The organism is Vibrio sp. QJM3NY_21 (assembly GCF_057785975.1).
The window spans coordinates 57,672-519,044 of the sequence record NZ_CM173514.1; the positions used below are offsets into that span (position 1 = coordinate 57,672).

At 43.7% G+C, this 461,373-nt stretch carries 395 protein-coding genes, 6 tRNA genes, 3 rRNA genes, 5 pseudogenes and 2 riboswitches (2 of these 411 running past the window's edge); of the genes and pseudogenes, 222 read left to right on the forward strand and 187 right to left on the reverse strand.

What is annotated here, in order from left to right; all coding sequences use genetic code 11:
* Positions 1-1,327, forward strand: the 3' portion of a protein-coding gene (locus AC3CID_RS16105) for an NAD-dependent succinate-semialdehyde dehydrogenase (RefSeq protein WP_076675022.1). 101 nt of this gene lie to the left of the window's left edge; 1,327 of the gene's 1,428 nt are visible here — the last part of the coding sequence; its start codon lies off the left edge, out of view; it ends in the stop codon at positions 1,325-1,327.
* A 15-nt stretch (positions 1,328-1,342) separates the two neighbouring features.
* Complete coding sequence (gene gabT / locus AC3CID_RS16110; RefSeq protein WP_488527680.1) at positions 1,343-2,614, forward strand: 4-aminobutyrate--2-oxoglutarate transaminase; 1,272 nt, start codon at positions 1,343-1,345, stop codon at positions 2,612-2,614.
* A 95-nt stretch (positions 2,615-2,709) separates the two neighbouring features.
* Here gabT and AC3CID_RS16115 read toward each other — a convergent pair whose 3' ends face one another.
* Both AC3CID_RS16115 and AC3CID_RS16120 read right to left on the reverse strand, forming a co-directional pair.
* Entirely contained in the window at positions 2,710-3,960 is a 1,251-nt protein-coding gene (locus AC3CID_RS16115) for a sensor histidine kinase (RefSeq protein WP_488528014.1), read from the reverse strand.
* 56 nt (positions 3,961-4,016) lie between these two features.
* The gene (locus AC3CID_RS16120; protein WP_488527681.1) at positions 4,017-4,715 is read right to left on the reverse strand and encodes a response regulator transcription factor; all 699 of its coding nucleotides are present in this window, start codon (positions 4,713-4,715) and stop codon (positions 4,017-4,019) included.
* 215 nt (positions 4,716-4,930) lie between these two features.
* Between AC3CID_RS16120 and AC3CID_RS16125 the strand changes: the two genes are divergently transcribed.
* The 3 genes from AC3CID_RS16125 to AC3CID_RS16135 all read left to right on the forward strand — a co-directional run bounded on the left by AC3CID_RS16125 (position 4,931) and on the right by AC3CID_RS16135 (position 10,405).
* Entirely contained in the window at positions 4,931-5,755 is an 825-nt protein-coding gene (locus AC3CID_RS16125) for an efflux RND transporter periplasmic adaptor subunit (protein WP_488527682.1), read from the forward strand.
* A gap of 2 nt (positions 5,756-5,757) precedes the next feature.
* Positions 5,758-8,775 (forward strand): efflux RND transporter permease subunit, encoded by a 3,018-nt coding sequence (locus tag AC3CID_RS16130; RefSeq protein ID WP_488527683.1) that lies wholly within the window; start codon positions 5,758-5,760, stop codon positions 8,773-8,775.
* A 193-nt stretch (positions 8,776-8,968) separates the two neighbouring features.
* Positions 8,969-10,405 carry an amidohydrolase gene (locus AC3CID_RS16135; protein WP_488527684.1) on the forward strand — a complete coding sequence of 479 codons (1,437 nt, stop codon included), beginning with the start codon at positions 8,969-8,971 and terminating at the stop codon, positions 10,403-10,405.
* Positions 10,406-10,560: 155 nt separating this feature from the next.
* On the opposite strand, the gene AC3CID_RS16140 is transcribed toward AC3CID_RS16135, so the two are convergent.
* The 6 genes from AC3CID_RS16140 to uraH all read right to left on the reverse strand — a co-directional run bounded on the left by AC3CID_RS16140 (position 10,561) and on the right by uraH (position 20,293).
* Complete coding sequence (locus AC3CID_RS16140; protein ID WP_488527685.1) at positions 10,561-12,957, reverse strand: hypothetical protein; 2,397 nt, start codon at positions 12,955-12,957, stop codon at positions 10,561-10,563.
* A 151-nt stretch (positions 12,958-13,108) separates the two neighbouring features.
* Entirely contained in the window at positions 13,109-14,347 is a 1,239-nt protein-coding gene (locus tag AC3CID_RS16145) for an alpha-xenorhabdolysin family binary toxin subunit A (RefSeq protein ID WP_171312232.1), read from the reverse strand.
* Positions 14,348-15,110: 763 nt separating this feature from the next.
* Positions 15,111-16,475, reverse strand: a complete 1,365-nt coding sequence (locus AC3CID_RS16150; RefSeq protein ID WP_488527686.1) for an 8-oxoguanine deaminase — start codon at positions 16,473-16,475, stop codon at positions 15,111-15,113.
* 159 nt (positions 16,476-16,634) lie between these two features.
* On the reverse strand, positions 16,635-18,086 hold the full coding sequence (locus tag AC3CID_RS16155) for a nucleobase:cation symporter-2 family protein (protein WP_054546195.1): 1,452 nt from the start codon (positions 18,084-18,086) through the stop codon (positions 16,635-16,637).
* 262 nt (positions 18,087-18,348) lie between these two features.
* Positions 18,349-19,692, reverse strand: a complete 1,344-nt coding sequence (locus AC3CID_RS16160; RefSeq protein WP_017075241.1) for an NCS2 family permease — start codon at positions 19,690-19,692, stop codon at positions 18,349-18,351.
* Between the two features lie 247 nt (positions 19,693-19,939).
* Positions 19,940-20,293, reverse strand: coding sequence for a hydroxyisourate hydrolase (gene uraH, locus AC3CID_RS16165; protein ID WP_017075240.1), 354 nt, complete (start codon positions 20,291-20,293; stop codon positions 19,940-19,942).
* A 411-nt stretch (positions 20,294-20,704) separates the two neighbouring features.
* Here uraH and puuE point away from each other — a divergent pair, with 411 nt between their 5' ends.
* The 5 genes from puuE (at position 20,705) to AC3CID_RS16190 (ending at position 25,201) form a co-directional block, all read left to right on the forward strand.
* The gene (puuE, locus tag AC3CID_RS16170) at positions 20,705-21,643 is read left to right on the forward strand and encodes an allantoinase PuuE (RefSeq protein WP_488527687.1); all 939 of its coding nucleotides are present in this window, start codon (positions 20,705-20,707) and stop codon (positions 21,641-21,643) included.
* Positions 21,644-21,665: 22 nt separating this feature from the next.
* The gene (gene uraD, locus AC3CID_RS16175) at positions 21,666-22,181 is read left to right on the forward strand and encodes a 2-oxo-4-hydroxy-4-carboxy-5-ureidoimidazoline decarboxylase (RefSeq protein WP_102424562.1); all 516 of its coding nucleotides are present in this window, start codon (positions 21,666-21,668) and stop codon (positions 22,179-22,181) included.
* 123 nt (positions 22,182-22,304) lie between these two features.
* Positions 22,305-23,291: an allantoicase gene (gene alc, locus AC3CID_RS16180; protein WP_488527688.1), complete on the forward strand. Its 987-nt coding sequence runs from the start codon at positions 22,305-22,307 to the stop codon at positions 23,289-23,291.
* Between the two features lie 15 nt (positions 23,292-23,306).
* On the forward strand, positions 23,307-23,867 hold the full coding sequence (locus tag AC3CID_RS16185) for an ureidoglycolate lyase (RefSeq protein WP_004732859.1): 561 nt from the start codon (positions 23,307-23,309) through the stop codon (positions 23,865-23,867).
* Positions 23,868-23,881: 14 nt separating this feature from the next.
* Entirely contained in the window at positions 23,882-25,201 is a 1,320-nt protein-coding gene (locus AC3CID_RS16190) for a urate hydroxylase PuuD (RefSeq protein ID WP_488527689.1), read from the forward strand.
* 224 nt (positions 25,202-25,425) lie between these two features.
* Here the strand turns inward: AC3CID_RS16190 and AC3CID_RS16195 are convergent, their stop codons facing one another.
* Positions 25,426-25,872: a TetR/AcrR family transcriptional regulator gene (locus AC3CID_RS16195; RefSeq protein ID WP_048658945.1), complete on the reverse strand. Its 447-nt coding sequence runs from the start codon at positions 25,870-25,872 to the stop codon at positions 25,426-25,428.
* Between the two features lie 222 nt (positions 25,873-26,094).
* Between AC3CID_RS16195 and AC3CID_RS16200 the strand changes: the two genes are divergently transcribed.
* On the forward strand, positions 26,095-26,310 hold the full coding sequence (locus AC3CID_RS16200) for a hypothetical protein (protein WP_428785279.1): 216 nt from the start codon (positions 26,095-26,097) through the stop codon (positions 26,308-26,310).
* An 89-nt stretch (positions 26,311-26,399) separates the two neighbouring features.
* Here AC3CID_RS16200 and AC3CID_RS16205 read toward each other — a convergent pair whose 3' ends face one another.
* Positions 26,400-27,140 carry a MipA/OmpV family protein gene (locus tag AC3CID_RS16205; protein ID WP_428785278.1) on the reverse strand — a complete coding sequence of 247 codons (741 nt, stop codon included), beginning with the start codon at positions 27,138-27,140 and terminating at the stop codon, positions 26,400-26,402.
* A 719-nt stretch (positions 27,141-27,859) separates the two neighbouring features.
* Here AC3CID_RS16205 and AC3CID_RS16210 point away from each other — a divergent pair.
* The 12 genes from AC3CID_RS16210 to AC3CID_RS16265 all read left to right on the forward strand — a co-directional run bounded on the left by AC3CID_RS16210 (position 27,860) and on the right by AC3CID_RS16265 (position 35,446).
* On the forward strand, positions 27,860-28,240 hold the full coding sequence (locus tag AC3CID_RS16210) for a hypothetical protein (RefSeq protein ID WP_473578754.1): 381 nt from the start codon (positions 27,860-27,862) through the stop codon (positions 28,238-28,240).
* Between the two features lie 93 nt (positions 28,241-28,333).
* Complete coding sequence (locus tag AC3CID_RS16215; protein ID WP_428784082.1) at positions 28,334-28,699, forward strand: hypothetical protein; 366 nt, start codon at positions 28,334-28,336, stop codon at positions 28,697-28,699.
* A 29-nt stretch (positions 28,700-28,728) separates the two neighbouring features.
* Positions 28,729-29,325, forward strand: a complete 597-nt coding sequence (locus AC3CID_RS16220) for a DJ-1/PfpI family protein (protein ID WP_488527690.1) — start codon at positions 28,729-28,731, stop codon at positions 29,323-29,325.
* 586 nt (positions 29,326-29,911) lie between these two features.
* Positions 29,912-30,151 (forward strand): hypothetical protein, encoded by a 240-nt coding sequence (locus tag AC3CID_RS16225; protein WP_029225084.1) that lies wholly within the window; start codon positions 29,912-29,914, stop codon positions 30,149-30,151.
* A 31-nt stretch (positions 30,152-30,182) separates the two neighbouring features.
* Positions 30,183-30,656, forward strand: coding sequence for a GrpB family protein (locus tag AC3CID_RS16230; protein ID WP_017075226.1), 474 nt, complete (start codon positions 30,183-30,185; stop codon positions 30,654-30,656).
* 333 nt (positions 30,657-30,989) lie between these two features.
* Positions 30,990-31,454: a DUF2846 domain-containing protein gene (locus AC3CID_RS16235; RefSeq protein ID WP_017105042.1), complete on the forward strand. Its 465-nt coding sequence runs from the start codon at positions 30,990-30,992 to the stop codon at positions 31,452-31,454.
* Positions 31,455-31,539: 85 nt separating this feature from the next.
* Positions 31,540-32,043, forward strand: a complete 504-nt coding sequence (locus AC3CID_RS16240; protein ID WP_145563071.1) for an RDD family protein — start codon at positions 31,540-31,542, stop codon at positions 32,041-32,043.
* 38 nt (positions 32,044-32,081) lie between these two features.
* Positions 32,082-33,317, forward strand: a complete 1,236-nt coding sequence (locus tag AC3CID_RS16245; protein ID WP_081008948.1) for an MFS transporter — start codon at positions 32,082-32,084, stop codon at positions 33,315-33,317.
* A 50-nt stretch (positions 33,318-33,367) separates the two neighbouring features.
* Complete coding sequence (locus AC3CID_RS16250; RefSeq protein WP_488527691.1) at positions 33,368-33,838, forward strand: GNAT family N-acetyltransferase; 471 nt, start codon at positions 33,368-33,370, stop codon at positions 33,836-33,838.
* Positions 33,839-34,086: 248 nt separating this feature from the next.
* Positions 34,087-34,605 (forward strand): hypothetical protein, encoded by a 519-nt coding sequence (locus AC3CID_RS16255; RefSeq protein WP_048669456.1) that lies wholly within the window; start codon positions 34,087-34,089, stop codon positions 34,603-34,605.
* A gap of 44 nt (positions 34,606-34,649) precedes the next feature.
* Positions 34,650-35,006, forward strand: coding sequence for a MerR family transcriptional regulator (locus tag AC3CID_RS16260; protein ID WP_488527692.1), 357 nt, complete (start codon positions 34,650-34,652; stop codon positions 35,004-35,006).
* Positions 35,007-35,065: 59 nt separating this feature from the next.
* Positions 35,066-35,446, forward strand: coding sequence for a carboxymuconolactone decarboxylase family protein (locus AC3CID_RS16265; RefSeq protein ID WP_488527693.1), 381 nt, complete (start codon positions 35,066-35,068; stop codon positions 35,444-35,446).
* A gap of 111 nt (positions 35,447-35,557) precedes the next feature.
* Here the strand turns inward: AC3CID_RS16265 and AC3CID_RS16270 are convergent, their stop codons facing one another.
* From AC3CID_RS16270 to AC3CID_RS16315, 10 genes are all read right to left on the reverse strand, one after another.
* A complete protein-coding gene (locus AC3CID_RS16270) occupies positions 35,558-36,439 on the reverse strand; it encodes an AEC family transporter (RefSeq protein WP_488527694.1) in 882 nt (293 codons plus the stop codon).
* A 289-nt stretch (positions 36,440-36,728) separates the two neighbouring features.
* A complete protein-coding gene (guaD, locus tag AC3CID_RS16275; protein WP_488527695.1) occupies positions 36,729-38,063 on the reverse strand; it encodes a guanine deaminase in 1,335 nt (444 codons plus the stop codon).
* Between the two features lie 59 nt (positions 38,064-38,122).
* Positions 38,123-39,004, reverse strand: coding sequence for a xanthine dehydrogenase accessory protein XdhC (gene xdhC, locus AC3CID_RS16280; RefSeq protein ID WP_488527696.1), 882 nt, complete (start codon positions 39,002-39,004; stop codon positions 38,123-38,125).
* A gap of 67 nt (positions 39,005-39,071) precedes the next feature.
* Positions 39,072-41,462, reverse strand: a complete 2,391-nt coding sequence (gene xdhB, locus AC3CID_RS16285; RefSeq protein ID WP_102561803.1) for a xanthine dehydrogenase molybdopterin binding subunit — start codon at positions 41,460-41,462, stop codon at positions 39,072-39,074.
* Positions 41,455-42,900: a xanthine dehydrogenase small subunit gene (gene xdhA / locus AC3CID_RS16290; protein WP_488527697.1), complete on the reverse strand. Its 1,446-nt coding sequence runs from the start codon at positions 42,898-42,900 to the stop codon at positions 41,455-41,457. Before xdhA ends, xdhB begins: the two co-directional genes overlap by 8 nt.
* Positions 42,901-43,367: 467 nt before the next feature.
* Entirely contained in the window at positions 43,368-44,102 is a 735-nt protein-coding gene (locus tag AC3CID_RS16295) for a GntR family transcriptional regulator (protein ID WP_017075215.1), read from the reverse strand.
* A 194-nt stretch (positions 44,103-44,296) separates the two neighbouring features.
* Positions 44,297-44,983 carry a DNA-3-methyladenine glycosylase I gene (locus AC3CID_RS16300; protein WP_269336885.1) on the reverse strand — a complete coding sequence of 229 codons (687 nt, stop codon included), beginning with the start codon at positions 44,981-44,983 and terminating at the stop codon, positions 44,297-44,299.
* 83 nt (positions 44,984-45,066) lie between these two features.
* Positions 45,067-45,582 (reverse strand): GNAT family N-acetyltransferase, encoded by a 516-nt coding sequence (locus AC3CID_RS16305; RefSeq protein WP_488527698.1) that lies wholly within the window; start codon positions 45,580-45,582, stop codon positions 45,067-45,069.
* 42 nt (positions 45,583-45,624) lie between these two features.
* Positions 45,625-46,251, reverse strand: coding sequence for an HD domain-containing protein (locus AC3CID_RS16310; protein WP_488527699.1), 627 nt, complete (start codon positions 46,249-46,251; stop codon positions 45,625-45,627).
* 195 nt (positions 46,252-46,446) lie between these two features.
* Positions 46,447-47,106 (reverse strand): HAD family hydrolase, encoded by a 660-nt coding sequence (locus tag AC3CID_RS16315; RefSeq protein WP_016785522.1) that lies wholly within the window; start codon positions 47,104-47,106, stop codon positions 46,447-46,449.
* Positions 47,107-47,517: 411 nt separating this feature from the next.
* Here AC3CID_RS16315 and AC3CID_RS16320 point away from each other — a divergent pair, with 411 nt between their 5' ends.
* Positions 47,518-48,846, forward strand: a complete 1,329-nt coding sequence (locus AC3CID_RS16320; protein WP_029225082.1) for an anaerobic C4-dicarboxylate transporter — start codon at positions 47,518-47,520, stop codon at positions 48,844-48,846.
* Positions 48,847-48,951: 105 nt separating this feature from the next.
* On the opposite strand, the gene AC3CID_RS16325 is transcribed toward AC3CID_RS16320, so the two are convergent.
* From AC3CID_RS16325 to AC3CID_RS16335, 3 genes are all read right to left on the reverse strand, one after another.
* Positions 48,952-49,275 carry a DUF4144 domain-containing protein gene (locus AC3CID_RS16325; protein ID WP_488527700.1) on the reverse strand — a complete coding sequence of 108 codons (324 nt, stop codon included), beginning with the start codon at positions 49,273-49,275 and terminating at the stop codon, positions 48,952-48,954.
* 92 nt (positions 49,276-49,367) lie between these two features.
* Positions 49,368-50,159: a CLCA_X family protein gene (locus AC3CID_RS16330; protein ID WP_488527701.1), complete on the reverse strand. Its 792-nt coding sequence runs from the start codon at positions 50,157-50,159 to the stop codon at positions 49,368-49,370.
* 150 nt (positions 50,160-50,309) lie between these two features.
* Positions 50,310-50,999 (reverse strand): flavin reductase family protein, encoded by a 690-nt coding sequence (locus tag AC3CID_RS16335; protein WP_488527702.1) that lies wholly within the window; start codon positions 50,997-50,999, stop codon positions 50,310-50,312.
* Between the two features lie 178 nt (positions 51,000-51,177).
* On the opposite strand from AC3CID_RS16335, the gene AC3CID_RS16340 reads away from it, so the two are divergent.
* On the forward strand, positions 51,178-52,509 hold the full coding sequence (locus AC3CID_RS16340; protein ID WP_488527703.1) for a ferredoxin reductase family protein: 1,332 nt from the start codon (positions 51,178-51,180) through the stop codon (positions 52,507-52,509).
* 193 nt (positions 52,510-52,702) lie between these two features.
* Positions 52,703-53,110: a hypothetical protein gene (locus AC3CID_RS16345; RefSeq protein WP_026012354.1), complete on the forward strand. Its 408-nt coding sequence runs from the start codon at positions 52,703-52,705 to the stop codon at positions 53,108-53,110.
* A 228-nt stretch (positions 53,111-53,338) separates the two neighbouring features.
* Here the strand turns inward: AC3CID_RS16345 and AC3CID_RS16350 are convergent, their stop codons facing one another.
* Entirely contained in the window at positions 53,339-54,781 is a 1,443-nt protein-coding gene (locus AC3CID_RS16350) for an AGE family epimerase/isomerase (protein WP_488527704.1), read from the reverse strand.
* Between the two features lie 288 nt (positions 54,782-55,069).
* Between AC3CID_RS16350 and AC3CID_RS16355 the strand changes: the two genes are divergently transcribed.
* From AC3CID_RS16355 to AC3CID_RS16365, 3 genes are all read left to right on the forward strand, one after another.
* Positions 55,070-56,548, forward strand: a complete 1,479-nt coding sequence (locus AC3CID_RS16355) for a DUF1214 domain-containing protein (RefSeq protein ID WP_488527705.1) — start codon at positions 55,070-55,072, stop codon at positions 56,546-56,548.
* 119 nt (positions 56,549-56,667) lie between these two features.
* Positions 56,668-58,158 (forward strand): DUF1254 domain-containing protein, encoded by a 1,491-nt coding sequence (locus AC3CID_RS16360; protein WP_488527706.1) that lies wholly within the window; start codon positions 56,668-56,670, stop codon positions 58,156-58,158.
* A gap of 103 nt (positions 58,159-58,261) precedes the next feature.
* Positions 58,262-59,200, forward strand: coding sequence for a LysR family transcriptional regulator (locus tag AC3CID_RS16365; protein ID WP_488527707.1), 939 nt, complete (start codon positions 58,262-58,264; stop codon positions 59,198-59,200).
* A gap of 119 nt (positions 59,201-59,319) precedes the next feature.
* On the opposite strand, the gene AC3CID_RS16370 is transcribed toward AC3CID_RS16365, so the two are convergent.
* Positions 59,320-59,967, reverse strand: coding sequence for a glutathione S-transferase family protein (locus AC3CID_RS16370; RefSeq protein WP_488527708.1), 648 nt, complete (start codon positions 59,965-59,967; stop codon positions 59,320-59,322).
* A 98-nt stretch (positions 59,968-60,065) separates the two neighbouring features.
* On the opposite strand from AC3CID_RS16370, the gene AC3CID_RS16375 reads away from it, so the two are divergent.
* Positions 60,066-60,917, forward strand: a complete 852-nt coding sequence (locus AC3CID_RS16375; RefSeq protein ID WP_488527709.1) for a LysR family transcriptional regulator — start codon at positions 60,066-60,068, stop codon at positions 60,915-60,917.
* 192 nt (positions 60,918-61,109) lie between these two features.
* Here AC3CID_RS16375 and AC3CID_RS16380 read toward each other — a convergent pair whose 3' ends face one another.
* Positions 61,110-63,224 (reverse strand): methyl-accepting chemotaxis protein, encoded by a 2,115-nt coding sequence (locus AC3CID_RS16380; RefSeq protein ID WP_488527710.1) that lies wholly within the window; start codon positions 63,222-63,224, stop codon positions 61,110-61,112.
* A gap of 402 nt (positions 63,225-63,626) precedes the next feature.
* Positions 63,627-65,417 carry a sigma-54-dependent Fis family transcriptional regulator gene (locus AC3CID_RS16385; protein ID WP_488527711.1) on the reverse strand — a complete coding sequence of 597 codons (1,791 nt, stop codon included), beginning with the start codon at positions 65,415-65,417 and terminating at the stop codon, positions 63,627-63,629.
* Positions 65,418-65,761: 344 nt separating this feature from the next.
* Here AC3CID_RS16385 and exaC point away from each other — a divergent pair, with 344 nt between their 5' ends.
* Positions 65,762-67,282: an acetaldehyde dehydrogenase ExaC gene (gene exaC / locus AC3CID_RS16390; RefSeq protein WP_488527712.1), complete on the forward strand. Its 1,521-nt coding sequence runs from the start codon at positions 65,762-65,764 to the stop codon at positions 67,280-67,282.
* A gap of 139 nt (positions 67,283-67,421) precedes the next feature.
* Here exaC and AC3CID_RS16395 read toward each other — a convergent pair whose 3' ends face one another.
* From AC3CID_RS16395 to AC3CID_RS16415, 5 genes are all read right to left on the reverse strand, one after another.
* Positions 67,422-68,159 (reverse strand): NUDIX domain-containing protein, encoded by a 738-nt coding sequence (locus tag AC3CID_RS16395; protein WP_488527713.1) that lies wholly within the window; start codon positions 68,157-68,159, stop codon positions 67,422-67,424.
* Between the two features lie 236 nt (positions 68,160-68,395).
* Complete coding sequence (locus AC3CID_RS16400; RefSeq protein WP_017108445.1) at positions 68,396-68,797, reverse strand: hypothetical protein; 402 nt, start codon at positions 68,795-68,797, stop codon at positions 68,396-68,398.
* A gap of 145 nt (positions 68,798-68,942) precedes the next feature.
* Positions 68,943-69,275, reverse strand: a complete 333-nt coding sequence (locus tag AC3CID_RS16405; protein ID WP_012601126.1) for a DMT family transporter — start codon at positions 69,273-69,275, stop codon at positions 68,943-68,945.
* A 161-nt stretch (positions 69,276-69,436) separates the two neighbouring features.
* A complete protein-coding gene (gene fghA / locus AC3CID_RS16410; RefSeq protein ID WP_488527714.1) occupies positions 69,437-70,276 on the reverse strand; it encodes an S-formylglutathione hydrolase in 840 nt (279 codons plus the stop codon).
* Positions 70,277-70,415: 139 nt separating this feature from the next.
* The gene (locus tag AC3CID_RS16415) at positions 70,416-71,564 is read right to left on the reverse strand and encodes an S-(hydroxymethyl)glutathione dehydrogenase/class III alcohol dehydrogenase (protein ID WP_012601124.1); all 1,149 of its coding nucleotides are present in this window, start codon (positions 71,562-71,564) and stop codon (positions 70,416-70,418) included.
* A 510-nt stretch (positions 71,565-72,074) separates the two neighbouring features.
* On the opposite strand from AC3CID_RS16415, the gene AC3CID_RS16420 reads away from it, so the two are divergent.
* Both AC3CID_RS16420 and AC3CID_RS16425 read left to right on the forward strand, forming a co-directional pair.
* Positions 72,075-74,246 (forward strand): metallophosphoesterase, encoded by a 2,172-nt coding sequence (locus tag AC3CID_RS16420; RefSeq protein ID WP_488527715.1) that lies wholly within the window; start codon positions 72,075-72,077, stop codon positions 74,244-74,246.
* 483 nt (positions 74,247-74,729) lie between these two features.
* The gene (locus tag AC3CID_RS16425) at positions 74,730-77,342 is read left to right on the forward strand and encodes an SEL1-like repeat protein (protein ID WP_488527716.1); all 2,613 of its coding nucleotides are present in this window, start codon (positions 74,730-74,732) and stop codon (positions 77,340-77,342) included.
* 292 nt (positions 77,343-77,634) lie between these two features.
* On the opposite strand, the gene mpaA is transcribed toward AC3CID_RS16425, so the two are convergent.
* A complete protein-coding gene (gene mpaA / locus AC3CID_RS16430) occupies positions 77,635-78,390 on the reverse strand; it encodes a murein tripeptide amidase MpaA (RefSeq protein WP_488527717.1) in 756 nt (251 codons plus the stop codon).
* A gap of 174 nt (positions 78,391-78,564) precedes the next feature.
* Between mpaA and AC3CID_RS16435 the strand changes: the two genes are divergently transcribed.
* The 7 genes and pseudogenes from AC3CID_RS16435 to AC3CID_RS16465 all read left to right on the forward strand — a co-directional run bounded on the left by AC3CID_RS16435 (position 78,565) and on the right by AC3CID_RS16465 (position 85,247).
* Entirely contained in the window at positions 78,565-80,190 is a 1,626-nt protein-coding gene (locus AC3CID_RS16435; RefSeq protein WP_488527718.1) for an ABC transporter substrate-binding protein, read from the forward strand.
* 430 nt (positions 80,191-80,620) lie between these two features.
* Positions 80,621-81,670, forward strand: coding sequence for an ethylbenzene dehydrogenase-related protein (locus tag AC3CID_RS16440; RefSeq protein WP_065206335.1), 1,050 nt, complete (start codon positions 80,621-80,623; stop codon positions 81,668-81,670).
* Between the two features lie 79 nt (positions 81,671-81,749).
* Positions 81,750-82,349 (forward strand): cytochrome C, encoded by a 600-nt coding sequence (locus AC3CID_RS16445; RefSeq protein WP_488527719.1) that lies wholly within the window; start codon positions 81,750-81,752, stop codon positions 82,347-82,349.
* A 15-nt stretch (positions 82,350-82,364) separates the two neighbouring features.
* On the forward strand, positions 82,365-82,775 hold the full coding sequence (locus tag AC3CID_RS16450; protein ID WP_114635682.1) for a cytochrome c3 family protein: 411 nt from the start codon (positions 82,365-82,367) through the stop codon (positions 82,773-82,775).
* Between the two features lie 249 nt (positions 82,776-83,024).
* Positions 83,025-83,281, forward strand: a pseudogene (locus AC3CID_RS16455) (LysR substrate-binding domain-containing protein); the annotation flags it as partial.
* A pseudogene (locus tag AC3CID_RS16460) lies at positions 83,274-83,516 on the forward strand (diguanylate cyclase domain-containing protein); the annotation flags it as partial. The pseudogenes AC3CID_RS16455 and AC3CID_RS16460, both read left to right, overlap by 8 nt.
* Positions 83,517-83,741: 225 nt before the next feature.
* A complete protein-coding gene (locus AC3CID_RS16465; RefSeq protein WP_488527720.1) occupies positions 83,742-85,247 on the forward strand; it encodes a putative bifunctional diguanylate cyclase/phosphodiesterase in 1,506 nt (501 codons plus the stop codon).
* 203 nt (positions 85,248-85,450) lie between these two features.
* Here AC3CID_RS16465 and AC3CID_RS16470 read toward each other — a convergent pair whose 3' ends face one another.
* The 4 genes from AC3CID_RS16470 to AC3CID_RS16485 all read right to left on the reverse strand — a co-directional run bounded on the left by AC3CID_RS16470 (position 85,451) and on the right by AC3CID_RS16485 (position 90,809).
* Positions 85,451-86,875 (reverse strand): PTS fructose transporter subunit IIBC, encoded by a 1,425-nt coding sequence (locus AC3CID_RS16470; protein WP_488527721.1) that lies wholly within the window; start codon positions 86,873-86,875, stop codon positions 85,451-85,453.
* A gap of 13 nt (positions 86,876-86,888) precedes the next feature.
* Positions 86,889-87,329: a PTS sugar transporter subunit IIA gene (locus AC3CID_RS16475; RefSeq protein WP_488527722.1), complete on the reverse strand. Its 441-nt coding sequence runs from the start codon at positions 87,327-87,329 to the stop codon at positions 86,889-86,891.
* Positions 87,330-87,594: 265 nt separating this feature from the next.
* On the reverse strand, positions 87,595-88,812 hold the full coding sequence (manA, locus tag AC3CID_RS16480) for a mannose-6-phosphate isomerase, class I (RefSeq protein ID WP_065206329.1): 1,218 nt from the start codon (positions 88,810-88,812) through the stop codon (positions 87,595-87,597).
* A gap of 92 nt (positions 88,813-88,904) precedes the next feature.
* Positions 88,905-90,809, reverse strand: a complete 1,905-nt coding sequence (locus tag AC3CID_RS16485; RefSeq protein ID WP_054546246.1) for a PTS fructose transporter subunit IIABC — start codon at positions 90,807-90,809, stop codon at positions 88,905-88,907.
* Between the two features lie 378 nt (positions 90,810-91,187).
* On the opposite strand from AC3CID_RS16485, the gene AC3CID_RS16490 reads away from it, so the two are divergent.
* Complete coding sequence (locus AC3CID_RS16490; RefSeq protein WP_146455526.1) at positions 91,188-92,027, forward strand: helix-turn-helix transcriptional regulator; 840 nt, start codon at positions 91,188-91,190, stop codon at positions 92,025-92,027.
* 44 nt (positions 92,028-92,071) lie between these two features.
* Here AC3CID_RS16490 and AC3CID_RS16495 read toward each other — a convergent pair whose 3' ends face one another.
* Positions 92,072-92,845 carry a PTS sugar transporter subunit IIA gene (locus AC3CID_RS16495; RefSeq protein WP_054546248.1) on the reverse strand — a complete coding sequence of 258 codons (774 nt, stop codon included), beginning with the start codon at positions 92,843-92,845 and terminating at the stop codon, positions 92,072-92,074.
* 8 nt (positions 92,846-92,853) lie between these two features.
* A complete protein-coding gene (locus tag AC3CID_RS16500; protein WP_017074509.1) occupies positions 92,854-93,192 on the reverse strand; it encodes a PTS fructose transporter subunit IIB in 339 nt (112 codons plus the stop codon).
* A 227-nt stretch (positions 93,193-93,419) separates the two neighbouring features.
* Between AC3CID_RS16500 and AC3CID_RS16505 the strand changes: the two genes are divergently transcribed.
* Positions 93,420-95,285, forward strand: coding sequence for a fructose-specific PTS transporter subunit EIIC (locus AC3CID_RS16505; protein ID WP_135457037.1), 1,866 nt, complete (start codon positions 93,420-93,422; stop codon positions 95,283-95,285).
* A 113-nt stretch (positions 95,286-95,398) separates the two neighbouring features.
* Here the strand turns inward: AC3CID_RS16505 and AC3CID_RS16510 are convergent, their stop codons facing one another.
* Together AC3CID_RS16510 and AC3CID_RS16515 are read right to left on the reverse strand one after the other, a co-directional pair.
* Complete coding sequence (locus tag AC3CID_RS16510; protein WP_479273027.1) at positions 95,399-95,983, reverse strand: TetR/AcrR family transcriptional regulator; 585 nt, start codon at positions 95,981-95,983, stop codon at positions 95,399-95,401.
* Positions 95,984-96,137: 154 nt separating this feature from the next.
* A complete protein-coding gene (locus tag AC3CID_RS16515; RefSeq protein WP_162838716.1) occupies positions 96,138-96,311 on the reverse strand; it encodes a hypothetical protein in 174 nt (57 codons plus the stop codon).
* A gap of 401 nt (positions 96,312-96,712) precedes the next feature.
* On the opposite strand from AC3CID_RS16515, the gene AC3CID_RS16520 reads away from it, so the two are divergent.
* Positions 96,713-98,692, forward strand: a complete 1,980-nt coding sequence (locus AC3CID_RS16520) for a methyl-accepting chemotaxis protein (protein ID WP_488527723.1) — start codon at positions 96,713-96,715, stop codon at positions 98,690-98,692.
* Between the two features lie 93 nt (positions 98,693-98,785).
* Here the strand turns inward: AC3CID_RS16520 and AC3CID_RS16525 are convergent, their stop codons facing one another.
* The 4 genes from AC3CID_RS16525 to ohr form a co-directional block, all read right to left on the reverse strand.
* Positions 98,786-99,565 carry a 2OG-Fe(II) oxygenase family protein gene (locus AC3CID_RS16525; RefSeq protein ID WP_488527724.1) on the reverse strand — a complete coding sequence of 260 codons (780 nt, stop codon included), beginning with the start codon at positions 99,563-99,565 and terminating at the stop codon, positions 98,786-98,788.
* 9 nt (positions 99,566-99,574) lie between these two features.
* Entirely contained in the window at positions 99,575-100,915 is a 1,341-nt protein-coding gene (locus tag AC3CID_RS16530; RefSeq protein ID WP_488527725.1) for an aldehyde dehydrogenase family protein, read from the reverse strand.
* A gap of 154 nt (positions 100,916-101,069) precedes the next feature.
* Entirely contained in the window at positions 101,070-101,378 is a 309-nt protein-coding gene (locus AC3CID_RS16535) for an ArsR/SmtB family transcription factor (protein ID WP_029225261.1), read from the reverse strand.
* A gap of 185 nt (positions 101,379-101,563) precedes the next feature.
* Positions 101,564-101,986, reverse strand: a complete 423-nt coding sequence (gene ohr, locus AC3CID_RS16540; RefSeq protein ID WP_135457044.1) for an organic hydroperoxide reductase Ohr — start codon at positions 101,984-101,986, stop codon at positions 101,564-101,566.
* A gap of 127 nt (positions 101,987-102,113) precedes the next feature.
* Between ohr and ohrR the strand changes: the two genes are divergently transcribed.
* Entirely contained in the window at positions 102,114-102,551 is a 438-nt protein-coding gene (ohrR, locus tag AC3CID_RS16545; protein ID WP_171314354.1) for a transcriptional regulator OhrR, read from the forward strand.
* 159 nt (positions 102,552-102,710) lie between these two features.
* Here the strand turns inward: ohrR and AC3CID_RS16550 are convergent, their stop codons facing one another.
* On the reverse strand, positions 102,711-103,874 hold the full coding sequence (locus AC3CID_RS16550) for an amino acid permease (protein ID WP_171314391.1): 1,164 nt from the start codon (positions 103,872-103,874) through the stop codon (positions 102,711-102,713).
* Between the two features lie 480 nt (positions 103,875-104,354).
* Between AC3CID_RS16550 and AC3CID_RS16555 the strand changes: the two genes are divergently transcribed.
* The 3 genes from AC3CID_RS16555 (at position 104,355) to AC3CID_RS16565 (ending at position 107,399) form a co-directional block, all read left to right on the forward strand.
* On the forward strand, positions 104,355-105,566 hold the full coding sequence (locus AC3CID_RS16555; RefSeq protein WP_488527726.1) for an MdtL family multidrug efflux MFS transporter: 1,212 nt from the start codon (positions 104,355-104,357) through the stop codon (positions 105,564-105,566).
* Positions 105,541-106,509 carry an HTH-type transcriptional regulator YidZ gene (yidZ, locus tag AC3CID_RS16560; protein WP_145562944.1) on the forward strand — a complete coding sequence of 323 codons (969 nt, stop codon included), beginning with the start codon at positions 105,541-105,543 and terminating at the stop codon, positions 106,507-106,509. The genes AC3CID_RS16555 and yidZ overlap by 26 nt, the downstream gene beginning before the upstream one ends.
* 341 nt (positions 106,510-106,850) lie before the next feature.
* Entirely contained in the window at positions 106,851-107,399 is a 549-nt protein-coding gene (locus tag AC3CID_RS16565; RefSeq protein ID WP_488527727.1) for a carboxymuconolactone decarboxylase family protein, read from the forward strand.
* 90 nt (positions 107,400-107,489) lie between these two features.
* Here AC3CID_RS16565 and AC3CID_RS16570 read toward each other — a convergent pair whose 3' ends face one another.
* Positions 107,490-108,917 (reverse strand): aminotransferase-like domain-containing protein, encoded by a 1,428-nt coding sequence (locus tag AC3CID_RS16570; protein WP_488527728.1) that lies wholly within the window; start codon positions 108,915-108,917, stop codon positions 107,490-107,492.
* Between the two features lie 124 nt (positions 108,918-109,041).
* On the opposite strand from AC3CID_RS16570, the gene AC3CID_RS16575 reads away from it, so the two are divergent.
* Positions 109,042-109,941: a DMT family transporter gene (locus tag AC3CID_RS16575; protein WP_017087082.1), complete on the forward strand. Its 900-nt coding sequence runs from the start codon at positions 109,042-109,044 to the stop codon at positions 109,939-109,941.
* A gap of 106 nt (positions 109,942-110,047) precedes the next feature.
* Here the strand turns inward: AC3CID_RS16575 and AC3CID_RS16580 are convergent, their stop codons facing one another.
* A complete protein-coding gene (locus tag AC3CID_RS16580) occupies positions 110,048-110,473 on the reverse strand; it encodes a DUF3010 family protein (RefSeq protein ID WP_010432976.1) in 426 nt (141 codons plus the stop codon).
* A gap of 262 nt (positions 110,474-110,735) precedes the next feature.
* Between AC3CID_RS16580 and AC3CID_RS16585 the strand changes: the two genes are divergently transcribed.
* Complete coding sequence (locus AC3CID_RS16585) at positions 110,736-112,373, forward strand: methyl-accepting chemotaxis protein (RefSeq protein WP_114635661.1); 1,638 nt, start codon at positions 110,736-110,738, stop codon at positions 112,371-112,373.
* Between the two features lie 104 nt (positions 112,374-112,477).
* On the opposite strand, the gene AC3CID_RS16590 is transcribed toward AC3CID_RS16585, so the two are convergent.
* Positions 112,478-113,682, reverse strand: a protein-coding gene (locus AC3CID_RS16590) for an IS3 family transposase (protein ID WP_488527729.1) whose coding sequence is annotated in 2 segments (ribosomal slippage) — positions 112,478-113,295 and positions 113,295-113,682 — 1,206 coding nt in all. Because the reading frame shifts where the segments join, the coding sequence is not laid out codon by codon here.
* Positions 113,683-113,822: 140 nt separating this feature from the next.
* The gene (locus AC3CID_RS16595; RefSeq protein WP_114635660.1) at positions 113,823-114,170 is read right to left on the reverse strand and encodes a DUF3316 domain-containing protein; all 348 of its coding nucleotides are present in this window, start codon (positions 114,168-114,170) and stop codon (positions 113,823-113,825) included.
* A 262-nt stretch (positions 114,171-114,432) separates the two neighbouring features.
* On the opposite strand from AC3CID_RS16595, the gene AC3CID_RS16600 reads away from it, so the two are divergent.
* Complete coding sequence (locus tag AC3CID_RS16600; protein ID WP_017088293.1) at positions 114,433-115,302, forward strand: LysR family transcriptional regulator; 870 nt, start codon at positions 114,433-114,435, stop codon at positions 115,300-115,302.
* A gap of 4 nt (positions 115,303-115,306) precedes the next feature.
* Positions 115,307-115,984: an endonuclease gene (locus AC3CID_RS16605; protein ID WP_488527730.1), complete on the forward strand. Its 678-nt coding sequence runs from the start codon at positions 115,307-115,309 to the stop codon at positions 115,982-115,984.
* Between the two features lie 193 nt (positions 115,985-116,177).
* On the opposite strand, the gene AC3CID_RS16610 is transcribed toward AC3CID_RS16605, so the two are convergent.
* The gene (locus tag AC3CID_RS16610; RefSeq protein WP_237290125.1) at positions 116,178-117,839 is read right to left on the reverse strand and encodes a methyl-accepting chemotaxis protein; all 1,662 of its coding nucleotides are present in this window, start codon (positions 117,837-117,839) and stop codon (positions 116,178-116,180) included.
* Positions 117,840-118,114: 275 nt separating this feature from the next.
* Here AC3CID_RS16610 and AC3CID_RS16615 point away from each other — a divergent pair, with 275 nt between their 5' ends.
* Entirely contained in the window at positions 118,115-118,627 is a 513-nt protein-coding gene (locus tag AC3CID_RS16615) for an RNA methyltransferase (protein ID WP_004732974.1), read from the forward strand.
* A gap of 118 nt (positions 118,628-118,745) precedes the next feature.
* Here the strand turns inward: AC3CID_RS16615 and AC3CID_RS16620 are convergent, their stop codons facing one another.
* Positions 118,746-120,806: an alpha-amylase family glycosyl hydrolase gene (locus AC3CID_RS16620; RefSeq protein WP_488527731.1), complete on the reverse strand. Its 2,061-nt coding sequence runs from the start codon at positions 120,804-120,806 to the stop codon at positions 118,746-118,748.
* Positions 120,807-121,083: 277 nt separating this feature from the next.
* On the opposite strand from AC3CID_RS16620, the gene AC3CID_RS16625 reads away from it, so the two are divergent.
* The 11 genes from AC3CID_RS16625 (at position 121,084) to phnE (AC3CID_RS16675) (ending at position 134,186) form a co-directional block, all read left to right on the forward strand.
* Positions 121,084-121,920: an SGNH/GDSL hydrolase family protein gene (locus AC3CID_RS16625; protein WP_488527732.1), complete on the forward strand. Its 837-nt coding sequence runs from the start codon at positions 121,084-121,086 to the stop codon at positions 121,918-121,920.
* 124 nt (positions 121,921-122,044) lie between these two features.
* On the forward strand, positions 122,045-122,950 hold the full coding sequence (locus AC3CID_RS16630; RefSeq protein ID WP_428785349.1) for a LysR family transcriptional regulator: 906 nt from the start codon (positions 122,045-122,047) through the stop codon (positions 122,948-122,950).
* 91 nt (positions 122,951-123,041) lie between these two features.
* Complete coding sequence (gene dgcN / locus AC3CID_RS16635) at positions 123,042-124,049, forward strand: N-acetyltransferase DgcN (protein WP_488527733.1); 1,008 nt, start codon at positions 123,042-123,044, stop codon at positions 124,047-124,049.
* 57 nt (positions 124,050-124,106) lie between these two features.
* Positions 124,107-125,093, forward strand: a complete 987-nt coding sequence (gene dgcA, locus AC3CID_RS16640; RefSeq protein WP_488527734.1) for an N-acetyl-D-Glu racemase DgcA — start codon at positions 124,107-124,109, stop codon at positions 125,091-125,093.
* A 382-nt stretch (positions 125,094-125,475) separates the two neighbouring features.
* Positions 125,476-127,449, forward strand: a complete 1,974-nt coding sequence (locus AC3CID_RS16645) for an ATP-binding protein (protein WP_488527735.1) — start codon at positions 125,476-125,478, stop codon at positions 127,447-127,449.
* Positions 127,446-128,798 (forward strand): sigma-54-dependent transcriptional regulator, encoded by a 1,353-nt coding sequence (locus AC3CID_RS16650; RefSeq protein WP_488527736.1) that lies wholly within the window; start codon positions 127,446-127,448, stop codon positions 128,796-128,798. The genes AC3CID_RS16645 and AC3CID_RS16650 overlap by 4 nt, the downstream gene beginning before the upstream one ends.
* 312 nt (positions 128,799-129,110) lie before the next feature.
* Positions 129,111-130,331 (forward strand): glycerophosphodiester phosphodiesterase family protein, encoded by a 1,221-nt coding sequence (locus AC3CID_RS16655; protein WP_054546275.1) that lies wholly within the window; start codon positions 129,111-129,113, stop codon positions 130,329-130,331.
* 302 nt (positions 130,332-130,633) lie between these two features.
* Entirely contained in the window at positions 130,634-131,674 is a 1,041-nt protein-coding gene (gene phnD / locus AC3CID_RS16660) for a phosphate/phosphite/phosphonate ABC transporter substrate-binding protein (protein WP_004732989.1), read from the forward strand.
* A 126-nt stretch (positions 131,675-131,800) separates the two neighbouring features.
* A complete protein-coding gene (phnC, locus tag AC3CID_RS16665) occupies positions 131,801-132,571 on the forward strand; it encodes a phosphonate ABC transporter ATP-binding protein (RefSeq protein WP_004732991.1) in 771 nt (256 codons plus the stop codon).
* On the forward strand, positions 132,559-133,383 hold the full coding sequence (gene phnE / locus AC3CID_RS16670; RefSeq protein WP_054541529.1) for a phosphonate ABC transporter, permease protein PhnE: 825 nt from the start codon (positions 132,559-132,561) through the stop codon (positions 133,381-133,383). The genes phnC and phnE (AC3CID_RS16670) overlap by 13 nt, the downstream gene beginning before the upstream one ends.
* Positions 133,383-134,186, forward strand: a complete 804-nt coding sequence (phnE, locus tag AC3CID_RS16675; RefSeq protein WP_004732994.1) for a phosphonate ABC transporter, permease protein PhnE — start codon at positions 133,383-133,385, stop codon at positions 134,184-134,186. The genes phnE (AC3CID_RS16670) and phnE (AC3CID_RS16675) overlap by 1 nt, the downstream gene beginning before the upstream one ends.
* 170 nt (positions 134,187-134,356) lie before the next feature.
* Here phnE (AC3CID_RS16675) and AC3CID_RS16680 read toward each other — a convergent pair whose 3' ends face one another.
* From AC3CID_RS16680 to hpf, 3 genes are all read right to left on the reverse strand, one after another.
* Positions 134,357-135,136 carry an HAD-IIB family hydrolase gene (locus AC3CID_RS16680; protein WP_428784037.1) on the reverse strand — a complete coding sequence of 260 codons (780 nt, stop codon included), beginning with the start codon at positions 135,134-135,136 and terminating at the stop codon, positions 134,357-134,359.
* A gap of 99 nt (positions 135,137-135,235) precedes the next feature.
* Positions 135,236-135,391: a DUF3012 domain-containing protein gene (locus AC3CID_RS16685; protein ID WP_081279990.1), complete on the reverse strand. Its 156-nt coding sequence runs from the start codon at positions 135,389-135,391 to the stop codon at positions 135,236-135,238.
* A gap of 545 nt (positions 135,392-135,936) precedes the next feature.
* The gene (gene hpf, locus AC3CID_RS16690) at positions 135,937-136,293 is read right to left on the reverse strand and encodes a ribosome hibernation-promoting factor, HPF/YfiA family (protein ID WP_004733000.1); all 357 of its coding nucleotides are present in this window, start codon (positions 136,291-136,293) and stop codon (positions 135,937-135,939) included.
* A gap of 420 nt (positions 136,294-136,713) precedes the next feature.
* On the opposite strand from hpf, the gene AC3CID_RS16695 reads away from it, so the two are divergent.
* The gene (locus AC3CID_RS16695) at positions 136,714-137,298 is read left to right on the forward strand and encodes a hypothetical protein (protein WP_372244676.1); all 585 of its coding nucleotides are present in this window, start codon (positions 136,714-136,716) and stop codon (positions 137,296-137,298) included.
* Positions 137,299-137,710: 412 nt separating this feature from the next.
* Positions 137,711-139,141: a YfcC family protein gene (locus tag AC3CID_RS16700; RefSeq protein ID WP_054546279.1), complete on the forward strand. Its 1,431-nt coding sequence runs from the start codon at positions 137,711-137,713 to the stop codon at positions 139,139-139,141.
* A 122-nt stretch (positions 139,142-139,263) separates the two neighbouring features.
* On the opposite strand, the gene glgC is transcribed toward AC3CID_RS16700, so the two are convergent.
* The gene (gene glgC, locus AC3CID_RS16705) at positions 139,264-140,484 is read right to left on the reverse strand and encodes a glucose-1-phosphate adenylyltransferase (protein WP_171312105.1); all 1,221 of its coding nucleotides are present in this window, start codon (positions 140,482-140,484) and stop codon (positions 139,264-139,266) included.
* 398 nt (positions 140,485-140,882) lie between these two features.
* Between glgC and ompW the strand changes: the two genes are divergently transcribed.
* The 8 genes from ompW to AC3CID_RS16745 all read left to right on the forward strand — a co-directional run bounded on the left by ompW (position 140,883) and on the right by AC3CID_RS16745 (position 151,231).
* Positions 140,883-141,527 carry an outer membrane protein OmpW gene (gene ompW / locus AC3CID_RS16710; protein ID WP_372244677.1) on the forward strand — a complete coding sequence of 215 codons (645 nt, stop codon included), beginning with the start codon at positions 140,883-140,885 and terminating at the stop codon, positions 141,525-141,527.
* 203 nt (positions 141,528-141,730) lie between these two features.
* Positions 141,731-143,539, forward strand: a complete 1,809-nt coding sequence (locus AC3CID_RS16715) for a choice-of-anchor I family protein (protein WP_488527737.1) — start codon at positions 141,731-141,733, stop codon at positions 143,537-143,539.
* Positions 143,540-144,366: 827 nt separating this feature from the next.
* Positions 144,367-146,040: an AMP-binding protein gene (locus tag AC3CID_RS16720; protein ID WP_237298899.1), complete on the forward strand. Its 1,674-nt coding sequence runs from the start codon at positions 144,367-144,369 to the stop codon at positions 146,038-146,040.
* Positions 146,041-146,066: 26 nt separating this feature from the next.
* Complete coding sequence (locus AC3CID_RS16725) at positions 146,067-146,927, forward strand: diiron oxygenase (protein WP_488527738.1); 861 nt, start codon at positions 146,067-146,069, stop codon at positions 146,925-146,927.
* On the forward strand, positions 146,924-147,184 hold the full coding sequence (locus AC3CID_RS16730; protein ID WP_032555445.1) for a hypothetical protein: 261 nt from the start codon (positions 146,924-146,926) through the stop codon (positions 147,182-147,184). The genes AC3CID_RS16725 and AC3CID_RS16730 overlap by 4 nt, the downstream gene beginning before the upstream one ends.
* A complete protein-coding gene (locus AC3CID_RS16735; protein WP_114635646.1) occupies positions 147,177-149,225 on the forward strand; it encodes an alpha/beta fold hydrolase in 2,049 nt (682 codons plus the stop codon). The genes AC3CID_RS16730 and AC3CID_RS16735 overlap by 8 nt, the downstream gene beginning before the upstream one ends.
* Positions 149,212-150,786, forward strand: a complete 1,575-nt coding sequence (locus tag AC3CID_RS16740; RefSeq protein WP_162808249.1) for an AMP-binding protein — start codon at positions 149,212-149,214, stop codon at positions 150,784-150,786. The genes AC3CID_RS16735 and AC3CID_RS16740 overlap by 14 nt, the downstream gene beginning before the upstream one ends.
* The gene (locus tag AC3CID_RS16745; RefSeq protein WP_054546286.1) at positions 150,779-151,231 is read left to right on the forward strand and encodes an HIT family protein; all 453 of its coding nucleotides are present in this window, start codon (positions 150,779-150,781) and stop codon (positions 151,229-151,231) included. The genes AC3CID_RS16740 and AC3CID_RS16745 overlap by 8 nt, the downstream gene beginning before the upstream one ends.
* Before the next feature lie 192 nt (positions 151,232-151,423).
* Here the strand turns inward: AC3CID_RS16745 and AC3CID_RS16750 are convergent, their stop codons facing one another.
* Entirely contained in the window at positions 151,424-152,143 is a 720-nt protein-coding gene (locus tag AC3CID_RS16750; RefSeq protein WP_010433036.1) for an SDR family oxidoreductase, read from the reverse strand.
* Positions 152,144-152,393: 250 nt separating this feature from the next.
* On the opposite strand from AC3CID_RS16750, the gene AC3CID_RS16755 reads away from it, so the two are divergent.
* Positions 152,394-153,299 (forward strand): LysR family transcriptional regulator, encoded by a 906-nt coding sequence (locus AC3CID_RS16755; RefSeq protein WP_004733015.1) that lies wholly within the window; start codon positions 152,394-152,396, stop codon positions 153,297-153,299.
* A gap of 56 nt (positions 153,300-153,355) precedes the next feature.
* On the opposite strand, the gene AC3CID_RS16760 is transcribed toward AC3CID_RS16755, so the two are convergent.
* Positions 153,356-153,694, reverse strand: a complete 339-nt coding sequence (locus tag AC3CID_RS16760; RefSeq protein WP_004733017.1) for a winged helix-turn-helix transcriptional regulator — start codon at positions 153,692-153,694, stop codon at positions 153,356-153,358.
* A gap of 105 nt (positions 153,695-153,799) precedes the next feature.
* Between AC3CID_RS16760 and AC3CID_RS16765 the strand changes: the two genes are divergently transcribed.
* Positions 153,800-154,567, forward strand: coding sequence for an SDR family NAD(P)-dependent oxidoreductase (locus AC3CID_RS16765; RefSeq protein WP_114635643.1), 768 nt, complete (start codon positions 153,800-153,802; stop codon positions 154,565-154,567).
* A 134-nt stretch (positions 154,568-154,701) separates the two neighbouring features.
* Entirely contained in the window at positions 154,702-155,355 is a 654-nt protein-coding gene (locus tag AC3CID_RS16770) for a cupin domain-containing protein (RefSeq protein WP_171331018.1), read from the forward strand.
* A gap of 66 nt (positions 155,356-155,421) precedes the next feature.
* Here the strand turns inward: AC3CID_RS16770 and AC3CID_RS16775 are convergent, their stop codons facing one another.
* A complete protein-coding gene (locus tag AC3CID_RS16775; protein ID WP_171312099.1) occupies positions 155,422-156,060 on the reverse strand; it encodes an NAD(P)-dependent oxidoreductase in 639 nt (212 codons plus the stop codon).
* Between the two features lie 162 nt (positions 156,061-156,222).
* Here AC3CID_RS16775 and AC3CID_RS16780 point away from each other — a divergent pair, with 162 nt between their 5' ends.
* Positions 156,223-157,119: a LysR family transcriptional regulator gene (locus tag AC3CID_RS16780; RefSeq protein ID WP_428786722.1), complete on the forward strand. Its 897-nt coding sequence runs from the start codon at positions 156,223-156,225 to the stop codon at positions 157,117-157,119.
* Positions 157,120-157,240: 121 nt separating this feature from the next.
* On the opposite strand, the gene AC3CID_RS16785 is transcribed toward AC3CID_RS16780, so the two are convergent.
* Both AC3CID_RS16785 and ribB read right to left on the reverse strand, forming a co-directional pair.
* A complete protein-coding gene (locus tag AC3CID_RS16785) occupies positions 157,241-158,104 on the reverse strand; it encodes a hypothetical protein (RefSeq protein ID WP_171312095.1) in 864 nt (287 codons plus the stop codon).
* Between the two features lie 381 nt (positions 158,105-158,485).
* Positions 158,486-159,142, reverse strand: a complete 657-nt coding sequence (gene ribB, locus AC3CID_RS16790) for a 3,4-dihydroxy-2-butanone-4-phosphate synthase (protein ID WP_004733029.1) — start codon at positions 159,140-159,142, stop codon at positions 158,486-158,488.
* Between the two features lie 187 nt (positions 159,143-159,329).
* Positions 159,330-159,480, reverse strand: a riboswitch (FMN riboswitch).
* Between the two features lie 387 nt (positions 159,481-159,867).
* Here ribB and AC3CID_RS16795 point away from each other — a divergent pair.
* Positions 159,868-160,605 (forward strand): phosphatase PAP2 family protein, encoded by a 738-nt coding sequence (locus AC3CID_RS16795; protein WP_488527739.1) that lies wholly within the window; start codon positions 159,868-159,870, stop codon positions 160,603-160,605.
* Positions 160,606-160,666: 61 nt separating this feature from the next.
* Here the strand turns inward: AC3CID_RS16795 and AC3CID_RS16800 are convergent, their stop codons facing one another.
* The 4 genes from AC3CID_RS16800 to AC3CID_RS16815 all read right to left on the reverse strand — a co-directional run bounded on the left by AC3CID_RS16800 (position 160,667) and on the right by AC3CID_RS16815 (position 163,495).
* On the reverse strand, positions 160,667-161,029 hold the full coding sequence (locus tag AC3CID_RS16800) for an MmcQ/YjbR family DNA-binding protein (RefSeq protein ID WP_054546295.1): 363 nt from the start codon (positions 161,027-161,029) through the stop codon (positions 160,667-160,669).
* Positions 161,030-161,095: 66 nt separating this feature from the next.
* Positions 161,096-161,821 (reverse strand): sulfite exporter TauE/SafE family protein, encoded by a 726-nt coding sequence (locus AC3CID_RS16805; protein WP_017075912.1) that lies wholly within the window; start codon positions 161,819-161,821, stop codon positions 161,096-161,098.
* A 225-nt stretch (positions 161,822-162,046) separates the two neighbouring features.
* Entirely contained in the window at positions 162,047-163,252 is a 1,206-nt protein-coding gene (locus tag AC3CID_RS16810) for an MFS transporter (protein ID WP_488525527.1), read from the reverse strand.
* Positions 163,253-163,267: 15 nt separating this feature from the next.
* On the reverse strand, positions 163,268-163,495 hold the full coding sequence (locus AC3CID_RS16815) for a hypothetical protein (protein ID WP_488528015.1): 228 nt from the start codon (positions 163,493-163,495) through the stop codon (positions 163,268-163,270).
* 396 nt (positions 163,496-163,891) lie between these two features.
* Between AC3CID_RS16815 and AC3CID_RS16820 the strand changes: the two genes are divergently transcribed.
* Positions 163,892-164,506 (forward strand): DUF6198 family protein, encoded by a 615-nt coding sequence (locus AC3CID_RS16820; protein WP_488527740.1) that lies wholly within the window; start codon positions 163,892-163,894, stop codon positions 164,504-164,506.
* 134 nt (positions 164,507-164,640) lie between these two features.
* Here the strand turns inward: AC3CID_RS16820 and sigZ are convergent, their stop codons facing one another.
* Together sigZ and AC3CID_RS16830 are read right to left on the reverse strand one after the other, a co-directional pair.
* Complete coding sequence (gene sigZ, locus AC3CID_RS16825) at positions 164,641-165,255, reverse strand: RNA polymerase sigma factor SigZ (RefSeq protein ID WP_488527741.1); 615 nt, start codon at positions 165,253-165,255, stop codon at positions 164,641-164,643.
* A complete protein-coding gene (locus AC3CID_RS16830) occupies positions 165,239-165,535 on the reverse strand; it encodes an ArsR/SmtB family transcription factor (RefSeq protein WP_004733042.1) in 297 nt (98 codons plus the stop codon). The genes sigZ and AC3CID_RS16830 overlap by 17 nt, the downstream gene beginning before the upstream one ends.
* Positions 165,536-165,767: 232 nt before the next feature.
* Between AC3CID_RS16830 and AC3CID_RS16835 the strand changes: the two genes are divergently transcribed.
* Positions 165,768-166,868: a permease gene (locus tag AC3CID_RS16835; protein WP_488527742.1), complete on the forward strand. Its 1,101-nt coding sequence runs from the start codon at positions 165,768-165,770 to the stop codon at positions 166,866-166,868.
* Between the two features lie 102 nt (positions 166,869-166,970).
* Here AC3CID_RS16835 and trmY read toward each other — a convergent pair whose 3' ends face one another.
* Positions 166,971-167,570: a tRNA (pseudouridine(54)-N(1))-methyltransferase TrmY gene (gene trmY / locus AC3CID_RS16840; protein WP_488527743.1), complete on the reverse strand. Its 600-nt coding sequence runs from the start codon at positions 167,568-167,570 to the stop codon at positions 166,971-166,973.
* Positions 167,571-168,004: 434 nt separating this feature from the next.
* On the opposite strand from trmY, the gene AC3CID_RS16845 reads away from it, so the two are divergent.
* From AC3CID_RS16845 to AC3CID_RS16890, 10 genes are all read left to right on the forward strand, one after another.
* Positions 168,005-168,529 carry a DUF3087 family protein gene (locus AC3CID_RS16845; protein ID WP_114635633.1) on the forward strand — a complete coding sequence of 175 codons (525 nt, stop codon included), beginning with the start codon at positions 168,005-168,007 and terminating at the stop codon, positions 168,527-168,529.
* A 572-nt stretch (positions 168,530-169,101) separates the two neighbouring features.
* Positions 169,102-170,656, forward strand: a 16S ribosomal RNA gene (locus tag AC3CID_RS16850).
* 123 nt (positions 170,657-170,779) lie between these two features.
* Positions 170,780-170,855, forward strand: a tRNA-Glu gene (locus AC3CID_RS16855).
* A 20-nt stretch (positions 170,856-170,875) separates the two neighbouring features.
* Positions 170,876-170,951 (forward strand) — tRNA-Lys (locus AC3CID_RS16860).
* Between the two features lie 26 nt (positions 170,952-170,977).
* A tRNA-Val gene (locus AC3CID_RS16865) sits at positions 170,978-171,053 on the forward strand.
* Between the two features lie 25 nt (positions 171,054-171,078).
* A tRNA-Ala gene (locus AC3CID_RS16870) sits at positions 171,079-171,154 on the forward strand.
* 65 nt (positions 171,155-171,219) lie between these two features.
* Positions 171,220-171,295 (forward strand) — tRNA-Val (locus AC3CID_RS16875).
* A 384-nt stretch (positions 171,296-171,679) separates the two neighbouring features.
* A 23S ribosomal RNA gene (locus AC3CID_RS16880) occupies positions 171,680-174,572 on the forward strand.
* A 134-nt stretch (positions 174,573-174,706) separates the two neighbouring features.
* Positions 174,707-174,822 (forward strand): 5S ribosomal RNA (rrf, locus tag AC3CID_RS16885).
* Together the 16S, 23S and 5S rRNA genes with 6 tRNA genes alongside form the textbook arrangement of a ribosomal RNA operon.
* An 84-nt stretch (positions 174,823-174,906) precedes the next feature.
* Positions 174,907-174,997 (forward strand) — tRNA-Ser (locus tag AC3CID_RS16890).
* A 352-nt stretch (positions 174,998-175,349) separates the two neighbouring features.
* Here AC3CID_RS16890 and AC3CID_RS16895 read toward each other — a convergent pair.
* The 10 genes and pseudogenes from AC3CID_RS16895 to AC3CID_RS16940 all read right to left on the reverse strand — a co-directional run.
* Positions 175,350-175,580 (reverse strand): transposase, encoded by a 231-nt coding sequence (locus AC3CID_RS16895; RefSeq protein ID WP_171311515.1) that lies wholly within the window; start codon positions 175,578-175,580, stop codon positions 175,350-175,352.
* A gap of 673 nt (positions 175,581-176,253) precedes the next feature.
* Positions 176,254-177,189, reverse strand: a complete 936-nt coding sequence (locus AC3CID_RS16900) for a LysR family transcriptional regulator (protein WP_114635631.1) — start codon at positions 177,187-177,189, stop codon at positions 176,254-176,256.
* A 63-nt stretch (positions 177,190-177,252) separates the two neighbouring features.
* Positions 177,253-179,091, reverse strand: a complete 1,839-nt coding sequence (locus AC3CID_RS16905; RefSeq protein WP_488527744.1) for a glycoside hydrolase family 13 protein — start codon at positions 179,089-179,091, stop codon at positions 177,253-177,255.
* A gap of 89 nt (positions 179,092-179,180) precedes the next feature.
* Positions 179,181-181,154, reverse strand: a complete 1,974-nt coding sequence (locus AC3CID_RS16910; RefSeq protein WP_114635629.1) for an amylo-alpha-1,6-glucosidase — start codon at positions 181,152-181,154, stop codon at positions 179,181-179,183.
* Positions 181,155-181,239: 85 nt separating this feature from the next.
* Positions 181,240-181,863 (reverse strand): hypothetical protein, encoded by a 624-nt coding sequence (locus AC3CID_RS16915; protein WP_428783755.1) that lies wholly within the window; start codon positions 181,861-181,863, stop codon positions 181,240-181,242.
* Positions 181,864-181,954: 91 nt separating this feature from the next.
* Complete coding sequence (locus tag AC3CID_RS16920) at positions 181,955-183,091, reverse strand: ABC transporter ATP-binding protein (protein WP_114635628.1); 1,137 nt, start codon at positions 183,089-183,091, stop codon at positions 181,955-181,957.
* Positions 183,091-184,005: a sugar ABC transporter permease gene (locus tag AC3CID_RS16925; protein ID WP_114635627.1), complete on the reverse strand. Its 915-nt coding sequence runs from the start codon at positions 184,003-184,005 to the stop codon at positions 183,091-183,093. Before AC3CID_RS16925 ends, AC3CID_RS16920 begins: the two co-directional genes overlap by 1 nt.
* The gene (locus tag AC3CID_RS16930; RefSeq protein WP_488527745.1) at positions 184,005-185,303 is read right to left on the reverse strand and encodes an ABC transporter permease subunit; all 1,299 of its coding nucleotides are present in this window, start codon (positions 185,301-185,303) and stop codon (positions 184,005-184,007) included. The genes AC3CID_RS16925 and AC3CID_RS16930 overlap by 1 nt, the downstream gene beginning before the upstream one ends.
* Before the next feature lie 143 nt (positions 185,304-185,446).
* The gene (locus AC3CID_RS16935) at positions 185,447-186,580 is read right to left on the reverse strand and encodes a sugar ABC transporter substrate-binding protein (RefSeq protein ID WP_171311523.1); all 1,134 of its coding nucleotides are present in this window, start codon (positions 186,578-186,580) and stop codon (positions 185,447-185,449) included.
* 416 nt (positions 186,581-186,996) lie between these two features.
* Positions 186,997-187,263, reverse strand: a pseudogene (locus AC3CID_RS16940) (NAD-binding protein); the annotation flags it as partial.
* 12 nt (positions 187,264-187,275) lie between these two features.
* Here AC3CID_RS16940 and AC3CID_RS16945 point away from each other — a divergent pair.
* Positions 187,276-187,433 (forward strand): annotated as a pseudogene (locus AC3CID_RS16945) (ISAs1 family transposase); the annotation flags it as partial.
* Positions 187,434-187,571: 138 nt separating this feature from the next.
* On the opposite strand, the gene AC3CID_RS16950 reads toward AC3CID_RS16945, so the two are convergent.
* From AC3CID_RS16950 to AC3CID_RS16960, 3 genes are all read right to left on the reverse strand, one after another.
* Positions 187,572-187,658, reverse strand: coding sequence for a DUF3087 family protein (locus AC3CID_RS16950; RefSeq protein WP_171311705.1), 87 nt, complete (start codon positions 187,656-187,658; stop codon positions 187,572-187,574).
* A gap of 362 nt (positions 187,659-188,020) precedes the next feature.
* The gene (locus tag AC3CID_RS16955; RefSeq protein WP_488527746.1) at positions 188,021-189,355 is read right to left on the reverse strand and encodes an MATE family efflux transporter; all 1,335 of its coding nucleotides are present in this window, start codon (positions 189,353-189,355) and stop codon (positions 188,021-188,023) included.
* Between the two features lie 262 nt (positions 189,356-189,617).
* On the reverse strand, positions 189,618-190,592 hold the full coding sequence (locus tag AC3CID_RS16960; protein WP_488527747.1) for a helix-turn-helix domain-containing protein: 975 nt from the start codon (positions 190,590-190,592) through the stop codon (positions 189,618-189,620).
* Between the two features lie 92 nt (positions 190,593-190,684).
* On the opposite strand from AC3CID_RS16960, the gene AC3CID_RS16965 reads away from it, so the two are divergent.
* Positions 190,685-192,055: a serine hydrolase domain-containing protein gene (locus AC3CID_RS16965; protein WP_488527748.1), complete on the forward strand. Its 1,371-nt coding sequence runs from the start codon at positions 190,685-190,687 to the stop codon at positions 192,053-192,055.
* A 66-nt stretch (positions 192,056-192,121) separates the two neighbouring features.
* Positions 192,122-192,907, forward strand: coding sequence for a hypothetical protein (locus AC3CID_RS16970; RefSeq protein WP_102270728.1), 786 nt, complete (start codon positions 192,122-192,124; stop codon positions 192,905-192,907).
* An 82-nt stretch (positions 192,908-192,989) separates the two neighbouring features.
* Here the strand turns inward: AC3CID_RS16970 and ppsA are convergent, their stop codons facing one another.
* Positions 192,990-195,362 carry a phosphoenolpyruvate synthase gene (ppsA, locus tag AC3CID_RS16975; protein ID WP_017086817.1) on the reverse strand — a complete coding sequence of 791 codons (2,373 nt, stop codon included), beginning with the start codon at positions 195,360-195,362 and terminating at the stop codon, positions 192,990-192,992.
* A gap of 178 nt (positions 195,363-195,540) precedes the next feature.
* Here ppsA and ppsR point away from each other — a divergent pair, with 178 nt between their 5' ends.
* Complete coding sequence (gene ppsR, locus AC3CID_RS16980; RefSeq protein ID WP_017069200.1) at positions 195,541-196,374, forward strand: posphoenolpyruvate synthetase regulatory kinase/phosphorylase PpsR; 834 nt, start codon at positions 195,541-195,543, stop codon at positions 196,372-196,374.
* Between the two features lie 150 nt (positions 196,375-196,524).
* Here the strand turns inward: ppsR and grxB are convergent, their stop codons facing one another.
* The 3 genes from grxB to AC3CID_RS16995 all read right to left on the reverse strand — a co-directional run bounded on the left by grxB (position 196,525) and on the right by AC3CID_RS16995 (position 198,794).
* Positions 196,525-197,157, reverse strand: a complete 633-nt coding sequence (grxB, locus tag AC3CID_RS16985) for a glutaredoxin 2 (RefSeq protein ID WP_488527749.1) — start codon at positions 197,155-197,157, stop codon at positions 196,525-196,527.
* 333 nt (positions 197,158-197,490) lie between these two features.
* Positions 197,491-197,649 carry a hypothetical protein gene (locus tag AC3CID_RS16990; protein WP_488527750.1) on the reverse strand — a complete coding sequence of 53 codons (159 nt, stop codon included), beginning with the start codon at positions 197,647-197,649 and terminating at the stop codon, positions 197,491-197,493.
* Positions 197,650-197,813: 164 nt separating this feature from the next.
* Entirely contained in the window at positions 197,814-198,794 is a 981-nt protein-coding gene (locus AC3CID_RS16995; RefSeq protein WP_488527751.1) for a Gfo/Idh/MocA family protein, read from the reverse strand.
* 209 nt (positions 198,795-199,003) lie between these two features.
* On the opposite strand from AC3CID_RS16995, the gene AC3CID_RS17000 reads away from it, so the two are divergent.
* The gene (locus AC3CID_RS17000) at positions 199,004-199,486 is read left to right on the forward strand and encodes a GNAT family N-acetyltransferase (RefSeq protein WP_054548424.1); all 483 of its coding nucleotides are present in this window, start codon (positions 199,004-199,006) and stop codon (positions 199,484-199,486) included.
* Between the two features lie 2 nt (positions 199,487-199,488).
* Entirely contained in the window at positions 199,489-200,268 is a 780-nt protein-coding gene (locus tag AC3CID_RS17005) for a L,D-transpeptidase family protein (protein ID WP_114635619.1), read from the forward strand.
* Between the two features lie 77 nt (positions 200,269-200,345).
* On the opposite strand, the gene AC3CID_RS17010 is transcribed toward AC3CID_RS17005, so the two are convergent.
* The 7 genes from AC3CID_RS17010 to AC3CID_RS17040 form a co-directional block, all read right to left on the reverse strand.
* The gene (locus tag AC3CID_RS17010; RefSeq protein ID WP_114635618.1) at positions 200,346-201,083 is read right to left on the reverse strand and encodes a sulfite exporter TauE/SafE family protein; all 738 of its coding nucleotides are present in this window, start codon (positions 201,081-201,083) and stop codon (positions 200,346-200,348) included.
* Between the two features lie 158 nt (positions 201,084-201,241).
* Positions 201,242-201,961 carry a glycerophosphodiester phosphodiesterase family protein gene (locus tag AC3CID_RS17015; protein WP_114635617.1) on the reverse strand — a complete coding sequence of 240 codons (720 nt, stop codon included), beginning with the start codon at positions 201,959-201,961 and terminating at the stop codon, positions 201,242-201,244.
* Between the two features lie 56 nt (positions 201,962-202,017).
* Entirely contained in the window at positions 202,018-203,328 is a 1,311-nt protein-coding gene (locus tag AC3CID_RS17020; protein WP_114635616.1) for a sn-glycerol-3-phosphate import ATP-binding protein UgpC, read from the reverse strand.
* Entirely contained in the window at positions 203,318-204,160 is an 843-nt protein-coding gene (ugpE, locus tag AC3CID_RS17025; RefSeq protein ID WP_012601047.1) for a sn-glycerol-3-phosphate ABC transporter permease UgpE, read from the reverse strand. The genes AC3CID_RS17020 and ugpE overlap by 11 nt, the downstream gene beginning before the upstream one ends.
* 38 nt (positions 204,161-204,198) lie before the next feature.
* Positions 204,199-205,080, reverse strand: coding sequence for an ABC transporter permease subunit (locus tag AC3CID_RS17030; RefSeq protein WP_114635615.1), 882 nt, complete (start codon positions 205,078-205,080; stop codon positions 204,199-204,201).
* Positions 205,081-205,319: 239 nt separating this feature from the next.
* Positions 205,320-206,612: an extracellular solute-binding protein gene (locus AC3CID_RS17035; RefSeq protein WP_488527752.1), complete on the reverse strand. Its 1,293-nt coding sequence runs from the start codon at positions 206,610-206,612 to the stop codon at positions 205,320-205,322.
* A 287-nt stretch (positions 206,613-206,899) separates the two neighbouring features.
* Positions 206,900-207,502, reverse strand: coding sequence for a 2OG-Fe(II) oxygenase (locus AC3CID_RS17040; RefSeq protein WP_488527753.1), 603 nt, complete (start codon positions 207,500-207,502; stop codon positions 206,900-206,902).
* A gap of 403 nt (positions 207,503-207,905) precedes the next feature.
* Between AC3CID_RS17040 and AC3CID_RS17045 the strand changes: the two genes are divergently transcribed.
* Positions 207,906-208,694, forward strand: coding sequence for an MBL fold metallo-hydrolase (locus tag AC3CID_RS17045; protein WP_488527754.1), 789 nt, complete (start codon positions 207,906-207,908; stop codon positions 208,692-208,694).
* Positions 208,695-208,769: 75 nt separating this feature from the next.
* Here the strand turns inward: AC3CID_RS17045 and AC3CID_RS17050 are convergent, their stop codons facing one another.
* Positions 208,770-209,198 carry an ATP-dependent zinc protease family protein gene (locus tag AC3CID_RS17050; RefSeq protein WP_004733090.1) on the reverse strand — a complete coding sequence of 143 codons (429 nt, stop codon included), beginning with the start codon at positions 209,196-209,198 and terminating at the stop codon, positions 208,770-208,772.
* Positions 209,199-209,230: 32 nt separating this feature from the next.
* Complete coding sequence (gene rimK, locus AC3CID_RS17055) at positions 209,231-210,136, reverse strand: 30S ribosomal protein S6--L-glutamate ligase (RefSeq protein WP_488527755.1); 906 nt, start codon at positions 210,134-210,136, stop codon at positions 209,231-209,233.
* A 602-nt stretch (positions 210,137-210,738) separates the two neighbouring features.
* Here rimK and AC3CID_RS17060 point away from each other — a divergent pair.
* Both AC3CID_RS17060 and AC3CID_RS17065 read left to right on the forward strand, forming a co-directional pair.
* Positions 210,739-212,523, forward strand: coding sequence for an SgrR family transcriptional regulator (locus tag AC3CID_RS17060; protein WP_488527756.1), 1,785 nt, complete (start codon positions 210,739-210,741; stop codon positions 212,521-212,523).
* Between the two features lie 166 nt (positions 212,524-212,689).
* Entirely contained in the window at positions 212,690-213,751 is a 1,062-nt protein-coding gene (locus tag AC3CID_RS17065; protein WP_488527757.1) for an MBL fold metallo-hydrolase, read from the forward strand.
* Between the two features lie 196 nt (positions 213,752-213,947).
* Here AC3CID_RS17065 and AC3CID_RS17070 read toward each other — a convergent pair whose 3' ends face one another.
* Positions 213,948-214,373, reverse strand: a complete 426-nt coding sequence (locus AC3CID_RS17070; RefSeq protein ID WP_010428472.1) for a MarR family winged helix-turn-helix transcriptional regulator — start codon at positions 214,371-214,373, stop codon at positions 213,948-213,950.
* A 97-nt stretch (positions 214,374-214,470) separates the two neighbouring features.
* On the opposite strand from AC3CID_RS17070, the gene AC3CID_RS17075 reads away from it, so the two are divergent.
* From AC3CID_RS17075 to AC3CID_RS17085, 3 genes are all read left to right on the forward strand, one after another.
* Positions 214,471-214,962, forward strand: coding sequence for a DUF2798 domain-containing protein (locus AC3CID_RS17075; protein ID WP_488527758.1), 492 nt, complete (start codon positions 214,471-214,473; stop codon positions 214,960-214,962).
* 34 nt (positions 214,963-214,996) lie between these two features.
* The gene (locus AC3CID_RS17080; RefSeq protein WP_488527759.1) at positions 214,997-215,302 is read left to right on the forward strand and encodes a DUF3861 domain-containing protein; all 306 of its coding nucleotides are present in this window, start codon (positions 214,997-214,999) and stop codon (positions 215,300-215,302) included.
* Positions 215,303-215,497: 195 nt separating this feature from the next.
* Positions 215,498-216,262 carry a hydratase gene (locus AC3CID_RS17085; RefSeq protein ID WP_488527760.1) on the forward strand — a complete coding sequence of 255 codons (765 nt, stop codon included), beginning with the start codon at positions 215,498-215,500 and terminating at the stop codon, positions 216,260-216,262.
* Between the two features lie 157 nt (positions 216,263-216,419).
* Here AC3CID_RS17085 and AC3CID_RS17090 read toward each other — a convergent pair whose 3' ends face one another.
* A complete protein-coding gene (locus AC3CID_RS17090; protein WP_488527761.1) occupies positions 216,420-217,847 on the reverse strand; it encodes an NAD-dependent succinate-semialdehyde dehydrogenase in 1,428 nt (475 codons plus the stop codon).
* 182 nt (positions 217,848-218,029) lie between these two features.
* Positions 218,030-218,812 carry an IclR family transcriptional regulator gene (locus AC3CID_RS17095; protein ID WP_016767893.1) on the reverse strand — a complete coding sequence of 261 codons (783 nt, stop codon included), beginning with the start codon at positions 218,810-218,812 and terminating at the stop codon, positions 218,030-218,032.
* Positions 218,813-218,965: 153 nt separating this feature from the next.
* Here AC3CID_RS17095 and pta point away from each other — a divergent pair, with 153 nt between their 5' ends.
* Both pta and AC3CID_RS17105 read left to right on the forward strand, forming a co-directional pair.
* Entirely contained in the window at positions 218,966-220,051 is a 1,086-nt protein-coding gene (gene pta, locus AC3CID_RS17100) for a phosphate acetyltransferase (RefSeq protein ID WP_488527762.1), read from the forward strand.
* Positions 220,052-220,124: 73 nt separating this feature from the next.
* Positions 220,125-220,889, forward strand: a complete 765-nt coding sequence (locus AC3CID_RS17105; RefSeq protein WP_488527763.1) for a TSUP family transporter — start codon at positions 220,125-220,127, stop codon at positions 220,887-220,889.
* A gap of 84 nt (positions 220,890-220,973) precedes the next feature.
* Here AC3CID_RS17105 and AC3CID_RS17110 read toward each other — a convergent pair whose 3' ends face one another.
* Positions 220,974-222,692, reverse strand: coding sequence for a cobaltochelatase CobT-related protein (locus tag AC3CID_RS17110; RefSeq protein WP_488527764.1), 1,719 nt, complete (start codon positions 222,690-222,692; stop codon positions 220,974-220,976).
* Between the two features lie 3 nt (positions 222,693-222,695).
* On the reverse strand, positions 222,696-223,679 hold the full coding sequence (locus AC3CID_RS17115; protein ID WP_488527765.1) for an AAA family ATPase: 984 nt from the start codon (positions 223,677-223,679) through the stop codon (positions 222,696-222,698).
* A gap of 262 nt (positions 223,680-223,941) precedes the next feature.
* Here AC3CID_RS17115 and xsc point away from each other — a divergent pair, with 262 nt between their 5' ends.
* The 10 genes from xsc to AC3CID_RS17165 all read left to right on the forward strand — a co-directional run bounded on the left by xsc (position 223,942) and on the right by AC3CID_RS17165 (position 236,258).
* Positions 223,942-225,753: a sulfoacetaldehyde acetyltransferase gene (gene xsc / locus AC3CID_RS17120; RefSeq protein WP_004731917.1), complete on the forward strand. Its 1,812-nt coding sequence runs from the start codon at positions 223,942-223,944 to the stop codon at positions 225,751-225,753.
* A gap of 377 nt (positions 225,754-226,130) precedes the next feature.
* Positions 226,131-226,946, forward strand: a complete 816-nt coding sequence (locus tag AC3CID_RS17125) for an FRG domain-containing protein (RefSeq protein WP_488527766.1) — start codon at positions 226,131-226,133, stop codon at positions 226,944-226,946.
* A 264-nt stretch (positions 226,947-227,210) separates the two neighbouring features.
* Positions 227,211-227,648 carry a nuclear transport factor 2 family protein gene (locus AC3CID_RS17130; RefSeq protein ID WP_017064287.1) on the forward strand — a complete coding sequence of 146 codons (438 nt, stop codon included), beginning with the start codon at positions 227,211-227,213 and terminating at the stop codon, positions 227,646-227,648.
* A 48-nt stretch (positions 227,649-227,696) separates the two neighbouring features.
* Positions 227,697-229,163 carry an NAD(P)/FAD-dependent oxidoreductase gene (locus tag AC3CID_RS17135; RefSeq protein ID WP_488527767.1) on the forward strand — a complete coding sequence of 489 codons (1,467 nt, stop codon included), beginning with the start codon at positions 227,697-227,699 and terminating at the stop codon, positions 229,161-229,163.
* 117 nt (positions 229,164-229,280) lie between these two features.
* On the forward strand, positions 229,281-230,282 hold the full coding sequence (locus AC3CID_RS17140) for a TRAP transporter substrate-binding protein (protein WP_065206980.1): 1,002 nt from the start codon (positions 229,281-229,283) through the stop codon (positions 230,280-230,282).
* A 164-nt stretch (positions 230,283-230,446) separates the two neighbouring features.
* A complete protein-coding gene (locus tag AC3CID_RS17145; protein ID WP_017074740.1) occupies positions 230,447-230,989 on the forward strand; it encodes a TRAP transporter small permease in 543 nt (180 codons plus the stop codon).
* Positions 230,990-231,026: 37 nt separating this feature from the next.
* Entirely contained in the window at positions 231,027-232,367 is a 1,341-nt protein-coding gene (locus AC3CID_RS17150; protein ID WP_017074741.1) for a TRAP transporter large permease, read from the forward strand.
* 11 nt (positions 232,368-232,378) lie between these two features.
* Positions 232,379-233,299 (forward strand): cache domain-containing protein, encoded by a 921-nt coding sequence (locus tag AC3CID_RS17155; RefSeq protein WP_017074742.1) that lies wholly within the window; start codon positions 232,379-232,381, stop codon positions 233,297-233,299.
* Positions 233,300-233,535: 236 nt separating this feature from the next.
* A complete protein-coding gene (locus tag AC3CID_RS17160) occupies positions 233,536-234,108 on the forward strand; it encodes an aldolase/citrate lyase/malate synthase family protein (RefSeq protein ID WP_065206982.1) in 573 nt (190 codons plus the stop codon).
* Positions 234,109-234,650: 542 nt separating this feature from the next.
* The gene (locus AC3CID_RS17165) at positions 234,651-236,258 is read left to right on the forward strand and encodes a BCCT family transporter (protein WP_488527768.1); all 1,608 of its coding nucleotides are present in this window, start codon (positions 234,651-234,653) and stop codon (positions 236,256-236,258) included.
* 243 nt (positions 236,259-236,501) lie between these two features.
* Here AC3CID_RS17165 and AC3CID_RS17170 read toward each other — a convergent pair whose 3' ends face one another.
* Complete coding sequence (locus tag AC3CID_RS17170) at positions 236,502-237,428, reverse strand: M14 family metallopeptidase (protein WP_488527769.1); 927 nt, start codon at positions 237,426-237,428, stop codon at positions 236,502-236,504.
* A 175-nt stretch (positions 237,429-237,603) separates the two neighbouring features.
* On the opposite strand from AC3CID_RS17170, the gene AC3CID_RS17175 reads away from it, so the two are divergent.
* Complete coding sequence (locus tag AC3CID_RS17175; protein ID WP_488527770.1) at positions 237,604-238,509, forward strand: DUF808 domain-containing protein; 906 nt, start codon at positions 237,604-237,606, stop codon at positions 238,507-238,509.
* A gap of 136 nt (positions 238,510-238,645) precedes the next feature.
* Here the strand turns inward: AC3CID_RS17175 and pyrC are convergent, their stop codons facing one another.
* Both pyrC and AC3CID_RS17185 read right to left on the reverse strand, forming a co-directional pair.
* Positions 238,646-239,674 carry a dihydroorotase gene (gene pyrC / locus AC3CID_RS17180; protein WP_488527771.1) on the reverse strand — a complete coding sequence of 343 codons (1,029 nt, stop codon included), beginning with the start codon at positions 239,672-239,674 and terminating at the stop codon, positions 238,646-238,648.
* A gap of 197 nt (positions 239,675-239,871) precedes the next feature.
* Positions 239,872-240,030: a YqaE/Pmp3 family membrane protein gene (locus AC3CID_RS17185; RefSeq protein ID WP_004731890.1), complete on the reverse strand. Its 159-nt coding sequence runs from the start codon at positions 240,028-240,030 to the stop codon at positions 239,872-239,874.
* Between the two features lie 218 nt (positions 240,031-240,248).
* Here AC3CID_RS17185 and AC3CID_RS17190 point away from each other — a divergent pair, with 218 nt between their 5' ends.
* Positions 240,249-242,120, forward strand: coding sequence for an MOSC N-terminal beta barrel domain-containing protein (locus AC3CID_RS17190; protein WP_488527772.1), 1,872 nt, complete (start codon positions 240,249-240,251; stop codon positions 242,118-242,120).
* Positions 242,121-242,221: 101 nt separating this feature from the next.
* Here AC3CID_RS17190 and nadE read toward each other — a convergent pair whose 3' ends face one another.
* On the reverse strand, positions 242,222-243,052 hold the full coding sequence (nadE, locus tag AC3CID_RS17195; RefSeq protein ID WP_488527773.1) for an NAD(+) synthase: 831 nt from the start codon (positions 243,050-243,052) through the stop codon (positions 242,222-242,224).
* Positions 243,053-243,161: 109 nt separating this feature from the next.
* On the opposite strand from nadE, the gene AC3CID_RS17200 reads away from it, so the two are divergent.
* Complete coding sequence (locus tag AC3CID_RS17200) at positions 243,162-243,683, forward strand: nicotinate-nicotinamide nucleotide adenylyltransferase (protein ID WP_372244587.1); 522 nt, start codon at positions 243,162-243,164, stop codon at positions 243,681-243,683.
* 22 nt (positions 243,684-243,705) lie between these two features.
* Positions 243,706-244,194, forward strand: a complete 489-nt coding sequence (locus AC3CID_RS17205; protein WP_488527774.1) for a hypothetical protein — start codon at positions 243,706-243,708, stop codon at positions 244,192-244,194.
* Between the two features lie 122 nt (positions 244,195-244,316).
* On the opposite strand, the gene AC3CID_RS17210 is transcribed toward AC3CID_RS17205, so the two are convergent.
* Positions 244,317-244,943: a hypothetical protein gene (locus AC3CID_RS17210; RefSeq protein WP_017077381.1), complete on the reverse strand. Its 627-nt coding sequence runs from the start codon at positions 244,941-244,943 to the stop codon at positions 244,317-244,319.
* Positions 244,944-245,118: 175 nt separating this feature from the next.
* On the opposite strand from AC3CID_RS17210, the gene AC3CID_RS17215 reads away from it, so the two are divergent.
* Positions 245,119-246,225: a 1-acyl-sn-glycerol-3-phosphate acyltransferase gene (locus AC3CID_RS17215; RefSeq protein WP_029222283.1), complete on the forward strand. Its 1,107-nt coding sequence runs from the start codon at positions 245,119-245,121 to the stop codon at positions 246,223-246,225.
* A 173-nt stretch (positions 246,226-246,398) separates the two neighbouring features.
* Here the strand turns inward: AC3CID_RS17215 and AC3CID_RS17220 are convergent, their stop codons facing one another.
* Positions 246,399-246,998, reverse strand: coding sequence for a hypothetical protein (locus AC3CID_RS17220; RefSeq protein WP_372244589.1), 600 nt, complete (start codon positions 246,996-246,998; stop codon positions 246,399-246,401).
* 101 nt (positions 246,999-247,099) lie between these two features.
* On the opposite strand from AC3CID_RS17220, the gene AC3CID_RS17225 reads away from it, so the two are divergent.
* The gene (locus AC3CID_RS17225; RefSeq protein WP_017087358.1) at positions 247,100-247,399 is read left to right on the forward strand and encodes a DUF1496 domain-containing protein; all 300 of its coding nucleotides are present in this window, start codon (positions 247,100-247,102) and stop codon (positions 247,397-247,399) included.
* A gap of 39 nt (positions 247,400-247,438) precedes the next feature.
* Here AC3CID_RS17225 and AC3CID_RS17230 read toward each other — a convergent pair whose 3' ends face one another.
* Positions 247,439-247,738 (reverse strand): YfcZ/YiiS family protein, encoded by a 300-nt coding sequence (locus AC3CID_RS17230; protein WP_004731876.1) that lies wholly within the window; start codon positions 247,736-247,738, stop codon positions 247,439-247,441.
* 530 nt (positions 247,739-248,268) lie between these two features.
* Between AC3CID_RS17230 and AC3CID_RS17235 the strand changes: the two genes are divergently transcribed.
* Positions 248,269-248,730: a TetR/AcrR family transcriptional regulator gene (locus tag AC3CID_RS17235; protein WP_004731875.1), complete on the forward strand. Its 462-nt coding sequence runs from the start codon at positions 248,269-248,271 to the stop codon at positions 248,728-248,730.
* 431 nt (positions 248,731-249,161) lie between these two features.
* Here the strand turns inward: AC3CID_RS17235 and AC3CID_RS17240 are convergent, their stop codons facing one another.
* The 6 genes from AC3CID_RS17240 to AC3CID_RS17265 all read right to left on the reverse strand — a co-directional run bounded on the left by AC3CID_RS17240 (position 249,162) and on the right by AC3CID_RS17265 (position 254,066).
* Positions 249,162-249,944, reverse strand: a complete 783-nt coding sequence (locus tag AC3CID_RS17240) for a heme ABC transporter ATP-binding protein (RefSeq protein WP_108187788.1) — start codon at positions 249,942-249,944, stop codon at positions 249,162-249,164.
* Positions 249,944-250,981 carry an iron chelate uptake ABC transporter family permease subunit gene (locus AC3CID_RS17245; protein WP_372244590.1) on the reverse strand — a complete coding sequence of 346 codons (1,038 nt, stop codon included), beginning with the start codon at positions 250,979-250,981 and terminating at the stop codon, positions 249,944-249,946. Before AC3CID_RS17245 ends, AC3CID_RS17240 begins: the two co-directional genes overlap by 1 nt.
* A gap of 143 nt (positions 250,982-251,124) precedes the next feature.
* Positions 251,125-252,015, reverse strand: a complete 891-nt coding sequence (locus AC3CID_RS17250) for a heme/hemin ABC transporter substrate-binding protein (protein ID WP_488527775.1) — start codon at positions 252,013-252,015, stop codon at positions 251,125-251,127.
* 148 nt (positions 252,016-252,163) lie between these two features.
* Positions 252,164-252,577 (reverse strand): ExbD/TolR family protein, encoded by a 414-nt coding sequence (locus AC3CID_RS17255; RefSeq protein ID WP_017077389.1) that lies wholly within the window; start codon positions 252,575-252,577, stop codon positions 252,164-252,166.
* Entirely contained in the window at positions 252,574-253,275 is a 702-nt protein-coding gene (locus tag AC3CID_RS17260) for a MotA/TolQ/ExbB proton channel family protein (protein ID WP_017087354.1), read from the reverse strand. Before AC3CID_RS17260 ends, AC3CID_RS17255 begins: the two co-directional genes overlap by 4 nt.
* Positions 253,276-253,277: 2 nt before the next feature.
* Positions 253,278-254,066 (reverse strand): energy transducer TonB, encoded by a 789-nt coding sequence (locus AC3CID_RS17265; protein WP_488518969.1) that lies wholly within the window; start codon positions 254,064-254,066, stop codon positions 253,278-253,280.
* A 160-nt stretch (positions 254,067-254,226) separates the two neighbouring features.
* Between AC3CID_RS17265 and hutW the strand changes: the two genes are divergently transcribed.
* The 4 genes from hutW to AC3CID_RS17285 all read left to right on the forward strand — a co-directional run bounded on the left by hutW (position 254,227) and on the right by AC3CID_RS17285 (position 257,809).
* On the forward strand, positions 254,227-255,636 hold the full coding sequence (gene hutW, locus AC3CID_RS17270) for a heme anaerobic degradation radical SAM methyltransferase ChuW/HutW (protein ID WP_488527776.1): 1,410 nt from the start codon (positions 254,227-254,229) through the stop codon (positions 255,634-255,636).
* A gap of 323 nt (positions 255,637-255,959) precedes the next feature.
* Positions 255,960-256,481 carry a heme utilization cystosolic carrier protein HutX gene (gene hutX / locus AC3CID_RS17275; RefSeq protein ID WP_102446960.1) on the forward strand — a complete coding sequence of 174 codons (522 nt, stop codon included), beginning with the start codon at positions 255,960-255,962 and terminating at the stop codon, positions 256,479-256,481.
* Between the two features lie 141 nt (positions 256,482-256,622).
* Positions 256,623-257,153, forward strand: coding sequence for a heme utilization protein HutZ (hutZ, locus tag AC3CID_RS17280; protein WP_004731858.1), 531 nt, complete (start codon positions 256,623-256,625; stop codon positions 257,151-257,153).
* A 113-nt stretch (positions 257,154-257,266) separates the two neighbouring features.
* Positions 257,267-257,809 (forward strand): ATP:cob(I)alamin adenosyltransferase, encoded by a 543-nt coding sequence (locus AC3CID_RS17285; protein WP_004731855.1) that lies wholly within the window; start codon positions 257,267-257,269, stop codon positions 257,807-257,809.
* Positions 257,810-257,917: 108 nt separating this feature from the next.
* On the opposite strand, the gene AC3CID_RS17290 is transcribed toward AC3CID_RS17285, so the two are convergent.
* Entirely contained in the window at positions 257,918-258,832 is a 915-nt protein-coding gene (locus tag AC3CID_RS17290; protein ID WP_017087350.1) for a chemotaxis protein, read from the reverse strand.
* A gap of 280 nt (positions 258,833-259,112) precedes the next feature.
* On the opposite strand from AC3CID_RS17290, the gene ppiC reads away from it, so the two are divergent.
* The gene (ppiC, locus tag AC3CID_RS17295; protein WP_004731852.1) at positions 259,113-259,391 is read left to right on the forward strand and encodes a peptidylprolyl isomerase PpiC; all 279 of its coding nucleotides are present in this window, start codon (positions 259,113-259,115) and stop codon (positions 259,389-259,391) included.
* Positions 259,392-259,685: 294 nt separating this feature from the next.
* Positions 259,686-261,092: an alpha-amylase family glycosyl hydrolase gene (locus AC3CID_RS17300; RefSeq protein WP_479275031.1), complete on the forward strand. Its 1,407-nt coding sequence runs from the start codon at positions 259,686-259,688 to the stop codon at positions 261,090-261,092.
* A gap of 147 nt (positions 261,093-261,239) precedes the next feature.
* On the opposite strand, the gene AC3CID_RS17305 is transcribed toward AC3CID_RS17300, so the two are convergent.
* The 4 genes from AC3CID_RS17305 to AC3CID_RS17320 all read right to left on the reverse strand — a co-directional run bounded on the left by AC3CID_RS17305 (position 261,240) and on the right by AC3CID_RS17320 (position 266,476).
* A complete protein-coding gene (locus AC3CID_RS17305; protein ID WP_004731849.1) occupies positions 261,240-263,111 on the reverse strand; it encodes a methyl-accepting chemotaxis protein in 1,872 nt (623 codons plus the stop codon).
* Between the two features lie 458 nt (positions 263,112-263,569).
* The gene (locus tag AC3CID_RS17310) at positions 263,570-264,940 is read right to left on the reverse strand and encodes a YjiH family protein (RefSeq protein WP_004731847.1); all 1,371 of its coding nucleotides are present in this window, start codon (positions 264,938-264,940) and stop codon (positions 263,570-263,572) included.
* A gap of 229 nt (positions 264,941-265,169) precedes the next feature.
* Positions 265,170-265,844 carry a YoaK family protein gene (locus AC3CID_RS17315; RefSeq protein ID WP_004731845.1) on the reverse strand — a complete coding sequence of 225 codons (675 nt, stop codon included), beginning with the start codon at positions 265,842-265,844 and terminating at the stop codon, positions 265,170-265,172.
* A gap of 149 nt (positions 265,845-265,993) precedes the next feature.
* Positions 265,994-266,476 carry a GFA family protein gene (locus AC3CID_RS17320; RefSeq protein WP_488527777.1) on the reverse strand — a complete coding sequence of 161 codons (483 nt, stop codon included), beginning with the start codon at positions 266,474-266,476 and terminating at the stop codon, positions 265,994-265,996.
* Positions 266,477-266,508: 32 nt separating this feature from the next.
* Here AC3CID_RS17320 and AC3CID_RS17325 point away from each other — a divergent pair, with 32 nt between their 5' ends.
* The 3 genes from AC3CID_RS17325 to shyA all read left to right on the forward strand — a co-directional run bounded on the left by AC3CID_RS17325 (position 266,509) and on the right by shyA (position 269,112).
* Positions 266,509-267,162, forward strand: a complete 654-nt coding sequence (locus tag AC3CID_RS17325; protein WP_237298316.1) for a hypothetical protein — start codon at positions 266,509-266,511, stop codon at positions 267,160-267,162.
* A gap of 126 nt (positions 267,163-267,288) precedes the next feature.
* Positions 267,289-267,588, forward strand: a complete 300-nt coding sequence (locus AC3CID_RS17330; RefSeq protein ID WP_004737771.1) for an isoamylase early set domain-containing protein — start codon at positions 267,289-267,291, stop codon at positions 267,586-267,588.
* A 231-nt stretch (positions 267,589-267,819) separates the two neighbouring features.
* The gene (shyA, locus tag AC3CID_RS17335; RefSeq protein ID WP_054545752.1) at positions 267,820-269,112 is read left to right on the forward strand and encodes a peptidoglycan DD-endopeptidase ShyA; all 1,293 of its coding nucleotides are present in this window, start codon (positions 267,820-267,822) and stop codon (positions 269,110-269,112) included.
* A 121-nt stretch (positions 269,113-269,233) separates the two neighbouring features.
* On the opposite strand, the gene AC3CID_RS17340 is transcribed toward shyA, so the two are convergent.
* Both AC3CID_RS17340 and AC3CID_RS17345 read right to left on the reverse strand, forming a co-directional pair.
* Positions 269,234-271,072, reverse strand: a complete 1,839-nt coding sequence (locus AC3CID_RS17340) for a putative bifunctional diguanylate cyclase/phosphodiesterase (protein ID WP_237288702.1) — start codon at positions 271,070-271,072, stop codon at positions 269,234-269,236.
* 131 nt (positions 271,073-271,203) lie between these two features.
* Positions 271,204-272,100, reverse strand: a complete 897-nt coding sequence (locus tag AC3CID_RS17345) for a LysR family transcriptional regulator (protein WP_004731832.1) — start codon at positions 272,098-272,100, stop codon at positions 271,204-271,206.
* 108 nt (positions 272,101-272,208) lie between these two features.
* On the opposite strand from AC3CID_RS17345, the gene AC3CID_RS17350 reads away from it, so the two are divergent.
* The 3 genes from AC3CID_RS17350 to AC3CID_RS17360 all read left to right on the forward strand — a co-directional run bounded on the left by AC3CID_RS17350 (position 272,209) and on the right by AC3CID_RS17360 (position 274,358).
* Positions 272,209-273,414 (forward strand): multidrug effflux MFS transporter, encoded by a 1,206-nt coding sequence (locus AC3CID_RS17350; RefSeq protein ID WP_171328344.1) that lies wholly within the window; start codon positions 272,209-272,211, stop codon positions 273,412-273,414.
* Positions 273,415-273,536: 122 nt separating this feature from the next.
* A complete protein-coding gene (locus tag AC3CID_RS17355; protein WP_065207013.1) occupies positions 273,537-273,887 on the forward strand; it encodes a hypothetical protein in 351 nt (116 codons plus the stop codon).
* Between the two features lie 336 nt (positions 273,888-274,223).
* Positions 274,224-274,358 carry a hypothetical protein gene (locus AC3CID_RS17360; protein ID WP_004731825.1) on the forward strand — a complete coding sequence of 45 codons (135 nt, stop codon included), beginning with the start codon at positions 274,224-274,226 and terminating at the stop codon, positions 274,356-274,358.
* Positions 274,359-274,514: 156 nt separating this feature from the next.
* Here AC3CID_RS17360 and AC3CID_RS17365 read toward each other — a convergent pair whose 3' ends face one another.
* The 3 genes from AC3CID_RS17365 to AC3CID_RS17375 all read right to left on the reverse strand — a co-directional run bounded on the left by AC3CID_RS17365 (position 274,515) and on the right by AC3CID_RS17375 (position 277,234).
* Entirely contained in the window at positions 274,515-275,132 is a 618-nt protein-coding gene (locus tag AC3CID_RS17365) for a glutaredoxin domain-containing protein (RefSeq protein WP_004731823.1), read from the reverse strand.
* A 68-nt stretch (positions 275,133-275,200) separates the two neighbouring features.
* A complete protein-coding gene (locus tag AC3CID_RS17370; protein ID WP_017089881.1) occupies positions 275,201-276,091 on the reverse strand; it encodes a DMT family transporter in 891 nt (296 codons plus the stop codon).
* Positions 276,092-276,244: 153 nt separating this feature from the next.
* Positions 276,245-277,234: a porin gene (locus AC3CID_RS17375; protein WP_488527778.1), complete on the reverse strand. Its 990-nt coding sequence runs from the start codon at positions 277,232-277,234 to the stop codon at positions 276,245-276,247.
* A gap of 376 nt (positions 277,235-277,610) precedes the next feature.
* Between AC3CID_RS17375 and AC3CID_RS17380 the strand changes: the two genes are divergently transcribed.
* Positions 277,611-278,624, forward strand: a complete 1,014-nt coding sequence (locus AC3CID_RS17380) for a succinylglutamate desuccinylase/aspartoacylase family protein (RefSeq protein WP_146456450.1) — start codon at positions 277,611-277,613, stop codon at positions 278,622-278,624.
* A 261-nt stretch (positions 278,625-278,885) separates the two neighbouring features.
* On the opposite strand, the gene AC3CID_RS17385 is transcribed toward AC3CID_RS17380, so the two are convergent.
* The 4 genes from AC3CID_RS17385 to AC3CID_RS17400 form a co-directional block, all read right to left on the reverse strand.
* On the reverse strand, positions 278,886-279,605 hold the full coding sequence (locus tag AC3CID_RS17385) for a DsbA family protein (RefSeq protein ID WP_054545746.1): 720 nt from the start codon (positions 279,603-279,605) through the stop codon (positions 278,886-278,888).
* Positions 279,606-279,737: 132 nt separating this feature from the next.
* Positions 279,738-280,307, reverse strand: a complete 570-nt coding sequence (locus tag AC3CID_RS17390) for a protein disulfide oxidoreductase (protein WP_054545745.1) — start codon at positions 280,305-280,307, stop codon at positions 279,738-279,740.
* 3 nt (positions 280,308-280,310) lie between these two features.
* Complete coding sequence (locus AC3CID_RS17395) at positions 280,311-282,374, reverse strand: protein-disulfide reductase DsbD family protein (RefSeq protein ID WP_054546309.1); 2,064 nt, start codon at positions 282,372-282,374, stop codon at positions 280,311-280,313.
* Positions 282,375-283,304: 930 nt separating this feature from the next.
* A complete protein-coding gene (locus AC3CID_RS17400; RefSeq protein WP_004731805.1) occupies positions 283,305-283,553 on the reverse strand; it encodes a hypothetical protein in 249 nt (82 codons plus the stop codon).
* A gap of 252 nt (positions 283,554-283,805) precedes the next feature.
* On the opposite strand from AC3CID_RS17400, the gene AC3CID_RS17405 reads away from it, so the two are divergent.
* Together AC3CID_RS17405 and AC3CID_RS17410 are read left to right on the forward strand one after the other, a co-directional pair.
* Positions 283,806-285,410: a mechanosensitive ion channel family protein gene (locus AC3CID_RS17405; RefSeq protein WP_054545744.1), complete on the forward strand. Its 1,605-nt coding sequence runs from the start codon at positions 283,806-283,808 to the stop codon at positions 285,408-285,410.
* A 207-nt stretch (positions 285,411-285,617) separates the two neighbouring features.
* Entirely contained in the window at positions 285,618-286,451 is an 834-nt protein-coding gene (locus AC3CID_RS17410) for a RecX family transcriptional regulator (protein ID WP_054545743.1), read from the forward strand.
* A gap of 39 nt (positions 286,452-286,490) precedes the next feature.
* On the opposite strand, the gene AC3CID_RS17415 is transcribed toward AC3CID_RS17410, so the two are convergent.
* Positions 286,491-287,285, reverse strand: coding sequence for a response regulator transcription factor (locus AC3CID_RS17415; protein WP_017077418.1), 795 nt, complete (start codon positions 287,283-287,285; stop codon positions 286,491-286,493).
* 452 nt (positions 287,286-287,737) lie between these two features.
* On the opposite strand from AC3CID_RS17415, the gene AC3CID_RS17420 reads away from it, so the two are divergent.
* Positions 287,738-288,772, forward strand: a complete 1,035-nt coding sequence (locus AC3CID_RS17420; RefSeq protein ID WP_054545742.1) for a porin — start codon at positions 287,738-287,740, stop codon at positions 288,770-288,772.
* A 189-nt stretch (positions 288,773-288,961) separates the two neighbouring features.
* The gene (locus AC3CID_RS17425; protein ID WP_029222415.1) at positions 288,962-289,273 is read left to right on the forward strand and encodes a hypothetical protein; all 312 of its coding nucleotides are present in this window, start codon (positions 288,962-288,964) and stop codon (positions 289,271-289,273) included.
* A gap of 93 nt (positions 289,274-289,366) precedes the next feature.
* Here AC3CID_RS17425 and AC3CID_RS17430 read toward each other — a convergent pair whose 3' ends face one another.
* A complete protein-coding gene (locus AC3CID_RS17430) occupies positions 289,367-291,214 on the reverse strand; it encodes a M3 family metallopeptidase (protein ID WP_488527779.1) in 1,848 nt (615 codons plus the stop codon).
* A gap of 222 nt (positions 291,215-291,436) precedes the next feature.
* On the opposite strand from AC3CID_RS17430, the gene AC3CID_RS17435 reads away from it, so the two are divergent.
* The 3 genes from AC3CID_RS17435 to dbpA all read left to right on the forward strand — a co-directional run bounded on the left by AC3CID_RS17435 (position 291,437) and on the right by dbpA (position 294,713).
* On the forward strand, positions 291,437-292,030 hold the full coding sequence (locus AC3CID_RS17435; RefSeq protein WP_488527780.1) for a hypothetical protein: 594 nt from the start codon (positions 291,437-291,439) through the stop codon (positions 292,028-292,030).
* Positions 292,031-292,248: 218 nt separating this feature from the next.
* Entirely contained in the window at positions 292,249-293,157 is a 909-nt protein-coding gene (locus AC3CID_RS17440) for an aldo/keto reductase (protein WP_102280605.1), read from the forward strand.
* Between the two features lie 176 nt (positions 293,158-293,333).
* On the forward strand, positions 293,334-294,713 hold the full coding sequence (dbpA, locus tag AC3CID_RS17445) for an ATP-dependent RNA helicase DbpA (RefSeq protein ID WP_017074818.1): 1,380 nt from the start codon (positions 293,334-293,336) through the stop codon (positions 294,711-294,713).
* An 84-nt stretch (positions 294,714-294,797) separates the two neighbouring features.
* On the opposite strand, the gene AC3CID_RS17450 is transcribed toward dbpA, so the two are convergent.
* Positions 294,798-294,971 carry a hypothetical protein gene (locus AC3CID_RS17450; RefSeq protein ID WP_017087326.1) on the reverse strand — a complete coding sequence of 58 codons (174 nt, stop codon included), beginning with the start codon at positions 294,969-294,971 and terminating at the stop codon, positions 294,798-294,800.
* 302 nt (positions 294,972-295,273) lie between these two features.
* On the opposite strand from AC3CID_RS17450, the gene AC3CID_RS17455 reads away from it, so the two are divergent.
* Positions 295,274-296,110, forward strand: a complete 837-nt coding sequence (locus AC3CID_RS17455; protein ID WP_488527781.1) for a DUF6279 family lipoprotein — start codon at positions 295,274-295,276, stop codon at positions 296,108-296,110.
* Between the two features lie 104 nt (positions 296,111-296,214).
* On the opposite strand, the gene AC3CID_RS17460 is transcribed toward AC3CID_RS17455, so the two are convergent.
* The 3 genes from AC3CID_RS17460 to AC3CID_RS17470 all read right to left on the reverse strand — a co-directional run bounded on the left by AC3CID_RS17460 (position 296,215) and on the right by AC3CID_RS17470 (position 298,618).
* On the reverse strand, positions 296,215-296,838 hold the full coding sequence (locus tag AC3CID_RS17460) for a 3'-5' exonuclease (protein ID WP_488527782.1): 624 nt from the start codon (positions 296,836-296,838) through the stop codon (positions 296,215-296,217).
* A 67-nt stretch (positions 296,839-296,905) separates the two neighbouring features.
* A complete protein-coding gene (locus tag AC3CID_RS17465) occupies positions 296,906-297,310 on the reverse strand; it encodes a PPC domain-containing DNA-binding protein (protein WP_488527783.1) in 405 nt (134 codons plus the stop codon).
* 108 nt (positions 297,311-297,418) lie between these two features.
* Positions 297,419-298,618: a DEAD/DEAH box helicase gene (locus AC3CID_RS17470; protein WP_009844775.1), complete on the reverse strand. Its 1,200-nt coding sequence runs from the start codon at positions 298,616-298,618 to the stop codon at positions 297,419-297,421.
* A gap of 164 nt (positions 298,619-298,782) precedes the next feature.
* Here AC3CID_RS17470 and bluB point away from each other — a divergent pair, with 164 nt between their 5' ends.
* The gene (gene bluB, locus AC3CID_RS17475; protein ID WP_488527784.1) at positions 298,783-299,451 is read left to right on the forward strand and encodes a 5,6-dimethylbenzimidazole synthase; all 669 of its coding nucleotides are present in this window, start codon (positions 298,783-298,785) and stop codon (positions 299,449-299,451) included.
* Positions 299,452-299,583: 132 nt separating this feature from the next.
* On the opposite strand, the gene AC3CID_RS17480 is transcribed toward bluB, so the two are convergent.
* A complete protein-coding gene (locus AC3CID_RS17480; protein WP_488527785.1) occupies positions 299,584-301,215 on the reverse strand; it encodes an NAD(P)/FAD-dependent oxidoreductase in 1,632 nt (543 codons plus the stop codon).
* 253 nt (positions 301,216-301,468) lie between these two features.
* Between AC3CID_RS17480 and fdxA the strand changes: the two genes are divergently transcribed.
* Positions 301,469-301,792: a ferredoxin FdxA gene (fdxA, locus tag AC3CID_RS17485; RefSeq protein WP_004731764.1), complete on the forward strand. Its 324-nt coding sequence runs from the start codon at positions 301,469-301,471 to the stop codon at positions 301,790-301,792.
* Positions 301,793-301,889: 97 nt separating this feature from the next.
* Here the strand turns inward: fdxA and AC3CID_RS17490 are convergent, their stop codons facing one another.
* The 3 genes from AC3CID_RS17490 to AC3CID_RS17500 all read right to left on the reverse strand — a co-directional run bounded on the left by AC3CID_RS17490 (position 301,890) and on the right by AC3CID_RS17500 (position 304,379).
* Positions 301,890-302,624, reverse strand: a complete 735-nt coding sequence (locus AC3CID_RS17490; RefSeq protein ID WP_488527786.1) for a TrmH family RNA methyltransferase — start codon at positions 302,622-302,624, stop codon at positions 301,890-301,892.
* Between the two features lie 206 nt (positions 302,625-302,830).
* Complete coding sequence (locus AC3CID_RS17495; RefSeq protein WP_488527787.1) at positions 302,831-303,883, reverse strand: aldo/keto reductase; 1,053 nt, start codon at positions 303,881-303,883, stop codon at positions 302,831-302,833.
* Between the two features lie 349 nt (positions 303,884-304,232).
* Positions 304,233-304,379, reverse strand: a complete 147-nt coding sequence (locus tag AC3CID_RS17500; protein WP_004731758.1) for a hypothetical protein — start codon at positions 304,377-304,379, stop codon at positions 304,233-304,235.
* Positions 304,380-304,727: 348 nt separating this feature from the next.
* On the opposite strand from AC3CID_RS17500, the gene pepT reads away from it, so the two are divergent.
* From pepT to AC3CID_RS17515, 3 genes are all read left to right on the forward strand, one after another.
* A complete protein-coding gene (gene pepT, locus AC3CID_RS17505) occupies positions 304,728-305,960 on the forward strand; it encodes a peptidase T (protein ID WP_488527788.1) in 1,233 nt (410 codons plus the stop codon).
* A gap of 76 nt (positions 305,961-306,036) precedes the next feature.
* Complete coding sequence (locus AC3CID_RS17510) at positions 306,037-306,504, forward strand: DM13 domain-containing protein (protein ID WP_054545722.1); 468 nt, start codon at positions 306,037-306,039, stop codon at positions 306,502-306,504.
* A gap of 173 nt (positions 306,505-306,677) precedes the next feature.
* Positions 306,678-307,520, forward strand: a complete 843-nt coding sequence (locus tag AC3CID_RS17515; protein ID WP_065207038.1) for a mechanosensitive ion channel family protein — start codon at positions 306,678-306,680, stop codon at positions 307,518-307,520.
* A gap of 134 nt (positions 307,521-307,654) precedes the next feature.
* Here the strand turns inward: AC3CID_RS17515 and AC3CID_RS17520 are convergent, their stop codons facing one another.
* Positions 307,655-308,098 carry a dCMP deaminase family protein gene (locus AC3CID_RS17520; RefSeq protein ID WP_004731749.1) on the reverse strand — a complete coding sequence of 148 codons (444 nt, stop codon included), beginning with the start codon at positions 308,096-308,098 and terminating at the stop codon, positions 307,655-307,657.
* Between the two features lie 259 nt (positions 308,099-308,357).
* On the opposite strand from AC3CID_RS17520, the gene AC3CID_RS17525 reads away from it, so the two are divergent.
* The 3 genes from AC3CID_RS17525 (at position 308,358) to AC3CID_RS17535 (ending at position 313,678) form a co-directional block, all read left to right on the forward strand.
* The gene (locus tag AC3CID_RS17525) at positions 308,358-309,494 is read left to right on the forward strand and encodes an efflux RND transporter periplasmic adaptor subunit (RefSeq protein ID WP_029222275.1); all 1,137 of its coding nucleotides are present in this window, start codon (positions 308,358-308,360) and stop codon (positions 309,492-309,494) included.
* An 11-nt stretch (positions 309,495-309,505) separates the two neighbouring features.
* Complete coding sequence (locus AC3CID_RS17530) at positions 309,506-312,658, forward strand: efflux RND transporter permease subunit (RefSeq protein ID WP_004731746.1); 3,153 nt, start codon at positions 309,506-309,508, stop codon at positions 312,656-312,658.
* 333 nt (positions 312,659-312,991) lie between these two features.
* Complete coding sequence (locus AC3CID_RS17535) at positions 312,992-313,678, forward strand: MaoC family dehydratase (RefSeq protein WP_004731744.1); 687 nt, start codon at positions 312,992-312,994, stop codon at positions 313,676-313,678.
* Positions 313,679-313,837: 159 nt separating this feature from the next.
* Here the strand turns inward: AC3CID_RS17535 and AC3CID_RS17540 are convergent, their stop codons facing one another.
* Entirely contained in the window at positions 313,838-314,653 is an 816-nt protein-coding gene (locus tag AC3CID_RS17540; RefSeq protein WP_146456413.1) for a phosphate ABC transporter substrate-binding protein, read from the reverse strand.
* Between the two features lie 309 nt (positions 314,654-314,962).
* Between AC3CID_RS17540 and AC3CID_RS17545 the strand changes: the two genes are divergently transcribed.
* Positions 314,963-315,325 (forward strand): DUF3024 domain-containing protein, encoded by a 363-nt coding sequence (locus tag AC3CID_RS17545; protein WP_004731741.1) that lies wholly within the window; start codon positions 314,963-314,965, stop codon positions 315,323-315,325.
* Between the two features lie 167 nt (positions 315,326-315,492).
* On the opposite strand, the gene AC3CID_RS17550 is transcribed toward AC3CID_RS17545, so the two are convergent.
* Positions 315,493-316,299: a helix-turn-helix domain-containing protein gene (locus AC3CID_RS17550; protein ID WP_004731740.1), complete on the reverse strand. Its 807-nt coding sequence runs from the start codon at positions 316,297-316,299 to the stop codon at positions 315,493-315,495.
* 188 nt (positions 316,300-316,487) lie between these two features.
* Positions 316,488-318,494: an exoribonuclease II gene (gene rnb, locus AC3CID_RS17555; protein ID WP_488527789.1), complete on the reverse strand. Its 2,007-nt coding sequence runs from the start codon at positions 318,492-318,494 to the stop codon at positions 316,488-316,490.
* 393 nt (positions 318,495-318,887) lie between these two features.
* Between rnb and AC3CID_RS17560 the strand changes: the two genes are divergently transcribed.
* From AC3CID_RS17560 to AC3CID_RS17570, 3 genes are all read left to right on the forward strand, one after another.
* A complete protein-coding gene (locus AC3CID_RS17560) occupies positions 318,888-320,897 on the forward strand; it encodes a DEAD/DEAH box helicase (RefSeq protein WP_029224327.1) in 2,010 nt (669 codons plus the stop codon).
* Between the two features lie 765 nt (positions 320,898-321,662).
* Positions 321,663-322,868, forward strand: a complete 1,206-nt coding sequence (locus AC3CID_RS17565; RefSeq protein WP_488527790.1) for an acetate/propionate family kinase — start codon at positions 321,663-321,665, stop codon at positions 322,866-322,868.
* A 286-nt stretch (positions 322,869-323,154) separates the two neighbouring features.
* Positions 323,155-325,023, forward strand: coding sequence for a recombinase family protein (locus tag AC3CID_RS17570; RefSeq protein WP_488527791.1), 1,869 nt, complete (start codon positions 323,155-323,157; stop codon positions 325,021-325,023).
* Positions 325,024-325,260: 237 nt separating this feature from the next.
* Here AC3CID_RS17570 and AC3CID_RS17575 read toward each other — a convergent pair whose 3' ends face one another.
* The gene (locus AC3CID_RS17575) at positions 325,261-326,511 is read right to left on the reverse strand and encodes a replication endonuclease (RefSeq protein WP_488527792.1); all 1,251 of its coding nucleotides are present in this window, start codon (positions 326,509-326,511) and stop codon (positions 325,261-325,263) included.
* Between the two features lie 171 nt (positions 326,512-326,682).
* Here AC3CID_RS17575 and AC3CID_RS17580 point away from each other — a divergent pair, with 171 nt between their 5' ends.
* The 7 genes from AC3CID_RS17580 (at position 326,683) to AC3CID_RS17610 (ending at position 336,562) form a co-directional block, all read left to right on the forward strand.
* Positions 326,683-327,804, forward strand: coding sequence for a plasmid recombination protein (locus AC3CID_RS17580; RefSeq protein ID WP_488527793.1), 1,122 nt, complete (start codon positions 326,683-326,685; stop codon positions 327,802-327,804).
* Positions 327,794-328,081, forward strand: a complete 288-nt coding sequence (locus tag AC3CID_RS17585; RefSeq protein WP_171737639.1) for a hypothetical protein — start codon at positions 327,794-327,796, stop codon at positions 328,079-328,081. The genes AC3CID_RS17580 and AC3CID_RS17585 overlap by 11 nt, the downstream gene beginning before the upstream one ends.
* Positions 328,082-328,230: 149 nt before the next feature.
* Entirely contained in the window at positions 328,231-328,794 is a 564-nt protein-coding gene (locus tag AC3CID_RS17590) for a recombinase family protein (protein ID WP_102540184.1), read from the forward strand.
* Positions 328,795-328,900: 106 nt separating this feature from the next.
* Positions 328,901-332,167 (forward strand): hypothetical protein, encoded by a 3,267-nt coding sequence (locus tag AC3CID_RS17595; protein WP_488527990.1) that lies wholly within the window; start codon positions 328,901-328,903, stop codon positions 332,165-332,167.
* Positions 332,157-332,609, forward strand: coding sequence for a response regulator (locus AC3CID_RS17600; protein WP_102541032.1), 453 nt, complete (start codon positions 332,157-332,159; stop codon positions 332,607-332,609). The genes AC3CID_RS17595 and AC3CID_RS17600 overlap by 11 nt, the downstream gene beginning before the upstream one ends.
* 2 nt (positions 332,610-332,611) lie before the next feature.
* Positions 332,612-333,787 (forward strand): response regulator, encoded by a 1,176-nt coding sequence (locus tag AC3CID_RS17605; RefSeq protein ID WP_488527794.1) that lies wholly within the window; start codon positions 332,612-332,614, stop codon positions 333,785-333,787.
* 1,038 nt (positions 333,788-334,825) lie between these two features.
* Complete coding sequence (locus tag AC3CID_RS17610) at positions 334,826-336,562, forward strand: amidohydrolase (protein WP_054545714.1); 1,737 nt, start codon at positions 334,826-334,828, stop codon at positions 336,560-336,562.
* Positions 336,563-337,110: 548 nt separating this feature from the next.
* Here the strand turns inward: AC3CID_RS17610 and AC3CID_RS17615 are convergent.
* The 4 genes from AC3CID_RS17615 to AC3CID_RS17630 form a co-directional block, all read right to left on the reverse strand.
* A complete protein-coding gene (locus tag AC3CID_RS17615) occupies positions 337,111-338,751 on the reverse strand; it encodes an MFS transporter (RefSeq protein ID WP_054545713.1) in 1,641 nt (546 codons plus the stop codon).
* Between the two features lie 73 nt (positions 338,752-338,824).
* On the reverse strand, positions 338,825-340,450 hold the full coding sequence (locus AC3CID_RS17620) for an MFS transporter (RefSeq protein ID WP_054545712.1): 1,626 nt from the start codon (positions 340,448-340,450) through the stop codon (positions 338,825-338,827).
* Positions 340,451-340,619: 169 nt separating this feature from the next.
* Positions 340,620-341,102, reverse strand: coding sequence for a hypothetical protein (locus AC3CID_RS17625; protein WP_114634911.1), 483 nt, complete (start codon positions 341,100-341,102; stop codon positions 340,620-340,622).
* On the reverse strand, positions 341,081-341,842 hold the full coding sequence (locus AC3CID_RS17630) for a winged helix-turn-helix domain-containing protein (RefSeq protein ID WP_237288719.1): 762 nt from the start codon (positions 341,840-341,842) through the stop codon (positions 341,081-341,083). Before AC3CID_RS17630 ends, AC3CID_RS17625 begins: the two co-directional genes overlap by 22 nt.
* 418 nt (positions 341,843-342,260) lie before the next feature.
* On the opposite strand from AC3CID_RS17630, the gene AC3CID_RS17635 reads away from it, so the two are divergent.
* Both AC3CID_RS17635 and AC3CID_RS17640 read left to right on the forward strand, forming a co-directional pair.
* A complete protein-coding gene (locus AC3CID_RS17635) occupies positions 342,261-343,079 on the forward strand; it encodes a hypothetical protein (protein ID WP_171311660.1) in 819 nt (272 codons plus the stop codon).
* 399 nt (positions 343,080-343,478) lie between these two features.
* On the forward strand, positions 343,479-343,868 hold the full coding sequence (locus tag AC3CID_RS17640; protein ID WP_054545708.1) for a hypothetical protein: 390 nt from the start codon (positions 343,479-343,481) through the stop codon (positions 343,866-343,868).
* A gap of 156 nt (positions 343,869-344,024) precedes the next feature.
* On the opposite strand, the gene AC3CID_RS17645 is transcribed toward AC3CID_RS17640, so the two are convergent.
* Positions 344,025-344,957, reverse strand: a complete 933-nt coding sequence (locus AC3CID_RS17645; protein ID WP_488527795.1) for a LysR family transcriptional regulator — start codon at positions 344,955-344,957, stop codon at positions 344,025-344,027.
* Positions 344,958-345,224: 267 nt separating this feature from the next.
* Between AC3CID_RS17645 and AC3CID_RS17650 the strand changes: the two genes are divergently transcribed.
* Together AC3CID_RS17650 and AC3CID_RS17655 are read left to right on the forward strand one after the other, a co-directional pair.
* Positions 345,225-345,992, forward strand: coding sequence for a glycine betaine ABC transporter substrate-binding protein (locus AC3CID_RS17650; protein WP_488527991.1), 768 nt, complete (start codon positions 345,225-345,227; stop codon positions 345,990-345,992).
* A gap of 156 nt (positions 345,993-346,148) precedes the next feature.
* Positions 346,149-347,174 carry a zinc-binding alcohol dehydrogenase family protein gene (locus AC3CID_RS17655; RefSeq protein ID WP_488527796.1) on the forward strand — a complete coding sequence of 342 codons (1,026 nt, stop codon included), beginning with the start codon at positions 346,149-346,151 and terminating at the stop codon, positions 347,172-347,174.
* Positions 347,175-347,283: 109 nt separating this feature from the next.
* On the opposite strand, the gene AC3CID_RS17660 is transcribed toward AC3CID_RS17655, so the two are convergent.
* The 7 genes from AC3CID_RS17660 to AC3CID_RS17690 all read right to left on the reverse strand — a co-directional run bounded on the left by AC3CID_RS17660 (position 347,284) and on the right by AC3CID_RS17690 (position 355,769).
* Positions 347,284-347,919 carry a CIA30 family protein gene (locus AC3CID_RS17660; protein WP_488527797.1) on the reverse strand — a complete coding sequence of 212 codons (636 nt, stop codon included), beginning with the start codon at positions 347,917-347,919 and terminating at the stop codon, positions 347,284-347,286.
* Positions 347,920-347,966: 47 nt separating this feature from the next.
* On the reverse strand, positions 347,967-348,233 hold the full coding sequence (locus AC3CID_RS17665) for a DUF3081 domain-containing protein (RefSeq protein ID WP_054545703.1): 267 nt from the start codon (positions 348,231-348,233) through the stop codon (positions 347,967-347,969).
* Between the two features lie 260 nt (positions 348,234-348,493).
* On the reverse strand, positions 348,494-349,696 hold the full coding sequence (locus tag AC3CID_RS17670) for a type III PLP-dependent enzyme (RefSeq protein ID WP_488527798.1): 1,203 nt from the start codon (positions 349,694-349,696) through the stop codon (positions 348,494-348,496).
* Positions 349,689-351,554, reverse strand: a complete 1,866-nt coding sequence (locus AC3CID_RS17675; RefSeq protein ID WP_488527799.1) for an IucA/IucC family protein — start codon at positions 351,552-351,554, stop codon at positions 349,689-349,691. The genes AC3CID_RS17670 and AC3CID_RS17675 overlap by 8 nt, the downstream gene beginning before the upstream one ends.
* Entirely contained in the window at positions 351,526-352,743 is a 1,218-nt protein-coding gene (locus tag AC3CID_RS17680; protein WP_488527800.1) for an MFS transporter, read from the reverse strand. Before AC3CID_RS17680 ends, AC3CID_RS17675 begins: the two co-directional genes overlap by 29 nt.
* Positions 352,744-352,749: 6 nt before the next feature.
* Entirely contained in the window at positions 352,750-354,561 is a 1,812-nt protein-coding gene (locus AC3CID_RS17685) for an IucA/IucC family protein (protein ID WP_488527801.1), read from the reverse strand.
* Complete coding sequence (locus tag AC3CID_RS17690) at positions 354,558-355,769, reverse strand: ATP-grasp domain-containing protein (protein ID WP_488527802.1); 1,212 nt, start codon at positions 355,767-355,769, stop codon at positions 354,558-354,560. Before AC3CID_RS17690 ends, AC3CID_RS17685 begins: the two co-directional genes overlap by 4 nt.
* 240 nt (positions 355,770-356,009) lie before the next feature.
* Between AC3CID_RS17690 and AC3CID_RS17695 the strand changes: the two genes are divergently transcribed.
* The 8 genes from AC3CID_RS17695 to AC3CID_RS17730 all read left to right on the forward strand — a co-directional run bounded on the left by AC3CID_RS17695 (position 356,010) and on the right by AC3CID_RS17730 (position 366,037).
* Positions 356,010-358,046, forward strand: coding sequence for a TonB-dependent receptor (locus tag AC3CID_RS17695; protein WP_488527803.1), 2,037 nt, complete (start codon positions 356,010-356,012; stop codon positions 358,044-358,046).
* Between the two features lie 202 nt (positions 358,047-358,248).
* Positions 358,249-360,381, forward strand: coding sequence for a TonB-dependent receptor family protein (locus AC3CID_RS17700; RefSeq protein WP_488527804.1), 2,133 nt, complete (start codon positions 358,249-358,251; stop codon positions 360,379-360,381).
* A gap of 87 nt (positions 360,382-360,468) precedes the next feature.
* Positions 360,469-361,446: a Fe(3+) dicitrate ABC transporter substrate-binding protein gene (locus AC3CID_RS17705; RefSeq protein WP_488527805.1), complete on the forward strand. Its 978-nt coding sequence runs from the start codon at positions 360,469-360,471 to the stop codon at positions 361,444-361,446.
* Positions 361,443-362,477, forward strand: coding sequence for a FecCD family ABC transporter permease (locus AC3CID_RS17710; RefSeq protein WP_237288732.1), 1,035 nt, complete (start codon positions 361,443-361,445; stop codon positions 362,475-362,477). Before AC3CID_RS17705 ends, AC3CID_RS17710 begins: the two co-directional genes overlap by 4 nt.
* Positions 362,477-363,448: a FecCD family ABC transporter permease gene (locus tag AC3CID_RS17715; RefSeq protein WP_488527806.1), complete on the forward strand. Its 972-nt coding sequence runs from the start codon at positions 362,477-362,479 to the stop codon at positions 363,446-363,448. The genes AC3CID_RS17710 and AC3CID_RS17715 overlap by 1 nt, the downstream gene beginning before the upstream one ends.
* A gap of 2 nt (positions 363,449-363,450) precedes the next feature.
* Positions 363,451-364,215, forward strand: coding sequence for a Fe(3+) dicitrate ABC transporter ATP-binding protein FecE (gene fecE, locus AC3CID_RS17720; protein WP_237288733.1), 765 nt, complete (start codon positions 363,451-363,453; stop codon positions 364,213-364,215).
* A gap of 155 nt (positions 364,216-364,370) precedes the next feature.
* The gene (locus AC3CID_RS17725; RefSeq protein WP_054545692.1) at positions 364,371-365,264 is read left to right on the forward strand and encodes a DMT family transporter; all 894 of its coding nucleotides are present in this window, start codon (positions 364,371-364,373) and stop codon (positions 365,262-365,264) included.
* Between the two features lie 356 nt (positions 365,265-365,620).
* Positions 365,621-366,037, forward strand: coding sequence for a VOC family protein (locus tag AC3CID_RS17730; protein ID WP_237288734.1), 417 nt, complete (start codon positions 365,621-365,623; stop codon positions 366,035-366,037).
* A 176-nt stretch (positions 366,038-366,213) separates the two neighbouring features.
* Here AC3CID_RS17730 and AC3CID_RS17735 read toward each other — a convergent pair whose 3' ends face one another.
* Positions 366,214-367,113: a DMT family transporter gene (locus AC3CID_RS17735; RefSeq protein WP_081008954.1), complete on the reverse strand. Its 900-nt coding sequence runs from the start codon at positions 367,111-367,113 to the stop codon at positions 366,214-366,216.
* A 269-nt stretch (positions 367,114-367,382) separates the two neighbouring features.
* On the opposite strand from AC3CID_RS17735, the gene AC3CID_RS17740 reads away from it, so the two are divergent.
* Positions 367,383-368,783 (forward strand): alpha-amylase family protein, encoded by a 1,401-nt coding sequence (locus AC3CID_RS17740; RefSeq protein ID WP_237288735.1) that lies wholly within the window; start codon positions 367,383-367,385, stop codon positions 368,781-368,783.
* A gap of 92 nt (positions 368,784-368,875) precedes the next feature.
* Here AC3CID_RS17740 and AC3CID_RS17745 read toward each other — a convergent pair whose 3' ends face one another.
* Positions 368,876-369,868 carry a LysR family transcriptional regulator gene (locus AC3CID_RS17745; protein WP_054545689.1) on the reverse strand — a complete coding sequence of 331 codons (993 nt, stop codon included), beginning with the start codon at positions 369,866-369,868 and terminating at the stop codon, positions 368,876-368,878.
* A gap of 100 nt (positions 369,869-369,968) precedes the next feature.
* Here AC3CID_RS17745 and AC3CID_RS17750 point away from each other — a divergent pair, with 100 nt between their 5' ends.
* The gene (locus AC3CID_RS17750; RefSeq protein WP_237288736.1) at positions 369,969-371,321 is read left to right on the forward strand and encodes an MATE family efflux transporter; all 1,353 of its coding nucleotides are present in this window, start codon (positions 369,969-369,971) and stop codon (positions 371,319-371,321) included.
* 183 nt (positions 371,322-371,504) lie between these two features.
* Here the strand turns inward: AC3CID_RS17750 and AC3CID_RS17755 are convergent, their stop codons facing one another.
* A complete protein-coding gene (locus AC3CID_RS17755) occupies positions 371,505-371,942 on the reverse strand; it encodes a Spy/CpxP family protein refolding chaperone (protein ID WP_017087288.1) in 438 nt (145 codons plus the stop codon).
* Positions 371,943-372,167: 225 nt separating this feature from the next.
* Between AC3CID_RS17755 and AC3CID_RS17760 the strand changes: the two genes are divergently transcribed.
* Positions 372,168-372,413, forward strand: a complete 246-nt coding sequence (locus AC3CID_RS17760; protein WP_004731665.1) for a hypothetical protein — start codon at positions 372,168-372,170, stop codon at positions 372,411-372,413.
* A 27-nt stretch (positions 372,414-372,440) separates the two neighbouring features.
* Here the strand turns inward: AC3CID_RS17760 and AC3CID_RS17765 are convergent, their stop codons facing one another.
* Positions 372,441-372,659, reverse strand: a complete 219-nt coding sequence (locus AC3CID_RS17765; RefSeq protein ID WP_237288737.1) for a hypothetical protein — start codon at positions 372,657-372,659, stop codon at positions 372,441-372,443.
* 81 nt (positions 372,660-372,740) lie between these two features.
* Here AC3CID_RS17765 and AC3CID_RS17770 point away from each other — a divergent pair, with 81 nt between their 5' ends.
* The 6 genes from AC3CID_RS17770 to AC3CID_RS17795 all read left to right on the forward strand — a co-directional run bounded on the left by AC3CID_RS17770 (position 372,741) and on the right by AC3CID_RS17795 (position 380,264).
* The gene (locus AC3CID_RS17770; protein ID WP_004731662.1) at positions 372,741-373,745 is read left to right on the forward strand and encodes a response regulator; all 1,005 of its coding nucleotides are present in this window, start codon (positions 372,741-372,743) and stop codon (positions 373,743-373,745) included.
* Position 373,746: 1 nt separating this feature from the next.
* The gene (locus AC3CID_RS17775) at positions 373,747-374,184 is read left to right on the forward strand and encodes a PAS domain-containing protein (RefSeq protein ID WP_004731659.1); all 438 of its coding nucleotides are present in this window, start codon (positions 373,747-373,749) and stop codon (positions 374,182-374,184) included.
* An 867-nt stretch (positions 374,185-375,051) separates the two neighbouring features.
* Positions 375,052-376,095 (forward strand): GMP reductase, encoded by a 1,044-nt coding sequence (locus AC3CID_RS17780; RefSeq protein WP_009844818.1) that lies wholly within the window; start codon positions 375,052-375,054, stop codon positions 376,093-376,095.
* Between the two features lie 622 nt (positions 376,096-376,717).
* Positions 376,718-377,836 carry a hypothetical protein gene (locus tag AC3CID_RS17785; protein ID WP_488527807.1) on the forward strand — a complete coding sequence of 373 codons (1,119 nt, stop codon included), beginning with the start codon at positions 376,718-376,720 and terminating at the stop codon, positions 377,834-377,836.
* A complete protein-coding gene (locus tag AC3CID_RS17790; protein WP_488527808.1) occupies positions 377,836-378,315 on the forward strand; it encodes a three component ABC system middle component in 480 nt (159 codons plus the stop codon). Before AC3CID_RS17785 ends, AC3CID_RS17790 begins: the two co-directional genes overlap by 1 nt.
* Positions 378,312-380,264, forward strand: a complete 1,953-nt coding sequence (locus tag AC3CID_RS17795) for a DUF3732 domain-containing protein (protein WP_102431782.1) — start codon at positions 378,312-378,314, stop codon at positions 380,262-380,264. Before AC3CID_RS17790 ends, AC3CID_RS17795 begins: the two co-directional genes overlap by 4 nt.
* Before the next feature lie 314 nt (positions 380,265-380,578).
* On the opposite strand, the gene AC3CID_RS17800 is transcribed toward AC3CID_RS17795, so the two are convergent.
* Positions 380,579-381,253 carry a glutathione S-transferase family protein gene (locus tag AC3CID_RS17800; RefSeq protein WP_054545684.1) on the reverse strand — a complete coding sequence of 225 codons (675 nt, stop codon included), beginning with the start codon at positions 381,251-381,253 and terminating at the stop codon, positions 380,579-380,581.
* A gap of 498 nt (positions 381,254-381,751) precedes the next feature.
* On the opposite strand from AC3CID_RS17800, the gene AC3CID_RS17805 reads away from it, so the two are divergent.
* The 11 genes and pseudogenes from AC3CID_RS17805 (at position 381,752) to thiM (ending at position 391,973) form a co-directional block, all read left to right on the forward strand.
* The gene (locus tag AC3CID_RS17805; protein ID WP_054545683.1) at positions 381,752-382,849 is read left to right on the forward strand and encodes a YdcF family protein; all 1,098 of its coding nucleotides are present in this window, start codon (positions 381,752-381,754) and stop codon (positions 382,847-382,849) included.
* A gap of 130 nt (positions 382,850-382,979) precedes the next feature.
* Positions 382,980-383,231, forward strand: a complete 252-nt coding sequence (locus AC3CID_RS17810) for a DUF2999 family protein (protein ID WP_009844829.1) — start codon at positions 382,980-382,982, stop codon at positions 383,229-383,231.
* A gap of 422 nt (positions 383,232-383,653) precedes the next feature.
* Positions 383,654-384,682 carry a DUF4382 domain-containing protein gene (locus AC3CID_RS17815; RefSeq protein ID WP_171309311.1) on the forward strand — a complete coding sequence of 343 codons (1,029 nt, stop codon included), beginning with the start codon at positions 383,654-383,656 and terminating at the stop codon, positions 384,680-384,682.
* A gap of 173 nt (positions 384,683-384,855) precedes the next feature.
* Positions 384,856-385,584 carry a helix-turn-helix domain-containing protein gene (locus AC3CID_RS17820; protein ID WP_171309312.1) on the forward strand — a complete coding sequence of 243 codons (729 nt, stop codon included), beginning with the start codon at positions 384,856-384,858 and terminating at the stop codon, positions 385,582-385,584.
* 85 nt (positions 385,585-385,669) lie between these two features.
* Positions 385,670-386,587, forward strand: a complete 918-nt coding sequence (locus tag AC3CID_RS17825) for a DMT family transporter (RefSeq protein WP_488527809.1) — start codon at positions 385,670-385,672, stop codon at positions 386,585-386,587.
* 98 nt (positions 386,588-386,685) lie between these two features.
* Positions 386,686-386,797, forward strand: a riboswitch (TPP riboswitch).
* Positions 386,798-386,893: 96 nt separating this feature from the next.
* Positions 386,894-387,787 (forward strand): bifunctional hydroxymethylpyrimidine kinase/phosphomethylpyrimidine kinase, encoded by an 894-nt coding sequence (thiD, locus tag AC3CID_RS17830; protein ID WP_488527810.1) that lies wholly within the window; start codon positions 386,894-386,896, stop codon positions 387,785-387,787.
* Positions 387,777-388,556 (forward strand): ABC transporter ATP-binding protein, encoded by a 780-nt coding sequence (locus AC3CID_RS17835; RefSeq protein ID WP_488527811.1) that lies wholly within the window; start codon positions 387,777-387,779, stop codon positions 388,554-388,556. The genes thiD and AC3CID_RS17835 overlap by 11 nt, the downstream gene beginning before the upstream one ends.
* A 103-nt stretch (positions 388,557-388,659) precedes the next feature.
* Positions 388,660-389,394, forward strand: a pseudogene (locus AC3CID_RS17840) (ABC transporter permease); the annotation flags it as partial.
* A gap of 119 nt (positions 389,395-389,513) precedes the next feature.
* Positions 389,514-390,470, forward strand: coding sequence for an ABC transporter substrate-binding protein (locus AC3CID_RS17845; protein WP_017068449.1), 957 nt, complete (start codon positions 389,514-389,516; stop codon positions 390,468-390,470).
* An 8-nt stretch (positions 390,471-390,478) separates the two neighbouring features.
* Complete coding sequence (tenA, locus tag AC3CID_RS17850; protein ID WP_488527812.1) at positions 390,479-391,159, forward strand: thiaminase II; 681 nt, start codon at positions 390,479-390,481, stop codon at positions 391,157-391,159.
* A 28-nt stretch (positions 391,160-391,187) separates the two neighbouring features.
* Positions 391,188-391,973 carry a hydroxyethylthiazole kinase gene (gene thiM / locus AC3CID_RS17855; RefSeq protein WP_488527813.1) on the forward strand — a complete coding sequence of 262 codons (786 nt, stop codon included), beginning with the start codon at positions 391,188-391,190 and terminating at the stop codon, positions 391,971-391,973.
* A 137-nt stretch (positions 391,974-392,110) separates the two neighbouring features.
* Here thiM and AC3CID_RS17860 read toward each other — a convergent pair whose 3' ends face one another.
* Positions 392,111-394,054 carry a methyl-accepting chemotaxis protein gene (locus AC3CID_RS17860; protein WP_488527814.1) on the reverse strand — a complete coding sequence of 648 codons (1,944 nt, stop codon included), beginning with the start codon at positions 394,052-394,054 and terminating at the stop codon, positions 392,111-392,113.
* A 260-nt stretch (positions 394,055-394,314) separates the two neighbouring features.
* Between AC3CID_RS17860 and thiE the strand changes: the two genes are divergently transcribed.
* A complete protein-coding gene (gene thiE, locus AC3CID_RS17865; RefSeq protein ID WP_488527815.1) occupies positions 394,315-394,932 on the forward strand; it encodes a thiamine phosphate synthase in 618 nt (205 codons plus the stop codon).
* A 127-nt stretch (positions 394,933-395,059) separates the two neighbouring features.
* Here the strand turns inward: thiE and AC3CID_RS17870 are convergent, their stop codons facing one another.
* Positions 395,060-395,404 carry a hypothetical protein gene (locus AC3CID_RS17870; protein ID WP_009844840.1) on the reverse strand — a complete coding sequence of 115 codons (345 nt, stop codon included), beginning with the start codon at positions 395,402-395,404 and terminating at the stop codon, positions 395,060-395,062.
* A 418-nt stretch (positions 395,405-395,822) separates the two neighbouring features.
* Positions 395,823-396,725, reverse strand: a complete 903-nt coding sequence (locus AC3CID_RS17875) for a LysR family transcriptional regulator (RefSeq protein WP_237288750.1) — start codon at positions 396,723-396,725, stop codon at positions 395,823-395,825.
* Between the two features lie 138 nt (positions 396,726-396,863).
* On the opposite strand from AC3CID_RS17875, the gene AC3CID_RS17880 reads away from it, so the two are divergent.
* The 5 genes from AC3CID_RS17880 to AC3CID_RS17900 all read left to right on the forward strand — a co-directional run bounded on the left by AC3CID_RS17880 (position 396,864) and on the right by AC3CID_RS17900 (position 402,304).
* On the forward strand, positions 396,864-397,292 hold the full coding sequence (locus AC3CID_RS17880; RefSeq protein ID WP_237288751.1) for a PACE efflux transporter: 429 nt from the start codon (positions 396,864-396,866) through the stop codon (positions 397,290-397,292).
* A 181-nt stretch (positions 397,293-397,473) separates the two neighbouring features.
* Positions 397,474-398,454 carry a helix-turn-helix transcriptional regulator gene (locus tag AC3CID_RS17885; RefSeq protein WP_346730222.1) on the forward strand — a complete coding sequence of 327 codons (981 nt, stop codon included), beginning with the start codon at positions 397,474-397,476 and terminating at the stop codon, positions 398,452-398,454.
* A 357-nt stretch (positions 398,455-398,811) separates the two neighbouring features.
* Complete coding sequence (locus AC3CID_RS17890) at positions 398,812-400,188, forward strand: metal-dependent hydrolase family protein (protein ID WP_237288753.1); 1,377 nt, start codon at positions 398,812-398,814, stop codon at positions 400,186-400,188.
* A gap of 203 nt (positions 400,189-400,391) precedes the next feature.
* Positions 400,392-400,940 (forward strand): DUF3299 domain-containing protein, encoded by a 549-nt coding sequence (locus tag AC3CID_RS17895; RefSeq protein ID WP_237290151.1) that lies wholly within the window; start codon positions 400,392-400,394, stop codon positions 400,938-400,940.
* A 164-nt stretch (positions 400,941-401,104) separates the two neighbouring features.
* Positions 401,105-402,304 (forward strand): carbohydrate porin, encoded by a 1,200-nt coding sequence (locus AC3CID_RS17900; protein WP_488527992.1) that lies wholly within the window; start codon positions 401,105-401,107, stop codon positions 402,302-402,304.
* Between the two features lie 96 nt (positions 402,305-402,400).
* On the opposite strand, the gene AC3CID_RS17905 is transcribed toward AC3CID_RS17900, so the two are convergent.
* Entirely contained in the window at positions 402,401-402,868 is a 468-nt protein-coding gene (locus tag AC3CID_RS17905; protein WP_488527816.1) for a hypothetical protein, read from the reverse strand.
* A gap of 343 nt (positions 402,869-403,211) precedes the next feature.
* On the opposite strand from AC3CID_RS17905, the gene AC3CID_RS17910 reads away from it, so the two are divergent.
* Both AC3CID_RS17910 and AC3CID_RS17915 read left to right on the forward strand, forming a co-directional pair.
* Complete coding sequence (locus tag AC3CID_RS17910; protein ID WP_488527817.1) at positions 403,212-404,216, forward strand: Solitary outer membrane autotransporter beta-barrel domain; 1,005 nt, start codon at positions 403,212-403,214, stop codon at positions 404,214-404,216.
* Positions 404,217-404,334: 118 nt separating this feature from the next.
* The gene (locus AC3CID_RS17915) at positions 404,335-405,414 is read left to right on the forward strand and encodes a sensor domain-containing diguanylate cyclase (protein ID WP_488527818.1); all 1,080 of its coding nucleotides are present in this window, start codon (positions 404,335-404,337) and stop codon (positions 405,412-405,414) included.
* 37 nt (positions 405,415-405,451) lie between these two features.
* Here the strand turns inward: AC3CID_RS17915 and AC3CID_RS17920 are convergent, their stop codons facing one another.
* A complete protein-coding gene (locus AC3CID_RS17920) occupies positions 405,452-406,447 on the reverse strand; it encodes an AraC family transcriptional regulator (protein WP_488527819.1) in 996 nt (331 codons plus the stop codon).
* A gap of 159 nt (positions 406,448-406,606) precedes the next feature.
* On the opposite strand from AC3CID_RS17920, the gene AC3CID_RS17925 reads away from it, so the two are divergent.
* The 4 genes from AC3CID_RS17925 to AC3CID_RS17940 are packed head-to-tail and all read left to right on the forward strand — an operon-like array spanning position 406,607 to position 410,520.
* Positions 406,607-407,728, forward strand: a complete 1,122-nt coding sequence (locus AC3CID_RS17925; protein WP_054545666.1) for an HlyD family secretion protein — start codon at positions 406,607-406,609, stop codon at positions 407,726-407,728.
* Positions 407,718-408,737, forward strand: coding sequence for a DUF2955 domain-containing protein (locus AC3CID_RS17930; RefSeq protein WP_065207094.1), 1,020 nt, complete (start codon positions 407,718-407,720; stop codon positions 408,735-408,737). Before AC3CID_RS17925 ends, AC3CID_RS17930 begins: the two co-directional genes overlap by 11 nt.
* Positions 408,738-408,759: 22 nt before the next feature.
* Positions 408,760-409,860 carry an AI-2E family transporter gene (locus AC3CID_RS17935; protein ID WP_171309328.1) on the forward strand — a complete coding sequence of 367 codons (1,101 nt, stop codon included), beginning with the start codon at positions 408,760-408,762 and terminating at the stop codon, positions 409,858-409,860.
* Positions 409,861-410,520, forward strand: a complete 660-nt coding sequence (locus AC3CID_RS17940) for a potassium channel family protein (RefSeq protein WP_004731606.1) — start codon at positions 409,861-409,863, stop codon at positions 410,518-410,520.
* 145 nt (positions 410,521-410,665) lie between these two features.
* Here the strand turns inward: AC3CID_RS17940 and AC3CID_RS17945 are convergent, their stop codons facing one another.
* Both AC3CID_RS17945 and AC3CID_RS17950 read right to left on the reverse strand, forming a co-directional pair.
* Entirely contained in the window at positions 410,666-411,205 is a 540-nt protein-coding gene (locus tag AC3CID_RS17945; protein ID WP_029222428.1) for a DUF3332 domain-containing protein, read from the reverse strand.
* Between the two features lie 259 nt (positions 411,206-411,464).
* A complete protein-coding gene (locus tag AC3CID_RS17950; protein ID WP_162838714.1) occupies positions 411,465-411,626 on the reverse strand; it encodes a hypothetical protein in 162 nt (53 codons plus the stop codon).
* Positions 411,627-411,892: 266 nt separating this feature from the next.
* Here AC3CID_RS17950 and AC3CID_RS17955 point away from each other — a divergent pair, with 266 nt between their 5' ends.
* Entirely contained in the window at positions 411,893-412,486 is a 594-nt protein-coding gene (locus tag AC3CID_RS17955) for a hypothetical protein (RefSeq protein ID WP_004731603.1), read from the forward strand.
* A gap of 215 nt (positions 412,487-412,701) precedes the next feature.
* On the opposite strand, the gene AC3CID_RS17960 is transcribed toward AC3CID_RS17955, so the two are convergent.
* Positions 412,702-412,911 carry a hypothetical protein gene (locus AC3CID_RS17960; RefSeq protein WP_004731601.1) on the reverse strand — a complete coding sequence of 70 codons (210 nt, stop codon included), beginning with the start codon at positions 412,909-412,911 and terminating at the stop codon, positions 412,702-412,704.
* A gap of 971 nt (positions 412,912-413,882) precedes the next feature.
* Between AC3CID_RS17960 and AC3CID_RS17965 the strand changes: the two genes are divergently transcribed.
* The 6 genes from AC3CID_RS17965 (at position 413,883) to AC3CID_RS17990 (ending at position 423,826) form a co-directional block, all read left to right on the forward strand.
* The gene (locus AC3CID_RS17965; protein ID WP_114635078.1) at positions 413,883-414,815 is read left to right on the forward strand and encodes a siderophore ABC transporter substrate-binding protein; all 933 of its coding nucleotides are present in this window, start codon (positions 413,883-413,885) and stop codon (positions 414,813-414,815) included.
* Positions 414,816-414,914: 99 nt separating this feature from the next.
* Positions 414,915-415,868: an ABC transporter permease gene (locus AC3CID_RS17970; RefSeq protein ID WP_016793445.1), complete on the forward strand. Its 954-nt coding sequence runs from the start codon at positions 414,915-414,917 to the stop codon at positions 415,866-415,868.
* Entirely contained in the window at positions 415,861-416,811 is a 951-nt protein-coding gene (locus AC3CID_RS17975) for an iron chelate uptake ABC transporter family permease subunit (protein WP_016793444.1), read from the forward strand. The genes AC3CID_RS17970 and AC3CID_RS17975 overlap by 8 nt, the downstream gene beginning before the upstream one ends.
* Positions 416,812-416,823: 12 nt before the next feature.
* A complete protein-coding gene (locus tag AC3CID_RS17980; RefSeq protein WP_017066723.1) occupies positions 416,824-417,588 on the forward strand; it encodes an iron ABC transporter ATP-binding protein in 765 nt (254 codons plus the stop codon).
* A 297-nt stretch (positions 417,589-417,885) separates the two neighbouring features.
* A complete protein-coding gene (locus tag AC3CID_RS17985) occupies positions 417,886-418,911 on the forward strand; it encodes an HD-GYP domain-containing protein (protein WP_488527820.1) in 1,026 nt (341 codons plus the stop codon).
* Positions 418,904-423,826, forward strand: a complete 4,923-nt coding sequence (locus AC3CID_RS17990; RefSeq protein ID WP_488527821.1) for an ATP-binding protein — start codon at positions 418,904-418,906, stop codon at positions 423,824-423,826. The genes AC3CID_RS17985 and AC3CID_RS17990 overlap by 8 nt, the downstream gene beginning before the upstream one ends.
* A gap of 148 nt (positions 423,827-423,974) precedes the next feature.
* Here the strand turns inward: AC3CID_RS17990 and AC3CID_RS17995 are convergent, their stop codons facing one another.
* A complete protein-coding gene (locus AC3CID_RS17995) occupies positions 423,975-424,865 on the reverse strand; it encodes a LysR family transcriptional regulator (protein WP_488519026.1) in 891 nt (296 codons plus the stop codon).
* A 230-nt stretch (positions 424,866-425,095) separates the two neighbouring features.
* Between AC3CID_RS17995 and AC3CID_RS18000 the strand changes: the two genes are divergently transcribed.
* Positions 425,096-426,271, forward strand: a complete 1,176-nt coding sequence (locus tag AC3CID_RS18000) for an MFS transporter (RefSeq protein ID WP_054545657.1) — start codon at positions 425,096-425,098, stop codon at positions 426,269-426,271.
* A gap of 254 nt (positions 426,272-426,525) precedes the next feature.
* Here AC3CID_RS18000 and AC3CID_RS18005 read toward each other — a convergent pair whose 3' ends face one another.
* The 3 genes from AC3CID_RS18005 to AC3CID_RS18015 form a co-directional block, all read right to left on the reverse strand.
* The gene (locus AC3CID_RS18005; protein WP_488527822.1) at positions 426,526-429,282 is read right to left on the reverse strand and encodes an immune inhibitor A domain-containing protein; all 2,757 of its coding nucleotides are present in this window, start codon (positions 429,280-429,282) and stop codon (positions 426,526-426,528) included.
* Between the two features lie 55 nt (positions 429,283-429,337).
* On the reverse strand, positions 429,338-429,673 hold the full coding sequence (locus AC3CID_RS18010; protein ID WP_054545655.1) for a hypothetical protein: 336 nt from the start codon (positions 429,671-429,673) through the stop codon (positions 429,338-429,340).
* 500 nt (positions 429,674-430,173) lie between these two features.
* On the reverse strand, positions 430,174-431,139 hold the full coding sequence (locus tag AC3CID_RS18015) for a hypothetical protein (protein WP_171315853.1): 966 nt from the start codon (positions 431,137-431,139) through the stop codon (positions 430,174-430,176).
* A 153-nt stretch (positions 431,140-431,292) separates the two neighbouring features.
* Between AC3CID_RS18015 and AC3CID_RS18020 the strand changes: the two genes are divergently transcribed.
* Together AC3CID_RS18020 and AC3CID_RS18025 are read left to right on the forward strand one after the other, a co-directional pair.
* Positions 431,293-431,760, forward strand: coding sequence for an Lrp/AsnC family transcriptional regulator (locus AC3CID_RS18020; RefSeq protein ID WP_017086398.1), 468 nt, complete (start codon positions 431,293-431,295; stop codon positions 431,758-431,760).
* Positions 431,761-431,937: 177 nt separating this feature from the next.
* Positions 431,938-433,500, forward strand: coding sequence for a methyl-accepting chemotaxis protein (locus AC3CID_RS18025; RefSeq protein WP_488527823.1), 1,563 nt, complete (start codon positions 431,938-431,940; stop codon positions 433,498-433,500).
* Positions 433,501-433,683: 183 nt separating this feature from the next.
* On the opposite strand, the gene tkt is transcribed toward AC3CID_RS18025, so the two are convergent.
* Together tkt and tal are read right to left on the reverse strand one after the other, a co-directional pair.
* Complete coding sequence (gene tkt / locus AC3CID_RS18030) at positions 433,684-435,675, reverse strand: transketolase (RefSeq protein ID WP_114635098.1); 1,992 nt, start codon at positions 435,673-435,675, stop codon at positions 433,684-433,686.
* 90 nt (positions 435,676-435,765) lie between these two features.
* Complete coding sequence (gene tal / locus AC3CID_RS18035) at positions 435,766-436,716, reverse strand: transaldolase (RefSeq protein ID WP_029224345.1); 951 nt, start codon at positions 436,714-436,716, stop codon at positions 435,766-435,768.
* A gap of 457 nt (positions 436,717-437,173) precedes the next feature.
* Here tal and AC3CID_RS18040 point away from each other — a divergent pair, with 457 nt between their 5' ends.
* Complete coding sequence (locus tag AC3CID_RS18040; RefSeq protein WP_171313504.1) at positions 437,174-438,178, forward strand: sugar-binding transcriptional regulator; 1,005 nt, start codon at positions 437,174-437,176, stop codon at positions 438,176-438,178.
* Between the two features lie 172 nt (positions 438,179-438,350).
* Here the strand turns inward: AC3CID_RS18040 and AC3CID_RS18045 are convergent, their stop codons facing one another.
* Positions 438,351-439,229: a LysR family transcriptional regulator gene (locus AC3CID_RS18045; RefSeq protein ID WP_488527824.1), complete on the reverse strand. Its 879-nt coding sequence runs from the start codon at positions 439,227-439,229 to the stop codon at positions 438,351-438,353.
* Between the two features lie 98 nt (positions 439,230-439,327).
* On the opposite strand from AC3CID_RS18045, the gene AC3CID_RS18050 reads away from it, so the two are divergent.
* Genes AC3CID_RS18050 through AC3CID_RS18060 form a run of 3 tightly spaced genes read left to right on the forward strand, consistent with a single transcriptional unit; the run spans position 439,328 to position 442,637 of the window.
* The gene (locus tag AC3CID_RS18050; protein WP_488527825.1) at positions 439,328-440,392 is read left to right on the forward strand and encodes an HlyD family secretion protein; all 1,065 of its coding nucleotides are present in this window, start codon (positions 439,328-439,330) and stop codon (positions 440,390-440,392) included.
* 9 nt (positions 440,393-440,401) lie between these two features.
* Entirely contained in the window at positions 440,402-441,457 is a 1,056-nt protein-coding gene (locus tag AC3CID_RS18055) for a DUF2955 domain-containing protein (protein WP_488527826.1), read from the forward strand.
* Entirely contained in the window at positions 441,447-442,637 is a 1,191-nt protein-coding gene (locus AC3CID_RS18060) for a patatin-like phospholipase family protein (protein WP_488527827.1), read from the forward strand. The genes AC3CID_RS18055 and AC3CID_RS18060 overlap by 11 nt, the downstream gene beginning before the upstream one ends.
* A gap of 125 nt (positions 442,638-442,762) precedes the next feature.
* Here the strand turns inward: AC3CID_RS18060 and AC3CID_RS18065 are convergent, their stop codons facing one another.
* From AC3CID_RS18065 to moeA, 7 genes are all read right to left on the reverse strand, one after another.
* Positions 442,763-445,054 (reverse strand): putative bifunctional diguanylate cyclase/phosphodiesterase, encoded by a 2,292-nt coding sequence (locus AC3CID_RS18065; RefSeq protein WP_488527828.1) that lies wholly within the window; start codon positions 445,052-445,054, stop codon positions 442,763-442,765.
* A gap of 394 nt (positions 445,055-445,448) precedes the next feature.
* Positions 445,449-446,324 (reverse strand): sulfurtransferase, encoded by an 876-nt coding sequence (locus tag AC3CID_RS18070; RefSeq protein WP_488527829.1) that lies wholly within the window; start codon positions 446,322-446,324, stop codon positions 445,449-445,451.
* Positions 446,325-446,431: 107 nt separating this feature from the next.
* A complete protein-coding gene (locus tag AC3CID_RS18075; RefSeq protein ID WP_428785489.1) occupies positions 446,432-446,746 on the reverse strand; it encodes a hypothetical protein in 315 nt (104 codons plus the stop codon).
* Between the two features lie 184 nt (positions 446,747-446,930).
* Complete coding sequence (locus tag AC3CID_RS18080; RefSeq protein WP_428785488.1) at positions 446,931-447,521, reverse strand: hypothetical protein; 591 nt, start codon at positions 447,519-447,521, stop codon at positions 446,931-446,933.
* An 11-nt stretch (positions 447,522-447,532) separates the two neighbouring features.
* Positions 447,533-449,668: an LruC domain-containing protein gene (locus AC3CID_RS18085; protein WP_488527830.1), complete on the reverse strand. Its 2,136-nt coding sequence runs from the start codon at positions 449,666-449,668 to the stop codon at positions 447,533-447,535.
* Between the two features lie 256 nt (positions 449,669-449,924).
* The gene (moeB, locus tag AC3CID_RS18090; RefSeq protein ID WP_488527831.1) at positions 449,925-450,674 is read right to left on the reverse strand and encodes a molybdopterin-synthase adenylyltransferase MoeB; all 750 of its coding nucleotides are present in this window, start codon (positions 450,672-450,674) and stop codon (positions 449,925-449,927) included.
* 12 nt (positions 450,675-450,686) lie between these two features.
* Positions 450,687-451,922: a molybdopterin molybdotransferase MoeA gene (gene moeA / locus AC3CID_RS18095; protein WP_146457668.1), complete on the reverse strand. Its 1,236-nt coding sequence runs from the start codon at positions 451,920-451,922 to the stop codon at positions 450,687-450,689.
* 216 nt (positions 451,923-452,138) lie between these two features.
* Between moeA and folE the strand changes: the two genes are divergently transcribed.
* Positions 452,139-452,792: a GTP cyclohydrolase I FolE gene (gene folE / locus AC3CID_RS18100; RefSeq protein ID WP_004731548.1), complete on the forward strand. Its 654-nt coding sequence runs from the start codon at positions 452,139-452,141 to the stop codon at positions 452,790-452,792.
* A 65-nt stretch (positions 452,793-452,857) separates the two neighbouring features.
* On the opposite strand, the gene AC3CID_RS18105 is transcribed toward folE, so the two are convergent.
* The 5 genes from AC3CID_RS18105 to AC3CID_RS18125 form a co-directional block, all read right to left on the reverse strand.
* Entirely contained in the window at positions 452,858-454,330 is a 1,473-nt protein-coding gene (locus AC3CID_RS18105) for a C69 family dipeptidase (RefSeq protein ID WP_488527832.1), read from the reverse strand.
* Between the two features lie 508 nt (positions 454,331-454,838).
* Positions 454,839-455,420: a hypothetical protein gene (locus AC3CID_RS18110; protein ID WP_488527833.1), complete on the reverse strand. Its 582-nt coding sequence runs from the start codon at positions 455,418-455,420 to the stop codon at positions 454,839-454,841.
* The gene (locus AC3CID_RS18115; RefSeq protein ID WP_004731545.1) at positions 455,413-455,952 is read right to left on the reverse strand and encodes a YaeQ family protein; all 540 of its coding nucleotides are present in this window, start codon (positions 455,950-455,952) and stop codon (positions 455,413-455,415) included. The genes AC3CID_RS18110 and AC3CID_RS18115 overlap by 8 nt, the downstream gene beginning before the upstream one ends.
* Before the next feature lie 115 nt (positions 455,953-456,067).
* Entirely contained in the window at positions 456,068-456,277 is a 210-nt protein-coding gene (locus AC3CID_RS18120) for a cold-shock protein (protein WP_004731543.1), read from the reverse strand.
* Positions 456,278-456,725: 448 nt separating this feature from the next.
* Positions 456,726-457,811, reverse strand: a complete 1,086-nt coding sequence (locus AC3CID_RS18125; protein WP_488527834.1) for a PQQ-dependent sugar dehydrogenase — start codon at positions 457,809-457,811, stop codon at positions 456,726-456,728.
* A gap of 270 nt (positions 457,812-458,081) precedes the next feature.
* Here AC3CID_RS18125 and AC3CID_RS18130 point away from each other — a divergent pair, with 270 nt between their 5' ends.
* On the forward strand, positions 458,082-459,275 hold the full coding sequence (locus AC3CID_RS18130) for a multidrug effflux MFS transporter (protein ID WP_004731540.1): 1,194 nt from the start codon (positions 458,082-458,084) through the stop codon (positions 459,273-459,275).
* Positions 459,276-459,422: 147 nt separating this feature from the next.
* On the opposite strand, the gene AC3CID_RS18135 is transcribed toward AC3CID_RS18130, so the two are convergent.
* Positions 459,423-460,208, reverse strand: coding sequence for an ABC transporter ATP-binding protein (locus AC3CID_RS18135; protein ID WP_017091275.1), 786 nt, complete (start codon positions 460,206-460,208; stop codon positions 459,423-459,425).
* 77 nt (positions 460,209-460,285) lie between these two features.
* Positions 460,286-461,047, reverse strand: coding sequence for a siderophore ferric iron reductase (locus tag AC3CID_RS18140; RefSeq protein ID WP_171309409.1), 762 nt, complete (start codon positions 461,045-461,047; stop codon positions 460,286-460,288).
* Positions 461,048-461,267: 220 nt separating this feature from the next.
* Here AC3CID_RS18140 and AC3CID_RS18145 point away from each other — a divergent pair, with 220 nt between their 5' ends.
* Positions 461,268-461,373: the start of an AraC family transcriptional regulator gene (locus AC3CID_RS18145; RefSeq protein ID WP_017091277.1), read on the forward strand. The gene runs 803 nt beyond the window's last position; only the first 106 of its 909 coding nucleotides appear in the window; it begins with the start codon at positions 461,268-461,270; its stop codon lies beyond the right edge, outside the window.

Here is a 461,373-nt window from a genome sequence, read left to right on the forward strand (position 1 = left end):
TGCACCAGTGTCATCTGAATACGACATTTTATCTGGTGTTGAGCGTGCAAGCGTAGCACAAAAAGAGTGGGCTTTGCTGCCAGCTAAAACCCGTTCAGGTTTGCTACAAAAATGGTATCAGTTGTTACTTGAAAACAAGGAGGATCTAGGTCGCCTGATGACGTTAGAACAAGGCAAACCATGGGCAGAAGCACAAGGTGAGGTGTTGTATGGCGCAAGCTTTATAGAATGGTTTGCTGAAGAAGCTAAACGTACCTATGGTGAGACAATCCCAGCGCCAAGTAGCGACAAACGCCTTGTTACTATTAAACAACCCATTGGAGTTGCTTGTGCGATTACTCCGTGGAATTTTCCAATTGCAATGATAACTCGTAAGGCAGGTCCAGCACTTGCGGCTGGTTGTACTTTTATTGTGAAACCGGCTGAATCAACACCGCTATCTGCTTTTGCTGTAGCTGAGCTAGCATATCAAGCGGGTATTCCTCGTGATGTAATGCAAGTGGTGTTGGGAGCTAATTCTCGTCAAGTTGGCGGTATTTTCACCTCACATCCTCTGATTCGTAAGCTCTCTTTCACGGGTTCTACGCAAGTTGGAAGAGTGTTGATGCAGCAAAGTGCAAACGACATCAAGCGAACATCAATGGAACTTGGCGGTAATGCACCATTTATCGTGTTTGATGATGCGGATATTGATGCGGCAGTGCTTGGTGCAATGGCGTCTAAGTTTCGTAATGCCGGTCAAACCTGCGTCTGCGCTAACCGTTTTTATGTACATAACAAGGTGTACGATGAATTTGTCGAGAAATTCGATGCAGCAGTGCAGCAGCTTAAGGTAGGCAATGGTTTAGAGGAGGGTGTAAATGTTGGTCCTGTAATCAGCGAATCAGCAAAACAAGGAATTCAGTCCCTCATTGACGGTGCAATCGAACAGGGCGCGAAACTTGTTACTGAGCCGAAAACTCTTGATGGTCTATTCATGCAACCTGTCGTTCTCAAAAACGTTACGCATGATATGGATATTGTCTCGCAAGAGATCTTTGGCCCAGTCGCTCCGGTGATCAAATTTGATGATGACCAGCAGCTTATCGAAATGGCTAACGACACTATCTATGGCTTGGCGTCTTACTTCTATAGCCAAAATATTCACCGTGTATGGAAGATAGCAGAAGCGTTGGAATACGGCATGGTAGGAATTAACGAAGGCATGATCTCTACCGAGGTGGCCCCTTTCGGTGGAGTTAAGCAATCCGGTATCGGGCGTGAAGGGGCAAAACAAGGTATCGATGAATACATGAGCATCAAATACCTCTGCTTTGGCGGCAACTAATCAAAGGACATGACAATGACAAATCAACAACTACATCAAAGAAGAAGCCAAGTTATCGCTCAAGGCATGGGCGCACTGTACCCACTTTATGTTGAAAAAGCAGAGAATGCTCACGTGTGGGATGTGGATGGAAATAAATATATCGACTTTGCTGCTGGTATCGCGGTGACGAATACAGGGCATGCAAATAAGCGTATCAACGAAGCGGTAAAGGCTCAACTGGATAACTTTTCACACACCTGTGCGATGGTGACGCCGTATGCATCCTTTGTTGAACTGGCAGAAAAGCTTACAGAACTCGCCCCCGGTGACAGTTATAAAAAAGCGATTTTCCTGACAACAGGAGCTGAAGCGGTTGAGAATGCCGTAAAAGTAGCACGAGCTCATACTGGCCGCAGTGGTGTGATTGCTTTTAAAGGTGGCTTCCACGGTCGTACCAATATGACTATGGGGCTAACGGGTAAAGTTGCGCCTTACAAAGCGGGCTTTGGCCCATTCCCAAATGAAATCTTTCATGCACCTTACCCAAATGCCTTTCATGGCGTAAGCACAGAACAAAGTCTACAAGCGATCGATGATTTGTTTGCGTGTGATATTGAGCCATCACGCGTGGCGGCGATAATCTTTGAGCCTGTGCAAGGTGAGGGCGGTTTCTATCAAGCTCCTGCGGAGTTTGCTCAAGGCTTGCGTGAGTTGTGTGATAAGCACGGTATCATGTTGATCGCGGATGAGATCCAAACGGGTTTTGCGCGTACGGGTAAAATGTTTGCGACAGAATACTTGGGTATTGAACCCGACATGATGACCATGGCAAAAGGTATTGCAGGTGGTTTCCCTATCTCTACGGTAGTGGGAAAAGCCGTTGTTATGGATTCGGCACTGCCAGGTGGCTTAGGTGGTACTTACGCTGGCTCTCCGTTGGGTTGTGTGGCTGGCCTAGAAGTCCTAAAAATTATCGAAGAAGAGCAATTGTGTGCTAAGGCCATGGGTATTGGTGAGGTTGTGAATGCCCGTATGAGCAAGCTACAAGAATCTGTCCCAGCTATTGGTGAAATACGTACCACTGGAGCGATGATGGCAATTGAGTTTACTGACCCAGAGTCAGGCAAGCCATTGCAGGACTTAACTAAAGCGGTGATAGCGAAAGCACAAGAGAATGGTCTTATCCTGCTTTCGTGTGGTGTAAAAGCGAATGTAATTCGTCTGCTTCCACCATTAACTATCGAATCTGAAGTACTGAGCGAAGGCTTAGATAAGCTTGAGAAAATTATTCTTGAAGTGGCGTAGGTTTCTTCAGCCTTAAATGTAAAAAGGACATCTCTCGATGTCTTTTTTTGTATACGCTGTTTCTTGTAAGAGCCGCTTTTGAATAGATGCCGCTTTTATACATCGTTTCGAGAAAAGTTCGCAGTGCAGCCAGAGCTGTTTGATGTCGAGTCTGAATGCGTGTTATCAGTCAGAGTTGATGTCCAACCGTAACTGTCTCCGATGCGTTTTACGATGATTAGGCCAAGGCCGTGTTCAGTTTTTGTATCATCACTCAACCCTGCGCCAGTATCAGAAACGGAAATTGTGTTTGAGTTGATGGTCACCGAGATTTCACCTTGCGTGGTAAATCGAATCGCGTTTTCAATGTAGTTCTTCAATACCATATTCACCAGTGGCAACGGCATGTTGAGCGTGGTGTTTGGTGCAACGTTTAGCTCTAACGTGACGCCAGAAGCCAACATCGTGTGGTACTTCGATAAATCGATAGTGGCATCGTCGATAACGGTGAGTGTTTTTTCGGTTGAAGAGTTCTCTTGTTTAACAATGTTCAATAAAACCTCAACGGTGGAACTCATGCCATTGGCCGCTCCAAGAATGCGCTCGCGTTGTTTGGTTTGAAATGCTGGGTCGTTCGGCTTCATCGCTTGCAATTCGGCAGCGCCAAGAACAATCGCTATCGGTGTTTTTAATTCATGACTCGCGTATTTCGCAAACATCATCTCTTGCTTGGCAAGTCGGTCTTTCATTTTTGAGTAACTGTTGAGGTGTGAGGTAAGCATCTGCAATTCATCAACGGTATTCGTCGGGACATGGAAGTTATCAGACTCATGTTTGCTGAGTTGAGTGCTGAGGTTTCCAATCGGTGCCATCAGTTGGTCGAACACTTGCTTGAGAGTAATCCGCAACACAATGATCAGTCCGAGCATAAGCAAAGTTGAGATTGCCATCAATACACCCCAACTGTCGTCCCACAAATCCATATCAAAAGAGCTGATGGCGATGTAAGTCGGAATGTTTTTGCCTTGATCTTCGAAGGAGAAGTGATAGACGATCACGCCGGGAATAATAATGTCTTCTTCAGAAAGTCTTAGTTCAAAACGTTGGCGATCCACGGTATCCAATGCCATGGGCGGTAGTTTTTTGAGTTGGTCGGTAAAGTCGCCTTCACCATAATAAGCCGTCACGTTGTTCGAGAGCTTTAGGCTACCTTCGGGTGAAAGGCTTTTGTAGAATTGTTCTGCCACACCTTTAAATGATTTTAGGTGGCTCTCGATTTGAGCCTCTTCCTGCCAAACTAAACGAAGTGAGAACACAAAAAATACCACGCATGAAGAAACCAGTGCGATGACAGCAAAGGTACGCATGGTGCGGATCCTGACATCCTCGATGGAGTTGCCTAGCTTGGTTCGAATCTTCATGTTTATTGCGGCTCACTTGCTGATAAGATCAATTGAAAACCGTGTTTAGGAATCGTCTTTAACATAGGAAACTTGAATGGCTTATCGAGGACGTTTCTTAACAAATAGATATGGCTACGGAGTACATCTTTGTCAGGAATGTCATCGCCCCAAAGCATGAAGATTAAGCTTTCACGAGATACGACGCCGCCTTGAGCCTTCACCAACTCTCTCAGAATCTGAAACAAGATAGGTGTCAGAGTTAGCGTTTGTCCGTCTCTTGAAGCGGTGTGTGTCTTTTCATTAATCGTCACCTCGCCATAACTTAAGGTTTTTTGGGCAACCAAGCCTTTATTGCGTTTGATGAGCGCGCAAAGACGAGCTTCTAGTTCTGGAAACTTAAACGGCTTAGTGACAAAATCATCCGCGCCAGAATTGAAGCTGTTTAATAGATCTTCTTGGCCATTCAAGGCCGTTAGCATCAAAATTGGTGTCGTTACGCCATTTTGGCGCAGTTTAGTGGCCACTTGCATACCATCAAACTTGGGCAGCATAACGTCTAGGATAATTGCATCGAAGTCGTTCTTCATAGCTAGCTTGAAGCCTTGATCGCCATCGGAAGCAAAGTCTGCAACAGCCTCTTTGACCTCTAAGAAGTCGGCAATAATGCCTTGTAGTTCGATATTGTCTTCAACAACTAAAATACGACTGCGCTCAAGCATCTATCTGCTCCATTAAAATATCTGCTCTAATCAAAACATCGACTCCAAACAAAAACGTAGCCTATCCAAAATCATGTCGAATTTATGTCTAATTGATAGCGTTAATCAAAAAAATTCAACGTCTTCCGATTATTTTTCAATGTCGAATCGACTTCGACTTTAATTCGACAAAGACAGTTCAACAATAGCTCACATCAATAGGTGAAGGCTGAATTATGAAAACTAAAATTATCGTGCTGGCTGCACTTCTCGGTGTCTCAACGACTCAAGCATCAATAACTCAAGCAACAGAGCTGATCGGTCACGTTCAAGGGTTGAACAAACACAGTGTCGTGGCAGAAGTGCCCGGAGTCGTGGAGATGAATAACCTTGAAGTGGGCGACGCCGTCAATCAAAAACAAGTACTTGCTCAGATTAAAGCCAACGATTTTAAGTTTAGCGTGGATAAGGCTAAAGCGAATCTAGCCCTTGCTGAAGCGAATCTTGCATTACGAAAAGCAACCTATAACCGCTATCAAGCCCTTATCGAAAAGAACAGCCTCTCAATGGGTGAGTTAGATACAGCACGTGCTGAATTTTTAAGTGCAAAAGCGTCAGTGTCTGTGGCTCAAATTGACTACCAACAATCTCAAGTGGATCTTGAAAATACTCAGATTGAATCTCTTATTTCGGGTTATATATCCAACAAACCCGCGCAATCGGGAGCTTGGGTAAGCGAGGGGGACTTGCTTTATGAAGTGGTCAATATTGATAAGGTCACTCTGTCATTTATGGCAAGTGAGTATGACCTGAAACACTTCACTGTTGGTCAAGAAGTGGTGGTGTGGTCTGAAACCAACCCTGAGATAAAAATGGAAGCGAGCGTGCAACGCATTGGTGTCGAGATGCAAGATTTAACCTACCCGGTATTGGTCGAGATCACCAACCAAGGTCATCAGTTTAAGCCGGGTATGTCGGTGTACGCCTCGACAGATCTTGCAGTGAAAAATATGACAACCGCTCAAGCACCATCGACCTCGAACCAAGGTAAAGGGCAGTAGAGATGAACTTTTTAGCATACTTCGCGAATCGTCAGTTTTTGGCTCGTATCATCACCGTTATGGTGTTGTTGACGGGTGCTATGTCGTTAATGCAGCTCAATTTACAAGAGTATCCAGATGTTGCGATGGACACGGCAGAAATTGAAACCAGCTATCCGGGCGCGACAGCTCAAGACATTGAACTGAACATCACTAACCCGATAGAGAAAGAACTTCGTTCTGTGGATGGCATTGCCTACTTTTCATCAGAATCCTCAGAAGGACGTTCTTTTATCGAGGTCGAATATTTGCCTGGTGAAGATGCGGCTGTGATCTTGAGAGATATCCAGCAAGCCGTGGACCGAGTCGGTAACCCGCCGAAAGATATAGATTCGCCCCCGGTTGTGACTCAGCAGAAAACCTCTTCTTTTGATGTTTATCACTTTGGCGTTAGCCTAACTGAGAGCAATACAGATTCATCGTCGTTACAGCATTATGCGTATCAATTAGAAAAGAAAATTAACAGTCTTGGTGGCGTGGGTTCTATCAAGCTTTCTGGTTTTAATGAGCGAGAGTTTTGGGTTGAAGTTGACCCTGAAAAAGCACGCCGCTATCAAGTTGCTTTCGATGATGTGAGCACCGCGATAGAGCAACACAACCTGTCTCAATCGGGTGGTTTTGTCGAGTCATGGAGCCAAGAGCAAAAGATTGTCACCATGACGAAAGTAGAGTCGACGGGTGATGTGTCTAACATCGTGATTAAGGCGCTAGATTCTGGTCAAGTTGTCCGTGTGTCGGATGTGGCGACCGTTATTGATACCTTCGCGCGAGCAACCGAAGATCCGGTGATGAGCGGAAAACCTGCGGTCATTTTCTCTATCACAAATAGCGGCAGTGCAGATGTCATTACAACTATCGACAGCATTAAGGCTCTGTTGGACAAAGAAAGCGAACGCATTGGCGACCAATTTATTTTCCAGAACAGCCTCGATCTTGGTCAGGATATGGATGAGAAGTTCTCTATCGTGGCAACCAATGGTGCGATAGGTTTGGTGTTGGTTCTGTTGATCTTGAGCATGATCCTGCAACGACGCGTCGCTTTCTGGGTCTCGGTCTCTATCCCATTCTGCGTCTTCGGTGTGATGATCGTTTTGCCAATCATGGGGTTGAACTTAGACAGCATCACACTCGCAGCACTGTTGTTGGTGATCGGCATTATCGTTGATGACTCGGTGATCATCGCCGAGAGCATCTTCCAAGAAAAAGAAGCGGGCAAAAAAGGTGTCGATGCTGCGGTGTCGGGTACTTTAAAAGTGATCAAACCATTGATGGCAAGCCTTGTTACAACGGCCTTGGTGTTTATCCCGATGATGTTCATTCCGGGTACCATGGGTAAAGCGGTTGCTGTGATCCCGATTACCGTTATCGCAGCGCTCGTCTTCTCATTCATTGAATGTACCTTAACGTTGCCAGCGCATTTATCGTTGGCTAAAGAGAGCAACTCAAAGACACAAGAGAAAGATCGATTTGAATGGATTTCAAACCGTTATCGCTCTCTGCTGAATATGGCTCTGAACTACAAGAAGTCAGTGATTGCATTGGCGTTGGTTGGCTTCGCAGCTTCTGGCTTTTTGGTATCTTCGTTGAAAGTGGACATCTTCCCAACAGAAGCAGGTAAATACCTTGAGGTTTACACCGAAGTGAAGGCGGGTACTCCGCTCACTAAAGTGCGCGATGCTCATCAATTGATAGAGCAAGCGATAGAATCTTTGCCAGAAAATGAATTGGTTAGCTATGAGTTGATTTACTCGTCACCAGTATCTCAAGGGGTTATCAACTTAACTAACTTTGACCAGCGCACCCGCTCTGCGGAACAGATTATTACGGCGCTCAATGAAGAGTTGGCAGCGCTGTCTGGTGACATGTTCATCAAGTTCTCGATTGATGCTGGTGGTCCTCCTCCCGGCGACCCAGTTGAGGTACGTGTACTTGGCGGGACTGAGAGTGAACGTAATCAAACTGTGGATTTGGTGATGGCTTGGCTAGAAGACTACCAAGGCGTGACCAGCATCAATCACAGTGAGGCATTGAAAGATCCTCAATTGAATATTGTTCCTCAGTATCATTGGTTGGCGAAGTACAACTTAACGGTGAGTGATTTATCGAATGCGTTGCGTGTTGGTTTTGATGGCAACAGCGTGACATCCACTTGGCTTGGCGATCAAGAAGTCGATATCCGTGTGGTCTTGGACGAGCAATTTCGCGATATCGAGAAACTGAAAACCACCAAAATTTACACAGCAGATGGGCAGCAAGTACCACTCAGTCGATTAGCTATGGTTGAACAGATAGAAATCCCTCGCCTTATTAAGCATTACAACGGTGAGCGAGAAGTAACGGTATCGGCGGCTTTGTCTGATGAGAGTATTAGTCCGGTTGCGTTATCCGATGAACTACTGACAGAGCTCACGGGTCAATATCCACCGAGCGTGACCATTAACGTAGGCGGCGAGGCTGAAAGTACCAACGAAACCATGAGTGGCTTTATGGTGGTGTTCCCTGCGGCGATGGTTGCTATCTACTTCGTATTGGCGGTGATGTTCAATTCATTGTTGCAACCACTGCTCATTATGGCGGTCATCCCGTTCGCGATTATGACTTCATTGATGGCACTCGTGGTTCACATGCAGCCGATGTCTTTGTTTGGATTGATTGGTGTACTTGGGATGACGGGTGTTGTGGTCAACAACTCACTAGTGCTGATAAACCGAATCAATGAGCTAAGAATCGAAGGTTTAGATGTGATAACGGCGGTGACTCAAGCGGCGGTCAGTCGTCTGCGTCCGATTGTAATGACGTCACTGACCACAGTTGCAGGCCTGCTACCTCTAGCTTACGGGTTAGGTGGAACGGATGTGTTTATGGGCCCGATGTCGCTCACACTGGGCTATGGTTTGTTGTTCTCATTACCCGTTGTACTCTTGGTGATTCCAGCCATGTATGCGTTGTTCTTTTCTCGATCTAACAACAGTGAGTCATGATGCGCGGTTTTGTGACCCGTTGTGCAATAACTCATTTAACTTGAAATTGGTTCGATTAGGTATGCCATTTCATTTAAATAACAGGTTATAGTGTCGCAAAATTAGCGGCACTTACTGTTCTTAGAAGTGAATAGCTCAGAACACCAAAGTGAAGCTATTAACAAAATTACACGCACAACATTAAGGTTTAGCAATGACGCTCAAAAGCTTGGTATGCACCATCAGCGCAGTTCTACTGGCAGGTTGCGGTTCGACGGTCGCGACTCAAACATACAACGCCGATCTGATCATCACCAACGGACAGGTTCTAACAATCAACTCTGAAATGGATGTGATTGAAGATGGCGTTGTAGTGGTGAAAGACGACCAGATCATCGCAGTCGGTAACGAGGATTTAATGACTCAATATCGCGCAGAAAAAGTGATTGATGCTCAAGATGGAATCGTCATGCCGGGCATGGTCAATGCTCACAACCATTTACCGATGATAGCGTTCCGTGGTTTGGGTGAAGAGGGTATTTCGAACCGCTTGTTCGCATACTTCTTCCCACTTGAAGCCGAAAAGTTAAGCCGTGAACTGATTTACAACGCAACTAAGCTAGGCAGCATAGAACTGGCACAAAGCGGCGTGACCACTTATGCCGATATGTATTACCACATGGATGAGATGGCGAAGGCGACCAAAGAAGTTGGCTTGCGCGCCGTGTTGGGCGAAACCGTGATTAAGTTCCCGGTGGTTGATGCCAAAGAACCTTACGGTGGGATTGAGTATGCTAAAGGCTTTATCGAGCAGTACAAAAACGACGAGCTAATCACGCCTGCTTATGCACCACACGCGGTGTACACCGTGAGCAAAGATAAGCTACAAGAAATCAATAAGCTATCGGCTCAATACGATGTGCCAGTGCTGATTCACGTTGCTGAATTTCCGAATGAAGAAAAGCGTATCAAAGATGAAACCAACGCCACGTCACCGGTCGAATACATGGATGAAATCGGTGTGCTCGATGAGCGTGTAGTGATTGCTCACGGTATCCACCTTTCAGAGAACGACCAAAAACTATTGAAGCAGGCCGATGCGGGTATCTCATACAATCCAATGGCGAATGCCAAAGGTGCGACAGGAATAGCTCCTGCGTGGGAAATGTACCGAGCTGATATGCGTATTGGTTTGGGAACCGATGGCCCAATGAGCTCGAACCAAGTCGATATCATGCGTACCCTAAGTTACGCAGCGAACATGCAACGCTTAAAGCATTCAGACCGCACCATCATGATTCCTGAGCAAGTGGTTGAAATGGCGACATTAGGCGGTGCGAAAGCTTTGCACATGGAAGATCAAATCGGTTCTCTTGAAGTTGGAAAGAAAGCAGATATCGTGATTGTAGAGACACAATCAGCGAACATGATGCCAAATTACGACCCATACGCGACTTTGGTTTACCAAGCGAACCCAAGCAACATCGACACCACTATCGTTAACGGCCAAATCGTAATGGAAAACCGTGTGATGCAGACGGTTCAACTGGATGAAATCCGCCAAAGCGTCGATGAGTTTGAAACTGATATCAAAGCGTTTGCCAAAGAGCTTTCTAAGAAGGCGATTAAGTCTAAGAGTTTGATGGATTAGGCCGTGAATCGGATTCTAAAATCGAATAGAGTGAATGAATAAGTAAGGCCGACATCATGTCGGCCTTTTTGTTACGAACTCTCTCCAGAACCTTACTCCTTGAACCTCGGTTCTTTGGATGAAATCAACGCTTGGTTAGTTAGAGAAGCATTTGGTTAATTAGAGCAACTATTGCCATTCGGGATACCGCTACCTAAGAACTCGACGCGAATTTGTTCGACATCTTTTAGGTACTGGTTGTTCGTTTGCTCGGTTTTATCAAAGTTGTTGAGCGTGACATTCCATGATGAAAACGGAGTGGGTTGGAAGTAGGCGTATTCGAATTTATTCGCCACGGCACCATCGGTGATGATGCTAACATCGTTGGTTGTTGGATCATCTAGGCGGTAATAGAACGCGCGTGAAACAGGGTTAGAACTGAACTGATAGTCCTTGTTCTCATATCGGTCTAAATAGTTACCCGAACTTGAAACTCGCAGGTTGAGTTGCTTGCCATAAGGTAAGTTTTCACCCTCTAAGAACACTCGTACTGTGGAAAGCCTAACGCGGTCAAACGAACACAATTGGACTTGTTCTAGTGGAATGGTGAAGTTTAGTTGTCCGGTTGTTGCAAAGCTCTCTAGTTGCTCGGGGCTAGAAATGGTGTAGTTGTCGATGGTGAAATCTTGTGGTGCGGGTTGGAAAGAAGACAGAGCATTTACATACTCACTTTCGACAGTAGCCAAATCAAACTGGTAGTCCAAGTAGCTTTTATTCAGAGAAGGTGTAACTTCGCTTGGCTTCAATGCCCAATATTCGTATGCCTGAACATAGTTAGACAAAGCAACGAACATCGGACGTTTGAAGTGCATCAATACTCGTGATAGCTCACGTTCAATCGAATCGAAGCTGTCGGTGTCTACTTGATAACCCTCGATCGCATCGTTCAATCTTTGTTGTTGATTGATAGTCACATTATTGGTGAGTAAGAGGTCTACCAACTTCGCTTGCTCGTGAGCAAAGTTAAGCTGCGTGATGTTAATTGCCTTACCGAGCAGAACCTGCTTTTCGAGTTCGAGTAGGTATTGTCTTGATCCTTTGATACCTAAGCTATCGGCATATCTTAAGTTGCTGCGGATCTCGGTGATCATCAGATCCCACGCCAGATTGCTTTCATTGATGGTTGGGATGTTGAAGTTAAAGCCATCCATCGCTTCAGATACCTTCTGGAGCTTGATGGTTGATTTAATATCCGCGGTTAACTGAGAAATGCCAGAAATCGTTTTGGTCACGCTATCAATAATGCCTGTGACGGACTTGATATTGGTGACGAGGTTTTTCGCTTTTTCTAATGCTTCAGGTGTTTTAGCCAATTGCTCGGTTAGGTCATTCACACCAGAAAGGTTGCCTGTGAATACCCCACTCACGGCGCTTCCAATTTCGGCTATTGCTTTGAATATTGCGAGAGCCGCATTGAGTTGTTGTTGGGTTTTCCAATTCTCGACACCAACTAAATAAGTGGTTCTTGAACTGAGAGTGACCAGTTCTTGTGCTTTATATTGGCTATCGACCTCGGTCAGGCTATCGCCTATCTTGTCTATGTTGGATTGGGTTTGTGTGATGATCGAACTCTGAGCGCGTAGAATGTCTTCGATGTTAGCGAGTGCTAACTTGGCGGCTTCAATTTTGTCTTCAATGACCGTGTTTCTATCTTGAATAATGTCCCATTGAGTTTGATACGCGATCATAGCGTTCAAATAGGCTTCGTATTTATCTTGATATAACACCTTGTCGAGATAAGGGACGTAATTGCTCTCTTTGGTGCTGAAGCTAATGAATTGCTTGAACGCGACCGTTTGTAGGTAAAGGTCGGAAAGAATCGGGTCGTCTTCAACCACTGAGCCTGAATAACGCAAGCTCTGTTCAACCCAATTGATGAGGTCGAGGCTAAGCTCTGGGTTGGTGTCATATAAGCTGGCCGCCATATCAAAAGAGCGATTAACAATGTCTGTAAAAGGTTCAGTAGCCAGTTTCATTTGCCCAGTAATGTTCGAGTCAATGGTCGTTCTTCGGTAGTGTTCTCCTGCCAATACCACGGATTCGCCATCACCAGTTTTTCCTGTTAAGGCGTCTCGTGTAATGCTGCCATCGCTTTGGAAAGCGAGTACATTAATCGGTGTTTCTATTTCGCCGGCAATCACAGAAATTGAGGCTGCAGAGCCTTGCTGTCCGAGCACAAATGTCGGCGTGCCTTGACCAACGATTTTTCGCGCAAAAATAAGGATGTTTTGGTTGTTTACAAGCAAGTTGAAATTCTCTGGAATTTCAATGGTATCTGCAAAAACGACGATTTTTGAGGGTTGAGTGACGTAAAGGTTTTGTTCTGCTATCCAATCACTTAGGTTGATGTGTAAATCGGATGTGGAACGAGATAGAACGCCAACATCGGAATAGGCCGATTGAACCCAAGTTGGGTATTCGGTTGAATTGGGTAAATTGTTCAGTTCAAGCCAATCGCTAGAAAAAGCCTGTGGAGAGAATGAAAGAGAAATAATAATAGGTAGAAGTCTCATATTTATGTCCTGTCGAAATTAGTATTTGCCAAATTTTGGGTAGCAGAAGCCAGCACCTTAATTTTGATAAGGTGTGGCTTTCTGTTAGGGATATATTTTTGGCTATTGCGTTATATTTTTTGTGTTTTTATATGATCGAGAGGTCTATGGACTATTCCATTTCTTGGATATATGCATTGTTTGCGAACGCTTTTGCTTTCTCACTAATATTACTCCAGTTACTTTCTGCAACCGTTGTATTGGCAAGAGCGCCTATTGCGCCTAGCATTGCGTCGTCTTTCATGATGTCGGCATTATTCTGGGCTTGTTCTAAGGCAACGAGCAGTGAAGTAAAGTCGGCATTCATTTTCTGCCAATTTAGTTTCAGCTTATTAATATGTGGAATCGCATTTTCTATTTGTTGAGAAATCATATCGATACTCTCTGAAGAGCGATGATAAGAGTTATATATTTTCTGCGTAGAAGTTAATTGGTCTTGAAGCTCTTTTACTTCACTTTGTAATTCGTTACGAAGCTTACGCGCTTTTTCTGCTTTATCGCCGTATACGCCCATGATTGGTCCTGCAACCAGAGGGAACCATGCATAAGTTACTGCGGTAGAGGCGACCGTAACATAGTGAGTGTAGTCTTTGTTGAGTTGAGTGATACGTGCATTGATGTCATTCACTCGTTGTTGAAGCGCGCTGCCATCATCGCTTAGGTAACCGTTGTGAGTGCCTTCTAATACATCTAACTGCAATTTTTGTGTATCTAATGTAGCTGAAAATTCCAATAGGTTACCGCCAACGTCAGACACTTCTTGTTGGTATCTCATGGAAAAACTCTGCAGGCTTTTCAGGTAAGCGATCGCCACCTTTCTATTGCGTTCTACCGCTTCGATATCTTCCGGGAGCGGCGAGAATGCTTTGGCCAGCATTTCATTCAAAGCATCGCTAAGTGGGTTAAGCATGTAGTCTTTAATTTGGACGTAATTGGCCAAGCTTAATGAAAGACCAACGATGCTTGGATAAAGATCTTTTTTCCAATAAAAGGCGGTATCGTGAATATTTGAGTATTGCTGAACCAGTGCTTGGAAATTAGAGAAAGGAATGTCGTTAGGAATACTTAAAGTAGATTTCATACTGGCTTCTGTCACCGGCAGCGCTAAAGCGCCTTCGACATACGCTTGGATTTGATACCACTCTTGTTGCTTAAGAATAAAATTGTCGGTCTCTAGATCGATAAAGACCCCATTTTCACCGATGATCGTGTCGTAGGTGACTTGAGGTATGTTTTGTTCAGCTGACGCTTGGTTGATTTGAACTGGAGCTGCTTGAGAAGTGAGTGCAAAAGAGGAAAGTAGCCCAATCGAAATCGAAGATAATACGAGTGTTCTTGTGATTTTTTTCATTATTTAGCCCTGTTAGATTTGTTATTAGCTTTTTGCAAAGTCAATAATCCCCCTACCATTTAGATGGTATTTTTAAATATTTATGAAGGGTTATTGAATATTTTAATATTGTTATTTTTGTGATTATTTTTTGTTCTTTAAAACTAACCTCTTTAATGTGTTTTTTGTTTTTATAAGATTTGGCCAATCTATAGCAGATTTATAATGAAAAGTTCTATTTAGGTCACACATTTGGATTCATATTGATCGTTTGTTGATCTATTGAATTTAATGATATTTGAATCATTAGTTTTGGTTCTTTTGTCAGGCTAGGTATGGAAAGGTCTCGAGAGGTTTTCATTCTATTCATAAAGGTGGTAAATGATAAAAATATAATTATCGCCATTATTCGTATTGTTACTAAATCTGTTGATTAATTTGATGAATATATAAATAGAACGAACGTTTTAAATTTGATCTGTGCCAAATAATGTACGGGTGATTTGATATTTACCGAAGGGGTTATGAGTGATTTTTTATTAGTGAATGTTTTATTAGTCAATCTTATATTAGATAGAGTTAAATTAGGTTTTCTTTAATTATTAGCGGTTAATGTTTTTGGTATATTGAGTCGAAATTAATTAGGAAATAGACTGAGAGGCACCAGGTTTACATTTTTTTGGGATGATTTGGGATGTTTTCGAATCATTGTGGACGTTTATGGAGGTTTGCCCATCAAAGCCACTCGCTTTGGCTTGCAGTGTTTGATGGGCAAGTGTTTCAACTAATGGTTATTCATCGCTAACTTACCAAGCTTCATCGCAGCAGCATGGTGGCGGTGCATCAGTTGCTCCATGTCTACGCCAATCACGGCGCCATCGTTAACTCGCCATTTTCCTGCCACCATCACTTTATCCGCTTGTTGAGCACCACAAAGTAGTAATGCAGCGAGTGGATCGTGGCTGCCAGAGAAACGAATATCATCGAGTTTGAACATTGCGATGTCGGCTTGTTTGCCAACCTCTAGCGTACCAATGTCGGTTCTGCCCATTGCGCGAGCCGAGCCCGATGTGGCCCAACGCAGTGCGTCGAAGTGTGAAACATTGGCAGAGCCATATTGCAGACGTTGTAAGTACATCGCCATACGTACTTCGGCAATCATATTGGAGCCGTCGTTGGAAGCTGAACCATCAACACCCACCCCGACTTTTACGCCAGCGGCTTCAAGATCGTTGTTCTTACAAATACCGGAAGCCAGCATCATGTTGGACGTCGGGCAGTGGCTGATACCAATTCCCGCTTTACCCAAACGTTTGATCTCTTCTGGGTTGAAGTGAATACCATGAGCAAGCCAAGTGCGTTCGTTCAGCCAACCCACATCTTCGAGATAATCGACAGGGCGCAAGCCAAACTTCTCAATACAGAAGTCTTCTTCATCCAAGGTTTCGCATAGGTGAGTGTGCATCATTACGTTTTCACGCTCACTGATCTTGGCGGTTTCTTTCATTAGATCCGTGGTGACCGAGAACGGCGAACAAGGCGCGAGCGCGATTTGAATCATCGCCCCTTCATCACGCTGGTGGTAATCACGAATCAAGCGTTGGCTGTCGTCTATGATGGTTTGTTCGGTTTGAATGGTGTGTCGTGGAGGTAGCCCACCTTCATCTTCCCCGAGGCTCATGGAGCCACGCGTAAAGATTGCCCTTACACCCAGCTTCTCTGCCGCCTCGACTTGTAAATCGATGGCGTGCTCAAGCCCGTTTGGTAGCAAGTAATGATGGTCTGACGCTGTCGTACAACCCGACATCATCAGCTCAACCAGCGCCAACTCTGTAGCTAGGCTCATCATCTCAGAATCGAGGTTAGCCCAAACTGGGTAGAGGCTCTGTAACCAATGGAAGAGTTCTTTATTCAGTGCGCCGGGGTAGGCACGCGTTAGGGTTTGATAGAAGTGGTGGTGCGCATTGATAAGCCCAGGAGTCACAACATGACGAGAGGCGTCGACGCTGTAATCTACGGGTAAGGTTGGTTCTTTGTGTTTGCCAACCAGCTCAATGATTGTATTACCTTTAATGACAATACCGCCTTCTGCATCAGCCAGTGAGCCAGTGTAGATTGCGAGAGGATTCTTAATCCAGATTGTTTCCATTCATAGTAGTCCTTAGCCATCTCAGCCTTTTCAGGGAAGAGGGTCTTTATTGGTATTTGCTGTTGATAGATAAATTCGAATCAGGGGCGTTAAAACGTTCAACGCTCTAATCATTCCCTGATTCTGTGAAAATCGGTTTTACGTTAGTTCGAGAATCAGTTAATTCGCTTTGGGCTCAGGGTTTTCTGATGCCGCTTGAACATCTGTTTCTGTACTTGCTTGTTGAATCTCTAATTGCTCGTCTGAGTGTCGTTCTTCTTCAGCCTGTTCTTTCATTTCTAGCTCAACTTGCGCTTGGCTCTCGGCCAACGCTTCTTGCTCTTCTGCTCGTGAAGACTTCGGCAACACAAGGTTTAGCAGAACCGTCATGATAGTGCCTGTTGTAATGCCAGAATGAAGAAAGTTCGCTAGATCATGCGGCAAGTGTTGCAGCAATCTTGGTTCGAAAGTTACGGCCAAGCCAGACGCCAAACCGACACAGATTACCAAGGCATTTCGCTTGGTGTCTGCGGCCTTGATCAACATGCGGATACCCGCGTAGGCAATCATACCGAACATCACAAAACCCACACCACCTAGAACAGGTTTCGGAATCGTGACGGCAATAGCGGCTAATTTCGGGAATAAGCCACCTAAAATTAGCAAACCACCGGTTGCAGCCACTACATAACGACTTGCTACCCCTGTGATACCCACAATGCCGACGTTTTGACTGAATGACGCCAATGGCATTGCCGTTAAAATCGAAGATAAGGTACTACCAAGGCCATCGCCTAGCAGTCCACGTTTTAGATCTTTACCACTGACTTGGGTTTGGCAGTTATTACCCAACGCCATGAAGTCCCCCGTTGCTTCGGCGATAACCACGATGTACACCAAACTCATACTGATGATGGCACTCGCAGAAAAGGTAAAGCCGTACTTGAAAGGTTCAGGACCACCGACCCAAGCCGCAGAGCTGATTTGCTCAAGGTCGACCATGCCGAGCGATAGCGCCACAATATAGCCGCCCGCTAAACCAATCACGATGGCCGAAGCGGCAACCGCGCCTTTACAGTAAACAGATACGCCAACCACAATCCCCAAAGAGACCAGTGCTAGAAACAGCTTTGGTAGTGTAGCGAATTGTTCCGTATTGGCAGGGGAGTCTCCGACCCAATTCATGGCAACCGGTAAAATGGTTAAGCCGATTAGGGTAACCACAACACCACTTACCACGGTTGGGAACAGTTTCCGAACCTTGTCCATATAGAAGCTGGCACCAATCACGACAAACGAGCCGATCAACGCCGAGCCCATAATCGCGGCGACACCGCCTTCGTTACCGATCGAAATCGCCACACCCAAAAAGGCAAAGCTTGAACCCATCACAACAGGCAGTCGAATGCCTACAGGGCCGAAACCAAGGCATTGAGCGACGGTCACAATACCTGACGCCAATAGCGCCGCATTGATCAGCGAGACGATCTCTGTGTTAGGTAGGCCGATAGAAGCGCCAACAATAAGGGGAACAGCCACAATGCCACCAATCGAGGCGAGCATGTGCTGTAATGCGAGTAGGAAGGTTAAGCCGTGAGGCGGTCTTTCATTTAGGGTGTACAGAAGTTTCATTTGATATTCCTCTGCCTGCGTTTCCGTTTACAGGCGATTGGCGGTCAAATAATGACTTCTACAAACTGCGTAGGGTCATAAAAAAGGTGCACTAACCGAGCGGAATGCGTCTGCACTCCGCTGATTAGCACTATTAGCTTTTTCTTAAAAATGTTGTTCTAGCATGTGTATTAATAGCTTGGCTTGTGAACAAACCAAGCACTCATTCTTGAGCCATCTCTAAATGACCGAATGTCTAAGCGACGGCTCAAGAACGATTTGATTAACCGATGAACACGAGCTTCGCGACAAAAATCGCGGCTAGGAAGTACATCGAAATTGATACGTCTTTTGTTTTGCCTGTCGCCAATTTCAATACCGTGTAGGTAATGAAACCCAGTGCGATACCATTTGCGATAGAGAAGGTCAGAGGCATCATCAGGGCAGTAATAGCTGCAGGTGCACCGTTGGTGAAGTCTTTCCAATCAACGTGTTGCATGCTGCTCATCATTACGAACGCTACGTAAATCAGCGCGCCAGAGGTTGCGTAAGCGGGGATCATGCCAGCAAGTGGAGATAGGAAAATCGCCGCTAAGAACAACACGCCAACCACAATCGCTGATAAGCCAGTTCGCGCACCTGCTGCAACGCCTGCGGCACTTTCTACGTAACTGGTGACTGGTGGACAACCCACACACGCACCTGCCACACTTGAAATACTGTCGGCTTTGAGCGCTTTGCTTAGGCCTTCAATTTTGCCTGTCTCAGGGTTCGTCAGATTTGCACGCTCAGCCACGCCCATCAAAGTACCTGCGGTATCGAACATGTTGACGAAAAGGAAAGCCAAGATAACGCTGATCATTGAAACATCAAGCGCGCCCATAATGTCCATTTTTAGGAATGTAGGCGCTAAGCTTGGTGGAGCCGCGAAGAAGCCGTTGTAATGCACTAAGCCAAGCATCATGCCGACCAGAGTCACACTCAAAATTCCGATTAACACGGCACCAAATATTTTACGCTCACTGAGTACCGCGATGATCAAGAAGGCGATAGCGGCCAGTAGAGCTTCAGGTTTAGTAAAATCCCCTAAAGAAACCAAAGTCGCTGGGTTTTCGACGACGATGCCCGCTGTTTTAAGGCCAATTAGACCTAAAAATAGGCCAACGCCCGCTGTCATGGCATAACGCAGACTCACCGGGATACTTTCGATTATCCATTGACGAACCTTGTAGAAACTCATCCCGACGAACAAGATGCCGGAGATAAACACTGCACCCAACGCCACTTCCCAGGTGTAGCCCATTTCGCTTACTACCGTGAATGAGAAGAAGGCATTCAAGCCCATGCCCGGTGCAAGGCCGACAGGCCAGTTCGCAAATAGCCCCATTAACAAACAACCGATCGCAGCACCAATACAAGTCGCGACAAATACCGCTCCTGCATCCATGCCTGACGCAGCCATAATTTGTGGGTTAACGAAGATAATGTAAGCCATAGTGGCGAAGGTAGTCACACCCCCCATTAATTCATCTTTCACGCTGCTTCCGTGGGCCTTAATTTTAAAGAGTTTCTCTAAAATTCCGTTATTCGCGTCTTGGTTGAGTATTTCTGTTTTACTCTCACTCATGTCAGCAAGTCCTTTTATGTTGTGATCCATTTATTGAATACAGCGAGATTTCAATATTAAGTTTTAAGGTTTTTTCCTAGCCGTTATTTCTTTAGTTATCTGTTGTTTAGTCATCAACTCTCTAACTAATAACGTTGTTAGTATTTTTATATGAGCGTGTTTAGTGAGTGCACACCCTTTGGGATGTACACGTGAATCTGTTTATTATTCGATGGTTGAGCCTAGTTCGAAGTTCTAGGTCACGGGACTAACTGCCCCGATAGGTGGAGAAACTGTACGGCGAAACGAGAAGAGGAACGTGATAATGCGCTTCTGGATCATCTAAGCCGAAACGAATAACCACATCGTCTAGGAAAGGCACGCCATCCAATTCCACACCCTTGCTTTTGTAGTAATCGGCTACGTAGAACACCAATTGATACTTCCCCGGTCGGAAATCATTCCCTGCCAGAATTGGCGCATCGGTTCGGCCATCGGAGTTGGTGATCACCGTCGCCAGCTTTTCTGTTGAGTCTTCATTGACCTTATAAAGCTCTACTTTGATCTCTGTGCCCGGTAAGCCGTGCGTGGTGTCTAATACGTGTGTTGTTAATCTTCCCATAGTCCTTTAATAGCGCTTTTGGCGCTCCTCTGTTCCGTGGTTTATCTGTCTGTTTCGACCTTGCAAAGAATGCAACTGGTCACTTTGTTATCACTAACTATGTACGAACTGTACACAATTAGTAAAGCTAATTGTTGGAAAAATGTTAACCATTGTATCGTTTTTTCTGAATTTATAGATCTTGATTATCGTTTTTTTACGAGTATTGTTTTTTCTAAGTTGTTGTTTTTAATTGGTAATGGTACGCAAATTTAACTTGAATAACAAAATCTTTACATTGAGATAAATAATTGTATACAATAAATGTACAGGGGTAAGGTTGCTCTGTTTATCGATAATCCATTTGGTTGAATCATTTGGTGACTCACTTGAAGAGCGGCTAAGCCAACCACTTATGTTAGGAGTACTTGGATGAATAAGGATTATTCAAGAAATTTGATCGGTTACGGAGCTAACCCTCCAAACCCTCAATGGCCAGGTAATGCGCGCGTCGCGGTTTCTTTTGTATTGAACTATGAAGAGGGCGGTGAGCGTTGTTTGTTACATGGAGACGACGAGTCTGAAGCTTTTCTTTCAGAGATCCCGTCAGCACAGCCGATCAAAGGCGAACGTCACATCAGCATGGAATCCATCTATGAATATGGTAGTCGTGTAGGTGTGTGGCGTGTTCTTCGCTTGTTCGATGAATATGAAATCCCACTGACTGTATTTGCGGTTGCTATGGCGATTGAGCGTCACCCAGATGTTGCCAAAGCTATGGTCGAAGCGGGCCACGAAATTTGTAGCCACGGTTATCGCTGGATCGACTATCAATACATTGATGAGTCAGAAGAGCGCGACCACATGACCAAAGCGATTGAAATCATCCAACAAGTGACGGGTCAACGCCCGCAAGGTTGGTACACAGGTCGAACGGGTCCAAATACGCGTCGTTTGGTTGCAGAAGAGGGCGGTTTTCTTTACGACTCGGATGCCTATGATGATGACCTGCCTTATTGGCACACCGAGACCGGTCATCCGCAACTGGTGATCCCTTACACACTCGATGTGAACGACATGCGTTTTTCAACCGCGCAAGGCTTCAACTCGGGTGAGCAGTTCTTCCAGTATCTGAAAGACACGTTTGACACCCTTTATATGGAAGGTGAAACCGCACCGAAAATGATGTCGGTTGGGCTTCACTGTCGTTTGATTGGTCGCCCCGGTCGTATTGCTGCATTAAGACGTTTCTTAGATTACGTCAAAGAGCACGACAGTGTGTGGTTGTGTCGTCGAATCGATATTGCTAACCATTGGCACCAACATCATCCATATCAACCAAATAACGCTAATCATCAACCGCAAAAGTAGCAGTGAAGCAAGGAGGCTTAACGTGACTGAATTTCGATCATGCCAACCAACAACCATGGACCGCGATACCTTTGTCGCTCATTTTGCTGATGTCTACGAACACAGCCCGTGGGTTGCAGAACTGGTGTATGACCAAGGTTTGAATGCCGAAGACGACCATATCGAGAATCTTCATCTGAAAATGGCATCGACCTTGTTAAGTGCAGACCAAGGCAAACAGTTGGCTTTGATCAACGCTCACCCTGATTTAGCCGGTCGAGCAGCCGTAAACGGCGAGCTCACCGAGTCGTCGACCAAGGAACAAGCGGGGGCGGGCATCGACCAGTGCAACGCCGAAGAATTTGAAAAATTCACTTCTTACAACAACAGCTACAAAAGTCGCTTCAATTTCCCTTTTATCATGGCGGTGAAGGGAGCCAATCGTTACCAAATTCTTGAGTCGTTCGAGATGCGATTAGGAAATGATAGTGAAACTGAGTTTGCTACGGCGATTCAAGAGATCAACAAGATCGCGATGTTTCGTCTCTGGGATATGTAAGTTAACGGAGTTAACAGCTATCTCAGCCCAGTCTTAGTGCGCTAAGAGCACGCTTTATAAGCGAATAAGCCACTGAGTTCTCATTTTATTATTACTTGATTAATTGGATAGGATTACACGGACATGACCCAAACATTTGAACAATACATAAACCTTGCAGACGAAAAACTAGGTGCAGAAGCTACCTTCGCAACAGACGATTTTTTCGCCGATAAAAGCCGTCTTCTCAGCCACGCAGCGCCAGAGTGGAAAGACGACTTATACGACGATAACGGCAAGTGGATGGACGGTTGGGAAAGCAGACGCAAACGCGGTGAAGGTTACGACTACTGTGTCGTTCGCCTTGGCCTAGCTGGCACCATTGCTGGCGTTGATATTGATACCTCATTCTTCACAGGTAACTTCCCACCTTCGGCATCAATTGACGCGTGTTATTCACCACAAGGTGAGCCAACTGATTCAACACAGTGGCAAGAAATTCTGCCTTCAATGGCACTACAAGGTGATCATCATCATCTTGAAGCGATTGAAAGCGACCAAGTATTTACGCACCTACGTTTGAACATCTATCCAGATGGTGGTGTTGCACGCCTACGTGTTTACGGCCGACCAAGCGTGGATTGGGACGCAATAGATTCTCAACAACAAGTCGACCTAGCAGCCGTTGAACACGGTGGTCGAGCACTGGCATGTAGCGATGAGCACTACGGCAACAAAGCCAATATTTTAGGCCCTGGCCGCGGTGAAAACATGGGTGATGGCTGGGAAACAGCTCGTCGTCGTACACCGGGTAACGACTGGGTTATCGTGGCACTAGGCCACCCAGGCAACATCGAACGTATCGTAGTGGATACTGCTCATTTCAAAGGTAACTACCCAGACAGCTGCTCAATTCAAGCCGCTTACGTGAAAGGCGGTACCGACGACCAAGTCGAAACACAAAGCCTATTCTGGCGTGAACTGTTGCCTGCACAAAAGCTGCAAGCGCACGAGATTCACGAATTCATTTCTGAGGTTAACGACCTTGGTGCGATTACCCACGTACGTGCAAATATATTCCCAGATGGTGGTATCAGCCGTTTGCGTCTATTTGGTACGAAAGCGAAATAGGTAAGGAAATCAGATATGAGTAATGGAATACGTCGTTTATCCATCGAACCGTTAACCAAGCAGGCTTTTGCAGAGTTTGGCGATGTTATCGAGTCCGATAATAGTGATTTCTTCATGATCAACAGTGGATCAACACGTCGCTACCACAAGCTAGCGACAACGGATGTGCAAGACCAAGACGGAGAAGCGATCATCAGCATCTTCCAAGCCACACCGTTGAGCTACCCACTGACCATCAAAATGTTAGAGCGTCATCCACTTGGCTCTCAGGCATTCATTCCATTACTTGGTCAACCCTATTTAATTGTTGTCGCGCCAAAAGGCGACGATCCAACATTAGCCAATAGCCGAGCTTTCTTGAGCAACGGCCGTCAAGGAGTGAACTATCACAAAGGGGTGTGGCATCACCCAGTTCTTGCGCTTACCGATCAAGACCAGTTCTTGATCGTCGATAGAGGTGGCGAAGGGCACAATTGTGATGAAGTTTATTTCGACAGCGATCGAGTGGCATTGCATTTGGACGATCTGCCAACGGACGACAATAAGGAAGAGCAACGCTTAGCTAAAGCGTTGTGATACAGGAGTTTATTATGGATCCGCATATTACAGAATGGTTGAACTTAGCAATACGCTGGGCTCACATGATTGTTGGTGTTGCGTGGATAGGCGCATCATTTTACTTTGTTTGGTTAGAGAATAACCTTAACCGAGTAAACCCAAAAACGGGCCTTTCGGGCGACTTATGGGCGATTCACGGTGGTGGTATTTATCACCTAGAGAAGTACAAACTTGCGCCACCAGAGATGCCAGAGCACCTGCACTGGTTCAAATGGGAAGCCTACTTCACGTGGATCACCGGTGTGTGTCTACTGGGTGTGGTTTACTATCTCAACGCTGAAATCTACCTGATTGCACCGGGCTCTGGCCTTGATTCAACAACGGCAATCGCGATTGGTATTGGTTCATTCGTTGCCGGTTGGTTTATTTACGACTTACTGTGTGACTCACCATTAGGTAAAACACCCGTGTTGCTTGGCGTTGTGCTGTTTGTACTGCTCGTCGCTGCAACATATGGCCTAACTCAAGTGTTCAGTGGTCGTGGTGCTTACATCCACGTGGGTGCGATCATTGGTACCATCATGGTGGGTAACGTATTCCGCGTTATCATGCCTGCACAGCGTAACTTGGTGAAAGCGATTGAAGAGAAGCGCGAACCGGATCCGGCACTGCCAGCGAAAGGTTTACTGCGTTCTCGTCACAACAACTACATGACACTGCCAGTGCTGTTCATCATGATCAGTAATCACTTCCCAAGCACTTATGGCTCGGAATACAACTGGTTGATCCTTGCTGGCCTAGCGATCTTCAGTATCTTGGTGCGTCACTACTTCAACACGCGTCATGGTAGCCAGAAGTTTGCATGGACAATACCAGTAGCAGCATTGGGTATGATCACGCTTGCGTTTGTGACCTCGCCTTACGCCAAAAAGCAGATGACTCCGGTTGTACAAGCGCCAGTGGTTCAAGAAGTGCAAGTAAGCACTACAGAATTGGCGACAGAAGAGGCTGTTTCGAAAGGCGCAGCTTCAACTACGGCTAGTTCTCAAGCTGTACCAGCAGACCACGCAATGCAAACGGCTAGCGCAGGCGTAAGCTTTGAAACCATCAACAAAGTCATTCAAGAGCGCTGTTCTGTGTGTCACTCATCAACCCCAAGCCACGCCGCTTTTGCTGCTGCGCCAGCCGGTGTGATGTTTGATACCCCAGAAGAGATTAAAGCCAACGTACCAAGGATTGTTGCTCAAACGGTAACAACCAAGGTGATGCCGCTCGGCAACATGACTCAAATGACCGATGCAGAGCGCGCACTCATCGGCACATGGGTAGAGCAAGGCGCTACGCTGCAATAATGATGTGAATCCTTTACCTAAGAGCATGAGTCTTAGGTGAGGCTTGGGGAGAGTTTGGTTTCGGGCACGCACCAAACTCATCCCACCCTGTTTCCCCGGTTCCTATAACCGGGGCTTTTTGTTTTTGGACAATCGGAAATAGGAAAGAGAAAACAGGAAATGTGGAGCTGAATATGAATATGGGTCGCTTTATTCGTTAAATCTGCGGAATGAAGATAGGCGAATTAAGCGGATTGGCGAGATTGAATATTACAAACCGCATAGCCGATACAGTGATAGATACAGTCGAGCACTTCTTGCTCTTCGCCTTGGATCTTGGATTGCAGCCCTTTGATGCCTTTCTCAGTTGGCATAATAGGACCAAATGCAATAATAGCTGCCACAAAATTTGGTTCGCTATCAATGGCTTTCTGCCAAGTCTTCGAAAACGCCGCGGTCGACTCGTAATTTAAGTGCTCATTGATGATCTTTGCAAACAGAGGCTCAAGCTCTTTGGCAATATCGGCTTTTCTGTCGAAGTGAGCATTAATCCCTGATTTAGACACACCGGCTTTTTTAGCAATATAAGCAAAGGTTGCCTTATCGAAGCCTTCATTTAATGCGATATCAAATGCAGCATCGATGATCTTTTGTCGTGTAATAATCGCTTGTGCAGCGCTTGCTCTTCCCACTCTTGCCTCCGAATGTTGGATGATGGCTGTATTTTATGTGCCATCGATAATCAGCAGTAACAGGCCGTAGAATAAAGGCACAAAGCTTGCGATACAATCAATCGTTGAGTAACTGAACATTAATGGGCTTAAACAGGCCTCATCGAGTTCATGCTATTGAAATTATACATTTAGCATATAGAATAGAGGTTGTTAACCTTTATTTTTAAAAGGCTCGAAATGATGACCAACCTGATACATTCCCCATTGAGCAGTCACAAACTGAATAGTGCCACTGATTACATCAACATGACGTTTTCAGCGAACAAGGCCGACCTGTCAGCCAAGCTAGATAGCCATAAGCAAATTGTTATCTCATCGTCGAATGGAACGGTATTAAAAAGGATTCAAGGGGAAGATGTGGTTAAGAAAATGAACAAAATAGATCTGTACGTATAGCGGTTTCAACTTACGTTTAAGGTTGTAGAAAGTCCTTTTTCTAAACCAGCTTCGCTTATATTCAGTCTCGTTAAACCCGCTCAAACACATTAGAAAGTGTAACTTATTCCAGCATTTCCAATAACCGATGTTGTACTTTCAAGTATCGGACTTTTCTCGATTTCAGAGTCGAGGTTTTCATATCTAACCCCACCCGTTAAACGTAATTGTTTTGATAAGTGCATGTACCCGGTTAAACCGACAAAGTAACGTCCACTCCAGTTTGGGTTAAATTCTTCAAAGCGAGTATTGGCTGCTTCAGACGCCGAAACACCGTACAAATGCTCATTCAATTTATCGCTATTGAGTGAATATCCTATCGCTGGGATCAAACCAAATGGCCCCATATTGATGTGGTAGCTGTAACGAGTTTCAGCATAAAGGCCATTGTGAACCGAACTAATATCTGTCCCCACACCCGCTCTCAGTTCTCCAACATTCGTCGTCAATACATAAGCGACCCCACCCATGAATGAAGGATCGCGATCATTGAGCTTCTTGATATCGGGATCATCGGATTCCTTCGCGTCTAAGGTGCGAGGATCGTAGGCCGCAAATATAACGAGATTGTTCACGCTGCCTTTTGGAGCCAAGCGATAGCCAGCTTGGACACCTTCAATGAAAAAATGGCCATTATCGTAACTAATGAGAGGGAATGGCGTAACTTCGGTATCGCCTCCTTTGTAAACATTTGGCGAGTAACTGGCGGTAAGTCCCACGCCAATTTCAGCGTTAATTGGTGCCGATAAAGACATGGCTAAAATGAGGGTAGTGAGTGCTAATTTTTTCATGTTTTGCTCTTGTAAGGAGTGACTCTATGTTCAAATTTAGGAACCCAACTTCAATAGAGTTGAGCGGTTATGCTGACTTTTGGCCACGAAGTAGCTTGACGATAAGTCTGACTAAACGTAAACTTCAAAAATAAAGGGTGTCGCCCCTTATTTTTGGCGAGTATAACAACAGTTCGTTGGCTTTGGCTAATTAATAATTAGCGATAAAACAAAAATTACGACAAAATAAAGGGTGTTAACCTTTAATTTATCATTAAATATTAGTGTGTTACTGATGTGTCTGAGTCATCGAGGCTTATTTCTGGAGAGAGTGATGGGAGACGAAGTGGAACCAATTTATGTTTTTCTTGGTATTAGCAGCATCGTGATGGCTGTTCTATGCATTGTCGCTGCATTTCTGGTCTATCGCATGATCAAAGGAGATATTGAGGATAGATGGTGATTCTCTCGGACTAATTCTTTAGCAGCGCTAGGCACTACGTTTCAACGACACATTGCCAGCCCTCAACTAGGACATCAATTTTAGATGAGGTTTAGGGGGAGTTTAGGAGCAGGCATACTTCAGACTCATTTTTCCCCATCTTCCCCCGGCTCCTATCGCCGGGGATTTTTTGTTTTTGGACAAAGGAAATGCAGAAATATAATTCAGTTAGTGACTCTATATGCATATGTGAATTAAAGTGAGCCGAATCAACTTCTGTTCGCGATCTGGAGAAGATATGAAATATCTCGTTGTTGTTTGGGCTCTATTGTCATTTACAACACAAGCTAGTTGCTTTGTTGTAGGTGATCTCAAAGGTTTTTCTACTCGTCAATTAGAAAACTTTGAAATTGATAAAGATGGTATTTCATCTCAAAAATTCATCGTTGATTTTAAAGGTGAAGAAAGTAGCGTATCTCCAAATAACATGAATTGCTTTCAGGTTGGTTCATCTACTCTAATTTGCGCTAATGTTGGTAGTGACGGCAAATCAACTGTTGAGACTTGGGCTGTTTATCCAGAGAAAGAAAAAGCGGTTTACACTAAATCGATAAATGGTTTTGGCAACTTTAACGGCGCAAACATGTTTGTTGGTAATATCAAAGGGCGTTGCGACTGACTGTTTGAAAATTAATTGTAAAGTTTAGTGATGTACAAAAAGGATTTTGCATTGTGAGCATATTGATAGGTTGTTGTAAGGTAAAGATAGAGTATGAAGAATTCATTAATACTTGTAGCTTTGAATAATGAGCAAATAGAGCAAGCCAAAGCAGCTAATGGACACCGTAAAAAAATTACTCATGCGTTACTTTGTGGTTCGTTTGGGCAAATTTATGGTACTGAAAAACAATGTCTTAAGTATTACAGCGTTTGGAAAGAAATTTTTCAAAACTTATTTGAAGAGTCAAAAATTGTACACGATTGTAAGGTAACCAAGTACGAATCAACTATTGATCTGGTTAACATTCTCATCTCCGCGTCTGACAATAAGAAACAGACTAAAGCCAGTCTACCCGCAGAGAAAGTAAGTATTACAAAGGAAAAAAAGAAAGGTTTTTGGACTAGAATTTTTGGATAAGCATTAACACGAGTGGGGAAAGAACAGATATGGATATTGCAGTATTAACATTTGATGGATTTAACGAGCTAGATTCTTTCATCGCAGCGGGTATTTTGAATCGAATGAAAGAGTTTGGCTGGAATGTGCAGATCACTAGCCCCACTGAATCTGTGACTTCAATGAATGGAGTCACAATTCAATCTCAGCAACCGCTGGAGTTTGCCAATACTGCTGATGCGGTGTTGTTTGGTAGTGGCATGTTGACCCGCGATATCGCCCAAGATTCTAAATTACTCTCAAGGTTAAACCTTAACCCACAAACACAATTGATTGGCGGTCAATGTTCAGGGACTTTGTTAATGTCGGTATTGGGATTGCTGAATCAAGTTCCAGCTTGCACTGATTTAACAACGAAGCCATGGGTAATTGAATCCGGTGTGACTGTGTTGGATCAGCCGTTTTATGCGGAAGGTAACATTGCTACGGCGGGTGGCTGTTTGTCGTCCAAATACATCGCAGCATGGGTTATCAGTAAGCTAGCAGACGAATTACATGCCGAAGCTGCAATTCACTATGTTGCACCTGTCGGCGAGAAAGAAGATTCCGTGAGTCATTGCATGTCGGTAGTGAGTGATTATCTTTAGTCGTGTATTAGTCCTAGTTCACGTGTTAATCATTCATACTGGCGATTTTCCCCTTTGTCCTAATAGTTCATTCGGAGGTTCAGATATTTATCAAACCTCTGACCTGTCAGTAAAGTCTATACATTGTTCATTTTATTGATAATAATTATCACTTAATTTTTATTATTAATTTAAGTGATGATCAATTTGAGATTTACCAACTTTCTTCCTCTTATTCTTTTACTTCTAACCCCTATTACTCTTGCAACGACCTCTGATTTTTTGGATGCCGAAGAATTTAACCATTCCCAAGATACCATTTGTGAAAGCGTGGTCTGTAATAACCCAACTACGCCTTTAATTTTACCAAGGACTGAAGCGGAAAACGAAGTTGAAGAACATGTTTCATCATACGAACCCATCGATGAACTTGAGGAATACCGAGTGCTTTCTCAAAAGCGTATACCCAAATATTGCAGCGATCTAAATGAGATGTACGGTGTTCGTCTGAAAGACTGTATGCATATGTAGTTCTGTATAAGGTTCTTGATCTGAATCTCTACCCGTGGCATTTTCTGTTCCAAATTGACTTTAATTAGGGCAGAGAATGGAAGAGGTGATAGTCGCGTATTTTAGGGCATTAAGCGCATTCTTCAGATATATGTTTCAGTCGCTCGTGATCGAATTTATTGGTTACGGTTCTGGTTGGATAGTCTGCAAGGTATTCACTTTAGGACGTTTCCCTTCATTTACTCCAACTGAAAAAGAGCGAACCAGAATCTCTTATATCGGTGCGATTAGCATCGCACTATTTCTGTTAGCCATCGGTGTGTTCAATAGCTTTTAATGCTTAGAGCCAGTCATAGAAGCGAGTAAGTATGAAATTCTACCCTGCTGAACAATACCAAACTGCTTGTCATGAAATGTTTGCTCGATATGAGCGTGACATCAGAAAGCTGATACCTAATGCGAGAGTCGAGCATGTAGGCGCATCTTCGATTCCATCAGCCGTATCTAAGGGCGATTTAGATATATTCGTTGGAGTTGAGCTTGGCGAACTTGAGGATGCTATAGAGCGACTTACAACACTCGGCTTTACAGAGAAACTCGATACGTTAAGAACACCCGAACTGTGTATGTTGGAATCTACATCCGTTGATGATGTGGCCTTGCAAGTGGTCATTAATGGTTCTGAGTTTGAATGCTTTCTAACGTTTCGTGACAAGCTACGTGTGAATCCGGCATTGGTGGAGCGATACAACACCCTCAAAATGTCTTGTGAAAGTTGGCCACAAGATGAATACCGCGAAAAGAAGTCGACTTTTATCGAGCATGTGCTGGCTCTGAAATAGTCAGCAGTCCTTACCCTTTTTGTCTCCAATCTATATATCCTAGTTAAATCGCTAGGCGTACGTTTTTTATTGCACATTATCTAAAGGCTTTCACCTCGGAACATCTCCTGTTCATTAGAAGTGATTGCATAAAATAGATCCTCTAACCATTTGATTAAAATTGCACGTGAGTGATTAAGCTTATACAGAACAATGGTTTAGTTCGATTCATCTACTTTTCTGAATTTTAACTACTCATTATGCAATGTGGCTCACACATATGCATGGGCATTTAAAATTAAATCATTTGCATATGTTATGTTTCTCGAATTTTTATAAAGTCTAGGTTATTACATGAAAAATAAGGTATTTCTTTGCTCTGCTCTTCTTCTCGCATTATCTGGGTGTGCTTCTGTGCCAACAGTCGATTCTTCAGTTTCTGATCAAGCGAAAACGTTCCCTGCTCCTAAAGAAGGTAATACAGGCATCTATATCTATCGTGAAGATACTTTTGTCGGTGGCGCGCTCAAAAAGTACGTATATGTTGATGGAGAATGCGTAGGTGAAACGGCTCCTGGTGTGTTCTTTTATCACGAGGTCAAAGGAAACGAAGAGCATGTCGTCAGTACGGAATCTGAATTTTCTGAAAATCACGTCTCCCTTTTTACTGCTGAAGGTCGGAATTACTTCGTTAACCAATACATTAAAATGGGCGTTTTTGTCGGTGGTGCAGGTGTTGAGTTAGTCGATGAAGAAGTAGGGAAAGCTGAAGTACGCAAAGTCGCAATGGCTGAAAGCGGTAACTGCCCTTCTATATAGTGATTCAATCTAATTCAAGATGACGTCAGAGCTTCGAGTTTCTGACGTTTTTTAATTTATAGGCATTTTGACTTTAGGAAAGGACATGTCTGAAGTAATAGAAAACACCCCTACAATTGTACTCGCGTCTCGATGGTCCCGAGTAGGGGCAAGTTTGATTGATGGCCTGATTGGTATAGCTATGATGACGCCAATCTTTCTCTATACCGATTATTTTCAAAAAATATTCGATACAGGGAAAATTGATACGACAGAACTACTTATAGCCTCAGCTTACGGTTGGTTGGTGTTCTTTTTGTTACACGGATATTTGCTGCATAAGAAGGGGCAGACGATTGGCAAAAATCTAATGGAAATCGCGATTGTCGATATGGAAGGTAAGTATATAGGGTTATTCAAAATAGTGGGTAAACGAATGATACCTATGACAATCGTTACGTACATACCTGTAATTGGTCATTTTATAACGACGCTAGATTGTCTGTTTGTTTTGCGCAAAGACAAGCGTTGCCTACATGATTTAATCGCAGGAACTCAGGTTGTTAGTGTTTCGGTGCCGAGAAACCTAGATTTCAGTACTATCGAATAGAAATTCATAATCAAGCACTTAAATACTTTAGGAACTTCATGATTCATAAGCTTTTCTCAGCCATTTCTATTTACAGGTATTTACCGAATAATATCTATTATTTAGCACTGGCTAGAATGATTCTGGGAATGGGTAACTTTATCGTTCCATTTTTAGTCTTACTGTTAACCGATAAGTTGGGTTATTCCGCAACAGTCGCAGGTTCCCTTGCCATGGGTGTGACGGGCTCTTACCTTTTAGGGAGTTTTTTAGGTGGGAGATTAGCGGATAGGTTGGGACATAAACGGGTCATGGTGTTTGGCGAGTTTATGTGTGCTGTATTATTGATTATTTGTGGTTTCTTTGCCGATGCTCCGGTAGTCGTACCTGTGTTCTTGTTTTGTGCCTATTTCTTTGGCGGTTTAGCTTTACCCGCGAGTAATGCTTTAGTTGCCGATCTTTCTACCCCTCAGAATCGTGATGCAGTCATGTCATTAAGTTATCTAGCCTATAACTTTGGTTCAGCTCTTGGTCCTGTTATGGCTGGCTACTTGTTCTGGAATCACACCGACTGGATATTTTTCGGCAACGGTTTTGCTGCTCTTTTTTGTGTTTTTATTGTGGCTGTATTTGTGAAGTTGCAACCTGGAACGGAATCGACCAGCGAGAGTGAACTGGAACAGCCCGTTTCTGGTTCGGTTTGGTCAGTTTTAAAATCAAGGCCACGGCTTTTGTTGTTCACTTTTCTATGTGGATTACTGTGGTATTCGCTAAATCAAATGACTATGGCGAGTCCATTGTATTTGAGCCATGTGTTTGGAGAGCAAGGCCCAATTATTTTCGGGCAACTCATGACTTACGCTTGTGTTGTGGTGGTGCTGATTACGCCAATCTTAATGAAGTTCACGTCAGGTAAGGCTGAAACCGTAAGCCTTGCCTATGCAGGCTTTATGTTTGCCTTTGGTTATATGCTTGTCATGTTGTTTCCTAACATTCCTGTTCATTTTTTTGCTTGGCTATTTCTATCTGCGGGCGAGGTTCTTCTTTTGACAAAAGAGGGCATATATCTAGCAAACAACTCCCCTTCGAGTCATCGTGGACGCATTCAAGGCGTGCTCATTACCTTGCGAACGGTTTTCGTTATGCCTAGTTTTATCGTGATTGGCTACTTTATCGATGATTATGGGTACACTTTCACTTGGTTTAGTGTGATATTAATTTCAGTTGTTGGTGCCGTTGGTTTTTATCTTATGTCAGCTAAGGGGAAGCAATCTCCAACGTTAGTCACCGAGTAGTTATTCGATTTACTAGCAAGTAGTATCTTTTAGTCACCAGAGGTAGGCTTATGATCACAATTAGAAAAGCGGTTGAGTCTGATGCTCAGGATATTTTCGATATTCGAAGCCGTGCCATTGCCGAGAAGTGCTCGGCTTATTACTTAGAAGAACAGCTGTCAATATGGACGCAGGGTGGAATGTCTGATGGATTCATAAGCGATGTAGTCCAAACTTTTCACGTTTCAGAAGTCGATGACCGAGTGATTGGCAGCGGCAAGATCAACATCGAAACTGGTATGATTGATGCTATTTTTGTGGACCCAGATTTTTCCGGAAAAGGCGCAGCGAAGCAGATGTTGCAGTTCTTAGAGGAACTCGCGATTCAACACAATTTGCCGTTAATGAAGTTAGAATCGACTCTGAATGCCGCTGCGTTTTATCGTGCGTGTGGCTTTATTGGCGATGAACTTTCCACTTATCACTCGCCTAGAGGTATTAGCCTCGACTGCATCCCGATGGAAAAGCCGTTAGTTGCTTAAATAAACAGCGCCAACGCCAATTGTTGGTGCTGTTTTTACTTTCCTCTTACACTCCTTTCAAATATCGAATTTAGTATCAAATTTCTCTTTGTTACACAGGCAAGTCTCTCATTATGAAGAACTTCTTTGATAGCGAACTCATGCTCTCTAGCTCCTTGAATTTCGTTTTGCTATCGCTTGGGCTAACGCTCCTTTTTCATCTTCCGATTTGGTGTGGGTTCAACTTGAGCCGACGAAAGTGGAAGCTCATGGATTATTTATGGCCGTTTCTAGCGGGTATCGGGATGCTGGGTGCAGTGTCTGAGATTCGTGCGAAAGTAGCGGGTGATTGGGTTGAAACAGAACAAACCAGAGCGGTGGCGATTTTAGAATCGGTTCAGCAGTTTTCTTTGGATAAATTAAGAAGTGATACCTGCACCGGTCAGCCATCTTTAGATAATCACGCTCAGCACCACGAAGCGTGTTTGTGGTATTTGAATACGGCGATCACGTTCAAAGATGTCGATTTCACCTTGTTACCCAACGCATCGGATTTTACGGTTCCTGCGCCGAGCGTATCGCTGGTGGAAAGTGATGCAGTGTGGGTGGATGGTATGTTGAGTCAGTATGAGAAGCAGAAAAACCAGTACATAAAAACCAGAGAAGCGCAGGTGAAGCAGCCACTAGAAAGCATCTTTTGGTATGTGAGTCCTTACTTAGTTTGTTTCGCGATTGCGTTGCGTTTGACGAAAGTCACCGCAGAGCTCAAATTAGATAAGTGCGCATAGTTTGAGTTCTTAGTACTTATTACCCAGATAGAAAAGGTGAAGTAATGAATGTGAGTGAGTTTTCTCGGTTGGTGGGTTTGTCTGCCCATACGCTTCGCTACTACGAAAAAATCGGCTTGCTGAAAAATGTTCAGCGGAACAGTAGCGGCCATCGAGTCTATACATCGAAGGACGTCACTTGGATTGAGTTTGTGAAGCGGCTGAAAGACACCGCAATGCCACTGGATGAGATTTTAGAATACGCAAAGCTGAGGGAGTTAGGGCCAGAATCGGCTTCGCAGCGCCAAGTGTTGCTGGAACAACATCAACAAAATTTGCGAGCCCATATCGAAGAGCAACAAAAGCATCTGGCAGCGTTAGAGCAAAAGATTAGTTTGTATCGAGATGGAAAAGTCGGTTGACTTAGAGTCGACTCTAACTTGTAAGGTGTTCCTGTAACCCTAAAAACAGGAACATATACATGAATCAATCACGCTTCGACATTGGCTTAGAAAGACTGAATTACATCGACGGAGAAGCAGGGCAACAGGTTATCGAAAGTCTGCAAGACATCTGCCCTGATCTTGCCAAATATACTATCGAGTATCCCTTTGGTGACATCTATTCACGCCCCGGTTTGGATTTGAAATCACGAGAGATTGCGACCGTGGCAGCCCTGACTGCGCTCGGCAATTGTGCGCCTCAGCTTAAAGTTCACTTGAATGCAGCGCTTAATGTCGGCTGTAGCGAAGAGGAGATCAAAGAAGTGATACTGCAGATGTCGGTGTATGCGGGGTTCCCTTCGGCACTTAATGGCATGTTTGCTTTTAAGGAAGTGCTTGCTGAGAGAAACACTGCTTGAGATAAACAGAAAATATAGTCTGAAAAGGGAGCGCCGACTTTACTAATTTGCGCTCCCTTTTTATTGATTGGTTAAGTCCTCAAGGTCGTAAACCTGAGGGTTCGTGGTTCTTTAAGACGATAAAGACAGCGCGAATGACAATAAGATAGGTAAGGTAACCACGCTCAGGAAGTTACCAAACAACACCATAGACGCGACCTTAGGTGGCTCTACATTGAACCTTTCTGCAAACAGGTAGTTCATCACTGCGGGTGGAAGCATGGTGAACAGCACCATCATTTGCAGATGCAGCGTTGGCAGCGGGATAAAGAAGTAGATGATGGTAAAAGCGATGGCGCCCGTAAACAGCGATTGAGCCGTACACAGCAAGCCGACTTTTAATCCGCTCAGTCTCAAGTTGACCATTTGCGAACCCAGCGACAACAGCATGATAGGCACGGCTGCTTGTCCAAGCAGCGAAGTGGCTTCGTAGATTGGATTCCACACACCAATGCCAGATAAGTTGAGCGTCATCGCTAATGCGGCGGCTAAGAATATCGGCATTTTGAGGATCTGTTTGATCGGGTTGCCATCACTTAGCAAAGCCAAACCAACACTAATGTGCACACATGCAGATACAACAAACAGCAGCACTGCAGGGGCCAATGCGCTCTCACCAAAGGTATAAGTGAACAGGGGAATCGCAAGGTTGCCACTGTTGCGAAACATGTGTGGCGGAGCCCAAGCTTTGAAGTTGAGCTTAAAGATCTTACAGATTGGAATCATCAATAAGGCTGGCACTAACACCGCAATCAAAGAGGCGGTGATGAGTGGCAGTTGTTCTGTGTCGAGAGGCATGGTGGTCAGCGATGCAAACACCAAAGCAGGAATACAGACATCCATGTTAATGCGATTGATCGGTTTGAAATCGGGCTTGAGCCAACGACCCACCGCAAAGCCAGCACTGGCTAAAGCAAAAACGGGAAACAGAATGCTGACGACCTGTTCGAACATAGAAATCCTTTCTAGATTTGGTGCTTCCATTTAGTTGAGAAACGAATGTTTTAGAGAGACGCCAAACGAAGCATAAAGTCGATATGTATAAACATTAACCTATCAATATAATGACTTGGCGTCACCGAAGATCGTTGTCTGTGAGCGGTTAATTTATTATTTCTTTGAATGAAGCACAAAAAAGACCAGTGGCATCAGCAACTGGTCTTTAAAGGCTAGATAAATCTGGACGGATTATATAATTAACGACGGCTTGTCGCTGTCTAGCGATTGTTACTCGGTTTTAAGCCTAACTAACGAGCTTCTTGTAATCTTTGAAGTTCACATCGTAGGCCTTTTCGCCGTAGATGTAAGTCTCGCTAACGGTTCTGTCGTCACCCAAGCTCATTAGTACAAACAGCTTCTCTTCAAGTTTGGTGGCTTGTTCCATTCTAAAGCGCATCAGCTGTGTAGCGTGTAGATCCAACACCACGAAATCTGCTTCTTTACCGACTTCTAGGTTACCGATCTTGTCTTCTAAATGCAGTGAACGTGCACCGCCTAGAGTTGCCAAGAACAGCGACTTAGCCGGGTGCAACTTCTTATGCTGTAGCTGCATGATCTTGTACGCTTCACTCATGGTTTGCAGAATTGAGAAGCTGGTGCCTGCGCCTACATCAGTACCCACGCCGACACGAATACCGTGATCTTCCATCTCTGGTAATCGGAACAACCCAGAACCTAAAAATAGGTTCGAAGTCGGGCAGAAAGCGATTGCCGAATCGGTATCCGCGAGGCGTTTACATTCGCAATCTGAAAGGTGAATACCGTGTGCGAATACCGAGCGTTTGTGCAGTAGGCCATAGTGGTCATACACATCCAAGTAGCTGTCGCGCTCTGGGAACAGCGATTTCACCCACTCGATCTCTTTTTCATTTTCTGAAAGGTGAGTGTGCATGTACACGTCTGGGTATTCTTCTAGCAGTTTACCTACAGTAGCAAGTTGTTCTGGTGTGCTGGTTGGCGCAAAACGAGGTGTCACCGCGTAAAGCAAACGGCCGCGGTTATGCCACTTTTCGATCAGCTCTTTTGAGTCTGTATAGCCAGATTCTGGTGTGTCGGTGAGGTAATCAGGCGCGTTGCGATCCATCAGAACCTTACCCGCGATCATACGTAGGTTACGCTTCTCGGCTTCTTCAAAGAATACGTTAACCGACTCTTTGTGTACCGTGCCAAATACGAGTGCAGTGCTGGTGCCGTTGCTTGCTAATTCGTCTAGGAATAGCTTCGCTACTTTGTGTGCATAGACTGGGTTTTTAAAGCGTTTTTCTTCTGGGAAGGTGTAGTTCTCTAACCAATCTAGTAGCTGCTCACCGTAAGACGCGATCATCCCTGTTTGAGGGTAGTGGATGTGCGTATCAATAAAGCCAGAGGTGATCAGCTTGTCTTTGTATTCTTTTACTTCGAGTGTTTTAGGTTGGCGAGCCAATACCTCATCGGCAGGGCCTAAGTCGACGACATGGCCGTTCTCAACCACTAAAACACCGTCTTCAAAATAGTCGTAAGACTCATCGATACCGACGTCTTTTGGGTCGGCGACGCTGTGTAAAATGCTGGCGCGATAAGCTTTGCGTTGCGTTGTCATGTTTACTTCCTTTTAATGACTTCAGCGACGTTATGGCCACTGAAGCTTTGCGACTTTTGTTAGGCGATCTTCTCTTCCAATGGTGGTCCGCCTATATCGCTTGGTTGACTGTGTTGATCGGTCAAATCCTGATTTCGATATTGTTTGGTTGGGCGCTTTTGTTCAAGCGCTTGGCCTTGATAGTGTGCGATCAGTTCACCCGCAACTGATACCGCAATTTCCGCTGGATGTTTACCATTCACCGCGCTTATACCAATCGGGCAAAGCATGGTTTCAATTTGTTCTTGGCTGTAGCCGCGTTGCTCTAAGCGGAAGTCGAACTTCTTGCGCTTAGTCAGAGAACCAATCATGCCAAAGTAACGGCTGTCTTCACGGTCGATAATCGCTTTAGTCAGGTCAAAATCGAGCTGGTGGTTGTGCGTCATCACAAGGTAATAACTGTTCGGTGGCATGTGTTTTACTTCACCGACTGGGTCGTCTGAAACAAGCTTCTTCACACCATGTGGCAGCGTTTCAGGGAACACTTCTTCACGTTCATCAATCCAGGTCACACGGAAGGGCAGAGTCGCGACAATGTGCAGCAGCGCTTTGGCAACGTGGCCTGCGCCGAACAACACAAGGTGGTTCTGTTGAGTGCCAATCGGTTCAAAGCTTAGTGTTGCCATTCCGCCACAACATTGGCCTAAACGAGCACCTAGGTTGAAGCGTTCCACTTTGAGTGATTTTTCGCTGGCAATTAGCATTTCACGCGCCATTTTAGTGGCCACATGTTCAAGGTGACCACCACCAATCGTAGCGATGATTCGGTCACGAGTCACAAGCATCTTGGTGCCCGCATCACGCGGAACGGAGCCTCTGTCTTCAAGCACTGTCACCATCACACATGGTTCGTAGTTCTCTTCCAGTTTTGCCAGTTCGTGAATCCAATTATCCTTAAACATATGTCCTCCTAAATCCCTTTTATGCTTCCTAAGCTATTTATTGCGATCTAAACGATCCACATGAGCCCTAAGCCGTTTCTGATTGAGCATCGACCGAAGTCGGAGCCGTTTCAGTGACTTCCTGAATCGCCATCAAGATACGTTCTGGCGTTGCAGGTGTGTTGAGCTTAGGAATCGCGCCATCGACAGCGACATAGCTAATGGCGTCTTTCAGTGCGCTCCACACCGACATTCCCAACATGAAAGGCGGTTCACCCACGGCTTTCGAGTTGAAGACGGTGTCTTCTGGGTTGTTACGGTTTTCTAAAAGGTGCGTTCTGAAATCAATTGGCATATCAGCAATCGCAGGGATCTTGTAACTTGCCGGGCCATTGGTCATCAAGCGGCCTTGCTGGTTCCACACCAACTCTTCCGTCGTTAACCAACCAACACCTTGCACAAAGCCACCTTCGACTTGGCCGATATCAATCGCAGGGTTCAATGAAGCGCCCACATCATGCAGAATATCGACACGCAGAATCTTGTTCTCGCCGGTTAAGGTATCGACGATAACCTCTGAACAAGAGGCACCATACGCGTAGTAGTAGAACGGACGACCGCGTGCTTTCTCGTGATCGTAATAGATCTTCGGAGTGCGGTAAAAGCCGGTGCTCGATAGCGAAATTTGATTAAACCAAGCCAGCTCAACAAATGAGTTGAAGGTCATGATCTCATCGCGGATTTGCACCATGCCGTTCTTAAATACCACTTCTTCAGGCCACACTTTGAAGTGCGAAGAAGCGAAGTCAATCAGGCGCTGCTTAATGGTCATTGCGGCGTTTTGCGCGGCCTTACCGTTGAGGTCGGTGCCCGATGAGGCTGCGGTTGGTGATGTGTTCGGAACTTTGTCTGTGTTTGTAGCGGTGATCTGGATACGTTCGACATCGACTTGGAACTCCTGTGCAACGATTTGTGCCACTTTGATGTTCAAGCCTTGCCCCATTTCCGTACCACCGTGATTCAAATGAATACTGCCATCGGTGTAGATATGGATGAGCGCACCTGCTTGGTTTAAGAAAGTCGCAGTAAACGAGATACCGAATTTCACTGGCGTGATAGCAAGGCCTTTCTTCAAGATAGGGCTTTGCTTGTTGAACTCGGCAATGTCTTTACGACGTGCGTGATAGTCACTGCTGCGTTCAAGCTGTTCGGTTATCTCAGGTAAAAAGTTGTCTTCAACGGTTTGGTAGTAATGGGTCACGTTACGGCCTTCTTCGCCGTAGTAGTTCGCCTTACGTACTTCCAAAGGATCTTTTTTCAGGTAACGCGCAATCTCGTCCATGATGTGTTCAATGGTCATCATGCCTTGCGGGCCACCAAAGCCACGGTACGCGGTGTTCGATGCGGTATTGGTTTTGCATCGATGACCAACCACAGTTGCATCACCTAGATAATAGGCGTTGTCTGAGTGGAACATCGCTCGGTCGACGATAGAACTTGATAAGTCTGGCGAGTAACCACAGTTACCTGCAACGGTAATATCGGCACCTTGAATCACACCATTGTCGTCAAAACCGACCGTATATTGATTGTAGAACGGGTGGCGTTTACCGGTTTGCTGCATGTCTTCACTGCGCAGCAAACGCATTTTGGTTGGTCGGCCTGTAAGGTGTGCAATCACAGCTGCCATACATGCTGGAGAGGCCGCTTGAGTCTCTTTACCACCGAAGCCACCGCCCATACGACGCATATCAATCACGACTTTGTGCATTGGCACGCCAATCACTTCCGCAACCAGTTTTTGAACTTCGGTCGGGTTTTGGGTCGAGGTGTAAACGATCATGCCGCCATCTTCGGTTGGCATAACGCTACTGATTTGAGTTTCTAGGTAGAAGTGCTCTTGGCCGCCGATCTCTAGGTCACCAGAGATCACGTGTTTTGCTTTTGCCAGCGCGGCTTTTGAGTCACCACGTTGTTGAGTGTGGCTTTCTGTTACGAAGTGCTCTTTCTCTAGTGCTTCTTTTACATCAAGAATGGCAGGGAGTTCTTCGTATTCAATGATTGCAGCTTGTGCGGCTTTACGTGCGGTTTCTAAATCATTGGCTGCCACGGCAATCACAGGTTGGCCGTAGTATTCTACTTTGCCGTCTGCAAGCAGTGGGTCACCCGGAAGAATCGCGCCGATATCTAGCTCACCCGGTACGTCTTTCGCTTGAATGGCAATCGCCACGCCTTCGAATTCGTAACACGGTGATAAATCTATTTTTGTGATATTGGCGTGCGCTTGAGTGCTCAGGCGTGCGTATACGTGTAGCTGATTTGGGAACTCTAGGCGGTCATCAATGTATACCGCTTCGCCTGTTACTTGCTTGGCTGCACTGTCGTGTTTAACGCTTTTACCTACGCCAGTTTTTAGGTCTTGTTTTGCAATGGTAACCATCTCTTCGTGGGTCATCGCATGCTCGTGTGATTTAGACATAAGACGTTACCCTTGTTTCGATTTGGTTGTTTTTGTTCTGCTGTTCAATGAAGTAACGACGCAACATATTTGCTGCCGACAGTGAACGGTATTCTTGGCTTGCACGGAAATCGGATAGCGGCTCAAAGTCGTTATACAGTTCCTGCATCGCTAACTTAATATTAGCGTCTGTCCACGGTTTGCCTAATAACGTATTTTCACAACGAGTTGCACGCTTAGGCGTTGCTGCCATACCGCCGAAAGCGATACGAGCGTAAGAAACCTTGCCATCTTCAATTTGAATATCAAACGCGCCACACACCGCAGAGATGTCGTCGTCTAAACGTTTCGACACTTTGTAAGCTCGGAAGCTGTCGTTGGTTGGCTTAGGAATGATGATCTGTTCGATGAATTCACTCTCTTTTTGCGCCGTCACTTTGTAGCTGATGAAGTAATCTTCAATCGGCATCGTGCGAGACTCGTCGCCGCTGCGAAGTTTGATCTTCGCGTCGAGAGCAATCAGCAGAGGAGGGGTGTCACCGATAGGTGAGGCATTCGCTACATTACCGCCAATGGTGCCTTGGTTACGCACTTGCAGTGACGCAAAGCGGTGTAGCAGTTCACCAAAATCTGGGTAGTGTTTTTTCAGTAGTGCGTAAGAGTCACTGATAGGCAGGTTGGCACCAATAATTAAATCGGTGTCGGTCTCTTCGCATACTTTCATATCTTCAACAAGGTTTACGCTGATCAGTGTTTCAATCTCGCGATGGAATTGCGTCACTTCCAATGCTAAATCCGTGCCGCCAGCAACCAGCTTAGCGTTCGGATGTGCTTGAAAAAGCTTGGCCAGCTCATCGGTGCTTTTCGGGGAAAAAGCGGTGAGGTGACCAAGGCGTAAGTTGGCTTCAGTGTCTTGAATACCTTCTAGCTTCTTGATGGTGTTGCGTTCAAGTTCTGCAAATTGGTCAATCAAAGGCTGGTCTGTTGAAAGCGACATCGCAGCATCAACAATTGGTCGGTAGCCAGTACAGCGACATAGGTTACCCGCCAGTGATTCCATGACGTCTTCTTTGCTCGCATCGGGTTTGTTCTTGCCTAGGGCAAACATCGACATGATGAAGCCCGGCGTGCAGTAACCACACTGTGAACCGTGAAAATCAACCACCGCTTTCTGCACTGGGTGCAAAGAGCGATCTCGATTTTGTAGATCTTCTACTGTGATCAGTTGCTTGCCATGCAGCGCTGAAACGAACGTAAGGCAAGAGTTCACCGAGCGGTATTGCAACTGTCCGTCAACCACTTCACCGAGAACTACCGTACATGCACCACAGTCACCCGACCCACAACCTTCTTTTGTACCCGTTTTATTAACCTTGGTACGAAGGTAGTTGAGCACTGTCATATTTGGCGACAGATTATCTTCACGTCTTATTTCCTGATTGAGCAAAAAAGTAATCAAGAGACCTCCTTGTAAATCGACATATTTCCATGTGTATTCTTTTTGACTTCTAGGTCAATAATTATCCATCCTGACCCTGCGGTCAACTATTTATTTACAAAAATGCAACAAAGAGGGGCTGTCGTGAATTGTATACAATTTAATTTTGGTCGTAGTAGTCTGTTTTATAAGGGTTTGGATTGAGAGTGAACAGTTTTATGGTGTGAATGAATGGATAGCTATGTATACAAGATAAAGACAAGATTTATGGCACTGTTGGGAGTGATTCTGTAGAGGCTAAGATCGTTGTTGAGGCTAGAATAGACAGTGCTTTAGATGGATGTGAGCCGATCGTCGTCTTTATTTTTAGGGGAGAGGGCATAAAAAAGAGAAGTAAACGCAGAGGCTTACTTCTCTCCAATTTTGTTAACAAAAAGCTGTTAACAAAAAGTTGTTAACGGATGGTTATCAATCGTTTGTTGAATCGTCTATGACTTACTCTTAAGCAGGTCTGAGAACACGACATGCAGATCACTAGAAGCTGTGCTGCTGTCTAGGTTGAGCTTCGAACGAATATGGCTTAGATGTTCTTGCATCAATTCTACTGCTTGTTGTTCGTTACCTGACTCAATTGCATCCAGTAAGCCTGAGTGTTCGTCTAGAGAACAGTTCGAGTGGTTACCTGTCTCGTATTGAGCGATCAACAGTGAGGTTTGCGATACCAAGCTGCGTTGAAAAGCGAGCAGTGGTGCATTCTCTGCCATTTCAGCCAGTTTGATGTGAAACTCGCCAGACAATCGCAAGCCAGAACCGTAATCACCTTGGTCAAAGGCACAGTTCTCTTTCGCGACTAATTTTCTGCACTCTTCTATCTGTGCTTTGGTGGCGTTTTTCACCGCAAGTTCAGTGATAGCAATCTCCATCACTTCACGTGCTTTAAATATCTGTTTGGCTTCATCCACTGTTGGGGCGGCAATCATTGCGCCTCGGTTCGGGCGGATCACCACAACTTGTTCTAAAGAAAGACGCAGTAAGGCACGACGGATAATTGTACGGCTAACGCTAAAAATTTCTGCTAGGGCTTCTTCGCTTAATTTGGTGGCTGGTGGCAGCCTTTGTTCTAGTATCGCGTCGAAGATATGGCAGTAAACAACATCGTCTTGAGTCTGGCCTGTGACTTTAGTTTTTACACCTTTGGAGACAGAGTTTTTGAGAACTGTCATAGAGATAAGGGCCCTTGTTTAGTCGGATAGGGTTAATCGAGAATAATTCATGAGTGCTACCCTACATTGTATACACTTATCTATACAATGCCACCGAGTGAAAGTGCGATGTACGCTTATTTGTTAATGACTTATAACATTTAGTTTGCGGTGAAGTGTGTGCAATCTTGAGCTTTAAATCATTTGGAGTGCGGCTAGACGCGATTATCACCGCAGCTGTACGCCACGATCTGGCTTATTTCGCTCAGGCTACGCCCTGATTGTTGTTGCCATTCGTTGAAGGCTTTACCCGCTGCCAGTTGTGCTCGCTTGGTGTTACGGCCGCTATCGACAACATCTGTGCTGCGTAGGTGAGCTTCAACGTCCGAAGACAAGATAAAGGTGTCTTTGCCCATTTGGCGTAAAGTGTAGGCGCCTGTGTTTCCGCCCAATCGCTTACCGTGTTTTTTCAGGTAATCCCAAAGTTCTGTGATGCGCTCTGATGGCCAGTCGGCAACCATTTGCGAGAATGAATCGGCTTCACGCTTGGCGTTGTGGATCATGGTGGCATTGGCAGGGATGGTCATCACCTTAGTAAGGTGACGAATAATGCGCGGGTCTTGCGCTTTCTGTTCCCACATTTCATTCGGCAGCATCAGCATTTTTTCGATATTGAATTCAAAGAACACTTCTTCAAATTGCGGCCATTTCTTCCTCACTACATTCCATGAAATACCACACTGGAATACTTTTTCAGTAAAGGCGGCTAGCCAACGATCGTCGGTGATTTTTGATAGCTCGGCTTGTGAAAGGGGCGCACGAACAATTTTTTCGAGTTCGGCCGCTCCGCCTTTGCGGTGAGCTGCACGTTGGTAAATAGTATCGAATTTTTCTTGGGTCATGAAGGTTCCAAATTACATCTGTGTATCTTGAGTATGTAGCCAATGCTTAATGATATGGGGTCAAATCTAGTAATTAAAACGAACTAGCAGAGCTTTAATTCCATTTGATACAGGGGCCACGTTTTGCCATTGAACTCTTTGACGCTCGGCTCTTTGTCGACCACCTGAAAGCCGGCTTTGTCGTAGCAACGTTTTGCTCCGATATTCTGCTGAAATACCGCCAAGCTGATGGTGGTGACATCAGGGATTTGTTTCGCGGCGTCTAATGCACTTTCTATCATGGATTGCCCAAGCCCTTTGCCTCGTTGGTTTGGGTGAATCGCGACTCGGCAGAAACGAAGTTCGTTGTCTGACATGCGTTGAAATTCCATAAAGCCAAGCAAGTCATCGGTATTCGATTTCGCATTCGATTCAGAGTATGACTTAGATGCAGAAAAGGTATACAGCTCAACCTGTGGTTCTTGAGATCGCTCGATGATTGAATCGGCTTCTAACGGCCAACCAAATGTTCGTCCGCCCCACAGAACGTAGTCTTCTAGGGATGTAAACCAAGTGACGATCTCTTCAGCGTCGGATGCTTTAAAGCGGTTTATTTCCATATCCTTCTCTCTTCCTTATCGCGTGTCTCTTTTTTTAAGCCGTTAAACTTCGGCGCCCAATTGTTCAAGAAAGCCACGCATGTAGTCGGTGCGCTTGTTGGCTTCTAATTTGGCAGATTCTGTATTCATTGTTTCAGCCAGCTTGAATAGCTTCACGTAAAAGTGGTCGACACTGTAATGCTTGTCATCCAAGTCACGATGTTCAGCGAATGGATCTTCGTGGTTATAGAGTTCAGCGTTAAAGCTTTGACCCACGTACAGGCAGCGTGCAATACCAATTGCACCGAGAGAATCGAGGCGATCCGCATCTTGGACTATTTGCGCTTCCAAGGTTTCTGGTGTGATGTTGGCACTGTAACTGTGAGTGACAATGGCGTGATGGATCTCATCAAGGTAGGGCGCAGGATACTCGATAGATTTGAGGAAAGAGATAGCCTTGTCTGCTGCCATTTGTGAGCTTTGGGCTCTGTCTGGGTGGTTCTTTGGAAAGGTGAAGCAATCATGAAGGTAAGCGGCGGGTAGAACGACTTCAAGCTTAGCCTGCTCTTGAGTACACAAAGCCTTGGCGGTTTTGACTACGCGCTTGATGTGGCTGATGTCGTGCGCTGCGTCTTGTGTCATTTCTTGCTGTACAAAATCAAGCAGTTGGCTTTCAAATTTTTCTATCACGCGTCCCTTTCTCCATATGTAGACGTTATCAATGTTGTTTATCGATCAGTGTCGTTTCATATCGACTGTAACAGTTTCAAGCGCGAGTTTTTATCTTTTATAAAAGGAATATCAACAAAAAAACCGACTATGTGAGTCGGCTTAATAGAAAGGTTATTCTGTGTTGATTAAAGCGTTATCAACGGTAATAAGAGCCTAAGCTGCAGCTTGTTGAAGCTGTGCTAACACATGGTGCAGGGAAGGGCTTATCGTGTGCCCAAGCGCTTTTACTTCTTCGCAAGGCTCAACCAGATCTGGGATCTGGAAACTGATCATGTTTGCAGCCATCGACGCGCGAATACCGTTGTTTGAATCTTCAAACGCTAGGCAGGTTTCAGGGGCAACACCTAGGCGTTCAGCCGCTAGCAGGTAGATCTCTGGGTGAGGCTTACCATGAGTCACTTCACAGCCAGTGCTTAACGAGGTGAAATAAGAATCTAGGCCAGCCAGTTCAAGCTTCTTCTTGGCGATATCTAACTGAGTGGAAGTTGCCACCGCGATTGGAATGTCGTTTGATTTTAGCCATTCAAGCAGTTCAATCACGCCGTCTTTTACTGGAATAGCTTGGTGCTTAACAATCGCACTGTAGCGAGTGCGCCATTCGTTGTTCAGCGCTGGGTAATCTAACCCTTCACCGTAGCCATTTCTAAAGATCTGTTCGATGGTTTTTGCGTTACAGCCAATGATGCCTAGGTAGACATCTTGCAAAAACGGAACACCTTGCGCGTGACATGCTTCTTCAAAAACCTGCATACAAAGTCGCTCGGTGTCGAGCAGCAGTCCATCCATATCAAAAATAGCAGCTTGAAAATTCATATCCGTGGTTCTTTATGTGTTGTCATCATGAGGGCGAGTATTTTGACATAGTGCCTGGAGATAGGCGAGTCAGTGTTCAGTAAGAATATACCGAATTGTCTCGGTAATATGCTTCTAGATGAGGAGAAACCTGATTAACTTGCGTTGGAATAATATCGTTCAGTTATGAGTCTGATGTTTGATAGGCCATGCGGTTCTAACAGACACAATAATGGCTATCATACATAACAAATCTAGGTTGAGTGCCTAGCTTCCTATTACAATTCATAAACTTACAGGCTTGGGATCGTGACCATAATCTTATAAAAAACAATTTGCGTGAGCCTGCAATCATAGTGTGACCAAGTAATAAGTAAAAGGCTGGACTAAAGGACAAAATATAATTAGTCCATATTTTTAGCAAGGTTGCTTATGTTGTATTTCGAGTTTCTATTTTTATTAGTCGTACTTTATATCGGGTCTCGGTATGGCGGTATCGGCTTAGGTGTTGTTTCTGGGATTGGCTTGGTTATCGAGGTGTTTGTCTTCAAGATGCCACCAACGTCTCCACCTGTCACCGTAATGTTGATCATTCTCGCCGTTGTGACTTGTGCTTCGATCCTCGAAGCGGCGGGTGGCTTGAAATACATGCTTCAAGTTGCGGAAAGGGTACTGAGAAAGAACCCGAAACGCGTCACCTTGATAGCACCGTTCGTGACTTACTCGATGACTTTCCTATTGGGTACTGGCCACGCGGTTTACTCAATCATGCCAATCATCGGCGATGTTGCGTTGAAGAATGGTATTCGTCCTGAGCGTCCAATGGCAGCGGCATCAGTGGCGTCTCAGCTAGCGATTACGGCTTCTCCAATCTCGGCTGCAGTGGTGTATTACCTCGCGCAACTTTCCGATGTCCAACACTCCATTACTCTGCTTTCCATTTTGATGGTGACGGTTCCTGCAACGCTGTTCGGCACACTTTTACTTTCTCTATATAGCTTGAAACGCGGTAAAGAGCTGAACGACGATCCTGATTATCAAGCACGTCTAAAAGATCCTGAGTGGAAAAAACGCATCGAGAACACGACGGCGACGTCCTTGGATGAAGTGCTTCCAACTTCGGCTCGTAATGCCGTGTTGATTTTCCTACTTTCAATTGTCGTGATTGTTATCGTGGCGATGGTGCCTGAGATCAGAACTATCGTAGACGGCGACAAGCCAATCAAGATGTCGGTAATCATCCAAATGATGATGCTCTGTTTCGGCGGTATCATCTTGCTGGCAACCAAAACTGACCCACGTGATGTACCAAATGGTGTGGTATTCAAATCGGGTATGGTGGCAGCAATTGCTATCTTCGGTATCGCTTGGATGTCGGATACTTACTTCCAATACGCAATGCCTCAGTTCAAATCTGGCATCGTGGAAATGGTAACCAACTACCCATGGACGTTCGCACTAGCGCTATTCATCGTATCGGTTGTGGTGAACTCGCAAGCAGCAACGGCACGTATGATGTTACCTGTTGGCCTTGGCTTAGGATTAGATCCAGCACTGCTTATCGGCTTAATGCCAGCAGTTTACGGCTACTTCTTCATCCCGAACTACCCATCAGATATCGCAACGGTTAACTTCGATGTCTCTGGCACCACCAAGATTGGTAAGTGGTACTTCAACCACTCATTCATGTCGGTGGGTTTAATCGGTGTAGTAGGTGCATGTTGTTTAGGCTACGCACTGGCACAGATTTTTATCGCTTAACCTGTTAACTAAGTAAAATGAAAAACAGCGCCTATTTGGGCGCTGTTTTTGTATGTGCTGTTAAACGTTTTGATTCGAATATAGGTTTCGAATTGATAACCAATCTTAACGTGGCTCAAAAGCCAAAGACTGAATCGCTTCTTCGATCGTTAGGAAGTGGATCTTCATCAGGCACACTTCTGCTTTCTGGAACTCGTGATTTCGAATCAGTTTGGTCACGCTTTCAACCGAATACTGGTCTGCTCGTTTAGCTAGAGACAGTTGATTTGAACTCGATTGAAGCGAGTAGCTGTCACCCTCTGAATCGATGAGGTAATCCTCTTCGCCCAAAATCATGTCTGAGCATTCGGCTTGAAAATCTTGTTCGGACGCGACGTAAATAAGCTCATCGTCACCGTCGAGTTTTACCAAAGATGGCCAACTGATCATTACTGCCTCTAAATCATGGATGTTGAAGTTTGATTTCCGACTATAAACACTTTTCGTTGATGGATCATCTCTAACCTCTAACGACTCGAACGTTACTTACTTAGAGATCGACCCAACGGCGCGAAATAACCTTGAAGCGCTTCATAAATATCTTTGCGATGCTTGAGGTCTGGATAGAGAGGGAACATATCCGGCTTGGTCGTGCCATCGACTAAGTAAGAATTCTCGATATCTGAACAGGATTCAATCGTAGCTTCAAAGGCTCGCGCCATCATTTCTGTTGGTAGTGAGAAGTAACGAGCCGAAGTTGCCTTGTCTGCAATGACACTGCGTGCAACGTAGTCGTGTTTATCTAGGTTGTTGTCACTGAGTAGTGTGGCATCGAACACTGACATCAAATTTTCGTTTAATGGATGAGGTCGCACCTTTCTATCGTGTAACCAACAGTCACTGGCAAACAAGATGTGTTTTCGAGGGCCAGATGTATCACCAATCTCAAAGGCCTTTTCGGCAATGTAGTGGTCAAATGCATGCCAGAACTCATGCGCTAACGCACCAGCACCTGCGTTTTTAGCAAGGGCTAACTCTCTTTGGTTTGGCGCGTAGTGTGCTTGTACACCCTTTCTGCCACCACTGCCGAACGCTAAGCCTAGTGTACCGCGCAGGCCAATTGCTTCTGGCGGCAGAGCCAAGATGTAAGCTAAGTCTGCCAGCGAGTCGAATATCAGATTAGCAGCCAGCTCCTTCTCTTCTTTAGAAACCCAAGCTCCCACGCGAATGCTGCCCATACCGAAGGTCTGTTTGATATCCATGAAAGACACCTGATCGCCATGTCGGTAGTCTGGGCCTTTGCGTGTTTTGTATTTAAAGTGAGTTAACTTCAAAGGGGGACCTTGGGAACGGAATTAAGATTGAGTGAGATGCTCTTGAAGGATGCATACCGTTTAGTTGCGTCCTTATGAATCCTTTTTTTGAGCTGCCTCTCTTGGAGTCAAAGAAAGTTAACACCTTTGTGACTAAATTACCGAACAAAATTAGCTTAGATTGAGCTCACGAGCGTCCCATGAGGTTGGGTTTCCTTCACGAGTCAGCGGAAACAGAGACTTGTCTGGTTTGGCATAACTTAAGCGGTGAAGCCTTTGAGTGACATGGTAGCTGTCTAGCCCTGAAATCGTTACTAAATCTAGCGCTTCTAAATTAAGGTAGCCATCCGGCATCACGGCACGTTTGGGTGCTTGAATCGTAATGACCTCTCCAATCAACATTTGCGTTTGATTGCTTTCAATCGATATCTGTTCTTTCAAAACTAACCCTATTTTGAGACTGCTTTCTAAAACAAATGGTGCGGGGAACATGTCGTCATAGTAAGGGGTGAGCCCGACGGCTTTGAATTCGGATGCCGTCTTTGGATAACGAGCCGAGGTTTGATGCGCTTTCTGAACAAAATCAGCCCCGATGCTGTTGATGGTGAAGTGTCGAGTTTCTAGGATATTCTCTAATGTATGGCGACGACTTTCTGCTGGTCGAACTATGAAGCCAAACAAAGGTGGATTCGACCCTAGATGAACCACAGAGCTCACCACAGCAAGGTTATCGAACCCCTGTTTATCACACGTACCAATTAGGTTGGCGCTTTTGAATCCCGATAAGGAATTAATTAAGCGAGCACGTTCTCGCTGATCCATCGTTTGGATATCTTGTCTTGAAAGGGTCATGTCCTTCATATCTTCTCTTCTTCTCATTTTTGTTTTCGATGACTTGTTTACTAACCAGACGATATTTACGCGAAAGCCCCTCCTAACGATCAGTTGAGCGTGTGCCTTTGCATATATTTACGTATGTTGACGTCGCTTTACATCACGCAAGCTAAAGTAATGATGTCGTCTTTATGAGTGTTAAAAAATGAAAACAGTCCGCAATATCATCTGGGCAATGATTGCCACAATGTCAGCCTTTTGGTTTGCGATGGAACCGCAACTCTTCGCTTCAAGCAATGTATTTGAATGGCGCTCGGGCATGATTCAGTATTCGGGTATTTTGTCTCTGATGTTAATGTCCATCACCATGATCTTGGCGATGCGTTTGCCTATGGTTGAGAATTGGCTCAACGGCATGGATAAAGCGTATCGAGTCCACAAATGGTTGGGTATTGGTGGCGTTGCACTGGGTGTGACACACTGGTTGTGGTACCAGGTTCCCAAGTGGCTAGTGATGTCTGGAGTGTTGGCTAAGCCTGTTCATCATGACGGTTCAGGCCCGGCAAGAACTTTGTCTGGTTGGGAAGCGTGGGTCAATGGACTACACGGTTTCGCTGAAAATATTGGCGAGTGGGGTTTCTATCTATTGCTTGTTTTACTGGTGGCGTCGTTGTGGGCGGCAGTGAAATACAAACCGTTTAAATTGTCACATCGCTTGATGTCTGTTGCGTATCTTTTGATCGTGTTTCACTCGGTATTACTGCTCAAACATGCCTATTGGGGTCAGCCTATTTATTACCTAACGGTGGCATTTGCTTTAGTTGGGTCTATTGCAGCGATTTACAGTTTGTTGGGTTTGGTTGGTCGTCGTAATCGGCATTTTACTTCTGTTGTGTCCACTCGATATTTTCCACAAGCTGAAGTGATGGAGTTGGTGCTAAAGCCAGATGCATCTTGGCGAGGCCATAAAGCAGGGCAGTTTGCATACTTGCGTTTTGGTAACGAAGACCCGCATCCGTTTACCATTGTGTCAGGTAGCGAAGATTCAGAACTGCGCTTCTTGATTAAAGAGTTGGGTGACTTTACTAATGGTCTTTATGAACGAGTAAATGCGGGCGATGCGGTCACGGTGGAAGGACCTTATGGTCGACTTGAGTTTGACTTAAGTAAGCCACAAATTTGGATTGCGGGTGGTGTCGGGATAGCGTCGTTTTTTGCAACACTTGAAGCGCTCAAAGCAGAGAAGACTCACTCTCGCATCGAGCTATTCTATTGTACCCGTGGTGTCGATGAGCATTTAGTCGATGAATTATGGCACCTTGCGCATCAAGTCGGTGTGAAGCTGAACGTAATAGATACCTTGCACTCTCCGCGATTAAATGCAGAGAGAATCGCGAGTCAATGTGGTGATCTAAACGTTTATGAACTGTATTTTTGCGGGCCAGAGTTGTTCTCAACATCGCTTAAAAAAGAACTCGATGCGTACAAGTTCAATGTTGACCAGAATTATCACGAAGAGCTGTTTGTGATGCGTTAAAAAGACCGAATGAGGTATCAATAGCGTCAACTTTGGCTCTTTGTTGCGGGGTTAAGGCAGCGGTTGGATTTGGTGTTATTGATACTTAACGACAAGCTCTAATTAAAAAGGCAAAAGTTACTCAATTTTTTATTGCAGCGGTTTGCTATTGAGCGATACCATGTACGGCTGTTTTATTGGTAAAGATTGCAAAATGTCAGATGAAAAGCTCGCGCTAGAGTGGATGCGTCAACAAGCGCATAGAATTGATCCATATGTTATAAATCCATCATTTGATGAATGCGTTGAGTTGCTTGAGCCTGCCTTTAAGAAGGGCAAGAGTGTCGCGCAGCTAAAATATCTATTATCAGAAGCGGATCGCCGAGCTGGCGCTGCCGAGCGTAAACACGCCGCTTTAAAGTTCGCCAAAGAAAAAAGCCCAAAGGCAGGCCAAAACCTTCGCCTTCAAAGCAAGCTTCAACAAGTTCAGTTGGCATTAAAGTTAGCGACAGGCGATAACAACATGACCATATCGCAGTTCTGTTCTGAGTATGATGTCAGTAAGCGAGACGGCAACGAAGCGTGGAATGAAAAGCTGGTTGAGCAGAATAATAAGAAGTGATTTTTTCGATGTCTTATTCTGCCTCGCTTGAGGCCCGATAAGATTTACTTGATCGTGAAAATTTGTTCATAAAGTCATTTCAAACCCTACCAATAAATGTTGTTCAACTGTATTTCAAAAGCCTGAAAAGCATCTTTTCTTCTCAGGCTTTGCGAACAGCTAGTCACTCATCTTTTTCGTCTTAACCGTAAACCACAGCTAAAAGTATCGATGAGCGAATATCAGATATTAAGGTTGAATGTTATTGAAGCTGACCTTCTGCGTTCCATCTCCAAGTTTCTCCAACTCAACCACATCCCCTTGATAATAATACGGTTCCATTGGCATCTTGCTGTTGGTTGGTCTCGCGTAGTGCAATACAGCCAGTTTAGCGTCAACTTGCTGAGCATATAAATAGCCAATCAAAGCATGTTCAAATTGATGGTAGCCATTCCCCCAATGGAAAGCCTTGGTGCGCTTGGGTTCAAGCCCTACGCCACCGTATTTATGGTCGACCCACACATCATGAAATGTTGGCAGCGTGTATTGCAGGACTTCTTTCATTGAACCATCGACTAGCGATACCGTCATAGCCGCTTGATCAAGCTCAGCCCACTCCCATGATGACGCCCACTGGCTGTGCGGTCTGCTCTGCCAGCCCGTGATATCTTGCCCTTGCCACATCTTCTGAAGTCGCTCACCAAAGTAGTTAGATACATTGGCAAAGTCTTTCTGATATTGCGCCTGATCCAGAGTGTGTTTCATGCCGTCTAAACCAAACTCCGACCAATCGGAATTATTTAATGCATGACCAGTTAGATAGGTCATCCAATACGCTTTGATGGTGTGTCCAAAATCGTTGTGATTGGCATTGGGCATCATGGCTGCTTTATCGTGAATAGCCCCGTAGAAGCGTTGTTCATCTTCAGAGTGATAGTGGTCGATCATAGCTTGTGTTAGCCAATTTAGGTCATCAAGCCATTTTGATTTGGTGGGCTCTTTCAGCAAAGGGGCGACTAACAGCATGTAACCGTTAATTTGATCAAGTTGCGCGACCAATTCACGTCGTGTGGCTTTTCCATCTTCACCGTCGGCAAGTACCCAAGCAAGACCACTGTTGTCGCTAAGTCGATACTTATCAAAGATAAAAGCTTGTTGGGCGATGAGTGCTTCTTCTACCTTTTTGTCTTGGGTTAGGTAGTAATACATCGCGAGTCCAACCAACGCATACGCTTGATCTTGAGAGGTACGTTGCTGCCAATTCTGACCTGCTTTACCCTCTTTTGTGTAGCCAATAAAGCCACCATTTTGCTTATCTTCTAGTTGATCAATGAGGTAGTAGGCGCCTTGTTTGGTAAGCGCTAAAGCCTGCTTGTCTCCGGTAAGATGGTAGAGCACGCCATAGGCATAAGTTTGACGTGATTTCATGCGCGTAAACTCTTTGCCGAAGTGGGGAGTGATCCAGCCTCTGTCTAATTCAGGACACACATCAGAAACATCGAGCAAGGTACCGTCATCACAACGAAATGTCGGGAAGTTGCCTATCGGTTCTCCCTGAGCACTAGGCATTAGCCAGTAAGGTGCTAGCCCTTCAGAGGCATGATTGATCCAGTCTTCTCCAGAGGGAAGGGTGACATTGGCAGATACAGCGAAACTGGTCACGCTGAGTAATGCGATGGTTGCTCGTAACATGATGTTTATCTTAATGATTTGAATTTAGTTGAATATAAACAATCAGGTCTGCACATTGTGATTAGACGATCACAATCGATCAAATTAAAACGGCTTAGAGGGGAAGCTTAAAGGTCATTGAGTCGTATTGAGTTAATCGAATCTCATCTAGCATTATCCAAAAATAGAATAATCAGTAATGACTATAAGTCATTGGATGAATTTTGGTCGCATTCGTATACTCGGTTCAAACAAAGGATGTTTTTTAAACAATTGAATGTTTCACCTTTACGAAGAGATATGCTCAACATGAAAAAACTTCTATTAGCTTCGCTACTCACTATCAGCACAATGCCTGTCTATTCTCAATCGTTTGATGATACCGACGACATCCTTGTTCGCGCATCGCAGATTGAAAATCTTGAATACAAAATGATGGTGCAGCGTGCCACTCAAACGGCGATTCACTATATGCCTGCCGTTACTCAGATTGATTTTTTGAAAGCAACCCGTCGTGATTTGAATGGCGACTACAATGACGTGGTTTACGTGAACGAACCTTTCGGCTCAGAAAAGGGATTCCTCACTGCCAATGACACCACAGCTTATGCGTGGGCAACCACAACCTCTAAAAATGGCCCCGTCGTTATTGAAGTGCCAGCAGCAACAGACAAAGTGAATTACTTTGGTTCGGTTGTGAACCAGTGGGAAGTGCCGATCACGGATGTTGGCTATAAAGGTGCTGATAAAGGTGAAGGGGGGAAATATCTCTTCTTACCGCCAGATTACAACAACGAGTTTGGTTCGAAGCAAGCACTAGAAAGCCAAGGTTATCTAGTATTTGAAACCGACACTTATCTGTATGGCTTTTCATTCAGACCATCGTTAACCAATGGTGCGACAGATTTAGATGCGGGTAATTACGCGAAGAAAATCAAAATCTACAATCTTGTTGATGCTGAAAACCCACCAAAGACAGACTACTTAGATGCAACGGAAGTCGCGTATGACAGTCTCCCATATTACAACGAGACGTTCTTTCAAGACATCAATGACGTTATCCAAGAGAACCCGGTCAGAGCTCAAGACAAGGCGATGGCGTCATTGCTAAAGGATCTTGGTATCGAAAAAGGCAAAAAATTCGACCCAACAGATGAGCAGAAAAAAGCGATACGTGAAGGTGTATTGATGGCTTATGCGCACATGCAATCTAAATTTGTAGAGCCAGATCAGACGGTGAGTGCGTTATGGAAAGATGAAAATGGCAAGCCTCTATCGCAATGGTCTTTCTGGAATTTTGGCCCTCAAGCTCAGCTTGGCTTCCCCTTTGTAGATGAGGATGAGGTGTTAGTCGATAAGCGAGCAGCGTCGTACTTCTATGTGACTTACTTGCCGAAGCAATTGGGCGGTTCAACCTTTTATCTAACGGGTTTGCGTGATTCAAAAGGTGAGATGTTAGATGGCAAAGCGACATACAAGCTTAATGTGCCAGTGGATACTCCAGTCGAAGATTTCTGGTCAGCCATTGTTTACAACATGGAAACCAAGAACTTCGTGAAAGGTGTCGACCGAGTTGGTCTCTCTTCTCGAAACGCGGACACGATGAAAAAGAATCCAGATGGTTCTTATGATTTGTACTTCGGCCCGGAAGCGCCAAAAGGACAAGAGGAAAACTGGGTTCCTACCGGTGGTGAAGATTACTTCTTACTGTTCCGACTTTACCGTCCAACATCGAAGACGTTCTTCAAAAACTGGATACTTGAAGACATGGAAAAAATCAGTGGCTAACCAGCAATAAACGCTAACCCGTTTCTGGAATTAAATAGCCTAGAGCGTGACACCAAAGCGAAGAATATCAATTGGTGCGGCCTAGGCTATATGAATCAAATTTAACAAGAGAACTTATTATGAAAAAATCGATTATTGCTACGTTGCTGATTACTTTAGGTTGTTCATTTGTGGCGTTAGCTGAGCCTAAATTCAGTGCACAAGTGCCAGAGAGCATCATCACACCAAATAAGGTCGAGTCTGCTTACCTAGGTGAACTGAATTATACCGATGGCGCACCGACAGATGAAACGCATTCGAAGGTGCAAGATTTCGTTCAAGTGTCTAATGCCGTTCGTGTTTTTCTATCCGGCATCCCCGTTGCTTCAATACAAGGACTATTGTTGGGACATGAAAGCATCGGCATGAAACCTAATCAAACCATCGCAATTTCTGAAGATAACCTAGACGCGAATAGCCTTTGGTTAACAGCGAACACGACCACACCGTATATCACATCAGAGATTGATGTAAGAAATGGCCCAGTCATTCTGGATATTCCCACTCCAGTGCTTGGCTTACTCGACAATGCTGCGTTCAAATATGTAGACAGAATTGGCGTGACTCATCCAGACAACGTCGCTAAATCAGGTAAGTACTTCGTTCGCCATTCTTCGTGGAAAGGAGAAGTGCCAGAGGGATACATTGAGATTGTTAGTGAAGGTTATCAACATTGGTTGTTACTGCGCCTTGTGAGCTCTCCAGAAGAGATGCAAGAAAGCATTGAAGCATTAAAAGCGACCACTAAATTATATCCATATAGGGGGCAGGATAAGACTGAGTTCATGAACATTTCAGGTGTCGACTACAACACTATTCATGCAATGGACGCGACGTTTTATGATGAAATCAACGCATTGATTCAATATGAGCCTACGGCTATTTTTGATGCAGAATGGTTGTCGCTAGCCAAAGATATTGGGATAGAAAAAGGCCAGGAGTTTGCTCCTAATAAACGCATGCAGAAAATACTGTCGGAAGCAGCAAAAATAGCAACGGCTGAAGCACGTTCAACCTACTTCCATCCTAAAGAAGAAATGTTCCGCTACGATGATAGACAATGGTTTACTCCGCTAGTCTCTGGCCATGAATTTAAAGATGCGAATGGCGTGATTGACTCGGATATGCGAGCAACTTTCCACTTCTTGGCGACGGGGATTACCCCTGATATGGTGACAAAAACTGTAGGCAAAGGGTCGGATTACTTATTGGCGACACGTGATGCAAACAAGGAAGTACTGGATGGTAGTCAACATTACACGGTGACACTGCCGCCAAATGCACCTGTAGAGAAGTTTTGGTCATTTATGATTTACGATAACCAGACGCGTTCTATGTTAGAAACGGATCAAAAGTCTGCGGGTATTGATGGTTTAAGTGACAGTATTCAGAAAAATGTCGATGGTTCTATAACCATACATTTTGCTCCCAATGCACCCAAAGGAATGGAAAATAACTGGGTTCAAACGACGGAAGGTAAGGGTTTTAATATCATCTTCCGCATGTATTCACCGACAGAAAAGTGGTTTGATAATTCATGGAAGCCAAGTGATTTTGTTAAGATAAAATAGAAGGCATAGTAAGTTTGAATGCACCCTATAAATGGGTGCATCTTTTCATGTTAAGGTTATTCAACGTTTAGCACTGTCATTGTTCAATCTAGCTAGAGGGCTTATGCAAAAAGATATTTCATATCAGTTGAATCGAGTCGACTTAAATCTACTGGTGGCTTTTGATACGTTGCTTAAAGAACGTAATGTCACCAATGCTGCTAAGGCGTTGTTTGTTTCGCAGTCAGCCATGAGTCGGAGCTTAAAACGTTTGAGAGAAACGTTCGATGATCCTCTCTTCATTCGAACATCGACAGGGCTGACACCGACAGCTAAATCCTTAGAGTTAGGCAAAGAACTGCAACACATTCTTCCGCAGTTGAGTGCGTTATTTCAGCGTAATCAATTTGATCCCCGAGAATGCAATGATACGTTTTCGATCTCCCTGCCTACTTTTCTGGGCAGTACCATTCTTCCTAATTTGGCTTTAGAGCTATTTGATGAAGCTCCAGATGTGAACTTGATAGAAATGGCAGCGAAAAGTAATCCTTATGATTTGCTCGATAAAGGGAAGTTAGATTTTGCGATTCATTATTCGAGTTCGCTAGATCAAAAATACCAAGCGACAAAGTTAGGAACCATTTACCCCAAACTGTTTGTTCGGAGAGACCATCCTCTAGTAGGAATAAACGCTACGTTAGATGAAATCATGCGATACCCGGTGCTCGCGATGAATGTAGAAGAAGACCACAAACAAGCATTTAACACCCCTCTTCAGCAAATATTGTTAGAGCTTGAAAGCAATAAACGACCAAAACTTAGAAGTACTCAAACTCATGTGTTAATGGAGATTGCATCTCGCTCAGATGCGGTGATTTTTGGTATGAACGCGCTGAGTTCATTACCGGATTTCGATAGTCGGTTTGTGGACATTTACGATTTCGTAGACAGTAAACAATATCACGTAGATCTCTATTTATTGCAGCATCAACGTACATTTACATCCGCTTCGCATCAGTGGATAGCGTCTAGATTTAGTGAGCTGTTGAATAACATACTTTGAGAAAAACGCGTTCTAGTGAAATCCTTCTGGCTAATTAACTAATTAACTAATTAACTAGCTAATTAACCACTTAACAACGAATGAGTCTCGATGTTATATCGAGACTCATATTAATCTACCTATACTGGCTCACCCGCCTCATCCTCTTCAACCACATCGGTTTCTAAACTGGCTTCTGCTTGCCATTTTTGTATTGATGGGCTGTTGAGCACGCGTTGCTGATACTGTGATGCCTTCTCTGAAAGTTTGATGCCATAGGTTTCTACGCGCAGCGCCACAGGTGCAAACATCGCATCGGCAATAGACCATTCACCAAACAACCATCCCTCTGGGTACAGATCCATTTGCGCTGACCATATTGCATCGATACGAGCGATGTCTTTCAGTGCATCTTCACTGAGTTTTAGCTTTCGTTGTGCGCGGCAATTCATTGGCATTTCATTTCTGACGGCAAAAAATCCAGAGTGCATTTCTGCGGAAATTGCTCGGGCATGGGCGCGTTCTTTCACTGAACTAGGCCACGCTGCACCGTTCAAGTGGGCGTCGTTAACGTATTCGAGAATCGCCAATGAATCCCACACCGCAACGTCACCATCAACTAGGGTTGGAACCTTGGCCGTTGGTGTCACTTTAGCCAGAGTGTCGTAGAAATCAGAGGTGAAAAGCTTGAGCTTAATGACTTCGGCATTGAGGTTGTAGTTGTCGAATATTAGCCATGCGCGCAGTGACCAAGTTGAGTAGTTCTGGTTTCCAATATAAAGCTGCATCGTTGCTTCCTTGCGTTTGGTGGGTATGCTTTTGAGCTTAGGGGATTGTATTGCGAGGCACTAACGGATAATTTTGATGCAATACATTAATAAAAACGATGGGTGGTGATTTCGATATGGATATTGATGCGTTGCGAGGCTTTCTCGCGTTTGTGGAAACCAGCAGCTTCACGCGTGCCGCGAAACAGATCAATCGCACCCAATCGGCATTCAGTGCTCAGATGCGTAAGTTGGAAGAAGAACTCAACGTCACTCTTTTCCAAAAAGAAGGACGTAATTTAATACTGACTGAAGCGGGCTTAGCGCTGCGTTCTCATGCTGAACAGTTGGTCGCCCTTCACAATACCGCGCTTAAACAAGTAAAGCGTTATGAAGACAAACAGCCCTTAAGATTAGGTTGCCCTGAAGACTACAACGACACCATTCTGCCGAAAGTGATTCGCCTGTTGCAACAAGCAGAACCAACGTGCTCAATCCAAATATTTAGCCTGCCCAGCATTACGCTGAGAGAGTGGTTGGATGACGGCCGTTTAGATGCCGCAATTGTCACCCGAGCGCCCGACAGCGAAGAGGGGTATTGGCTGACTCATGATGTCGGAGTGTGGATTAGCAGCCCTGAGTTTGTATTTGATGGTTCCAAGCCTGTTCCATTAGCCTTGTTTCAAACAGACTGTAAATATCATGCTGCAGCAGTGAATGGTTTAACCAAGCAAGGTACGTCTTATCAGTTGCTGGCGTGCAGTAATACCGCTTCCGCGCAGCGCGCTATCGTCAAAGCGGGGCTTGCGATTGGTGCAATGGGTAAGCTCAGCGTGACTCCGGATTTGAAAATTCTTGATGATATGCCGCCGTTACCAGCAGTGGATATTGTGCTGATCTTAGCGAGCAAACATCACCCGGTGTTAGACAAAGAAGTGCTCAATCAACTTGTGGAATTAGAGTCTGATTAGCTTTATTTATATTGGGATAGTTTATAGAGATAGTTTGGTTAGGCGAGTTTTGTTCCGTAAAATTTAATAGATGAACTGCAATCGATGAGTTTGGAGCTGAGCGGGAATTAAGAAATGAAGAGGCCGAGAACATTGCGTTTCTCTGAAAACATTGCGTTTCTCGGCCTAGTTATTGTGAGACGTTGTTGGTAATTAAGAAAGCTTGAACTTGCTTAACTCACCGTGCAAATCTCCGGCTTTCACTGTCAGCTCATTACTGATTGCTACTGATGATGTCATGGTGCCCATCACTTCCACAGCGGTGTCATTGATGATCACTACATTGCGGTTAATCTCTTCTGATACTGAGCTTTGCTCTTCAGCCGCGGAAGCAATCTGATTGTTCATGTCATTAATCACTTCAATCGCTTGGTTTATTTCAGATAGTGCTAGATGTGCTGCTTGGGTTTCGCCTTTGGTGTCATTCGCTTGCTTCTGGCTTTGCTCCATCAATATCACGATAGATTGAGTCTCTTGCTCTAGGCGGGCCAACATCGAGCGAATCTCTTCTGTCGAACCTTGAGTGCGATTGGCGAGGTTACGCACTTCATCTGCCACAACAGCAAAGCCTCGTCCTGCTTCACCCGCACGGGCTGCCTCAATAGCCGCGTTAAGCGCAAGTAAGTTGGTTTGTTCTGCAATGCCACCAATCTCGCTCAAGATACCCTGAATAGCGGTGCTCGAATCGACCAAATTTTGTGTTTGTTGCTGTGCGTCATTGACCTGAACAGCCAAGCTGTCTACAGCGCTGGCGGCATTGTCCATGCGTGTCATGCCATTAAGGCTGTTGCTTTGTACTTGGCTTGCTGCTGCGGCTGCTTGAACGGCTGAGCTTGCCACTTCTTGCGCAGTCGCACTCATTTCATTGATCGCGGTTGCAAGTGAGTTCACCTCGTTGACCTGAGAGTTCAACTGGTCACGTGAAACTTCAGCACGAGCTTGGCCTTCTGTTGCGTTTTTATCTACTTGGTCGGCCGTTACCATCACGGTAAGTAGCATCTCTTGCATACGAGATAGGAAAGTATTGAACCAGTGTGCAAGCTGAGCGGTTTCATCTTTTCCTTTCACTTCAATGCGGTAAGTTAAGTCGCCTTCGCCTTGTGCAGCATCTTTAAAACGCTCTACTAAATTGTTTAGAACCTTGCCCAGAGAATTGGCAATGAATGCCATTGAGGCAATACCTAGAATAGCTGCGATGATCCCCGCCCACACACCTTTTTCAAGTGCTTTTGAATTCTGTGCATCACTCCATTGCGTGTAGTCGTCGACGCTTTTTGTAAGGTGACTACTGGGAACGGATACCATGACTACCCAAGGCGCATCACTGGTATCAATGGCTGTTATTGCGTACTCATCGCCGCCGAAATTAACAAGGCCTGCACCTTCTCGTTTAGCGATAGATTGAATTGTCGACCATTCGGATTCCAATTCAGAAGAGACTCTTTTACCCACCATGTTTCCAGCTCGGCTGTTGGCGAGAGTTATGCCTTTCCATGATGTAATAAGGATTTTTCCTTCGCCATCAAACAAGTTACGTGCAAGCAATTCACTTTGGCTTTGAAGCTCGAACAAAGACAAATCAAAGCCAATTGAGCCAATGATTTTTCCGTCTTGTTTGATTGGTTGGCTGATGGTAGTGATGAGCTCTTGCTTACCGCGAACTGGATAGAAATAGGGTTCCATCACAAATGTCTTACCGGTTTGATATGGCATTAAGTGCCAGTCGTCTTTGCGCTCGCCGTTGCTGTTGAGTTCGGTATTGCTGAAACTCTCCATTGCGACGGCATCAAAGCTGTTCTGATCATTTGGAGAGAAGAAAGGCGCAAGGTAGCCCTGACTGTTAAAACCTAATTCGGTGTCCAAGCTGATCTCGTTATTCAGATCGGTTTGTTGTGGCCAAGTCTTGTTCTCCCACACCATGTAGCCAGCAAATACAGCTTTGTTTTGTGCTTCCAAGGCGGCAGTAAACTGTTTAACGATAAGGTCTGCGCTTGCGTTGGTTTGTGAACTTAGCTCGATAATGGATCGTGCTTGCTTAAGGTTTGCTAGTACAGGGTTAAGTTGGTTGGCAATGTTCAAACCTTGTTGAATGGCTGTGTTTTGCAAATCTGTCGTTGTGGCGTCTGTCAGCTGCGTCTTTACTTTTTCAGTGACTTGTTTGTTCACATCGGTAAATGCGCTGGTGGTCATGCCCATTGCGATCAACAGAGTGAAAGCCATTGCTCCACCTGCACTCACCGCAATTCGCGTACGTATACTGTTAAACATATGATCCCTATAGCCAAATATTGGTAATTTCCCAGAGATTTTAAACAAGATAAGTGAATGGAAAATTCAAAATAATGAACACAAAAAGAATAGGGTGATCAAAGTTATAAATAGGATTGCATAGTGCTCAGATTTATATCTTGTAGGCGGATTCTATAAGGTAAGTAAATGGCCGTTAGTATTTCATTAGCTATTTGTATTCATTGATCTTTTAAATTTATTAATGATATTTATTTGTCGGTAAATCAAGAGGTTGTAGTTTGAGGGTGTCCTGAATATGGATTACTTATTACGTGACTTTACTCACACTTTAATTTAGTCCGAAGCACAGTATGTTCACTAATAAAGTGTGTGTTTCTACTTTGGGTGCTCAATCAGAGCATCCAAATCATTGTTCATGTTTTATTGAAGAATCCCCAAGCTCTTTAGCTTTCTATAAATGGTATTGCGGCTGATGCCGAGTATTCGCGAAGTCTTACTGATGTTGCCTTGGTTCGCTTGATACGTTTGCAGCAAGGTTTCTTCAACGGTGCTTCTTAAATCGTTATTCGTTGTGTCTTTGATGGTATTAGGAGTCGTCAGTTGATGCTGATTATCTTGCGCTAATGACGTGAGATGTTGAGCAAGGTGGCTAGGTACATGTTCTAACGTGAGTATTGCTTCGTCACTGGCGAGTAGGGCGGCGACCTTAAGTAAATTGTCTAATTCACGTATGTTGCCCGGCCAAGAATAGGCGCACAGTAAGCTCATTAAGTGCGGGCAAATTGTCTGTTCGTCTTCCGCGTACTTACTGTGAATGTGCTCGATTAAGGCGTGTTTGTCTTGTCGGTGTTGCAGGCTTGGCAAGGTGAAGGCTAAGCCGTTTAGTCTGTAATACAGATCTTGTCGAAACTCTCCAGTTGCAACTAACTGTTCTAGGTTTTTATGCGTGGCAGCAATGATCTGACAATCGACTTGGTAGTTCTGATTTGAACCCACAGGGACGACTGACTTATCTTGCAGAACATGCAGCAATCGGCATTGAGCCTCCAATGGCATGTCGGCAATTTCATCGAGAAACAGAATACCCTTGTCTGCTTGGCGGATCTTACCTTGGAAACCTTTGTGGCTTGCGCCAGTAAAAGCGCCCGGCGCGTAACCAAACAGTTCTGATTCGATAAGATCTTTGGGTAGCGCCCCGCAATTTACTGCTACTAAGGGCGAAGATTTACGCTGGCTTTGCTTGTGCAGTGCTTTAACAAATTCGCCTTTTCCGACCCCTGTTTCTCCTAGGATTAATAGGCTGATCCCTTTATCGATAACCTTATTAGCTTGCTGCCAAGCGTGTTCTATCTTTTGTTCGCCATGGTGCAGATCACACGATGCTGAAATGGAGCGCGTGCGTTTGGTGGTTGGTTGTTTGAGATGCTGTTTTTCAAATACAAAGGGCGTGTCCAATGAGGTTCGATTGAAGAGGGTGTCAATGCATTCGCCGACGATCGAGGTTTGATCCAGCAGTTGAGAAGCAACTTGATTGTGCGCCACTACCTCACCAGCTTCATTGGCTATCACTATCCCTTGCCAACCACTGTGCAGTAGTGATTTCTCACACGCGAGGTCAATACGAGTGGTGCCTTGTGGGATATGACTCAGAAGCTGATTTTCAACAAGCTGAACCATATTTTGAACCAGTAGCTGTACCGAAGTATCGTGTTGTTGCTGCTCACTAGTAATGTCTAACACCCCAACCATTTGACCTTGGTGATCAAACACCGGGCTTGCTGAGCAACTGATAAAACGATGCTGGTGGATGAAGTGCTGTTCGCCAATGATAGATACTGGCTTGGCTTCAACAATCGCGGTGCCAATCGCGTTGGTGCCTTTAAGTTGTTCCTGCCAACACGCCCCAGAGCTGAGTGCAATCGAAGTTAGTTTCTCCTTAAACCGCTCCTGTCCCCAACTCGCCAGAATCACTCCCTCAATATCCGTCAAAATCAAGCGGCTGTCAGTGCGTGCAAACATCTGATTAAACAGAGGTAGCGCATTGCGTTCGACGATCTGAATCAAGTCAGACGATTGATGACGTCGTTGCTTGAGAATCGATTGTGGTAGGCGAATGTCTTCGGGAAGTCGTCTCTGTTTTAGACCCGCTTCTGTGCTGCGGTGCCAAGAAGACGAAAGCCAATCTGAGGTGTTTGCTTGTTGAAGGTGCATGACTGTTCCATGTCGTAACAGTGAGGGTGTACCAAATTGGAACAGTTGAACATTGGAGTGGTTTCCATACGTCCGTTCAATGCCAACTCACTTTGGGTTGTAAACGTTTGGTAATCATAGTTTTACAATTTATTAACAACAAGTTTTGAAGTTCTGGCGTGTGATTTGCGTTGTTACTGTTGTGAAGAAAACACGAAGTATCAGTGTTTTAAACAGAAAGTATAAACATGGTGGCTATCTTCTTACGAGCTTTCTTCTCACGAGATCTGTTCTCAAGGGAAGCCGCCATACTAGCTCGACAACATAAGCTCAATAACGACTAAAAATCAAAGAAGGATCTAACTATGATTTACGCACAGCCGGGTAGTGATAACGCAGTGGTTAACTTTAAAGCGCAATACGATAACTTTATCGGTGGCGAGTGGGTGAAACCTGTTAGCGGCGAGTATTTTGATAACACTTCCCCAGTGAATGGTCAGGTGTATTGCCAAGTGGCACGCTCAACCGAGGCGGACATTAGCTTGGCACTAGATGCCGCGCACGCAGCTCGTGCAAGTTGGGCGGCGACTAGTGTGACTGAACGTTCGAACATCCTGCTCAAAATTGCCGATCGCATTGAAGCAAACCTAGAAGAAATCGCGGTCGTTGAGACGTGGGAAAACGGCAAGCCTGTACGAGAAACTCTAGCGGCGGATATCCCTTTGGTTGTCGACCACTTCCGTTACTTTGCAGGTTGTATTCGAGCACAAGAAGGCAGCGCAGCAGAGCTAGATTCAAACACCGCAAGCTACCACTTCCCAGAACCTATTGGTGTGGTGGGGCAGATCATTCCTTGGAACTTCCCGATTTTAATGGCGGCTTGGAAATTGGCTCCTGCACTGGCTGCGGGCTGTTGTGTGGTGATGAAACCCGCCGAGCAAACACCGACATCGATTTTGGTGATGATGGAGAAGATCGCTGATCTTCTACCTGCAGGCGTAGTCAACATCGTGAATGGTTTTGGTAGCGAAGCGGGTCAAGCGTTAGCAACCAGCGATCGTTTGGCGAAGCTAGCTTTTACCGGTTCGACAGAAGTCGGCCACCACATCCTGAAATGTGCGGCTGAAAGTTTGATTCCATCAACGGTTGAGCTTGGCGGTAAGTCTCCAAACATCTACTTCCCAGACATCTTTAACCATGAAGACGAATACCTTGATAAGTGTGTTGAAGGCATGCTGCTTGCGTTCTTCAACCAAGGTGAAGTGTGTACCTGTCCATCACGTGTGCTGATCCATGAATCGGTATACGACAAGTTCATCGCCAAGGTCGTTGAGCGTGCTCAAACGATTAAACAAGGTAACCCGTTAGACACCGATACTCAGGTTGGCGCACAAGCTTCAAAAGAGCAGTTTGATAAGATCTTGAGCTACCTAGAAATCGGTCGTCAAGAGGGTGCGAAAGTGCTGACAGGTGGTGAAATCGCTCAGCAACCAGATGATCTCGGCAACGGTTACTACATTCAGCCAACCATGCTGGAAGGGCACAACAAGATGCGCGTGTTCCAAGAAGAGATCTTTGGCCCTGTTATCGCAGTAACGACGTTTAAAGACGAAGCGGAAGCGTTAGAAATCGCTAACGATACCGAGTATGGCTTGGGTGCAGGCGTGTGGACGCGTGATGCAAACCTAGCGTATCGCATGGGGCGCAACATTGAAGCGGGGCGTATTTGGGTGAACTGTTACCATGCTTATCCAGCACATGCCGCGTTTGGTGGTTACAAGAAATCGGGCATTGGCCGCGAGACACACAAGATGATGCTCGATCACTACCAAAATACTAAGAACCTGTTGATCAGCTACGATACTAATCCGTTGGGCTTCTTCTAATACAGGTTCGTTCTAAAAGAATGAGAATGAATCATGGGTACAAAGAATAACTAACAACGCAGTCGGCTTTAATAAAAACAAAAAGCAAAACCAAAACGCCCAATTCATGTGAGTTGGGCGTTTTTATGTCTGAATCGTTCTAGCTTTGTGAAAAGAAGATTTCGGGCTTGTGGACAGGGCCATAGTTGCCTTCTAGCTGAGTGAGTTCCAAGCCTTGCTTTCCTATCAGAGAACCGACTAATTGGCGGTTAAATGGGTAGCTGTCGGGGTTGTTAATATACTCTTCAACATCAATCCATTTAGCTTCTGCAATTTCATCAGTGTCTTGAATCGCGATCTCTTGAGTTTGAGCGATAAGGTGACAAATAAAGTAGAGGTTTGATTTACCGAATTGATACGGGTGTCTTGTCGCCATACCAACCACTGAAACGAACGTGGCTTCGATGCCAGTTTCTTCCAGAGTTTCTCGAACCACAGATTCTTCAATGCCTTCACCCAATTCAATATGACCGCCCGGTAACTTGTAGCCTGTCATGCCGTGCTCTTTAATCATCAGAACTTGGTTGTGTTCGTTGGTGATCAATGCGCCAGCACCCAAGGTGTGGGTGGGGATGAAAGGCACAAACTCTACAATCTCGGATTTATGGATCAGCGTAATCTCGTCTTCTAGACAGTTGTGAAACACAAAGCCAAGTTCAGTTGCCACCGGAATAAGGTGCGAGAGTGAAATAGGCAAGCTAATCCAAATGATGCCTTTGTTATTCTGATTTGAAAATTCGGTGATCTCGCTGAGTTCGGCATTAAATGAGTCAGCATCGTGAGGGGTTGTTGCTGGGTCGATGATGATGCCGTTAAATTTGTCGAGCGTAAATTCCACGGGTGATCCTTTATTATTTTTGATTTATTGGGTGTCGAGCATAGGTGGAGCTTATCTTATCTCAAGAGCTTATAAAACCTGCTCTGCTTGTAGCATTTTTAAGAGCACGGCAGTGGTGGGTAAAAAGTGAGGGAGAGTGCATAGCGGGCGGGTTGAAACGACAATTGCGCTAGAAACAAAAACTGCGCTTGGAAGCCAAAGCGCAGTTTTAAAATAGGGTTTATTTGGATTCGACTCTAACGAATATAGTTTGCATCAACACTTACGTACCAGTGCTGAAGCTTGCCGTCAGATTTTTTGATCCACAAATCGTTGGTGTAGCTCTCGATCTTACCGTTAACCGTTAAATTGAACGTGTTCTCGTCGAATTCACCAAGCTTCACGAACTGGTCTGTGGTAACTAGGAACGGGTCCATGTCGTCCACGCCAACCACATCTGAAATCACATAGTAGTGGTAAGTCAGCGGCTTGCTCGCATCATTCGGGTTGCTGCGGTACGCCACAAGCTTGAATGGTTCCGTTAATGGAACGTCGAGCGTTTGCTTGTCCATGGTCGCTGGAATCGGGATAAACAGCCAAGCGGTAAACAGACCGCTCAATAAAACCATCAGGAAGAAAAGAGTCTTAATTGCTTTCATAGCAACCTTCAAAATAGGTGATGTTGAAGGCGCTATGGTAACAGGTTTGATTTGCTGATTGTAAGAGTATGAATAAGTGAAGGCGACACCTGTCTGTTAGGAAGTTTGAATGAATTGACACACTGTTCATAAGTCACTATCTACACTAGTGTGAGTGACCTTGAGATAGGTTGATCATCACAACACCTGCTGCCACAAATAACATACCAACCCACACCATAGTATCGAGGTGTTGGCGGTAAACAAACGTAGAAATCAAGCTCACGGTTACGATAGCCAAGCCCGCCCATAAAGAGTGAACCACACCTACAGGCATCCCTTTCATTGCTTGGCTCAAAAATAGAAATGCCGCCAAGTGTCCTGAAATCACCAATAGAGCAGGGATGGGTTTAGACAAACTGAAACCGTCGGTTGCTTTAAGTGCTACGTGAGAAAGTGCTTCTGCCATCACGCCCATCATTAAGAAAAACCAGCTCATAGTCGTACCTTTTAGTTGTATTGTTTTTGTTGGTATAGCGGAGTGTTTGAAAGAGTGAATCTTTGTTGTTGCTATTACGTAGCAGCGGTCTCGCCCAAACAGCAGGCACAAAAAAGCCCACACCTCACGCTTTATGCAAGGTGTGGGCTAAATCGGTGTGACTACTTGTTCAGATAAGCTGCGTGGAACTCAATGTGTTCATCAATAAAGCTAGAGATGAAGAAGTAGCTATGGTCGTAACCTGGCTGCATACGTAGCTCTAAATCGGCATTGGTTACCTTAGCCGCTTCGACTAATTGCTCAGGTTTAAGCTGCTCAATTAGGAAGTTGTCCGCTTCGCCTTGGTCAACCAACATTGGCAGCTTAGTGCCTTTGGTTTTCAAAAGCTCAGAGGCGTCGTACTGTTTCCATTCTGCAATATCTAAGCCTAGATATTGGTTGAATGCTTTCTGTCCCCAAGGGCATTGCATTGGGTTGGTGATTGGGCTGAATGCCGAGATAGAACGGTAGCTATCTTCGTTCTTGATACCAATCGTTAGGGCACCGTGTCCGCCCATGCTGTGACCAGAAATCGACTTCACTGAAGTCACAGGGAAGAAAGACTCAATCAAGGCTGGAAGCTCTGTTACCACGTAATCGTACATGTGGTAATGGCTGTCCCATGGTGCTTGAGTGGCATTCACATAGAAGCCTGCACCTTGGCCTAAGTCGTAGCTTTCATTGTCGGCAACACCTTCACCACGTGGGCTAGTGTCTGGTGCGACAATCGCGATACCTTGTTCAGCCGCAGCTTTGAACGCGCCAGCTTTTTGCATGAAGTTTTCATCGGTACAGGTTAAGCCTGATAACCAATACAAAACAGGAACTGGGTTTTCTTTGCTTGCGTTAGGCGGCAAGAAAATCGCAAAACGCATGTTGCAGTCAAGCGTTGCAGAAAAGTGGGTGTATTGTTTGTGCCAACCACCAGCAACCTTCGCTTGGCTAATATTTTCGATTGTCATCTATTGTGCTCCGTTAGGTTGATGGTTTGTATATTACTTAAAGTTTCACCACCCACCGGGCAGGAGGTGGTGAAGACAGTTTGTTGCTTTTCATTTATAACTTTGGCCTAGATGCTCGAAAGAATCGAGGCCAAGTGAATTACTTATCCATGTGTAGAACAGTACGGATAGATTCACCTTTGTGCATTAGGTCGAATGCTTCGTTTACGTCTTGCAGACCCATAGTGTGAGTGATGAACTCTTGAAGACCAAACTCACCTGCCATGTAGCGGTTAACGATTTCTGGAAGCTCAGAGCGGCCTTTAACACCACCGAAAGCAGAACCACGCCATACACGACCAGTCACTAGTTGGAATGGACGAGTTGAGATCTCTTGGCCTGCACCTGCAACACCAATGATGACTGATTCGCCCCAACCTTTGTGACAGCACTCAAGCGCTTGACGCATCACGTTTACGTTACCGATACACTCGAAAGAGTACTCAACACCACCGTCTGTCATCTCAACGATAACGTCTTGGATTGGTTTGTCGAATTTAGTTGGGTTGATGCAGTCAGTCGCGCCAAGCTGTTTTGCTAGCTCGAATTTGCTCTCGTTGATATCAACACCGATGATGCGGTCAGCACCAGCCATGCGAGCACCAATGATTGCAGATAGACCGATACCGCCTAGGCCGAATACAGCAACGTTGTCGCCTTTTTCAACTTTAGCTGTGTTTAGTACAGCGCCCATACCTGTTGTTACACCACAACCTAGAAGACAAACTTCTTCAAGAGGTGCTTCTTTGCTTACTTTCGCTAGAGAGATCTCTGGAAGTACTGTGTACTCAGAGAAAGTCGAGCAACCCATGTAATGGAAAATTGTTTCGCCATTGATAGAGAAGCGGCTTGTACCGTCTGGCATTAGGCCTTTACCTTGAGTTTCACGAACGGCTTGGCACAGGTTAGTTTTACCAGATTTACAGAACTTACATTCGCCACATTCAGCTGTGTAAAGTGGGATAACGTGGTCGCCAATCTCAACACTTGTAACGCCTTCGCCGATCATCTCAACGATACCGCCACCTTCGTGACCAAGAATTGAAGGGAAGATACCTTCTGGATCGTCACCTGATAATGTGAATGCGTCAGTGTGACAAACACCAGTAGCAACGATGCGAACTAGAACCTCACCAGCTTTAGGAAGTTGTACATCAACTTCTTCCATTTTTAGTGGCTCACCAGCTGCCCATGCAACCATTGCTTTTGATTTGATATGAGTTTGACCAGGTTTAATTTCGATTGTCATTGGATGCTTCCTATATATGTCAGTACAGCGGATAACTGTGCAATTAGCTTTAACCCGTTAAGAGTAGTTGAGCTTAATTGTTTCCGCTCTCTCGTTTTGTTGGAGCTAGTATAGGTGTGAGTGCGAGTTTTGATAATCCCCTTAAATAGAAAATGATTATTACACATTTGTAATAATTAGTATTGGGGGGCTGCCCGACTTAGTGGTCGTAAACCTTGAGACCAACAAGCCACTTTTAGGAAAGGGGTGGTACTTTGAATCACTTGGATGCATTGCTACCATTGATGTTCGGTCGTTCGATGCGTGATGGATTGTATACTTGCATGTGATTTGTCTTATCAAATCATTGACGCTTGTGATGTTAACTAACTAATTGAATTTTAAGGATTGAAGCAAGGTCGCATAAGCACTCTATATGCGACGTTTTGTAAGATATCAGAAACAATAATGTCATTTTTCTCACCTAATCTCCTCGCCAAATTTTGAGTTCTAACTTTTTGGGAAGAGAAAATGAAAAAGAGTACATTGACCGTACTGTCAGGCTTGATAGTAGCCACATTAGCGGGTTGTAATTCAAGTTCGCCAAGTGATGACAGCGGTAATCTAGAGAGTGCAGTGCAAGTCGCATTCATGCCTGATATCCATTTTCATGACGTTTACGGTGATTTTAAAGACGGTTCGTTCGCTGGGCTCTACAACTCAGATAGTGGTGAGTATGCGACAATTCGAACGATGGAGTCGCAGATGAACTCTACTCGTTTGTTCAATGAAAACTACTTTGCGATGATCGCAGCGCTTGATGATGTGGTTGAGCGTGGCGTGAAATACGTAGCCCTGCCGGGTGACTTCAGTGACGACGGCCAGCCGATTCATATGCGTGGCTTAGTTAGCATTTTTGATCACTATCGTGACACGTACGGCCTTGAGTTCTTCGCCGCCCCAGGCAACCACGATCCAGTGCGTCCATTTACTATTCCTGCAGGTAAATCTGATTACCTAGGAGAAGGTGGTAAGAATCAACGCATTTACAGCCGCGGTAAAGAAGAGTGTGTTGGCTATGAGGGTGAGTGGACAACCATTCCTGGACAAGGCGACAACTTAGCAACCATATGTACTGAAGAAGTACGTGAGTGGGGCTATGAAGAGATCATGGGTATCCTTGGAACTCACGGCTTCTACCCTCAACAAGATTACCTCTACTTTGAAACCCCTTACAGCAGCGAACAAGCTCGAACTAACTACAGCTATGACTTAGCTAAAGAAGAAGCGGCGTTTGATAAGCGCATGTACGAGATCTGTTATGAAGGTACGGGCGGCAGTTACAAAGAAAGTGGTTACTCAAGCTGTTCTGAAGTGCCTGATACCAGTTACTTAGTCGAGCCAGTTAAAGGGTTGTGGTTGTTGGCAATCGACGCGAATGTTTATCGACCTAAAGAAAACTCATCTGATAGCTCTGTAGATGGAAACACGTTCGACGGTTCAAGCAGCGCTGGCTACAACATGATGCTGACTCACAAAGAACATGTGATCGATTGGATCTCAGATGTAGTAAAAGCAGCCAAAGAGCAGAACAAGACGCTTGTCTCTTTCTCACACTTCCCAATGACTGATTTCTATAACGGTGCTTCTGAAGAGATTGAAGATCTGTTTGGTGAAGGTAGTCATCAACTGGCGCGTGAACCGGATGACAATACCAGTCGAGCATTGGCTGCAACGGGCTTAAACATCCACGTTGGCGGTCACATGCACTTTAACGATACAGGTAAGAAAAGCTTCAATATCGATGGTGTTCAGCACACGCTCTTTAATATCCAAGCGCCATCGTTAGCGGGTTACATCCCAGCTTACAAGCTGCTGAACATTCGCTCTGATAACCAAATCGAGGTCGAGACTGTGGTTATCGATCAAGTTGAACGTTACAACGAACTGTTTAGTCACTACGAAGAAGAGCATGCATACCTTACTCAAGCTGCGAATGGAGACCCTGATGCAGAAGCTAAGATCTGGAACAAAGATATTCTGGATTCAGAGAGCTACTACGAACTGACTGACTGGCATATCCGTGAATTAACGCGCTTGCGTTTCCTTCCTAGTGATTGGCCAATCGAAATGCGTGAAATGATCATGCGCATGAACGGTGAAGAGATGATGATTATGTCTCAGCTACAAACCAACTTCACGGTCTGTCAGCTAGCGAACAAACTCGGCTACGACGTAGGTACTTGTGTTGAAAATGGTGTGGATGACTACGAGCAATTCCAACAGGATTGGCAGACAGCCAAGGCTGTTGCTGAAAAGCTGGCTTCTCTAGAGGGACTAGAATTAGCTGACTTTGCAGAGTGGATCGGTGAGCTACTAGCGACAGATTTCTATCGACTACGTAACGCAGACGAACTGGCGTTCCGTGATATCGGTGAAACACAACTGCGCCAATACGAACTGCTAAGCCGTGAGCTTGCTGAGTTTGACGGCACCGTGGATTCTGAACTGGGTGACCTTGGCCAATATACCGTTGGTGAAGTGTTCCGCTCTCGTTTTGGTAGCTTGTTCGTGATTCTTGAAAAATTCGCAACAGGCCAAGCGAGTGACCACTTCTTGATTGATATCGACCAACAAACACTGACCGATCTGAAAGGTGAAGTGAAGCGCGATATTCTTAGAGGCTCTACGACAGTAAACTAAGTTTCATTGCTTTGTTATAGCTGACTAGGTTTCTAGATCATTGGATTAAAGAAGGACCCACTAAAGATGAATTCGTGGGTCCTTTTTGTTTGTCTGTAGAGAAACTTCAATCGAGGATTACCCTCAAGAACTTATTCCTAGTTAACTTCTCAATAGTCGAGTTGGTTGATTCTCGACTGTTACATCCCTGCCCGTTTATTTGACAGATTGAATACTCTACACAATTTAGCGACGAGCCTTTCCCGACTAGAATTCACTCAAACGCAGTAAATATTCAACATATGCAACAATAAGCAATTCACTCGATTGACTTTCTTCTAACTTATTGATTTTATAAAAAGTCACAAAGAGAAGATCGCATTATCTTATTACTTGCTATTTAAAGGTCGCTATAGCGACTTTACTACTACTTGTCATAGATTTTGTGGAAATCACAAGTTACACACATAAATAATAATTATTACTTATACAACAGAGTCAGAGATGCGAATTTTAATTTTTTTAATAGTTTCTATTAGCTTGGCTGGGTGCACTCAAGATCGACATCAAGACGATATTGAAGCAAAAAAAGCTGCATACTTTCATCAGGCAGAGCAAGGGGACGCTCACGGTCAATTTAATCTAGGCGTTATGTATGAAGAAGGGAAAGGTGTATCTCAGGATGATACACAAGCAGTGTCTTGGTATAGAAAGGCTGCGGAGCAGGGATATGTAAGAGCTCAAACCAATTTAGGACGTATGTACAAAAAAGGCCGAGGTGTCTCTCAAGATGACAAAGAAGCGGTGTCTTGGTATAGAAAGGCCGCTGAGCAAGGGCATGCGAGAGCTCAAACCAATTTAGGATGGATGTACGAAAAAGGCCGAGGTATTTCTCAAGATGATAAAGAGGCGGTGTCTTGGTATAGACAAGCCGCAGAGCAAGGGTATGCAAGAGCTCAAACCAATTTAGGATGGATGTACGAAGAGGGCAATGGTGTTTCCCAAGATTATGAAGAAGCGGTGTCTTGGTATAGAAAGGCCGCTGAGCAGGGGTATGCAAGAGCTCAAACCAATTTAGGATGGATGTACGACGAAGGCCGAGGTGTATCTCAAAATGATAAAGAAGCGGTGTCTTGGTATAGAAAGGCCGCTGAGCAGGGGAACGCGAGAGCTCAAAACAATTTAGGATGGATGTACGACGAAGGTCGAGGTGTTTCTCAAGATGACAAAGAAGCGGTGTCTTGGTATAGAAAGGCCGCTGAGCAGGGGGATGCGAGCGCTCAAACTAACTTAGGATGGATGTACGAAAAAGGCATCGGTGTTTCCTTAGATAACAAAGAAGCGGTGTCTTGGTATAGAAAGGCCGCTGAGCAAGGACATGCGAGAGCTCAAAACAATCTTGGCGTTATGTACGAAAAAGGCCGAGGTGTATCTCAAAATGACAAAGAGGCGGTGTCTTGGTATCGAAAGGCCGCTGAACAGGGGGATGCGAGCGCTCAAACTAACTTAGGATGGATGTATAAAAAAGGCAGAGGTGTCTCTCAAGATGACAAAGAGGCGGTGTCTTGGTATAGAAAGGCCGCAGAGCAGGGGTATGCAAGAGCTCAAACTAACTTAGGGTGGATGTACGACGAAGGCAGAGGTGTTTCCCAAGATGATAAAGAGGCGGTGTCTTGGTATAGACAGGCCGCAGAGCAAGGGTATGCGAGAGCCCAAAACAATCTAGGCATTATGTACGACGAAGGCACTGGCGTTTCTCAAGGTGATAAAGAGGCGGTGTCCTGGTATAGACAGGCCGCAGAGCAGGGGTATGCGAGAGCCCAAAACAATCTAGGCATTATGTACGACGAAGGCAGAGGTGTTTCTCAAGGTGATAAAGAGGCGGTGTATTGGTATAGAAAGGCCGCTGAGCAGGGTTATACGAGAGCTCAAACCAATTTAGGATGGATGTACGAAAAAGGCCAAGGTGTTTCTCAAGATGATAAAGAGGCGGTGTCTTTGTATAGAAAGGCCGCCGAGCAAGGGCATGTGCTAGCTCAAAACAATCTAGGTGTTATGTACGCAGAAGGCAGAGGAGTCTCTCAAGATGACAAAGAAGCGGTGTCATGGTTCAGAAAAGCCATTCAGCAGGGTTCTGTTGATGCTCAAAACAATTTAGGCGTTATGTACAGAGAAGGCCGAGGTGTTTCTCAAGATGATAAGGAGGCGGTATCTTGGTATAGAAAGGCCGCTGAGCAAGGACACGCGCTAGCTCAAAACAATCTAGGCACCATGTACGCAGAAGGTCGAGGTGTTTCTCAAAATTATGAAGAAGCGGTGTCTTGGTATAGAAAAGCCATTGAGCAGGGTGCTATGGATGCTCAATATAATCTTGGATTGTCTTACGAACGAGGTGTGGGTGTAATTCAAGATTATGAAGAAGCGGTGTTGTGGTTTAGAAAGGCCGCTGAGCAAGGGCATGCGCTAGCTCAAAACAATCTAGGCGTTATGTACGGAGAAGGCCGAGGTGTTTCCCGAGATGATAAAGAAGCGGTGTTTTGGTATAAAAAGGCCGCTGAGCAGGGGCTTGTAGATGCTCAACATAACCTTGGAATGTCTTACGAGCAAGGTGCGGGTGTTTCTCAAGACGATAAAGAAGCGGTGTATTGGTATGAAAAGGCTGCAGATCAGGGGCATGCGAGATCTCAAAACCATTTAGGGTGGATGTACGATGAAGGCATCGGTGTTTCTCAAGATGATAAAGAGGCGGTGTCTTGGTACGGAAAGGCCGCTAAGCAAGGACTTGCGACAGCTCAAAACAATCTAGGCGTTATGTACGCAGAAGGTCGAGGTGTTTCTCAGGACTATAAAGAGGCGGTGTCTTTGTACACAAAGGCAGCTGAGCAAGGACTTGCGACAGCTCAATACAATCTTGGATCAATGTACGCAGAAGGTAAAGGTGTGACTAAAAACGATAAAACATCTTACATGTGGTTAAAATTAGCTCAATATAATGGCAAGGAAGGGATGCAAAACGACTTCGATATAATGACTAAAAGAATGACATTAATCGATGTCAATAAGACGAAAAAAAGAGCTAAAATATGTTTGGAATCTGATTACATTCGATGTAATTAAATACAACCTTCATGCAACATCGATAGTTGATTGAACTTAACTGCACTTAATCCGCACCGAGATTTAGACATATGACAGGCTCCCGATAGGGAGTCGTTTTTACACTACAAAGTCAATTCGAAGGATGAATTTCTTCTAGCTCCACCGCTAAAGGCTTTTTATTCAATAATAGTGGTTTGAGCGGAACCGCATTTAGTCGGCATCTAAACCAACCTTTTTACTAGTGCGATTTTACGCATCGCGCTCGCTCTCCAATACTCACTTTTCCATACCTTTAGTTATCCACGAATTGCTAATTTAGAGTAAGTCCTGAGACACTTTTGTCCAACAATAAGTCAACCTGCCCTCCCTCTCCCCCCAACACTGCCACAAACGCATCTAAATACTGTTCTATAGTCAGATCCGCAGAAACGGGTGGTAGCTCCACGGTGATGCACGGTAGGTTTCTTTCTTGGCACCAAGTGCCGAATGAGCCTGGGGTTTCGTAATCGACGTCTTCGACAAGTGGTAGGTTGAACTGTTTACCCAGCCAAATGGCGAGTTCAGATTGGGTTGGGTCGTCGACCATAGCGAGTGGTTCGTGGAAAGAGATGACGAATTTAGGTTGGCGCTGTTCGATGAGGTTGATGAGCAACTGCACTTCAGGTTCAAGTTGGTTGGCTTGTCCCGTTTTTACTTTTACATCTCTGACTGGGGTGTGAGAACTCCAGCGATAGACGGTGCCGTTTTCTGTCCAGTTTTTAGTCGGGAAGGCGCGGTTCAAATCGACTTGGTTTGCGTTGGCGCGAGTGCCTAGTTGATTGCCATCTGGGTTCATCGACAGGATCACATCGTGTCGTAAGTTGGCGGCAGGCAAACTTCTTAGGGCGCAAGACAAACCTGCGATAGATGCGGTTTCATCACCGTGCGTGCCTGCTAAAATTAGCCCGCGAGATTCGCTTTCTATTTGCGCGGGGAAATAGAGCAAAGGTGCACCCAACACCGATTTTCCATATGACAGCGGCTTTATCGAAAACGCAGCTCTTTCCGTTCTTGGAATTAAACTCACCTTAATCTCCTGATTGATCAAGTACTATCAAGTATTCACTATTGGCTATATTACTCATTAACTAAGTCCATTAGATGAACCCCTTTAAATAAACCATAGCGTCAAAACTCGTCAACCGTCGCATTGTTAATTTTATTACTTTGCTTCAAAGATAGGCTAGGAGAGCAAAAAAACATGGATTTTAAGAAACATTCAACGGCTTTAATCATTTCATCTTTATTGACCCCTTTTATATCAGTAACTGCCGTTGCTGACACATTGCCTGCCGGAACTTCTCTGGCGAAAGAGCAACACTTGGTGCGTGCCAATGATGCAGAAGCTGCGACGCTTGACCCTGCGAAAGCAGAAGGCCTGCCTGAGATGCACATTCTACGCGACCTATTTGAAGGTTTAGTGATCCAAGATCGCGATGGCAATATCACCCCGGGTTTTGCGGAATCTTGGGAAACCGAAGACAACCAGACGTTTGTATTCCACCTGCGTAAAGATGCTAAATGGTCGAATGGCGACCCGGTGACAGCCGATGATTTCGTGTATGCGATAAGACGAGCGGTCGACCCGAAACTGGCTTCGCCGAATGTTTGGTATCTTAAACTTACTCAAATCAGCAATATTGCTGACGTGGCGGAAGGTAAGAAGCCCGTTGAAGAGTTAGGTATCTCTGCCGTTGACAAGCACACGGTGAAGTTCGAGCTTGATAGTAAAGTGCCTTACTTTGTGGCGATGACAGGCCACACCTCAATGATGCCAGTTCACAAGACAACGCTAGAAAACAGCGACAAGCCGTGGAGCGATCCTAAGCAGTTTGTGGGGAATGGCGCTTTTGTTTTAGACGAGTGGGTGGTTAACGAACGGATTGAACTGAAGAAGAATCCTAACTATTGGGACAGTTCAGATACGAACCTAACTCAAGTGACATACATTCCGTTTGAGAACCAAAATTCTTCGATTAACCGTTATGCGGTGGGTGAGGTTGATATCACGTCTGATGTACCAACACATATGGCGCAACAGCTGAAAACAAAGTATCAAGACGCTTATACCGCCGTCCCTCTACTGTGTACTTATTACTACGCATTCAATACCACACGACCTCCGTTTGATGACGCGAGAGTGCGTAAAGCGGTGTCTTACTCAATGATGCGTGATGTGATTACCAATGGCGTCACTCAGGTGGGTAACTTGCCGGCTTATACCTTTGCCCATGAGTACACGGCAGGCTTTGATGCGACTCAGCCTGAATATAGTGAATGGACTCAAAAGGAACGAGACCAAAAGGCGAAAGAGCTGTTGAAAGAAGCGGGCTACGATGCGTCTAACCCATTAGATTTCAAATTGCTCTATAACACCAGTGAATCGAACAAGTCGATTGCGGTGGCGATTGCATCCATGCTGAAAGGCAATCTAGACGCGCAAGTTGAGCTGGAAAACCAAGAGTGGAAGTCTTACCTAGTATCACGTCGGCAAGGTGATTTTGATGTAATGCGAGCGTCTTGGTGCGGTGACTACAATGAAGCGTCGACCTTCTTGAGCCTATTGCGCTCAGAGTCATCGGGTAATTTTGCTCGTTACAACAACGACAAGTACGACTCAGCGATGGACAGCGCATTAGCCGCAACCAATGAGCAAGATCGCCAAGGTTTCTATGATCAAGCGGAGCAGTTACTGGCTGAAGATATGCCTATCGCGCCAATCTATTACTACATGCAGGCTCGCCTAGTGCGACCAAGTGTCGGTGGTTTTGCTAAGAACAACGTTGAAGGGCGCATCTATTCTAAGGATCTTTATATCAAAGAATAGATAGATTAACTGTGAGATCTGATATGGTGGTTTGAAGACATGACGGATCTAAGAAATAGCGCATAAAGATCAAAAAAAGAAGAAGAGGGACGTTGAACATAAATATATGATTAACGTCCCTTTATTATATCTCTGTTTTAGATAAGGCTATTTATAGGCAATTTTAGCTGCCTATAAATGAACGTTGAGGCTCGAAGTCGATACTAACCATTATTATTTGTGAATTCGTTACGAAGAGCCACTTTAAAGCTATTGATATTTATAATATTTGAGGTTTTCTGCAAAAATCACCCTCTATTTGTTGAGTTCTAAATATCTATTTTTCTATTTAGTCTATTTGTATTTAAGTTGATATCGATCAATTGAAAAAGCCTAATTCATTCCTACGCTTAATTATATAAATAGAGCAATGGGATTTAGGAGGGTAATAATGAAGTACTCAATGATGACGCTATCAGCCGTGGCTGTACTTATGATCATTCCAGCCAGTGCTGTTCAAGCAAAAGACAAGATACTAGAGAGCAGTAAGCTTGCCTCAAATATAGTTATCGATGGCAGCGTTGATGCCGTTTGGGATCAAGCTAAACCGCTGACTCAGAAGGTGAATAAATTACCGTATAAGCCTAATAATGGCTACGAGGGTATTAAAAAAACCAGCGTGGAAATGAAATCAATGTATGACGATGAATACATTTATTTCTTGTTTAGTTATGCCGATCCGACCAAAAGTATTGACCGCTTTCCTTGGATTAAGCAAGAGGATGGTTCATGGAAACAGTTAAAAAATAAAGATGACACCGGACATGACAATACCTACTACGAAGACAAATTTGCGGTCTATTGGAATATCAATGCTGAAGGCTTTTCTGATAAGGGGTGTAATGCTGCGTGTCACAGAGCTAAAAAGGGAAAAAACGCAGGGCGTGATGACAAGAACCCTGCACGGAAATACACCAATCGTGAAGGTGAGTTTATTGATATGTGGCACTGGAAAGGTGTGAGAACTGCGGTTCATAACCAGCTCGATGACCAATACGTCGATAGCAATACTGATCCAGAACAAAACAAAGGTTGGGGACGTAAAGGTGACAGCAAAACAGGTGGTGGGTACGTTAATAACGTAAAAGACGGCCAGCCAGCCTATGTATCAGATAACTTGACTAATGAAACGTTACTGATTTTAGATTCAGGGAAGAAACCATTTACACCTGACTACAATCAGTTGGAACGAATTCCAGGTTTAACGGGTAAGCCATTTACCGGTTCTCGTGGTGATATCGAAGTCGGTGCTGTTTGGAAAGAGGGTATTTGGACTCTTGAAATGAAGCGTAAGCTTGTCACTACGGGTGAAAATTCAGAAACGCAAGATGTGCAATTTAATGATTTGAGCCAATTATATCCATTTGGTGTTGCGGTTTTTGATAACTCTCAAATTAATCATATATACCATCGTGGTGTGTTAAATCTTGAGTTTAAATAAGTATAACACTCGTCACTAACTGAAATGATTTGTGTCGAAATAATCGGCTCAAATCATTTATTCACAGAAGAGTACTATTATGGTCAAAACAGTTACTCAATATGTTTCTTATTTATTTGTGTTGACCACGTTGAGTATATTATTTATTCCGTTATCGCTCTCTTCTGAGTCAACAGTTCAGGATTCCACTGTCCATAATGTAAAACCGTTTTCTAGCCAAATTACCAATGAAGCGGGAATGCATACTTTAATAAAGGAAAATAAGCGTTGTATACGGTGCCATCAAAAAAAGCGTCTGCTTAAAAATATTGATGCCATCGCTTCTGTAGGCGCACATGCCAGTACCGAGTTTTACAACAACTGTACGGCTTGTCATGGCAGAAAAGGTTCTCACCCCAAAGATTCTGATCTAGTGAGTGTGATTCCATTCGATGATCATGTCGACTTACCAATTTTCGAACAAAACCAAAAGTGTATCGCCTGTCATTCTCCAGAAAGCTTGAGGGCCCGTGAGTGGACCCACGATGTACACGCCACCAAATTAACATGTTCCAACTGCCACAATTTACATCGAGATTCAGACCCGATTATCGGTATCAGTAAGAAGTTCCGTATTGGGCTATGTGCAACCTGCCATGAAGCTATTCTGCGTGAGAAAGCGCTTAAGTCGCATCGGTAAGAAGGAGCCAGTTTTATGAGTACGACTAAATATTTAATTGGTGTGTTACTTGCTGGAGTATGCGTTCTGGTGGTCGCTGAAGATTTACCTAATCCAGATGAGCATAATCTAGCGAATATTCACCTAAAGGATGAAACATGTGCGGGGCAGTGCCATCTAGACGAAGAGCCTTCTGACGATCTTGAGTTTGAATATAACAGCTGCGTGGAGTGTCATGATGATTTTGGTCACCTCGAAGGGCGCCAGCATAATCTAAAGCACAAAGAGAGCGAGGAGATGGAGTGCGTCGAGTGTCACCTTCCTCATGAAGAATTTGATCCTAAGGATAGCTGTATAGATTGCCACGATGAAGAAGACGAGGAATTATCAGACTTTTATTCAGTTAGGCTAGAGCGCTATTTAAATACGTCTAGCCTTAATTTCTAGAAACTCATCATATTAAAATAGTAGAGCGAGTACTCTTACTTTAGATGTGATGGGTTTACTCTCTTCAACGTCTTTAAGCGGTGCGTGCTTCGCAAATATCTGCATTTTCTAGAGCTGCGTTATTCCAAAGATCGCTACATCAAAGAATAGATAAGTCTGATGCGAGCTTGGATCTATCGCTCAATGGAGCCATGTTACCCCCCTCTACGCGCTCTTGTTGCGTTCTAAGCTGTTGCTGGTCTCGGTTCCATTGGCGCGGCTGCCCGAGAGCTTTGTGTCACTCAAGCGGCGGTTAGCCAGCAGCTCAAAAGTTTAGAAGCCTTCCTCGCCTGCCACCCTTCTATAAAAAATACTCTTTTATCAGGCTCGATATTCAGCTGGTGGACTGGCCATCAACCACCCCTTGTCAGAATGTTGATATCGAACTGACTAACGGCAAGGTCGAAAGCGAAGACACCCATTGCGAGCGACTGTTTCAAGAACATTGGCAGTTGGTGTGCAGCCCTTTCAGAGAAATTACGCTCAGCAATTCAGAAGATCAAACTTGAGCAACAACCAACTCTAACAATTACGTCTAGTTTTGGTATTAGCTTGCTATCAGAAAATGAAAAGTGGAAAGACTGTGTCGATCGCGCTGATAGGGCGCTTTATCAAGCAAAGCTTAAAGGACGAAATACAATTGTGATTGAAGAGTCACATAACAATTACTCGATACCAACAAAAGCGGTAAGCAACTCCTAGTTTGACTAAGAGTTAGTTCAGTGGATACCTAGCATTCACACAAATTGTTCTTGGCATGTTTTAGCCTTAAAAGGTTTTCGTCGCGCAGAGTGATGACGAAAATCGGTAAACAAAAGTTAAAAATAAAAACGCGAGCGGTAGATTGCGATTTATGTTGGTGCTACGTTATGAGCAATTTATAACATATAAGTCATGACACATTAGACTGAGAGATAGCAGCTAACGATGAACAAGACAAAAAGATATCCGGCCAACATAGTATTCAGTTACTTAATACTGTCATCTTTATGGGTTTTATTTTCTGATCTCGCGGTTGAATCACTATCAAATGACTTGCGAGAACACGCCTTAGCACAGACAGTCAAAGGCCTGGTATTTATCATTCTAACGTCTGCTTTGTTATGGGTAATGGTTCGGAAAAATAATCGAGATTTAGAGAGCGCTAACGATCTTGATAGTGTTACTGGGCTTCATAGCCCATCCGTTTTTTATCGATATTTAAACAAAAGGCTAAAAAAGTCCCAGTCCAGTGACCATTATGTCCTCTTCTTACTCGACATTGATAACTTCAAATCTGTAGCTGATCAGATTGGGTTCGAAAATACGAATTTATTTTTAAAAGACATCGCCCGATCGATTGAACTTCCTATTGAGCATCAACCACTTTCTTCACGGGTACATTCCGATGGTTTCGCATGTTTAGTCAAACTCGATGATAAGGAAGATATTGAATCCTACATTGCTCTCGTACATCGTAGATTTAACCAATGTGCTTATCGTTATGATATCAACGCCACTTGTTGTATTGGCGCTGCTCTATTCCCCTCTGATGGAAACAATGCCAAGCAACTTATGGCATCAGCAACCCACGCCTTAACTGAAGCAAAGAAAAGCAAGAATATGATTGAGTTTCATGACCCTAAACTCACAGAGCTTGAACGTCAACGTCAAGAAATGGTGCAAGAATTACGTAAAGCGATTGATGACAAAGCGATTGATATTGTGTTTCAGCCTAAATACAACATTGAAAGTAAATTTGTCGCTGGCGTGGAAGTGTTGTCTCGTTGGACGCATGAGCGCTATGGTGTCGTTTCACCGGATATCTTTGTCGCGCTAGCAGAAGAGAATCATTTTTGTCGTGATTTGACTACGTTAGTTCTAGAGAAGACTGCGTCACAACTTAGGGCTAACGGTTTACTAGGGAATGAGCTGAATAGTGTCTCGGTCAATATTTCAGCGGTAGAGCTAAATAGCGTTGATGACATGAACCATCTGGATGAATATCTACGAAAGGATCCCGAGTTTGCTCGCTTACTTTGTCTTGAAATCACTGAAACCGCTATTTTGAAAGATATAGATCAGTGTGCAATCGCTGTTCAGACGTTAAAAAAACAAGGGGTGTCCTTTTCGATAGATGACTTTGGTGTTGGTTATACTTCTTTTGGTATATTTAGCAAATTAGATGTAGATGAAATCAAAGTCGATCGCAGTTACATCAATGGGTTAGAAGATGATTATCGTTCTAGAGCCATAACGTCTGGTATCATTGATATAGCGCGAGGGTTTGGCATTAATGTCGTGGCTGAAGGGGTTGAAAATGCTCAACAACTGTCAATTTTAAAAACGTTAAATTGCGAACAAGCCCAAGGTTATTATCTGGGCTACCCGATGTCCTCCAAACAGTTAAAAGTAAGTCTTACCCCTGAAAAAGAACCATGTTCAACAACATAACGTAATATTTTTTCATCTAAGCGGCAGGGATACAGATGACTTGTATCGAGAAGGATACTGTTAGCCTAACTATAAAAAATCCCCATTCGTTGATAAACGAATGGGGATTTTAGTTACTAGGGGGTAGTTACTTTATCAATAGTGAGCATTCACTAATTTATTGATTCTTTTAGATAGCTTTTGGCTTTAGATAACCTTTGGCTTTAAATAGCGACCATAGTCGCGGCTTTCTTCATCGCTTCCTTAGTCGAGCATTCAATTACGTTCGCGTTAGCAAAGCGGTGAGCGTCTTTCACTTGAATATCGTGAGCCAAGATAACTAGCTTCGCGTTCGCTACATCTAGGTCGCTGATGCGGTTCTGAATACCGTTTTGACCTTGAGTTTCTACCTTAATCTTAAGGCCTGCTGCTAAGCCTGCTTTCTCTAGTGCTTTCGCTGCCATGAAGGTGTGTGCAACACCTGAAGGGCAACATGTTACAGCTACGATGTCGTACTCGCCTTCGCCTGCTACAGGAGCTGTTTGAGCTTGTACTGGCGCTTCAGCCATGTCTTCATCGGTTTCAACAGCCACTGGTTTCCAGAAGCCAACGATAACGGCTGTGGTTAGTGAGCCAAGTGCAATGCCGACGACGTACATTGGAATGTTGCTTGATACAGGCGCAGTAATTAGGCCGCCCCAAGGTGCGTGCAGTAGAACGTCTGTCATGAAGCCGAATACACAGCCCACGATACCACCGGCAACGATTGAAGGGAGTACGCGCATTGGGTCATTCGCTGCGAATGGGATAGCACCCTCAGAGATACCGATAGAACCCATGATTGCTGCTGCTTTACCTGCTTCTTGCTCTTGTTTAGAGAACTTGTTTTTGAATAGGAAAGTCGCCAGTGCCATACCTAGAGGTGGCGTACAAATCGCGATGCCTACGCCGCCCATTAGCCACGGTTGTGTGTCTACTTGAGTTTGAGCAAATAGGGTCGCTACTTTGTTGATAGGGCCGCCCATATCAAACGCAGTCATACCGCCAAGGATTGTGCCTAGAACCATCTTAGATGCGCCAGCCATTGAAGCTAAGAACTCGTTCATAGAAGACATGAACAGTTTGATTGGCTCACCGATGCCCCACAATACGATACCTGCAGAGATTAAAGTGCCTAGAAGCGGGTAGATGAAGTACGCACCCAGCGCTGTCATGTTCGCAGAAAGTGGGATCTTCTTAAGCTGGAAGACGACGCCACCGGCGATAAAGCCTGCCACGATACAGCCAAGGAAGCCGCCGCCCATGTCAGCCATGATGCCAGAAGAAATCATAGCAGGAGCAAGTGCTGGTTTGTCTGCAATGGAGTAACCAATAAAGCCGCCAAGAATGATTGGGAAAAGAACAAGGCCTTTGATACCGATATTAGAGATGTCTGCCAGCAAGCCGTCGGCAGGTACTGCGCCTTTACCCGATGCCATTACCGCTAAAGCCAACAGAACACCACCGGCTACGATGAAAGGTAGCATGTGTGATGTACCAAAAAGCAGGTGACCTTTCATAGTACTGAGGATTTTTTTATAGTCGCTACTACTATTCTTATTATTAGAATGGCTACTGGTATTGGTAGCTTGATTTGCTAGGGTGCTCATAATTTTCTACGCCTTATGAATTAATTAAAATATTAAGGATTTGTTGTTCGTCTTTTGCGTTATGGATATCTTGAATAAATTCATCACTGAATTTTCCAAATAGTTCTTGTAGTACATAAATATGATGGTCAGCACCGTTATCGGGTGAGGCAATCATAAAAAATACGGTTGGATTGATGCCGTCTTCATCGCCATACTCGATACCTTCACGCTTAACACCGACAGCAATTGCGGGTTCAGTGACTGCCTTGCTTTTTGAGTGTGGGTAAGAAATGCCGTCCATTGAGGTAATGCTTTGAGATTCACGAACTTCGATGTCTGCCAAGAAGGCTTCTTTACTGCTGATTCGCTTGTTTTCAAATAACATGCCTGCCAATTCTTCAAACAGTTCTTTTTTATTTTTCGCTTGAAGGTTGTTATTAATTAAGTTGACGTTAGTTAGCTGTGTGATCATTTATTAACTCATTCACTATTGAAGTTCTTGAATTAAAATTAATGGATTAACCCGATTCGCGAAATAGCAAATAAAAGCCCTTCACTGCATATTTGTACCAAGCAAAATTAAGTGTGATTTGCATCATTAATGCAGTGTGATACGGGTCATACTTAATAGCGTTTTGATTATGTTTTGATACGCCAATAGGCTTCGTAAAAACAAAAATGCCCCGCAAAAGCAGGGCATGACCAGTGTGAGTTTATTTAGATTTTCTCAGTGCTGACTAACTGTAAGCGCGTGCAACACGCCCAACACAATCCAGTTTGTAACTCTCAGCATAAGCGGGAATGAAAACCGATTGGCCTTTCTCTATCACACAGGTTTCACCGCATTGATGGGTGAGCACCATGGATTCATCGAGCGGCAGCAAGATCTCTGCGCCCTCAGTAGTGATCTCTCTCTTATGAGAATTCTGGACGATAGAGAACTTAAAATCCTCGACGGGAATTCGGTATTCCATTACATCACCTTGCTCAACTGGGCTTAGCAGTAACCTATCCGCAGGCTTTTCATTGAATTGAGTACAAGAGACTAGTTCATTGATATCCATGTACTTAGGTGTCAACCCGGCACGAAGCACATTATCGGAATTCGCCATGATCTCTAATCCAGTCCCTTTGATGTAAGCGTGGGGCGTTTCGGCATCCAAATACATGGCTTGCCCTGGCTTTAGGGTGATCACATTCAATAGCAGCGGGGCAAACAGGCCGACATCACCCGGATACTGTTGTTCCAACTCTGAAATCAACTGGAACACAGGTGTATCTGAAAGCTTCGCCTTCATCAACAACATGGTGAGTGCCATTCCTTTTTGTTCGCCTTCCAAAGACAACAGGCTTGCGAAAAAGCACGCTAATCCATTCGGTGTTTGATCGCCCGCTAAATCGTTGATCATCGAATGCAGCTCTGGAATATCGAGGTAGTGGAAATGTTCAAGGATCTCGTCGATCGACCTAAAACCATTCATCGCCGTGTAGTCGGTTAGGGCATACACCAGTTCTGGCTTGTGATTGGCATCTTTGTAGTTACGGTTGCCCGCCGTCATTGGAATGCCTTGCTGCTCTTCGAGTGCATACCCAGATTCCGCTTGTTGCTTATTCGGGTGTACTTGAACTGAGAGCGCTTTCTCTGCTGCTAATACCTTAAACAGATACGGCAGCTCACCAAAACGACTCGCCACTTTCTCGCTTAGAAACAGGTTGAGGTTCTTGGAAATAAGGCTCGACAACGTGGTTTGCTGACCATTGTCAGTGACCATCGAACAACCATTGGGGTGGGCGCCCATCCAGATCTCCGCTTGCGGCTCACCAGATTGGTTATCAATACCAAACAGTTGGCTAAACGAAGAAGGGCTACCCCATGCGTAGTTCTGAATCACGTTGGTCATAGGGTAGAAAAAGCGTTGTACGAACGAGTCGTTCGCTAAAGAAAAATCAGACATCGAAATCACCATGAAGGGAAACATGGCTTGAGCTCTATTCGTTCCTAAAAAAAGGAGAGTAAAAGGGCTCAAGCCATTGGAGTTGAAATGGCTTAAGCCGCTGCTGTCGTTAGCTTGGCTTTGCGTAGATTTTTAAGCGCGATACAAGTCACTGCAGTCACACCCGCACCTGATGCCATGCACAGGAGTGCCAGCAGTGGGTAGTTCATTGCGCCTAGTAAAGCGACCACTGGACCACCGTGGGCAACGCTGTTGGTGATACCAAATGAGAACGCCATAACCGCTGCCGTCATTGAGCCAAGTACATTGGCAGGGATAACCGACATCGGGTCTTGAGCTGCGAAAGGAATCGCACCTTCAGAGATGCCCACCAAGCCCATCGCACCTGCTGCCTTACCCGCTTCAATTTCAGAAGACTCGAATAGGTCGAACTTACGGCCAAGTCTGGTTGCGATAGCCATACCCAGTGGAGCAACAGGAATTGCACACGCCATTGCACCCATGAATTGAGTTTGACCGCTCGCAATCATGCCGACCGAGAATAGGAATGCCACCTTGTTGAATGGGCCGCCCATATCGAAACCGGCCATGCCACCAAGGACGATGCCAAGCAGAACCACGTTGCCTGTACTCATGCTCGTTAGTAGTGCAGTAAGCGCATCCATCAGCCCAGCGATAGGTGCGCCGATAACAAAAATGAACAGACCTGCGATGAACAAAGAGCCAGTGATCGGAGCGATCATGATAGGCACAAGCGGTTGAACGAATTTGTGGTAGTTAAACGAGGTGATCCATTTAACGAAGTAACCCACTAATAGACCGGCGATGATTGCGCCAATGAAGCCAGTACCCGCGTCAGCGCCATAGAAAGAGCCGTTGTTAGCAATCCAACCACCGATAAGGCCAGGGGTTAGGGCAGGGCGGTCAGCAATCGCGTAAGCAATGTAGCCAGCCAAGATTGGGATCATCAATGTGAAGGCAACCACACCGACTTCTAGAATTTGGTTCCACATGCTGCCCGCAGGAATCGCCATGCCGGATTCACTTGGCTCGCCGCCAATGGCCAGTGCAAGTGCGATCAATAGGCCGCCAGTTACTACGAATGGGATCATGTGTGATACGCCATTCATCAAGTAACGGTAAAGGTCTGAACGCGCTTGTGAGGCTTTTTCTACAACAGATTGGTTGGTCGGCGTTTGGTCTGCTTGATAACTTGGTGCGTTGAGCGCTTGCTTAATCAAACCTTGTGCGTCTTTGATTGGTGCTTTTACGTTGGTGCTGAGGACGCGTTTTCCCGCAAAGCGCGCCATGTCGACCTGCTTGTCACAAGCCACGACAATCGCGTCAGCACGTTCGATCTCTTCTTGAGTTGGGCTGTTTTTAACACCAATAGAACCGTTGGTTTCGACCTTGATGTCGTAACCAAGTGCCGCCGCGCCTTTCTCAAGTGCTTCTGCTGCTAAATAAGTGTGTGCAACGCCAGCTGGGCAGCCTGTCACACCAATGATGAAGCCTTGCTTCTCAACGTTGGTTTCAATTGTTGATGGTTCAGGTTTAGTAAGCAGTAGTTCCAACGCCGCTTGTTCTGATTCGGCATTCATGAAGCTTTCGATAAAGCCTTCTTCAATCAGTTTTGAAGAAAGCTCTGCTAGAACTTCGATGTGATGGTTATCGCCGCCATCTGGAGAGGCAATCATAAAAAAGAGTTTGGATGGCTGACCGTCATCTGCGCCGTAGTCGATGCCCTGCTTGTGGACGCCGATCACAACCGCGGGTTTGATTACCGCGCTACTTTTCGCGTGTGGAAGGGCGATACCTTCTTCAAAGCCAGTATTACCTTGTGCTTCACGCGCCTTAATATCGGCAAGAAATTGTGTTTTATCTGAAATTCGACCCTGTGCATAAAGCACGTCTATTAGCTCTTTAAATACGTCTTCTTTTGAATTAGCGCTAAGCGAAAGCTTAATCAAATCTTGATTGATCAATGTCGTGATCATAATGAACCCCTAATACGTTTTTATTTTGTAATGGGTATTCTGGAATTGATCACTCACCTTCTGTAGTGCAGAAAAAATGCATTTACTGGATGATTGTTGCGTTCTAAAAAGAGTGTGATTTTGATCGGTATAACAGTCGATTTTAGGCCTGTCTTGACAGCGTTGATAATGCAACGAGGCTTTTATTTATAAAGGTTGTGGCGTAGTGGTTTATTTTTTAAATGGCGTTCTTTATCAGTTTCTAGACTGGATATTTATTTCTAAGACTGGATTTTTGTAACCTAGATCTCAAATTGTGATTTTGCTCAATAGCGCTATGTTTCACTAAGGGGTATATCTATTCTCGTAGCCTTATTGCTGCCCACTAGAGTTCGAATAATGATATTTCATGACTTAATCTCCTCGGTGCTAAATGAGAGAGAAGCGTTTCATAACATCTGGTTTGCTGGAGATTTTCATACGCCTTCAGCTTTTAGTTATCAGGTGAACTTTCCGCGTTTAGAGCTGGTTCTAGACGGAGAGTATATTAATGAAATGGAAAGTCATGATCGCAAGATCACTAACGTTATTGCCAAAACCGGAGATGCGATTTTCATTCCGCCTAATTGCTGGAATAAGCCTAATTGGGATACCGATTGTTCTGTGTTGAGCATGTTGTTTGGGCGTCGTCAGCTGGGTTTAAGTTTGGTGAGTAAGCGCAAAGGGGAAGAGAGCTTTTACGATATTCAAAAGCACAGTATTCAGACTCGATCTGGGTTTGCGATTGATAACATTCTAGAGGCGCTTAGCTCACTAGCAAGAGAGAGCAACAAGCAGCCTATGGATGAGTTATTGCTACAGGCTCTACTGCAATACAGTAAGTCGATGTTGGATGCGCCGGTCGAGAAGTCTCACAGCCGAGTGCAGGATGTGTATCAGGGAATTTGTATCTACATTCAAGAGAACTTCCATCGCCAAATAACCCGAGACAGCATTGCCTCACGCTTTAGTATTTCATCCAATCACTTGTCACGAATGTTCCGCCAGCAGGGCCATATGACGCTGGCAGAATACATCACACGCGTGCGAGTCGACCGTGCCAAGTTCATGCTCAAAAAGTACAACTTCAAGCTCAATGAAGTGGCGGTGCGTTGTGGCTTCAAGGACGTGAATTACTTTTGTCGAGTGTTCAAAAATCGAACAGGAAGAACACCGACACAATATCGTGGGTCAATCTAGCGAACTGTTTGTATAGGTAATCAGATCTATCCCGTTAAGAAGTACTATATAAGACGTGACGAGATATACATCAGCAACGCCTGCAAATCGACGCTGCTGCGGGTCTTCTGTAAACGCTCATTGACCTGATCATGAAGCAGGTTTCTGGTTAGATTGGTGGCCGCTACAATATGTTCTCTTTGTGGTTTGGTTGGCAGTACAAGTGCGATGGCAACGTGTACTTGGCCAATTTGAGACGCCCAATCAATCGCTTCGTCACTGACGATGACCGCGATGGAAAGATCTTTGGTCGATTCAAACATCACATGAGGTAATGCGATGCCCGGCGATACACACGTTGAAGAGCGTTCTTCTCGCTTAATGAAAGCCAGAATAAGCTCATCAGGATCGTTTGGGTGAACTAAGTGAGCGAGTCCTTTTAAGCATTCGAATTTGGTTAATTGGGTTTGTGCTTTGGCATGATGCCATTTGATCTCGCAAGGTGGGCATATCTGCGGCATACGCTGAATCAAATCGTTAGAGAACTCATGGTTTACTTGCGATCCAACCATGGCGTAATGCTCGGCGATTATGTCTTTAAGAACAAAGCACGCCAGTTCCGCATCGATACCAACAGCGGTTATCTGACACAAATCACCACGAAGTAGACCGACTTGTAACATCGCGACAGATTTGGATAGATCGGCCGTTCGATTTTGAGTGATGTTGATAATACGGATGTTACTTTTGAACTTCTTCGCCAAACGGGTGAGAGGCTGCGCAACGTGAGAATTAGCCGCTGGGTCGTCTACGAAGAAGGTGATCTGATATTCATTCATACCGAGGATTAGCTGCGACAAGGCTTCGTATCACGACAAGGTTTTAGGTCACGACAATGCTTGATAAAGACCTTTTCGACGCTTAACAGTACTTCCTCCATTGAGATCAACACGGTTTTCGCAGGATCAAATCGGTTTGGTTGTTCAATGTCGATATCGGAGACGATCAGGATTTTATCAGCCTGCACGATATCGTGATCTGTCAGTAAGTTTTCAATACCCATCGCACCTTGCGTTTCAACCTTGATTGAAACGTTGAACTTAGGGGCGGTTTTAACTAATGCATCCGCTGCCATGTAGGTATGGGCAATGCCTGTAGGGCACGCAGTTACCGCTACAATTCTCATTATTATTCTCGGCTTGTGTGGATCAGATACTATTATCCGAATCTGTGGATTTTATGGATTGCCGTTTTTAATTCAAAGGTGGACGTCACACTCTGAGTTCTTGGTTACAATTATCCAGTTAATGCACTTTTCGTCCTATATATTGAGAAGCCTTGGGTCGTTAATCTTTTCATCTCATTAACTTCTTTAGCTCATTTACTTAAATAGGCACTCGTACGAGGCAGCATATGGATATCACTAATATTATCGAGCCAGAGATTATCTGCTTGGAATTACAGGCAGACTCGAAACAGGCGGTATTTGAAGAGCTTGTTGAACTGCTCGACCGTGCCGGTAAGCTCTCGAGTAAAAGTGATTTCCTTGATGATATCTGGAAGCGTGAAGCTATAGGTAATACTGGATTTGATGATGGTATTGCGATTCCACACGCGAAAAGTAAAGCCGTAGCTAAACCTGCTGTCGCCGTTGGTATCAGTCGTTCTGGAATCGATTATGGGGCCGACGGTGGTGAATTGTCTGATGTGTTCTTCATGCTCGCTTCACCCGATAACAATGATGATCATCATATCGAGGTATTGGCTCAAATATCGACCAAACTGATTGAAGATGACTTTGTTACAAAATTAAAGGCGATGGAGTCGGTAGAGGAAGCTTTAGAGTTGTTTCTCGAAGCCAATTCTGACTCTTTCGACAGCTACGCCTCCAACTATCATGAAGTGTACATCGAGCCGCTCAGCCCTTGGGCTCAATCTCTCAATCGCCTTAAAGAACACTTGTTGTACGGCACTTCACACATGATTCCATTCGTGGTCGCGGGCGGTGTTCTATTGTCTTTATCTGTAATGATGTCTGGTCACGGTGCCGTTCCAGAGAGCGGCGTTCTGGCTGACATTGCACAAATGGGTATTGCGGGCTTAACGCTTTTTACCGCCGTGCTCGGCGGTTACATCGCGTATTCAATGGCAGACAAACCGGGTTTAGCACCAGGCATGATTGGTTCTTGGGTGGCGGTTAATCAATACAACACTGGTTTCCTTGGTGCGATTGTGGTCGGCTTTTTCGCAGGCTTTGTGGTTAATCTACTTAAGAAGATCAAGCTGCCAGACAGCATGATCTCGCTGAGCTCTATCTTCATTTATCCGCTTGTCGGCACTTTTGTTACCTGTGGGGCTGTGATGTGGGTGATTGGTGCCCCCATTGCGCAGGTGATGCTTGAGATGAATCAAATGCTGACTGGCATGGCTGGCTCAGGAAAAGTGGTGCTGGGTAGCATTCTAGGTGCAATGACCGCGTTTGATATGGGCGGCCCAATCAACAAAGTAGCCACGCTGTTTGCACAAACTCAGGTGAATACTCAGCCATGGTTAATGGGGGGTGTTGGCATTGCCATTTGTACACCCCCATTAGGTATGGCGCTGGCGACTTTCTTATCGCCGAAGAAGTTTAAACGAGACGAACGCGAAGCAGGTAAAGCAGCAGGTATTATGGGAATGATTGGCATCAGTGAAGGTGCAATCCCATTTGCAGCAGCCGATCCTGCGCGTGTTCTGCCTGCGGTTGTGGCTGGTGGCATTGTCGGTAACGTGGTTGGCTTTATGTTCCATGTAGTAAACCATGCTCCTTGGGGGGGCTGGATTGTTTTGCCTGTGGTTGATGGCAAGATTGGCTACATTGTTGGGACGTTAGCGGGTGCACTGACGACGGCTGCGATCGTGATACTGCTTAAAAAGAATGTGGTTGAAGATGAGTCTCGCTCTAATCAATTTGCGGGTGGTTCGGTAACGGAAGAAGGGCAAGCTGATGTACTTGCTATTACTTCTTGCCCGTCAGGTGTCGCGCACACTTTTCTGGCGGCTAAGTCTTTGGAAAAGGCGGCGCATCATCTTGGGGTTCGGATAAAAGTCGAAACACAAGGTGCAAACGGGATAGGCAATCGCATTACACAAAAAGATATTGAAAAAGCTAGGCTAGTGATTTTTGCTCACGATGTGGCAATCAAAGAAGTCGAGCGCTTTGCGAACGTTAAAACCTTAGATGTCAGCACCAAAGAAGCCATGCTTAATGCACAGGCGTTAATCATGAGGAAAGTATAAAAGTAATCGGCTTTTGAGATTGGCTGAAAAGCGATAAATAAAAAGACGCCCAAGTATTGATAATAATACTTGGGCGTCTTTTTATATGGTCTGAACTTATATAAGTTCAGCCTCTAAAAAGGGTGGTACTTAAATACGTCCTCAACCATCGAGTTGAGTAATTCGATGTCGTCGCATGTTTTCGCATAGGTACGCAGACCCGCGATCTGAACCTGAACATGTCGAGCAAGCTGAGCGGGTTCTCGCTCTTTGCTTATCTCACCTAGATCTTGTGATTCAGCTATCAACTTGGCGAATTCACCTTCCATGATCTTTAATGATTTCTTCGCTTCTGCTAATAATTCTGCGTGCTCGTTAGTCAGTTCAGCAACCGTTTTAGCTAACATGCACATGCCGTTAGGAGAGCTCTGTTTAGATTCGACAACGGCACGCTTTACGAAGTTTTCGAGCGCTTTGATTGGAGAATCCGTTTCACTGCGAAAGCGATTCAGATTTAGGATGCCAAGTTCGGTATAACGAGCCAATGTTTCTTTAAACAGTCCTTCTTTGCTGCCAAACGTCGCGTAGATGCTTCCCGGACGCATATCAATCACGTCTTGCAGGTTGCGCATAGAAGTCGCGTGAAAGCCCTTTTCCCAATACAGGTTAGTTGCTTTGTCTACTACATCTTGTCTATCGAACTTCGCTGTCTTGGCCATAACATCTACTTCATTAATCTGAACATATGTTCAATATTTTATGCTGAACGCCCGTTCTAGTAAAGAAGAGCCAGCAAGAAAGTAAGCCGCTTAGTTTAGTTATTTGCTAAGTATTTGAAATAAAGTGGCCAGTGTGTAGCCACAAGGCTGTAATTTACGCGTCGACTACTTCTACAGTTTTATGTTGCGCGCCGTAATAGGTGCCTTCATCAATGGTATACATTAGAGTTTCATCGCATTCTGGGCAGTTGAATTCTTCGTTGGGTTCAATTGCTGCCTCTTCTACCCACTCCCATCCAATGTTTTCTTCGCAAGCAGGACAATTCATAAAACCTCTAATTATGCATCTACGTTAATTTTAAGAGCTCGGCATTATACATATTTGATGTTGAATTTATAGATGATCGCGAGTGCATTACTTGGTAAGGATTATACTGCGAGTGCCGATCTACCTCTTTATGGTTATGCAAAAACTGTCAATTTTTAGTCACTCCGCCAATAAAATGTTGTTGCACGCATTTGTATGGCTACTAAGGTTGCATAGCTTGCAGTTTTATAAATAAATCAATGAGTTTTGTAAGGTTAAGTGTTAGATTTATCGATTGCCGTCGATATAGAACGGTAATTGTTAAAACTGAATAATTATATGATCTCAACAAGAGCATGCCGGTTTAGAAGTGTGTCTAATTACATGACAGATAGAGATTTGTTAGCTGCTAGGGAATAAAAATGAAATTATCCGATATGTCTTTTAAGCAAAAAATCATTGCTTTGCTTATTTTGCCGATCTTAGGGTTTCTATGGCTCAGTGTTTCTGCGATTTCAAAAGGCGTAGAAACGACGAGTGAAATGTCATCATTGAATCAACTGACACGCTTGTCGGTTGTTTACAGTGAATTGGTACATGAGTTGCAAAAAGAGCGAGGCATGACGGCTGGCTTTATCGGCTCTCAAGGCACTCAATTTGTGAGTGAATTACGTTCACAACGTACTAGTGCGGATAGTCGACGTGATCAGAGAAACGAATACTGGCAGTCGGCTGATATCGATCTGCCACAGATCAATCGCTTGAACAGTGAAATAAGCCAAAGCCTTAATCAAATAACCACGATTCGAAACCGAGTGGATTCTCAATCAATTCCACTCTCTGAGGCGTTAGGTTACTACACAAAACTGAATGCAAAACTGCTTAGTGTATCGGCTTTGATTGCGGAACTGAGCTCAGACTCGACGATTACTACTGAAACCATCGCTTACTACAATTTCTTGCAAGGTAAAGAGCGAGCTGGTATCGAGCGTGCTGTCCTCAACAACACCTTTTCTAAAAATGAATTTGGCCCAGGTATGTTGGTTAAATTCATCTCTTTGGTGACTGAGCAAAATACCTATTTCTCGAACTTTGAAGTTCTGGGTAACCCAGACAATATTCGCTTTTTTGAACAACAATTGAATGACCGCTCGGTCGCGGAAGTCGAGAAGCTTCGTGATGTGGCTGAATCGAAAATGAGCGGATTTGATGTCGACCCTGTCTATTGGTTCGCGCAATCAACGGCGCGCATTGTTCAGCTGAAGAAGACCGAGAACCAACTGGCAGACTCTCTTATTGCATTGACTGATCAGAAAACTCAGCAAGCTCAATCAGCAATGATGGGCAGTATCACGATGTTTGTTGTGATTACTTTGTTTGCAACCTTTGTCAGTTTCAAAGCCATTACAGACCTAACCACTCGAGTCAAAGACCTGAATTTAGTGCTTTCAAAGGTTCGTGATGACAATGACCTAACGGTTCGCGCAACTTACTTGGGTGAGAGCGAGCTTGGTCAGATATCTTCATCGCTTAACGAAACGTTAGAGAAGTTCTCTCAGGTGATCGATAACTTGTCTCAATCAAGCTTAACACTCGCTTCGGCAGCAGAAGAGACGGCGCAAACTTGCCAATACAACTCCAATACATTAGTTGAGCAACAAGACCAAATTGGGCTGATTGCAACGGCAACTGAAGAGCTTTCGGCAACCGTGAATGAAGTCGCGGCTAAAACGCAGCAAACGGCAACTTCGGCGAAAATGGTGGATCAACAGTCACAAGAGGGCTTGAGCACAGTTCAACACTCTTATGAATCGATTGAAATCTTGGCATCTGAGATTAACGGCTTAGCTGAGAAAATTACCCACCTACACGAAAGCAGCAATAACATTAACAGCGTTATCGATGTGATTAAGTCGGTTGCTGATCAAACCAACTTGTTAGCACTAAACGCAGCGATCGAAGCGGCACGTGCAGGTGAACAAGGTCGTGGTTTCGCGGTGGTTGCTGATGAAGTTCGTACATTGGCTCAACGCACTCAAGAGTCGACGTTGGAAATTGAAGGCTTCATTAGTTCGCTACAGTCTGATGTTCAAACGGCGTTCAATGTGATTGAGAACAGTAAGAAAATGTCATCAAGAGCGGTTGAAGATTCGCGAGAAGTAGAACAAACGCTACAAGATATTTCTAGTGCTGTGAGCGAGATATTCAGCATGACAGAGCAGATTGCAACGGCAACAGAAGAGCAAGCGGTCGTGACACAAGACATTGCTCAGAACGTGGTGGCGGTTGAGCAGAAGTCGACCGAATCGACGACGGGCGCGACTCAAATTGCAGCAACAGCCAAAGAACAAGCAGAATTGGCAACATCACTGAAAGAACTCTCGAATACGTTTAAGAGTTAGCATCTCAGAGCTAGAAGCTTTCTATCTTATATAAAAAATGTCCCGCCTAGTGCGGGACATTTTTTTAGGAATTAAAACGATCAGTAGAGTCGCTTAGAGCTCGAATAGTACATCAGTACGAATAATGTATTTTGTCCCAGAAAGTATCGGTGCTGAGCCGTGTATACAATGGGCAGGGTGAGTACCGTGAGGAAAACAAAGCACGCTGCCGCTCGGTGTTCTAACCGATTCTATATCTGCACTCTCATGATGATGCCCTTGACGACGAGCAGGCTTACTCGGGTCATCATGGCTAACCATGAATTGAGTTTCGCCACCGACGAAATCATCACTCAAGAGAAGCAAAAAGGTATACATGCTCCAACGGTCGCCAAAAGAGTCATCGATCAGTTCTCCATCGACAACTTGACTACCGGGCCAAGAGCCATCGGTGTGCATTTTAAAGAAATCCCCTTCATCGTAGCGATAAAATCGAAAACGACCGTTGATTCCAAGTGGTTTCACACCAGCAAAATGGTCGTACTTATCAACGAAATGATCTTTGCAACGCTTCCAAATAATGTCGAGGGTTTCAGTATCCGCGATCAAGTTGAGATTCTGATTGTGACGAACTTCTCTCGGTAAAGAAACTGCGGCATCTTCTGTAAAACCAAGTTGGTTGACTTCATCGAGTATGCGCTTAACCTCTTCAGGAAGAAGCACATCTCTTAGTTGGAAAGCACCCGGTACATTGTTTACTTCAACGCGTGTCACCGCGTTTACGTGGTTATCAAGTGCAAATGGATTAGCCGATTTTGGTGCCCATACTGGTAGGTCACTGCGCTGAGTGCCTGATTCTCGTCTAACAACGTAGAAGTTCTGTTCGTTATTCATCATGAATCCTTATTTTGAAACCACTTTTACTTGTGCAAACTGACGGTGCCCGTCAACCGAGCCGTGGTAACCAAGGCCACTCTGTTTCGCACCCACCCATGGAGCATCACCACTGCCGCCTTGTCCTTGATTAATGCCAACCATGCCAGCATCAAGTTCATCAGCAACGTCATTGACACTTTGGTTTCCGAACACCACGGCACCCAACCCATACTCGCTGTTGTTAGCGCGCTCAATCGCATCTTCAATGTTAGAGTAGCGACTGATAGCGACCACTGGCCCAAAAGTCTCTTCTGTTTCTAACTTCATTTCAGGAGTCATTCCAGTGATAACAGTAGGGCGGATATAACGCTCTGGTTGTTCAATCCCGCCTAGAAGGAAAGTTGCTCCTTTTTGCTGTGCGTCTTTTAGTTGATCCGCGATTTTTCCATGTTGCGTGGCATTGATGATTGGTCCTATGTTTACGTTAGGCATATCCCACGGGCCAATCTGGTACATATTGGCGATCTCAGTAACACGTTGTTCGAATTTATCGGCGATTCGCTCATCAACATAAATACGTTCGATGGACGTACACATTTGCCCTGAGTTCTCAAAGCTGCCCGCGACGGCAAAACGTGCTGCTTGCTCTAAGTTAGCATCGCGCATCACTATCATAGGGTCTTTGCCGCCTAGCTCCATTACAAGGCGTTTCACTTTGCTTGCTGCACGAACCATGATGTCTTGGCCTGCTGCTTTAGAACCCGTGAACGCAATCATTTGAATATCACCTTCAACTAAAGCCTTACCCGTTTCGCGGTCGCCATGCAAAATTGTTAATACGCCTTCGGGTAGGTGTTTCTGTAGCTCACCAAAGAATGCTTGAGCGATAAGAGGGGTCTCTTCAGAAGGTTTTAGAATCACGGTATTACCCGCGACTAACGCAGGCACGATGAGGTTATTTGCCATCATCACCGGGTAGTTCCAAGGAGAGATTACACCGACAACCCCAAGTGGGCGATATTGAAGCTCTGTTGACCCCGACAATTTGCGAGTGTTGAGCGCGCGCTGTGCTTCTTCTGCATAATGCTGACCCATATAAATCGCGCCTGTTGCTTCGCCAATCGCACGACCAATATCTTTACCCATTTCGCGGGCAAGTAATTCTGAGAAGGAGTCTGCATGCTGATCAAGGTGTTGGTAAGCTCTAATAATGGTTCGCACGCGCTCATTTATCGGGAGTTTTCTCCATGCTTTTTGTGCTGCCTTTGATTGGCGAATCGTTTGAACTACTTCATCTCTAGAGGCGTTATTGACCTCACCAAGCAGTTCTCCATTACTAGGATTAAAAGATTGAATAGACTTGCTCATGTTTACCAACTCCGTTTAATTTTTCGTATATTTTTTCTATTTAATGACACATCTGAATAGCTAGATATCGAGAAATCTCGATATCTAATCTTCTGAAAATAGATAAGATTAAAATGGGCGGCGTTATCCACCCAGTCTGTTTTGATTCTGCTTGTTAGAGTGAGTTAGATAACTCTTTTAAAAACGTCTCGATGTATTCGTCATTACGCTTGTAGTACGTCCACGAGCCAATGCGTTTTGAAGTAACCAGCTTTGCACGTTGCAAGTTAGAGAGATAAGACGAGACGGTCGATTGGGATAAGCCACTTTTCTCTTGAATAATGCTGACACATACCCCTTCAACGTCGGTATCAACAAGTTGTTTCTCTAGGTTAAAGTGCTCATGCGGCGACTTTAGCCAGTGAAGAATATCCCTTCGTACTGGGTTGTTGATTGATTTTAAAACTTCATTCATATCTGACATGGCGTTTGGCTGCTGTTTTCGATTAACGTGAAATATACTCTTTAAAGTAAGATATCGCAATATCTCGATATCCTGATTTAGCTTCATTGAGGTAAGAATGTCATTCACGCTTATCGTCGGCGTGTTGATTTTCATCGTTAAGTTCTAGGTTCTCATTCTATGCTTTAAGAACCAAGAACCAAGAACTAAAGCGCTTGTCCGTTAACCGACAATTTCACATCAATGTTGCCACGAACTGCATTTGAATATGGGCAGACTTGGTGAGCCGTTTTCACAAGCGTAACAGCTTGTTCCTGATCTAAATCGAGTTCAACGGCTAGTGAAACGGTTAAAGCAAAGCCACCATTCTCATTTGGACCAATGCCTACCGTTGCAGTCGTTGGCGCCGATGCGATTTTGATTTTCATCTCTTTTGCTACGTGAAGTAGAGCATTTGAGAAACACGCAGAGTAGCCCGCAGCAAACAGTTGTTCAGGGTTGGTCGCTTCACCTGTACCGCCCATCTCTTTAGGGTAGCTCAACGCCACTGAAAGCAGATTGTCATCAGTTGATACTTGGCCATTACGACCTGCTGTTGCTGTTGCAGAAGTTGTGTAGAGTGTTGTCATTGTTTTCGTCCTTATTTGAATTGTGTAAAATTAAATTGCGCACAACTTAATTTTAAAGCTAGCTTAATTGATAAAATTTGAGCGCGCAAGTATATTGTGCACAATTTAATTTATTGGTGAGGTGATCATGAGCGACAAAGATGACTATCTAAAGCTGGATAATCAGGTGTGTTTTGCGTTGTATAGTGCGTCGAATGCAATGAGTAGGGCGTATCAACCTTTACTGAAAGCGCTTGATCTTACTTACTTGCAGTACATTGTGATGATGGTGCTTTGGGAAGAAAAAGAGATAAATGTCAAAGCGCTAGGCGCAAAAACGCATTTAGATTCTGGCACCTTGACGCCACTACTCAAGCGTTTGGAAGCGAAAGGTTATGTGCTTAGAACTCGCAGTGCTGAAGATGAACGAGTTCGAGTTATCACGTTGACACCTGCAGGGGTCGATCTCAAAGAACAAGCGCAAACCGTGCCAGTCGAGATGCTGTGTCTCTCCAAGATGAACGAAGATGAGCTTAAATCATTAAAAGCACAGTGTGAGCAATTGCTTGGTAACTTGACCAAATGAGAGAGGGCTTTTAGTTCTCGGCAATGATAATCAGAAAATGAAAAAGCCCATAAGCCTTACTACTAATTAGCGGTCATTGCTAATCCAGAGTAATGCTCACGGGCTTTTTGGTATCGACTATCGTTTAAATGGTCACTAGATATTGTATTAGTTTGAGAATTAACCCATAAACCAAGAGATAAAAATCAACGCACCAAAACCAAATGTTGCGATAAGTGCCGTGTCGCCACCGGCTGCGGTATAGCTGCCTTGAGTCTGTAGGTGAGGAAAGTCTGGCCTACGAACTTTAACCACCATTGCAAGTGGCCCCCAGATAGCTAAGAACACCAACACCATCCCCGCGTAATCCAACATGCTCACGAATTGGCTAGCGAATAACTCAGCTAATACCAAAGGTAGAACGAAGGTTAGGGCATAAGCCAATGCTTTGTTGCTGGTGACTGCATCTTTGTTTTGGTCATACAGCGCCATAGACACACCAAGGAAAGATGTCACCAATGCCAATACTGAGAACAGCGCAATCACTACTTTCAGCCAAGAAGACTGTCCGCTAAACGCCGAGATCAGTTCTGAAATGTTATGGAATTGGCTGATAGCGTCTGTACCAAGGTTACCGATAATTGCGAATAACCAAGTGAGGTAGCAGATTAGTGGAATAACAGAGCCTAGCAGAATCATATTGCGGATCTGCTTTTGAGTCGCTTCTCGGTTGTATATAACCAGTGACGGAATCACCACCATAGAGGCAAAGCTGGTAAAGATAACTGCGCTGTACTGCACCACGTCATTAGCTGTGTATTTGCTAGCTTGAGTCAGGTAATCAAGGCGAGTGTTGCTAAACAAAGAGGCGATAACGATAAGCAGCATCACCACCATCGTGATGAATAAACCGCGATTTAGTTTGTCGATATACGACTTACCCGCCACCACAATCACACCCATTAATAGGCTGAAAACGGTATAAGCAGCGGATGCAGAGATGTCTACGCCGACATCGAGCAGTAGCTTATGAATGATGTCGCCGACACCCAAGATATAAGCGATGAGCATGCACACCAACAGCAAGTAAAAGAGTGCATTGATAAAGTGTTTACCTTTGCTGCCCAAAGTCAGGTAAGCAACACTGCTCATTCCACTGTTGTCTTTGGTTTTGGTGCACGCTTCTGCGAGGAGGAGTGCTGAGTAGGTGGTGCCAATAAAGATAAGTAGCATAAGCACTGAGCTGATCATGAAGCCAAATTGGGCCAACACCATGGGAATGGCAAGCATACCAGCCCCTAATGCAGTTCCTGAAAGAATCAAAGAACTGCCGAATAATTTCATATTCAAAAAAACAACCTCGAGGTGTCCAATTAATTTTTAGTTGGATTGTAAATATTTGTTGCCAAGACTAACAAATTACTCAGTAAAGTTAGGGGTTAAATTCTAATAAATTTTGAATTTTTCTAAAAAAGTTACGAAGCAATTTGCGAAGAGTATGGTTGGGTTAATTAGGTGTTCGGCAGGTGAATTGTTTTAGCCTTTTGATAACCTTTGTAAATTAATCGACGTTCAATAACTCGCACTACACCTCTGATTAAGACATGCCTTTATTTCAGAAAAACTCAGTCCAAATCTTGCTTATCTAGTGAATCTCTGTCGGATTTTTATATCTAGCACAGCTCATTTGATGAGCTCCAATCAATATACTTCTTAGGAGAGCGTGGGGGTTTGTCGTAAATGGAAAGATCCGTTGTCGTAGATACCACTCGGTAGTTTGGCGTTTCGCTCTTATTATCCTCACACCAATTATGTGGGGGTGTTATGTACCGTTTTCTATTTTGTAGTTTTACGCTTGTTCTCTTGTATCCAACGGCTATTGATTTGTATTTAGTTGGGTTGCCTCAAATTGCCGCGGACCTAAATGCGTCTGAGGCTCAGCTTCATGCCGCGTTCTCTATTTATCTCGCAGGAATGGCAACCACCATGTTGTTTGCCGGTAAATTTGCCGACAGTGTAGGAAGAAAACCTGTCGCTATTTTCGGTGCAATTGTCTTTGCTACCTCTTCGATGTTCGGTGGTGTTGTGACCAGTGCAGAACCATTTCTTCTCGTGCGTTTCTTTCAAGGTGTGGGGGCTGGCTCTTGTTATGTGGTGGCGTTCGCTATCTTGCGAGATGTATTGGACGACCAAAAACGCGCTAAGGTGCTGTCGATGATGAATGGCATTACCTGCATCGTACCAGTGCTTGCGCCTGTGATTGGCCACTTAATCATGACGGTTTACCCGTGGCCGAGCTTGTTCACGACCATGGCGAGCATGGGTGTGGTGGTGTGTTTGTTGTCGGTGCTCGTGCTAAAAGAGACTAAACCTAAAGTTATAGGGTCGGTGTTAGCGAAAGCTTCTTTATCTGAGACATTTCAACCGACTTCAACTGAAACGTTCAAAGACCCGTTGTTTATCAGCCGAGTGATCATGACCAGCCTAGGAGTGACCGCAATTCTCACTTATGTGAATGTCTCTCCACTGTTGATCATGACAGAGCTTGGCTTCGACCGAGGTCAGTATTCTTACACTATGGCATTAACCGCATTGGTGAGTATGTTGGTGTCATTCTCTGCACCATTTGCTTTGAATGTGTTTAAGCAAAAGAACTTAATGCTGACTTCACAAGTTTGCTTTGTCGTTGCGGCTATCTTGTTGCTCGCATCGATTGATGGTGGGTTAGGGCATTACGTGACGTTGTTGGGCTTTGCTTTTGTGTGCGGCGGCTTCTCACTGGGTTTTGGTGTCGCGATGAGCCAAGCATTGAGCTGTTATTCACAGCGCGCAGGTGTGGCAAGTTCAATACTCGGAGTTTCCCAAGTATGTACTTCAGCACTGTTTATCTGGTTTATGGGCGTTATCGGGCTAAGTGCATTGAATATGTTGGTATTTATATTGGCTGCTGGTGGAGTTATCAGTATTGCTCTAATACTATGGGTAGGTCCTTCCCAAGTTAAAAGTGATTATGAAGAAGCCACTAGCCCGTCTTGATCTGAATTTGTTATTCACTCTGCAATTGCTGTTGCAAGAACAGAGTGTTTCAAAAGCTGCCAAAAAGCTCAACGTCACGCCTTCAACGGTAAGCAAATCACTGACTAAACTTCGAGACTGGTTCGATGATCCTCTATTTGTGAAAACGCCGAGGGGCTTAACGCCAACACCACTTGCGCTGAGCATGGTGAAAGATCTTCAAGACTGGTTGCAGATTGGTAGTCAAATACTCACTACTCGTGGCGACGATGCCCCAAAGGACTTACGTTTAAATTTAGAAGCCGAATCTCCGTTATCGTTGATCATGCTGAACGAATTGACGCAAAGCGTGTATCAACGTTATCCCAATGCGAAGATCAAAATGCGCAATTGGGACTACGATTCGATAGATTCCATCGTACGTGGCGAATCTGATATTGGATTTTCAGGACGAGAAAGCCACCCACGGTCGAAAGAGTCTCTAGATGCACTGCCATACTTCATTGATTTCGAGGTGCTGTTCCACGATTTGCCCGTGGTGTATCTGAGAAAAGACCACCCAGCCTTGCAAGAAGAGTGGAACCTTGAGGCTTTCCTCAAATACCCTCACATCAATATTGTGTGGGAGAAAAGTGAAACATGGGCGTTGGATGAAATTCTCACAGATTTGCAACTCGACCGACATATCGCACTTACGCTAGCGGGTTTTGAGCAGTCTTTGTTTATGGCGGCTCAGTCAAACCACACCATGACTACCGTGGCACCGAATTACTGCCGACGTTACGTTGAACAACTTCACCCTAATCTTACTTGTCTGCCTATTCCTCTAGATGAAGAGAACGCCAAAAAGCTGCTGATCCCGTTCACCATGATTTGGCATAAACGCAATGCTTACAACCCAATCGTTCTATGGCTAAAAGACACGCTTAGAGAGCTTTACCAGTTTGAAGGGAAAAGTGTCTAACCTTGTGATGAGATTAAATGTGATTAGATGACCTGAAGGCTTGTACCGTTAATATTGATCGTTGATTGAAATAAGAATTCAGAGTTAGAAGCGAGCCCATCAGATGTTATCTGATGGGCTTTTTATTTTAAATCATACGGATAGGGTCAGAACTTCTCAAATGAATACGGTTATTTCTTAATTGTTGATTCGATAAATAGTGTAAATCTGAACGATTGTTCAAATTAATACTTGAACGATCGTTCATATTTGGCCTATATTGTTTTCACGCCAACGGAGAACAGTCATATATCACTCCGATTGTGAATCAAATTAGTATAAAGAATCGAAAGGAATAGAACATGAGCAACTTTAAAATTCACTCAGTAGAATCAGCACCAGAGCAAAGCAAACCCATTCTTGAAGGGGCTGTAAAACAGATGGGTCGAGTTCCTGGTCTTTTTGGGGTGATGGCTGAATCACCTAATACTCTCAAAGCTTACACGCAGCTTCATCAAGCATTTAGTGATTCGTCTTTTGATGCTGATGAGTTAACCGTGGTATGGCAAACTATCAACGTTGAGCACGAGTGCCACTACTGTGTGCCTGCACATACGGGTATCGCACATTCAATGAATGTGGACCCAGCGATTACCGAAGCACTTCGTAACCGTACTGCACTGCTAACTGAAAAACTGCAAGCATTGCACGACTTCACGCTGAGCATGGTACGCAACCGCGGCAATGTACCTGAAAGTGAAATGGTCGCATTCTTCGAAGCGGGCTACGGTCAGCAACAGGTGTTAGAAGTGATTCTTGGCTTGTCTCAGAAAGTGACCAGCAACTACGTAAACCGCGTTGCTAAAACGCCAGTAGACAAAGTATTTGAACAGTTCGCTTGGCAAGGTTAATCGCCTTTAAGCAATTAAAGAATCAGATTGATGAAAGCCCCGCTCAGTTGAGTGGGGCTTTGTTGTTTGGGCTATGTGGGTCTAATCTGGTTAAGGTGTATGCTTAGCGATAATCTTCGCTAATGTCACAACCCCTTCTTTCCACTCTTTGCTCTCTTCAATATTGGCGACAGTGAAGCGCAAGCAGTGTTTATATTGGTCATTCGTCCCAAACACAGTACCGGGTAAAATTCCCAATTTATGCTTTAAACAATCTTGGTAGACGGCATAACTATCGACCGACTCAGGCAACGTTATCCAGTTTAAAAAAGAGCCTTCTGGCTTCGATAAATGATAACGCCCTTCAAGATGAGGATAGCTATCCAATGCTTGTATTAACAAGCTTTGAAACTGCTTTTGATTGGTTTGGTAGAGTCGTTTCATTTTGGATAAGTGACTGCGGTATTTGCCTGTGGTGAGGAATTGCCCCACAGCGGATTGCATCAGGTTTGAGCTGCCCATGTTGTCGCATAAAAGGTACTTTTCGACCAAAGGTTGGTAGCGCCCCGACAATAACCAACCGATTCGCAAGCGTGAGTCTAAGGTTTTAGACAGTGAGTTGACGTAGATGACTCTATCTTGGTCATCAAGCTCTTTGAGGCTAGCGATTGGTGTATCGAACGCCAAGCTACCGAACACATCGTCTTCGATAATTGGTAAAGATCCGGTGATCTCCAGTAATGCTTTTCGATTCGCCAATGGCATTCTTGAGCCGGTTGGGTTAGTAAAGTTTGGCGTTAGCAGTAAGGTTTTCACTTTCCATTTGTCCAACGCACTTTGTAGTGATGGGATATCAATACCGTGGCTAACGCTGCTTGGGATTTCAAGGGCTTGCAAGCCAAGTGATTCAAGTAAAAGTAGATTACCGAAATAACAGGGCGACTCGACCGCCACGATGTCACCGGGCTTGGTGAGCGCACGTAGTGCCAAACTGATCGCCTGTTGAGCGCCATGAGTAATCGCAATCTCTTTCGATCCCGCAGGCACACCAAGATCATGGGTGATCTTTAACAATTGCTTTACTAATTGCTCGTCGCCGGGAGGTAATTGGTAATACCCAGGCAATTGAGTTTGTAATCGACTGTGGCGACCAATCTCGGCATACAAGCTACGAATCGCAGGGTTGTTGATGTTCGGGTGCGCAGAACCTGCCAACAGTTTCAGGCGACCTTTCGGGCGAGAGAGTACAGATTTGGTGACAGATAAGAGGTCCACTTTTTGAGGTTGGCTTGGTGTATCCCAGTTGGTGGTGTTCGGTGTCTTTACGCGATAGCCAGATTTAGGTACTGAGTAAACCCAACCCGTTGCTTCCAATTCTTGATAGGCGCGAATCACGGTGTTTTTGCTCACACCAAGCTGTTCGCTTAACTGACGGATCGAGGGAAGACGATCATCTGGGTGAAAGAGCCCTTTATCAATTTGAGCCTTAATATGTTGTTCGGTAGCAAGATATTTATTGCCGCTGAGTTCTGCTTCCACCTTATTCTCCCTCGTTGCTCACTCTTAATCTGTAACCATTTAAAGTGTTATATCTGTGTCTTTATTAGTTATCTGTACCCAACTAAGGTAACAGCATTGATGAAGAGTTGACCAGAGGTTTGTAATGCTGATTAAAATGATTCCGTTTGTGTTTGTAATATTGTGGTCGTCAGGCTTTGTTGGCGCACGTCTTGGTGTTGAATATGCCGAACCCGCAACATTGCTTTCACTGAGGATGGTGGCCAACGTGGCGCTGTTCTTGGTTTTGATTGCCATTCTTAAACGTCGTATCCCTCGTGGTCGCGCATTCTTCCACGCTTGTGTGGTCGGCATCTTGATTCATGGTTTCTACCTTGGTGGCACCTATCTGGCGATTGATATGGGTATGCCCGCCGGGTTGAGTTCTCTACTTGTTGGCTTGCAACCGATTCTTACCGCATTGATTATGATCAGCTGTACTTCGCAGCGTTTTAATTTTGCACAGTGGTTGGGATTAGCGCTTGGTTTTGCGGGTATCAGTTTGGTGTTGATGGGCAATATTGAATGGCAGTCAGACGACCAAAAAGGCTTGGCAACATTATTGTGTTTGGTTTCTTTGGTGGGTATTACCTGCGGAACTTTGTATCAGAAGCGCTTCTGTCAGGGGACAGATATGGTCGGCGGTGCGATGGTGCAATACTTGGCTTCTGCTGCGCTGTTTCTACCGTTCGCAATGCGTTACGAAACTATGCAAGTGAACTGGACTGTAGAATTCACGTTGACTCTTACCTGGCTGGTGGTGGTTCTGTCTTGTGTTGCCATCCTTTTGCTGCTTTACATGGTAGAGCATGGAGCATCTTCAAGTGTGGCATCGGTGTTTTATTTAGTACCACCAACGACGGCAATTCAAGCTTGGCTTATCTTCGGTGAATCGTTCGATATCTACGGTGCGACGGGCTTCGCTTTGTCTGCGGCTGCTGTTTATCTGGTGGTGAAGAAGCCAGAATGGATCAAGGCTCGCAGGCGAACAGCGTTAGAGCGGTAAGCGTATTTCATCAAAACTAACTGGGTTTAAAGCCGAGTGATAGAAACAAAAAAGAGCCTGAATATTCAGGCTCTTTCTGTATCAAATATTGGCTAGCGACTATTGATTAGCGCTGCATTAAACAAGCGTAAGCCGTTGTAAACGGTGCTTCTTGGTATTGCTTAAGGCCAGTTTCTTTGAACTTCATCATAAGAGGGTTGCGCTTAAGGCTCTCCTTGATGTCAGCAGGTGACACAACGGTTACGTCTAGGCCGTCGATCAGTTGAATTGCTGCTTCTAGTTTGAAGCCAAAGCCACCGCCAGCAAATTTGCCTTTTGTTTGGCGTTGACGAATCACAACTTTGTCTACTTGGTAATCTTCCATTAACTTTGCAAAAGAGAATTGAAAGTCTTTCATATTCTGCGTGTCGTTTGCGTCGCTAATCGCAACCTTTGAAACTCGGCAATCAGGGATATTAAATACACCATCTGACAGAGAAAGAAGACAGATGACAGCATCGTTACCTTTGATTTCAACACCACAAATTTTCATGTTCATACCTATTTACTTTTGAGCCGTACATTATGGTGCTATTTCCAATACTTCTCCAGTGTTTGAGCATGTCTAGGGTAAATAAGTGCGATATTTGCTTTCTTCAGATCTTTTTCAAGTTGACGTTTGGTTAAGTATTCGACAGTTGACTCAAGGGTAACGTTTGCTATGCGACTAGGTTCACAAACTTTTAGCTAGCTTTTAAATTGATACTGTATATTATGCGCGCGTCCCTATTTACTGTGTGGTTATAAACCCCCTTATGAGTATCAACAACCTCTCAATTAAGAGTAAAATTGCGATTCCACTAATGGTGATCGTGATTGTTTTCTCGACTGTTACTGTGCTTAATGTCATTAGATCTAATGCTCAGGCTGCGATCAACTATGAGTTGAATAATGTGGTTCAGCCCGTGCTAGACAATTTGGAAGATGGTTATCGTGACATTTACCAAGTTATTGCTTCTGCTCAAGGTCTGCTACTCGCGAAAGACCAAGCGGCGATTGAGTACCAAAAATTTGAATTTAAAGACAACGCTTACAAAGCGGTTCCTCGTTTTGAAAGTGTGGAAACTTTATATACAGCGGGTGTGCTGGATCCTTCTTCTCGCGGTGAGTTGTCAAAGCTTGTGAATGCGATGAGCAAGTGGGTGGCGCTGCATGAGCCAATGTTTGCAGATCCTGCCAACGCATACCAATACAACATCAATTACTCACCAGCATTAGACGCTGAGTTTGCAATCATTCGTGTTCAGCTTCGTGATATCAGAACCCTGATTGAACAGAAGCAGAGAGAGCTTCGCCAGCAAGCTGCTGACTCTATCGAATCAAGTAAGTTGATCATTGAAGTGGGTATGGCGGTCGCTGTTTTCGCTGCGCTTTTTGCGATGTGGTTATCTAACCGTTTTATCGTCCAACCAATCCAGAACGTAGAGAAAGCGATGAATGAGATCGCATCGGGCGACGGTAACTTGTCTCAACGCATGAAGGTTGAAGGCAACGACGAAATTGCTCGCTTAAGCTCCGCATTTAACCAGTTTGTTGGCAAGATTCATGTAACCGTGGAACAAGTTATTCTCACATCGAACGCAGTACGTGGCGAGATGGAAAACATCAAATCGCTCACGCAAAGTGTTGCTGAATTTTCATCGAACCAACAGAGAGAAAGTGAAGTCGTAGCGGCAGCGGTTCATGAAATGCAAGCAACTAGCGAAGTGGTCAGTGGTAATGCACTGGATGCCGCAACTGCAAGTAACGTTGCCAATCATGAAGTGGAATCGGCAGATACGACGTTGGGTTTAACCGTGACTTCTATTGAACGCCTTGCGCAAGATATCGAGAACGCGGGTGGCGTGGTTCAAGAGCTGGATACCGATGTGAAGAACATAGCTTCAATTCTTGGCGTGATTAAAGGCATTGCAGAGCAAACCAACCTGCTTGCATTAAATGCGGCGATTGAAGCCGCTCGTGCCGGTGAGCAAGGCCGTGGTTTTGCCGTAGTCGCAGATGAAGTAAGAGCGCTGGCGAGTAAAACTCAAGACAGCACTGGTGAAATCCAATCAATGATTGAACGCTTAGAAGTGGGTGCTAAACACGCGGTTGGCGTGATGACTGAAAGCAAAGTGAGTGGCGAGAAAACCATTGTTCAGGCAGGAACTGCGGCGTCTTCACTGAGTGAGATTCGTAACTCAATCGGCAAGATGAATGACATGAACACACAAATCGCAACCGCAGCTTCTCAGCAGTCTCAAGTGTCTGAAGAAGTGAACAAGAATGTTCAACGCATCGCAGAAAGCACTATGCAAATGGTTGAAATGGCGAGCAGCGCTGAGAATGCTTGCATGGCATTGGCCGAACAGTGTGAAGCGCTTGATAGCCTTGTATCTCAGTTTGAGGTTTAATCTTCAAAAATAAGCAGATAAACATGAGCTGACAATGGTTGCTCGCTCTGGCTCCCATTGATCATAGCTGTGACCCATCCTGATATGGGTTGACACTTGATTGACTAAAACGCTCGATGTACTTCATCGGGCGTTTTGTATTTTAGAGCTGTGTGAGGCCTATATTCATTATAGATTTTTACTGATTCGGCGACCATTTTCTTTGCTTCATCTAAATCATTAGGCTTATTCAACAGATACTCCGTCTTCAATATTCCGTTGATCCTCTCTGCCAACGCATTCTGATAACAGTCATAGCCATCAGTCATTGAGCAAGATACATTATACTGTCGATGCAACTCTTGGTATTCCACAGAGCAGTATTGAACACCTCGATCTGAGTGATGTACAAGCTCACCTGTATTCTTCCGCTCTTTCAACGCGTTTAAAAAGGCCTGCTTGACCGTGCGAGCTTTCATATCATCACCTATGTGATAGCCCACGATTTTTCTTGAGTAAGCGTCCGTCACTAAACTGAGATAAGTACTACCACACCGCGTTGCTAGATAAGTAATATCGGCAACCCATAATTGCTCTGGTCTTTCCGGTATTAAGCCTTCTTTGATTCGATTTGGATGGCAGTAAAAGCGATGATTACTGTTTGTGGTTCGATGATAAGCCCTTCGATTCTGCACTAATAATCGATTCATTCTCAGCAGAGAGAATAAGCGGTCTCGCCCGATTTCAATATCTTTCTGAGCAAGTAAATACTTCAGCTTACGAGTCCCTATACGAGGGTGCATCATCCTTTGCTCCTTCACAAAACCGAGTACTGATTCATCTTTTTTTGTTTGATGAATTTCTGCATCACAGCGCTTGTAGAAAGCTTGTCGTGTAATACCTATGAAGTGACAAGCTTTAGTGACGGTCAACTTTCTGACCGTTTTTTCCTTAATAACTCGGCCTTGCGCTTCTTTGAGATTCGGACACCGAAATCTCGATCCATGACTTTTACAACCGCTTCAAAGAACTCAGCTTTGAGCTGAGTCTCTTCTAATTGCTGCTCGAGTTCTTTGATTCGTTGCTCTGGGGTTTGAGTTGAGGAAGAGTTTGACATAGTCGCTCCTAACGCTCTCGATTGTTCTATTCCTTTAGACCAATCTAGTTGACCATGTTTGCGAAGCCAAACTAAAACGGTAGAGCGACCTTGGATCCCATAACGTTCTTGAGCTTGTTTATAAGTCATTTCGCCTTTTTCAACTTGGCTTACGACTGCCAATTTAAAGGCAAGAGAACAATCTCGTTGAGTACGTCTACTTGTTGTTTTCATGACACTCTCCAATTTCATGTTGGAAATGTGTCAACCATATTTAGGACGGTACACTGAACGACAAAAAAGCCCGCATTCTATGAGTGCGGGCTTTTTTTTGACTAGGTGATCAGTTTTTAGACCTAATCAATCATTCGGTGTTAGCTGCTACGACCGTCTTTGTATGTGTAACGGTAGTCAACTTTTACGTTCGCTTGGTAATGAATGTCGCCGTTCATATTCGTGATTTTCTTCACTTCCATATTCGCGTCATCAATCTTGAACGAATCGTACTTTGTTGTTTGTTGGAACTGTGGCAGTTCTCTTGAAAGCTCAAAAGAAGTTTTTGTGCCTAACTCATCCATAAGGTTCGTGCCTGCATCGTATGCTTCCGCTTCAGTAACAAATGTATCAGACTTTAGCGTTGTTTCTTGAATCGTTGTTTTAGTTGCTGCAAACGCTGTGGTGCTGAGAACAAGAGTTGATGCAAGTATGATTAATTTTTTCATAGGATTACCTTACTTTGTTGGAATACCTGTGTTCCGGTACAGAACCAACATACCAATGAAGTGGTAAGATGAGTGTCAGGAGAAAAGCCGATTTTGTTAGTATTAAGTAAGGAATATGGAGAAATGTCAGGTGTTGGTTGTATTGATTTTGAACGATTGTAGATGAAGACCATTTATGAACAGCGCATATCAAGCAAGGTGACACTGATATCTATCTTCAATACACTGTCTGGGTAACCATCGTTCAGCATAAGGTAAAAACATGGCCAATTGGGAAGGGGTAAGTGAGTTTGTTGCAGTGGCAGAGCGTGAAAGCTTTACCGGTGCGGCGCAGAAGCTCGCTACGTCGGTGGCTCAAATCAGTCGTAGAGTAGCAAATCTCGAAGAACGACTCGCGGTGAAACTACTCAATCGAACGACTCGTAAGGTTTCCCTAACAGAAGCAGGCCAACTCTATTATCAGCAATGTAAGTTGTTAGTAGAAGGCTTAGAAATTGCAGAGTTAGCAGTAACCCAGATGCAATCTACACCCAAAGGTTTGCTCAAAGTGACCGCACCTGTGACCTATGGTGAGCGTCAACTAGCCCCAATACTCCATCAATTCTTAAAGCTTCACCCACAGGTAGAACTTGAGTTGATGCTGACTAATCAAAAGCTCGATCTCATCGATTCTGGTGTTGATGTGGCGATTCGCCTTGGCCGCTTAGAAGATTCAAGCTTGGTCGCAAAGAAGTTATCGCAGCGACAGCTTTATGTATGTGCAAGCCCCGAATACATTGAACGCTATGGTGAGCCGCATACGCTCTCTGAATTGAGTCATCACCAATGCTTAGTGGGTGGTTTCGAGCATTGGCGCTTCAAGGAAAATGGTCGTCCGCGTTCGGTTCGTGTTAATGGACGAATTAGGTGTAACAGTGGCTTAGCCTTATTGGACGCCGCTAAACAGAGCATTGGCTTGGTTCAACTGCCAGAATATTACGTGAGTGAAGATCTAGAGTCGGGAGAGTTGGTCGAAGTGTTATCCGATTACCGAGACGATAAAGAAGGGATCTGGGCGCTGTATCCTCAGAACCGTAACCTGTCTTCAAAGGTTCGCTTGCTGGTGGACTTCCTGTCTGAGCAATTGGATTAGTTCTATGACCCAAAGCCACAACAATTCAAAGGGTCAAGCCGAGCTGATCCTTAGCGTGTTCGACACCCTTGAGCAGCACTATGGCTATTTTGATTGGTGGCAAAGGGAAGACCCTTACGAGATAGTTTTGGGCGCTATTCTGGTTCAAAACACCAACTGGAAGAACGCAGAGAAAGCGCTCACCAACTTAGGCGATAAGTGCGATCCAAGGTCAGTTGCTGAGATGGGTCTTGATGATCTTGCCCAAAAGATTCGTTCGAGTGGCTACTACAATCAAAAAGCCATTAAGTTGAAGGCCGTGACTGAGTGGTTTTTGAAGTACCAATACGATATCTCTGTGGTGCGAGAGCAGGACAAAAATCAGCTCCGAAAAGAGCTATTGGAAGTCAAAGGAATCGGTGGTGAAACGGCTGACGCAATTCTGGTGTATGCGATAGGTAAACCATCTTTTGTGATTGATGCGTACGCGAGAAGGATCTTCACTCGCAATGGGCTTGATGTGCCTAAATCGTATGAAAAATTTCGAACCCTGATGGAAAGCGTGATCCCTCTAGATACTAAAAAGTACGGCCACTATCATGGTTTGCTAGTCGAACATGGTCAGCAGTTTTGTAACCCTAAGCCCAAGTGTGAACATTGTCCTCTGAATCAAAGTTGTGTTGAGGCTGAATTTGGGTCTTAGAGCCGTGCAATATGCTCCCTTTCATCAATACTCCATTTAATTAAAAACGGGCTTCAGAGTAGAGATTCTGAAGCCCGTTCTTATTTAGTGTGAAAAGTCTTAACGTTAAGTAGCGCTTACTTGTTATTCATAAGCAGCGTTTACTTACTATTATAAGTAGCGTTTATTTACTATTTAATAGACCGTAAATGTCCTAGACCGTGAAGCGATCGACCAAGTGGTACAGCTCATTTGCGCGGCTGTTGAGGTTCTGGCTCCCCGCACGGTTTTGATTCGCTAATGATGCCGATTGTGAGCTTTGATCGGATATCACCACAATACGTTGAGATATCTCTTGGCCAACAATGTTTTGCTGCTCTGTCGCGGTAGCAATCAATGAGTTCATGTCCATGATCGTATCAATCGATTCTTGGATTTTCGCCAGTGCTGCGGCTGCGGCATTCGCTTCTTCCACCGTTTGAGCACTTTTATTTTGGCTCGAATCCATTGCTTTTACGGCAGCATCTGAGGCGGCTTTTAGCTGCTGAATCATTTTATGGATGTCGCCAGTGCTTTCTTGAGTTCGGCTTGCCAGTTTACGAACCTCGTCCGCAACCACTGCAAATCCTCGCCCTTGCTCACCTGCACGAGCGGCTTCAATTGCTGCATTCAGTGCTAACAAGTTGGTTTGTTCGGCAATATCTTGAATGACCGTCAGTGACGACGAAATGTTTTGTACATCACCCTCTAATCTAGATACCACTGTGTTGGCTTCTGACACTTCGCTAGCAAGACCAGCAACAGAGTTGGCAGCAGCGTTCACTATTTGTTGAGCTTCTTTGGCATTACCCTCTGCAAGCTTCGCTGAGTCAGCCGCCTGGCTTGCGTTACTTGAGATCTCTTGTGCTGTTGTTGTCATTTCGGTCATTGCTGTTGCAACTTGTTCAGTCTCTTCACGCTGACCAGTGGCAATTTCATCAACCTGAGCGGCGCGAGAAGACATACTGCTGGTTTCAGCGACAACTTGCTGGCCAACATCACTCACGCTGCGGATGATGGTTTGTAGGCTAGCAACGAAGGCGTTGAAGTTCTCGCTGAGCTTAGTGAACTCAGGGGCTTTGAATTTTTCCATTCGAGCGGTTAAATCGGCCTCGCCACTTGCAAAGGCACTAATTGAACGGTCGAACTGCTCAAGAGGTTGCATGATGGTACGGTTCACTGCAACAGCGAAAACGGCTACCACTAGGGCAATCAATCCGCAGAAAATCGCGATAGCAGTCAAGGAACTTTGTAGCGCTACATTTGAACTCTCTTTCATCTCGGCAATAACAGCGTCGATGTCATCGGTGTAGAAGCCAGTACCAAGCATTAAGTCCCATTGCGGAACAAATACTGAGTAGCTGAGTTTTGGTAAAGCGATTGATTGGCCCGGTTTCGGGAAATAGTAAGTCGTAAATTCACCCAATTTTGAGTTCTTGATCAGGTCTCGGATTAGGTAATTACCTTGTTTGTCTTGAAGGTCATAGTAGTTTTTACCAATACCATCGTTACTTTGCCCAACCACAACTCGGACACCTTTAGAGTCATAGCCAAAAATATAGCCTGATTCGCCATATTCTAGGGTTCTCAATGTTGGTAAAGCCTCTTCTAGCGTTGCCCCTTTATCTAAAAATGGGCTGATCGAAGAGTAGGCCATTTGCAGGTACGCTTTGAGTTCCTTTTCTTTCATCGCCATCATATTGCTACGCGTCGATTCTACTTGCTGTGCGGTTAGCTCGGTGCTCTTCATATACGTAACGCTCATCATGCCAATTGCCATTAGTAGCAAAGGAATGAAAGAGAGAATATAAAGGCGGTTTTTGATGGTTAGGGTCATGTCACGCTTCCTGTGTGATTTTCTCATGCAATTTTCAACACATTATTAATGTGGTTTCAAAATGTAAATGGGCTTGTTGTCTAATTGTTACTCTAGAGTGTTTTTGTTTGATAAATATGATGATGGTTAAGTTTTTCAAGTGAGAAGCCTTGCAATTAGAGGCTTAAGAGCGAAAAAGCGAGTTTGTATCCATGCTTTTGAATTCGACGCTGCTTTGGTAGAATGCGGCCCTTTGTAGCACCTTGCTATGTTTATTCGTTAAGTGAGATATATTCATGAACAAAAGCCATGTGATTATTGGTTTAACTAACCCAAAGAGCCCGACGAATGTTGGCGCTGTTATGCGTGCGGCTGGTTGTTACCAAGTCGACGAAGTTAAATACACAGGGCAACGCTACGAAAAAGCCGCTAAATTCCACACTGATACGAAGAGCGCAGCGCGCACGATCCCGCTTACTGCCGCTGAGTCATTTTTAGATAATCTTGATGCGGAAACTCAGATTGTGTGTGTAGAACTAGCAGAAGGTGCGACACCACTGCCTCGTTTTAAACACCCTGAAAACGCTATCTATATCTTTGGCCCTGAAGATGGCTCAATTTCTCAAGATGTTGCGGATAGAGCTGATCACGTTGTGTATGTGCCAACGGTAGGCTGTATGAATCTAGCTGCGACGGTCAACGTGCTACTTTATGATCGCCTTGCAAAGTCAGATGAAATGGATGAAAGCAACGAGCTTATTAAAAAGAGCCGTGATAATCGCAATCACTTGCAAGTGAAACAGGGCTAGATATCGTTCTAATCGTATGTGCTCTCTTAATATCCAATGCCGATTAAAGAAAACCCCTTATTCGTAGGAATAAGGGGTTTTTACTTGGTTGAACTTGGATCTTAGGTCTTAGGTTTGGCTATTCAGCACATTTGGAAGCCATAATTTTTAATGGTTGTCCCGTCTCATCGAACTGTAAGCTCCATACATACTGCCCTGGATTACGGATGGTAATAGCAGTATCTTGCCCGTAACCACCTTTAGTTAATGAGTTTAGTTGTCCCAGCTTTAGGTTGAGCCCATCCGCTGTAAATTGTGGTGACCAAGCTTTGGACGCGTATTGCATGCGATAGCTACCAGGCTTTTCAGTGGTAACGACTTGGTAAGTGTTTCCACCTTTATACTCAAACTCTCGTTTAGCTACGTGTTTCCAACCTGAATCAGCAAAGTTGCCAACCACATAAAGTGGGCTTGAAATTGGCCCTTCAGCGTTAATCGTTGGATTATTACATTTAGCCATGAAACCTTGTCCAACTTCATTCCCTGTCGCCATTATGGCCGCTATAGGACCTTTTTTATTTGGTTGTGTTATCGACAAGAAACGAGCTTCAAAAGGGTTTAGAACTATAGAGTAATGACCATCAATTGCTGATATAGATTGCTCAGATTCAATATCCGTCAGATCAGCTTTGGAGCCTGCTTTTTCTTTGGTTAGTTTTATGGTCTGCTCTTTGTTGGTAACGTTCACTGCGTAGATAACTGCATCGCCTTCATAGGCTTTGTGATCGACATATGCGATATCGTTGGCGATTAGGTTTGTACGTTTACCCTGTGATAGAGCGGGGTGCGTTTCCCTCAATTTCATTAAGTTTGTAACGTACTGCTTTAAGTCTTGTTCGTTGGTATTGAGTTGAGTTGTGACACCTTCCACTTTACCGCTAGTACGTGCTACATGGTCATCGCACAAGCCATTAATGGCACAGTCATCAGTCCAAACTTTATCTGAAAAACCTTCTAGTTGATCGCCAATTTCGTCCCCATAGTAGGTGGTTATTGGGCCTGTATAAGCTGCTTGGAATGAAAATGCCGCTTTATAGCGCTGCCAATACTCTTTGTCTTGTGGAGAAGCGATATCACCGCGCTGTAATAAGTCACCAAAGCGAACAAGGTCATGGTTACCAATCATCAAATTGGGCTTTGCGTGGTCTGGGTATAACGAATGTAAAGACATGCCTTCTGCAAGCCATTCTCCACCTTTGTTCCCCACGCCAGCTTCGTTTACGGCAAAGGTTTCTGTCAGGCGGTAGCGCATCGGGAAATCAAACGCAGAACATAAGGCCGGTGCTTCATTTGAACCGTAACCTGTTTCTATAATACGGTTCTCACCGGCCCAAATTTCCGCGACCATATAACCCAGAGGGTTCACGGTTTTACCTTCGCTGTTTACGTATTCGACTTGAGAAGAAGCAGTGTCTACCGTCTCTCTGATTTGACTCCAAGCTTCTTTTGGCACTTGATAAGCCTGATCTAAGCGCCAACCATCGATTTTGAGTTCTTTGATCCAATACTCTGCAACTTCTTGATAGAAGGCTAGGCTCTCAGGGTATGAGACTGGATTATCCTCTCCTTGGGGCACCTTACCTGTTGGTGACGGCACTACGTTTTTTTTGTGGTGGCCAAATACGCCATCAAAGAAGACATAAAGCCCTCGAGCATGCGCTTCTTCAACTAAGGCTTTAGCTTCTTCCATCGTTCCGAATCTAGGGTCGATATTGAAATAATCAGTGGCAAAATAACCGGTTGCATCCAATCTATCAGCCCAATGGTCTTGGTTTTCGATAGGCTCTGAATTAAAGATTGGGGTTAGCCAAATCCCGTTCATGCCAAGAGATTCAATGTAATCAAGTGAGTCGATAATACCTTGGATATCTCCGTTATGGTGACTGGTTCCGTAGCCTGTCCCATGACCAATTGAGTCATCGCCACTGACAAAGCTTTCGACCATCACTTGATAGATCCTCAAGTCATTCACGTCGGCATTCGTATTCGTTTGGCATTGGTATGTCGTTGGTTCTTGAACTGATTCAGGTGCAGATTGGCAACCTGCAAGTAGGATGGCGGTAACGGCCAACGCGGTATTGGATAGAGAAAGTTTCACGTTAAGGTCCTTATTATTATGATTTAACTTATTATTCACCATCCTGATATTCTATAAATCCTCCGTTAAATAGTGGCAATAGGAGTAGACGGTAGGCTGAGAGACTGGGGTCACAATATGTAGCTAATTTCTTATGCATATTATGATGAAGTGCTAGTTTTTGAGTCCCAGTTGAGATTTGTACGGCCATAAATTTTATTCAGTACGTATGTGTTTTGTTCAGATTAAGTAACTCTCTGCTTCTAGTGTTATCTATCCCGTAAGCAATCGGATATTATCTTTGGTTCATCACTAGATAATTGAAGGGTTAGATAACACTATGGAAGACATGCAATTACTTGCCGCGCTACAACAAAATCCTGTCCTCGATCTGTATCAGTTATTCCAAGAAGTTGGTCAAAACCGCTCTTTGTATGCATTACTAGAAAAGCTATCTTCCCTTAAAGAACACCATCAACTGAGTACTCGTCTTAGCCCTTTTAAGCCTCACATTGAAGGGTTGTTCGCTCAATTTGATAGCACTACTCCGGATAGCGAGATCCTCAAAGCGGTCGCTCTTCAGTCTGAGATTCAACAACGAGGCCACAGCATGAGCCGTTACATCATGACATCAGACAATCACCGTCATTTTTCTCCAAATGCAGACTTAGTGATGTTTGGTGACTCGATCACTGAATGGGCTCCGTGGGCGGATATTTTCCGCGATGTCTCAATGGTCAATCGTGGCCTTGCGGGCGATACCACAACGGGCATGTTGCGCCGTATTGATACCACGTTGAACGTGAAGCCAAAGCTGGTGTGTTTTATGGCGGGAATTAACGATCTTGCACAAGGTTACAGCGTTGATCATATCTACCAAAACTATGTTGAGATACTGACAACATGGAGAGCTCAAGGTATTACTATTCTTGTTCAATCAACGCTGCACGTAGGCAATAAACTACAAGGGTTGAATCCTCAAGTTTCAGAACTCAATAAAAGACTACAGGCTTATTGCCAACAACATGATATCGAGTTTTTGGATGTAAACCGTGTGCTAGCACCGAATCAATTACTATCCAATGAATACAGTTGTGATGACTTGCATTTGAATGCCAAGGCTTATCAAGTTTGGGCTGAGATTCTCCAACCTAAGATAGAAGCGTTATTAAAATAAACTCGCTCAGGTAACGGATTAGATAGCTGATTAGATAAGTGATTAAATAGTTAAACAGTTAAACAGTTAAACAGTTAAACAGTTAAACAGTTAAATAGTTAAGTGAACCCAAAAGGACATTGATTTGAACCTAAGACAGCTGGAAGTCTTTTACGCCATTATGCAAACCGGCACCGTATCTGGAGCCGCACGTAATCTGCATGTGTCACAACCTAACGTGACGCGTATTCTGGCGCACACAGAGCAACAACTCGGTTTTGGTTTATTTGAAAGAGTTAAAGGGCGTTTAGTACCAACGGTTGAAGCGAAAACTTTGTTACCGGAAGCGGAGAAGGTCTACCAACAACTGGGTCAATTTCGTTCTTTGACCAATAAAGTGAAGCAAGGGCATCAACACTTGCGCATTGGTGCGCCGCCGATACTGGCGACTAAATTGCTGACTCCGGTGATAGCCCAAATGTCTCGCGAACAATATTCCAGTAAACAAGAGCTCTCTTTTGAGTTGCTGACTGCCAATCGCGATGAACTGTGTGCTGGGTTGTTAAAGCATGAGCTTGATATTGCTATCGCGTTTGGCGATGAAGCGCCGCCGGCTGTATTAAGTGAAACGCTCTTAACTGAATCACTCAAGGTTCTGGTTCCATCCAATACGGTTGATCATTTACCCTTGGAATTAACCCTCGATGATCTAATCAATTATCCGTTGCCAATCATCGGGCTCGATAGCCGCGATCCATTAGGCCTCCTGTTACATCAAAGCCTTATTGCGCGAGATGAGCATTATCACCATCCGATATCGGTACGTGGGTATAGCGCGGCGGCGGAATTGGTGAAGCACCAAGCAGGATTTGCGATTGTTGACCCGTGGACGGCAGAGCAGTATCAAAATGACGATGCGGTTTGTGTGTTGCCACTTCAACCAGATATCCAATTCTCGGTCTCGATGCTTTGCGCAGAGCACACCCCTCAGTCGATTTCCGTTAAGCAATTTATCGCTTCATTGAAGAGTCATACTCACCCTATAACTTAAGGTTATAGGCTCGCCATAAATAGGTATTCGGCAGCTTCCAAGTTCTTAATTAGAGTAAACCCATACAAGGATTTATTAATTAGGAATACTCATGTCTATCGCTCAACCTTACCTTCTTTTTCTTGGGGATGTTACTGACTCGCTCGCCGCGAAAACTGCTCGCGGTATTCACCAGTGGCGACCAGAAATCTGCCTAGGCCAACTGCGTTTAACGGGCGATACCGTTTCACTGGGCTTAATGGACATGACCTTGCAAGAGGCGCAAGCGCAGGGGGCGAAAACGCTAGTGATTGGCACCGCAAATCCGGGGGGCGTCATTCCTGATTCTTGGCAGTCAACCTTAATGGCCGCTGCAGAAATGGGATTTGAGATTGCATCTGGCATGCACCAACGATTGAGTGAGTTTTCACCGCTTGCTGACATGCAGCAACAAGGATTGACTAAGCTTCATGATGTACGCCATTTTGAAGGTGTTCTTAATGTTGGTAACGGTAAGCCTCGTCAAGGTAAGCGCTTGCTTACTGTCGGAACAGATTGCTCAGTAGGCAAAATGTTCTCGGCATTAGCGATTGAAAAATCGCTTAAACAAGCGGGAACATCCGCTCAGTTTAAAGCGACAGGGCAGACAGGTATTTTGATTGAAGGCAGCGGAATTTCGATTGACGCTGTGGTTGCGGATTTTATTTCCGGCGCGGTGGAAGCGATTAGCCCCGATTTTATCGACCACGAGTGGGACATCATTGAAGGGCAGGGTTCTTTGTTCAACCCTTCGTTTGCAGGCGTGAGTTTGGGGTTATTACATGGCGCACAAGCCGATGCTTTGGTGTTGTGCCATGAAGTCGGGCGACCACATATTCGTAACCTTCCTTATGCTCAATTGCCAAGCATAGAACAGACGATTGAAGCCAACTTACAAGCGGCACGACTGACGAATCCAGATGTGAAATTGGTTGGCATCTGCTTGAACACGTCGGCAATTAGCATTGAAGACGCTGAGACATTATGCCAAGAATGGACCACACTTTATCAAGTACCAGTGACGGATCCGGTTCGTTTTGGTGTACAACACATTACTGATCATTTGCGACATTCACTTTAACGACTTCATCATTTCTACGTTTCCATTTGTTAAAGCGAACATCAACCGAGTGAAATTATGAAGATTACAGCAGAACCCATTACTATCGCGATGCAAACGCCTTTTCGCATCTCTCGTGGCAGCCGAACCGAGTGTCACGTTGTTCGTGTTTACATTGAAAATGATGGCAAACAAGCTCAGGGCGAATGCACGCCTTATCCACGATACGGCGAGTCATCGGAGTCTGTGTTAGCGCAAATCCAACAAGCGTCTAATGCACTTAAAGCCATGTTTGAACGCGGCATTACCGAACCGGCAGAGTTAAGAGATCATCTTCAGTTTTTATTGACCGGAGGGGCCGCGCGAAATGCGGTCGATTGTGCGCTTTGGGAGCTTGAAGCCAAACAACATGACCAGGTCTTCCCAAATAGCCTGTTTGAGTTACCGAATCAAATCGTGACAGCAATGACCGTCTCGATTGGTACGCCAGAAGCCATGGCGACTCAGGCTCGAGACTATGTCGAAAATGGGGCAAAACTCCTGAAAGTGAAGCTTGATGGAGAGCAAGTGGTAGAGCGTGTTCGCGCGGTACGAGAAGCTGCGACAGATGTTCAGATTGTACTGGATGCCAATGAAGCGTGGACGGGGCTGAATCTCGAAGAGTTGTTTAATCAACTAACAGAGTTTGATATTGCGATGATCGAACAACCTCTTCCACAGCAGCACGATGCGTCACTGGCACACATCAAGCACCCGATCCCACTGTGTGCTGATGAAAGCTGTCATACCACTTCACAGCTCTCATCGCTGTTGGGTAAGTATGAAATGGTCAACATCAAGCTCGATAAAACGGGTGGCTTGACTGAAGCATTGGTTCTTGCAGAAGAAGCACAAAGGCTCGGTTTTACTCTGATGTCTGGTTGTATGCTTGGTACTTCTTTGGCGATGCGTGCAGCTCTGCCTATCGCCGTTCAATCTGAAATCGTCGACCTTGATGGTCCAGTCTTACTTGGCCAAGACGTTTCTCCTGCTCTGACTTATCGCGATGGGATGATTATTCTCTAAGTTCGTTGAGCCTCGGGTTAGTCGATGGACATGGCATAAATGAAATCGCACGAGTGAAAGCTTGTGCGATTTTTTAGATCTCTAGTCCTTAACTTATTAAATAATCAAAGGTTTTTGCTGCTTGATTGAGCGCGCTATTCGTATGATTTACGGGCGTATTGATAAAGTAATCACGTTTCTGTCGGTGCGGTCACTTTCTATTATCGCAAAACAGACAGCTCAAGTTTTATAAAACAATTGTTATGATATCTTATGTGAAATGTTAATGATTACTCTTCATTTAATAGCTTCACTAAAGCTATTCGATGCAAACCTAAGTAAGGCTCACACCCTAACTAATTGAATCATTGACAGTTCCTGTTGATTATTTGATGAGAAGAAGGTGGGGCGAGTGAGTAGTCATGTCTCCGAGGTTGTAGAAAATAAGGATAGTTTCGAGCGCCCGTTCTCGATCAAAATCCCACGTCGTAAGTGGTTTGGTTGGAAAGGTATTGAGCTGCGCTTGGTACTTGCGTTAGCCATGCTATCGATGACTACTATCTTCCTCTCGGTTGTCTCCAGCTTTACTTTCGATGATTTAAACCAACGTCTTGTTGAGCTAAAGGAGAGTGAAATCCCGGCCTTAGATAATGCTGCACGCCTTAATGATATGGTGCGAGTGATTATCACAACATCTTCTCAGCTCAGTGACGCTGAATCGAATTTAGAGCGCAAACAGGCGATGCTAAAAATCGAAGACGCTATTTCCGTGATGAATAGCGTTATGGTTCAGTTCCCGGACTATCACTCCTATTTTAAAGATCTTATCGCTCAAGTTAATAACAGCCTTAGCTTGTTGTATCAAAGTGAAATTGAGTCAGAACAGCTCAACCAAGAGCTTCGTAATTTGCTCGAAGGTTTTTACCCTCTATTGCAGCAAGCCAGTGACTCACTCGATAACTTGCCAGAGTCTGCCAAAGATCAAATCCAGTACACACAGCTCAAGTCTCTGCTTTATTACCAATTAGGCTTGGTCGAAAAGCTGTATAACGACTCCAGTTTTAATGAACTGGATTACACCAGTTTGCGATTAGAGCAGGTAGGGGAAGAGTGGTGGAAGCTCTGGGTCAGTGGTGATTTAAGAAGTGATTTTCCTCAATTAGATCATCAACTCACGGTGATTTATAACCTTGCCTCAAGCGATAGCAGCTTGTATGGAATGAAAAACAAAGCGCTCGATCATCTTTATCAAGAGCAATACTTCCTGCAAAACAGCCGCGAGCATTTGAACCAATTAACCGTGCAGATCGAAAGCAACACCAGCAAGGTGAATAGCAATATTGACCAATCGATTCAGCAGGCGCAGCAATCTTTGCAATCTAACCAGCGTCTCTCTCTTTTCCTTTCTCTATTTAGCGTGTTGGCTGCCGCTGCTATTTCATGGTTCTACGTGCGTAAGAGCATTTTGGAAAGACTTTTACAGCTTAAAGACAACATGTTTGCGATTTCTACCGGCCATTTAGATACCGAAGTGTCCATTCGTGGCAAAGACGAAGTGACGCAAATGGCCAAGTACCTAAAGGTATTCCAAACCACGGCCAAAATCGTTAAGCAAACTAACCGAAAATTAGAAGCTGAAGTGGAAGAGCGAACCCTAGCCGAAGCTAAACTTCGAGTGACTCAAGATGAGTTGATCCAAGCCGGAAAACTGGCTGCATTGGGGCAACTCAGTGTTGGGATCACTCACGAAATCAATCAACCTCTGACGGCTGTGAATAGCCACGTTCGAAGTGCACAGCTTTGGCTCGGTAAAAATAGACCAGACAGAGCACAAGAAAATCTTAAAAAGATCGAAGTCCTGCTAGAAAAGGTGGCTGCGATTACTCGTCACTTAAAAGCCTTCTCACGTAAGAGCGACGGCAAGATTGATAATGTGGAACTAGAGAAGGTGATTGGTGATTCGATTGATCTGTTTGAAACCAGACAGAGCCCAGTATCGATTCAGTATTCGCCCCAAAGCTACCAGATGGTTCGAGCCAACAGCATACGCTTGGAACAAGTGCTGGTGAACCTCATCAGCAATGCTCTGGATGCCATTGAGCATAGAGAGCAGCCTCAACTTAGTATTGCTACGCAAGAGCTTTCGAACACCATACAGATTTTGGTTAAGGACAATGGACTGGGCATACCTGAAGAAGATATCCCGTATTTGTTTGACCCATTTTATTCGAGCAAAACAACAGGTAAGGGGCTCGGGCTCGGCTTGTCTATTGCATACAACATAATAAAAGACTTTGGCGGCTCGATTCACGTGGAATCGGTTGAACACCAAGGCACCACCTTTATCGTCACTCTACCAAAAGGCACAGGTTCATGATTTTAGAAAAACACATAGTTCTTATCGACGATGAAATAGATGTCGTCGAAGCCGTGAGCGAAATGTTAGAGCTAGAAGGGTTTAGTGTCACCACCTTTACTGATCCCAACCTTGGCCTAAAGTCGCTTAAAGCGAACAGTCAGTCGGTTGTGTTGTGTGACGTGCGCATGCCGAAAGTGGACGGTTTGACGTTGTTGAGCTCAATCCAACACCGTGCTCCGAATGTACCCGTTTTATTGATGAGTGGCCATGGCGATATCCCAATGGCGATCGAAGCGATGAAGCTGGGCGCTTTCGACTTTCTGGAAAAACCGCTTAATTCGAGTGAGCTGGTGGAGAAGCTTGATTTGGCGATTGCCCAGTGTCAGCACAGTTGCCCGTCAACCTCGAATGGCGATGGACAAGAGGATTTACCGATTGAATCTGTGGTTATTGGCCAATCAAAAGCGATGGATACGATACGTAAGCAAGTGCTCGCTTTGGCGCATACCGGCGTCGATACCATCATCAACGGAGAAACGGGAACGGGCAAAGAGGTCATAGCTCAAGCTTTGCATCAATTCAGTCGTCGTGGGACTAAGCCATTTGTCGCGATTAATTGTGGTGGTATGACAGAGAGCATTATTGAGAGTGAGTTGTTTGGCCATGAAGCGGGTTCGTTTACTAGCGCGAACAAGAAGCGTATTGGCAAAATAGAACAAGCCAATGGCGGCACTCTGTTTCTCGATGAAATTGAGAGCATGCCGATTGCGGTACAAATAAAACTGCTGCGCGTGATTCAAGAGCGAATGATTGAGCGTGTTGGTGGTAATGAGTTGATACCTGTCGACATTGTCGTGGTCGCAGCCAGTAAAGCCGATCTTGTGAGCTTGAGTGAGTCTGGGGAATTCAGAGCCGATCTCTTTTATCGCTTGAACATTGCAAGCTTAAACCTTCCGGCACTGCGCCAACGAAAAGAAGACATTCAGGTGCTGTTTCGCCACTTTGTGATTCAAGCGAGCCACAAATATAAGACGCGCCCATCGACGATTTACCCCGAGCAGATACAGCAGCTATGTCGACATGAATGGCCGGGTAACGTACGTGAACTACGTAATGTCGCTGATCGATTTGTGTTGGGTATCGTTGGTGATGGCTTCGATCTTCAATCGCCAATTTGTGAAGCGTCCGGAGAAGATTTCGCCTTTGAAAAGCAGATGGAGCAGTACGAAAGGAATGTACTGACGGAAGCGCTAATAGAAAGCGCAGGTAACATTAACGAGGTATCAAGTAAGCTGAATTTACCGCGTAAAACCCTTTATCGAAAAATGAAGAAACACCAACTGGATAAAGAGAGTTTCAAAGCTTAATTCGTTCAGGTGTTTGTTAAATGGAAAACCAAAACCAAAGCCAAAACCAAAGCCAAAAGAAAAAGCACAAGACAACAATGACCCATTTGGTTTGTAGTCGAATGGCTAACTGTTTCAAGTGATTGTAATAAAAGAGCTTTAACATCTGGCACAAAGCGTGCAATCCCTACATTGTGGCGTCAGCCCACATGAGGTTATTCGATGTTGAGTCAAAAACATATGACGGTTATCTATATATGACAGCTATCCAACATTGAATGATCGAATAAAGGACATTAGAAAAATAATTGCTTGTTGCAAGGAGATACAAACATGAAGCAAATACTGAAAGGTTCGATTGCTCTGATATTAGGCATGAGTTCAATAACGGCATGGGCCGCTGCAGAACCAGCAAACTTAGGACCTCGTCCCCTCTTTTTAGTCAACAATATGGATGAGAGCCCTTTGAAAACTAAGCTGTTGAGTTGCAGCGAAGGACCTTTTCATCGTAGTGATTTTTCTATTGGGCATCGCGGAGCTGCGATGCAGTTTCCTGAGCACACCAAAGAATCCTACTTAGCAGCGATTCAAATGGGCGCGGGCGTGGTGGAGTGCGATGTGACCTTCACCAAAGATAAGGCGTTGGTATGTCGTCACTCGCAGAGTGATCTGCACACCACAACCGATGTATTAGCGCACCCAGATCTTGCTAAGAAGTGCTCAACCCCGTTTACACCAGCTAATCCAACGACAGGTGAAGATGCTCAGGTGGAGTGCCGTACTTCTGATTTCACGTTGGCTGAGTTTAAGACGTTAAAAGGAAAAATGGATGGTGCGAACCCAAAAGCCACCACGGTTGAAGAGTACATGAATGGCACTCCTGGTTGGAGAACCGATCTTTACAGTCAAAGTGGGACACTGATGACACACGCAGAAAGTGCAGCACTCTTTAAAGAGCACGGCGTTAAGGTCACACCTGAATTGAAATCGGCAGCAGTAGACATGCCTTTCAATGGATTTAGCCAAGAGATGTACGCGCAGAAGTTGGTGGATGAACTGAAAGAGGCGGGTTTCAAGCCTTCTGAGACTTACCTACAGTCATTTAACTTGGATGATGTGAAGTATTGGATCAATGAAACGCCGAAGTTCGGCAAACAAGCGGTTTACCTTGATGACCGTGTTTATGAGCAAACGGACTTTGTCGCGTCTGTTGAGAACATGAAAGAACTGCACGATGCGGGTGTGAATATCATCGCACCACCTCTGTTTGCTTTGGTTGAACTTGATAAGAACAACGAATTAGTGGCGTCTAACTACGCGAAACTGGCTAAGGATGCAGACCTCGACATTATCGCATGGACACTGGAACGTTCTGGCCCGCTAGCGCAAGGCGGTGGTTGGTACTACAAGAGCGTGAAGGACGGCATCAACAATGATGGCGATATGATGAAAATGCTTGATGTGCTGGCACAAGATGTGGGTGTGATGGGCGTATTCAGCGATTGGCCTGCAACGGTAACGTATTACGCTAACTGTATGGACAGCGACGCATAGGCTATTCTGAGAGCGCTGTTACGTCGCTAATTATAGTGTTTGTATAGAGAGCGCTTAGCCAAAGAATAATAAGAGAAAAAGCAGTGGACCAAAGAGCCTTCGGGCTCTTTTTTTTTACCACTGAAATTGGTGGGACAGAAATGACCCAAATGATGGATTTTTAGTTGGACACGAATGACTCAAAAGATCTTGGTTAGTTTGAGTTTTGTTGTAAGTTATTGAAATTTAGTAAATAAAAATATGGCACGAAGGCTGCAGTAGCTAAGGTGACTTTCAACAATAAGTAAAAGTAAGGTTTGAATATGAAAATCAGTGTTAAAGGACTGTTAATCGCTAGCTCATTACTACTTCCTTCAATGGCTATGGCAAGCGACTGCTCTAGTCGTGGTGTGTTAGACGATCGATACTGTGATGAAAACCAAGATTTGGTGGCCGATTCACCAAAGAACCCAGATGAGTGGAATGACCCAAGTACGCTTGTATTTACCTACACGCCAGTAGAAGACCCTGCGTTGTACAAAGATGCGTTTGCGGATTTTCAAGCTCACCTAAGTAAAATCACGGGTAAGCGAGTGATTTACTACACAGTTCACTCGAACTCTGCGCAAGTAGAAGCGATGCGTTCTGGTCGACTGCACGTTGCAGGTTTCTCTACGGGCCCAACAGGCTACGCAGTTAACTTAGCAGGTTACGTTCCAATTGCGGTGAAGGGCGATGAGTCTGGCTTCCAAGGCTACAACCTAATCACGATTGTGCGTAAAGACAGCGGCATTAACAAAATGTCTGATCTGAAAGGCAAAAAGGTTGCACACACTTCTGCATCTTCCAACTCTGGCAACCTAGCTCCACGTGCGTTATTCCCAGCGAAAGGCCTAGTGCCAGATGAAGATTACAAAGTGCTTTACTCAGGTAAGCATGACCAATCGATTCTAGGTGTCTTCAATGGAGATTATGACGCAGCACCTGTGGCATCGGACGTGTACGATCGTATGGTAGCAGCAGGTCGTGTTGACGATTCTGAACTGAAGATCATCTACCGTAGCCCACGCTTCCCAACGTCTGCGTTTGGCTATGCTTACAACCTAAAACCAGAGCTAGTTGAGAAGATCAACGAGGCTTTCTTTAGCTACCGCTTTACACCAGAAATGAGCGCATCGTTTAAAGGTGCCGACCGTTTCTCGCCAATCAGCTACAAAGAAGAGTGGGATGTAATTCGTGATATCGCTCATGCGACAGGTACGGCTTACACCAAAACTGGCTTGAAGAAATTGGCTGAAAAAGATGCGGCTAAACGCGCAAAGAAAAAAGCCGCTGAGCTAGCAAAACAAGCAAACAACGGCTAACTCTTTTTCTATTAGAAGACTAAGTTTTAGAAAGACTTAGTTCTTTAAATACTTACCTTAACTAAAAATCTATGCCCTCGCGGGTAGGGCATAGATCATTCTAAAATTCGCACAAGGAAATGCAGTATGGCCGTAGCAAGCTATGAAGGAATAAAGATAAACAACCTTTTCCACGAATACGTGGCAGGCAAGCCAATCCTTAAAGGCATTAATATTGATATCGATGAACCAGGCATCATCGCGATCATTGGTCCATCTGGTACTGGTAAAAGTACGCTTCTGCGCTGTATCAACCGACTTAACGATCCAAGCCAAGGCGAAATCATTTTTGATGGCGCAGACTTGACTCAGTTAAAAGGCCAAGCGCTACGTAAACAGCGTCGACACATCGGCATGGTGTTTCAAGAATATAACCTTGTCGAACGTTTAACGGTTATCGAGAACGTGTTGAGTGGCCGTTTGGGTTACATGACCGCTTGGAATGCATGGCGTCGCAACTACTCTGCGCAAGACCTAGCAAAAGCGTTCGAGTTACTTGAATTTGTTGGCCTGCAAGACTTTGCTAACCAACGTGCCGACAGTTTATCGGGCGGCCAAAGACAGCGTGTCGGTATCGCTCGCGCCGTTATGCAAGACCCATATATCTTATTGGCGGATGAACCGACTTCATCACTCGACCCGAAAACCGCGGTTGAGATCATGGAGTTGATGGAGACATTCGCAGAACAGAAAAACATTCCCGTGTTGGTTAACATCCACGATGTGAACTTAGCCAAGCGTTATGCCAAGCGCATCATCGGCATGTGTAACGGTAAAGTGCATTATGACGGTAGCCCTGAAGGGATCTCAGAAGAAGATCTAAAAATCATTTACGGGGGTGAGTCATGGCTGGATTAACCCCAAGTTCATCGCCAAGCGTACCGTCAAACCAGTCGCCAGCGAAGCATGAAAACCCATTCAAAACCTCATGGACTAACCGAGCAATCATCGCTGCGATAGTTGCTTATCTGTTTTACAGTTTCTCGACGTTAGGGCTAACTTTTGATCGTTTGGTCATCGGTTTTGGTGAAAGTGAGCGGTTACTATCAAGAATGTTTCCGCCTGATTTTTCGCGTACTAGCTTACTGCTGAGTGGATTAGCGGAAAGCTTACAAATTGCGATTATCTCAAGCTTCTTTGGCATCGTTATTTCATTGTTTCTGGGCTTGTTAGCTGCGAGAAATATGATGCCTTCAATCGTATCGACGCCAATACGTTGTTTCATCGCACTATGTCGCTCTTTTCACCCGGTGATCATCGCAATCCTATTTGTGAAAGCGGTGGGCTTCGGTGCCCTTGCTGGGATCCTGACTTTGGTCTTCGCATCGATTGGTTTTATTGCCAAGCTTTTTGCAGAAGCGATTGAAGAGATCTCTTTTAAACCGGTTGAAGCGATTAAAGCAACCGGTGCCAGTTTTATCAGCGTCATTTTGTATGCGGTAATGCCTCAAGTATTTACTCGTTTTATTGGCTTTGCTAGTTACCAGTTGGATTCAAATCTACGTAACTCAACCATGGTTGGCATTGTGGGTGCGGGCGGCCTTGGTGGTACGCTTTTCTCTGCATTCCAACGCTTCGACTACGACTTTGTCGCTGCTATTTTGATCACCATCATCGCATTGATTCTTGTGGGTGAATTTCTTTCCAACATTGTTAGGAGAATCTTCTAATGACAACTGCATCTATCGATAAAGAGTGGCAGCGCTTTACACCCAACGAACGTGTGGCTCGATTTGCCGTTTACCTTAGCTTAGTGTGTGCGATTGTTTGGTCTTGGCAGACGGTTGAAGTGATTCCAGAGTTCCTATACGACGCGCCAGCGCAGTTTGCTGACATGTTCGAGCGTATGGTGCCAGTGGACTACGCTTTCTATCCTGAATCAATCCACGCAGCGATGATTGAAACACTGCACATTGCGACGTTAGGCACCTTGTTTACCTTGATATTTGCGATTCCGTTGGCGTTGTTGAACGCGCCAAATATCACACCTAATAAAGCGCTGAACTGGGTGGCACAATTCTTTCTGGTGTCTTCACGTTCTGTGAACTCATTGGTTTGGGCTTTGTTGTTTATCGCACTATTTGGCCCCGGTGTTCTCGCAGGCATTATGGCAATTGCCATTCGCAGTATCGGCTTTGTAGGGAAGCTGTTAGCGGAAGCGATTGCCGAAGTGAACATGGGGCCTATCGAAGCTCTGCGCGCAACAGGCGCTTCTTGGATGAGCATCTTGCTTAAAGGGTATTGGCCACAAGTGATGCCCGCATTCTACTCCATCGTGTTGTTCCGTTGGGACATCAATGTGCGTGAATCTGCGGTATTGGGGTTAGTGGGCGCTGGTGGTATTGGCGTGGTGCTAAACGATGCGCAGAACCTTTTTGAGTGGCAAAAAGTTTCGATGGTATTAGTGAGTATCTTCGCAGTGGTTATCGTTGCAGAAGCCGTAGTGATCCACATCCGTAACAAACTCATATAAACATATGGTGCAATGCAGCGTGTTTTGTGTGATGTGTCAAAGTTAAGAGCTTATCTAGCATTTTGAAGCTCAAACGACCCTAGGTACTTCGGTCTACCTAGCGGTCGTTTTTTTATGTATATTGAGTGACCTGAGACCTTGTTAGAAGGGCGTGACTCGTTTTTAAGTGTCTAGCTTTTAACTGCCAGCAGCGCATCCACAAATTCTGCAAACCCATAGCCACCCGGCTGCGACATCACCTTACTTGGATGATGATCTAACTTATCCCAATAATGCTTAATGTTTGCCACGCCAACGGTGAGTGGTAGTGATTCGAACATCTGTTGATCGTTCATTGAATCGCCGACATAGCAAGCCTCATTGTGGATTTGCTCAAGCGATAAGCCTTTATCAGCAAGGAAGCGGTGTACTGCGTTTTTCTTTGAGTGTTCGCCATACCAAGCATTGATATGAATCGAACTTGCCGTCGCGTGTGCGCCTAAAGCGTGTATTCTTTCGAGTACCGCTTGAACAGTTTCAGGATCAACAGGCTTACGGTTTTGACCGATATCAATCGCGACCTCACACAAGCGGTAAGATTGATCCAAAGTTAGTGATAGGTCGGGATAACTCAACAAGATCGCTTCAACTTCTTGTTTTAGCTTAGCTTGGTTCTGACGCACTTGTTCTAGCGGTGTTTCAGATGAGAGTTGTAATGCACCATATTGCTTCTCTAGTAAGAAGGCGCCGTTCTCTCCAAGCACGGCATCGACAGGCCAAAGCTGCGCAATATGGTCACACCAACCAGCACAGGCTCCCGTTACTGCGACCACTTTGATTCCATTGTCTCTCAGCTTTTGTAACGCAATCAGGGTTTCTGGAGGGAGTGAACCTTGCCAAGTGAGCGTGTCATCGACGTCGGTTAATACCCAGTTGATGTGTTGCCAGTCATTACCTAGTTGGTGTTCCATCCTCAAACTCACTTATTCGGGTTTATTGTGTTGCGTGGAGTGCTCAGTTCGTCGTTAAACGTCTTTCACTCAGTGTCGTTAATTAACGCTTAACCGTGTTTAGAAAATACAATGTTTAGCAAAATCACCGGCTTCATTGGCAGTCCAGTCGCCTTTCGGCTTTTCTTTCATATCTGTACACCAAGCTTCACTGCCCACTTCTGTACAAGCCATCAGTTGAGTCGCTAGAAATAGAATTAGCGCGATTTTTTTCATAATAAAGATTCCTTTATTCTCTAAATTTCTGCTTATAACTGTATCAAATACTACTAGGTCGTGTTGACCTTTCGTGGTTAAATTTTGTTCGAGATAAAAGCGTTTTAATCGCGGCGAGGGGGAAGTAGCCTAGTCACTCTAAGCAAATCTCCCTCAACAAAGAGTAAAACGCTTTTAGCCGAACCCTTCGGGCAGCGTTTGCTGGCCATTTCTACTACGTTATCGGCTTCTCATGTAGGCTAGCTACACATCAAAGCCTCTGCCTTGTAGAAATCCCCAGCAATTCGCTGCAAAAATCAGCTCGAAAGATCAACACGCCCTAAGGATTGTTATAGCAGCCAGTGACATAAGTTTGCTAAAAACGATATAGAGTTGGGCTTGGCTCTAAGATGGGAAGTGAAGGGATTAGGCCGTCGCGATAGGAAAAATCAAAGTGATAGATTGATAAAGAAATTGAGGGGTAGATCGAAAAAGCCAGCAACATGTGCTGGCTTTGAAATTCTTGTGCGCTTCTATTCGTTAGTGAGCTTTAACTACTTGTCGAGTTATACCAGTTTCATCTCTTGGATGATGTCCGAAGCGATTTCTGGCTTCGTGCTCGTTGGTTTCTCGTGTAGGTCTGCTTTCAATTGTCCCTTACGGTTACTTAAGCCTGCTTCAAGTTTCTTGAGTGCTGCAGCGATAGCTGGGTACATAACATCGTCTGTAGATTTTGCTGTTACTCGTACACCTTCGTAGTTGGTGAATACTTCTACCTGATGTTGACCGTGTTCTTTAGTAATGATGATGTCGCAACTGATCAGTGATGGGAAATGGTTCGATATCTTCTCGAATTTACTTTCGATGTCTTTGCGTGACTCGTCGTTAATTGATACGTGATGTGTTTGAACATTTATTTTCATAAATCATACCTTTCCAATGACTGTGTCATTTAAACGTAGCAAACATCGGTGAGTTTAACCAACTGCGAAATAGCACATGTGTGATTCACTTCAGTGTTATCAAATAATCTCCCATTACTCCCTTGAAAGTCCGATGAACTGGTCGCATATTATGTTTCGTGAATTTCAAACGTGTTTAAAAATCCCTCACCTTTGAAGTATTACTCCAATTCACTCTTTCAACTTAGTTTTTATCGCCCTAATCACGCATCACTCCAAATACTTATTCTAGTCTGCTTTTATAAATCCACATCCATTTTAGTGAACAAAACATATCTGCTCTGCCTATATCACAATTACTGATATAAAGAACAATGAGATATTGAGATGAATTTTAGTACGGGATACTCTAACTGCCATCTTCTATTTGGATCCGTTAACATGAAAATGCCTGTTAAATTCGCTGTAATCGCAGCTTCCCTTTCTTTCGCTTTTAATGCCTTTGCTGCCCCTGTTGAGTTTCAGAAAATTCCAGAGATCATGCAGCAGTTTGAAACGGCAGAACTGTACGTTAAGAAGTCGGTCACTCTAGGTCGTTTGCCAGCAGAGTCTGAAATTGGCATTGATTTCCCTACCTATGTTTCAGACGGTGAGGGCGGTTACAGCATCGAGACAAATAACGTAATGACAGATTCTGTTGTTATCGCAAGCATGCCGAAAGCGATTGTGGATGATGTTTTTAACCAATGGCTAGTACCTAAAGAGACATGGATCAGCAGCTACGGATCTTTGCCAACCTCAACCACTGAATTTAAGCCCTTTAAGCGTATTAAAACCATTAAAGCGGTTAAGATCGATGCTGAAATTCTTGAGCTGTTAGGCAGTGAAGATGGCAACACGGCGATGATCAAAGTGAGCTGGGATGAGAAGGGAATGAAGGTCTATAAGGATGGTTACTTGGCGGATTATGAGTACGGGATTGCCCCTCATGAGATGCAAGAAAACTATGAGCTAGCGCCTAAGTAATTCAGTTCAATGTAAAAAAAGCGCCCAGTTTTTGCTAGGCGCTTTTTTAAAGCCCACCAAAACATGACGAAACTCACACTTTTCTGACAATTTACCGCTCGTTGTGTTAGCATGCGCGGCTTGTCTTTGTAATTGATAAAAAACATATTACTAAGCGGATTTCTTTGTTTATCTGCCCGTAATGACCTCATTCAGTTTGGCCTGACTTGGCTGAACATCTGCATTTTGCTCGGACGCAAAGAGAGTAGTACTCACTACTTCACTATGTACATTTGAGAGCACCATCTATCAAAGGCCTTTTTGAAATAGCCTAAATTAGCGCGAACTTAGTTCTGCGTGAAGGGTTTCGTTTTTCCAAAAATCCCTCTCGGCGGCTAAGTACTCCTTAGTTGCTGACAAGTAAGGAGTCTATATGACGACTACGGTATCTACGTCCGTACCTACATCTCAAGCTGGTAACACAGCTCCGATAGAGAAAGAAGTAAACCACCCGTTTCTCTCTTTGGTTATCATGGTTATTGTTGCTGCAATCGCAACTTACTTCATCCCTGCTGGTGAGTTTGAACGAGTGGTCATGAATGGCCGCACGGTGATTGACCCAGACAGTTACACATTATTAACCAGTAACCCAACGACATTAGCCTCTTTTTTCGAATCATTTTTTAAAGGCTTCAAATCCGCTTCTGGCGTGATGGGTGTTGTGGTATTCGTTGGTGGTGCTTTCGGCATTATCAAACACATGGGTTTGTTAGACGCATCCGTCGTTGCGCTGACGACGAAGCTAAAGAAGCAAGGCTTGTACGTGATTGCACCTGTGATCATGACGGCGATTTTTTTCAACGTCACCTTCACGGGTATGCGTGAGCTTGATGTCATTTTTATCTCTTTGATGATCCCGATCTGTATTAAGCTTGGCTATGACGCGATCACGGCACTTGGCGTTGTTTTACTGGCAAGTTGTGCCGGTTTCGCTGCAGCTTTGGCTAACCCATTCTTTACGGGTATCGCACACACTATTGCTGAACTGCCTATGTATTCAGGCATGTGGTACCGCTTTATTGTTGGCATGTTCATGTTGCTAACGGGTGCTTGGTATGTGCTTAACTACGCGCGTAAAGTTAAGCAAGATCCAACCAAAAGTTTGTTGCATGGTACGGGGTACCACTACGAATCTAGCGTTGAAGCGAAAACACTGACTACTCGTGAAAAGCTTGCGGGCATCGCGTTCTTGGGCGTATTCGCATACATGATCTTCGGCACGTTGACGATGGGGTTCGGCTTTACCGAGATTGCGGGTGCATTCGTGGCAATGGCGATCATTCCGGGTTTGGTTGCCGGTTTATCTCCGAACAAGATTTGTGAGTATTGGACCAAAGGTGTTAGCGATGTATTGGTGGCAGTACTGATCATCTTCTTCGCTCGCTCAGTGTTGACCATTATGGAAGATGCGAAGATTGTTGATTCTATTATCTTCTATCTTGCACAGATCATTTCTGGTAGCTCTAAACTTGTGGCAGCGGCAGGGATCTACTTCTCGCAGGCTGCGATCAACTTATTCATTCCGTCTGGCAGTGGCCAAGCGGTGATCACTATGCCAATCATCATTCCATTGGCAGATATTGGTCAAGTGACTCGCCAAGTAGCCGCACTGGCTTCTCAACTGGGTGATGGTATTTCTAACTATATTTACCCAACCAATGGTGGCTTGTTAGCGGTATTGGCTATTGCAAAAGTGCCTTACACTAAGTGGGTTCGCTTCTTCTTACCGCTGTTCTTGTTCTGGTCGGTGGGTGCTTTGATTTCAGTTGTGATTGCTCAAATGATTGAGCTAGGGCCTTTCTAAGGGTTTCTGTTTAATCGAATGCATGGACAGTTAGGGTTTAACTGAGGCCGTGTGAATTACTAAGAAGGCAGCGAATTCGCTGCCTTTTTTCGTTTAAAGAAAAGCTATTATAATGACCAAGATTACTCTTCAAATTGGTAAGAAGAGGGCACCACAATCACGCCTTTCTTTGATATATGAAATCGTTCTGAATCCGCTCTACTATCAATACCTATTTGGGTACCATCAGGCACTTTCACATGCTTGTCGATGATGCAGTTTTGTATATGACAATTTTTCCCAATTTCAACATCTTCAAACAGAATACTGTCAATAACAATGGCCGCGTTGTTGACTTTAACTTTTGGGAAAAAGATGGAGTTCTGCGCTGAACCACCTTCTATCACCACACCATTTGCGATCATCGAGTTGATGAAGATCCCTTGATTACCTTCAACTGAAGCGATGGTTCGAGCGGGTGGTAATTGAGGTTCGTAAGTGCGGATTGCCCAATCGGGCTGGTATAAATCGATAGGGGAAACTGGCTTTAGTAAATCCATATTGGCTTGATAATAAGAGTCGAGGGTACCAACGTCTCTCCAATAAGTATCTTGTGTAACTCTGCCTTCGGTGTCTCCAAATTTGTAGGCATAAACGCTTTTATCCCCTACTAATTTAGGTATCACATCTTTACCGAAATCGTGGCTGGAATTTGGATCTTCTGCATCCGCCAATAGTGCTTGTGTAAGCACTTCTTTATCAAAAATATAAATCCCCATTGAAGCCATGCTTCGTGTTGGTCTTCCGGGTACGCAGGCAGGATAACGGGGCTTTTCTGTGAAGTTGTTTATCTGATGCGATTCGTTAATTTCCATAACGCCAAACTCTTTGGCTTCATCAATCGAAACTTCCATACAAGCCACCGTTAAGTCGGCTTCGCTCTGTTTATGTTGTTTGAGCATTGGCGCGTAGTCCATACGATAAATATGGTCGCCTGATAACACCACCACATGTTTCGCTTCGCTGCGAGAAAGCAAATACAGGTTCTGATAAATCGCATCGGCTGTACCGCTATACCAGCTATCACCCGTTCGCATTTGTGGGGGAACATTGGTGATGTATTCGCCAAGCTCGGGGTTCAGCACCGACCAACCATCTCGTAAATGTTTTTGCAAAGAGTGAGACTTGTATTGAGTCAGTACTAGAATTTGGCGAAGCCCAGAATGCAGGCAGTTCGCGAGTGTGAAATCGATGATTCGATATTTGCCACCAAAGGGCACCGCAGGTTTTGCACGGTTATCGGTGAGGGGAGAAAGCCGAGAGCCAACACCGCCGGCCAGAACGATCGTTAGAGTGTCTTGCATGGTCAGAACCTCATGTATTTATGATTATGAACATACACTTGCAAGCACTAAGCCAAATGTAACCTATTGAATATTAAGCAAGGTATGAGCTAATAATACGAGACCGCACCAAATTGATGCGCACGAAATGTTGGCTTGCTCCATTTTGATCCAAAAGGTCCGAGCAAGATTGAGGCGGTGAGTTTAACGGCATGACGCACGGGAAAGTTGCATTACAAAATTGTCAATAAAATGAGGTAATAAAGTGATCGAGTCGATATAAATTTACATAAATAATCACAAGTTTTCACAAATTGATTTCCATCAATAAAGTAGGGTTATTATATGCTACCTTGCACGCAAAATAAGAAATGATTACTCATTCACAATTAGAATAAGCCCTACAAAAGGAAATAATAATGAAAAAAATAGTATGTGGTATTGCGGTTATTGCGGCTCTTATGTCAACCAATGTTCTTGCTCATAAAGAAGGTGATTTCATCATCCGTGCAGGTGCAGCAATGGTATCTCCAAACGACAGCAGTGGTGACGTTCTAGGTAACTCATCTTTAGAATTCTCAGTAGACTCAAATACACAATTAGGCTTAACGTTTGGCTATATGTTTACTGATAACATCAGTTTGGAAGTTCTAGCAGCAACTCCATTTTCTCACGGTATCTCTGTAAACGGTGTTGGTGAAGTCGCTGAAACTAAACACCTCCCACCAACGTTTATGGTTCAGTACTACTTCGGTGAAGCGAATAGTGATTTCCGACCTTATGTAGGGGCAGGTATCAACTATACGGTATTCTTTGATGAGTCTCTGACTAGTACGGGTAAGAACGACGCTGGCCTAACGGATGTGTCTTTGGATGATTCCTGGGGCTTGGCTGCTAACATTGGTATGGACTACATGATTAATGAAGATTGGTTCTTGAACGCATCGGTTTGGTACGCAGATATCGGTACTACAGCGACATACAAAACGGCTACAGACACGTTCAAAACAGACGTTGATATCGACCCATGGGTATTCATGATTGGTGGTGGTTACAACTTCTAATCTACCTATTCAGTTTACTAAAGGCGCTCAAGCATCAGCCAGCTTGGGCGCTTTTTTTTTGCTTGCTTGTTAATGAAATGCTCAATCTAACCTACTGTTGTTATGGGTAAAGCAAACTGATTGTCGTCATTTATTGTTAATAAAAGAGAAAGATAACTGTCATAACAGCCCTCTATGATCGCGATTCTAATTATGGAGGATATATGAATCGTAAATTTAATAAGCTGACTTTATTACTGCCTATCGCGGTAAGTTCTGCTCTGGCTGGATGCTCTCAGTCAACTTCAACGACTGCAGCATCATCTCAAACATCACTTGATGCTTTTAGCTTTCAATGCCAATCCATCCAACAACCGAACAAGACAGATGCCACTGTTACTGGGATTAGTCTGGTTGGTCGTGCTATTGCTGACGCCCCATTTGATACTTCTGCAGCCGAAATCGTCAGCTACGATTCATGTACCGATAAGCTTTATGTGGTAAACGCTCAAGCACAGAAAGTTGATGTTCTATCGATGGACACTGACAGTGCCCCAACATCAGAGGGTTCTATTGACCTTCAATCAGCCGCTGCGGCTTCGGGTATTAATATCGGTGCTGCGAACAGTGTGTCGACTCATCAAGGATTAGTTGCTGTCGCGATTGAAAACACCGACAAGCAACAAAATGGCATCATTGCTCTGTATCGCTCAGACACGCTAGAGCTTATCACCACTTACACAGCTGGCGCATTGCCAGACATGGTGAGCTTTTCTAAGGATGGCCGTTACATCGCATCAGCAAATGAAGGAGAGCCGAATGCGGATTACAGCATTGATCCTGAAGGCTCAGTAACACTGGTTGATTTAACCAATGGTCCGTTGCAAGCGAAAGTGACTCAAATTGATTTTAAGGCATTCAACCAAGGTCAGCCACGCCATGCAGAGCTGACAGACAAGGTTCGAATCTCGGCGCCTAATGCAACCGTTGCTCAAGACCTTGAACCGGAATACCTAACGTTTGCTGATAACGGAAAGCTTTACGTAGCCCTGCAAGAGAACAATGCATTGGCAGCGATTGACGTGGCGAGTGCAGAAGTGGATGCGATTCTGGGATTAGGTGGAAAGCCTTGGGATACTGCTCAGTTGGATGCGTCAAACAAAGACAAAAACATCGGTAACCTACAAAGCTACGCAATGTTAGAAGGCCTTTACATGCCAGACAGCATCACGAGCTACAGTGTTGATGGGAACACCTACATTGTGACTGCAAACGAAGGTGATGGCCGTGAATATGGCATCAAGACGACACAACAAATGTGTGATGACAAAGGCTTTGAGTGGGACGGTGACGATTACCAAGGCACCGAAAACTACACCACAGAAAAAGACTTTTGTATTGCTTATGTCGATGAAGTACGTGGCAAGAAGCTAGACGTTGATGCTAACCACCCATTGGCTGGGGCACTCAAAGACAATAAGCAACTTGCTCGTCTTAAAGTGATTAAGCCACAAGGGACACTTGCTGCTGATCAAAAGGTTCAAGCATTCGGTAGCCGTTCTTTCTCTATCTGGGATCAATCAGGCGAGTTAGTGTTTGATAGTGGTGATGATTTCGCTCGAATCGTTCTTGAACAAGATCCAGCAAACTTCAACAGCACCAATGATAACAACCAAAGCGGTGATGCTCGCAGTGATGATAAAGGGGTAGAGCCTGAAGCTATCGAAGTGGCTGAGATTAACGGCAAGCAGTATGCTTTTATTGGACTTGAGCGCCAAGGTGGCATCATGGTTTACGACGTAACGCAGCCTAAGAATGCAAGTTTCATTAGCTATCTAAATAACCGCGATTTTACTCAACCTGTATGCACTAAGGTTGATGAAGGCGGTGATTGCGACAACGAGACTTACAACTCGAAAGCGGGTGACCTAGGCCCAGAGTCAATCAAGTATTTCACTCGCTCTGGTAACCACTTTATCGCGGTCGGCAATGAAGTGAGCGGCAGCACATCAGTTTATCGCGTTGAGTTTTAATCACGGTTACTGCGTGTAACTAGACTCAACAAAAACAAAAGCGCCACGACTTGTTAAGTCGTGGCGCTTTTTTAGTTTATTGATGGCTTGCTGAAACTAAAATAAACGATAGTAAGTTGTAGGGTTTAGTCGCCGAACAACAATCAGAGAAGAGCAAACATTTTGATGAAAAAATTTCATACCTTCATTTTGGGAAGGTTTAACATAGTAACGTCTCTTCAGCCATGCTCGCTTACTGGTATCAAAAGTTCCTCTAGCGCTTATATAGAAAGCTTGCTTTTTCTGCTGCGTAATAAATATGTTTGTCAAACGACATCTATTCAATGACACACTTTTAAAGAAGTAGGTAAACGTCGATTTCAACTGTTTCCCCATCAGTTAAATGGGGGAGATTAAGTTAATTCATCATAGGTAAGTTCACGATTGCAAAGACTACCGTGATATACGACAGACGTGTTGATAAAAATAGGCACCCTATAGATTTAGCGCTTACGGTTGTTGAATTAACAGTAATATATTCGGGCAACAAATGTACTCCGAAGTTACCTCACCATTTTGTAAATGACCTTTCTAATTTATAAAACAATCATTTGTCGGGCTAAGTGTTGCTGTCTCATATCTCAGTTTAATAACTAGATGATAAGTATTTGTTGCTTAAATGTTAATAAAAATTAACGTGGTCTGACCAGGTGGTGGTTAAATTTACACCTTTTTTAGGGAGCTTAAATTTATCGAAGTGCTGTAGCGTTGTTGAATTTAAGGTCTGAAACCGTTTAATAACTAAGGAAAGTTAAACTATGACAACTTACTGTACGCCGTTAGAACAGTTGAAAGCTAATGTTAAAAAGCACCCTGACAAAGTGTGGCTTCATCAACCTGTTGATCGTAAGTGGCATACTTATACATGGTGTGAGGCAGATATCGCGGCACGGAAAGTCGCAAAAGGTTTAGTTGACAATGGACTAGTCGAGGGGGACAAAGTCTCCATCATCGCTAAAAATTCGGCTGAGTGGTACATATGTGACTTAGCAATAATGATGGCTGGTCTGATTAGTGTCCCGATTTACCCAACAGCAAGTTCAGACAACATAAAGTACGTGTTGGAACATAGTGGCGCTAAAGCGATGTTTATCGGCAAGCTTGATGATTCCAAAGAGCTCAGCAAAGCTTTACCTGATTCATTACTTACCATAGCAATGCCTAGTGCTAAAGTTGATTGCAAGCTTGATTGGCGTGCTTGGTTGCCGATGTTAACGCCACTTGAAAATATTAACATCCCCAGCCTTAACGATACGTTTTCGATCATCTACACCTCTGGTAGCACTGGTTTGGCAAAGGGAGTTGAACTTAGTTATTTAAACGTTGCGTCGTCAGCAACATCTGGCAGTGAGATATTTTTTCAACCGGGGGAAACTCGCGTTATGTCTTATCTGCCATTAGCTCATATCACTGAGCGTTGTGTGGTTGAACTTCCATCGATTTATAATCCAGCTGAAGTGTTTTTTACTGAATCAATTGATACCTTCATTGAAGATGTTAAATATGCTCGCCCAACTGCTTTCCTCTCAGTACCAAGACTATGGACTAAGTTCCAGTCTAAAATCTTGGCGAAGATGCCAAATAATCGTTTACAGCTACTACTAAAAATCCCGATTATTGGCCAAATTGTTGCGCGTAAAATACGTGAAAATCTAGGACTTCAAGACACGGTTTTATTTGGGTCTGGTAGTGCACCTATTTCCCCAGAAGTGCTTCTGTGGTTCCATAAGATCGGTATTAGTATCGGTGAAGGTTGGGGGATGACAGAAACGTCAGGCCTATCGTGTAGCAATGTCCCTTTTGATTTCGAGCACCTTGGAACAATTGGAACGCCTCAACCGTGTGTCGAAATGAAATTATCTGAAGAAGGTGAAGTTCTGATCAAAGGGGATGCTGTCTTCTCGGGATATTACGCAAATGAAGAAGCCACCAAAGCCGCTTTTGAAGAGGGTTGGTTTAAGACGGGTGATAAAGCCGAGCTCAATGCTAATGGCTCGTGGCGAATTATTGGACGAGTAAAAGAACAGTTTAAGACGAGTAAAGGAAAATACGTTTCACCTGTACCCATTGAAAGCAGCTTAGGTAGGAATCCAGATATTGAACAAGTGTGTGTTATGGGAATTGGTAGAAAACAACCGATTGCATTAATTGTTTTAGGCGAAGGCACACCTAGTACCGCTGCGCATGTACGAAAAGAACTTAAAGCTACTTTAAGGAAAGTAAACAGAGAATTAGAAGCTCATGAGCGGCTAGATCACCTGATTTTAGTTGAGCTGCCCTGGAGTATTGAGAATGGCTTGCTAACGCCTACATTAAAGCTCAAAAGGGATAAAATTGAAGAGCGTTATGAACACTTACTTAACTTGAATTTACCTTATGAGGTCATCATTGAAAGTAAATTAACAGAGAAAGATAAGTCTTCTAACACTGCTTACTCTAAACGAGTGTCTGCAAGCGCATAAATAATCTAAATTAGACGGAACTAACAATGTCACAGCTATTAAGAAGGACAGACAACTTATCTAAGTTGTCTGTGAATAAGCACAACTATGCATTTGGTTTTTTTAATTGGCCCCAACATATTGAAGAGGACTCATGGTGGCAATCTCCTGATGTTTTAAGTGTTAGCCTTACTGAAAAATTCGAAACTTTTTCTGAAGAACAACTTAAAAAATTATCTAAATGGGAGTGCGTGAATACTTTTAGCCTCAATTATACCGGAGAGTTGGAGTTGATACATGAGGTAAGCCGGATACTGAATAAAGTTACACTAAAAGATGCTAGAGAATATCTTTTTCATTTGATTGATGAAGAAAACCAGCATATGTGGTATTTCCATAAGTTTTGTAAAGACTATACCAATACTGTTTATCCTAATAGAAAGCTTCAATTGGAAAATCCAGTATTAACTCCTTCTGAAGAACAGTTTTTAATATTCGCGAGAATATTGATTTTTGAAGAGATTGGCCACCACTATAATATTGTTAATGCTAAAGATGAGCGTGTTCACCCTTTTGTAAGAGAAATAAATGAAGAGCACTACAAAGACGAATCAAGACATATAGCATACGGTCGTCAACTTCTTGAATACTTGGCTCCTGCGGCGCTTGAAAGTGAGGGAAGCCCTCAAATGTTAGCGAAGCAGCTACAAACATCGATAGATATTAATATTGGAGCACTCTATAACACATCTGCATATCGTGATGCTGGGATATTAGAACCACTGGCACTGAGAACTGAACTAATGAATAATCCAATGCGCATCGAATTCCATCGAGAAAAATTATTGAAACATGTCACTCGATTGCTCATCAGGTGCGGTATACCTTTGGAGGAAGCTTATCAATGAGTAATAAAATGGAAAAAGGATTCTTGGAGTTGTGTGAATGGTTACAAAAACGAACAAAATTAAATTCACCAATTGAACACGATATTGATTTAATTAAAAACAAGATCGTAGATTCTCTTGTTTTTGTTGAGTTCTTAATGGTTCTTGAACAGTCAACAGGCTTGATTATTGAAGTCGATGAAACTCTTCATGATAAAGTAAAAACCCTAGCTTCGGTAAAAAAACACTTCTTTGAGGATGAAAATCAATATGTCTAATAAAAGCCAACAGATCAATTTACTCGAACTTATTAAACAACCTCTTTATGATAGTCAAGAATCTATTTTTATAACTGGAGCGACGGGTTTTCTAGGAGGTAACTACCTTTACTGGAAGTTACATACTCCGGGAAAAATATTTGTTCTATCCAGAGGCGATTCTGAGCAAGAGGCACTTTCGCGTATTAAAAATAACTTGAAATCCTGTGCTCAAAGTTATGATCTGCCGGATATCCCAGAAGATGAGTTAGAGCGGAAGCTCGTGTGTGTTCGAGGAGACCTCAAGTCACAAGGATTAGGACTCAGTCAAAAGCAGATAATACAGTTACAACAAGAAAATATAACCGAAATATGGCATTTTGCAGCAAGTTTATCTTATCGTTGGGAAGACCAAAATAAAATTGATGCGACAAACTTAATAGGTACTCAAAACTTACTGGATGTTTCAGAAAAGTTGAAAGTTAAGCGATTTATTTATATATCAACAGCATATACCGCAGGTAAAACTAGCGGGTCAATAAAGGAGCAACTGCATAGCGAGGATACAGAATTTACTAACTATTACGAACAGAGTAAGTGCTATGCGGAAAAGTTAGTTTCACAATATACTGCATCTATGGGGATTGCTTCCACGATAGTTAGACCTTCCATTGTTTTGGGGCCAGTATTGACTCAGCGCAGTGGAGGAACTCGATTTGGTTTGTATGGATTTTTTAATGAGATGTATCAGATCAAATCAACGTTATCTCAGTTAAACCATAAAATTCGACTCGTAGGCGATCCCGAAGCTGTTGGCAATTTTATTCCTGTCGATCAGGTAGTAGCAGACTTACTATATCTACGGTCGATTAACTTTGGTTCACAACCTATTTATCATTCTGTAAACCCCTCAAACTTAAGGGTCTTTGACGTAATTCAACAATGTGAACAACACATAGGGACTGACTGTATTGACATTGTTGATTCTAGAGATAGTGAAACGACAACACTTGAATCAATGTTTGATGGAAGAACAGAGTTCTATGAAGGGTATTATGGCACGTTGAAATCTTTTGAACGTTCATTGCCTCATCATAAGCCAATGTCACTAAATGTTATGGATAACTATATTCGTATGTTTCAAGAAGAACTTGTTCTTGAAGGTAGCGATGATTCGTTTGAACGTCATCAAGTAAAGACTTGGGATGGTAACTTACTAACTGTATACACAATGGGGTCACCTAAAAAAGAGACGCTCATTATTGCTAACGCATATGGGATGCCAGTTGATTTTATGCAACCTCTAGCCTCTCGCTTGTCGCGAGATTATCACGTTGTCACTTGGGATACCCGTTGGGTGCCTGGAATTACTCAAGGTTTTGAATTAGAAAAGTGTCACTCATTAACGCATGCAAGGGATGCGATAAGCCTACTCGATTCCTTCGACGTTAAACAAGCTTCAATGATAGGTTGGAGCAGTGGTGTCCAAGTTACACTGCGAGCCTTGAGTGCATTTCCTTCTCGTTTTTCTTCAGCAGTACTCTTAAATGGAGGGATTTCATTGCAGAAAAGGAAGTTACCAGTAAGTGAATTCGAACAAAGTTTGAAGAGTCTTCTCCCCAAAATTAGCTCGTCTAGAAGAAATGCAGAACTATATTGTCAGTTGATATACGGAAACATCCAAGGAGATGCTGACGATAAAAGAGCAATCAATTCGGTAATAAGTAGCACTGACCCGAGATTAATGGCAATGACAAGCCTACCTTATCAAAACAGTGAAACGTTGTACCGATATGCCAATATGATGAACAACTTATTTAATGAACGAGACGATGCATATACAAGTGATGCTCATCAACCAATGTTAGTTGTTGGTTGTCAGAACGATGAAATCACACATCCTGAATCTGCTGTTGAGCTGTCGAGGTCTTTGAGTAATGGTCGATTGTTAATGTTAGAAGATAGTGGTCATTTTGCTCATTATTATGACAGCTCGCTTGCGGAGTCGATCATCCAATTTATCGCGCAATTTAAAAAGGAGCAAGAAGGTGTTCCAGCTTAGTCTTCGACTTAAGCAAGCTTTTCAAGCACACCGAGAACGACCTGCATTATGGGTAAAAAATGTAACATATACCTATGAGCAGCTTGAAGATCGCGCCAGTCAGTTGGCGCGATCTTTACTCCAGCTAGAGCAACCCAATGCTCTACTATTGGTTGGAAAATCGTTTGACGGTTATGCTTCTATACTTGCTTGCACGTTATCTAAAATAACTTACATTCCTCTCAACAATACATTTCCTGTTGAAAAAATTGCCTCGATTATTCGTACGAGCGGATGCAGTACTTTATTAGTCGATGAAGAAAGCATTGACTTACTAGAGTCTCTATTACCTTTGTGTGATAGGAAGCTGAAAATTATTCGTTCATATGATTTAGCGATAGATATCCATGAGGATAAGATTTTCAAAATAGGTTCTAGGCGTAGTGATCTTACTTCAGGTTGCAATGAACAAAAGTTTGATAATTTGCAGAGTTCTTATGTTTATCTAATGTTCACTTCAGGTAGTACAGGATTACCAAAAGGCGTACCAGTTAATGAGCAGAACTTACTTAGTTATTTAGATGGCATTACTTCACTGTACAACTTCGATCATCTAGATAGACATAGTCAGTTTTTCGATTTTACGTTTGATCTATCGGTTCATGACATTTTTGTATGTTTGACCACTGGTGGGTGCCTATATGCAGCCACTGAGTTTGATAAATTGCTTCCGACTAAGTTTGTTAACACCCACAAGTTAACAGTCTGGTTTTCCACGCCATCAATGGTGACATTTGCGAAGCAGGCAATGGGAGAACGTTTTCAGTTTGAAAAGATGCCAACGTTGAAACATAGTCTTTTTTGCGGTGAGGCTTTAACGGACAGTGTTGTTGAAGACTGGAGTTGTTTGGCTGAAAACTCAACATTGGACAACCTGTATGGGCCAACAGAAGCAACAATTGCGTTTACTTTGTTTAGGGTTAATAGAGACGATGAAGCAGCGCATCCAATAGTCCCAATTGGAAAGCCTTTTGGCCAAAACCGCTGCGTTATTTTGAATGATGAGCTGCTCCCTGCCGAGTTTGGTGAAGTGGGGCAACTTTATTTGACTGGCCCTCAGGTTGTAGACGGGTACTGGACAGATAGTGATAAAACAAACCAAGTTTTTATAGAATGGTCACCATGGAATGATAGCGTTGTTCAACGGCTTTATAAGACCGGAGATTTGGCGAGCTATGACTCTAGTGGCGTAATGTACTTTCATGGACGTGTCGATCATCAAGTTAAGCTCAGAGGCTATCGCATAGAGATACAAGAAATTGAATCATTGATTCGTCGTTTTACTGCTTCAGATAGGATCGTAGTCGTTCCGTACCCTTATGGAGAAAAGGTGTGTACTGGTTTAACTTTGTGTCATAACGAGCTTGGCTTTAGTGCAGAGGATCTAGTTGAACTTTGTCGTTCGTCGCTACCTACATATATGGTGCCCGATACCATCGTTTTTTTAGATAAGATTCCTACAAACAGTAGTGGAAAGTTAGATCGTAGAGCCATTATGGAGATGTTGAAAGCCAATGAATAAAGTTTTTAACGCTACTCAATCATGTATTTTTTGTCAGATTAATCGTGATCAATCTGCTCATTTCCTCATTGCGAAGTCTAACTGTTTGATAGCTGTACTTGACATACATCCGATAACGGAAGGTCACTTACTTATTCTCAGTAGAAGTCACGTTTCTCATCTTGAAGAGCTAAATGATGATGAATACAAGGAGTTGTTCTTGTTCGCTAAGAAGTTGGGGCTGAGAGTTATCGAGGCATTTGATGATGTCAATGATTATACATTGGTGGTAAACAATGGAACATATTCAGGACAGCATATTCCTCATGCTCATATTCACTTAATTCCACGACGGAAATGGGACAACATTAATTTTTACTGGCGATTACTTACAAGGTTTATTAACCCGACCGTTTCAAAAAGGCGCTTGCTAAAAGTGTCTCAAAAACTGAAAAGTCATTTTTGAAGTCGACGACTGTTTGTATCAAGCGAAACGCAATGATAGAGACAGGGTAGAGAGCAGTTCTGATAGAGATACAAAAACGTGTTTTCAGCGAACAAGCAGCAAATAAAGAAGGGATCTGCAATCTATTTCTAGTTACAGGTCCCTTCTTTATTCAATGTCAATTATGACGTGATGTTTGTTATTGCGTAAAGCCTATGGCTGTTGCTTAGTTGGCGCTAGAGCAATTTCACGGATACAAACGTTCTGTGGTTGCTGGTAAGCGAATGATACCGCGCGAGCAATATCGTCAGCTGCCAGTACGCCGCCCATGTCTTCTTTCCAAGAATCGTAACCGTCTTTGATCTCTTGAGAGGTAGTGTGCGACAGAAGCTCAGTTTCTACAGCGCCCGGTGCGATAGTCGTAACACGAACATTTGAAGCAGCCACTTCTTCACGAACGTTCTCAGAAATAGCGTGTACCGCGAATTTAGTACCACAGTAAGCTGCGTGGCTTGGGAATGTTTTCTTACCTGCGATAGAGCTGATGTTGATGATAGTACCTGTATTACGTTCCATCATCGGAGCAAGTACAGATTGCATGCCGTTTAGAAGACCAATTACGTTCACGTCGAACATTGTCTTCCACTCTTGAGCGTCTTGAGTATCGATTTGACCAAGAAGCATTGCACCGGCGTTGTTGATAAGCGCGTCTACAGGGCCAAATTTCGCTTCACCTTGTGCGATTGCTGCATCAAAAGACGCTTTGTCTGTTACGTCTACTTTCACTGATAGTGAGTTTGGTAGGTTCAGCGCTTCAAGGCGGTCAACACGACGAGCTAAAAGTAGCAGAGGGTGACCTTCATCGCTTAGACGACGAGCGATTGCTTCACCAATACCAGAGCTTGCACCTGTAATTACGATTAGTTTTTTCATTTTATTTCCTCTGTACTTTTATTGCGTCGGTTGGCTACGACGTGCTGTTTAAATGCATTCGAATCAAGTGCTTGTTGCCTTGTTTCGTTGCGATGGAGGTATATTAAGGAAAATAGCATTGTTGATATATAGCGCTTTACTTGAAACACTGTTGCTGTAGTGCAACAATAAAGATGTTCACTTTATAGATTTATAGCGTCATAACTCTATAGCTTCATCACTTTTTAATTTCACAAGTAAGCTGGCGACCATGCTCAATCAAATTAATCTGTCAGATATTCGCTCTTTCGTGCTTATCGCTCGTTTAGGTAACTTCACTAAAGCAGCGGAGGAGCTTGATGTGTCTCGTTCCCACGTATCACGCCAAGTAAGTAGCCTAGAAAAACAGATGGGAGTGACATTGTTTATCCGCACTACTCGAACCTTGAGATTGACGCACGCAGGGCAAGATCTATACGCGAGATGCGAACAAGCCTTAGATAATATAGACCAAGCGTTGATTGCTGCTGTGGACGATGTCGAAGAAGTGCGTGGCGACATAAAAGTAAATTGTGTCGGGGGTTATCTTGGTGAGGTGATCATCGCGGATCTGGTCAATGAGTTTATGCAGCTTTACCCAGACATCAGTATTAGCCTTGATTTCAGTAGTAACCGAGTCGACCTGATTGAAGACGCGTTTGATATCGCTTTTCGCATGGGAAGCTTAGAAGACGCGGGCTTTATCGCAAGAAAGCTATTAGACATCGAGATGGGAACACTCGCGAGCCCAGAGTACTTTGCTCGTAAAGGAAAGCCTAGTCACCCCAAAGATCTGATCCACCATGATTGCTTAACGGGCTCTGTTCGCAAGTGGAGCTTTCAAGCGCTAGATGACACCAAGAAAACGGTCGATGTGCATGTGACAGGTAGGCTGCAATGTAAAAATGGGCGAGTGTTGGTGCAGGGCGCGAAGTCGGGCAACGGAATTATTCGTGTACCAACCATCTATTGCTTGCAAGAACTGAACGACGGGCAACTGCTGCAAGTATTTGAAGAATGGGTGGTGCCTAAGGTCGACTTTTCAGCGATCTACCATCGAGACCGCTATCAACCGAGCCGAATTCGAACCTTTATTGATTTTGTAAAAGGTCGCTTTGAGCAAATGCCAGTGAGCTAAATAGTGCGTACTTTTTACGCCTTGCGTTTTTTGGCAATAGTTGGGCTGGCTTGGGCTTACATCTCGTCGATTTCGTTTTGTAGGTTTTCCAGCTGGTCTAGAATCAACAAGAACTTCTCGCCGAACGGCGTCACTTGGTACTCAACTCTTGGTGGCAGTTCGTTGAACATCTGCTTATCTAAAATCCCAAACTCCACATTTCGCTTCAAGCATTCATTCAATACCTTGGTCGATAACCCTTCAACCGAGCGCACCATTTCACCGGGGCGATTAATGCCGTTTGCCAATAATTGGTAAACCGTTAGCGACCATTTACAGCCGTAGATGGTTTCTACCATGCGAGCTGAGCGCTCTGGTGCCGATTTTCTTGAAAAAAAGTTTTCCTGATTTTTCATAAAGATGTACCAATAAGTACCTACCTAACCGATTTGTACTTACTATTCATAGTGTTAGTTCAAAGCCTAAGATTACCACGTTCACATGACTTAGGAGATAACAAAATGAACTTCACTAAAAATGGTATTGCAGTAGTAATCGGTGGCACAAGCGGTATGGGCTTTGAAACAGCGAAGCAATTAGTCGCTCAAAACATCCATGTGTTGGTTGTCGGCAATAACCCAACTAAGTTAGATAAAGCGGTGTCAGAACTTCAATCACTAGGCCCCGCTTCTGGTTGGCAAGCTAACCTTTATGATGGTGCGAGTGTGTCTCGCCTTATCGAACACCTTGAGTCGTTAGATGAAGGTATTGGTTACCTTGTTAATGCTGCAGGTTATTTCAACCCTAAAGCGTTTATTGAGCACCAAGAATCTGATTACGAGCAATATATGCAGCTGAATAAAGCAACCTTCTTCATCACTCAAGCGATAAGCAAATTGATGATCAAGAACGGCGGTGGCAATGTGGTTAACGTTGGTTCTATGTGGGGTAAGCAAGCAATCAAAGCGACGCCATCTTCTGCCTATTCAATGGCTAAAGCTGGTTTGCACGCATTAACACAACACATGGCAATGGAACTGGCTGAGCATAACATTCGTGTGAATGCGGTGTCCCCGGCTGTGGTTAAAACGCCAATTTACGAATCTTTCATTAAGCCGGAAGAAGTGGATCAAGCGTTAGAAGGCTTCAACGCGTTCCACCCTATTGGTCGAGTAGGTTTGCCGAAAGACATCGCTAATAGCATCTCTTTCTTATTGTCAGACAGTGCAGATTGGGTAACAGGTGCAATCTGGGATGTTGATGGCGGTGTGATTGCTGGCCGCAATTAATTAGGATTCTTTTCAGAAGGCTGTCGCGCAGGAAAATAGCGGCGAGATGGCCTCCTTGATGAGTATTCGCGTAGAATAGAAACTAGAAAGACAACAATAATAATTAAAACGATAACAAGAGTAAGGTCGCCATTATGTTCAACATGGACTTTTCAAAAAAGCTGGTTATTGAAACCGAATCATTAGACTGGATTGCAAGCCCTGCCAAAGGGGTATGGCGTAAGCCGCTAGAAAGAGAAGAGAAAGAATCGGGCCACACGACCAGTGTGGTGAAGTACGATCCTGAATCTTCGTTTTCTGAGCACCCGCATCCGCAAGGCGAAGAGATCTTCGTGTTAGACGGTATATTTTCTGATGAAACAGGAGACTTCCCTGCAGGCACTTATATCCGTAATCCGCCGGGCAGCGCGCACTCTCCATCAAGCAAAAATGGCTGCACGATTTTGGTTAAGCTTAATCAGTTTGATGAGGGAGACTTAACTCAAGTTCGCATCAATACTCTAGAAACGGAATGGCTTGCAGGTATCGGCGGTTTACAAGTGATGCCACTGCATGAATTCGAACACGAGCATGTCGCTTTAGTTAAGTGGCCAGTTGGCGAACGTTTTCAGCCGCATCGTCACTTTGGCGGTGAAGAGATCTTTGTGTTGTCCGGTACCTTTAAAGATGAACATGGCGAGTATCCAAAACACACATGGATGCGCAGCCCTCATATGAGCGAGCATTTTCCATATGTGGAAGAAGAGACCGTTATCCTCGTGAAAACAGGTCACCTGCCATTGGGTTAAAGGAATGCTCAATATAAAGATGAGAAAGCCGCATTGTTTTGAACAAGCGGCTTACATATGAGCTAACTAGTAAGCGACACCAATACGTTGGCGTGGGAACTTGCCTGCTTCTAGTTCATCAATCATCGCGATAGCGTAATCGCTGACGGATATTTTGCTGTTGCCAGCTTCGTCGGTGAGTAATTGGTCGCCGCCTGTGCGGTAGGTTGACAGTTTCTCACCCGGGAAGATTTCTGCCGCTGGGCTAATGAACGTCCAGTTAACCTGGCTATCAGACTGTTTGAACACTTCAAGAGCTTCACCTTGTGCTAGCGCTTCGTTTTTATGCTCTGCTGGAAAGTCCGGAACGGTAACTAACGGTACGTTTGGCGCCACTTCTAATGAGCCTGCACCGCCAACCCAAAGTAGGCGCTCGATACCAAGGCTTGGTAATGCGGCTAACAATTTAGTCGCAGTATTTTTTACGATGTCGTGATTACCCAGAGCACGTCCGCCAATCGAAGTAATTACTGCATCAACGCCGGATAGCGCGGTTGCAAGGCTTGCTGCTTCATCTTGTAAATCAAATGAACGAACTTCAACACCTTTGGTTTCTACTTTGCTTGCATCTCTTACTACAGCAACCACGTCGTGACCACGAGATTGAGCTTCTTGAGCGATGTGACTACCAATCCAACCTGATGCACCTAATACTGCAATTTTCATAATGTCTCTCCAATTATCGAATTTATTGAGTCGTTTTCTCGACAGCCATTGCAGTCTAATAGCTTACTGGGTTGCGATAAATATCGCAAAATGATGTAGATTGTATCTATATAGCGATCTAATAAGATTCGGTTAGCTGCTAAACAGCTCAAGGAGAGTGCGATGGATAGGTTGACGGCGATGCGCAGCTTTGTCGAAGTGGCAAATTGTGCCAGTTTTACGCAAGCGGCAGAGCATTTGGACATGAGTCGATTACAAGTGTCGCGCCACGTTCAAGAGATCGAAGCGTGGCTAAAACAAAGACTTTTGCATAGAACAACTCGAAAGGTGAGTTTGACGGCGGCAGGGGAAATCGCATTACAACGCTGTGAAAAAATACTCCATGAGACCGCAGAGCTAGAGGTTACTGCGCTTAATCAAACCGATGATCTTTCCGGGACAATTCGAATCGCAGCGCCGATTGGGTTAACTCAAAACATGTTATTGGATGTGGTCGAGCAGTTCACTGAGCGTCATCCAAATATTACGGTAGAACTCTTTGCTTCGGATCGTTTTACTCAGTTGGTGGATGAGAGGATAGATATTGCACTTCGATATACCGATCAACCTGATGAAAGCTTAATTGCTAGAAAGCTAATGGAAATCGATTCCGTTGTGTGTGCATCTGCTGCTTATCTAGACAAGCACGGTGAACCTAAAACGATTGAAGAACTTCGACAACATAATTGCTTTCGCCATCTGAGTGTGACGAAGTGGGATTTCGTGAAAGATAACCAATATTATTCGGTTGAGGTGTCTGGCACCATTAAAGCCAATGATGTTGGGGTGTTAACCCGCGCCGCACAGCATGGCAAAGGGATCGTGCGATTACCGTGTGACTTAGCGAATCCATTGATTGCCAATGGTAAGTTGAAACGGGTTTTGGAAGACTTTGTTTCACCGAGCAGTGTGCTTTGGGCGGTGTATCTATCTCGCAGTTATCAGCTTCCTATTGTTCGTCAGTTTATTGATTTTGCAGCGGAAGCTTGGTCTAGTGATATTAAGTCTGAGGGTGTTTGAGGTTATATATCTTAAGTACACAAGGCATAAACATATAAGTACAAAAATCCGATATCAAAGGTGATATCGGATTTGAACTCAATAATTCAGAGTTCCAGCACGCTCTCCTCTCACGAAGTCTTTACATGTAATGATGTACGGATAATCGGGTGTCTATCGCCTTTTCGTTAATGTCAGGTAAAGGTCGATACAAGCTTCTGGTAATGTCCGTCAATACTTGGTCGTATACTTTTGAAACGACGGTTGATATATCACTTGTTAATTCGTACATGCTATCTGCCGGTTGAGTTGCTTCGGTACTTGATGCGATCTCGGTGAGTGCATGCATCGCACGTGTACAAATGGGTGATCCACTGCTTATAGGGCAGATAATTGATAATTGGTTAAGTTTTCTGTGTGTCTGAGAGGCGTAGAATTTGAATCTCGCATACTCTTCTGGCTTCTCCATATCCGCCTTTTCTATTCCAGGGATAGACATTCTAAGCTTGGTCAAGATCTCCATGCAGTCTAAGATCTGTTGCCAATTCATATGGTATTCGCTACTCATGTCTTCTCGTTCAGATTGGATCAGCCAGATGATCATGACTTCATCCATCAAGAACATGCTGTGGCGAATGGTTTTACCGTGAATAGATTGGTTACGCACCAAGCTACGGTTTTGCCAATCGCTGTGCATTGCGATGAGTTTTAGATGGTAGATGCGATACATAGGACGGCTATCAAACGACACATGAGATTGAAGCAGTTCAGACACCTCAAGTATGTTGTCGTAAATCTCATTCACTTTGCGAATCGAGTCGCTAGACAGCTTATAACCAAGAGCATAATGCGTTGCGGCGCGATGTTTGCGTGATAGCAGCAATAGTTCTCTGAGTAGAACTAAGGTTTCAAACCTATGTGATAGCGCCGTTTGTCTCTTTTTGGAAAAATGAAATAGGGCAGCAAGTACTGCTATGGATAAACCAACTGAAATAATTACAAACATATTTAACTCCTAATATGTGCATACCTACTTAGTGGTAGTGCAGACACCGTGCCAAAATCAATAAGTGTTATATTTCAGTGGTTTATGTTTTTTCTTTATTTATGGGTGATCAATGATGGTGCATGACTTCACCATTCGAGTGAATGTTTCTCATATTTTGCAGGATTTTTTGAGAGGTTACGCTTTTCTTGTGATTAGGCTGGGGAGGTTTCGATAGGTAGGGACACTTCGGCGGTCAATCTCTAGCTCGTCTCAAAGTACGGAAATTAAAAAGGCCTCATTCTTTAATGCTATTAACTAGAAACAGCATTAAAAAGTGAGGCCTTTCAATATTTACTAGCGATCCAATTATCGCCAGCGCGGGACACTGACGATTAAACGTTACGCAAGCTTAAGGTCGAACTCAGTGCGGTACATCACCATATCTTCAATGGTCAGTACTGGCATGTTGTGCATTTTACCGAAAGCAACGATCTCTGGCGCTTTTGCCATCGTGCCGTCTGGATTGGTTACTTCACACAGTACGCCTGCCGATTGAAGACCTGCCATTTGCATAAGATCCACAGTGCCTTCTGTGTGACCGCGGCGTGCAAGTACACCACCTTTGCGAGCACGCAGTGGGAATACGTGGCCAGGGCGAGCAAGGTCAGTAGGTTTAGCTGTTGGGTTTGCAGCTGTCTTGATCGTCGTGACACGGTCAGCGGCAGAAACACCTGTTGTTACACCAACTTTTGCTTCGATAGTTACGGTAAACGCAGTTTGGTTTGCGCTGTTGTTATCAACAACCATAGGTGGAAGTTCAAGTTGATTTGCTTGCTCGTCGGTTAGACACAGGCACACAATGCCGCTGCATTCGCGGATCATAAGCGCCATCTGAGCATTGGTTAGGTGTTCTACTGAGTAGATGATGTCGCCTTCGTTCTCGCGATCTTCATCGTCAAGTAAAAGTACGCCACGACCTTCGCGTAGAGCTTGCAGTGCGTTTTCAACGCGAGTGATTGGTTCGCCAAATTCGGCAAGTAATGAAGACTGATTCATGGTTAAACTCCTAAAATATCACCAGAATCAGGGCTGTATGAGGGATCTCAACCGAGCACGACAAAGCTAACTCATTACAAGAGGCTTTAGCTCATTATGGTTTTATCCAAAACGAAATGCACCCGTCTAAGTTAGTGGTATGAACCCAGCTCACGCGGGCATGCCTTTCCAACTTAAACGAGTGTGTTTTCATTCTCTCTCATCCGGACTATGACCGTCGGCTCTGGCATCTCACCAGATCTGCTGACCTCGACGAATCGAGCGCTCGCGGGCTTATCTTTAGATTTTGCTAAGGACATACCGCCGGTGGGGAATTTCGCCCCGCCCTGAGAATAAAAATTAATAATTTGTTTTGCTTTGAAAGCAGACCAGATGGTAATCCTTTCAATAGTGGATTTAAAGGACTGACAGCAAAGTTTTTTAGATTCTGCTCTTTGAATGCGGTAAGTGCTCATTTTATCAACTAAACAGGCATCACTTGGTTTGCATACACAGTTGTGCGTAGATTTTTGATGTTTGAAAGGGTTTTCATGTGTCTATGAACATGAGTGTGTGTCCAATTCATATCGTTGATAAAGCAAATGTTTATCAAATGAATGCTAACGTGGCTTAATAATTCAATATTGTTACACCATGACGTCTTACTGACCGTTTTGACATAAAATTGATATTAGCGCTGCTAAGCTGCGATAGCATCCGGACACTTTACCTAAAAGATCTTAGCCATGACTTCTCTGTTCTCTAACAAATCCCAAGGCTTATTACTTCTCGTTCTAAGTTTGTATTCTCTCGTACCTTTTTTGATCTTTGGATCGAACTTTGACCTTGGAAGTGCGGTTTTGCCTTTCTATGGTGCCTTCATGACGTTCGTGACGTACTCAGCAGGCAATCAAGGATTCTTGGTAACGCTAGCTGTTTTGTCTCTGGCATTGCTCACGATGAAGTTTTCCAAAGCTAAGCTAGTCAGCCTGTGTCTGCAGCTTGGCCTGTTGTTGGTTCTTAGCTTTGCAGCGAAAACCTTCTTAAAGCATTCAACAGAAAGCCCTCGACCTTATTCTGAGTATTTGGTGACGCAAGAAGTTGTCGAAATGCCAGAAGTGTTTTATGAACTGCCACTGGTAGAAAAGAACGCAGCGATTGCATCTGTGCAAGATAAGGTGAGTGAGTGGCGAACGCGCCACTGGTTGGGTGAGACTGACTATTCTTTCCCATCTGGACACATGATTTTCGTCGGTGTGTGTTTGGCGTTCTTCGGTGGATTGTTTTTAGAAGCGAAGCGTTTTTATTTGATAGGTGGTTTACTGGTTTGGGCTGGTGGTGTCGCTTACAGCCGAGTTTGGCTTGGCATGCATCGCCCAGAAGACTTAGCCGGATCTATCGCTTTTGCAGGTCTTATCTATTTATTGGTGCCGCTTATCTCAGAGCAAAAAATAGAACGCTATTTACCTGCATTTTTGAAATAGACTTCTTAGGGATCCTTCCTCATTCCGAAAGAGGGCTCAGATTAGCAATACGTGATAAACGTTATTGATTGAGCCCTAGTTCTGCTTGTTTCTTTTTGGTTAGCCCTAATGAAACAATTCGGTGTGATTCAGTGAGGTAGTATCTCAGCTCCTCATCCCTTTCTGATGTGCTTTCAAAAAGCTGAATCCACTTCATTCCGCGCGAAGCAAAGTAGGGCGCGGGTTTATAGCCCAGTTCCTCTTTCAGAAAGTCGAAGTTCTGATCGGATGCCTTAAAGATAAACGCAGGCTCGTCGTTAGGCCCCCAACCACCAATCGCAAACACCTTCCCACCTACTTTCCAAACGTGAGAGTTATTCCACTGCATCACATAGCTGGTGGCAGGTAGTGACTCGCAGAATGCATTGAACTCGTCGTATGTCATAGGAGTGTCCTTTCAATAGATGGGTGTGTTGGAACTGTGCTTATTTATCAGCGTTTTCGTTATGAACTAGCCAGCTAAGCCCTGCCAGATAGCAGTAAAGCCACTGATAGAACATAACAATAAAGAACCGATACGTATCTTCTCTTTTGGAATGCTTTGCGTGGTCATTAACGCCACTTTGTAACCCAACCAAGCCGCAGGAAGCAACGGGATTGTGATAATCAAATGGTGCATCGTGAAGAAGCCAATTGGGATCTGTACCAGTAATGAAATGATAGAACTAAACACGAAAAACGCAGAAAGGTTACCACGAAGTTGATTGGCATCTTGGTGCTGAAGTAGTAACGCCATTGGTGGACCACCAATACCTGAACTGGTGCCAAAGAATCCTGAGAAGAATCCAGCAATGCCCATCTTGGTCGGTGTTGGCTCTAACCTAAACGGCAGCAAGCTGACAATCACCGCAAATACCACTAATAAGCCTAACCACAGAGACAACACGCTCGTTGAAACCATCACTAACAAAGCACCACCTGCAATCGACCCCGGAATGCGTCCAAGCAGTGCAATTTTTAATCCGCCGATAGAAATGTTTGCTCGGTGTTTAAACGCATTGAATATAGAAATGAACAGGCCAACGAGACAGATAGGCGCGGGTACGTAGTCAGGTGAGACTAAAAACAGCAGTGGGGCTGCCACAATAGCCAAGCCAAAGCCGATTGCGGTTTGCACAAACGAGCCGACAAAAATGAGTGCCATCGCGATAAGTACTGTCTGATCTATGTATTCCATAAGCCTGCGGATTAATTTTAAAGGAGCTAACGAATACTATAAATTAAAACGAAAAGAATAGTCTTATTATTCAGTGAGGTTTATGCAAATATCGACCTTTATTATTGTCGATATAACGGGCAACGAAAAAGAGAGCGAATACCTCAGGATGTTATCCTTCAATACTCACTCTCTTTATTGGAATGACTGTTGGTTTTTAGCTGATGGGGGAGTCAGCGTTAAACGTTAAGCCATTGCCAATTTCAGGCGTTCAATAGGCTTGTCATTAATTGGTAAGTGGATAAGCGCAGCCGTAAATGCCAGTATCACTGTTGACCACCAGATTGGCTCGTAAGATCCGTAGTAATCGTAAATACGACCACCAACCCAAGCGCCTAAGAAACTACCCACTTGGTGAGTAAAGAACACCAAACCGTACAGAGTAGATAGGTAACGCGCACCGAAGATCTGACGAACTAGTCCAGAGGTGAGTGGTACCGTTCCTAACCAACAGAAACCAATCGCCGCACCAAAGATAGCAGCCGTTGATTCAGTTACTGGAAGAGTCACAAACGCACCAATAACTACAGTACGAACTAAGTACAGTGCCGACATTACATGACGCTTGCTGAACTTATCGCCCATCACACCCCAGAAATAAGACCCGAAGATGTTGAAAATACCCACATAAGCCAATGCCATTGCTGCACTGCTCGCGGGTAGGTTTTTGTCGGCTAAGTAACTCGGTAAGTGCGTCGCAATGAACATCACGTGGAAACCACACACGAAGAAGCCTGCGTGAATTAACCAATAACTTTTGTTCGCAAATGCTTCAGACAGCGCTTCTTTTAGTGTCTGAGTGTCTTCTACTTGTTTATTGGTTGCCGACTTCGGCGCTCGCATAAACAGGGCAAAAGAGATCATGAAACAACAAAGCACGCCAAATACTTGCATCGCACTTTGCCAGTCGAATTCGTTCAACATGTATTGTGCGCCTGGAATCACAGCGAACATGCCAAACGAACCTGCTGCTGTGGTTAAACCAAATGCCTTAGCCGCGTGCTCTGCAGGTACTACTTTTGCTACTGCACCTAACACGATCACATAGCTTGTCGCACTCAATCCAAGGCCAACGAGTGCACCCAATGAAACGTAAAGCATGCTTGATTCGGTAGAAATTGAGGTAAGAAGTAAACCCAAACCGTAAGCACATGCGCCAGCAATAATGATGCGTCTTGCTCCCCATTTGTCTGCGGCCATACCCACAAAAGGTTGGAACACACCGAACAGCAGGTTTTGTAGAGCAATAGCGAAGCTGAAAAACTCTCGCCCCGTGCCGAAATGCTCTGAAATTGGCATCATGAAAATGCCGAATGATTGTCTGATCCCTAGACTGATAATAAGTGTGCCGATCCCAAGCCATACCAGTAAAGGAAAACGGAAAATGCTCATTCTAATACTCTTAAATTAATGGTGGTGATGTGAGTGGTCTTGCGCTGACATGTGTTGGTCAGTCATCTCATGGTGATGTTCGTGTCCAGAATGCTCATGCGCTGACTGCTGGTGGCATCCACTGCTCACGGCATGCTGAGCCGAGAGATCAATCAATGGCTGACTGTGATGAACAATAACCAAACTAATGACGAGGAATAGCGTCATTCTGGCCAGTTGGGCAAAAAGAGATTGTGAAAACATAAGGTGTTTACATGCGCTCAATGTTGTAAGAAGTCGCGCATCATAATGACGAGTAGTGTATGTATCAAATGACCTTTTGTGATTTAGTCTATGCGTTTTATGCATAGATTTAAGCATCGTTAGAATTAGGGCGAAACGTGACCAATAAAGAGGAAAACTCGAAGTTCACTCATTCAGCGATAGAAGCATGCAATTAATAATGAGAGCCTGACTGCAGGTTTTTAACTATCTGTTTAATTGAAGATTTCACAAAACTGTAAAAACTAATATACAAACTAATCACTAAGCAACATTAGCCGTTCACTCGACTTATCTGTCAAACATCGTAAATTTGGGCGTAAATCGTTTCAAAACTACTGAAACGCGATGTTCAAAGATTCAGGGAGAGTCATTCACATGGATAAAGATCATAATCTTCGCGAAAACTTACTGGCACTGCTCTTAGGTAGCGCACTGGTTTCACTTGGCGTTATCTTTTTCAATCAAGTCGGTTTGCTCACCGGAGGCACTGCTGGTCTAGCGATCTTCATTACCAAAGTAACAGACCTAAGTTTTGGTCAAGTGTTCTTCGCGCTCAACTTACCTTTCTATATTTTGTCGGTTGCTCGTATGGGCTGGCGTTTTACCATCAATACCTTTATCGCGGTTTCGATTGTTTCGTTCGCTGTGGACCATTTGTATCACGTGATTCAGATTGCCGAAATTCATGCACTGTATGCAGCTTTAATCGGTGGTGGCTTGATTGGTACCGGCATGTTGGTGATCTTCCGTCATAAGATGAGTTTGGGTGGCTTCAACATTTTGGCGTTATTCTTACAAGAACGTTTTGGTCTTCGAGCGGGCAAGGTTCAGATGGCGTTAGACTGTACGATTGTAGTGCTTTCACTGTTTATTGTTGACGTGTCACTGGTTCTACTGTCTGTGCTTGGTGCGATAGTCACCAACTTGATTCTAGCGATGAACCATAAACCGGGGCGCTATCAACCGGTCGTAAAAGCGGAAGCAGCGTAGTAAGTGGAAGCAGAGTAGCTAGGTTCGCCCAAGTATTAGATTCGCTTAAGCAAGTGATTTGCAGATTCTAAAAACAACAAAGCCAGCATCAATTGCTGGCTTTGTTCATTTCAATAACTATTTCGATGTAGCCATTAGCAGTTGCTGCAATCGTTGTCTGGCTTGAGCTCGCAGTCAATCACATTGCCTTGTTGATCAAGTGACAGGTTACAACACTCTTCAAACAGGTTTTTAAGATCCCCGCGACTTTTCTGAACACGAGACTTAACGGTCGAGTAGCTGATGTTTTGAGCTTCTGCGATCTCTTTTTGGCTATGGCCTTTGATGTCGACCGCAAGCAGCAATGATGAACTTTGTTCAGGTAGCGCCTGAATAAAGGGTTCAATACATAATGAAAGTTTCTGTTTGAACTCGGAGTTATGGTCTAAATCGGTGAACCATAGATCTTCAGCATCAATTTGGCTGTCACGTTGTTGTCTAGCATGCTTACGATAGAAGTCGATAATAGTGTGATTGGCTAATTGGAATAGCCACGATTTTACGCTGCTTGTATCTTGGACTTTGTCTAGGTTTTGATAAGTCTTAATCAAAATCTCTTGAAGCAAGTCGTCTACATCGGCGGTGTTGCTGACCTTAGAATGCAAGAATGACTTTAACGCTTGCTGATACTCAGCCCAAACCTGTTCTAAGTCCAAAGATGCCCTATTCAAAGGTGCTCCGTTCAAAGGTGCATTAGTTGCATTGTTCATTTACGCAACACTCGTCTTGTAAGAAATCAATCACGCCTTCTAGACATTCATACTCCGCCACGCAGAATAACGTTCTTCCTTCTCGTCTTTGGCTGATTAGTCCTGCCGATGCCAAGCTTGATATGTGGTGAGAAAGGGTAGACCCCGGAATTCCGAGCTCTTCTTGTAGGCCGCCAACCGCAATGCCTTGGTAGCCAGCTTTAACGACACTCTTATAAATAGTTAGGCGAATAGGGTGACCCAACTCTTTAAGTGCTTTCGCAACGACTTCTAAGTTCATATTAACTCCTCAAGATTTAATTTCGATATTAGTCGAAATGTAGTCCGAATACAAATGTAAAAATAGTGATTCTATAACTTATTGAAAATTCTTCCTTTTAAAAATCAATTCGATTTTTATCGAAATAAATCTTGATCTGTTACGAAGTATTTCTATAATTCGAAAATATTCGAAATTAAGGGTTGGTTACTTTCCTCATAGAGTCCCGCCTTAAATCCAGTTTGGAGTTATTATGAGCAATGAAATGTTAACAATGCTAAAAGACGCACTTGATATGTTCGCTTTCTTAGCAGTAGAGCTAATCATCCTTTTTTTGGCGATCAGCTACATTGTTGGGATTCTGCAAGAGTTTCTTACGCCAGAAAAGATTCAATCTATCTTGAGCTCACGTAACGGTAAGGGCTATGTGGTTGCTGCACTATTGGGTGCGATTACGCCTTTCTGTTCATGTTCGACGATTCCTTTCCTAAAAGGATTACTGCGTGCAAGAGCCGGTTTTGGTCCAATGATGGTGTTCCTATTCGGTAGCCCACTCTTGAACCCGGTGATCATTGGCTTGTTCGTGATTACGTTCGGCTGGCAAGTGGCTGTGTTCTACTTCTTAGTAGCAATGACGGTATCGGTAGTCGCAGGTTACGCACTTGAGAAGCTTGGCTTTGAGCGTTACGTAAAACCTGAAGCGTATGAATCGACAGGTTCTTCTTCAAGCTGTGGGACTAGCTGTGATGATTCTGCTCCTAAGAAAGCAGCGCCAGCGAAGGCAGAATCTTCATGTGGTACAAGTGCATGTGGTGAACCTGCACCTGTAATGGCTAAAGAGACATCTTGCTGCGATTCGAAAAAAGAAGAGCCACAAGTCACGGTTTCATGCTGCTCAACGGATGGAAGCGCAACGGCTGAAATCGTAGAGAAGAAAGAGCCTAGCCGTTGGATGAGAATTTGGTTCTCAACTTGGAAAGACTTCAAACAAGTTTTCCCTTACCTAATGATGGGTATCGCGATTGGTTCATTCATCTACGGTTTCATTCCTACAGACCTAATTGCACAGTACGCTGGTGAAGGTATGTGGTATGCGATTCCTGTAGCGGCTGTGATTGGTATTCCACTGTACATTCGTGCTGAAGCGGTAATCCCACTAAGTGCAGCTTTAGTACAAAAAGGTATGGCGTTGGGTTCAGTAATGGCATTGATCATTGGTAGTGCAGGCGCAAGTTTAACGGAAGTTATCCTGCTTAAATCAATCTTTAAGAATCAAATGATTGCAGCATTCCTATTCGTTATCCTAAGCATGGCGATGGGTGCAGGCTTCCTATACAGCTTCATCTTTGGTTAATCAGGCCTGATTTCGAGATAACACCATCGATACTGAGAGGTAAATAAGCAAAAGAGCTCAACTAAGTGAGCTCTTTTTTTGTTTAGATAATTAGCTAGGAGGTTAGAAACCGCGAATATCAAGCTCATTGTTGATCAACACTACACACTGAGAAGCAAACAACATGTTTGGACCTAAGCTGATTTTCTCTGTCCCTAAACGCTTCAAGCTGTTGTAGCTTTTCTTCGGCATAGGGATATGGTCAGTTAGAAGGAAACATGGGTTTTCCGCAATCTCGGCATCACGGATAAAATCGCCTTTCTTATCCATCATGTACAGCTGATGGTCTTCAGCCAGTTCTTTAACTAATTTTTCAAAGCTCATTGTACGAACAGTGATGCCAGCTTCAACCTGACGTGTCTGTTCTTTTGTCATACCCTGAGAAGCGTCAACCGCTCTTACTACCGCTGATAACAATGCCGATTCATGAAAGCCACCAATGTTGGTGATCTCGTTTGAATCGAATGTAATGGTACGTGAAAAGTCTTTAGTACTTTCTAGCACAAGGTGCACGGTGACATTCTTACGATGAGATTGAGCAACGAAGATCGTGTTCATTAGAGTATGAGCCAGAATCTCAGTATGAGCATCTTGCCCAACACCTTCTAAGATAAGTTTGCTCTCTGTAGGGGCTGCGCGAGCGCGTAATACAAATGAACGCATGGAATGTACCTTGTCAGTATGTGATAAAGCGAAACAGACTTTATCAACATGAATTGATGAATAACCAAAATTATGGCGGTATGTAACTCTTTTCTATTAATGAAGTCAAATGGAGTTATGTATAGTACTGACCAGAAGAACTCTACGTATTAAATAGAGAGTGACCACATTACAAGATGGTAAAGGTTGAAGCGAAGCAAGGTTTACATAGATAGTATGCGCAAATTATTAGGTGACTTATACCAATCACAGTAAGTAAGTGATCATAAATAGTGCAGGAAAAAGGCTTGAAAACAAGGCGGCTCTATTCGACAAAGAGTTTCGATAAGTAGTTATTCTACAATCAAAATTTCTAACGCAGTTATTGAGCGTTTTAACCAGCTAGGATGAACAGTTATTTACTACGATTGGTATTATATATAAGGAAGTAGTCGATGAAGTTACAGAAGATTAATAAAGAAGAATATAGAAAGAAGATGAACCTGCTGTTGGTTTCATTGGTTGGGTCACTCGCCTTGTTTGCTATCGTATTCGGTAGCATTCTGATTGAACTTTTTGGTTCAGCTGGATCCGTTACTGGGGAAGCGACAGGTAATTTCCATTTGAATGTACTCGGGGTGATTTTATCAGTCGCCTTGAATGGGTTTATTGCGAGTCGTGTGAAGGGGCATGATTACTTTAAAGAAGCACTTTATGTGTGGAACCTTAAACAAGTTCACAATCAAATCTATCGTAAGCTTAAACGTATTCAACCAAAAGCTGAGCAAGGCGATCGACAAGCATTAACGATCCTTTACTTCTATTACACTACGCAAAAACAGGTATACGACCTAGATAATAATACATTGACGATAAAAACGGTTCAGCAATCGCTAGATAACATAGTGGAGCTAAGTGAAAAGTGGAGTATCGAACTGGATATAGAGGCATTCTCGAAAGATCTAGTCGCAAAATTCTAAGTTATATGCTCTTGATTGTATTAACTTTGGCCTATGAAAGAGGGTTTTGACGTAAAAGTAGACGCTTAAGCAACTTTTTTGAATTTTTATCAAAAAATGGGTTGCCATGTTTACGATGATCTCTATAATGCCGCCTCACTGACACGGCAGACGCCACAAGGCTTCAGCGGTAATCAGTAAGACGGAAAGTTCGAAAGAAATTAATTTTAAAAAGTGTTTGACACTTAAGATTAAATCGCTAGAATTCACGTCCGCTTTCAAGGGTTTCTTTGTAAAAAGAAAGTTTCGATAAGCAAAGCTCTTTAACAATTTAAACCTATCAATCTGTGTGGGCACTCGTTGATGAATATCAAAACGTTTTATCTTCCCTTTTTATAAAGAGAAGTAAAACAGATTCCTCGGAATCAACTTTGGTTTCAATGAGCTGAGTGACCAATACGAATAACTACTTTCTCTTGTAGAAAGAAAGTATTTGGCACAGTCAATTCATTATCTTTCTGTTGGAAAGATAATAGCTTTAGAATTACTTTTTGTAGTTTTGAAGTCAGTATTCATTGAGCCGACAAAATCTTAAATTGAAGAGTTTGATCATGGCTCAGATTGAACGCTGGCGGCAGGCCTAACACATGCAAGTCGAGCGGAAACGACACTAACAATCCTTCGGGTGCGTTAATGGGCGTCGAGCGGCGGACGGGTGAGTAATGCCTAGGAAATTGCCTTGATGTGGGGGATAACCATTGGAAACGATGGCTAATACCGCATAATGCCTACGGGCCAAAGAGGGGGACCTTCGGGCCTCTCGCGTCAAGATATGCCTAGGTGGGATTAGCTAGTTGGTGAGGTAATGGCTCACCAAGGCGACGATCCCTAGCTGGTCTGAGAGGATGATCAGCCACACTGGAACTGAGACACGGTCCAGACTCCTACGGGAGGCAGCAGTGGGGAATATTGCACAATGGGCGAAAGCCTGATGCAGCCATGCCGCGTGTATGAAGAAGGCCTTCGGGTTGTAAAGTACTTTCAGTTGTGAGGAAGGGGGTAACGTTAATAGCGTTATCTCTTGACGTTAGCAACAGAAGAAGCACCGGCTAACTCCGTGCCAGCAGCCGCGGTAATACGGAGGGTGCGAGCGTTAATCGGAATTACTGGGCGTAAAGCGCATGCAGGTGGTTCATTAAGTCAGATGTGAAAGCCCGGGGCTCAACCTCGGAACTGCATTTGAAACTGGTGAACTAGAGTGCTGTAGAGGGGGGTAGAATTTCAGGTGTAGCGGTGAAATGCGTAGAGATCTGAAGGAATACCAGTGGCGAAGGCGGCCCCCTGGACAGACACTGACACTCAGATGCGAAAGCGTGGGGAGCAAACAGGATTAGATACCCTGGTAGTCCACGCCGTAAACGATGTCTACTTGGAGGTTGTGGCCTTGAGCCGTGGCTTTCGGAGCTAACGCGTTAAGTAGACCGCCTGGGGAGTACGGTCGCAAGATTAAAACTCAAATGAATTGACGGGGGCCCGCACAAGCGGTGGAGCATGTGGTTTAATTCGATGCAACGCGAAGAACCTTACCTACTCTTGACATCCAGAGAAGCCAGCGGAGACGCAGGTGTGCCTTCGGGAGCTCTGAGACAGGTGCTGCATGGCTGTCGTCAGCTCGTGTTGTGAAATGTTGGGTTAAGTCCCGCAACGAGCGCAACCCTTATCCTTGTTTGCCAGCGAGTAATGTCGGGAACTCCAGGGAGACTGCCGGTGATAAACCGGAGGAAGGTGGGGACGACGTCAAGTCATCATGGCCCTTACGAGTAGGGCTACACACGTGCTACAATGGCGCATACAGAGGGCAGCAAGCTAGCGATAGTGAGCGAATCCCAAAAAGTGCGTCGTAGTCCGGATTGGAGTCTGCAACTCGACTCCATGAAGTCGGAATCGCTAGTAATCGTGAATCAGAATGTCACGGTGAATACGTTCCCGGGCCTTGTACACACCGCCCGTCACACCATGGGAGTGGGCTGCAAAAGAAGTGGGTAGTTTAACCTTTCGGGGAGGACGCTCACCACTTTGTGGTTCATGACTGGGGTGAAGTCGTAACAAGGTAGCCCTAGGGGAACCTGGGGCTGGATCACCTCCTTATACGAAGATAGTCACGATGAGTGTCCACACAGATTGATTAGGTTTAGAAAAGCAAAGAGAAGAAGAACTCCCAAGGTTCTTCAAAGTTTGTTTCTACTTTTTAAAGTAGAGATAAATTGCAGTGTCCCGTTCGTCTAGAGGCCTAGGACACCGCCCTTTCACGGCGGTAACAGGGGTTCGACTCCCCTACGGGATACCACTTCCTTCAAGAAGTAAAAAGGGTCGTTAGCTCAGTTGGTAGAGCAGTTGACTTTTAATCAATTGGTCGCAGGTTCGAATCCTGCACGACCCACCATTTCCTCCCAAGGAAATAAAAATTTGGGGCGATTAGCTCAGTTGGGAGAGCACCTGCCTTACAAGCAGGGGGTCACTGGTTCGAGCCCGGTATCGCCCACCATTTCCTCCCAAGGAAATAAAAATATGGGGCTATAGCTCAGCTGGGAGAGCGCCTGCCTTGCACGCAGGAGGTCTGCGGTTCGATCCCGCATAGCTCCACCATTCTTTCTCCATGAAGAATGGCTTTTATTTTCACTTTTTGAAAGTGAAGACAAAAGAACTATCATGGGCGATTAGCTCAGTTGGGAGAGCACCTGCCTTACAAGCAGGGGGTCACTGGTTCGAGCCCGGTATCGCCCACCATCTTTAAACATTCTTTGATGACAACAGTCTAATGAGAGTTTTTAAAAATGGTTTTGAAAGTTTAAAACTCGAAAAACTCTTGCTCTTTAACAATTTGGAAAGCTGACTGATTTGAATAACGAAGTTATTTAAATCAAATTTAAAAGTTCTCAATGTTTATCTGCTCTTATTTAATAAGAACGGCATAAACAAAACAAACACATTCAAGTGTCTTGTATTCGAATGATCAGAAATGATTGTTCATTTTTTGATTCTACTTTTTATTAAAAAGTGGAAACAAGAAGTAAATTGAGTCCGGCAAACAGTTATCAAGAATTAACCCTTCTTGATGACAACCAAAAACCTTGGTTAGTTGCCATACGCTAAGACCCTTTCGGGTTGTATGGTTAAGTGACTAAGCGTACACGGTGGATGCCTTGGCAGTCAGAGGCGATGAAAGGCGTAATAACTTGCGATAAGCCCAGATTAGGTAGTAATAACCTTTTGAGTCTGGGATTCCTGAATGGGGAAACCCACTTGCATAAGCAAGTATCCTGTTGTGAATACATAGCAACAGGAGGCAAACCGGGGGAACTGAAACATCTAAGTACCCCGAGGAAGAGAAATCAACCGAGATTCCGAAAGTAGCGGCGAGCGAAATTGGATTAGCCCTTAAGCTTTTAATGAGACAGATGAAGGCTCTGGAAAGTGCCGCAGTAAAGGGTGATAGCCCCGTAGTCGACATCTCATAATCAGTGAAAACGAGTAGGGCGGGACACGTGATATCCTGTCTGAATATGGGGGGACCATCCTCCAAGGCTAAATACTACTGACTGACCGATAGTGAACCAGTACCGTGAGGGAAAGGCGAAAAGAACCCCTGTGAGGGGAGTGAAATAGAACCTGAAACCGTGTACGTACAAGCAGTAGGAGCACCTTCGTGGTGTGACTGCGTACCTTTTGTATAATGGGTCAGCGACTTAATTTTAGTAGCAAGGTTAACCGTTTAGGGGAGCCGTAGGGAAACCGAGTCTTAACTGGGCGTACAGTTGCTAGGATTAGACCCGAAACCAGGTGATCTAGCCATGGGCAGGTTGAAGGTTGAGTAACATCAACTGGAGGACCGAACCGACTAATGTTGAAAAATTAGCGGATGACTTGTGGCTAGGGGTGAAAGGCCAATCAAACCTGGAGATAGCTGGTTCTCCCCGAAAGCTATTTAGGTAGCGCCTCGGACGAATACTACTGGGGGTAGAGCACTGTTAAGGCTAGGGGGTCATCCCGACTTACCAACCCTTTGCAAACTCCGAATACCAGTAAGTACTATCCGGGAGACACACGGCGGGTGCTAACGTCCGTCGTGGAGAGGGAAACAACCCAGACCGCCAGCTAAGGTCCCAAAGTATAGCTAAGTGGGAAACGATGTGGGAAGGCTCAGACAGCCAGGATGTTGGCTTAGAAGCAGCCATCATTTAAAGAAAGCGTAATAGCTCACTGGTCGAGTCGGCCTGCGCGGAAGATGTAACGGGGCTAAGCTATACACCGAAGCTGCGGCTACGTATCTTAGGATATGTGGGGTAGGGGAGCGTTCTGTAAGCCGTTGAAGGTGTGCTGTAAGGCATGCTGGAGGTATCAGAAGTGCGAATGCTGACATGAGTAACGATAAAGGGAGTGAAAAACTCCCTCGCCGGAAGACCAAGGGTTCCTGTCCAACGTTAATCGGGGCAGGGTAAGTCGACTCCTAAGGCGAGGCCGAAAGGCGTAGTCGATGGGAAACGGGTTAATATTCCCGTACTTCTTACAATTGCGATGGGGGGACGGAGAAGGCTAGGTGGGCCTGGCGACGGTTGTCCAGGTTCAAGTACGTAGGCGGAAAGTTTAGGTAAATCCGGACTTTCTTAACGCTGAGATACGATGTCGAGCTACTACGGTAGTGAAGTCATTGATGCCATGCTTCCAGGAAAAGCCTCTAAGCTTCAGATTGTAAGGAATCGTACCCCAAACCGACACAGGTGGTCGGGTAGAGAATACCAAGGCGCTTGAGAGAACTCGGGTGAAGGAACTAGGCAAAATGGTACCGTAACTTCGGGAGAAGGTACGCTCTTATCAGTGAAGTCCCTTGCGGATGGAGCAGACGAGAGTCGCAGATACCAGGTGGCTGCAACTGTTTATTAAAAACACAGCACTGTGCAAAATCGTAAGATGACGTATACGGTGTGACGCCTGCCCGGTGCCGGAAGGTTAATTGATGGGGTTAGACTTCGGTCGAAGCTCTTGATCGAAGCCCCGGTAAACGGCGGCCGTAACTATAACGGTCCTAAGGTAGCGAAATTCCTTGTCGGGTAAGTTCCGACCTGCACGAATGGCGTAATGATGGCCACGCTGTCTCCACCCGAGACTCAGTGAAATTGAAATCGCTGTGAAGATGCAGTGTACCCGCGGCTAGACGGAAAGACCCCGTGAACCTTTACTACAGCTTGGCACTGAACATTGAACCTACATGTGTAGGATAGGTGGGAGACTATGAAATTGCGTCGCTAGATGTGATGGAGTCGTCCTTGAAATACCACCCTTGTAGTTTTGATGTTCTAACGTTGGTCCCTGAATCGGGATTACGGACAGTGCCTGGTGGGTAGTTTGACTGGGGCGGTCTCCTCCCAAAGAGTAACGGAGGAGCACGAAGGTGGGCTAAACACGGTTGGACATCGTGTGGTTAGTGCAATGGCATAAGCCCGCTTGACTGCGAGAATGACAATTCGAGCAGGTGCGAAAGCAGGTCATAGTGATCCGGTGGTTCTGAATGGAAGGGCCATCGCTCAACGGATAAAAGGTACTCCGGGGATAACAGGCTGATACCGCCCAAGAGTTCATATCGACGGCGGTGTTTGGCACCTCGATGTCGGCTCATCACATCCTGGGGCTGAAGTCGGTCCCAAGGGTATGGCTGTTCGCCATTTAAAGTGGTACGCGAGCTGGGTTTAGAACGTCGTGAGACAGTTCGGTCCCTATCTGCCGTGGGCGTTGGAAAATTGAAAGGGGCTGCTCCTAGTACGAGAGGACCGGAGTGGACGAACCTCTGGTGTTCGGGTTGTCATGCCAATGGCATTGCCCGGTAGCTAAGTTCGGAATCGATAACCGCTGAAAGCATCTAAGCGGGAAGCGAGCCTTGAGATGAGTTTTCCCTGGCACTATAAGTGTCCTAAAGGGTTGTCGTAGACTACGACGTTGATAGGCAGGGTGTGTAAGTGCTGCGAGGCATTGAGCTAACCTGTACTAATTGCCCGTGAGGCTTAACCATACAACACCCAAGGGGTTTTGTGGACTCAGATATACCAGACCTTGAATGAGTTTGAAGAGAAATAACTTTTAGATTAGCTTTCCAGATTATTTTGCCTTCAGTTTTTAAAAAACTGAAAGTAAAAGCAAAATTTGCTTGGCGACCATAGCATTGTGGACCCACCTGATTCCATGCCGAACTCAGAAGTGAAACACAATAGCGCCGATGGTAGTGTGGGGTTTCCCCATGTGAGAGTAGGACATCGCCAGGCTTTCTTTATGTTTTCAGTTTTCAAAAACTGAAAGCAAAACTAAAAGCAGCGCACAAGTAAGACTGATTTTAGTGACAATTTGTTGGAGGGATGGCTGAGTGGTCGAAAGCACCGGTCTTGAAAACCGGCAACCGTTAATAGCGGTTCTAGGGTTCAAATCCCTATCCCTCCACCACCATTGAAAAGCCCGCTGAGAAATCAGCGGGCTTTTTTTCGTCCAAAAAGTGTATAAAACAAGTATTCATTGTCCTAACTATGTCTTATACCAATCCGGAAAATTAACTGCTCAGGTCTATCCAATCTCTTTAGCACGTTTTGTTACGCGATCTTGGTAATCAATAAATCTATTCCAAGCGCAACAAACCTTGGAAATAATGTCATTATAATCAATGAAATTTTGGTTCGTTAGTAGGGTTGTTGTAATTCCAATAATTAACCTATCAATCGAGCCCAATATCTAAAGCTGAGAGATTGAACTCAGCGTTTATCTTCACAAAAGCTTTTCCAAGTACTACATACTGAGCTAACTATATCGTTATAGTTTTCAAAACACCTATTCGCTGCTTGTACTGACGAAGCCATTGCCAAACTTGCCCTATCGGGTTTAATTCTGGTGAATATGGCGGGATATGGATTATCGTGATGTTCTTAAAGTGATTGGCTAAGTGTGTTTGATGCCAGTTCGCTTGATCCATGATAACTACGGAATGTTTACCAGTAGGTGTTGCCGTTGAGAGCAAATCAACGTGCTTCGTCATTGCTCCCATGTTACTTTTGAACAGCTTTAGGTCGAGTTCCTCATTCAGCCCAAATCTTGGTTGTGGTATTACGTTGACCCAATCTAGCTTCCTCTTGAAACCAAACAAGTACTTTTTTAAGTGGATATGCGCAGGGATCTTAAGGAGCGTTTCTATTTGGAATTTTTAAATCGTCGTGGATTTACTGTGATTGTTTGGATGTATTGAACGAGAACTTATTCACGACAATTCCATGTGCTCAAGTAGTTAAAAGGTAGGGTTAGGATGATAGTGTTTATCAAAATGCTTAACGATGTAGTTATATACATCGGCTCTCGACAAGGCGTCGCTCGCCAGAAGGAGAATCAGCATCTTTCTTTATGAAGGTATTGAGTTGTTGGTGTATACGATATCGACAGATACTCTGAAAAAGGTTGTGCCTCGTAAATGCAGTATTTTTGGGAGATAGTCATCTAAGAAACTAAGCTGTGAAATACCTTAATAATGGTAAAATAGCAGAGTGGAAAGTCCAGTTTTGTTATAACGAACGCTCAAGTGAGTTAAATCATAGCGAGTGTCAACCCTATAAACAAAGTTATAGATCTAGATATGCTAGTTAGAAGCTAGCTATATACTGTGTGGCTTTGTCTCTAGGCTGATTTGATCAACAATGTCTTAAGGATGAAGAGCAAATTTAAACTCCACCATTGATTTGAGGGTTATTTTTAATTAATGCCTTGAATTGTTCCAATAGATCAATACTTTGTTTATTTTGCAATTTATCTTTGTGCAGATACGCGCCAATCGTCGCGTTACTAAAGCACTCTTTCATTTTAAGTGGGACAATATCAAGGGTATTGAAATAAGATCTCATGTTCATTGGGTAAGGCAAAATAGCATCACTGTTTTGCAGTAAATCAATTGCTGTTAACAGTGAGTTCGTATTGTAGATAACCTTTTCTTGTAAATAGTGACGTTTTTGAAAGGTTGTTAATTCTTCACTCTGTTGTTGAACTAAATGTGAAAATCGTTTTTTTGCCGCGCCTAAATCAACCGATGGAAAGCGAGCAATATCTTCGTTGCTACAGGTTATTTCAAGCAAAGGATGACCTTTTCTTACATAGACTTCTTCACTGCATTGAAAAAGGGGATGGAACAGTATGTCTTCATATTGTGCTAGGCCGAGTATTTCATGGCCAACAAAGATACTGATTTCGTCGCTGAGCAATAAGTTCATTAATTGTAGGTGATTCCCTACGTCAACAGAGATATTGCTGTGAGGATAAGAATCTCTAAAACCTTGTACGCAGTCTCGAATAAACAAATGCCACCATGCATCTCCACAACCAATTTTAAGTTCGGTTTGATGTCGGAGCTTATTCTTCTCTAATTTATTAAGGGTGTTTTCATAGAGGTTTTGCATCATTTTTGCTTGTTCGTAAAGTAACTCGCCACTAGAGGTTAGGGTGATCCCTTTTGAGTTACGATTAAACAACTTGCTGCCTAGTTTCTCCTCTAACTTCTGCATGTTATGACTTAATGTCGGTTGACTTAAGCAGAGATTATTAGCGGCTTGGGTGACGTTTTGAGTCTTAGCTACTTGAATGAATTGGATCATTAATTTAAACATAATAGCTCTTTACTTGAATAATAAAGAGCTATTTTATGTGGCTTATTACATGATATCTAGCGATTACTTCTTATTTTGATACATGGAGAAGCTAAAGGGTTCCAATGTTAAGGTCTCTTTTAATTTGCAAGCAGTATCGTTATAAATATCAGTGACATAATGATTTGACAATGAATCAGGAAGAGTAATATTAATCGTGTTTACACTGTTATTTATAACAATAGTAATGCACTCGTCTTTTAAGGTTTTTTGGTAGATAAGACATTGCTTTTCATTGTCGCTCATTAACCAATTAATGTGATGAGCACGCAGAGCTGGGTGCTGTTTGCGTAATTTGATGATCTGCATAATATGTCGTTTCATGTCCATATCATGTTTGCCCTCATCCCAAATCATGCATTTACGATTTAATGGATCGGCTCCGCCATCTAAGCCAATTTCACTACCATAATAAATACACGGTGTACCACTGTGAGTAAATTGGAATAAGTAGGCCAGTTTCACTTTCTCTTTATTGCCATCACAACGATGAAGAATACGAGCCGTATCATGGCTATCTAACAAGGAAAATGCCACTTCATTAACCGCAATCGGGTAGCTTGTGTTGACATCATTTACCGCATATTTAAACTGATTCGCATTGAGGTTACCATGAGCAAAAAATCCTATCATGGCATCGGATAATGGGTAATTCATTACGGCATCAAATTGATCACCAGCAAGCCAATTCATTGAATCATGCCACGCTTCACCTAAGATGTAGATCTCAGGTTTAATCGCTTTTAATTCATCACGGAAGCGTCGCCAAAAGCGTTGATCAACTTCGTTTGCGACATCTAAACGCCACGCATCGATATTGAAATTACGTACCCAATAGCGACCAACTTCAAGTAAATACGCCATCACTTCTGGATTTTCGGTATTTAACTTTGGCATGTTCTGCGCAAAGGCAAAGGTGCGATAGTTGAGATACTCTTTACTGTGCTGATCCTTTTTAGACTCGTCTAAAAGTGGGAACTTCTCAACATAGAACCAATCAATGTATTTAGAGTCTTTACCGTTTTTGATGACATCTTGCCATTGAAGAGAATCGGCACCAATATGATTGAATACGGCATCTAACATGACTTTCATGCCACGCTTGTGGGCTTCTGCTATTAGGGTTCTTACTGTGTCGTCATCACCAAAAGCACGGTCAACTTTTAGATAATCAACGGTGTCGTATTTGTGATTCGTTTTACCTTGAGTAATTGGTGTGAAATATAAGCCTGTAATACCGAGATCTTGTAGGTAGTCAAGATGGTCAATGACACCTTGTAAATCACCACCAAAGAAGCTTTTAGTTTTCGGGTCTTCAGAACCCCAAGATAGTACATTTTTAGGTGAGATTGAGGGATCACCATTGGCAAAGCGCTCAGGGAATATTTGATACCAAACTGTCTCTTTTACCCAATGTGGTGGGCTAAATACATCGATGGGGTTCATGTATGGGAAGCAGTAAAAGTTGAGTAATTGGCTTAATACAGGATCTGCATCATCGGTGATGGTAAAAATTTGTTTTTCAGTAACGAGCAGTTTTTCGCTCTCTTCACCTTCAAGAATAAAAGCATAACGAGCACGGAAAAATCGTGGTTGTGCTTCGCAGAACCAGTAATCAAACAGTTCTGTTTCACACTCTTTTTCCATCACAAAGTTTTCGCCGCCACTCCAACCCATTGCATCTTCTGCATTTAGGTTGCCGCCACCGCCACCTGACGTCCAATCGTATGGATCACCAATTCTTAACGTAGCGTTATTGACTTCGCCTTTTGCTGTGCGAATACGCAAATGAAGTGTTTCTTTATCATAAGTATAAGAATAACTTGAGTGAGATCTATGATAGATCGCTGCTTTTGTAATCATGATTAATACCGTTTAATGAAAGTACCAACCAGAATAACTATCTGACGTAATAGCCACCCAGGTTAGTATAATTGTTTAAATATGCAATTCTATTTTTGGTGTATTTGTTCGTAATATTTCACGACGCGTAATACCTCACTCACGCTCCACGCTTGGGCGAAACAACCACGAGATTGACTTGGTGCGTAACCATCATAGATTTCAGCCAATTGACCAATACAGCCTTCGTATAGGCCATCTTGGTTATGCTCAATAAACTGCTCCACAATACGAAATAAATCTTTATCTTGTGGGAATTGGCGTAAGATCCCCATTAAGAATTGACCAATCATAAAGCCCCAAACTGTGCCTTGGTGATAGGCCATGTCTCGGTCAAAATGCGAGCCTGTACACACGGCTTTAAATTCAGGATCACTCATTGCAAGCGAGCGTAAACCCAAGGGTGAATATAGCTCTTTATAAATGGTAAGAATGACCGAACGTGCTCTTTCTTGACTTAATATTGGGAAAGGAAGGCCAACGGCATAAGCTTGATTTGGGCGAATTTGTTGGTTTACTTCACCTTCTTTAATCCAATCATTTAAATAACCAGTTTTGTTGTAAAACTCATCGTTAAAGGTGGTTTTTACTTGCTCTACCAGTGCAGGTAATTCTGGCATTGGTTTGTTCAGTTTTTGATTAAAGAAATCAAGAATAGACAACGCATTAAACCAAAGTGCATTGATTTCTACAGCGCAACCATGTCTTGGTGTCGGTACGATATCTCCGTAACGAATGTCCATCCAAGTAAGCTGATCAAAACCGCTGCCGCCGCTGATCAAGCCGTTATCAAGCATCTTAATCTCAAAGTCAGTACCGTTACGGTAATGCTGATAAATGTTAGTCATGCATTGATACGCTTCATCACGAATAAACTCTAGATCACCGCTTGCTTGGTAATATTCATATAAGCTAACAATGAAGAGTAGCGATGCATCAATGGTGTTATACATTGGCTCAACCCCAGCTTCAGGGAAAAGGTTAGGCAGTACACCACGACGTTCGTAACGGATAAATGTACGGAAGATCTGTCTTGCGTCTTCAAATTGATTGGTTGATAAATTGCAGCCCCATAATGCAATCATGGTGTCGCGACCCCAATCGGCAAAGAATGGGTAGCCTGCAATGATTGATTTGGATTCTGTTGAGTCACGGTCAACGACAAACTGCTCACTGGCACGAACCAATTGCTTTCCAAATAGGCTCTTTAGATTAGCGCGCTTGATGTACTCCTGTTGGCGCTTAATTTCTGCGTTAATCATTTTATCGGCAGTCTGTGTTTCTAGAGAAACTGCGCGATCTTCTTCAGCTTCAAACACTATCGAGAATTGTTCGTGCGTTTCAGTCCCAACAAAAGCAATGGTATGAAGCGCTATTTGAGCATCTGTTGCAGGACGGCCATCGCGAGCATCATAAGAAAAGTACAGACCCGACTCATAGCGAGGGGCATCCAATGCTGAATCAGCACCATTGTGACGATAAGTAAGTGCTTGACCGTTACTGGTGATTTTCCCATCTTGGTGTGCAAATTCTTGCTGTTTTGATAGGTTCTGTCCTTTTGCACAGAAGTGGTATTTTGGCGTTACATTTAATGTGAATGCTTGTTTTAACGGATTGAATATTTGATATTTTACAGCAAGGCGATTTACACCTTGAGCCATTACAATCGTTTTGGTGATCTCAATACCACGGATACGATACGTGAACTCTGGAAGATGAGTTTGAGTAAAATTATCAAACAGTAGGGTTGAATCTACAGTGTCATAAGGATTTACATTCGCTTGTGAAGAAAGTGGATGGGAGTCTCCGCTTGGTAAGGTAATACGGTCATCTAAGTGACGAACAAAATTAAAGCGATTGTTTGGTGCAACAAGACTTGCCATAAACAACGCGTGATCACTTCGACTGCAAGAGCCTGCAAGGGTAAGAGAAGAATAACCACCTAATCCATTCGTTAGCAGGTAGTTCGATTCTTCAAGGCGATCCATATCGCGAAAATTTGCTTTAGAAAGAGAGATTTTCATGTGAACCTTACAATTAAATATCAAATGTTATCTCGTGTTTATTTTATTCACGCTGTAGGTATTAAATAAACGAGGGAGTTTATAGTTAGCTTTTAATTTCGTTATAAATGAGTAATAGTTTTTGCACTTCACCTTGGGTATACGCGAGATCTTGGCTCTCTTCGTATCCCCACAGCGACGTAATTTGGACGTCATCTTTAGTCGGTGTTACTTTGAATGCCGCAATGCGTTCTTGCTCATTATCAGAAATGAAAAACAGATAAGGCTGAGGCTGTGTAAGCAGTGCGTTGTATTGAGAAGGCGTGGTATACACTGCATTCACGGCTTTGACGTTTTGAGTGCCATAAAAGCGCTGGGCTTCTGCTAATACAGGTAATGCCATTTCTTGCAGTTGTTCGTAACTGCTTTCTACATGAAACGATCCGCAATCACTTGGGATCTGATTACGCAGTGCTTTGTATTGCGTATTTATGATTTCTAATGGCAGCGTTAAATAGTCATTTTCAAACTGTTGTGCAGAAGCAAATAGCTCATCATTATTCACACATTGTTTAAAAATCTGCTGCTGCTCAATAAAGGTTGAGTAGTCAAATGATGGCTTAGGCAGGCTGCTGTAAGCAATGATAAAGCCGGTAATGAAAATAACGACAGCGACTGCAATATGAAGCATATAGTCGTGAATGCGTTGAAGTTGGCCGCGAAAATTCAAAATGTCACTCCTTTCTTTACGGTGTAAATATGCTCTATAAGGCATGGTTTATTACCCTCAATGAGATGAAGGCAATAATGGTGGTTGTGTTCTATTTCTTAAATTCAGCAGATTTGATTGAGTACTTGATGGACTCTTCCGTCTCAGTATCAAAGAAATGCAGCTTGGTATTGTCGATAACCAAGGTGATTTTTTCGTCGATATCAACGTCTGGTTCGCCGGTACCCAATGTGCCTACAAACATGTTCATTGGTGCGGCATTAAAGAACACGTTAATCGCATCGCCTAAGTATTCGCTGTTAAGTGCGGTAACTTCAAAACAACAATCAGGGAACGCATCGCGGTATTTTTTGCCAGAACGAATGGCACTAGAGCGTGCGCCCAATGTGACGGGTTTTCCGTTGTAGCCTGCATCGTTTAGGATCTGCTGGTCACTTTCATTCAAGGTAATAGTGAAAGAGTGACACATGAACTGGCCCCCTTCGTACATTCCTTCAATAAGGTTCATTGATGGCATACCCATGAAAGTCGCTACAAAACAGTTTTTAGGGTTAGTAAATAACTCTTTTGGTGAACCAATTTGCTGAACTTCACCCATCGACATTAATACGATGCGATCAGCCATGGTCATTGCTTCAACTTGGTCATGGGTTACGTAAATTGTGATTGCGCCCTTAGCTCTGTGCATGCGAGAGATTTCAGTACGTGTTGTGGTACGTAATTTCGCATCTAAGTTACTTAACGGCTCATCCATTAGGTACAATTTAGGCGTACGAACCATGGCACGGCCTAAAGCCACACGTTGACGCTGTCCACCTGACAACTCTTTTGGCTTACGCTCTAGGTACTCTTTTAGAAATAAATCGTCAGAAATACTATCAACCGAGTTTTTGATGTCATCACATGGGTAATTGCGTAATTTTAAGCCGTAACCAATGTTGTCACGTACTGACATGTGTGGGTAAAGTGCATAGCTTTGGAATACCATCGCAATATCACGATCTTTTGAGCTAACATCGTTTACTACTTCACCATTGATGATAAATTCGCCATCAGTAATGTCTTCTAAGCCTGCAATCATGCGTAGCGTGGTGGATTTACCACAACCCGATGGGCCTACAAGAACAATGAATTCCCCTTCTTCAATATCGAGATTGAAATCACGTACCGAGCAGGTATCGGAATTGGGGTATTTTTTATTGATGTTTCTTAATGAAATTTTACTCATTAGCCTTTTACTCCACCAGACGTTAAGCCGCCCACGATATAATCTTGAAATTTATAGAAAACGATAACAGGCGGAATTGCTGCTAAGACCGCGCCTGCTGCGAATACGTTGTAGCTTGATTCTTTAATATTATTGATAAGACCCATAAGGCCAACCGCCAGTGTTTTCGCTTCTGAATCCATACTTGCAATCAGGAACTTAGGCATGATGATGTCGCCAATTGGACCTAAGAAACAGAATATAGCGATAACCATGATCATCGGTTTAACTAAAGGCAGCAGTATTTCTTTGAAGATCTGCATTTGAGTTGCACCATCAATTTTTGCTGATTCATCTAATGCACGAGGAATCGAATCGTAATAGCCTTTCATTAGAATCGTATTCATTGTGATGCCACCTGTCGTGTAGATGAGGATCATAAAGATATACGTATAAAGTGTGGCGTTGGCAGAGCTGTAAATGCCGATAGAGTTTGCAATCGCATACAGAGCAATTAAGCCACTGCCTGATGGGATGATTTGAATGATCAGCAATGACATTAATGCACTCTTACGAGATTGGTAACGATAACGAGAGTAAACAAACCCCGAAATTGTCACGATGAATGTAGAGAGGATCATGGTGATTATCGATACTAAGAACGTGTTTCGGTACCAGCTTAAATAAGGCGTATCATTAAAAAGTCGAACAAAGTTTTTGGTTAAACTGAAATTTTCAGGGAAGAATGACGTAGAGTACAGTGAGTTACTGACGTTAAACGCACTCATTAATGTCACTAATATCGGGTATAGAATGATCACTGCCATCGAGATCAAAAACGCATAACAAAAAGCCACACCCATGTTCTTAGTGATGACATGACGATTAAAACGCTTCGCTTTGATTTGGCGTGCTAAAGGGATTGCTTTGTCCATTACATCACTTCCTCATTTTTAAAGGCACCTGCTTTCAACCATGAATACAAGACCACGGCACCAACAACAGTACTGGTGATTAAGGTATATACCGCCGCTTCGTTGTATTTAGCATCCATCATTAAGCGGAAACCAAGAGATGAAATCGTATCGAGTGGTTTGTAGATTGAGCCCACCGTTTGAACTGTTGCTTCACCTAACATGTAAACGATGGTGACGTTATTAAAATTGAAGGTAAATTGAGTAATGAATACCGGAGCAACACTTATTAATATCAAGGGGAGAGTGATGTCGAAGAAGTTGGTCCATGCGTTACCGCCATCAATCGCACTGGCTTCATACAAGTCATCAGGGATAGTTTGTAATACGCCTGTCACCAAGATAAATACGTAAGGGAAACCTAACCATGCTTGAATTAATATGATGGTGATTTTGGCGTAATCTGCGTTTAGGAAGAAGCCAATTGCTGTGCTTACATCATATTCGTTACCGGTGAAAAATGGGATAACCATGGTGTTCATGCCGCCAATCTTTGAGAAGAAAAGTTGGAAAACAAGAATGGTTAAGAAAGCAGGAACTGCCCAAGGTAGAATGTAGACAGTACGGAAGAACTTCTTCCCTCTGATATGTTTATTGTTTGCAACAACCGCAAGAACGGTACCTAGAACGATGGTGAGTGCAGAGGCGCAGAAAGTCCATGTTAGAGTCCAAGATAAGGTTTCTTGGAATGCGGCAGCTGTTCGTTCGTTCGTAAACAAACGCTCAAAGTTGGTAAAGCCTTTCCATTCAATAAGAAATGCTGGTGGTAAAACAGGGCGTTTGAAGTTAGTAAAGGCAACAACGATAGAAACAATCGCTGGTAATAAAGCAAAAACAAACAGTAATATGAACTTAGGTGCTGTAATTAGATTAGGTATAATTTCGTGTGATAATCCATGTACTTTTTCAGTAAAGGTAATCGCAAAACCAGACTCATCTATTTGTCGTTTTACGTCTTTTGCATCGCGAGCAAAAGCGTAATGCAATGCGAAAAAGACTAAAATCATCATTGCGCCAACGGTTGAACCCACCATGATAAGAAAAGAATCATCCACAAAGCGTTCTGCGCCAATAGTGATTTTTCCATTAGGTTGTTCGACAGCTAAAAGACGGAAGTTAGGAAGAGTGAATTGTATAAAAACCAATATCTCCAAAGCCAATATCGAGAACCCAAATAAAGCCTCTCGCATTCGACGTAGTGCAAGGTGTCCACTACCTGGAATCAGCATAGAGAACCAGAATACAAACTGTTGACTCATGTAAATAACCTACTTATTTATTAGTGTTGTGTAGATATGTCATGCCTTTGTATTACACGATGCCGGATGTACTCGACATCGTGTAGTTGATTTGAAACCTAGTTGATTTGAAAACTAAGTGATCTGCAAACTAAGCTAGCGGATTACATGTCTTCAATATCAACTTCAATCGTATCAACGGCGGCGTCTAATACCGCTTTGACATCTTGACCTTGTGCGATTTGAGCAAGACCCGTTTTCATTGGTCCCCACACTTTCATGAACTCTGGGATGCTTGGCATAGGTTGGCCGATGTTTGTCGCATCAAATATGGCTTTGTGTAGAGAGCCTTCTTTGTAATTAACAGACAGGCTAGGTGAGACTTCACGTGTGTCTGAATACCACTTGTTTGCATTCTCAGGAGTCGCTAGGAATTCAATAAAGGCACGAGCGCCTTCTTTGTTGTCACTGTAGCCGTTAACGGTCATCCCTTTTGTGCCTGTTAGAGCTTTATATGGATGACTGCCATCCCAACTTGGGATAGGTGCTGCACCAACATTAATGCCGGCTTTTTCGATATCAGCAATTGCCCATGGACCATTGATAATGGCTTTTACTTTTCCTTCCATGAAGTATTTCATCATGATGTCATAAGCAACGGTATCATCTTGCATTAGGGTCCAATGGCTCACACCACTTTTATATAACTCTTGGGCAGCTAAACCTGCTTTGATTGCATCAGGTGTATTTAAGCCGATATCTTGTGGATTATTGTCTTTGAAGATATAGCCGCCATTAGACATAAATAAGCCGCCAGTGAAGTAAAAATCAGTAAATTTTGCAGCCCACTCAGAAGGTGGAATTTCTTTAAGTGTTTTTGGTGCTTCATTTATCATGTCTTTGTTATATAGAAATAACGTTGTATCTGTAGACATTGGTAACATATAAGTTTGACCATTGTAGATTGATGCATTGGTAGCGGCATCTGTATAACCATTAACGGTAAAATTGGTTGGAGCAATTAAATGTTGATCCGCTAACTCACCGATTCGGTCGTTTGGGATCATGAAAATATCAGCAATATTACCTTTTTGAGTTGGTAGCGCTGCCAGTAAATCAAACATGCTTGTTGCTGCTACTTCTACCTTAAAGTCTTTCCCTTTATTGAACTGCTCTGCAAGTTCGGTGAAGTAAGGGACATAGCTTTTTTCAACGCCAATAACGATGTTTTCTGCAGCCATTGCAGTGTTACTTAGTAATAGGGCTGCTGAAACAGCAAGTGACAATTTCTTAATCATTTTATTGCTCCTGAATAGGGTAGGGTACTAGGTTGACAAAATAAATAAGGCATAAATTAAATAATATCAACAGCTTATTCTTTTTGTTAAGCGATCTCTCTAGAGTCACTCCGGTGACACATGTTTGTTGGTTTATAAGACTAACGTCATTCAAATCATCATAGGTCTTTGGTGGTAGGTGGTGAAATGCTATTTATATTTGGTGGCCATAGAAAAAATGCATATCACATAGATAAATGTTATCTAACGCAACGATATCTAAGGTATTCATGGTCTTTGATAAGTTAAAAACGTGAAGACAATAACAGTCTGTAGGACGAGATAAATAAGAGAAGAGACTGAGTGGTGTGCTTGCAATAAAAAGGGGCATTATTATCTTCACCTTTTACGCTAATATGATTTCTTGTGGGGTTACACTTTTGTTTAATCACTTTGATTAACATAGGACATATCCATTCGGCCCAAATCTTGTTCTTGAATATTGCTGTATTCGTGATCGACTTATTCTGTTAGTGGCAGTTTAATACCATCAGATTTTGCTTCATCTAGACAAATGCAAAGGTCTCTTCTCATTAGATCAATGACAAAGTCAAAATCGAATTTATCTTTTTTGTGATGGCACTTGCGCGGTTTTCTACTCGCCATGAACCCGCTGCTCCGTGTATTTGCGTATCAACCACTAGAAAACAGCCAGTATTATGTTAGACGGTGCGCTAGAAAATATAGCGGTGCTTAGACGTTTCGTTATCAACATGTAAAGCAATAAGATTACGGAGCGGCAAGCCAGAAAGTGAAGTTGAAGAAAGCGGGATGGAGCAACGATTATCTGGCGCGAATCTTGTTCGGGTTGTAAACCCATTGAAGTATGCTCGCGGCCCGCTATGACTGGTAAGATAACGCCAGAACATTGAGGCGGGAATTGCTAGTAGAACCTGAATTTGTAACCCTTTAAACCAAATAGAGAAATAAGAACGGAGATGAATACAAAGGTTTACATTACAAGGCTGCCGGCAAAACCTACCATGACCAAGTTAGTTTTTCTACGGTAAGTGTCTTTGTCTATATTTGAGATCTTCATGGTATTTCAGTGAAACTGAGAATAGTAAATCTTTGCTCAACGGGGCTTTTGGATATGAGTAACATACGTTATACCACTTTACAGTTAGCGCATGGGGTCGAGCATAAACTCATGGTTTTGTGTACTCATGTAGCTGATATGACTGTTTGGTCTGCCTATTGTAATAATATCGTGAGCGATTAGAAATCCTAGCAGAAGCATTGCCACTTTTCCAAAAAGATTGCGGTGAGTTTTTGAGTCACTTTGAGCAAGCTTAAACTCGATGTTCTTTAAATCTGAAAACTAAAAAAGCAGCCTAAGTGGCTGCTTTTTCGTTTAATAATTTTCTGGCGGTTTAGTTGGTAAGCCGTTTAGTTCGCTAGTTAATTAGCTAGCTTAGCCTCGACTTGCCCAAGTGCGCGTTGGCACATAAACCATGCACATGTTCCGGCAAGCACATTACCTACCATTGCGCCCCAGAACAGGCCTTCAATACCAGCAAGCTGCGAACCAACCCATAAGCAAGGTAAGAAGAAAGCGAACAGGCGTAGCGCTGAAATCGTTAATGCGGTGTAAGACTTGCCTAATGCGTTCGAGACAGAAACCATTAACATACAGATTCCCAGTGGCCCTAAGCTAATAGGTACGATCAGTAGGTGATAGTTCAAAATCGTCGATACTTCGCTTTCACTGGTCATAAGGTTTGCTAGCCCACCAGAGAACAACCAAGTTACTAGTGCTATCACCAATTGAAAACCCAATACGAACATCACAGCAATTTTAACGAGCTTACGTATGTTTTCGAGGTTGTTCTCTCCTAACATGCGGCCAATCATTGGAGGCATCGACATAGTAAGTGCTAACACGGCAACAATGGAGAAAAACTCAAAACGAGAACCCAAAGCCCAAGCTGCAACGGCTGCAGTCCCATAGCCAGCAAGTAGCTTGGTGGCGAACATTGATGAAACGGGGGGTAGCAATTGACTGATCATGGCAGGTCCCATGATGTTACCGATTGAACGAACACTTTTGCCGATGTCGAGATCGTGCCAGTCGAAGGTCATCCAATGCTTTTTCGTAACTTTTGGAGCAACGATAAAGATACCCGCACCGAACGCCAAAATGGTCGCAATGGCCGCTCCATTGATGCCCATGTCGAAAGTGAAGATGAAAATCGGGTCCAATATCAAGTTGATGATACTGGTCGCGATCATCATTGATCCGGGCAGCATGGTATTACCATTGGCACGACAAACACTGTAGAAGAAGTAGAGTAGGGCTCCTGTCCAAGAGCTGATTAGCCAATAGATCCAATAAGAATCAATGATCGGTAATACCGTCAGTGGCGCATCCAACAACTGTAAAATTGGCCCACGAAGCAGATAAATGATGACCGAGAAAAGCGCAACACTCACGCTACCCATCGCAATCACTAATCCACCAAGCTGCTTAGCGTAGCGCGTTTCATTCGCGCCAATGGCTCTTGCAATTACCGCGGTTGTTGCGATTCCCAGCCCGACCTGAATACCAATGATGATCATCTGTATTGGAAGTGTAAAACCTTGAACAGCGAGCGGCAGCACGCCCAATTGGCCAATAAAAGCACTGTCTACAAGCTGGAAGCTCATAAGGGAAAGCACCCCAAACAGCATTGGCCATGTCATTGTATAGAGTTGTCGGCCAAGAGAAGGCGAGGGAGTTGCGGTAGTAGAATTCATAACACTCTTATAGGTCTTGAAGTTAGGCTTGTGTTGGTGACAAACCTCTCAATGAAGAATTGCGTAAAGGATAACGTAAGGTCAGCTCGATACCAATAATTGTTCTTAGATCTATCGATATTACCTTTGCACAGTTTCATCGGTATGTGAGCATTGTGCGATGTAACTTTATGCGGTCGCTTATTGAAATTTAAGGTGTCGTATCTTGTTTCTGAGTTTTATATTGGCGGATTGGGCCTAAAGGTTTTCAAATCGATTATTTCTAAGGTTTCGCTTTATGCCGATAATTTGGTGCTGTGATACCAACCCAACCTTTGAAAGCACGGTTAAAGTTGCTCAAATCACTGTAACCAACTTGCCAACTGATCTCTTGCACTGAAAGATCGGTCTCTTCGAGTAGCTGTTTTGCTTTGGTTTCACGAACCTGTTCTTTGGCTTCTTTAAAAAGAATTCCTTTGCTCTTCAGGTTTCTCTGTAGCGTTCGTTTTGTCATGCCGAGCATGGTCGCAAACCATTCAATATTGAACCAAGGTAAAGTCGAATAAGTGTTTATCAGTGTCTTTACGGCTTGCTCCCAATCTTGGGTACTATTTTGTTCTGAGATAGCGCGATAGTCGTCGGGCAGTGGGATCGCAAGCGCCCCATATTGTTGCTCAAACTGAATATCAGAATTAAAAAAGTGTTTAGGTAACTGACGCGCACCGTTGTTGGTAGAGACAAGCTTAGCGTGTGATGGTTGCCACTGGTCGTCTATAAACTTACGGCATAGGGTAATCACTGTAAGGGATCTAAACCATTCGGATTGTTCAAATCCAGAGGTTGATGGATGATAGCAACTGCGATGACATAGCCACCACAAGCCATCTTTTTTCTCGGTCCATATCGTGACGTGGTTGTTCAAACTAGGCATTTCAGCGATCAAACAACGAATGGCTTGCTCTAACGAACTGCATTTCTCTATCTCATGGTGTAGCTGTGGTGAAAGTTGTTCCAGAGAGGTTTTTCGCCCAACTTCAATACCAATCGAATAACCAAACTTACGCTCAAGTCGATGAATAAAGAGAATTAAATCTTGGGTAGGAAGCCATTGGTTAGATTGTGTTAGCTCAATTGGTAAACCGCACTCGATAGCGACACTGCGCCAGTCAAGCGATCTCTTATCACAATACGCAATGTACGGGGCAATATTACTGGTAGAGCTCAATAGTATGTTAGTTATGTTCGATGATGCTTTCATTGTTGTTAGTATTACCTATAAATGTCACCAAATGACCTAATTAAGTGTAGCGTAACTCCATATACTTCTTCTAACCCAAAGAGGAGAAGAACATGAAACTTACACCCATTGCCTTAATTATTTCATCACTCACGATTTCATCGCTTGCTGTGTCATCGACTGTATTTGCAGAAAACCCAGTAGAAGCCGCGCTTAAGATTGAAGGCGCGCAGGTTACTCTACCTGTAAAAGATGCTCACCAATCTTTTACTCCTGGTTTCGTTGATTCAGCTCGTGAAAATTTCAATAATTTCCATTGGCAAATGGGTGGTGATCATAGTGTCTATTACAACATGCACATGAGTGAATTTATGCCGACCGCTCTTGCCGCTCCTAATGCTGAATATAAGCCACTGGTTAAAAATATCGATTCACGCCTTGCTAAATTAACCGTAAACACCGAAACCAAAGGTGAGCTGACAATGGAGCAATACCTAGCGGATGAGCAGTTCAGAACTCAAGGCTTCATGTTAATTCACAAGGGTGAGATCGTTTATCAGGCTTATCCAGGCATGAGCCCAACAGACACCCACGTTTGGGCCTCAACAGCGAAAACGACGGTAGGCGCAGTGGTCGCTATGCTGGTTGAAGAAGGTAAAGTCGATCCTGAACAGGACATTGCTCACTACGTTCCTGAACTCAAAGAGACTAACTGGGAGAGCATCACTGTCCATCAAGTGCTCAACATGTCGACTGCGTTAGACAACGAAGAAACGCTTGAATCGATATTGAATCCGGACTCTGACGTAGTACGTTTCTTTGCTGCGTCATTCAATTCACCAAGAGCAAAAACCGGTGAGATGGAAACATGGATGGACGTGGCTAAGGGCGCACAAAAGCTAGAGGGCGAGAAAGCAGGTGATCATTTCCGCTATGCCTCAATCAATACCATGGTTTTGACCAAACTAGTCGAAAACATTGAAAACAAGACTTGGACTGAGGTATTTGAAGACCGTGTTTGGTCTAAGGTACATGCTCGTCAGCCTATGCAGATCAACCTAACACCTGATGGAATGGGCATTGCTGTAGGTTTGGTTTCGACGACCTTAGAAGATATGGCGCGTTGGGGAACGTTATTTACACCGAGCTGGAAAGCCGTTGCTGATGAGCCTGTGATTTCACAAGCAGTGATTGACCGCATTCATACTGGTGGCAATCCGAAAGGCTTCGTAGGTACTAGTAAAGAGAGCAGTTCAGTGCACGCTTTTAACGAAAAGGCTGACTACAACGCTTATCAATTCGACTATATCTTCAATGACGGTGCGATGTCGAAAAGTGGCAACCTTGGGCAGTTTATCTATATCGATCCAGAGCGTGATTTTGTAGGCGTGATGTTTTCAACCAACCCATACCACTCAGGTTTTGGTGAGAATAAAGGTCCAGCATTGATGCGCTCTGCAGCGAAACTACTTGCCGACAAATAATCTACTTATAACCCAACAGGATGTTCCAGGCTTCAAGGAGGAAGCAAACGACTTTCGAGATATATAATGAAAAAGTTTGCTCTATTGATCCCTTTGAGTTTAGGTTTAGCGCTGCCTGCGCATGCAGAGTCCGAACGTGTTATCGACCCTGCTGATGTCACCAAAGTTTATACTCAAGCTGCATTGATGTTGAACGGTAGCTCAGATATCCAATTTCAGGGACAAGTTTCTGGCGGTTTAGAAAACGGTCAACAGTTTGCCCTACTTGCTGAAGCGACGTTTGTCGATGAAAGTAACACAGCGCTTCGCGATCCAGACAAGTTTGGCACTGAGTACAGTAACTCTAGAGTCCAGTATTTCCATGTATTTGAGACGGGTACTAAGGCGACGCCTAAAGTGGGTCTGTCATTAGATTACATTAATACGCGTACTAACATTAAAAACGATTTGTTGTCGGTTGGCGGGGTTGTTGCGATTAATCCTGCTTACACCGGTGGTTTCCTAGTATTTCCAAGAGCAGGACTGATGACGGGTAGTATGGAGCTTCCTGGTATTACGTCATCTAAAGATGATTTAACGGGATACTCGCTTGGTTTGATTACCGCGAAGCATCTCGGTGACTCTGGCGCCTATGTGTCTTTAGTACCTGAGTGGCAGGATCTGTCTGGTGATGACATCGATATGCAGAACTTCTCTTTCAAAACATCGTTAAATGTACCGATGAACAGTGCAAGAACTTGGTGGTTGAATACGCGTTATGACATTACCAAAGCAGATGTTGATGTGAAAGGTGTGTCAATGCCGAATGATTGGCAAACCGAGGCTTGGATTGGTGTGAGATACTACTTCTAACCCCCTAGTTTGCTAACATGCAAAGAACCTAAAAAAGCCAGTCATCGTGACTGGCTTTTGTCGTTTAGGCTCGCACGAAGCGTTATTTATTTGCTACGTTACCAAGCTTCAACCACGTGTCGATAACCGTATCTGGGTTTAGTGAAACAGAGCTGATGCCTTGTTCCATTAACCACTCGGCTAGGTCGTCATGGTCAGATGGGCCTTGGCCACAAATACCTACGTACTTACCCGCTTTCGCGGCTGCATCGATAGCCATTTTCAGCATCGCTTTAACTGCAGGATTACGCTCGTCAAATAAGTGCGCAACATCGCCTGAATCTCGGTCTAGGCCAAGTGTTAGCTGTGTCATGTCGTTTGAACCGATAGAGAAGCCATCAAAGTACTTCAAGAACTCATCTGCCAATATCGCATTCGATGGTAGCTCACACATCATGATGACTTTCAGACCTTGGTCGCCACGACGCAGGTTAAACTTAGCCAGAATGTCGATAACCGATGCCGCTTCGCTTGGAGTACGAACGAATGGAATCATGATTTCAACGTTCTTCAATCCCATTTCGTTACGAACACGTTTCAGCGCTTGAGTTTCAAGCTCGAAACAGTCTTCAAAGACTGGAGAGATGTAACGAGATGCACCACGGAAGCCCAGCATTGGATTCTCTTCATGTGGTTCAAACGTTTTACCGCCAACAAGGTTACTGTACTCGTTCGACTTGAAGTCAGACATACGTACGATCACACGCTTAGGCCAGAATGCAGAAGCGATAGTCGCGATACCTTCCGTTAGCTTGCTTACGTAGAAATCGATAGGATCTTTATAACCACGAATGCGTTGGTTGATTTCTGCTTTGATCTCATCCGTTTGCTCATCGAAGTTCAGCAGAGCTTTAGGGTGAATACCAATCATCTTGTTGATGATGAATTCAAGACGAGCAAGGCCAACACCTTCGTTCGGGATCTGAGCGAAGTCGAAGGCACGATCTGGGTTGCCTACGTTCATCATGACTTTGGTTGGCAGCATTGGTAGCTCATCAACCTCAGAACGTTTGATTTCAAAGTCGAGTTCGCCGTTGTAAACGTAGCCCGTTTCACCTTCTGAACATGACACTGTCACGATGTCACCATCATTTAGGCTGCTTGTTGCGGTACCACAACCAACAATTGCAGGAATGCCTAGCTCACGAGCAATGATTGCTGCGTGACAAGTACGGCCACCACGGTTAGTCACAATCGCAGAGGCTTTCTTCATCACAGGTTCCCAGTCCGGGTCTGTCATGTCAGTTACCAGCACGTCGCCTTCTTGAACCAGTGACATTTGGTCTAGAGAATCAACTAAGCGAACAGGGCCTGAACCGATGCGTTGACCGATAGCACGGCCTTCAACTAGTACATCTGCCTTGTTGTTTAGTTCGTAACGCTCGATAACGTTTTGGTCGCTTTGAGAACATACGGTTTCAGGACGAGCTTGAACGATGTAAAGCTTGCCGTCGATGCCATCTTTTGCCCACTCAATGTCCATCGGACGTTGGTAGTGCTTCTCGATGATCATCGCTTGTTTTGCTAGCTCTTTGATCTCTTCATCGTTCAATGAAAACTCGTTACGCTCTTGAGTATCGGTGTCGATGATATCAACTTGCTTGCCGATCTCTTGGTTGGTTGAGTAGATCATCTTGATCAACTTAGAACCAAATGTCTTTTTAACAACTGGGTAGTGACCCGCTTCTAGCATTGGCTTGTGAACGTAGAATTCGTCTGGGTTCACAGCGCCTTGTACAACCATTTCACCTAGACCCCAAGAAGAGGTGATGAATACCACTTGGTCGAAGCCTGACTCAGTATCAAGCGTGAACATCACACCTGAAGAGGCTTTGTCTGAGCGAACCATACGCTGGATACCCGCAGACAATGAAATGCCACGGTGATCAAAGCCTTGGTGTACTCGGTAAGAGATAGCACGGTCGTTAAACAGAGATGCGAACACGTGTTTAGTCGCTTCGATAACCGCATCGATCCCTTTCACGTTAAGGAAGGTTTCTTGTTGGCCTGCAAATGAAGCATCTGGAAGGTCTTCAGCTGTTGCCGATGAACGAACCGCAACAGACAATTCTTCGTTGCCTTCAATCAGTTCGCGGTAGTTATCACGGATGTCTTGCTCTAGTGATTCTGGGAAGGGTGCGTCTAGAACCCATTGTCGAATCGTTGCACCTGTCTTACGCAGTGCGTCAACGTCTTCAACATCAAGTTCATCAAGGAGTTGGTGAATGCGCTCATCAAGACCTTTGTAGTCAAGAAAGTTATTAAACGCATAAGATGTGGTAGCAAAACCATTAGGTACTGATACGCCAGCGTTGGCTAGGTTAGAAACCATCTCGCCAAGTGAAGCATTCTTACCGCCGACTTTGTCGACATCTTCCATGGAAAGGCCATTGAACCATAGGGTGTTATTTTGCATTTATTTCTCCAGAAACATAGCAAGCATTGTAGGGATTTAAAGGCAAACGATTACGTATCAGTTTAAAAAAATGTAAATTATTTTCTAAAGCTGTGGGGGACGTAATAGTCAGCAGGGTTTCGTTATATATATTATGGTTCCCATCCTACTCAAAATAATTTTAAACATTAAATAAAAAATGCAAATTGATATCCAAAGTCGTGATGTATTCTATGTTTCTGATGGAACGGCCATAACATGTGAGACTTTAGGGCATGTTGTTCTAGGTCAATTCCCATTCGAAGCCAATGAAAAAACCTTCCCGTTTGTCGAAAGTGAGGACAAACTTTCTGATTTATTAAAAGAGATCGAAATTTCGTATCGTGATACGGGCAACCACCCGTTGGTCTTTTTTTCGATTGTGATTCCAGACATCAAGCAGAAGCTCTTGGAGGCACCAGCGCATTGTTATGACGTGCTAGAGAGTATTGTGCAGAAAGTGCAAGACGATACCCAAATGGCCCCTGTGCCTAAGCTGCAGCGCTCACGTAGTGTTAATAAAGATTCAGTGAAGTACTTCGACCGTATTGCTGCGATTGAATACACGTTAGCTCATGATGATGGCATTACGCTGAAAGGGCTTGAAGAGGCGGATATCATCCTATTGGGTGTGTCTCGAAGCGGTAAGACACCGACAAGCTTGTATATGGCGATGCAGTTTGGCTTGCGCGTAGCGAACTATCCGTTTATTCATGATGACTTGGCGCGCTTGAAGCTGTTACCCGAATTTGAGATCTACCGACACAAGTTGTTTGGTTTAACCATTGATGCGGAAAGGTTGACTGAAATTCGAGAGAACCGTTTAGCCGGCAGTGAATACGCGAGTGATTCGCAATGCTTGTATGAGTTGCAAACGGTAGAGTCGATGTTTCGCCGAGAAGCGATACCTTACATCAACACGTCTTCGTTATCGGTTGAAGAAATTTCAACACGAATCTTGGAGCGAACAGGGTTGAGAAGGCGCTTGTTGTAGAAAAAGACAATTGAGTCATAAAAATCGAAGCTCGTACGAACAATGGTTCGGGGAGCTTCTATTTTTCGTTTAGGCTAGTTGCTAACGACTAACGACTAACGACTAATGTTTTAGCAAAGTAGCAAAGTAGCAAAGTAGCAAAGTAGAAAATTAGCGAAGAAGCTTAATGCCTAACGTTTGACTCTGTTTTTCTAACCAACGCTCAAGTGTTGGTGGCCATGTGATACTTGGTTCGACACAGAAGCCACGAAGCATTGAGAAATAGAGTGCTTGATCAACCAAAGGTAGCGATGACTCACCATTCTCTAGATTCAGTAAAAGCTCGGCATCTTTCAGTAATGGGTTAATCAGTTGAACGTATTGCGGGGTCTTTTCTAAGAGCTCTTCAAAATTAAAGCCTTCGGTCTCTTTACTAACACGCCAAGCTTCTTTGGCTCCAGCAGAGCGATATTCAGCCAAGTCGAGGTTCCACCAACGTGGGCGTCCTATCTGTTGAGTAAGAGGGAAAGCGCGGCTTTGAAAAAGCGCAGCCTGCTCAGACGGCTCACGTTGATCGTCACTTGATTTTAAGTCCATGAAGTATGCGATGATATCTAGGCTCTCAGCCATGATAGAACCGTCGTCTTTTTGTAAAACAGGCACCATCTTTTTACCGATAAGATCGATAAGCGTTTGGGCGTCATCATAATCGACAGAGACAAGCTCTATGTCCAAGCCTAGAGATTGAGCAATGTAGGCTACTCTTGCGCAAAAAGGGCAGTGGTCGTAAATGTAAAGCTTCATAGCTTCCCTCATTCATGGTCATTATTAGTATAAGATGATGCTAATGTATCAGAAAGTATTACGAACATTAAGCGTCAATAAACGCTAAGTACTGATAAACAGCAAGCATCAACAATACACAATAAGTGCTTGGCATAAATGCTCTTTCATTAATTCTATTGTCTGTTGGATTCGGCTTTACTGTAATGAGTAGACTAATGGGAAGGCTAGTGAGAAATAACGGGCACAAAAAAGGCTCTGGCGGCTCACTCTAATGCAGAAGAGTGAAGTCAGCCAAAGCCTCAATGTTGTTACCTTTAGCAGAGTGACTACTAAAAGAGCAGAGTGGTTAAACTATGCTTTTTTAAGGTCTTGTGCTGGGTAAGTAAGCGTCATTGCGCCTTCTACCGTTGTAACGTGAACGTAGCCGCCACCAGCACTTAGGCCAGTCACTTCCATTTCACCAAGCTCAACACCTTTTGTTGCTACAACGCGATCGTCAACTGAAAACACTTTACACACCTTCAATAAATTAAATAAATACGATAGATATCGAACGCGGATTTAAACAGATGACACCCCAATCAACTAATCCGGTTATTTGTCGTAAAGATTAAATTTAGTTATGCATAAACCAGTATTTCTTAAAAATCAGTTTGTTAACTCATTCAGCGATGTTATTTGTCTGCCGGATAAACGACACCAACTTGCTGGCGCATCTCTGTAATTAACTTAGCAACCGTTAAAGCGCGCTGTTGGGCTTGCGTTTGAGTTGCTTGATCGCCACCAATGCAGTCTGCAAAGGCTTGCGCCTCGTAACACATTGAATTTTCGCTTTGCGCTTGAGTTAGGTTCTCAATACTACCATCACGGTAGCGGATCTTAACGTCAGTACATTCAGCGATGTGATCGATGATGATCGCTCCTAGTTCACCTTGGATCTCGCTTGGCGCATAAGAGTCGCTGACTTTGGAGTGAGCGAGCGTTACGTCAAACTCAGGATACTGGAAGATCGCACAGCCATGAGCATCGACACCTGAATCCAGTAGCTTTGCAGAAGCCTGTGCATTTTCAGGTTTGCCAAATAACGCGACTGTCGCGGCAACACAGTAGAAGCCAATATCGACCAATGAGCCGTTAGAAAAAGCTGGGTTGAAGGTGTTTGGGTTCTCGCCGTTTAGGTATTTTTGGTAGCGCGATGAATACTGGCAGTAGTTGATGTGTGCCTTATGTACCTTGCCAATCTTCTCTAACCCTAGTTGAACTTGCTTAAAGTTCGGTAGAAACTGAGATTTGTACGCCTCAAACATCACCACACCGTTCTTCTGAGCAACCTCAAACATTCGGGTTGCTTCATTAATATTCGATGCGACAGGCTTTTCACAGATGACATGTTTGCCGTGCTCCATCATCAAGATGGACTGTTCGCAATGGAGTGAGTTCGGTGAAGCGATGTACACGGCTTCAACTGTTTTGTCATTGGCCAATGCGTCGAGTGAGTCATACCTCGTTTCAACGTCAAACTCTTGGGCGAACTGTGCCGCGCTGTCTAGATTTCGAGAGTAAACCGCAGCAAGTTGCATTGATTGAGATTCGTGAGCAGCTTGAACAAACTTTTGTGTAATCCAATTGGTTCCAATTACAGCAAACTTAATCATATAGGTGTCCAATAGTTAGTGTATTGATTCTGCAGAGATAGTAGCACTCAACGGCTGGCAATGTGCCTGAGATTTACGGAACAATTTCCCTAAACATAGTGCCTAATATTAATAATCAGCCTTCACAGAACGTCTGGGTTGACCAGTACAACGGTGCACAACGAAGTCATTTTTGCTAAGGTATTAGTGAATTCAAATAAGGTAATGATATGCAAATTCGGACTGCCAAGGTCACTGATATAAGCTCGATCTTAGAGCTCTCAGAGCAGATAAATCGTCAACATCATCTTGGTGCTCCGATGGTATTTGCGCCACCTTCATTGGGTTTTACTGACAGTGAAGAGTACTGGTTAGGGTTGATGATCGATCCTGTAGGGGCTTTCTTCGTTGCTGCTGATGAGCAACAAGTGGTTGGCTTCTTAGCCGGGAAGGTGACACAAAACAAAGGGGTGAGCTTTATTCAGCCGCATAAGGTGGCAAGAGTGAATACTATTGTGGTTAACGATCAAGTTCAAAGCCAAGGTGTCGGTCGAGCTTTAATGAAGTCATTCAATCAGTGGGCTCAAGCGAGCGGTGCTATCGAGCTTAGGTTAGAAGTGATGGAGTTCAACCAGCAAGCTCAGGGTTTTTATGAGTCGTTAGGCATGGAAACTCAATCTCGAACCATGTCCATGCGTTTTGAGGAGATTTAAAGGTGCGTTTGATTTGGCCTTTATCGTTATGCTTACTCTTTTCTACTTCGCTCGCTTATGCGGAGAAGCTCGTCGTTGATAAAATTGTGTCTGATGCGACCGCTATCGAAACCATTGTATTTGAGTCAGCACCTTCCCATTCTAGTCGCACACCTACGTCATCGGTCACCTCGAATTCGAAGCATGTCATTGTTATGGACGATGCTCTTGAAGGGGACTCTCAACAAAAGGTCACCCAGCTTTCTCAACGCTCTTCACTAGATCCATCTCAAAGCTCTTCATTAGGTCAACCTCAAAGTTCCTCTCAAGAGTTTTACACTCTACCTGACGCGTCTTCTGGCATAGACCCGTTATTGCAAGTGGTCACCTTAGTTAAAGTCGACAAATCTAAACGTAGAATGTATCTGCTCAAAGGGGAGGAAGTGGTTCAGGAATTTCGTATTGCGCTAGGTAAACAACCGAGAGGGCATAAGCGCTTTGAAGGGGACAACCGAACGCCAGAAGGGCAATACCAGCTCGACTATGTTATGGAAGAATCAGACTTCTACCGCTCGGTGCATATCAACTACCCGCGATCATCAGATATGCAGTGGGCACAAAAAAATGATGTTGATCCTGGGGGCAATATCAAGATCCACGGAATCAAGAATGGTGAGCGTCGTTCACCTAGTTTTATACAAAGCTTCGATTGGACGGATGGTTGTATTGCATTAACCAATCAAGATATGGATGAGTTCATCCAACTCGTAAAAATGGGTACCCCTATCCATATTGAATGGTAGTTATCGGTACCCATTTTCCTGAACAATTCTCGAAAACAACTCTCGAAAACAATTGCCGAAATCAGCGCTAGAGCCAGTTACAGTATGACTCGACCTGCACTGAAGATAGCAATCACAATGAGCAGTGCAATCGTGACTGGCTTGAACTTCGCCCCACCAAACCTCTCAAACAATTTTGAACCGACATAGCCGCCAAACATGCTGCTTGGTAAGAGTGCTAGAGTAAGCCAGACCACATCACGATCGACTAACCCTGCGATAGAGGCCGTAACAAAGGCGCTAGAATCAGCTAGTACAAAGAACGCAATCAGGCCGGCTCTGGCAATGTGTGGTGCGACAGGACTTGCCAATGCATGCGTGCCAACCGGAGGGCCAGACATTGAAGCTGCGCCATTCATTACCCCCGCAAGGCTGCCTAGAATATAGGGAGCAAATCTAGGTTCGCTTTTGTATTGGAACCCTTTGTAGATCATGATTGCTGACGCAAAAATGAAGGCACTGATGATCAAGATGATCGTGTCTTGGCTAACGGATTTGAGTAACAGCAAGCCGACGGGCGTGAAGGCCAAACAAGGGACAAATACCTTTGAAACCCATCGCCAATTTACGTGATGTTTAACCTTCGGCAGCAATTGGATATTGCCTAACAGGTCGATCAGCATGAAAACAGGAACCAGTTCGATAACAGGCACGAATAACGCACTCAATGGCAATGCCACTAAGGTGAAACCAAAACCTGAGAAGCCACGAACAATAGCGGCGAAAATGAAGATTGCACCCAAAATTGGGAAGGTTGGACTAAAAATGAGATCCATAAATTAAGTAACCAATGAAGCTGTCTAATAAGGCGAGCTAGTGAAACCAAGTGAGTAGCGGAATGTACTCCTACTCACTTGTGTTTGCTACCTAATTTTCAGGTTTTTCAGGGTTAATTTTAAAGTCTCTCGGGGGTGCTTTTTCGGTATTTACGAGGTCAATTTATAGGGTTAAATTGATTCGGAAAATCAGTAAATACAGCGTCTACTTTTGAGATAAGCTTGAAGTGAGACGGATCATTGACGGTGTAGCACCATGCTTGAATGTTCGCTTTGTTGAGAGTGTCAAGATCGATCTGATCAACGTGTTCATAGTTCATGTGACAGCTGAACGCTTTGACCTCATTGATGAGCATAAGATCATCTTGAGTCAGTTGCTCTGTGATTACTCCCACTCGATATCTCGGTAAATGACGAGCCATTTCAGTAACCACCTTATGGCTGAAGCTCGAAAGTAAGACCTTATCGGTGTCTAGATTTGAGCGAATCAACTCGTCGTGCAGCAAATCAACCACATAAGGGGCTTGATGTCGGCTGTCGACTTTAATTTCGAGGTTGACGCTAAGATCATGCTGCTCAACAAGTGCGAGTAACTCTTCCAACGTCAGTATTTTTTCTCCAGCGAACTGCTCAGACTTCCAACGGCCAAAATCGAGCTGACGCAGTTCAGCAAGGGTGTGTTCATCAACTCGACCCTTGCCATCGCTGCAGCGCTCAAGCGTGTGATCGTGACAAACGACCAGTTGGTCATCCTGAGTGGGCTGAATATCAACTTCAATCCATTTCAAGCCGAGTTTAGCCGCTTGTTCAATGCTTGCTTTGGTATTTTCTGGGTGAGTACCTGCGACACCCCGATGACCTACGATGATAGACGACATAATTAATCCTTCTTAAAGACGCACCGTAAAAACGCATTAAATATCAGTGTACTCGATTAAGCTAGAGCCGTCGTTAAGCTTGTCGCATCTTCGTGTGACTCCTGTGATGTGAAGTTATTTGGGTGAATGCGTTTGCCAAGATTGTCAAAAATATGCAGGTTGGATTTATCGATGCTTAGCCCGAGAGGGACAGCTTGGCACAGCGTCGTTTCGGGTGTCACTGCAATAAAGGGTTGTTCGTTTACAAGGCCATGAACCAATTGATTTGGCCCTAAAGGCTCAACCACGCTGATGCGTAATTCAAGCGGCAACGTGTTCATGACTAAATCGGCACAAACCTCAGAGTGTTCTGGGCGAATACCAAGTGTGATGGCTGTATTTTTTACGTGGGCGTATTCGGGCAAGTACATTTGCTGGTCGCCAATCTCAAGGTAGCCGTCGTCGAGTGTTGCTGGTAAGAAATTCATCGCTGGGCTGCCAATGAAGCTTGCCACAAAGGTACTGGCTGGCTGGTGGTAGACCTCTCTTGGTGTTCCTACTTGCTCTATTTGACCGTTGTTGAGTACCACGATTCTGTCAGCCAGTGTCATGGCTTCAACTTGATCATGAGTGACGTAAACACTGGTCACACCAAGCTCGCGTTGTAGCTTTTTGATTTCTAATCTCATGTGAGCACGCAGTGAGGCATCTAGGTTAGACAAAGGTTCGTCAAACAGGAACAGTTGCGGATCGCGAACGATTGCTCGCCCCATAGCAACACGTTGACGTTGACCACCAGAAAGCTTGGCTGGCTTGCGGTCTAGGTATTCTTCGATTTTCAGCGTTTTGGCAACTCTCTCAATTTTCTCTTCAATAAGGTGCTGACTGACTCCTCGATTCTTTAAGCCATAAGCTAGGTTTTTGTACACCGTCATGTGAGGGTAGAGCGCATAATTTTGAAAGACCATCGCGATATCACGCAGGGCAGGTTTCTCTGTATCAACCCGACGGCCACCTAAGTGAATCTCGCCACCAGAGATGCTTTCCAAACCCGCAATGGATCGCAAAATAGAAGACTTGCCACAACCAGAAGGACCCACCAAAACAAGGAACTCACCTTCATCGATATCAAGCGAGACTCCTTTGACGGCTTGATGGCCGTTTTCATACGTCTTGACCAAGTTTTTGATACCCAACATGGTGGCAGCTTTACGCGTACGATCGTGAGTGGCTTGGTTGTGCGCTAGCGTCTGCTTTAAGTTTGGCATCGAGGTGTCCTCTGTATTTTTGTGAATAGTTTGGTGAGAAGGCAGCTGAGACGTCTTGTACTCATCAAGTGATTGAATGCGGTTATTGTTCATTTGAGTTGTGTCGTTATTATTTTTCACTTTCTACTAGCCCTTTTACAAACCAACGCTGAAATACAACCACCACTAAAACGGGTGGCAACATGGCTAAAATCACCATGGCGAAAGCATAGTCATAGCGCGGTAAACTGGTTTCATTGATGTTGTTGAGTACTTGTTTTATGCCCATCACGATGGTGTTGTAGCCTTCATCGGTAGTCATCATGATCGGCCATAAGTATTGGTTCCAACCCACAACAAACATGATGATGAAGATCGCGGCGATCATGGTTTTAGATAGAGGCAGCAAGATATCGACAAAGAATCGAAATGGACCTGCGTTATCTAACTGGGCGGCTTCTAACAATTCATCGGGGATGGTTTTGAAGAACTGTCTAAAAAAGAAGGTCGCGGTGGCTGATGCGATCAAAGGTAGAATCAACCCTGTGTAGCTATTAAGAAGCCCAAGCCCTGCGACAACTTCATAGGAAGGGATAATACGAACTTCTAATGGCAGTAGCAGCGTTACGAAGATCAACCAAAACCACGCCGTGGCGTAAGGCAGTCGAAAGTAGACCAAAGCATACGCCGCCATCATCGAAATGATGATCTTACCGATCGCAAAACCTAGCCCCATGATCATTGAGTTGGCGATCATTTTACTGGCGGTGACTTCGCCACTGAAGCCCATACTTTTGTTCCAAGCTTCGCTATAAATAGCCGTAAAGTTATCGCCCGGTAGCCATTGCAGGCCTTCGCTGACAATGGTGTTTGGATTGTGGGTTGAACTGGCAAAGATTAGCCAGATAGGGACTAACATAAACAGCATCCCAGCAATTAAAATTAGGTGGTCAGAGACCTTATTACTTTTCATAAATAACTCCTGTCGCGTTAAAACCTAGCTGTCGTGGGCTAGTAATGAACACGCTTTTCTACAACGCGAAACTGGATAAATGTAAGAGTGAGGACCAGTAGTAACAACACAACAGACTGTGCAGAGCTGCCGCCTAAATCTGCGCCAACAAAGCCATCTCGATACACCTTGTAGACTAACGACGTTGTGCCTCCGCCCGGACCGCCATTGGTCATGGTGTCTATCACGCCAAAGGTTTCAAAGAAGGAGTAGGTGAGGTTGATGACCAACAGAAAGAAGCCAGTAGGGGCCAGTAGTGGGAAAGTGATGGTCCAGAAACGTTTCGAGTCACTGATACAATCCAACATCGCTGCTTCTTTTACGGCGTAAGAGATCGATTGAAGCCCAGCCAGAAAGTAGATGAAATTCACCGAAACTTGTTTCCACACGGACACCAAAATCAGAGCAAACGTGGCATCAACAGGATCGGTCTGAAAGCTAAAGTCCCAACCTATAACCGCAAATATTTCGGTAAACACGCCAATGTGTGGGTTAAACAAGAAAGCACCGATAACGCCTGCTATCGCGGGCGCAACCGCATAAACCCAAGTGAGGGTGACTTTGTATACGCCTTGTCCGTGAATGATGTTGTCGGCTTTCACGGCAAGCAGCAGAGCCAAGGCAAGTGATAAGAAAGAGACCACAATCGCGAACATCAAAGTAAATCCAATCGAGTTCAGGTACTCGCTCGATTCGAATAGCATTTGGTAATTCTCAAACCAGACGAATATAGATGAGGTGCCCCAAGGGTCTTCCAGCATAAATGAAAGGTAAACCGCCTTTGCTGCTGGGTAGATAAAGAAAACGGCAATGATGAGGATCTGAGGCGCCAAAAATAGGTAAGGCAGCGGAGAGTGAAAGAATTGCTGACGTCGTTCCACAGGGTAATCCCTAAAAATAGTTACAGTGGCCACTATTTGCGACCGTTACCACTAGCGCGATATCAAGGCATGCATCCCGTTGAGTTATCGTTGTTGGAGCAACAAATGGCGCTAATGAAGAACCTCCTCACGCCTTGCCATTACGTTTTTAATCGCAGTGACAAGTGGTGAGGAGCAATTAACGGCTTTTGGTGTGTTAAGCCTTTAGTTCAGTTATCTGCTCTAGCTAAAAAGCAGAATTAGTTCATCGTTCGAGCGAAGCGTTTCAGTAGTTTGCTGCTCTCATCTTCGACCTTGTTTAGGCTGTTCTCGACACTAGATCGGCCTGCGAAGATGTTATCGAACTCACGGTGCATCACTTCACGGATCTGCGGGTAATAACCTAGGCGGTAGCCTTTAGTCCACTCGCCCGATTTCAGGCTAAGCTGCTTTACGCCCACTTCTGCATCTGGCTGGTCTTTGTAGTAACCAGACTCTTTTGCTAGTTCATAGGCAGCAGTTGTTACAGGTACATAGCCAGTGGTTTTGTGCCAGTAAACTTGAGTTTCAGGCTTTGTCAGGTAATCAAAGAACGCGGCAACACCTTTGTCCTGTTTCTGGTCATGGCCATTTAATGCAAACAGAGCGGCACCACCAATGAAGGTTAAGCCGGCATCTGGGTTAACCGATTTCCAGTATGGAAGGTAAGTTGTGCCTAGCTCGAAAGGTACGCGGTTACGTAAGCCACCGAATGAACCTGAAGAACCCATCCACATTGCCACTTCTTGACGCTCGAAAGGCGTTTGGTTTGCATCCCAATCGCTGCCGTAATACTTGTAGTAACCTAGATCTGACCACTCTTTCATCTTGCTAACGTGCATCATCATATCTTTGGTGTTGAACATGATTTTGGTGGACAGGCCGTCGTAGCCGTTGTTCTGGTCAGAGACTGGTAGGTTATGGCGAGACTTAAAGTTCTCGAACATAATCCATGGCGTTAGAGATTGAGAAAACGCGATGTGCCCTTCGGCCGTCAGTTTCTTAGCAACCACTTCGAGTTCTTCATAAGTTTTAGGTGCTTCGGCTCCCACTTCCGCAAGAAGATCTTTGTTGTAGTAAAGAACCGGTGTCGAACTGTTGAAAGGCATACCAACCATCTTGCCTTGGTTGTCTGCATAGAAGTTACGAACGCCCGCTAGGTAGTCGTTCGAATTAAAGTTGTAGCCAGACTCAACCAGAATATCTTGTACCGGTTTGGCGACGCCTTTAGCGTTCATGATGGTTGCAGCACCGGCATCGAATACTTGTAGAATGTTAGGAGCTTCGCCTGCTCGATATGCTGCGATACCCGCTGTTAAGGTCTCTGTGTATGAACCTTTATAGATTGGCGTGATCTTGTAATCATCTTGTGACGCATTAAAGTCAGTCGCAATCTTATTGACGGTTTCTCCAAGTTGGCCGCCCATTGCGTGCCACCAAGTGACTTGAGTCGTTGCGAACGCTGGCATTGCCGCTGTTGCGGAAAGAACGCCTGCCAAAATTAGCTTATTCATCTTCTTTTCCTTTTGGATGAAATCTATGTAGAGGTATTGAATTAGAGTATTAACGAGACGGTAGGGGTGTCGTTTGAAGCTATCTTGAACAGGCCATATTTCACTTACGTGGCTAAACCGTTTCACTGATATGAAAGATTCGTTGCGATTTTATTTAAGAGAAAAGTTATTGATGGTTTTGATGTTGAACATGTTTGGTTTTTAAGACGTTTTATTGGACAACTGTTGTTCAATAAAAAAGCCTCTCGATGGAGAGGCTTAGAAGAAGGTTCGATGTGGATACAGTTTTAGTGCGCGATGTCCAATTGGTTGTCTTTCACGCCGTTAATTCGGAACCAACCAGCGATACTGAATCGCTCTGTGTTGGTTGGCAGAACCTCGTGTGGGAACTGTTCAGAGAAGAACACAGATAAGCGGCCTGACTTTGGTGGAATAGTCGCAATGTGATTGTCTTTTAGATCGTAAACCACGAGCTCTCCTGCGTCTTCCTCAGACCATTCGTCATTCATGTAGAACACGGTAGTTAGACGGCGGTTTTCATTGCCTTTGAAGCAGTCTAAGTGCTTCTGGTAGAAGTCGCCTTTTTCGTATTTCGCAAAGTGCGCTTCGTACTCGAACAGACCCAGAAAGAACGCTTGGTTTGCTTCTAAACGGATTTGTTCCATTTTATCTAGGAACAAAGATGCGGGTTCGCCCATATCGCGGCGCACCCACTGAATTTTGTCACTACGGATGGCCGACTCTCGCGTTACTTCATCATTACGGCCAATCCTAGCCTTTTTCCAGTTTTCTGGAATGCAATCCCTCAATGCCACCACTTCTTCGTGAGTTAAGAAGTCGTCCCAAACAAAATAACCTTGGGTAGAAAGAGCATCGATCAATTGGTTCATGTATAGCACTCAGACAATAAATTAGAGGCGCATATATAGTCCGAATAACTCAGGTCGCCAAATCACATGTTTTGTCGTCACGACAAATGATGCTCAGTGCTTAAAGCGCAAGGCTTGTTGAGCAAGGTTTTCGGTAATGTAAGCATTCGATAATGCTGAAAAATATCGGATGGAATTGATGCTCGTCTTTGTAATGTATCTTCATTGTTCTGAGTTAAATTGGACTTGGGTAACATTGGTTTTGAGTAACGTTGGATTTGAATAATTTAGTGGATACCAATGGAAATCTAGATGCGAGCAATCTATCTGGTTTTAGATTGTTAATTTTAACAAAATGATCACAATTGAAGGTGGGTTTGCTATTGTATAGGTCTGACCAGTTGTTTTATCACAAGGAGTGGGTTTGCAGCTGCATACCATTAAAGGCTATATCCAAGACATGTATCTCGTAGAGTACCCTGACAGGTTGTTGTTACTTGATGGTGCGTGCCGAGCCGACATCCCGCATCTTAAAGTTTTCATTGAAGATGATCTTGGCCGTGAATTTAGCGACCTACACACAGTGGTTGTTACGCACATGCATCCAGACCACGCAGGGGCAGCGCACAAACTCAGAAAGCTCACGAATTGTAATTTGGTTGCAGCAAATCGAGATAAGGATTGGTACCACGGCATCGATGGCATATTGATGCATTTGACCGATCTGGCATTGGCACGGTGGATGGCAAACCGATTGGGTAAGCCCAAAGCAAACCTATGGTATTCAAGAAAGTTGAAGCCGGACTATAAGCTGTCTGATGGGGATAGCATCCCGGGGTTTGATGACTGGCTAGTTCTAGAAACGCCAGGTCATACCGACAGAGATCTTTCGGTTTATTGCCCATCTCACAGCGTTGCCTATGTGGCAGACCTAATGGTCGAGGTTAAGAAGAAGCTGATTCCGCCGTTTCCTATCTTTCACCCTAATAAGTATCGAGCGTCAGTATCGCGCATTTATGACATGAAGCTCGATACCTTGCTGGTGGCGCATGGGGGACAAGTGAATTTGAATGAGCAAGCGTTTGAACATCTGTTGATGAGTGCACCAAGAAGGCCAGTGACACATTGGCGAGTGACTAAAATCAAACTCAAAGGTTTGGTTAAATCTGTTTGGCGGTTTGGATTTAAAGATAAAAAAAATTGCCATAAATAATAAAGGCCAGTCTCAAAGACTGGCCTTTATTAGTGTGTGTTGTTGACTCACTATTTGAGCTGTGGAGCAGTTCAATTAGTGAGAAATTAGAAACTCACCTGCTGGGTCAACAATCACTTTGTCACTCATGCCTTGACGACCAAGCAGCATCATATAAGTCATATCCTGACGGTTGCTTAGCGTGATATCGATAGGCCATTCTTGACCACCGATTTTTAGCATGGTTTCAATCACACAACGATGTTCAACTTCGCCGTTAGATGATTTGATTCTTTTACTCGTTTTCAGCTTCGCCTTGCAGCGCACAGTCTCTTCTAGGTGGTAAACGTCTGGGTGAAGATCGAACTCAACGAAGTTTTCACCGTCTGTTTTTACACATAGTAGATTGTCTACGTGCAGAGAAGAGGTTTGAGCCCCTGTATCAACACGCGTATGTAGTCCAGTTATCCCTAACTCTGGTAAGCAAAGTGCTTCTGTATTCCCTATGATCATTTTATTGTTCATGTTTTTTCCAATCATGAGTAAACGGCGTTTAATCAGCCTTTGCCACGAGTACGGTTAGCGTTTGGTTTTGCATTTTTCTCGATGAATCCGAAAATCATATCTGCTACATCTTTGCCTGTCGCTTTCTCTATACCTTCTAAGCCTGGAGAAGAGTTCACTTCCATTACAACAGGGCCATTCTTAGATTGTAGAATATCGACACCACATAGGTTTAACCCCATGATTTTAGCTGCATTGATCGCTGTTGCGCGCTCTTCTTTGGTTAGTTTAACCAGTTGAGCTGTACCGCCACGGTGCAGGTTAGAGCGGAATTCACCCTCACTAGCTTGGCGCTTCATTGCTGCAATAACCTTGTTACCCACAACAAAACAACGGATGTCTGCGCCATTAGCTTCTTCAATGAACTCTTGAACCAATATGTTCGCTTTTAGGCCCATGAATGCTTCGATAACGCTTTCAGCTGCTTTGTTTGTTTCTGCTAGAACAACACCGATACCTTGAGTGCCTTCAAGAAGCTTGATAACCAGTGGCGCGCCACCTACGTTTTTGATCAAGTCTTGAATCTTGTCTGGGCGGCTAGCGAAACCTGTTTTTGGTAAGCCAATACCTTTACGAGATAACAGTTGTAGTGAGCGCAGTTTGTCGCGAGAACGACTAATAGCCACTGACTCATTGATACAAAAAGTACCCATCATTTCGAATTGGCGAACAACCGCAGTGCCGTAAAAGGTAATGGAAGCGCCAATACGTGGAATAACAGCATCGTATTGAGGTAGCTCTTCACCCATGTAGCGAATCTTCGGATTGTTACTCGCGATATCTATATCACAGTGCAGCGTGTCGATAACATCGACCTGGTGACCACGAGCTTCACCTGCTGCTTTTAAGCGAGAAGTAGAGTATAGATTTTCGTTGCGAGAAAGAATTGCGATACGCATGGCGTTTCCTTAGTTAATACCTGATTGGTAACTGCAAATAAATGAGTTGTTAGCTGAGCTTTCAGTTTTTCTGAGGCTCTTTGCTTGCTTCGGGGCGAACCTTAAGGCTTTTCGTTTAACTAAGAAAACGAATTAAATTTGTCGAGTCGATAACGGAAATTTATTAAGTGTGTGAGCTATTGGTACAACAGGGTTTAGAGGGAGTTTTGAATGGAAAAGCGAGTTGAGGCCTAACTCATATTGGGGGTAGGAGCCTATTAGGTTGTACTCAACTCGCGTTAACTCGGTGTTTAAAAGTGTACTAATAACGCCAGTTACATAGCTCTATAAGTGTTCGTAGTGCTTCTCTTTCGAGCTTGCTACAGGTGCTTTTAAGCTTATTAAGATAGTATTTTCTCATGATGATTACTTCTCTTGTATTAGGCTTTGGTAGGAACTTTGAGTTCCTTGCTGACCTACTAATTATGGTTATTTAATAGGAAGTAATAAACAGATGGGTTTTTATTAAAGCGTTCCTGTTTTTGTCTTTTATCGTCACTTTAAGACAAATGTGTTTTATAATTGGCTTTATGAGGAAAGATTATTTCTAAAAGGTTTATTATTTGTCTGATCTAAACATGATGCGTTACTACACAAGGCTGGATTCGTTCGAGCCTAACATCTCACATTCGGTTACCCTAACTGAGGTTGCAGACAAGCTGTTTACTAGTTTGCGCCATGCACGAACCTTGTTAGGCAAGATGCATCAGGCTGAGTGGGTAGTGTGGGAGCCTAAAGTGGGACGGAATCAGCGTTCTAACCTGACATTGCGTTTTAGCAATCAAGAAATGACTCAACATGTTGCCAGTAAACTGATAGAGCAGGGCAAATACGAAAAAGCACTTTCTATTTTGGAAGATGACCGGGCTGTATTTGGCGCTCTTCTCCAAGAAACTTCCGGTGCGACGATTCGAGAAGGGTTACTGCACGTTCAATTAACTTACAAACGTAAGTTTGAGGACTTGTTCCCGCATCATATTCACCGCAGTAGTGAACGGTTTTTGATCAGGCAAGTGTTCAGTTGCCTAGTCACTTGTAATGGCAAGGGCAAGTTGAAGCCTGAACTGGCGCACCATTGGGAATATGATTCTGAGAAGTTGGTTTGGACTTTCTATTTGCGCCCCGGTCTCACTTTTCACGATGGTCAACCCGTCGACGCCAAACAGCTAGTATCGTTGTTTACCGCTTTACAACCGCTACCTTTCTATCAGACAGAGCTAGCTCATGTTGCTTCGGTTTACAGTGAGCAGCCGTTAAGGATCAGCTTCCAACTGACCAAGGCCGATACTGGTTTTGCTGGCTTGCTTGCTGGCGTTAAGTATTCAATTCAACCTGCTGCGCAAGTGACCCGTGAGCCATCGCCATTCAATTCGGTATCTCATGCTGTTATTGGAACAGGGCCCTTCAAAGTGGTTGAGACCAATAATGAACGTATCAAACTCGCGGCATTTGAACATTATTATGGCTGTCGTTCTTTAACGGATGAGGTCACCATTTGGCAATTTGAAGAATCAATGTCGGGCAGTGCTCGTTTTGATGACAGCCAAATGCAAGTGTCACCTTATGAAGACTCGTCTTGTTTTCATCAACTCGGAAAAAGCGATGCGGAGCTGGTGTCTACAGAGACTGATGGCCTTCGTAGCCGGATCGAAGATGGCTGTTTGTTTATCCTGTTCAATCAGAACTCAACGGCAAACTCGTTGAGCGATGAGCAGCGTAAATACCTCTCCGGGCTCGCCAGTCCGCAAGCTATTTTGTCTCAATTGGAACAAAATCAAGGGTTGTTCAGCGTGTCTTTGGCTCAGAATATATTGCCAAGCTGGCAAAAGTTGTATCGAACGCCGTCGAAAGAAGTTCAATTACCTAAAAAGATGACCATAGCCGTTTACAATTACTACGCCCTATATAGATGTGCTATTTGTGTATCTGACATATTGAAACGATATGGTGTCGAAGTTGAGGTAAATACCTACAGTTTTCGAGAACTGGCTCAGCTATCTCAGAGTGGTGACCTTAAAGAAGACTTGGTGTTGTGTAACCTCAATCTCGATGACAATGCACCTTCTTCACTGTTCTCGTGGTTGATTAATGATCCTGTTTTGCACTCTGCACTAGGAGAGATGAACAGCGATTGGCTGAAGCAGCGCTTAGATCATCATAAGGCATCGGTTGAACTGCCGAATTACTTGGCAGAGTTGGAGCCCGTTGCATCGACGCTGATCTCGGATTATTGGTTAGTGCCTATGTTCCATCACCTACAAACCGTGCGTTTCCAAGGTATTCTGAAGAATGTCGCCATCACGAACTGGGGTTGGCCAGATTTCAAGAATGTATGGTCTGCGGATTAATATTTCTAACTAAATAGATTCACTATTCTTTTCTAGCCGATCTCGGCAGGTCCACATATAGCCAAAATATAAATTACACTAACCGGTTTACTTTTTTCGTTTTGATATGTAAACTAATCAGTGTAGTTTTTGCGTTGGGATAGACCCAATGATTAAAGAGATACCAATGAAAAAATATCTATTACCGATTTTAGGAGTACTTGCCGTGGTCGCTATCGTAAGCACAGGTTCACAATCAAACGACAATCTAGATAAGCTTCCGAAGAAGTTTATTAACAGTGAGTTGGAATACAAATCGGGTATGTCTGATATTTTTTCAATCTTGAAAGCTTACGTGACTGTGGAAAGGAATGAGCCGGTGCCACGAGCTGCATTGCCTCTGAAACCGATGACAGCCGAGCAACTGATCGAAGAACAAGACGATGTTGCTTACCGCTTGGGTCACTCTAGCGTGATGATGAAGCTGGATGGCAAGCTAGTGATGACTGATCCTGTGTTCAGTGATCGCGCATCGCCAGTGCAATGGATGGGGCCAAAGCGCTTCCATCCAACACCAATCTCATTACAAGAACTGCCTGATATTGATGTGGTAGTGATCAGCCACGATCACTACGACCATTTAGACAAAGGTGCCGTAAAGGTATTAGCAGACAAAGTAGGGACATTTTTGGTGCCACTCAGAGTCGGTGCTCTACTAGAAAAGTGGGGCGTGGATAAAGCAAAGATCATTGAGTTGAACTGGTGGGGGTCGGCAACCGTTGCTGATATCGAGTTCACTTTGACGCCGACACAACATTTTTCTGGGCGTGGCTTACTTGATCGTGACCAAACACTGTGGGGGAGTTGGGTCATTAACGCTTCAGATAAGAAAGTCTTCTTTAGCGGTGACTCTGGTTACTTCAACGGCTTTAAAGAGATTGGTGAGCGTTTCGGACCGTTTGATTTAACCATGGTTGAAACGGGCGCGTATAACTCACTTTGGGCGGATATTCATATGTTCCCAGAGCAAAGCGTTCAAGCGCACATTGACCTTCAGGGTAAGGTGATGATGCCAATCCACAACAGCACGTTTGACCTTTCTATGCACGATTGGCAAGACCCAATGGAGCAAGCACTGACGATAAGCAAAGAGCGAGACGTGCAAATGGTGAGCCCTGTGATGGGTGAACGCCTAGTGATCGCAGAGCCAGTACCCGTTCAAGCGTGGTGGAAACTAGCATCGAATTAGAGCTGTTACCTAATTAGAACTGGCATCTAATTAAAACGGTCATCTAAGTTAGAGGTAGCCATACTGCTAATCTATATCAAATCAGCTCATACAAAAAACGCCACCGATCGTACGATTCGGTGGCGTTTTTTTCATCTTTCTAAAGATCGGCTTTGTTTCAAAGAGCCGATCTATTTCTAATCACTCATTCTCTAGATCAGTTTTCTAGATTGTGAGCCATCTTGCTCGCGATTTTTCGAAACTGTTCTAACTCATCGTCGGCCATGCCTTTGGTCATTCTCTGCAGCATCTCTCGGTCAATATTCGATACCTTACTCATGATCTCTTGACCCTTATCGGTCAGAACCAATAACTGGCTTCGCTTGTCTTCGGGATTAGGCGATTTCTTCACAAGTTCCTGACTGATCAACGCGTTAACGAGCCTAGTGACTTGCGCCTTATCGCGGTTTAGGAAGTGTGCAATATCAATAGAAGTACATGGAGACTTCTTGGTAATGATCTTCATTACACGAATATTCATTGGCGCGATGTCAGAGTCCAAGCTCTCAATCTGCTCGCTCATTTGACGTTTCAAAGAGTGCACTAAGCGAAAGATAGACTCTAGCGATGTGTTATCAGACATAAACGATCCTCAGGAAAGTAGTTGACAATATCAACCACTATATTTATAGTTGACATTATCAACTTAATTGTTCGTAAATTCAAGGCAGGAAATAGATATGACGATTCAAGCAACACTAACGCCAACTCTTCCTGAGCAAAAAGGCACACCCGTTTTATACAAAATTATGGTCATGATGAGCTTAATGCTAACCATTGGCGGCAGCTTAACGGCCGTGATGACCTACATGAATGTCGGATTCGGTGAGGCATTCATCGGCAAATGGCTCTCTTCGTTAGCCCTAGTTGTCGTGATTATGATGCCAATTGGCATGGTGATGATGACTTTGGTGACTAAGTTGGTCGCCAAGGTATTACCCAATTATGGTGAGAAAGATCGCAACCTAATCGTGGGATTGATTATGGCTTTTATCATGGAGTCCATCATGGCATTGGTAACAGCGGCAAATAACATTGGATTTTCGGATACATCGGCGTTTACCAGTGGATGGTTTAATGGATTTATTGCTGCGCTTCCTATTGGCCTTACGATCATGGTCGTGATGTCGATGACGGTTAAACCTAAGCTCGAACGATTCATGAAGAGCTAGCCAACACACTTTTTAAGTATTGTAGGAGATCCACATGACAGCATTTACAGGCAAACATAACAACTACCGCATCACTATCGAAGAAGTGAACATCAAAGAAGATCGTGAACTGCAAACCATGCAGTTTGAAATAGAAGACAGAGAAAACATGTTCGCGATTGTTGAGAAGATCAAACAAGACAGCGGCTTAGACGAACAATCAGCAGCACGACTGGGTGTGAGTATCCGCTTACTCGGTCCATTAATGATGCAAGATCGCAAGCATCCTCTTTTTGTTGATTTCATGCCTCACTTCAGAGACTTCATGCAAAACCTTAAGAAGACCTTGAAAGGGCAGTAAAGCCTAATCATCAGTAACACATCGAAAAGCCAGTAACGAACTTACTGGTTTAAATCAACATAATTTCAGTTGTTTGCGGCTAGAATGTGCGAAAATTGATGATTGAATTCATGGTGTTGTTTCGCTATTTAATTGTCTATTCAAGCTTCAAGAAATCCGATATTATACTGGTCATAAAAATAAAGGTGATATTATATGACAAATGTATTTAGGCAAGCAGCTGAAGAACTGCTAAGTCGCCGCGTTGCGGGAACCAAAGCACCAAGATTGGACGAACAGTACCGTCCGAATAACTTGGAAGATGCGCTAAAGATCCAATCATCAATGATCGATCTCAAGAGCGACAAGGTCGGTGGTTGGAAGTGTTTGCTTCCTTTGGCTGAAGACAAGTTCATTGTTGCGCCTATCTTTTCGGGTAGCGTTCAACAAGGCGAAGTTTGCGAACTGTTTGCTGACAACGACGTAGTACGTGTTGAGCCTGAAATTGCCTTTACGCTTGCAAAGAGCCTGCCTGCAAACCCAGAAGGTTACAGTGAAGAGCAAATCAATGAAGCGATTGGTTCTTGCCATATGGCTCTTGAGTTAATGCAATCTCGCTTTGCTGATGACAGCGGTGCCGAGTTCTATGAAAGACTTGCTGACGGCCTAGTAAACCAAGGCTTGTTCATCGGCCCTGAGATTGATCGCGAAAAAGCGTTCACCTCTGCTGAGATCAGTATTGAAGTAACTCAAGGCGAGCGAGTTCAAGCATTTGACGGTAAGCACCCGAATACACTGCCACCAAGCCCAATCTACTGGCTGATTAACTACATGACGCGTCGTGGTGTTGATTTCCAAGCGGGTGAAGCAATCATCACGGGTTCTTACTGCGGTATCGTAGAAATGGAATTCGATAAGCTAACGACATTCCATTACCAAGATATTGGCGAATACCAAGTAACGTTTAAGCAAAAGTTGTAAAGCTTGTTACCCACATGATCTGTTATCTAAAGGCTGCTTACTTGGTTAGTAAGTAGCCTTTTCTATTTTCTGGAGCAATAAGAGTCAAATACGACTCTTATTTTAGTGCTCGTTACCATTAAAACGAGTGAATGCGAAATTTAACTACTTCTAAAACCTAGTTACTACCAAAACACAGATATTTAATGTCCATGTACTCATCGATGCCTTCTTTGGCACCTTCACGGCCAATACCTGATTGCTTAACACCACCGAAAGGGGCGACTTCGGTAGAGATCAATCCATCATTGATGCCGACCATTCCGTACTCAAGCGCTTCTGCGATTTTCCATACACGGTGGATATTCTGGCTATAGAAGTATGATGCTAAACCGTAAATTGTATCGTTTGCCATCTCAATAAGCTCTTCGTCTGTCTCGAATTGCATCACAGGAGCGACAGGACCAAAGATCTCTTGCTGAACAATGTCCATGCTGTGTTTAACATTTTTAAGAATGACAGGCTGAAGGAAAAGCCCATCAAGCTCTTGAGTTGGCGTCACAGGTGTCGCGCCTTGTTCTACCGCTCTGTCTATTAATGCTTGGATGTTGTTCTTCGCATTCTGACTGACAACAGGACCAATGGTGACACCTTCATCTAAGCCGTTACCAATCTTAAGCTGTTGAACCGCTTGATCGAATTTAGCCACGAACTCATCGTATACTTTACTGTGAACATAGAAACGGTTTGCACAAACACAGGTTTGGCCTGCATTACGGAATTTTGAAGCCATTGCGCCTTGAACTGCAGCGTCAATATCCGCATCGTCAAACACAATAAAAGGTGCGTTGCCACCCAGTTCCATTGAGGTACGCTTGATTCCTTTCGCCGCTTGAGCCATCAAGATACTGCCGACTCGGGTAGAACCAGTAAAAGAGATTTTTTTAATCAGTGGGTGTGAGGTGAAAAGACCACCCACTTGCTCTGGGCTTTCACCGAGTACGACTTGAAGTAGATCTTTCGGAATGCCCGCTTGGTAAGCCAATTCAACCACAGCAAACGCAGACAGTGGTGTTTCATCTGACGGCTTCACGACAAAGCTACAACCCGCGGCTAAGGCAGGTGCGGCTTTACGCGTGATCATCGCCGTGGGAAAGTTCCATGGGGTAATGGCACAAGCCACTCCAATAGGTTGCTTGATCGTAACTAAGCGTTTACCCGCGACTGTACTCGGGATTGAATCGCCATAGGTTCGCTTCGCTTCTTCAGCGAACCATTCTATAAAACTCGCACCATAAACGATCTCGCCCTTTGCTTCGGCTAACGGTTTGCCTTGTTCAATCGTCATTAGCCGAGCAAGATCATCTTTGTTTTCAAGGATCAGCTGATGCCAGCGATGAAGTAATGCGGCGCGAGATTTAGCAGGTACTTGAGCCCACTCTTTTTGTGCTATGTGGGCGCGTTCGATAGCACTTGTTAATTCAGACTCAGATAAAATAGGTGCGTGCCCTACGAGTTCCCCAGTTGCCGGGTTTGTTACCGAAACAGCGTTTGTTGGTTCTGTCACCATAAAAGAGAGTAAGTGCTTGTTGTTAATGTTTAGCATCGTGTTTCCTTTGTCGTGATTACTTAAGTATGTTGCTGTTTATGATAAATGCGGGCGTTAAAATGATTTCGACCAAACATCGTTTGGTCGAGTACCGTTTAGCCGAATACAGTGACAACGGGGCAACAGGCTTCAATATGTACTTAAAGCCAGATCCTACTGTTAAGCTGAAATTATCAAAACTAACCCCAATTATCAGATTCTATTTTTGCTAGCGCTTTTGCCGCTTTTTGAAGCGCCGGTAAGAATTTAATCGCTTCATCTGGTCTTAATCGAATGACAGGTGCTTGTATTGCGAGGCCGAGGTTTGATTGACCCGTAGATGACGGGATTAGCACGGCGATACAGACTAAGCCCGGCAAAAATTCTTCGTCATCAATCGCAAAGCCTTGGATTTTCGCTTCTTCGATGTCTTTCTCTAACATCGAATAGTCTGTAATGGTGTTCACGGTGTATTGAGTCAGTGGCACGTTTTCAATCAGTCTTCGACGCTGTGACTTAGACATGTGCGCTAAAAACAATTTCCCGCTTGCTGAACAATGCACTGGGACGCGAGAGCCTGGGTGTAGGTGAAAACGAAGGGGGGCTTCAGTTTCTGCACGATCAAGATAGATGATCTCGCCACTTGATAGCGCCGTTAGGTTACAGCTTTCACCAACTTCTGCCCTCAGGTTTTCAAGAATCGTGCGTCGGGCACTGTGCATGGTGCTATTCAACAGTAGGTTTTCGGCAAGCTTTCTGAGTCGAATACCTGAGCTGTAGTGCTTCTCATCGCCGTCTCTTTGAATGATGCCTGCTGCTTCTAACTGCTGAAGCATTCGGTGCAGGGTCGGTTTTGGTAGTCCAGTTTCTTCGACTAACCCCTGAAGAGAAATAAACTCGTCTTTTTGCGCTATCACCTCTAATAGTGCAAAAAGTCGGAGAGTCGGTGTATCCCCTTGAACTGGTGGTGTTTCTGTTTGCATATAATGATCCATCCTTGCGATATGTCTATGCCTAAGAGTGTACATACCAAATCATTATTCTTCAATTATCTGAATAAAATTTGACCTTTTTTATTATTCCAATAATATAAATATAAATTATGGAACAATTAATCTCAATAAATGGAATTTAAGATGAAGGCGATTGAACGGATTATTGATAAGGCTCACTTAGATCGTAAGCGAGTGGTTTTGAGTGAAGCTGAGGACCCGCGAGTACTAGCAGCCGCAAGAATGGCGATAGACAAACAGCTCGCTCACATCACCCTAGTAGGGGATGAACCAGCGATCATCGCTGCTGCAGAATTACAGCACATTGATCTTGTAGGCATTCATATTGTTTCCCCACAGGCGTCATCACTCAAAGAAGTGCTCGCTGAGCGGTTGTATACGCTAAGAAAAGCGAAAGGTATGACTTACGATGACGCTCTAGAGTTGGTTCTAGACCCACTCGTTTTTGCCAATTTGATGGTCAGAGAGGGGCTGGTCGATGGCACAGTTAATGGTGCGGTTTACACCACGTCTGATGTAGTACGAGCGGCGCTGCAGATCATTGGGCCAGCACCAGACAGTGAATTGGTATCGAGCTTCTTTCTGATGATGTTGTGTGAGCCTTTCCATAACCTTAAAGGTGGCATGATTTTCAGTGACTGTGGTTTGGTGATTAACCCCAATGAAACCGAGCTAGCATCGATTGCAGTGGCCGCATCAAACAGCGCTCAAACGCTACTGATGGAAGAACCTAAAGTCGCAATGCTGTCGTTTTCGACCAACGGCAGTGCCAAGCACGAATCGGTCGATAAGGTTCGTAATGCCGCTCAGTTAGTGAAGCAACGCTGTCCCGGAATAGCTGTCGATCAGGATGTTCAACTCGATGCCGCGATTGTGACTGAGATTGCCGCGAAAAAGTTGCCAGATTCAGAGGTGAAAGGTCAATCGAACGTGTTGATATTCCCCAATTTAGAAGCCGGCAATATTGGTTATAAGCTTGCGGAGAGGTTAGGTGGGGCAGTTGCGATTGGACCGTTATTACAAGGCCTGAATCAACCTGCCAATGACCTATCGAGAGGGTGTAGCGCGCAAGATATCTTTAATGTGATCGCGGTGACCGCGGTACAAGCGCAGCAAGGGAAAGTGTCTGATTCTAACGCTGATATTGATATTGATATTGAAGCTGATGTTGAAGAAAAAGAAGAGTCGACGTTTGATTTTAGGTATTAACATTTAGCTCCCGAAGCTAATACTGAATTTTGCACCCAAAATAAAACCCTAAACAACCTAATTAGGATTGCTGATGGAGTTACCTGTTTTACTCGCCATTCTTGCCACCATCGCGGTGGGTACCTATTTCCAAACCGTCACGGGGTTTGGTCTTGGGATCATTGTAATTGGTTTAACGGTCAGTCTTAATCTGGTTTCCTTACCCGTTATTGCTGCTGTGGTCAGTATTGTGACTTTGTTTAATTGCTTTGTCGCTTTGATGGGTAAGCCATTGCTTGGGGAGCTCAAAATTCTGGTGGTGTTAGTCATCGGTATTATTCCCGGTGTATCAATGGGGGTGTTCTTGCTGGATGAGTTGAGTGACTCTGCGACCAATATCTTGCGGGGGCTATTGGGTGCGATGGTGCTATTCGCAGGTTTGAGTTTTATGTTCAAACCTAAAACCAGAAAGGATCGTTCGGCAACGGTATCATTCCTTATATCAGGATTTAGCTCTGGTTTAGCGGGCGGGTTATTTGGGATGGCGGGCCCTCCGATTGTTTATCATCTCTATCGGCAACCTTTTACACTCGATCTGGTGCGAAGCACACTGCTGATGGTTTTCGCTTGTACGTCGATGTCGCGTACTGTCAATGTCTACGCTGCAGGCGACATGGAACAGAGCATACTGTGGTTATCTGCTATTGCTGTTCCCTTGGTAGCGCTTGTCACGATGTTTGCTCGGCGCTTTCCACCGCCGCTGTCTAATGATCAACTCAGAAAGTTAGTGTTTATTGTGTTGATGTTGATAGGCGGGTATTTGATGGCGGTCTCTGCATGGTCGTTGTTTTTGGCTTAGAACGTTTTCTTTATCAAAGTTATCTTTGAAGGAGGAGGGCTTGATTCTCGTTTAATGCTTGATGACTCCCTCCTCACTGACACGTCAGCGCTTTAGCATCTCAAAGATGTTCTTACATAGCCCGAACAAGCAGCTCTCTTGTACGTCCAAGGTAATGTTGTTGCGGTAATATGGGCTCAAATCCACTCCCATCCCCACGCCATGAATCTCAATTCCGTTTTTGGTCGACTCACGTTCAATGACTTGTTTGAGGTGGTTATCCAAATAGAACTGATCGTTGGCGGTGCTGGTGGCGGTATCCATTGGGCAGCCGTCTGAGAACACGATCAAAACCTTTCGTTGTGCACTGTGCTGCTTTAAACGCAGGCTAGCGAACTGCACTGCTTCGCCATCAATCCCTTCTTTAAAGATGTCTGCTTTACGAAGGCTAGCAATCCCAAGGCGAGATCGTCTCCAATGTGTATCAAAATCCTTAAACACGATGTGCCGAACTTCGTTCAACCGGCCTGGGTGCTTTGGTTGGCCTTGTTTAAGCCACTGTCGATAAACTTTTCCACCGTTCCAGTTATTGGTCGTGAATCCAATGATCTCAAATGGAATGTTGGCCAGTCCAACGGATTTAAGAATCGTATCCATCAACAGGCTTAACTTGTGACTGTGCTTTTGCATTGAACCTGAGCAATCCATTAAAAACGTGATGGCACATTGATGAGATGCGCCGATGTCAGGTTGATAAAAGGCTGTGCGATCCAATGGCGAAGTGATGAGCTTGGTGATGGTAGTGGCGTTAACAATGCCTTCTTCTAAATGATCCTGACGTCGGTTCCTTTGTGGCGTGGCAACAAAGCTAGTGAGCATAGCGGCTAAACGGCGAGTGTTTACTTGTCTCGCCATGATGTCATCAGTCAGCTTTTGTCTTAGTTCGAGTAATAGGGCGCGCCTGACGAGTTTGTCTGCCGCGATGACTTGATCAAATTCTGAATTAAAGACCTGATAATTCGCGCCCGAAAGCTCGAATACCTTACTACTGCCCGTTATGTCGCTATCGACGTCTTCATCTTGAATGTCACCATCAACAATCAAGGCAAGCTGCGCAAGGATCTTAATGTCTTCTTCGACCGTTGGAGTGGGCGAGTTATCATTTTCTTGTTCTTGGATGACTAACTCTTGTGCAAGGGCGGCAAGCTCGTTAGCGCAGTGTGCAAACTGTTGTTGGTCGGCTCGATGTTGCTTTAAGCGCTTCAGGCAGTGACCAAAAGTAGGTACGATGCCGGCGCGAGTCGATTCAATGGTTTCAGCGATAGGCTCCGAAACTGGGACGCCAGTTAAGCGGGTGTGGATGACCTGCATCAGTGTAAACAGCAACATGCCTATTCGTGATTCGGTGAAGCCATTCTGATGATACTGGTCGCTCCAATACGCAAAGTTGAATTGAATACTAGTGATCACGCCCTTCAGATAAGACGGGACTTGCGATTCGATTCGTACCTGTTCGCAGAAATCATATAACAGACGTTCGACTTCGTTTTTCGGTCGCAATGAGTAATGAAGAGCAGCATCTGAAAGCAAGAGTCGTAATGCCGATGAATCGATCTTACCTTGCATCGAAAGCTTGCTGTTTTTCAACTCATGGCGAGACACAAAGGTGAGATCGTTAGTGTGTGCAGACTGGTAATAACAGGGGATATTGCCTTTATAGAGACGCTCCCCCCGATAATTCAGATTCAACTCACCACTGATCGCTCTGGCGACAGACACGCCAAGATCAAGGATCTTTTTCTGCTGAGAAGAAACATTGGCCATGATTTACGACTCCGAGTGCGAATAGTTTTGAGCATGCGTTTCTAGATCTTCACCAAAGCAGCGGAAATAGTATTCACTGACTAGCTCTTTCTCTTCGTCTTCGCAGCGATTTAAGAATGACAGTCTAAATGCCGTTGCTACATCGTCGAATATTTGGATGTTTTCGGCCCAAGTGAGCACCGTTCTCGGAGACATCACCGTCGAAAGGTCACCAGCTCGAAACCCGTTACGCGTTAATCCGGCGGTCGCGATCATTTTCTCAACCAGTTGTCGGCCACTTTCATTATTTAGATCTGGAAGCTTGGATAACACGATCTTAGTTTCATGTTGTGGATCTAAATAGTTGAGTGTAGCGATGATGTTCCATCTATCTAACTGACTGTGGTTAAGTACTTGAGTACCCGAATACAAACCTGAAAAATTACCCAAGCCAAGCGTGTTGCAGGTAGCAAACAGGCGGAAAGAAGGGTGAGGAGTGATCACTCGGTTTTGTTCTAAAGAGGTGTATTTGCCGTCTTGCTCTAATAGCTGTTGAATCACAAACATCACGTCAGGACGACCAGCGTCGTATTCATCTAATACCAGTGCGATGGGTTGTTGAATGCTCTGAGGAAGAATGCCTTCTTTAAACTCTGTTACTTGCATTCCGTCTCTAATGACGATGCTGTCTTTACCTATGAAATCCAAGCGACTTAAGTGTCCGTCTAGGTTGATCCTCAAACACGGCCAATTCAATCTTGCGGCAATTTGCTCAATGTGAGACGACTTGCCCGTTCCGTGTGTGCCTTGTATCAATGTGCGACGATTGGAGGTGAACCCCGCCAATATAGCCAACGTCACTTCGGGGTCGAAACAGTAATTTGGATCGACTTTAGGAACATATTCGCCCGCATGTTCAAATGCCATCACGGTTAGGTTGCTGTCGATCCCAAAGCGTTCTCTCACACTTACTGGTTGCGTTGGTATCAATTCCGCCTCTTTCATCATTTTTCCCTCTATATAACTCATCACTTGTCGCTGCTATCGCGATATTTCATCGATTATTAACAGCTCCGCTTAAGTTAACGGCACTTTTTGTACGAATAACTACCAATAATGTGATCTAGTTTTATTAATTAGAATGAATTGTTCCAATTTAATATAAAAAGTTGACGCGCAAAAATTCTACTACTAAGGTGAAAATGAATTCGAAAAAGAGACGATTCATTCCGAAAAGTGAAATTTTGGTTAACTCAAGGAGAGTGGAAGAATGAGCGAGCAAGAAAAACGTACGGTTGTTTCCGGCACAGTAACAATGACACCATCAGAAGCGTTCGTTGAAACTATGGTTGCTAATGATGTTACCGATATGTTCGGCATCATGGGGTCGGCATTTATGGACGCAATGGATATCTTTGCTCCTGCTGGCATTCGATTGGTCCCAGTAGTACACGAGCAAGGCGCTGCCCACATGGCAGATGGTTACTCTCGTGTATCTGGTCGCCATGGCGTGGTTATCGGGCAAAATGGCCCAGGTATCAGTAACTGTGTGACTGCGATCGCAGCGGCGTTCTGGGCACATAGCCCGGTCGTCATTGTGACGCCAGAGACAGGCACTAAAACGATGGGCTTAGGTGGTTTCCAAGAGTGTAACCAGCTTCCAATGTTCCAAGAGTTTACTAAGTATCAAGGACACGTAACGCACCCAGATCGTATGGCTGAATACACGGGTCGATGTTTTGACCGTGCAATGAGCGAAATGGGTCCGACTCAGCTGAACATTCCACGTGACTACTTCTACGGTGAAACTCAAACCGAGATCCCTAAACCCGCGCGTTTAGACCGTGGTCCAGGTGGTGAGAAATCTCTAAATGAAGCGGCAGACCTGATTGCTGAAGCGAAATTCCCAGTCATCATTTCTGGTGGCGGCGTGGTAATGGCAGATGCAGTTCAAGAGTGTGCGGCGTTGGCGGAAAGACTAGGAGCTCCAGTAGTTAACAGCTACCTACACAATGACTCTTTCCCTGCTAGTCACCCATTATGGTGTGGTCCTTTAGGCTACCAAGGTTCGAAAGCAGCAATGAAACTGATGGCTCAAGCGGATGTGGTTATCGCTTTGGGTACACGTCTTGGTCCATTTGGTACCTTGCCTCAACATGGCATGGACTACTGGCCGAAGAATGCGAAAATCATTCAGATTGATGCAGACAACAAGATGCTGGGTCTGGTTAAGAAAATTTCGGTTGGTATCTGTGGTGATGCGAAAGCAGCTGCGGTTGCTCTATCTGAAAGGTTGGAAGGCCGCGCACTGTTGTGTGATGACAACAAAGGCGCTCGCCAAGATACCGTCGCTACAGAAAAAGCACTTTGGGAAAAAGAGCTTGATGAGTGGACACACGAACGTGATTCTTTCAGCTTAGATATGATTGAGGAAAACTCACACGAGACTCCGTTCTCTGGTGGTGAATATCTACACCCACGCCAAGTATTGCGTGAGCTAGAAAAAGCGATGCCAGAAGACGTAATGGTCTCGACGGATATCGGTAACATCAACTCAGTGGCAAACAGCTACTTACGCTTTGAAAAACCACGTAGCTTTTTTGCTGCAATGAGTTTCGGTAACTGTGGTTACGCATTCCCGACCATCATTGGTGCGAAAGCAGCTGCACCTCATCGTCCAGCTATCTCATACGCAGGCGACGGTGCGTGGGGCATGAGCCTGATGGAAACCATGACATGTGTTCGCCATAACATTCCAGTGACAGCCGTGGTATTCCACAACCGTCAATGGGGTGCAGAGAAGAAGAACCAAGTCGACTTCTACAACCGACGCTTTGTTGCCGGTGAACTTGAAAACCAAAGCTTTGCAGAGATTGCACGAGCAATGGGCGCTGAAGGTATCACGGTTGATAAGCTAGAAGATGTAGGTCCAACCTTGCAAAAAGCCATCGATATGCAGATGAACGAAGGCAAAACAACCATCATTGAAATCATGTGTACTCAGGAATTGGGCGACCCGTTCCGCCGAGATGCACTATCAACACCGGTTCGTTTCCTAGATAAATACAAAGACTACGTATAAGTCATAGGATGTTTGTCCGGCCACCGTATCATCGAGAATGTTGTCGAGTGCGTGGTCGGGCAATATTAACGGGTATTGGCAAAGTGCTTAAGTGAAGAACGTAAACGCTTAGTTCAATAATTTCTCGTTAAACATTAGAACACTAATTAAATGCCCCATGAGTATTTAAGTGGTTCTAGCTATATAAATTTTGTCGCTCGTTATTATTAATAGATTCTTAGTGGATGGATCTTTAAATACTAGTTAGTAATGAAAATATATATCTACTATCATTTTTTGAAATTATTTTCACCACTAATCACCGTGATCGTTGATTAACAAGATTATTGAGTGTTGATTTTTGGATTGTGCCAAATTTAAATTAAGTGACTTATTGCATGCATGTTATGAAGCATAAACGTTATATAAGTTCTATCGAAGAGCTGTATGAAGTAATCGATTCACTCATTACAGAGTGTAGTGGGCACCGTGGATTAATTTATAACGTGTGTGATTATGAAAATAATAACTTGATGCCGAGTTTAGGCCGATCAAATCGAAAGAATATTCGCCGTGTCGAACAAGAGCTTCTCTCGACCGTGAGAGTTTATGGTGGGCATTCGTTGAGTGCACACGAGATAAACGATTGGTTACTGATGTGTTTAGCCAAGAAACAGGGGTTTCCAACTCGTTTACTTGAATGGACAGATAACCTGATTAATGCGCTGTGGTCTGTATGTCATAGCCAAAGTAAAGACTGTATCAATATTATTAAAGCCATTGATTATCATAAAGTTAGTGTTTTCAACTCACCATGTGACCTCAATAGGACTCAGATATTCAATGTGGCTGATTGTGATCAGCAAGAGCAACGAAAAGATAAGTGGTATTCCATTCACCCATTTAAGGAAGGTGGCAATGATGCCATTCAGCCTTTGTACGATGAGAAAGAATATTCAAACGGTCTAGTATCCGTTCATATTCTTCCATCAGCGAAAGTAAACCTGATAAAGGAATTAATCTCCATGAATGTTTTAAATGAACCGACAGAATATATTGAAGAGGAACTGGCTGATTTGAAAAATGAAGCTCATGTAGATGGTAATCAAGCAATTAATAAAGGTGAGGGTAATATCGAATTACAAGTTAATACTCATGATCGCCAGCTTGAGCAGTATGGCCGAAAGTACCATCAAGATTTTGACTTCGACTAAAGTCTAATATTTATAATTATTTTATTTAGACCTCGTATAAATATAGTGAGTGACTGTGTAAATAAAATTAGAACGCTAATTAATTTATAAAAAAATGAAATCTGTGAGCTTAAAGATTGTTTATAAAGTAACTCGAAGTTAGAGTGGCGAAGCTTGTTATCAAGTTGTTAAATTTCACAGATCTAGTTTAAACACTCTAATAAAAAAGTGGCGCAAAGCTACTGAAATTTAAACCAATAACGAAAACATAAAGGATTCTGGAATATGAATATGCAAACCAATGCAGCAACATTCGTGCTGGAAAACCAAGTCGACACCGCCTTTTTACAGTCTTTTAGTGATGCATGGAATAACCATGATATTGAAGCGCTAATGTCGTTTATGACCGAAGACTGTGTCTTCCACACCGTGGCAGGAGAAGGCGAACTTGGAAACACTATTGAAGGGTACGAAGCCGTTCGCAATAGCTTTGAATTGGTTTGGCAGAACTTTCCAGATGCAGCCTGGAGCGACCCTGTCCACTTTGTGTGTGGTGACCGCGCGGTAAGTGAATCAACGTTCTCTGCGACTAACCCTGATGGCACCGTCATCGAAGCTCGTATGGTTGATGTGTTTACCCTGAAAGATGGAAAAATCAGCGTAAAAAATGCCTTCCGTAAAACACGACCTCTTTTGACTCCCAACAATACTCCCAAGAGCTAGACACGAAACCACAACCCGTTCACGTGTTATGACTAGGAGAGTCGAATTATGAGTTTAGTAATGGAACAACCGGCAGCCGATGTGCCGCCAAAGGTGAAAAGCACCCAAGTAAAAGAAAGCACCCAAGCACAAGATAATTACGATCCAAAATACGATCCACTTAAAGACAAGAGCCCAGGTAACGGCAAGGAATACGCCCCGACTTATTGGGTAGATACCGCAGGCGTACCACCTGAAGATGATGGTCCAATTACATCGGATATGGATGTCGATGTGGCGATAATCGGTTCAGGCTACACTGGCCTAAGCACCGCGATACACCTTGCTGAAATGTACGGTATTAAAGCGACTGTGATTGAAGCTAACCGTTTGAGTTGGGGCTGCAGTACCCGAAATGGTGGTCAGGCTCAGTGTGCGTCAGGACGTTTGAAGCGCTCTCAGTGGATTGAACGCTGGGGACTCGAAACCGCACTAAAAATGCACCGCGAATGCGTCGACGGCATGAACACATTTAAGTCTCTAATCAAAGACATTGATTGTGACCCACAACCGGGTGGCCACTTATACGTTGCTCACCGTCCAAAAGTGATGGCAACGCTCGAGAAAGAAGCCAAGTTGCTGCGTGACACGTTTGATTACGATGCGCAGATCTTAGATGCGGAAACCGTAAAGCGTGATTACGTTGGTGACCAAGAAGCGGCAGGCGCAATGCATGAGCCAGAAGGTATTGGCATTCATGCAGGGAAACTGGCATTTGGTTATCTAAGAAAGGCGAGAGCACTCGGCGTAAAAGTTCACCCAGCAAGCCCTGTGATGGGATGGGAAACTCGCAACGGTGTGCATTACCTGAAAACGCCTGGTGGTGTTGTAAAGGCTCGCTCTGTCGGTGTTTGTACAGGCGGATATACCAGCCAAGGTTTGCATTCAGAGCTTAAGAATCGCTTATTGCCAGTACTTTCTAACTCGATGGTGACGCGTCCGTTAACTCAAGACGAAATCGCTGCGTGTAACTTCAAAACCAATCAGGTGATTACTGATACTAGGATCTTGCGTCATTACTACCGTTTGTTACCCGATAACCGAGTGCAGATAGGTACACGCAGTGCCATCAGTGGCAAGAACGCACCTGAAAAGAAATACGAAGATATGTTGAGATCGGATTTAACCCGAAAATTCCCTTCTCTCGATCAGATCAAAATCGATTATTCATGGTGGGGTTGGGTTGATGTTAGCCACGACATGATGCCAAGAATCTATCAGCCGAATCCAAAGCAATCCATATTCTACGCACTAGGGTATGGCGGCAATGGTGTGATGTACTCCGCTCAAGCAGGCAAGCGCCTTGCTCAGTGGATTGCAGGTGAAGGTCATAAGCTTGACTTGCCAATATTTGAATCAAAACTTCCGTTCCCCAACGTGAGGGAAGTGGTGGAATCTGAGATGTTTGCACCATTTCGAAGAGTAGGGCAACAGTTCCTTTATCAGTGGTATTCGTTAAAGGATGAAGTGCTTTAACTACTCGAACATTGTTTCCAAAATAGGGAAATAGAACTACGACCAGGAAAGTTGTACCAGGTCACCTTGTGAGCAAAGTACAGGCAGGAAGTCTGTATGATATGAAAGGTTAAGACTATGAAATTTATTAAAAATAAAATTATTGCTGGCGTCACAATTGTAGCAACAGCGATGCTATCTCATACCGCGGCAGCAGCAAATTTTAAAATGGCTATCGGCGATGCTGCTGGTGGTACTCAGTGGGAATTAGCGACCTCATTTTCTGAATTGATGGAGCAAAAAACAGACGGTAAAGTCAAAATCGACCTGTTCCCGAATGGTCAATTGGGCAATGAGCAAGACACCGTAAACGACGCGGCAATCGGCCTTCTCGACTTCTCTGTATTGGCGATCAACAACGTGACGCCTTTCTCTCCAACGGTTGGTCTACTGACCATGCCTTATGTTATTCAAAGTGCAGAAGAAGCGGTGCTATTAACTCAAGGCCAAGTCGGTCAAGACCTTGTCGACAATACTATCCGTGACGCAGGCGTTCGCATCGTAGGTTGGGCTTATTCTGGTTTTAGGGTTTTGACTAACTCGAAAAAAGCCGTAGCTTCGCCAGCCGATCTAAAAGGGTTAGTGATTCGTGTCCCTCGTAACGAAATCATGATCGCGTCTTACCAAGCATGGGGCGTAAACCCAACACCAATGGCATGGTCAGAAACCTTTACTGGGCTACAACAAGGTGTGGTTGATGGTCAAGACAACCCATACATCACTGTTCATGCGATGAAGTTCAATGAAGTACAGAAGTACGTAACAAACCTCCGTTACATCTTCTCACTTGAGCCGCTAATCGTGAGTGAAACGGTCTTCCAACAACAGACACCTGAGATGCAAAAGATCATTCTTGAAGCGGGTCAGGAAGCAACAGAACACAGCTTTGCTTATCTAGAGAATACTGAAAACAAGATCCGTGAAGAGCTACAAGCGAAAGGCATGGTATTCACAGACCCAGCAGACAATGAGCAAGAGTGGATTAGCAAGGTAACGAAATCAGTTTGGCCTAAGTTCTATTCAAGCATTGGTGGCAAAGACAAGCTGGACGACGTTCTTGAGTTACTAGGTAGAAAGTAACGATTAGATACGCCCTATCTGCTGTTCTCCGCTACTTAATCACCTAGCGATAGAACAGTGAGATAGGGCCTTTACATGGCTTTACTCGTTGATCTGTTCAGTACCTGATCTTTTTAGTACCGCGAGCGATTGGTTGTCATGTGGAAATCAACATTGGAGGTTATATGTCAGTCGCTAAAACGATAAAAAAGCATCTTAACAACATCGAGGAATATACCTGTTGTCTGTTGCTAGCAAGCTTTGTCTTATTGCTGTTCACACAAATCCTTACTCGTCAGTTTTTTGATTACTCCATACCTTGGGGTGATGAAGTGGCTACTTACATGTTTGTTTGGTTTGCTTATTTAGGAGCCGTTGTGGCGGCCAAAATGTCGGCACATAACCGAGTCAGTTTTCACTTCAAGTTTTTCCCACCGATTGTTCAGACCGTCTGTGAAACTATCGCTGACTTCTTATGGTTGCTGTTCAACGGTTACTTTGTCTACCTCAGCTACGATTTCGTGTTCAACAAAATGAACCTGTTTTGGAAGTCTCAGACAACAGGCATCCCAATGAAATACTTCTATATGATTTTGCCTATCGCGTTTTCGTTGATGATGATTCGAATTATCTGGAACAACTATGAGCGTTTGTTCAAAGGCGCTAAAAACGAAGATCCTGAAGTCAAAGAACTGCGCAAAATGACGGCACAAAAATCATCACAGTAGTCGTCATAGAGAATAGTCGTAATAGAGAGATGTAATAATGGAATCCTATTTAACTCTAATTTTATTTGGTGGCTTCTTAACCCTGTTAATTCTGGGTGCACCAATCACCGTATCACTGGCCGGCGCTTCAATGGCAGCCTATATGTTGCTCGACAAAAATCCTATCGCTTTAGTACAGATCGCGTTTACTTCGGTGGGTAACTTCCCGTTAATGGCGCTGCCGGCCTTTGTTCTTGCTGGCGCATTAATGGAGGCGGCGGGTATCTCCAAACGTCTGGTAGATATTGCAGAGAGCTTAGCCGGACCCGTGACGGGTGGCCTTGGCGCTGCAACCGTGATGGCGTGTTTGTTTTTTGGTGCTATCTCAGGTTCAGGCCCTGCAACCACAGCTGCGGTAGGTATGCTAATGGTGCCAGCAATGGTTAAGCGAGATTATGATAAGAGCTACGCCTCCGCGGTGACTGCTGCTTCAGGGGGATTGGGTATTATTATCCCACCCTCAATTCCCTTGGTTATTTTCGGTATCTCCGCAATGGGATTAATGGCACCGCCAGAGGCCATTGCTCAACACGGGCAGTTTGCCTCTTTATCTATTCCAAAACTGTTTGTTGCTGGGGTTGTGCCTGGCTTCATTATGGCGTCGACACTCGTCGTCACTAACTACTTTATTGCTAAACGTGAAGGCTACAAAGGGTTGACTGAAAACTGGTCATTTAGCGAAGTAAGACACTCGTTGCGCCGAGGTATATGGTCGATACTGGCTCCGTTTTTGATTCTCGGAGGTATCTACAGCGGTATGTTCACACCCACAGAATCGGCGGTTGTGGCTATCTTCTATTCACTGTTTGTCGGAGTGTTTATTCACCGAGAGTTATCGTTCAAAAGCACGATTAAGTCATTGTCGACAACGACATGGATCACTGGACGTGTGTTGCTGATTCTATTCGCGGCAACGGTATTTGGTCGCTTGTTAATCGAACAAAAAATTCCGGTTGTGGTGGCGGAGTCATTGTTAGGGTTCACTGACAACATGTACATGGTGTGGGCATTGACTATTGTGTTACTGCTTTTCGTTGGCATGTTCATGGAAACCTTGGCCGCGATCATGATCATCGTGCCGGTCTTGTTGCCAATCATGTACATGCTCGGTGCGGATCCAACGCACGTAGGAATCGTGGTGGTGTGTACGTTATCGATAGGATTTGCTACGCCGCCGCTCGGTGAAAATATCTTTGTTGCCTCGGGGATAGGCGGAGCCACGGTCGAACAGATCACCGCTAAGATCCATCCCTTTGTGCTTGCATCCGTTATTGGCGTGTTCGTTATCGCTTTCTTCCCGCAAATTACACTTTGGCTACCGTCCTTGGTGGGCTATTAGGAGAGGTCACTATGAATATATCAAGAATTATCCTTATTGGTTGTGCCGTATTTGCAGTGATCAGTGGCATTGGGTTGCGTGCCGAACATTCAGAAACAGCGAAAGAAAACGAGCCAGTCAATGTGCTCGACATTTCAGAACCACATGTTGTCAGTGACGCTGAAAGAAGAGCCAAAACCCTGCTTGCGAAGGCGGTGATACATGTGCAAAAGGATGGCGATGAGAGTGTGAGTGACTTCATGAGCGACCCTGAATATACAGACGGTGAGCTTTATGTGTTTGCTTTAGGGATTGATGGCCAATTCCTCGCCAGTGGCGGATCTTCAATGGTGTTGGTGGGCGACAGCGTTTTGGACACTCAAGATGTTTATGGCAATCCTTTTTTCCGAGAAATGATCACTAAGGCTGTACATAACGGTTTTGGCGAAGTTCAGTACCATTGGACAAATCCGACTGACCGCATGGGTGAGCCTAAGACCACCTTCTTTGAACGAGTGGGCGATGTGATTGTGGCTGTGGGTTACTACCCTGAACGCTCAAGTGCCGCAGAAGCTAAGCGATTGTTGGCAAGAGCCATGACGGCGATAGTCGAATCCGAACAAGACAGCATTACCGAGTTCAATAATAGCGAAGGTCGCTTTGTTGAAGGAGACTTGTATGTGTTCGTGATGGACATGAGCTCTGGAAAGCTGCTCGCACACGGTGTATCTCCTGAACTTGTCGGGCGATCACACAACGAAATCCTAAGCCCTGACGATAAACCGATTCTTACTGAGATGTTGAACCTCGCAAAAGAAAACGGGCGTGGAGTTTATACCTACCGATGGTTGAATCCGCTGTCGAGCAAAGTCGAAACCAAGCATACCTATTATCGAGTAATCGACAATAAGTTGGTTGGTGTCGGTTATTACACAAAATCAAACAACACGTAATAGTGGTTCTAGTGAGCCCTCAGCCCAGGGAAATCAAGGGCTAGGGGCTCAAAATGCCGGTGTGTGTAAAAAAGCAATTTAGTAAAATTCACAGTGTGAAATTTTTGTTGTGAAATTGTTTAGAAAATACAAGTAGTATGAAATACATGGAAGCAACACAGTAAAGAACAATTTTGAAAAGGGTCAATCAGGATTTTTGACCTACATGAAATTCAAAGCCGTAAGAGGGAAAAACTATGAATATGCTGACACTAGACAAAACAGAACTTCACAGAAACCATTCAACATTTATTGCTGAAGCTGTCTTTGCCGTCGAAATGGTGAAAGCAGACAAGCAACTCGAAAAACAGAAAATGGCGAAGCAGTTGCTTGATACTTTATTTCCTCTTGAGGCGGGTTCACACGAAGATGCAGTGAGCTACGAGATTGATTATCGACATGTTCAGGTTTACTTCAAAAACGGTGAACACACAGGCCTGAAACGAGCTAAACACTTTGTGGCTTACACAGGTGATAAGTCAAAACCATCAGCAATCTTATTCCGTGACGAAAGCGGTACACACGTTGAAGTGACAATCGGTGCTCGCAAAGGTACTGGCCACTTGGAATTAGTTGATATTCAAGATATCCAACTAGAGACATGCACTACGTTTGGCCAAACAGAGGCGAACCGTTCTTCAGGAATCCGTCACTGGGTAAGCCTAGTAAAGGGCGATGAAAGCGGTAAACCGAACGCATCGAGTGAAGACAAAGAATTCACAGAAAAGAATGGTGAAGACTATAACCTAGGTTTTTGCTTCGCGATCTAATATTGCTTCGGACTTAAATGTCGTGCATCTGTAGTGAGCTGTAATTCTGTAATTCTGTAATGAGCAGCACTTGTCTGGTACGAAGTACGTAAAGCAATGTAGCACCGATATTCGAAGATAGATTTCTCTTTTACCTTTGGTAATTTCCCCGCCCTATAGCGGGGCTTTTTTATTAGAGCTATAAATAAATCAGGCTGTTGTTAATATTATCTGTAGAAAGTTTGAACGAGAATTTACAGTGCGCCATTTGAATTTAAGGTGCTGTATTTAAAGATTTTTATTTGTTTATTTTATTCTGTGTTTATGAGTTTAACTATCGTGATTCACGGTAATTTGGGTGACTATTGAGCTAAAACTCAGTCAAAATGCTTTGAGCTGTGCTATAATCCGCGCCTTGGGATTGAGCCAATAAGTCCATTTATCACCAATCATTGTGATTTTTATCGCCTCTATTTAGGTGGTGCGGCGAGCCAATCAAGTAGTAACTGGATATGGAGAGCGTCCTAATATTCGTTGAATCGGATATACGAACATCATAATTTATGAGTTTTAAATCAAAAAAATACAGTATTGATTCTACTGACTATCAAGTTGGTCAAGATAACGTCAATAAATGGGGCATGGATGTCCACAACACCGTCTTCGTAGCCTCAGTAGGCTTATCTCTTCTCTTCATCATCACTCTTCTTGCTCTTCCTCCGGCAGATGCTAAAGCTGCTATTGATTCTATTAAGGGTGCTGTTCTATCAAAGTTTGACTTCCTGTTTATGTGGGGAGCCAACATCATGCTAGCGTTTGCTGTTGTTCTCGCATTTTCGCCGTTGGGTAAGATTCGCCTAGGTGGCGAAGACGCGACAGCGGACTATTCAATGTCATCTTGGATTGCGATGTTATTCGCAGCAGGTATGGGTATTGGACTTATTTTTTGGGGTGTTGCAGAGCCAACTGCGTTCTTCACGAACTGGTTCGGAACTCCATTGAATGCAGAACCTTTCACAGCAGCTGGCCGTGAACTGGCGCTAGGCGCAACAGTATTCCACTGGGGTTTTCATGCATGGGCTATCTATGGCATGACGGCGCTTTGTCTAGCGTACTTTGTTTACAACAAAGGCTTACCGCTATCCATGCGTTCAGTGTTTTACCCAATTCTGGGTGAGCGTGTGTGGGGCAAAACTGGTGATGTAATCGATGTGCTAACCGTACTGGTTACTTTGTTTGGCCTTGCGACTTCATTGGGTTTAGGTGGTACACAAGCAGCAAGTGGTATTAGCCACGTGTTTGGCTTAGAAAACAACATCTACCTTCAGCAATCTATTATCGTTCTTATTATGGGCTTGGCGATCATCTCTGTTATGCGTGGCATGGACGGTGGTGTTAAGTTCCTAAGTAACCTGAACATGGTTATTGCATTCATATTCCTTGGTCTTATCGCTGTATTGAACTTCACAACTGTGCTTGATTCAATGGCAACTGCGGCAACGGGCTATGTGAAAAATATCGTAGCGTTGAGCCAAAGCTCAGGCCGTGAAGACACAACATGGCTGCATGGCTGGACTGTGTTCTACTGGGCATGGTGGGTAGCGTATGCACCTTTCTTCGGTATGTTCGTAGCGCGTATTTCTAAAGGCCGTACGGTTCGTGAGTTCCTACTTTGCGTATTGATTATCCCAACGTTAGTAACTTCAGCTTGGATGTCTATCTTTGGTGGCGTGGCTATCGAGCAAGTAATTAATCAGGTGGGGCAACTTGGCCTCGACCAAGGCATTACAGACGTATCTCTAAGCTTGTTCTACATGCTAGATGCTTACTCGTTTGGTAGCATTCTGTCTGTTCTCGCAGTTGTGCTGATCATCGTGTTCTTCGTTACCACGTTGGACTCAGGTTCTATCGTTATCGATGGCATGACGGCAGGTGGTAAACTAGAAGTGCCAGTGAAACAGAAAGTCGTTTGGGCTGTTATCTCGGGTGCTATCGCAATGGTGATGCTGTGGATTGGTGGTACTCAATCAATCCAAGCTCTGCAATCTATTACGATTATTGCAGCACTGCCGTTTACGATCATTCTTCTGATTGGTTGTGTGAGTTTGGTGAAAGGCCTACTTACTGAGGTAGATAAAGGACAAGCAAACGTTAGCGAAACAGCGAAATAAAATAGCTAAGTTTCTGAGTAAGTAATTAGGTAAAGAACTACTTATTCCGGATGAAGCGTTATTTCAAAGCTCTCTTGCACAATGTGCATGGGAGCTTTTTTATGCTCAGAAGAAACCAAAGACAAGCAGAAAATACAAAAAAAGAGCCACAAGTGAATCGTCACCTGTGGCTCTTTTTAGTTTTAGGGGTTAGCTTTAGGAGACTAGCTATTAGGTGCTTGGTGCGAGGTTTTAAGTAGTCGCTTAAGCGTTTAATTCGTGTTGGATTACGTAATCCAAAGCACCGACTACGGCAGCAACTTGAGCGTCATTACACTCTTCATCTGTTACTTTATCGCTGTCTGGGTAAACTTCTGTGGTTGTTCCGTACTTACAGTCGGTCACGCCGCCACATAAGCCTAGCTTCTTCATAGGGTAGTTGATCACGCCGTGTTGTGTGATTTCAGAACCAATGATCTTGCCTTCGTCATCTGCAGGCGCAATGTGCGTTACTTTTTCTACTGAAGCAATTACTGCCGCTTGGAATTCAGGCTGCGGGTTTTCAGTATCACCAACCGTGTAGAAACCGTCTGGAATCATACCTTCGATGTACTCAATGCCATCACGTGCTGCGAGTGCTGGTCGGAATTCAGTTTCATCAGAGTCTGTCGTTTCATGCAGGTCAACGTGAACCAAGACTTCTGGTAAAGAGGCCACTAATGCACGCAGGTTTGCTGATTCTTCTGCTGGCGTACCATCGTAGAAAGAGCGATTTGGATCAACGGCATTTGGGTTCCAGCGATTGATCACTTCGTAACCCCAAGGGCTCACACAAGGTGCTACAACAATGTTGAAGTGCGCCGTGTATTTTTCTGCTTGGGTCGCTGCAAATTTGATAGCGCCATGCACACCACTGGTTTCGTAACCGTGAACGCCACCTGTAACGAGAATGGTCGGCTTTGACTCGTCCCAGTTTTTGCTTTTGATAGCGAAAAGTGGGAAGCGATCTTCGTCGTAGCTCAGTGCGCCGTATTGCTCGATGTCAAAACGGTCAGCGAGCACCTTAATCTTTGGTACAACTTCTTGTTGATATTCACGCTTAACCGTTCTTTGAGCGAACCATGCTTCACGTTCTGCTTGTTGCCACTTTTGTCCTGGCTTACCAATTGGGTAGGTAGATTCACTTTTCATCTATACTTTTTCTTTTATGTTCGTGAAAGATTAAGACAGATTATTCCTGTCTAACAGAGACAGCAATAGAAAACACAATTTGCGACTTTATTTTTTACAGACTCATAACTTTGATGAGTGAATTGATGATGTTACATTTCATCGATGGTTCAATCCTTTATAAAGAGACAATAAAATGGCTGGAGCAAGTTTATTAACACTGTTAGATGACATTGCAACCGTGTTGGATGATGTTGCACTGATGTCTAAGGTGGCAGCTAAAAAAACCGCAGGCGTATTGGGTGACGATTTAGCCCTTAACGCTCAGCAGGTATCCGGTGTTTCTGCTGAAAGAGAAATCCCAGTGGTATGGGCGGTCGCAAAAGGCTCATTTAAAAATAAGCTGATTTTGGTTCCGGCGGCATTATTGATCAGTGCATTTATTCCTTGGTTGATCATGCCACTACTCGTGATTGGTGGTCTGTTTCTTTGTTTTGAAGGGGCAGAGAAAATCTTAGAGAAGCTTTTTCCTCACGCTCATCAACATGACGAGAAGGAAGAGGATACGGGTACTGGCGAATCCATTGAGGAATATGAGAAGAGAAAGGTATCAGGCGCGATTCGTACTGACTTTATCTTATCTGCAGAAATCATTGTGATTGCACTGGGGACCGTAACGGGAGCAAGCATCATGACTCAGATTCTTGTCGTGAGTTTGATTGCGATAGTGATGACGATTGGTGTTTATGGCTTAGTTGCAGGGATCGTTAAGTTGGACGATTTAGGTTTCTATCTCCAGCGCATATCGAATGGGAGTGCCATTAAAACCCGTTTGGGTAATGGGTTAGTCGCCTTTGCACCCAAGCTAATGAAAATGCTTGCTGTTGTTGGCACGGCTGCGATGTTCTTGGTTGGCGGCGGTATTGTGGTTCACAACGTTCCCGTGATTCATCATTTAATTGAACCGATTATTATGGATTTTAGTGGACATACGATAGCGACAGCGGTGGTACCGACGCTATTAAATGGTGTGATTGGTGTGCTTTCAGGGTTGATTGTCGTCGCGATTTGGAGTTCTATTGGAAAAATTCGTGGTAAATAATCGTTAATTATTTTTTATAATAAGACAGTCTTTCATCGAAACAAAAAAGGGTCACCATAATTATTATGGTGACCCTTTTCGTTAAATGGAGGGCGTTTACTTAACAGCCCAAGCGCTTATTTTACAGACCAAACGCTTATTTAACAGCCCAAGAAATCGTCTCGCCGCCACGGATTGGCACAACGATGTCTGAACCGAAAGGCATTGTTTCAGATACATTCCACTCTTCTTTAACGAGTGTGATTGTGTCTGAGTTACGTGGCATGCCGTAGAAGTCTGGGCCATTGTGGCTCGCGAACGCTTCTAGGTTCTCAATCTTGCCTTCTAAATCGAATACTTCAGCGTACAGTTCAACCGCAGCGTGTGCAGTGTAAGAACCTGCACAACCACAAGCTGACTCTTTGGCGCCCTTTGCGTGTGGCGCAGAGTCTGTACCCAAAAAGAATTTATTGCTGCCACTTGTTGCTGCTTCGATAAGCGCTAATTGGTGCGTGTTGCGCTTAAGGATTGGTAGGCAGTAGAAATGTGGCTTAATGCCGCCAACCAACATGTGATTGCGGTTATAAAGCAAGTGGTGAGCTGTAATGGTTGCCGCTACGTTCTCGTTAGCGTTCTTAACGAAAGTCGCTGCATCTGCAGTCGTGATGTGCTCTAGAACGATCTTCAAATCAGGGAAGTCGTTAACAATCGGCGCTAGAACTGTGTCTAGGAACTGCTTTTCACGGTCAAAGATATCAACATCGTGAGCCGTTACTTCACCATGAACAAGCAGCAACATACCCACTTCTTGCATGGCTTCTAATACGTGGTAAATCTTTTGAGCAGAAGTTACGCCAGAATCAGAGTTTGTCGTCGCGCCAGCAGGGTAAAGCTTGGCCGCTACAACAGCGCCAGACTCTTTCGCTTTACGAATTTCATCAGGAGTTGTGTTGTCTGTTAGGTAAAGTGCCATTAGAGGCTGGAATTGTTCACTTGGCTGCTCTGCCATGATGCGTTCACGGTAAGCAAGCGCCATTTCGGTATCGGTTACCGGTGGGATGGTGTTTGGCATGATTAACGCTCGACCATTGTAGCGGCTGATATCGCGCACTGTATCTTTTAATACGTCGCCATCGCGTAGATGAACGTGCCAGTCGTCAGGACGAGTAATCGTAAGTTGTGTCATTGAAGGCTCCCACCATTTGAAGTGTTATGTAGTTGGAGCCTAAACTCAGCGAAATCTGTGAAAGCAATCGCTTACGTTTAGGCGACAGGATGATAGTGGAAAAGCACTTTCATTTCATCCTATTTTTAACCCTTCAGGGTTAGGAGCTTGTTTTTATGAGTATTTTATTCGGTATTAATTCTCGGAGATGGTCAGGGTTAGCGAGTGGCTACCCACAATCCGTGGATCATACCTGGTACCCAGAAGAAGAAAGTAAGAATGATGTTAATCAGCAAATCTTTACCTGCGCCGCGAGCGAAGAACACGCCAACAGGAGGGAGTAGTACACATAAGATGATAATGACAAGTTTGTTCATGATAAATCCTTTTTATTCAATGAAAGTTCAATGCGGTAACCGTGTTCAAATTATAGAACGTATGGAGAGTGTTAATACATTGCTGTCTTTATGTAGATAAGACACTAGGATAAACATCTCAAGATATTAGCTTAGTATCAAGTGTTTAATGCCTGCTAGTTTATCTATTTATAACCATTTGTTAGCATTGGGACAAACAACAAAACATTGGAATCGTTATGTCGCAGCTACCTTTAGATAAAAAAGCTCAAGATCAAAAGGCTTCAAAGCACGTGTCTTCTCTATCTCAAATTAATGTGTTTCCGGTTAAATCTGTAGGCGGGATTTCACTCTCTTCTGCTTGGGTCGAAAAACAAGGCCTAACTTTCGACAGACGCTTTATGTTGGCATTGGCAGACGGTTCAATGATCACGGCGCGTAAGTATCCGAAAATGGTCAAGGTATCTTCAAGCTTGCAACCAGACGGTTTGATCTTCACTTATGAAGGCAAAGAGCCTTTACGCCTAAAGTATGCGAATTTCAAGATGCAAGAAGCACCAGCAACGGTTTGGAAAGACAGCTTTACCGCTTACACCACCAATGATGAAGCTGATGATTGGTTTAGCGATGTGTTGGGTGTCCGAGTTGAACTCCTGTTTTCAGGTGAGCAATCGAATCGTGTTCGTGAAAAGCTCGGTCACAACGTGAGCTTTGCCGATGGTTACCCAATGCTGGTGATCAGCCAAGCCTCTCTTGATGAGTTAAACCGCCGCAGCCCTGAAACTCATTCAATGGATCAGTTCCGCACTAACTTTGTTGTTTCCAATACCGAAGCCTTTGCTGAAGACAGTTGGAAGCGTATTCGTATCGGTGAGGTTGAATTCGAAGCCGTTAAGCCTTGTGAGCGCTGTATTCTAACAACGGTTGATGTTGAGCGTGGTGAATTCAGAGAAACAAAAGAGCCGCTTAACACCTTTTCTAAATTCAGAGCGAATGAGCGCGGTGGTGTTTTCTTTGGTCAAAATCTAGTTGCTAAAAATGAAGGCTTAGTTAAAGCCGGTGATGTTGTTGAAGTACTAGAAACCAAAGAGAAAGAGCACTACCAAGATACTTGGGTAGAATCATTGCATTTAACCTGTGTTGAACGTGAAGAGATCGCTCGTGACTTTACAACTTTTTGGTTAGAACCTGCGAAAGAGAACCACTCACTACCAAGTTACCAGCCTGGGCAACATCTGCCGATTGAGATGGTGATTGATAGCGAGACGATTTCGCGTCGTTACACGTTATCTTCTAGCCCATCACGAGCGGGTCGTTTGGCGATTTCAGTGAAGCGAGTGGATGATGGTCAAATATCTAACTGGCTCAATGATCATTTCCAAGTGGGCGATACTCTAGTCGCTCAAAACCCAGATGGTGCGTTCTACTTAGAAGCAAACCCAACCCATCCGTTACTGCTTTTGTCTGCAGGCAGCGGTATTACCCCAATGTTGTCGATGCTTCGTTACTTAGCCGACCATGGTCAAATCGATGATGTGGTTTTCTACCATCAATGCAGTAGCGAAGAGGATATTCCTTATCAAGCTGAGATTGATAAGATTGCCAACGAACATAAAGGGTTACGTGTGATTTACTCGTTAAGCCAACCAACTAAAGAATGGGATGGTTTATCTGGTCGTTTGAGCGTGTCGCATATTGCTAAAATTGAAGCACTACACAAGCGTCAAGCGTTTGTGTGCGGCCCAGACGGCTTTATGGATAACGCAAAAAAACTGTTAATCCAAATGGGGCTCAACCCTCAACATTATCATCAAGAAGCATTTGGCGTCGCTCAGTCTACCGAAGAGGCGGTGAAGCAACTGCAATTGAGTGTCAATGGCTACTTGTTCGAAGGTAATAATCAGTCAACGCTACTAGAACAGGCTGAATCGGCGGGTGTGTCTATTGCTTCTAGCTGCCGTGCTGGTTTTTGCGGAGCGTGTAAAGTGACCCTTGAGTCTGGGCAAGTTCACCAGCCAGATGTACCTGCGTTGCAAGATCATGAGCGTAACATGGGGCAGATACTGGCGTGTTGCAGTGTTCCGCAAACTGATATCGAAGTTGTGGATTAATAGCTCGCTAGATCATAAAGAAAAATGCATTAAATAGAAAAGGCCGGAAGCTCATTGAAATGAACTTCCGCCCTTTTTAATTCTGAGACTAATTCAAAAAATTAATCGTAGATCGTTGGGATTGGTTGACGCTTGTGCTGAGTTGCTTTGTAGATGTTTACTAAGCGATCTGATACGTCTTGAGAGACTTCTTTGCCTTCAAGGAAATCATCGATCTGATCGTAAGAAAGGTTCAATGCTGCTTCATCGGCTTTCTGAGGATCAAGCTCTTCTAGATCAGCAGTGGGTACTTTCTTAACAAGTTGCTCTGGAGCGCCCAGCGTTGCTGCAAGCTCACGAACTTGGCGTTTGTTCAGGCCGAACAAAGGTGCTAAATCACATGCGCCGTCACCGTGCTTGGTGTAGAAGCCTGTGATGTTTTCCGCTGAGTGGTCGGTACCGATGACAAGACCACCAACGTAACCTGCGATTTCGTATTGCGCGATCATGCGAGCACGTGCTTTTACATTCCCTTTCACAAAGTCGATTTTTGCAGAATCTGTTGGTAGCAAGCCTGTGCTTTCTAGAGCTACGTGAGATGCTGCGTGGAGCCCATCAACACCGGCTTTAATGTTTACAGAAACGGATTGAGAAGGCTGAATGAAAGACAGAGCAAGCTGTGCTTCATCTTCATCTTTTTGCTCACCATAAGGCAGGCGAACGGCGATGAATTGGTAGTTGTCGCTACCAGCGCTTTCATTCAGGCTATTAACAGCCATTTGTGCTAAACGGCCACAGGTCGTTGAGTCTACACCGCCACTGATACCAAGGATCAGAGACTTGCAGCCTGACTGCTGAAGTTTAGTTTTGATAAAGTCCACACGGCGAGTCACTTCGAAGTGAGGGTCAATTGAAGGTAGTACGCGCATTTCGTCACGAATTAACTGTTCCATTCGTATTCCTTTCCTGCAAGCAAATTAAAAATCTAGTGTTATCATACCTAAATCATCCGATTTAAAAACCTCTTTGCACAAGCTTAGAAAGAGAAGGCAGTAATAAATAATGGAAAAAATAGCCATTTTCGGTAGTGCGTTTAATCCGCCGAGCTTAGGGCACAAAAGTGTGATTGATTCGTTGGCTCACTTTGACAAAATTTTACTTGTTCCAAGTATTGCCCATGCTTGGGGAAAAGAGATGCTAGACTTTGATACGAGATGTCAGTTAGTTAACGCATTTATTAGCGATCTTTCACTGGATCAAGTTGAGCTTTCTTTGATCGAAAAAAGTTTGTTTACTCCAGGTGAAAGCGTGACGACTTACGCGGTGCTCAGTGAACTTCAGAAGTTACATCGTGACGCCGAACTGACGTTTGTTATTGGCCCTGATAATTTCTTCAAATTCTCATCTTTCTATAAATCCGATGAGATAACAGAGCGCTGGTCTGTGATGGCTTGCCCTGAAAAAGTAAAGATTCGTAGTACCGATATCCGCCTTGCTTTGCAAAATGGGAGCAATGTTGCGAAATTGAGTACAAAGTCAGTTACAAAGATATTGCAAGATGATGAACTGTATACAATAATGTAGATTCACTAATTTAAGAGGTCTGATGACTATGCTAAAGCGCGCGATACCAGCGACGATGATCATTGCAGCATGCAGTATGCCTGCTCAAGCTGATTGTGATTTCTTTAGTTTAGATTCGATCATGCTGACTTCTGATGATGACAACAGCTGCTTAGACTTCTCTTCGAGTATTGAGTCTTTTGGCCAACGCATGATGGAAATCAGCGGGCTAAGTGATGAAGAGCCTGAAGCTCCAGACTATTGGTCTGATTGGGTTCTTCAAAGCAAAGACACGCCACTGTTAACTCAGAGCCTTGAATCCAACTATGTTGGTTTGGGTATGTGGTTCCCAGAAGATCTTGAAGATGAGCAGTATGATATGTCGACTGAAGAGTGGTTGATGAATCATGGCCTTCAGCTGAGCATAGGTTTTGGCGAGAAAGTCGACGGGCAACCTCGCATGCGCTTTGATTACCGCTGGCATGATTCACGAGACGCTGACCTCATGATGCAGGTTGAATTGCCGTTCTAGACCGTTAGGTTATTAATTGATGCTGAGACGCTAAGAATTAAAAAAGCCGCAAAAACTGAGTTTTTGCGGCTTTTTAGTATCTGGTTTTCTGCTTTCAATATTAACAATAACTTAGCGCTAAGCTATAAATCTTCACCAAAAACAAGCATGCACAGCTGTTCAAACTCTTCTTCTTTTCCAGAGAACAAATCATCAATCACAAGTGCACGTTTCTGACCTGACTGCATTCGTTTCTTTGCCTCGCGCATTACCATCACCAAGGTGTGCTCTTGCGGTAGGTTCGAGTCATCGATGTTCCACTGATTGAATCGCTGAGACAAAGCACTTTCGCAAAGTAGTGGCTTAAATGCCAACACTTCTTGCTTGAGAACAGAAAGCATATCTTTAAACGCTTGCTCCGTATTATTGGCATTTGAAGCGCGAGCTTTGGTTAGCTCCAACTTTTCCAGTAACGCAGAAGAGAGGTTGGTTTGCGTGATGTATCCTGCTTGTCTCGGGAATGAGTCGGTCAAACGAACTGAGAAATCGACACGATTAACCTGGGTGTTTGGAAAGTAGGTCAGTGATGTTAGGCAGTCATATGGAATCCATACACTCTGGCCTGGCTCGACGGCATACTCTTGTTTACCCAGCTTTATCAAAACCAAGCCACTTTGAACCGATACAAGGCTATGTTTAAGTACTTTTTTGCGAGGTGTAATCACCAAGTGTGAAAAGTAAGCCGATGTATATTCAATAGCGAAGTTCATAGATAGTACCTTAATTTTGGGGCGTCAAGATTACCGTTAATTTTAAAGAATGCCAACAATAACAGGGTATTTTCAATCTTTCTGGTCTGACCTTGTCAAAAGTATGGACTCTGTAGCTGCGAGAAGTCAAAACAACGCGTAGAATGAGCCAGATTTTTATTATTTGAATTAAAAAATGACCTCTCCGACCGATCCATATGTTGATATTCGTCCTTACGGCGATGATGAAATTCCAGCGGCACTAAACCGTCTTATTAATGATGAAGAATTTATCAGTGCGATTCTGCACTATCGTTTTTCAAACCATGCGTCTTGGTTTAAAGCATTAATGAGCCCGATCTTGCGCGTTTACTTGAAAATGAAATGGAGCAAGCTGACCAGCGTTGAATCCATCCAGATTGAAGTTAAGAAATACTTGCGAGATACATTAGCGAAAACCACGAATGGTGTAACATACACAGGTGTAGAGTCACTGGACGCTAGTCAAGCTTACCTGTTTATTTCAAATCACCGTGATATTGCTATGGATCCAGCATTAGTTAATTACGCATTGCATCACAACAATCATCAAACTTGCCGAATTGCAATTGGTGACAACTTGTTGAAGAAACCATGTGCGACTGAACTGATGCGCCTTAATAAGAGTTTTATTGTAAAGCGTTCTTTGAAAGGGCCGCGTGAGATGATGAAAGCGCTAGGGCAGTTGTCTTCGTACATCAAGCATTCTTTGGAAACGGGCAATTCTATCTGGATCGCTCAAAAAGAAGGCCGTGCAAAAGACGGCAATGATTTTACTGAGCCAGCAATCTTGAAGATGTTCCACGTTGAAGGTCGTAAGCAAAAAATTGCATTCCCTGAATACGTGAAGTCGTTGAAGATCGTTCCTGTGTCTATTTCTTACGAAAACGATCCATGTGATATCGCGAAAGCGATCGAGCTTTTTGAAAAAGACGTAAACGGCAGTTACGAAAAGGGTGAATTTGAAGATATCGAAAGTATCATTCAAGGTATCATCGGCAATAAAGGACGTGTTCATGTTGGTTTCGGTCAGGTTATCGACCAAGATTTTGATACGCCTGAAGCGCTTGCTCAAGAGATCGACCGCCAGATCCACGACAACTATAAACTGTTTCCAGTAAACTTGCTGGCAGCGGAAAAAGAAGACGAGTCGATTACAGCAGCGGTTAAGCAGGAGTTTGAAGATAAACTATCTGGCTTGCCACAAGGTGCTCGTCAGTACTTAATCGACAGCTATGCGAATCCAGTGAAGAACATTGGTTAACGAGCGTTAGTTAGCTTGTTAGCTGAGTAGTAACTTGATTGAATTGAAAAAGGAGCCTTGGGCTCCTTTTTTGTTTCTGAATTACTACTTGCTGCTGCATTAGAGTTTTAGAGCAATAGAGCAATAGAGCAATAGAGCAATAGAGCAATAGAGCATTAGAGCTTTAGGCTAAATTAGCGAGCGACAGCGCCACCGAGCTCTAGGCTGGTCGGCCACGTGGTAATCGTGTTACCACCGAGGTAGATATTACCTTTGACTGTCATGGTGTCAGGAAATGTTGTAATCCCAGAACCGCCTATATATAAATCGCCATCAATGACTATCCCGTTTGGTAGCTCTGTCAAAGGCGTACGAATCACGCTCAGGTCGCCTTTCACTCTAAAGCCATTGGGTAGCCTCTGGAGGGGAGTATCCGTGAGGTTAATAAATCCGCCCACTCTCACACCTCTTGGCCAACTGGTAATCTGACTACCAATCAAGTCAGCATAGCCTTTTATCTTCACTCCCGAGGGAACCCGCGAGAGTTGGCTGTTACCGCCTTTAAGACTTCCGTTTACTTCCAACCCTTTGGGTAGGCGGGTAATCGCAGTGTTCTCAATATTGAGGTTGCCTTCAACGATTAACCCTGTTGGCAGTGATGTGTATGGCTTATTTCGTAAATATAAGTTTCCGTAATTATCCAGATGGTTCAATATTTGATACTGATCGAGTGGTTCAGCAGTCACATTTGTTATGGTTAAGGAACCAATAATAAGTGCAATTATTCGGAGCATAACAAGCTTCTTATTACGATAGACGTTAACACTATAAAGAAAAAATTATTCTCGCATAGTGTTTTACTCATTTGTTGGTAGGTAGAAAGGAATAAGAGACAATGAAAGGTAAATTTTCGGTTCGAATAAAGCATCAAATTCTAAAATGCGTTGTGATTCTGACCTCTGCGTTTTGTTCAATATCAGTAAGTGCTAATAAAATAATATCAACGCCTGCAAAAGCGGCAGTGGTAGTCACTCAGAGTACTTCACAGCAACGAGTTTGTTATTACAATGATAAGGCATATAGTGTTGGTGCTATCGTTGAGGTCACAGGTGTTGTGATTAAATGTGCGGCTGAAAATGACTTTGAGACCAATGGTGCTCTAGGTTGGGTTGAAATAATAAAAAAAGACGAGTAATAAACTCGTCTTTTAATTGTATGAGTGTAAGTGCTTATATTAACGCGCTAGAGAGCGAGTCTTAAGTTCGAAAATAATTTTCTCAGCGCTTACTTCAAATTTAAAGCGTGCGTGCAATTCTGTGCTGTCTTCAGTCATCTCTGATGCTTCAAATTCAACATTGCTAGACACTTGCTTTGCTAACTCAACGTACTTAGCTAATTCAGCTTCAATAAGTGCTTTGGAGTTGCCGTAAACCGTTACCTCAGCAACCTCGTCGCCTTCTTTAATGATGAAGCCAATTTCACCTGCGCAACCGCAAGCCTCACATACATCGTTGTTACCAATATCTTGGCTCATAAATAATCCTCTTACAAAGTCTGAGGTTATTCTAACGAGCAATTTGAACTGTATCTACAAAAATTAAAACCTTTGAACTAATTTATACTGGTATGCTATGTTGTTTGTTAAGGTGTTTAATGAATATCTACATTCGCGCCGATAAATATGTATGTGATTTACCTCACGTTTTGTTGAAAAGGAATGTTATTAATTTGTCAGAATATCATTCACTTAGTTGCGTCAGGAATGATTTTATAAGACTATCTATCGCTTGATAGGTATTTATACAATGAATTTTTCGTTGGGTATTTCATATTCTAAGTCGTTATTTAAAATTATCGACTTAGGATTGTAAGGTGATTTTCGAAGAATAATTAGACAAAGTGTCCAAAGAGACATCACTGTAAAATTGTTCGTACATAGTATTTGTGTGCATTTAGTTCTAAATACTTGCGAAAAAACATCTTGCTCACATAATGCTGATAACGATTTTCATTCTGACTTCATTTGATTGAGTTAGATGGATTTACAAAGAGAAGAGCCTGAATATGCCAAAGCGTAGTAAAGAAGATACAGAAATCACGATCCAGAAGATCATGGATGCCGTTGTGGACCAGCTATTGAGATTGGGTTACGACAAGATGTCATACACGACATTGAGTCAACAAACAGGCGTTTCTCGTACAGGTATTAGTCATCACTTTCCTAAGAAAACGGATTTTACTGCTGCTTTAGACGGTCGTATTTTCAAGATGTTTATGGAACACATTGACTTTGAAAATGGCCTTGACGCATTTTCAGCTAGCTGGGTTGCAGCACTTGAAGACGCTGAGTTCCTAGCAATTTTACGTTTACTTTTCCATCATATCGTTACTGCTGAGAGCGCTCATGAGTTCGCTGCAAACGGTATTGACCGTCTATACAAGCTGACTGAAACTCAGTTTGGTGATACTAGCGGTAAAGAACTAGAGTGGTTGATTGGTAAGTCATTGATTCGCATGAGTCAGTAATCAACACACGATAAAAGAAGCTCCTACGGGGGCTTTTTTTGTGTCTGCAATTTCTCTTTCTCTTTCTCTTTCTCTTTCTCTTTCTCTTTCTCTTTCTCTTCCGCTTTTTCTCTCGAACTCATATAGCTTCTGCTATCTTGCTTTGTGCCAAATGAAGTTATTTCTTTTCTTTTTATATGCTTACGCTCGAGTCTTACATTCCACCTAAATTGCGAAAAGCTTAGCAACACTAACTGATTATGTTTATTTCTAGAGCCTCAAACGCTCTGGGTGAGCCGTTTGAGAGCTTATTGCTATGGTTACTAACAAAATTGAGTTTAAGGCGAGAGAGAGGCTGTGAGCCAATAAAAAGCCTCGACTAAATCGAGGCTTTGAATGGTGTCGGCGTTAGAAGGAACGAATACTTTAAGTGCGCCAGTTTTTGATTGCGTTTATTGTGCGGGATGAACCTGAGGGAAGCTCATGGTTGGGTGTTTTTCGACGATACTTTTGTATCCGTATACGTCTTCAATCATTGACGGCTTTAGCGCCTCCCAAGGACTTCCATCGCAAACTAAGTGTCCATCTTTCAATACCACTAATCGGTCGGAATATTGAGCGGCTAAATTTAGGTCATGCAACACCACGATAACCGCGGCATTGTGGTTGTCGGCGAGATCTCTCGCGATCTTTAAGGTGTTGTGCTGGTGGGCAAGATCCAGTGCTGATGTGGGTTCATCAAGCATCAAGATACATTGGTCACCAGAATAGTGAAGCTGGGTTAGCACTCGAGCCAAGTGAACACGCTGTTTTTCACCGCCGGATAGCGAAGGGTAGAGCCTTTCACTCAGGTGAGTCACATCGGCAACATCCATTTTTTGACTAGCGATGTTGGTGAGCTTCTTGTTGGACTCTTGCAGAGGAATGCCACCAAGCTCGACAACTTCATGTGCCAAAAATGGGAAGGTCAACGTACTGTGCTGAGGTAGCATAGCCAGATGCTTCGCCAATTTTTGAGAAGGCCACTTGTCTTTGGTGTGTCCAAAATATTGGATATCGCCGTTGCTCGATATCTCTTGGCACAAGGCTTTAAGTAACGTGCTTTTCCCTGCGCCATTTGGCCCAAGCAGTGTTGTTACCTTTCCTGCCTCAATCTCAATAGAAACGCCATCTAATATCACTTTGCTGCCGAACTTCACTTCGATATCGGTCGCTTTTAACGCTGAAGGAAACATTAAAGGATTCTCCCTTTCTGTTGAAATAGAAGGTACAAGAAGAATGGAGCGCCGATAATCGCGGTAACAATGCCCACAGGTAATTCTGCTGGTGCCAGTACCACACGAGAGAACATGTCTGCGGCTGTTAGCAGTAGTGCGCCTAGTACTGCTGACAATGGTAAAAGAACTCGGTGATCTGGGCCTGCCAACATACGACCTAAATGAGGAATAACGAGCCCGATGAAACCGATCATGCCAGACAGGCTCACTGTGATACCAACGCCTGCGGCTGTCAGTAGAATGAGCTTTCGTTTGAGTTTTTGTACTGGGATGCCAAGGTGTTGTGCTTCTGACTCGCCCAGTAATAGAGCATTTAGAGACATCGCTTGGCGGTAGAAAACAACAAACAATCCAACGAGCGTGACAGCAGCCAGCAAAATCCCTGACCACTTAGCGCCTGCCAATGAACCCATCGACCATAATGAAAGATCGCGCAGCATTTGGTCATCAGCAATGAAATTCAAGAACCCAATACCAGCACCGGATAGCGCACTGATCGCCACACCCGCCAACAACATGATGGTGACAGAAGTGCCGAACTTACCCGTGCCTAGTTTATAGACCAAGAGTGTGGTTAAAGCGCCACCTAAAAAGGCAAACACAGGAACGGCCGCAAAATTCATGAAGGCCGGGTATTGCAATGAGAGTTCAGAGAAAAGAACAATAGCCAACGCTGCACCTAATGCCGCGCCTGCAGAGACACCGATGATCCCAGGCTCAGCAAGCGGGTTGCGGAATAGCCCCTGCATAACCGTACCACACAAAGCGAGAATCGCGCCTATTAGCATGCATAAAATGGTTCTAGGTAAGCGAATCTCTTGAATCACTAAATTGATGTGTGGGGCTAAATCATTGTTTGGTTGGAGTAAGCTCGCTGCACTGTCAGCTAAGCTAATGTTCATTGGCCCAACGGTAATTGAGAACAGTGCGACGAAGACTAGGGTAGCTCCTAGGCCTAACATCGATGTTTTCAGTGGGACGGATCGTAGCAACATAAAGAGCCTCAATGTCTATCACCCGCTTCAATACTTATCACCGACTTCGCAAAAAACGAGACGGTGATGAGCATTAAGCAAGCAACAGTGGAAATAGGGTAGTTGAGTTATAGCGGGTAGATAAGTTATAACGGGTAGATAAGTTATAACGGGTAGATAAGAGCGTTTAATCGCTTGGCTTCTGAAAGGCTTTCAAGACCAAGTCCGCCAACTAATGCACTGCCTTTTACGGTAATGATTTGCTTGTTCATGCCAGCAGGAGTCGCTGCTAACATAGGCAGCGATTTAAGAATGGCGTCAGCGCCGCCCATTTTTTGGTAGCTGCGGCCACTCACCAAGATGACATCAGGCTGCATTTCAACGAGTGATTCCATCGATAGTGGTTTGTAAGACGTCAGGCTTTTAGCCGCAGGGTTTACACCGCCAGCCAATTCAATGATCGCGTTTGGTGACGTTTCACCGCCAGCAACGTTCGCCGGGCGACCTTCATGCAATAATAAGAACAGAACTTTCTTCGCTTCGTTGCTTGGTACTTGGTTTGCTTTTAGTGCCGCAATCTTCTTATTTACTTCAGCTTTGACTTGCTGTGAGTGAGCTTCGGTGTGGGTAATTTTTGCGATTTGGTCGATACGCTTTAATAACCCCTCAACGTTTGCTTCGGTATTGACGATCTCGACATCGACACCGGCAGATTTCAGTTGAGAAATGGCGTTGTCTGGCCCCATTTCATCCGAGCCAATTAGTGTCGTTGGCTCTAAAGCAATCAAGCCTTCTGCTGAAAGGTTTCGGTGGTAACCAATCTTCGGCAGATTCTCTGCTTGAGGGAAATGGCTGGTCACATCAATTGCCACTAACTGCTCTTCAGCGCCTAATGCCAAGACCAATTCAGTCACAGCACTGCCCGCACTGATGATTCGAGGTTGCTCAGCGTCGTTAGCATTGGCGATAGGTGCTGTTAGTACCAAGCTCATTGCAGCTACTGAAAGGAGATGTCTCTTGGTCGTTAATTTATTGAGCACGTTTAAGTTGTTCATAATCATTTCTTTATATTATCTACTTGTTTCGCGAAGATTCTCAGTGAGCAGTCCGTTCGCATTGTGAGTTCGAATCTATAGAGAGGTTTAGCTCTGGTTATTTGGTCTTAGTAACTAGAGCTTAACTTCATGAAAATAGAGAGTTGTTCTAGCCATCTTCAGTGAGCAATTGAGTCGCTGGTATTCCGTTCTCTTGAAGGAAAGACAGCAACTTCACTAGGTTCTCAACGTTGGCGGCTTTATCTGCACCAATGATGATCGGCTTCTTGTCTGATGTGCCTGTTTCTTCTAGCAATGCAATCTTGAAGTTTTCCCAGTCGATGTACTCTTGGCCGTTAATCGCCCAGTAGGGTTCGTGGTCTAAGATATTGACGCTAATCGAATCTTTATGAACTTCAGAAACGTTCTTAATATCAGAGCTCGGCAGTTCGACTTCTAATGACTCCAACTTCACCGATGCTGTCAGCAGCAGGAAAACCATCACGATAAAAATGATGTCGAGCAGCGGTGTTAAGTCCGGAGCTAAACTTTGTGTTTGAGATGAGTGGGGCGTTTTAATCATGCTTGTCTCGCATCACCGACAGCGACTTTGTTTAATGATGAATCTTTAGTTTCGTCAGACTGATTAGTTTGAATCGACATGCCTTCTAACCACACATTCACATAATTCAAAGTATGTTCTAGCTGCGCCAAAACCCTATCGGCCCAAAGCCCAAGCAGTTGAGACCCTGATATTGCAGGCAGTGCAATCATCAAACCTGCAGCTGTGGTTCTCATTGCTAAGCCAAGGCCGTCAGCTAGATCATTTGGTGTGATACTTCCGGTGGTAGCAGCTACACCTTTGAACATCTCGATAAGACCAAGCACCGTACCAAGCAAGCCAATTAGTGGACTGATCACGCCGATCAAACCAAGCAACCTTAAACCTGCATGAAGCTGGTGGCGTTTTTCTTGTAGCCAGATGCCTGCCGCATCTTCACGTAGTCCTTTCGAAAAAGAGTGGTGAGCAAGCAACATCGAGACGCCCTTGTACAGCAGCGGTCGTTTACCAGAAATAGACTGAGCGAGAGCCTCAATTTCTTTGCTGTTGGTTGGTGATATTTGATTGAGCTCGCGACGAATGGCGCGTTTGCCAACACCAATGCTTAACATCACTTGGAAGACACGTTCAGCGATGATCATTGCGGTTAATGCTGAACAGATAAGAAGAGGCCAAGTCATTAAGCCAAGTTGATCTTGTAAGTAACTGATTTGTTGCATGATTATTCCAACCTAAAACGAACAGGTAGTTGTACTCGGTGAGCAATCGCTCGACCATTGACAGTGTGGGGTGAGAACTTCCATTTTTTAATGGCGTCTAAAGCGGCGTTGTCGAGTATTAGTACGCCTGATGAATTTACTAATGCTTGCTTAATTTGTTTGCCTTCCGCGTCTAACCAGACCTCATAAATTGCGACCCCTTCAATACCACGACGTCTTGCCTGTCGAGGGTAAGTCGGGGGAGTAGGGGGAGCTGAAAACGAAGGCTTAGTGACTAGCACAGGCTCTTGGTTTGATACGCCTTGGTTTACTTGCTGAGGTTGGTTGGCAGACTCGGCCAGGTTTCTATCGACTTTCTTATCGGCCAGTTTTTCTGGTTGAGGCGTTGGTTTGGACTTTGGTTCTGGGCGTTCTTTCTTAACGACCTTTTTCTTTGCTACTGGCTTCTTTTCAACAACCTTTTTCTCTACTTTCTTGGGTTGAGGCTTATTGGTGATCGCTTTTTTCTTTGGTGTCGGTTTGGCTTGCTTTGGCTCAACGGCCTTGGGTTCGACAGGTTTAGGTTCAGCTTGTGAGACCGTTTCTTTGATTGGTTCTGGTTCAACCGGCTCTGTGATGGTTTTTTGTTGAGCCGGGGAAGGCGTGCTCTTAGGCGTGAAGTTGATCGATACCGTGTTCGATTGGCTACCTGCAGGCATCGCGAATACTTTGGATTCTTGAGCGACAAACAATAGCGCTGCATGAATCACTAACGATGCACCGCCTGCAATAACATATCTAGGAACGTTCACTTTCAATCCTTTACCAAATCTAAAATCTGTACCGGATTATTGCCCAGAATCTAAATAAGATCAATTATCAATTGCATTATCATTTGCGTCTATTTATGATTCTCTCAGTTTTAGCGAATAGTCTTCCAGACTTTGCTATGTAAGTGTTTAGAGAGATTATATGAGTCTTGATATTTATAAATTTGACGAATCAATCCTGGGTGTTTCTAGCCCAGATCCGCTTCGTTTTGCGTTTGCGAAAAAGCATTCTGCACATGCCGGAGGAAGTTCAATTCCGGTCGACCCGAGCAAGAAGTTGGAGCTCTTTGATGAGCTGATGCTAAGCGAAGGGAAGAAACAGGATAAGCGTTGCTTGTATATCCATATTCCTTTCTGCCGTGTGCGTTGTACGTTCTGTAACTTCTTCCAAAATGCCGCAAGCCGCAAATTAGTGGATGAGTACTTTGATGCTCTGATGGTTGAGTTGAAGCAAAAAGCCAAAACCCCTTGGGCTCAGTCTGGATTATTTCATGCCGTCTACATTGGTGGCGGAACACCTACTGACTTGTCTCCTCAACAAGTCGAACAGTTAGGTAAGGCTATTCGCCAATATTTCCCACTGGCAAACGATGTGGAAATGACCTTGGAAGGGCGCATCAATCGCTTTGGCGACCAAATGTTTGATAGCGCGCTTGAAGGTGGTTTCAATCGCTTCTCATTTGGCATTCAAAGTTTCAACACTCAAGTTCGACGCAGTGCCAAGCGCTTAGATGACCGAGAAGTTGTATTGGAACGTATCAGTGCTCTGAGCCGAACCGAGCAAGCTCCCATCGTTCTGGATTTGCTTTACGGATTACCATACCAGTCTATGGAAGTGTTCCAACAAGATTTAGAAGACTACATGTTTACTGGTGCACACGGTATTGACCTCTACCAACTGATTGTTGGGGGTAATGCACCTATGCTTAATCTCGTTGAGAAAGGAAAAATTCCACCACCAGCGAATACGCCAGATAAAGCGAGCATGTACTTGGCGGGTGTCGAGTTCATGGCAAAAAATAAGGTCAAGCAACTGAGCGTGAATCACTGGACTCGAGATAACCGAGAACGCAGCATTTACAACAGCTTAGCGAAAACTTATGCCGAAGTTCTGCCGATTGGTTGTGGTGCTGGTGGCAACATTGGTGGTCATGGTGTGATGCAACATCGAACTTTAGACAGCTACATGGAGTCTATAAAGCAAGGTCAATTGCCAATAGCCATGATGACGAAGCAAAGTTCACTAGAGCCAACCTTCTCTTCATTGAAGGCCGGTTTTGATTCTGGTGTTGTTAGAAGAAGTACGTTACCGACCTTTATGGGACAAGACACGTTCGATTATCTGAAGCCTCTGTTTTCGCATTGGGATAAGAATGGTCTGGTTGAGCTTTCAGAGGATTACTTGAGCCTGACTATTGCTGGCAGCTTCTGGGCAGTAAGCCTGGCTCAGAGTGTGATTCAAGTGCTTAACGCTGAATATCAGGCTATGCACCCAGCACCGAAAGCGTCAGGTTCGGGCGTTCACCCGCACGCAAGTTTGAAACACGCTTGATATCGAATTTTTAGTTTATACCTAGGGTGTGTTGACCTTTCGAGGTTAAATTTTGTTCGAGATAAAAGCGTTTTAATCGCGGCGAGGGGGAAGTAGCCTAGTCATTCTAAGCAAATCTCCCTCAACAAAGAGTAGAACGCTTTTAGCCGAACCCTTCGGGCAGCGTTTGCTGGTCATTTCTACTACGTTATTGGCTTCTCATGTAGGCTAGCTACACATCAAAGCCTCTGCCTTGTATAAATACCCAGCAACTCGCTGCAAAAATCAGCTCGAGAGATCAACACGCCCTAATGTAAATTACTCGTTTATACGGAACATATTCAATGACAGATACAACATTAGAAATGACAGAAACTCTAGAACAACGTGTCGCTCTTATTCTAGAAGAAGAACCTAAGCTACTTCCTACTGCGATTGCTGAGAAGCTAGGCGTTTCAGAAGTTGAAGTAGTGGCTGCTTTTCCAAACGACATGGCGGTAATGCTAGATGGCGGCCGTGCTCAAGAGATTCTAGAAGGTTTAGTGGGCTGGGGCCCGGTGACCACAATTATGCATTCATTTGGCTCAATCTTCGAAGTAAAGGCTCCGTTCCCTAAAGGCAAAGTAGCACGTGGTTACTACAACTTAATGGGCAAAGAAGGCGAGCTTCATGGTCACCTGAAACTCGACAACATCAAACACGTTGGTTTGGTGAGCAAGGCGTTCATGGGCCGTGAAAGTCATTACTTCGGTTTCTTTAGTGAAACTGGCGAGAACATTTTTAAGATCTACCTAGGCCGCAATGAAAAGCGTGAGCTTATTGCCGACCAAGTAGAACGCTTCAAAGCACTAAAAGAACAAGCTTAAGCACGATTAACGGCAAGCCTAACTAAGGTTGCCAACTCGTTTAAACAGTACATCAATGCTCGAGGATCGTTTAGTTCGCCAATGATCGCTCAACCTCGGGCAAAAATAATAAATCAGAGAAAGTGAAGAAAGGAATTACCCATGGAACAGCAAGTAAAACAAGAACGTCTACAAGGTCGCCTAGGTCCAGAAATTAAAGAATTTCGCCAAGAGCGCCGTACCCTTCAACTTGCAACGGTTGACGAAGAAGGTCGCCCGAACGTAAGTTACGCGCCATTCGTTCAGAACCAAGAAGGTTACTTTGTTCTCATTTCTGATATTGCTCGTCATGCTCGTAACTTGAAGGCTAATCCTCAAGTGTCTCTGATGATGATTGAAGATGAAGAGAGCTCGAAGCAGCTTTACGCACGTAAGCGTTTAACGTTTGATGCACAAGCGAGTGTTGTAGAGCGTGAAACGGAGCTTTGGACTCAAGTGATCGGCCAGATGCAAGAGCGTTTTGGTGAAATCATTGATGGTTTGAGCCAACTTCAAGACTTCTCTCTGTTCAACCTTAAAGCAGAGAACGGCCTATTCGTTAAAGGCTTTGGTCAGGCATACCAAGTGTCAGGCGACGATCTGGTGGATTTCGTTCACCTACAAGAAGGCCACAAAAAAGTATCTAACGAGTAATCTCGTTCAACCTATTTTTTCAGGAGCCCTCCAATGTGAGGGCTTTTTTATGTCTAAATCAAAGAGTTTGGTATATTGGCGTTTGATTAACATTTATGAGTAAGGATCGGTACGTGAAACCAGTAAGTCGAGATTGGGATGAGTTCTGTTACCCGTTTATTTATGAAGACAGTCCTATCTGTGATTTTGAAATTTTGTCGGACGAACTTTGTTGTCGAGTTGGGTTGGTACTGTCTTTGGAGTTGGAGCCTCAGGTTCGCGAGATACTGCAACGCCTGCAGCCGAACATCTATCACTTGAATGGTTCTGTACGTGGGAAATTAGCCATCACCGAGTCTGAATTGGTCGAGCTCAAGCAAGACTATCATCGTATCCGTGAGCAGCTAGAAGGCGGGTTCAAAGGTTTTGTCTTACCCGGCGGGCATCGAGTATCCAGCGAGCTTCACTTATGTCGCTGTCAGGCTAAAAAAGTTGTGCGAGCGCTGGTGAGTATTGAGCATCATGAAAGTAAAAAATCGCCAGATCCGATTCTTTTTAAATACGCTAACTTAGTCGCGAACACACTCTATGCATTGGCGTCTTTTACCAATCATGTCAATGAGGTAGAGGAAGTGGAATTTGTGAGTAAGAGCTATTCTATGCCAAAGAAATCTTAAGGAAGAGTTCTACATTGATTCATCTCTAATATCTAATCTTTAAGAAGCTAAGAAGCTAAGAAGCTAAACCATTAAGCATTATGCTAGGTTTAGCTTCTAAAACAGAGCCTAAGCAGCCGTAGATGCTTCGTTTAAGACTTTTGCGCCGCGTAGCATGGCTTCGATTAATTCGCCCGCATTGAACTTCTCAAGCGCTTCATGTGCACCTACCTGATTGGCTCGGTCGACACAGATTTCACTGGACAGTGAGGTATGCAAAATACAGTAGGCATGACTCAGTGCGCTGTCATTTTGTACTTCAAACGCAAGCTCATAGCCATCGAGCCCAGGCATCTCAATATCACTCACGAGAAGATCAATTGCATTGCCAGCGCTGGCTTGGCGTCGCATTAGATCGATCGCATCTAAACCATTATTACAAATGCTATAAGGGATGTTGATGCTGTCTAAGGCATCAGATAGCTGTTTCCTCGCGATTAAAGAGTCATCAACCAATAAGATATTCAGCGCTTTGAGACGCTCCCTTTCTACATCGGTCAGCATTGGAATATGTGCGTTTTCATAAGCCGGGTAGATCTTAGAAAGTAATAACTCTACATCGAGCATTTGCACGATACGATCTTCAAAACGCGTAATACCCGTAACAAACACATTACGACCCACACTGACGGGTGGCGATTCAATGCTTTTCCAATCACATTCAATGATTTTATCAATCGAACGAACCAAAAAGGCCACTACTGTTCTTAAACAATCAGTGACGATGAGCACACAATCTTGGTATTCAGCGGGTGTTATCGGTCGAAAGCCAATCGCTGCAGACATATCAATGACTGGAACGGTAAGATCGCGGATGGTCACCGTACCAATCACGTGATGATGGGAGTATGGGATTTGAGTCATCGGCTGAAAAGGCACTATTTCTCTTACCTTAAGCGTGCCAATCGCAAAACTTTGAGTAAGGGATAATTTGAACATCAACATTCCCTGTGACTGACTCGCTTTACTGATCGGTTTGGCCATAAGTGGCTCCTACTTAATACGCGCTTAATTTATAAGGATTAATTTAAAGGGAAACAGGGGTATCGGCAAGTCACTATACGGTTTTTAGGGGCTTTAAGGCAGTTGTTTTCGGTTATAGAGTGAAGATTGACAGTTCTTGGGTTAAAATCACGCTAAACGCGCGCTGTCGATGGTTTTATGTCGACAAGTCGTTAGCGATAAACAGAATTACAACAGTCAGTTCATTAACGATGTTCTAAACCGTCGTAAGTAAACTGACCGCAACACACTGAGAATTATCATGGCAAGAACAGCAGCAGCGCTTCATATTTTGGTGAAGCACAAAGAAGTAGCAGAAGACATCATCAAGCAGCTTAAAAAAGGCGCTAAGTTTCAAACGCTAGCGAAGAAGCATTCAACGTGTCCATCTGGTAAAAAGGGCGGCGACCTAGGCGAGTTCAAAAAAGGTCAAATGGTGCCTCAGTTTGATAAGGTTTGTTTCTCTGGCGAGACGCTAGTACCACACCTTGTAAAAACAAAATTTGGCTGGCACGTCGTGAAGGTTCTTTACAGAACTTAGTCATAAATATGTGTTAGATTGAATAAAAGGAGCGTATATACGCTCCTTTTTTGTCACTTTTTTGTCACTTTTTTGCGCATTTAAAAGCACTATGGCTGAGTGTTCATCCCAGACGTTATGCGATAATTGGCACTACGCCCTTAACTATCCACCGTGACTAATCGGTGGGAGGAGGAGGGTTTTTAATGAGTAACTCATATAATAAATACCATTCTTAAGGAAATTTATGCAGCTTTGCCTTTTAGCCTTTGTATTTATCTAGAAAGCTGTAAACAAGTTTGGTAGGAGAACAACATGGATAGTTCAGCTATGTTAAGCAACCCAGCGACAGATGTGATATTGCATGCCTTTGACTGGTGCTACGCTGACGTAATGAAGAACGCCCCACTGATCCAAGAGTTGGGTTATAAATCTGTTTTAGTATCACCGGCAATGAAGTCGTTACGCGGACCTAAAGGTTGCGACCGTGATTCTGGCACCCAATGGTGGCAGCGCTATCAACCACAAGATTATCGTGTGATTGATAATCAGCTTGGTGACACGCAAGATTTCACTGCGATGGTGAACACGTTAAAGCAACACGGCCTTCGTACCTATGTGGACGTCGTATTTAACCACATGGCCAATGAGTCGGGTATCCGTGGTGATTTAACGTATCCAAATCAGCAAGACATGGCGTCTTATCAAGAAGATGCTGACTATTACGAATCCATACGTTTGTTTGGCGATCTTTCTAAGCCTTTATTTGATGAAAACGATTTTGTTGAAGCGTTTGGTATCAAAAACTGGAAAGACACTTGGGAAGTACAGAACGGACGTATTACCGGTGGAGTTAGTGACCCTGGCTTGCCAACGCTGTTAGACAACGACAATGTGGTCGCGCAGCAGAGAGCTTACCTAAAAGCCTTAAAAGAGATTGGCGTGAAAGGGTTTCGCATAGACGCAGCGAAACACATGACACTGTCACATCTACGCAAGGTGTGGACTGATGATATCTGCGAAGAAATGCACATCTTTGGCGAGATCATTACTGATGGTGGTGCGACCAAAGAAGAGTATGAGTTGTTCCTTGAGCCTTACCTCAAACACACTCGCTTAGGCGCTTACGATTTCCCTCTGTTCAATACTATCTTCAAATCCTTTGAAGAGCAGGGTAGCTTTAAATCTCTGATCAACCCTTACTGTTTTGGTCAGGCGTTATCGAATATGCGAGCAATCACTTTTGCCGTCACTCATGATATTCCAAATAATGAAGTATTTTTGGATCACGTAATGGGTGAAGTTGACGAGCGATTAGCTCATGCCTTTATTCTTGGTCGAGACGGCGGTGTGCCGCTTGTTTACAGTGAGCTAAGTACCAGCGGCATTCTGGATCAGAACGGTCAGCCTCGTTGGCTTAACGATTGGCAAGCGCCTTACATGAAAAACATGATTCAGTTCCATAACCATGTTCATGGCGAAGCGATGCGTGTGGTTGAGGCAAATGATGATTTGCTGGTGTTTGTCCGTGGCGACAAAGGCATTGTGGTGATCAACAAGTCGAAGCGAAGTAAAACGGCATCACTGACTTGGACTGGTACAGTAACGGATTTGTTGTCTGGTGCAGTGTTTGATTGTGTCGATAAGACGCTAACCATTCAGGTTGAATCTAATCAGTGCATGATGCTGACGACCAATGAGTTCGAACTTGTGATGAGTTAAGTCTGATCGGTTAGAAAGAGAAGTCGAAAAAAGAAAGACCCGTTTACTAGCATCTAGTAAACGGGTCTTTTGTTTTTTTGGTTCTTGGCTGAACGTTGGTTAAGCTATGCGTTGATTAAGCTAAGCGCTGATTAACACATACTTCTGTTAAACCGTGAACTTGTTCAATAGTTCATCCTGTGCACGAACATTGTCAGTTTGTACCTGCATTGCCGTGTTTGCTTCTTGAGCCGCGTTGGATACTTGTGTTGAAAGGTCTTTGATCTTAACTGTGTTGTTGTTGATCTCTTCCGCTACTAAGCTCTGCTCTTCTGCTGCTGAAGCAATTTGAATATTCATATCAGAGATACGCTGAATCGCGTCACGGATGCGGTCAAGTGAAGAGTTTGCTTGCTGAGCACGTTCAACGGCGTCAGTGGCTGTGTCTTTACTTTGGTTCATCGCGTTCGATACTGAGCTTGCACCCGCTTGGAGCTGCTCAATCATGTTGCGGATTTCAGTGGTCGATTCTTGAGTACGTTGTGCCAGAGTTCGAACTTCATCGGCTACGACTGCGAAACCACGACCAGACTCACCAGCACGTGCCGCTTCAATCGCTGCGTTCAATGCGAGTAGGTTAGTTTGGTCTGCAATATCGTTGATTACTTTAAGAATCGTTTCGATGTTGGCTGTCGCTGATTCCAGTACTTGTACTTCTGCAACCGCTTGGTCGATACGTGCTGAAAGGTTATCAATCGCTTGAGTGGTATCACTGACTACAGATGTACCGTCTAGCGTTGCTTCGTCAGCTTCACGAGCCGCTGCTGCTGCGCCTTGAGCGTTGTTTGCGACTTCAGTTGCGGTAACCGCCATTTCGTTCATTGCGGTTGCTAACTGCTCTAGTTCCTGCAGTTGCGTGTTCATCGCGTTTGCTGATTCGCCTGCGCCTTTAACCGTGATTTCAGTACCACGCTTAATCTCAACACCAATCGCTTTTGATTGAATGATTTGGTTTTGCAGGTTTTCAGTAAAGGTATTGAAACCTTTTGCTAGGTCAGAGAACTCTTGGTCTGTGTTGGTATCTAGGCGCTTAGTTAAGTCACCTTGACCGCTCGCCACATCTTGAATTGCTTGGTTAAGTACATCAAGTGGACGCATTAACACACGAATCAAAACAGTCAGTGCAATGATGCTGAGAATAACCGCAATCAACGAGTAGATCATTGAGCTGTTTTTCAAATCTTCAACGGTTTGGTAAGCGATCTCTTCATCAAGGATTGCACCTATGTACCAATCTTCACTTGGGATGTGAGTGAAGTTCACTAGGAACATCTTGCCGTCGACTTCAATTTCTTGAGAGCCTTCACGAATGCTTGCTTGTGGCATGTAGCTTGAAAGCATTTCGCCATTGTTTTTCGCATTCGGGTGAGCAATCGTTGTGCCGTCGGCAGTGACTAGGAATAGGTAGCCCGCATCAAACAAGTTCACTTGGTTTACCAATGTCGCAAGGTTAGTCAATTCTAGGTCGTAGAACATACCTGCCGTGAAGCGGCCGTTGTCTTTGACTGGCGTACCTACAGAGATGATGACTTTCTTACTTGATGCATCCACATAAGGAGCGGTAACAACTAAACTGTTTTTGGATTTAGCATCAATGTACCAAGGGCGAATTCGTGGATCGTAATCAGGGCCAGCTTCCCAACCGTCATCATTTTCAATAACGAAACCGTTTGCTTCGTAACCAAAGCCAACCGCTAGGAAGCTGCTTTTAAGCTTTGGCTTTTCTAATATTTCTTTTACGTAAGTACGATCTTCAGGGTTGATCTCGATGACTTCAGTCGTCGATTGAGCCAACGCTTTCTTGGCGTTCATCTCTGATTCGACGGTATTTTTAACGCCAGAGACCATTTCTTTCAGGCTTGCATTGACGTGGTTTTCTACAGCACTTCTTACAGTGTAAAGTTGTTGTATTGAAAGCAATGATACTGTCACTAGCAGCAAGGCTGATGATGCAGCAACCACCTTATGGCTAAATTTCATTGAGTTTTCCCCTTCTCACAGACTTTGCGAAGACTAAAGTTAATCGTATTTTTGTAATTATATATATCGACTAGATTGAAATTAACTTGAATGTAATTTCACAAAATAGACTACAAAAATACAACAATCTAAACAATACAAAATTCACTAAATCACATATTTGTTACTTTTAGTATTTGGTTCAATGAGTTGAAGATACACGCGAGCCTAGAGCCTAGGGGTATTGATAATTTATTAATTAGACGTTTATGTGTGTGGTTTTCTATTATAAGACGAGAAGGAAGGTAAACAGATATGAAATTAAATGATATGCCAATTTTATATCTTGGATGTATTTTTGGTGGGTAGGTGAATGTATTTTGAGCGGATAGGGAATGTCTTTACTGGCAATAAAAAGCCCCACAAAAGTGAGGCTTTATAAAATAGTTCTTAATTACGCTATATCAGTAGGGTCTAATTTAGAATATTAGATGTGCTACACCAGCGATAACCGGAAGTGTAATTAACGTACGCAGAATAAAGATAATAAACAGTTCGAGGATGTTCACTGGAATCTTACTGCCTAGAAGCAGAGCACCTACTTCAGACATGTAGATCAGCTGAGTTACCGACATTGCTGCAATAACAAAGCGAGTCATCTCGTTGTCGATAGAAGCCGCAAGGATTGCCGGGATGAACATGTCTGCAAAACCAACCACGATGGTTTCAGATGCTGCAACCGCTTCAGGAACACCAAGTAGCTCTAGGAATGGAATGAAAGGTTGACCTAGGAATGAGAATACCGATGTGTATTCTGCAATAACCAGTGCCATCGTACCAAGGCCCATAACAACAGGCAGTACACCAAATACCATATCTACGGCGTTACGGATGCCTTCAGCAAATACTGACTTAGCTGACTTAACTTGTGATGCTTTGTTTACTGCTAGCTCAAGACCCCAAGAGAATGTCGAGTGACCCGCTGGGATTGCATCAGCATCTTTGTGAGGCTTGCTGCCATCAATGAAGGTGTCTTTCTTCATGCTTAGTGGCGGAAGGCGAGGGATGATTACCGCAGCCACAATACCCGCTAGACAGATTGCTGCGTAGAAAGGTAGGAATAGGTGCTCTAGCTCTACTTGAGCAATAACCACAAGGCTGAACGTGATAGATACTGCAGAGAAAGTCGTACCAACTACAGCGGCTTCACGCTGGGTGTAGAATTTCTTCTCGTATTGTTTGCTTGTAAGCAGGATACCGACACTGCCGTCACCTAACCAAGAAGCCATACAATCGATAGCACTACGACCAGGCAGGTTGAAGATTGGGCGCATTACTTTACTTAGTAAGGTGCCAAACAATTCTAGCAAACCAAAGTTAAGCAGTAGTGGCAGTAACAAACCAGCAAAGATAAACACTGAAAATAGAGTAGGCAATAGGCCTTCTAGCACGAGACCGCCGGTGTTTTCTTCCCAAATAAATTCAGGGCCGACTTGGAAGAAAGCCATGAATGCTGCAGCACCGCCGATAAGACGAACCAACAACCACAGTGGAGATGGGTTGAAAAGGCCGTTTAAAAATGAGTTCGATGTAATGAATGCAGGTTTGAAAATGGTGCTTAAAACGGAAGCTACAGACATGAAGGCAACGATTGCAGTGATAATAGCAACTAGAGACTCACCGAAAACCGCTTGAATTGATTTTGCTAGAATAGCGACAGGGATCGTTAGATCACCTTGGTAGCTGATTGGTGCCATGAAAAGGAATAAACCAATCAGAGATGGGATTAAGAAAACCCAGAAACTGCCTTTAGATTTCTCTGGTTGAGCAGTATTCGTGTTGTTAGACATGTTAATTGTTCTCGTATTTCTACATGTAAAAAAGCCACATCCTTGGCGTTTTTATTCTCTAAACATCCGTATTTTCTCACTGGCTGCAAGATTACCCAGTATTGATAGTGCTTGCAATACTATTCATCAAATATCGCTAACTATTCACACTGGTTATTCTGCAACTCATTAAGAGTTTAGAATAAAGTGTTGCGGATGTTACGTAATTTGAGGATATATTGCCAGATATTTATAAATTGACTGGCGTTTCAGTTCGATAGGTCAGGTAGAGCCAGTAGCTAAATGCGATAATGAAAGCGAAAGAGGCAGGGAAAGCCAGCGCCAAAATTTCAAAGCGCTGGAACAGACAAGCACCGCTTAAACCACCAAACAGAAAGCCAACCACAATGAACATCAGCAGTTTGGCTTTACGACGGTCAAAAGGCATCCCTTTTAAGCGAGCACCAATCATGATCCCAAGATCCGTGATGATCCCGCTCATATGCGTTGTTCGAATGATCGCACCGCTGTAGGTCGTTATCATCGCGTTCTGCAAACCACAGGCTGCTGAAGCGAAGTATTGACCTGAAGTGTAACCCTGTAACAGTGCCCAAAGTGCTAAAAATAGCAATCCCCCTTCAATACACAGAGCAACGCCGTAACGACGCCCTAACTTCAGTGCTTGGTTCTCAATAAAGAACCCGCTGAAGGCTGCACCTAACATAAAGCTCATGATAATCAGTAAAAGATGTAAAGAAGCCGAAGTTGGTGTGAGCAGGCTACTGCCTAATAAAGACATGGTGCCTGAAATGTGGGAGATCGCTTGATGCTGAAAGCCGAGTAAGCCAATCGCATTAACGCTGCCAGCAAGGCCTGCTAGCAGCAAAGCGCCGTATTCAACCCAGCGAGGTAGCTTAGAAATCATGTGGTCACCCTGGGTTAAAAAGAGGAGCAGATTATAACGCTAGCGAAAAGATACGCTAGCGCTGTGGTGCGTTGATATTTGATCTTAGGCAACAGTATTGCAGTTTGTTCTAATGCAGTTGCTTTATCGAGATAAAGGTCAGTAACAGGCTAGTTGTAGTGACTCATTTGATGGTCAAATTTGACCCACCCGTGTTTGCGTTCTTCGTAGACTGAAAAGCTCGGTAGCGGAAAGTCTTGCTCTTTAAATAATCCGAGCGGGACGATATAAAAATCGGCAGCAGCAATAGATTGTAAGAGCATGGTGGTGCCACACTTAGGGCAAAACTGATAGGTCACTTCACTGCCCGTATCACTGATGCGTGAGAAAGAAGTGACTTCTCCGTTTAATGTGACTTGTTCTATTGGGAACCGAGCCTGAACACCAAACACACTTCCGGTGCGTTTCTGACATTCATAGCAATGGCATACAGAGGTGCGTTGAGGCTCGCCTCTGCATACTAGGTTGACTGCTCCACAGCGGCATTCGCAACTTCTGATATTTCTATCTTTAATATGATTGATATCCATCCATGCTCCACTTCTGGTTAACCCTGTATTGATAATTATACTAAAGCCCTTTATGGTCTGCACAACTGGATGAAAACAAAAGAATATAATTGCTCATGAAAAAGAAAATCTTACCTATTCCTCTGATTTTACTGATTCCAATTGTCATGCTGGTTGTGGTGATACTGGCGGGTATTTATCGCTTTAGCTTAAGCGACGAAGAGATCTTGGCGAAGTTTCCTTCTTCTCAAGTCAGTTATGACCCTGTTGTTGAAACCGTTTTTGATTTGAAGACGACCAACCCGTGGACAATTAAAGTACCCGAAACCAACGCGTACGCTTTTATTAATGAAGTCGATGAACCTAGAGCTATAGCCTTTGGACGCTATGACTCGGGTGTTGAGCGTGGTGTGGTAACGGTAGACACCAACAACCTTTCAGCGGTCACGTTGGGCAAGGCGAGTTTCTTTGTCGCACCGATGTGGGTATCTAACCAAGGCAGTGGCGTGTTCTATTATCTTGGCTTGTTTAAACATGACCAGCAGCGAAGCCGTGTCGTGCTAGTCAACCAGCTTTTTCTAGGCGATAGAGTGCAAATTCAGACTTTAGAGGTCGCTCAGCAGCAAGATTTACAATCCGCTAGCAAACAAACAGGGGAAGGTTTTATCGGCTTTACTCAGCATTCTGCGGAACAATCATTTGCAGAATCCCCTTCTGAAAAGGTGTTAATGAGCTTTTCTTTTGATACGCAATCAATTGGTAAGCAATAACGTTTTCGTTAATGCAAGGATCTGTTGTTTATGTGAGCTAAATTACATATTATCTTAATTAGATGAATGAAATTTAGACACTCCTTATGCTTGGTGTCTGCCTATTTTTACAAATGGAGCTTGCGAATGATTAATAAACGTTTTTTTAAGACGAAAGATGAAGTTGAAGTGACCTTCGAGCTAGAAGCTCAAGAAGCGAACTCTGTATCCATCGTTGCTGACTTTCTTGATTGGAAAGCCACCCCAATGAAAAAACTGGCCAAAGGGAAGGTTTACAAGTTTAAAACTCGCCTACCTAAAGATGGCGAGTTTCAATTCCGCTACCTGGTTGATGACCAACAATGGGTGAACGATGCGAATGCTGATCGTTATATCCCGAATGAGTTTGGTGAAGACAATTGCTTGGTATCGACGGTTAGCGCTTAATCGAGATGAAGTAGCGTGAATCAATAGAAAGCAGAAACTAACCGTTTCTGCTTTTTTATTTTTTATTTTGGCGGTTAATATTATTTATCGTGAAGCGGGTTTCCACTTACGGTAACTCAATGACTTAGTCTAAATTGGGCAGATTCACATCATATTATGACAATGCAATGATGATTTATGCGTTTGAAAAGCATATCCTATGCCTTTATATCGTAGAAAGACCTGTTTACCGTGTATTCAAAAATATTTTCCTCTCCGTTTGCTGAGCTTTCACCTGTAAAAAAAGTAGCTATTTTAGGACTGCCACTTATTGCAGCGTTTGGTATTGCTTTGCAATCTTCAGAATCGGATCTGACGAAAACGATCGATCTTGATTTACCTGACTCAACCGTTATTGAGTCAATCCTATCACCTTCTTCTGTCGCTATTATCGAACCGCCGACGTTTGAGTATCAAATTCAAACGGGCGATAACTTGAGTAGCATCTTCACTCAACTTGGATTTTCTTATAAATCGATGATGAGCGTGATGGAAACCGATTTAAACTTCCTTGCCCTAGACACACTTCGTCCTGGTAACACATTACGTTTTTGGCGTGATGAGGCGACGGGCAATCTTTCCAAAATGGAAATTCAATTTAGTGTTGCGGATAAAGCGGTTTACCGACGACTTGAAGATGGCAGCTATGAATTTGAAGATATTTCTATTCCTGGTGAATGGAAGCAAAAGCCTTTAGTGGGTGATATTCACGGCAGTTTCTCTATGTCGGCGAACAAGGTTGGCCTGAATAGTCTTGAGATTGACCATATTGTGACGCTTCTTAAAGATAAGCTGAACTTTAGCCGCGACCTGCGTGCTGGCGATCAGTTTGAAGTGCTTCAGAAAGCGCAATTTGTTGATGGTGTCGCAACCGGAAAGCGTGAAATCGAAGCGATTAAGATTATGAATCGTAATCGTGTTGTTTCTGCGTACTTACACACTGATGGGCAATATTACGATGCCAATGGCGATAGCTTACAACGTGCTTTCCAACGCTACCCTGTGAGCAGTGGATGGCGTCAGAGTTCTCAGTTTAATCCTAAGCGCTTACACCCTGTGACAGGCCGAGTCTCACCTCACAACGGTACAGATTTCGCGACGCCAATTGGTACGCCAGTTCAAGCGACGGGTGATGGTAAAGTGATCATGACCCGTAAACACCCATACGCCGGTAATTACGTGGTTATTCAGCACGGTAGCACTTACAAAACGCGTTATCTCCATTTGAGTAAGATCTTAGTTCGTAAAGGACAAACGGTATCTCGTGGTCAGCGTATTGGCTTGTCAGGTAAAACTGGCCGAGTGACGGGGGCACACTTGCATTATGAGTTAATCGAACGTGGTCGTCCTGTGAATGCGATGACAGCGAATATTCCGATGGCTGATTCAGTGCCTAAAAAGGAAAAAGAGACGTTCGTAGCGTCAAGAGATGAAGCTGATAAGCTGTTAAAGGTAGCTTTAGAAGCACAATCTAACAACAGTTAATAGATTTCTCTAAATTAGGCCGATTAATCAAGCCGCGAGAGCTTTTCTAAATACTTCAGTATTTAGTCATGCTTCGCGGCTTTTTAGATTTTGGTCTGGCTACTGCTTTATATTTTAATTTTTATGGGCTTTGAATGAGCGCTTCTGAATGAGTCACTAAACTCACGATAGCTTCAGGTCGCATAGGAGGCGAGTATAGGTATCCTTGGATCTTGTCGCACCCCATATCGTGAAGTTTCTCTAGCTGTTCACGCTTTTCCACACCCTCTGCGACAAGTGATACGTTGAGTCGATGAGCAAGCTGGATGATCAACCAAACAACGCTCTCTGATGTCGAATTGGTGAGTAAATTTTGAATGAAAATTGCATCAATTTTAATGCAGTCAATCGGGTAGCTGTGAATGTAATTCAAGCTAGAGTAACCGGTGCCGAAATCGTCTAGCGCAATCGTAAAACCTTGTTCTCGCAAAAAGTTGAGTGCGTCTTTGGTGTCTTGAGTTGGAGATAGCAATACTGTTTCGGTCAGCTCAATAACAAACTCATCAGCCTTAAAGTGATGCTGTTCAATGGTCCGAGTGAGGTAGGAAATGTAACGCCTAGAGTCGGTAAGCTCATGGGCGGAACAGTTTATTCCGAGCTTAACCTTGTATCCTAAACCTTGTTCTAATGTCGTTTTAGCTCGGCATACCAGTTCGATAATGCGTTCACCCAGCTCGACAATTAGCCCGGATTCTTCTGCTACCTGTATAAACTCAACTGGGGATATGTCGCCGTGCTTTTCTGTTTTCCAACGAGTGAGTACTTCGAAATACTTCCAACGTTTGTCTTGTTGACCAACAATCGGCTGAGCCACAACATACATTCCGCTGTTCAGCGAGATAGAGTTTTCAAGTTCATTTCTCAAGGCCGCAATTAACTCGGTCTTTCTCTGATATCGAGATCTTAAGTGGGTGTCATAGCACTTGATATGGGTACCCGAGTTTTGCTTACATTCTTTTAACGCTAAGCTGGTGTTGAAGATGATTTGCTCTACGTCTTTGCTATCTCCGGCTGATCCTGCGATGCCTATGCTGATATCAAAATCGATCCTAAGATCAATACTGTTATACCCCTGTTTTACTTTGGCGATGATTTGTTCACAAATTGCGGTTGGGTCGGCGTAATAGGTGATGAAGGCGAATTCATTTCCTGCCGTTCTAAAGGTGAGGTTATTTTCTGGGAGTGTTCGTCTCAAAATCTCAGCCAGATGTTGCAGTACTTTGTCTCCGATATAGTTGCCGTGAAGATCGTTAATCGCTTTAAAACTATTAATGTCCAGTATTGCTAACGTAAACGGTGTTGAGTTTTGCTGAGTGATTGATTCTAGCGTATCGGATAAGCAACTGCGGTTAAGTAAACCTGTTAAGCTATCGTGTGAGACCTCATAACTGAGTTGATTGACCAATTGCTCAGAGCGATCGTTGAACCACATCTCACGCAGGGTGTGGATGATGATATCCGAAAAAAGTTGATGATGTTTAATCGCTTCTTGTTGCTGAGCATTACTCATTGGGGAAGTAAACGTAGAAAAAAGTACCCCCATGACTTCACCGCTTTGAGTCCGTGTAGGAATCGCAATGGAATTCTGTGAGGTAATCTCTTGCCGAAAGGCAGATGTAGGTAGTGATTTGACAACGTATTGAGCAAATGAGCAATCAGGGTGGTTTTGATTAACGGCTTGCTGATAGATTTGCCCATGACGAGGGTTGATTCTGTCATGCAAGACGTGATCAGAGTGAGCAATAACTAAAGGAACAATTTGGTCTGGAAAGTACTTTTTCTCAATGATAGTGGTGTACTTAGTATCGAACATTTGGTGTAGAGTAAGCACTGCTGATTCTAAAAGGTCGATACCTTCCAACTTGAGCAAGCGCCCTATACGCTCAGTGTCTATCATATTGTTGTACGTTTGTTGAGTCATAGCTACCATCCCTAGTTAACCAGATCCAGCGTGTAAGCCTGTGTGTTTAGTTTGTACGCATCTATTTCTATATGCGCTTAGTTTATTATTGGCCGCGTCGTATCATTTTTCAAATTAAGTTGAGACTTATTTCACAAAATTTGGTTATTTCTCTCTTTATCTAGCCTATCTTTCAAATGGTCCAAAAATAACTTGGTTCGCGTATGTGAGTAATCAAGTTTAGGGTAGTACGCGTAAACCATCACTTCGTCGGCGGTAATATTTGGCAATACTGGAACTAATGTCCCTTGTTTAAGATCCTCTTTGATCATTGCTTTGATGGTTAACAGCACACCCATTCCTCGTTTCGCCGCGTGAAACAAAGCCTCAGGGTTGGTGGTCGCAAAGTTGCCGTTCAAAGTGATGCGCTGCCCTTTGGTGAGTGTGACTTCACGGGTAGGGCGCTCTCCCCATATTAAGGAGTTGTGTTGTTCTAAGTCTTGCTCGTTGGTGGGATAACCATGTTTGGCAAGATAACTCGGCGCAGCATAGAAACTGGCCTTGTGTTCAAACAGCGGTGTTTTCTTGAAGCTTAATGAGTTGAGCTGTTCCAGTTCACGACTGATCACCAGATCCAAGCCAAGTTCAGGTAATTGACCAGGAGTCGTGGTGATCAGCTGTACCTTAATGTCTGGGTATTTTTCTAAGAAATCGTCCATGTATTGCACCAGAAACTTAGAGCCAACAGCAATCGTCGCGCCTATCTTTAAGAGGCCTGCCGGGGTTTGGTTAACCGAGCGAGTCTCATCAATAATTGATTGCCAATTGTCGAGTTGATCCTTGGCCCGCAAGTAAAAGAGTGCTCCCGCTTCGGTTTGGTTAATCGAGCGAGTGGTGCGTTTTAAAAGTTGAGTACCGATACGCTCTTCGAGCCAGTTTACTCTTTTGCTGATCGCTGAGCTGGTGGTATTAAGTTTACGAGCGGCGCCATTGAAACTGCCTTCTTCTACCACTCTAACGTAGCTTTTTACGTTGAGAATCCAATCCATATTATTTCCTGCTAGGACTTAATTAAATTCCAATTTGGTTAATTATCAATTACTGGTTTTGAATATAAACTTATATCATGAACAAATATCAAACGAATAGGGAATTTTTTGAGCCAATCGACCTTTAAAAAAACGCCGTTACTTTTAGCAATGATGATTATTGCTACAGGGCAGGTGGGTGTGAGCATCTACTTGCCATCATTGCCGTTAATTGCTTCTGATTTAAGTGTGACTCAGGTAGATGTACAGCTGCTCGTCACGCTGTTTCTTGTGGGTTTTGGCCTGTCACAGCTATTTTACGGGCCGATGTCCGATGCAGTGGGAAGAAGACCTATCTTCTTGTTAGGTCAGGGTGTTTATTTGATTGGTACTGTCGTTTGTGTTGTTTTTTCTGACAACATGACGGCGCTAGAGGTTGGTCGCTTGTTGCAAGGTTTAGGGGCGGGTAGTGCCTCGGTTCTCGGACGAAGTGTGCTTCGCGACAGCTATGATGGCCCTCAACTGACCAAAGCGTTGTCTTATATTTCGATCACCGCTTCGATCATGCCGATCATTGCGCCCGTATTTGGTGGTTGGATTTCATTTCACCTAGGTTGGCAGGCGGTGTTCCTGTTTGTTCTACTTTATCTACTGGCAATATTTACGCTGGGTTACTTTGTGTTGCCTGAGACTTTGCCATATGGAAAGAGTCGCTTTGATGCCTGCCAAGTAGTGAAGAACTACGGACGCTTGTTGACTAACCGCCAAGTGTTGACCAGTGCCAGTTATAACTGGATGAGCTACATGGCAAGTTTGGTATCTTTATCGCTGTTTCCATTCTTAATGCAAGAGCAATTGGGGCTGACCGCCGCTGAATATGGATCATTGATGATTGTCCCTTCGGCAGGCTTACTGATAGGTAGCGTGGCTTTGAACTTGCTCAATCGTAGGTTTAGCACTCCGCAATTGATGAGCCTTGCGATTTTGATTATTTTGGCTTCGGGAACTTGGCTTCTTACTCATGAGTTATCCATCTTTAACTTAGTTTGGGCGTTTACTTGGTTGGCGATAGCACAAGGCATCTCGTTCCCACTATCAATCAGCATGTTATTAGAACCCCATAAGAAACAAGCGGGCGCAGTGTCTGCATTGTCTGGCTCAATTCAGATGTGTTTAGCGGGTTTATTGGGTGGGTATCTAGTAGAAAGTTGGGTCACGACTCATCTACAGTTAGGCGTGTTTTATCTGATTATTGGTGCTTGCATGGGCACAGTACTTTGGTCTTCAACCAAAATGAATAAGAAAGTCGCAGCTACCGAAGTAGAATACAGTTAAACAGCTGAAGTAGAGTACAGTTAAGCAACTAGCTCGCTATAGTTCAGAGTACAGTCGTTAATACGTTGTATTTGTATGGATGGTTTTCTACAATACCTGCGTCCATTTAATAGGTAATAAACATGCAGCAAAATGAATTTGAAGTACTGGTAAAAGCTATCTGCGCACTAGATAGCCTGCCTCAAGCGCTTGAGCTATTGAAATCCAATGAGGATACAGAAGTCGCTGAGGCTGCTGGATCACTAACAGGTCAATTTGCGTTAGCTGAAGTAGAAGGCGAAAAGCGTATTTACCACGTGACGCTTCAAGAAAATGAACAAGGCGAAGAGCAAGAGTACATCGAACATGTCATGAATGAAGGCGATGACTTAATCAAATTTGCAGCTTGGTTCTTTGAAACTATGTTCGAATTAAAACAAAAAGACACATACCAAATTGCGGGTAAAACTTACAGACAGCCAAAGCGTAGCTAGTGTTTTAGTCACTAACTATTAGGCATTAGCGAATAGTGCCCTTTTTAAGGTCAGCGTTTCTAAGCTAAGTATTTAAAAAGCAGCTCTCTTGAGCTGCTTTTTTTATGGGTCTCTAAACCAATGTCTTGGATTGCAAGTGGGTATGGTGAATCAAGGTTAGATGGGCTTAACATTAACTCATGATATAACGATACAATGCTGACTGATGCAGAGACAAGGATACGGATTTTGCAATAGGATGGTTTGCTTGCATTAAAGTGTGATTTAGATCTTGTTTTTGAGCGCTTTAAGTGTAGAATCCGCGCATAAGAAAATCGATTATGTGCGGAGATAAGCATGAATTACGAACTAGGCCACGCATACCTTGGTCAAATGGTAGCAAAAAACATGATGCACGAAGCATTGTATGGCAAGCCAAAGCCAAAAAAAGCATCATTCTTTAAGCGAATGATGAAGAAAATGGCGAAATAAGCATTTTCAGAAACGGAATTTAAAAAGGCCTTAAACTCGATGAAGTTTAAGGCCTTTTTCGTTTTAGCGATTAATGAAGGTCATCGCTCGTTTTGTTGTGGATGGACACAAAAAACACTGATTAATTCACGATCGGATTTGTAACTCTGTGTGAGTTTAGCCTGCCGATTGGTTGGACAGGTCGACAACGTTATTTGGAATGGTATCTAAACCATTTTCTTTCATCCACGCTTCTAAGTTGTCTGCTCCACCGATGTATTTACCATCGAGCCAGATCTGAGGAACGGTTACTGGTGTTTTCTCACCAATGTGCGCTTTAACCTCTGGAATCATGCGATACAAAGCTGCGCTGTCTTTTACAACATCGTGGTATTGGTATTCAACACCCGCTTCATCAAGCATTTTCTTTGCCTTAACACAGAATGGGCAGGTCGCTTTACCATAAACGATGTTGCCTTTTAGGCTGTCGCGTTTGGTCCACTCTTTGATCACGGATTGAACTAACACACCGCGGTTAAGCGCTTCGCCTTGGCTTACAACCTTGCCTTCAACAACAAGGATTGGAGCATGCCAAGAGCCCAGTTTTAGAGGCTCCCACCAGTGAGACAACCAATCTTTCACTTCCAGTTCGACATCGACATCTGATAATTCATTCTCAAAAGTATCCTTAAGAATGTCTTTGGTAAGGGTACATTCCCCACATGGGATATTAACTTTAAATGGACCCCAGCTGCCTGCCCAACGGTATAGTGTAATCTTGACTGGTTTCTTCATGGTTACGGCCTCGTTTGAATTCTCTTATCCATATAGAACGGACAGTTGAACTATTTATTTCACTAACCCTAAACTTTCTTCAGTTTTGACGGCTTTTTCGTTTCCCAGTGCGTTATAAATGCGACTGACGCAATAATAATAGCAGCCCCGAGCCATAAACGACCCGGTGGAACCCAGCTAAATACAATCCAACCTGCTAGGACATTTAGCGGTAATTTTGCGTGGTCAAATGGTTGTACGAATGAAGCATCAGCGACTGAGTAGGCTTTTACAATTGCCCATTGAGCGAGTGCCGTCATAACACCGATGACAATTAAGATAGCCCAAATCGTACCGCCGCTTGGAGTCTGCCAATCTGGCGCAGCAAGTAGGATGTTAAATGGCGTAATCAATAGTAAAAGGTAGACCACCATGGTAGAAGGGCTGTCTTGTGAAGAGAGCTTTTTCACCATTAGTGAGTAGCATGCCCAAAAGAAAGCGGCGCCAATCGGTAGTAGCGTTGCCCAATTAAAGTCCTCAGCCCACGGCTCTAGAATCACCATCGCACCCACGAAACCTGCTAAGGTCGCACCCCAGCGAGCAGCTCCAACTTTCTCTTTGAGAAAAAGCCCTGAACCTATGGTTGCAAACAATGGCGACGTCATGAGAAGGGCAATGCCTTGCCAAATAGGAACAGGGTAAGCCAGCGCCCATATCCAAAGTTGAATACCAATTACCGATAAAAACACACGGAATACATGCAATTTGAGGTTGTCGGTTTTTAGCGCGCGGCGAATGCCCAGCGTTTTCAGATAAGGAAGAATAGCGAACAACGCGATGGCGTATTGAATGACGGCAACGGTAGTAGAAGTAAGTCCGAAATGAATGCTAGCGATTTGAGTTAGGCTGTTAATGACGGCAAAGGCTAGGCCTGCGGTTAGCATCCAGCTAGCGCCTTGGATCGGATGGTGTTGTGACATGATGCTTCTAATTATTTGATGTGGTTCACCTATGATACGGATTTAGCACCACTTAACCAGAAAAAGCATTGATGAAGTTAGTCAGAATATTTGAATATGAAAAAGGTTGAGCTATTGCCCAACCTTTTAGTCTGTATCTAAAGCCGATTTAGATTAGAAGTCGTAGCGTACACCTAGGCGAAGAGTGTCTTCGCCAGCAGCTACGATACCTGCGGTTTTCTCTTCATCTAAGCCATTGATGTAGTATGCAAGGTATGTACGGAAATTGCTGTTCAGCTTGTAGTAACCCGCTAGTTCAATACCGTCAACAGCATCTGCTTTTGAACCGTTTGCCGCTTCGTCTTCTTGGTACGTGTACACTACAGCAGCAGAAAACTGCTTAGTGAATTTATACTGTGCTGCGAATTCCATTGCAGTGAATGACTCAACATCTGCGCCAACTGCTTTATCGTCTGAATCACCTGTAGAGTAGGTTGCTGCAAGGTATAGGTTATCTAGAGAGTATGCTAGACCCGCTAGGATTTGGTTTGCACTACCTGCACTAGCACCTAGGTCCTCACCAGAGTACGCTAAACCAAGGTCTAGGCCGAATGGTAGTGAATACACACCAGAAATTCCGTAACCATCAGAGTCTTTTTCGCTGTTTGTTTTGTAAGTTGCTTCTAACTGAAGAGCATCAAAACCGCCACGGTATGCAATAACGCCATCTTCTTTATCAGATGCTGCATCGAATACTTGTTGAACACCAGAGAACTCAGTGATATCCGTAAAGTCAGAAACGATTACTGAAGCCATGTCTTGGCGACCGAAAGAAACCGCTTGGCCATCAAAATCAACACCAGCGTACATGTAACGGTTTTTGAATTCGTTACTTCCAGTACCTTGTTCCGCTTCATAGAAGCCGAAAGCAGAAACAGAGTCAGTTAGTTGAGTTTCACCGCCAACGTTAAGACGGAAGCGAGTTTCATCGCTCATCGAACCTTCAATTTCAGCGCCTTTTGACGTACCAATGAAATCGCCACGGAATTCCGCACGACCGCCAATTTTAAGTTCTGTACCATCAGAGCTGTAAACTGTTGCTGCTAGAGATGAACCTGAAACTAGTGCCGCTACCACTGCAGAAGCTAGAACTGCCTTTTTCATAATCACTTACCTTGTATTTTAAAATCCGTGAGCAATGTGCTCTCCGTTTCGATATGAAGCTAATTTAGAGCAGCTAAATTAAGCTTTCATTTCTATAAAATTACATTTTCGTGAATAGGGAACTTTTTAAGTGTTGATTTTATTGCACTTTTATTTCAATAGACTGAGTGGTTTGTGAATGGTTATATAACTTATCTGTTCTTGAGTGCTGACTTTCACAAGCTTTTATTTAGGGGAAGTGATGATGATATTAGTGAGTATTATGGGGAAGTCAGAGCTTGTTCATCTTATTAACTGTTTGTACTGATTAAGATATCCTCTATGATGCAAAAACTTAGAAGAGAATAGATTTTGCTCAACAAGATGGAGACGTTGGATGAAAACAGAGTACTTAGGCGATGTTTTACAAGGTAGGCAGGTTATTGGCTCCTTGAATGTTGAAGACCTACCCGTTGGAGAGCACCAGTTTTGGTTTCAAGTAACCAGTGATGGGCTAGGGCAACCCAAGAACATGCCGGTTTCTGTTTTCAAAGGCAGTCAAGCAGGTCCTAAGTTGATGATCACCGCTGGTATTCACGGTGATGAGCTCAACGGTGTGTTGGCTGCTCAGCAAATTATCAGAGACTTAGTCGGTAAAACTCTCAAAGGCACGGTAACGATAGTGCCTACTGTGAATTTGTCGGGTTTGCTTAACCATAGCCGCGATTTTATCTCTTCGGATCCGGGCTCTTGCCCTGCCAACCTTAATCGACTCTTTCCAGGGGATGCGAATGGCTTAGCGGCAGAGCGCTTTGTTGCGTCTTTGTGGGATCGCTTACTCAAACACAATGCGACATTCGCCGTTGACCTGCATACCCAAACTCGTGGCGCTGTCTACCCACTTTATGTTTTTGCTGACTACCGAATTGAACAATGCCTTGAAATGGCAAGGTTGATGACGCCAGATTGTGTTCTCAATGATCCCGGTGACCCAGGTATTCTTGAAACGGTTTGGAATCGAAGTGGAATTCCGAGCATTACGGTGGAAGTGGGGATGGGTAAGTTTACTCAGCCTGACATGATTCAACGAGCCGTGGACGGTGTTTTTAATATGCTGTCTTACTATGAAATGCTTAATGGTGAAGACCCGTTAGAGGCAAAGCAGCTGCCAAGTATGGACTGGATAGAAGGCAACAACGTCGTGTCTATCCGCGCTGATATTGGTGGCTTTGTGCTGCCTCAGGTCGAGCTTTTGCAAAGTGTCGAACAAGGTGATCTGCTCGCCATCCAATATGATGCGTTCGGTAATGAATGTCGCCGCTACCACGCACCATCTTCTGGGCGTGTACTCAGCTATAACGTGGATGCATTAAGGGAACCGGGCGCGCTTGTTTGTCGCTTGCTGAGTTAAGCAAAAAAAAAGACCAAGCAAAGCTCGGTCAAAGGACAGTTGTCTTGAGTTAACACGTCTTTGACTCATCGACAGAACAGCTTTTAGAGTAGCGAGGGTAAATTAAGAATCCATTGCAAGATAGTGACACTTCGATTGCTTTTCTGTTTCAAAAATAATATTGAAAACATTATCTTAAGCTCATTAAAAAGCCGACTGCGGTTTGCGCGAGTCGGCTTTTATTCACTTCTCTTTCGAGTCTTTATCTCTATCTACACTCGATTAAAAAGCGTCATCCACGATATCTTTAAGTCGGTCGTAAGGCACATATCCTGGTAAAACATTTCCGTTCATCATCATGGTTGGAGTGCCCGTTAAGCCGAGTGCACTGAACGTTTGGTGGTTAGTGGTTAGAACCTGGTTTTGTTCTTTAGTTGTTTTTAGTTCCGCCTCTGTTCCCGTCTTCTTGGCAACGGCTTCTAGTGAGCTTTTCGAGTGAATACCGCTTTTGGCCATCAGCAATCTATTAACTTCAGGGAATGCTTCTGGGTTATCTTTCCATACTTTCATCGCGTATAGCGCCGCGTTGGTGTCTAGCCCTGCAACTTGTTGTTGTTTAAACGATAAGTACACGTTGATCACTTTGATGTCGCTATTTTCAGAGGCTAATTGAACCAAGCCTTTTTCCAAGCGCTTACAGTAAGGACAGTTATAGTCGGTAAAGTTAATGATGACTGATTTGCCATCCGGGTTGCCCGTGATTGGGTGAGCGTCATTGTTGTATAACCAATCATGGCTTCCTGCTTGAGCTTTCTTCGACTGTTCTTGCCCTGCTACGTACTGCTCTAAGCTGGTATGTAAGCCAGAGATCGTAGAAGGGTTCTCTTTCAGAAATTGGTTAATCTCTTCAAGTTGCTGGGTTTGCTCTGTACTTAACTCAGCGAAGGCAGCGGTGCTCATTAGTGAGCCTAAAATCAGTGTACTAATCAGATGTTTTTTCATGCTATATATTCTCTAATTCTTGATAATCGTGAGCGCTCATTGGGTCGCGCTCACGGTAATGCTGTTCGTTAAACGGGCTAAATCGAGTTATTCGCCTTGCTTTGCTCAGCTCAGTTTTTCTTTGTAAGCGAGTTATGCAAAGTAGGTTCTTAACCAGAGCCCTATCGGGGAAGTAACGCCTGTTGCGATACTGCTAATCTTTCCATCTTTGATGATGACGATGCTTGGAGTGACATTAACGCCCCAACTTCTGCTGATAGATCCAGAAAGATCATTGATCACAGGAAAGTCATACTCTTTTGCCTCTAAGTAGCGCTGAACACGTTCGTTTGGGCCCGATGAAAGAGCGACTGAAACCACTTGATGGGAGTCGTTGAAGCTATTGACGGTTGGGCTCACAAATTTGCAGGCGCCACACCAAGTTGCCCAAAAATAGACAATGACTGGCTTACCATTTTTGCTTAGCTCGATAACATCAATATCTTTGCCTTTGACTGATTGACCCACAATTGGAATCGCGTCGCCCTGAGGCATGCTTCCGCTGTGATAAAAGTCCATCGAAAATGAAACCACGCCAACGATCAATATCATTGAAACCAGTTCCTTTCCCCACTTCTTAAGACGACTTGGCTTTTTGGTTTCACCCTTTACAGCGCTGTCTTCAGTCGTGCTAGATTTATCTTCATTGTTGGGAGTCTTCATTAATTATCTCGCAGCGTTGATGGCTTGAACGACAGTGTCACTGTCGAGAATGACAGGCAGTGGAATACCGCTTTTATAGCTTGGGCCGTAGACGATATTAAATGGCACACCAAATCGACCATTACTTTGTAGGTATTGAGTGACACTTTCACTTGGTGTTGTCCAATCGCCTTTCATCAAAACAATGTTTTCTTGCTGTAGGTGGCTGTAGACAGGGTCTTGGAGAACGACGCCGATCTTGTTGGCCTTACAGGTAATACACCAATCAGCGGTCACATCGACAAATACCGTTTTGCCTTGCTCAACCAATTGAGGGATTTGTTTTGCATCTAGCTTTTGCCAAGCGAGATCGTCAACAATCGGTGTCGCCCAATTGTCTGCGGTCACACTGCCTACGATTAATGCAGCACCAAACACCAAGGTTGTGGTTGCGACGATAGGAATAAGTACCTTGCGACCCAACTTACGGCCAATCCAAATCAATACTATAATCACGATAAACAGTGACAACAGGATCGTCGGGAATTTACCAATGAATGGGCTCATTAGGCTTGCTAACCATAGACTGGTAATGAACATCATTAAGCCAAATACCAGCTTAACTCTGAACATCCATGCCCCAGGTTTTGGAAGCAGTTTTGTAAGACTTGGGAACAGCGCGAAAATCAACCAAGGTGCACTCATACCGATGCCGAGTGCGATAAAGATAGCCCACAACTCTTGGTAGCTTGCCCCAAGTGCATAAGCGACTGCGGTTCCTAGGAATGGAGCGCTACACGGTGTTGCCAACAGCGTAGCAAACATGCCTTGAATAAAGTGGCCTGAATGTGAGTCGTCGCCTTTAGTCGCCATCCAAGTGTTTAAACCTGATGGTAGTCTGAATTCGAATAACCCAAGTAGGTTAATCGAGAACAGCAAAGTGATGATCAGCATGAACCCGATGAACCAAACATTTTGGAACTGGATTCCCCAACCAATCGCATTGCCACCCATTTTTAGAGCGGTCATGCCAAGGGCTAGGAGTGCAAATGACGTAATGACACCTGACGCAGAAGCTAAGAATGAGAGTCGGATATGTCGATTGGATGCACCTTGATTTTGAATGATGCTATTTAACTTCATTCCTAATACAGGCAACACACATGGCATAATATTGAGGATCAAACCGCCAATCAAAGCAAAGCCGATCATTGCAAGAAAACCGTTGTTACTTGCTTGATAAGCGATAGGTTTTGAGCCGACTTGAGCCGTCATCTCTTCGGCAAAATTAGTGTCTGAAACTGTGACACTAACGGTGCGATCCGTTAAGTCGACTTCGCCTATCCAGTTGCTGACGTCAAATACCGCGGTCATCGTATTGCCGGTGATATGGACGGTTGGTTGAGCAAAGAAGTCATCGATGACTTCTTGCCCGTCAATCAACACCATCGGCTTATCCCAACCTTCGTTACTGGTTAGTTGAGTGACCAGTTGTTGCTTGCTTTTGTCCCAAAATAGACCGTTCACTGAAGTCCGGTTCGCTTCTCTTGGAGATTGGCTCATGCCTTGGTTGAACAAGAACATTGCTTCTTCATCGAACTGCAATTGCTGCGTGTCGATAGGGAGTTCGATGTCATAGTCAGTCAAAACACAAATATTGGTGCACGACGGGAACGAGAGAGAAGCCCTAAATACAGCGGGTTGCGTTTTGTCTTTCAACGTTAGGGTGACAGGAAAGCTTACGTGCTTTTTGTATCCCAGCGTCATTACGTCAAGTTGTTCGTAGTATTTAGGGATCGGCCAATGCCAATCTACAGACTCTATATTAGTTGAATCAGACCAATCCCAGCTTGGCGGAATGCCACCTTCACCTGGGCTGCGCCAATAGGTTTTCCAGTCACCGTCGAGTGTAACGTCCAATACAGTTTGAACGGTACCGCCGTTATCCGACTGTTCACCCGTCGACATCATTCGCATCTTAACTGGCGGATGCTCAGGCACGCTTATCCAGCCCGTGGTTTGAGCCAGGGCGGTAAATGACGTCATGACTAAGATTGCAGTGACGAAAGCTTTTGCGCATGTGCGCATGCAGAATGCCAACGAATCGACAAACTTAGTTAGTAGTGTGTTGTACACAAATGTATCTCCAAAAAATAAATAAAAGGGTGGAATAGCCCGGTTATTTACTCTCTAAATATACAGTGCTTAAGGTGTAAGCGGTGTTTTGTAGGTCGAGCAGAGCGATGATTGTCTCTAGATAATCTCGAGATGTGAGGAGGTAAGTTAAATGCAACAGCAATAATAAGTACGAATGGTATCAGCCAGCCGGTTTTCGGGGCGGCAAAGGTCAGCATTTTCGAACTCAGGCTGCATGAACTTGAATTTGGTGTTGTCAGAGCTTTAGATGCTTCTGAACCAAAAACGCTGGCATAGAGCTCAGACATTTTATCTAAAGATGCGATGACAGCATGTGGGTTGCTGGTTTCTGCGCCGACAAATATTGATTGTCCAACTAAGGAAGCTGAAGCCGTTACTTTATTTGCAGACAGCGTACTCGCCAGACAAGTTACAATAACCAGTCCGGTAAGGAGAAGAGCCCAAAGCGATTGCTTTTGTTGGCGATTCTGTGTGGGTAAGAAAAGTAGCGATGTGTTCAGCAAATTAGTCAGTAATCAAATCAGTTAATAGTTAATAGTTAATAGCTAAAGCGAGCTCATTGAATTGTGGCTAGCTTAGATAAGTTCTCTTCGCGCCACAAGTCATAAAATGGTTAAAGTGAAACCATGTATAAACTAGAGAAACTATATAAACGCGGGAAACGGCATATACACGATAAAAGACGTATAAACATCAACTCACGCGAGTACGACATTGGGCTCTGGTTAAAGTTCACAACAACCGGCAATTAGAACTAATTTATTCTGTATCGATTTGTTTATTCACGATGAGGATATGCAAAAAGCCCAACAGATCTTAGAGGAACTTATTGGGCTTAATCGTTGGTTTTATTGGAAAGGCTTAGTGAGTACGGCGAGGGCCATTACGTACCAAGTCTTTACCATTTTCGAAAACTTCTTTGGTGATCCAGCGAGCGAGCAGAACTTTGTGGCTGCTGTTGAATACAGCAACGAAGTGACGACCATCTGAATTATTGGTTGCCATGCCTACACCTTCAACGCCTTCAAGACCCAAACCGCCAGCTTCCACTGAGATTAGGAACTTTTCTAGTTCTTCTAAGGATTCGATAATATCAAGTTCGTTGTTCATTTCTATGCTCTCTTGCTGTTAGCTAACATCGGATTTAAGGCGTTTTTGTGCATGTGCTTAAGTGACGATATTGGCTGTTGTTCTTTGTTGGTTGCGTACTCTACAGATCATAAGAGGGGATTGGAACTCTCAAATATTAGATACGTACTGATATTTTGCGAATTTTTAACACAACATACGTTTAAATGCTTGTTATCCATATTCTTTTTACTACTATTTAAGGGGTCAATTTAGACATTCATAGGAATTAACATGATAAAGGTTTGGCGTTGTCTATTTTTAATGTTGGCGTTTGTTGCATCAGGGAGTTTTGCACAAAGTGTCGATAAAATAGCAGAAGTACAAGACCAGCTAATGCTGGACCTAACAACATTAGAAACAGCGCACGATGCTGAGAAGCCGTTTCTAGAAGATATATTAAGACGAAAGAACCAAGCACTACGTAAAGAAATTTCCTCCCAATTATCATCCGATAAGAAAGAAGGCTTAGACGCTGTTCTTGCCCAACAGGTAGATCTTTTACAACATTTACTGTCATTGAACGAAGTTAAAATTGTCTCTATGAGCAAAGACAACCGTTCCGCTGAAGGTGATGCTAAAAAGCGTCTTGAATTGTTGATTCAAAAACGTATCGGAATGATGGATGATTACTATCAGCAACTCTCTAAAACCTTAAGTTGGTCAAAAGATCGAGGCGTTGATGTATCGGCTGCGGAAAGTCAGTTAAAAACCGCATTGGTTTCTCGTTCTCAATATCTGACCAATGCGATCCTGTATACAGACACGCAGCGTCAAGATCTAGAGCGTCGCTTGTCTTTTGTTAGTGAAGACGAAAAGGCGACAATAAAAACTGAGTTAATACGTTTCAGCGAACGAACCAGTGTAATGGTTGCCAGCTTAGAGACAAGTATCTCTATGATGGCCCCGTTTGGTGTGGATGTCACTTCGTACAAGCGCATTCTATTAGCGACGACTGGGGACATTAACGCCGATGTGTTGGATGTCGATGTTGCACTGGATCTATTGGATAGCTGGCTTCGATCGTTCAGTTCATGGGCGTTTGACAACACGCCTTCATTTATCGTTAAACTCGCTCTGTTTCTCGGTATTTTATACGTAACTCGCCTTATTGCTAACGTGGCTCGTAAGACCGTTCGTAAGAGTGTCTCGCACTCTAAAATGGACTTTAGCGTATTGATGCAGGAGTTCTTCGTATCCATCGCATCTAAAGCGGTCGTGTTTATTGGTTTGCTTATCGCTCTGTCTCAAATTGGGATTGAGCTAGCGCCACTATTAACCGGTTTCGGTGTTGCGGGTGTCATTATTGGTTTCGCATTGCAAGACACACTATCTAACTTTGCGTCAGGTTTGATGATCTTGATCTATCGTCCTTATGATGTGGGCGACATGGTTAAAGTGGCCGGCGTTCAAGGCACAGTAAAAGACATGAGCTTAGTGTCGACGACCATTCAAACCATCGATAACCAACGCTTGGTGATCCCGAACAACAAGATTTGGGGTGACGTGATCAACAACATCACTGCAGAACGTGTGAGACGTGTTGATATGGTCTTCGGCATTGGTTACTCAGATGATATCGATAAAGCGAAAGCGGTATTGAACGACATCATTCTTGCGCACCCTCTAGTGTTGAAAAAACCAGAACATATGATCAAGCTTCATACCTTGAATACCTCTTCAGTTGATTTCGTAGTACGACCTTGGGTTAAGACTGATGACTACTGGGATGTGTATTGGGATGTGACGGAAACCGTGAAGAAACGCTTCGATGAAGAAGGCATCACGATTCCATTCCCTCAACGAGATGTGCATATTTACAATCACGAAGAGAACTAAACGAAAGAGCTAAGTACGAAAAGCGATTTCGACAAAGCTAAGCGCAGCTTAGAGTCGACATTCTTAATGTGATATCAAATGGACGCTGAATAAGCGTCCATTTTTATGGGCTGTCAGTTTATATTGAGCCTCATTCTTTTATGTCACTTCACCCACCTTAGAATTACGTTATGATGGGGCAGGCTCAGTTTGGACAGTTGAAATCGAATGGATGATTCACAGCAAAAAACGAATAGTAGAAATACAACGGTAAGAAAAGCAACACGAATTGAAAGCGTCATGAACTCTGCGATGTGGCACCTAACCCAGAGAGATATGACGGAAAGCGAGTTGGTTGCGAAGCTCAAAGTGAAAACCGACAATCAAGAATGGATCGATGAAACTCTAGGGACACTGAAAGGCTTCGGGTATCTCAAGTCTGACCAAGTGTTTGCAGAACAATTCGTGGAACAAGCTTTTTCTGGTGAATTCGGTTCTCGATATATTGTCGAAAAATTGAAGAAGAAAGGCCTGACCGATTCAGTGATTTCTGATGCAATCCATAAGGTGTCTTTCGAAAAGTCTATTGATGAGCAAACCATCTTGATAGACCGTATCAACCATTACTATACAAGTTTTACCATGAGCCGTGAAAAGCTTGTCGCGACCCTGCAAAAGCGTGGTTTTAGCTACCAGCAGGTGAAGGTAGCGATTGACCAGCATACGCAGTCGCATGAACTGAAAAGTAATATTCAAATTAAGGCAGAGAAAGCTGATTTGGAAAAAGAGGTGCTTAAATATGCTCGTAAAGGCAAAGGCTTGACTGCTATTCAGCAAGAGCTCAGACAGCGACAAATCGACACCAGCGAGTTGTCATCGTTGGTCGACCGATTAACTAATGAGGAGCAACTGGATTTCTATTCATCTTGTTTGGAACAGCTGCAGAAGAAATCATATGACCTAAACGATCACAAAGAGCGTTCAAAGGCGTACGCAATGTTAAGTCGAAAGGGCTTTTCGTCGGATGAAATCAAATTTGCTCTGAGTGAAGGCAACGAATAACAACCAATATTATGCGTAAAGAGTGCACATAGCCTTACTTTAACGTGTCGTGTGTAGGTTTTCTGTAAGACCTAGGCCATTGCGTAAGGCGAATTGAATCAGGTCATTGTGACTGTTTAAATCGAGCAATCCAAGCATTCTGTATTTATGCGATTCTATCGTTCGAGAGCTAAGGTGGAGCTGTTCTGCACACTCTTTTGCACTAAACCCTTGAGCAATGAGAGCCAAAACCTTGGTTTGTTTTTTTGTGAGTAATAATAGCTTCTCACTATCATCTGCTAGCCGATTCTCATTTTGCTTTAGTGTCCTCGCTAGCGTTGAGTGCTGCCAATAACAGAGCCAAAGTTCACAGACTAACTTTAAGCGCTGGATGTCTTCGAGGTCGAAGGTGGTTTCGTTGTCGTGAAAGTTAGTAAAAGACAATGCTCCCCAGCGTTGGTTAAACAGCTGCAAAGGAATGATGCAGTGCCATCTTCCCCCTTCTTTATAGATCTTCTTTAACACATAGTTTTTGGTTGAAACGAGTTCGTCACTGGTAAAGGTGAGATATGTTTCATTGGTTTTCAATAGCTTTAGGTAATCAAGGTAGTTACCGCCAACCAAACTTTTCTTATCGACAGGAGGTATGTTTGCTTTGGATACTGAACAAGTTTTCCCGTCTTCAAGTAAGACCATTGAATTCGGGTATAGCGTTAAACGATCAATCCCGAACCAATCGAGTACGTCAAAGCTTGCTTCTGACCACGTTGTTTGAAAGTTTTTAGGATCGCTATTAATAAGAGAGGTTGATTGTTTCATTAATAGCTGTTCAAAACTTAGGCTTAAAGCAGACACGTTTTTCCTTTCTCGATACATTCATTAGGTCAATACTCAGAAGATATTCGTTCGAGTGGCTCAGTGCAAGATAAGATTCTTATATATATCATAGGTTCTATTTTTAAGTTTTTTATAACTCTTAGTTCTAGATTGTCGAATGATAAGCAGTACATTTACTGCATTAATTGAACGGTGTTTTTTATAGGCTCAGGATTTTAATTCTGCCTAACAAACCCCGTGATGATTGAGAACATCCGGAATATGGATAACAGCACGGATATAGGGTTTACGCTCGGCTGCGATTCTCAATATAAAAGCCATATCAACATATCATTATGTAATTTAATTGACCAAAGCTATAAAATTTTCAGTAAATTTACGGTATATCAATAACGTATTTTTTTGAACAATAGCGCCACTCCAAAAGGCCGGACTAACAAGGCCGAATCAATATATAGGTAGTGGTTATCATGAAAAAGACATTAGTAGCACTTGCGATTGCGAGCATTTCAAGTTCAGCTTTCGCAGTAAGCACAAGCAGCCAAAACAGCCAAAACGAAGACATGTTTGCATTCGATTCAATGCACAAAGATCAATTCTCAGTATCAGGCTCTTTCGGTGTTGGTGGTTACTACGACACTGGCTCTAAAGCGTTCTACGATGACTGGGCAACGGGTCTTACTCTTGCCGTAAACTACCGTAACAACCGTATTGTTGGTTATTTCGAAACTGATTTGATGGTGAACTACACGACAGACAACAACGTATCTGCGAACGACGCAGCAACAGCTGGTTGGACAAACGGTATCGATACTGGTCCAGCAACAGACGTAGACAAAGCATGGTTAGGTTTCGATACTGGCTACGGTATTGCTTCATTCGGTTGGGAAAACGACACAGCACTAGACAAAGTGGATGGCGCTGGCGATAACACTTACGAGTTTGGCGCTTCTGCTGGTGATGCATCTGACGGCTTCAATGTTGTTAAATTCCAAGGCGCAACAAACGGTATCGCTTATGGTATTTCTTACTTTGAAACAGGTGACGATCATAATGATGCGGATAAAGGCATTAACGGTTACATCGGTTTAGAGCAAGAGGTATTCAACCTATACGCAGGTTATGAAGCTCGTGATGACGATGCTGATTACGAAGTTTACACAGTGACAGGTAACGTTAAGGTTGGTGCTCTTAAACTAGGCATGAACTCTTGGATTGAAGAGAGTGATTCTGCTAAGAATACGGGTTACTACGTTTCAGGTGGCTACACAGTTTCTGAAGACCTAACAATCGCAGCAGGTTACGCGTCTAGCAGCAATGAATTAGATGGTCAATCTGACGTAGATTCTTCTTACATCAATATCGCTGCAATGTACCGTATTGCTGACAACGCTGACATGGGTATTGATATCAAGCAAGACTTAGACGGTTACCGTGTGGGTAAAACTAGCGCGCAATACGACGAAGAAACACACGTATTCGCAGCAGCTTACTACTATTTCTAAGAACTTAAGAACTTAAGAACTTAAGAACTTAAGAACTTAAGAACTTCTAAGAAATTTGATGATAATGGTGTAATAGCTTGCCCGGTCTTTACACCATATTCTCTTCTTTACGCAGTTTAAATATCCACAGTTCGACATGTGGTATGCCACTCAGGTGTTACGAGTGGAATTATTATTTGGAGAAATGTAATGGTTAAAAACATTACTGCTAAGGGTAGTATTTACGGAAATGATACCCTGTTTACGTGTAAACCGAATCGTAATGGATTATTTGAATTGGCGCGCAAACATGGAAGAGTAGCAGGTACTCGCCCGCAAGATCTCAAGAACAAGGTTTATGCTGAATCTCTTGATGAAGCTTGGAATCTACTCAAAACAGAGAAGTTTTATATTGTTTTGACGGGGCAAGTGTTTGGCATTCATCGAAAATCATTGCGAAGTGTTGATTCTGTTGATGTTGAGTTTAATTGTGAAACTCGCTCGATATGTGTCACGGCATAGATCCAACGCTGAATATAAAAAAGGACGATAAATTATCGTCCTTTTTTCGTTTGGTCTTTTGGTTCAACCTTGGCTATAGATGCTCAGCACCCGCTATCGGCCGTATTGCCCAACGATAAAGTGTTCAAACTCATCACACATCTGATGGTTTGACTTATCATTATTCGCCAACTCGGTGGCCCCATCAACGATCGATATCTTCGCATTCAAATCAGCGACTGGTGCACGTTCTCTTGTCGACAGCTGTTTGATTTTTTGCCCCTCAATAGCCCAAGCTTGCTCTGGCGATAAGTTGCACTCGTCAGCGAGGTATTTGGCATTAAAACCTTCCCCTGTCAGGCTTTCGATTGTCCCATTATGATTGATGCTATTTCCTTGGTGCCAATAGTGCTTAGCTAATAAAGGGCCGATCTCTGGGTTATCCGTTAAGTAGCCAAACTTATCGGTGAAATACGCACGAGTCTGATACACCGCCATATGAGCCAGCAGGTAACCTTGATACGCGCAAGAGGCTTCATCCGATAAGAGATGCGGGATCGCCATTAATGGACGAGGGCTACAAGCCAATCCAAGAATCGTTTTCTCACTGCCACGAGCAAGCGCGGTGATCTTTTCAGGTGTCAGATCTTCATCCGCCAATTCGTAAAGTGCTCGCTCGAAATACGGAACCACTAAAATGCTGCGTTCTTGATAAGCTCTGAAGGGTTGTTTGTTATCGATGATTGCTTTGATTAACTCATCAGGTACTGCTTGGCCATCTGCATTAAGCGCGTATTGTTTGAGCCAATCGGCGTCATTTAACAAGCTGTCACAGAACATGGATTGCGTTTCGGCATAAGCCATCGAGGTTGGTGCAAACTCTTGCGAGAAACACGGTGCGTTCATTTTAACGTTAGCAAAATGGGCCGCATGACCACCCTCGTGAAATAGTGTATTGATGCCATCATAACCGCTACCTACTTGATCGGGCTTTGCGTTGCTCGTGAAGTTAACTTGAGCCGCTACCCAAGTGTCTTGATCGTAGAAAGATGGGATAGGGCCATGGCAGAAACCATTAGGGTACTTACCTTTACGATCAAGCAGATCCAATTTTAATGTCGCTTGAGAGTATTCGATGTTTAGGCGACCAAAAGATTCAATCCAGCGTCGAAGTGACTTTGAGAACGGAACATAAGGATCAAGATCATTCATAACGTCACCTGCAAAAGAGTAGGTAAAGTTATGGGCTTGAAGTGCATTCTCGCCTTTCTGCTCAGCCAAATTGGCTAGGCTTTGCTGATGGCTATCACGCGTGCGTGCTTCGAAGTCATCCAGAATCGTAAACAGTTGTTCTGTCGTCATCTGTTCGGTTTTCAGCACCGAGTAATCAAAGAAGGTTTTAAATCCCAGTGATTGAGCAAATTGGTTACGTTTCTTGATCAGCTCAATAAAGCCGTTAGTCAGCAGCCACTGTTCTAAATCTAATAGTGCTTGATGTGCAGAAAGCCTAACTTGTTCATTTCCATTACTTCTAACTGCTGAGCCTAAAACGGGCAGTGATCCTTCTGTTTCATCACCCGTTTCATTTACGTAAGTCATCACATGATTTTGTTTTTTCTCAAACAGTTCAGCCTCAAACTTTATGAGATCGGCTTTAAGCTTCTGTGACTGCTCAGACTCAATAGCGTGAGATCTAAAGGTCGCTAACCAACCATTCAAGCCTGTTAGCGTACTCTCTTTTTCTAGGGGATCTTGAATTTTATCGATAGCAGCTAGTTGCGTTTCGATAGCAGCAATCTGTTCGGCAGAGCTTAGAAATTCAGTCCACTGAGTCTGCGCGAGTGTCGAGCCATCGTGGTCGTCACTGATGCCCATATATGTATCCCAAAAGAAGTCTTCTTTCGCTTTATGAGTCGCAAGGTACTTTTGATTCAATTGGTTGAGATAGTTCGTTGCAGTCATGACATTCCTTGAAATTTAACCAGTAATTTCAACATTATGACACATTGATTGAATGTATTTTGTGACGATAGATATAACAGAATGCAAGTCTTCTTAGTATCAAGCTTGTTAATATTAGCCATTACCAATAATTTTTTAGCTAAAAAGAGGTCAGTCGATAAGTTGTTTGTCGGCTGGTCACGTATAATGAACGCTTCATACCGCGCGAAATAAGCACAATTAATGAGAACTCTTCCTGTCTTAATCCTACCTTTGTTATTGGCTCTGAGTACCCTTTCATTTTCTGTGCAAGCGAGTGAAAGCTGGTGGTTGCGAACGGTATTCAATAGCAGTTCAGCTCAACCTAGTTCTCAAAATTATGTTAACGATAATGACCTAATGGATTGTGGTGAGATCGAAGGTGCTCTTCTGTGCAGTGATTTGACGCGGTATTACGATCTGAATGTTTATGTTGAATTGGAGTTGGGCGACTCAAGCGTCGAGGTGGTTCGCTTAAACCTGCCATATTCGAACCTAAGTTACACAAAGCTTCAAGCCTACCTTCGCCAAGATGGCTTTGCTCTCAGCTCAATTCGTATTGGAGAGGATGAGTTCGATGTCGTCGCTCTACTTGAACAAGTGAAACGTGAGGGCGTTGGTTACGAGAAGGTAGATAAACAACTCGTTGAATTCATCAATGCGCCGCATCATTCCTCTGAGCAAATGAGTTTATGGAATGTGCCTAGTTCTTCCTCATCTTCTTCTCGTTCTTCAGCTCCTTGGATTCAGTTACATAGTGATGGCGACAACTTAACGGTTGAACTAAATCGTCTTTAATTGCTCAAATTTATAGATAGTTTCGTCATTCATCAGAGTAAACAAGCCTTTCAGGAGAACGGTTGACGGGCAGACAGCAAGCTATTATTCATTTAAGTGTTCGTTTTTCTGTGGCTCTCACATTTTTTATTAAGCGTTCACCTTTGCCATTTGTTATACGTTGAGCCTTCGGTAAAACGAGCTTAGGATACGTGTAGTATTGATAAAGGAGACAACCCATGGTTGCAAGAGTAACGACAGCGCCACAAGGCCCAGAACTTTCTGAGTTGGTGCAAGGATACTGGCGTACAGCAGAGTGGGGCATGACCCCGCAACAACGCCTGACTTTCCTGAAGCAGCACATTGATCTTGGTATCACAACTGTTGATCACGCGGATATTTACGGTAACTACCAATGTGAAAAGTTGTTTGGTGAAGCATTAGCGCTTGAGCCAAGCCTTCGTGATGATATTCAAATCGTCACCAAGTGCGACATCAACTTGTGTGGTGACCACACTCCAGATCGTAAGATCAATCACTATGACACCAGCGCGCACCATATTTACCAATCAGTAAATAATTCTCTAGAGCGCTTGGGTGTAACCGAACTGGATGTATTACTGATTCATCGCCCTGATGTACTGATGGATGCAGATGAAGTAGCAGAAGCGTTCGCTGAACTGCATAAGGTAGGTAAAGTTAAGCATTTCGGTGTTTCTAACTTTTCACCGCGTCAGTTCGACTTACTGCAATCTCGACTAGGTAAGCCACTGGTGACTAACCAAGTTGAAATCAATCCATTGAACTTCGAAGTCGCCCATGATGGTACGCTGGATCAACTGCAGATGAACCGTATTCGTCCAATGGCGTGGTCTTGTCTCGGTGGTGGTAGCATCTTCAGTGGCGATTCAGTACAAGCAATTCGCGTTCGTGATGAGCTAGAAGCGATTCGCCAAGAAGTGGGTGCGGACAGCATTGACCAAGTGATTTACGCTTGGGTTCGCCGTTTACCGTCTAACCCGATCGCGATTATTGGCTCAGGAAAGATTGAACGTGTGAAGACGGCCGTTGATGCACTGAAAATCGAACTGACTCGCGAGCAATGGTATCGCGTATGGGTTGCATCTAAAGGCCACGGTGTGCCATAGAGACCTTTGGGGTCTGGCATTTATCCACAGACTTAGATGTTTCAACGTAAAAAACCAGCACCCCAGCTGGTTTTTTTGTATTCGCCTAACATGTTGCTCCAAAACTGTGATTAAGGTGGAATAATTTTCAAAAACACTCATAATGCACTCTGTTTTTCACCAGTTGGATATTTCCATTGAGCACTTCAAAATTCTCTTCAATCGCCCTTAAGCCAGAGCTTCTAAATACGTTAGATTCTCTTGGTTATACTGAAATGACGCCTATTCAAGCGTTAAGTCTTCCTATTATTCTGGATGGCAAGGATGTTATCGGTCAGGGTAAAACGGGTTCAGGTAAAACAGCTGCCTTTGGTTTAGGCGTGCTGCAAAACCTACGCGTTAAGCGTTTTCGTGTTCAATCTTTAGTGTTATGTCCGACTCGTGAGCTTGCAGACCAAGTAGCAAAAGAGATCCGTACTCTTGCTCGTGGCATTCACAATATTAAAGTGCTGACACTATGTGGCGGTATGCCAATGGGGCCACAAATTGGTTCATTAGAGCATGGCGCACACATTCTTGTGGGCACTCCTGGTCGTATCCTGGACCACCTAGAGAGAGAGCGTATTGACCTGTCTGAGTTGAACACACTTGTGTTAGATGAAGCCGATCGCATGCTGGAAATGGGTTTCCAAGATGCACTAGATGCTGTTATTGAAGCAGCACCAAAAGATCGTCAAACGTTATTGTTCAGTGCAACTTTCCCTAAACAGATTAAATCTGTTGCAGACCGCATCATGAATAACCCTGAAATGGTGAAGGTTGAATCAACGCACGATCACTCAAGCATCCAACAACACTTTTATAAGGTTGAAGGTACTGAAGCTCGTGATGACGCACTAGAGCTAATGCTTCTTCATCATCAACCAGAGTCAGCGGTTGTGTTCTGTAATACTAAGAAAGAAGTACAGAACGTAAATGATGAGCTAAGCCACCGTGGTTTCAGTGTTATCGAGCTTCATGGCGACATGGAACAGCGTGAACGTGACCAAGCTTTGGTTCAGTTCTCAAACAAAACCATCTCTATCTTGGTTGCAACCGATGTTGCCGCTCGTGGTCTTGATGTTGATAACCTAGATGCTGTGTTCAACTTTGAGTTGTCTCGCGATCCTGAAGTTCACGTACACCGCATCGGTCGTACTGGACGTGCAGGAAGCAAAGGCGTCGCTATCAGCTTCTTTAGCGAAAAAGAGATGCACCGTGTTGCTCAAATTGATGAGTACATGGATATGCCAATCGAACCATCTCAGTTGCCAGCTAAACCAATCGCTAAGCCGTACTACTCAAACATGGTAACCATCCAGATTGATGGTGGTAAGAAAGCGAAACTTCGCGCAGGCGATATCCTTGGTGCGTTGACAGGCCAAGGCGGTATTGATGGTAAGTCAGTAGGTAAGATCAACTTGTTCGCGATGCGTGCTTACGTTGCTGTAGAAAGATCAATGGCTAAGAAAGCATTAGGTAAAATCGAATCAGGTAAAATGAAGGGTCGTCAATTCCGCGCCCGAATTCTGAAGTAATTCGAGATTGTCTCCCTTTACTGCTAAGTCATGCTAGTGATAATGCAGTAAAGGGTGTTCCACAGCCAGTAACGTATCAAACGTTTATTCATCAGGTCTGATCGAATAGAAATCGTTGATATGTCTTCCTTCGCTAAGATACCAAATCATCGCTTCCTGTCGATTATTAGCGGATATCGTAATTGTGGTTAGTCTTCCATCGTCAAAATAACAAAGCTCGTACTCTAACTCGCTTGTATAATGAGGAGTAGCGGCCATAGCTTACCTCCCAAATATTAATCATTTGAAAATAAATAAACCATTCGTTTATAGGTTTCGTTTACATCAAATGAGCAATAAAAATCAAGTTACATCACTGCCATTAATTATTTTTAGTTTAATCATTTGCCGAAATAGCTAGATTAGCAAGTCTGAGTCTCAATTTATCTCAAAGTTTTTACAGCCACTGCTTATTAAGGCTACTTTTATAAGAGCTAGAACGAGCGTTATAAGAACTAGAGCTAACCTTAAAAGGGTGAGTTAATGGATTGTGGATTTGTTGAATATCGTGAGAGGGTTAAATGAGAAAGTGTCGATGGTTAGTCTTATTAGTCTGTTTTGTATTCGCTGGTTGCGGGACTAAATTTGCCTACAACAATATAAGCTGGTTTGCGGTTAGCTATATTGAAGACTTTGTTTCTCTATCCAACAGTCAAGAATCAGAGCTCGAAGAGCGCCTCGACTTATTACAGCAATGGCATAAAGAAACCCAACTTCCGCTGTATATGTCGCAACTGCAAGCGATTCAAAACCTAGACCGTTCTGATATGAATTCAGCTTTTATCATTGATCAAAGTGAACAAACTAAAAATCATATTCGCTTAATCGTTAACAAGTTCTCTCCTGATATTTACGCATTAAGTATGCAGCTTACCCCTGAGCAAGATAACGAATTCTTAAAGAACTTTAGAGAAAAGCAGCAAGAGTATTACGAAGAAAGATTATCATTGAATGATGAAGATTCGAGAGAACGATATCGAAGTCGAATAGAAGATAGGCTAGAGCGATGGCTAGGGTCGGTATCGAAAGAGCAAAAACAGATTATTTCGACTTGGTCTCAAGAGTGGGTAAATACCAACGAGAACTGGCGCCAATATCAAAATAATACCTACCAAGATCTCACAACTCTTATGAAAAAGAAGACTGACCTACATATTGCGCAGCCAATTATTATGAACTTACTTTTGAATAATGAAGCTTATTATCCGCAAGAACTGGAGTCTAAGCTTGATAAGAATATGCAGACATCAGCGAAGTTTTTGGTGGATATCGCGGCAGCGAGTAGTGATAAGCAATGGTCTTATTTCATGAATGAGTTAGAGAGCCTCAAGTCAACGCTGGTGGCATTGCAGGAGTAGGGCGGTTCTAAGTAACACCCGTATATAATAAGGCTGATTTCGCGAAACGAATCAGCCTTTATTTCGATCTATGGTTTGTAGTTTGTAGCTGAGAGCCGAGAGCTTTAATTGCGATTGCTCATTAACAGCTTTGGAATCGAGCCTTTAGCGGTCTTAGATATTTTCTGCATCAGTTGAAAGCTTGGCTGTTGAATGCCGTGGTCATTTTGAAGTTCATCAATCATCAATAACCATAAGCGTGTTGTCATTTCTGAATCGGCTAACGCTCTGTGAAAAGTACCATCGTTGTCGATATTTTTGAAACGTACAAGGTCACCCAGTTTATGAGTGGGTGCGTCTTGAATCAGGCGGCGAGCAATCAACATTGAGCAAGCGAACTTGCCTGTGTAGTCTCGGCCAATAAAGTCTAATTCCGCATCTAGAAAGCGTTTATCAAACGACGCATTGTGAGCAACCAGTTGGCTGTCTTGGATAAAGTCGGCAAACTCATCCATCACTTCACTACAACTAGCCGATGTGCTTAACATACGGTTACTGATTCCGGTATAGCTTTCAATGAACCCGCTAACACGAAACCCTGGATTCATGAGCTGCTGGAACGTGTCGACGACTTCGCCGTTAACGAGTTTAACCGCACCGATTTCAATCGCTCGGTCACCCATGTTTGGTGATAAGCCTGTGGTTTCGAAATCGAGAACGATAACGGAGTCTGCGGAGTTTGGAGCCATCGTGTTTCCTAATTACTATTGGGTTGTATAGCTTTATATGGAGCGCTTAGTGTTACTACGGGGCGATCTATTGCGTGTTCTCGCTGATCGTGAGCTCAGTGTAACCTGTCGAATCGTCATGCTCTCTGTTGAAGGTCAAGGTATCGTAGCGGTGAACAATCAATTCAGCAGTGGTCGCGATAATCGTCCCTTCAAGCAAGTGCCCACCAATCACATCGCCATTTTCATCAGCAACGGATATATGAACATGCTGGTGGTTTGGGGTTAGCGTCGCCATCACAGACACAATTTCGAACGGAGCTTTGATTAGCTTGGTATTGTTCGCATTAGCCAGACGAATATTGAGTTGTGAAACACACCCGACACAAGACGCAATAGAGCCTGCCGAGATATTGTGCGTTGTCACTAGTTTTTGGAGCTCAAGCTTTAGATCTTGGCCTCTAGTTAATCTCGTTACGATAGGGGGGATCATCTAGTTACCTGCCTTTATTCGTGTTTCAAAGAACAAAACGAAGCCGTATTGGGCTTCGTTTCATTTGTATTTTGGTTAACGCGACTCTCGCATTGTCTAAATTTGAAATTACTCAGGTTGCTGCAGGTCTCTTTTCTTTTTAGGCACGAAGTTCAATACAGAGATTGGTACTTCTTTACGTGGTTCGAAACCTTCAACTACACGTCGTTCAATCAAGTGACCAAGACGTTTTTCAATAATACATAGGTTCTTGAAGTTGTCTTTCGATAGGAAAGAGATCGCTTCACCAGATGCATCAGCACGGCCTGTACGACCAATACGGTGAACATAGTCGTCTGCTGGGAATGGGATGTCGTAGTTCACTACGCGGCTTAGGTTATCGATATCGATACCACGAGCAGCAACCCCTGTTGCAACTAGATATTTTAGACGACCTTTTTTGAAATCAGCCAGAATCTTTTCACGAATCGCTTGGCTACGTCCACTGTGGAAAGCTTCCGCTTCGATACCACGCTTTTCAAGTTGAGCAACCAACTTAGCCGCGCCGTGCTTAGTCTCGATAAAGATAAGCGCTTGGTCCCACTCACCGTCAGTGATCATGTGGCTCAATAGTGCAGACTTACGGTCTTTATCAACTGTTACCAACCATTGCTCGATGTTCGCTTTAGAAGCGTCAGTTTTGGCAATTGAAATCTCTTCCGCTTCACTGATTGCGCTTTTCGCTAGCGCACGAACTGGCGTTGATAGCGTTGCTGAGAACAACAGGTTTTGAATGTTTTGTGGCAAACGTGCGATGATCTTGTTGATGTCTTCGATGAAACCCATGTCTAGCATGCGGTCAGCTTCATCAAGAACCAGTACTTCGACTTCATCAAAGTGAACGGCACGTTGTCCGTACATATCGATCAAACGACCTGGTGTTGCCACAAGAATATCGACGCCTTCAATAAGACGATCTTTCTGGTGTTGGTAAGAGACGCCACCGTACATCGCTAATGATGTTAGGTTTAGGAACTTCGCGTACTTAGTAATGTTCTGCTCAACCTGAATCGCAAGTTCACGAGTTGGTGTCAGAATAACAGCACGAATACGCTTTTTACGTTGTGTTTCACCTTTACTTAGCATTTCTAAGATAGGGAGAACAAAGCTCGCAGTTTTACCTGTACCTGTTTGTGCAGCAGCAATAAGGTTCTTACCAGAAAGTACAATTGGAATTGCTTTTTCTTGAATAGAGGTTGGCTTTTCATAGCCTTGTTTTGCAACGGCTTTAACAATAGGTGAGCTTAATCCAAGCTTGGAAAATGGCATAAGTTTCTCGGTATGATTTGGCTAAATAGCGATGGAAAGGTTCAACAATCTTATACAAGGATAAGATTAATGGCGGTATTCTACCATGTTGCTTGTGTACCGCTAGTAACATAGACACTTTAGTTGGATAATACTGGTTCAATAAGACGATAAGACAGGGATGTATGGAAATTACACCGAATGAACGCGATGCAGTATATAAAACGATTTTTTCTCGCCGAGATGTTCGTGGTCAGTTTCTTCCTGATGAGATCCCTGAAGACGTTTTGATGCGAGTGTTAACCGCAGCGCACCATGCTCCCAGTGTCGGTTTTATGCAACCTTGGGACTTTGTCGTCGTTCGTGATATCGAAACCAAGCAACAGATCAAAGCCGGCTTTAATCAGGCTCATGCCGAATCCGCAGAAATGTTCACCGATGAAAAACAGGCGATGTATAAGCGTCTAAAGCTTGAAGGTATCGTCGAATCGCCTATTGGTATATGCGTGACTTGCGACCGCAATCGAACCGGAAAGGTTGTTCTAGGTAGAACGATCAAACAAGAGATGGATCTGTACAGCACCGTGTGTGCAGTTCAAAATTTGTGGCTTGCAGCAAGAGCTGAGAATCTAGGACTAGGTTGGGTGAGCATCCTGCACGACTCAACATTGCGAGACGCATTAGATATCCCAGCAAACATCGATATTGTGGCGTACTTATGTATCGGCTACGTTGAACACTTCAAAGATAAACCCGAACTTGAAACCATGGGCTGGTTACCAAGAAGAGACGTCAATTCTGCGATTCATGAAGGGAAGTGGAACTCAGGCCAAATCAAGTCAAACGAAGAGTAATGGTATCTACTCACATCAATCTCAGCGGTTAGTATCAAGATCTAAAAAAGGGCTCATTGAGCCCTTTTTGATATTTGCTAGTTGTTATCTAATTTAGATATACAGACCAATTTAGATAAGCAAATTGAGAGCTTAAGCGATCTCAATCTTCTCAGCTTGGTTCTGTTCTACCATAGACAGTGCTAGTGCTTCTGCAGCCTTAATACCATCGATACCAGCAGACAGGATACCACCCGCGTAGCCTGCGCCTTCACCTGCAGGGAAGAAGCCCTTAAGGTTGATGCTTTGGAAGTCTTTGCCACGCTTGATACATACAGGAGAAGACGTACGCGTCTCAACGCCTGTTAATAGACCGTCTGGCGTAGAGAAGCCTTTGATCTTCTTCTCGAACGCTGGAATTGCTTCACGAATTGCTTCGATAGCAAAATCAGGTAGTGCTTTTGAAATGTCCGTTAGGTGGATACCCGGCGTGAATGATGGTTTTACTTCACCGATTTCACTTGGATCACGACCTTTCAGGAAGTCACCGATTTTCTGTGCAGGGGCGTCGTAGTTCTCGCCACCTAGAACATAAGCGGCACTTTCTAACTCACGCTGTAAACGGATACCTGCTAGTGCGTCACCTGGGTAATCGCGTTCAGGGTCGATACCCACAACGATGGCACTGTTTGCGTTACGTTCTGCACGAGAGTATTGGCTCATGCCATTGGTTACTACGCGGCCTTCTTCAGAAGTCGCTGCAACCACAGTACCACCCGGGCACATACAGAAACTGTATACAGTGCGGCCATTTTTACAGTGGTGAACGAGTTTGTAGTCTGCAGCACCTAGGATAGGGTTACCCGCGTTCTTGCCGAAGCGAGCTTCATCGATCATCGCTTGCTTGTGTTCGATACGGAAACCAACAGAGAAAGGCTTAGCTTCCATGTAAACGCCACGTTCGTGCAGCATTTCAAACGTATCACGAGCACTGTGGCCAACAGCCAGTACTACGTGACGAGTTTTAATCTCTTCACCGTTAGAAAGCATTAGGCCAGTGATTTGACCGTCTTCCATATGAACGTCGTCTACGCGAGTGCTGAAACGGATTTCGCCGCCTAGCTCAATGATAGAAGCACGCATTTTTTCGATCATAGTAACCAGTTTGAAGGTACCGATGTGCGGCTTACTTACGTATAGAATCTCTTCTGGTGCGCCAGCTGCAACGAATTCTTCGATTACTTTACGGCCGTAGTGCTTTGGATCCTTTACTTGGCTGTAAAGCTTACCGTCAGAGAAGGTACCAGCACCGCCTTCACCAAATTGTACGTTTGATTCAGTGTTCAGTGTACGCTTACGCCAGAAACCAAAGGTATCTTTAGTACGTTCACGAACTTCTTTACCGCGCTCAACGATGATCGGGTTGAAGCCCATTTGAGCAAGCACTAGGCCAGCGAACAAGCCACAGGGGCCAAAGCCGATAACGACAGGGCGCTCGGTTTGGTTCTCAACCGCTTTCGCCACAAATTTGTACTCCATGTCAGGAGTCACTTTTACGTGTGGGTCGCTGATGAATGGCTCTAGCAGCTTAGCTTCGTTTTCAACGAGAACGTCAAGCGTGTAGATAAGTAAGATTTTTGATTTCTTACGAGCATCGTAGCCACGTTTAAAGATATTAAAAGAAAGTACCTGATCAGCGTTAATGCCAAGCTTCGCTTCAATCGCGTCTTGAATGGCTGACTCTTCATGGTCTAGTGGGAGTTTAATTTCGGTTAAACGTATCATTTTGATGTCTCGTTTTTATAGGTGTCTTAGCTAGATCGTTTCTTAATACAGAGTTTGATAAAACGCTGGTGTTGAAAGAAGCGATAAGCTCACAATGGCGCGCATTTTACGAGAAATTGATTTATCTGTCATACTAATTTGGAAGCATCGAGCAAATAGACACGATATTAGAGTCGTATGATGTTGAATTTTGCCTTGGGATGAGTATTATCCCCCATTCTTCAATTTTGACTAACTTATAGAGCAGAGCATCATGGCATTTGTCGTAGGCGATAACTGTATTCAATGTAAATACACAGACTGTGTGGCGGTATGCCCCGCAGATGCGTTCCATGAAGGCCCGAATTTCATGGTAATCAACCCAATCGAATGCATTGATTGTGGTTTATGTGTACCTGAATGTGATGCTCAAGCGATCTTCCAAGAAGATGAACTGCCAGAAGATCAAAAGATCTTTATTGAAGTGAATGCCGAGCTTGCCGAGATTTGGCCGGTACAAACGGAAGTAAAAGCACCGATGGATGAAGCTGAAAAGTGGAATGGTGTGTCTGATAAGTTGGCAATGCTAGAAAAGTAGTTGTTGAAAAGAACTCAAATAAAAAGGCGTACTGATTTAATCAATACGCCTTTTTTAATATCTGAACACTGTCGATTGGCTCGTTAGCTTATGAAATCTAGCTATGTTGACGACGCATATTGTCGAGAATGATACCTGTCGCCATTGCTACATTCAGAGACTCTGCGCCACCGAATGCAGGAATCGTAATCTTATCCGTTACGTATTTAGCCGCATGTTCACGAATGCCGTGAGACTCGCTGCCCATTAGCAAAATGCCATTGGCAGTAAATTCTGTCTTATGAACACTTTCGCCTTCTAAGAACGCGCCGTAAACCGGTAGGTTCGCTTGTTCTAAATAAGCCGGTAAGTCTGTTTGGCTTACGTGTACTCGGCCAAAGCTACCCATAGTTGCACTGATGGTCTTAGGGTTGTATGGGTCTGCACAATCGCTGCTCGCAACGATATGCTTAATACCATACCAGTCTGCTACGCGAATAATGGTACCTAGGTTGCCCGGATCAGATACGCCATCCAGTGCAATCATCAACCCAGTTGCTTTTGGCAGTTCAAATGTTGGGATCTCAACGACAGCAATCGCGGCATTGTTACTCACCAAAGTACTCGCTTTGGTTAGGTCATCCAGCGAGGCTTCAACACAATCAAACTCAATAAGTGAAGCGTGATTTTCAGATAAGAAATCAGCGGTAGCAAAGACGTTCTTCACGACTAAGTCACTATTGAAAAGCTCAAGAACGTTCTTTTCACCTTGAACTAGAAACAAGCCGTGGGCTTTACGTTGTTTCTTTTGGCCCAAAGCACGAAGGAGTTTTAATTGGTTTTTTGAAATCATGTTTTTATCCTAGATATAAGCCCGCGCATTATAGAGCAAAGGTTGGAGAACCAAAAGCGTGATAGCTCAATGCGATCCACATAAAAAGCAAAGCGACCCACTTACAAAAAGAAAAGCGTACTAAATAGTACGCTCTTATCTGATTTACTTACCAAAGATTAAGCTGAACAGGCTAGACAAACTGAGAAGGCTGGGTGAACTACAGCTTAATATGGAACAGGATAGCGCTTAAACACTGTGTTGATATCGGTAAGAATCTCTTCTGATAATGGCTTACTGAAAGCAGCCACGTTCTCTTTTAGCTGCTCCATCGTGGTCGCCCCAATGATGGATGAGGTAACACCATCGACTTGATTACACCATGCTAATGCAAGCTGGCTCGGCGTAAATCCATGAGAGTTCGCAACTTCGACATATCCTTTTACGGCTTCATTGGCAGACTCAGTGTCGCGGAAAATGCCTTTACGCTGCATGTAAGTCCAACGGCTTCCTTCTGGTCTCGCACCATCAATGTATTTGCCACTGAGCATTCCTCCAGATAACGGTGACCAAGGCAGGTAAGCGACATCTTCATGCACACAGTTCTCAATCAGATACGGCCAGTCTTTTGCGTGAAGTAGGCTGAATTCATTCTGAATCGAGACCATGCGTGGCAAATCGTGTTTTTCGCTCAGCTTGAGATAAGTGTTGATGCCCCAAGTGGTGTCATCAGACAAACCAACATGACGGATTTTTCCTGCTTTAATGCAGCTCGCTAGGGCTTGAAGGATCTCCAACATTTCCCCTTCATGCTGCTTTCGGTCGATATCACTGAAGCGAATTTGATTTGGGAACTGTTTTCCAAAGTGAGGTGTATTTCGATTTGGCCAATGCAGTTGATATAGGTCGATATAATCAGTCTGTAGACGCTTTAATGACGCATCAACCGCTTCGATTACGGCTTCACCCGTTATAGGACCACCATCTCGAACCCAAGGAAGACCTGGGCCTGCAATCTTACTCGCTATGATCAGTTCTTGGCGGCGCTGCGGGTGGCGCGATAGCCAGTTACCAATGATCGCTTCTGTTTTGCCGTAGGTCTCTGGGGAAGGCGGAACCGCGTACATTTCTGCAGTATCGATGAAGTTAATACCTCGGCTTAGTGCGTATTCGATCTGTTGGTCGGCTTGTTGCTGCGTATTTTGCAGCCCCCAAGTCATGCTACCAAGACAGATTCGGGAAACGGGAATTTGACTACTTCCTAGTTTTGAGTATTCCATTAAATTCGGGATTCCTGTGGTTAAGTTCTCTGGTACTCGCATTAGAGTTTTTGAAAAGAGAGCGAGTGAGGAATGAAAACGAATATAAATTATTAGCACAAAATGACACGACAAGGTATGGCTGAGGGAAGTTTAATGAGTCATTTCTCAACGTAGCGAATGAGCTAGCTGCATAGTCGTGGAGCTATAGATATAAAGCAGGGGAGTCACAAAACGTGAATGGGTTCGACGCCTGAATAGGACATCATAGAAAGAGAGAAGAAGAGTCAAAGACAAAAGAGCTCTACATCATAGAGAAGTAGAGCTCTTTTATTAGGGGTTCTTAAATATGTTCTGAGTATTGATTAAGTTACGAGGTCGCGTTGGTGTCAAACCCACCTTGAGATTGCGCCTGTCTTAGAGCTTCCTGCCTTTGAACTTCTTTCTCAGTTAATGCTGGTTGAAGCGTTTCCTCAGAGGCTTGAGGAGATAAAATGAAATATTTATTAATCGTCATAACTGTGTCTCCGTGTAACGTATGACAGATTCTGCATCAAGGATAAATTGTGATCATCATCCACTTTGTACTTTTTTTAGGCTGAGAGCGGAGGGCGTAGAATGCGTACAAAGCGATCTCTTATCATCCGTATGCAATGTTGAACTGACGAAACCCTCTTATTTCAAGTATAGGAAGCTCGTCTAATTTCGCACAATAATGATGTAGAGCAATTACATACATGGTCAGGGGCGTAAGATGAAAAACCTCGCTACTGACTCTATGTTCGTCTTAATTTAACGATGTATCGCTTATCGACATAATAATTAAGTCAGTAAATCAATTACTTAATCCATGGTGAGATGAATTATGGAAAAGCTTGTAGAACGTTTTCTGAATTACGTTACTTTTGATACTAAATCCGATCCTTCTAATCAGCAGTGCCCAAGTTCACCGGGTCAAATAACATTTGCTGAAGCCTTAAAATCAGAATTGATCGCATTAGAGTTAACTGATGTCTCTTTAGACGAAAATGGCTATTTGATGGCGAAACTGCCGTCGAATGTCGATTACGATGTGCCTGCTATTGGCTTTGTCGCACATATGGATACCGCTCCTGATGCTTCCGGCGCGAACGTGAAACCACAGGTGATTAAAGATTATCAAGGTGGAACGATAGAATTAGGTGCAAGCGGTGAATGCCTGAATCCAAGCCAATACCCAGATCTTAATGCCTTGCATGGCCATGACCTCATCACTACCGATGGTACGACTCTGCTTGGGGCTGATAATAAGGCGGGTATCGCTGAAATCATCAGCGCGATTGCTTACCTTAAAGCAAACCCAGACGTTAAACATGGCGATATTTGTATTGGCTTCACGCCAGACGAAGAGATCGGTCGTGGTGCTAACTTGTTTGATGTTAAGAAGTTTGGTGCCGAATGGGCGTATACCATTGATGGTGGCCCGGTAGGGGAGTTGGAATTTGAGAACTTTAATGCCACGAGCGCCGATGTTGTCTGTCATGGCGTGAACGTTCATCCGGGTACCGCAAAAGGTAAAATGGTGAACTCGATGAACATCGCGGCGCAATTCCAATTGATGATGCCAACGCAAGAAACACCAGAGTGCACAGAAGGTTATGAAGGTTTCTACCACCTGAAATCAGCTGAAATGGGTGTGGCTCGCTCTGAACTGGGTTACATCATCCGTGATTTTGAACGTGAGGGTGTAGAAGCGCGTAAGGCATTCATGCAACAGAAAGTGGATGAGCTGAATGAGCGTCTTGAGAAAGGCCGTGTTGAGCTGGTGCTAACCGATAGCTACTTCAATATGAAAGAGATGGTTGAACCGCATCAACATATTATTGAATTAGCGAAGCAAGCGATGATCGAGTGCGATGTTGAGCCAATGATTAAACCGATCCGAGGCGGTACAGACGGTGCTCGCTTATCTTTCATGGGGCTACCATGTCCGAATATCTTCACTGGCGGCTATAACTTCCACGGTATTCATGAGTTCATTACCATTCAAGGCATGGAGCAAGCGGTAAAAGTGATTGTCGAATTGTCTCAGCGTACGGCGACTCATTACCAAAAATAGGATATCAAAGCGTTATATCTCTTTGTATTTTTAAGAGTATTCAATAATACTCTCTTTGAGCATAAGGGAGTACGCGATGAAAAAGTTAGTTTTACTTTGCACCCACTTAGCCGTGGGTGCTTTTGGTTTTGGGCTTGGTGTCTATGCATTACCTATCTTGATTGAGCCTGATTCTCCTTCCTCAAGTTCTGTTGAAGCGATCAGTCAGCAGGCTATCTATACAGGTGAGTTCACCAAAGACCGACAAGACAGTGACTTTTTGCATTGGGGAGAAGGCATCGTTTCGGTTTCTGAAAGTGCGATAGCTTTTGAAGGTGAACTGGCACCGGGGCCTGATTACAAAGTTTACCTATCACCTAAGTTTATTGAAACCGAACAAGCCTTCAATGATAGTAAAAGCGATTTACTGAGAGTCGGAGATGTAAAAACATTCGACCGATTTATGGTTGAGTTGCCTGAAGGTGTTGATCTCAATCGATTTAATACGGTTGTGATTTGGTGTGAAACTTTTGGCCAATTTATTACTTCTGCCAAGATAAAATGATAGCCTTACCTAAGCTGAATTAATCATGAAAAGGGGCGCTCTATTTTTGAGCGCTTTTTTATAATGCGTTTTTTGGGTTGAGTCAGTCGCTGTAAAGCTCATCGTTATAGAGCTCAATTGTTTTAATGCTCGTTGTTATAAAGCTTAATTGTTGTAATACAAAGGAATACGTAATGGAAAAGTTGTGGCAAGTGATCGATTTCTTACTCGCTAATAAGTTTATTTTTAGTATGCTGATCATCTGCATTATATTAATAATCCGACGAATCACTCTGTCTCGAATCCGTGGTGATGTCGCTTTTCTCAGTGAAGATCAACGTAACTGGATGTCACGTACCAAGAACGGTACGTTTGCCATTATTATGGTCACTTTATTTGTGCTGTGGAAATCTGAAATCAGCGAGTTTGCACTGTCGGTTACGGCCATTGCTGTTGCTATAGTCGTTGCGTCGAAAGAGATCATCTTATGTTTTACGGGGTCGATTCAACGCGCAAGCTCTCGTTCATTTCGAATTGGTGACTGGATTGAAGTAGGTAAAATCAGCGGTGAGGTGATTGAGCACAACTTGATGGCGACTGTGATTCAAGAAATCGACCTATATCATGGGCAATACCATTTCACAGGTAAGACCGCTACGCTGCCCAATAGCATGTTCTTCACCTACCCGGTCAAGAACCTTAATTTCATGAAGCGCTACGTTTATCATAACTTTTTTGTGACGGTAAAAGACTTCGTTAACCTATATCCAATGGTGCCGGGCCTTATCGTTAAAATTGAAGAGCATTGTGAAGAATTTATCGATGTTGCCCGCCGTTATAACGGTGTGATCGAAAAACACGCTGGCGTTGATCTTCCGGGATCTGAGCCTCATATCCATATCACGAGCAGTTCGACGGGTGAGCAAGAAGTGCACTTTATGATCTTCTGTCCGACCGAAAAAGCGATTCACCTTGAACAGGATATCCGTAAGGATTTCATGGAAGCTTACGCTCTTGCATTCCCAAGCAACGATTAATTTACTCGTCAGTCTATTGCGACCAACCTACAGCGTCTAAACTATAGTGTCCAAACTATAGCGCCCGAAAAAAAGAAAGCCGAGAGCGATATATCGACTCTCGGCTTTTTTGTATCTGAAATTCAGCTTCGATATTAGTCCAGATCAGCGAGTGGTAACCAGTCTACTTCCACACCAGCTTGCTCAAACATATCTTGGCTTATCTTGATTTTATCGCCCCAACGAGAAAGGAAGTCTTCACTTTGCTCTGGGCAATGTACCGCTGAAATCCCAGTTTGGATGATTTTTGCTGCACAGTTCGGACAAGGGAAGTGAGTCACCCAAACTTCACAACTGTCTAAATCACGTTTAGCAAACAAGATTGCATTTTCTTCAGCGTGAAGCGTCTTAAGGTACTTCATTTCCCTGTCATCAGTATCCGCACTATCAGACACGCCATGTGGGTAGCCATTAAAACCAACGGAAACAATACGGTTGTGCTTAGTGATTACGGCGCCGACTTGAGTTGAAGGATCTTTACTCCAAGAACCGACCAATTCCGCCATTTGATAGAAACGTTTAGCCCATTTTGAAATCATGAGAATTCCTTAACAATTAAATGTGAATGCTTATCTGTCCGACAATACATGATGTTAGACAATATCCATAGAGAACAAAAGCTGAGAGGTTGATTTACTTAGGAATTGTAACGCGTTTGTAATCACTTTATAAGCACTTGGTTTCAATTAACATATTGATACACTTTGGCTAGTTATAATTGATATTCCTCGGACAATGGTGACGAGTGTGTTACGTAAATTTTATGCTGTTCAAATACTAATAAGTGACGGTATAACCATGCGTAAAAAGTTGATCCTTACGGCTCTTGCAAGCTCTCTTATTCTTGCTGGGTGTGGGCAAGATGCTCAAAATGCCAAGCAAGCGCCTCTACCTCTCGTAGCTGTACAGGATGTTAGCGTTGTTTCTCACCAGCAAAGTAAGTCGTACATCGGTCGTATTGAAGCCGTTGAAGACACGGCTATCACCGCGCAGGTTTCAGGCTATCTACAAAGCCGTCATTTCAATGAAGGTCAAATGGTCGAAAAGGGCCAATTGCTTTACTCGATCGAGCCATCTTCTTTTGAAGCTGAAGTCGCAAGCGCAAAAGCGTCTGTTGCTCAAGCGAATGCAAACCTTAAAAAAGCCGAACTTGATTTCAACCGCGGTAAGAATCTGCTTCCTAAAGGCAGTATTTCTCAATCGGAATTTGATGCATTGACGGCAAACTTATTAGGTTCTCAAGCGCAACTTGAAGCTAGCCATGCTCAGCTAAACGCAGCCAATGTTCAGCTTTCCCATACCCAAATTACCGCGCCTTTTTCTGGAAGAATCAGCGACACCAAAGTGAGCACTGGTGATCTGGTTTCGCCGTCTTCAGGTGTATTAACTACGTTGGTTAGCCTAGACCCAATCCATGCGTCGTTCAGCATCAGTGAGCGTGAGCGTATTGAGTTAGGGATGGATCGCATTGAAGGCGACGGCAGCAGTGATTCTGCAGGGGTTGAAGTTCAGATCATACTTGAGAATGGTGAAGCGTTTGAACATCTAGGTCAGCTTGATTTCTTGGGCAACCGTATCAACCTCAATACAGGTACAATCGCGATGCGTGCGATTGCCGATAACCCGAATCAGCAACTACTTCCGGGTCAACACGTTCGCGTTGACCTGCGTGAGAAACAACCTATTGATGTTGTGACTATTCCGCGCCGTGCAGTTCAAACCGACCTAGAAGGTGACTTTGTAATGGTACTGGTTGAAGGCGAAGCTGCACCAGTCGCTGAGCGTAGAAATATTGAGATGGGGCGACAAGTTGAAGGTGGCGTGATTGTTCAATCTGGATTAGAGAAAGACGACGCGGTGATCACTCAAGGCCTACAGCGTGTACGTAATGGTATGTCTGTTCGTATTCAAGCTTCTGCTGAACAAGCTGAGTAAGGGGGCTATTTATGTTAAGTCGTTTCTTTATTCAAAGGCCTAAGTTTGCCCTTGTCATATCCATAATATTAACGCTGGCGGGTGCGATCTCTCTCGCTATCTTACCAGTGGCCGAATATCCAAAAATTAGCCCACCATCGGTCAGTGTATCGGCATTCTACACGGGTGCCAGTGCTGAAGTGGTGGAACAGGCGATAGCCGACCCCATAGAGACGTCGGTGAATGGCGTGGAAGATATGATCTACATGTCTTCTAAAAGTGCTAACGACGGTTCATACAATCTTAATGTGACCTTTGATGTCGGTACTGATGCTGATATGGCTCAGGTCAACGTTCAGAACCGAGTAGCCCAAATCGAATCGAAGCTTCCACAAGAAGTTAGAATGGTCGGCGTAACGGTTAAGAAACGTTCACCTGACCTTTTGATGGTATTGAACTTTTACTCTCCGAATGGTGAGTATGACGACCAGTTCCTGATCAACTACGTAAACTTAAACATTAAAGACCAACTGGCACGTGTGTCGGGTATTAGTGAAGTAAACGTGTTGGGCGGCGGTGAGTATTCGATGCGTGTTTGGTTAGACCCTGAGAAAATGGCTAACCTGAACCTAACAACATCTGATGTGTATGGCGCATTGGCTGAACAAAATGTTCAAGTCGCTGCCGGTCGTATTGGTGCTGCACCATACGCCAATCCACAAGAAGTACAGTTCAACTTGGTGACAAAAGGCCGCTTAGAAACGGCTGATGAGTTTGAAAATGTTGTACTTCGTGCAAATCAAGATGGTTCAACCGTTTACTTAAAAGACATTGCACGCGTTGAGTTAGGTAAAAAATTCTACGATGGCAATGGTAAATATCGAGGACAAGATGCTTCAATCGTAACGCTGTCACTTCAGTCAGACGCAAACGCGTTGGAAAGTGGTAAAGCGGTCATGGCGATGCTCGACAATCTAAGCACTAACTTCCCTGAAGGTGTGGCTTACGAAGCGAGTTATGACACCACGGTATTCGTTGCTGAATCGATTAAAGGCGTAGTCAAAACACTCATCGAAGCTATCTTGCTGGTTATCGCGGTGACTTACCTGTTCTTGGGCAGTGCGCGTGCAACCTTGATTCCTGTGGTTGCGATTCCGGTGTCGTTGATTGGTACCTTTGCCGTCATGCAGATGACCGGCTTTACCATCAACACGGTAACCTTATTTGGTTTGATATTGGCGATTGGTATCGTAGTAGATGATGCGATATTGGTTATCGAGAATGTCGATACCACGATGGCTAAAGACCCAACGATTTCACCGCGTAAAGCAACGCTGATCGCGATGAAAGAAGTAACGGGACCTATCGTTACCTCAACCTTGGTTCTGTTAGCGGTGTTCATCCCTGTAGCGATGTTGCCGGGTATTACTGGCATCATGTATCGTCAGTTTGCTCTGACTATTTGTATCGCTGTTGTTATCTCTTCTATTAATGCTCTAACACTGTCACCAGCATTGTGTTCACTGGTTCTCAAGCAGGGCGGTGGCAACACAGCTCGTTGGTACCAAGCGTTCAACCGTGGCCTAGAGTCTGTTACTAACAAATACGGCCAAATCGCCGGCTTCCTTGTGAAAAAAGGTGTTCTGCTGTTCACCTTCTTTGTTGTGGCGCTAGCAGCGGTTACTTACTTCGCGAAAACGACGTCAACCGCGTTTGTACCTCAAGAAGATAAAGGTATTTTGCTGGTTAACGTGCAGCTTCCTGACGCGGCATCACTGTCTCGTACAGAAGATGTGACTGAGCAGTTGCTAGAGATGGTTGAGCAAGAGCCGGGTGTTGATGGTGTGACACTGGTAAACGGCTACGCATTCATGACAGGCGCTTCTGCTTCGAATGGCGCGTCGCTATTTATCAAACTGCATGATTGGGATATGCGTAACGCACTGGATGGTCAACATTCCGCACAAGCTATCTCACAACGTATTAATGGTCGAGCGGCCACTGAACTGCCTCAAGCTATTGTGTTTGCAATGGGACCTCCAGCAGTTCCGGGTATGGGTGCTGCTTCTGGTTTCGAATTTGTTCTAGAAGATACATTAGGTCGTAGTCGTACTGATCTGGCGATGGTAATGAATGACGTGATTGCTGAGGCGAACAAACAGCCTGAGATTTCACATACGTTCAGTACTTTCCGTGCCAACGTTCCTCACTATTATGTCGATATCGACCGTGAGAAAGCGCAACAGTTAGGTATTCCGTTGTCGGAAATATTCCAAACTCTGCAAGGTAATCTTGGTTCACTGTACGTGAACGATTTCACCATGTTTGGTAAGAACTTCCGCGTGACCATGCAAGCTGATAGTGAACACCGTAGCAGCATGGATGATCTCCAACGATTCCACGTGCGCTCGTCTAATGGCGAGATGATCCCGCTCAGTACATTGGTGACTTACGACCAGATATTCGAACCAGATGTCGCATGGCGTTACAACATGTACCGCAGTGCCGTGATTCAAGGCCAGCCAGCGCCGGGTTACTCAAGTGGTGATGCGATTGCTGCAATGGAACGTGTAGCCGCTGAAGTCTTACCTCAGGGTTATCAGTACGAATGGACAGGCATGGCCTACCAAGAAGTATTGGCTGGCAACCAAGCGATCTTTGCTTTTGCACTGGCTCTGATCTTCATCTACCTGTTTATGGTGGCTCAATACGAGAGTTGGACAATACCGATAGCGATTATCTTAGTGGTACCGGTTGCAACCTTAGGCTCCTTCTTAGCGTTGAATCTAACAGGCACACCGTTGAACCTCTATGCGCAAATTGGTTTGGTTCTCTTGATAGCCTTGGCCGCGAAGAACGCAATCTTGATTGTAGAGTTCGCAAAAGTGGAGCGTGAAGAGAAAGACGCATCAATTGAAGATGCGGCAGTGAAGGGCGGTACGCTGCGTTTCCGTGCTGTGAACATGACCTCTTGGTCGTTCATTTTAGGTATCTTCCCGCTTATCTTCGCAGCGGGCGCAGGTCACGTGAGCCAGAACTCGTTGGGTATTTCATTGATCGGCGGTCTGCTATGTGTGTTGTTAGCGGGTACGTTCCTAATCCCAGGCTTCTATGCATTCGTGCAACGTAAGCGTGAGAAGGCACACGGTGGCACGACTAAGTTGATTCCACTTGATGACGAATAGGAGACTTAACTCCGGTAAGATTAACGCCTTGCAAGGCTAATCCCTTACAGGATTAAATCCTTATAAAAACTGAGGCTTAGCATTGCGCTAAGCCTTTTTTATTCCGCTTGTGAATAAAAACGCCATTTATATAATCAAATGTTCGTTTTGTGATAGAGCTAACACTCTAATTTAGGTTTTGTAATAAAATGATGTTTTATTGTTAAGTGTCTGTTTACTATGGAAATAACACGGTTCAGCTAACGAGTGTATGCTCGAAAACATTTGCACAATAGTGTGAAGTGTTTCAAAATTAGCTAGTTATATTGAAATTTTTTGTGCATTGAGGTTCTTATGAAAGTCATTGATTTATTTAAACACCGAGGCGATAGCGTGTCTTCGCAACACTCAGAGTTTATGCAATGGATGTCTCCAGCTCTTAGAGATTACTGGGGTGACTTTCTGAATCGTACGCAAAATAGCCATTTCTTTGCTTGGGTTCGTGATCACCACAAACCTGCTGTAAATGAAGATGCACCAGAGATGCCAATAGAACAGCCGCTCGTATTAACGCGAGAAGCACAGCTTGTGTTTGATGAGCTTAATCAGCAGATCGGTGAAGTTATTCATACTGGCGACTGGATCAATGTTAGTCAAGACCGTATCAACCAGTTCGGCCTTGTTACTGAAGATATGCAATGGATCCATACTGAACCTTCTAAGGCTGAAACAGATTCTCCGTTCAAAACAACCATCGCACATGGTTTTTTGACTTTGTCTCTGCTTCCTAGACTGACTGACAGTGTTGATCCTGATAAGTCTCAATTCCCAACAGCGAAGATGGTTGTAAACATTGGTCTTAACCAAGTACGTTTCCCATATCCTGTCAAATCGGGCAGTAACGTTCGTGCTAAAAGTACGCTAACAAAAGTAACGCCAATTAAGAAAGGCCTAGAGATTGAACGCGAAATTCGCGTAGAAATCGAAGGTATTCGTCGTCCTGGCGCTGTGATTGTTTCGGTAATCCAACTTCACTTCTAGAGCTTTTTTATAAGTGGAACTGCTTTTAAGCGAAGATTATAGATTCAAAAAAAAGAGAGAGCTTAAGGCTCTCTCTTTTTGTTTGTGTCTATCAAGGCGACATCATCAGCATCCTAATAACATCACTAAAAGTACTTATCTTACTTAATACGTGAATAGCTACTTAATACGTGTGTAGCCGTACTCTTCGATAAGATCTTGCCCTGGCTTTGACTTCACGAACTTGATGAAATCTTTGCTCTCGTCAGAAACTGATTCAGTTTTGTGTAGCAACAAGAATGGGCGAGCCAATTCATAGCTGTGGTTAGCAATGTTCTTAGATGTTGGCTCTACACCTTCAAATGTAATTGCCTTAATCGAACGGTCGATCGAACCTACAGAGATAAATCCAATCGCGTGCGGGTTATGGTTAACAATCGTTTTAACCATGCTGTTGCTGTTTACAACCAAGTTATTTGGGTTGATGTCAGAAACTAGACGGTCATTAATGATTTTCGTTAAACCAAGCAAGCTTTCGAAGCTATAGCGTGAACCAGAAGACGCTTCGCGAGTTACAACTGCGATAGGCTGATCCGCACCACCCACGGCTTTCCAGTTCGTAATTTTGCCTTTGTAGATATCGAATAGCTGCTCACGTGTAACGTTGCTTACAGCGTTTGAGCGGTTAGTTACGACAGCTAGGCCGTCAAAGGCAATTGGAAACACCTTCAACTTCTCGTCCTGTTCGCGGTCGGTTAAATAACGCGAGCTCATACCGATATCAGAGACACCTTTGTTAACCATGGTAATACCCGCTGTAGAACCGATGCCCTGAACCGCAATATAGTTATCGGGGTGAGTCTTGTTGTACTCCTCAGCTAATACATCCATCACTCGTGATACTGAAGTGGAGCCCGAAATAGTGGTTTCTTGTGCTAAAGCAGCTTGAGAAGACAGGGCTAAGGATAAAAGAGAGGCAAGCGCGACTCGTAACATAAACAACTCCTAGTTAATAACATTTGTTGGCTATGATAGGTCGGTTATATGACACTTTTGTGAAATTCTATACGGATACGTTATAGCAGTTAGTCTGGTTAGTGAAAGACAGTGTGGCTGCCAAAATGGCACTGGTTAATGAAATTTAGACGGCTTTGCCCTTTTAGAATGTGTTTACTGAAGAAGGATTCGTTTCTGGGAGCAGGGCGGGTATTTTGTTTGCACTTGTTCGCTAAAATGATCGTTGAGTCCTAAGCTAAGTAGAGGAATTCACTACTTAGAAGTTTCTATGAAGTTACAAGGGGTGTTATGTCCGTTATTCATATAGAACTGAATCGTCTTTTAATTGGAGCTGAGAGGCTCTGTACTTCACGAAATCGCAGTTTACCTGTAGAGCTAGGCAAATCCCTTTATGAAGAGTGTGAGGGTGGTGTGCTGTTTTCTCAGGCGCATTATCTACTCGACTCATCTCATAGTGATTATACCAACGAGATCGCCTGCGTTACCTTTGATGAGTCGTTATCTTGCTGGTTGGTGATGGTGCCACTTGAAGATAATGCGGAAACCGACTCTGTCAATTGGGGACCTTACCCTTACCTTCCTCAATCCAAGGATCTTGATGCTATTTTGGCTGAAATAGAAAAAGACCCTAAATCTTACTTCTGGTCGTGACCATTTTACTTAGGTGTTCGCTGGTGGTTTGATACCAAAAACGAACGACCTTCGTAAATTCCCACCAACACATTTCAGATTTATACTTTTATCGGCATGTGCATCTGCACTCGTACTTTCTAAGACTGTTCAACCAATAAGACAGTACAGCCAATAAGATTGTGCAACTAATAAGACTGTGCAACCAAAGAGCGGAAGTCTTTTGGAGTCTTGCCATGATAGGTTTTAAAGGCTGTACTGAAGTGTGCCGCGCTTTTAAATCCAGATTCATAAGCGATTTGAGTAATAGATTTATTCGATGTTCTGAGCTGTGTCGCTGCGTGGGCGATTCGCTTTATCTTTAATAGATTTGAAAAGGAAAGGTCTTCAGCCGATAAACGGCGTTTAAGTGTGGCTGGTGACATCCCCATATAGCTGGCTAGGGTATCGAGTGAGATATTATTCTCAATGTTCTGTTCAATGTAATGAATGACCTTTTGCGTCACGGTTAACCTTGACGCTCGGGCAATAATAACTAATAGAGCAGGGTGCTGCTCGACCATTAGAGAGAGCAAACCTAAACCTAATTGAGTGAGTGCGTAGTCATTCTGAGTCGATGAATGAACGAGCGACATGATGAGCTCTTTCAATTGGCATATTTCGGTATCAGTTTGATTAAACTTAATGTATTTATCTGGGACTCGTGTGGGTTCTAAGTCGCTGAACTGATTAATGAATTTCTGAAAAATAGCTAAATCAAAATCTACACAGGTTGCGCTGAATTCGCCATTCTCAGTGTCAACGGTGATGTCTTTAATCTGACCAGAATTGTAAAGAGTAAAATCTCCGGCTTGCAATGAGGCTTCAGTCCCATCAGGTAGCACGAAAGAAATACTGCCTTTAGAAACGATGAAAATACCGTTTTTAGAGGCGGGGTAACGTTCCCGTTTCCTGGGAATGAAGTTTCTGAATTGAGTAACTGTGATTGATGACATAGTGCGCTTCTTTGACGTTGTAAACTGATTGCTTATTGATTATTTTTTTTAAGTATTGTTTAAGCATGAGACATTTACAAAAAAGGCGCTAATAATTAGCGCCTTTAGAAGTGAACCTTTGAAGCTTTTGACCTTGAAAGCCTTAACCTTGCAAGCTTTGACCTTGAAAGCCGTAACCTTTAAAGCTTTTAAGCTTCGGTTTCGTTTGTCGTTTCAGGCTCGCTAGGCAAGTCCGCAAATACTTGAGTAGGTTTTGCTACTAAGTTACGGTTTTCCTGATTAACTTCGAAGAGAACTACTTCTAAAACGTCTCCCAGTTTGTATACCATTTCTTTATCGATAGATACAGTACCCATATCACCGTTGCACTCTATTCTCTCTTTATTATCAATAATGAGAGAACCAGGGATAAATGCAGCTGCACCATTCTCAAGCAGACGCACACGCATACCAGCACGGTTAATGTCGAAGATCTCTGCTTGGAAGCGAGTCTCTTCTACAGGAGCGTTTACTAGAGTACGAGCGTACAACCAATCGCCAACATTGCGCTCAGCCATACCGTGGTGACGGCGGTGCAGGGCAAGTTCATCACCAATAGTTTCGTCTGGTGTTTGAATTGGCGCTTTACCTAAGATGTGTGCTTTAAGCATACGGTGGTTAATCATGTCGCCGTATTTACGAATTGGAGAAGTCCACGTCGCGTAAATGTCTAAACCCATCGCGTAGTGTGGCGCAGGTTCATTGCTGATCTCGCTGTACGCTTGGAATTTACGAATACGGTTGTCGTAGTAGCTGTTGTCTAAAGAGCCTAACCAACGACGCAGAGTAGCAAAACCTTCCAGAGAAACGATCTGCTCTTCTGTAAACGGTGTTTCTGCTTCTGGGTTAACCAGTTCTAGAACGTCTGTTAATTTCTCAGCTTTAAAACCAGAGTGACAGTTAAAGACACCTTGGTTGAAGCTCTCTTTTAATACTCGGCCTGCACAGATGTTCGCGCTGATCATAGACTCTTCAACCAACTTGTTTGCAGTACGACGCATGTCTGCGTGGATAGCGACAACATCGTTATCTTCGCTAAGTTCAAAGCGGTAGTCAGGGCGGTCTGGGAATACAACAGCGTTTGTTGAGCGCCATGCTGAACGTGCTTGTGCAAATTGGTGAAGGTCAGAAACAATCGCAGCGATCTCTTCTGATGGTTGCCATTTGTCTGATGCACCGGTTTCTAGCCAGTCAGATACGTGGTCGTAAGCAAGACGAGCGTGAGATTTGATGTTGGCAGCGAAGAAGTTAATGTCATCACCGATAACACCCTCTTTAGACACTGTCACTGTGCAGCAAAGTGCCGGGCGAACTTCGTTTTCTATTAGTGAGCATAAGTTATCAGCTAGATCACGAGGTAACATAGGAATGTTACGACCTGGAAGGTAAATAGTGAAACCGCGCTCACGAGCCACTTTATCCATCGCATCATCTGGAGAGATGTAAGCGGTAGGATCAGCAATCGCAATAGTTAGCTCAAAATCACCGTTCTCTTTCTTCTTAGCGTAAAGCGCATCGTCCATATCTTTTGTGCTTTCGCCATCGATAGTCACAAAAGGGACGTGAGTCATGTCGATACGTTCAAGATCAGCGTCGTCTTTGATCTGCCAGTCGTCGATGCCTTCAGGTTCGCTGTTTGGTAGGTCGTTTTGTGCAAGCGTTACCCACCAAGGTGCGATCTTGTCGTCAGCATCTGTGATTTTTTCAGATATTTGAGCCAAGAAGCCGTTGTCACCTTTTAACGGGTGTTGAATGATATGAGCAACAACCCAGTCGCCTTCTTTTAGCGTTTCAGGGTTTAGCCCCTTTTTTGCTTTCGCTTTAAGTTGCAGCTTTTTCAGTTGTGGGTGATCTGGAACAACGTTCAAACGACCTTTAAACAACTTCACTCGAGCAATAAAACGAGTAAGGCCTTGTTCAATCAATTCCTCAGGCTCTGCTACTTCGCGATCTTTCTCGGTGCGAATGATGGCAATTACCTTGTCACCGTGTACACATTTCTTCATGTATGGAGGTGGAATGAAGAAGCTGGTCTTGCTATCGACTTCGAGAAAACCAAACCCTTTTTCAGTGGCTTTGATTGTACCTTCCTTTTTAGGGAGGGTTTCTTGGATTTGCTGTTTGAGTTGAGCGAGTAGAGGATTATCTTGAAACATTTTGACTTTTATCTATCGAGGACAATTGAGCACACTATAATCATTGCGAAGCTTGATTACTACTTAAAGGCGAAGTGAGCGTTAATTAATTGCCCTCTTATTTAACTAGGTCAATTTGCTAGAAGATGGGTGCTGTGACGAGATATCCATCAAGTTTTGACGATATGATAACCAGTATTGATGTAAAAGCGAAAAATATGTGATGTATTTCAATTTTTTCTGGATTTTTTTATGCATTTAGGGAATAATCCGCCTCCCTTAGACGTCCCTAATGGCTTGAAGTGTTTTATTACTGCTTCGTAACTCTGAATGGAATCAGTATCTGATTGGATCAGTATTGGAATTGATAGAGCTCCCGGGACCTTTTGTTTACTTATATATAGTGGGATCCCAATGTCCGAATCTGTAATTCAATTTAATGAATTAGCCCTTAACGATAACATTCTTTCAGCTCTTGATAGCATGGGTTTCGTTTCTCCGACTCCAATCCAAGCAGCAGCTATTCCTCTTCTTCTTGAAGGCCGTGACGCACTAGGTAAAGCACAGACTGGTACTGGTAAAACAGCAGCATTCTCTCTGCCTTTGCTTAACAAAATCAACCTGAACCAACACAAACCACAAGCAATCATCATGGCTCCTACTCGTGAGCTAGCGATTCAAGTTGCTGCGGAAATCAAAAACTTAGGTCGTGACATCAACGGTCTTAAAGTTCTTGAAATCTACGGTGGTGCTTCAATTGTTGACCAAATGCGTGCTCTAAGCCGCGGTGCTCACATTGTTGTTGGTACTCCAGGTCGTGTTAAAGACTTACTAACTCGTGACCGTCTACACCTAGATGAAGCGCATACATTTGTTCTTGATGAAGCAGATGAAATGCTAAAAATGGGTTTCGTAGATGACGTTACTTGGATCCTTGAGCAAGCTCCAGAATCTGCACAACGTGTACTTTTCTCTGCAACTATGCCTCCAATGGTTAAGACTATTGTTGACCGTTACCTACGTAACCCTGCACGAGTTGACGTTGCTGGTACTAACCACACGGTTGATAAAGTAGCGCAGAACTACTGGGTTGTTAAAGGCGTAGAAAAAGACGAAGCAATGTCTCGTCTTCTTGAAACTGAAGAAACTGACGCGTCAATCGTATTCGTACGTACTCGTCAAGACACTGAGCGTCTAGCTGATTGGCTATCTGCACGTGGCTTCAAAGCTGCTGCATTGCACGGTGATATTCCTCAGTCTCTACGTGAGCGCACTGTTGATCACATCAAACAAGGTGTTATCGATATCCTAGTTGCAACTGACGTTGTAGCACGTGGTCTTGATGTTCCACGTATCACTCACGTATTTAACTACGACATCCCATTCGATGTTGAATCTTACATCCACCGTATTGGCCGTACTGGTCGTGCTGGACGTAAAGGTAAAGCGATCCTACTAGTTCGTACTAACCAAATCCGTATGCTTCGCACAATCGAGCGTGTAACTAAGTCTCAAATGGAAGAAATCCAACTTCCACAACGTGACGAAGTTGCTGCTGCACGTGTTGCTAAGCTTGGTGCTGAGCTTGAAACTGAGAAAGAGAGCAAAGCTCTAGAAAACTTCGCAGGTTTAATCTCTACACTACAAGAATCTCTAGAAGTTGATGCTGCTACTCTAGCTGCAATGCTTCTTAAGCGTCAGCAAGGTAAGAGCCCACTATTCTACGTTGGCGAAGACCCAATGATCGCTGCTATTGAGCGTGATAAGAACCGTCGCAAAGAACGTCGTGAAGATCGTGACAATGGCCGTGACGGTGGTGGTCGTAACTTCAATACTCAAGATTGGGATACGTACCAACTACAAGTTGGCCGTGAGCAAGGCGTTCAGGTTAAAGACATCGTTGGCGCACTAGCAAACGAACTAGGCCTAACTAAAGGTTCTATCGGTGCTATCAAGCTAGACCAAGGTTCTACTTACGTTCAACTGCCAAAAGCAATGAACTCTGAAACTGCTGGTAAGCTAAGCAAACTTCGCATTCGTCAAAAAGAAGCTGGTGCTGTAGTTGTTGATTTCAACGACTTCCGTGAGCCTCGTCGTGGCGGCGGCGGTCGTGATGGCAACCGTGGCGGTCGTGATGGCGGTCGTGGCGGTCGTGATGGCGGCGGCTACCGTGGTAACCGTGAAGGCGGTAATCGCGAAGGTGGTAACCGTGAAGGTGGCAATGGCGGTCGTGGTGGCTACCGTGGCAACCGTGACGGCGCACGTGATGGTAACTCTGCTGGTGGTCGTGATGGCGAACGTCGTTTTGACCGTAACCGTGGTGGTGATCACCGTGGTAACCACCGTGGCGAACGTGGCCATGGCAACGCAGCAGCTGGCAATGGCGGCAACCGCGGTCGTCGTCCAGAGCGCAGCGAAGGTTAATCAACCTTTAGTTTAAGTTGAAATTTACAAGTCAAGTGCTTATAGACGAATAGCTTAAACAGTGAAATTGGAAGCCGAGTATTATGCTCGGCTTTTTTGTGCCTGCTATTTTATTCTTTACGCCTGTAGCACGTCCTAAGCCCTGATTAAGATAGTGCCTCGCATCATAAGGCTGCCACAGTGACATGTGCGTAAAGCGCCGTTTAGCGTGTCTAGTCTAGATGTATGGGAGTCGAGCGATGTCTAGCAAAAGAAATGCACAGCTATAGTGAAAAATGAAAATAGATTTTGAAGTAAGAGCTGCTCAACAGTTCGAGCCGAATAAGTGATCTCTTTATAGTGCTGAGGCGACGTTAAACGTCTTAAAGTCTATTAGCGGGTATTGGCAACCAACAGCTCTATATTTAAGTGTCGTGCTGTATTTTTTAAGTCGCAGTGTAGAACGCCAGCTTGTTTTTTTGCTTTATGGGCTTAATTTATGAATTGGACTCTTGGGTAATATTTCAATCCAAGGTGACTTTGCTCTCAATGTGGTTTGTATGGACCTATCAGTTTCATAAGTGCATTTACTTCATCTAATTCAACTATTTTTTAATTTTCGTTCTCGAAAGAAATGAATTGATGACTAAGATCAACTTAATTGTGTTCATTTGGTGGTTTTTGCAAAACAAAAGTTGAAAGATTCAAAAATTATTGAATAATAGACTTAACTAAAATTGAAGCGCAAACTTCACTAAATTCGTACTGAAACAGGATCCATATCCAATGTCTAATTCGTTTGTTCTGGTTATTAACTCGGGTAGTTCTTCCCTTAAATTTGCTGTCATCGATTCTGTTTCTGGTGACGCAGTATTAAGTGGCTTAGGGGAGTGTTTTGGTCTTGAAGATGCTCGCATGAGCTGGAAGCATCAAGGTCAGAAAACAGAAATTGCTATTCAAGGCGAGGGTAACCACCACAAAATTGCCATTGGCAAATTGGTTGGCCTGATGGAAGACTTAGGCTTCACAGCTGATATCGTGGCGATCGGTCACCGTATCGTTCACGGCGGTGAGAAGTTCACTCAAACCGTTCGTATTACTGAAGAAGTAACGAGTGAGATTGAAAGCCTATCTGACTTAGCTCCACTTCATAACCCAGCAGGTGCTATCGGTATCCGTGCTGCAATTGAAGCTTTCCCTTCTCTACCTCAGTTCGCCGTGTTTGATACTGCTTTCCACCAAACGATGCCACAACGTGCATTTACAGGTGCAATCGCAAAAGAGCTATACACAGACTTCGGCGTTCGTCGTTACGGCTTCCACGGTACGAGCCACTACTTCGTTAGCCGTGAAGCTGCGAAAATGGTCAACAAGCCAGTAGAAGAATCGAGCTTCATCTCTGTTCACCTAGGTAACGGCGCATCTGTATGTGCTATCAAAGACGGTAACAGTGTTGATACTTCAATGGGCTTCACACCGCTTTCTGGCCTTATGATGGGCACTCGTTGTGGTGACTTAGACCCAGGTATTATCGAATACCTACTTAAGAAAGGTTGGTCACAAGAGCAAGTATTCAACTCTCTAAACAAGGAGTCTGGCTTCCTTGGCGTGTCTGGTCTTACGAGCGATGCTCGTGGCATTTTAGAAGCAATGGAAGAGGGCCATGAAGGCGCTAAGCTTGCGTTTGAGGTGTTTACTTACCGCGTATCAAAGTACATTGCTTCTTACCTAGCAACGCTAGATTCCTTAGACGGCATCATCTTCACTGGCGGCATCGGTGAGAACTCTCTACCGATTCGTCGTGAGATCCTAAGCAACCTTAAGATTCTTGGTTTTGTTGAAGATGTAGCGGGCAACGAAGCAGCTCGCTTTGGTGCTGAAGGCATCATCGCTAAATCAGAAATGCTTGGCGCAGTAGCAATGGTTATCCCAACCAATGAAGAGTTAGTTATCGTACGTCAGTCGATTGAAGTGATGAATCGCACTAAATAGTTTTAACTACACTAGATATTAAGCCGCTGATTTACAGCGGCTTTTTTTTGTTTTAACAAAAGTGGAAGGTGGAGAATTAAGAAGATGAAACCTATTTACTGAGTTAGAAATACAAGATTAATTTGCATGAATATTCAATTTTTGTATATTCAAAATCTGGTTTTCAATATATATAACTTTTGTATATTATTGTTTCTTATAGGGTTTTTTTTGGATTTGTCGTATTTGCTCGTTGACTCGTCATGTGTTATTTGTTGAAATGTATTCAAATTGACAGAGAAACAATATGAAGAATGAAAGTAAAATTACAAATCAGAACACTGCTCGACTAGCGTATATCTACTCAAGAGTAAGTAAATCGATACAAGCTCAGAATGGACAAGGTATTAGTAGACAAATTGAACGTGGAAAGAAGTTTGTTGAAGATTTGAATGCGAGAGCAGGTAATTCTGGACAAAAGTATACGTACGAAGTTGCGAACGAGATGATAGTTGATGAGGGGTTATCAGCGTATTTGGGAAGAAACACTGACGAAAATGCTGGTTTAGGAGCATTTTTGCAAGCAGCCAAAGAAGGTGAAATTCCACCCCATTCTCTACTCGTAGTTGAAGCTGTTGACCGAATCAGTCGCTTAGACCCTAACCAATCAAGAATGATCTTCCTTGAACTTGCAAAACATAAAATTGATGTCGCAATTCAACGGTTCAATTTAGTCGTTTATCACGACCGAAAAGCGGATTTAGGTAGTGATTTGCTTCTAACTGTAGGTTTTCATCTTGCATACATGGAAAGTCAGCAAAAATCAGAGCGTATAAGGGCTACATTTGATAAAAAGAGAGAGAAAGAGAGAGCGGGGGGAGCAAGGCGAACTTCAATTTGCCCTCCTTGGATGAAGCTTTCCACGTGTAAAACAAGGTTTGAACTGATACCAGAAAGAGCTGAATTACTAAAACGTATTTTTAAAATGCGCATTAATGAGAAACGAGGTTCAACTTCTGTTGCAAAGCAACTTAATAGAGAAGGATTATTAAACTTCAATGGTCGACCATGGAGTTCTAAACTTGTCGAAAAATATTGGAAAATGCAGCAATGTTTAGGTGTTTTTCAACCGCAAACAGATGACTATAGTACAGGTAAACGCCGTAAAATCCCCTTGGGTAACCCAATAGCTGATTATTATCCGTGTGTGATTAGCAAAAGTGAATTCTCGCAAGTTCAGGCAAGTTTCGCTATGTATGAAAAAGGGGCTAAATCGCACAATTGCAAAAATTTGTTTGCTGGAATCTTAAAGTGCTCGGTATGCGGTGGAACATTGAGCTTTGCGCAGTCGAACAGAGGTCAACCTAAATTACGTTGTCGAAACTACTTAGACGAAAGAGGATGCACACAAGGGCAAAAAGGATCATTGAATTACCGTCCTGTAGAGTTGTTGCTAATAGATAGTTTTGAGTGTATCGACTATACAAAGCTTTATGGTAGCAGAAGTACAAATAGTGACGCTAAAACGCTAGCAGGCATAGAGTTTGAAATTAATGAACGCACGAAAAAAATTGGCGAGTTGAGAAAACAACTTAAGAAAATGAATAATACTGATGCCATCGCTATGATAGCAACAGGACTCGATAGCACTTGTATTGAAGTTGAAAGCTTAAAACAACAACAAGCTATATTGTTAAAAGCACAGTCAACACCAGACATGTCGCAAGTTACAGGATTAGATTTCAGTAAAGAAGTCGACAGACGTAAATACAACAGTTTTATTAGTAGCTTTGTAGAGTACGTGGTTGTGTCAGAGAATGACTGTATTGTGACATTCAAAGGAAACCTAGGTTCTGTTCAATTGTATCTTGATGATCGCTTAGAGAGACTAAGAGAGCGCGGGTATAAGTTTGGGAAGGATATTATTGAATCAAAGTTCCAAAAACATCAGGAACATGACATGAAAAAAGTGATTCAAGTTGATTTAAAAGAGCTTGCTGATAAAACAAATCAGTTGTTTTCACAACTCACAAGGGCAGCAATTCCAACTGATTCAGATTACTTATCTAGTGTGAAGTTTTCGTTTAATGCACAGTTAAATGCAGGTCTTTGCCCCAGTAAAAAGAATATTACAAGTATTATGCTTAGAAATGGATTGTTAGATAAGAGTGCATAAACTTCCCAACATGTAGTTTCTACTTAATATTAGTTATATATAAATGAATTTCTAATTTATATATAACTATTTTATTGGTTGTAATTCCTTCGGATGTGTCTATGTATTCGTTAATAAGCGTGCAATCTTCTTTGACTATAAGTTTTATATTTGTATTATATTAATTTGAATTTTGTTTTTTATTGCGTGACAACGACGAAAAGCCACTATAAGTGGCATGTTGTTTTTTTACATATTTCAAGTTTGATGTGTGTGCTTTTTACTATTTTTGTTGCATATTTTGATTTTGTAAGATAAATCAAATATTAAATAATTTAGAAACTCAATATGCGAATGTTCTCTAGACTCTCCAATATCACCTGGTGTTACTTTTTCCAGATTATATAGTTTGCTTTTTTTGTACTCTAGGAACTTTTTTTGAATGCCTGAAATGTGGTAGGCACGTATTCTATTATACTTTCTCCAAGCAATGACCCGTTCCGTTTTTTTTGTATCACGTGTAGTTTCAAGTATAAAACAGTGCTTTAATATATAGTTAGATATGTAAGATAAGTTATGTGTTCTTTTTCTTTTTAACTTACTTGATGTGAACCTTTTTATATCTAAATTAGCGAAGTCATTTTTGAAGTACTTTTTATATGACTGAATATATTTATTAGTTAGTGAACTGTCACAAAATAAAACGATATGGTAATGCGGACAACCAGAGTTAGTTGGTTCTACAGTCTTAATACTAGCGCTTTTTTCTAGATTAATACTTAACTTGTGACGATATAAATAGTTCCGATGAAGTTTAAATTGATAGTTAAATTTTTCGTGTGTCGCTCTGACGCTTTCACCATTCCATTGGTGGTACATAGTGTTGTGTAGAGTGTTAGAGTGATGCTCTGGTGTTGCAGAGATCGTTATGAACAGGAAATCGTAGTCTCGTGCAATAGCAATATCTTCAAGTGTTTTTACTTGTTGATATAAAACACTACTTCTAAGCTTATCTTGCTTTTCTAAGAATGATTCAACGCAAGTTTTATCACCAAGCACACTTGTCAAAAACTTATTATTCGCACTGTCTTGTTCTTGAACTCTACGCAGTGCTTTGTCTGAAATATAAGGTTTATTTTTACCGCCGACAAGTCTATTCCTCATATCGAATAATTGCTCTTCTTCTTTTACATATTCGAGAAATTTACGAGACAAATATTTATTAGATTTAAGCTGTTTTAATGCAGATTGTCTTATTCGATTAGAGCGCACTAAATCACGGAGGGGGAGTTGTTTTATTAAATTGGCAGGAAATGTCTTACTTATATCATCAATTAGCTTTAATACATTCGATTTACTGTCTAATGTGTTTTCTAATAGTGTTGAATAGTTAATTAATATGTTTTGCATTTGTTGGTGAAAATAACAATACCCAAATCTCTTTATGGAAGAATTTGAGGAATTAATGAATTTGTGAGCAAGAAGTTCTTTGTTTAATATATTTGTCATTTTATTTTTATACTACCATTTATTTGAAATGACTGGCAATAATATGTTGATATTATTTTAAAATTAATGGTAGTATAAAAATATACACTTAGTGACCGACTAAGCTTATTGTTTTTTGTTCCAAAAAACAATAAGCGTCGGATTTAAATAAATTTAAATAGGTAAGATAATATGTATCAATTCATTCATTATGAATTATACAGTCTTCTTCCGAGTAAAAAAAGAAAGTCTTATATTTCCGTTGCTAAAGAGTTCATGAGACTCGAATATGCCTGCTCTCATGTAAAAAATCCATTGCAGCCACAAGTGTTGTATGGTGTAGACGCAATGCAAGCAAATAAAATAATTGAAAATAGACAGTCTAAGGCTAGAGATAAAATAGGAAGAAAACTAAGAAAAGACGCAAATGTTGTACTGTCGGGGGTTTGTTCATTACCTCCTGATATCTACGTGTCTGATATGGAAAATAAAACACATGTTACAAGTGCATGGATAGAGCGGAATATTGAATACTTAAAAAATAAATATGAAGATAACTTGCTCTCAGTGATTTTGCACCTTGATGAAGGGGAGCCTATCCACCCTCACTTGCATTTTGTAGTTGCGATCCCTGACACGAAAGAGCATGGGAAAGCTAATTTAATGTATTTACATGAACCGTTGCTAGCAAGACAAACGAGTGAGGGAGGGAGGAAAGCAAAGTTTGATGCTTACAAAAACGCTTATAGAAAGTTGCAGGATGAGTATCATCGAGAAGTCTCCGAGAAATTTGGGTTGTTGAGATTGGGTGCAAAACGGCAGCGACTGACAAGAGCTGAATACAACGCTAGAAAAGCAGAGGCAAGCCGCATTCGTGATTCATTAGATACAATTGAGCACCAAAAGTCAGTAATTAAAGTCAAGAAAGACGAGTTAATTAAACAGAGTAAAGCAATCGAGAGCTTTAAGATGCGCCTAAAAGTAAAAAACAAGTCTTTAATCAAGAGAGAAGATAGCATAGAAACAGCAATTAAAGACAAATTTAGGAATAAATCAACTGTAAAGTTTTACTCTGAAAAAATAGAACGATTAAAATCAAAAAATAGAAAGTTGAGGTCAATAGTTTCTTTACATATGAAGGAACAGTCTGAAAGTAGAAGTAGTAAAATGAAATATAAATTAAAATTGTCAGAAAGAGAGGCTGAAATACGCTCTCTGAATGAAAATATTTTGTTTAAAGATGAGCTTATAAAGAAAATAAGAAATGCCAAAACTAAAATAATAACTAAAGGTGAGTTTGAAAATGAGTATTAGACATGAAGATAGAAAAACAAACATAAATGAGATAATGAAGTTAAGTTTAAGGTTGAAGAGAGAGTACTATGCAAAGCATGGATGTAGTGACCCTTATCTTGATAATATAATTCGATTGTTAAAAGTTTTTGATAAAGAAATTCTTTCTGACGAAAATGAAAAGAAATTTACTTCTCACATTGCTAGTAAAATCTATGACTTTTTTAGAGCTGTAGAGAAAGTGAATAAAAAGAAAGTAAGTAAAAGTGAAGCTTTGAAAGAACTTGATAAAAAGTAGAACTCACTAAGCTTGGATTAGTGTTATTTAAGCACACTCAAGTAATACCACTTTAAAATATACAGAAAGTGGTATTACAAAGACAAAATTAACCGATAAACAATACCAGTATTATAAGAGTATCATTTAAAGATACCGATGGAGTCAATATGCAATTTATTTATTCTCGTGTTTCTACAGTAGAACAGAATGTACAACAACAAACGGATTTTCTTGCACAATCTTACAAGCATGACGCAGTTTTTGAAGATAAGTTTTCGGGCAAGGACTTGGAAAGACCAGAATTTTTGAAGATGTTGAGTAAGTTAAGGAGCGGGGATTCTGTAGTGTTCTACGATATAAGTCGCCTAGGAAGGAATACACAGGGAGTTTTGGAGTTCTGCGAGAAGATGAATCAGGAAGGTGTAAAAGTCATTGTCCATACACTTGGTGGTATTGATATTACTTCTAGCACTGGAAAACTTGTACTCACTACGTTAGCCGCTGTGGCAGAGATGCAGCGAACTGAGATGCTCGAAAAGCAGAGAATAGGAATAGAGCGAGCTAAACGAGAAGGACGTTACAAAGGAAAGCAAGTAGCAGAGTCTTCCGTAGTGGAATATCGAAAGGTTATCGAGTTAGTTGATTTAGGTATGAGTCAAACAAAAGCGATTGCCATCGTAGGCATGAATAAATCAAAGTATTATCGACTCAAAAGGAAGATAAGAGATTGAATTTACGTTGATTTAGGTTGTATTCTTAGCCAAAACATATTGAAAGTTGTGTTGATGTTGCTGATAATAACCATATTTTTATTATGCGGATAATCAGTTGAAACGAATGAAACCAAGGAAAACCCACGAGATCATCAATGGTGTACTCAAGCCTACGCGTTTCTTCGGAAGCAAGGCAGAAGCTAAAGATCAAGCATTTCATAAGTTCATAATTCAAGCGACTGATGATGAGTTTGAGCGAGCAATTAATGTAATAATTAAAGATGACGAAATATTTTCAAGCCTAAGTCAAAGTAAATTAGATATTAATAATATATTTGAAACCCTAATATATGGTGAGCAAGATATAAATGGGCATAAAGCTATATATCTATATGATGCTATTTTTTCTCGGGAAATTGATAAGTTAGCCTTTTTTAATGACAATAAAATTATAATTGAAGATCTCTTTGTAAAAGGGGAGTACTCGAAGGTTGAGAAATTATTATTAGATTTAAATGACAAGGTAGGTTACTCAATTTGGTCAATTAATTTGCAGTTTAACTTATATACTGCAAAAAAAGAATATTCAAAAATTGATGAATTTCTAGATAATTTAAAGTCTCAGAACGATCATTCAATTTTTTCTGATATTGTTAGAGTGTCAGGTTGGAAATTACAAACAGTTGATTCAAAACTTATTCTTGAGTCAATGGTAAGGCGACCAAATAAAGAGTTCATCGAAGGTGGTGCATCTAATATAGCTGCTTTTTACTCTCTGCTGTGTTTACCATCGTCTTTATATGAAGATGTAGATTTATTACATAGTATTAACTGGCTTCAAAGACTTCCTTTGGTTGATTTGTTTGATTGTTTCTGTAAGGTTATAGAGAGCGCCTTAATTAAAAAGTCTTTAGAATCAAATGACAGAACCATACTTCTTAGAGTTTTCAAAAACCTAGAAAGTAAAATCAGTTCTATAAAAATATCAAATATTATATCTTCACTAGAAGAGCGGGGTTTTGATGATAGTCAAGTAAAGTTTGACCAACAAATAAATGACTATTGTGAAGGGAAGTATGATGCAGTTATAGACTACTTAGAAAATGATGTTTCGAGTAATTCAAATATAATCACTAAGATTAATATGTACGCGAAATCTTACATATATACAAGTAGGAAGCCTGCAGGTTTACCTGATGTTCTCAGAGAGATAATTAATAATCTTATCTCAATATATTCGCTAGAAGATGCTAATCAATCTGTTGAACAACTAGTTGATTTAGCAATAAAATATTCATCTTTAGAACTGTCTGAACATATACTTATAAGTATTGTAAAATCTGCACCATACTTCTTTTCATCGGAGAATAAGAAAAATATAGTTTTAAAATCAAACTTTCTTAATTGTCCATTAACACCTTTATCATATAATCTTCATACACCTCCTTCAATGTATGTAAAATCTAATAGTAAAGATCTTCCATTACATCTTAAGGTAAAGAAAGACACGATTGAATCTATCACCTCTTCTTCTTCAACCGCACATGAGTTAGTTGACCAATATTATAATTTATCACCTATCAAAAAAGATGCTATTGAGCTAAAGGTTCAGTATTTATTACAAATAGGTGATATTGATGAAATTATTGATTTTTCTGCATCGGAGCTAATTAATAATCCAAGTTCAAATGTTTGTATTCCTCTTGAATATATTACTACTGAAATAGAGAACGATTCGATTTACACTATCGATTCTGTAATATGTGGATATTTTCATAACCACTTTTCTGATCTTGATGGCAGTGCTCTTCTAAACGAAGTTTTTGAAGAGTACTTTTTCTCATTGGGGATCGAAAGACCGAGTGAATTAGTTACCAAAGAACTGAATAGTAAAAATATTTTCCTATTGAAGAATATTTCTAAAATAGATGTTATGGATTATTTAGGAAGTTTTGATGATGATAATGACCTCAAGATTGAACGAATTAATATTTTGAATAAGTTGGTTTCTCATAATTATGTTAATCAATCAGATATTGATATGGAATGTAAGTCAATTGTCGATGATATTATAATAGAAAGTGAAGCTGCTAAATTTAATGACTCAAAAATTTATGTTGATACTCGTTTTATTATAGATAAAAGACGAAGCGATATCGAATCTTTGGTCTTAAAGTACCACTCTCATAATGGAGATAATCATGAGGATCTTGTTACACTTGAGGACATGACAATACTGAAAGGTAACAAAAATGAAACTCTAACTCGATTGTTCAAAATGTTATTAGTTGAGTATATGGATAATAAAGAAATAGGTCTAGACAAGAACTTGAGTTCAGAAATAAGACACGGTTTCTTCAGTAACTTAATGTGCTCTAATCTTCAAAAACGACAGCTGATAACTGAGTTGGATGAGAGTGGGAATTATAAATCGAATGATTATTGGAAGAATTATTACAAGATAGTAAATAGTAGTATACTTGATGAAGTAGACGGTGTTTTGATTAAATTTAGCGATGACTTTAATAGTTTAATTGAATCTGCGGAACAATGGATGAAAACATCATTAAATGGTGATGAACCTGAAAGGATTTTTAGGTTTGACTTTACAACCATTGATTTCAATAAAGTACGCTCAGTGTTAGATGCACAAGGAAGTGTCGATGAGGTAATCAATGAAATTTTTGATGTATTCAATGTTAAACTGTTGAAATGTTTAGAGGAAATGAAGAAGAAGCTTAATGAAGAATTCATGTTTAATGTAGATTGTTTGTTTTCTAGTCTTATTGAAGATATTAATCACTGCAAACACGGGACGGCATTAAGTGATTTGTTCAGTGAAATTAAACTAGCAAACACTGAAGTTAAAGAAGATATCCGAACAGTTTGTGAGTGGTTCTCTTTAAGGAAAAATGTAGAAATAGATTCATTTGAAATAGACAAATCAGTTAAATTATCTGAAAGATGTTTTCAACAAATTAACAATATTGATGTAAATGTTGATATAGATTACGAGGATAGTCTTTTCGTTGAAGGAAGTCATTTATATGCTTTGGTTTTTACATTTATTAACTGTTTTAATAACTGTCTCAAACACTCATTTGGCAACAGTAAAATAGACGTAGCTATAAAAAGATTTGGTTTGTCAGGTTTTCTCATAAATATAACTAATACTATTGATACTAAATCCAAGCAGGCTTTGTTGGATGGGAAATTAAGTTCTATTAGCAAGCAATTAGTTAGTATGAATAATCATGAGTTACTGGTCAATGAAGGTGGTTCTGGATTATATAAGTCTTTGCATGGCTTGAGGATGGTATCTGACGATTACACAATCACTCCAAGTATTGTGGGCAACCGTTTCAATGTGGAGGTAAAGTATGCCAAATGAAATTCTAATTGTAGAAGATAATGAATATAAAAGAACTAGAATAAAAGAATTAATTAGTACTGAGTTCCCTGACTGTAAAATATCAGAATGTTATTCTTTTACTTCTGCATGGAAGTTGATTTCAAGTAATAAATTTGACCTCATATTATTAGATATGAGTATACCAACTTTTGATAAGACAGACTCCGATCTTGGCGGAACATTTAGGGTTTTTGGTGGACGGGAACTGGCAAGAAAAATTAAACGACGTGCTATTTCTACCAAATTTGTATTTATTACACAATACAAAAGCTTTAGTGATAGTACTAGCTCTCTTTCTTTCGAAGGTTTAAAAGATGAACTACTATTACAATATGAAGATGAATGCCTTGGTCTTATTCTATATAGTAATACAGCAAGTGATTGGCGAGAAGAGTTAATAATGCATATGAGAGAGCTATAATAATGAAAGTGTTACTTGTAGATGACAATCTTTCCAGATGCGAAGAAATAAATAAATTATTGACATTATCTGCTGGCATTAACGTTCAAGATATATACACGTGCCACAATACTCAATCGGCAAAGAAAATGATGAGGAACATTAATTTTGACTTTTTAATACTTGATGTTGTGTTGCCAAAGAGAGATGAAACTCCATCAGCAAAATTTGGCTTAGCATTGTTAAGTGAAATTAAAAATAGACCTCAGATTTTAAAGCCAAGTAAGATTGTTGGTATAACTGCACATACTGACGACATTTCTTCTTTTAAAGAAGAGTTTGATAAGTATTGCGAAGTGGTGATTGAAGCTTCGCATAAGAATAGAGCTTGGAAGGCTAAAATACTAGATTCGATTAAATTTGAAACTGTTAAAAATATATCTAAGCACACTACAAATAACAAGGTTACGTGTTTGTCCGTACATGGGATAAGAACCCTTGGTAAATGGCAGCAAGACTTAAAGAAAACAGTAGAGTCTCATATTAATTCTGTTGGTTTTCAACATTATAAATATGGTTACTTCACCGTTATCTCTTTCTTTGTTCCATTCCTTCGTATCCTCGAAGTTCGGAAGTTTGAATCAGCTCTAGAGAAAACCTTGGGAAATGATGATGATGAAATTATAATTTTTTGCCATAGTTTTGGGACGTATATTGTTGTAAATGCAATAGAATCTCTTATCAAAAAAGGGGTTGATTGTAATAAAATAGCTAAATTGGTTTTAGCTGGGAGTGTTCTGCGGTCTAATTATGACTTTTCTAATATTCTTACGTCTACGAATATGAAGATTGTGAATGATTGTGGCTATAGCGACAATGTCTTATTATTGTCAGAGGGTTTTGTACCTAATACAGGCATGGCTGGGCGTGTAGGGTTTTACGGTCTTAATAATCAAAGGTTTTCTAATAGATATTTTTCTGGAGGACATAGCCATTATTTCGAAGGCGGGAACAACTTTATCGAAAATTATTGGCTACCTCTATTTTCCAATGAACTAGAGTTAGAGTTAGTTGATGATAGGTTGGGTAGTGGTTTCTTTACTCGTAATCTGGAAAAAGTTGTTCATGCTCTGGGAAAAATAAAGGAGTTAGCGTATCTAATTTTGATAGTATGGTTAGCTAGATACCTTATTATTTAAATAGGTATATTGACATGTAATAGGAAGCCTAAATGACAATAGTTATCTAACCGAGCCTTTTAATGGTTAGTTTTTCGTGATTAATTTCACAATCTTGTGGCTTTTTTTACTAAAGTACATGAAGAATGATTATTCACTAATTTTGCTTGCAGTACGAATTCCCCCCCAACCAACGAAGAGTTCGTGATTGCTCAACAGTCGGTAGAACTTTTGTAATCTGAACTGAAGTCTAAGCAAGAAAAAGACAATCAAAAGCGAGCCTAAGTGGCTCGCTTTTTTTTGGACGTTGAAATGTTTTAGTAGCTAATAATACGCAAACAATATGTGCTCACCTTAAAATTTGTCTTACTAACTGAGCGTTCATTATCTTTCTCCTATTATGTAGTGGGAGAAATAATATGAGTTTATTCGATTGTTATCTGAGGTATGCGATAAAGCGCTTCGTGGCCGAGTGAATGAACGTATTTAGGATAAATTAATGGGTTCATTGTTTGTTGTTCTAAGTTTTTATCAATATTTCATTGCTATTGTTAAGCTTGGCGAATGATTGGTGTTGGCGAACTACTAAATGGTTTCATTCAACGATATCTAGGTTAACAAATAAAAATGATAATAGATAAGAAATTGTTTTACAGCGTGGATTGTCAATAAAAGACGGCTAAATAAGCCTTATAAAGTCTGCATTACTAATAAATAAGGAATGCAGTGATGAGTGTTTATTTTAAATTGTTCGTTGTCATTATATTGGGGACACTATTGAGTTTGTTGATTTTCCCTGAGCTCTCTTCCTTTTCTTTTACGCCTGATGTTGAACATCACTATCCAATAGGCAGTTTTGAAGTTCATGCTTTTTTTGAACAGCACTGGCATTCCTTATAGTTAAAAAATTCATATAAATCATCGTCTTTATCTTTTTTTATATCGCAATTTTATTTCATCATTTTATTTCATTTTAAAATTCTCGAAACGAAATACAGGTTAAGGCAAGTTGAAGAGGAACAAAAATTACAATGAACCCTACACATCTGGAGTTTAACTATGACAACTAAAACAGCTCTTAAGCCTGGTATTCAATACAACGCCGAAACCGTCCTTTACACAGGCAACTTTATTACTATGAATGAAGAGCTTCCAAAGGCAGCAGCGACCATTGTACAAGATGGGAAAATACTATTCGCAGGTACTAAAGATCAGGCTGAAACATTTTTAGCCGATAAAAGCTTAGAATATCGCTTAGATGCTCAGTTCGAAGGCAAAACAATTGTGCCAGGTTTTATTGAAGCGCATATGCATCCACTGATTGCAGCATTGTTTACAGGTATGTTTGAATATGGCGGACAATACGACCGTCTAGGTGTAGAAGGTAAGTTACTAAAGGGGTGTGCAACTGCTGAAACATTAAAAGCGCACTTACAAGATCTTAAAAAAGAGCACGACAAGGCAGGTAAAACAGGAGAATGGATCAATCTTTGGGGCTTAGACCCACTGTTGATGACTGATGGGACCATTGTGAATCGTGATTTCTTGGATTCTGTTATTGATGACTCTCCGGTGTTTTTTATGCACGCAAGCTGCCACTTAGCAGGACTCAATACATTAGCGCTTGAAATGTCAGGGTTCAGCTTGGACGACAATGCTGAATTTGTATTACGTGAAAATGGTCGATTGACAGGCGATATTGCCGAAATGAAAGACATCTACCGTGCACTCAATGTTGGAGCATTTAACTACGGAACTGACCCGGCCGTGATCGGAAAGACCTTGATCGATTACGCGAATATTGCCCACTCATTGGGTGTGACTACAGTCTCGGATTGTGGCATGGGCTTACCGTCGAATCCATATCCGCTTTACCAAGCATTGAGTACCAACCCAGCGTTTAAGCTTCGTATTACGGCTTACCCTTTGGTAGGGCCTTTCAATTTGGAAGACGTAAACACCATGAAGCAGAACGATACAGACAGGCTTTGTATCGGTAGCGTGAAGTATGTGAATACCGATGGGTCCATTCAAGGTTTCACTGCGAATCTGTTAGACGGCCAAACTTACTACAATGGCAAGCCGAGTACCTCGCTGACTCGCGACGTGGAAGAGATCTACGAGTCTGCTTTGCCGTTCCATAAAGCGGGCTACAACATCTCGTTCCACTGTAATGGTAATGGCACCACAGAAAAACTGCTAAATATTATCGAACGCATGCAGAAAGACACACCAATGCCAGAAGCTCGTCACTGCTTAGAACACAACCAAATGGTGACTGACGAGCAAATGGACAGAATGGTCAAGTTAGGCGTGTGTCACAACCTGTTTGGTACTCATATTCCGGTTTGGGGTGACGTACACGCAACACAAACCGTTGGACCTGAGTATGTTAATCGATTGAACCCGTTCCAAACTTCGGCGAAAAAAGGCATCCCGTTCTCTATTCACTGTGATGATGGCGTAACGCAGGTTAACCCGTTGTTTATGATGTGGGGTGCAATGAATCGTAAGTGCATTTTCTCAGGTAACGTGTATGGAGAAGAAGAGTGCCTAACCGCTGAGCAAGCTCTGCACGCTGTTACACTAGGTGCGGCTTATCTAATGGGGCACGAAGACAGTAAAGGCTCGATTTGTGCTGGGAAATTGGCTGATTTTGCTGTGCTAGACGCAAACCCACTAGAGACGCCAAAGCTAGAGGTAAAAGATATACGAGTACATGCCACAGTGTTAGGTGGCGATGTTTCAGTACACAAAAATGCAACAACGTCAGTGAAAGAACCAGAAATGGCTTAATCATATAAATACAACTTTCACATCAACTCAAAGAGCACGTAAGTGCTCTTTTTTTGTGTCTATAGAAAGCCCTTAAAAGTATTCACTATAACGTGAGGGCTTCACGGTACTTCTTAAAACATGCTGTAAGAAGCCGCTTCAGAGCCAGCATTGGTGGCAAGCAATATAACCAAGGTCTGTAATGGCAGATATTAGCGCCGCTATGGATTACTTATAAGTGGACAAGAATACAGCTGAAACCCTAAATCTAAATTTTCGATTAACGAGCTGAGGGTTATAGAACGCCATTATTCACAAATGTATTTTCTAAAGTTGGATGAGTTGCCAATGGAGAGGGGAATGTCGAGAGAAACAATATTAGGGCGTTGATACTGGACTATCGTTTTCACAGTGTTTAAGGCGCTTTAATCGATGAGTGGAGTTGTCTCTAAAGGCTTGATAGCTTTGCCTGATGACCTGATGACCTGATGACCTGATGACCTGATGACCTGATGACCTGATGACCTGAGCAAAACTTAAAAAGCCAACCCGTTAAGGTTGACCTTTCACTAGATTTTTAGAGAGTGTTTGAGAGTGGGGGGACGAGGCTGAAGCTTCGGTGGATCGATTCGAGAGCTGATATATCCACCGAGGAGTGAAATCAACACCAGAACCATCATCGCTAAGTTGAAACCAAAAACGCGAGCGTTTGCATTTTCATTTAATAGATATTCAGCTTGATGGTTATCTAACTGATAATTTTTAATCAATGTGTTAACACGGCTATCATCAACATAGGGTACATGAGAAAGTTGGTTCAAATCCGAAACGAAATCTTGAGGGTAGTAGGTCGCGATCTCATGGTTAGAGCGAATGTTGTGGTCCATTGCACCTTGGTTTAATCCGCCAAATAGACTGATACCTAACACCAAACCAATGTTTCTTACCGTTGCTTGTAGGCCACCAGATTGCTCCGCATCTCTTTCACCTAAGGCGCTTGTAATGATGACGGGACATTGGGAAGCCAAAATACCCATCGCAGCCCCTAGCAACGCCATACCCAAATAGAAAGGGGCTAATATTTGTTGGCTTTGGCTCGATAATATCAATGTTAACCCGGCGAAAAACATTGTGATGAAAGCAATTTGGCAGAGTTTTTTCTGTGATTGCTGTTTAAATATGATTGGAGTCGCCACTGATAGAACAATCATACAGGCAGAGAACAGAAGAATAATGCTACCAGAGTGAGCAGAAGAGAGCGAGATGGCGACTTGCAAGTAAGTGACGGTGACAAAGCTACTTCCGCCTAGTGCAATGTACATCAGTGAAAGTACGATAAATCCCGTTCTTGACGCACTATTTTTAAACCAGCTAAACGGTAAAAGCGCAAAGCCGTGCTTCCTTTCAAACCTAATTTGCTGAATAACAAACAGCGTAAATAGCAAAACGCCTAGGCTGAGCAAAAACAGGGCAGGGCTTAATGGGTAAATCACGTTCAGCCAGTAAGGAACCTTTGCGCCATTTAAGACTGTGAATACGCCCCAATAAGGCATCTTAATTAGCCCTAGAAAAACAGCGACCGTGCTTACTGCACCGAGTATTGCACCAACAACATCGAACTTAGTCGGGCTGTTAGTATGAATAGGACGAATAGCAAAGATGGCCGCCATTAAGCTCGAGAAATAGCACACTGCAATAATAACGAAAGACCAATACCAATCGGTGTTGTCGTGCAGCCAGCCGCTCAACAAGGGGATGATGGCTGCTGCTAATCCGGTGGCAGCGGCCATAAAGCCGAATCCAACAGCGCGATTTTTCCCCGGGAAATGCGCAACCACAAGCGCCAGAACAGCGGGAAGTATGAGCGCAGAGGCAATGCCCGCGAGAGGGCGGACTAAAAGGGATAGGGTGGTTATATCATCGATTGCGATAAAACCAAGTGTGGAAATAAAGCCGATGCTTGTGCCAAGGATCAATAATCGTCGCCAACCAATAATCAAACCGAAAATGCTTGCAGAAAGCATCAAAGCCGCGCCAACAAGTGGTTGAACACTGCTTAGAAACTGGATGTTCGAAATGTCTGTTTGAAAAACATTAACCAGTGCGGAGGTGGAGATAGACAGGTTGGCGACATCTGCCGAGAGTGTGAATTGTGCTAAGCAGAGCGCGATGAGTAACCAAGTTGTTTTGCTATCGTTCTTCTTATCCATAAAATCTCATTAGGTGATTGAAATTACGTCGGGTGAAACGAATAAAGCCCCGGCATTGCCGAGGCTTGAAATGTTACTCTTCGCTCTTCATTAATGAACGTTGGGGAAGTTTAGAGCACAAGGCTAACCCACCAAGCATTAATCCAATCAAAGTAAATAGCGCATAGTGAACCGACTGTAAGCGAGACTCCGCCATGACTTCGATGACAATGCGTTGCTCTTCTTTATCTGCAATCAGATTCTCCATAAGGTCAACTGCCATAGCGTTTGATACGAATGGTAGCGAAGGTTGCTCAATAATGATTTGCTTCGTTTCTGCTGATAGCGCCTCATGTTCTGCTACGTTTGACTTAATCGCACCAGTTAAAGAGAACAACATCACTGAACCTAGGATAGCCACACCAAACGCTTGGCCCACGTTACGAGACGTCGCTTGAATACCACCTGATTGTTGAGCCTCACGCTCACTAAGTGCAGAGGTTACAACAATCGAAGCTTGAGAGGCTAGAAGGCCAGCACCTGTGCCAAAGATGGTTAGAGAAATGTATTGCCAGAAGGTGATACCTTCAGTGGTAAAGCCTAAGAACATCAGCGCAGTACCTGTCGCAGCAATACTGAAGCCTAATTGGCAAATACGCTGGCACGTTAAGTGAGCCAATTTAACTGGAGCACCAAGGGAACCAATCATCATGCCAAGAGCGAACGCACATAATGCCATGCCAGATGAGAATGCACTCATACCCGCGACAAGCTGCATGTAAGAAACGTTGATGAAACCCGTAGCGCCAAACAGTAAGAAGATCGTGGCACACAAGACTAAGCCGACCACAACTTGTGGGTTTTTAACATAAGAAGAAGGAAGAAGAGGTGTGCCACCTTGCTCTTCAAAACGGCGCTCCCACACCATCAACACTTTAAGTAGTGTAGCGCCTAATAGTACCGTTGGAATCGCTGGAGACATGCCCAAAAGGTTGAAGTCAGTTAGGGGCTTGATCAATCCCCAATCAGAGATTTTAAGCAAACCAGTCACGAAACAAAGAAGGCCAACACCTGCTAAGGCGATACCGATAGTGTCGAGTTTACCTTTGAAAGGGCTAGACTCAAGCGTTGGTAGTTTCATGCTACCGAACATCACAAATAAGCAGTAAATGCCTAAGCCACTGAAAGCGACTTGGAAGCTCGCGACATCCAAAATAAAGCCAAACAACAATGGCGTAACTGCACTTGCGAGGCCAACCAGAGCTGCAATCGCAGAGAACGCGATCGCTTGGTCTTTACCTTTGTAAATACCTGCCACGTTTGCCAGCACTGCAGGGATCAGCAAACAAGCACCTAAACCAGAACCCACACGAGCTCCATAATTTAAGACTTCCATATTTGGAGCTAATGCGGCTGCAAATGACCCCACAGCAAGCATGCCTGCTCCGATGATCATTTGACGCTTCCATCCAATAATCAGACCGATCAGGCCACCAGCGATCATGCCGGCGCCTGCAATAAGCGGGTACATTGCATTAGCCATTTGAATTTGCGGCATGCTTGCACCGTGAAGGGCTATGAGTGCCTCAGTAGAAATAGCCAATCCAGAGTTATCGGCCATGGTTGAAAATTGGGCTGCGAGGAGAACAATCAGAGGGAACCATTTGGCTAACCCTGATTTTTCTTCCGGAGTAGGGAGTGTGGTTGCGGATACCGTCATTGTAGATACCTTTATGTTGAAGAGCGAAAGCTCAAGTCGTTATAGTTATGAAATAATCTTCATCACCATTTAACCCTGTGAGTTCACTTACTCTCCAACCAAAAAAAGTATCTTTAGAAGAAAAAAAATTGTATTTGTAAATTGAGAGGTAAAAAAAAGTAAATTAGTGCTAACTACCTGATTTCTTGTCTAAAATATAAGATACATCTAAGCCTGCACTTTGCTCGACCTCAATGAAAATTCGACCTTCATCGAGGTTCCAAGCATTCAGACGGATCAAATTACTACCCAGTGGTATGTCAATATTGGTATTTTCGATAAACGCTTCTAAACCTCGCACTTCTCTCTTCTTTATCTCGAAATCGGTACTGACGTGATCAACACGTTTCAATTCTAATGTAACATCGTAGGTGTAGTTAAATTCGTTGTACCGATTGCTTATTGAAAGTCGAATCCCATCGTTTGCGACTAACATCATTGCATTACTGTCAATCCTTGAGTCATCAATATAGACAGCCCCTTTCCCTTCCCATGCCCCTTCATTTAATCGGAGAGGATTATTTAAATATTGATAAGCTTGTGTGCCAAGTACGCCAGAAACGACAATGGCAATGACTATGGATAAAAGGGTTAAAGTTCGACTTGCTGGCATTCCAAAACTCCTCTTATCTCTGAACAAATTCGATAGAACGACTTATTCTTAGACACATATTTTGTCGAGTCTCCGGGTTGTATAGGTAACGAGCTGAGCTCCTGCTCTGTAGCATTGAAGAGTATCCAGTGATTGCCATATTGGTGGCTAATACGCTCAGGTTGATCAGTAAAAAGGCCAGATGCGCAGAGGGCGAAAGTAGCGATAGAGATAGCCAGTAATAGAGTGATTGAATTAACGATACTCCGTGGTGTGGCTTCTGTTTTGGTATTATTAGTAGTTACTGAGTTGCTCTGTTCGCTGGCGGTGTCAACTGTCTCTACCTCAGTACTTGATATTGTCTGGGCAGTTATTGATACGTCTACGGCCAACTCGTTAGCGTTTGACTCGTTGAGTTTTGGTACTGTGTTGTTGTCAATCTTTGGTGCAACTGCCAGAACATAGCCTTGCTTCGGGATGGTTCTAATCAAAGTTCTATCAGTGTCTTCTAAAGAAAACCTCAACGCTTTAACTGTTTGATTAATTGTTGCGTTTGTCGCGTAAGAGTCTTTCCAAAGTGTTTCTTCGATCGACGAACGTGAAAGGACTTCAGGGAATGTCTTGATGAGTTCGTGAAAGAGGTTGGATTCTCGTGCTCTTAGGCGACTTCGCTCTCCCTGGCTATCTATCACAGCAGAAGTTGGTGAATAATAGAGTTCACCAACTTTATATACTGGTGGCTCTAGGCATAGTTTGAGCATTTAGTCTTCTCACTTACGTAACGTCTTTAAATATGCTAACTGGTATATGTGGTTTTTCATTTTGATCCACAGCAATAAATGTTTCACATCGAAATGCGAATATTAAAAAATGAGAATTTAAGCAGAAATAAAAATAACCATGTGTATTTAAATATTAATGAAACTATATCTAGTGAATGTGTTTTGCCTAAATATAAATTTATTGAATATTAAATTAGAGGAGGACGAGTTTCATGTATGGGAAAGAGTGACAAAGCTAACGTTATTTAAGGTTTTGTCATTTGATACTTTTAGCCCTACTTTTTTTTATTTTTTGTCTCTTTATTTTGTTATCTAGCGGGATCGAATTTCTCTAAAGTGTTTTGGAACTTGGCTTAACTAGGCTAAGAGCCCAATAACGTATAATAGGTTTTTGATCATGACTAATTATAAAAAAATAACACTCAGTAGTGCCCTTATTCTTTTCTCATCTCATGCATTGTCAGATGACCACATCACACCAGATGATGCCCCAGACCCCGGCGACCACACCAAGGTTTCATCTGTTATCAACGTGACTTACGGCAAGCAAAGTTTCAGAGAAGAAGATAACGACTTCGCGCAAATCCAGGCTCAGATTTCAGGACAAAAGAGCAATGAGAATTTGTTTCTTGGGCAGTTAACAATACAAGGTCAAGATAATGGAAAAGTAGGGAGTGAAGACTTTAATTTATCTCAAGTTCGCGCTCGTTATTTCGAAGTAAGCCGAACCGATTGGCAGCATGCGCCAATGGTTGGTGTATCACTCGATTATATAGAAACCAGTTTTACCGATGCTATCTCAGATCGTTTGTTCGCAGTAGGTGGGTTGATTCGTGTAAATACTCCGTTTGATAACTGGTTATCTTTCCCAATTTTGGCCGGTGCAGTAGGGCAAAACAACAGCGATTTTAGTCGATTAGGCCTTACCGATGACTATACCTATGGCGTTCAATTTAATTTCTTGAACTCGATTTATTTGCATGAAAACGGCACTCATGTACAAATAAATCCGCAGTTTAGCTCGCTTGATTTCGGTGGCAGTGTTGGGACGATAAATCAGTTGCAACTTGACCTCGCATTTCAAGGCCCACTATCGGACAACCGCAAGCACTGGGGTAAAGTGACGTATACGGAATTCTTCGATGATACGGAGCAAAGCTTTGGTCACAATAGACAGGGAACAGAATTAAAGTTTACCTACAGCTATTACTTTTAACTGGGTATAAGGTAAGTCTTAGTGAGCTATTTACTTCATCTAGTGCTGTTTCTAGGTTTATTTAAACAATGTGAGATCGCAAGACTTCATTCTTGTTGTTCCGTTTTCCTCACTGAATTTCAAGACCATAAACAAATTGCTCTAGTTTTCTTTATCGCTAGAGCATCTACATATGACACATTATATCGTGGCAGTTACGAGGCTTCGTTTATCGTCTTACAGTAAGTTTACGAAATGTATTGGTCGTCTAAAAAACAACTGAGTTACTTCACTCATTACCTTGTTATGTGTTTAGTATAAATTATCAACGACCAATCCGTCTTCGTTGTTGATTGAGATAGTATTTTGCTACAAAACGCGCATAATCTTGCTATACAACACTTAACGAAGAAATTACCTATGACTACCTTTCAATACTACTTCCACCAACTGCCTTGCTTCGACTGTAAAAAAACAACAGTAAGTACTGATCTTGGTTGGTTAACGCCTGCGATGAAAGAGGATGCTCTCGCTCAACTGACAGCGACTCTTGCGCAAGGTGAGATTACACCTGATCTTTCAGCAAACGTGGTCTGTACTAAAGAGGAAGCTCGTGAGTACCTACTACTAAACTTCTTCGGTTATTCAGAGGAAGAACTAGCAAGCGAAATTGAAGCTGATGATGAGAAAGAAGTCGCGGATGAAATAGCTGAGCTACTGGAAGAAGGCGAAGACACCATCACCTTCGAACATGAAATTGCTCTTCAGTGCTGTGCAGGTTGTGACGTTGTTGAAGACGAGTCAAACTAAACTCTTGTATTAAGGTTATTAAACCAAGTACTTGTAATAAAGTCAGTATGTTCATCATACCCATATGATGTTCAAATGATTAAAGGCGTTAGCGAATTGAAGTTCGCTAACGCCTTTTTTGTATATCTACTTTTTATCTCTAAGCTGTATTAGATCCTATGATATTTTGCTTTCTATAATGCCTTGCTCACTAAGTTGCGAAAGGATCTCTGCGGTCTTCTCTCTGAATAAATCTCTCAGTAGACGCACAGTAGGGGTGATGGATTGACGACTTGGGCATACTAACCACAACTCTGTAGATGTTGGTTTAAATTCAGGCATGACTTTAACTACTTCGCCTGAAAGCAGATGAGGGGACATGTCTAGACAAGATTTTATTGCCACTCCTTTACCCGCGATACACCAACGTCTTACAAGGTCAGCGTCGTTCGAAGCGCGGTTCCCTTTTAGTTTCACTTTATGATCTTGAGTGCCATCGTTGAATATCCACTCGTCTTGCAATATGTCATGAAGTTGGTAGAGCAAACCATTATGTTGAGTTAAGTCACTCGGGCGTTTTGGTGTTCCCATTTCAGCCAAGTATTCAGGGGCCGCACACAATATTCTGGGTACATCGCAGATTTTAAAGCCATACATGTTGGCATCTGTCGGGGAGCCATAACGCAACGCCATATCAACAGAATCACGGTAAAAATCGATATTGCTGTCGCTGATGCTAGTACGTAGTGCGACGTTAGGGTATTCCAGTAAAAATTCATCAAGCCAAGGTGTGATTAAGTTTCGCCCTAGATCCGATGAAAGCGCGATACGAATTTCACCGTCAACAATACCGAGCTCCTCGCGCATGTTGAGTTTCGCTTGCTCCAACATTTTTAAGGCTTGTTCACACTCAGGTAAATAGCGTTCGCCTGCTGAAGAGAGCCTTAGGTGGCGTGTGGTTCTTACAAACAATTCTGCCCCCAGTGCAGCTTCAACACGTTTGACGGCAGCGCTTGCGGTGGCAGTGCGCATATCAAGGTTGATGGCTGCAGCGGTGATACTGCGAAACTCCGCCACTTTCAAAATGACCTGTAAGTCTTCAAGAAGCATGTTATCTACCTGTATTGAATTATGTTCTAAACGTGGGGTTGGGATATTTCCCGATCACAATCTGCAAATGGGTTATCTCTACTTATCGCTTCTAAGTTAGCTTCAAACACTTAATTGTCAAAATTAATTTGATAATAATTCAAATGTGAAGCTGTTTTTCATTAGTAATTTTCTCACTATCATTTCCCCTATCGACAACGTAGCGCAGTACACACCGTATGGACGAAGCCTACGATCTAGGGGGATAAGATGACTAAGATAATCACAATGGGTGTAACGGATTTGTCGTTCCACCGTACGACCGCTTCATTGGTTGCCAATGTATTGAAAACCATGGGTTTTGAGGTAGAGCGTATATTCTCTCCACATCAAGAGAACTTTGAAAAGCTCAAAACAGGCCAAGTGGATATGCTTTCTTCTGCGTGGCTGCCATCAAGTCACGGTATCTACAAAACGGGCGTTGAGGAAGTTGAGCCGCTTATCGAGCTTGGGCTTCATTATGAACCTTATGCCTTGTGGGGCGTACCAGACTATATGCCTGAAGAGGCGGTTTCTGAAGTCTCTGATTTATTAAAAGCCGAAGTGATCGAGAAAATGAACTCGACCATCCAGGGTATCAACCCAGGTGCTGGTATCACACGATTCTCTATCCAGATGATGAAAGACTATGGCCTGAGCGATGCTGGTTACCAGTTCTTTCCTGGCAGTGAAGACGATTGTTTCAGAGCCTTTGAAAGTGCAGTCGCAAACAAAGAGTGGGTGGTAGTGCCACTGTGGAAACCTCAGTTTTTACACCATCGTTACGATATTCGAGAACTTAAAGAGCCTAAAGGCTTACTCGGAATCGTTGACAGAGCGGTACTGCTTTTAAGAGATGACAAGAAGCACTTGTTTAACGAAGAGCAGATTCAGAAGTTGGATTCCCTACGCTTCTCGAATGACATTATCGCCGAGCTGGATTACAAAGTTTGCCGTGAAGGTAAACCACAAGATCAAGTCACACATGATTGGTTGATTGAGAAAGGCCTGATTTAACCTCTAAGCCCTTGGCAGTGCAGTTAGATGTCTGCATTACCCAGATAGCGGCAATACCATTATCAAAAATTATTTGATAATCATTCAAAAGCTAGACTGTTTATCTAGAGTGAGAGTTCTCTAAGATTAACTCATCAAATTTACGGAGAAAGCACCATGTCAGTACCATCAAAAATGAAAGCTATCGGATTTACTCAATCACTTGCGATTACAGAGCAAGACAGTTTATTTGAGTTTGAAACGAGTCTGCCAGAACTAAAAAATAATGACTTGCTGGTAAAAGTGAGTGCGACTTCTATTAACCCTGCTGACGCAAAAATTCGTATTCGTAGTGCCAAAGACAAAACACTCGAACAACCAAAAGTGTTGGGTTATGACGCAGTCGGTGAAGTTGTTGGCAAAGGCGCTGACGTTGAAGGCTTCGAAGTCGGTGACCGTGTGTACTATGCGGGTGATGTAACACGTATGGGGGCTAACGCAGAATACCAAGCTGTGGACTACCGTATTACGGCTAAAGCGCCTACGAGTCTTTCTGATGAAGCTGCAGCCGTTATGCCACTAGCAACTCTTACCGCTTGGGAAGCATTGTTCGACCGCTTGCGTGTTCGCCCTGAAGAGAAAAAGTCTATCCTGATCATTGGTGGAGCAGGCGGTGTAGGTTCAATTACGATTCAACTGGCTAAGCAACTGACCAACCTAAATGTTATCGCTACAGCTTCAAGACCTGAAACGGAGCTGTGGGTAAGGGATATGGGGGCGGATCATGTGGTGAACCACCGTAACCTTGTAGAATCAGCGCGAGAGCAAGGCATTCAGCATGTCGACTACATCTTCAATGTTGCAGACACAAAAGGGCACTGGGATGCAATGGTTGAGTTGATTGCACCGCAAGGCATGATCAGTTCGATTGTTGAATTTGACGGTGGCATTGACTTATCAGCGCTGCAAGGTAAATCAGCAGGCTTTGTTTGGGAACTGATGTTTACACGTTCACTGTTTAACACTGAAGATATCCAGAAGCAGCAAGACATCTTATTTCAAGCCGCGAATCTGATTGATGCGGGCCGTATTAAAACGACGCTAACCACGACCATAAATGGCTTTAGTGTGGATACAATCAAAGATGCACATCAACGTATTGAAAGCAGTGCCTCGATTGGTAAAACAGCTATCAAATACTAATTGCTGATGTTTTAATCCGCCGTTGTTTCGAATTGTTGACGGTTTAAATAGAAGAAGCCCCTGATATCTGATTGCTAGTCAAAAGGTATCAGGGGCTTTTGTTTGTGGTTTAGTCTGCTTCTGGTGATGTCATAAGTTTCGATGTTTTGAAGTGAAGCTGTATTAGGTCTAGCTCAAAAGGCGAGGGCTGTTTGTCTGCAATCAAAAAGCCGATTTGTTGGATGTCTTGTGCCTTAAGTTCCAGCGCTCCGCTCAGCAACCGACCTCTGAACACCGCTTGAAAATCATTGAAGTGGAAGACCTTATTGAGCTCCTTTCCCTTAATGGTATCGAAATCGTGTTTATATTGAACTCGATTACCCTCCTTCGATGTTGTGAACCTCAGTTGGTAGGTGCGACCGTCACCAACGAATATCAGCTCTGCACTATCTATTTCATGGTCAGGTGATTCAATGGAGCGCTTTACAGAACTGAAACCACCATTATTTTCTAACGAGAGCTCTCCCCTAAATCGACTCATGTTATTAAGATAAATGAGCTCGCCTGTTGAGATGCCGCCCATTACATCGTCGTTAGTCACTGTCCAGTTTTGATGCTCACTAGCTTGTGTAAAGTCGATCATGTTTGTCCCTGTTACATCTGCCTTAAGACTTAACGAATGTAGGCTGAGTAGAAGGAGTAAAGGTGTCGTTAACCTAAGGTGTAACCGCGTTTTACAATTGGTTCCGTTCATGAATTTCTCCACTCTTTCCCTGTAGACTGTGCGTTATTTACTCGATAGCGATGTGTAACTTATGAAGAAGGTTCCGTTTCAAGCATAGCTAAACAACGCTTGATGAAGTCTTCATAGTTCGATGCTTTGTCGTATTCGATCTTCAATGAGCCGTGGAACATTAGGGTCACGGTAATGTCTCGGTAGCTTAACCAACAGGTGTAGCCGTCGTAATCGTGCCAGGCTACCATCTCGCCAAATTGATATTTGTTATCCAATTGCTCGCCAGATGAACGAATGCAATCGAACACTCTGAGAAACTCAATAATGGTGATTCTGTTGTCCATGTACCACTCCCGTTGCGCAGTCGATGAAAAATGCTAAGTGCTTGTATTTGAATTAACTACGGTTTGGTTCTACATTGCGATCACTGTGGGGAGTCGAGTGTTCAATCACCTTAGCTGTTTGGCAAAAGGGTTACGATAAACATAAGAAAGGCGTGAGCAGACCTGAGTTTGCTAACGCCTTTTTAATTTAGCGCCTTTAGTTAACTCTATGGCGTTTTGACTCAACCCGTAAGTTAGAAATCATAGAGCACTGGAGAGCTTTAGAAGTAATGAAACACCGGAGGTTCATGCATTAAAAAGTTTTGATGCGATATATTCCATGCGTAAGCGCCTGCTAGAGTGAACACCACATAGTCACCGATATCGAGCTGTTCGATATGTTGATTTCGTGCCATAACATCTTTTGGAGTGCAAAGCTGGCCAACCAACGTGGCTTTAGCATGGTTTATTGGATGTGAAATGGTGGGTTGTTGATTACTTTTCACGATAGCAAAAGGGTGGTCATGGCTTTGCGCTGCCGGAGTACGGAAATGATGCGTGCCACCACGGGCAATCACAAAATGCTCGCCAAGATTTTGTTTAATATCCAAGACCTCCATTACGTAATAGCCACAAGGTGCAGAGATGTAGCGGCCACATTCAAACCGCAGCTTCCAATCTTGTAAATGTTCCTTGGAAATCAGGAACTCCAATTTGTCGCAAAACTCCATCCAAGGAAAATGTTGTTTAGGGTTTTGGTAATTGATCCCCATGCCACCACCGAGGTTGATGATCAACTCATCGAGTGAGAACGTTTTTTTCCACTCTTTGACCACTTGGAAATAGCGTTGCATCAAGGCGAGGTGGCGATCAACGTCGAGTTGATGTGACATCAAATGGAAGTGAAAGCCTTTCAACTTTATTAAGGGGAAATCGCGTAGGCACATCAGCGCGTTGTTTAACTCACTTTCATCTAAACCAAATGGGGTGGGCTTTCCGCCCATGGCTAATTTGCTAAGTGTGATGTCTCCAATGTCGATGTTCATACGCAGGAAGATCGAAGCAGGCCGATTCAATTTTTGTGTTAAAAGACCAATGCGTTGTAACTCAGTGAGGCTCTCGACATGAATCGCATCAACATCGAGTTTAATTGCTTGCTCCAGTTCACTGGGCATTTTCCCCGGGCCACCAAAGATCAGTGGTTTATTGAGTTGTTGCTGGTGGAGGTGTGTAAGCTCTCCGCCTGATGCAGCTTCGAAGCCATCAACATAAGGAGCTAAAATCCGCAGTATCGGCGCTGAAGGATTCGCTTTCGCCGCGTAAAATAGCTCTACGTTTTTTGGCAATACATGGCGCATCTGCTTAATGTGCAGCTCCAACGCATCAAGGTCATAAAGATAAGCACATAATGGCTGCGTTTGTTGCTTGGCCAATTGCTGTATTTCTTGATGGATAGAGGCAGAAAGTTGAGGAGAATTAAGCATGGTGAACTCCTTTTGAATGAGTTGGCCACGGTGCTGCAACTTGGGTGTAACCGGACTCTTTATCGGCATTTTGCATCAAACGTGTTGTGAAGTTATTTTTGCTTGGGAAATGACCATCGTTGAGCAATGCCATTAGCTCAGGTTGCTGACCATTGATCGACTGCCAGCGGACGATAGCGTCTTTTAAAGTTCCCCATAACGAGCTCTCAAGTGCCGAATTACCCTCAGCGATAAAGAAAATGGCCTCACTGATATTGTTTATAAAGGTGCAATAGCCAATACGGTTCCAACCTTGCTCACGACTGTAGTACACCGATTGACGAGCACGTTCTGAAAGTTGCTGAAGTGTTTCTGATGGCCAAAACTCTTGTAGTAGCTTAGTACCTTCTAAGTCTCGAATCCATACACAGCAAGGCATGCCTTTTTCAAATCCAATCAACGTATTTTGTAAGTGAGGTTCAAACGCAACCCCATGTTTGAAGTAGTAGTTAAAGACGCCCGGAATCAAACAATGCAGATAACGCTCAAACCACAGTGTGGCGACATTTTCATATTGGCTTTGGGTTGTTTGCGCTTTTTGTTTGAGCTGAGTGGCGATGCAACTGTTCCCGTCTGTATCGTAAGCAAAGAGGGCACCCGCTAACGTTGGTTGCAAAATATCGGTTTCGCTTAAGGTGAAATTCTCTCGATACAAAATACCAAACGACTCGCGAGCTTTAATAACATCAGTTTGTTCCTGATCGGCAACCGACTCTAGATCCAATGTGGTCGCGTAAGGTTCAGTCATTACCTTGAATACTGGATTACGTAACTGTTCGCTTTCTTTGATTGGATGCAGAATCGAGGTTAATTGAACGGCACTATCGAGCTCATACCATGCGTTTTTACGTACGCAGTTGGTTAAACGTACATTGATAGAGAACTTAGCAAACCAATCCATATCTGGGTGGTACAGAGTGCGCACGGATGAAGTGGGTAAGAGTTTTTCACCACCTAATCCAAGCGGGATGATTTTGCCTTGTTCAATGGCCGTTTTGACCACTGGGTTTTGCAAAAGTGTGTAAACTTCCCAAGGGTGACAAGGGTAAAGCATGGTACCTGCTGAATTGTTTTCATCAGGTGCAAGCTGTTCAAGCATCGTAGTTGGTGAGGTTCGGTTATCTGAACTCAAGACGTCGAGCAACGTGGTGTCGACCTTAAACCAATACAGGGGAACCTTAGCGCCAACCTCAGGGGAACACGCGAGCAGATCATCGAGACTGACACCTGAACGACTCTTTGGCGTTGGATGAAAAGTATGTCCCCAAAGTAACGATTGCTCTGATGCGATAAACGCGTTGTGATGCTGAGGTGAGTTGTCTGAGTTTAGGAACTGCTCGGTAATCAACAAACTGTTTTCCATTTGCTCGACCAACTCGTGATTGAATGGAATCGTCAGCATTTCTTTTAGGTAACTGAGTAGAAGCGTCAGGGTTTGAGTTGCGTCCAATTTGCACCAAGCTGCACCGGGCATTTTAGCCCAAGGTGTATCACTGAGCTTCACTTTCCCCAGTTTACTGGTGTACTCAACGGGTAAAACCATCAGACCATTTTTCTGAGGTTGATCTTGGTGAGGTAGGTGAATGGCCACGCGTTGGTGAGCGTTGTAGTTTCTTTTCAAAGTTTGAGGAAGAGAGGCCGAACTGTAGCGCCAATTAACCTGCTTCTTTGGTATCGCGTATTCACGTAGGTAACAGTTCACCACGCCCATGATGGTATTGAGTTGGGCTTTTTCTCTGTTTAGCAGTACTTTTTTACGGCTTTGAAGAACTTGGTCTTCAGCGTAATGTTCACTTGGAGATAATTGAGTCTGTAACATGTTGATGTCCAAATTTTGAATGGATGATCAGCGCGATAGCAGTAATGCCACTGACCAACATAGAAAGTATGAAAGGAACCTCAAGCCAGCCCAAGCTTGATATGAAAGACGCGCTCAATCCAGCCGCAACGCCACCCCATTTAGACATGGCATCAAAGCGCGAAAATACTTTGCCGCTTTGTCGTCGATCAATTTGGTTTGCTAACACTTGATGCAAGCCGTGATAACAGCAAACCATGCCAAGCCCGAAAACAATACGAGCAATAATCAATACTTCTTGATAAGAAGTGAGATGCATTGCGGCACTCAGTGAAAGCAAACCAAAGCCTAGCCATAAAGTACGCTGCGCTTGATTGCGTTCAAGCTGATGGCGATCAACCCATTCTGAGAACAGATGAACTTTCCCTGCAGAGAGCAGATAAACACCATGTGGGAGGGCATATAAAAATCCAATCCACGCTTGGCTTGTCACGCCATATTGCTGCACATAAGGCGAGAAATAGGGGAACGTGACGACCATGGCGAAAGCAAAGCTGCACTGCGCGCCAAACACCCAATAAAGAGTATTTAACGATTTGGTTTGGCTGCTTTGAGCTTTATTCGATACCTGATCTTTTACAATCCCCTTCGATTTCGCTAAGTCATCGATGGGTAATGTTAAGGTGATCAATAGCGCGAATAGCGGCAAAGCGGACAGCCACAGATACGCGTTCAGCGGGTTTGTTTCTGATAAGCTCCAGCCAAGCCCTATCGGAGCAATAATTAGCGCCAGACGAGCAGAAAGCTGAGTTTTATTGAGTGACTTACCGAGTGATTTTGCATCCTTGATTTGGCTGGATAAGTAGCTGTTTGAGGCGGCCATGGTGCCACCAAAGGTTCCTTGAACGAGAAGACCAAACACAAACATTGAGAGATTATCGGCTAAGCCACACAGCGCGAAGCCTGCTGCAAGCCCGAGTTGAGCACGTAATAGAGAGCGACGTCTGCCATATTTATCAGCAAACTGCCCCCAAAAGCGCGCCGCAACGGCAGTGCAAAAGGTCGGCAAAATGAACAGTACCCCCGCCCAATCCGAAGTAATGTTTGCATCCAGTGTTGGCAATACCATTGGTAAAAACAGCGGCATGCCTAAGGCTGCAAACGCGGCGATAAAGTGGCTTAAAAGCACACAATAGATGAGTTTGGTCATGATGGGTTAACTCACGCTCTGCTTGATGTCTTCAAGGTAAGCGTGTTGTGCTTCTTCGCTGGTTAGCAATAAAAAGTTCGGTGCCGACAAGCCATAGAACTTATTGATATCGCTTGCGCCAGACGCCTCTTTAGACAATAAGCTACCCGAGCTCAATAGATACTTAGCGTATAGGTTAGGTGATTCAAACAACATCTCGTTTGCAAGCTTGGTGTTGTGTCCTCGTTTGTCCAACTGGCTAAGCTGTTGGGAGAGGCTATTGGCGACCATTTCATACAGATAAGCTGAAGTGGCGATTCCTTTCGTCGCCATTGCTTCCACAATTGCGGCAATGTCTAACTGCAAAGTAATAGTGGTAAACATCTGACCAAGAGCAAGCTCGTTATCTACAGTGATACGTTGATCTAAAAGGTGATCGCATTTTACGGGCGATTGTTGCTCAAACGTTTGGAAACGCTCTGGCCAAATACGCGCTGCATCGTTGTCTTTCATGGCTAAGGTCATCTTGCCTTGCTCATCGAATGCAATGATGGCGTTTTGTTGGTTAGACTCCAAAGCGATACCGTAACGAATCCACAATGTAAGGTGCACTTTGCAAAGCAGATCAACGTAATCTTTAAACCAAGTCAGTGTATCTTGCTGATAATACTGTTCGGCGAGGTGTTCCAAGAACAAGCGTCCATCAGGCATTGGACTGGCAAGGGCGGCCACAGGCACCAGTGCTTTGTCTTGGAAGTAACTTTGCGGGTATTCGCGCACAATGTAAGCAAAGGTTTTATCGTCTCCAACGTGGCCGCCATGTTTCTCATAACAATGGAAAAACGTGCCGTGTAAGTCTTGATCTGTTTGCTCTAAGTGCGTCAACAAACGTTCAAACCAATGCCCATCATAGAGCGTAGATGGTTTGATTAGGCGAATGTTTTTAGTACCCAAAGATCGCATGATCAGCGGCACCTTGATGTGGATCTGTGGTGCTTGATTCACGACCACAGTGCGCACTGACAGGGTAGGAGTCACCTCAAGACACGCAACTGGCGCTTCAATGACACCGTCAGGAATTTCATCAAGACTTCTTAGTGTTAATGGGTGTGCGGGGAATAACTCATGGCTAAGAGCAAAATCGGCGGGCAGACCCACTTGCTCCATCGTTGGCCAACATTCTGGTTGTGGACTGGTCAATGTAACGAGTGACTTCTCGATTGCGAGCCAACGAAGTTCAAAGCTTTGTGCAAATTCTGGCGCGAATTGCTCTAGGTCGTGATCGCTTAAACCGAACTTAGCACGTGCTGTCGGGTAGTAAGGGTGGTCAAGATAGGATGCGATTTGATCGGCACGTAATAGCTTTTTCTCCCAACGTTCTAGTTGAGAAATCGGCTGCATGAGTGATTCGGATTGCTGACTGAAGGCGCTGTCACACAATCCTTTGTGTTTTTCTGCGCATTCGAGTTCTTGCAAATAACCATCTAATAACGAATGCGAGCTTTCGTGAGCACTTGCTTTCAATAATTCAATCCAATCTTGATAGTACTGCTGGCTTTCAACGACACCATTTCTCTCGATGAACCAACCATCACCTTCCGAGCCATCTGGTTGGCCGTATACCCAACGCTGCATGTAATAGCTGGGAGTAACGGGCAGGTAGAGTGTAAAGTCTAAACCCGCAAAAATAGCCCAAATTTGATTACGAGGATAAGAAGATAGTTTGAGTGTATTTGGTAGCTGAGATTTAAATTGGCTTTGAGAAACTAATCCAAACAAATCTTCACGCAAGCAAGTATCGACTAGTCGTTGAGTGAGGTATAACGCGTTTTCATTCATGCTGTTACCTCGTTTGTTGCTGTTAGATTGAAGCGAGAGATTGCCTGTTGTAGTGCGGGTTCTAGATTTTGACCAGAAGGAGAAACGACCGAAATTCGCGCTAAGTAATCCTTGTTGGAGAAACTTTGTTGGAACGTATCACCAACCTTTTTAAGGACTTGCTGCTGAGTGACAATATCGCCCTCTTGGTGAATGAAAGAGGTTGATGATCCTTCAATCAAACCGCTTTGTTTGGCCACTAAATAGTGCACATGGGCGCTGCCATCAATACGAAATGTAGGATCAAGCTTGTGACCCAAGTGAAGATTTAAGATGGTATTGAACCAATTCCCGCCACTGAGGTTATTAAGCAAAAACTCCCGGCCATCACCAATACTTCGATAGTTGATCTCGACCAGTACCGGCCCTGAATCTGTGATGATGAACTCGCTATGACAGACACTAAACCCCACCCCGAATTCTTTAAGCTGACGTATACATTCATCACGGTAGTGAACGCTGTTAACACCATTCCAACTCGCAGCTGTTTCGATGAAGTAGGGTGGTGCTGAGAGCTCTACATCAAACCCACCAAGCGCGACCAAATGATCCCCGTCGCCAATGGTTTCGACAGTAATCAGTGGGCCTTGCAAAAACGCCTCAACCAAGATGGGAGTAGTAGGGTGCTTTTGCCAAAACGTATCGCAATAGTTATCCAGCTCAGCCGCAGAATCGCAGCGCTGCACGTCTAAACTAGCCACGCCTTCCTTGGGCTTCGCAACGACAGGAAAATCGAAATCGAATACAGGAGCGCTCTCTCGACTTAACAAAACACTTCGAGTATTAGGTAACGATTTTTCGTTGAGAACCTGACGAGTTAAGTATTTGTTTTTCGCCTTAATCGTCACGTTCCAATCTTTAGCGGGTAAACCAAAGAACTGTGCACAGATTGCAGTGGAAGTTTGTAGGTGGTCGCTATTACTGAAAACAGCATGAGGTGCTAGATTTTTCTCGGTGATGATTTCGATGAGTTCAAGAGGGTTAAAGACATCGCATTCTAAAATTTCATCGGGATTAAAGCGTTCATCATCACTGCTCAATTTCAGGTGATTGAGCTTGTGATCTGTGATCAAAACGACGTGAAGACCCATCGCCTTTGCGGTAGGTACGAAGCCGTGAGTGACTGCATCATTCACGACGTGACTTACGATAATAATCGTAGATTTCATGGGGCTTTCCTAATTTTAAAACGTTGTTGTCGCCTGCTCACAACTCGCTTTCAAGTGCTCTCTTTCGGGGTTAAAAGAAAGAGAATTTTTCTATCTTATTGTTTTTATTGATTCTTATGTCATTAGTAGTGTTGCATATTGCAAAGCAAATATAGATCAAAAAATATATATTGCAAATATAAATGATATTTGTTCTTATTCGCAATATTGTTATTTTATAAACTAAAACGGAATTAGAAAATGAACATGAGATTGACCTTGTCCCCTCTTGCTTTGGCAATTGGCGGAGCCTTGGCGGCGGTGGCTGGTGTGTCAACTGCAGTGGCGGAAGAACAAGCCACTGTAGATGAAACAGTGCAAATTATTGGCCATCAATACGAAGGTTATGCAGAGCATATGCCTCAGTCAGGAACCAAAACGGATGTCGAGTGGTTAGATGTGCCACAAGCGGTATCGGTTGTTACAAAGACAGAAATGGAAGACCGTGGCGCGGTACGTTTAGTGGATGCACTTGATGGTGTCGCAGGGGTTAACAATACCCTGGGTGAGGGAAGCCGAGACCAATTTGTGATTCGTGGTTTTGATGCACTCAACGATATCTACCGTGATGGTATGCGTGATGACGGGACTATGCAATCGTACCGAAGCCTAGCGAATGTCGAACGTGTCGAAGTGGTAAAAGGCCCTGCGGGCGCACTTTATGGCCGAGGCTCCGCGGGCGGTATCATTAACTTGGTCACCAAGCGAGCTAACGGTGATAACTTCACCAACGTAAATGGCAGTGTTGGCAGCAACAATTTGTTTGTTGGTCAAGTTGATAGTTCGATGGCGTTTACTGACAAGGTCAGTGGTCGTATCAACGTGGAAAGTCGACAGTCTGATTCCTATGTAGACCATGTCGACTCTAATGATTTCTTTATTGCGCCAACAATTCGAGTGATGCCTTCTGATGGACACATTATTGATCTCGATGTCGAATATGCTCACCAAGAGTTGGTGCCATATCGTGGTGTTCCATCAAAGAATGGTAAGCCTGTCGACGTCTCTGAAAGCACGTTTTACGGTGGCACGAACGATTATCAAGAGTCGGACAGCATTCGTGTTGGCGTTAATTATGAATGGCTTTTGAATAGCGAATGGGCATGGACAAACCGCGCAGCATACAACCATATCGAACTTGAGCAAAAGGGTACACGCCAAGGGACGGTAACTGGGAATGGAGTATCTCAGAGTGTAAATAACCTCGGTTACGACCCTCGTACCACGACGACTCTTCAATCTGAGCTAGTTTGGGAAACGGATTCGAACCAAATGATGATCGGTGCGGATTATAATCAGATCAATATCGACCTAATGCTCGCAAGAGATGAAACCTTACCTCCGAAAGATATCTATAACCCTGTAGCAGGCCCAACGCCTGATCCGGGGTTTAAACCTTCCCGTGATAACACCACAACGACGACAGGTGTTTACATTCAAGATGTTTATACCTTTGGTGATCTTTCAGTGATCGGCAATGTGCGTTACGACTCGATGGAGCTTGAACAGCAAAAAGCGGGCTCAGCAAAAGAAAATCTAGACGATGACAAAGTGAGCTACCGTGGTGGTTTAGTCTACCGTCTCAACAACGATATGTCAGTGTACGCAAGCTTAGCTCGCTCATGGCAATTGCCTTACTCGGGTATTTATATCAATCCTAAATTGGCTGAATTCTTCCACACCGATCTAAAAGAAGTGGGTGCAAAAGCTTACTTACTAGATAACGCCTTGATGCTTAATGCCGCGCTCTTCCAAATTGATCAAGAGCAACCAGAAACGAATATAGACGGAGACGTTGTTAACAAGATCGAAGCTCGCCACCAAGGTATTGAGCTAGAAGCTCGCGGTCAATTTACTGAGCAGTGGGATATTTCTGTGGGTTATAGCTACCTCGATGCAGAAAACAAAGAGACAGGCAAAAAGCCAAATGATGTGTCTGACCATCTGTTCTCACTTTGGAGTACTTACCAGCTAGACGACAACTGGCGTTTAGGTGGCGGCGTGAAATACGTTGGCGACCGTTACGCGGGTAATGACGAAGCCGTTGCACTAGGCGATTACACCACCGTTGATTTGATGGCAGCGTACACCACGGGTCGTCACAAAGTCCAAGCGAACGCTTACAACGTGTTGAACGAGGAATATATTCTGGGAGCAACCAACGGCACGTCTGGCACAAACCAGATTGGTTACGGTGCTCCTGCTGAATTCATGCTCAGCTACGGCTATCAGTTTTAAAAGCTAATTTAGTTCTAAGAGCGAATTCAGTTCTAGGAGTTAGTTCATTTCAAAGAACCATTTCAACTCCAAAAACGATTGATTTGTTCGCTACGAATGAGTGAACAGTTGGCCTTATTTTGAGGCCGTTTAGCCCATAGGATCAAAGCGCCGAATTGTAACCACGGCCTTTGATCTTAACTTGCCTACTTAGGAGATTTTCATGCCTTACCAGAATTTGGATGGTAAACCCTGTACTCAATCACACCAAAAGTTGCGTCTAAGTACCCTTGCAATGGCCATCGCTTCAGTGACTTCCATGAGCGCATTTGCAGCGTCTGATCCTCAAACAACGACTATGGAAACGGTTGTCGTGACAGGTAGCTTGATCGGTAACTCAGAGCTAGAGGATGTGAAAGAGTATCCGGGAGCGCGTACCGTTCTAACTAACGAACAAATTAAAAAGACTGGCGCACTTTCGATTGATTCGGCCTTCCAAAGTGTACCGGGCATTAAGGTTCAAGACGAAACGGGTACGGGTGTATTGCCTAACATCTCGGTGCGTGGCTTGAAAGCCAGCCGCAGTGGTCATGCTCAATTTCTAATGGACGGTGTGCCACTGACTCTTGCGCCTTATGGTCATACCGGACAATCTATTTTCCCTGCGACTCTGTCGATGCTTGACCGAATTGATATCGTGCGTGGTGGCGCTGCTGTGCAGTATGGGCCAAACAACGTGGGTGGTGTGATTAACTTGGTGACTAAGCCTATTCCACACGAGTGGCAAACGGAAATAAGTAATCGCTTTACTGTATTCGAGGGTGGCGATACGCCACTTAATGATTTTTACCTGCGCACGGGTGGCTGGTTAACCGATACGCTTGCGCTTCAAGTCGAAGGTAATTTTCTAAAAGGTGAAAGCTTCCGTGAACATTCAGACACCGATGTCAAAAACTTCCAAGCTAAGTTGCAGTGGTTACTGAGTGATACTCAAGAACTACAAGCTTTCGTGCAGCGTTATGATGCCGACACGCAAATGCCGGGCGCTTTATCGCCAGAAGATTACGAGAATGACCGTACCCAATCTAAGCGCCCTTATGATGAGTACCAAGGTAAATCGACACGTTGGAGCTTAAAGTACTTACATGATTTGAATATTGCTGATAGTGCAGAGCTAGAAGTACTGACCTTTGGCCATCGTTCTGAGCGTTTCTTCCAGTGGGGTTACAACAGTACTAAAGGTGTGGAGTGGTCTGATCCGTCGCAGCCATCTACTGATATTCGTACGTCACCACGTGAATTTAAGGTGTATGGGGTAGAGCCGAAACTCGCGATGTATTTTGACGGTAATACCGTGACGCAAAATGTGATTGTGGGTGCGCGCTATGTTAACGAAGACATTGATTACAAGCTCACTCAAACATCAATTTCTAGTGGAGTAACCACAACGCCACGCGATTGGCATTTAGATACTGACGCTTTCGCAGGCTATATCAGCAATGAAATTGGCTTGTTTAATGATGTATTAAAGGTAACACCTGGTATTCGCTATGAATCAATAGATATGGCATTTTACGATCTAGGTAAGGCAGAAAAGACAAATAACAAAGTGACAGAATGGTTGCCTGGTTTAACGGTGGCGTACCATCTAACTGAACAATGGGTAGGTTATACCAATGCTCAGAAATCTTTGCGAGCACCACAAATTGCTTACATCCGTGGTAAAGGTGAAGAGGGCAGTGAACTGGCATGGAGTTATGAGTTGGGTGCTCGCTACAACCAAGATTCAACCAGTTTCAATGTAGCGCTTTACCGAATCGATTTTGAAGATCAGCTTCAATGGCAAAAAGCGACTGAAACTTTCGACAATATTGGTAAAACCCTCCATCAAGGTGTTGAACTCTCTGGTCGTTATATTCCTCAAGCGATGCAAGCTCTGAGTTTAGGCGCTGGCTATAACTACTTAGATGCAACGATCGAGGAAGAGGGCGTAAACAAAGGTAATCAACTTCCTTATACGTCTAAACATCAATTTAGTTGGGATGCGACTTACGCCTTTAGCAAGGTAGATACGACTTTATCTGGTTACTACTTTAGCGAATCTTATTCTGACAATGCGAATACAAGTGCCGAAGATGCAACGGGCGCGACAGGTAAAGTGCCTGCCTACATGGTCTGGAACTTCAACCTAGGTTCGGATTTGTACAAGGATGAAAACAGTAAGCTGCGCATGAACTTTGCGGTGAACAACTTGTTTGATGAGGACTATTACTTCCGTGGTATTGATACCAGCCCAGTTGGTCGTTATCCAGCACCAGGACGTTCTTACACTTTGGATCTGAATTATCAGTTCTAATACGTAATTTATTGAAAGTAATAACGAATAAAAGTCGCCAATACTCTTGGCGGCTTTCACGGTTCTAGCGTTTAAGGAAAATTAAATATGGAAAACAGCTCCCGAATCTTGTTTTCGAATCCATTGCAGCTGTCGAACGGACTGCTGTCATTTAATCGGCCGTTTTTATTCAGCAGGATAGCAATAACCTTAGCTTTGCTGATCTTAAGCTTGTTCTCATTCTCCAGTTCAGCACAAACGAGGATCATACAAGACGATCAGGGTCAGTTTGAGATAGCGACTACCCCGCAACGTATTGTGGTGTTGGAGTTTTCATTTGTAGATGCACTCGCTGCGGTGGGTATTTCTCCTGTTGGTGTTGCTGATGACAATGATGCTTCGCGAGTGATTCCGGCGGTACGTGAATTGGTTCAACCATGGGAATCAGTTGGCATGCGTTCTCAGCCCAGCCTAGAAGCCATTGCGGTATTAAAGCCTGATCTAATCATTGCCGATGCAGAGCGTCATCGTACGGTCTATCAAGATCTACAACGCATCGCACCAACTCTACTGCTTAAAAGCCGTGGTGAGACTTATCAAGAGAATTTGGAGTCTGCGCTCAAGATTGGCATCGCTCTCGACAAGCAATCGTCAATGGAACAACGAATTCAACAACATCAACACGTCATGGCTGAATTTAAAAGTCATTTCTCGCTCAAACAAACCGTCCAATTCGCTGTCGTGTCGGATAAAGGTATGTGGTTACATAGCCCTGCATCTTACGCAGGGGGCGTGCTGACCACATTAGGCATTGCGAGCCCTATTGTGAAACCAACAGAGAAGGCATATTTACCAACCAGCTTTGAGTTGTTGTTGAAAACCAATCCGGATTGGTTGCTCCTTGGCGCTTATTCTCATCCTAATATTGTTGATGATTGGCAGAAAAATCCGTTATTCAATGTACTAACCTCTGCAAAAAGTCAGCAAGTTGTAGAAGTGTCACCAGCACTTTGGTCACTGAATCGAGGCATGTTAGCGGCAGAACAAATGGCGAAAAATCTTGAGCAGATCTTGGACCCATCATGAGTACGATGTTGTTCTCTAAAAGTAAGCGATCCTGGCCAATACTGTCGTGGAGAGTCACGTTATTTACGGCATTAGTGTCGTGTTTGGCACTATCTGGTTACGCGGCCTCTATGACCGGGTGGTCTAATTTCTCTCTAACATTGAGTGACTTAATTCACTACTGGTTTGCGTTTGATGAAAGCAGCATGACGCATCAAATATTGGCGACGCTAAGAGCGCCAAGAGCTTACGCAGGGTTGTTTATTGGTGCGAGTTTGGCTGTCGCTGGGTTATTGATGCAAGGCTTGACGCGTAATCCACTCGCGTCTCCGTCGATTCTTGGTATTAACGCAGGCGCGGCCTGTTTTATGGCGTTATCTGCAATAGGTATACCTGTGGTTAGCGAGCTAAACCCAATCCTTAATGCGGTTCTTGGTGCATTGCTAAGCGGCGGTGTCGTAATGCTTCTAGGCGGTTTTTTCTCCGCACGTTCTCATCCGTTACGTTTGGTTCTCGCGGGGATCGCCATTACGGCGTTATTGCTAGGACTGACACGAGCGGCGCTGATTCTTGCTGACGACATGGCTTATAGCGTCTTGCATTGGCTTACTGGCTCACTGTCTAGTGTGGATGATGGGCAATGGCAACAGCTTTGGCCGCCTGTAGTGATTGGTTTGGTGTTGGCAATGAGTCTTGCTCGCAACCTCAACTTGCTGGCACTTGGCGAAGAGGTAGCTGTGGGGTTGGGCAGCAACATCAGGTTTACCCGCCTCGTGAGTGGACTGACGATCGTGTTGCTTGCCGGAGCAAGCGTCGCTATCGCAGGGCCAATTGGCTTTGTAGGACTGTTAGTGCCTCATTTGGTTCGACCTATGGTTGGGCACAATTACCATTTACTGATTCCTATTTCAGCATTGGCAGGCGCAGCATTAGTGTCTTGGTCAGATGCGCTGTCGCGAGCGATTGCTTTCCCGACTGAAACACCCGTTGGTGTTATTACTGCTTTGCTCGGGACACCTTGTTTTATTTTGATTGCTACGAGGAGATCTTAATGCATCATCACACTAAGATAGTTTTGTTATCAGGGATTCTCATATTAGTGGCATCTGCTGGTTTGTTTGTTGGCGCAGCGTCACTTTCTATCCCTCAAGTCATCGAACATTTGGTCGCGTTTTCCAGTGACGACTTTGTTATCCATCAGTATCGGTTACCACGTATGTTGCTCGAGATAAGCGTGGGCGCAGGGTTAGGGCTTTCTGGGGTATTAGTGCAAGGCGTGATACGTAATCCGTTAGCATCGCCTGACCTTATGGGTATTAGCGCTGGGGCAGGCCTTGCTGCGACAGCGAGTTTAGTTTGGTTTCCCAATGCACCAGTCAGTGTGCTTCCTGTTGTAGCTATGTTCGGTGGGGTATTGGCTGCAGGGCTGATTGCTGTATTGGCATGGTGGTCAAGGCCAACACCCGCCAAGTTGGCGCTGATTGGTATTGCGGTGAGTGCGTTTCTGGCCAGTTGTATCGACTTCTTGCTGGTTACCAATCCGATCGAGATCAACACGGCCATGGTGTGGTTAACTGGCAGCCTTTGGGGACGAAACTGGCAGCAAGTTCCCTTTATTTGGAGCGTACTGCTCTTGTTGTTACCCATGGCATTGTGGCTTGCTTGGCGATTAGATGTGATGGGGCTTGGCGAGGAAAGTGCGACCACATTGGGTACTAAGCCAAAACAGATTCAGGCTCTTGCGCTATTGGCCGCGGTTTTGCTTGCCAGTGTTAGTGTTTCTGTTGCTGGAACGATCAGTTTTGTGGGTTTATTGGCACCTCACTTAGCACGCTTGTTGTTTGGGCATAATCATAAGTTGTTAATCCCAGCCTCTGCACTGGTGGGGGCAATCCTGGTTACCAGCGCTGATGGGTTAGCCAGAGGTCTACAACCACCTATTGAATTGCCAGCAGGCGTTCTCACGTCTGTGATTGGCGCACCATATTTCATCTTTCTTCTCTATCGTTATCGAGGTTGGTAACCATGCTTAAAACGCAGAATCTTTCCGTCGCGTACGGCAAACAAACGATCATACCGAACCTGTCGGTTTCTATCCCTAAGGGAAAAATCACCGCATTGATAGGACCTAACGGGTGCGGTAAATCCACCTTGTTAAAGACGTTAGTCAGAATTAACAAGCCAGTGGCTGGAGAGGTGTTGTTTGAAGACAAACCGCTATCAAGCTATGGCGATAAAGCGCTTGCTCGTTCGTTGTCACTTCTTCCGCAAATCTTGGTCAGCCCTGAGGGGATCACGGTAAGAAAGTTGGTCGAATATGGCCGTTCGCCTTATGTGTCTCATTGGGGGAGGCTAGGGCAGGACGATCAAATGATTGTCGAACAAGCTATGCGTGATACAGGTGTGCTTGAGTTTGCTGATAAGCCGGTTGAGTCTCTGTCTGGTGGGCAGCGTCAAAGAGCATGGATCGCGATGGTAATTGCACAAGATACGGATGTAGTGATGTTGGATGAACCGACCACATACCTTGATATGTCTCACCAAGTGGAATTAATGAACCTGATGCAACAGATGAATGCCAAAGGAAAAACGGTGGTTGTTGTGCTGCATGATCTTAACCAAGCCAGTCGTTACTGCGACCATTTAGTGGTTTTGGAAAAGGGATGCGTAATAGCAGAAGGCTCGCCTGATGAGGTGATGACCGAAACTATGCTCAGTAACGTGTTTGATCTCAAAGCGAGCGTGTTTCGTGACCCTATTTCAAATACGCCAATGTGTGTTGCTATTTAGGAGACTATCAGGCAGCTGGAAAGGATGGATACTTATTCCTTAATACCTTTGGTTTTTGGTAATAAGTATCCGGAAACTTTGTTCTTACTTATTTTCCATTCTCATGTATTATGCCTGCCCATAATTGTATGACAAATGTGTAGCTCTGTTTCCGTATGAATAAAGTCACCAACCACGCCATCTTGCTTTTGGTATTTGCAAACCTATTGGCGTCTTTTTCCGATGTCTCACTAAAAATACTTAATGGTGAAGTTCCCACATTTCAGTATGTGTTTATCCGCCAGCTATTGAGCGTGATCTTACTGCTTCCTTTTTGGCTAAAGCTCCCTAAAGAAACTCGCATGCAAGGCGGTTGCCGCATCAATTTTTTACGGGCTCAATTTATATTAGTGGGCAGTGGTTGTGCGATGATTGCCATTACACACCTTACTTTGGCGACAGCGAACGCGATGTTCTATGTTGGGCCAATCCTGATGCTTCCTCTGTCTATTGTGTTGTTGAAAGAAAGGCCGACATCATCAAAAGTGATCGCGACACTGATAGGCTTCGTGGGTGTGCTAATTGTGTTGCGTCCAGAGCAATTTCACTGGGCGGCGATTGCAGGGCTAGGCAGTGCGCTTGCAATGGGTGTTGGTAATATTTTGATCAAGCGTTTGAACGCCGAACAACACATTATCTCGACCTTATTTTGGACTAGTGTTATGACTCTGCCACTTGCACTGGCGTTTGCATTGCCGGCATGGGCCGAGATTGAATGGCGTCATGTGGGGTGGATCATGGCAATCAATCTATTTGTTCTTGGTTATCATGCATTGGTGGTGGTCGCGTATAAAAAGGCTCCAGCAAACCAAATTGCGCTCGCAGAATACTCGGGGTTAGTGTTTGTAACCTTGTTTGGCGTGATGTGGTTTGACGAGATCCCCGACATTCTGACACTGGTTGGTATCAGCCTCATTGTTATTCCAATGATGCCGATTAAATGGAAGAAGTTCTTTAGTCTAGGGAACAGAGCATCTCTCGATGTAGAGGTGGATCAGCCAAAGTCATAATATCTGTGGCTTAACCGCCGCGTATTGCAAAGACGAAACGTGCTAGATGAAAGAAAAGCGAACCTAAGTGGTTCGCTTTTTTGTTTATGAATCATTAAAGACTTAAGAAACGAGCTTAACAAGCCGCATGATTAGGAAGTCAGTTTGGGGTAGGTCGTCTAAACTTAACGTCTATTGTTTAAAACTTAGGTGATTAAAGTTCTCATGCTTAAAGTTTGTATAGCATCAAAAAAATAGAACAATTTGGACTCTAAAAACGTTCTCGAAAATAAACGTAAATTAACCCTTTACCTCAACTTAACTTGAGGTATTAGCATGTACAACGTTGCTTATGAGAATACTTTAAGGAGAGAAGAATGATCCAACTTGAACATGTAAATTTAGTCGTCAAAGACATCCCTGAAATGCTGGTTTTCTATAAAGCGGCGTTCCCTCATTGGTATGTCCGTGATGAAGGGAAAGGTGAATGGTCAGGCAAGCCACGTAACTGGCTGCACTTTGGCGATGAGTATCAATACATCGCAATGAGTGATCATGGAGAGGGTGAAAATAGAGACTTAGCCGGACACTCTGTTGGTCTCGCTCACTTCGCTTATGTGACCCATAATATTGAGAGTGTGATTGAACGCCTTATTGATTCGGGCTTCCCAATAGCCAAACCCGGAGCGGAAGAACCTTATCGTAAAAACGTCTACTTTGTGGATCCGGCAGGTTTTGAAATCGAGTTCGTAGAATACCTGAGTGATGATCCTAAACTGCGCAATGCCACGTAATAAAACTCATTAATCGAGTTGGTGTGTTAGAGCGAGTTTGTTCAAATAAAACGTCCAATAAAGGGTGCTAGGAAAGACTTACAGAAAAGGGCATTGCGGAATACTCCGCAATGCCCTTTTTAGATCTATTTAATCGCTGATTGGCTAACTGGTATTCAGCTCTGTTATTTGGCTATCTACTTAGCTTTAAATGGCACCAATAACTGTTTACCAAACACATTGATTAGTGCGCCTGTCACGATCAGCCCACCACCTAGATATGTCCAAACTGATGGAATCTCATTGAACACCCAAACACCTAATAGTGCTGAGAATACGATCTGAACGTATGAGTAAGCTGAAGCTTTACCAGCCGCTTGAGTTTGCATTGCTTTGGTCAAACCGTACTGGCCTATTTGTGTGAAAATCCCCACCAGAACCAGCATCATGGTCAAGAAAAGGCTAGGCCACACAAAGTCGTTCCAGATAAGGGCGGTCGATATTGGCAGAGCGACCAGTGGGAAGTAGAAGATGATGACTGAGCTGTCTTCAGTTTGGCTAAGCTTTCTTACAATCACATAAGCAATTGAGCTACCAAACGCGCCACATAACGCCAGCATAATACTGAATAGCGGCAACTCGCTGCTCGCGCTGCTGTTCATGCTTGGCTGTACCATTACGGATAACCCCGCTAGGCAGAATACAATGCATATCATGGTCGACTTTTGGACGCGTTCTTTCAGGAACAGTACGCCAAGTAACGCAGTAAATACGGGATGCACGTATTGTAGAATGGTGGCTTCTGCTAACGGAAGAGTGGTTACAGCGTAGTAAACGCACATCAAGGCTGCGGTACCAACAGCGCCACGAACAAACAACAGAGGTTTGTTATTGCCCCAGATAGAAATGCCTTTTCGTTTAACGTCGATGTAGCTGATGATCAAAGACACCAAAGCCCTTGCTGCAACAATTTCAAATACAGGTATGCCGTAATTGCTAACGTATTTCACACACGCTGACATCAGTGCGAATCCAAAAGCGGAAAGGATCATGAACCGAACCCCTACAGGGATCAGTGAAAAAGAGAAAGAAGGCATAAAAATATCAATTGGTTGAGGGGAAAAGGAATCATAACGTAGTTTAGAAGAGCCGACCAAAGTCTTTGTCTTGTTCCGGTCAACTTGATTCAATTAATTCTCATTTCAGTTCTTTTCAAAATTCATCCCGCATAACATCGGCGATAGCTCAGTTTTATAAAATCACCATCAACAGAAGGTGACGCTAATTCAACTCTGATTTATCCGTCGTTTTAATTGTCTTTCTTATTCATATCATTCTTGTGAATTTATAATGAGAGATATGTTCTATGAAACCAATCAATACCCTACTCATATCCGCACTTGCCGTTTGTTCTTTTAGCTCAGCCACTTATGCTGACACTATTTTGCATGCTTTCAATTGGAAGTATTCGGACGTAACGGCCAACGCGAATCAAATTGCACAAGCTGGTTATAAGAAAGTACTCGTCGCTCCGGCAATGAAATCGAGTGGCAGCCAATGGTGGGCGCGTTACCAACCTCAAGACCTTCGTGCCATTGATTCACCTCTCGGCAACAAACAAGATTTAGCCGCAATGATTACCGCACTTAAAGGTGTGGGTGTTGATGTGTATGCCGATGTGGTGTTGAACCATATGGCGAATGAAAGCTGGAAGCGAAGTGACTTGGATTACCCTGGCACAGAAGTGCTAAACGATTATGCGAGCCGTTCAAGCTACTTTGCTGACCAGACTCTGTTTGGCAACTTAGCGCAAGGTTTTGTCTCGGCTAACGATTTCCATGCCGCAGGTTGTATTTCAGATTGGAACGATCCTGGTCACGTTCAGTACTGGCGTTTGTGTGGTGCCGATGGCGATGTAGGTTTACCTGACCTTGATCCGAATAACTGGGTGGTTTCACAGCAACGTTTATATCTGAAAGCGCTAAAAGATATGGGGATCAAAGGTTTCCGTATTGATGCGGTAAAACACATGAGCCAGTACCAAATCGATCAGGTATTCACGTCTGAAATTACTGCGAACATGCATGTGTTCGGTGAAGTCATTACCAGCGGTGGAGCAGGGAACAGCGGCTATGAGTCATTCTTAGCGCCGTACCTGAATAACACTAATCACTCCGCGTACGATTTCCCGCTGTTTGCGTCGATTCGCTCGGCATTCTCAATGGGCGGTGGCTTGAATCAGCTGCATGATCCTAAAGCCTACGGCCAAGCATTGGATGATAATCGCTCAATTACTTTTGCGATCACACATGATATTCCAACCAATGACGGTTTCCGTTACCAAATTATGGATCCACAAGACGAGCAGCTTGCTTACGCTTACATCCTTGGCAAAGATGGCGGTACGCCGTTGATCTACAGTGATGACCTTCCTGATTCTGAAGATAAGGATAACGGTCGTTGGGGCAATGTTTGGAATAGCTCGAATATGAAGAATATGCTGAGCTTCCATAACGCGATGCAAGGTAAATCGATGACGATGATTTCCAGCGACCAATGTACTTTGCTGTTTAAGCGTGGCAAAGAAGGCGTTGTTGGTATTAACAAGTGTGGTGAAACTCGTGGCGTGACGGTTGATACCTACCAACATGAGTTTAACTGGAATGTTCAATACAAAGACGTATTAAGCAGCGCGACAGAAACCATTTCTTCTCGCTACCATACCTTCAATTTACCACCACGCAGTGCGCGTATGTTTAAGCTTTAATGCTCACTAAATAAAAGCAATAAACGACTGGTAGAAAGCATAAGCCGCAGCAAGTTCTGCGGCTTAGTTGTATCTGGGCTTACGGCTTACCGTTACTGATGATCGCTTATAACACCAAACCAATGATTCTGGTGAGCTAATGATTTCAGCAACTCGATCTCTTTTGCTGTCTCTTCCCTAAGCCATTCAATAAGGTCATTGATGATAGGCGTGTGAGTACGCTGATGCATAAAGTAAGTCCAAGCACTGTGTTGAATCTTTGCATTCTTAGGGCAGTACAAGAAGCCTCGTTGGAGCTCTTGTTGTACTAGCAATAGATCTGTGACCGTAACGCCTTCACCGGATAAACAGGCACTGAGCGCCATATCTAAGGACAAGAAACTGGTATTTCTGACGGGTTTCTTTGGTGGGAATTCAACATCGGCCAACCACACTTTCCAGTCGTGGTGATCTAAGGTTGGATGCAGCCTTGGCAAGGTTAAGATCGAATCGAGGTCGGTGTCTTTATTCGTTAAGTTGGTCGAATTAGTTAAATTGGCAGAATTAGTTAAGCTAGTCGAGCAGACCGGTGCCATAAACTCTTCACGCAAGAAGGTGATGTCAGGTGCTTTGTCATAGCGCTTTTTGAAGCGCGTGTGGAAGATCAATAGGTCATATTCGCTACTATTAATCGATTCGTCTTCCTCAATCACAGGAACAATGACGATCTCATGATCTTGGTAACGCTCGTTTAATTCCCGCACTTTAGAGATCAATACTCGCGTCGCGAAACTCAGGGTCGCTTTGATCACAATACGTTTCTGCTTGGGCTCACTCCAAGAGGCAATGACAGCTTCGATATTGCCGTAGCTTTCACGCAAAGCCACATACAAATCATGACCTTGTACCGTTAATTCGATCGCTCGATGCTTACGAATAACCAGTGATGCGTTTAACTCATCTTCAAGCTGTTTGATCTGACGGCTGATCGCACTTTGTGTCACATGCAGCTCTTCGGCAGCCAGAGTAAAGCTCATCAGCCTTGCTGCAGCTTCAAAGGCTTTGAAACCATTATGTGAGGATGGCAAGCTAGGATATGGGGTCATAATTCGTTCGCATGAGTTTATGGAATGTTAGAGTCGCAAATTTATCAATTGAACGCTAGTCTCATCGATCGTATTTTGGGCGAAATTACCTGAGGCGCTCATGAAAAAAATACTCACTCTTGCATTCCCTTTGATCATTTCACAGCTGATCTCCATGGCTTTAGTCCTTACTGATGTTTGGATGATGTCGCGTATCAGTGTGTCAGCCCTTGCGGCTGGTGGCTTAGGCGCCTCTATCTACTTTTTCATCTTCATTATTGCGAGCAGCACCGTGGGTTGTGTCGCGAACCTGATCGCGATCGCTTATGGTCAGCGCGTAGCTCGTCCAGAGTTTGGTAACACGCAAATTAGATTGGCTGTGAAAGGCGCAACTATGTTGGCATTCGTGCTCAGTGTGACCTTAATGGCCAGCTTCTGGTTTGCTCCGTTGGTATTGGAAGCAGCAAAACAGCCGCCAGAAGTGATCACCTTAGCCATGGAATATGTACACGCCTTGAAATGGGTGATGCTGCCTTCGCTTATTTTGTTGGTACTACGTGGATTAACCAGTGCCTTCGGTAATGTGCGCTCTATTCTGGTGATGTCGATTATCACCGTAATTCTGAATGTGCCAGTCAGCTACTTCTTAACCTTCCAATTAGATATGGGCTTAACCGGTTTGGGCTTAGGTACGGCTATCGCGGCATTTATCGTGATGGTTGGATACACGGTTTGGGTATTCAAACGTGACGAATTCAGGCAGTTCGCCCCTTGGTTAAACACAGAAGAGTATTCAATTAAGTTGATGAGTCCGCTTTTAATGATGGGTTTACCTATCGGATTAGCAGCATTACTCGAACATGGCCTTATTTACGGCGGCACCTTGATGGCGGGAACGATCAGTATTGCTTCGTTAGCCTTACACCAAATCCTGCTGCAATGCTTAAGCTTTACTTGGAACTTCAATTTCGGTTTCTCACAAGCTGCGGCGATTTTGGTGGGGCGTGATTTCGGTGCGGGAAACTACGAAGGTATCAAAAGAACCTCAATTCTCAGCTTTATCTTGGTGTCGGTGTTGAGCGTTGCGTTGTCTGCCGTGTTCATCATATGGCCGGAAATGATCGCGTCTATCTTTAAGCTGGACGATGGCACGGGCGCGATGACTTCGTTATTGGCTTCTGTTATCTGGGTAGTCGCGTTGTGCTTCATCGTTGATGCTTGGCAGTTACTGGCAATTAACCTATTGAGAGGGATGAAGATTGTTTCAATGCCAACCGTGATGACAGCCATTGGTTACTGGGTATTTGGCCTACCTGCTGCTTGGTATTTGATGCATAAGTTCCAGCTTGCAGGGATTTGGGGCGGAATCGGCGTTGGTTTAGGTGTAACGGGTATTCTATTGCTTATCCAATTGATGCGTGTCATTCAAAAGAACAACCAATCTCTAGATTTGTCGAATCATGCTTATACGTGATTTGCTGATGCTGTACTGAACACAAAAAAGCCGCAGTCATCATAATGACTGCGGCTTTTTGTTATCTATTCAGATTCTCCCTTTTGGGGGAGGGGGAAGAATCAATATCAGGATTAGGGGCAGCTATTTTCTGCCAGACGATTTATTGCCAGGCTACTTTCTACCAAACTGCTTTCTACCAAACTATTTTCCACCAGACAGCGCAGACTTCATCATGGTTTTGAATTGCTCTTTCTGCTCTTCAGTTAACACATTATAAATGTTGTTCTTTAGACGCATCTCTTGCATCACCATCGACTTCTCGGTTGCTTGAACGGTGTCGATGATCTTTTCCATCTCGGCTTCATTGAAATCAGGTTGAGTCACAAGGCTGATCTGTTTCTTCTTGAGCTCGATCGCGCTATCCATGTCAATCTGTGTTCTATCCGATTGGTAGCCTTCAACAAGGGAGATGACTTCCGCGTGTTGCTCTTCGCTCAGGTTTAAAGAAGCAATAACCATTTGCAGTGGGCTCACTGCTGGCTGTGGCGGTTGTTGTGGTGATGAAGCACTCACAAACGGAGCGGTAACGAGTAGAGCTGAAGCAGTTAATACACAAAGCGACTTTTTCAGTGATTTCATTGAATTTCTCCTGTTAGTGGAAACATGAGTATAGATGGCGAAGCTGAACTCGATATGAACACGCTGTTCAGTTAAGTACACGCAGCTAACTACGTTCAACTAAGAGCGTCCAGATTGGTATGTTCAGATAGTATAGGGCGGGTTAGACCTTGGTCTTACAGAAACCGAGCGCAAAGGTGACTAGAATGATTTGAGTTGCTCACCGTTTTATCAAGGAATACACAAATGGAAGTTGGATTGTTCTGGGCTGAAAAAGGAATGTTAGTGCTTGGCGCACTGTTTGTTTTGACTAGCATGATGCAGTACGGAAGACGCAGTAGTGATTGGAAGGGCGTGATTACGATGTTTTATAAGCGTATCCCAATGAGTATCGCGGAATACAAATGGTATCGTTTGGGTATCGCTTTATTGGTGTTTGCTGTGGTCATTCGTTTCGCTTTACTGATCTTATGGCCTTCATACCAGTTCTAGTTCTTCACACTGCGTCTCTTATCATGGCTACATAAAGCCGATAAATGAATGAGCAAACCGAGCCTTAATAAAGTCACTTATTAAGGCTGCCATTTCATAAACTAGTGCTGTTGTTTCATAAAAAAGTGCTATTACTCTATAATGACGAACGGTTATTACCTTTGTAGCATATTGTTTTTCATGAAGAATAATGCCAGATAATAGCTTACCTGCTTGTTCCATCATTCTTACTAATAATCTACACATAAATCCATTCACCCCGTACCTGATACCATAATGTTCTGTTACACTCGTCCGAATTAGCTTTAATTTGTCGGTGGTGCATTTATGTCGTTCCCAGTTCTTATATGTGATGATTCTGCGTTAGCAAGGAAGCAGATGGCTCGATCACTGCCTAGTTCTCTAAATGCAGATATAACTTTTGCTGTTCATGGGCTCAATGCACTTGAAGAGCTCGCTCAAAACCAATTTAAATTGATGTTCCTCGACCTCACCATGCCGGAATTAGACGGCTATGGCACATTGGAAGAGATGCAACGTTTGGGTGATACCACACCTGTTGTCGTTGTTTCGGGTGACATACAACCAAAAGCACAACAGAAGGTGTTGGATCTCGGCGCCAAAGCGTTTTTACAAAAGCCGATCGATAAAGAAGCGCTAAAAGCTATTTTACGTGAGCATGTTGAGCCGCCAAAACAGCCTCAGATCATTACTCCAACCGCTTTAGAACTGCCAATACTTCGCAGACGCGATATCTATATGGAAGTGGCGAACGTAGCGATAGGCCGTGCTGCTGATGCACTGGCTCGTCACTTTAATGTATTTGTCCACTTACCACTGCCGAACGTCAACATCTTCGAAGTGAGTGAATTGCACATGGCGCTTCGTGACCTAGCAGACAACGACCAAGTGTCGGGTGTTTGCCAAGGTTTTAGCGGAGAAGGCATTGCAGGCGAAGCATTAGTCTTGTTGAGTGATTCCAGCGTGAGCGATCTTAAGAAGCTAATGAAAGTGCCAACCGAAAGCGAACAGCTTGAAGAATTAGAACTGCTGATGGATGTATCGAATATCCTAGTTGGCTCTTTCCTTAACGGGCTAGGGGAGCAATCTGAGGTTCGCTTCTTCCAGAGTTCGCCTGTTCTGCTTGGGCAACACATCTCGATTGATTCGGTGATTGAAAATACCAGCGGCTCGTTCAAAAAGACCATGACCTTTGAAGTCAGCTACAACATTGATGGCACTTCTATCCGTTGTGACCTTCTGTTTATGTTTGTCGATGAGTCTCTGCCTCTTCTAGACAACAAATTGGCCTACCTAATGGAGGAGTTTTAATATGCTGAATCTTCCTGCTGAATTTGAACAGTTCCACTGGATGGTGGACATGGTTCAAAACGTCGATATGGGGCTGGTGGTCATTAACCGTGACTTTCAGGTACAAGTTTGGAATGGCTTTATGACGCACCATAGCGGTAAGCAATCGCATGATGCGATCGGTAAGTCGATCTTTGAGTTATTCCCTGAGATCCCTGAAGAGTGGTTTAGGCTCAAAACCAAGCCAGTCTACGATCTAGGTTGCCGCAGCTTCATTACATGGCAACAAAGGCCTTATCTGTTTAAGTGCCGCAATGTTCGCCCTGTAACTCAACAAGCCGATTTCATGTATCAGAACGTGACGCTGAACCCGATGCGCTCACCAACAGGGCAAGTCAGCTCATTGTTCTTATCTATTCAAGATGCGACCGCTGAAGCGTTAGTTTCTCAAAAGAACTAGCACTGCTCTATTCACTAAACAGCACTTTTCTATGTACGTATTAGTGTCAGTCTGATCAGCGAATAAAAATGGCTAAGGTTAACCACTTTAGCCATTTTTTTGCTTTCTATTCTTTAAATCTTGTCTTTCCCCTCAGTTTTACACGTTAACCAATCTTCTTTTTCTGTGCGCTTTGCAGAGTCTTCCAGGTTAAATGAACGAAAGGGCAGCCACGAAATGTGCTTTTGGAACGGTAATGCTACGGGTTAATAGAAATTAGATTTATAAAGTTTGAGCTTGAAAGCATTATTTAATGGAGTGCGAGGGCTGGATTCTCAAACCCAAGTGAATCTCGACCTATAAATCGGCCCCATGGCACAGTGCTTTTCCAAATTGAGGCGAACTGACAAGGTGATGAGATTGCCGGATTTGGTCGAAAACAAAGAAAATTTGGGAAAAAATCGAATTTATTTAAGAAAAAAGACATTTTTTTGTTGGAGAAAAGTGTGATTTTTATGTGATTTCGAGGCACTTTCTTCACATTATTGCTTAATGAGGGTGATATTGAGTGAGATAGGGAGGAAAACGATTGCGCAATAAACCGACAGCGTTTGCGTGAATAGTTCGCTAAGTTATTAATTAATAAGAATTTAGTGGAAAAGTAAAGCTGAGGGGTTTGAAGCAGGTATGGAATCTTTGAGAGGATAGCACAAAAAAAAGTGAAATATCAGACTTGCTGTTACTAAATCACGACCTATAATGCTGAAAACCGGAGCGTCTGCCAACGCTCCGGTTTTTTTGTGTCCGAAGGAAAGTAAACTCGTCTGCCAACGGTTTTACTACGCATTTCGCGAGAGACACATAATTTTATGAATCAAGGAAAACACCATGCGTATCGAACAAGAACTTAAGTTAGGTTTCAAAGATGTACTCTTCCGTCCGAAGCGTTCTACCCTTAAAAGCCGTTCTCAAGTTGAATTAACCCGCGATTTTACATTCAAGCATAGCGGTCGTCAATGGTCTGGTACTCCAGTAATTGCAGCGAACATGGATTCGGTAGCAAGCTTTGAAATGGCAGCCGCTCTAGCAGAGCACGGTGTTATGACTGCAGTACACAAGCACTACACAGTAGAGCAGTGGGCTGAGTTCGCTAAAACAGCAGACAAGAAAACACTGAACAACGTATTTGTATCAACAGGTACATCTGAAGCTGAGTTCGAGAAAGTTAAGAAGATCATGGCGCTTAGCGAAGAGTTTGTATTTATCTGTATTGATATTGCTAACGGTTACTCAGAGCACCTTGTTGAGTTCGTACAGAAAGTACGTGCAGAATTCCCGACTAAAGTTATCTCTGCGGGTAACGTTGTAACGGGTGACATGGTTGAAGAGCTAATCCTAGCGGGCGCAGACATTGTTAAGGTTGGTATCGGCCCTGGTTCTGTTTGTACTACACGTGTTAAAACAGGCGTAGGTTACCCTCAACTTTCTGCAATCATCGAGTGTGGCGACGCGGCACACGGCCTTGGCGGCATGATCATCGGTGACGGTGGTTGTTCGTGTGCGGGTGACGTATCTAAAGCGTTCGGCGGCGGTGCTGACTTCGTAATGCTAGGCGGCATGCTAGCTGGCCACTCTGAGTCAGGCGGTGAAGTTGTAGAGCAAGACGGTAAGCAATACATGAAGTTCTACGGCATGTCTTCACAGTCGGCTATGGACAAGCACTCAGGTGGTGTTGCTAAGTACCGTGCTGCGGAAGGTAAAACTGTTTTACTTCCATACCGTGGTTCAGTTCACAACACAATTTCAGACATCCTTGGTGGTGTACGTTCAACTTGTACATACGTAGGCGCAGCAAAGCTTAAAGAGCTAACTAAGCGTACGACTTTCATCCGTGTACAAGAGCAAGAGAACAACGTATTCGGTAAAGAGTAATCTGAACGAGTTCGAATAGTTTGAAAATCAAGAGCCGCTTTTAGCGGCTCTTTTTTTTGGAACTTATAAAAACATATTTGGTAATTAATCGAAACCTACTACGTCATACAAAAAGGCCACTATGTAGTCAGGACGCATCAAGAACGAAAGTTGTATATTTTTACTGTTTGCTGGACAGCCCACACCATGTGATCAAAGCAAAATAAAACGTATGAGTTGTTTCAATATTAGACCTTCACCTAACACATTGCCCCAAAGTGAGTTACGCCTCCAAATCACATAATTATGCTCGGTCAACTTGGATATACAAAAAGCAATAAGAGACAAAAGACAAGATCTGCCCCGTAGTTTCAATAGCTTCTTCTTCGGTTGTGCAAAAATTGTACAAGTGTAACTTTTTTACAAAGCCTCATAACTACACAGATCAATATTCAACAGGTTTTACTTGCATTAATAGTGTATTTGTACACAATTAATCCTTTCTAAACGTATGGCAATTATCGTAATTTTATTTGCTTCGACCTAGTATGGTGGCGAAATCGGTTTCGAGAACATAACGAGATTGCGAGTTTTTCCCAGTGCACGAAGTTAATGTAGAGTAAATCTAGGAGTAATCGACAGGATGACAGAAGGTTTTGCCAACAACGCTACACCAAAGTATTTAGGTTATGTTTACCAAGTCTTAATCGCCATTGAAAAGTGCTTTGATGCAAAACCCAATGAGACTGTGTGGATAGAGTGCTTTGGGGATGTCTATGATGGTAAGACGTTCACAGAGGTAAAACACCATCTAGAAGAACATAACTTAGCTAGTAACTCAAAAGATTTCTGGAACACTTTGAAGAACGTGGTGGTTGAAGACTCCTCTATGTTTGAGAAAATTGTTTTGCATACGACATCTTTCATTTCCGAGAGCTCAATATTTTATGGTTGGAACACACGAAGTGCTCGTGAAAAACTCAACATCATAAAGTCTCACGTGCCATCATCTTCGATTAAGCATCTCTATGACAAAATTTTTGAAGATGCGTTGGATGCCGAGCTATTGAGCATATTGTCTAGATTTACAATTGAGCAATCTCGGGAACATATAGAAGAGAAATGGAAGAGTTTATTGGAAGCTCGCCAATTGAAGTGCGTGTTAGAGCCTTACAGAGAAAGCATTTTTCATTGGATATACTCATACGTTAATAAAAATGCAATTGTAGACTACCGACATTGGAAGGTTAATATTAATGATTTTGATGATGCTTTTCAGTTTCAAGTTAACAGATGGAGTGGAGATAGTATTCCTTTTCCTGTAGACCGTACGGAGTATAACACGGAACAGCAGCATGCTGACGGTTACTTGTTTTTATTAGAGTATAGAGATATTGGTTTGAAAGGCAGGGATAGAGGTGTTGCTCTCAATGATTACTTCAAAGCTAAAAACAGTGAAGAAAGCCTTGTAGATCTTAAACCAGATATTATGCCCGAAATTATGGACAACTATTTAGTAGATGCAGTAGAGAAAGCTACAGGGTATAAAAGACAATACTCTTATGAAATAGATCATGAAGATTTAGGTACATCTAAATCTAACAAGGCAGCTTGTGAAGCATATTTTGAATTTCATAATAGTTCGGTGTTAGAAGTGCCAGAGGTAAGTGGTACGAAACCTTACTTCATGAGAGGTAAGGTACACGAGGCTATCAATAACACCTCTTATACTTGGAAATATAATGAAGAGGATGTTGACTAATGAATCCTCGGGTTATTAGAGATTTGAAGTATTCTCCCTCGTTTGTTGCTGAAATACTATACTCATTTATTGAAGGGGCTAGACGAATTGATGAGCGTGGTGCAAAGTTTGAGTTGGTTTATCTTGTTGTTCCTTTTGTTATGGATGATGTTTTAAGGCGGAAACTGAGTAGGTCTAATGCTAGTAGTACATTTCAAACTGCATTCCTAAAAGATGATGAAGTTAAAGAACGATTGTTTTTTATTAATGATAAAGTTAAATACTCAAAGTCTGTGACTAATTATGGGATAATCTATCTCAATTCAATTTGTGAAACTATAATTGATTCTTTTATTTTTAATAAAAATAATTTAGAAAAAACATCAATAACGAATGATTATAAAAAAGACTTTCTAAAGGCGTCTTATAACTTAGGTATTATTTTTGCAAAAGAAGGATATGTGAATGTTCTTCTTAAATCCAAGGTCACAAATATATGAAAGCTTTTTTGAAAAATATAATTCTTATTGGTCATGATGGTGATTTGAAACGCCTTGGCTTTGATCGAGGATTAAATATAATAACAGGTGATTCTAAAACAGGGAAAAGTGCTTTAATAGAGATTGTGGATTTTTGCTTGTTTTCAAAGCGATCTACAATTCCAGTGGGAAAAGTTACTGATTTCACAAATATATTCTGTTGTGTGTTTGAACACAACAATAAAAATATAATCATTGGACGATCAAATAATCAACCAACAAAGTGCTATTTTTCTGTTGAATATTCAGCTGATTTCAATGTTGAGGATGAAATTAACACTAACTATTTTAAGTCCAAAAAAACTCGAACTAGATTAGAGGTTCAAAAGGACTTCGAAGAGCACTTGGGATTATCGGTTGAAGATACATCATTGAATGATGATGACGATTATAAAATTAAGAAAGGGAAAGTCTCAATCCGGAATGCTACTTCATTATTTTTTCAGCATCAAAATCTAATAGCCAACAAACATAGCTTGTTTTACAGGTTTGATAACTTCATTAAAAGTAGAACGGTAATTGATCAGTTCCCCATATTTATGGGGTGGGTTGACAGCAGATACTATAGATTAAAGAAAAGATCAGAAGATTTAGAAAAGCAAATAAAAACGATAGAGAAAGAAGAAAAGAAAGCTCTGCTAGGTATTCAAGAAAAAAGAGAAAAATTACTTACACCAATTAGGCAGTATTATAGAGTTTTAAATCTTAGATTTTTGGATGAAGATGCATCATTAGAAAAGCTGAAAAATTTAGCGAGAAACCTGCCTTCTGTACCATTGAATGCAGAGCAAAATGTTGATTTCAATAAGCAGCTAAATGCCTTAGAGCAAGCAAAAGATAAAGAGCTAACGTCTTTATATGAATGTAATCAATTGATAAGTCTCATTAAGGCAAACGAGGAGGAGTCAAAAGATTACTCCAACTCGATGGCACGCCTTGCAGAAGTATCGCAAGATGAGTCTGTATCTAAAAACAGTGTAAGTTGCCCGTTATGTAGCACAACAGTAACTAGTGTTGTTTCTAAAGTGGAAGAGGTTAAGCACTCTAGAGCCTTACTTCTTGATGAACTGTCCCGAATTGGTAGTTATAAACAGGACAGCTCTAAGTCTCTTAACTCATTACTTTTAAAGCGAGATAAGCAAAAACAGGTCGTAGCCAATATAGAGAATGAAATAAGGCAATTAAGAAAATTGTTTAGAGTTAAAAGTAATCTAGATATAAGGGACTCACTAAATAATATCCGTGGGAGAATAGAGAATACCTTAGAATTCTTTATTGAAGGACAAAAGTTAGAAAAAGCTAACCACGATCTTTCAACTATGAAAGATGAGTTAGAAACCTGTAAAGGACTGATTCGAGGCTATGGTCTTGAACATAAATTTTCTGAGGCTAATGCGCTTATCAATGAGACAATGAATGAGCTTAAAAAAGACTTAGACTTTGAAGATGATTTACGAAATGGTGAAATGAAATTCAAAACAGAAGATTTCACATTCGCTTATTACTTTAAAAAACAAGAAATACTACTATCAGAAATGGGTAGTGGTGCGAACTGGTTAGCTTGTCATCTAGCGGTTTTCTTGTCAATTTTAAAACTAACCTCAAGCTCAAACTCTGTAATACCAGCAATATTATTTCTAGATCAACCTAGTCAGGTATACTTTCCAAAAGTAACAAGAAGATTTTCTTCTAATAATAAACAAGAGTTATTGGGTGAAGATGAAGTTGATGAGAATATTAAACAGGTCATAAATATATTCAAGGTTTTTGAGCGGTTCTTAAATGAACTTGAAAGAGATCCAAAAATTGGATTTAAACCACAGATTATAGTTTTAGAACATGCAGATGAACCTGAGTTTGATCAGTACGTTAGGTATAGATGGTCTTCAAATGGACAAAAGTTAATATAATATTTTTAAGGTTAAACAGCAACGTTTGACCTTAAAATTAACTGCTAATGCCATCTATAAGATAAAGACTAACAATGCTCAGGGTTAGGTCTTTATTTATGCCCTAGCAAATTTTTCTGAGAGTCTGGCACTCACCAGAAATCGTAACACTGAAATGTCCAGAAATGTGTTTGAGAGGTGTGGCTAGTTACGAATATCGAAGTTTGGTATCAAAATATCAACTTGTAAATTTTCAACATAAAGAGCCGCTGTTTAGCGGCTCTTTCTGTTTGAGTTCTAGCTATTACTCAGAAGAGCTAGAACTTTCAAATTTTCTACTTCGCATAATTCGAAGGAAAAAGTGCTCGCTTCGCTTCTTCATCACGTTCGGTTTTAAATTCAATGCCTTTACCAATCTCGCGAGCGCGCAGTGCAGCAGGGCGGGTGTTGATTGCGTTAAACCAACGCTTCAAGTTCGGGTAAGGTTCTAAGCCTTCTTCACCAAGTACGAAAGGTGCTTTATCAATCCAACCCCATGCAGCAACATCGACAATGGTGTACTCATTTCCGACGATAAATTCACGACCTTCCAGGTGCTTTTCTAACACTTCGTAATGACGTTGTGCTTCACGTAGGTAACGGTTCACAGCGTAGTCTAGGCCTGCTGGCGCAGCATGACGGAAGTGTACCGATTGGCCAGAGTATGGACCAAGGCCGCTCGCGATAAACATCATCCAAGAGAGCAGTTCGGCTCTGTCTTCTGGCTGACCACCAAGCTGGCCTGTTTTCTCTGATAGGTACAAAAGGATGGCATTAGAATCGAACACGCGCTGTCCATCGTCTTCAATGGCTGGTGTTTTACCGTTCGGGTTAATCAAACGATATTCCGGTGTGTGTTGCTCGCCCTTTAAGGTATCAACAGGAACGAGTTCAAAATCTAAGCCTGTCTCTTCTAGAAACAGAGCGATCTTCATGGGGTTTGGTGTTTGGTGAAAATAGAACTTAAGCATGGGGTAACTCCTTGTATTGGTCATTCATTAAAGCATTGCTTGAACGATCGTTCAATAATTGATTTTAAATTATTTGAAAATATGTCGATTCGCATTTAGCGGTCATATGTTTAGAAGTTCGTTATTTGTGGGGAGGACTAACATCGAACAATTCAGTGTGTTGGATTTTAAGTTGTTGAAAAAGTGAGCTTAAAGTTGCTGTTTGGGCGTGTTGTTTTCTGCGGAGTTCGGGTTTGTGATGGGTGGTTTTCGGTGGAATAGGGCGTATGGAACCCGCAGTTAGATATTCCAAAATGATCGGTGAATTCCCCTTTGAACCAAAATTATCTCGATGCGCAGGCTTACTGGTAAGTTCAAAATCGTGATCTGTTGCCACACCTTATGCAACAAATGAATATTAACCTCGGAGATTCTGGTGTGGTTCACGGTTTTTTAATCTTAGGGGCTTACATTGGGGAGCAAATCTGATGTGAACACTTAACGACACAGGATCTTTCCATGAAAAAGAACATTATCGCCCTCGCTCTTGGTGGCATGCTCGCTTTTGGCGCAACACCTTATTCTTTTGCCGCTAACGATGGCGCACTGCAAGCTTCAGCGGATTACGCGCAGTTAGTGACTAAGCGACAAGTTGTCGACCAATTACTTCTTGATGCGTTGCAGGCGTTTAAGTCTCCGGCAAGAATTTCTCACGCGGGCTTCACGGCAAAAATGCCAAGCAACATGGAAATTGTGACTAACCGATTGTTAGAAGCGTACCAATTAGAACCTTACCGTACTGACTTGTTGATCTCGGCAGCGAACGCTCAGATCTACAACAAGAACGCAGAGCGCGCTATTGAGTTATTTGAACAAGCACTGACGGTTGCACCAGACGATGTCGACCTTCACGCTTACCTTGCGGTTTGGCAGCGATTTGAAGGCAATGACAGTGAATCGAATAAGCACATGGACAAGCTGGAAAGCCTGAATAAAGGTAAAGCAGAAGATATCAAACGTATTTTTGCAACGGTCGACCGCGTGTTAGAAACACCGTTGAAAGAGTCTGCGGATAAGGGACTGTTGAGCGACCACGGTGCCATTGTTACTTTGGGCTACGCGCTTAACCCTGATGGTTCTATGCATGAGATCTTGATTGAACGTCTTGAAACGACATTAGCAATGTCGAAAGCTAACCCAGACGCGATGATCGTGTTAACCGGCGGCGTGCCTAAGAACCATAAGACAGAAGGTAAGTTAATGGCGGATTGGCTTATCTCAAAAGGGGTAAGCAAAGACCGCATCATTGAAGAGAACTACGCGACCAGCACGGTAGGCAATGCCTTGTTCAGTAGCTATGCGCTTGCTCGTCATGATATTAAACATGCGACCATTATCAGCTCAGCAAGCCATGTTCGTCGTGGTCAAACTCTGTTTGAAATCGCGAGCTGGCAAACTGGCCCTCAGGGCATTACCTTCGATACGGTTTCTTACCCAGATAAGCCGTTAGAAGATCTTAAGAAAGCGAGCAGTGGTGAGCTTCTAGGCATCTACCGTGACGCACTGAGAACGTATGGTATGTGGAGCTACCGCTCTTACCCATTAGAGTCTCGCTAAGCCCAAGCATTATTTGCGTTTGGGAAAAGAACAGTTCGTGTTAAACCAAAGCTTCACTTGCTAGTACAATCAAGCACAGCTAGATGGTATGCTGTGCTCCTACTTAATTTAGTGTTTCAAAGGCAAAAAAATGAACCCGATTTTAGCAATGTTGAAAGAGAACAATATCAGCGACGAGCAGATCAGCGAGATATTCAAGACGTTGACCGAGAACCCTCTTGCAGCAATGGCGACAATCAGCCAACTTGGTTTACCACAAGATAAGCTTCAAATGCTGATGGGTCAGGTAATGCAAAACCCTGCGCTAATCAAAGAAGCAGTTGAAGAGCTTGGCCTAGATTTTTCTAAGGTTGAAGCCGCTAAAGAGCAACTTCAAAAATAAGTGAGTTTGAATGAGCTGATATCGTCTTAGCTTAATCAAAATTCAATGAAAAGGTCGTTTAAGTTCAGCAACAGGCTGTCTTAACGGCCTTTTTTGATCTTGGTGGCGATTATTCACTTTGATCAAGTTGCTTTCAATCCCTGCCTCCCATTTTCTACTCAACGACTATTTCAACACAATTGACAGCACCTTTGCCAAATATGTGTTGCTACTGACAATTTACTTACTAGACTTAATTAACCTATGTGCGACTTGATATGTGCACCTTGATGAACAGTGATTTTGGATGAGGAATGCCCTGAATAGTAGGGATATAAACATCAAACAATAGCGCTGTTTATTTATGGGTCACAACAAGAAAAAGAATAAGAGGGCACTCGAATAAGCCCTTTATTGAGCAGTGATTTTATAGGAAATGAGTTATGAAATATTTAAAGGAAACGGCTTTAGCGAGCCTTGTGTTGGCAGGGCTTGTTGGTTGTGGCGGAGACTCAGGATCATCAAGCAGTACGACACCAATTACCTTGAGTGTGAGTGATGCGCCCGTCGATGATGTTAAAGATGTGACGGTGACATTCAGCAAGGTGGCTTTACTTCCTCAAGGGGGAGGTTCGCCACTGATTTATGATGTGTATAAAACGGACGAAAACGGCGACTACGTTGATGAAAATGGCGATCCATTACCTGATGGCGCAGATCCTATTCCGTTAAGTGTTAATTTATTGGATTACCAAGGCAGCGATGCGCTCCCTTTGATTGAAAATGAGGTAGTTCCAGTAGGTAGCTATAAGTTGTGTGTGTTTGCGAATGATGGCGATCACCCGAAGCATCCATCTTATGTTGTAGATGATCAGAATGACGAACAAAAGTTAACAGTGAAAGGTGAAGGCGCGTGCCCGCAAGGTGTGGGTAAAGAAGATAATGCTGGCGTACTTTATTTCAATAACTCATTTAATGTGAACCAACAAAGTAACGATTTTGTTGTCGAGTTCGATCTTCGACGTGGCCTAAAGAACAGTTCGACATATCCTGATTACACTATTCAAAGAACGTCTGTAAGCCTTATCAATACGGTTGAGACGGGAAACATTGAAGGTACTGTTGCGAAGCAAACCTTTGATGCTTGTAGGCTCACAACCGATAATACCTTTGTTCAGGCGGTCTACTTGTATGAAGGTAACATCGACAAAGATGACATGACACCGATTGGTGGTAGTGAGGAAGTAAAACCAGTCACTTCAGCTTCCGTTGTGCTTGGTGAAGACCAAACTAATTTTGAATTCTCATTGGGCTTCATTGATCCAGGTACTTACTCATTGGGTTATACCTGTACTGCGCAGTTCGACAGTGATGAAGACAATGCAGCGCCATTAGCTGCTGGGTTCGCAATATACGAAGCTCAAAATGGCGTGCAAGTAACTGTTGGTCAAGACATCCAAGTGTCATTCTAACCTATATGTGAATGACGCTTTTTAATCAAAACGGCCTCTCATTTGGGGGCCGTTTTTGATCACGTCACCTAGTTAGCATGAATTTGATGCGCATTGAGTGTGACTCTAGGGAAGTGATAATGTAACGTTGTATCTCTTACTCTAACCTAGCGAAATGTACTCCGGCGTTGATTATGAAATCTAGCTTAAGCATTCGATCTTATACCAAGCAATTTAATACTCATGCTCATGATGACCATCACCAATTGGTGTTGCCGATCCAAGGCAGTATCAATATCGAGATGGTGGGGTATGTCGGCAAAGTTGCCGTGGGCGAATGCGTGGTGATTCCAGTAACCACAGCGCATGCCTTTAAGGCGGATGAAGCCGCGCGGTTTATTGTCGCGGATATGGCGGAGTTGCCGCAGCACTTGTTAGAGCATGAGCTCGCGGTTTTCACGATAACGCCCCCTTTAATGAGCTTCCTGCTGTTTGTAGAGAAGCAGTTGGAATATCAGGTCGATAGTGGCATTGAGTCATCAATCTTGGATGTGTTTTCACTGCTGTTAGAGCAACAACAAGTGAGCAAGAGCATCGACCCAAGAATCCGTGCGGTACAAAGGCTGATCTCGGATAACTACACGCAACCGTTATCCATATCACAACTTGCAGAAACGGCCTGTTTGAGTCCTACTCAATTCAAAAAATGCTTCAAAGAATGCCTGGGTATCAGTGCGCTTAAATACATCACTCGATATCGTATGGAGAAAGCTCAAGCCTTGTTAACCCACACAGATTTACCTGTTCAATTGATCGCTGAAAATGTGGGATATAGTGATGTTTCTGCTTTCAGTCGCCGCTTCTCTCAGCACTTTGGAATGTCTCCAAGGGCGTTTCTAGGCTCAATGAAAGACAGTCTTTAGAAACAACAATAGCGTCCTTTCGGCAAACTAACTTTTATCAATCTTCACTATTATCTATTTCAGAACTGAAAATTGGGTAATAGAAATGAATCTTGCCATCAATCGCGTTAACGAATTCCAAACGGGCACTTTAGCCATCTTGTTTGCTTCTATTTTATGGGGTACGACAGGCACCGCCGCAAGTTTTGCGCCTGATCTAAGCCCATTAGCGATTGGTGCTTTCTCTATGGGCGTTGGTGGCCTAATGCAAGCAGGCTTGGCGTATCGAAAAATCCTATTCGCTTTCGACAAACTTATGCAGAACAAGAAGCTGTTGACAGTGAGCGCTTTGGCTTTGGCGATCTATCCTTTAGCTTTCTATTCTTCAATGAAATTATCAGGTGTGGCGATTGGTACAGTGGTTTCGATTGCAACCGCACCTTTCTTTTCAGCACTGTTAGAGTGTCTGATTAGCAAGAAGAATAATATCAACAAACGTTGGCTCACTAGCTTTGCGATTGGTGTCGTGGGTATTGGGTTGTTGGTGTTTTCAGAATCTTCATCGACGAATGAATCCGGTGATGATCTAAAGCTGTTAGGTATTGCTTTGGGTTTGCTCGCTGGGTTGTGTTACGCCATTTATTCTTGGGCGACAAAAGCACTGATCGATAAAGGGATTAAGTCGCAAGCGGCGATGGGCAGTATTTTTGGCCTTGGTGCGATGCTGTTGCTGCCAACGCTCTGGTTTACTGGTGAGAACCTGTTTTCCTCGCAGATTAACGTATTAGTCATCAGTTATCTGACGATAATCCCACAATGCTTGGGCTATATCGCGTTCAGTTTTGGTTTACGCCACGTGACTGCGAGCAGTGCCAATCTGCTGACTCTGTTTGAACCAGTAGTCGCAGCGGTGCTTGCCGTCTGCGTTGTCGGTGAGCTGATTCCTTTTATAGGTTGGTTAGGTATGTTTCTGATTGTGCTGTGCTTGTTGATACAGTCGAAGCCATCTAAAGGAACGTTATAAGTATTTGTTTTGTTGAGCCTAATTGAAATTTATTCATGCGTAATTCTTATAATTGAATAAAATCAGTACCTCAGTTGTGAGAGTGCTGTTACTATCGCTATCAATAGTCGGGGGGCATATACCTTATTTGGTGTTTGCTGAGATCGTTAATCGAGACCCGTTGAACCTGATTCAGTTAACACTGGCGTAGGGAACTATAAGCACTCGATCTACGTCTGCACCCATGAAAACTTTCATGAGCCTAATGCGACTTCTCCTTCGATCAGTGTTCGTTCTCCTACGTCTTGTAAGATAGTAGGAGCGACAATGACACACAGTTCTATTTCAAAAGATTTAACGCCAAAAGCCTCAACACTGCAGCACTCTGCAGGAGGCACGATTCGCACGAATACTCCGATTGTTTTAACCATCGCGGGTTCTGACAGTGGCGGCGGTGCAGGTATCCAAGCTGATATTAAAGCCATGTCTGCTACCGGTAGTTTTGCTTGTTCTGTGATTACCGCTATCACATCTCAGAACACTCAAGGCGTGTCAGCCATTTTCCCTATTCCACTCGACCATGTCGCTAGTCAGTTAGATGCAGTGTTTACTGATCTCAATATCGTGGCAGTAAAAGTCGGCATGTTGGCAGATGCGCAAATCATCAAAGTCGTTGCAGACAAAATTAAGCAGTATCAACCTAAGCACTTAGTGATTGACCCTGTGATGGTCGCGACAAGTGGTGATCTGCTGTTAGAAAACTCGGCAATTACCACGCTAAAACAAGAGCTGATTCCGCTGGCAGACATCATTACTCCTAACTTGCCAGAAGGCGCTGCACTGACAGGTAAAGCTGTCCCTGAAAGCGAAGCCGAAATGCAGGGCATGATTGAAGACTTACGCGCACTAGGTGCTAAAGCTGTCCTGCTAAAAGGCGGACATTTAGAGAAGGATGAGAACAGTAACGACTTACTGATTCTGCCAACCACATCTGCTCTGATTAGCGCGAAGCGCTTTCCTACTAAAAATACCCACGGCACGGGTTGTACGCTCTCTTCTGCTATCGCTTCTTTCTTGGCTCAAGGCAACACGCTTACGCAAGCTGTCGACCTTGGCAAACAATACATTTCTCACGCGATTGCTCATGCTGATGAGTTGCAAGTTGGCCAAGGCCATGGCCCGGTAAACCACTTCTTCGCTGGACACGGTAATGTCCGTTAATACGGTTGGTGTTCAACTCCGCAGTGCCTCCTTACGTTATAACGACAGTGAGCACGCGACCTTATCTGGGTTGTCGCTTAGCTTAAACGCAGGTAAGTGGACGGTATTGCTCGGTCGAAGTGGCTGCGGAAAAACCACGGTATTGCGTTATCTGGCAGGCTTACTGGACGATAAGGTGGAGTGGCAGGGCACATTGGCAACCTCTGATGAATTGCCTTTAACGGATCGCATCGCTTACATGGCGCAGCAAGATTTGTTACTGCCATGGTTGTCGGTTATCGACAATGTTTGCCTAAGTCATCGCTTTCAAAATTCCCCAGACAAGCATCAAAGCCAAGCATCCAATAAACAAGCTCAAACCAATCAAGCACTAGAGTTGTTAGCTGCGGTTGGTTTGGCCGATTACGCGAATGCGATGCCGGATCAATTGTCTGGTGGCATGCGTCAGCGTGTTGCTTTGGCTCGCACCTTAATGCAAGACAAACCAGTGGTGTTGATGGACGAGCCTTTCTCAGCTCTGGATGCGGTAACAAGGCATAAGCTACAAAGCTTAGCGTGTGGACTGTTAAGAGATAAAACTGTCGTGTTGATCACCCATGATCCACAAGAAGCGGTGCGTTTGGCGGACAATTTGTATGTGTTGCAAGGCACACCTGCAAGCGCACAGTCACTGTCTGTGCCAAATACAGCGACACCAAGAGTGTTAGATGGTGAATGTGCTGAGTTACAACAAGCGATCTTAGATCAGTTGGAGCGTGATTATGAATGATCTAACGCGAAGCGAAGCTACTGATAGCTCCAAGATAGAAAACTCAATGGAAGAAAGTTCAACTAACACACAGATCACGACTAAGCGCTCTCGCCAGATGAATCCCGTAATGCGTTTGCTGATCAGCAGTGCTGTGATTCTCGGTTTATGGCAACTGGTGGTCGTTATCTTCGAGATGCCGAGCTTCATTCTACCAGCGCCTGCAGAAGTCTTTATTAAGCTAATCGAACGTTATGATGTGTTACTCAAACACACTTGGGTGACGGCGCAAGAGATCTTACTTGGGCTGCTACTCGGTTTGTCGATGGGGCTATTTTTCGCCCTGCAGATGCTGATGTTTGATCCGTTGAAACGTTGGCTATTGCCTATCTTAATTGCCAGCCAAGCGATCCCCGTTTTTGCGATTGCGCCAATGTTAATGCTATGGCTTGGCTATGGCATTGCATCAAAAGTCGTTATGGCGGCGATCATTATCTTCTTCCCTGTAACCACTTGTTGTTACGACGGCCTACGGAATACACCGACAGGTTATCTCGATCTTGCTAAAACGATGGGTGCATCGAAATGGCAATTGTTGCGTTATATCCAATTGCCTGCTGCATTGCCAACACTGGCGTCTGGTATTCGTGTGGCGGTGGTGATTGCCCCAATAGGCGCAGTAGTCGGGGAGTGGGTGGGTTCGAGTGAAGGGCTAGGTTACTTAATGCTACAAGCCAACGCGCGCATGATCATTGATGAGATGTTTGCGGCCTTGTTTATCTTGGCGGTGCTGTCTATCTCGCTCTATTTCATCACAGACAAGTTACTCAAAAAAGCCATCCCTTGGGAGAACCAGTGATGGCTTGCTCAATAACACTTTGTTTAATAAGGCTTCGCTCAACGCTATTTATCTAAACAAACCTCATTAAAAATTAGCTCTATAAACACAATAATAATATTCAAAAGGAAAGGTTAACTATGAAAAATACAAAATTGATAGGTGCAGTGGCACTGCTTGCTTCGCTAGTTTCAGGTCATGCATTAGCGGATTCTGAACAAAAGAAACTGACATTGATGTTGGATTGGTTTGTGAACCCGAACCACGGCCCGATTGTGATCGCTCAAGAGCGTGGCTACTTTGCTGACCAAGGCTTAGACATTGAAATTCAAGAGCCAGCAGACCCAAGCACGCCAGCAAAATTGGTTGCGGCAGGTAAAGTCGATTTAGCGGTAACTTACCAACCAAGTTTAACCATGGATGTAGCGGCAGGTTTACCTCTCGTTCGTGCATCTACTCTTATCGCAACGCCACTGAATACGTTGATGGTTTTGGATAATGGCAAGAACGATTCACTAGCAGATCTGAAAGGCAAAAAGATCGGTATTGCGATTGCGGGTAACGAAGAAGCGACCATCGGCACCATGCTAGCGCAAGAAAATGTTGCATTTACAGACGTGCAAACCATCAATGTCGGTTGGGCACTTTCATCTTCATTGGCATCAGGCAAGGTAGACGCAATCTGGGGTGGCTTACGTAACTTCGAGACCAACCAGTTAGCTCTTGAAGGCTTTAAAGCAAAAGCATTCTTCCCAGAAGAGCACGGTGTTCCTGCTTACGATGAGCTTATCTTTGTTGCGAACGCAAAGCAGCATGATGATGAAGCGATCAAAGCGTTCAACAAAGCATTGGAACAAGCAACCACTTACATTGTGAATCACCCACAAGAGTCATGGAGCGAGTTTGTTGCGTATTCACCTGATACGCTGAACAACGAGCTTAACCAACGTGCATGGAACGACACGCTGACTCGTTTTGCACTTCGCCCTTCAGCGGTTGACCTGAAACGTTACGACGATTACGCACAGTTCATGTTCGACAAAGGCATTATCAAATCACTACCAAAAGCCGCTGACTACGTACCGACTTTTGACTAAGGAATCTCATGAAATACCAAGACTTAATCCAAGCCTGTCAACAAGATTGGCAAGATTACACCGAGCATGATTTTGTTAAAACGCTGGCGAACGGCACTCTTGCTCAGCCGTGTTTTCTGCATTACTTGAAGCAAGATTTTCTGTTTTTGAAGCAGTATGCTCGCGCTTATGCATTGGCAATTTACAAGGCTAAAACCTTGGCTGATATGCGTCGTGCACTGCCAAGTGTTCATGCGCTGCTAGATTCTGAAATCTCTCACCACGTGACTTACTGTGGTCAATGGGGTTTAACCGAGTCGGATTTAGAAAACGAACCGGAAGATTTCGGCACTGTTGCTTACACGCGCTACGTTCTAGATGCGGGTATGACAGGTGATCTTGTCGACTTATATGCGGCATTGGCTCCGTGTTCAATTGGTTATGCCGTGATTGGTAAAGCGCTGTTAGAAAGCAGTGATACTGTATTAGAAGGCAACCCATACGCAAGCTGGCTGCAACTGTACGGTGGAGAAGAGTTCCAGTCTGGCGTAGCAACGGGCGCAGAATACTTCAATCAACTGCTTGCTGAAATCGAGATCAACAGCGAGCGTGGCCAGAACATTGTTCATATCTTCAAAAGCGCAACGCGTATGGAAGTGGCTTTTTGGCAGCAAGGTCTGAATGCACTTAATGACTCAACCGCGGCTTAAAGCGACTTTAACGAATAAGGATTTATCCATGCTAACTGAACAAATCATCCAATCGCTGCGCGCAGTACGGGAGCAAAAACCACTGGTTGTGAACATCACCAACTACGTCGTGATGAACAATACTGCGAATGCGTTATTGGCGATTGGCGCTTCGCCTATCATGGCGCACTCACAGCAAGAACTGGCTGAGATGATGTCTTTCTCTGGCGCGCTTGTGATTAACATCGGCACGCTCGACAGTGCTTGGACGCCAAGAATGCGTTTTGCTGTTGAACAAGCGAATACAAACAACAAGGTTGTGGTTCTTGACCCTGTGGGTTGCGGTGCTAGTACGCTGCGTACCGAGACTTCTCGTGAAATTGCCCGTTTAGCCGATAAGTTGATCATTCGTGGTAACGCGTCTGAGATTATCGCGCTAGCGGGTGAGCAAGCACAGAGCAAAGGCGTTGATGCACTAGATAGCAGTGACGCTGCATTAGGCGCAGCGCAATGCTTAGTCGCTGAATACGGTGCGAATGTGGTGATTTCTGGTGAGACAGATTATGTTGTCACTAAAGACTGCGTTGTTACGTTAAATAACGGACATCCAATGATGCCGTATGTGACCGGCATGGGTTGTACCTTAACGGCATTGACGGGTGCTTTCGCAGCTGTTGGAGATGAAAGTGGTTTGGCGGCAGCGGCGGTATTGGGTGTGGTTGGTGAAATTGCTGCTGAGAACTCTCGCGGCCCGGGTAGCTTGCAGATGAACCTGCTTGATGAACTTTATCAGTTAGATGAAGAGACACTGATTCAACGTCTGAAGATTCAGTAGGCTCAATCTAGTTCTAAGTTCTAAGTTCTAAGTTTGCCCATTATCGAGTTTAAATTATCTCGTTTATTAAAAATCCCCCAATACATAGGTGCTGGGGGATTTTCTATTTATGACTCGGAACTATGTCAGCTGTTTTGCTAGGTTCTAAATCGATTTACTTGGCTTTCTAAGTGATGAGCAACTTCGGTTAAGTCGCTCGCTGCGCCAGAAATACTGCTTACAGACTCTTGGTTACTTTGTGCGATGGTGTTTGCACCTTGCGCATTTTCACCCAGCGACTTAGTCAAGCAGTCCTGTTCATCAACCGATACTGCGATCTGGCTGTTGGCCTGGTTCAAATCTTGAATGTGTTGGTTAATCACATGCAGGTTCTGAGAGGCTTGTTGTGCCTGAGTTGATGCATCGGAAACCGTGCTGTGGCTCTCTTTGATCGACTCTAACGCATCTTTAGCGCCACGCTGTAGCGATGTGATGAGTTCATCAATTTGGCTAGCAGAATCTTGAGTACGCTTAGCTAGAGTTCTTACTTCATCGGCTACTACTGCAAATCCACGACCTTGTTCACCCGCACGAGCGGCTTCAATAGCTGCATTCAATGCCAATAGGTTGGTTTGTTCAGAGACGCCTTTAATCACTTCAAGAATGGCACCAATGTTCATCGACTCTTTGTGCAGGTCGGTCACTTTCTGGCTACTCACCTGCATGCTTTCATCGGCGCTGCCAATTTCATGCAGTGTCTTGTCTACTTCTTTAAGTCCCATCGCCACATTCTCGGTTGCTTGGTTTGCAACTTGAGACGCGTGGTTAGCACTTGCAGCAATTTCTGATGTGCTCGAAGCCAATTGATCAACGGCAGAAGAGATATTGATCATCTCATTGTTCAACTGTGTCGCGTTGGTCGAGCTGTTATTGGTCACTTGATTGAGCGACTCCGACATCTCACCAATACGCACGCTAGAGCGGTTCACTTGGCCGACAATATCGCGCAGAGATTCAATGGTGATCTCCATGTTGGTCAGCAGTTCGCCAATCTCGTTTTTGCTCTCGATGTTCACTTCAACATTTAAGTTGCCTTGAGAAAGCTCATTGGTGATTTGTTTAACCTGTGCGATGCCTTTGGTAATAGAACGAGTCACCAACACAGCGCTCGTCATGCCAATCACCAAAGCCACACCCGTTAGCAAGAAGATGATTTGAATCGAACGTTTTTCACTGGCTTGCAGTTCAGGCGTTAATGCTTGTTTCTGTTGCTCTAGAATACTTTGAGCATCCGCTACTGCGATAGCCAAGCTGTCACCAATCGAGGCAAGCGTTGCAGTTCTTTGAGTGTTTTCAATCATCTGCTGATGAACTTGCTCAAAGCCTTTTGCATACGCTTCGCGCTGGTTTGAGAAGTCTTCAATCAACTCACTTTGATAAGGGGATGATTTAAGAGATTCAATATCGCCTTCAATACCTGGCAACGCGTATTCAAAGATATCTTTACCCGCTTCATAGGTTTTTAGGTCGTTGTTGTTTGAATAACTGAGCACGGTGATCTTGGCTGCGAGGAAATTCTCCATCAACATGCCCGCGTATAAGCTCGCGTTTGGATCGTTGTTGTTGTACGACTCATACAACAAGCTCTGAGCGGCTTTGAGGGCGTTGGTTTCTCGTTTGACCATCTCGACATTCACCAATTGGTCGATGAGTAGCTGGCTCTGTTTCATTGAGCCATAAGCCGTGTCAAATGCTGCCACGCTGTCTTGCACTAATTGCAGGCTAGCTAGGCTATCGGTTTTGGTGGTGGTCTGAATTAAGCTGTTCAGCAGTTCATCAATCGCGAGTTTGCTTGATTGATAATTCGTTTCGTATTGCTCATCCAATGACTCTAAGTAACGTTCAGAGGCTAAGCGCATCTGAAGAAAATGCACTTGAATGTTGCCTGACAGTGTCGCTTTCTGGCTGAGCTCACTGTACTGGCTAAAGCCGTTCGACAAGGTTTGGATACCTTTGTAACTCACAAAGCCAGAAATGACGAAAAAGAGTAAGCAGATGGCATAACCTAGCTTGATCTTAAACGCTATAGAAAGGTGGCGCATAACTATCCCTATATTTACCTGATTCCTTCATAGCGAAGTATTCCATAAAACAGCGTTCTGGGCAGGCTTAAGTGAATAGTTTGTGTAATAAGTAACGCTTTAGTTAAAAATCTCAGGGTTTTCGGCATGCTTTCAACGAGTTGTATATTCAATGGCACGCGCTTAATTGAGCTAATTTAGTATTAACTTCCATGCACATGATGCGATTTGTCGGTAAAATGGTAGCAACTCTATTTAGACTCCGACTCCAAAGGCAGGATATGAACCCTTATAAGCTCTACTTAGTAACGGATGACCAACAAGATTTAGAAACGCTTAAGTTCGTGGTTGAACAAGCGGTCGCTGGTGGTGTCACTATGGTCCAAGTGAGAGAGAAACATGGGGATGTGAGAGCTTTCATTGAACGAGCACAAGCTGTTAAGTCGATTTTGGCAGGTTCTAATGTGCCGTTGATTATTAATGACCGAGTGGACGTTGCGTTGGCTGTGGATGCTGACGGCTTGCATTTAGGTCAATCAGATATGCCTGCTGAGTTGGCCCGTCAGTTGATTGGTCCGGATAAGATTCTTGGGTTATCAATTGAAACTGAACAACAGCTTCAAGAAGCCGATAGTCTGCCGATTGATTACATTGGCCTCAGTGCGCTTTTTGCAACACCGACTAAGACAAATCTTAAGAAACATTGGGGTTATGACGGCATTAAAATGGCGTTGGAGACAACGAAGTTACCGATTGTCGGTATTGGTGGAATTAACGAGTCGAACATTCCAAAATTGGTTAAGACAGGCATTCATGGATTGGCTCTGGTGTCAGCGATATGTCACGCTCAAAGCCCAAAAAAAGCGACGCAGGATTTGTTGTCTCTAATGGGAGAGTGAAGGGGGATCAGCTAGAAAACAAATGAGGTTAACCATTTGTTTTCTAGTTAAACAACAGCCTCATAGAAAGGCTAAATTGGCCTATCGCTTGAGCTTTTAAGACAATTTATTGAATACACAGTTTGGTTTACTGAGCGCATAAAGCAACAGTACCGATGATCATAAGAACGATCGCGGCATACCAGCCGTATTGTGCGGTCTTATCAGCAACAAACACCTTAATGTAGTTAAGTTCTTCATGCGCCATTGCAATGAAGTCTGTGTAGTTTATCGATAACTCGCGGCTCGCTTCTTTCAAGTCTTGCTGAAGTTTGTTGAAAGCCTCATCGATGAAGCCTTTTGTTTCTGAAACAGACGGAGTAGCAACCAAAGTTAAGCTATTCCAAACTGCCATACGCGATTCATATTCGCTTTCACTGACACAATTAAGTACGCGTAAATCATACTCTCGTTTGTTACGCTCTTTGCCCATTTTCTCAGGGCAAATATTTCTTAAAACGTTCACGACAAATTTTCCAAAAGGTTCATTTAGATATAAAAAAGCACTCGAAGAGGGCTCATAAACTGGGTGCGAATCAATATTCAAAAGTGATCTATTTGAAGCTTTCACAAGTGGTTACAGGGCAGGGGCACTTATGTGGGAGATTTGAAGTTGGGTCAGTGGTGTTAAAGAGCGATTTGGTTTTGTCGATATCAGTTTGATAAGACAAACCCTTTGGGATCGCATACTAGTTATGTCACTTTGGGATATCAACTAGGGTGTTTTATCCACACGACAAAGAAAATTATCGGCACGAAAAGCGGAAATGAGGTAGTGCTGGAGAAAACACCACCGTCATTGGTTTAGGATTCCGTTGCTGAAATAGGCTGAACTCAAGGATTGGGGAAGATTAGTTGGCTTGCCATTGATTGTTCTCTAATGAGTGGCCCTTTAGTTTTTCAAGTAAACTTGTTAACACTGGCCCATTGATATGGCTGCGAGACACTAAGCAACCCACTGGAGTAATCCAACCACCATGCTCGTGTGCCACTGGCAGTGCAACGAGATCGCCTTTCCGAATTCCTTCCATCACCATCATTTCAGGCACATTTGCCCATCCTACGTTCTGTTCAACGAGATCGATGATCGTTTTGTGGTTGTTGGCATACCAAAGCATGGAGCTGATGCCATAGGTGAACCACAATTCGTGCTGCTTCGAACTACGATGCACACATTGGCGGTAGCGCTTTAGGTCTGAGTCTTGAACGACGGGCATTTGGCTCAGCTCGTGCGTGGCAGAGCTGACAGTAAGAAAGCGCGCTTGGCCAAGTAGGAAAAAATCCATATCCACCTTAAGCTCACCATCCGCATAGATGATGCCAATCTGTGCTTTTCCGCGCCTTACTAAGTCTTCAACATCGAAGGTAGATGTCGTAATAATATCGAAGTGTGTGATTGGAAACTGATCGGCTAGTGAGCTGATTATCTTAATGAAATTCTTATCTATGATGCTCTCATCAATGGCAATGATCAGTTCGTGTTCATCTTCTTGCGTCAGCGATTCTACTTTTTGGTCGAAGTACTTTTGTTGGTCGAGAATCGACTTGGCAACAGGCAATAAGGCTTTGCCTGTGTTGGTCAAAACGGGGATGTTTTTCTCGCGGTTAAACAGCTCTTGGTCGATGGCTATTTCGAGATTGGCGATCGATTGGCTGACGCCGGATTGAGCGCGTTTCAGCTTGCGTGCAGCAGCAGAAAAAGAGCCACTTTCACACACGGTGACGAAGACTTTTAATTGCTCAAAACTGTACATTCTATCTCTCGCTCAATACCAAAGGGGGGGATAACTCCTAGGCTATCACTGTTCGTGATGGCTGTTAACTTTCTCTTATTATTTTCGATGACATAATTCGAGCTAACCCAACATAGACTAGATTATTTAGAGGAATGTATGAGTACATCAGAAAGAGTGTTCCACTCGGTGTTATTCGAAGTTTTGGCCGTAACACTTTCAATTATGGGCTTGGCGATATTTACCGATCACGATGTGAATGCCTTATCAGGAACCATGATAGTCGTTGCCACTATCGCGATGATTTGGAACTACTGTTTCAATCGCATTTTTGACCGTTATTTCACAGGTGAAAAATCAAAGCGTTCGCTCAAGTTACGTGTTTTTCATGTCGTGTTATTTGAGGCAGGCTTGCTGGTGGCGACGATCCCTGTGATGGCGTACTTGCTCAACGTCGGGTTATGGCAGGCATTTTTGATGGACATCGGCGTGACCATTTTTATTACCATTTACGCGTTTGTGTTTAATCTGATTTACGACCATGTGCGAGCATTTTGGGTACGAAAAGGCGATTTAGTGGCTCAGTAAACTACCAAGTCAGTAAATGTAATTTGAGCGACTAACCGTTTGTTTATTCGTTATTTTGACGGGTATATTCGGTTAGTAACTCTAGGTAACGCGGCGTTTGTTCTGCTATCTTAAAGAAGGTGATAATTTGAGTTCGTGAACGAATAGATAAGAGGAAAGGATGCCAAATACCCCTCAGGCAATGACGGTTGTTGATAAGAAAGAAGTCGAATTGTTCGCGGAACTGTTCAAACATATTGATGGTGAAATCTACACCTTACTACGCAGTGCCCAAATCCCTAACGATATTCTCATCAGTAATGACCATTACGATTATCTCCCTGAGACCACTATTAAAAACGTGGTCAAGATTATGGGGGAATCTGCGTCGAGAGAAGAGTTTTCGCTGTTTATGTGGAGTTTTTGCAAGCAAACCTATGTGCCAAGGTTTGTGGCTAAGCTAAGCCAGCAGGGTTCATTGAAAATCGCGCTAGACCAATTTGGTGAGCAGCTTAAGCTAGTATCCAATGGTGCGAATGTCTATACCAAGCAATCCGGAGGCAAGTGGTGGTTGGTTCGTGAGAAGCCATTTACTAACGCACCTTGGTTTAAGTTCGCTGAACTGTTCTCTGTTATTTTCATTAACGAGCTACTTTCAGTATTAACGCAAGGTCGTTGGAAGCCGTCTGAGGTCGGAATTCAGAATGGTGATCTCGAATGTTTTCAATCTCTACCACAAATGGGCAGTGCTCAGTTTTATACGCATAGACCGGTCACTGCCTTTGAGATCCCTGAAGACATCATGCTTGCACCGATTGTTTTACCCAAAATTGCTCAAGTATCAGACCTCACTAAGCCTTTACCTAGCTCATTCCTGAGCGCTTTTAAGCTTGTTATTAAACCTTATCTCACGATGGGGAAACTCCCAATTAGCTTAGCATCTGAGATTCTGAATATTCATGTTAGAACGATCCAGCGTCGGTTGGAAAGTGAAGGGGTGGTCTACAAAACCTTGATTGAAGAGATGGTTCTTGAGCAGGTTTTGGAATTGCTTAAGCATTCAGATCTATCGATCACGCAAGTAGGCGCGAAAATGGGCTATTCCGATTCTTCCCACTTTACCCGAGCCTTTAAACGACAGATGAACATGACGCCAAGACAGTACCGAAAAGAGCACAGCTAACGTCGGTAAGCAACAGTACAAAGCTATCAGTAAGAGATCCGGCAATAACAGTTCCGCCACGAAACTCTAGCCAATAAGTAATAACTCCAGCCATTAAGCCGAAACCGGAGCCTGAACGCAGATTTATTTATTGTCACCAAATGGCCATTTGTGAACCTTGAACACTGGCAGTATCACTACTAAGTTATTGAATGTTGATGAGTTGTTTTTTCCTCGATTTTTCTCGGAATTTTGATTAGATTTTTGTGATTATCGCGGCTAATAAAAACACCTTTGAAACCTCATAACACTCATTAGTAGTTACGGAATCGTTATGGGAAGTGGATTCCACTCATTTATGGATAACAAGGTGTAAAAATGAAAAATACTGGCTTAAAGCTCTCTGTTGTGGCTCTTTCGTGCGCGTTTGCTCTTTCTGCAAATGCGGCGTCAACGTTGTTTACTAACGTCGACATATTCAATGGTACAGAAGATAAACTGTACGAAGATCATCACGTATTGGTTGAAGATAATCTGATCAAGCAAATCTCCGCAACGCCAATTGAAGCAGGTGAAGCTGATGTGATTGATGGTCAGGGTAAAACCTTAATGCCGGGTCTGATCGATGGCCATGCTCATATCATGATTAATTATAATTTTGGTGATATCGAATCTAATAAAGACCTGACTGACATTTCAATTCATGCGACTCAAGTTGCTAAACGCTTCTTAGATGATGGTTTTACTACTGTCCGCGATATGGGCGGTCCAGCCTTTGGTCTAACTCGTGAAATTGAGGCGGGTAACGTTGTCGGCCCGCGTATTTACCCTTCTGGTACATTTATTTCTCAAACCTCAGGTCATGGTGATTTCCGAGACCGAAGTGACTCAGGTTTTTCTCCAAATTCTGTGGGTGACATTTCTAACTTTGAACGTATGGGGATTGGTGCAGTTGCCGATGGCGTTCCTGAAGTATTGAAAGCAACACGATTGAACCTACGAAATGGCGCGACTCAAATCAAGATCATGGCTGGTGGCGGTGGTTCATCTCGATTTGACCCAATAGATACCACTCAATACTCGATCGATGAGACATGTGCGATTGTTGAAGCTGCTAAAGATTGGAATACCTATGTCGCGGCACACACTTTTAACGATCGATCGGTAAATCGCCTATTGGATTGTGGCGTTAAAACCTTTGAACATGGGTTCTTTATCAATGATGACACGATGAAGAGAATTGCCAAAGAGGGCGGATATATTGTTCCACAAATGTGGGGATTATCACCAGACCTAGCAAAAAATCCGCTGATGCCTGCTGAGAAATTGCCAATGGTGGCCCAACTTCAAGAAGAATACGGTGATTACGGTAAACGACTGTTAGAGAACAATGTGAAGGTCGTTTTCGCCTCTGACTATGTCGGAGCAGATTCCGATGCCGAGCGAGCTCGTCGTTACGAAATTTATTGGCGCACACAAGCTTTCGGCAGCAACTTTGAAGTGTTGAAACAAATGACTTCAACGGCTGGTGAAATGTTGGCGATGTCAGGCCCTAGAGGCACCACACAAGGGAAATTAGGCGTTATTGAAAATGGAGCGGTTGCAGACATCTTATTGATTGAGGGTAACCCATTGGAAGATATGGCAGTGATAGGCGCGACTCCGGAATGGTTTGACGCTGATCCTGAATACAAGACTATCGATACTATCAAATTGGTAATGAAAGATGGCGTTGTATACCGCAACGAAATGTAATTTACGATTCGATTTTTAATCATTTGGTAGAGGAGCTTTTCCTCTACCTACTTCCTTTTTGTTGTGTTTGGTTGGAGTAGATTTTGATGGTTGATTTAAAATCAATAGGCTCATTTTTTATGTTCTGTTGTTTGTCATTTTCATCATTGGCTAGTGAAATAAAAGTGACGTACTGGGATGAGTTAGTTCCGAGTATGGAGTTAATGGAGGATCCATTTCAAAAGTTAGATAGAAATCAGATGTTTGACATGGCGACTATTGCTCGCTTTAAAGAGGCTCAGGCTGAAGACGGTTTTGTGGCAAGTGATAAAGCGAGACAAGAAATCGTCGAAGTTACTGAAAGATTAAAAAAGCAAGATATAGATGTAGAAGCATTGTTCGTTGCTCGTGCTCAGATCATGAAGCAACGCGAAGCGTTAGGCTCGAAACCCAATACAGAGGTAGTAGGTAGTAAACATCGTATTCCTGGTTACATCACGCCGATTGAAATGGATGGAACTAAGGTGACTAAGTTCTTTTTAGTGCCTTCTGCTGGAGCGTGTATTCATACACCACCGCCTCCAGCGAACCAGCTTGTATTGATTGATTTTCCTGAGGGCATTGAATTGGTCAGCTTAATGACACCAGTCTGGGTTGAAGGGCAGTTAACGGGTCATCAATCGAAAGAAAATGTGAATTACTCTGACGGCGCAGCCAATGTGCAGTCGGTGTATGCGATGAAAGCGGAAGGTATAGAACAGTATCAACCTTAGCTAGTGCATTTAGTTGAATCCAATCTCTTGTTGGAAGTATCTAAATAACTCAGTGTCATCAAATGACAATTTTCAATGTGAGTAATGAATAAAATAAAACTAACTTAAAAAGCACTGGTGGCATGATGAACTCAAGATTCTCTAAAGTAAGTATGGTTATTGTGATGGCGGTTAGCCCAATGAGCGGCGTTGTTTACGGCGCTAACTTTGAAGGCCCAGATTCTGTTGAAAATACAATTGCAGAGCAGAAAGCACAAAAGAAATCTTGGAGGGAGTCATTAGCTGAAGATGGTTTTACATTTGGTGCAGATTACTTTGCTTTGGGGCTGACCTCTGGGGATGGGGTTGGCGGCGATAGCGTTGATGCATCGTCGGGTGTGGCACGATTATACGGTTCATGGCATCTATTAGGAAACGGCACACAGAACTCAGGTAGCTTAGTTTGGAAGGTGGAACATAGGCATGCTTATGGTGATACTCCGCCAAAAGACTATTCATTCGGCCCTCTTGGTTATGTCGGTGCAATTGGCCCGGCATTTAGCGATCAAGGGTTTCGTGTTACGGACTTAAATTGGAAGCAAAAAATCAATGATGGCAAAGGCACCATTGTCGTCGGTTGGCAGGATGTAACGAACTATGCGGATGTTTACGCTCTAGCAAGCCCGTGGTCTGGCTTTACTAACTTGGTATTCTCGACAGGCTCAGGTGCGATGGGCTTACCGGATGACGGTGTATTGGCCCTTTCTGCCGGTCATATGCTAGGCGAAAACTTTTATGTGGTCGGTGGTATCGCTGATGCAAATGGTCAGTCAGATGATATTTTTGATGGCTTTGATAGCGCTTTTGGTAGTGATGCATCTTACTTTACAACACTTGAATTAGGTTGGACGGCTTCACAAGACCTGATTTATACAGACAACTTCCATGTGACGTTCTGGGATTTTGGTGACGATACTCGCCACAGTAATAGCCTTGCAACTGAAGGTGGCTCAGGTGTCAATTTCTCATGGAGTCAATTTATCACGCCTCAAGTTATGCCGTTTGTGCGAGGTGGTTTCTCAGAAGGTGATGTTGCCCTTTACGATAAATCAATCTCGGTTGGTATGGGATATTTCGGGTTAGGAAAACCGACGAACAACCTTGGTGTTGCGCTAAACTGGGCGGAAGTGAATGGTGATTCTTTTGCAGCTGATGCGAAAGCAATAAGCGGTAATACAGAGCAATGGACGGCTGAAATTTACTACAACATGCAACTCAACGATTTCATCCAAGTGACACCTGATATTCAATACATTAAAGATCCAGCTTTCTCCAATGAAAGTAGCGCTTGGGTGTTTGGTATTAGAGCGAGAGTCTTTATCTAACTTCTCTGTTTGTTAATCGCTGAAACGTAAAGAATAGATGTAAAAAGTGAGCCTGTTTGGCTCACTTTTTTTGTCTTAGGTCTGTATCAAAAGCGGCTATGCTTTTTCGGCTTTGGGCGTGTCATCGAGTGCGAAGTAGATTTTTGAAACAATAATCTCTGCGACCAAAATCGTGAATACCACAGCGAAGAATGCCACCACACCATTCCATGGGCCTGTGAAGTTTACCTTGTCGCCAAACAAGATATTGATGGCTTCCAACATCACAAACTTAGAGCCCACCAAAATCACGTAACTGGATAAACCGCGATAAATCTTAGGCGCTGTACCCGGTTTAGATTTGAAGTAATCTGCGAGCTTATGTTCTAAGCCAATAGACAGTTTGAGCAGGAGTTGTAGCAGAATCGCAGCTGCAAATGAGATGGTGAAAGACTCGATATTGACGAAGTCCCAGTATTCATCAAAAAAATTAAGAACCGTTAAATCGACGAGTACCGCAAGCGTGTATCCGACAAAGAGTCGTTGGGGCGTATTAAATCCATATACTTTTTCTATATTGCTCATCTACTTCTTCCTGAGTAAAGGGTTATAAAAAACTTAGGAGATAATTCTATAATTTTCAAGCGCTTATTGTTTTATATGCGAAATAGGTCTTAAAGTCAGTTTGGCGCATTATGGTAAGTAAGCGTTTTAAGAATGATTCATGATAAGACTTCAATTTAGACAGAGGCGCATATGATTATTCATTTTAGAATCCAAGACGTAGAAGAACTTTGGGGAGCCATCGATTTAGCAACGCTCTTGCAGCTGGAACTGAGAGCAGTATCAACCACACCGTTAACTCTCTGATTGAATTAGTTAAGTTACCAATTACACTTGAAGCATAAGTTTGAATGGAGTCAACTTAATGCTTTCACCCCTATCGCACTATCCCCGTTCTATTATTCTGCTCTTAATGGGCCTCAGTTCTTCCTTGGCCTATGCATCCAATGAATTGATTCAGAACCGCTTAGAGAAGATATTTTCTGTGTCAATTGCGCTGACTGACAGCGATGCCATTTCAATTGGCTTTGTGGATTTTGATCCTAATTCGTTTATCAATTTAAACGACAGTGGTTTTGGATCCGATAAAACCATCGATACTCGAAGCCAAGTGAGTGTGGGCTCCATCCCTTACTCTTCCGTGATTAAAACGGATGACCCTGACTTCGACCTTATTTGGTCTGTGCGAGGGTCTTATGCGCTTTCTGAACAGGATATTGAGATCTCATCAGATGTGACTCCTGACCGTCGTGTTAACCCAAATGAAGACTCGGTATTGGGCCTGTATGGCTTTTTCGGAGGGCAAAACCATTTAAACCAGCATTGGTCTATCGCCTATGGGTTAGGCACTCACTTGCTCTATTACCGCAATAAATACGAATACAACAACAGCTACTCTCAAGCATTTCAATCTCAGCTAGATGGCTACGCATTGAATACATCAGCATGGGCGCTTGTTGCTGAACCTTCAGTCAAACTTCAATACTTGCAACCAAAGGAGTGGGGCAGTTGGAATGTGTCTTCCAGAGTTCGTTACTTTTATGGAACAGGCTGGGGCGAAGCGAACGATGGCGATATCGGTAACCCAGAAGGGATGCGATTCATTAATGAACTAGAGTTTAGGCAAAACGTAGCGCTCGATGCTTGGTCGCTTAATAACCCTCAAATCCACTATAACTTAACAAGAATCGATGTCGCGGGTGATTTGACAGCTCCTTTAGATACGCACTATTACTATGAATTCGGGGCCGGATTAGTATTTGATGTGCCTTACGATTCTTACTTTTTTGACAACTTCGGGATTGGAATTAACTTCAATTATGGCAGCTCACTCAGTGGTGGTAGCTTGCTATTCTTACTCAATAATTAGCATAAGTTATTGATCTTAATGGTACTCATATAATTTGAATTTGTATGTGTCGTAAAATGGTAAATATCTTAGTGAAAACTTAGCCATCATAGTCATTCGCCCATCACTAGAGCAGACTATGAATAAGTTAAGTTTGGACCGAAAAATGCCGCTATACGTGGTGTCTACACTTGCCCTTAATATGGCAGTTAGCTTGTGGTTATTGACTATGGCTTCTTCGGCAGTCATGGCTTTTTCTGTGTGCGCGTTGTTTTTGCTCAGCACCCTCATTACTGCACGCCTATATCGACATGAAATGGCTCAAAGCAAGAATAGCTTGTCTGAAGCGATCATTGATGGCGTCGCGGGTTTTATTATCCTCGATAGTCAATTGAGGGTAATACAAGTTAATCAACAGTTCTCTAGAGTTTCAGGCTATGCCTTTAATCAAGTCGAGTCTCGCCCGATTTCTGATCTCTGTTTTATGAATAACAGCAGTTTAATATCGACCATTACTCGCTCACTCAAGGAAAACCAGAGATGGAAGGGTGAGTTGAGTGGAGTCAGTCGACTTGGCGAACATTTTACTGTGAATGTGGTTGTCGAAAAGTTAGCTGAAATACTGTCGCACAATAATAAATATGTGGTGACCTTTACGGATATTAGTCGACGCAAAGTATTAGAACGTCGATTAAGAATGTTGGTGGACACAGATTCTCTCACAGGGTGCTGGAACCGCCGCCGTTTTGATAAAGAACTTAACCATTATTCAAACTTAGCGGAGCGTTATGGTTATACACACTCTTGTTTGGCGTTGATCGATTTAGATCATTTCAAGGCCATCAATGATAATCATGGTCATGACCAAGGTGATTCAGCGCTGAAAGAGGTCGCTGAACTGTTGAGAAATAACAGTCGAGACACCGACATCGTCGCGCGAGTAGGCGGCGAGGAGTTCGCTATCTTAATGCCCGAAACTAATTTGGCAGAAGCGTTTGAGGCGATGTATCGATTGAAGGAAGTGATTGCCAAAGGAACAACACTGAACCTGACTGTGAGCAGTGGTGTGTCTGAAATACAGGCACAAGCTGAAGCGACCTATCGTAGTGCGGATAAGGCGCTTTATCGCGCTAAAGGTAATGGGCGAAATAGAGTGTGTAGCTCTAGTTCTAGCTCTAGCTCAGGCTCGGGCAGTGCAGCGCCCATTGTCCTTGGTTAGGCGTGTGTTGCAATTAACTAATCGGTGAGAGCGGTATCTAAGCCGAAATCGAGCGTTGATAGATCTTGGGTGTTAACCCTGAAACGCGCTTAAACGCACGAGAAAAATGCGAGATGTTGGTGTAACCGAGCTGGCTAGAAATGTAGGTCAGCGTGTGGCCTTCTTCCATTAGTTCGCAAGCTACCGAAAACATCAGGTTCTCTTTGATTTTTCGATAAGTGGTGTTTTCGTTCTTGAGTTTGCGTTGGAACGTTCGCACCGAAAAGTTGAGTAGCTCAGCGGCTTCGTCAAGAGAGAGATCTTGTTCTTTCATGTACGGCTTTAGAAGCTCATAAACGCTATCGGTAAAGCTGGTGTGCCACTCAATCAGCGTCGGTTTAGCACTGAGTTCTTTAGAGGTTAGGCGAATTGGGAGTTGTAAGATTTCTTCAGGAATAAGCACAGCCGTCGACGACTGATCAACAAACAATTGGCAGCTACTTGGCACCAGAGTTTTGACGACATCGATGTCATGTCCTTGCAGACGCACCTTATTAGGTAACCATGGCGATTGGGATAAAGTGGTTATTAATTCAATGATATATGTAATCGCAAAAGCTTCCCCCCATTGAAACATAGGGGAATTGTCTTCGGGGGCAGTTCGGCAAAACCAGCTCTGACCGTGTTCTTGAATAAACTCGACTTTGCTGCCTGGGGAGTCATAGGCAAAGATTGAATTGATCTGTTTTAGTGCATCACCAATGGTTTCGAATTCGGTAAATTGATGCAAGACATTTGGGATGATTCGACGTCGAAATGCGAGTCCAAGAATATCGGTGAACCGAGATACGCCGAGTTGTGCTGATGTTAGATAAATCAAACGCTTAATGGATTCCGATGGCACAAAATCACTTTCTGATTCGATAAGGTCGGGTGGTAAACCGGAATCTTTAAGCAACAGATGTAAATCAAGACCATAGTCAGAAAAAACCTGAACCAGAATTTTAGCGTAGTTCGTTTGAATTACCGGGACTTGGTAGTGACTAGAGGTCATTGGAATACAATCCTGTATATATTGTTGCATTATTAGACGTGCATATCATTTGCAACGTTTTGTTTACTAAATCTAACCCTATTTACTTGAGTTTTCCATCGCTGGGTTTATTTTTAAAGTATTAATTTTGTTGATCTTAGTTATCTAGAAGGGAGTCCCATGTCAGAAGCCAAAGGGAATAAGCAAGAAGCCAATGAAGAAGTTGGCCAGCAAGAAAATGGAAAAGACAAAGTAAGAAAGGTCACAAACTACCTATTGTTGTTTGTTGCATTCATGTTGATCTTCAGTGTCATTTCAGACCGCATCATCCCTATTACTGATAATGCTCGTGTAAAAGGTTATATCGTTCCAATCAAGCCAGAGGTGTCGGGTAAAGTACTCGACATACTGGTTCAACCTAACCAACTGGTTAATCAAGGCGACAAGTTAGCCATTTTAGATGAGTCTGATTACAAAATTGCAGTACAACAAGCCGAGCAAAATTTAGAGATTGCAGGCCAAAATGTCGGTGCTCAAACCGCGAGCATTGCTTCAGCTCAAGCGAAACTTACTTCAGCGATTGTTGAAAGACAAAACACCAAGCTGCAAGCCAAGCGGGTTTTAGAGATGGCCGATAAAGGTGTGGTTTCTAAATCAGATGCAGATAAAGCGCGAGCAGCATTAGCGACCTCTCGGGCGGCTGTTGTGAATGCAGAGGCTGATCTTGAAGGTGCGAAGCAACAAATGGGTAAAGAGGGACAAGAAAACAGTCAAGTGAAAGCTGCGTTGCTGGCACTTGAACAAGCTCAATTGAACCTAGAGCGCACCGTGATTACCGCGCCGACACAAGGTGGTGTTTCTAACTTTAGCCTGTCTGAAGGGTTTTATGCATCGGCAGGGCAAGCAATCATGACCTTTGTTTCAACCGAAGATATTTGGATTGAAGCTTATTATCGAGAGAACAGCCTAGGTAATGTAACGGTCGGTGATGAAGTTGAAGTGGCGTTAGATTTCGCACCGGGCAAAGTGGTAAAAGGGCGCGTAAGTAGTATCGATTGGGGTGTTGATTGGGGGCAAAATGATCAAGCAGGTAAGCTTGCGCAAGCTAGCCAACAAACGGGTTGGTTGCGTCAAACTCAGATGCTTCCTATCACTATTGAATTTGAACGAGATGAGATGCAAGGCATGCTTCGAGTGGGTGGCCAAGCGGATGTGATTGTTTATAGCGGCGACAACTTTGTGTTCAACGCGATAGGCAAAGTTTGGATTCGTCTGATTAGCGTATTGTCTTATGTCCGATAAGCCGATTCTTGACCAGCAAACACAGCAACGGATCCTGAGGTATACGGTTGGGGTCACGTTGGCTGTTTTCTTGGCGGCATGGATAAACTGGCCACTTGCGTTTGTGGCGCCAGTGTTCACTGCTAAGTTCCTAATTGATAAACCAAATCTCCATAAGGAAACGGTCTACGAATTGCTCTTGGCAGTTGTGGTGACTATGGGGTTAGGTTTATTGCTATCGCGAGGAATTACCCATTACCCAATCCCATTGCTGATTTTAGTGGGGCTAATGATGCTTTGGGGTTACTACTTGTTTGTCGACCCTAAATGGAACCTGTTTGCCACCATATTGTTGATTGCTGTCTTGATGTTGCCATTCATGGCGATTGATAACCCTGGCGTTTCGGTAATGCTGGCATCTGGCTTAGCAACTTCTGGTGTGGTTTCAGTGATGATCTTTGCGTTAGTGCATGTATTTTTCCCTGAGCCTAAATCGGAGTTCTCAGGTTTTGCTGCTGCACCACTCGAAAAGAAACAGCGTTGGTATGCGGCCTTTAGGGCGATGATTATCTCCTATCCAGTGGTATGTTTTTTCTTTATTTTTCAAATATCTGAAGCTTTATTGACAATGATGTTCATTGCGCTGTTATCGTTGATGATTACGTCAGAGAAGTCGATAAAGTTGAGTGCTTTTCTAGTGATAAGTAACGGTATCGGGGGATTGCTCGCGATAGCGGCTTTTTCAATCCTTTCGATTGTTCCTAATATTATCTTCTACTCTTTATTCATAGGCTTGGTCGCTATTGTGATCGCCAAGAAGATCTACACAGTTCCCGAAAAAGCGCCGATTTTCGCCACTGCATTTAGTACGTTGTTAGTACTTGTCGGTAGCACTTTGATGAGCTCAGGCGACATCGATAGCAACACTCTTATACGCATATTCCAATTAGTGTTAATTGGTATATATATGATTTTGGCTTCTTTATTCCTAGAAACTCGGAATTGGAAGTTCCTACAAAATCAGCCTTAATTATGTCTTACAAGGACGTCTCATGAAGTTAACCGATGATTTTTCAAAACAGGCGATAGACGCTGCCATCAAAATCGCAGCGATTGCCATGCTCGTGTATTGGTGTTTCTCGATTTTGCGCCCATTCATTCTATTGGTTATTTGGGGGGCGATCATTGCAACTGCGCTCTATCCAGTTGCTGTCGCCATTTCAAATAAGACGGGAATGTCGAAAGGAAAAGCCAGCGCGTTACTGAGCTTTATCGGAGTACTGTTACTACTCATTCCTTTAGTCGCGCTCTCTTCCGGTATTTACACCAGTGCTTCGGACCTAATGACAGGGCTACAGGACGGAACCTTGTCTCTGCCGAAACCCAAAGAGTCCTTGCAAGATATCCCATTAGTTGGCGAAAGAGTCTATGCCGCCTTGGTCCATGCTTCTTCGAATATAGAGGGCGTGTTTATCACGTATGCAGACGAACTTAAGGTATTTGCTTCTAAAATGGCATCGATCTTAGGCTCATTGGGTGGTGGTTTTGTCCAATTTATTATCTCAACCATCATTGCAGGTGCGTTCATGAGTAATGCCGATAAATGTCAAACCGGAGTGACTCACTTAGTGGTTCGTTTAACGGATGGCAAAGGTGTAGAGCTCGTGCAGTTATCTAAATCAACCGTGCGCAGTGTTGTGCAGGGTGTGATAGGCGTTGCTGTGATTCAATCTATCATGTCGGCAATTGGTTTGGTTATCGCGGGTGTTCCAGCCGCGGCATTGTGGGCGCTAGCGGTGTTACTGGTCGCTATTATTCAGTTGCCTCCGATTCTTGCTTTGTTACCTGCCATTATTTACATGTTCAGTGTTGAATCGACATTGGCGGCGAGCTTGTTCTTAGTGTGGTGTATTTTGGTGAGCGGCAGTGACGCTATCTTGAAGCCAGTACTACTGAGCCGTGGCTCTCACATTCCAATGTTGGTGATTTTGCTTGGTGCGTTGGGCGGAATGGCGATGTCAGGAATCGTTGGTCTGTTTGTTGGTGCTGTGATACTGAGTTTAAGCTATGAGCTGATGATGGCGTGGCTTGGGCTTGAAGAGAAAAACCAAGAAGAAACTGAGAAAAAACCAGTAGAGGCAGAGGAAAAATAGATGAAGCCAGTCTCTAAAGACGACAACTTCTACTTCTTATTCTATGCACTGTTGGTGTTGTTTTTTGGTTGCGCGGTGATGCAGCAGTTTTATCCGCAAGGCCAGAAAACAATCCTATTTCTCATCATCATTACTCTAGCGAGTTCAATTGTTGGTATCCATAAAGAGCGAGCTTTGTATCGCTCTTGGTATGGGCTGTTATTGATTACGGCGCTAGTGTCTGGTGTGTTTTCGTTTTTGGAAGGCTATAACCTGTCGATAGTGACGCTATCAGCGTTGGCTGTGTTCTTGTTTTCACACATTTACTCGGCGTTGAAACAGGTGATGAAAGCCAAAACGGTGACGCCCAATCACATTATTGGGTCAATCTGTATTTACTTGTTGTTGGGGTTCGCTTGGTCGACCATCTACTTGTTGATTTTAGAAATATTTCCCAACGCCTTTAATGGGTTAGAAGAGCAAATCTGGCTAACCAATTTGTTTAATGCGATGTACTTTAGCTTTATCACGTTGACTACGGTTGGTTATGGTGACATATCACCGGCATTACCTATTGCTCAGTTCTTCGTGTTTATGGAATCCATTATCGGCAGTTTTTACTTGGCTATAATGGTGGCAAGTTTGGTGAGTATTCGGCTTACACAGTCTCAATCCCAATAGAGCGGATACAAATAATAGAGCATATACAAACAAGCCCGGCAATTGCCGGGCTTGTTCTGTTTTACGCTCTTTAAAGTCAAACCTAGCTTTGAGATTGAACTCCCTATGGGCTACGAATCTTATGCCTTAGTGTGAGCTACAAACCTTAAGCTTCAGTGCCTTGAATTTTCTCTAATTCAGCAATGGTCGTTTGTGACACAAGCTGACCATCCATGTAATAGCTAACGTTTTGACCCTCTTTGATACCTGTCAGAGTTGCCGTTTCACCAGAGGTATAGACGATGTCCATTTGAACCGTGTTTTCGTCAATCTTAATCATCTCACCCGTTTCAATCGTGCGATTGTTTGAAATTGGCCCTACAGGTGCTTCTTTCAAGCTTGGGTCTAGGTCGTCGTTCACTTCGAAGTGTGTATCTGTTTTTGTATCAAATACGTGTGGCGAACCACTGATTGGGTTTTTACCTGTCCAGAATTCAAGTGAGTTGAATACGACATAGTCGGCTGCGGTTGTAATACCGTACACAGGCGCTAATAAGAAGTTTACACCTGCACGAGCATAGCGGTTATCGACAACTTCAACGTTAAATTTCATCACTTTCCCTGTTACGGCGTTGCTGCCGATACAACCAGTTAGCGCAGAAGCCAAAACCGTTAGTCCTACAATTTTAAGTGCAATCTTTTTCATTTTAGTACCTGTATAAGTTAGAAGTCTGTTTTGTTGGAACAGGTGTAGTATGGTTTTTATTCGATTCAGAGTTTTACCATTTAGCGCCACTGACGATAGAAAATTGGTTATGTACTTTAAGTATCAAAAGCTAGATCTAGAAAACCGGACATAGAAAAGCTGGCTACAAAAATCGGAGCATAAAAAAAGCGCGACCTAATAGGGCGCGCTTTTGGGTATTTGGATAAGTCGTAATGAAAACAACGACTCCAACACAGAATTACTTCATCACATAAGAATAGGCCGATACGACAAGCCAGCGGAAAAATCGAAATAAAAGGGTAGTGGCTTTAACGGTAAACTTGGCGATTGATACCGTTGCTTCTGCACCAACGCTAACGCACTTATGCAGATCGGATTCTTTGTATTCTGAATAGGTCATATGTTTTCTCATTTCTCGCTGTTGTCTTTGATATGTATGTAATGACTCCTGTCTGGCGATATACCCTGTGCAACTAATGTACGAATATTCATCGATAGAAACTTACCATTTAATGCCAAGTAGTGTGAAAACTAGCCAAAAGATAACGTGTTGAGAGAAATTAAGTACGTACCTAGATGTAACCTATCAAGTTACCGAAAAAACGAGGTTATATAGTGTTATGATCGCGGGCTCAGCACCATAAGTGATAAAGAATAGGAAACAGAATGACTCACCTTACCGATCAGCAAGAAGCTGCAATGGCGACGTTTAAGGAAAACTTACACCTTCCAAATGGTGGTTTTCATAAACTGATTATCGATCTAAGTAAGGAATATCAGCTGCCTTTTCAAAAGGTGCGCGCCGTTTTAAAGAAAGCTCAAAAAGACGTAGAGCGACAGATACGAGAAGACTTTACCAGCGTTGATGACGCGGTACTGAGCCAAGCCAATTGGGTCAATATCATTAAGTCGAAACTTGTTGAGCTAGCAGAACAAAACCAAACGGTTATGGATAAGCTGCAACAAAATCTGAAGTATCAAAAAGTGTTGTCGGCAACCAATGGTTCAATCGCAAGTGAAGACGAACGTGATGAGTTGATTGAAGAATTGATTCAAGCTTATGAAAAAGAGGTATTCAAACCTTTACTGGCGATGCTGCATACAACAAAGCTGTATTGGAAATTAATGCTGGTGGATGAGACATGTAAGATGAATGAGGAGAATCGTGAGAAATTCAGTGATTACCCTCAACACATGCAAGCTGCAGAACACTTATATACTCTTGATCAGAAGTTAAGGTCGATACCGTTAACGCAATGATAATGACTCATTGGTGATTCAGAGTTTGATATAAGTTGGTTTCAATAGAAGTACGATAACCTAGCTAGCGTTAGCCGCGTGTGAAATGCAAAAAGGGCTAGGTTTCTGTTCTGTTTTACTTCTACTCTATTTTGTTCTGCTAGAGCGAATTGAGGGTGACATCTTTTACATCTTTGGGACTAAACGGTGTTTCTTTTTGTAGCCTATGGGAAATGCTATAGGAGTGTGAAATGTCCTAGGGTGTTTCCGTTGCCTGAAACAATAGTTCCGATGCTTTCTCGTTCATTAAATTCAAAATCGATGAGATAACTGTGATGTTGTAGCTTGGGCAATATGTGGCGGTGGAGTATATCGCTATTGAGCTGTCGAATCTCTGTGACCCATGAAATTTCTTCTTTGTGTAAGTCTATTTTAATCTTGAGCATTTATTACCTTTTAGTTTATTGACTGATTTGTCGCGTGATAGTTGGTACCAATGGGTTTGTCGTGTTGTTCTGCGTGACATAACTGTGCCTTGTGTTTATTACATTTATATTTAAGTGATCGATCTATTTTGACTTCGCTATCAAAAGAGCGAATGACGATAGATCGGTAGTGAGGATCGAATTTAAAAGCTATTGAATGACTATCTAGGTGAAAGCTGACGCAGAGATGGTGTAACGAGGAAATCGAGAACTGTCTTTGAGGAACTTGGACTTACTTTAGCATTAACAGCTCTATAGATTAGAGCCAAGTGGCGAACTATACGCCTAGTTTTTGAAATTACAACCCTATTTTAAATTAAATTCAAAAATATTTTTGAATGATTTGCCGTCGCTTGTTGAGAGTTAAATGAGCGATGGGCAGGTGATTCACCATGATACCTGACAGATGTTTGGCTTTGCACCGCTTCGTATTCTTTGTCATTAGTGGTTTTAATTGTTTAGCTAATTTATTGATGATTAAGTATCTGTTATATATGGTCTTTACATTGTAAATTACAATTCGTGACTCTGAGGTTGAGCGTTGTAATTCTGGGGTTTGGCGTCGTAATTCTGTGATTTAGCGTTGTAATTACAGGGTTTTCGGCCACTTTCCCCCATCATTTTATTCTTCAGATTAATGATCATTTTCCTCTTCGCGTCTTTTTGCTATTTCTGATCCCTAGTATCTCTCCTGACTACGCAAAATATGAATACTCACTTTTACATTTCTGAATAATAAAGTTGTTGTGTTGCCAGTTTAACGCAAATATAATTGATAATAGTTCTCACTTGCGTTACGGGTTTGTTATCAAAGCAATGACAGACTTTAAATTATCGTTATTTAGCCGTTGTGTTCGCCCCATGCTCGCCTATGAGTAGTGTGACTTTCATTGTCATGAGTGGTGGTTAGTATCAATGGCAAAGGAAGAAACATGAAGAAAACAATCAATTCAGTTCGCCAGTTGTTAAGCGGGTTTGCCATCATTCTTGCATCATCATTACTGATGACCGCTCAAGCGAAAACCGTGACCATTGAACACGTAAAGGGCACGGCGCAGTTTACTGAAGTACCACAGCGCGTTGTGGTACTTGGCTTTGGTAGCTTGGATGTGCTTGATCAAATTGGTGTACAGCCAGTTGGTGCGCCTCATAGCTTGCTGCCCGATTACCTAGCTTCGTACAAAGAAACGACAGCAAATACAGGATCATTGAGTGAACCGGATTTTGAAGCTATCTACATGTTGAAGCCTGACATCATTATCGCGGAAAACCGTATGCTTAAGGTTTACGACAAGCTGGCACAAATCGCTCCAACGGTCATGTTCTCTATTGAAGGTGATAAATACTGGGCTGATGCTCAGCAAAACTGGCGCGCGCTAGGTGACATCTTTGGTAAGCAAGCTGAAGTAGAAGCGATAATCAAAGAGACTCAAGCGTCTATCACGGCGGTAAACGACAAAGTTGCGTCTGACGAAACGTCTGCAATGATGCTGATGAACAACGGCAACAACATTGCGATGTTCAATAAGGGCAGTCGCTTCTCGATCATTTTTGATGATTTTGGTTTCGAGGAGTCAAAGAGTGCGACAGTGGCTCCAATTAAAGGGACTCACGGCAACCTAATCTCGTTCGAATACATTGCTGACGCAAAACCTGAAGTGCTTTACGTTCTTGACCGCGAAAAAGCGATCGGTAAATCAGAAGGGCGCGCACAACAGCTGTTTGATAACCCATTAGTTGCGGCGACACCTGCAGCGCAGAAAGGCAACATCGTTTACCTTGATTCAAGTGCTTGGTATTTGGCTGGTGGTGGCGTGACAGCGATTCACAGAATGTTGGGTGATATTGAACGAACAATTCAATAGTCATCAATCATCAGATTTTTGGGCTTATAAGAGCGTTCTTATAAGCCCTTTTTCACTTTTCATACGGACTCAAAGAGCCCTACCTTTAGTATTATTTCTATGTTGAAACCCATTGCCGCTGCTGTATTTCTTGTTGTGTTATGCATTATGTCATTGATGATTGGAGTCGCTGAAATCAGTTTTAGCGACTTCTTCAATGGCAACCAACACGCCAACTCTATTTATGTTGTTAGTCGAATCCCTCGACTGTTCGCGATTGTACTTGCCGGTGCGGGCTTGAGTGTCGCTGGCTTGATCATGCAACAGATCGTGCAGAACAAGTTTGCCGCGCCTTCGACTATGGGTACCATTGACTGCGCCATGCTTGGCTACATAGTCGGTATTCTGGTTCTGGGCAATGCAGCGCAATGGAGCTACTTAGGTTTCATTTTCGCGTTTGCGGTTTTCGGAACCATGCTATTGGTCCGCTTCCTACAGCACCTCAAGTTCAAGAATGCGGTGTTGGTGCCTTTGATTGGCATCATGTATGGCAACGTTGTTTCGTCTCTAACAACCTTTATTGCTTACAAGTACGACTTAGTACAAACCATGTCGGCATGGACAATGGCGAACTTTGCGAGTGTGTTGCAAGGCAGCTATGAAATTCTTTACCTCGCAGTGCCTGCTTGTGTGTTGGCTTACTACTTCGCGAGTCAGTTCAGTGCGGCGAGTATTGGCGAGAGCTTTGCGAAAAACATCGGCTTGAATTATCAGAAGATCGTCTTCATTGGTGTTGCATTGGTCGCTATCTGTGCCTCTTCTGTGGTGATGATCGTTGGTGTTATCCCATTCCTTGGCCTTATCGTGCCGAATATCGTCTCGCTAATGATGGGCGATAACATGAAGAAGATTCTGCCTTGGACAGCCTATTGGGGCGTGATCTTGGTATTGGTTTGTGACTTGTTAGCTCGAATCGTCATCTTCCCTTATGAGATTCCAATCTCGATGGTAATCAGCATCTTTGGTGGCTTGATTTTTATCTACCTAATCATGAGAGACAAGTCGAATGCGTGATTCAGTAAAAATTGCGATTCTGGCCATCGCGTCTTTATGTATGGCGGCAGTATTTGTGGGGCAGGGACTTACGTGGGATAACTATGAGTTCTTCTTGTCTCTGCGACTACCAAAATTGCTGTCGATTGTGTTGGCGGCGGTGGCGATCTCGGCGTCGTCATTGGTTTTCCAAACCATCACTAATAATCGAATTCTAACCCCATCCATCTTGGGCTTTGACAGCTTGTATATGCTGGTTCAAACGGTGCTTCTGTTTGTGTTTGGCAGTACAAGCTTCTGGGTCATTGATTCAATCGCAAACTTTTCGATGTCTGTAACCGTGATGATCTTGTTCTCGTTTGCTCTGTTCCATTTCTACTTTAAGAGCAAGCGAAATAACGTATTCACACTGCTTCTGATTGGTATCGTGTGTGGCAGCGTATTCTCGAGCTTAGCGAACTTCCTTGCGATGTTGATTGATCCCAATGAATTTGCGGTGTTGCAGAATGTGATGTTTGCAAGCTTCAATAACGTGAAAGGCGAACTGGTTTACCTCAGCCTTATTCCATTAGGTTTGAGCTTGCTTGGCCTGTGGTTGTTAGCACCTAAGCTTGATGTGCTTTGGCTTGGTGTCGATAACGCAACAAGCTTGGGCGTGAATACCAAGCGACTGACTCAGATTACCTTGGTTATTGTGTCAGTGATGGTCGCGGTATCAACTGCCTTGGTTGGCCCGGTACTTTTCTTCGGTTTAATCACAGTAAGTTTGGCTCGTCAGATATTCAGCTCTTATCAGCACCGTACTCTAATCATCGCTAGCAGCTTGTTAGCGGTAGTGTTGCTCGTGTCTGGTCAATGGTTCATCGAAAAAGTAATGGCGTTTGAAACCACAGTGAGTGTGATCATTAACTTGGTCGGTGGTTTGTATTTTATGTTCTTGTTGTTACGCACCAGAATTCAGTAAAGGTAGTAAGTAGTGATTAAATTAACAGGTTTAACTAAGAAGTATGGCAAGTCACTCGTGGTTGATGATGCCAGTGCTATGTTCCCGAAAGGAGAAGTGACTTCTATCATTGGCCCAAATGGTGCGGGTAAAAGTACACTGCTTTCAATGGCAAGCCGTTTAACAGACAGTGACGCGGGTGAAGTGGTCATTGGCGATAAGTTATTGGCTGAGTGGGATACCAAAGAGCTAGCCAAGCACCTTGCCGTGTTAAGACAGTCAAACAACATCAATATGCGATTTACGATTCGTGAGTTGGTTTGTTTTGGTCGTTTCCCACACTCTCAAGGTCGCTTGAAAGACGAAGATCATAAGATCGTCGATACAGCGCTAGAACACCTTGGCATTACCGATATCCAAAACAAATACCTTGATGAGTTGAGTGGTGGTCAGCGTCAAATGGCGTTTATCGCGATGGTTGTGGCGCAAGATACAGATTATGTGTTCCTAGATGAACCACTGAACAATCTTGATATTAAACACTCGGTCGAAATCATGCAGACGCTGCGTCGTTTAGCGCATGAGTTCAATAAAGCGGTGGTGATCGTGATTCACGACATCAATTTTGCTTCTTGCTATTCAGATAACATTGTGGCGATGAAGAAAGGAAAAGTGGTTAAGTCAGGTAAGGTTTCGGAAGTGGTTGAAAAGTCCGTGATGGAGTCTATCTACGAGATCCCATTTGAGATTCGCGAGTTCGATGGTGTTCGAATCTGTATGTATTATTCAGGTCGTTAGGTCGTTAGGTCGCTGGGTCTCTAGCCTGCTTAACCCCTTAGTTACCGAAATGAAAAGAGCTCCCATATGAGGAGCTCTTTTCGTATGGTTCATATGTCCAAGACAGTATATTCCCTCTTGTGTTATACGCTAATCTCTGCCGTATTTTTGACATCAGACGAGGATCAAACCGTTAGTTTGATGTCACTCGAAGATCGACTCTTCATTTTTAACAATCATTTGTCATTTTCATGTTGAGAGGTACGAAAACCCATCTACACTATGTTTATAACTGTTTGATTTTTATAAGAGGTGTCAATGAGTCGTAAACCTATAGTGTTAGTCGTGGATGACACCCCAAGTAACTTAGATGTGTTAACGGCAATCCTCAAAGATACCTATCAAGTTAAGGTCGCGATTAACGGTACTATCGGTATCAAAATAGCGAAGATGGTGCCGCAGCCAGATCTTATTCTCCTTGATATCATGATGCCTGACATCGATGGCTACGAAGTGTGCCGTCAATTAAAAGCTCAGCCAAATACTGCGCATATCCCCATTATATTCGTTACCGCAAAGATTGGCCCTGAAGCCGAAGTAAAAGGCTTGTCCTTAGGTGCAGTTGATTATTTAACGAAGCCAATTACACCTGAAATTGCACTACAACGTGTAAAAACCCATATTGCTCTTTATGACCAGCAACGAGCTTTGTTTAGTCAGGTGAAAGAGAAAACCCAAGAGATCAATCTCGGCAAACTAGAAACGCTCAACATATTGGGTAGAGCCGCTGAATTTAAAGATAACGAAACAGGCATGCATGTTATGCGCATGAGCCATTATTGCGAGATATTAGCCAAAGCCTTGGGCATGACAGACGAAGATGCCGAGACCTTGCGCGATGCAGCGCCGATGCATGATATTGGCAAGATTGGCATTCCTGACAGTGTGTTACTGAAGCCAGGCAAATTGGATGCCGGTGAATGGACTACCATGCAGAAACACGTCGAGTTCGGTGTTGAAATCCTTGGTAGGCAGGGCGATTCCAAACTGATGCGTATGGCCATTCAAGTCGCGCAGTATCACCATGAGAAATGGGATGGCAGTGGCTATCCAAATCAGATAGCGGGTGAAGCTATACCTTTGGTCGGTAGAATTGCGGCTGTCGCTGATGTTTTTGATGCGCTTACGGCAGAAAGGCCTTACAAAAAAGCGTGGAGTGTTGAAGAGGCGCTTGCTCTAATTACGGAGCAGAAAGGCAAACACTTTGACCCGACAATAGTCGATTTGTTTCTCGTCAACTTGCCCGAGATACTAGCGATTAAAGAGAAGTTCAAAGATGAATAAGCGCTTTATTATATGGATTAATCAGTGTTTTATTCTCATTTCTAGCTTATCGCTTCTGATCGTTGGTTTACCACATGCTTATGCTGAAAGCGTCAGTGAAGATGATTTAACCCAGTGGTTAGAAAGCAAACCAACAGTGACCTTTATCGCGCTTTCCAGTCATTATCCTTATTCATTTATCGATGATGAAGGTGAGGTATCCGGTATTATTCGAGATTGGGCGAAAGAGTTTGAACTCAATTATGGAATTGAAACGAACTTTATAAGTGTGAACTCTCATTCCGAAGCAAAGCAGGTCCTACTTGATGGGCGTGGCGATGTTTTTCCTTTCCAGCAATTCGACCCAAGCGAAGGTGGTCGATTTCTCGCTACTAGCCCTTATATTCCCTACCAAATCGCGGTGATTCTCCCTACCGACGATCCTACTAATAATAACATCGAGCAATCTGATAAGCGTCGTATCGCCATGGTGCGAAATAGTATCGATCTAGAAAAGTCAGGAGTACAACTCAGCTCGATCGAAAGAGTTCAATTTGATACTGCTATTGATGCTATTCGTGCTCTGGAAGACGGCTCAGTCGATGGCATGCTTGCTGAGCCAGTCACTACGCTAGATCTCGCTCACAAGAGCGGCGTATACAGTTTAGCGGTTAATTACGTTCTCGAACGCTGGAAATACATAGAAGCTTCAATGGTTGTCCGAACTAGGGACGCCAAACTGCTTGCTTTGTTAAACCAACAAATCGCAACATTTGATATTGGGAAGAAAAACCGGATTTTATCGCACTGGTTAAAAGATTCGCCCTATCGCACTCCAGTAAAAGGTGTGTTTGGATTTGGTAACCCTCCTTACATGTACCCAGAAAGTACATCTGTAGGGATTGAGCATGACATTATGCAGCGCGCGCTCAACAATATGGGATATCGACTTGGTGACGTTGTCACTCTTCCTCGTAGCGCAGCCAACCAGGCTATTGATAATAATAGTTCGATATCGTTTGTTTCAGGAATACAGGCTGATGGGGCTTCAGTACATTTTTTGAGTGATAAAATCATGGATGTTGAGTTTGTACCTATTTCGCTAAAAAGGCGCAACTTGAACCTCAACTCTGCCGAAAATTTATCGCTGGGTGCTTTGCTATTTGATGATACCTCGCCAATAAAAAACTCCGTTGAGATACTAAGAAACAAAGTCAGTATCGGTAGCCTTGAGGATATTGACAGCCTAGAATCTGCATTTTCTCAGCTACGTGCACAAAACGTCGATCTATTAATGGTTGAGAAACGGGTGCTGAGGTGGTTTGTCATGAATACCCGTTTCATTGAGATGCGTGAAATTGAACTACATGAAGATTTTAAAGTCGACTATCCGATTTATGTGGATTTTAGATCAGCTAAGCTAAGAGACAGCTTCAATGAAGCGATTAAACATCTAAAGCAAACTAATGACGAGTTTGAGCAGATACTTGAAACTCAAGTTAGGAATGATCTTACTCCAGTGCTTAGGAAGGCCGACATCATTGCTCAAATATCGGCTTATTTTATTGTGAATGACCGCTTTGAAGAGCTCCCTAGGATCTTCGATATATTCGATGCTGAGCATACTTTTAGAGTGATTTCCGCACAAGCAGATAACAACAAAAGGCCTATTGAGTCTTGGTATTTAGGCGAAGATCTAGATTCCTCACTGAGCAAAAAAAACACCTCTAAATTATCATCTGTGACTAAAGGCGCTGGCTATAAAACGCAAACAGGAAGTGTTAATGCAGGGTTCATGACGTTTTACTTTGATGTTAGTTCCGTCGAAAGAAATTATGTATATTTCCCTTCCATTGAACAATTTGAATCGTTTGGAGAAGGAGCACAGCGTTATATCGCTGGTGTCTATCAATCAAACAACTTGACTGGTGAGCTTCTAAATCTCAGCCAAAAAGAGCGTCAATGGATCAAGGATCATCCCGAACTAAAAGTAGGTATCGACCCCAATTCATTACCTTATGAAGCCTTGTCTAGTAAGGATGAATATATTGGAATGATTGATGATTACCTGACGTTAATTGAACAAAAAACTGGGTTACGATTGAGTCATGTTGATGTTGAAAACTGGCAAGAAACTCGCAGACTTGTTGATCACCGTCAGGTTCATCTAGTGTCTGCTGCTGTCGAGAACCGCTCGTTAGGTGAAAATGTAAAACCAGCAAAAGCGCTATTTTCTAGCCGTCTTGCTATAGCTTCACACCGAGATATTAATAGTCTTGTGCTGGAAGAAGCTTATGGATGGAAGCTTGGAATATTAGCAAATGGTGCCAATACTGAAGCTATTGTGGAAAGTTACCCAAATATTGAATGGGAGCTTGTCGATTTTACGAGAAAAGGGTTGGAGCGAGTTGAGTCTGGTGAGCTCGATGGAATTATTGACACTGTCGACGTGCTTAATTACTTGATCGATTCGTTTGGTTACCGAGGTATTGGGATCATTGGGCGATTAGATTTTTTCTTGTCACCAACATTTCATGTCATAAAGTCTGAGCCGTTATTGTTGTCAATTATGAACAAAGCGATTGAAAATATATCGGCTGAAGATCATCAAAAAATATCAGCTAAATGGGCGGCACCTAAAGCGATTGAAAAAATTGATTACCAACTGGTTTATACCATATCGGTATTCTCGATCGTGATAGTGTTGCTGATTGTATTTTGGAATAGAAAGCTATCCAAACAAATCACTATTGCCAATAACGCGACCGAAGCACTTCGCAAAGCACAAAATCAACTATACAACATCCTGAATACTTCGCCTATCGCGGCGAGTGTCATTGTTGATGACCAAGTGCGTTATGCAAATGATACGGCCAAACGCCTATTTGGGGTGGGACGAAAAGAACTCTCTTCTATCGATGTTGAAGTTGTTTATGACTCTTTGTCTGATCGTGATGCGTTTTACAAAGAGCTAGATCTTAACGGTAAAGTAGTCAACCGGGAGTTAGTGCTGAGAAAGTTTGATGGAGGCCGCTTTGTCGCGCTTGTGAGCTATTACCTATTTGAACTTGATGGGGAAGTCGCGACTCTATTTTGGGCTTTTGATATCTCTGAAATGAAGCGCCTAAATGAGCAACTTGAAGAAGAGAAAGAGAGAGCCGATCTGGCTAGCCAAGCTAAATCTGATTTCTTAGCTAACATGAGCCATGAGATCAGAACACCGATGAATGCGATTATCGGTTTGTCTTATTTGGCTATTGGCGAAATATCTAATCCTGTTGCTCGAAATTATATCGAGAAAGTGCATCGTTCAGGACATTCACTGTTAAGTATCATTAACGATATCCTCGATTTTTCTAAAATAGAAGCGGGGCAGCTATTCATTGATAGCATCCCATTTAACCCTATGGTGACCTTTAAAGATGTCATAGAACTGATGGAGTCTAAGGCGTCAGAAAAGCAACTTAACCTATCGATGTCTGTTGACCCAGAGTTAAACAGTCCAATGCTCGGCGACCCGTTAAGGCTCTTTCAAGTCATTCTTAACCTTATTGGTAATGCCATTAAATTCACAGAGTTTGGACATGTGACATTAACCGCTGTTCTACTGGAGTCTAACGATTACAGCGTGAGTATGAAGATCAGTGTATCCGATTCGGGAATCGGGATATCAGAAGAGAATCGACACAAGCTCTTTCAAGCATTTAGTCAAGCTGACAGCACCACGACCCGGAAATTTGGTGGTACTGGTTTAGGTTTGAATATTAGTCAGAAACTCGTGCATGCTATGGGCAGTAAAATTTCAGTCGATAGCGTGTTGGGTAACGGCAGTGAATTCTCTTTCCCTATCACGTTACTTAAGTCGAATGCACAAGAACTTGACCAATTTAAGTCCCAAGAATTAAAACTTGATTACCATGTTGAATTTAAAGGGCAAAGGGTACTTTTGGTTGAAGATAATGAACTGAATCAAGACTTGGCATTGGCGTTCTTGGATCGTTTCAAGCTAAACGCAGATTTGGCCGAAAATGGTCAAGAGGCCGTTTCACTAGCCAAAAATAATGATTACGAAGTCATTTTAATGGATCTTCAAATGCCAGTTATGGATGGCTTTGAAGCGACACGGAAAATTAGAGAGTTTGACATGCAAGTTCCTATCATTGCGATGTCGGCCAATGTGTTCGCTGATGCCAAACAGAGAGCAAGAGACGCAGGGGTAACGGATTTCTTAGATAAGCCGATAATCATTGATAAAGCGACCTCTTTGCTTATCAAATACATCGTGCCAGAGGTGATGGTAGAAGAGAAGGCAGCGCCGTTAGATGGGCAGGCAGAGCAACTCGAAGGCCTAACAAATCAACCTAACAGCATTGATGTGATCAGTGTGTTTTCTCAGCAACGATTTGAACAGCTCACTCATCATGATGCGGAACTTCAAAACAAACTGATTGGAAAGTTCCATAGCAGTGCCCCAAACATGATGGTTGATGCGTTTGATAATTTGGCACAAGACGATTGGATTACGCTTGAAAGAAACCTGCATACTTTGAAAAGTATGGCAGCGTCGATTGGCGGCCTCCGGTTTGCTGATTTGATGGGAGAGTTAGAAGATAAAGCTCACAATCGTTTGTGTGATGATCAAGCCCTCAGAGAAGGTGAGGCGAGGTTAGTTGAGCTTATTGCAGCAACGGAAAGCCAGATTGTGAAGCCACAAGTAGAATACATGAGTGAAGCAAGTGCGATGGGAACCGTGGTCAAAGAAGATCAAAGGGTTAAGCTACTCTCGCTGCTGGAAGCTTATGATAACGATGCAACGCAATACGTGGCCGAGTTACTTAAAGAGTATCCAAATTCTGTTGCGCTTAACGATGTGCAAAGTGCGTTAGATAATTATGACTTCGAGCGAGCCTGTCAGGTTCTCAGTACCTTGGAATAAGCCGCTTTGCTTAGTCGGCATATAACAGTTGCTGTCTTATCGCTATTACTGTCTGAATAATAAGTGCTTCAGTACTAAAGCCTTTAATCTTCTGGGTTAAAGGTTTTAAATTTAATCAACTAATCAACTAATCAACTAATCAACGCTTCTAACCACTCACGTTCTGTTTGATCAGATCGATAACCGTATCGTATCGGTGCGGCAGTTTTCGGTTTCGTTTTTGAACCAGATACAGTATTTCCTCAACCTCTATTTTGGGTGGCACAACGTGCAACTTGTCTCTTTCCGGGAAGTGCTCAACTGCACCTGCCGGTAAGACGGTAAAGCCTAACCCTTTCGATACTGGCAGCAAGATCTGGTGAAGCTGATTGATGTAGCCAGATCTTGGTATTTCATTAACGTTGATGTTCGCGAGATCCTTGTCTCCACACAGATCGAAATACAAAGACAGGTAGTGAGCAGAATCTGGATGCGCAATCAGGCCAATGTCGTGCAGTACTTGTGGAGTTATCTCTAAGTGAGCCAGACTGCTGTGAACGATGAGGCAGAGTGCTTCTTTACCAATGACTTGGCTCTGATAGTAACTGTCGTTTGGGGAGTGCCTAACAATGCCGATATCGGTGGTGCCTTGGATTAGGTCGTTCAATATCTTTTTGTTTGGAGCTGCTTCTAAGTTAATGCTCAGATCTTGGTGTTGCTGCTGAAGTTCAAGAAGCTTGGGATACAGACGTAAAGAGAGTGAACCCGAACAGGATAGATGACATTGCCCAGCATAAGGATTGTCAAAACTCAGAGATTCGAATAAATCTTCTTGGTCTTTTTCTAGCTTGAGCGCATAGCGATAAATAATCCGACCCTGTTCGGTCAGCTCGAAGCTTTTATTTTCTCTCGATAACAGGTCACAATTGCAAGCTTGTTCAAGCTTCTTGATGTGCTGGCTGACCCCTGGTTGTGTCATGTACAACTTTTCTGCGGTTTGGGTGAAATGTCCAACTTCAACCAGAGTCTTAAATGTATTGAGCCAAAGTGGATTAATCATACTCACCTTCAAATGCTAAAGCCTATAAATAATAGAAAATTATTATTATCTTAAGTAATGATAATTTCAACCCTAGGGCGTAAAGCAGCGAAGATCAAAGTATGCTGGATTGAATATTGTTCGAGGCAGAGCCTGCGGTTGTTTGCTGGAGTTCTTTTGAGTAACAAAGTGTTGCGACTTTGTTGATTATTTGGTCTATTGACCCACTGTGCTCATATTTAGGAACGAAGATGAATAGAAATGTTTGGCTGCTCTCACTGTGTCAGGCCTTATTGATGACGGGTAACATATTGTTGATCTCGGTGATTGGTTTGATCGGTAAGCAGATTGCGCCCAGTGTGAGCATGATTACCTTGCCGGTAGCACTGCAGTTTTTGGGTTTAATGGCAGCCACTATTCCTGCATCTTTAATTTCAGGAAAATTAGGACGAAAACGAGGGTTCAGTATCGGTAATGTGGTTGGCATTACAGGGGCGAGCCTTGCAACTTACGCTTTATCTCAGCAAAATTTCTATCTGTTTTGTTTCGCCACGTTCTTACTTGGGATAGGTATTGGTTTTGGTACGCTTTATCGTTTCGCTGCTATCGAAGTGTGTGATGAAAATGCACGACATCGCGCAATTTCTATATCGATGGCTGGTGGCGTTCTTGCTGCAGTACTCGGGCCTAACTTAGCGATCATGTCTCAACAATGGTCAGCAGATGGCTTGTACATTGGTGCTTTTGCTTCTTTGATTGGGTTGAATATTCTTGCGTTACTCATCTTACAAACCATTCAATTTCCTAAAGTCTCTTTTAATAGTCAGGCTCCCAAAGCCGATCCTTTAGGTGTGATCGTTAAAGCACCGAACTTTATTGGTGCGGTCTTTGCAGCCATGGTTGCTTACGCTGTAATGAACATTTTGATGACTGCAACGCCATTGGCAATGATTGGCTGTGGTTTTGACTTTACTAAAGCTGCTGGCGTGATTGAGTGGCACGTGTTGGGGATGTTTGTACCTGCATTTTTTACCGGATCACTTATCGAGAGGTTTGGCTCAAGAATGATGATCTTGGCGGGCGGGATTCTGTTCGTCGTCTGTATCGCGATTAACATTCATGGAGAATCTATTTGGCACTTCAGAGCGGCCTTGGTTGTGCTTGGTGTGGGTTGGAACTTCATGTTTATCGCGGCAACAGGTTTGTTTAGTCAGTCCTACCAATCGCAGAATAAAGCTAAGGCACAAGCGTTTAATGAATTTATTGTCTTTGGCTGTGTGACTATTACAGCGATGCTCTCTGGCTGGCTAGAATCGACAGCAGGGTGGCAGAACCTTAATATCTACGTATTACCATTCGTGTTAGCTGTTATCTTGCTGTTCGCATTTAGTGCTCGTAAATCGCGTATTCAAAAGCAGCCTGTGTAATGGCTCATCGAATAGTGGTTCAGTAAATTCGTTACTGTGATTAGAACCCTAGTATCTCGAACTGCGACCAATAAAAAGCCCTACCAAATCGGTAGGGCTTTTGCTTACGGCTTAAATAATAACGTTTTCTTAAAACTGCTGTCTTGGGTTGATGCCCGATGACAACAGTGCTTAAGCTTGCTTGTAAGTACGCGTGATAGAGCCGCGTACTTATTTTGATGGTCTATCGTTTAAGACCTAAGACCTAAGATGATTTACAGGTCGACTAAAATTGTCTTAGTCGTAATCCCGCCTTGGTCATCGATTATCTTCAGTGTCACTTCGTGCTTTCCGTATGAAGGGAAGATCGAAGTGAATGTGCGACCTCGTTTCACCTTTCCGTTTGGAAGTGTCCACTCGGTATCAACAATACGACCATCACTGTCTGAACTTGTTGACCACATAGTTACCCAACGACCCAAGTGAATGTACTTCGCACTTGCTTCTGGAAGAGCGTTTGGAGATTCAACACTCAACACGGCGCTAAATGAATCGGCAGCGCCTTTGTTGTCGACAACGGTCAAGTTCACCGTGTATTCACCGGCTTGCTCGTAAGACCAAGTTGGTGACATTTCGCTACTTGTTGTGCCGTTGCCAAAGTCCCATAAATAACTGGCGATCTCACCGTCTTGATCAGAACTGAAGTTACGTGCAGAAACGTTCAGGCCAGTAACATTGAGCTCGAAGTTCGCAGTAGGGGCGACGTTGTGTTGGCTTACTTTCGATAAGCGAACCACGCCGTATTCGTTGTTGTCACTCTGATTCACAATATCAACGGCTAAGCCAAACTCCGTGAGGATACGTCCTGAATCAGGCGCTTGTGGAGACGTGTAATCTTGGTCGTCAGAGAAGCTAGCGTTGCCAACCAAACTGGTATCTTCCAGTACATCATTGTCGCTGTTCACAAGACGCATTGGGGTATGATCTTTGAGTGAAAACGCAGCATCACGAACTTGGTAACGAGTTTGAGCGACTTCGCCGGATTTTTCCCAGGTCATGGCATTCTGGTCTGCATCGACCACACCTAACCAGCCTTCACCTGGGTGTTTGCCTACCCAGTTATCAGTCAACGACTCGTCTACGTACCAAATGATTAAACCCGGATCGAATGAGATCAGTTGACCCATGCGTTTGATGTTGGCTAGACCTTCATCAACGTCCATATGGCTGCGCCATTGCAGTAGGTAGTAGTGCTGCGCTTGGTGGAATCCATTACTCAGCTTGTAGCCATTAAGGGCGAAGGTGGAGTTGCTTTCACCATCGTCTATTGAGGTGACTTCACCATCAACGACCACACTGAGGTTATCCAAATAGAAGCCTTCCATCGCCAAGCCACCATCGGTGATGTACTCAAATGACAGTTCTATTTCTTGGCCTACCCATTGTGAAACGTCAAACTCAGCGTCAATCCACCCGCCAGATTCGCCGCCAATAGCAGGGACTAGACCCGTGTTGTATGGGTCATCCATTGAGGTGATGTTGCCTGCGATGGCTTGTCCATTCACGAGTACCCGCGCAAAGTCGTAGTCTTTCTCGATTTGATACCAAGTTTTGAACGAAAGCAGTGCAGAATCACCGGCTGGAATCACCAACTTACGTGTCATGCTGTTTTTCAGGTCATCGCCTTTTTGAGAGTGGAATGAATACTCTCCCTCAAAGGGTTTCAGACTTTCAATTTGCTTTTCAGGAAGATCGACCTTAATCATGTTCGGACGGCTGTTATCCGTTGTTTGGAACAGTGTATAAACTTGTGGGTTGTCTTCTAGGTCATCAATCGAGATTTGATCATCGTTAACCCAGCGACCACCAATCGATTTTTGTAGGAAGTGCTTTGCCCAAGAGCTGAATGCCGTTGGTTGTGTGCCACCAATTTTGCCAGCCCAGCTGCCTGAGGACATGATTGACCAGTAAGATACTGGTTCACCCTTGCCTGTGTATTGTGTGTCGTATTCGTCTGGCAGACCTAAATCATGGCCATACTCGTGAGCACAGACACCCGCTGCCGCGTCAATCGGTTGAATGGTGTAATCAAATGCTGCGTATTGGCCACCAAAGCGGTCAGGAAGAGAGCTAGAGGTGCCTTCAAGCACATGTGTGCGACCAAGGTTGAATCGGTGAGACCAGATAGCATCAGGGCCTAATACGCCACCACCGGCTTCTTCGCCAACAGATGCGTGGAATACCATTAAGTGATCAATTACACCATCGGGTTCACGGAAGTTTCCGTCACCATCGTAATCGTAACGATCTTCAATATCGTAATCGGCTAGGTTGATGCTAGGATCTTGAGCCAGTTGATTCAACGCTTCGCGAACTAGTTCTTGTGCGTTGAGATCGTTGTCGGTCGTCGGGGAGTTACCACCATAGAAAGACGCAGGCTTAGAGGCGCGATACCAACCAGCAGCTTGACCTGCAACGCTGTAACTGTCACCCGATTCGCTTTGGTAATACTGACGCATCGAGATTAGGTTTTCGCCGTTTGGCCCTGTGTAGCCAGAGTTTGAAAACAGCAACTCTTGATAATGTTCTGGGTTGTAGCTCTCGTAGAGCATTTGGGTGTGCTCTTCGGTCAGCTTGTTGTCATCCCAGTTCAAATCAGGGAAATCCACCAATAGAGCGAGTACTTTATCGGTACGCTTGGTGCCGACTTCCAAAGCAAAGACGCTCGCCTTTTTAACGCCAGTTCCTTTCTCAATGGCTTTGAGTATTTTCGCTCGTTGCTCAAGTGCTTTTTTACCGAATTGAGCGTCGCCTTTAAAACCGGAATTGATCTTATTTTTTAAGTAACGGTCAAGTGCGTCGTGTTTTGCCACATCGGTTGCATCTTGGTCGACTAAGCCTTGTCTAACTAGCATTTCAATGAGTTTGTCTTCATTAACAACGCCTAAATCAATAGGTGTTTTTGCATAACTACTGACGCTAAATAGAGTAAGCATTGCTGAAGCCAACAATGTTTTTCTCATCATTTTCATTGTATTTCCTTTTTATATTTCCATGTCGATATCAGTATCAACTGCCTTATTCGAATCAGTTGTCCGAGTCTGGCCTAATACACTCTTGTGGTGTCTTATTTAACTGACGTGTGTTTGCTGTATGTTTCGTACTTTCTATCTCTTTTATACTTTCTATTTCTTTTGTATTGGTTGTCTCTTTTCTATTTTTTGAATCAAACGGAGTGCTCTTTACTTTTTTGGCGTTTAGATAGATACGCAAAGCTTCTTGATTGCCCTCATAGGTTAAGCCTGGGCAGATAACGCCTCCTTCAATCAATGACTTCAGCAATAGTTCGTCGTTCTCAATAGTGGAAGCCTGTGACAGTGAGGAAAAAATGAGAACCATTAAAGCCATTGTTTTGTGTGACATTCTTATACCAAGCCATCAGTTTTGATTATGTAACAAAATATATTTATAAAATTAACCAATCAAATAAATAATCATTACAAATCATTATTCGTTCCGGTTTCAACATTAAGAGTTAATATCAAATAAGGATGGTTATTTATTTTATTGTCAGCTACTTAATGGGTTTTGTTGAATGAATAGTTGATAGTTTGGATTTTTAATAACATTGGTTGGTAAGTGTTTATTATCTTGAGACCGCTTTATACAAGGTGTGGGGTGATAAATAATAAGATACGTGTTTTATTATCTGTGTTTAAAAATTGCATTTAATAATTGAGTGTTTAGTAAATACCCATACTGAAATTATTTTCACTCTAAATATCAATAATTGGGGTGTTGAGAATGATTTTTAGTGTTTCAAGGGCGTGAAATTTAACAATAGCGGAGGTGATAGGAGCACCAAGTCGTAAAAAAGAGCCCGTATTTGAGCTCTTTTCCTTTTATTCTCGTTGGCGATTTACTTATGACTGAGAGACATCACGATAAAAATAACGTTCACAAGTACGTGGATTCATGCGCTTAATGACGTTTGATATTAAGGCGATAACCAGCACTGAGAATACTAACCTTCCCCAAAATATGGTGTAAAAATCAGCCCCAATTAACATGATCAAAAGTGTATCTTCAATCAAACTGTGGAGTAGATTGAGCAGCATGATTGCTGTGAATACATCCCTCGCCGAGATATGTCCCTTTTTAGCTTCATTGATCAATAAGCCGCCGCCAAACGAAAGACCAAGCGTGATTCCAATAATGGTTAGGTTAGTCGCGTCCTTGCTGATTCCGAGTAGTATCAAGAATGGTCTTAACAATATTGCCATGAGCTTTTCAACGCCTAGAATTTTTAAAATCTTGAGTAGCAGTAATAGTGCTGAAATCACCATGAAGATGACGGCAAAGCTTTTTAGCTGCTCAATAGCCCATCCAAGATAGCTCGTGTCTCCAGATACTTCAGGCTGCCAAAGCACGGTTGCTGGGTAGTTGAGCAAATCCCCGTATTGATAACCGAGATTGAGTAACCATGCCAGCACCAAGCTACCACCGACTCTCACTGATAGGGTAGCCAGCCAACTCACACCCGCCTTTTTAGCTATTGCACCCTCAATCGGTAATGAATGCGCTAGTAGCATCATGCTGCCTAAAACCGAGGCTTGAGCAACCGTTAAGGGAGCATCGGAATTAATAAGAATAATCAGCCCCGCATAGATGTTAGTGAGTATGGTTGTTGCCCATACCAAGCCCATTTCTTTCGGTAATCCGACGCTTTCCATTATTGGGCTTAGCCATTCGCTAAGAATTACGACGCCGCCAAGTTCTTCAACGACCTTTATCACGATGATGATTGGAATCATGATTCGGAAAAGAGTCGAGGTGACATCGAAAATCTCTCTGAGGAGTTCTTTAAAAAATTGATAGATTGATTTCATAGTTACGACCATGGTTCGATTGTTTGGAATGAGAAGATCTTACCTTGATTATTGTGATGGTTATTTCAAAATCTATATCAATATTCGACTCCAATTTTTTATTTGTCGTATTATTAGAAATTATTGGTCACGAAATTAGAGCTTTGAGAAATTATGGAAATTGATCGTATAGATAGGAATATTCTCGTTGAACTGCAGAAGAACAACCGAATCCCAAACCTCACATTGGCTGAGATGGTTGGGTTATCGCCTCCGGCTTGCTTAAAGCGAGTGAAACGATTGAGAGAGGAAGGCGTGATTGTGAGTGATGTGTCTATCATCAACCCAGAACTTACAGGCAGTAAGATGACTTTGGTTGTGTCCGTAGAAATGGAACGAGACCGAGGGGATATTTATCAGATCTTTCGCCATTCTATTTCTAAGGCGTCAGAGGTCACGCAGTGCTATCAGATATCGGGCAGCTTTGACTTTATGCTGATTGTGACGGTCAAAGACATTCAAGCCTACGAAGATTTTGTTGAACGAGTACTGCGCAAAGATTTAAACATTCGCAAGTTCCATACCTCTGTTTCTATGAGAACCGTGAAATTTACCACTGCGGTTAACTTAGATGAGTCATGACCGTGAATTTGAGAAGAGAAAAGAAAAGACGTGAAGCTTTGAGCTTTGTGAGGTGTCAGGCGTATTTTTGTATAAATAGCAGGCATTTACATAAAATGTGACGTTCACATTTTGTCATAACTTTAATAATTGTATATATTCCTCGCCTAAAACAATAATTAACAAAAGTTAATATAAATGACTGTCAGTTCATCTTCTCAATCTCGTGAAACGCTTCTAAGCGAAAACGAACAACTTGTCTCGACTACCGACCTTAAAGGTGTGATTACTTACAGTAATGATGCTTTTTGTCGCATCGCAGAATACAGCCAACAAGAATTGCTAGGGCAACACCACAATATCGTGAGGCATAATGATATGCCGAAAGCGGCTTTTGCCGATATGTGGGTTAACCTAAAGCAGGGTAAAGCGTGGCGCGGTATCGTAAAAAATAAAACCCAATCTGGTGGTTACTACTGGGTTGATGCTTACGTTACCCCTATTTATGATGGCGGGAAGGTGAGTGGCTACCAATCGGTTCGTGTTAAGCCTAAAAACGAATGGGTACAAGTCGCGGATAAGGCTTACCAAAGCTTATTGAAGGCAGAGAGATCGGGTCGTCAATGGTCGTTACAGATCAGTGACAGTGTTCGTTACGCAGTGTTACTCGGTTCTATAGCAGCCCCTTTGATTTCAAACCTAATCGAAGTAGGGCAAGTATCGCAATGGTTATTGAGCTTACTTCCTGTTTCCGCATTAGCATTGCTTTTCCGACAAGAGCTCATTGATACTCCATTGCAGTTAAAAAAGCTGCAATCTAAATTCGATAGTGTCAGTCGCCTTGTCTATTCAGGCAATAGTCAGTTCTCTGTTGCCGATTTTCACTTAAAATTATTGTCTGCAAGAATCCGCACGGTACTAGGTCGCATGACAGACTCAGCCAAGCCACTGCAGGATTTGGCGGACAACCTGAATGCCACGTCATTTGAAGTATCTGAAGCTTTAGATCAACAAACAAAAGACATTCTTCAAGTGCGAGAGGCGACTGAAGAGGTTGAAGTCACCGCGAATGAGGTCTCTTCTCGTACAGAAGAAGCGCACCAGATTGTTGATGTAACTTTGCAAACCTGTGCTGGTGCTAAAGAGAGCATTAATCAAACCCATCGAAATTTAGAAAGCTTAGCTTCACAGGCTGAAAAGGCGACTCAAACGACTTACCAATTGAGCGATCAAGCGCAGAGCGTAAGCAAGATAATGGAAGAGATTGGTGGAATCGCCGAACAAACCAATTTGTTGGCACTAAATGCAGCAATTGAAGCGGCTAGAGCGGGCGTGCAAGGACGAGGCTTTGCCGTTGTTGCCGACGAAGTACGTGCGCTATCGGGTCGTACGTCAAAGGCGACGGTTCAGATCAAAGAGAGTATCGACACCATGCTAGCGACGATTGAAGGTTGGCAAAAGGATATTCTGGCGAACCGAGAGCAAACGGACGCGTGTGGCGATGTTGCGAAGGTGAGTGCAGATCGCTTGTCTGAAGTCGAAACTTTAATGCAATCGATGAACGATTTAATGCAGTCGGTTGAAAGCTCCGCGCATAAACAGCGTCAGCTATCGAGTGATGTAAACCTACATATGCAGTCTATCGCGTCTACTGCAGAGCAAAATTTAGTGGCAACGCATTCCGTGAAAGACCACTCCACTGAGCTAAAAGAGCAAGTGAATGAGTTCTATCACTTGGCGAAGCGCTTCGAAGAGAAATAGCTGCCAAATTCAAACCCGAATGAGAAATTAAGAAACAAGAAAGAGCCTTGCGAAGCTAGCAGGGCTTTTTTGTGAGCCAAAAGAACAGATAACAGATTAACAGGCAACAGATACAAAAAAGCCCTACTCAAAAGAGTAGGGCTTTCTATTATGTGCTTAGAAATCAGCTAACGGATTAACAGACTAAGCAAGAATCTCTTTCGCTGTGTTTACTACGTTTTCAGTAGTGAAACCAAACATCTTGAATAGCTCGCCTGCTGGTGCAGATTCGCCGAACGTTGTCATGCCGATGATCTTGCCACCGAAGCCAACGTACTTGTACCAGAAGTCAGCGATGCCAGCTTCTACTGCGATACGTGCTGTTACGTCAGCTGGAAGCACAGACTCACGGTATTCAGCGTCTTGCTTATCGAAAGCGTCAGTTGCAGGCATAGATACTACGCGTACCGCTTTACCTTCAGCTGTTAGTTCAGCAGCAGCGCTAACCGCTAGCTCAACTTCAGAACCCGTTGCAATGATGATTAGCTCTGGCTTGCCAGCACAATCTTTCAGGATGTAACCACCCTTCGCGATGTTTGCTACTTGCTCAGCGTCACGATCTTGTTGCGCAAGGTTTTGACGAGAGAAGATAAGTGCAGAAGGACCATCTTTACGCTCGATTGCCAGTTTCCAAGCAACAGCAGACTCAACTTGGTCACATGGGCGCCATGTGCTCATGTTTGGAGTCAGACGTAGAGAAGCGATCTGTTCAACCGGTTGGTGAGTTGGACCATCTTCGCCAAGACCGATAGAGTCATGTGTGTAAACTTGGATGTTCTGAGTTTTCATCAGAGCAGCCATACGCATTGCGTTACGCGCGTATTCCATGAACATTAGGAACGTTGCGCCGTATGGTACGAAACCACCGTGCAGAGCGATACCGTTCATGATAGCCGTCATACCGAATTCACGTACACCGTAGTGGATGTAGTTACCAGAGAAATCATTTGCTTCAAGAGACTTAGAACCAGACCACATAGTCAGGTTAGAAGGCGCAAGGTCAGCAGAGCCGCCCATGAATTCAGGTAGCATAGCACCGAACGCTTCTAGAGCATTTTGAGATGCTTTACGTGATGCGATGTTTGCTGGGTTAGCTTGAAGGTCAGCAATGATTGCGTTTGCTTTCTCTTCCCATTCAGCAGGAAGATCACCGTTTACGCGGCGTTTGAATTCAGCTGCCAGCTCAGGGTATGCTGCTTCATAAGCTGCAAGTTTCTCGTTCCACGCTGCTTCCTTAGCTGCGCCTGCTTCTTTCGCATCCCACTCTGAGTAAACTTCCGACGGAATTTCAAAAGGACCGTGCTCCCAACCTAGTTGCTTACGAGTTGCTGCGATTTCGTCAGCGCCTAATGGTGCACCGTGACAGTCGTGCGTACCTGCTTTGTTTGGAGAACCAAAGCCGATTACTGTTTTAGTACAGATTAGAGTCGGACGAGGATCCGCTTTAGCTGCTTCGATAGCCGCGTTGATAGCGTCAGCATCGTGACCATCAACCGCTGGGATTACGTGCCAGCCGTAAGCTTCAAAACGCTTAGGTGTATCGTCAGAGAACCAACCTTCAACTTCGCCATCGATAGAGATGCCGTTGTCATCCCAGAAAGCAACCAGCTTACCAAGACCTAGCGTACCCGCTAGAGAACATGCTTCGTGAGAGATACCTTCCATCAGACAGCCATCACCCATGAATGCATAAGTGTAGTGGTCTACGATGTCGTGGCCTTCTTTGTTGAACTGTGCTGCTAGCGCTTTCTCAGCCATCGCCATACCAACAGCGTTAGTGATGCCTTGACCTAGAGGACCAGTCGTTGTTTCGATACCTGGTGCGTAGCCGTACTCTGGGTGACCTGGAGTCTTAGAGTGCAGTTGACGGAAGTTCTTAAGGTCTTCAATTGAAAGCTCGTAACCTGCTAGGTGAAGCAGAGAGTAAATCAGCATAGAGCCGTGGCCGTTAGACAGGATAAAACGGTCGCGGTCAGCCCATTCTGGGTTTGACGGGTTGTGGTTTAGGTGAGAGCGCCAAAGTACTTCAGCGATGTCAGCCATACCCATAGGTGCGCCAGGGTGACCAGAGTTTGCTTGTTGTACGCCGTCCATGCTTAGAGCACGGATCGCGTTAGCTAGATGTTTGCGGTTCATAATTGCTTCCAAAATTGATTCGAAATTAAAAATTCGTGGATAGATGTAAAAGAGGAACGAAATTCGTTCCTCTTATTTATTCGGTAGTGATTACAGCTTAGCTGCGATCATGTCTTCTAGTTTGCCTTGGTCAACGGCGAAGTTGCGGATGCCTTCAGCTAGCTTCTCTACAGCCATTGGGTCTTGGTTGTGATCCCATAGGAACTCAGCGTGAGTCATTGCAGCAGGACGCTCTTTAGTACCGTTAGAGTCGATTAGCTTCTCTACTACTTCGCCTTCAGCTGCTTCTAGGTCAGCTAGAAGTTGAGGAGCGATAGTTAGACGGTCACAGCCAGCAAGTTCAAGGATCTCACCGATGTTACGGAAGCTTGCGCCCATAACAACAGTCTTGTAACCGTGCTCTTTGTAGTAGTTGTAGATGTCTGAAACAGAGATTACGCCTGGATCTTCTGAAGCTTCGAAATCGCGACCTTCTTTCGCTTTGTACCAGTCCATGATGCGACCAACGAAAGGAGAGATTAGGAATACACCCGCTTCAGCACAAGCACGAGCTTGAGCGAAAGAGAATAGAAGCGTTAGGTTACAGTTGATGCCTTCTTTCTCTAGGATTTCAGCAGCACGGATGCCTTCCCAAGTAGAAGCCAGTTTGATAAGGATGCGGTCGTTAGTGATGCCAGCGTCGTTGTACATTTTGATAAGTTGACGAGCTTTAGCAACGCTGCCTTCCATGTCGTAAGAAAGACGAGCATCTACTTCAGTAGAGATACGGCCAGGTACAACGTTAAGGATTTCTTTACCGATGTTCACGTTAAGCATGTCACAAGTATCTTGAACTTGTTGTGCTTTATCAGCGCTTTGCGCTTTAGCGTATTCGATAGAAGCATCGATTAGAGGTGCGTACTCAGCAATTTGAGCGGCTTTAAGAATTAGAGATGGGTTAGTTGTTGCATCTTCCGGAGTGTACTTGCTGATAGCTTCGATATCACCAGTGTCAGCTACAACAGTTGTTAGTTTACGAAGTTGCTCTAATTTATTGCTCATTTTGATCATCCTATGTATCGCAGAACACCCCTTTAATGGGAGGTGTGGGCATTTGCAAGCGAACTAATGAAGTTCCTCATGGTTGTACCAGTGAGCCTAACTTACATTAATTTAAATTTTTCTCCGAACGAACATTTGCAGAGAACATTTGTTCGCTCGATGAGTAAATGATGTAGCCATATTTATCCGATCTAGCCCCAAAGTCAACGGTAAATAGTGCCGTATGGTGACTTCAGTCAAATATATTTCGCTCTAGTAATCATGGGGTATGCAAGCAAACGTTTAACGAACAAAGTGAGGTGAATTAATCAACAACGAAACTATGGTTATGACGCTGAGCAAATGTTCCTTGTTGTTACATATGTTCAGGGTGTAAGCTTGTGTATCACTTACTGAGCTCTCCTATATTAGGAAGTACAGCAGGTAAAATAATTGTTAAATATTGGTTGAGTGGTATATGAGTAAGAATATCCAAGATGTTTCCGAAGAAAACACTGATCTCCTCACTGAAGTAGCGGTTGCTTACTATCAAGATGGTGCCACCCAGGAAGAGATCTCTAAAAAGTTCTCTATCTCTCGTGCAAAGGTTGGTCGAATGCTCAAGCAAGCTCGCGATGAAGGGATTGTCGAGATTACAGTGAAATACCATCCTGTATTCAGTGCGAAGATCGAACAACGTTTGATCGAGCGCTTTGGTGTGAAGCGGGCACTGGTTGCACTAGACCAACCGAATGAAGAGAAGCAACGACTGCAAGTGGCTGGTTTAGTTTCTAACTATCTGACTAGTACATTGAAAAATGGCATGGTGGTAACAGTAGGTCAAGGCCGTAATGTATCGTCAGTGGCGCACCATACTGGCGTGATCACTCCGCGTGATTGCAAGTTTGTGTGTGGTATCGGTGGCATTCACCCAAGAGGCGGCATGTTTAACGCCGACCATATATGCAGACAGTTAGCGAAAAAGTACGGTGGTTCTTCAGAAACCTTGTACGCGCCTGCTTATGCAGAGAATAAAGCGCAAAAAACTGCATTTATGGAAAACAGCACTGTAAAGCAAACGCTCGATCTCGCTCGTAAAGCCGATGTCGCTCTAGTGGGTATTGGTGACATGAGTGAAAATAGTTATATGGTCGACCTAGGTTGGTTTACAGCAGGAGAGGTTGTGCAATCAAGGTTACTTCAAGGTGTCGTAGGTGATTTTGCGGGTTATGACTTTTTCGATGTACATGGTAAAGCAGCAAATACTGTCATGAGTGACCGAGTCATTGGTTTGGCCTTGGAAGAGTTTCGTCCAATTGCTGATGTTATTGCCATCGCCGCTGAGAACAGTAAACCTCTCGCTCTATTAGGCGCACTAAGAACTGGTGTGGTGGATGTAATCGCGACTAGTGTAAGCAATGCATTAACGGTACTTAACCTTGATGAGCAGATGAAGCATGTTGAACTGACTGATAAAAACTAAAGAGCAGACAAAGGAGATACACTTTATTGTCCTATCCCTTGTTGTTCTTACGAAAATGAACTTCATTCGTTGTTAAAACGGGAATCTATCTAGGTTCCCGTTTTGCATTTCTGTTTAGGATTTAGGTATAAGATACTGATAATATTAAATTTATTATAGTCGGGGGTGACCTCTAGCCTATTGAAATACTCTGTTCTAAATTGAGCTTGAATAAGTCGATAAAGGAACGTGTCTTTTTTGATAAAGAATTGGCAGACGGGTAGAGCATGGTTAAGCTCAATTTTGGGAAAACAATATCGGGTAATACATGTACTAGGCTCGAATCGTCAACCGAACGTGTCAGGTATATATCAGGTAGAAAAGCAATACCGCGGTGTTGTAAGGCTAACTTGAGTAAGAGGTTTAGGTCATCAGATTTTAAGTGTATTTTAATGGACTTATCAAGAAAGTCTGCACTGTATCTATTGGATAAAATGCGATGGAGTTTTAGGTCATTTAACGTATCACAGAATGGGTGAGATTCTAGGTATTGTTTGGTTGCTACGAGCCGAGATCCGTACTGCAGTAAGTTAAACTGAATATAACTATCATCAATGACTTCAACAACATTAGGTAGTATTTGTAGATCAAAACCATATCGTTTTAAATCTACACTGTCTTGGTGATTTTCAATTTCTATTTGTACGTTGGGAAATTGTGCTGAGTAGTCATCAATGGTTGAGTTAAAGATGCTTGAGCTCATCAAAGCCGAAGGAATCGCAAGACGTAAAATACCATTAAAATCTCTCTGGCTCTCTTGTAAAGCTTCTACTCCTTGTTCGATATGATAAACCTGCTTAGCCACCAATTCGTAAAAATGTCTCCCAGATTCTGTCAACTCAATATTGCGTGTCGTGCGAATAAGCAACTCTGAACCTAACGAAAATTCTAAAGCTTTTAGGCGACGACTAACCTTGGAACGCTGCATATCGTTTGCTTTAGCTGCAGCACTTATTCCACCATGAAGTACGATTTGTGAAAAAAGTCGGATATCGTCAAAATTTGCTTTCATTGTCCTATTTTTAGCTCAAATGGGGGCTTTTTATGAGCATACCAGAATGACCTTGTTATGACTATAATTGCACAAAATCTCTAGGCTTAGGATAAATCATGCAGCAAAAGCAAGTATTTCAACGCGTCATGAAAATTTTGGGTAGCGTGTTTATTGTCTCGTTTGTGTATTTAATTGTCGCTGATCGTCGAGCTCCTTTTACGACAGAGGGACGTGTTTATGGTCAAGTTGTGCAAGTCGCGCCTGAAGTGACGAGTAAGGTCACCGAAGTCCTCGTCAAAAACAACGAAGCGGTAGAAAGGGACGATATCTTGTTTGTTCTTGACCCTGCTAAATATGTTATAGCACTAGAGCAAGCTGAACTCGCATTGAAAGCAGCCAAAGAGCAAGAAAGATCTCTATACGCTCAAAAGAAGATGGCGATGGCCAGTATCTCCAGAGCTGAAGCAGGCTACGAAAACGCGCGTGCAGATTACCAACGAGTTGCTGAGCTTGCTAAGAGCCAAGCCGTATCAAAATCGAATTTGGATAATGTGTTCAAGCAGTATCAAGTGGCAAGTTCAGTTCTTGAAATTGAGCAACATCATCTTGGTACTTTAGTTGCGCGCTTAGGAGAGCCGGGTATACCAATAACAGATGTATTGTTAGCTGAAAACCGTGTAAGACAAGCAAAGCTTGATTTGACTAATACGACGGTACGTTCACAAAGTGCTGGGGTAGTGACTAACTTGCGTTTAGAAGTTGGCGCAATGGCCAACGCGAATATGCCGCTGATTACCTTAATCTCTGACGGTTCTATGTGGGTCGCTGCAGACTTCAGAGAGAAGTCAGTCGCTCACGTACAAGAACGTTATCGAGCGTTGGTTACGTTTGATGCTCATCCCGGGAAGATCTTTGACTACAGCGTCGCGAGTCGAGACCTAGGTGTCGCTTCTGGACACCAAAATCCAAATGGTACTTTGACTCAGATTGAAGGGAACAACCGTTGGGTACGAGATGCACAGCGCACTCGAATTAATCTACAAAGCGATGATGCATTACCAAGCCCGTTATTCGTAGGTTCGCGCGCAACGCTCGCTTTATATTCAAACGACAACCGTTTTTGGCGATTCGTAGCAAAAACGCGTATCCGTTTTATTAGTTGGTTTCATTTCATCTATTAGGCGGTTGCGATGAAGACACTTCGAATATGGTTTGGTTGTTCTTTTGGTCTGGCTGTTAGTATGGCCATGGGTTGGGAGCTGGGTTTCTTGGCAATTTTGCTGCCTCTTTTTGTCCTTAGCATCAGCGATAGCTTGAACTTACCATTGTTACTAATCATTTTCGTCAGTGCTATTTGGTCAATCATTCAGGCCAATGTGTTGTGGGGAGTCTTAGGTAGCTATCCCCTTATTTTACTGACTGCTGTGGCCTTGATGTTCTTGTTTAAATGTATCGCCATGACAAAAAAGCAGACCTTTATCGTTGGTTATATGGGCTTAATTGTTGTCTCTATATTACTGCATCTAAGTAGCTATGACTTTATCGATGTCGAGCAGATCTCTATTACCATTGGGGTTTATTGCTTATTGAATATTGTTATCTGTTCAATAGCGTATTGGCTCTTTCCTGCTCCGGTTTGTGATGAGCAATATCAGCAACGGCAAGAGGTACATCAACAACAGCAAGATCAACAAAAGCAACCCACTAATAATCTGAAAGGTGAGGTAGAACTCCCCATTCAATATGACGTCACGCAAATCATGGTGATTTGGGTTGTCGTGATGCTATCTTTTATTGTTTTCCAAGTCGTCGATCTGTATGACTCATCAGCGGCTTACGCGTCAATATTGGTGATTTTGGCCCCTTTAACTTGTGCTGGCGCGGTCGATATGGCCAAAGTGAGAGTGATTGGCACTGCCGCAGGATGTGCTGCAGGCTTAGGGGTGCAGTTAACATTAGGGCAATGGTACGTAAATGCATTTTTATACTGGCTTTTATTCACGATTGCGATGGGACCATTTTGTTATTGGCACACACAAGGCAAGCTCAAGTCGGCCTTAGCATCTTCTGCGATGGCTTCATTAACGGTGCCGTTGACAACCGTGCTTATTCCCGGTGAACAAGATGCCTTTTTCTCGATTTTATATCGATTTAGCTCTATTTTTATCGCAGTAGTGATCAGCGCTCTATTTATCTTATTGATGCAGAAAATACTCGAGTATAAGGTGGTAAATCGTGCTGTATAAGCCGCCTGAAAGAGACACAGCATTGATGACACCAAAACCTGCGTTGTTCATTATCGTAATATTCGTGTTGTTGGTATCGGGTTGCGCCTATACACCTGAACGTAACGTCTTATTAAATTCCGAGCAGTTAAACCCCTTAGACACGCCGGGTTTGAGGTTTTGGGATGAGTCCGTTATCTCGACTGATAATTACGACTTTAGTCACGTTATAGAATCTCTTGTTGAGCACAGTAACAAGTCCGGGCAGGTAAACCATCTTGCGCTGTCAGGGGGTGGGTTTAATGGGGCTTTCTCCGCGGGCGTTTTGAACGCATGGAGTGAGAGTGGAACTCGACCCGAATTTGATGTTGTTACAGGGGTATCAACGGGTGCGATTGTGTCGATATTTGCATTTTTAGGCAGTGAATACGATCAAAAACTGAAGGGTTACTATACGCGAACGACAGCCGATGAAATGTTTAAACGTAACTCAATTTTTCAGTTACCTTTTCGAAATTCAATGGTGGATGTTAGTGGTTTTGAATTCAAAGTCCGTGATGCTGTCGACGCTATAATGGTCAATCAACTTGCTGTTGAGAGAAGCAAAGGGCGGATATTACTTATCGCGACAACAAGCTTAGACAATGAAAAAATGGCGATTTGGGACGTTGGAAAAATTGCCCAGATCGGAACGCCTCAAGCCCAACAGTTGATACAAGATATCATTATTGCGAGCAGTGCCGTTCCTGGGCTATTCCCCGCCACTCGAATTACATTGCCATATCGAGGGGGAACGGTCGATGAACTGCATGTGGATGGAGGTGTTTCAAGGCAAGTCTTTCTTATTCCACAGGGTTTCCAAAAAACCTTTGTTCCCAAAAATATAGAAAAGAACATTTACGTTATACGTAATGGTTTTCTTAAACCTGAGTTTGAAGAGATAGAGAATGGCTTAACATCAGTTTCTTATCGTGCGCTATCGATATTGATTCGTCGTCAAAGTATCGGTGATATTGAGCATATTTATAACTACAGTGAGCGTAACCAAATTGGTTTTAATCTTGCCTATATCGATGATGATTTTTCGAAGGATGATCTCAGTTCATTCAGTTTAGAGTATGTGCAGAAATTGTATGACTATGGGTATCAAAAAACGCTAGATAGTGACTTATGGCGTAGAAACTTACCGGATCCAGGTTGAGTTATATTTGAGTACCTCCATGCTTTTGAGGGGGCATGGCAGTAAGTTCACTTTCTTGGTTCATTAGACTCTGAGGTCGCAATAGCCAGGGGTAGAGATAGTGGTGCTATTGGTTAACTTGCGGTTTATGCCAGTTCGACTTCCTTGACTGAGGCTGGAGATAAAAATTCGTACAACTCATCGTAAGGAATAGGTCGCGAGAAGTAATAGCCTTGCATTAAATCGCACCCACATGCCTTTAGAATAGAGAAGTGTTCGTTGGACTCTACGCCCTCGGCTAATACCACCATGCCGAAGTTTTTGCCGATCGCAATTATGTTTTGAACCATCGTAAGTGATTGTTGGTCAACCGCAATGCTATCAATAAAGCTCTTATCAATTTTAAGTTCATCGATAGGGAGTGCTTTCAACATACTCAATGATGAGTAACCAGTACCGAAGTCATCCAAAGAGATCTTTATCTCTTTCTCTTTGAGATCTTCGAAAATGGGTTTTACTAAGGTTACATCTTCAATGAACAGGCTTTCGGTGATCTCCAATGTCAGACAGTTTGCCGAAAACTGATACTTTTCTAGTGTAGCGAACAAGTGTTCAGAGAACGATTTATGAGAAAATTGGCGAACGGATATGTTAATCGACAATCCGATTTTTTGTTCTGTGGTTCTATGTAAATGCGCGATTTGCATGACACTGGATTCAATGATGAAAGCGCCCAGTTTTTGCATTAAGCCAGTGCTTTCAGCCACCGGTATAAAGACATCTGGCGGAACGAAACCCAGCTCGTCATCAATCCAGCGAACGAGTGCTTCTACACCGTGAATACTTTCATCAGCACGGACCAGTGGTTGGAAAACCATGAACAGAGTTTGTTTTTCGATCGCGATACGTAGCCTCTGTTCTACTTTCATTTTGTAGAGGTGAGCGTCTTGCATTTCTGTTGTAAAAATACTGTACGAGTTTTGCTGCTGCTTCGCTTTGTACATTGAAATGTCGGCAGAGCGTAACAGGCTATCTAAATCTTTTCCGTGTTCAGGAAAACGTGCTACGCCAATGCTGCAACCTAACAAGAACTGCGCGCTTTCGACTTCATAAGGTTGAGACAGCACTTCAATAATCCGCTTGGCGAGTCGTTTAATTTCAACTTCATTCGATAAAGGCGTTAAGAATAAAAACTCATCACTGGATTCCCGCACTAAAAGGCTGACTCGAGAGCGGAATCTCATCAAACGTAAAGCGATTTGCTTGAGCACCTTGTCACCGAAGTCGTGCCCGTGGGTATCGTTGACGCATTTAAAGTTATCGATATCGATAAACAACAGTGAAAACGGTTCTGACTCATCTTCAATCCATTTACCAATGTTTCTACGCATGTATAAACGGTTGGGTAGAGAGGTTAACGGGTCATGATTCGCTTGGTAGATGAGTTGGCTTCGAGTGCGTTGTTCGTTCTTGGCAATCGATTTTACTAAAAAGTAGAAACCAAATTGAAGAAAAATAAAGGCAACAAAAAGAATGCCAAACTCTTTTACGAATATGCCATCGACGTGCGATAGGTCTGTACGGCCGACAACCCAAAGCTTGTAGTCTGGAATGTATTTAGCGCTAACGAGCGAGTGGTATGTGTCGTCACTGATACTGAAAGAGTACGTGTCTTTACCTGTTTTTGCTTCTTTGACACTGACATTCACTTGTTCTAAAAAATTTTTGGTAATGCGCTTCATCAGGTCGTTAGCAACAGGTTTCAAATAGGCGTCAAGAGATTCGATGTCGCTAGAAAAGAACTGACGATAGTTGTCTGTTCTAAGCAAGGTTAACGTGTTGTAGCTACCTGCGTGTGCGTTGCTTTCAAATACGATCGTACTGTCCAAACGCAAACCCGCAGTCATGACTGCATCGACGTGCTTGCCATCGATTGAAATCGACTTTCTTAGCGGAATTACTAGGCTGTTAAGTGAGTCCTGGAAATAGGTACGTCCCAACACCATTTTTTCGCTAGACATGGCCTCGAGAAATGAATCTCTGGTGTATGAGTCGTTAAGCAAATTATGCTGATCGGATAGCTGTAGGTTCGAGCTAATTGCAAGGTAATCACCTTCAGGATTAAGTAACCCAAATGCGGCTATCGCGGGGTGAGTATCAAGTAGCTTATCTAATATTGGTCGAATCTGGATAGAAGCCGTGCGAGTAAAGTCAGATTGTTGGGCTAACTGGTGCCCAACAACTTCAAGTAGTGCTTCTTGGCTGGTCATCAGCGAGCTAACAGAGCTAGAAAAAAGTTCTACCTGAATGTGCTGTTGCTCCGTGAAATCGTCTCTGTTTGCTTGCCACTTACTTATGCCCAACACAGCGAAAAGTATCAGGGTAAGCAGTACGATCAGAACATACAGCGACCAGATATTTTTCTTAAATAGAGCCATGAGATGCCTTTTGTTAATTACTACTTAAACAGAGAGCAAGTGACAAACTAGTGGATTGTCAGCGTGATTCATGCAACGAAGGATACAAATATCAATAATGAAAGTATTAATGATTAAATAGTGTAACGACTACGAGCAGAGATTCTTGAGCGAAATATTAGTATTCAGAATTTTGATGACGAATAACCCATGGTTAATCACAGTTTATAGTTAGCAAACAGTCGTCGTTTATAGCAGTAACGCTAATCGAGCTCTGGCTTCAAGCGGAGGTAGCCGTTAGCTACATAGTAAAAAGCTTACTCCATGAGGTTTTATTCTCACGGTGAATAAGCTTCTTATGCACATGATGCACGCTATGTCAGTAAGATTAACAGTAGCACTGAGTGAAGTTGAATTACTTTTTAGTCACGGCGATAGGGAGTTTGTCGTTAGCGCCCCATTCAGTCCATGAGCCATCGTAAACCCCCATTTCACCTGAGTAACCAGCAAGTTTAGCCGCTAATAAAATGATACAAGCGGTCACACCAGAACCACAGCTGAAGAACATGGGTTGAGAAGGGTTTAAGTCTAACGTTGAAAAGATGTCGATAAGCTCGTTCTTAGACTTCAACTTACTTGCATTTAATACTTGTGCAAATGGCAGGCAAACCGAGTTAGGAATGTGGCCGCTGCGTAAGCCTTCACGTGGCTCGGGCACTTCAGAATCGAAACGTGCTTGTGATCGTGCATCTACAATGTTTGCGCTCTTGTCAGTTGAGTAACTTTCAATCTGATGAGCACTTACAAAATAGTTGTCTTGAATATTGCCTTCAAAGTTGCCCGTTTTCACTTCGGTTCGATAGTCAGTCTCTGTCGCGTAACCGGCTTCGATCCACGCTGGTAAACCACCATCTAAGATGTATACATTGTTGTGTCCCATTGCCATAAACATCCACCACGCACGGGGCGAAGCGAAGGTTCCGGCGTTATCGTAAACCACAATCGTACTGTCTTGATTGATGCCAATTTCTTGTGCACGTATGTTGAAGTGTTTTTCTGTCGGGAACATGTGAGGAAGCAGAGTGTGCTTATTACAAAAGTCTTTGTCGTAATCAAAACGAATCGCACCAGGAATCATTTGTCCTTTGATCTTTTCTGATTCACTTGGAATTTGAAACTCGATACTGGCGTCTAAGATGATTAGGTCGCTTTTTAGCGGATGACTTTCTAGCGAATGGTTTTCTAGCAAACGTTGTTGAAGTTGTTCTGGTGAGATGAGTGGCTGATTCATTATTGTTATATCCATTCTTGTTGTTATAGCTATTGCGGAAGTTATACAGATTCGTGTTGATACATCGATTAGTGCCGTTATATCGATTCGTCTCGTTATATCGACGACTAAGGCGCAGTCCGGCAGTGGATGAACTGATAACTGCTTTGTCCGGTTATTTGATTGTTTAATGTATCAAGCGCGACCACAGAATCAAGAGGGCAGTCTGTTGTTGGTGGAATGGAAACGCGAAATATTTGGTTGTCTTGAGTTTCAACTGTGAGGTAGCGCCTATGTCCGTCTAGAGATTGAGTGAGAGTATTAGAAATCACTTTGGCTTGAATACGTTGCCCTGTCTCTGAGGTCAAAGGTAAGTAGGTGAGAGCCAACAGCACACCGACACCACACATTAAGATAAATAGACCTATTTTTAACTGTTTCATGAGAGTAAGTCTTTGAAGGTAATCTTGAAAAGATAAGTCAGATTGGCAGTAAAGTGAATGTAATCAATCAGAAAGTTTGAGTGGCTATCCATTCTTATACGATCAAAAAGTGAGCATCGCTGCTCACTTTGGATTGATACAGAATCAGTTTTTCATCTGTTTACGACCAAACTGTCTCCGCCGATTACCAAACGATCTGGGAATCACTACTTGATACCACTTGTTGTAATGGCGGTTGACCATCATAAAACCAAATTTCGACTAACAATGAGTCGTGATTGACTGGAGCCGTAAAGTTAGACGCGAAGACTCCGTTGTTTAATGAGCCAGCAATCACTTTACTGGAGTAATCTGGCTTCAAGGTTGAGTCATCTCTTGTACTAAAACGGCTGTAGACGGTCACAAAAGAACGGTCTGTTGAAATGCTGCTGATGTCGATGTCGAGATCAAACTGTTCAACAGAGTCATAATTGAATCCGTCAGGTACAACTAAATCCTCCATGGTGTAACCTTGTGCAGTCACTGTACTGACCGGAGTCGACGGTGTTGCAGGTGTCGTGGGTGTAGATGTCGATGGAGTAGATGCACTGCCGCCACCACCACCACCGCCACCACCCCCACAACCGACTAATACTAATGGCGCTGAAGCTAAAATAACGGCTAGTGACTTTTTCATGTTCCAAGTGCTTTGTACAGACATACGTTTTTCCTCAGAGAAATTGCGACTTGAATCAACGCAATGATTGTCTCGATATTGTTTAGTGTGAATAGTCATAACGTCTCTCCTTATGGTTCGTAACGTTGGTTGTCTGCAGGTGATTGATACCATGTTTGGTTCGTCTCACCGCCGGATTCTGCGTATTGTTTAAACTCTGGGTAAGCGGTAACAATATCGACGTACTCTAGAGGCCACTCCCATTCGTCATCCGATGTCACTATTAGCGCCCAAGGGTGGTTCTCTGCTGTTTTGAAGTATTTACCTGTTGATGGATTGCTGTCATCAACGCCTAATCCAGCTTCAAAGAGGTTAGTGGTATCAAATGCCTCGGTTGGAGCTTGGTCTGGCAAGTGAACCTCCCAGCTGCGCCCTGGATGTAGAGGTAGGTTTTCACCGTGATAATACCCAGGCGTTGCAAAAATGAACGGGTCGTAAGGCATATCGGTCCAACTGCCAGTACTCACACCGTCACCGGCTAAAGTAATACCAATTTGGAATGAGAACTGCTCATCCTCTTTACATCCATTACTGGTGCGGTAGAAGGTACAGCCAGTGCTGATTTTTTCTGTCAGGTCATTGGCGATAACAAAGATTGCTTCGCTACGTCCATCTTCTAGGTCAAGGTCAGTGAATACACCGTTGTGTTTCATGTAAGAGCTACCACTACTCACCAAGCTCGGGTCTAGGTTAGGAAGTCGAACAGCAAAACCATTTCTGTACGATGCCCCGACAGCAGCTAAGCGTCCGTCGATGGTGGATTTAACGACCTTTCCATCTTTAAGGATCTCGGTAATGCGATACATAAGAACAGCATCGTTCATGTCGTAATCTGCTTTATATGGCCAGTTATCTTCGTACGCGAGCGTTGCGTAGCCAGAAGCACTTGGGAAGTAACGAGCGGTGGCACCATCGTTAAGGACATCGACTTGAATATCGACCACCTCACCAGAGGTTGAACCGCCAAAATAACTTAGGTTGGTTTGTTGGCTGAATCTAAATCTAGCCCACGTAGTACCGGTTAGTGCGTTGATATCAACATTAAGGAACAGATCGTTTTCACCAGCATCGAGCGCGTAATCTGTAAACACTTGCTCGTTGGCGCCATCGAAGCTGCCATCTTGGTTCCAGTCTATCCAAGCTGAAAGGTAACCGGTTGTTGAAGCTTCAATAACCACCTTCGAATCAAGCCCGGCTTCAAGCGCAGTAACAAAACCGATACCGCCGTTTGCCCACTCATCATCAATGCCAACACTTTCATCCGACTGCGGAGTTACATAGCCATCAAGATCGGCGTCGGGCGCATCTGTACCTAACCAAGTCACCCCATCCAGTTCATGTCGAGGGCCGTTGCTTGCTAATAATGTTAGGTATGTATCTGGAGCGTCACCGAAGTCGATGTTGGAATCTTCATCAACAACAGGCGCATTCGCACAACGAGCGCCGTCATTTTGACCAGAAGCTGGGCCATTCGATACAAATTCAACAGCTGGAACAATCCCTGCTGCGATATTGGTCGCGTTGTCGGGAGATAGGTTGATTCGGTAGATTTTCCCGTCTTGATTTCGAGATACGTAGTAATAGCCGTTTACATCGAAATAACCCGCACCGAATGTGCCTGTTTCTCCGGTGTCACCGATGTAGGTTTCTGCACCAGTTGTAGGGTTGAAGCTGTATAAGCCACCCGAATCGTTATCAATACCATACAAAGAACCGTCACTTGGATGGAAGGCGAAATCAGTCAGTTTTACGGTTGCCGGGCTCCCAGCTATTTTGTTAACTGTAACAGTCGCGCTTGGGTCGGCGTCTAACGGCGATAGGTTAACGGTGAATAAGCCTTTCCCGGTGCGGTAAAGGTAGTAAACGTGATCATATACGTCACCGACATAGAAAGTGTGATCGGTTGGTAAGCCGCTCGTATTGATAACTTCTGCTTGGAAGTCTTTGCCAAGACGCACTAAGCGTTTGTTGGTGGTGTCGTAGCCATAAATATATCTGTCTTCGAAATCGAAACCGACGCCGTTGATGTTGGCATTCATACCCGTATCGTCTTCCAACAGGGTGGTTGAACCTGTCACTAGATTTACACCCCAAACCTCGACGGGTTTAGACTGAAAGAGGTAAGCCTGACTGGGGCAAGTGTCGAATGGTGTTGCGTTGGCGACTAGAGGCGCACTTAATAGCAAACTTAACGTTGTAATTCTCATATCTACATCCTTGTGATGGAAGGTACAGATACTTTTACAAGTTACGTGCCAATTTTAACTTGTTGATTTTTAGTGTTTTTATTTTTTTGTTTTTAGGTTTGTCATTGTATTCTCAAAATGAGAACTCAAATGAAACTAATTTCTCATAGAGTATTTCAAATTGATAAAGCGATTTGAAACGCTGATGTTGAGGCCTAAAAAAGCCCTGACTTTTAGTCAAGGCTTAGGTTCTCGATAGGAGGGGATATGGTTTAGTCTATCGACACACCGAACAATTAGGCATCTTCATCAAATTCATTTCGCGCCAACTGTGTGACATGGCATCGAGAATCAAAAGCTTGCCTTGTTTTGGCTGCCCGAATTTAGCAATCACCTTAATCGCTTCTAAAGCTTGAGCAGCGCCTACCATACCAACAACAGGTGCCATAACGCCTGCTTCAACACAACTCAGTGCTGCGTTACCAAATAGCGCGCTTAAACACTGGTAACATGGTGCGTTTTCATCTTGATAAGTGAATACGCTAATCTGTCCTTCCATGCGAATCGCAGCACCAGAAACTAATGGCGTTTTAGATGCGTAGCATAAGCGGTTAAGTTGATTACGCGTTTCAACGTTGTCACTGGCATCAAGAACAAGAGAGTGTGCTTCGATTAAACTTGCTAGCGCTTCATCATCAAGTCGGTGATTGACAGTTTCAATCGTCAGGTGAGGGTTTAAAACCTGTAAAGACTCAGCGGCAGAATCCACCTTCTTCTTACCAATGTCAGCATCGGTGTGAAGCACTTGTCGCTGCAGGTTTGAAAGCTCAACAACATCATCGTCGATCAGTGTCAGCTTACCAACACCCGCAGTCGCAAGGTATTGAGTAGAGGCACAACCCAAGCCACCGGCACCCAGAACCAAGATTGAGCTCTGTTTCAGAGCTTCTTGGCCTTCAAAATCAAACTGTTTAAGGATGATTTGACGGTTGTAGCGAAGCATCTCAGCGTCAGACAGTATTTCCATCAGTAAGCCTCGTTAGTAAAGCGTCGAGTTAAACAGTTGGATCTGAACCGTTTCACCGACTTCAACACGGCCACGTTCACGCTCTAGAACCACAAAGCAGTTTGCTAAGCTCATTGAGCGGAAAGCGCCTGAACTTTGGTTGCCTGTTGTTTCTACGACAAACTGACCGTTTTCAATCGAGTAAATACCACGTTGGTAATCAGTACGACCTGGGCCTTTTTTGAATGCAGATTTAGTAATAGCAGGGATCGACTCTGGTGCCGTCCATGCGGTGTGACCTGAAAGTTTAGCCAGCATAGGTTGAACCAACACGTACATGGTCATCATCGCTGATACAGGGTTACCCGGTAAGCCACAGAACCACGCGTTATCTAATTCACCGAATGCGAACGGTTTGCCCGGTTTGATTGCCAGTTTCCAAAAGCCGATTTGGCCGATCTCTTCCAAAATGTCTTTGGTGTAATCCGCCTCACCAACACTCACGCCACCAGAAGTCACAACCACGTCTGCTATTTGCTGTGCTTTTTCGAAGGTTTCTTTAAGCGTCGCAGGACAATCTGGGATGATACCCAAGTCGATAGCTTCACAACCAAAGGCTTCGATTAATGGTTTAATACCGTAACGGTTACTGTCGTAGATCTGACCGTCTTCAAGAGGTTGACCTAATGGCTTTAGCTCATCGCCAGTAGAGAAGAACGCGACTTTAGGCTTATGTAACACTGTCACGTGGCTCACACCCAGTGAAGCAATCATTGGAATGTCACGAGGTGTTAAACGCTCACCGCGACTAAGAACGATATCGCCTTGTTTGATGTCGTCACCAGTAGGGCGAATGTTATTGTTCAGCTTGATGTTGTCTTGTTGAATCTCGATACCAGCCTCAGTTTCGGCCGTATTTTCTTGCATGATGACGGCGTCACAACCTTCAGGGATCTTTGCGCCAGTCATAATGCGAATACAGGTATTGCTTGGCCATTCACCTTCGAACGGTTGGCCTGCAAAAGATTTGCCTGCTAATGGTAGTACTTTACCGTTTTCTAGATCTGCTAAGCGCAATGCATAGCCATCCATTGCTGAGTTATCAAAAGGAGGTACGAAAATAGGGGAAAGAATATCTTCAGCAAGAACATAACCTAATGCTTCAGCAAGAGGTAGAGATAAAGTCGTTTGGATTGGTTTAATTGGTGATAGCAGCTTATCTAGTGCTTCTTCAATTGGCATTAAGCCCGGAGCGTCGCAACAGCCCATAATTGAAATCCTTTGGTCGTTATTATTTTGATTTAGTGGTTGGCAATGGTGGCTCAATAATTATCAAATCACGGTTGTTCGCCAACGAAATTGCAGCCACTTTAGCATAGTTTAAGCCCCGTAAATAATGACCTCCCTTAAAATATGGGTGTATTTATTCAAAATTCCGAGTATCCTTGTTTGCCATCCAGAAGGGGCAATAAAAGAGGAAGTTCAATGTCAGGTCTTAGCGAATCAGCGAAGTTGGTTAAAGATGCGCTAGCAAGCCGCGGATTAGAGACACCAATGCGTCCTAACCAGGTTAGCCGAGAAGAGAAAAAGGAACGAATCGAACACCATATGCGTGAGATTCTCACTCTCCTTGAACTTGATCTTGCAGATGACAGTCTGGAAGAAACACCACAACGTATTGCGAAAATGTATGTGGATGAGATTTTCTCTGGTTTGGATTACGCCAATTTCCCTAAAATTACCGTGATCGAAAACAAGATGGGTGTTCGTGAGATGGTACGAGTAAAAGACATTACCGTAACCAGCACATGTGAGCATCATTTAGTCACCATTGATGGTAAAACCGCAGTAGCTTACATTCCTCAAGGTAAGATCATTGGTCTTTCGAAGATCAACCGAATCGTTCGTTTCTTTGCTCAGCGTCCACAAGTTCAAGAGCGCATGACACAGCAAATCCTTGTAGCATTGCAAACGCTACTAGAAACGGATGATGTTGCTGTCACCATGGATGCGGTTCACTACTGCGTAAAATCTCGTGGTGTTATGGACGCAACCAGCGAAACGACAACAACTGCACTGGGTGGTATCTTCAGATCAAACCCAGCTACGCGCCACGAATTTTTGCACGGCCTTCGTTAGAACTAAACCTATTAAGATCAAAAAACGGAGCATTATGCTCCGTTTTTATTGGTTGCTTCATAAGCCTACAGATTGACTATTTTATTAAATTCTTCCTCTGAGTATTTCTTCTCTGTACTTTTAGTCAAATCTGTAATCATTTTGTATCTAAGCTCAGTCGCCATATCTAAGGTACGCTTAAGCTGTCCGTATGAGTAGTCGGCAGCCATGTTCAGAGCCGCTTGTTTATCTACTTTATACATGTCTGTTAACGTTTTATCTAAGTGTGCGACCTGCTTGTATAGTTGAGTTTCTTCTTTGTCCCAAGTTGCTTTTAGTATTGGTAAATACTTGTCCGGGTTTGTAGAAGCGAGGGCGGTTAAGCTACGGAACTGCCAATAAGCAGAGTCATCGCTGTAGTTATCATCGCCTACTTGGTACGCTTTTGGGTAATCTTGTAGGGTTGAGTATAACGGCACTAAAACAGATTCTGGTAACACGCCGAAGCTTTGCCAAATAATACCTTGAAGCTCTTCTGGCATCTCAGGGCGAAGCTGAATAATATGCGACTCTAGTTGACGCTCAACTCTAATTGGTCGTTTCGATTTTCCTTCCAAAACCGTGTCTTTATAAGTCGCGCTAAGTACTTCCGCCACATCTTCAACTGAGATTTGTGTATCTGGTTTCATAAACAAAGGGTATTGCGTCATGCGACTTTGTTGATGCAGCGAAGGTGTCAGCATTTTTTGGCCTAGCCATTCACGATCGATATTATACTCATCACCAATAACTCCGAATGCTTTAGCAAAATTGAAAGATTTTTTATCTGCGTTATCAAGCAGTTTGTGCTGTTCTACAAACTCGAATATATCTTTTGAATGCAGTACCTCTTTGTTTGCCAAGTTCACATCATGTACACGCAAGCCATTTGCAATCATGGCGTAACTGTCATCTGGCACTTTTACAGCAATCCAATGGTGACCTGAACCAATTTCAAATAACCACGCCTCATTGGTGTCTGCAATATAGAGACTGTTACCTTCACCAGCACCATAGGTTTCGATGTAATGACCGAGTAACTCTACGGCTTGTTTTGCGTTTTCTGCCTGAGGAAGGATTAGCGTAGGTATAATGGCTTCGATTACGCCATTGTCGATTAAAGGATCTACCTTGGCGACTTTGTCGTTTATTTCTGCGCTGGTTGTTGCTGAAATGGCAACGTTGTGTTCATTAATCCCACGTTCTTCATAGAACTTTCCATCGCGATTAACGGTATCCGCATCCCAGTCTGGTATCGCAGAGTAAGCAAAGAAGTGTTTTGGCATTGGAACAATTAACCCGTTACCTAACTGCCAGTCACCTTCTTGGTTATCTTGCGCAGGTCGAAACTTTAGGTATTTGTTCCAGTTGTTAATGCCAAAATCTTCATTACGAGCAATCATAATGCTACCGTCGCTCGAGGCTCCTTTGCCAACAATAAGCCCAGTACAAGCTATCGCATTACTGCTTAGTGCGACAGCTACTGCAGTTGCAAGAAAGGATACAGACCATATTTTCATTTTAATTCTCCGCTTATAAAACAAGATAATTTAAAGTTAACGTTAGTTGTATTTGCAGGTTTTTTATTATCATTTTATAAAAGTCAGTGTACTTATCATCATAGGAAAAAATGCTTCCGCTCGTCACATAAATGATCATTTCCATTTGAGAATAATTATCTGAAAAATATGCACTTTTTGAATAAATTGATAAGTTACATTTGTAAAATAACCTTGCCATATACGTAGCTTTAATTCGTCGTTTTATGGGAAGTATCATTATCACAACAAAACTTTGTTCGTTTCTAACGTATGGTTTTTGGATTGCAATCGGATAAACAACGATGCTGAAGCGCAGGAGCTTGTGGGGGCTTTTTTGCGCTTGTAATGAAGTGTCGTCATTCCCTAAAGTGAGGGACGAGCGTAATAGGGAATCTGCATTTTCGATGTGGGTTGGTTGGAACGGAAATTAGATGCGCCCTACAGAATCTATAAAGCGCAAATTTGGGTACAGCCGCTGGTGGAATGCTTAAGTAAGATTAAACAAACGCTTAAAGTGGTGAACAAAACCGGACGGCTTATTCTCAGCTTGATAGAGGTTCAAACCATCATAAAAACTTGCCATGAACTCTACGCGAATCTCATCATCAGTGTTTCTCGATACGCGAGATAGCAACGAAGCGGCTACTGCTGCGTGATCATTAGCAAGGCTGTAATCCATTCCTAGTCGTCCCTGAACGAACAACCACAAATGAGTGATTAACTTTAACTGCTGAGCGTTAGGGTTTTGAAACTTGTCACTGTGCTCAGTGCCCACTGTATTATCGAATACATTTTGCATCGCCTCATTCGCTTCTTTATTGCTTTCAAAGCGATAGCTTGCATCGATATGTACCTTGGTTAACAGACCAAGCAACGTCTGACGTGCAGAGTTGTCTGGCTTGTTCTCGCAAGCGTGCTTAAACAGAGCATGGTTGTCATCAATAAATGACTTTAACTCTTTTTCATAGCCCGTCGTCAGCGCTTTGACTGAATCGAGACCTGCGATCTGCAAACACGCTTCGAGCTTAGTTTGGCGCTGAGGTTCAGTCTGAGTTTGGATCTCAGTCATTACTCTGTAGCTCTTCCCACGTTACTTCTGCTGATTGAGTGTCGCTGTTTACAAACGCAGAGTTACCCGACAGCATTACTGAAAGGTCCATAGTACGTTGTGTCATCGCTGCTAGTTGCTCAATACCATCGTTGTCTAGACGAACGATCTGAGCTTTCAGGTAACCGAATTTACCTTTGTTCTGTTCCCACCAAACGTTCGACTTGGTGTTGAAGCTGAACACGCTCACTGACTTAGATAAGCGAGTCGCCTTCTTAACGCGTTCTGGATCGGGTTCGCCAACATCAATCCACTCTAAGATTTGGTCATCTAACGACTTCTGCCATAAATCGGGTTCTTCAATGCTAGACAACCCTTTAGTGAACTCAAGTTCAGGAGATGCATTGATACAGAAAGCAATGATACGAGCCATCATGCGCTGTTCTGTTTCAGAAGGGTGTTGAGCAACCGTTAGATTAAAAGAGTCGTAATAGTCGCGATTCATATCGGTTAAAGAAATACGAAACTTATAGATTGTGGGTTTGAGAGCCATTGATAGGGTGTCTTAGATAGAAATAGTGGGAGGATGTTACCTTAAATCTCTGAATAGCGGGTAAAAAAATAGCCAGCAGAGGCTGGCTATTTTTAGAAAGCTTTAAAATACTAAATTAAAGTACTTTGATGCTGTCAGCTTGTGGGCCTTTTTGACCTTGAGATACAGTGAACTCAACTTGTTGGCCTTCAGCAAGAGTTTTGAAACCGTCGCCTGTGATTGCAGAGAAGTGTGCAAATACGTCTGGGCCGTTTTCTTGCTCGATGAAGCCGAAGCCTTTAGTTTCGTTGAACCATTTTACTTTACCAGTAACTGTGTTAGACATGATGATATCCTAAAATTAAATTTTTATTTTGAGCCAATTGTGGCACTGATAGCGCGGAAAAGTTTATTGCTATTGCGTACAACACAACGGGGTTACTAGTAATCCAACGAAATGTTTATATACAAAGAACTTTCTTTCTAGCCGAGATGAAGTCTAAATCAAATCAGGGGATAGTCAATCGAATCCATAGTGAAAGGTTGCAGAAACTTGGGGGTAGTCAAACTTTGCATTCCTTAAATATCATGGAGTTACAGTTGTATGGTGATTTGTTGTCATTTTTGTGAAAATGGTGGTCGAAATTGATGACGAATTTGGAGTGAATGCACTGTTTTAGCGCATTTATTTTTGCAAATTAGAAGCCGCTAACTGGGTGTTGAGCCCACTTTTAACGGCTTATATTTATAACTGTCGTTGTAAGGGAAATGTCTTTACTTGAACGAGAACTAGACTACTTTTTCAAGCGGTACAGGTTGCCATTATCGGTACTAAAAAAGATGTCGCCGCTTGGTGAAGTTTCGATGTCTCTTATCCTTTCGCCTAAGTCTTCTAAAATACGCTCTTCCTTGATTGCCTCACCTTGTTCATTGACTGTCACAATATTAATGTGAGTAAGCTTAAGTGCGCCAGCCAGCAACTTTCCTTTTAACTCTGGGTATTTATCGCCTTGGTAAACAATCAAGCTCCCCGGAGCGATTGAAGGAACGTAGACTTTTTTAGGCGCTTCAATACCATCTTTGGTTTTAGACTCGCCAATGCTGATAGGGCCCCAATACTCTTTTCCGTGTGAGGTGACTGGCCACCCATAGTTGGCACCTGCTTTTATTAGGTTAATTTCATCACCACCGCGCGGGCCGTGTTCAATCGACCAAAGCTTTTGAGTCGGGGCATCATAGAACAACCCTTGTGGATTACGATGGCCATAACTCCAAATCTCATTGAGTACTTTGTTGTTGTCAGTGAATGGGTTATCGCTTGGCGTGCTTCCATCGGCATTTAATCGCAATATTGAGCCAGCATGAGTCATGGTGTCTTGGCCGTTGTCCCTGTCACCACGATCGCCGATTGAAAAATACAGGTGGTTCTCATCAAAGGTGATACGGCTACCAAAGTGACGCCCTGTGTCCGTTCTGGATTTCGACACAAACACGTCTGTCCAATTAGTGATTTCATTATTACTGTAATTAGCAGAAGCCAGTGTCGTTACACCTTCACCATCGACGTCTTTACTATAAGTGACGTAGAACCTTCCGTTTTCAAAAGGGGAGAGTGCGATATCCAATAATCCACCTTGGCCTTTCGCCCAAACATTTGGCAGCCTGAACAATGTGTTTTGATCGCCGGTCTTTAAATCAATGTGTTTAATGACGCCTGATTTTTCTGTTACTAGCATGGAGTTGTCGTTGATATAAGCCAACCCCCAAGGTATCACGAGTCCGTCGGTGAGCTTTTCTGCCTGCCACGCAAAGGCTGACGTTATAGGAGCAAGGGCAAGCAACGCCAAAGCACATGGGAAAATACGGTGATGAGTGTTCATTGAAGTCTCTTGATTATGAGCGTCTAGTGTTAGTCTAGCGCCTGTGGTCGATAGGCGGAAAGTTGAGGTTACTGAAAAGTGACTATTCACATATTTAGTTGAACGTCTATTGTATGATTATACAAGCTCACGTATGTTTACTGAGCCTTTCTCTATTTGATCCAGTCGGAGCATTATGAACAACTCGCCAGCAGCGTTTCCACTATTCTCTCTGTTTTTATGTTGTGAGTTAGATACGCACGTTTTTTCTTCGAACGGACGTATTAAACGATGAGTCGTCGATTTGACTTTAAATCGATCCTACTTGCGTGTTTGGTCATCAGTATCGGCCAACTCAGTATGGGGTTGGTATTTCCTTCTTTACCATGGATAGCGAAAGACTTCGATGTATCCCTAGAGCAAGCCCAGCTATTGGTAAGCGTGTATCTATTAGGTTTTGGGCCTTCCCAGTTTATTTATGGCCCTATTTCCGATGCTCTCGGGCGCAAGAAAGTACTGCTGAGCGGATTACTAATCGCCATGCTGGGACTATTGATGATCATTTTCTTCAGCCATTCGTTTACCAATATGGTGATGGGGCGATTTCTACAAGGCCTAGGAACCGGCTGTTGCGCTGTACTTGCTCGCGCCTCGACGCGCGATAGATTCAACGGTGCAGACTTGCCTTTGGCGATGTCTTATATTGCAATGGTTGCGTCTATAACACCTTTGATCGCGCCTGTTATCGGTGGGTTTATTAACTTCCACTTTGGCTGGAGTATGGTGTTTATCTCACTACTTGGCTATGTCTCATTGGCTTGGGTGGTATTGGCGTTCAAGTTTAAGGAAACCGTCACTCAGGTTTCAGCTATCCCTTCACCGAAGAAAATGGTTTCTCAATATAAAGAGTTACTTACTTCTCGTTATTTTATGAGCTTTGCGAGTATCGGTTGGCTTAACTTTAGCTTGATGATCACCACCGTATCAGTGATGCCATTTATCATGCAAAACCAGATTGGCATGACGTCAGATGAATACGCGATGTGGGCGGTGATTCCTGCATTAGGCATGCTGGGCGGAACAAGCTTATGTAACCGTATTCGCCCTATGCTGGGCAACAAGAAAACTCTGTTATGCACACCTGTATTACATGTTGCTGCGGCGTTATGGCTTTTCTTTTGTCCACTTGAGCCACTGTATTTAATGCTTGGCCAGTTCTTGATGATTCTTGGCAATGGTATTGCGTTACCTTGTGCTCAGGCCTTGGTGATGTTGCCTTATAAGAAGAACGCTGGCGCGGCTGCTGCGATGTCCGGCGGAGGGCAGATGGTGGTGTCTTCAATGGTGAGTATGGGGCTAGTTCAATTAGGGCTAGGAGAAGCGTGGCATCTATCGCTTGTCATCATGTTGTTCACACTGATTACCCTGTTTAATATTTTACGTGGTTTCAGTAGCCAAGAAGCGAGAGAGTCCCAGCTTAGCTAGTTATTTAATTATTTAGCTAGCTAGCGAGCGAAAAACGAAAAGGCCATTGAAGTTTATGATTTCAATGGCCTTTATTATGCTTAGAGCTTAGAGCTTAGAGCTTAGAGCTTAGAGCTTAGAGCTTAGACTTAAACTGAAATGTTCGAACTATTCACAGACGACTGCAACCTTCTCACTTGCTGCAGTATTGGCTGGAACTGGATGATCGATCAGTCGGATAGGGGACTCATACAGTGCTGACAAAGCCTCTTCATCGAGTAACTTATCTGCGCTGCCTTCGAACGCAATCTGACCTTTTTTCAGGGCGACAATATGTGTCGCGTAACGAAGCGCTAGGTTCAAATCGTGCAAAATAACGATCACCCCAACATCTTCTTTTTTGTTGAGTTCAGACAGTAAGCCCATGAGCTGAAACTGATGATGAACATCCAATGCAGAAGTCGGTTCATCAAGGATCAATACCGGTGATTGCTGAGCCAGTAGCATAGAGACCCACGCTCGTTGACGTTCACCACCAGATAAGTCATCCGCTAATGCTTGTGAGAATTCAGTAACACCGGTTCTTTCCATTGCTTGCTGGATGATCGACTTATCTTCTGAATTCCAACGGCCTAGTGCGCCTCTCCATGGGAAACGCCCTAAACGAACCAGTTCTTCGACAGTTAAGCCAGCAGAGGCTGGGAGCTTTTGCGGTAAATAAGCAATCTGCTTGGCTAAGTCTTTGCTTTTGAATGAAGAGAGGGAAGCGCCCTCTAGTTCCACGCTGCCATGATCCGGTGACATCTGCCCAGAGAGCAAATTAACGAGTGTAGATTTACCCGAACCATTATGGCCAAGAACGACGGTCAGTTCGTTGGTCGGAATCGTGAGGTCTTCGATTGAGAGAATCGTTCGTTCATCACGAACAATTTTGATGTTTGAAAGCTGAAACATGTCAGTCCTGTGCCTAGGCTAATAAAGCGCTTCAGTGAAATTAAACGAGCTTTATTGGCTTTTAAAAATAGAGGGTGTTATTGAGCTGTTTTTTTGTTGTCGGGGTGTCTTGGGCAATCGTCGCAGTACTTTCTTGAATCACACTTATAAACCAAACAGCAGCTGATTCTGATCAGTTTTAGCATCCCCGAATCAGCGTCTATTTTAAGGCTGTCTAAATGATTTTCAGGTAACTGGCATGCTTCTAACCAAAGCTTAGCTTGTTCAGTGATATAATCGTTGGTTAGGCTCGGTTCGTGCTGCTGTAGTTTTATCAAGCTGCCTAGTAATAGATCAGCAAGTAGATGATTGGTAAACCCCGGACGAATACGTGTCCATTCACTAATCTGGCTACGATAAAACTCTGTTAGTGCAAGAATAGCTTCGCCTGCTTGTGGAATCAGTTCTTCTGGTGAGCCGTGTTCATGATCACCATTAAAGAAACGGTAGCCTGTGACAAATTCTTTGTACCTAAACTGGCCGATATTCTTAATATCAGGCAGTGAGTGAAGGCCGTAGATAGATATAAAGGTCACGTAGATTGGTTGCCAGCAAACCAGATCCCACGTTCGGGTTAACCAATAGGCTTTGCCTGCTTCTGGGTGGCTCTGCGCAAGGCCATCGTAAACGCGTTTGATTTCTTTATGGCTATCATCATTCGTTATTGCAATGCTCTTGCTATGCAGAGCACCAAAGCTTCCACTTAAATAAGGTGTCACTTGTTTTGAGTGAGCGAAGATTTTCTGATGTAGAGACGGGGCTCTCCGACGAGTGATAATATTGTGCAGCTGGGAAAGCATCATAAACCATTAAATGAGAATCAGTAGCGTTATCATAACGGACATGATCGAGGATAACCATACAAAATGGAGCATCTACTCGGTGCCTCTGTCTTTTGGTCATTTTATAGAACACACATGAGCGCTTCTTTTTTTGAGTGATAAAAGCCGTTTTAAATGATAAAAGTATTGATGAGTCGAATATGTCGCTGCCAACTATAGAGAATATGAAAGCTTGAATATGAACACACCTGCATTTGGTCGTATCAGTCGCGTTTTGACCTATATCCATTCGAACCTTAGCTCCTCGCTATCGTTAGAAGATATTGCGACACAAAGCTGTTGGT

What these genes read in the sequence shown, in the direction of transcription:
- AC3CID_RS17490 (WP_488527786.1), bottom strand. Translation starts at nt 302,624, where the DNA reads ATGATTTCAAAAAACCAATTAAAACTCCTTCGTGCTTTGGGCCAAAAG.
- AC3CID_RS18120 (WP_004731543.1), bottom strand. Translation starts at nt 456,277, where the DNA reads ATGTCTAACACAGTTACTGGTAAAGTAAAATGGTTCAACGAAACTAAA.
- AC3CID_RS17560 (WP_029224327.1), top strand. Translation starts at nt 318,888, where the DNA reads ATGTCCGAATCTGTAATTCAATTTAATGAATTAGCCCTTAACGATAAC.
- AC3CID_RS16820 (WP_488527740.1), top strand. Translation starts at nt 163,892, where the DNA reads ATGGATAAAGATCATAATCTTCGCGAAAACTTACTGGCACTGCTCTTA.
- AC3CID_RS16615 (WP_004732974.1), top strand. Translation starts at nt 118,115, where the DNA reads ATGAACAAAAGCCATGTGATTATTGGTTTAACTAACCCAAAGAGCCCG.
- AC3CID_RS16805 (WP_017075912.1), bottom strand. Translation starts at nt 161,821, where the DNA reads ATGGAATACATAGATCAGACAGTACTTATCGCGATGGCACTCATTTTT.
- phnE (WP_004732994.1), top strand. Translation starts at nt 133,383, where the DNA reads ATGACAACTGCATCTATCGATAAAGAGTGGCAGCGCTTTACACCCAAC.
- AC3CID_RS17080 (WP_488527759.1), top strand. Translation starts at nt 214,997, where the DNA reads ATGACAGCATTTACAGGCAAACATAACAACTACCGCATCACTATCGAA.
- AC3CID_RS17770 (WP_004731662.1), top strand. Translation starts at nt 372,741, where the DNA reads ATGTCGTTCCCAGTTCTTATATGTGATGATTCTGCGTTAGCAAGGAAG.
- AC3CID_RS16215 (WP_428784082.1), top strand. Translation starts at nt 28,334, where the DNA reads ATGAAGAATTCATTAATACTTGTAGCTTTGAATAATGAGCAAATAGAG.
- AC3CID_RS17810 (WP_009844829.1), top strand. Translation starts at nt 382,980, where the DNA reads ATGAACCCGATTTTAGCAATGTTGAAAGAGAACAATATCAGCGACGAG.
- AC3CID_RS17600 (WP_102541032.1), top strand. Translation starts at nt 332,157, where the DNA reads ATGCCAAATGAAATTCTAATTGTAGAAGATAATGAATATAAAAGAACT.
- AC3CID_RS16295 (WP_017075215.1), bottom strand. Translation starts at nt 44,102, where the DNA reads ATGACAGTTCTCAAAAACTCTGTCTCCAAAGGTGTAAAAACTAAAGTC.
- AC3CID_RS17620 (WP_054545712.1), bottom strand. Translation starts at nt 340,450, where the DNA reads ATGACGGTATCCGCAACCACACTCCCTACTCCGGAAGAAAAATCAGGG.
- rimK (WP_488527755.1), bottom strand. Translation starts at nt 210,136, where the DNA reads ATGCGTATCGCAATTCTTTCTCGCAACGAAAATCTATACTCTACTTCT.
- AC3CID_RS17780 (WP_009844818.1), top strand. Translation starts at nt 375,052, where the DNA reads ATGCGTATCGAACAAGAACTTAAGTTAGGTTTCAAAGATGTACTCTTC.
- AC3CID_RS16750 (WP_010433036.1), bottom strand. Translation starts at nt 152,143, where the DNA reads ATGAAAAAACTAATCGTAATTACAGGTGCAAGCTCTGGTATTGGTGAA.
- AC3CID_RS16325 (WP_488527700.1), bottom strand. Translation starts at nt 49,275, where the DNA reads ATGATCAGTTGGCCATCTTTGGTAAAACTCGACGGTGACGATGAGCTT.
- AC3CID_RS16145 (WP_171312232.1), bottom strand. Translation starts at nt 14,347, where the DNA reads ATGAAAAAAATCACAAGAACACTCGTATTATCTTCGATTTCGATTGGG.
- AC3CID_RS17425 (WP_029222415.1), top strand. Translation starts at nt 288,962, where the DNA reads ATGGTTAAAAACATTACTGCTAAGGGTAGTATTTACGGAAATGATACC.
- AC3CID_RS17470 (WP_009844775.1), bottom strand. Translation starts at nt 298,618, where the DNA reads ATGCCATTTTCCAAGCTTGGATTAAGCTCACCTATTGTTAAAGCCGTT.
- hutZ (WP_004731858.1), top strand. Translation starts at nt 256,623, where the DNA reads ATGGAACAGCAAGTAAAACAAGAACGTCTACAAGGTCGCCTAGGTCCA.
- AC3CID_RS17215 (WP_029222283.1), top strand. Translation starts at nt 245,119, where the DNA reads ATGACCTCTCCGACCGATCCATATGTTGATATTCGTCCTTACGGCGAT.
- AC3CID_RS16375 (WP_488527709.1), top strand. Translation starts at nt 60,066, where the DNA reads ATGGGTGGTGATTTCGATATGGATATTGATGCGTTGCGAGGCTTTCTC.
- AC3CID_RS16385 (WP_488527711.1), bottom strand. Translation starts at nt 65,417, where the DNA reads ATGCACCTTCAACAAGCAAACACCTCAGATTGGCTTTCGTCTTCTTGG.
- alc (WP_488527688.1), top strand. Translation starts at nt 22,305, where the DNA reads ATGACCCAAACATTTGAACAATACATAAACCTTGCAGACGAAAAACTA.
- AC3CID_RS16530 (WP_488527725.1), bottom strand. Translation starts at nt 100,915, where the DNA reads ATGAGCAAGTCTATTCAATCTTTTAATCCTAGTAATGGAGAACTGCTT.
- AC3CID_RS16335 (WP_488527702.1), bottom strand. Translation starts at nt 50,999, where the DNA reads ATGAAGGACATGACCCTTTCAAGACAAGATATCCAAACGATGGATCAG.
- AC3CID_RS17420 (WP_054545742.1), top strand. Translation starts at nt 287,738, where the DNA reads ATGAAAAAGACATTAGTAGCACTTGCGATTGCGAGCATTTCAAGTTCA.
- AC3CID_RS16680 (WP_428784037.1), bottom strand. Translation starts at nt 135,136, where the DNA reads ATGGAACACCAACTAGGTAATGACTGGCAACACATCAACTGGGTATTA.
- AC3CID_RS17905 (WP_488527816.1), bottom strand. Translation starts at nt 402,868, where the DNA reads ATGAGCAATATAGAAAAAGTATATGGATTTAATACGCCCCAACGACTC.
- AC3CID_RS16350 (WP_488527704.1), bottom strand. Translation starts at nt 54,781, where the DNA reads ATGTTACGAGCAACCATCGCATTACTCAGCGTGACCAGTTTCGCTGTA.
- AC3CID_RS16340 (WP_488527703.1), top strand. Translation starts at nt 51,178, where the DNA reads ATGAAAACAGTCCGCAATATCATCTGGGCAATGATTGCCACAATGTCA.
- AC3CID_RS17575 (WP_488527792.1), bottom strand. Translation starts at nt 326,511, where the DNA reads ATGACAAATATATTAAACAAAGAACTTCTTGCTCACAAATTCATTAAT.
- AC3CID_RS17585 (WP_171737639.1), top strand. Translation starts at nt 327,794, where the DNA reads ATGAGTATTAGACATGAAGATAGAAAAACAAACATAAATGAGATAATG.
- AC3CID_RS16255 (WP_048669456.1), top strand. Translation starts at nt 34,087, where the DNA reads ATGGATTATTTATGGCCGTTTCTAGCGGGTATCGGGATGCTGGGTGCA.
- AC3CID_RS16120 (WP_488527681.1), bottom strand. Translation starts at nt 4,715, where the DNA reads ATGCTTGAGCGCAGTCGTATTTTAGTTGTTGAAGACAATATCGAACTA.
- AC3CID_RS17160 (WP_065206982.1), top strand. Translation starts at nt 233,536, where the DNA reads ATGAATATGCTGACACTAGACAAAACAGAACTTCACAGAAACCATTCA.
- AC3CID_RS18135 (WP_017091275.1), bottom strand. Translation starts at nt 460,208, where the DNA reads ATGTTTCAGCTTTCAAACATCAAAATTGTTCGTGATGAACGAACGATT.
- AC3CID_RS18125 (WP_488527834.1), bottom strand. Translation starts at nt 457,811, where the DNA reads ATGAACACTCATCACCGTATTTTCCCATGTGCTTTGGCGTTGCTTGCC.
- AC3CID_RS17860 (WP_488527814.1), bottom strand. Translation starts at nt 394,054, where the DNA reads ATGCGCCACCTTTCTATAGCGTTTAAGATCAAGCTAGGTTATGCCATC.
- thiM (WP_488527813.1), top strand. Translation starts at nt 391,188, where the DNA reads ATGCTAACTGAACAAATCATCCAATCGCTGCGCGCAGTACGGGAGCAA.
- AC3CID_RS17790 (WP_488527808.1), top strand. Translation starts at nt 377,836, where the DNA reads ATGAATCCTCGGGTTATTAGAGATTTGAAGTATTCTCCCTCGTTTGTT.
- AC3CID_RS17515 (WP_065207038.1), top strand. Translation starts at nt 306,678, where the DNA reads ATGGAAAAGTTGTGGCAAGTGATCGATTTCTTACTCGCTAATAAGTTT.
- thiE (WP_488527815.1), top strand. Translation starts at nt 394,315, where the DNA reads ATGAACCCTTATAAGCTCTACTTAGTAACGGATGACCAACAAGATTTA.
- AC3CID_RS17200 (WP_372244587.1), top strand. Translation starts at nt 243,162, where the DNA reads ATGGAAAAAATAGCCATTTTCGGTAGTGCGTTTAATCCGCCGAGCTTA.
- AC3CID_RS16555 (WP_488527726.1), top strand. Translation starts at nt 104,355, where the DNA reads ATGTACCGTTTTCTATTTTGTAGTTTTACGCTTGTTCTCTTGTATCCA.
- AC3CID_RS17370 (WP_017089881.1), bottom strand. Translation starts at nt 276,091, where the DNA reads ATGTCACAACACCATCCGATCCAAGGCGCTAGCTGGATGCTAACCGCA.
- AC3CID_RS17385 (WP_054545746.1), bottom strand. Translation starts at nt 279,605, where the DNA reads ATGAAAAAACATCTGATTAGTACACTGATTTTAGGCTCACTAATGAGC.
- AC3CID_RS16685 (WP_081279990.1), bottom strand. Translation starts at nt 135,391, where the DNA reads ATGAAAAAAATCGCGCTAATTCTATTTCTAGCGACTCAACTGATGGCT.
- AC3CID_RS17595 (WP_488527990.1), top strand. Translation starts at nt 328,901, where the DNA reads ATGAAACCAAGGAAAACCCACGAGATCATCAATGGTGTACTCAAGCCT.
- AC3CID_RS16135 (WP_488527684.1), top strand. Translation starts at nt 8,969, where the DNA reads ATGACGCTCAAAAGCTTGGTATGCACCATCAGCGCAGTTCTACTGGCA.
- AC3CID_RS16775 (WP_171312099.1), bottom strand. Translation starts at nt 156,060, where the DNA reads ATGAAAATTGCAGTATTAGGTGCATCAGGTTGGATTGGTAGTCACATC.
- AC3CID_RS16370 (WP_488527708.1), bottom strand. Translation starts at nt 59,967, where the DNA reads ATGCAGCTTTATATTGGAAACCAGAACTACTCAACTTGGTCACTGCGC.
- AC3CID_RS17795 (WP_102431782.1), top strand. Translation starts at nt 378,312, where the DNA reads ATGAAAGCTTTTTTGAAAAATATAATTCTTATTGGTCATGATGGTGAT.
- AC3CID_RS18110 (WP_488527833.1), bottom strand. Translation starts at nt 455,420, where the DNA reads ATGACTGAGATCCAAACTCAGACTGAACCTCAGCGCCAAACTAAGCTC.
- tkt (WP_114635098.1), bottom strand. Translation starts at nt 435,675, where the DNA reads ATGAACCGCAAACATCTAGCTAACGCGATCCGTGCTCTAAGCATGGAC.
- AC3CID_RS17835 (WP_488527811.1), top strand. Translation starts at nt 387,777, where the DNA reads ATGTCCGTTAATACGGTTGGTGTTCAACTCCGCAGTGCCTCCTTACGT.
- xdhB (WP_102561803.1), bottom strand. Translation starts at nt 41,462, where the DNA reads ATGTCTAAATCACACGAGCATGCGATGACCCACGAAGAGATGGTTACC.
- AC3CID_RS17220 (WP_372244589.1), bottom strand. Translation starts at nt 246,998, where the DNA reads ATGCTCCGAATAATTGCACTTATTATTGGTTCCTTAACCATAACAAAT.
- moeA (WP_146457668.1), bottom strand. Translation starts at nt 451,922, where the DNA reads ATGGGCTGTTGCGACGCTCCGGGCTTAATGCCAATTGAAGAAGCACTA.
- AC3CID_RS17820 (WP_171309312.1), top strand. Translation starts at nt 384,856, where the DNA reads ATGAAATCTAGCTTAAGCATTCGATCTTATACCAAGCAATTTAATACT.
- AC3CID_RS17545 (WP_004731741.1), top strand. Translation starts at nt 314,963, where the DNA reads ATGTCCGTTATTCATATAGAACTGAATCGTCTTTTAATTGGAGCTGAG.
- AC3CID_RS18075 (WP_428785489.1), bottom strand. Translation starts at nt 446,746, where the DNA reads ATGAAACAGTTAAAAATAGGTCTATTTATCTTAATGTGTGGTGTCGGT.
- AC3CID_RS17945 (WP_029222428.1), bottom strand. Translation starts at nt 411,205, where the DNA reads ATGAAAAAGATTGCACTTAAAATTGTAGGACTAACGGTTTTGGCTTCT.
- AC3CID_RS17880 (WP_237288751.1), top strand. Translation starts at nt 396,864, where the DNA reads ATGAGTACATCAGAAAGAGTGTTCCACTCGGTGTTATTCGAAGTTTTG.
- AC3CID_RS17240 (WP_108187788.1), bottom strand. Translation starts at nt 249,944, where the DNA reads ATGTTTCCTTCAGCGTTAAAAGCGACCGATATCGAAGTGAAGTTCGGC.
- AC3CID_RS17325 (WP_237298316.1), top strand. Translation starts at nt 266,509, where the DNA reads ATGAAAAAGAAAATCTTACCTATTCCTCTGATTTTACTGATTCCAATT.
- AC3CID_RS17150 (WP_017074741.1), top strand. Translation starts at nt 231,027, where the DNA reads ATGGAATCCTATTTAACTCTAATTTTATTTGGTGGCTTCTTAACCCTG.
- AC3CID_RS17710 (WP_237288732.1), top strand. Translation starts at nt 361,443, where the DNA reads ATGAGTACGATGTTGTTCTCTAAAAGTAAGCGATCCTGGCCAATACTG.
- AC3CID_RS17250 (WP_488527775.1), bottom strand. Translation starts at nt 252,015, where the DNA reads ATGAACAACTTAAACGTGCTCAATAAATTAACGACCAAGAGACATCTC.
- AC3CID_RS17255 (WP_017077389.1), bottom strand. Translation starts at nt 252,577, where the DNA reads ATGATTAAAACGCCCCACTCATCTCAAACACAAAGTTTAGCTCCGGAC.
- yidZ (WP_145562944.1), top strand. Translation starts at nt 105,541, where the DNA reads ATGAAGAAGCCACTAGCCCGTCTTGATCTGAATTTGTTATTCACTCTG.
- AC3CID_RS16830 (WP_004733042.1), bottom strand. Translation starts at nt 165,535, where the DNA reads ATGAACTTAGAAGTCGTTGCGAAAGCACTTAAAGAGTTGGGTCACCCT.
- AC3CID_RS16450 (WP_114635682.1), top strand. Translation starts at nt 82,365, where the DNA reads ATGAGTACGACTAAATATTTAATTGGTGTGTTACTTGCTGGAGTATGC.
- dgcA (WP_488527734.1), top strand. Translation starts at nt 124,107, where the DNA reads ATGAAGATTACAGCAGAACCCATTACTATCGCGATGCAAACGCCTTTT.
- AC3CID_RS17035 (WP_488527752.1), bottom strand. Translation starts at nt 206,612, where the DNA reads ATGAATAAGCTAATTTTGGCAGGCGTTCTTTCCGCAACAGCGGCAATG.
- AC3CID_RS18130 (WP_004731540.1), top strand. Translation starts at nt 458,082, where the DNA reads ATGAGTCGTCGATTTGACTTTAAATCGATCCTACTTGCGTGTTTGGTC.
- AC3CID_RS17750 (WP_237288736.1), top strand. Translation starts at nt 369,969, where the DNA reads ATGAAAAAAATACTCACTCTTGCATTCCCTTTGATCATTTCACAGCTG.
- AC3CID_RS17130 (WP_017064287.1), top strand. Translation starts at nt 227,211, where the DNA reads ATGAATATGCAAACCAATGCAGCAACATTCGTGCTGGAAAACCAAGTC.
- AC3CID_RS16730 (WP_032555445.1), top strand. Translation starts at nt 146,924, where the DNA reads ATGAGTAATAAAATGGAAAAAGGATTCTTGGAGTTGTGTGAATGGTTA.
- AC3CID_RS16240 (WP_145563071.1), top strand. Translation starts at nt 31,540, where the DNA reads ATGTCTGAAGTAATAGAAAACACCCCTACAATTGTACTCGCGTCTCGA.
- AC3CID_RS17510 (WP_054545722.1), top strand. Translation starts at nt 306,037, where the DNA reads ATGAAAAAGTTAGTTTTACTTTGCACCCACTTAGCCGTGGGTGCTTTT.
- AC3CID_RS17690 (WP_488527802.1), bottom strand. Translation starts at nt 355,769, where the DNA reads ATGAAATCTACGATTATTATCGTAAGTCACGTCGTGAATGATGCAGTC.
- AC3CID_RS17480 (WP_488527785.1), bottom strand. Translation starts at nt 301,215, where the DNA reads ATGATACGTTTAACCGAAATTAAACTCCCACTAGACCATGAAGAGTCA.
- AC3CID_RS16755 (WP_004733015.1), top strand. Translation starts at nt 152,394, where the DNA reads ATGCTCAATCAAATTAATCTGTCAGATATTCGCTCTTTCGTGCTTATC.
- AC3CID_RS17095 (WP_016767893.1), bottom strand. Translation starts at nt 218,812, where the DNA reads ATGCAAACAGAAACACCACCAGTTCAAGGGGATACACCGACTCTCCGA.
- AC3CID_RS17890 (WP_237288753.1), top strand. Translation starts at nt 398,812, where the DNA reads ATGAAAAATACTGGCTTAAAGCTCTCTGTTGTGGCTCTTTCGTGCGCG.
- nadE (WP_488527773.1), bottom strand. Translation starts at nt 243,052, where the DNA reads ATGGAACAGTTAATTCGTGACGAAATGCGCGTACTACCTTCAATTGAC.
- AC3CID_RS16700 (WP_054546279.1), top strand. Translation starts at nt 137,711, where the DNA reads ATGACGACTACGGTATCTACGTCCGTACCTACATCTCAAGCTGGTAAC.
- hpf (WP_004733000.1), bottom strand. Translation starts at nt 136,293, where the DNA reads ATGAAAATAAATGTTCAAACACATCACGTATCAATTAACGACGAGTCA.
- AC3CID_RS16380 (WP_488527710.1), bottom strand. Translation starts at nt 63,224, where the DNA reads ATGTTTAACAGTATACGTACGCGAATTGCGGTGAGTGCAGGTGGAGCA.
- AC3CID_RS17290 (WP_017087350.1), bottom strand. Translation starts at nt 258,832, where the DNA reads ATGGCCAAACCGATCAGTAAAGCGAGTCAGTCACAGGGAATGTTGATG.
- AC3CID_RS17360 (WP_004731825.1), top strand. Translation starts at nt 274,224, where the DNA reads ATGAATTACGAACTAGGCCACGCATACCTTGGTCAAATGGTAGCAAAA.
- AC3CID_RS16235 (WP_017105042.1), top strand. Translation starts at nt 30,990, where the DNA reads ATGAAAAATAAGGTATTTCTTTGCTCTGCTCTTCTTCTCGCATTATCT.
- AC3CID_RS16580 (WP_010432976.1), bottom strand. Translation starts at nt 110,473, where the DNA reads ATGAAAATTTGTGGTGTTGAAATCAAAGGTAACGATGCTGTCATCTGT.
- AC3CID_RS18020 (WP_017086398.1), top strand. Translation starts at nt 431,293, where the DNA reads ATGGAAATTGATCGTATAGATAGGAATATTCTCGTTGAACTGCAGAAG.
- AC3CID_RS16305 (WP_488527698.1), bottom strand. Translation starts at nt 45,582, where the DNA reads ATGGAAATAAACCGCTTTAAAGCATCCGACGCTGAAGAGATCGTCACT.
- AC3CID_RS17920 (WP_488527819.1), bottom strand. Translation starts at nt 406,447, where the DNA reads ATGACCTCTAGTCACTACCAAGTCCCGGTAATTCAAACGAACTACGCT.
- manA (WP_065206329.1), bottom strand. Translation starts at nt 88,812, where the DNA reads ATGTCTGATTTTTCTTTAGCGAACGACTCGTTCGTACAACGCTTTTTC.
- AC3CID_RS16810 (WP_488525527.1), bottom strand. Translation starts at nt 163,252, where the DNA reads ATGAGCATTTTCCGTTTTCCTTTACTGGTATGGCTTGGGATCGGCACA.
- AC3CID_RS17685 (WP_488527801.1), bottom strand. Translation starts at nt 354,561, where the DNA reads ATGAATGAAAACGCGTTATACCTCACTCAACGACTAGTCGATACTTGC.
- uraH (WP_017075240.1), bottom strand. Translation starts at nt 20,293, where the DNA reads ATGGGAAGATTAACAACACACGTATTAGACACCACGCACGGCTTACCG.
- hutX (WP_102446960.1), top strand. Translation starts at nt 255,960, where the DNA reads ATGACAGATACAACATTAGAAATGACAGAAACTCTAGAACAACGTGTC.
- AC3CID_RS18010 (WP_054545655.1), bottom strand. Translation starts at nt 429,673, where the DNA reads ATGTCACACAAAACAATGGCTTTAATGGTTCTCATTTTTTCCTCACTG.
- AC3CID_RS18070 (WP_488527829.1), bottom strand. Translation starts at nt 446,324, where the DNA reads ATGAATCAGCCACTCATCTCACCAGAACAACTTCAACAACGTTTGCTA.
- AC3CID_RS16245 (WP_081008948.1), top strand. Translation starts at nt 32,082, where the DNA reads ATGATTCATAAGCTTTTCTCAGCCATTTCTATTTACAGGTATTTACCG.
- AC3CID_RS16155 (WP_054546195.1), bottom strand. Translation starts at nt 18,086, where the DNA reads ATGAAACTTCTGTACACCCTAAATGAAAGACCGCCTCACGGCTTAACC.
- AC3CID_RS16745 (WP_054546286.1), top strand. Translation starts at nt 150,779, where the DNA reads ATGAATAAAGTTTTTAACGCTACTCAATCATGTATTTTTTGTCAGATT.
- puuE (WP_488527687.1), top strand. Translation starts at nt 20,705, where the DNA reads ATGAATAAGGATTATTCAAGAAATTTGATCGGTTACGGAGCTAACCCT.
- AC3CID_RS18080 (WP_428785488.1), bottom strand. Translation starts at nt 447,521, where the DNA reads ATGACTATTCACACTAAACAATATCGAGACAATCATTGCGTTGATTCA.
- AC3CID_RS16185 (WP_004732859.1), top strand. Translation starts at nt 23,307, where the DNA reads ATGAGTAATGGAATACGTCGTTTATCCATCGAACCGTTAACCAAGCAG.
- ppsA (WP_017086817.1), bottom strand. Translation starts at nt 195,362, where the DNA reads ATGCAAAATAACACCCTATGGTTCAATGGCCTTTCCATGGAAGATGTC.
- AC3CID_RS16575 (WP_017087082.1), top strand. Translation starts at nt 109,042, where the DNA reads ATGCTGATTAAAATGATTCCGTTTGTGTTTGTAATATTGTGGTCGTCA.
- AC3CID_RS17315 (WP_004731845.1), bottom strand. Translation starts at nt 265,844, where the DNA reads ATGATTTCTAAGCTACCTCGCTGGGTTGAATACGGCGCTTTGCTGCTA.
- AC3CID_RS17745 (WP_054545689.1), bottom strand. Translation starts at nt 369,868, where the DNA reads ATGACCCCATATCCTAGCTTGCCATCCTCACATAATGGTTTCAAAGCC.
- AC3CID_RS16230 (WP_017075226.1), top strand. Translation starts at nt 30,183, where the DNA reads ATGAAATTCTACCCTGCTGAACAATACCAAACTGCTTGTCATGAAATG.
- AC3CID_RS17995 (WP_488519026.1), bottom strand. Translation starts at nt 424,865, where the DNA reads ATGATTAATCCACTTTGGCTCAATACATTTAAGACTCTGGTTGAAGTT.
- AC3CID_RS17915 (WP_488527818.1), top strand. Translation starts at nt 404,335, where the DNA reads ATGAATAAGTTAAGTTTGGACCGAAAAATGCCGCTATACGTGGTGTCT.
- ppsR (WP_017069200.1), top strand. Translation starts at nt 195,541, where the DNA reads ATGCAAATTGATATCCAAAGTCGTGATGTATTCTATGTTTCTGATGGA.
- AC3CID_RS16815 (WP_488528015.1), bottom strand. Translation starts at nt 163,495, where the DNA reads ATGTTTTCACAATCTCTTTTTGCCCAACTGGCCAGAATGACGCTATTC.
- AC3CID_RS17355 (WP_065207013.1), top strand. Translation starts at nt 273,537, where the DNA reads ATGCAGCAAAATGAATTTGAAGTACTGGTAAAAGCTATCTGCGCACTA.
- AC3CID_RS16520 (WP_488527723.1), top strand. Translation starts at nt 96,713, where the DNA reads ATGAAATTATCCGATATGTCTTTTAAGCAAAAAATCATTGCTTTGCTT.
- AC3CID_RS17125 (WP_488527766.1), top strand. Translation starts at nt 226,131, where the DNA reads ATGCATGTTATGAAGCATAAACGTTATATAAGTTCTATCGAAGAGCTG.
- AC3CID_RS16130 (WP_488527683.1), top strand. Translation starts at nt 5,758, where the DNA reads ATGAACTTTTTAGCATACTTCGCGAATCGTCAGTTTTTGGCTCGTATC.
- AC3CID_RS17970 (WP_016793445.1), top strand. Translation starts at nt 414,915, where the DNA reads ATGTTGAAACCCATTGCCGCTGCTGTATTTCTTGTTGTGTTATGCATT.
- AC3CID_RS17760 (WP_004731665.1), top strand. Translation starts at nt 372,168, where the DNA reads ATGGAAGTTGGATTGTTCTGGGCTGAAAAAGGAATGTTAGTGCTTGGC.
- AC3CID_RS18065 (WP_488527828.1), bottom strand. Translation starts at nt 445,054, where the DNA reads ATGGCTCTATTTAAGAAAAATATCTGGTCGCTGTATGTTCTGATCGTA.
- AC3CID_RS16400 (WP_017108445.1), bottom strand. Translation starts at nt 68,797, where the DNA reads ATGAAAGCAATTAAGACTCTTTTCTTCCTGATGGTTTTATTGAGCGGT.
- bluB (WP_488527784.1), top strand. Translation starts at nt 298,783, where the DNA reads ATGGAAATTACACCGAATGAACGCGATGCAGTATATAAAACGATTTTT.
- AC3CID_RS16475 (WP_488527722.1), bottom strand. Translation starts at nt 87,329, where the DNA reads ATGATCACACAGCTAACTAACGTCAACTTAATTAATAACAACCTTCAA.
- AC3CID_RS17680 (WP_488527800.1), bottom strand. Translation starts at nt 352,743, where the DNA reads ATGACCAAACTCATCTATTGTGTGCTTTTAAGCCACTTTATCGCCGCG.
- grxB (WP_488527749.1), bottom strand. Translation starts at nt 197,157, where the DNA reads ATGAAGCTTTACATTTACGACCACTGCCCTTTTTGCGCAAGAGTAGCC.
- AC3CID_RS17960 (WP_004731601.1), bottom strand. Translation starts at nt 412,911, where the DNA reads ATGCTCAAGATTAAAATAGACTTACACAAAGAAGAAATTTCATGGGTC.
- AC3CID_RS18140 (WP_171309409.1), bottom strand. Translation starts at nt 461,047, where the DNA reads ATGCTTTCCCAGCTGCACAATATTATCACTCGTCGGAGAGCCCCGTCT.
- AC3CID_RS16715 (WP_488527737.1), top strand. Translation starts at nt 141,731, where the DNA reads ATGAATCGTAAATTTAATAAGCTGACTTTATTACTGCCTATCGCGGTA.
- AC3CID_RS17115 (WP_488527765.1), bottom strand. Translation starts at nt 223,679, where the DNA reads ATGATGAAAGAGGCGGAATTGATACCAACGCAACCAGTAAGTGTGAGA.
- trmY (WP_488527743.1), bottom strand. Translation starts at nt 167,570, where the DNA reads ATGCGTTCATTTGTATTACGCGCTCGCGCAGCCCCTACAGAGAGCAAA.
- pepT (WP_488527788.1), top strand. Translation starts at nt 304,728, where the DNA reads ATGGAAAAGCTTGTAGAACGTTTTCTGAATTACGTTACTTTTGATACT.
- AC3CID_RS16535 (WP_029225261.1), bottom strand. Translation starts at nt 101,378, where the DNA reads ATGTCAGATATGAATGAAGTTTTAAAATCAATCAACAACCCAGTACGA.
- AC3CID_RS16125 (WP_488527682.1), top strand. Translation starts at nt 4,931, where the DNA reads ATGAAAACTAAAATTATCGTGCTGGCTGCACTTCTCGGTGTCTCAACG.
- AC3CID_RS16595 (WP_114635660.1), bottom strand. Translation starts at nt 114,170, where the DNA reads ATGAAAAAATTAATCATACTTGCATCAACTCTTGTTCTCAGCACCACA.
- AC3CID_RS17365 (WP_004731823.1), bottom strand. Translation starts at nt 275,132, where the DNA reads ATGAAGAAACCAGTCAAGATTACACTATACCGTTGGGCAGGCAGCTGG.
- AC3CID_RS16785 (WP_171312095.1), bottom strand. Translation starts at nt 158,104, where the DNA reads ATGTTTGTAATTATTTCAGTTGGTTTATCCATAGCAGTACTTGCTGCC.
- AC3CID_RS16925 (WP_114635627.1), bottom strand. Translation starts at nt 184,005, where the DNA reads ATGGACAAAGCAATCCCTTTAGCACGCCAAATCAAAGCGAAGCGTTTT.
- AC3CID_RS16780 (WP_428786722.1), top strand. Translation starts at nt 156,223, where the DNA reads ATGGATAGGTTGACGGCGATGCGCAGCTTTGTCGAAGTGGCAAATTGT.
- AC3CID_RS17135 (WP_488527767.1), top strand. Translation starts at nt 227,697, where the DNA reads ATGAGTTTAGTAATGGAACAACCGGCAGCCGATGTGCCGCCAAAGGTG.
- AC3CID_RS16500 (WP_017074509.1), bottom strand. Translation starts at nt 93,192, where the DNA reads ATGAGAATTGTAGCGGTAACTGCGTGCCCTACAGGCATTGCCCATACC.
- AC3CID_RS17210 (WP_017077381.1), bottom strand. Translation starts at nt 244,943, where the DNA reads ATGAACTTCGCTATTGAATATACATCGGCTTACTTTTCACACTTGGTG.
- AC3CID_RS17495 (WP_488527787.1), bottom strand. Translation starts at nt 303,883, where the DNA reads ATGGAATACTCAAAACTAGGAAGTAGTCAAATTCCCGTTTCCCGAATC.
- AC3CID_RS16610 (WP_237290125.1), bottom strand. Translation starts at nt 117,839, where the DNA reads ATGACCCTAACCATCAAAAACCGCCTTTATATTCTCTCTTTCATTCCT.
- AC3CID_RS18040 (WP_171313504.1), top strand. Translation starts at nt 437,174, where the DNA reads ATGAGTAAGAATATCCAAGATGTTTCCGAAGAAAACACTGATCTCCTC.
- AC3CID_RS17205 (WP_488527774.1), top strand. Translation starts at nt 243,706, where the DNA reads ATGACTATGCTAAAGCGCGCGATACCAGCGACGATGATCATTGCAGCA.
- AC3CID_RS17535 (WP_004731744.1), top strand. Translation starts at nt 312,992, where the DNA reads ATGAAAGTCATTGATTTATTTAAACACCGAGGCGATAGCGTGTCTTCG.
- AC3CID_RS17825 (WP_488527809.1), top strand. Translation starts at nt 385,670, where the DNA reads ATGAATCTTGCCATCAATCGCGTTAACGAATTCCAAACGGGCACTTTA.
- AC3CID_RS18055 (WP_488527826.1), top strand. Translation starts at nt 440,402, where the DNA reads ATGAAGACACTTCGAATATGGTTTGGTTGTTCTTTTGGTCTGGCTGTT.
- AC3CID_RS16345 (WP_026012354.1), top strand. Translation starts at nt 52,703, where the DNA reads ATGTCAGATGAAAAGCTCGCGCTAGAGTGGATGCGTCAACAAGCGCAT.
- AC3CID_RS16795 (WP_488527739.1), top strand. Translation starts at nt 159,868, where the DNA reads ATGACTTCTCTGTTCTCTAACAAATCCCAAGGCTTATTACTTCTCGTT.
- ribB (WP_004733029.1), bottom strand. Translation starts at nt 159,142, where the DNA reads ATGAATCAGTCTTCATTACTTGCCGAATTTGGCGAACCAATCACTCGC.
- AC3CID_RS17015 (WP_114635617.1), bottom strand. Translation starts at nt 201,961, where the DNA reads ATGTCGTCTATCATCGTAGGTCATCGGGGTGTCGCAGGTACTCACCCA.
- AC3CID_RS16320 (WP_029225082.1), top strand. Translation starts at nt 47,518, where the DNA reads ATGTTGTATTTCGAGTTTCTATTTTTATTAGTCGTACTTTATATCGGG.
- rnb (WP_488527789.1), bottom strand. Translation starts at nt 318,494, where the DNA reads ATGTTTCAAGATAATCCTCTACTCGCTCAACTCAAACAGCAAATCCAA.
- AC3CID_RS17465 (WP_488527783.1), bottom strand. Translation starts at nt 297,310, where the DNA reads ATGATCCCCCCTATCGTAACGAGATTAACTAGAGGCCAAGATCTAAAG.
- AC3CID_RS18050 (WP_488527825.1), top strand. Translation starts at nt 439,328, where the DNA reads ATGCAGCAAAAGCAAGTATTTCAACGCGTCATGAAAATTTTGGGTAGC.
- AC3CID_RS17070 (WP_010428472.1), bottom strand. Translation starts at nt 214,373, where the DNA reads ATGTCTGATAACACATCGCTAGAGTCTATCTTTCGCTTAGTGCACTCT.
- AC3CID_RS17170 (WP_488527769.1), bottom strand. Translation starts at nt 237,428, where the DNA reads ATGAAAAGTGAATCTACCTACCCAATTGGTAAGCCAGGACAAAAGTGG.
- AC3CID_RS17460 (WP_488527782.1), bottom strand. Translation starts at nt 296,838, where the DNA reads ATGGCTCCAAACTCCGCAGACTCCGTTATCGTTCTCGATTTCGAAACC.
- tal (WP_029224345.1), bottom strand. Translation starts at nt 436,716, where the DNA reads ATGAGCAATAAATTAGAGCAACTTCGTAAACTAACAACTGTTGTAGCT.
- AC3CID_RS17010 (WP_114635618.1), bottom strand. Translation starts at nt 201,083, where the DNA reads ATGGATCTCATTTTTAGTCCAACCTTCCCAATTTTGGGTGCAATCTTC.
- AC3CID_RS17700 (WP_488527804.1), top strand. Translation starts at nt 358,249, where the DNA reads ATGCCTTACCAGAATTTGGATGGTAAACCCTGTACTCAATCACACCAA.
- AC3CID_RS17910 (WP_488527817.1), top strand. Translation starts at nt 403,212, where the DNA reads ATGCTTTCACCCCTATCGCACTATCCCCGTTCTATTATTCTGCTCTTA.
- AC3CID_RS16225 (WP_029225084.1), top strand. Translation starts at nt 29,912, where the DNA reads ATGGAAGAGGTGATAGTCGCGTATTTTAGGGCATTAAGCGCATTCTTC.
- AC3CID_RS16270 (WP_488527694.1), bottom strand. Translation starts at nt 36,439, where the DNA reads ATGTTCGAACAGGTCGTCAGCATTCTGTTTCCCGTTTTTGCTTTAGCC.
- AC3CID_RS17310 (WP_004731847.1), bottom strand. Translation starts at nt 264,940, where the DNA reads ATGTCTAACAACACGAATACTGCTCAACCAGAGAAATCTAAAGGCAGT.
- AC3CID_RS16625 (WP_488527732.1), top strand. Translation starts at nt 121,084, where the DNA reads ATGGAAGACATGCAATTACTTGCCGCGCTACAACAAAATCCTGTCCTC.
- AC3CID_RS17450 (WP_017087326.1), bottom strand. Translation starts at nt 294,971, where the DNA reads ATGGCCGCTACTCCTCATTATACAAGCGAGTTAGAGTACGAGCTTTGT.
- AC3CID_RS16955 (WP_488527746.1), bottom strand. Translation starts at nt 189,355, where the DNA reads ATGAATTCTACTACCGCAACTCCCTCGCCTTCTCTTGGCCGACAACTC.
- AC3CID_RS17435 (WP_488527780.1), top strand. Translation starts at nt 291,437, where the DNA reads ATGAGAACTCTTCCTGTCTTAATCCTACCTTTGTTATTGGCTCTGAGT.
- AC3CID_RS16765 (WP_114635643.1), top strand. Translation starts at nt 153,800, where the DNA reads ATGAACTTCACTAAAAATGGTATTGCAGTAGTAATCGGTGGCACAAGC.
- AC3CID_RS16505 (WP_135457037.1), top strand. Translation starts at nt 93,420, where the DNA reads ATGGATATCACTAATATTATCGAGCCAGAGATTATCTGCTTGGAATTA.
- AC3CID_RS17605 (WP_488527794.1), top strand. Translation starts at nt 332,612, where the DNA reads ATGAAAGTGTTACTTGTAGATGACAATCTTTCCAGATGCGAAGAAATA.
- AC3CID_RS17900 (WP_488527992.1), top strand. Translation starts at nt 401,105, where the DNA reads ATGGCGGTTAGCCCAATGAGCGGCGTTGTTTACGGCGCTAACTTTGAA.
- AC3CID_RS17640 (WP_054545708.1), top strand. Translation starts at nt 343,479, where the DNA reads ATGACTACCTTTCAATACTACTTCCACCAACTGCCTTGCTTCGACTGT.
- AC3CID_RS16415 (WP_012601124.1), bottom strand. Translation starts at nt 71,564, where the DNA reads ATGACAATCGAAATTAAACCTGGTCAAACTCATATCAAATCAAAAGCA.
- AC3CID_RS16605 (WP_488527730.1), top strand. Translation starts at nt 115,307, where the DNA reads ATGACCCAAAGCCACAACAATTCAAAGGGTCAAGCCGAGCTGATCCTT.
- exaC (WP_488527712.1), top strand. Translation starts at nt 65,762, where the DNA reads ATGATTTACGCACAGCCGGGTAGTGATAACGCAGTGGTTAACTTTAAA.
- moeB (WP_488527831.1), bottom strand. Translation starts at nt 450,674, where the DNA reads ATGGAAATACTGTCTGACGCTGAGATGCTTCGCTACAACCGTCAAATC.
- AC3CID_RS17225 (WP_017087358.1), top strand. Translation starts at nt 247,100, where the DNA reads ATGAAAGGTAAATTTTCGGTTCGAATAAAGCATCAAATTCTAAAATGC.
- sigZ (WP_488527741.1), bottom strand. Translation starts at nt 165,255, where the DNA reads ATGAACAATGCAACTAATGCACCTTTGAACGGAGCACCTTTGAATAGG.
- AC3CID_RS17345 (WP_004731832.1), bottom strand. Translation starts at nt 272,100, where the DNA reads ATGGATTGGATTCTCAACGTAAAAAGCTACGTTAGAGTGGTAGAAGAA.
- AC3CID_RS17930 (WP_065207094.1), top strand. Translation starts at nt 407,718, where the DNA reads ATGTCCGATAAGCCGATTCTTGACCAGCAAACACAGCAACGGATCCTG.
- ohr (WP_135457044.1), bottom strand. Translation starts at nt 101,986, where the DNA reads ATGACAACACTCTACACAACTTCTGCAACAGCAACAGCAGGTCGTAAT.
- AC3CID_RS16735 (WP_114635646.1), top strand. Translation starts at nt 147,177, where the DNA reads ATGTCTAATAAAAGCCAACAGATCAATTTACTCGAACTTATTAAACAA.
- AC3CID_RS16920 (WP_114635628.1), bottom strand. Translation starts at nt 183,091, where the DNA reads ATGAGTAAAATTTCATTAAGAAACATCAATAAAAAATACCCCAATTCC.
- AC3CID_RS16420 (WP_488527715.1), top strand. Translation starts at nt 72,075, where the DNA reads ATGAAAAAGAGTACATTGACCGTACTGTCAGGCTTGATAGTAGCCACA.
- xsc (WP_004731917.1), top strand. Translation starts at nt 223,942, where the DNA reads ATGAGCGAGCAAGAAAAACGTACGGTTGTTTCCGGCACAGTAACAATG.
- AC3CID_RS17235 (WP_004731875.1), top strand. Translation starts at nt 248,269, where the DNA reads ATGCCAAAGCGTAGTAAAGAAGATACAGAAATCACGATCCAGAAGATC.
- AC3CID_RS16265 (WP_488527693.1), top strand. Translation starts at nt 35,066, where the DNA reads ATGAATCAATCACGCTTCGACATTGGCTTAGAAAGACTGAATTACATC.
- AC3CID_RS17390 (WP_054545745.1), bottom strand. Translation starts at nt 280,307, where the DNA reads ATGAAGACTCCCAACAATGAAGATAAATCTAGCACGACTGAAGACAGC.
- AC3CID_RS16160 (WP_017075241.1), bottom strand. Translation starts at nt 19,692, where the DNA reads ATGAGTGAGAGTAAAACAGAAATACTCAACCAAGACGCGAATAACGGA.
- AC3CID_RS16910 (WP_114635629.1), bottom strand. Translation starts at nt 181,154, where the DNA reads ATGAAAATCTCTCTTTCTAAAGCAAATTTTCGCGATATGGATCGCCTT.
- AC3CID_RS17245 (WP_372244590.1), bottom strand. Translation starts at nt 250,981, where the DNA reads ATGTTGCTACGATCCGTCCCACTGAAAACATCGATGTTAGGCCTAGGA.
- AC3CID_RS16895 (WP_171311515.1), bottom strand. Translation starts at nt 175,580, where the DNA reads ATGACGAAGCACGTTGATTTGCTCTCAACGGCAACACCTACTGGTAAA.
- AC3CID_RS17990 (WP_488527821.1), top strand. Translation starts at nt 418,904, where the DNA reads ATGAATAAGCGCTTTATTATATGGATTAATCAGTGTTTTATTCTCATT.
- fdxA (WP_004731764.1), top strand. Translation starts at nt 301,469, where the DNA reads ATGGCATTTGTCGTAGGCGATAACTGTATTCAATGTAAATACACAGAC.
- fghA (WP_488527714.1), bottom strand. Translation starts at nt 70,276, where the DNA reads ATGACAATCGAAAATATTAGCCAAGCGAAGGTTGCTGGTGGTTGGCAC.
- AC3CID_RS17895 (WP_237290151.1), top strand. Translation starts at nt 400,392, where the DNA reads ATGGAGGATCCATTTCAAAAGTTAGATAGAAATCAGATGTTTGACATG.
- AC3CID_RS17375 (WP_488527778.1), bottom strand. Translation starts at nt 277,234, where the DNA reads ATGAAAAAGGCAGTTCTAGCTTCTGCAGTGGTAGCGGCACTAGTTTCA.
- AC3CID_RS17715 (WP_488527806.1), top strand. Translation starts at nt 362,477, where the DNA reads ATGCATCATCACACTAAGATAGTTTTGTTATCAGGGATTCTCATATTA.
- AC3CID_RS17340 (WP_237288702.1), bottom strand. Translation starts at nt 271,072, where the DNA reads ATGACTCAACAAACGTACAACAATATGATAGACACTGAGCGTATAGGG.
- AC3CID_RS18085 (WP_488527830.1), bottom strand. Translation starts at nt 449,668, where the DNA reads ATGAGAATTACAACGTTAAGTTTGCTATTAAGTGCGCCTCTAGTCGCC.
- AC3CID_RS16440 (WP_065206335.1), top strand. Translation starts at nt 80,621, where the DNA reads ATGAAGTACTCAATGATGACGCTATCAGCCGTGGCTGTACTTATGATC.
- AC3CID_RS17665 (WP_054545703.1), bottom strand. Translation starts at nt 348,233, where the DNA reads ATGGACAACAGAATCACCATTATTGAGTTTCTCAGAGTGTTCGATTGC.
- phnD (WP_004732989.1), top strand. Translation starts at nt 130,634, where the DNA reads ATGAAAATCAGTGTTAAAGGACTGTTAATCGCTAGCTCATTACTACTT.
- AC3CID_RS17730 (WP_237288734.1), top strand. Translation starts at nt 365,621, where the DNA reads ATGATCCAACTTGAACATGTAAATTTAGTCGTCAAAGACATCCCTGAA.
- xdhC (WP_488527696.1), bottom strand. Translation starts at nt 39,004, where the DNA reads ATGTTTAAGGATAATTGGATTCACGAACTGGCAAAACTGGAAGAGAAC.
- AC3CID_RS17175 (WP_488527770.1), top strand. Translation starts at nt 237,604, where the DNA reads ATGGCTGGAGCAAGTTTATTAACACTGTTAGATGACATTGCAACCGTG.
- AC3CID_RS18045 (WP_488527824.1), bottom strand. Translation starts at nt 439,229, where the DNA reads ATGAAAGCAAATTTTGACGATATCCGACTTTTTTCACAAATCGTACTT.
- AC3CID_RS16800 (WP_054546295.1), bottom strand. Translation starts at nt 161,029, where the DNA reads ATGACATACGACGAGTTCAATGCATTCTGCGAGTCACTACCTGCCACC.
- folE (WP_004731548.1), top strand. Translation starts at nt 452,139, where the DNA reads ATGTCAGGTCTTAGCGAATCAGCGAAGTTGGTTAAAGATGCGCTAGCA.
- pyrC (WP_488527771.1), bottom strand. Translation starts at nt 239,674, where the DNA reads ATGACACAACTTACGATTACTCGTCCTGACGACTGGCACGTTCATCTA.
- ohrR (WP_171314354.1), top strand. Translation starts at nt 102,114, where the DNA reads ATGAGCGACAAAGATGACTATCTAAAGCTGGATAATCAGGTGTGTTTT.
- AC3CID_RS17105 (WP_488527763.1), top strand. Translation starts at nt 220,125, where the DNA reads ATGGAGTTACCTGTTTTACTCGCCATTCTTGCCACCATCGCGGTGGGT.
- AC3CID_RS17040 (WP_488527753.1), bottom strand. Translation starts at nt 207,502, where the DNA reads ATGAACCAATTGATCGATGCTCTTTCTACCCAAGGTTATTTTGTTTGG.
- AC3CID_RS17330 (WP_004737771.1), top strand. Translation starts at nt 267,289, where the DNA reads ATGATTAATAAACGTTTTTTTAAGACGAAAGATGAAGTTGAAGTGACC.
- AC3CID_RS18000 (WP_054545657.1), top strand. Translation starts at nt 425,096, where the DNA reads ATGAATAGAAATGTTTGGCTGCTCTCACTGTGTCAGGCCTTATTGATG.
- AC3CID_RS18015 (WP_171315853.1), bottom strand. Translation starts at nt 431,139, where the DNA reads ATGAAATCAATCTATCAATTTTTTAAAGAACTCCTCAGAGAGATTTTC.
- AC3CID_RS17000 (WP_054548424.1), top strand. Translation starts at nt 199,004, where the DNA reads ATGCAAATTCGGACTGCCAAGGTCACTGATATAAGCTCGATCTTAGAG.
- AC3CID_RS16260 (WP_488527692.1), top strand. Translation starts at nt 34,650, where the DNA reads ATGAATGTGAGTGAGTTTTCTCGGTTGGTGGGTTTGTCTGCCCATACG.
- AC3CID_RS17615 (WP_054545713.1), bottom strand. Translation starts at nt 338,751, where the DNA reads ATGGATAAGAAGAACGATAGCAAAACAACTTGGTTACTCATCGCGCTC.
- AC3CID_RS17050 (WP_004733090.1), bottom strand. Translation starts at nt 209,198, where the DNA reads ATGAACAATAAAATGATCATAGGGAATACAGAAGCACTTTGCTTACCA.
- AC3CID_RS16845 (WP_114635633.1), top strand. Translation starts at nt 168,005, where the DNA reads ATGAAGTTACAGAAGATTAATAAAGAAGAATATAGAAAGAAGATGAAC.
- guaD (WP_488527695.1), bottom strand. Translation starts at nt 38,063, where the DNA reads ATGACAACGCAACGCAAAGCTTATCGCGCCAGCATTTTACACAGCGTC.
- AC3CID_RS17650 (WP_488527991.1), top strand. Translation starts at nt 345,225, where the DNA reads ATGGGTGTAACGGATTTGTCGTTCCACCGTACGACCGCTTCATTGGTT.
- AC3CID_RS16725 (WP_488527738.1), top strand. Translation starts at nt 146,067, where the DNA reads ATGTCACAGCTATTAAGAAGGACAGACAACTTATCTAAGTTGTCTGTG.
- AC3CID_RS16905 (WP_488527744.1), bottom strand. Translation starts at nt 179,091, where the DNA reads ATGATTACAAAAGCAGCGATCTATCATAGATCTCACTCAAGTTATTCT.
- AC3CID_RS17570 (WP_488527791.1), top strand. Translation starts at nt 323,155, where the DNA reads ATGAAGAATGAAAGTAAAATTACAAATCAGAACACTGCTCGACTAGCG.
- AC3CID_RS16190 (WP_488527689.1), top strand. Translation starts at nt 23,882, where the DNA reads ATGGATCCGCATATTACAGAATGGTTGAACTTAGCAATACGCTGGGCT.
- AC3CID_RS16960 (WP_488527747.1), bottom strand. Translation starts at nt 190,592, where the DNA reads ATGAAAGCATCATCGAACATAACTAACATACTATTGAGCTCTACCAGT.
- ppiC (WP_004731852.1), top strand. Translation starts at nt 259,113, where the DNA reads ATGGCAAGAACAGCAGCAGCGCTTCATATTTTGGTGAAGCACAAAGAA.
- AC3CID_RS16200 (WP_428785279.1), top strand. Translation starts at nt 26,095, where the DNA reads ATGACCAACCTGATACATTCCCCATTGAGCAGTCACAAACTGAATAGT.
- AC3CID_RS17085 (WP_488527760.1), top strand. Translation starts at nt 215,498, where the DNA reads ATGACAAATGTATTTAGGCAAGCAGCTGAAGAACTGCTAAGTCGCCGC.
- AC3CID_RS17610 (WP_054545714.1), top strand. Translation starts at nt 334,826, where the DNA reads ATGACAACTAAAACAGCTCTTAAGCCTGGTATTCAATACAACGCCGAA.
- AC3CID_RS17705 (WP_488527805.1), top strand. Translation starts at nt 360,469, where the DNA reads ATGGAAAACAGCTCCCGAATCTTGTTTTCGAATCCATTGCAGCTGTCG.
- AC3CID_RS17530 (WP_004731746.1), top strand. Translation starts at nt 309,506, where the DNA reads ATGTTAAGTCGTTTCTTTATTCAAAGGCCTAAGTTTGCCCTTGTCATA.
- glgC (WP_171312105.1), bottom strand. Translation starts at nt 140,484, where the DNA reads ATGCAAGACACTCTAACGATCGTTCTGGCCGGCGGTGTTGGCTCTCGG.
- AC3CID_RS16770 (WP_171331018.1), top strand. Translation starts at nt 154,702, where the DNA reads ATGTTCAACATGGACTTTTCAAAAAAGCTGGTTATTGAAACCGAATCA.
- AC3CID_RS17655 (WP_488527796.1), top strand. Translation starts at nt 346,149, where the DNA reads ATGTCAGTACCATCAAAAATGAAAGCTATCGGATTTACTCAATCACTT.
- AC3CID_RS17965 (WP_114635078.1), top strand. Translation starts at nt 413,883, where the DNA reads ATGAAGAAAACAATCAATTCAGTTCGCCAGTTGTTAAGCGGGTTTGCC.
- AC3CID_RS17165 (WP_488527768.1), top strand. Translation starts at nt 234,651, where the DNA reads ATGAGTTTTAAATCAAAAAAATACAGTATTGATTCTACTGACTATCAA.
- AC3CID_RS17155 (WP_017074742.1), top strand. Translation starts at nt 232,379, where the DNA reads ATGAATATATCAAGAATTATCCTTATTGGTTGTGCCGTATTTGCAGTG.
- AC3CID_RS16470 (WP_488527721.1), bottom strand. Translation starts at nt 86,875, where the DNA reads ATGAGCACCCTAGCAAATCAAGCTACCAATACCAGTAGCCATTCTAAT.
- AC3CID_RS16315 (WP_016785522.1), bottom strand. Translation starts at nt 47,106, where the DNA reads ATGAATTTTCAAGCTGCTATTTTTGATATGGATGGACTGCTGCTCGAC.
- AC3CID_RS16650 (WP_488527736.1), top strand. Translation starts at nt 127,446, where the DNA reads ATGATTTTAGAAAAACACATAGTTCTTATCGACGATGAAATAGATGTC.
- AC3CID_RS16600 (WP_017088293.1), top strand. Translation starts at nt 114,433, where the DNA reads ATGGCCAATTGGGAAGGGGTAAGTGAGTTTGTTGCAGTGGCAGAGCGT.
- AC3CID_RS17580 (WP_488527793.1), top strand. Translation starts at nt 326,683, where the DNA reads ATGTATCAATTCATTCATTATGAATTATACAGTCTTCTTCCGAGTAAA.
- AC3CID_RS17540 (WP_146456413.1), bottom strand. Translation starts at nt 314,653, where the DNA reads ATGTTACGAGTCGCGCTTGCCTCTCTTTTATCCTTAGCCCTGTCTTCT.
- AC3CID_RS18105 (WP_488527832.1), bottom strand. Translation starts at nt 454,330, where the DNA reads ATGAAAATATGGTCTGTATCCTTTCTTGCAACTGCAGTAGCTGTCGCA.
- AC3CID_RS16550 (WP_171314391.1), bottom strand. Translation starts at nt 103,874, where the DNA reads ATGAAATTATTCGGCAGTTCTTTGATTCTTTCAGGAACTGCATTAGGG.
- AC3CID_RS18005 (WP_488527822.1), bottom strand. Translation starts at nt 429,282, where the DNA reads ATGAAAATGATGAGAAAAACATTGTTGGCTTCAGCAATGCTTACTCTA.
- dgcN (WP_488527733.1), top strand. Translation starts at nt 123,042, where the DNA reads ATGTCTATCGCTCAACCTTACCTTCTTTTTCTTGGGGATGTTACTGAC.
- AC3CID_RS17635 (WP_171311660.1), top strand. Translation starts at nt 342,261, where the DNA reads ATGACTAATTATAAAAAAATAACACTCAGTAGTGCCCTTATTCTTTTC.
- AC3CID_RS17400 (WP_004731805.1), bottom strand. Translation starts at nt 283,553, where the DNA reads ATGAACAACGAACTTGATATTATCGAATCCTTAGAAGAACTAGAAAAG.
- AC3CID_RS16115 (WP_488528014.1), bottom strand. Translation starts at nt 3,960, where the DNA reads ATGCGTACCTTTGCTGTCATCGCACTGGTTTCTTCATGCGTGGTATTT.
- AC3CID_RS17630 (WP_237288719.1), bottom strand. Translation starts at nt 341,842, where the DNA reads ATGCTCAAACTATGCCTAGAGCCACCAGTATATAAAGTTGGTGAACTC.
- AC3CID_RS17440 (WP_102280605.1), top strand. Translation starts at nt 292,249, where the DNA reads ATGGTTGCAAGAGTAACGACAGCGCCACAAGGCCCAGAACTTTCTGAG.
- AC3CID_RS17645 (WP_488527795.1), bottom strand. Translation starts at nt 344,957, where the DNA reads ATGCTTCTTGAAGACTTACAGGTCATTTTGAAAGTGGCGGAGTTTCGC.
- AC3CID_RS17300 (WP_479275031.1), top strand. Translation starts at nt 259,686, where the DNA reads ATGGATAGTTCAGCTATGTTAAGCAACCCAGCGACAGATGTGATATTG.
- AC3CID_RS17405 (WP_054545744.1), top strand. Translation starts at nt 283,806, where the DNA reads ATGATAAAGGTTTGGCGTTGTCTATTTTTAATGTTGGCGTTTGTTGCA.
- AC3CID_RS16525 (WP_488527724.1), bottom strand. Translation starts at nt 99,565, where the DNA reads ATGAATAACGAACAGAACTTCTACGTTGTTAGACGAGAATCAGGCACT.
- AC3CID_RS17455 (WP_488527781.1), top strand. Translation starts at nt 295,274, where the DNA reads ATGAGAAAGTGTCGATGGTTAGTCTTATTAGTCTGTTTTGTATTCGCT.
- AC3CID_RS16485 (WP_054546246.1), bottom strand. Translation starts at nt 90,809, where the DNA reads ATGATCACGACATTGATCAATCAAGATTTGATTAAGCTTTCGCTTAGC.
- AC3CID_RS18115 (WP_004731545.1), bottom strand. Translation starts at nt 455,952, where the DNA reads ATGGCTCTCAAACCCACAATCTATAAGTTTCGTATTTCTTTAACCGAT.
- AC3CID_RS17185 (WP_004731890.1), bottom strand. Translation starts at nt 240,030, where the DNA reads ATGAACAAACTTGTCATTATCATCTTATGTGTACTACTCCCTCCTGTT.
- AC3CID_RS16405 (WP_012601126.1), bottom strand. Translation starts at nt 69,275, where the DNA reads ATGAGCTGGTTTTTCTTAATGATGGGCGTGATGGCAGAAGCACTTTCT.
- AC3CID_RS17520 (WP_004731749.1), bottom strand. Translation starts at nt 308,098, where the DNA reads ATGATTTCAAAATGGGCTAAACGTTTCTATCAAATGGCGGAATTGGTC.
- AC3CID_RS17800 (WP_054545684.1), bottom strand. Translation starts at nt 381,253, where the DNA reads ATGCTTAAGTTCTATTTTCACCAAACACCAAACCCCATGAAGATCGCT.
- AC3CID_RS17675 (WP_488527799.1), bottom strand. Translation starts at nt 351,554, where the DNA reads ATGTTACAGACTCAATTATCTCCAAGTGAACATTACGCTGAAGACCAA.
- AC3CID_RS17725 (WP_054545692.1), top strand. Translation starts at nt 364,371, where the DNA reads ATGAATAAAGTCACCAACCACGCCATCTTGCTTTTGGTATTTGCAAAC.
- AC3CID_RS16220 (WP_488527690.1), top strand. Translation starts at nt 28,729, where the DNA reads ATGGATATTGCAGTATTAACATTTGATGGATTTAACGAGCTAGATTCT.
- AC3CID_RS17785 (WP_488527807.1), top strand. Translation starts at nt 376,718, where the DNA reads ATGACAGAAGGTTTTGCCAACAACGCTACACCAAAGTATTTAGGTTAT.
- AC3CID_RS17590 (WP_102540184.1), top strand. Translation starts at nt 328,231, where the DNA reads ATGCAATTTATTTATTCTCGTGTTTCTACAGTAGAACAGAATGTACAA.
- phnE (WP_054541529.1), top strand. Translation starts at nt 132,559, where the DNA reads ATGGCTGGATTAACCCCAAGTTCATCGCCAAGCGTACCGTCAAACCAG.
- AC3CID_RS16150 (WP_488527686.1), bottom strand. Translation starts at nt 16,475, where the DNA reads ATGGAAACAATCTGGATTAAGAATCCTCTCGCAATCTACACTGGCTCA.
- ugpE (WP_012601047.1), bottom strand. Translation starts at nt 204,160, where the DNA reads ATGAAAAGTAATAAGGTCTCTGACCACCTAATTTTAATTGCTGGGATG.
- AC3CID_RS17410 (WP_054545743.1), top strand. Translation starts at nt 285,618, where the DNA reads ATGGATGATTCACAGCAAAAAACGAATAGTAGAAATACAACGGTAAGA.
- fecE (WP_237288733.1), top strand. Translation starts at nt 363,451, where the DNA reads ATGCTTAAAACGCAGAATCTTTCCGTCGCGTACGGCAAACAAACGATC.
- AC3CID_RS16565 (WP_488527727.1), top strand. Translation starts at nt 106,851, where the DNA reads ATGAGCAACTTTAAAATTCACTCAGTAGAATCAGCACCAGAGCAAAGC.
- AC3CID_RS16950 (WP_171311705.1), bottom strand. Translation starts at nt 187,658, where the DNA reads ATGAAGATCTCAAATATAGACAAAGACACTTACCGTAGAAAAACTAAC.
- AC3CID_RS17870 (WP_009844840.1), bottom strand. Translation starts at nt 395,404, where the DNA reads ATGGGCAAAGAGCGTAACAAACGAGAGTATGATTTACGCGTACTTAAT.
- thiD (WP_488527810.1), top strand. Translation starts at nt 386,894, where the DNA reads ATGACACACAGTTCTATTTCAAAAGATTTAACGCCAAAAGCCTCAACA.
- AC3CID_RS17875 (WP_237288750.1), bottom strand. Translation starts at nt 396,725, where the DNA reads ATGTACAGTTTTGAGCAATTAAAAGTCTTCGTCACCGTGTGTGAAAGT.
- AC3CID_RS17190 (WP_488527772.1), top strand. Translation starts at nt 240,249, where the DNA reads ATGTCGCAGCTACCTTTAGATAAAAAAGCTCAAGATCAAAAGGCTTCA.
- AC3CID_RS16515 (WP_162838716.1), bottom strand. Translation starts at nt 96,311, where the DNA reads ATGAATTGTCCTGCTTGCGAAGAAAACATTGGATGGGAGTGGGTAGAA.
- AC3CID_RS16360 (WP_488527706.1), top strand. Translation starts at nt 56,668, where the DNA reads ATGAAAAAATCGATTATTGCTACGTTGCTGATTACTTTAGGTTGTTCA.
- AC3CID_RS16930 (WP_488527745.1), bottom strand. Translation starts at nt 185,303, where the DNA reads ATGAGTCAACAGTTTGTATTCTGGTTCTCTATGCTGATTCCAGGTAGT.
- AC3CID_RS16205 (WP_428785278.1), bottom strand. Translation starts at nt 27,140, where the DNA reads ATGAAAAAATTAGCACTCACTACCCTCATTTTAGCCATGTCTTTATCG.
- AC3CID_RS16300 (WP_269336885.1), bottom strand. Translation starts at nt 44,983, where the DNA reads ATGACCCAAGAAAAATTCGATACTATTTACCAACGTGCAGCTCACCGC.
- AC3CID_RS16250 (WP_488527691.1), top strand. Translation starts at nt 33,368, where the DNA reads ATGATCACAATTAGAAAAGCGGTTGAGTCTGATGCTCAGGATATTTTC.
- AC3CID_RS17625 (WP_114634911.1), bottom strand. Translation starts at nt 341,102, where the DNA reads ATGCCAGCAAGTCGAACTTTAACCCTTTTATCCATAGTCATTGCCATT.
- AC3CID_RS17940 (WP_004731606.1), top strand. Translation starts at nt 409,861, where the DNA reads ATGAAGCCAGTCTCTAAAGACGACAACTTCTACTTCTTATTCTATGCA.
- AC3CID_RS16490 (WP_146455526.1), top strand. Translation starts at nt 91,188, where the DNA reads ATGATATTTCATGACTTAATCTCCTCGGTGCTAAATGAGAGAGAAGCG.
- AC3CID_RS17735 (WP_081008954.1), bottom strand. Translation starts at nt 367,113, where the DNA reads ATGCCTTCTTTCTCTTTTTCACTGATCCCTGTAGGGGTTCGGTTCATG.
- AC3CID_RS17670 (WP_488527798.1), bottom strand. Translation starts at nt 349,696, where the DNA reads ATGCTTAATTCTCCTCAACTTTCTGCCTCTATCCATCAAGAAATACAG.
- AC3CID_RS16445 (WP_488527719.1), top strand. Translation starts at nt 81,750, where the DNA reads ATGGTCAAAACAGTTACTCAATATGTTTCTTATTTATTTGTGTTGACC.
- gabT (WP_488527680.1), top strand. Translation starts at nt 1,343, where the DNA reads ATGACAAATCAACAACTACATCAAAGAAGAAGCCAAGTTATCGCTCAA.
- AC3CID_RS17550 (WP_004731740.1), bottom strand. Translation starts at nt 316,299, where the DNA reads ATGTCATCAATCACAGTTACTCAATTCAGAAACTTCATTCCCAGGAAA.
- AC3CID_RS17565 (WP_488527790.1), top strand. Translation starts at nt 321,663, where the DNA reads ATGTCTAATTCGTTTGTTCTGGTTATTAACTCGGGTAGTTCTTCCCTT.
- AC3CID_RS17695 (WP_488527803.1), top strand. Translation starts at nt 356,010, where the DNA reads ATGAACATGAGATTGACCTTGTCCCCTCTTGCTTTGGCAATTGGCGGA.
- AC3CID_RS16510 (WP_479273027.1), bottom strand. Translation starts at nt 95,983, where the DNA reads ATGGCCAAGACAGCGAAGTTCGATAGACAAGATGTAGTAGACAAAGCA.
- AC3CID_RS17925 (WP_054545666.1), top strand. Translation starts at nt 406,607, where the DNA reads ATGTCAGAAGCCAAAGGGAATAAGCAAGAAGCCAATGAAGAAGTTGGC.
- AC3CID_RS17380 (WP_146456450.1), top strand. Translation starts at nt 277,611, where the DNA reads ATGAAAACAGAGTACTTAGGCGATGTTTTACAAGGTAGGCAGGTTATT.
- AC3CID_RS16140 (WP_488527685.1), bottom strand. Translation starts at nt 12,957, where the DNA reads ATGAGACTTCTACCTATTATTATTTCTCTTTCATTCTCTCCACAGGCT.
- AC3CID_RS17140 (WP_065206980.1), top strand. Translation starts at nt 229,281, where the DNA reads ATGAAATTTATTAAAAATAAAATTATTGCTGGCGTCACAATTGTAGCA.
- hutW (WP_488527776.1), top strand. Translation starts at nt 254,227, where the DNA reads ATGAGTCTTGATATTTATAAATTTGACGAATCAATCCTGGGTGTTTCT.
- AC3CID_RS16935 (WP_171311523.1), bottom strand. Translation starts at nt 186,580, where the DNA reads ATGATTAAGAAATTGTCACTTGCTGTTTCAGCAGCCCTATTACTAAGT.
- ompW (WP_372244677.1), top strand. Translation starts at nt 140,883, where the DNA reads ATGAAAAAAATAGTATGTGGTATTGCGGTTATTGCGGCTCTTATGTCA.
- AC3CID_RS16695 (WP_372244676.1), top strand. Translation starts at nt 136,714, where the DNA reads ATGAAAATGCCTGTTAAATTCGCTGTAATCGCAGCTTCCCTTTCTTTC.
- AC3CID_RS17755 (WP_017087288.1), bottom strand. Translation starts at nt 371,942, where the DNA reads ATGAAATCACTGAAAAAGTCGCTTTGTGTATTAACTGCTTCAGCTCTA.
- AC3CID_RS16970 (WP_102270728.1), top strand. Translation starts at nt 192,122, where the DNA reads ATGAAAAAGTTTGCTCTATTGATCCCTTTGAGTTTAGGTTTAGCGCTG.
- AC3CID_RS16435 (WP_488527718.1), top strand. Translation starts at nt 78,565, where the DNA reads ATGGATTTTAAGAAACATTCAACGGCTTTAATCATTTCATCTTTATTG.
- AC3CID_RS16620 (WP_488527731.1), bottom strand. Translation starts at nt 120,806, where the DNA reads ATGGTGAATAATAAGTTAAATCATAATAATAAGGACCTTAACGTGAAA.
- AC3CID_RS16210 (WP_473578754.1), top strand. Translation starts at nt 27,860, where the DNA reads ATGAAATATCTCGTTGTTGTTTGGGCTCTATTGTCATTTACAACACAA.
- AC3CID_RS16835 (WP_488527742.1), top strand. Translation starts at nt 165,768, where the DNA reads ATGAGCAATGAAATGTTAACAATGCTAAAAGACGCACTTGATATGTTC.
- AC3CID_RS17950 (WP_162838714.1), bottom strand. Translation starts at nt 411,626, where the DNA reads ATGACCTATTCAGAATACAAAGAATCCGATCTGCATAAGTGCGTTAGC.
- AC3CID_RS17845 (WP_017068449.1), top strand. Translation starts at nt 389,514, where the DNA reads ATGAAAAATACAAAATTGATAGGTGCAGTGGCACTGCTTGCTTCGCTA.
- AC3CID_RS16425 (WP_488527716.1), top strand. Translation starts at nt 74,730, where the DNA reads ATGCGAATTTTAATTTTTTTAATAGTTTCTATTAGCTTGGCTGGGTGC.
- AC3CID_RS17110 (WP_488527764.1), bottom strand. Translation starts at nt 222,692, where the DNA reads ATGGCCAATGTTTCTTCTCAGCAGAAAAAGATCCTTGATCTTGGCGTG.
- pta (WP_488527762.1), top strand. Translation starts at nt 218,966, where the DNA reads ATGAAGGCGATTGAACGGATTATTGATAAGGCTCACTTAGATCGTAAG.
- tenA (WP_488527812.1), top strand. Translation starts at nt 390,479, where the DNA reads ATGAAATACCAAGACTTAATCCAAGCCTGTCAACAAGATTGGCAAGAT.
- AC3CID_RS17395 (WP_054546309.1), bottom strand. Translation starts at nt 282,374, where the DNA reads ATGCGCACATGCGCAAAAGCTTTCGTCACTGCAATCTTAGTCATGACG.
- AC3CID_RS17740 (WP_237288735.1), top strand. Translation starts at nt 367,383, where the DNA reads ATGAAACCAATCAATACCCTACTCATATCCGCACTTGCCGTTTGTTCT.
- AC3CID_RS17955 (WP_004731603.1), top strand. Translation starts at nt 411,893, where the DNA reads ATGACTCACCTTACCGATCAGCAAGAAGCTGCAATGGCGACGTTTAAG.
- AC3CID_RS16900 (WP_114635631.1), bottom strand. Translation starts at nt 177,189, where the DNA reads ATGTTTAAATTAATGATCCAATTCATTCAAGTAGCTAAGACTCAAAAC.
- AC3CID_RS17305 (WP_004731849.1), bottom strand. Translation starts at nt 263,111, where the DNA reads ATGAAATTTAGCCATAAGGTGGTTGCTGCATCATCAGCCTTGCTGCTA.
- AC3CID_RS17230 (WP_004731876.1), bottom strand. Translation starts at nt 247,738, where the DNA reads ATGAGCCAAGATATTGGTAACAACGATGTATGTGAGGCTTGCGGTTGC.
- AC3CID_RS16495 (WP_054546248.1), bottom strand. Translation starts at nt 92,845, where the DNA reads ATGAATGAATATCAGATCACCTTCTTCGTAGACGACCCAGCGGCTAAT.
- AC3CID_RS17765 (WP_237288737.1), bottom strand. Translation starts at nt 372,659, where the DNA reads ATGTGTAGATTATTAGTAAGAATGATGGAACAAGCAGGTAAGCTATTA.
- AC3CID_RS17805 (WP_054545683.1), top strand. Translation starts at nt 381,752, where the DNA reads ATGAAAAAGAACATTATCGCCCTCGCTCTTGGTGGCATGCTCGCTTTT.
- AC3CID_RS17090 (WP_488527761.1), bottom strand. Translation starts at nt 217,847, where the DNA reads ATGCTAAACATTAACAACAAGCACTTACTCTCTTTTATGGTGACAGAA.
- AC3CID_RS17775 (WP_004731659.1), top strand. Translation starts at nt 373,747, where the DNA reads ATGCTGAATCTTCCTGCTGAATTTGAACAGTTCCACTGGATGGTGGAC.
- AC3CID_RS16655 (WP_054546275.1), top strand. Translation starts at nt 129,111, where the DNA reads ATGAAGCAAATACTGAAAGGTTCGATTGCTCTGATATTAGGCATGAGT.
- AC3CID_RS17985 (WP_488527820.1), top strand. Translation starts at nt 417,886, where the DNA reads ATGAGTCGTAAACCTATAGTGTTAGTCGTGGATGACACCCCAAGTAAC.
- AC3CID_RS16760 (WP_004733017.1), bottom strand. Translation starts at nt 153,694, where the DNA reads ATGAAAAATCAGGAAAACTTTTTTTCAAGAAAATCGGCACCAGAGCGC.
- AC3CID_RS17075 (WP_488527758.1), top strand. Translation starts at nt 214,471, where the DNA reads ATGACGATTCAAGCAACACTAACGCCAACTCTTCCTGAGCAAAAAGGC.
- AC3CID_RS17145 (WP_017074740.1), top strand. Translation starts at nt 230,447, where the DNA reads ATGTCAGTCGCTAAAACGATAAAAAAGCATCTTAACAACATCGAGGAA.
- AC3CID_RS16355 (WP_488527705.1), top strand. Translation starts at nt 55,070, where the DNA reads ATGAAAAAACTTCTATTAGCTTCGCTACTCACTATCAGCACAATGCCT.
- AC3CID_RS17935 (WP_171309328.1), top strand. Translation starts at nt 408,760, where the DNA reads ATGAAGTTAACCGATGATTTTTCAAAACAGGCGATAGACGCTGCCATC.
- AC3CID_RS17500 (WP_004731758.1), bottom strand. Translation starts at nt 304,379, where the DNA reads ATGACGATTAATAAATATTTCATTTTATCTCCTCAAGCCTCTGAGGAA.
- AC3CID_RS16995 (WP_488527751.1), bottom strand. Translation starts at nt 198,794, where the DNA reads ATGATTAAGTTTGCTGTAATTGGAACCAATTGGATTACACAAAAGTTT.
- AC3CID_RS17065 (WP_488527757.1), top strand. Translation starts at nt 212,690, where the DNA reads ATGAAAAAATATCTATTACCGATTTTAGGAGTACTTGCCGTGGTCGCT.
- AC3CID_RS17260 (WP_017087354.1), bottom strand. Translation starts at nt 253,275, where the DNA reads ATGCAACAAATCAGTTACTTACAAGATCAACTTGGCTTAATGACTTGG.
- AC3CID_RS16965 (WP_488527748.1), top strand. Translation starts at nt 190,685, where the DNA reads ATGAAACTTACACCCATTGCCTTAATTATTTCATCACTCACGATTTCA.
- AC3CID_RS17525 (WP_029222275.1), top strand. Translation starts at nt 308,358, where the DNA reads ATGCGTAAAAAGTTGATCCTTACGGCTCTTGCAAGCTCTCTTATTCTT.
- AC3CID_RS17885 (WP_346730222.1), top strand. Translation starts at nt 397,474, where the DNA reads ATGACGGTTGTTGATAAGAAAGAAGTCGAATTGTTCGCGGAACTGTTC.
- AC3CID_RS17815 (WP_171309311.1), top strand. Translation starts at nt 383,654, where the DNA reads ATGAAATATTTAAAGGAAACGGCTTTAGCGAGCCTTGTGTTGGCAGGG.
- AC3CID_RS17430 (WP_488527779.1), bottom strand. Translation starts at nt 291,214, where the DNA reads ATGACTGCAACGAACTATCTCAACCAATTGAATCAAAAGTACCTTGCG.
- AC3CID_RS18025 (WP_488527823.1), top strand. Translation starts at nt 431,938, where the DNA reads ATGACTGTCAGTTCATCTTCTCAATCTCGTGAAACGCTTCTAAGCGAA.
- phnC (WP_004732991.1), top strand. Translation starts at nt 131,801, where the DNA reads ATGGCCGTAGCAAGCTATGAAGGAATAAAGATAAACAACCTTTTCCAC.
- AC3CID_RS16585 (WP_114635661.1), top strand. Translation starts at nt 110,736, where the DNA reads ATGAGTATCAACAACCTCTCAATTAAGAGTAAAATTGCGATTCCACTA.
- AC3CID_RS17975 (WP_016793444.1), top strand. Translation starts at nt 415,861, where the DNA reads ATGCGTGATTCAGTAAAAATTGCGATTCTGGCCATCGCGTCTTTATGT.
- AC3CID_RS16365 (WP_488527707.1), top strand. Translation starts at nt 58,262, where the DNA reads ATGCAAAAAGATATTTCATATCAGTTGAATCGAGTCGACTTAAATCTA.
- AC3CID_RS16465 (WP_488527720.1), top strand. Translation starts at nt 83,742, where the DNA reads ATGAACAAGACAAAAAGATATCCGGCCAACATAGTATTCAGTTACTTA.